This is a genomic window from Fibrella musci (assembly GCF_041321105.1).
GTDB lineage: Bacteria > Bacteroidota > Bacteroidia > Cytophagales > Spirosomataceae > Fibrella > Fibrella musci.
On record NZ_JBGGWD010000001.1, the window covers coordinates 1 to 461,373 of the forward strand.

Annotated in this window: 370 protein-coding genes, 7 tRNA genes and 1 CRISPR repeat array (1 of these 378 only partly in view); of the genes, 181 read left to right on the forward strand and 196 right to left on the reverse strand. The window is 55.6% G+C overall.

Going from position 1 to position 461,373, the window contains the following annotated elements; genetic code table 11:
• Positions 1-159: 159 nt before the first annotated feature.
• A CRISPR array of direct repeats spans positions 160-2,156; the repeat unit is 29 nt; unit sequence ATTTCAATACCCACAGGTGCGATTGAGAG.
• Positions 2,157-2,382: 226 nt separating this feature from the next.
• The 10 genes from cas2 to ACAW74_RS00050 all read right to left on the reverse strand — a co-directional run bounded on the left by cas2 (position 2,383) and on the right by ACAW74_RS00050 (position 11,670).
• Positions 2,383-2,646 (reverse strand): CRISPR-associated endonuclease Cas2, encoded by a 264-nt coding sequence (gene cas2 / locus ACAW74_RS00005; RefSeq protein WP_370696140.1) that lies wholly within the window; start codon positions 2,644-2,646, stop codon positions 2,383-2,385.
• A gap of 27 nt (positions 2,647-2,673) precedes the next feature.
• The gene (gene cas1b, locus ACAW74_RS00010) at positions 2,674-3,759 is read right to left on the reverse strand and encodes a type I-B CRISPR-associated endonuclease Cas1b (protein ID WP_370696141.1); all 1,086 of its coding nucleotides are present in this window, start codon (positions 3,757-3,759) and stop codon (positions 2,674-2,676) included.
• Entirely contained in the window at positions 3,756-4,313 is a 558-nt protein-coding gene (gene cas4, locus ACAW74_RS00015; RefSeq protein WP_370696142.1) for a CRISPR-associated protein Cas4, read from the reverse strand. The genes cas1b and cas4 overlap by 4 nt, the downstream gene beginning before the upstream one ends.
• Before the next feature lie 2 nt (positions 4,314-4,315).
• The gene (locus tag ACAW74_RS00020) at positions 4,316-5,359 is read right to left on the reverse strand and encodes a CRISPR-associated protein Cas7 (protein ID WP_370696143.1); all 1,044 of its coding nucleotides are present in this window, start codon (positions 5,357-5,359) and stop codon (positions 4,316-4,318) included.
• Between the two features lie 17 nt (positions 5,360-5,376).
• Positions 5,377-6,723: a hypothetical protein gene (locus ACAW74_RS00025; protein ID WP_370696144.1), complete on the reverse strand. Its 1,347-nt coding sequence runs from the start codon at positions 6,721-6,723 to the stop codon at positions 5,377-5,379.
• Between the two features lies 1 nt (position 6,724).
• Complete coding sequence (cas3, locus tag ACAW74_RS00030) at positions 6,725-8,968, reverse strand: CRISPR-associated helicase Cas3' (protein ID WP_370696145.1); 2,244 nt, start codon at positions 8,966-8,968, stop codon at positions 6,725-6,727.
• Positions 8,965-9,531, reverse strand: a complete 567-nt coding sequence (locus tag ACAW74_RS00035; RefSeq protein ID WP_370696146.1) for a hypothetical protein — start codon at positions 9,529-9,531, stop codon at positions 8,965-8,967. Before ACAW74_RS00035 ends, cas3 begins: the two co-directional genes overlap by 4 nt.
• Positions 9,532-9,545: 14 nt before the next feature.
• Entirely contained in the window at positions 9,546-10,214 is a 669-nt protein-coding gene (locus tag ACAW74_RS00040; protein ID WP_370696147.1) for a CRISPR-associated endoribonuclease Cas6, read from the reverse strand.
• Between the two features lie 85 nt (positions 10,215-10,299).
• The gene (locus tag ACAW74_RS00045) at positions 10,300-11,244 is read right to left on the reverse strand and encodes a helix-turn-helix transcriptional regulator (protein WP_370696148.1); all 945 of its coding nucleotides are present in this window, start codon (positions 11,242-11,244) and stop codon (positions 10,300-10,302) included.
• A gap of 352 nt (positions 11,245-11,596) precedes the next feature.
• A tRNA-Arg gene (locus ACAW74_RS00050) sits at positions 11,597-11,670 on the reverse strand.
• Positions 11,671-13,443: 1,773 nt separating this feature from the next.
• Here ACAW74_RS00050 and ACAW74_RS00055 point away from each other — a divergent pair.
• Positions 13,444-14,361, forward strand: coding sequence for a hypothetical protein (locus ACAW74_RS00055; protein ID WP_370696149.1), 918 nt, complete (start codon positions 13,444-13,446; stop codon positions 14,359-14,361).
• A gap of 444 nt (positions 14,362-14,805) precedes the next feature.
• Here ACAW74_RS00055 and ACAW74_RS00060 read toward each other — a convergent pair.
• A tRNA-Pro gene (locus ACAW74_RS00060) sits at positions 14,806-14,878 on the reverse strand.
• Positions 14,879-14,880: 2 nt separating this feature from the next.
• A tRNA-Ser gene (locus ACAW74_RS00065) sits at positions 14,881-14,970 on the reverse strand.
• Positions 14,971-15,197: 227 nt separating this feature from the next.
• On the opposite strand from ACAW74_RS00065, the gene ACAW74_RS00070 reads away from it, so the two are divergent.
• From ACAW74_RS00070 to ACAW74_RS00105, 8 genes are all read left to right on the forward strand, one after another.
• Complete coding sequence (locus ACAW74_RS00070) at positions 15,198-16,151, forward strand: VWA domain-containing protein (RefSeq protein ID WP_370696150.1); 954 nt, start codon at positions 15,198-15,200, stop codon at positions 16,149-16,151.
• Between the two features lie 114 nt (positions 16,152-16,265).
• A complete protein-coding gene (locus tag ACAW74_RS00075) occupies positions 16,266-16,970 on the forward strand; it encodes a hypothetical protein (protein WP_370696151.1) in 705 nt (234 codons plus the stop codon).
• 28 nt (positions 16,971-16,998) lie between these two features.
• Complete coding sequence (locus ACAW74_RS00080) at positions 16,999-18,174, forward strand: acetyl-CoA C-acyltransferase (RefSeq protein WP_370697206.1); 1,176 nt, start codon at positions 16,999-17,001, stop codon at positions 18,172-18,174.
• A gap of 82 nt (positions 18,175-18,256) precedes the next feature.
• Entirely contained in the window at positions 18,257-19,207 is a 951-nt protein-coding gene (locus ACAW74_RS00085; protein WP_370696152.1) for a phosphoribosylaminoimidazolesuccinocarboxamide synthase, read from the forward strand.
• Positions 19,208-19,291: 84 nt separating this feature from the next.
• Complete coding sequence (locus ACAW74_RS00090) at positions 19,292-19,714, forward strand: STAS domain-containing protein (RefSeq protein ID WP_015332470.1); 423 nt, start codon at positions 19,292-19,294, stop codon at positions 19,712-19,714.
• Entirely contained in the window at positions 19,668-20,654 is a 987-nt protein-coding gene (locus ACAW74_RS00095; RefSeq protein WP_370697207.1) for a ribonuclease Z, read from the forward strand. Before ACAW74_RS00090 ends, ACAW74_RS00095 begins: the two co-directional genes overlap by 47 nt.
• Positions 20,655-20,752: 98 nt before the next feature.
• Positions 20,753-21,556 carry a diadenylate cyclase CdaA gene (gene cdaA / locus ACAW74_RS00100; RefSeq protein WP_370697208.1) on the forward strand — a complete coding sequence of 268 codons (804 nt, stop codon included), beginning with the start codon at positions 20,753-20,755 and terminating at the stop codon, positions 21,554-21,556.
• Between the two features lie 78 nt (positions 21,557-21,634).
• Complete coding sequence (locus ACAW74_RS00105) at positions 21,635-22,603, forward strand: quinone oxidoreductase family protein (protein WP_370696153.1); 969 nt, start codon at positions 21,635-21,637, stop codon at positions 22,601-22,603.
• A gap of 18 nt (positions 22,604-22,621) precedes the next feature.
• Here ACAW74_RS00105 and ACAW74_RS00110 read toward each other — a convergent pair whose 3' ends face one another.
• On the reverse strand, positions 22,622-23,437 hold the full coding sequence (locus ACAW74_RS00110; RefSeq protein WP_370696154.1) for a DUF4198 domain-containing protein: 816 nt from the start codon (positions 23,435-23,437) through the stop codon (positions 22,622-22,624).
• Positions 23,438-23,611: 174 nt separating this feature from the next.
• Here ACAW74_RS00110 and ACAW74_RS00115 point away from each other — a divergent pair, with 174 nt between their 5' ends.
• The 14 genes from ACAW74_RS00115 (at position 23,612) to ACAW74_RS00180 (ending at position 40,345) form a co-directional block, all read left to right on the forward strand.
• The gene (locus tag ACAW74_RS00115; protein ID WP_370696155.1) at positions 23,612-24,736 is read left to right on the forward strand and encodes a fatty acid desaturase family protein; all 1,125 of its coding nucleotides are present in this window, start codon (positions 23,612-23,614) and stop codon (positions 24,734-24,736) included.
• A gap of 139 nt (positions 24,737-24,875) precedes the next feature.
• Positions 24,876-26,915, forward strand: coding sequence for a M3 family metallopeptidase (locus ACAW74_RS00120; RefSeq protein ID WP_370697209.1), 2,040 nt, complete (start codon positions 24,876-24,878; stop codon positions 26,913-26,915).
• A gap of 186 nt (positions 26,916-27,101) precedes the next feature.
• Complete coding sequence (locus ACAW74_RS00125; protein ID WP_370696156.1) at positions 27,102-28,973, forward strand: glycoside hydrolase family 13 protein; 1,872 nt, start codon at positions 27,102-27,104, stop codon at positions 28,971-28,973.
• A gap of 188 nt (positions 28,974-29,161) precedes the next feature.
• On the forward strand, positions 29,162-30,100 hold the full coding sequence (locus ACAW74_RS00130) for a hypothetical protein (protein ID WP_370696157.1): 939 nt from the start codon (positions 29,162-29,164) through the stop codon (positions 30,098-30,100).
• Positions 30,101-30,301: 201 nt separating this feature from the next.
• Positions 30,302-30,778 (forward strand): hypothetical protein, encoded by a 477-nt coding sequence (locus ACAW74_RS00135; RefSeq protein ID WP_370696158.1) that lies wholly within the window; start codon positions 30,302-30,304, stop codon positions 30,776-30,778.
• Positions 30,775-31,851, forward strand: coding sequence for an ATP-binding protein (locus tag ACAW74_RS00140; protein WP_370696159.1), 1,077 nt, complete (start codon positions 30,775-30,777; stop codon positions 31,849-31,851). The genes ACAW74_RS00135 and ACAW74_RS00140 overlap by 4 nt, the downstream gene beginning before the upstream one ends.
• Before the next feature lie 13 nt (positions 31,852-31,864).
• Positions 31,865-32,497 (forward strand): response regulator, encoded by a 633-nt coding sequence (locus ACAW74_RS00145; RefSeq protein WP_370696160.1) that lies wholly within the window; start codon positions 31,865-31,867, stop codon positions 32,495-32,497.
• Positions 32,498-32,616: 119 nt separating this feature from the next.
• On the forward strand, positions 32,617-33,243 hold the full coding sequence (locus tag ACAW74_RS00150; protein ID WP_370696161.1) for a hypothetical protein: 627 nt from the start codon (positions 32,617-32,619) through the stop codon (positions 33,241-33,243).
• A gap of 160 nt (positions 33,244-33,403) precedes the next feature.
• The gene (locus tag ACAW74_RS00155; protein WP_370696162.1) at positions 33,404-34,690 is read left to right on the forward strand and encodes a hypothetical protein; all 1,287 of its coding nucleotides are present in this window, start codon (positions 33,404-33,406) and stop codon (positions 34,688-34,690) included.
• A 160-nt stretch (positions 34,691-34,850) separates the two neighbouring features.
• A complete protein-coding gene (locus ACAW74_RS00160) occupies positions 34,851-35,321 on the forward strand; it encodes a hypothetical protein (RefSeq protein WP_370696163.1) in 471 nt (156 codons plus the stop codon).
• Positions 35,322-35,408: 87 nt separating this feature from the next.
• Positions 35,409-36,164 (forward strand): tetratricopeptide repeat protein, encoded by a 756-nt coding sequence (locus ACAW74_RS00165; RefSeq protein WP_370696164.1) that lies wholly within the window; start codon positions 35,409-35,411, stop codon positions 36,162-36,164.
• Between the two features lie 82 nt (positions 36,165-36,246).
• Positions 36,247-37,134, forward strand: a complete 888-nt coding sequence (locus ACAW74_RS00170; protein ID WP_370696165.1) for a PIG-L family deacetylase — start codon at positions 36,247-36,249, stop codon at positions 37,132-37,134.
• Between the two features lie 108 nt (positions 37,135-37,242).
• Entirely contained in the window at positions 37,243-37,914 is a 672-nt protein-coding gene (gene pgmB, locus ACAW74_RS00175) for a beta-phosphoglucomutase (RefSeq protein ID WP_370696166.1), read from the forward strand.
• 106 nt (positions 37,915-38,020) lie between these two features.
• A complete protein-coding gene (locus ACAW74_RS00180) occupies positions 38,021-40,345 on the forward strand; it encodes a glycoside hydrolase family 65 protein (protein WP_370696167.1) in 2,325 nt (774 codons plus the stop codon).
• 59 nt (positions 40,346-40,404) lie between these two features.
• Here the strand turns inward: ACAW74_RS00180 and ACAW74_RS00185 are convergent, their stop codons facing one another.
• The 9 genes from ACAW74_RS00185 to ACAW74_RS00225 all read right to left on the reverse strand — a co-directional run bounded on the left by ACAW74_RS00185 (position 40,405) and on the right by ACAW74_RS00225 (position 53,751).
• A complete protein-coding gene (locus tag ACAW74_RS00185) occupies positions 40,405-41,331 on the reverse strand; it encodes an NAD-dependent epimerase/dehydratase family protein (RefSeq protein WP_370696168.1) in 927 nt (308 codons plus the stop codon).
• 206 nt (positions 41,332-41,537) lie between these two features.
• Positions 41,538-43,043, reverse strand: a complete 1,506-nt coding sequence (locus ACAW74_RS00190) for a glutamate synthase subunit beta (protein ID WP_370696169.1) — start codon at positions 43,041-43,043, stop codon at positions 41,538-41,540.
• A gap of 80 nt (positions 43,044-43,123) precedes the next feature.
• Complete coding sequence (locus tag ACAW74_RS00195; protein WP_370696170.1) at positions 43,124-43,354, reverse strand: DUF4926 domain-containing protein; 231 nt, start codon at positions 43,352-43,354, stop codon at positions 43,124-43,126.
• Positions 43,355-43,363: 9 nt separating this feature from the next.
• Positions 43,364-43,690, reverse strand: coding sequence for a DUF6883 domain-containing protein (locus ACAW74_RS00200; RefSeq protein ID WP_370696171.1), 327 nt, complete (start codon positions 43,688-43,690; stop codon positions 43,364-43,366).
• 3 nt (positions 43,691-43,693) lie between these two features.
• Positions 43,694-48,295 carry a glutamate synthase large subunit gene (gltB, locus tag ACAW74_RS00205; protein WP_370696172.1) on the reverse strand — a complete coding sequence of 1,534 codons (4,602 nt, stop codon included), beginning with the start codon at positions 48,293-48,295 and terminating at the stop codon, positions 43,694-43,696.
• 481 nt (positions 48,296-48,776) lie between these two features.
• Complete coding sequence (locus ACAW74_RS00210) at positions 48,777-50,009, reverse strand: MFS transporter (RefSeq protein ID WP_370696173.1); 1,233 nt, start codon at positions 50,007-50,009, stop codon at positions 48,777-48,779.
• 24 nt (positions 50,010-50,033) lie between these two features.
• Positions 50,034-50,846 carry a 3-ketoacyl-ACP reductase gene (locus ACAW74_RS00215; RefSeq protein ID WP_370696174.1) on the reverse strand — a complete coding sequence of 271 codons (813 nt, stop codon included), beginning with the start codon at positions 50,844-50,846 and terminating at the stop codon, positions 50,034-50,036.
• On the reverse strand, positions 50,843-52,288 hold the full coding sequence (locus tag ACAW74_RS00220; RefSeq protein WP_370696175.1) for an oxidoreductase: 1,446 nt from the start codon (positions 52,286-52,288) through the stop codon (positions 50,843-50,845). Before ACAW74_RS00220 ends, ACAW74_RS00215 begins: the two co-directional genes overlap by 4 nt.
• Before the next feature lie 29 nt (positions 52,289-52,317).
• Positions 52,318-53,751: a glycosyl hydrolase gene (locus ACAW74_RS00225; protein ID WP_370697210.1), complete on the reverse strand. Its 1,434-nt coding sequence runs from the start codon at positions 53,749-53,751 to the stop codon at positions 52,318-52,320.
• 212 nt (positions 53,752-53,963) lie between these two features.
• Here ACAW74_RS00225 and ACAW74_RS00230 point away from each other — a divergent pair, with 212 nt between their 5' ends.
• Both ACAW74_RS00230 and ACAW74_RS00235 read left to right on the forward strand, forming a co-directional pair.
• Positions 53,964-54,542, forward strand: a complete 579-nt coding sequence (locus ACAW74_RS00230; RefSeq protein WP_370696176.1) for a hypothetical protein — start codon at positions 53,964-53,966, stop codon at positions 54,540-54,542.
• Between the two features lie 59 nt (positions 54,543-54,601).
• On the forward strand, positions 54,602-55,909 hold the full coding sequence (locus tag ACAW74_RS00235; RefSeq protein WP_370697211.1) for a serine hydrolase: 1,308 nt from the start codon (positions 54,602-54,604) through the stop codon (positions 55,907-55,909).
• A 9-nt stretch (positions 55,910-55,918) separates the two neighbouring features.
• Here the strand turns inward: ACAW74_RS00235 and ACAW74_RS00240 are convergent, their stop codons facing one another.
• The 5 genes from ACAW74_RS00240 to ACAW74_RS00260 form a co-directional block, all read right to left on the reverse strand.
• Positions 55,919-57,133, reverse strand: coding sequence for an FAD-dependent monooxygenase (locus ACAW74_RS00240; protein WP_370696177.1), 1,215 nt, complete (start codon positions 57,131-57,133; stop codon positions 55,919-55,921).
• Positions 57,134-57,143: 10 nt separating this feature from the next.
• Entirely contained in the window at positions 57,144-57,734 is a 591-nt protein-coding gene (locus ACAW74_RS00245; RefSeq protein WP_370696178.1) for a GrpB family protein, read from the reverse strand.
• A gap of 40 nt (positions 57,735-57,774) precedes the next feature.
• The gene (locus tag ACAW74_RS00250) at positions 57,775-58,110 is read right to left on the reverse strand and encodes a hypothetical protein (RefSeq protein ID WP_370696179.1); all 336 of its coding nucleotides are present in this window, start codon (positions 58,108-58,110) and stop codon (positions 57,775-57,777) included.
• 251 nt (positions 58,111-58,361) lie between these two features.
• On the reverse strand, positions 58,362-59,984 hold the full coding sequence (locus ACAW74_RS00255) for an endo-1,4-beta-xylanase (protein ID WP_370696180.1): 1,623 nt from the start codon (positions 59,982-59,984) through the stop codon (positions 58,362-58,364).
• Between the two features lie 247 nt (positions 59,985-60,231).
• Positions 60,232-61,254, reverse strand: a complete 1,023-nt coding sequence (locus tag ACAW74_RS00260) for a Gfo/Idh/MocA family protein (protein WP_370696181.1) — start codon at positions 61,252-61,254, stop codon at positions 60,232-60,234.
• A 175-nt stretch (positions 61,255-61,429) separates the two neighbouring features.
• On the opposite strand from ACAW74_RS00260, the gene ACAW74_RS00265 reads away from it, so the two are divergent.
• Positions 61,430-62,572 (forward strand): glycerate kinase, encoded by a 1,143-nt coding sequence (locus ACAW74_RS00265; RefSeq protein ID WP_370696182.1) that lies wholly within the window; start codon positions 61,430-61,432, stop codon positions 62,570-62,572.
• Between the two features lie 74 nt (positions 62,573-62,646).
• On the opposite strand, the gene ACAW74_RS00270 is transcribed toward ACAW74_RS00265, so the two are convergent.
• The 3 genes from ACAW74_RS00270 to ACAW74_RS00280 form a co-directional block, all read right to left on the reverse strand.
• Positions 62,647-62,901, reverse strand: coding sequence for a hypothetical protein (locus tag ACAW74_RS00270; protein WP_370696183.1), 255 nt, complete (start codon positions 62,899-62,901; stop codon positions 62,647-62,649).
• 124 nt (positions 62,902-63,025) lie between these two features.
• A complete protein-coding gene (locus ACAW74_RS00275) occupies positions 63,026-64,396 on the reverse strand; it encodes a HAMP domain-containing sensor histidine kinase (protein ID WP_370696184.1) in 1,371 nt (456 codons plus the stop codon).
• A 116-nt stretch (positions 64,397-64,512) separates the two neighbouring features.
• Complete coding sequence (locus ACAW74_RS00280) at positions 64,513-65,199, reverse strand: response regulator (protein WP_370696185.1); 687 nt, start codon at positions 65,197-65,199, stop codon at positions 64,513-64,515.
• A 237-nt stretch (positions 65,200-65,436) separates the two neighbouring features.
• On the opposite strand from ACAW74_RS00280, the gene ACAW74_RS00285 reads away from it, so the two are divergent.
• The 6 genes from ACAW74_RS00285 to ACAW74_RS00310 all read left to right on the forward strand — a co-directional run bounded on the left by ACAW74_RS00285 (position 65,437) and on the right by ACAW74_RS00310 (position 71,098).
• Positions 65,437-66,420, forward strand: a complete 984-nt coding sequence (locus ACAW74_RS00285) for a glycoside hydrolase family 43 protein (RefSeq protein WP_370696186.1) — start codon at positions 65,437-65,439, stop codon at positions 66,418-66,420.
• A 189-nt stretch (positions 66,421-66,609) separates the two neighbouring features.
• Complete coding sequence (locus ACAW74_RS00290) at positions 66,610-67,263, forward strand: hypothetical protein (protein WP_370696187.1); 654 nt, start codon at positions 66,610-66,612, stop codon at positions 67,261-67,263.
• A 106-nt stretch (positions 67,264-67,369) separates the two neighbouring features.
• Positions 67,370-68,842, forward strand: a complete 1,473-nt coding sequence (locus ACAW74_RS00295) for a histidine kinase (RefSeq protein ID WP_370696188.1) — start codon at positions 67,370-67,372, stop codon at positions 68,840-68,842.
• Between the two features lie 40 nt (positions 68,843-68,882).
• Positions 68,883-69,644 (forward strand): LytR/AlgR family response regulator transcription factor, encoded by a 762-nt coding sequence (locus tag ACAW74_RS00300; RefSeq protein WP_370696189.1) that lies wholly within the window; start codon positions 68,883-68,885, stop codon positions 69,642-69,644.
• Positions 69,645-69,738: 94 nt separating this feature from the next.
• Positions 69,739-70,602: a hypothetical protein gene (locus ACAW74_RS00305; protein WP_370696190.1), complete on the forward strand. Its 864-nt coding sequence runs from the start codon at positions 69,739-69,741 to the stop codon at positions 70,600-70,602.
• 178 nt (positions 70,603-70,780) lie between these two features.
• Positions 70,781-71,098 (forward strand): DciA family protein, encoded by a 318-nt coding sequence (locus tag ACAW74_RS00310; RefSeq protein WP_370696191.1) that lies wholly within the window; start codon positions 70,781-70,783, stop codon positions 71,096-71,098.
• Between the two features lie 121 nt (positions 71,099-71,219).
• On the opposite strand, the gene ACAW74_RS00315 is transcribed toward ACAW74_RS00310, so the two are convergent.
• Positions 71,220-72,005: a polysaccharide deacetylase family protein gene (locus tag ACAW74_RS00315; protein ID WP_370696192.1), complete on the reverse strand. Its 786-nt coding sequence runs from the start codon at positions 72,003-72,005 to the stop codon at positions 71,220-71,222.
• Positions 71,966-72,982 (reverse strand): glycosyltransferase family 2 protein, encoded by a 1,017-nt coding sequence (locus ACAW74_RS00320; protein WP_370696193.1) that lies wholly within the window; start codon positions 72,980-72,982, stop codon positions 71,966-71,968. Before ACAW74_RS00320 ends, ACAW74_RS00315 begins: the two co-directional genes overlap by 40 nt.
• A 78-nt stretch (positions 72,983-73,060) precedes the next feature.
• Here ACAW74_RS00320 and ACAW74_RS00325 point away from each other — a divergent pair, with 78 nt between their 5' ends.
• The 5 genes from ACAW74_RS00325 to ACAW74_RS00345 all read left to right on the forward strand — a co-directional run bounded on the left by ACAW74_RS00325 (position 73,061) and on the right by ACAW74_RS00345 (position 80,221).
• Positions 73,061-74,245, forward strand: coding sequence for a M28 family peptidase (locus tag ACAW74_RS00325; RefSeq protein ID WP_370696194.1), 1,185 nt, complete (start codon positions 73,061-73,063; stop codon positions 74,243-74,245).
• 121 nt (positions 74,246-74,366) lie between these two features.
• On the forward strand, positions 74,367-74,927 hold the full coding sequence (locus tag ACAW74_RS00330; protein WP_370696195.1) for a hypothetical protein: 561 nt from the start codon (positions 74,367-74,369) through the stop codon (positions 74,925-74,927).
• Positions 74,928-75,062: 135 nt separating this feature from the next.
• On the forward strand, positions 75,063-75,893 hold the full coding sequence (locus ACAW74_RS00335; protein ID WP_370696196.1) for an AAA family ATPase: 831 nt from the start codon (positions 75,063-75,065) through the stop codon (positions 75,891-75,893).
• Positions 75,894-76,029: 136 nt separating this feature from the next.
• Positions 76,030-77,244 carry a vWA domain-containing protein gene (locus ACAW74_RS00340; protein ID WP_370696197.1) on the forward strand — a complete coding sequence of 405 codons (1,215 nt, stop codon included), beginning with the start codon at positions 76,030-76,032 and terminating at the stop codon, positions 77,242-77,244.
• Between the two features lie 58 nt (positions 77,245-77,302).
• On the forward strand, positions 77,303-80,221 hold the full coding sequence (locus ACAW74_RS00345; protein ID WP_370696198.1) for a carboxypeptidase-like regulatory domain-containing protein: 2,919 nt from the start codon (positions 77,303-77,305) through the stop codon (positions 80,219-80,221).
• Between the two features lie 2 nt (positions 80,222-80,223).
• On the opposite strand, the gene ACAW74_RS00350 is transcribed toward ACAW74_RS00345, so the two are convergent.
• Positions 80,224-81,147 (reverse strand): sugar phosphate isomerase/epimerase family protein, encoded by a 924-nt coding sequence (locus ACAW74_RS00350; protein ID WP_370696199.1) that lies wholly within the window; start codon positions 81,145-81,147, stop codon positions 80,224-80,226.
• Between the two features lie 248 nt (positions 81,148-81,395).
• Between ACAW74_RS00350 and ACAW74_RS00355 the strand changes: the two genes are divergently transcribed.
• Complete coding sequence (locus ACAW74_RS00355) at positions 81,396-82,010, forward strand: deoxynucleoside kinase (protein WP_370696200.1); 615 nt, start codon at positions 81,396-81,398, stop codon at positions 82,008-82,010.
• Positions 82,011-82,013: 3 nt separating this feature from the next.
• Here the strand turns inward: ACAW74_RS00355 and ACAW74_RS00360 are convergent, their stop codons facing one another.
• The 8 genes from ACAW74_RS00360 to lpxK form a co-directional block, all read right to left on the reverse strand.
• A complete protein-coding gene (locus ACAW74_RS00360; protein WP_370696201.1) occupies positions 82,014-82,937 on the reverse strand; it encodes an EamA family transporter in 924 nt (307 codons plus the stop codon).
• Between the two features lie 112 nt (positions 82,938-83,049).
• The gene (locus tag ACAW74_RS00365) at positions 83,050-83,670 is read right to left on the reverse strand and encodes an RNA-binding domain-containing protein (RefSeq protein ID WP_370696202.1); all 621 of its coding nucleotides are present in this window, start codon (positions 83,668-83,670) and stop codon (positions 83,050-83,052) included.
• Positions 83,671-83,971: 301 nt separating this feature from the next.
• Positions 83,972-86,305: a metallophosphoesterase gene (locus ACAW74_RS00370; protein ID WP_370696203.1), complete on the reverse strand. Its 2,334-nt coding sequence runs from the start codon at positions 86,303-86,305 to the stop codon at positions 83,972-83,974.
• Positions 86,306-86,569: 264 nt separating this feature from the next.
• Complete coding sequence (ileS, locus tag ACAW74_RS00375) at positions 86,570-90,103, reverse strand: isoleucine--tRNA ligase (protein ID WP_370696204.1); 3,534 nt, start codon at positions 90,101-90,103, stop codon at positions 86,570-86,572.
• A gap of 110 nt (positions 90,104-90,213) precedes the next feature.
• Positions 90,214-90,681, reverse strand: coding sequence for an RES family NAD+ phosphorylase (locus ACAW74_RS00380; protein ID WP_370696205.1), 468 nt, complete (start codon positions 90,679-90,681; stop codon positions 90,214-90,216).
• 4 nt (positions 90,682-90,685) lie between these two features.
• Positions 90,686-91,198, reverse strand: coding sequence for an antitoxin Xre-like helix-turn-helix domain-containing protein (locus tag ACAW74_RS00385; RefSeq protein ID WP_370696206.1), 513 nt, complete (start codon positions 91,196-91,198; stop codon positions 90,686-90,688).
• 60 nt (positions 91,199-91,258) lie between these two features.
• Positions 91,259-93,370: a putative porin gene (locus tag ACAW74_RS00390; RefSeq protein WP_370696207.1), complete on the reverse strand. Its 2,112-nt coding sequence runs from the start codon at positions 93,368-93,370 to the stop codon at positions 91,259-91,261.
• A 109-nt stretch (positions 93,371-93,479) separates the two neighbouring features.
• Positions 93,480-94,538, reverse strand: coding sequence for a tetraacyldisaccharide 4'-kinase (lpxK, locus tag ACAW74_RS00395; protein WP_370696208.1), 1,059 nt, complete (start codon positions 94,536-94,538; stop codon positions 93,480-93,482).
• A 104-nt stretch (positions 94,539-94,642) separates the two neighbouring features.
• On the opposite strand from lpxK, the gene menC reads away from it, so the two are divergent.
• Both menC and ACAW74_RS00405 read left to right on the forward strand, forming a co-directional pair.
• Positions 94,643-95,731 (forward strand): o-succinylbenzoate synthase, encoded by a 1,089-nt coding sequence (gene menC, locus ACAW74_RS00400; protein ID WP_370696209.1) that lies wholly within the window; start codon positions 94,643-94,645, stop codon positions 95,729-95,731.
• A gap of 36 nt (positions 95,732-95,767) precedes the next feature.
• On the forward strand, positions 95,768-97,441 hold the full coding sequence (locus tag ACAW74_RS00405; RefSeq protein ID WP_370696210.1) for a M1 family metallopeptidase: 1,674 nt from the start codon (positions 95,768-95,770) through the stop codon (positions 97,439-97,441).
• Positions 97,442-97,504: 63 nt separating this feature from the next.
• On the opposite strand, the gene hemF is transcribed toward ACAW74_RS00405, so the two are convergent.
• Together hemF and ACAW74_RS00415 are read right to left on the reverse strand one after the other, a co-directional pair.
• Positions 97,505-98,422, reverse strand: a complete 918-nt coding sequence (gene hemF, locus ACAW74_RS00410) for an oxygen-dependent coproporphyrinogen oxidase (protein ID WP_370696211.1) — start codon at positions 98,420-98,422, stop codon at positions 97,505-97,507.
• A gap of 33 nt (positions 98,423-98,455) precedes the next feature.
• A tRNA-Leu gene (locus ACAW74_RS00415) sits at positions 98,456-98,537 on the reverse strand.
• A gap of 150 nt (positions 98,538-98,687) precedes the next feature.
• On the opposite strand from ACAW74_RS00415, the gene ACAW74_RS00420 reads away from it, so the two are divergent.
• Complete coding sequence (locus ACAW74_RS00420; RefSeq protein ID WP_370696212.1) at positions 98,688-99,089, forward strand: DUF3127 domain-containing protein; 402 nt, start codon at positions 98,688-98,690, stop codon at positions 99,087-99,089.
• Positions 99,090-99,171: 82 nt separating this feature from the next.
• On the opposite strand, the gene ACAW74_RS00425 is transcribed toward ACAW74_RS00420, so the two are convergent.
• Positions 99,172-99,244 (reverse strand) — tRNA-Lys (locus tag ACAW74_RS00425).
• Between the two features lie 81 nt (positions 99,245-99,325).
• Between ACAW74_RS00425 and ACAW74_RS00430 the strand changes: the two genes are divergently transcribed.
• The 3 genes from ACAW74_RS00430 to ACAW74_RS00440 all read left to right on the forward strand — a co-directional run bounded on the left by ACAW74_RS00430 (position 99,326) and on the right by ACAW74_RS00440 (position 101,521).
• Positions 99,326-100,060 carry a hypothetical protein gene (locus ACAW74_RS00430; protein ID WP_370696213.1) on the forward strand — a complete coding sequence of 245 codons (735 nt, stop codon included), beginning with the start codon at positions 99,326-99,328 and terminating at the stop codon, positions 100,058-100,060.
• A 23-nt stretch (positions 100,061-100,083) separates the two neighbouring features.
• On the forward strand, positions 100,084-101,400 hold the full coding sequence (locus ACAW74_RS00435; RefSeq protein ID WP_370696214.1) for an MFS transporter: 1,317 nt from the start codon (positions 100,084-100,086) through the stop codon (positions 101,398-101,400).
• Between the two features lie 46 nt (positions 101,401-101,446).
• Positions 101,447-101,521 (forward strand) — tRNA-Val (locus tag ACAW74_RS00440).
• 55 nt (positions 101,522-101,576) lie between these two features.
• Here the strand turns inward: ACAW74_RS00440 and ACAW74_RS00445 are convergent.
• The gene (locus tag ACAW74_RS00445; protein ID WP_370696215.1) at positions 101,577-102,143 is read right to left on the reverse strand and encodes an RNA polymerase sigma factor; all 567 of its coding nucleotides are present in this window, start codon (positions 102,141-102,143) and stop codon (positions 101,577-101,579) included.
• A 193-nt stretch (positions 102,144-102,336) separates the two neighbouring features.
• Positions 102,337-103,134 carry a hypothetical protein gene (locus ACAW74_RS00450; protein WP_370696216.1) on the reverse strand — a complete coding sequence of 266 codons (798 nt, stop codon included), beginning with the start codon at positions 103,132-103,134 and terminating at the stop codon, positions 102,337-102,339.
• A 201-nt stretch (positions 103,135-103,335) separates the two neighbouring features.
• On the opposite strand from ACAW74_RS00450, the gene ACAW74_RS00455 reads away from it, so the two are divergent.
• Both ACAW74_RS00455 and ACAW74_RS00460 read left to right on the forward strand, forming a co-directional pair.
• On the forward strand, positions 103,336-103,869 hold the full coding sequence (locus ACAW74_RS00455; protein WP_370696217.1) for a hypothetical protein: 534 nt from the start codon (positions 103,336-103,338) through the stop codon (positions 103,867-103,869).
• Positions 103,870-104,147: 278 nt separating this feature from the next.
• On the forward strand, positions 104,148-104,564 hold the full coding sequence (locus ACAW74_RS00460) for a response regulator (RefSeq protein ID WP_370696218.1): 417 nt from the start codon (positions 104,148-104,150) through the stop codon (positions 104,562-104,564).
• Positions 104,565-104,643: 79 nt separating this feature from the next.
• On the opposite strand, the gene ACAW74_RS00465 is transcribed toward ACAW74_RS00460, so the two are convergent.
• The 3 genes from ACAW74_RS00465 to ACAW74_RS00475 form a co-directional block, all read right to left on the reverse strand.
• Positions 104,644-105,987, reverse strand: a complete 1,344-nt coding sequence (locus ACAW74_RS00465; protein WP_370696219.1) for a sensor histidine kinase — start codon at positions 105,985-105,987, stop codon at positions 104,644-104,646.
• Between the two features lie 205 nt (positions 105,988-106,192).
• Positions 106,193-106,612, reverse strand: a complete 420-nt coding sequence (locus ACAW74_RS00470; RefSeq protein ID WP_370696220.1) for a hypothetical protein — start codon at positions 106,610-106,612, stop codon at positions 106,193-106,195.
• 102 nt (positions 106,613-106,714) lie between these two features.
• The gene (locus ACAW74_RS00475; protein WP_370696221.1) at positions 106,715-106,936 is read right to left on the reverse strand and encodes a hypothetical protein; all 222 of its coding nucleotides are present in this window, start codon (positions 106,934-106,936) and stop codon (positions 106,715-106,717) included.
• A 32-nt stretch (positions 106,937-106,968) separates the two neighbouring features.
• Here ACAW74_RS00475 and ACAW74_RS00480 point away from each other — a divergent pair, with 32 nt between their 5' ends.
• Together ACAW74_RS00480 and ACAW74_RS00485 are read left to right on the forward strand one after the other, a co-directional pair.
• The gene (locus tag ACAW74_RS00480) at positions 106,969-108,480 is read left to right on the forward strand and encodes a PKD domain-containing protein (RefSeq protein WP_370696222.1); all 1,512 of its coding nucleotides are present in this window, start codon (positions 106,969-106,971) and stop codon (positions 108,478-108,480) included.
• Positions 108,481-108,506: 26 nt separating this feature from the next.
• The gene (locus ACAW74_RS00485; protein ID WP_370696223.1) at positions 108,507-109,847 is read left to right on the forward strand and encodes a sensor histidine kinase; all 1,341 of its coding nucleotides are present in this window, start codon (positions 108,507-108,509) and stop codon (positions 109,845-109,847) included.
• A 24-nt stretch (positions 109,848-109,871) separates the two neighbouring features.
• Here the strand turns inward: ACAW74_RS00485 and ACAW74_RS00490 are convergent, their stop codons facing one another.
• The 9 genes from ACAW74_RS00490 to rpe form a co-directional block, all read right to left on the reverse strand.
• Positions 109,872-110,879, reverse strand: a complete 1,008-nt coding sequence (locus ACAW74_RS00490) for a hypothetical protein (RefSeq protein WP_370696224.1) — start codon at positions 110,877-110,879, stop codon at positions 109,872-109,874.
• Complete coding sequence (locus ACAW74_RS00495) at positions 110,876-113,572, reverse strand: hypothetical protein (protein ID WP_370696225.1); 2,697 nt, start codon at positions 113,570-113,572, stop codon at positions 110,876-110,878. The genes ACAW74_RS00490 and ACAW74_RS00495 overlap by 4 nt, the downstream gene beginning before the upstream one ends.
• Positions 113,573-113,692: 120 nt before the next feature.
• Positions 113,693-115,084 carry a protoporphyrinogen/coproporphyrinogen oxidase gene (locus ACAW74_RS00500; RefSeq protein ID WP_370696226.1) on the reverse strand — a complete coding sequence of 464 codons (1,392 nt, stop codon included), beginning with the start codon at positions 115,082-115,084 and terminating at the stop codon, positions 113,693-113,695.
• A 77-nt stretch (positions 115,085-115,161) separates the two neighbouring features.
• Entirely contained in the window at positions 115,162-115,923 is a 762-nt protein-coding gene (locus ACAW74_RS00505; protein WP_370696227.1) for a glycosyltransferase family 2 protein, read from the reverse strand.
• A gap of 185 nt (positions 115,924-116,108) precedes the next feature.
• Complete coding sequence (locus ACAW74_RS00510) at positions 116,109-117,305, reverse strand: acyltransferase family protein (RefSeq protein ID WP_370696228.1); 1,197 nt, start codon at positions 117,303-117,305, stop codon at positions 116,109-116,111.
• A 3-nt stretch (positions 117,306-117,308) separates the two neighbouring features.
• Positions 117,309-119,030: a hypothetical protein gene (locus ACAW74_RS00515; RefSeq protein WP_370696229.1), complete on the reverse strand. Its 1,722-nt coding sequence runs from the start codon at positions 119,028-119,030 to the stop codon at positions 117,309-117,311.
• 98 nt (positions 119,031-119,128) lie between these two features.
• Positions 119,129-121,171: an OmpA family protein gene (locus ACAW74_RS00520; protein WP_370696230.1), complete on the reverse strand. Its 2,043-nt coding sequence runs from the start codon at positions 121,169-121,171 to the stop codon at positions 119,129-119,131.
• Positions 121,172-121,186: 15 nt separating this feature from the next.
• The gene (locus ACAW74_RS00525) at positions 121,187-122,611 is read right to left on the reverse strand and encodes an alpha-amylase family glycosyl hydrolase (RefSeq protein WP_370696231.1); all 1,425 of its coding nucleotides are present in this window, start codon (positions 122,609-122,611) and stop codon (positions 121,187-121,189) included.
• Positions 122,612-122,638: 27 nt separating this feature from the next.
• On the reverse strand, positions 122,639-123,313 hold the full coding sequence (gene rpe / locus ACAW74_RS00530; protein WP_370696232.1) for a ribulose-phosphate 3-epimerase: 675 nt from the start codon (positions 123,311-123,313) through the stop codon (positions 122,639-122,641).
• A gap of 195 nt (positions 123,314-123,508) precedes the next feature.
• Between rpe and ligA the strand changes: the two genes are divergently transcribed.
• The 3 genes from ligA (at position 123,509) to dapA (ending at position 128,470) form a co-directional block, all read left to right on the forward strand.
• On the forward strand, positions 123,509-125,641 hold the full coding sequence (gene ligA / locus ACAW74_RS00535) for an NAD-dependent DNA ligase LigA (protein WP_370696233.1): 2,133 nt from the start codon (positions 123,509-123,511) through the stop codon (positions 125,639-125,641).
• A 119-nt stretch (positions 125,642-125,760) separates the two neighbouring features.
• Positions 125,761-127,488 carry a glycosyltransferase family 39 protein gene (locus tag ACAW74_RS00540; protein ID WP_370696234.1) on the forward strand — a complete coding sequence of 576 codons (1,728 nt, stop codon included), beginning with the start codon at positions 125,761-125,763 and terminating at the stop codon, positions 127,486-127,488.
• Between the two features lie 85 nt (positions 127,489-127,573).
• Positions 127,574-128,470 carry a 4-hydroxy-tetrahydrodipicolinate synthase gene (gene dapA, locus ACAW74_RS00545; protein WP_370696235.1) on the forward strand — a complete coding sequence of 299 codons (897 nt, stop codon included), beginning with the start codon at positions 127,574-127,576 and terminating at the stop codon, positions 128,468-128,470.
• A gap of 66 nt (positions 128,471-128,536) precedes the next feature.
• On the opposite strand, the gene ACAW74_RS00550 is transcribed toward dapA, so the two are convergent.
• Positions 128,537-129,298: a hypothetical protein gene (locus ACAW74_RS00550; protein ID WP_370696236.1), complete on the reverse strand. Its 762-nt coding sequence runs from the start codon at positions 129,296-129,298 to the stop codon at positions 128,537-128,539.
• A 159-nt stretch (positions 129,299-129,457) separates the two neighbouring features.
• On the opposite strand from ACAW74_RS00550, the gene ACAW74_RS00555 reads away from it, so the two are divergent.
• The 4 genes from ACAW74_RS00555 (at position 129,458) to ACAW74_RS00570 (ending at position 134,908) form a co-directional block, all read left to right on the forward strand.
• Entirely contained in the window at positions 129,458-129,838 is a 381-nt protein-coding gene (locus ACAW74_RS00555; protein WP_015332281.1) for an Xre family toxin-antitoxin system antitoxin, read from the forward strand.
• A gap of 101 nt (positions 129,839-129,939) precedes the next feature.
• The gene (locus ACAW74_RS00560; protein ID WP_441656235.1) at positions 129,940-130,383 is read left to right on the forward strand and encodes an RES family NAD+ phosphorylase; all 444 of its coding nucleotides are present in this window, start codon (positions 129,940-129,942) and stop codon (positions 130,381-130,383) included.
• Positions 130,384-130,723: 340 nt separating this feature from the next.
• Positions 130,724-133,288, forward strand: a complete 2,565-nt coding sequence (gene gyrA / locus ACAW74_RS00565) for a DNA gyrase subunit A (protein ID WP_370696238.1) — start codon at positions 130,724-130,726, stop codon at positions 133,286-133,288.
• 135 nt (positions 133,289-133,423) lie between these two features.
• The gene (locus ACAW74_RS00570; RefSeq protein ID WP_370696239.1) at positions 133,424-134,908 is read left to right on the forward strand and encodes a tetratricopeptide repeat protein; all 1,485 of its coding nucleotides are present in this window, start codon (positions 133,424-133,426) and stop codon (positions 134,906-134,908) included.
• A 259-nt stretch (positions 134,909-135,167) separates the two neighbouring features.
• Here ACAW74_RS00570 and ACAW74_RS00575 read toward each other — a convergent pair whose 3' ends face one another.
• The 3 genes from ACAW74_RS00575 to ACAW74_RS00585 all read right to left on the reverse strand — a co-directional run bounded on the left by ACAW74_RS00575 (position 135,168) and on the right by ACAW74_RS00585 (position 137,785).
• Entirely contained in the window at positions 135,168-136,187 is a 1,020-nt protein-coding gene (locus tag ACAW74_RS00575) for a YncE family protein (RefSeq protein ID WP_370696240.1), read from the reverse strand.
• Between the two features lie 206 nt (positions 136,188-136,393).
• Positions 136,394-136,810, reverse strand: coding sequence for a helix-turn-helix domain-containing protein (locus ACAW74_RS00580; protein ID WP_370696241.1), 417 nt, complete (start codon positions 136,808-136,810; stop codon positions 136,394-136,396).
• A gap of 150 nt (positions 136,811-136,960) precedes the next feature.
• Positions 136,961-137,785 (reverse strand): 2,3,4,5-tetrahydropyridine-2,6-dicarboxylate N-succinyltransferase, encoded by an 825-nt coding sequence (locus ACAW74_RS00585; RefSeq protein ID WP_370696242.1) that lies wholly within the window; start codon positions 137,783-137,785, stop codon positions 136,961-136,963.
• A gap of 1,062 nt (positions 137,786-138,847) precedes the next feature.
• On the opposite strand from ACAW74_RS00585, the gene gap reads away from it, so the two are divergent.
• A complete protein-coding gene (gap, locus tag ACAW74_RS00590) occupies positions 138,848-139,843 on the forward strand; it encodes a type I glyceraldehyde-3-phosphate dehydrogenase (RefSeq protein WP_370696243.1) in 996 nt (331 codons plus the stop codon).
• A 47-nt stretch (positions 139,844-139,890) separates the two neighbouring features.
• On the opposite strand, the gene trmB is transcribed toward gap, so the two are convergent.
• Genes trmB through ACAW74_RS00620 form a run of 6 tightly spaced genes read right to left on the reverse strand, consistent with a single transcriptional unit; the run spans position 139,891 to position 148,937 of the window.
• Positions 139,891-140,550 (reverse strand): tRNA (guanosine(46)-N7)-methyltransferase TrmB, encoded by a 660-nt coding sequence (trmB, locus tag ACAW74_RS00595; protein ID WP_370696244.1) that lies wholly within the window; start codon positions 140,548-140,550, stop codon positions 139,891-139,893.
• Positions 140,551-140,555: 5 nt separating this feature from the next.
• Positions 140,556-141,851, reverse strand: a complete 1,296-nt coding sequence (locus ACAW74_RS00600; RefSeq protein WP_370696245.1) for a bifunctional folylpolyglutamate synthase/dihydrofolate synthase — start codon at positions 141,849-141,851, stop codon at positions 140,556-140,558.
• Positions 141,852-141,900: 49 nt separating this feature from the next.
• Entirely contained in the window at positions 141,901-142,920 is a 1,020-nt protein-coding gene (locus ACAW74_RS00605; RefSeq protein ID WP_370696246.1) for a hypothetical protein, read from the reverse strand.
• Positions 142,921-142,973: 53 nt separating this feature from the next.
• Positions 142,974-144,182, reverse strand: a complete 1,209-nt coding sequence (locus ACAW74_RS00610) for an HU domain-containing protein (RefSeq protein ID WP_370696247.1) — start codon at positions 144,180-144,182, stop codon at positions 142,974-142,976.
• Between the two features lie 3 nt (positions 144,183-144,185).
• A complete protein-coding gene (locus ACAW74_RS00615) occupies positions 144,186-145,892 on the reverse strand; it encodes a TonB-dependent receptor (protein ID WP_370696248.1) in 1,707 nt (568 codons plus the stop codon).
• A 3-nt stretch (positions 145,893-145,895) separates the two neighbouring features.
• Entirely contained in the window at positions 145,896-148,937 is a 3,042-nt protein-coding gene (locus ACAW74_RS00620) for a tetratricopeptide repeat protein (RefSeq protein ID WP_370696249.1), read from the reverse strand.
• A gap of 196 nt (positions 148,938-149,133) precedes the next feature.
• On the opposite strand from ACAW74_RS00620, the gene ACAW74_RS00625 reads away from it, so the two are divergent.
• Complete coding sequence (locus tag ACAW74_RS00625) at positions 149,134-151,014, forward strand: M61 family metallopeptidase (RefSeq protein WP_370696250.1); 1,881 nt, start codon at positions 149,134-149,136, stop codon at positions 151,012-151,014.
• 103 nt (positions 151,015-151,117) lie between these two features.
• On the opposite strand, the gene ACAW74_RS00630 is transcribed toward ACAW74_RS00625, so the two are convergent.
• From ACAW74_RS00630 to ACAW74_RS00640, 3 genes are all read right to left on the reverse strand, one after another.
• Positions 151,118-151,321: a hypothetical protein gene (locus ACAW74_RS00630; RefSeq protein WP_015332267.1), complete on the reverse strand. Its 204-nt coding sequence runs from the start codon at positions 151,319-151,321 to the stop codon at positions 151,118-151,120.
• Positions 151,322-151,374: 53 nt separating this feature from the next.
• Positions 151,375-152,904: a CCA tRNA nucleotidyltransferase gene (locus ACAW74_RS00635; RefSeq protein WP_370696251.1), complete on the reverse strand. Its 1,530-nt coding sequence runs from the start codon at positions 152,902-152,904 to the stop codon at positions 151,375-151,377.
• A gap of 74 nt (positions 152,905-152,978) precedes the next feature.
• Complete coding sequence (locus ACAW74_RS00640; RefSeq protein WP_370696252.1) at positions 152,979-153,503, reverse strand: Sua5/YciO/YrdC/YwlC family protein; 525 nt, start codon at positions 153,501-153,503, stop codon at positions 152,979-152,981.
• An 81-nt stretch (positions 153,504-153,584) separates the two neighbouring features.
• On the opposite strand from ACAW74_RS00640, the gene ACAW74_RS00645 reads away from it, so the two are divergent.
• The 4 genes from ACAW74_RS00645 (at position 153,585) to ACAW74_RS00660 (ending at position 157,061) form a co-directional block, all read left to right on the forward strand.
• Positions 153,585-155,042, forward strand: coding sequence for an alkaline phosphatase D family protein (locus ACAW74_RS00645; RefSeq protein ID WP_370696253.1), 1,458 nt, complete (start codon positions 153,585-153,587; stop codon positions 155,040-155,042).
• Positions 155,043-155,084: 42 nt separating this feature from the next.
• Positions 155,085-155,567 (forward strand): RNA polymerase sigma factor, encoded by a 483-nt coding sequence (locus ACAW74_RS00650; RefSeq protein WP_370696254.1) that lies wholly within the window; start codon positions 155,085-155,087, stop codon positions 155,565-155,567.
• Positions 155,564-156,379: an anti-sigma factor gene (locus ACAW74_RS00655; protein ID WP_370696255.1), complete on the forward strand. Its 816-nt coding sequence runs from the start codon at positions 155,564-155,566 to the stop codon at positions 156,377-156,379. The genes ACAW74_RS00650 and ACAW74_RS00655 overlap by 4 nt, the downstream gene beginning before the upstream one ends.
• A gap of 106 nt (positions 156,380-156,485) precedes the next feature.
• Positions 156,486-157,061, forward strand: a complete 576-nt coding sequence (locus ACAW74_RS00660; RefSeq protein WP_370696256.1) for a PD-(D/E)XK nuclease family protein — start codon at positions 156,486-156,488, stop codon at positions 157,059-157,061.
• Positions 157,062-157,085: 24 nt separating this feature from the next.
• Here ACAW74_RS00660 and ACAW74_RS00665 read toward each other — a convergent pair whose 3' ends face one another.
• Positions 157,086-158,345: an MFS transporter gene (locus ACAW74_RS00665; RefSeq protein ID WP_370696257.1), complete on the reverse strand. Its 1,260-nt coding sequence runs from the start codon at positions 158,343-158,345 to the stop codon at positions 157,086-157,088.
• A 111-nt stretch (positions 158,346-158,456) separates the two neighbouring features.
• Positions 158,457-159,308, reverse strand: a complete 852-nt coding sequence (locus tag ACAW74_RS00670) for a M12 family metallopeptidase (RefSeq protein WP_370696258.1) — start codon at positions 159,306-159,308, stop codon at positions 158,457-158,459.
• A gap of 755 nt (positions 159,309-160,063) precedes the next feature.
• On the opposite strand from ACAW74_RS00670, the gene ACAW74_RS00675 reads away from it, so the two are divergent.
• Together ACAW74_RS00675 and ACAW74_RS00680 are read left to right on the forward strand one after the other, a co-directional pair.
• Positions 160,064-161,755, forward strand: coding sequence for a fatty acid--CoA ligase (locus tag ACAW74_RS00675; RefSeq protein WP_370696259.1), 1,692 nt, complete (start codon positions 160,064-160,066; stop codon positions 161,753-161,755).
• 116 nt (positions 161,756-161,871) lie between these two features.
• Positions 161,872-162,360: a metallophosphoesterase family protein gene (locus ACAW74_RS00680; protein ID WP_370696260.1), complete on the forward strand. Its 489-nt coding sequence runs from the start codon at positions 161,872-161,874 to the stop codon at positions 162,358-162,360.
• Position 162,361: 1 nt separating this feature from the next.
• Here the strand turns inward: ACAW74_RS00680 and ACAW74_RS00685 are convergent, their stop codons facing one another.
• A complete protein-coding gene (locus tag ACAW74_RS00685; RefSeq protein WP_370696261.1) occupies positions 162,362-162,532 on the reverse strand; it encodes a hypothetical protein in 171 nt (56 codons plus the stop codon).
• 171 nt (positions 162,533-162,703) lie between these two features.
• Here ACAW74_RS00685 and ACAW74_RS00690 point away from each other — a divergent pair, with 171 nt between their 5' ends.
• Positions 162,704-163,381 (forward strand): class I SAM-dependent methyltransferase, encoded by a 678-nt coding sequence (locus tag ACAW74_RS00690; RefSeq protein ID WP_370696262.1) that lies wholly within the window; start codon positions 162,704-162,706, stop codon positions 163,379-163,381.
• Here ACAW74_RS00690 and ACAW74_RS00695 read toward each other — a convergent pair.
• Together ACAW74_RS00695 and ACAW74_RS00700 are read right to left on the reverse strand one after the other, a co-directional pair.
• On the reverse strand, positions 163,338-164,072 hold the full coding sequence (locus ACAW74_RS00695) for a hypothetical protein (RefSeq protein WP_370696263.1): 735 nt from the start codon (positions 164,070-164,072) through the stop codon (positions 163,338-163,340). The genes ACAW74_RS00690 and ACAW74_RS00695 overlap by 44 nt on opposite strands.
• Positions 164,073-164,095: 23 nt before the next feature.
• Positions 164,096-164,671: a phosphatase PAP2 family protein gene (locus ACAW74_RS00700; protein ID WP_370696264.1), complete on the reverse strand. Its 576-nt coding sequence runs from the start codon at positions 164,669-164,671 to the stop codon at positions 164,096-164,098.
• 177 nt (positions 164,672-164,848) lie between these two features.
• On the opposite strand from ACAW74_RS00700, the gene ACAW74_RS00705 reads away from it, so the two are divergent.
• Positions 164,849-165,850, forward strand: coding sequence for a M48 family metallopeptidase (locus ACAW74_RS00705; protein WP_370696265.1), 1,002 nt, complete (start codon positions 164,849-164,851; stop codon positions 165,848-165,850).
• 115 nt (positions 165,851-165,965) lie between these two features.
• Positions 165,966-166,997: a lipid A deacylase LpxR family protein gene (locus tag ACAW74_RS00710; RefSeq protein ID WP_370696266.1), complete on the forward strand. Its 1,032-nt coding sequence runs from the start codon at positions 165,966-165,968 to the stop codon at positions 166,995-166,997.
• Between the two features lie 6 nt (positions 166,998-167,003).
• On the opposite strand, the gene ACAW74_RS00715 is transcribed toward ACAW74_RS00710, so the two are convergent.
• The 6 genes from ACAW74_RS00715 to guaA form a co-directional block, all read right to left on the reverse strand.
• Positions 167,004-167,912 carry an ABC transporter substrate-binding protein gene (locus tag ACAW74_RS00715; RefSeq protein ID WP_370696267.1) on the reverse strand — a complete coding sequence of 303 codons (909 nt, stop codon included), beginning with the start codon at positions 167,910-167,912 and terminating at the stop codon, positions 167,004-167,006.
• Positions 167,913-167,946: 34 nt separating this feature from the next.
• Positions 167,947-168,858, reverse strand: a complete 912-nt coding sequence (locus ACAW74_RS00720; RefSeq protein ID WP_370696268.1) for a sugar phosphate isomerase/epimerase family protein — start codon at positions 168,856-168,858, stop codon at positions 167,947-167,949.
• Positions 168,859-168,915: 57 nt separating this feature from the next.
• Positions 168,916-169,689: a deoxyribose-phosphate aldolase gene (deoC, locus tag ACAW74_RS00725; RefSeq protein WP_370696269.1), complete on the reverse strand. Its 774-nt coding sequence runs from the start codon at positions 169,687-169,689 to the stop codon at positions 168,916-168,918.
• Positions 169,690-169,737: 48 nt separating this feature from the next.
• Positions 169,738-170,721, reverse strand: a complete 984-nt coding sequence (trpS, locus tag ACAW74_RS00730) for a tryptophan--tRNA ligase (RefSeq protein ID WP_370696270.1) — start codon at positions 170,719-170,721, stop codon at positions 169,738-169,740.
• A gap of 65 nt (positions 170,722-170,786) precedes the next feature.
• Positions 170,787-171,230 (reverse strand): nuclear transport factor 2 family protein, encoded by a 444-nt coding sequence (locus ACAW74_RS00735; RefSeq protein ID WP_370696271.1) that lies wholly within the window; start codon positions 171,228-171,230, stop codon positions 170,787-170,789.
• A gap of 228 nt (positions 171,231-171,458) precedes the next feature.
• Positions 171,459-172,991: a glutamine-hydrolyzing GMP synthase gene (gene guaA, locus ACAW74_RS00740; protein WP_370696272.1), complete on the reverse strand. Its 1,533-nt coding sequence runs from the start codon at positions 172,989-172,991 to the stop codon at positions 171,459-171,461.
• Between the two features lie 180 nt (positions 172,992-173,171).
• On the opposite strand from guaA, the gene ACAW74_RS00745 reads away from it, so the two are divergent.
• Both ACAW74_RS00745 and ACAW74_RS00750 read left to right on the forward strand, forming a co-directional pair.
• Positions 173,172-173,603, forward strand: a complete 432-nt coding sequence (locus ACAW74_RS00745; protein WP_015332245.1) for a LytR/AlgR family response regulator transcription factor — start codon at positions 173,172-173,174, stop codon at positions 173,601-173,603.
• A 310-nt stretch (positions 173,604-173,913) separates the two neighbouring features.
• Positions 173,914-174,327, forward strand: a complete 414-nt coding sequence (locus tag ACAW74_RS00750) for a LytR/AlgR family response regulator transcription factor (protein WP_041257945.1) — start codon at positions 173,914-173,916, stop codon at positions 174,325-174,327.
• Between the two features lie 97 nt (positions 174,328-174,424).
• Here ACAW74_RS00750 and ACAW74_RS00755 read toward each other — a convergent pair whose 3' ends face one another.
• Positions 174,425-175,102 carry an outer membrane beta-barrel protein gene (locus ACAW74_RS00755; protein ID WP_370696273.1) on the reverse strand — a complete coding sequence of 226 codons (678 nt, stop codon included), beginning with the start codon at positions 175,100-175,102 and terminating at the stop codon, positions 174,425-174,427.
• Between the two features lie 335 nt (positions 175,103-175,437).
• On the opposite strand from ACAW74_RS00755, the gene radA reads away from it, so the two are divergent.
• Positions 175,438-176,814, forward strand: a complete 1,377-nt coding sequence (gene radA / locus ACAW74_RS00760; RefSeq protein ID WP_370696274.1) for a DNA repair protein RadA — start codon at positions 175,438-175,440, stop codon at positions 176,812-176,814.
• Between the two features lie 96 nt (positions 176,815-176,910).
• Here radA and ACAW74_RS00765 read toward each other — a convergent pair whose 3' ends face one another.
• Positions 176,911-178,692, reverse strand: coding sequence for an ABC transporter ATP-binding protein (locus tag ACAW74_RS00765; protein WP_370697212.1), 1,782 nt, complete (start codon positions 178,690-178,692; stop codon positions 176,911-176,913).
• A gap of 71 nt (positions 178,693-178,763) precedes the next feature.
• A complete protein-coding gene (locus ACAW74_RS00770) occupies positions 178,764-179,405 on the reverse strand; it encodes a hypothetical protein (protein ID WP_370696275.1) in 642 nt (213 codons plus the stop codon).
• Between the two features lie 163 nt (positions 179,406-179,568).
• Here ACAW74_RS00770 and nusB point away from each other — a divergent pair, with 163 nt between their 5' ends.
• The 8 genes from nusB (at position 179,569) to menD (ending at position 186,194) form a co-directional block, all read left to right on the forward strand.
• Positions 179,569-180,705, forward strand: coding sequence for a transcription antitermination factor NusB (gene nusB / locus ACAW74_RS00775; RefSeq protein WP_370696276.1), 1,137 nt, complete (start codon positions 179,569-179,571; stop codon positions 180,703-180,705).
• A 107-nt stretch (positions 180,706-180,812) separates the two neighbouring features.
• Positions 180,813-181,115 carry a YtxH domain-containing protein gene (locus ACAW74_RS00780; RefSeq protein ID WP_370696277.1) on the forward strand — a complete coding sequence of 101 codons (303 nt, stop codon included), beginning with the start codon at positions 180,813-180,815 and terminating at the stop codon, positions 181,113-181,115.
• A gap of 96 nt (positions 181,116-181,211) precedes the next feature.
• On the forward strand, positions 181,212-181,688 hold the full coding sequence (locus ACAW74_RS00785; RefSeq protein ID WP_370696278.1) for a DUF1573 domain-containing protein: 477 nt from the start codon (positions 181,212-181,214) through the stop codon (positions 181,686-181,688).
• Positions 181,689-181,746: 58 nt separating this feature from the next.
• Positions 181,747-182,058 carry a preprotein translocase subunit YajC gene (gene yajC / locus ACAW74_RS00790; RefSeq protein WP_370696279.1) on the forward strand — a complete coding sequence of 104 codons (312 nt, stop codon included), beginning with the start codon at positions 181,747-181,749 and terminating at the stop codon, positions 182,056-182,058.
• A gap of 35 nt (positions 182,059-182,093) precedes the next feature.
• Entirely contained in the window at positions 182,094-182,795 is a 702-nt protein-coding gene (locus tag ACAW74_RS00795) for a YbbR-like domain-containing protein (protein WP_370696280.1), read from the forward strand.
• Positions 182,796-183,112: 317 nt separating this feature from the next.
• Entirely contained in the window at positions 183,113-183,691 is a 579-nt protein-coding gene (locus ACAW74_RS00800; RefSeq protein WP_370696281.1) for a DinB family protein, read from the forward strand.
• 310 nt (positions 183,692-184,001) lie between these two features.
• Positions 184,002-184,409 carry an EVE domain-containing protein gene (locus tag ACAW74_RS00805; protein ID WP_370696282.1) on the forward strand — a complete coding sequence of 136 codons (408 nt, stop codon included), beginning with the start codon at positions 184,002-184,004 and terminating at the stop codon, positions 184,407-184,409.
• Positions 184,410-184,460: 51 nt separating this feature from the next.
• Positions 184,461-186,194, forward strand: coding sequence for a 2-succinyl-5-enolpyruvyl-6-hydroxy-3-cyclohexene-1-carboxylic-acid synthase (gene menD, locus ACAW74_RS00810; protein ID WP_370696283.1), 1,734 nt, complete (start codon positions 184,461-184,463; stop codon positions 186,192-186,194).
• Between the two features lie 211 nt (positions 186,195-186,405).
• On the opposite strand, the gene ACAW74_RS00815 is transcribed toward menD, so the two are convergent.
• The 3 genes from ACAW74_RS00815 to ACAW74_RS00825 all read right to left on the reverse strand — a co-directional run bounded on the left by ACAW74_RS00815 (position 186,406) and on the right by ACAW74_RS00825 (position 192,483).
• Positions 186,406-187,449, reverse strand: a complete 1,044-nt coding sequence (locus ACAW74_RS00815; RefSeq protein WP_370696284.1) for a tetratricopeptide repeat protein — start codon at positions 187,447-187,449, stop codon at positions 186,406-186,408.
• A 297-nt stretch (positions 187,450-187,746) separates the two neighbouring features.
• Complete coding sequence (locus ACAW74_RS00820) at positions 187,747-189,414, reverse strand: RagB/SusD family nutrient uptake outer membrane protein (protein ID WP_370696285.1); 1,668 nt, start codon at positions 189,412-189,414, stop codon at positions 187,747-187,749.
• Between the two features lie 90 nt (positions 189,415-189,504).
• Complete coding sequence (locus ACAW74_RS00825) at positions 189,505-192,483, reverse strand: SusC/RagA family TonB-linked outer membrane protein (protein ID WP_370697213.1); 2,979 nt, start codon at positions 192,481-192,483, stop codon at positions 189,505-189,507.
• 413 nt (positions 192,484-192,896) lie between these two features.
• Here ACAW74_RS00825 and ACAW74_RS00830 point away from each other — a divergent pair, with 413 nt between their 5' ends.
• Positions 192,897-193,139 (forward strand): hypothetical protein, encoded by a 243-nt coding sequence (locus ACAW74_RS00830; protein WP_370696286.1) that lies wholly within the window; start codon positions 192,897-192,899, stop codon positions 193,137-193,139.
• Between the two features lie 9 nt (positions 193,140-193,148).
• Here the strand turns inward: ACAW74_RS00830 and ACAW74_RS00835 are convergent, their stop codons facing one another.
• Complete coding sequence (locus ACAW74_RS00835) at positions 193,149-194,075, reverse strand: AraC family transcriptional regulator (RefSeq protein ID WP_370696287.1); 927 nt, start codon at positions 194,073-194,075, stop codon at positions 193,149-193,151.
• Positions 194,076-194,343: 268 nt separating this feature from the next.
• Between ACAW74_RS00835 and ACAW74_RS00840 the strand changes: the two genes are divergently transcribed.
• Positions 194,344-195,870, forward strand: a complete 1,527-nt coding sequence (locus ACAW74_RS00840; RefSeq protein WP_370696288.1) for an aldehyde dehydrogenase family protein — start codon at positions 194,344-194,346, stop codon at positions 195,868-195,870.
• A gap of 96 nt (positions 195,871-195,966) precedes the next feature.
• Entirely contained in the window at positions 195,967-196,350 is a 384-nt protein-coding gene (locus ACAW74_RS00845; RefSeq protein WP_370696289.1) for a DUF779 domain-containing protein, read from the forward strand.
• Positions 196,351-196,446: 96 nt separating this feature from the next.
• On the opposite strand, the gene ACAW74_RS00850 is transcribed toward ACAW74_RS00845, so the two are convergent.
• From ACAW74_RS00850 to ACAW74_RS00880, 7 genes are all read right to left on the reverse strand, one after another.
• On the reverse strand, positions 196,447-197,301 hold the full coding sequence (locus ACAW74_RS00850; RefSeq protein WP_370696290.1) for a M23 family metallopeptidase: 855 nt from the start codon (positions 197,299-197,301) through the stop codon (positions 196,447-196,449).
• An 11-nt stretch (positions 197,302-197,312) separates the two neighbouring features.
• On the reverse strand, positions 197,313-197,987 hold the full coding sequence (porG, locus tag ACAW74_RS00855; RefSeq protein WP_370696291.1) for a type IX secretion system protein PorG: 675 nt from the start codon (positions 197,985-197,987) through the stop codon (positions 197,313-197,315).
• Between the two features lie 15 nt (positions 197,988-198,002).
• Positions 198,003-199,028 carry a hypothetical protein gene (locus tag ACAW74_RS00860; RefSeq protein WP_370696292.1) on the reverse strand — a complete coding sequence of 342 codons (1,026 nt, stop codon included), beginning with the start codon at positions 199,026-199,028 and terminating at the stop codon, positions 198,003-198,005.
• Between the two features lie 98 nt (positions 199,029-199,126).
• On the reverse strand, positions 199,127-200,002 hold the full coding sequence (locus ACAW74_RS00865) for an NAD kinase (RefSeq protein WP_370696293.1): 876 nt from the start codon (positions 200,000-200,002) through the stop codon (positions 199,127-199,129).
• 98 nt (positions 200,003-200,100) lie between these two features.
• A complete protein-coding gene (locus ACAW74_RS00870; RefSeq protein ID WP_370696294.1) occupies positions 200,101-200,769 on the reverse strand; it encodes a CBS domain-containing protein in 669 nt (222 codons plus the stop codon).
• 84 nt (positions 200,770-200,853) lie between these two features.
• Positions 200,854-201,633: an alpha/beta fold hydrolase gene (locus ACAW74_RS00875; RefSeq protein ID WP_370696295.1), complete on the reverse strand. Its 780-nt coding sequence runs from the start codon at positions 201,631-201,633 to the stop codon at positions 200,854-200,856.
• A complete protein-coding gene (locus ACAW74_RS00880; protein WP_370696296.1) occupies positions 201,630-202,205 on the reverse strand; it encodes an anthranilate synthase component II in 576 nt (191 codons plus the stop codon). Before ACAW74_RS00880 ends, ACAW74_RS00875 begins: the two co-directional genes overlap by 4 nt.
• A 292-nt stretch (positions 202,206-202,497) precedes the next feature.
• On the opposite strand from ACAW74_RS00880, the gene ACAW74_RS00885 reads away from it, so the two are divergent.
• From ACAW74_RS00885 to dnaJ, 11 genes are all read left to right on the forward strand, one after another.
• Complete coding sequence (locus ACAW74_RS00885) at positions 202,498-203,748, forward strand: protoporphyrinogen/coproporphyrinogen oxidase (protein WP_370696297.1); 1,251 nt, start codon at positions 202,498-202,500, stop codon at positions 203,746-203,748.
• 171 nt (positions 203,749-203,919) lie between these two features.
• On the forward strand, positions 203,920-206,265 hold the full coding sequence (locus tag ACAW74_RS00890; protein WP_370696298.1) for a glycoside hydrolase family 20 protein: 2,346 nt from the start codon (positions 203,920-203,922) through the stop codon (positions 206,263-206,265).
• Between the two features lie 123 nt (positions 206,266-206,388).
• Positions 206,389-206,907, forward strand: coding sequence for a Rad52/Rad22 family DNA repair protein (locus ACAW74_RS00895; protein WP_370696299.1), 519 nt, complete (start codon positions 206,389-206,391; stop codon positions 206,905-206,907).
• Between the two features lie 373 nt (positions 206,908-207,280).
• Positions 207,281-208,243 carry a fasciclin domain-containing protein gene (locus ACAW74_RS00900; protein WP_370696300.1) on the forward strand — a complete coding sequence of 321 codons (963 nt, stop codon included), beginning with the start codon at positions 207,281-207,283 and terminating at the stop codon, positions 208,241-208,243.
• 248 nt (positions 208,244-208,491) lie between these two features.
• The gene (gene polA / locus ACAW74_RS00905; RefSeq protein ID WP_370696301.1) at positions 208,492-211,560 is read left to right on the forward strand and encodes a DNA polymerase I; all 3,069 of its coding nucleotides are present in this window, start codon (positions 208,492-208,494) and stop codon (positions 211,558-211,560) included.
• 191 nt (positions 211,561-211,751) lie between these two features.
• Positions 211,752-212,174 (forward strand): tRNA (adenosine(37)-N6)-threonylcarbamoyltransferase complex ATPase subunit type 1 TsaE, encoded by a 423-nt coding sequence (gene tsaE, locus ACAW74_RS00910; RefSeq protein ID WP_370696302.1) that lies wholly within the window; start codon positions 211,752-211,754, stop codon positions 212,172-212,174.
• 73 nt (positions 212,175-212,247) lie between these two features.
• Entirely contained in the window at positions 212,248-213,462 is a 1,215-nt protein-coding gene (locus ACAW74_RS00915) for an alanine dehydrogenase (protein ID WP_370696303.1), read from the forward strand.
• 99 nt (positions 213,463-213,561) lie between these two features.
• Complete coding sequence (locus tag ACAW74_RS00920; RefSeq protein ID WP_041257941.1) at positions 213,562-213,966, forward strand: hypothetical protein; 405 nt, start codon at positions 213,562-213,564, stop codon at positions 213,964-213,966.
• A 305-nt stretch (positions 213,967-214,271) separates the two neighbouring features.
• Positions 214,272-216,734, forward strand: coding sequence for a TonB-dependent receptor domain-containing protein (locus ACAW74_RS00925; protein WP_370696304.1), 2,463 nt, complete (start codon positions 214,272-214,274; stop codon positions 216,732-216,734).
• 260 nt (positions 216,735-216,994) lie between these two features.
• Positions 216,995-217,585, forward strand: a complete 591-nt coding sequence (locus ACAW74_RS00930) for a nucleotide exchange factor GrpE (protein ID WP_370696305.1) — start codon at positions 216,995-216,997, stop codon at positions 217,583-217,585.
• 91 nt (positions 217,586-217,676) lie between these two features.
• A complete protein-coding gene (gene dnaJ, locus ACAW74_RS00935; RefSeq protein ID WP_370696306.1) occupies positions 217,677-218,837 on the forward strand; it encodes a molecular chaperone DnaJ in 1,161 nt (386 codons plus the stop codon).
• A 423-nt stretch (positions 218,838-219,260) separates the two neighbouring features.
• Here dnaJ and ACAW74_RS00940 read toward each other — a convergent pair whose 3' ends face one another.
• Positions 219,261-220,163 (reverse strand): alpha/beta hydrolase, encoded by a 903-nt coding sequence (locus tag ACAW74_RS00940; RefSeq protein WP_370696307.1) that lies wholly within the window; start codon positions 220,161-220,163, stop codon positions 219,261-219,263.
• A 416-nt stretch (positions 220,164-220,579) separates the two neighbouring features.
• Between ACAW74_RS00940 and ACAW74_RS00945 the strand changes: the two genes are divergently transcribed.
• From ACAW74_RS00945 to ACAW74_RS00960, 4 genes are all read left to right on the forward strand, one after another.
• Entirely contained in the window at positions 220,580-223,327 is a 2,748-nt protein-coding gene (locus tag ACAW74_RS00945; protein ID WP_370696308.1) for a PAS domain-containing protein, read from the forward strand.
• Positions 223,328-223,689: 362 nt separating this feature from the next.
• Entirely contained in the window at positions 223,690-224,916 is a 1,227-nt protein-coding gene (locus ACAW74_RS00950; RefSeq protein WP_370696309.1) for a sensor histidine kinase, read from the forward strand.
• 465 nt (positions 224,917-225,381) lie between these two features.
• Complete coding sequence (locus tag ACAW74_RS00955; RefSeq protein ID WP_370696310.1) at positions 225,382-225,984, forward strand: hypothetical protein; 603 nt, start codon at positions 225,382-225,384, stop codon at positions 225,982-225,984.
• A 989-nt stretch (positions 225,985-226,973) separates the two neighbouring features.
• Positions 226,974-228,467, forward strand: coding sequence for a PAS domain-containing sensor histidine kinase (locus ACAW74_RS00960; RefSeq protein WP_370696311.1), 1,494 nt, complete (start codon positions 226,974-226,976; stop codon positions 228,465-228,467).
• A gap of 467 nt (positions 228,468-228,934) precedes the next feature.
• On the opposite strand, the gene ACAW74_RS00965 is transcribed toward ACAW74_RS00960, so the two are convergent.
• The 18 genes from ACAW74_RS00965 to ACAW74_RS01050 form a co-directional block, all read right to left on the reverse strand.
• The gene (locus ACAW74_RS00965) at positions 228,935-229,300 is read right to left on the reverse strand and encodes a hypothetical protein (RefSeq protein ID WP_370696312.1); all 366 of its coding nucleotides are present in this window, start codon (positions 229,298-229,300) and stop codon (positions 228,935-228,937) included.
• Positions 229,301-229,542: 242 nt separating this feature from the next.
• On the reverse strand, positions 229,543-231,168 hold the full coding sequence (locus tag ACAW74_RS00970) for a sensor histidine kinase (RefSeq protein ID WP_370696313.1): 1,626 nt from the start codon (positions 231,166-231,168) through the stop codon (positions 229,543-229,545).
• 114 nt (positions 231,169-231,282) lie between these two features.
• Entirely contained in the window at positions 231,283-231,714 is a 432-nt protein-coding gene (locus tag ACAW74_RS00975) for a BLUF domain-containing protein (RefSeq protein WP_370696314.1), read from the reverse strand.
• 153 nt (positions 231,715-231,867) lie between these two features.
• The gene (locus ACAW74_RS00980) at positions 231,868-233,535 is read right to left on the reverse strand and encodes a Na+/H+ antiporter (RefSeq protein ID WP_370696315.1); all 1,668 of its coding nucleotides are present in this window, start codon (positions 233,533-233,535) and stop codon (positions 231,868-231,870) included.
• 218 nt (positions 233,536-233,753) lie between these two features.
• Entirely contained in the window at positions 233,754-234,239 is a 486-nt protein-coding gene (locus tag ACAW74_RS00985; protein ID WP_370696316.1) for a hypothetical protein, read from the reverse strand.
• Positions 234,240-234,252: 13 nt separating this feature from the next.
• Complete coding sequence (locus ACAW74_RS00990) at positions 234,253-234,393, reverse strand: hypothetical protein (protein ID WP_370696317.1); 141 nt, start codon at positions 234,391-234,393, stop codon at positions 234,253-234,255.
• Between the two features lie 60 nt (positions 234,394-234,453).
• Positions 234,454-234,666, reverse strand: coding sequence for a hypothetical protein (locus ACAW74_RS00995; RefSeq protein ID WP_370696318.1), 213 nt, complete (start codon positions 234,664-234,666; stop codon positions 234,454-234,456).
• 342 nt (positions 234,667-235,008) lie between these two features.
• The gene (locus ACAW74_RS01000) at positions 235,009-239,865 is read right to left on the reverse strand and encodes a PAS domain-containing protein (protein WP_370696319.1); all 4,857 of its coding nucleotides are present in this window, start codon (positions 239,863-239,865) and stop codon (positions 235,009-235,011) included.
• Between the two features lie 207 nt (positions 239,866-240,072).
• A complete protein-coding gene (locus ACAW74_RS01005; RefSeq protein WP_370696320.1) occupies positions 240,073-242,946 on the reverse strand; it encodes a PAS domain-containing protein in 2,874 nt (957 codons plus the stop codon).
• A 295-nt stretch (positions 242,947-243,241) separates the two neighbouring features.
• The gene (locus ACAW74_RS01010; RefSeq protein WP_370696321.1) at positions 243,242-245,200 is read right to left on the reverse strand and encodes a sensor histidine kinase; all 1,959 of its coding nucleotides are present in this window, start codon (positions 245,198-245,200) and stop codon (positions 243,242-243,244) included.
• 173 nt (positions 245,201-245,373) lie between these two features.
• Positions 245,374-248,508: an efflux RND transporter permease subunit gene (locus ACAW74_RS01015; RefSeq protein ID WP_370696322.1), complete on the reverse strand. Its 3,135-nt coding sequence runs from the start codon at positions 248,506-248,508 to the stop codon at positions 245,374-245,376.
• A gap of 6 nt (positions 248,509-248,514) precedes the next feature.
• Entirely contained in the window at positions 248,515-249,603 is a 1,089-nt protein-coding gene (locus tag ACAW74_RS01020; protein WP_370696323.1) for an efflux RND transporter periplasmic adaptor subunit, read from the reverse strand.
• A 2-nt stretch (positions 249,604-249,605) separates the two neighbouring features.
• Positions 249,606-250,907 (reverse strand): TolC family protein, encoded by a 1,302-nt coding sequence (locus ACAW74_RS01025; RefSeq protein ID WP_370696324.1) that lies wholly within the window; start codon positions 250,905-250,907, stop codon positions 249,606-249,608.
• Positions 250,908-251,022: 115 nt separating this feature from the next.
• Entirely contained in the window at positions 251,023-252,390 is a 1,368-nt protein-coding gene (locus ACAW74_RS01030; RefSeq protein ID WP_370696325.1) for a HAMP domain-containing sensor histidine kinase, read from the reverse strand.
• Positions 252,387-253,076: a response regulator transcription factor gene (locus ACAW74_RS01035; RefSeq protein WP_370696326.1), complete on the reverse strand. Its 690-nt coding sequence runs from the start codon at positions 253,074-253,076 to the stop codon at positions 252,387-252,389. Before ACAW74_RS01035 ends, ACAW74_RS01030 begins: the two co-directional genes overlap by 4 nt.
• Positions 253,077-253,179: 103 nt before the next feature.
• Positions 253,180-253,860 carry an alpha/beta hydrolase gene (locus ACAW74_RS01040; protein ID WP_370696327.1) on the reverse strand — a complete coding sequence of 227 codons (681 nt, stop codon included), beginning with the start codon at positions 253,858-253,860 and terminating at the stop codon, positions 253,180-253,182.
• A 20-nt stretch (positions 253,861-253,880) separates the two neighbouring features.
• A complete protein-coding gene (locus tag ACAW74_RS01045) occupies positions 253,881-254,411 on the reverse strand; it encodes a DUF4442 domain-containing protein (protein WP_370696328.1) in 531 nt (176 codons plus the stop codon).
• Positions 254,408-254,830, reverse strand: coding sequence for a MarR family winged helix-turn-helix transcriptional regulator (locus ACAW74_RS01050; RefSeq protein ID WP_370696329.1), 423 nt, complete (start codon positions 254,828-254,830; stop codon positions 254,408-254,410). The genes ACAW74_RS01045 and ACAW74_RS01050 overlap by 4 nt, the downstream gene beginning before the upstream one ends.
• Positions 254,831-254,912: 82 nt before the next feature.
• Between ACAW74_RS01050 and ACAW74_RS01055 the strand changes: the two genes are divergently transcribed.
• Positions 254,913-255,437, forward strand: coding sequence for a DinB family protein (locus ACAW74_RS01055; RefSeq protein WP_370696330.1), 525 nt, complete (start codon positions 254,913-254,915; stop codon positions 255,435-255,437).
• Between the two features lie 28 nt (positions 255,438-255,465).
• Here ACAW74_RS01055 and ACAW74_RS01060 read toward each other — a convergent pair whose 3' ends face one another.
• Positions 255,466-256,407 carry a Ppx/GppA phosphatase family protein gene (locus tag ACAW74_RS01060; protein ID WP_370696331.1) on the reverse strand — a complete coding sequence of 314 codons (942 nt, stop codon included), beginning with the start codon at positions 256,405-256,407 and terminating at the stop codon, positions 255,466-255,468.
• 58 nt (positions 256,408-256,465) lie between these two features.
• Here ACAW74_RS01060 and rpsU point away from each other — a divergent pair, with 58 nt between their 5' ends.
• The 5 genes from rpsU to ACAW74_RS01085 all read left to right on the forward strand — a co-directional run bounded on the left by rpsU (position 256,466) and on the right by ACAW74_RS01085 (position 259,808).
• The gene (gene rpsU / locus ACAW74_RS01065; RefSeq protein WP_015332177.1) at positions 256,466-256,663 is read left to right on the forward strand and encodes a 30S ribosomal protein S21; all 198 of its coding nucleotides are present in this window, start codon (positions 256,466-256,468) and stop codon (positions 256,661-256,663) included.
• 160 nt (positions 256,664-256,823) lie between these two features.
• Positions 256,824-257,762, forward strand: coding sequence for a tyrosine-type recombinase/integrase (locus ACAW74_RS01070; protein WP_370696332.1), 939 nt, complete (start codon positions 256,824-256,826; stop codon positions 257,760-257,762).
• 71 nt (positions 257,763-257,833) lie between these two features.
• A complete protein-coding gene (locus ACAW74_RS01075; protein WP_370696333.1) occupies positions 257,834-258,982 on the forward strand; it encodes a methionine aminotransferase in 1,149 nt (382 codons plus the stop codon).
• Complete coding sequence (locus tag ACAW74_RS01080) at positions 258,979-259,188, forward strand: cysteine-rich CWC family protein (protein ID WP_370696334.1); 210 nt, start codon at positions 258,979-258,981, stop codon at positions 259,186-259,188. Before ACAW74_RS01075 ends, ACAW74_RS01080 begins: the two co-directional genes overlap by 4 nt.
• 71 nt (positions 259,189-259,259) lie before the next feature.
• On the forward strand, positions 259,260-259,808 hold the full coding sequence (locus ACAW74_RS01085) for a hypothetical protein (protein WP_370696335.1): 549 nt from the start codon (positions 259,260-259,262) through the stop codon (positions 259,806-259,808).
• 95 nt (positions 259,809-259,903) lie between these two features.
• Here the strand turns inward: ACAW74_RS01085 and rodA are convergent, their stop codons facing one another.
• From rodA to ACAW74_RS01100, 3 genes are all read right to left on the reverse strand, one after another.
• Positions 259,904-261,181, reverse strand: a complete 1,278-nt coding sequence (gene rodA / locus ACAW74_RS01090; protein ID WP_370696336.1) for a rod shape-determining protein RodA — start codon at positions 261,179-261,181, stop codon at positions 259,904-259,906.
• 157 nt (positions 261,182-261,338) lie between these two features.
• The gene (locus tag ACAW74_RS01095) at positions 261,339-263,312 is read right to left on the reverse strand and encodes a penicillin-binding transpeptidase domain-containing protein (RefSeq protein ID WP_370696337.1); all 1,974 of its coding nucleotides are present in this window, start codon (positions 263,310-263,312) and stop codon (positions 261,339-261,341) included.
• A gap of 211 nt (positions 263,313-263,523) precedes the next feature.
• Positions 263,524-264,507 (reverse strand): SMP-30/gluconolactonase/LRE family protein, encoded by a 984-nt coding sequence (locus ACAW74_RS01100; protein WP_370696338.1) that lies wholly within the window; start codon positions 264,505-264,507, stop codon positions 263,524-263,526.
• Between the two features lie 182 nt (positions 264,508-264,689).
• On the opposite strand from ACAW74_RS01100, the gene pyrE reads away from it, so the two are divergent.
• Entirely contained in the window at positions 264,690-265,331 is a 642-nt protein-coding gene (gene pyrE, locus ACAW74_RS01105) for an orotate phosphoribosyltransferase (RefSeq protein ID WP_370696339.1), read from the forward strand.
• A 100-nt stretch (positions 265,332-265,431) separates the two neighbouring features.
• Here pyrE and ACAW74_RS01110 read toward each other — a convergent pair whose 3' ends face one another.
• On the reverse strand, positions 265,432-267,048 hold the full coding sequence (locus ACAW74_RS01110; protein ID WP_370696340.1) for an NADP-dependent glyceraldehyde-3-phosphate dehydrogenase: 1,617 nt from the start codon (positions 267,046-267,048) through the stop codon (positions 265,432-265,434).
• Between the two features lie 141 nt (positions 267,049-267,189).
• Between ACAW74_RS01110 and ACAW74_RS01115 the strand changes: the two genes are divergently transcribed.
• Both ACAW74_RS01115 and ACAW74_RS01120 read left to right on the forward strand, forming a co-directional pair.
• Positions 267,190-268,470, forward strand: coding sequence for a sterol desaturase family protein (locus tag ACAW74_RS01115; RefSeq protein WP_370696341.1), 1,281 nt, complete (start codon positions 267,190-267,192; stop codon positions 268,468-268,470).
• Between the two features lie 143 nt (positions 268,471-268,613).
• Entirely contained in the window at positions 268,614-270,653 is a 2,040-nt protein-coding gene (locus tag ACAW74_RS01120) for a DUF2793 domain-containing protein (RefSeq protein WP_370696342.1), read from the forward strand.
• Between the two features lie 30 nt (positions 270,654-270,683).
• Here ACAW74_RS01120 and ACAW74_RS01125 read toward each other — a convergent pair whose 3' ends face one another.
• The 4 genes from ACAW74_RS01125 to ACAW74_RS01140 all read right to left on the reverse strand — a co-directional run bounded on the left by ACAW74_RS01125 (position 270,684) and on the right by ACAW74_RS01140 (position 273,633).
• The gene (locus ACAW74_RS01125; RefSeq protein ID WP_370696343.1) at positions 270,684-271,094 is read right to left on the reverse strand and encodes a DUF4345 domain-containing protein; all 411 of its coding nucleotides are present in this window, start codon (positions 271,092-271,094) and stop codon (positions 270,684-270,686) included.
• 70 nt (positions 271,095-271,164) lie between these two features.
• Positions 271,165-271,764 (reverse strand): Crp/Fnr family transcriptional regulator, encoded by a 600-nt coding sequence (locus tag ACAW74_RS01130; RefSeq protein ID WP_370696344.1) that lies wholly within the window; start codon positions 271,762-271,764, stop codon positions 271,165-271,167.
• A 246-nt stretch (positions 271,765-272,010) separates the two neighbouring features.
• Positions 272,011-272,094: transfer RNA gene (locus ACAW74_RS01135), tRNA-Leu, on the reverse strand.
• Positions 272,095-272,391: 297 nt separating this feature from the next.
• Complete coding sequence (locus ACAW74_RS01140; protein WP_370696345.1) at positions 272,392-273,633, reverse strand: ABC transporter permease; 1,242 nt, start codon at positions 273,631-273,633, stop codon at positions 272,392-272,394.
• A gap of 160 nt (positions 273,634-273,793) precedes the next feature.
• Here ACAW74_RS01140 and ACAW74_RS01145 point away from each other — a divergent pair, with 160 nt between their 5' ends.
• From ACAW74_RS01145 to ACAW74_RS01165, 5 genes are all read left to right on the forward strand, one after another.
• On the forward strand, positions 273,794-275,053 hold the full coding sequence (locus tag ACAW74_RS01145; protein ID WP_370696346.1) for an asparagine synthetase B: 1,260 nt from the start codon (positions 273,794-273,796) through the stop codon (positions 275,051-275,053).
• Positions 275,054-275,128: 75 nt separating this feature from the next.
• Positions 275,129-275,641, forward strand: a complete 513-nt coding sequence (locus ACAW74_RS01150) for a hypothetical protein (protein ID WP_370696347.1) — start codon at positions 275,129-275,131, stop codon at positions 275,639-275,641.
• Positions 275,638-275,775, forward strand: a complete 138-nt coding sequence (locus ACAW74_RS01155) for a hypothetical protein (RefSeq protein ID WP_370696348.1) — start codon at positions 275,638-275,640, stop codon at positions 275,773-275,775. Before ACAW74_RS01150 ends, ACAW74_RS01155 begins: the two co-directional genes overlap by 4 nt.
• Positions 275,776-275,869: 94 nt before the next feature.
• The gene (locus tag ACAW74_RS01160) at positions 275,870-277,126 is read left to right on the forward strand and encodes a hypothetical protein (protein ID WP_370696349.1); all 1,257 of its coding nucleotides are present in this window, start codon (positions 275,870-275,872) and stop codon (positions 277,124-277,126) included.
• A gap of 184 nt (positions 277,127-277,310) precedes the next feature.
• Positions 277,311-278,963, forward strand: coding sequence for a DUF8832 domain-containing protein (locus ACAW74_RS01165; protein WP_370696350.1), 1,653 nt, complete (start codon positions 277,311-277,313; stop codon positions 278,961-278,963).
• A 226-nt stretch (positions 278,964-279,189) separates the two neighbouring features.
• Here ACAW74_RS01165 and ACAW74_RS01170 read toward each other — a convergent pair whose 3' ends face one another.
• The 3 genes from ACAW74_RS01170 to ACAW74_RS01180 form a co-directional block, all read right to left on the reverse strand.
• Positions 279,190-281,307 (reverse strand): outer membrane protein assembly factor BamB family protein, encoded by a 2,118-nt coding sequence (locus ACAW74_RS01170; protein WP_370696351.1) that lies wholly within the window; start codon positions 281,305-281,307, stop codon positions 279,190-279,192.
• Between the two features lie 167 nt (positions 281,308-281,474).
• Entirely contained in the window at positions 281,475-282,302 is an 828-nt protein-coding gene (locus ACAW74_RS01175) for a sugar isomerase domain-containing protein (protein ID WP_370696352.1), read from the reverse strand.
• An 8-nt stretch (positions 282,303-282,310) separates the two neighbouring features.
• A complete protein-coding gene (locus tag ACAW74_RS01180) occupies positions 282,311-283,195 on the reverse strand; it encodes an ROK family protein (RefSeq protein ID WP_370696353.1) in 885 nt (294 codons plus the stop codon).
• Positions 283,196-283,505: 310 nt separating this feature from the next.
• On the opposite strand from ACAW74_RS01180, the gene ACAW74_RS01185 reads away from it, so the two are divergent.
• Positions 283,506-283,691, forward strand: coding sequence for a GntR family transcriptional regulator (locus tag ACAW74_RS01185; protein ID WP_370696354.1), 186 nt, complete (start codon positions 283,506-283,508; stop codon positions 283,689-283,691).
• Between the two features lie 30 nt (positions 283,692-283,721).
• On the forward strand, positions 283,722-284,255 hold the full coding sequence (locus ACAW74_RS01190; RefSeq protein WP_370696355.1) for a GntR family transcriptional regulator: 534 nt from the start codon (positions 283,722-283,724) through the stop codon (positions 284,253-284,255).
• Positions 284,256-284,314: 59 nt separating this feature from the next.
• Here ACAW74_RS01190 and ACAW74_RS01195 read toward each other — a convergent pair whose 3' ends face one another.
• Both ACAW74_RS01195 and ACAW74_RS01200 read right to left on the reverse strand, forming a co-directional pair.
• Positions 284,315-284,536: a hypothetical protein gene (locus ACAW74_RS01195; RefSeq protein ID WP_370696356.1), complete on the reverse strand. Its 222-nt coding sequence runs from the start codon at positions 284,534-284,536 to the stop codon at positions 284,315-284,317.
• Positions 284,537-284,541: 5 nt separating this feature from the next.
• Positions 284,542-286,029, reverse strand: a complete 1,488-nt coding sequence (locus ACAW74_RS01200) for a S8 family serine peptidase (protein ID WP_370696357.1) — start codon at positions 286,027-286,029, stop codon at positions 284,542-284,544.
• A gap of 88 nt (positions 286,030-286,117) precedes the next feature.
• Here ACAW74_RS01200 and ACAW74_RS01205 point away from each other — a divergent pair, with 88 nt between their 5' ends.
• The 4 genes from ACAW74_RS01205 (at position 286,118) to ACAW74_RS01220 (ending at position 290,976) form a co-directional block, all read left to right on the forward strand.
• Positions 286,118-286,429 (forward strand): GNAT family N-acetyltransferase, encoded by a 312-nt coding sequence (locus tag ACAW74_RS01205; RefSeq protein ID WP_370696358.1) that lies wholly within the window; start codon positions 286,118-286,120, stop codon positions 286,427-286,429.
• Between the two features lie 209 nt (positions 286,430-286,638).
• Positions 286,639-289,890: a WD40/YVTN/BNR-like repeat-containing protein gene (locus ACAW74_RS01210; RefSeq protein ID WP_370696359.1), complete on the forward strand. Its 3,252-nt coding sequence runs from the start codon at positions 286,639-286,641 to the stop codon at positions 289,888-289,890.
• 145 nt (positions 289,891-290,035) lie between these two features.
• Positions 290,036-290,464 carry an Xre family toxin-antitoxin system antitoxin gene (locus ACAW74_RS01215; protein WP_370696360.1) on the forward strand — a complete coding sequence of 143 codons (429 nt, stop codon included), beginning with the start codon at positions 290,036-290,038 and terminating at the stop codon, positions 290,462-290,464.
• 62 nt (positions 290,465-290,526) lie between these two features.
• Complete coding sequence (locus ACAW74_RS01220) at positions 290,527-290,976, forward strand: RES family NAD+ phosphorylase (RefSeq protein WP_370696361.1); 450 nt, start codon at positions 290,527-290,529, stop codon at positions 290,974-290,976.
• Between the two features lie 25 nt (positions 290,977-291,001).
• Here ACAW74_RS01220 and ACAW74_RS01225 read toward each other — a convergent pair whose 3' ends face one another.
• From ACAW74_RS01225 to ACAW74_RS01250, 6 genes are all read right to left on the reverse strand, one after another.
• A complete protein-coding gene (locus ACAW74_RS01225) occupies positions 291,002-292,951 on the reverse strand; it encodes a heparinase II/III domain-containing protein (protein ID WP_370696362.1) in 1,950 nt (649 codons plus the stop codon).
• Positions 292,952-293,025: 74 nt separating this feature from the next.
• The gene (locus ACAW74_RS01230; protein WP_370696363.1) at positions 293,026-294,228 is read right to left on the reverse strand and encodes an alginate lyase family protein; all 1,203 of its coding nucleotides are present in this window, start codon (positions 294,226-294,228) and stop codon (positions 293,026-293,028) included.
• Positions 294,229-294,327: 99 nt separating this feature from the next.
• Entirely contained in the window at positions 294,328-295,314 is a 987-nt protein-coding gene (locus tag ACAW74_RS01235; protein ID WP_370696364.1) for a DUF4466 family protein, read from the reverse strand.
• 5 nt (positions 295,315-295,319) lie between these two features.
• On the reverse strand, positions 295,320-295,718 hold the full coding sequence (locus ACAW74_RS01240; RefSeq protein ID WP_370696365.1) for an SGBP N-terminal domain-containing protein: 399 nt from the start codon (positions 295,716-295,718) through the stop codon (positions 295,320-295,322).
• Positions 295,719-295,737: 19 nt separating this feature from the next.
• Complete coding sequence (locus ACAW74_RS01245; protein ID WP_370696366.1) at positions 295,738-297,483, reverse strand: RagB/SusD family nutrient uptake outer membrane protein; 1,746 nt, start codon at positions 297,481-297,483, stop codon at positions 295,738-295,740.
• 19 nt (positions 297,484-297,502) lie between these two features.
• A complete protein-coding gene (locus tag ACAW74_RS01250) occupies positions 297,503-300,655 on the reverse strand; it encodes a SusC/RagA family TonB-linked outer membrane protein (protein WP_370696367.1) in 3,153 nt (1,050 codons plus the stop codon).
• Between the two features lie 528 nt (positions 300,656-301,183).
• Here ACAW74_RS01250 and ACAW74_RS01255 point away from each other — a divergent pair.
• Positions 301,184-302,389 (forward strand): glycoside hydrolase family 88 protein, encoded by a 1,206-nt coding sequence (locus tag ACAW74_RS01255; RefSeq protein ID WP_370696368.1) that lies wholly within the window; start codon positions 301,184-301,186, stop codon positions 302,387-302,389.
• 212 nt (positions 302,390-302,601) lie between these two features.
• On the opposite strand, the gene ACAW74_RS01260 is transcribed toward ACAW74_RS01255, so the two are convergent.
• The 6 genes from ACAW74_RS01260 to ACAW74_RS01285 all read right to left on the reverse strand — a co-directional run bounded on the left by ACAW74_RS01260 (position 302,602) and on the right by ACAW74_RS01285 (position 316,063).
• Entirely contained in the window at positions 302,602-306,759 is a 4,158-nt protein-coding gene (locus ACAW74_RS01260) for a hybrid sensor histidine kinase/response regulator transcription factor (RefSeq protein WP_370696369.1), read from the reverse strand.
• Between the two features lie 118 nt (positions 306,760-306,877).
• Positions 306,878-307,708, reverse strand: a complete 831-nt coding sequence (locus ACAW74_RS01265; protein ID WP_370696370.1) for a 5'-methylthioadenosine/adenosylhomocysteine nucleosidase — start codon at positions 307,706-307,708, stop codon at positions 306,878-306,880.
• A 19-nt stretch (positions 307,709-307,727) separates the two neighbouring features.
• Entirely contained in the window at positions 307,728-308,996 is a 1,269-nt protein-coding gene (locus tag ACAW74_RS01270) for an NCS2 family permease (protein ID WP_370696371.1), read from the reverse strand.
• A 110-nt stretch (positions 308,997-309,106) separates the two neighbouring features.
• A complete protein-coding gene (locus ACAW74_RS01275; RefSeq protein ID WP_370696372.1) occupies positions 309,107-310,462 on the reverse strand; it encodes a M24 family metallopeptidase in 1,356 nt (451 codons plus the stop codon).
• A gap of 748 nt (positions 310,463-311,210) precedes the next feature.
• Positions 311,211-312,854: a RagB/SusD family nutrient uptake outer membrane protein gene (locus ACAW74_RS01280; RefSeq protein ID WP_370696373.1), complete on the reverse strand. Its 1,644-nt coding sequence runs from the start codon at positions 312,852-312,854 to the stop codon at positions 311,211-311,213.
• Positions 312,855-312,874: 20 nt separating this feature from the next.
• The gene (locus ACAW74_RS01285) at positions 312,875-316,063 is read right to left on the reverse strand and encodes a SusC/RagA family TonB-linked outer membrane protein (RefSeq protein WP_370696374.1); all 3,189 of its coding nucleotides are present in this window, start codon (positions 316,061-316,063) and stop codon (positions 312,875-312,877) included.
• 382 nt (positions 316,064-316,445) lie between these two features.
• Here ACAW74_RS01285 and ACAW74_RS01290 point away from each other — a divergent pair, with 382 nt between their 5' ends.
• The 3 genes from ACAW74_RS01290 to ACAW74_RS01300 all read left to right on the forward strand — a co-directional run bounded on the left by ACAW74_RS01290 (position 316,446) and on the right by ACAW74_RS01300 (position 319,188).
• Complete coding sequence (locus ACAW74_RS01290) at positions 316,446-316,823, forward strand: BlaI/MecI/CopY family transcriptional regulator (RefSeq protein ID WP_370696375.1); 378 nt, start codon at positions 316,446-316,448, stop codon at positions 316,821-316,823.
• Positions 316,820-318,697, forward strand: a complete 1,878-nt coding sequence (locus ACAW74_RS01295) for a M56 family metallopeptidase (protein WP_370696376.1) — start codon at positions 316,820-316,822, stop codon at positions 318,695-318,697. The genes ACAW74_RS01290 and ACAW74_RS01295 overlap by 4 nt, the downstream gene beginning before the upstream one ends.
• Before the next feature lie 326 nt (positions 318,698-319,023).
• The gene (locus ACAW74_RS01300) at positions 319,024-319,188 is read left to right on the forward strand and encodes a hypothetical protein (protein ID WP_370696377.1); all 165 of its coding nucleotides are present in this window, start codon (positions 319,024-319,026) and stop codon (positions 319,186-319,188) included.
• 67 nt (positions 319,189-319,255) lie between these two features.
• Here the strand turns inward: ACAW74_RS01300 and ACAW74_RS01305 are convergent, their stop codons facing one another.
• Positions 319,256-320,302, reverse strand: a complete 1,047-nt coding sequence (locus ACAW74_RS01305; RefSeq protein ID WP_370696378.1) for a bile acid:sodium symporter family protein — start codon at positions 320,300-320,302, stop codon at positions 319,256-319,258.
• A 149-nt stretch (positions 320,303-320,451) separates the two neighbouring features.
• Between ACAW74_RS01305 and ACAW74_RS01310 the strand changes: the two genes are divergently transcribed.
• Positions 320,452-320,841: a DoxX family protein gene (locus ACAW74_RS01310; RefSeq protein WP_370696379.1), complete on the forward strand. Its 390-nt coding sequence runs from the start codon at positions 320,452-320,454 to the stop codon at positions 320,839-320,841.
• 104 nt (positions 320,842-320,945) lie between these two features.
• Here the strand turns inward: ACAW74_RS01310 and ACAW74_RS01315 are convergent, their stop codons facing one another.
• From ACAW74_RS01315 to ACAW74_RS01325, 3 genes are read right to left on the reverse strand one after another with little or no spacing between them, the layout of a single operon-like run.
• On the reverse strand, positions 320,946-324,248 hold the full coding sequence (locus ACAW74_RS01315; RefSeq protein WP_370696380.1) for a M4 family metallopeptidase: 3,303 nt from the start codon (positions 324,246-324,248) through the stop codon (positions 320,946-320,948).
• 58 nt (positions 324,249-324,306) lie between these two features.
• On the reverse strand, positions 324,307-324,825 hold the full coding sequence (locus ACAW74_RS01320) for an FAD-binding oxidoreductase (RefSeq protein WP_370696381.1): 519 nt from the start codon (positions 324,823-324,825) through the stop codon (positions 324,307-324,309).
• 45 nt (positions 324,826-324,870) lie between these two features.
• Complete coding sequence (locus ACAW74_RS01325; RefSeq protein WP_370696382.1) at positions 324,871-325,368, reverse strand: SixA phosphatase family protein; 498 nt, start codon at positions 325,366-325,368, stop codon at positions 324,871-324,873.
• Positions 325,369-325,592: 224 nt separating this feature from the next.
• Here ACAW74_RS01325 and ACAW74_RS01330 point away from each other — a divergent pair, with 224 nt between their 5' ends.
• The gene (locus ACAW74_RS01330; protein ID WP_370696383.1) at positions 325,593-325,844 is read left to right on the forward strand and encodes a YtxH domain-containing protein; all 252 of its coding nucleotides are present in this window, start codon (positions 325,593-325,595) and stop codon (positions 325,842-325,844) included.
• Positions 325,845-325,958: 114 nt separating this feature from the next.
• Entirely contained in the window at positions 325,959-326,360 is a 402-nt protein-coding gene (locus ACAW74_RS01335; protein WP_370696384.1) for a YtxH domain-containing protein, read from the forward strand.
• Between the two features lie 146 nt (positions 326,361-326,506).
• On the opposite strand, the gene ACAW74_RS01340 is transcribed toward ACAW74_RS01335, so the two are convergent.
• Complete coding sequence (locus ACAW74_RS01340) at positions 326,507-327,718, reverse strand: alpha/beta hydrolase family protein (protein ID WP_370696385.1); 1,212 nt, start codon at positions 327,716-327,718, stop codon at positions 326,507-326,509.
• Positions 327,719-327,881: 163 nt separating this feature from the next.
• Between ACAW74_RS01340 and ACAW74_RS01345 the strand changes: the two genes are divergently transcribed.
• Positions 327,882-328,787, forward strand: coding sequence for an SDR family oxidoreductase (locus ACAW74_RS01345; protein WP_370696386.1), 906 nt, complete (start codon positions 327,882-327,884; stop codon positions 328,785-328,787).
• A gap of 55 nt (positions 328,788-328,842) precedes the next feature.
• Here the strand turns inward: ACAW74_RS01345 and ACAW74_RS01350 are convergent, their stop codons facing one another.
• A complete protein-coding gene (locus ACAW74_RS01350) occupies positions 328,843-329,217 on the reverse strand; it encodes a DUF4406 domain-containing protein (RefSeq protein ID WP_370696387.1) in 375 nt (124 codons plus the stop codon).
• Positions 329,214-329,801, reverse strand: coding sequence for a GDP-mannose pyrophosphatase NudK (gene nudK, locus ACAW74_RS01355; RefSeq protein ID WP_370696388.1), 588 nt, complete (start codon positions 329,799-329,801; stop codon positions 329,214-329,216). The genes ACAW74_RS01350 and nudK overlap by 4 nt, the downstream gene beginning before the upstream one ends.
• Positions 329,802-329,855: 54 nt before the next feature.
• On the opposite strand from nudK, the gene ACAW74_RS01360 reads away from it, so the two are divergent.
• The 8 genes from ACAW74_RS01360 to glgX all read left to right on the forward strand — a co-directional run bounded on the left by ACAW74_RS01360 (position 329,856) and on the right by glgX (position 338,697).
• Positions 329,856-330,605, forward strand: coding sequence for a DeoR/GlpR family DNA-binding transcription regulator (locus ACAW74_RS01360; RefSeq protein ID WP_370696389.1), 750 nt, complete (start codon positions 329,856-329,858; stop codon positions 330,603-330,605).
• A 140-nt stretch (positions 330,606-330,745) separates the two neighbouring features.
• Positions 330,746-332,722: a tetratricopeptide repeat-containing sensor histidine kinase gene (locus tag ACAW74_RS01365; protein WP_370696390.1), complete on the forward strand. Its 1,977-nt coding sequence runs from the start codon at positions 330,746-330,748 to the stop codon at positions 332,720-332,722.
• Positions 332,723-332,861: 139 nt separating this feature from the next.
• Positions 332,862-333,572, forward strand: coding sequence for a sensor histidine kinase (locus tag ACAW74_RS01370; RefSeq protein WP_370696391.1), 711 nt, complete (start codon positions 332,862-332,864; stop codon positions 333,570-333,572).
• Positions 333,573-333,659: 87 nt separating this feature from the next.
• Positions 333,660-334,412, forward strand: coding sequence for a response regulator (locus tag ACAW74_RS01375; RefSeq protein ID WP_370696392.1), 753 nt, complete (start codon positions 333,660-333,662; stop codon positions 334,410-334,412).
• Positions 334,413-334,632: 220 nt separating this feature from the next.
• The gene (locus ACAW74_RS01380) at positions 334,633-335,340 is read left to right on the forward strand and encodes a YiaD family glycine zipper/OmpA-like lipoprotein (RefSeq protein WP_370696393.1); all 708 of its coding nucleotides are present in this window, start codon (positions 334,633-334,635) and stop codon (positions 335,338-335,340) included.
• Between the two features lie 107 nt (positions 335,341-335,447).
• Entirely contained in the window at positions 335,448-335,798 is a 351-nt protein-coding gene (locus ACAW74_RS01385) for a DUF3140 domain-containing protein (protein WP_370696394.1), read from the forward strand.
• 141 nt (positions 335,799-335,939) lie between these two features.
• Positions 335,940-336,395, forward strand: coding sequence for a ferritin-like domain-containing protein (locus tag ACAW74_RS01390; RefSeq protein WP_370696395.1), 456 nt, complete (start codon positions 335,940-335,942; stop codon positions 336,393-336,395).
• Between the two features lie 196 nt (positions 336,396-336,591).
• Positions 336,592-338,697 (forward strand): glycogen debranching protein GlgX, encoded by a 2,106-nt coding sequence (gene glgX / locus ACAW74_RS01395; RefSeq protein WP_370696396.1) that lies wholly within the window; start codon positions 336,592-336,594, stop codon positions 338,695-338,697.
• Positions 338,698-338,769: 72 nt separating this feature from the next.
• Here glgX and ACAW74_RS01400 read toward each other — a convergent pair whose 3' ends face one another.
• The 5 genes from ACAW74_RS01400 to ACAW74_RS01420 all read right to left on the reverse strand — a co-directional run bounded on the left by ACAW74_RS01400 (position 338,770) and on the right by ACAW74_RS01420 (position 341,734).
• Positions 338,770-339,498, reverse strand: a complete 729-nt coding sequence (locus ACAW74_RS01400) for a DUF3891 family protein (RefSeq protein WP_370696397.1) — start codon at positions 339,496-339,498, stop codon at positions 338,770-338,772.
• A gap of 127 nt (positions 339,499-339,625) precedes the next feature.
• A complete protein-coding gene (locus ACAW74_RS01405) occupies positions 339,626-340,129 on the reverse strand; it encodes a pyridoxamine 5'-phosphate oxidase family protein (protein WP_370696398.1) in 504 nt (167 codons plus the stop codon).
• A gap of 117 nt (positions 340,130-340,246) precedes the next feature.
• Positions 340,247-340,660, reverse strand: a complete 414-nt coding sequence (locus ACAW74_RS01410) for a four-helix bundle copper-binding protein (RefSeq protein WP_370696399.1) — start codon at positions 340,658-340,660, stop codon at positions 340,247-340,249.
• 15 nt (positions 340,661-340,675) lie between these two features.
• Positions 340,676-340,864, reverse strand: coding sequence for a DUF2188 domain-containing protein (locus ACAW74_RS01415; RefSeq protein ID WP_370696400.1), 189 nt, complete (start codon positions 340,862-340,864; stop codon positions 340,676-340,678).
• Between the two features lie 378 nt (positions 340,865-341,242).
• Positions 341,243-341,734 carry a hypothetical protein gene (locus tag ACAW74_RS01420; RefSeq protein WP_370696401.1) on the reverse strand — a complete coding sequence of 164 codons (492 nt, stop codon included), beginning with the start codon at positions 341,732-341,734 and terminating at the stop codon, positions 341,243-341,245.
• A gap of 182 nt (positions 341,735-341,916) precedes the next feature.
• Between ACAW74_RS01420 and ACAW74_RS01425 the strand changes: the two genes are divergently transcribed.
• Complete coding sequence (locus ACAW74_RS01425; protein WP_370696402.1) at positions 341,917-343,509, forward strand: peptide chain release factor 3; 1,593 nt, start codon at positions 341,917-341,919, stop codon at positions 343,507-343,509.
• A gap of 61 nt (positions 343,510-343,570) precedes the next feature.
• On the opposite strand, the gene ACAW74_RS01430 is transcribed toward ACAW74_RS01425, so the two are convergent.
• Positions 343,571-344,227: a carbonic anhydrase gene (locus ACAW74_RS01430; RefSeq protein ID WP_370696403.1), complete on the reverse strand. Its 657-nt coding sequence runs from the start codon at positions 344,225-344,227 to the stop codon at positions 343,571-343,573.
• 218 nt (positions 344,228-344,445) lie between these two features.
• Here ACAW74_RS01430 and ACAW74_RS01435 point away from each other — a divergent pair, with 218 nt between their 5' ends.
• The 9 genes from ACAW74_RS01435 to ACAW74_RS01475 all read left to right on the forward strand — a co-directional run bounded on the left by ACAW74_RS01435 (position 344,446) and on the right by ACAW74_RS01475 (position 356,376).
• Positions 344,446-347,658, forward strand: coding sequence for a DUF7948 domain-containing protein (locus ACAW74_RS01435; RefSeq protein WP_370696404.1), 3,213 nt, complete (start codon positions 344,446-344,448; stop codon positions 347,656-347,658).
• Positions 347,659-347,737: 79 nt separating this feature from the next.
• Positions 347,738-348,187: a DUF4920 domain-containing protein gene (locus ACAW74_RS01440; RefSeq protein WP_370696405.1), complete on the forward strand. Its 450-nt coding sequence runs from the start codon at positions 347,738-347,740 to the stop codon at positions 348,185-348,187.
• Between the two features lie 154 nt (positions 348,188-348,341).
• Positions 348,342-348,776 (forward strand): hypothetical protein, encoded by a 435-nt coding sequence (locus ACAW74_RS01445; protein WP_370696406.1) that lies wholly within the window; start codon positions 348,342-348,344, stop codon positions 348,774-348,776.
• A gap of 75 nt (positions 348,777-348,851) precedes the next feature.
• Positions 348,852-350,168: a metal-dependent hydrolase family protein gene (locus tag ACAW74_RS01450; RefSeq protein WP_370696407.1), complete on the forward strand. Its 1,317-nt coding sequence runs from the start codon at positions 348,852-348,854 to the stop codon at positions 350,166-350,168.
• 6 nt (positions 350,169-350,174) lie between these two features.
• On the forward strand, positions 350,175-351,527 hold the full coding sequence (locus tag ACAW74_RS01455; protein WP_370696408.1) for a hypothetical protein: 1,353 nt from the start codon (positions 350,175-350,177) through the stop codon (positions 351,525-351,527).
• A gap of 105 nt (positions 351,528-351,632) precedes the next feature.
• Positions 351,633-352,979, forward strand: a complete 1,347-nt coding sequence (locus ACAW74_RS01460; protein WP_370696409.1) for an MFS transporter — start codon at positions 351,633-351,635, stop codon at positions 352,977-352,979.
• A 47-nt stretch (positions 352,980-353,026) separates the two neighbouring features.
• Complete coding sequence (locus ACAW74_RS01465; protein WP_370696410.1) at positions 353,027-354,037, forward strand: sugar kinase; 1,011 nt, start codon at positions 353,027-353,029, stop codon at positions 354,035-354,037.
• A gap of 84 nt (positions 354,038-354,121) precedes the next feature.
• Positions 354,122-354,787 carry a bifunctional 4-hydroxy-2-oxoglutarate aldolase/2-dehydro-3-deoxy-phosphogluconate aldolase gene (locus ACAW74_RS01470; RefSeq protein ID WP_370696411.1) on the forward strand — a complete coding sequence of 222 codons (666 nt, stop codon included), beginning with the start codon at positions 354,122-354,124 and terminating at the stop codon, positions 354,785-354,787.
• Between the two features lie 92 nt (positions 354,788-354,879).
• On the forward strand, positions 354,880-356,376 hold the full coding sequence (locus tag ACAW74_RS01475; RefSeq protein ID WP_370696412.1) for a tagaturonate reductase: 1,497 nt from the start codon (positions 354,880-354,882) through the stop codon (positions 356,374-356,376).
• Here ACAW74_RS01475 and ACAW74_RS01480 read toward each other — a convergent pair.
• From ACAW74_RS01480 to ACAW74_RS01490, 3 genes are all read right to left on the reverse strand, one after another.
• A complete protein-coding gene (locus ACAW74_RS01480) occupies positions 356,373-356,774 on the reverse strand; it encodes a thiol-disulfide oxidoreductase DCC family protein (RefSeq protein ID WP_370696413.1) in 402 nt (133 codons plus the stop codon). The two genes, ACAW74_RS01475 and ACAW74_RS01480, sit on opposite strands and share 4 nt — an antisense overlap.
• A gap of 9 nt (positions 356,775-356,783) precedes the next feature.
• Positions 356,784-358,688, reverse strand: a complete 1,905-nt coding sequence (locus tag ACAW74_RS01485; RefSeq protein ID WP_370696414.1) for a DNA polymerase III subunit gamma/tau — start codon at positions 358,686-358,688, stop codon at positions 356,784-356,786.
• Between the two features lie 95 nt (positions 358,689-358,783).
• Positions 358,784-361,105 (reverse strand): PAS domain-containing sensor histidine kinase, encoded by a 2,322-nt coding sequence (locus ACAW74_RS01490; RefSeq protein WP_370696415.1) that lies wholly within the window; start codon positions 361,103-361,105, stop codon positions 358,784-358,786.
• A 402-nt stretch (positions 361,106-361,507) separates the two neighbouring features.
• Here ACAW74_RS01490 and ACAW74_RS01495 point away from each other — a divergent pair, with 402 nt between their 5' ends.
• From ACAW74_RS01495 to ACAW74_RS01530, 8 genes are all read left to right on the forward strand, one after another.
• Positions 361,508-361,981: a hypothetical protein gene (locus ACAW74_RS01495; RefSeq protein WP_370696416.1), complete on the forward strand. Its 474-nt coding sequence runs from the start codon at positions 361,508-361,510 to the stop codon at positions 361,979-361,981.
• A gap of 144 nt (positions 361,982-362,125) precedes the next feature.
• Positions 362,126-364,960, forward strand: a complete 2,835-nt coding sequence (locus tag ACAW74_RS01500) for an alpha-amylase family glycosyl hydrolase (RefSeq protein ID WP_370696417.1) — start codon at positions 362,126-362,128, stop codon at positions 364,958-364,960.
• Positions 364,961-365,136: 176 nt separating this feature from the next.
• Complete coding sequence (locus ACAW74_RS01505; protein WP_370696418.1) at positions 365,137-366,006, forward strand: carbon-nitrogen hydrolase; 870 nt, start codon at positions 365,137-365,139, stop codon at positions 366,004-366,006.
• A 107-nt stretch (positions 366,007-366,113) separates the two neighbouring features.
• Positions 366,114-367,703 carry a hypothetical protein gene (locus ACAW74_RS01510; RefSeq protein ID WP_370696419.1) on the forward strand — a complete coding sequence of 530 codons (1,590 nt, stop codon included), beginning with the start codon at positions 366,114-366,116 and terminating at the stop codon, positions 367,701-367,703.
• 153 nt (positions 367,704-367,856) lie between these two features.
• Positions 367,857-368,441, forward strand: a complete 585-nt coding sequence (locus ACAW74_RS01515) for a 7-carboxy-7-deazaguanine synthase QueE (RefSeq protein WP_370696420.1) — start codon at positions 367,857-367,859, stop codon at positions 368,439-368,441.
• Between the two features lie 47 nt (positions 368,442-368,488).
• Complete coding sequence (locus ACAW74_RS01520) at positions 368,489-370,441, forward strand: OmpA family protein (protein ID WP_370696421.1); 1,953 nt, start codon at positions 368,489-368,491, stop codon at positions 370,439-370,441.
• 152 nt (positions 370,442-370,593) lie between these two features.
• Positions 370,594-371,604, forward strand: a complete 1,011-nt coding sequence (gene trxB, locus ACAW74_RS01525; protein WP_370696422.1) for a thioredoxin-disulfide reductase — start codon at positions 370,594-370,596, stop codon at positions 371,602-371,604.
• Between the two features lie 95 nt (positions 371,605-371,699).
• Positions 371,700-372,761: a peptidoglycan DD-metalloendopeptidase family protein gene (locus tag ACAW74_RS01530; RefSeq protein ID WP_370696423.1), complete on the forward strand. Its 1,062-nt coding sequence runs from the start codon at positions 371,700-371,702 to the stop codon at positions 372,759-372,761.
• 138 nt (positions 372,762-372,899) lie between these two features.
• Here ACAW74_RS01530 and ACAW74_RS01535 read toward each other — a convergent pair whose 3' ends face one another.
• From ACAW74_RS01535 to ACAW74_RS01550, 4 genes are all read right to left on the reverse strand, one after another.
• Positions 372,900-373,247, reverse strand: a complete 348-nt coding sequence (locus tag ACAW74_RS01535) for a heavy-metal-associated domain-containing protein (RefSeq protein WP_370696424.1) — start codon at positions 373,245-373,247, stop codon at positions 372,900-372,902.
• 96 nt (positions 373,248-373,343) lie between these two features.
• Complete coding sequence (locus tag ACAW74_RS01540) at positions 373,344-373,694, reverse strand: four-helix bundle copper-binding protein (RefSeq protein WP_370696425.1); 351 nt, start codon at positions 373,692-373,694, stop codon at positions 373,344-373,346.
• A 42-nt stretch (positions 373,695-373,736) separates the two neighbouring features.
• Positions 373,737-375,221: a hypothetical protein gene (locus ACAW74_RS01545; protein WP_370696426.1), complete on the reverse strand. Its 1,485-nt coding sequence runs from the start codon at positions 375,219-375,221 to the stop codon at positions 373,737-373,739.
• Between the two features lie 56 nt (positions 375,222-375,277).
• Positions 375,278-376,054 (reverse strand): heavy metal translocating P-type ATPase, encoded by a 777-nt coding sequence (locus tag ACAW74_RS01550; protein WP_370696427.1) that lies wholly within the window; start codon positions 376,052-376,054, stop codon positions 375,278-375,280.
• 177 nt (positions 376,055-376,231) lie between these two features.
• Between ACAW74_RS01550 and nspC the strand changes: the two genes are divergently transcribed.
• Entirely contained in the window at positions 376,232-377,434 is a 1,203-nt protein-coding gene (gene nspC, locus ACAW74_RS01555; protein ID WP_370696428.1) for a carboxynorspermidine decarboxylase, read from the forward strand.
• Positions 377,435-377,490: 56 nt separating this feature from the next.
• On the opposite strand, the gene ACAW74_RS01560 is transcribed toward nspC, so the two are convergent.
• Together ACAW74_RS01560 and ACAW74_RS01565 are read right to left on the reverse strand one after the other, a co-directional pair.
• Entirely contained in the window at positions 377,491-377,952 is a 462-nt protein-coding gene (locus ACAW74_RS01560; RefSeq protein ID WP_370696429.1) for a hypothetical protein, read from the reverse strand.
• Positions 377,953-377,989: 37 nt separating this feature from the next.
• On the reverse strand, positions 377,990-378,451 hold the full coding sequence (locus ACAW74_RS01565) for a hypothetical protein (protein WP_370696430.1): 462 nt from the start codon (positions 378,449-378,451) through the stop codon (positions 377,990-377,992).
• A gap of 201 nt (positions 378,452-378,652) precedes the next feature.
• On the opposite strand from ACAW74_RS01565, the gene amaB reads away from it, so the two are divergent.
• The 5 genes from amaB to ACAW74_RS01590 all read left to right on the forward strand — a co-directional run bounded on the left by amaB (position 378,653) and on the right by ACAW74_RS01590 (position 387,114).
• Complete coding sequence (gene amaB, locus ACAW74_RS01570; RefSeq protein WP_370696431.1) at positions 378,653-380,176, forward strand: L-piperidine-6-carboxylate dehydrogenase; 1,524 nt, start codon at positions 378,653-378,655, stop codon at positions 380,174-380,176.
• Between the two features lie 895 nt (positions 380,177-381,071).
• The gene (locus ACAW74_RS01575) at positions 381,072-381,521 is read left to right on the forward strand and encodes a hypothetical protein (protein WP_370696432.1); all 450 of its coding nucleotides are present in this window, start codon (positions 381,072-381,074) and stop codon (positions 381,519-381,521) included.
• 117 nt (positions 381,522-381,638) lie between these two features.
• Positions 381,639-383,270, forward strand: a complete 1,632-nt coding sequence (locus ACAW74_RS01580; RefSeq protein ID WP_370696433.1) for a T9SS type A sorting domain-containing protein — start codon at positions 381,639-381,641, stop codon at positions 383,268-383,270.
• A 175-nt stretch (positions 383,271-383,445) separates the two neighbouring features.
• The gene (locus ACAW74_RS01585; RefSeq protein ID WP_370696434.1) at positions 383,446-384,720 is read left to right on the forward strand and encodes a PQQ-dependent sugar dehydrogenase; all 1,275 of its coding nucleotides are present in this window, start codon (positions 383,446-383,448) and stop codon (positions 384,718-384,720) included.
• A gap of 345 nt (positions 384,721-385,065) precedes the next feature.
• Entirely contained in the window at positions 385,066-387,114 is a 2,049-nt protein-coding gene (locus ACAW74_RS01590) for a thioredoxin domain-containing protein (RefSeq protein WP_370696435.1), read from the forward strand.
• Positions 387,115-387,238: 124 nt separating this feature from the next.
• Here ACAW74_RS01590 and ACAW74_RS01595 read toward each other — a convergent pair whose 3' ends face one another.
• The gene (locus tag ACAW74_RS01595) at positions 387,239-387,898 is read right to left on the reverse strand and encodes a hypothetical protein (RefSeq protein ID WP_370696436.1); all 660 of its coding nucleotides are present in this window, start codon (positions 387,896-387,898) and stop codon (positions 387,239-387,241) included.
• Positions 387,899-388,016: 118 nt separating this feature from the next.
• Complete coding sequence (locus ACAW74_RS01600; protein ID WP_370696437.1) at positions 388,017-388,790, reverse strand: hypothetical protein; 774 nt, start codon at positions 388,788-388,790, stop codon at positions 388,017-388,019.
• 86 nt (positions 388,791-388,876) lie between these two features.
• Between ACAW74_RS01600 and ACAW74_RS01605 the strand changes: the two genes are divergently transcribed.
• The gene (locus ACAW74_RS01605; RefSeq protein ID WP_370696438.1) at positions 388,877-390,037 is read left to right on the forward strand and encodes a hypothetical protein; all 1,161 of its coding nucleotides are present in this window, start codon (positions 388,877-388,879) and stop codon (positions 390,035-390,037) included.
• Between the two features lie 32 nt (positions 390,038-390,069).
• Here the strand turns inward: ACAW74_RS01605 and ACAW74_RS01610 are convergent, their stop codons facing one another.
• The 5 genes from ACAW74_RS01610 to ACAW74_RS01630 form a co-directional block, all read right to left on the reverse strand.
• The gene (locus ACAW74_RS01610) at positions 390,070-391,260 is read right to left on the reverse strand and encodes an MFS transporter (RefSeq protein WP_370696439.1); all 1,191 of its coding nucleotides are present in this window, start codon (positions 391,258-391,260) and stop codon (positions 390,070-390,072) included.
• 60 nt (positions 391,261-391,320) lie between these two features.
• Positions 391,321-392,208: a trypsin-like peptidase domain-containing protein gene (locus ACAW74_RS01615; RefSeq protein WP_370696440.1), complete on the reverse strand. Its 888-nt coding sequence runs from the start codon at positions 392,206-392,208 to the stop codon at positions 391,321-391,323.
• Positions 392,209-392,323: 115 nt separating this feature from the next.
• Positions 392,324-393,688 carry an OmpA family protein gene (locus ACAW74_RS01620; RefSeq protein ID WP_370696441.1) on the reverse strand — a complete coding sequence of 455 codons (1,365 nt, stop codon included), beginning with the start codon at positions 393,686-393,688 and terminating at the stop codon, positions 392,324-392,326.
• 140 nt (positions 393,689-393,828) lie between these two features.
• A complete protein-coding gene (gene gnd / locus ACAW74_RS01625) occupies positions 393,829-394,725 on the reverse strand; it encodes a phosphogluconate dehydrogenase (NAD(+)-dependent, decarboxylating) (RefSeq protein WP_370696442.1) in 897 nt (298 codons plus the stop codon).
• Between the two features lie 128 nt (positions 394,726-394,853).
• Complete coding sequence (locus tag ACAW74_RS01630) at positions 394,854-395,078, reverse strand: hypothetical protein (RefSeq protein WP_370696443.1); 225 nt, start codon at positions 395,076-395,078, stop codon at positions 394,854-394,856.
• Between the two features lie 234 nt (positions 395,079-395,312).
• On the opposite strand from ACAW74_RS01630, the gene ACAW74_RS01635 reads away from it, so the two are divergent.
• Positions 395,313-396,188, forward strand: a complete 876-nt coding sequence (locus ACAW74_RS01635) for an SMP-30/gluconolactonase/LRE family protein (RefSeq protein ID WP_370696444.1) — start codon at positions 395,313-395,315, stop codon at positions 396,186-396,188.
• A 98-nt stretch (positions 396,189-396,286) separates the two neighbouring features.
• Here the strand turns inward: ACAW74_RS01635 and ACAW74_RS01640 are convergent, their stop codons facing one another.
• The 3 genes from ACAW74_RS01640 to ACAW74_RS01650 all read right to left on the reverse strand — a co-directional run bounded on the left by ACAW74_RS01640 (position 396,287) and on the right by ACAW74_RS01650 (position 398,931).
• On the reverse strand, positions 396,287-396,979 hold the full coding sequence (locus tag ACAW74_RS01640) for a hypothetical protein (RefSeq protein ID WP_370696445.1): 693 nt from the start codon (positions 396,977-396,979) through the stop codon (positions 396,287-396,289).
• Positions 396,980-397,059: 80 nt separating this feature from the next.
• Positions 397,060-397,737 carry a DUF4136 domain-containing protein gene (locus tag ACAW74_RS01645; protein WP_370696446.1) on the reverse strand — a complete coding sequence of 226 codons (678 nt, stop codon included), beginning with the start codon at positions 397,735-397,737 and terminating at the stop codon, positions 397,060-397,062.
• Positions 397,738-397,932: 195 nt separating this feature from the next.
• Positions 397,933-398,931 (reverse strand): ABC transporter ATP-binding protein, encoded by a 999-nt coding sequence (locus ACAW74_RS01650; RefSeq protein WP_370696447.1) that lies wholly within the window; start codon positions 398,929-398,931, stop codon positions 397,933-397,935.
• 311 nt (positions 398,932-399,242) lie between these two features.
• On the opposite strand from ACAW74_RS01650, the gene ACAW74_RS01655 reads away from it, so the two are divergent.
• The 5 genes from ACAW74_RS01655 to lepB all read left to right on the forward strand — a co-directional run bounded on the left by ACAW74_RS01655 (position 399,243) and on the right by lepB (position 404,689).
• A complete protein-coding gene (locus ACAW74_RS01655) occupies positions 399,243-400,028 on the forward strand; it encodes a ParA family protein (RefSeq protein ID WP_041257914.1) in 786 nt (261 codons plus the stop codon).
• Between the two features lie 102 nt (positions 400,029-400,130).
• A complete protein-coding gene (locus tag ACAW74_RS01660; protein ID WP_015332065.1) occupies positions 400,131-401,051 on the forward strand; it encodes a ParB/RepB/Spo0J family partition protein in 921 nt (306 codons plus the stop codon).
• Between the two features lie 767 nt (positions 401,052-401,818).
• On the forward strand, positions 401,819-402,541 hold the full coding sequence (locus tag ACAW74_RS01665) for a DUF5683 domain-containing protein (RefSeq protein WP_370696448.1): 723 nt from the start codon (positions 401,819-401,821) through the stop codon (positions 402,539-402,541).
• 58 nt (positions 402,542-402,599) lie between these two features.
• On the forward strand, positions 402,600-403,343 hold the full coding sequence (dapB, locus tag ACAW74_RS01670) for a 4-hydroxy-tetrahydrodipicolinate reductase (RefSeq protein WP_370696449.1): 744 nt from the start codon (positions 402,600-402,602) through the stop codon (positions 403,341-403,343).
• A 185-nt stretch (positions 403,344-403,528) separates the two neighbouring features.
• Complete coding sequence (gene lepB / locus ACAW74_RS01675) at positions 403,529-404,689, forward strand: signal peptidase I (protein ID WP_370696450.1); 1,161 nt, start codon at positions 403,529-403,531, stop codon at positions 404,687-404,689.
• A 130-nt stretch (positions 404,690-404,819) separates the two neighbouring features.
• Here the strand turns inward: lepB and ACAW74_RS01680 are convergent, their stop codons facing one another.
• The 3 genes from ACAW74_RS01680 to ACAW74_RS01690 form a co-directional block, all read right to left on the reverse strand.
• A complete protein-coding gene (locus ACAW74_RS01680) occupies positions 404,820-405,170 on the reverse strand; it encodes a 4Fe-4S binding protein (RefSeq protein ID WP_370696451.1) in 351 nt (116 codons plus the stop codon).
• Between the two features lie 172 nt (positions 405,171-405,342).
• The gene (locus ACAW74_RS01685) at positions 405,343-407,592 is read right to left on the reverse strand and encodes a transglycosylase domain-containing protein (RefSeq protein WP_370696452.1); all 2,250 of its coding nucleotides are present in this window, start codon (positions 407,590-407,592) and stop codon (positions 405,343-405,345) included.
• Positions 407,593-407,738: 146 nt separating this feature from the next.
• Positions 407,739-408,632: a porin family protein gene (locus ACAW74_RS01690; protein WP_370696453.1), complete on the reverse strand. Its 894-nt coding sequence runs from the start codon at positions 408,630-408,632 to the stop codon at positions 407,739-407,741.
• Positions 408,633-408,828: 196 nt separating this feature from the next.
• On the opposite strand from ACAW74_RS01690, the gene ACAW74_RS01695 reads away from it, so the two are divergent.
• Positions 408,829-409,533, forward strand: a complete 705-nt coding sequence (locus tag ACAW74_RS01695; RefSeq protein WP_370696454.1) for an SDR family oxidoreductase — start codon at positions 408,829-408,831, stop codon at positions 409,531-409,533.
• Between the two features lie 197 nt (positions 409,534-409,730).
• Positions 409,731-410,063, forward strand: coding sequence for a thioredoxin (trxA, locus tag ACAW74_RS01700; RefSeq protein ID WP_015332056.1), 333 nt, complete (start codon positions 409,731-409,733; stop codon positions 410,061-410,063).
• 104 nt (positions 410,064-410,167) lie between these two features.
• Here trxA and ACAW74_RS01705 read toward each other — a convergent pair whose 3' ends face one another.
• A complete protein-coding gene (locus tag ACAW74_RS01705) occupies positions 410,168-412,678 on the reverse strand; it encodes a bifunctional UDP-N-acetylmuramoyl-tripeptide:D-alanyl-D-alanine ligase/alanine racemase (protein ID WP_370696455.1) in 2,511 nt (836 codons plus the stop codon).
• Positions 412,679-412,871: 193 nt separating this feature from the next.
• Positions 412,872-413,966 carry a magnesium/cobalt transporter CorA gene (corA, locus tag ACAW74_RS01710; protein WP_370696456.1) on the reverse strand — a complete coding sequence of 365 codons (1,095 nt, stop codon included), beginning with the start codon at positions 413,964-413,966 and terminating at the stop codon, positions 412,872-412,874.
• Between the two features lie 273 nt (positions 413,967-414,239).
• Here corA and ACAW74_RS01715 point away from each other — a divergent pair, with 273 nt between their 5' ends.
• Positions 414,240-415,217 carry a nucleoside hydrolase gene (locus ACAW74_RS01715; protein ID WP_370696457.1) on the forward strand — a complete coding sequence of 326 codons (978 nt, stop codon included), beginning with the start codon at positions 414,240-414,242 and terminating at the stop codon, positions 415,215-415,217.
• Positions 415,218-415,306: 89 nt separating this feature from the next.
• Complete coding sequence (locus ACAW74_RS01720) at positions 415,307-416,911, forward strand: Na+/H+ antiporter (RefSeq protein WP_370696458.1); 1,605 nt, start codon at positions 415,307-415,309, stop codon at positions 416,909-416,911.
• A 10-nt stretch (positions 416,912-416,921) separates the two neighbouring features.
• Here ACAW74_RS01720 and ACAW74_RS01725 read toward each other — a convergent pair whose 3' ends face one another.
• A complete protein-coding gene (locus ACAW74_RS01725) occupies positions 416,922-419,372 on the reverse strand; it encodes a glycosyl hydrolase (RefSeq protein ID WP_370696459.1) in 2,451 nt (816 codons plus the stop codon).
• A gap of 169 nt (positions 419,373-419,541) precedes the next feature.
• Here ACAW74_RS01725 and ACAW74_RS01730 point away from each other — a divergent pair, with 169 nt between their 5' ends.
• Entirely contained in the window at positions 419,542-420,753 is a 1,212-nt protein-coding gene (locus tag ACAW74_RS01730; RefSeq protein WP_370696460.1) for a hypothetical protein, read from the forward strand.
• Between the two features lie 59 nt (positions 420,754-420,812).
• Positions 420,813-421,472, forward strand: a complete 660-nt coding sequence (locus tag ACAW74_RS01735) for a DNA-3-methyladenine glycosylase family protein (protein ID WP_370696461.1) — start codon at positions 420,813-420,815, stop codon at positions 421,470-421,472.
• 86 nt (positions 421,473-421,558) lie between these two features.
• Here ACAW74_RS01735 and ACAW74_RS01740 read toward each other — a convergent pair whose 3' ends face one another.
• The 4 genes from ACAW74_RS01740 to galK all read right to left on the reverse strand — a co-directional run bounded on the left by ACAW74_RS01740 (position 421,559) and on the right by galK (position 425,770).
• Positions 421,559-422,953 (reverse strand): DUF4403 family protein, encoded by a 1,395-nt coding sequence (locus ACAW74_RS01740; protein WP_370696462.1) that lies wholly within the window; start codon positions 422,951-422,953, stop codon positions 421,559-421,561.
• Positions 422,954-423,021: 68 nt separating this feature from the next.
• Positions 423,022-423,702, reverse strand: a complete 681-nt coding sequence (locus ACAW74_RS01745) for a cell division ATP-binding protein FtsE (protein ID WP_370696463.1) — start codon at positions 423,700-423,702, stop codon at positions 423,022-423,024.
• A gap of 125 nt (positions 423,703-423,827) precedes the next feature.
• Positions 423,828-424,487: a fructose-6-phosphate aldolase gene (fsa, locus tag ACAW74_RS01750; protein WP_370696464.1), complete on the reverse strand. Its 660-nt coding sequence runs from the start codon at positions 424,485-424,487 to the stop codon at positions 423,828-423,830.
• A gap of 128 nt (positions 424,488-424,615) precedes the next feature.
• Positions 424,616-425,770, reverse strand: a complete 1,155-nt coding sequence (gene galK / locus ACAW74_RS01755) for a galactokinase (protein WP_370696465.1) — start codon at positions 425,768-425,770, stop codon at positions 424,616-424,618.
• A gap of 364 nt (positions 425,771-426,134) precedes the next feature.
• On the opposite strand from galK, the gene ACAW74_RS01760 reads away from it, so the two are divergent.
• Both ACAW74_RS01760 and ACAW74_RS01765 read left to right on the forward strand, forming a co-directional pair.
• Positions 426,135-426,863 carry a tetratricopeptide repeat protein gene (locus ACAW74_RS01760; RefSeq protein WP_370696466.1) on the forward strand — a complete coding sequence of 243 codons (729 nt, stop codon included), beginning with the start codon at positions 426,135-426,137 and terminating at the stop codon, positions 426,861-426,863.
• A gap of 65 nt (positions 426,864-426,928) precedes the next feature.
• Positions 426,929-427,276, forward strand: a complete 348-nt coding sequence (locus tag ACAW74_RS01765; RefSeq protein ID WP_370696467.1) for a transmembrane 220 family protein — start codon at positions 426,929-426,931, stop codon at positions 427,274-427,276.
• Positions 427,277-427,370: 94 nt separating this feature from the next.
• On the opposite strand, the gene ACAW74_RS01770 is transcribed toward ACAW74_RS01765, so the two are convergent.
• Positions 427,371-430,787 carry a ThuA domain-containing protein gene (locus tag ACAW74_RS01770; RefSeq protein ID WP_370696468.1) on the reverse strand — a complete coding sequence of 1,139 codons (3,417 nt, stop codon included), beginning with the start codon at positions 430,785-430,787 and terminating at the stop codon, positions 427,371-427,373.
• 100 nt (positions 430,788-430,887) lie between these two features.
• Positions 430,888-431,952, reverse strand: a complete 1,065-nt coding sequence (locus tag ACAW74_RS01775) for a PepSY-associated TM helix domain-containing protein (protein WP_370696469.1) — start codon at positions 431,950-431,952, stop codon at positions 430,888-430,890.
• 134 nt (positions 431,953-432,086) lie between these two features.
• Between ACAW74_RS01775 and ACAW74_RS01780 the strand changes: the two genes are divergently transcribed.
• Entirely contained in the window at positions 432,087-432,803 is a 717-nt protein-coding gene (locus tag ACAW74_RS01780) for a hypothetical protein (RefSeq protein ID WP_370696470.1), read from the forward strand.
• On the opposite strand, the gene ACAW74_RS01785 is transcribed toward ACAW74_RS01780, so the two are convergent.
• The 8 genes from ACAW74_RS01785 to zwf all read right to left on the reverse strand — a co-directional run bounded on the left by ACAW74_RS01785 (position 432,790) and on the right by zwf (position 443,331).
• Positions 432,790-433,860: a winged helix DNA-binding domain-containing protein gene (locus ACAW74_RS01785; RefSeq protein ID WP_370696471.1), complete on the reverse strand. Its 1,071-nt coding sequence runs from the start codon at positions 433,858-433,860 to the stop codon at positions 432,790-432,792. The two genes, ACAW74_RS01780 and ACAW74_RS01785, sit on opposite strands and share 14 nt — an antisense overlap.
• A gap of 45 nt (positions 433,861-433,905) precedes the next feature.
• The gene (locus tag ACAW74_RS01790; protein ID WP_370696472.1) at positions 433,906-436,173 is read right to left on the reverse strand and encodes an NADP-dependent malic enzyme; all 2,268 of its coding nucleotides are present in this window, start codon (positions 436,171-436,173) and stop codon (positions 433,906-433,908) included.
• A gap of 112 nt (positions 436,174-436,285) precedes the next feature.
• Positions 436,286-437,590: a cation:dicarboxylate symporter family transporter gene (locus ACAW74_RS01795; RefSeq protein WP_370696473.1), complete on the reverse strand. Its 1,305-nt coding sequence runs from the start codon at positions 437,588-437,590 to the stop codon at positions 436,286-436,288.
• Between the two features lie 65 nt (positions 437,591-437,655).
• The gene (locus ACAW74_RS01800) at positions 437,656-438,741 is read right to left on the reverse strand and encodes a coiled-coil domain-containing protein (protein ID WP_370696474.1); all 1,086 of its coding nucleotides are present in this window, start codon (positions 438,739-438,741) and stop codon (positions 437,656-437,658) included.
• Between the two features lie 44 nt (positions 438,742-438,785).
• Positions 438,786-439,439 (reverse strand): endonuclease III domain-containing protein, encoded by a 654-nt coding sequence (locus ACAW74_RS01805; RefSeq protein WP_370696475.1) that lies wholly within the window; start codon positions 439,437-439,439, stop codon positions 438,786-438,788.
• Between the two features lie 105 nt (positions 439,440-439,544).
• The gene (locus tag ACAW74_RS01810; protein WP_370696476.1) at positions 439,545-440,801 is read right to left on the reverse strand and encodes an OmpA family protein; all 1,257 of its coding nucleotides are present in this window, start codon (positions 440,799-440,801) and stop codon (positions 439,545-439,547) included.
• A gap of 137 nt (positions 440,802-440,938) precedes the next feature.
• Positions 440,939-441,658, reverse strand: a complete 720-nt coding sequence (gene pgl, locus ACAW74_RS01815) for a 6-phosphogluconolactonase (protein ID WP_370696477.1) — start codon at positions 441,656-441,658, stop codon at positions 440,939-440,941.
• A 149-nt stretch (positions 441,659-441,807) separates the two neighbouring features.
• Entirely contained in the window at positions 441,808-443,331 is a 1,524-nt protein-coding gene (gene zwf / locus ACAW74_RS01820; protein ID WP_370696478.1) for a glucose-6-phosphate dehydrogenase, read from the reverse strand.
• Between the two features lie 182 nt (positions 443,332-443,513).
• On the opposite strand from zwf, the gene ACAW74_RS01825 reads away from it, so the two are divergent.
• From ACAW74_RS01825 to ACAW74_RS01835, 3 genes are all read left to right on the forward strand, one after another.
• Positions 443,514-444,464 (forward strand): threonine ammonia-lyase, encoded by a 951-nt coding sequence (locus ACAW74_RS01825; RefSeq protein WP_370696479.1) that lies wholly within the window; start codon positions 443,514-443,516, stop codon positions 444,462-444,464.
• Between the two features lie 86 nt (positions 444,465-444,550).
• Positions 444,551-445,168 carry a DedA family protein gene (locus tag ACAW74_RS01830; protein WP_370696480.1) on the forward strand — a complete coding sequence of 206 codons (618 nt, stop codon included), beginning with the start codon at positions 444,551-444,553 and terminating at the stop codon, positions 445,166-445,168.
• A 285-nt stretch (positions 445,169-445,453) separates the two neighbouring features.
• The gene (locus ACAW74_RS01835) at positions 445,454-450,412 is read left to right on the forward strand and encodes a cellulose binding domain-containing protein (protein WP_370696481.1); all 4,959 of its coding nucleotides are present in this window, start codon (positions 445,454-445,456) and stop codon (positions 450,410-450,412) included.
• 85 nt (positions 450,413-450,497) lie between these two features.
• Here ACAW74_RS01835 and ACAW74_RS01840 read toward each other — a convergent pair whose 3' ends face one another.
• The 3 genes from ACAW74_RS01840 to ACAW74_RS01850 all read right to left on the reverse strand — a co-directional run bounded on the left by ACAW74_RS01840 (position 450,498) and on the right by ACAW74_RS01850 (position 452,464).
• Positions 450,498-451,205: an SDR family NAD(P)-dependent oxidoreductase gene (locus tag ACAW74_RS01840; RefSeq protein ID WP_370696482.1), complete on the reverse strand. Its 708-nt coding sequence runs from the start codon at positions 451,203-451,205 to the stop codon at positions 450,498-450,500.
• A gap of 91 nt (positions 451,206-451,296) precedes the next feature.
• A complete protein-coding gene (folE, locus tag ACAW74_RS01845; RefSeq protein ID WP_370696483.1) occupies positions 451,297-452,067 on the reverse strand; it encodes a GTP cyclohydrolase I FolE in 771 nt (256 codons plus the stop codon).
• A complete protein-coding gene (locus ACAW74_RS01850; RefSeq protein ID WP_370696484.1) occupies positions 452,030-452,464 on the reverse strand; it encodes a 6-pyruvoyl trahydropterin synthase family protein in 435 nt (144 codons plus the stop codon). The genes folE and ACAW74_RS01850 overlap by 38 nt, the downstream gene beginning before the upstream one ends.
• Positions 452,465-452,769: 305 nt before the next feature.
• On the opposite strand from ACAW74_RS01850, the gene ACAW74_RS01855 reads away from it, so the two are divergent.
• The 7 genes from ACAW74_RS01855 to ACAW74_RS01885 all read left to right on the forward strand — a co-directional run.
• Positions 452,770-454,200 (forward strand): Gfo/Idh/MocA family protein, encoded by a 1,431-nt coding sequence (locus ACAW74_RS01855; protein ID WP_370696485.1) that lies wholly within the window; start codon positions 452,770-452,772, stop codon positions 454,198-454,200.
• Positions 454,201-454,362: 162 nt separating this feature from the next.
• Positions 454,363-455,181 carry an aldo/keto reductase gene (locus tag ACAW74_RS01860; RefSeq protein ID WP_370696486.1) on the forward strand — a complete coding sequence of 273 codons (819 nt, stop codon included), beginning with the start codon at positions 454,363-454,365 and terminating at the stop codon, positions 455,179-455,181.
• A gap of 101 nt (positions 455,182-455,282) precedes the next feature.
• The gene (locus ACAW74_RS01865) at positions 455,283-458,231 is read left to right on the forward strand and encodes an ABC transporter permease (RefSeq protein ID WP_370696487.1); all 2,949 of its coding nucleotides are present in this window, start codon (positions 455,283-455,285) and stop codon (positions 458,229-458,231) included.
• Positions 458,232-458,318: 87 nt separating this feature from the next.
• On the forward strand, positions 458,319-459,146 hold the full coding sequence (locus ACAW74_RS01870; RefSeq protein ID WP_370696488.1) for a hypothetical protein: 828 nt from the start codon (positions 458,319-458,321) through the stop codon (positions 459,144-459,146).
• A gap of 13 nt (positions 459,147-459,159) precedes the next feature.
• The gene (locus tag ACAW74_RS01875) at positions 459,160-460,296 is read left to right on the forward strand and encodes a hypothetical protein (RefSeq protein ID WP_370696489.1); all 1,137 of its coding nucleotides are present in this window, start codon (positions 459,160-459,162) and stop codon (positions 460,294-460,296) included.
• A 167-nt stretch (positions 460,297-460,463) separates the two neighbouring features.
• The gene (locus ACAW74_RS01880) at positions 460,464-460,913 is read left to right on the forward strand and encodes a response regulator (RefSeq protein ID WP_370696490.1); all 450 of its coding nucleotides are present in this window, start codon (positions 460,464-460,466) and stop codon (positions 460,911-460,913) included.
• A 168-nt stretch (positions 460,914-461,081) separates the two neighbouring features.
• On the forward strand, positions 461,082-461,373 hold the 5' end (the start) of the coding sequence (locus ACAW74_RS01885; protein WP_370696491.1) for a malate:quinone oxidoreductase. 1,229 nt of this gene lie beyond the right edge of the window; the window shows 292 of its 1,521 coding nt (coding positions 1-292); its start codon is at positions 461,082-461,084; the stop codon falls past the right edge of the window.

Sequence of the window (461,373 nt, forward strand, 5' to 3'; positions counted from 1 at the left end):
CTCAGCCAGGATTTAATCTCTTAATAGGCTTTCGAGCCTTGCATGTTTGCTAAAGTGCCTGACTGAGAGTAGCATTACGGGGTGTAATAATCTTGATTTCTTACTACTGCTCAAAGCTAAAGGCATGTTTGGCCGCGACGCCGCCAATGAGGTGTTCTGATTTCAATACCCACAGGTGCGATTGAGAGCTGTGACGGTCAACACGACAACGGGCGTCGTGTCTATATTTCAATACCCACAGGTGCGATTGAGAGCAGTAGACCGGCGCATCGAGCCCGCCGACCGCCTGATTTCAATACCCACAGGTGCGATTGAGAGTCCAGCGGTTTAAGGTTGAAGCGGGTGGCCAGCTCAGATTTCAATACCCACAGGTGCGATTGAGAGCGAGTCGAACCGCCGCCCGATTAACCCTATGGCAATCATTTCAATACCCACAGGTGCGATTGAGAGTAACGCCCACCAGTTCGAACACGTCGACGACTACCGGATTTCAATACCCACAGGTGCGATTGAGAGCCGGCATGACCTTCAGCGATGCTTACTACTATGGCAAATTTCAATACCCACAGGTGCGATTGAGAGCGAGTCGAACCGCCGCCCGATTAACCCTATGGCAATCATTTCAATACCCACAGGTGCGATTGAGAGTAACGCCCACCAGTTCGAACACGTCGACGACTACCGGATTTCAATACCCACAGGTGCGATTGAGAGCCGGCATGACCTTCAGCGATGCTTACTACTATGGCAAATTTCAATACCCACAGGTGCGATTGAGAGCCGCGTTTGATGGACTGAACCAAGCGCTTGAAAGCCTCATTTCAATACCCACAGGTGCGATTGAGAGGCGGCTCCTGTTGTTCTCCTTTGAGTTTGGCGTCTAATTTCAATACCCACAGGTGCGATTGAGAGTGGATTACGGTGGGCAGTTCGTGCTGGAGCACATCTAATTTCAATACCCACAGGTGCGATTGAGAGCCTGATTGAAGACGAGGCGTACCAGACTCTGTTCCATTTCAATACCCACAGGTGCGATTGAGAGAAGATCCTGCCCCGCCTGCTGAATGTGCCTTTTTTCTATTTCAATACCCACAGGTGCGATTGAGAGCCGGATTAGAAGCTGCTTAACGACGGCTTCGTTGTTGATTTCAATACCCACAGGTGCGATTGAGAGAAGAGTACGAGAATCTGCACCGCTTCGTGATGACGGATTTCAATACCCACAGGTGCGATTGAGAGTAATGGTTTTACGCGTTAAGGGTGGTTGAGTCAGTATTTCAATACCCACAGGTGCGATTGAGAGGCGCTATTTGCGCGAAGTGAAAGGAATTGACATTATTTCAATACCCACAGGTGCGATTGAGAGGTGATGGCTCCGATCGCAAGACGATCGCGCTGGGCTATTTCAATACCCACAGGTGCGATTGAGAGTCATTCGCGTACAACATGAATTGAATCCTGTACCATATTTCAATACCCACAGGTGCGATTGAGAGTGTTGTAGTGGTGCATCCAGTCCATCATCAGGCTGTCGATTTCAATACCCACAGGTGCGATTGAGAGCACCTGGCGTACCCTGTCGCTGCTGCTGGCGGCTATATTTCAATACCCACAGGTGCGATTGAGAGCGGTCCTAAAACAACCCTGTTGCACGTCATGTTAAAAATTTCAATACCCACAGGTGCGATTGAGAGCTGCCTGACTGTGCATGTGCAGTTGTTTTTTGGTTTATTTCAATACCCACAGGTGCGATTGAGAGATAACCTCGGGGGCGTGGTGGATGATCAGTTTACCGTATTTCAATACCCACAGGTGCGATTGAGAGCTGAATTAATGGCGAAAGCCCAGTTTACGATTACCAAATTTCAATACCCACAGGTGCGATTGAGAGCCAAAGGAGTTGATGTGGACGTTCACCAGCGAGAGTTCATTTCAATACCCACAGGTGCGATTGAGAGTCGACCTCCCGGTAGCCGCCCTGCTCGATGGTGATCTATTTCAATACCCACAGGTGCGATTGAGAGCTATCAACTGACAATATGAACGTTTCAGACATCACACATTTCAATACCCACAGGTGCGATTGAGAGCCCGACGTTGCGCCCGCTCAATGGTCGGTAACAACAGATTTCAATACCCACAGGTGCGATTGAGAGGGGCAAAAATGGACCTAAAAAATGCCCTATCCGCGTTGGATAGGGCATTTTAGTTCTTAATAATGGACTTAAATTATCGTCGACCTCCGATCGTGCCAAAACATCGGGAGGCCGACGACTGTCCTTTAGAGCACGTAATGGCCGTTTTGGGGCTTTTCTTCGCTTGGGTCTACCCATCCACGTACTCAACATACCTAGCCCTCTCAGCAGGCCGACGACTCCGGTCCTATAGAAAACGACCTCGTTGCGCTTTGTCGACGCCCAGTGCGGTTCGTTCAGTGTACCGTTCATCGCGGAGGGTATAAAACACCAGCCCGTCTGACTCATCCATCAGTGCCTCTGCCTCCAATTGCAGTTGCTTCAACTGCGCCCCGGTCAGATCCCCCTCAAAGACCGAATTCTGTACCCACGTCAGGTAGCGGCGAAACAGTTTGAGCATTTTACTGACGCGTTTCTGTCCCACGTCGTACACGGCGATTATATAAGGCATGATGTCAAAGAACAAGCTTCAGGTACATTACCACCACATATGCAGGCCCTGATAGGGGTCACCCACCGGATCACATAGATGCCGAACCAACTTGTGGCACTCTAACCGGATCAGGCGTTCATAGGAAATCTTGCGGCTCAACGTCCGGTGATGCACGGTTTGTCGAAGCCGATCATCCCAGTGGCTCACCACGATCTTACGACCCGTCTCGTTCAGGTAGCAGCCACCCAGTCGTTGCTCAAAATGCTTGGGCTGGATTTCGCCTGTCTTCAATAACCGGAAAATCATCCGGTCGACCAGCACAGGCTTAAATACCTCGGCCAGATCGAGCGAGAGCGAAAACCGCCGGTCGCCGGGTTCGTGCAGGAACGCAATCGTCGGGTCAAGCGCCGTGCGGTAAATCTGCCGAAGCACGGTGGTGTAGCAGAGTGTGTTCCCAAACGAGATCAGCGCGTTTAGTTCGTTGGATGGTGGCTGCCGCCCCCGCTTCGTAAACGGAAAGCGAGCCGTTACGTCGGGCCCGAGAAAGTGCGGCCAAAGCTGGTAGTATCGATTTCGGATGCGCCCTTCTACGGCCATTAATGTGAGTATATCGGTCGTAAGAGGCAGAGCTTCCCGGTCGCGGATGAGGTCGGCCAGGGTGGCCTGCACGGCAAGTTTTGCCTCGCCATCAAGCCGGGGCTGGTAATATTTGATGACCCGTTCAATATTGAATAGGGCTGCCTCCACAAAAGCCCTCGCCAGCAACAGCCGCCGCTTAGGGCTGAGGTAATGCCGGGCCTGTTCGATGTGTACCCGCCCCGACAACTGCGCCTCACGTGGGTAGAGCGTGGCCGTGTAGTAGCCATAATAATCGAAGAAAAACACCGGAATACCCTGTTGACCCAAAAACGTGATCAGCTTGGTGTTTAGATCGAGTTCCCCGAACACATATAGGCTGTCGACCGTCTCGACGGGAAACGGTTGGGCTTTCCCGTCGAGACTTCCAGAAAGCAAGCCTTCATCGTCAGGATTGTCGTCGGGTTGGCGTTCAGCGTTGGTCCTTACCAACGAGAGCGTGTTGTGTTGCCGCCGCAGCCGCCCACTGGAAAAGAGATAGTAAGGTTGTTTCATCCGTAGCAGAGTTCTTCATAAGCGCACTTGGTACAAAACGACCGTTTGACCAGGCGAGACGGCGGTACGTCTTGCGTTGCCAGGTCGCGGATAGCGGCAACGGTGCGCCTCAACTCGGCTTCGTGATCGGGTTCGAGCGATACTCGTTCGGTTCGACGGAGCAGCGGATAATCGAGTTGCCCCCTGAACGTACCTACGTCAGGTACGTTCAGGGCTAGCAACCACAGGTAAAAGCGGACCTGCCATAGGTGGGCCTCCTCGCACGACCGGCTCTTTTTGGTTTCGTGCAACACCCCGTTTCGCAGGTTCGCCCGGTCGATCTTGCCAATCAGTTGAATCGACTGACTGGTTGTTGAGTCGGTTAGTTCGGCTTCGATGGTCAGGTGTTTTTCGTCGCGGTCGTAGCTGTGCTGATCGAGCAGCCGCCCCAGCGCGACGGCTTCCGACTCCTGCTCCATCCAGATCCCCCGCATCGACAACCATGCTTTCCGCGAACATAGCCGGTAATACCCCACTAGCATCCCACCGATACGGAGTTCAGACGGCGAGGTCACGACTAGTTCTCGTATGAGTACGCAGAGAGCATATTGATCAGTTGCTGCTCAGCCCTTTCCATCGCATCGACCATTCCGTTAGTCCCTCGCAGGTAGCCTTTTGCGGTCAGCGACGTGAACAGGCTCACGCCATCAATCGCTTCCGCTACGGGTTCAGCTCGCTTCAGATCGTCTTCGCTCAGGTCGGCGCGGATCGCTCCCGTGATTCGGCTAGCGTTGTCGCTGATGGCTAAGGCCAGGGTCGGTTGCGGGCTGTAGGTACGCGCTTGGTTACTCGTGATCTGCCAATTGACCAGCGCTGTTGCCAACGCTGGAATAAGTTGTTCGCGCCGTGAAGCCGGGGCAATAAGCCGCTCTCCATCTGCTGAACGTACCCAACCAGCGCTTTGCAGGGATTCAATTTTGGCTGCATCAAGCTCAGGTTCGTGCTGATTGATTGATACGCTAAACAGCCGTTTAAGGTCGATTGCAATGTCGAATACAAACAGGCCGGTGGTGCGGGTATTGTCGGGAATCCAGTGTCTACGTGGCAGGGTACGCTTATTGTCTTTCAGGTACGTAGCAATGTCATCGTCAGTCATCTCCTGTCCGGCTGCGTTTAGTACGCGTACTGGAGCGCGTTTGGCGGTTTGCTCGCTCCGGTCAAAGGTCAGGTTTTCATCGTTCAGGCTTACTAGATACGGGTGTAACGGGCGCATAGCCGAGATTGAGAGCGGACTGCGGCGTTTCAGCGTCACCACGCCGGGGCGGGCGCGCATCCAGCCGCCGATGAGCTGGTCGGCATAAGCGGGGTCGCAAGGCGACCAGGGTTCTTTGTTACTCAACTCATCTTTGGCGTTGATCTCGTAATTGAACGTGATAGGTGCCCGCCCTTCGCCGGTGTCTTCGGCTAGTTTGTCGAGGATTGACCGTTTTACCTGCTGCCCACTTGAGTAGGCCACGCGCTTATTGAAGGTGGGGTCGTAATAATTCTTTTGCCCATCCTGAACGACAAAAACGGTGTGTTCAACAGCGCGAAGTCCGCGCAGATAGATGTAAGGTTTCATGGTACTTTAGACTGGGTTTACTTAATTGATTGAGTCGATTTAGCTTCAGCAACGGCATACTTCAGTTTGAGCAGTGCTATAAACAAAGGGATCTGGGTGAGCTGCATGGTTGCCACGACGTTGGTGGTTTGGTCCAGTATGGCATGTTGTTCGGGGGCCACAGCCACTAAGCCAGCCAGTTGCTTGATGATCTCCGGGCGCGACGTAGCCTCTAGCACTCGCTGAACCAGATTGCGATTCGTTGTTTTGCCTCGTTGCGACAGCGCACCGATGTTACTTAGTATCTGAGCGACTTCTTCACTCAGGTTAAGGAGTTGTTGGTTATCAAGCATAGCCATAAGCCAGGTTTGGTAAATCGTGTAGGTAATCAGTAAGGGATCGTCTTTGTGTTTGGGGCTTTTGAATGGCTTGCCCGGCCGGTCGCCCCTCGACATATAGTCACGCAGGCTTTCCGGCTCAAGCGCCTGAATGCCGATAGCCCCCAATTCGCAAGCCCGTTGGAAGCCCAATTCCGTGTTATAGAGCGTGTCGATTGCCTCGTCGTTGAGGTCGCCTCGGTGGGCGAAAAGTTGCCGTCTTAGTTCATGCTCAACCGTAACCATGTCGCGAAGCCGAATCTGGATAAACCCAATCGTGGTGTTCATCTGGCTCAGCGAATATACGTAGGTCGTCAGTGGCTGCGCGGGCGGCAGGTTGCGGGCCAGCGCAAACATGACCTTCACCCATTTCTGAGTTTCCAGACTGATGCCCCCCGTCGCTTTATCCACTTTTGCATCGGGTTGCCGTTCGAACGGGTTGGCCGGGTTGAACTTCCGGTTAAAAGCCGTAATGAGCCACCATCCATTCCAGGTGTTGATCTGATGGGGTTTGAGTTTAGGAGTCTCCTGCATGTACCATCGGTACAGCGTCCAGCCCTCATACAGCGTCAGTAGTAGCCGGTCGTCATCGACTAGTAAGTTCAGGCCGCCACTAACACCAATGCCCAGCGCCGCCCCAATCCAGGAAGCATACACCTCTTCTGGCGAGATAGGCAGGGCAATATCAGTCACCTGCCCCGATGTGCCCGCCGTGGCTTCGGCGGCGGCCCCGCCCAAAAAAAACGACCCGTCGGGTGTGTACTTTTCAATACGATGTTGCTGTGCCACCAGCACACTTGCCCGCAAATCGGCGGTTAGAGGCGTCTTGCCTTTCTGCTTATACGCCTGATCGAATTTTGAGTTGTTGACGTGCTGCAGGTAGCGCTCATCATCGAAAAAAAGGCCGAAATACTGCTCACTTTTAAAGAAAGCCCCAACGGTAAGTTGTGTCTCGTTGCGGGCATTGATCAGGTCAACCAGCCGTCGACCAATGTAGGCGGTATACATATCAGAACATTCGATTAGGCGTGGGTAATCCGGCGGTATTTCCACCAGCTTCGGTTGTCGATGGGAATCGTAGGCCCACGGTTAGTTGGTTAGAGTCGTCAGGGGCATACTGATACCAGGCGTCATTAATGACATAGGGGTAATTACCAGTTTCGAGCGGCTTCCAGTTTCCTTTTATCACCCAGGGGGCCAACGACGTCCACGGTACCGGAATTTCGAGTTGTTGGCGTTGGTCGCTGCGGGCTTTCAGGTACGTATCGCGGTCGGACTCCCGGATGCAACACGCCCCGTCGATCTCCAGCGCATCGATCAGCACCGATTTAGGACGGTGGCATAATTCCCGAATAGGCTGCGTATGCACGTCGATGCTGGGTACGTTGATGTCCTTATAAACGGCATTGATGAGCCGCTGCAACGCTGTTTCCCGCAGTAAACCATCGGGCAGCAAATCGAAGCTTCGCCGTACCGAATCGGCATCGTAAGGCTGATTATCCCGCTTCGAGGTAGGGGGTTCAATCACATGCACGGGCTTGTATTGCCCGAGCGTAGCGGAAGTACGTCGGCGGTTCACCCGTCCGAATCGTTGTATCAAACTATCAAGCGGAGCGGCATCGGTAACCATCCGGTCAAACGAAATATCCAACGAAACCTCCACAACCGCCGTAGCGATGACAATGCATGGCCCATGCCGTTGGTCGAACTCCGTGATTTTGGCTTCTAGTTCGGCCCGGTCGCAACGCCGAAACCGACTATGAACCAGTAAGACCGGTACGTTCGGAAACGTTGCTCGGGCCCATTCGTAGCGTTCCTGAGCCCGCGCCACTCGATTGGCAATAAATAAAATACGCTCATTCGACTCAACAGCCTCCGCAACTACTCTACGGGCAGCGGTTTCATCTGGCAGCTTATTAACAATGTGTCGATTAAATGACGTCAGTATTCGGCTCCCAAGCGTAATGCGGCATACACGGTGCGCACCACCCAACGCCTGAACAAGCTGAGAAGCCAGCGAGTCGGGTATGGTCGCCGTACCGATATGCACCCGGCAACGCAGTTGCACCAACGCTTCCACCAGTTTGAGCATCATTGCCCGCGCTTGATTGTCATATACGTGCACTTCGTCGAGAATCACGTCGCAACCGGCAATGTCGAGCGCCGCCGCTTCGTGGCCGCTTATGCCAAATACGATAGAGGCTACCTGATGCGGCGTGGCAATTTTGACACTGGCACCGGGGTTGCGCTGCCGGAACTGCTCTTCTTCAATCAATTTCTTGTTTTCGTCGCGCAGCCGCACCCGTGACGCTGAATGCACCCGCCGCACGTCGGTTTGTTCGGATTTGGGCAGTCGGGTGTTGTTTTTCATGTTCAGATCACGATCGATGCGTAGAAACATCGCGTTGATCGATGCCTGAAACGGTAGGGTATAGACGACACGCCCCCGACATCGACGCAAGAGGTAATCCGTCTTACCGGAACCCGTAGGGGCCACCACAAACGTATGCCGGGCACGTTGGTCGGCACGAAGCATCGACAAGGGATGCAGGTCCGATTGGCGTTGGTAATATGACAGGTTAGGCAGTTTATAATAGTCCGCCAACAGCCCCTTTGCTTCGGCCATGTGCTCAGAGGCAAAATGATCAGCGCTCATCAGCAAGCCCCGCCACTTCGACCAGCCATTTGGGCGGTTTTCGCAAAAGGCAACAGCAAAGCTGAACGCTTCGTAGGCTTCTTCACGGCTAATGGTCCGAAACCGTACACCCAGCGTTTTCAGCATTGGCGCGACCTGTTCCGACCAGGTTTCCCAGACTACAGACTGCGTACCATAAACATAATCGGCATGGCGGTTAAAGACAGGCTTGAGACCGTATAGATCACAGGCTAAATCAATCAGACCACGCTGCGATCCCCCGCCCAACGCCTCTACCGATTTGTGATGCGCCGCAACCATTTCGATCAAAACTGGCCAATCGGATTTATCGAAAAGAGGTAAAAACAACAGTGACGATATCTCATGCCGGTGTGGGTGAGCTTGCAGGCGTTCCGTTTCCGAAACCTGCCCCTGCAACATACGGGCGAAGTAGGGATGTGCTTTCCCGCAGTCGTGCAGGATAGCTCCCAGACGGGCGAGCCGCGTATTCATGCGATAGTGGCGGGCCATCGGCAGCACAGCATCCAGTACGTGTTGCGTGTGTTGCAACAGTGTTAGCCCGCCTTGTTCGGGGCTTTTAGCGTAAAGCTCCATCATTCAAACGGCTCAATCCCGACGGGCTCCCCTACAATCTCAATGGTACCATACATAGGCTGGTTATCTTGAAAACGGTTGTACCCTACCATAATCGCCGCAGGTCCCGGGCCAAACCGTAGTTCAAAACCGCTTAGCTGACTGAACTCAGCCGGCGAGAGTGTGCTTACCCGATTATCAGGCAAGAGCAGGTCTTCATTCCGGCACAAACAGATGTGCTGCTCGGTTGCCAAGGTCGCCTCTTCCTGCGTCGGGAAGGCCAGCATAAGCGTCGGGTTGAGCATCACGCCCCGCGTCAAAATCGACTGTTCGCGGGTGGCCCGGCGTTTTTTGGCTTCAATGCTAAAGGCCCGCGCCTGGGTACGTTCCTGCTGCTGATCAATCTTGTGATAGGTAAGCCGATGCCGCAAAATAGCCGAGACACCCAACTTCTGCCGGATGCCTTCAATGATACTAGGTGTCAGAAACTGCTGGCTGAAGGTCAATTCATCACGTACGGCTGTCCACGGTTTAATGTAGCCGAACGGTCCGGTGTAGCGGACGACGTGGTAGGTTTCTTCGTTCATAGTCCTGTTGTGATTTAGCGTAAGGCTCCGAAACCAGAGCCGGTGAGGTCACCCATACCGACCAGCCAGGTAAAATGTAGGGCTTCTGGCGAGCCCTCTACGATAACCGGACACTCGCTGCCCCGGTGGTGAACGCCTTTGATTGTGCTTTTCCGCGTACGGGCTAGCGCATAGTCGCGGTCGAAACGTACCCGCACCTGCTGTTGGTTAGCATCGAAGCCAGCCAGTGCTAACTTCCGTTGGAGTGAGGTGGTCAGCACCTCATCAGCGGTGGGGTCGTCCCATAGCAGGTAGGCGCGTGACCCATCGGCGCGTTTTTGGCGAGCTAATATTGATGAGCCATCGGTGTAAAATTGATAAAAATCGCCGAACCGGGGCGGAGCTACTTCCCGAACTTCTATCACGACCATACCAAACATGACCAAGGGTTCTTCCAGCAAACCACCTAGCAATTGTTTGGCCCGTTGCACATCATGAAAAGAGATAGTCCAGCTGGCGCCTTGTGGAAAACGCAAGGCGCCTCGACTGCTCTCGCCCCCACGTAGCCAGCCGAAACTATAGAGACTTTGGCCGTCGTGTTGCTCGTTGGGGCCTAGCCATTTATGAATTGCGCCCGTCAGGTTATGCAGGTGGTCGTAGGGCACAGGCTGGGTGTTGGGGCTTAGGTGTAGTTGCAGCCGCATAGAGTCTAATGGTTTGGTGAAGGCAAAGAAACGGCAGTCACTCCCGCAGAATGTGGGTGTAGTGGCCGAGAAAACAGAAAATAGTCTACGGTTGGTCGGCGTAAAGACCAGCCATCAAACGTACCCGCTCGCCGATCTCTTTCCGGAGCGAGTGCGGTTCCAGCACTTCCACAAATTGGCCAAAAGCCAGGATTTCGCGTTCGAGTTCGGGGTTGCACTTTACGTAAAGCGAGACAGTCAAGTTAGCCTTGTAATCGGTTGACTCGACCCGTTGGCTGTGGTGCAGGGGTAGCGATTGGACGTACTCGCGCTGAACACCCGTGAACCGTAATACCACCCGCTCGGGCTGTTGGTCGGGCGGGGCAGTTACACCGATTACGTGCTGGCGGGCCGCCCGGTAGTCGATCCCCCGGTCGGGGCGGAAGGGCTGCGGGGTTAGTTGCAGGTTGTCGATCCGGTCGAGGCCGAAGGTGCGTTCACCGGTTTGCCGATTGGGTACGTCCAGGTCGTAGCCATCCAGATACCAGCGATTCCGGTACTCGAACAGCAGGCCCGGCTCAATACGGCGAGTACGTTGCTGCACATCCGGCAGGCTGCTGTATGTCCGGTAGGTAAACGTAACGACCAGTTGCCGCTGCATGGCCTGATGCAACGTACTCAGCAAGTCGAGCCCCCGGAAGCCATCGTGCTGTTCCAGTTGCAGATACCGCCCCGCCTGACTGCCCGCCCGCGTCAGCATCTCGAACCGTTCGCGGACTTCGAGCAGGCGCACAAATGCCCGGAAATCGCTCAAGTCTTCGTCGTCGGGAATGTTCAGGAAGTAACCGCGCTGACTGCGGTCATAAGCAATGTCAATACCGTACTCGCCCCGGATATTGTGCAGATCCCGCTCAATGGTGTCAATGGAGTGTTTGTCGAGGTCGTGGTCGCGCAGATGGGCGCTAAGCACTTTGAGGGTTGGATAGGTAAAGGGTCGGTCAACAAGCCGGATGATGTGGAGATGACGGCGTAATTGGGTGGCGTCTTTCATGAGGGAAACAAGTGCTTCCCAAATCTTGATAAATGTAGACAAACATGCAACGTGTTGTCACTCAAACTAAAGTAGATAGTTTTTGTACGGCGTTACTTAATCAATCACTCGCCCGAACTCTAGGGGGCAGTATACGGGCAAGCGTTGATGGACACCAGTCGTGATGAATCTACAGCTTAACGATCTAGGTTAGGTAACTCGTTTCAAATGATCTGCACAAGATCAACCACTAGCCTATACATAAGTTCTAACCACTGGAGCCTCATTACATTTCTTAAACTTGTTTTACCTAATGTTTTACCTGTACAAAAAAAGCCAGTCACCTGATTGGTTAACTGGCTGATTTTTAGTGTGATCCCGATAGGATTCGAACCTATGACCGCCTTCTTAGAAGGAAGATGCTCTATCCAGCTGAGCTACGGGACCAATTGAGGTATATATGGCTGAAAGTCAACACAGTCGTTAGGTGGTGCCTGGTAGGCCATACAGGCCGACTGATTGAGTTTACCTGACCGGGTGAAACTGACGCAGCAACCGGCTGTGTCACCAACAGGAACCCCAAAAGTAGGGCCTGAAGGGGGCAATTACAAACGTCAGCCCGGCCAATCGGCCGGATCGTCAGTAGGCGGTAGCCTGTGAGCGTACAGCCGTTCTGGGTGAAGACATGGCCTTTGCCGAGGGAACAGGCTGAGAGCCAAGGCTTCTAAGCGTATTGGGTAAACGCTGTCTATCCGAAAGAAAAAGCAGTCGGCTACGGAGAAGCTGATAGACACCGCCGATCACCTGGCAATACCAGAATGCCCTCGTATCGAAGGGAGCCGTTACCTGTTTTCGGGGCGGACAAGCTGACAAAATATAAGTGCATGAATTACTAATTCAATTCTGGTATTTATGTAAGTATATAATAGGGTTATGTACAAAAAATAGCTGACTAATCCCCGTCTATATTGGCGTAGGTTTTGCCATATAATAAGCAGTCGAATTGGTGAACCGGTTTTGCGTTGATCAGACAACAAAAAAGCCTCAGTTCACATAAACCGAGGCTTTTCACATTACGCTTTATCCAACTAATAATGATAAAGCCACTACAGACTGTAGTGGCTTTTTGTTATTGCATACCGTAAAAAGTAGTACCGGCGAAGGAACAAATGCAAGATTGCATGTGAGTAGAAAAATTCATTGATAACGTTGAAGTAAGTTTCCCTTTGTAGGATAATATACGTTTAGCAAATGGAGTACCAACACAATTACTTCTGTTCACATGAAGCTTCTGTCGTGAGAAAAAGGGGCTGTTTATATATTAAACGGTCGATTTTAGTCTGTAAATATACGATTAGTTGAAATTGTAGTACATCAGAAAAAGTAAGTATATTCTATAGTAACGCTATAGTCTATACGTAGTTGTGAAAAATAAGCATAACTTCACACGAAATTAATCTACTTTTTTTTAGACACTTACTTAAACAATCTTGATAATGAGGTGGTTATAGTGATCATATTGTAATAGTTTCAATATTACATATAACCTATGAATGTGATAGAATAATTACCTCTATACACTCTTTTTAAAGAGTTATCAACGCTTTATTCAACATGAATCGCCCAGCAGGAGACACAATGTTCTCCTGCTGGTTCAAAAAGAGCCCGACCTACCAACAAGTATAATGCCTGAAAATGGCCACTTGATTGATGTTCATCGTTGCCTGATTAACTACGGTAGGAAAGCTCCGTATCAGCGGCAACTGAGGTCTTTAGCCCGATCAAACCACTAGTCAATAGTAAAGGAAAGTGCCTGCTTATGAACTGATCCGAACAGTCAGCCGCTTGCCGGTGGGGCTAATTGGTGAGGCGTACCGAACATGAGTTTAGTTGGATAAAGGAGTGACTATAAAGGTGAGCGTAGTTGGATAAAGCGGCGGCTGTACCTACTGTACGTAGAAAGGAGCAACGTGGATTTCAATCAACATAAAAAAACATGATTATATTTTTTATTGATCAAGCAATCATATATAATATATATTCTATTGGTTTTATAGTCAATTCGGAGTAGGCTGTTACGGATACTAGTTTTTCTATGAATGTTATGTTGAGGGAAAAAGAATAGACCCTGCTAAGCTCCTTAGCAGGGTCTATTCTTTGAAAAGTGCAACGCTTAAACTTCTTTTGAGAATTGTGCATGGTATAGTTATCCCGTTATACATGAAATTGAATAAAATGTCTTACCCGGTAATTTTAGCATTTTTTGGGGCACTTTTGAGTGCTGGAGCTGCTCTATGGGCATCATTAGAGCAGGCTGAAGAAAGTAGAATTAACAGTGAACTCAATAAGCAAATTGCTCGTAAAAGCGAGGAGAACGCCAAGAAGAGTGATATAATCGCCCGTATTGCTCAAGAAAGTAAAGCTGAACAAGCTAGGTTTTCAACTGAGCTTAATGCTAAACAGGAGCAACTTATCGCCAAGCAAGAGCAACTTTTAAGATTAGAGGAAATTCAGAATAATAAAAGTGAAGAAATTGCCAGATTAAACGCTGATCTAGCCCATAAGAGCGATGAAGTTGCGCGGCTTAGTTCAAAAGCAGTAAACTATGTTACTGGGGGGGATAATTTTTGCTATGTTAGTTTAGATATGTATATACCTGCTGGTATTGGTTTTCGCCTAATGCATTCAAGTGTAGGAGATTACAAAAATGGAGATGAATACGCTTCTGTCCAGCATAATGACTCTTATATACTAAGTAATGTAGGTATGCTTGCGTGTGTATGCCCTAAAAACTATAAGATTTCACTGGACAGCTTTAAAAGTTTTAAGGAATTTTACGGAGAGTATGTAGATGGCTCTAAACTTGTCCATTCTAGATATTCTTACGGGCAAGTTAGTCCTTACGAAAGGCGGGACATTGATATTTCTGTCGAAGGGGTAGATCTAAACGAAGTCGATCTACTTTTTCGTTTTGATGCACTAAATGGACGGTGGATTCAGCATCTAAAGATAGAGCCCAAAAGGGTGGAGCGGGCTGGGATGACTGTTACAGAATATAATATATACACAAATGTCTATAAGTTGAATAATGGCCATATAGATACTCTCTATTATAATAAAGCTTTATTCGTGAGGTAAGTTGATTTGTGAAGTTGGGAATGATATTGTTTTTCTAGCCATTGCTATGACCAAGCAGCCGGGAAGTCAGTAAGGTCCTGCCCCTCAAAGATCACCCCGTACTTGTGCAGGTACGTATACGTCTGATCCGGGCTGGAGTGGCGACAGTGCCGCTACACTCGCAGGCTGTCTACGTATAGCGTGTCGATACAAGGGTGATAGTGCTGATCAATTTCCCAAGGGCGAGGCGCGTCGGTGTAGTTAGGTACGTGTCGAAGCAGAGGCATCCAACGGCCGTGGGGCTAGAACGATCATTGATCGAATCGGAATCTATAAGATCGGGAGTGAAGCTGGCTTAAGATAGCCATCTTCTCAGGAACGTACCTGTCTGGAAAAGCAGCGGCCAACAAATGGGCTATAAATAGAAAAACCCCGGAATCAGTTTGATTCCGGGGTTCTCACTCGTCGGGGTGACAGGGCTCGAACCTGCGACCCCCTGGTCCCAAACCAGGTACGCTACCAGCTGCGCTACACCCCGAGTGGCGGAGAGAGCGGGATTCGAACCCGCGGTACCCTTGCGGGTACGGCAGTTTAGCAAACTGCTGGTTTCAGCCACTCACCCATCTCTCCACTGGCTGATTGAATCCCCCATTTCTGGTTGATTCGGGTGCAAATATAGGCGACTAATGAGCGTTCTCCAATCGACATCCCAGAAAATCTTTACAGCCAAAGCGGCTGCTGTGCTATTTTTGACCCCATCAATGCCGTTTGGGCGGGCCTGGCCAACGGGCAAGCGGCTGGCAATGAGTCGGATGAAATAGCCGCTGGCTGGCCCGATTGACCTCCATATTTTTTTTATGAATTGGCTCTATTCGTTTTCGTGGCTTGAATGGGGCATCCTGTTTGTCTTCCTGCTGGGGTACGTCGGTTATTTTATCCGCATTATCCGGCTGGCCCGTCAGTTGCACACCACCCCCTGGTCGATCGTCCCCAAATTCGTGTTGCGGTCGCTGAGTATCGCCATGCTGCTCATGGCTCTGCTCGGGCCGCTGTTTGGCGAAGCCACCCGGGCCGTGTCGTCGCAGGGGCGCGATGTGTTTTTGCTGCTCGACGTGTCGCGCTCGATGGAGGCTACCGATATTGCGCCCACTCGCCTCGAACGGGCCAAATACGTGCTCGAACAACTCACCGATTCGCTAAGCACCGACCGGTTCGGGCTGATGCTGGTGGCCGATGATGCGTTTGTATTGGCACCCCTGACCACCGACCACGCGGCCATGCATCAGTTGCTCCGGGCTGTGCGGGCCGATGCCGTGGGCGGGGGCACCAACCTCTGCGCGGCAATCGATCTGGCTCGTCAGAAAATGCTGGCTGATTCGAGCACGCAGCAACGTACCCGGGCGATCGTGTTGTTGAGCGACGGCGAAAATTTTGGCGCCTGCGCCCCGGCTACACTCGATGCCCTCCGCAAGTACGACATTGCCCTGCTGACGGTGGGCGTGGGCACCGAGGCGGGTAGCCCCATCCGGGAGGGGCGCGGCTTCCTGACCGACGAGCAGGGACAGGTGGCGCAGTCGCGGCTGAATCGGGAGTTTCTGCGGTCGCTCACCCAAACGACAAAAGGCTGGTATGCCGACGTAACCGACGACGTTGCCAACAACATTGCGCTCGCCCTGCGGTCGTTGCCGGGCCGCACCATCGACCAACGGCGGATCGTGGTGTCGACCAACAAGTATTACTACTTTCTGGGGGCGGCGCTGATCCTCATCGCCCTGGACATCCTGATCACGGTTCGAACGCTGCGGCTATGAGTGGCTATCGTTGATCAGGCGTCGCATCAGCCATCGTCAAGCAACGAATGGCGATTAATGAGGGTGACGCCCAATGACCACCAATGACAATCTTCACCTATTTTTGGGGCGTCTATGTTGCTATCCCGTATCGTTATTCTGAGTGTGCTGCTGGTTTCCTGGCTGGAAACCGCCCTGAGCGATTCCTCGCTGGGGTTGGTATCACGGCGGAATCGGGCGCGTAAGCAGGCGGCCATCGCTTACCGGTCGGGGCGCTACACCGAGGCGCTCGCGCTGTACCGTTACGTCGAAGAAACCACCCCATCGCCCACCCTGGCCGAACGGATCAACGTGGCGCAGTCGCTGTTTCAACTGCGGCAGTACAAGGCGGCCCAGCGCGAACTGCAACAGCCGGGGATCGACCCAACCCCCGAACTGATGGCCACCGCTGCTACCCAACTGGGCGTATTGGCCTGCCTGGCAAAAGACACCACCACCGCGCTGACCCATTTCCAGAAAGCGCTGCTCAGCAACCCCAACAACGCCACCGCCCGCCAGAACTATGAACTGGTGAAACTGCGTTTTTCGGGTAAAAAGCCGGCGAAGAAGCCCGCTCAACAGACACCGAAGCCCACCGAAGCCCCTCAGCCCACGCAGGGGCAGCGCGTTGAACAGACTGAGCAGCAGCGCGATCAGCTCAACCGTTTCCGCAACACGGCCATGTCGGAACAGCAGGCCAAGCAACTGCTAGACGCCCTACAGGCCGATGACCTGCCTTACGAACTGGCCCGGCGAAAAGCCCGACGAACGAAACCCCAACCGACGGCAGGCCGCTGGTAAACCCTTCATCAACCCGAACACGAAAACCATGCAAGACGTAGTTATCATCGCCGCCGTGCGCACCCCAATCGGGAGTTTTGGCGGCGCCCTGTCGACCCTCTCGGCCACCGAGCTGGGGGCGGCGGCCATTAAAGGCGCCCTGAGCCGCGCCGGGGTTGCTCCCGAATTAGTCGACGAAGTGTATATGGGCAATGTGGTATCGGCCAACGTGGGGCAGGCCCCCGCCAAACAGGCTGCCCTCAAAGCCGGCCTGCCCGCCAACATTCCCTGCACCACCATCAATAAAGTCTGTGCGTCGGGCACGAAAGCCATTATGCTGGCGGCACAAAGCATTCAGCTGGGGCAAACGAGCGTGGCCGTAGCGGGCGGTATGGAAAGTATGTCCAACGTGCCTTACTACGTACCCAAGGCCCGGTTTGGCTATAAATATGGCAATGCCGAACTGGTCGACGGGCTGGCCAAAGACGGCCTGATCGACGTGTACGATCAGTGCGCGATGGGCGTTTTTGCCGATGCCACCGCCGATACGTACCACATCAGCCGCGAAGCGCAGGATGCCTACGCCATTCAGTCGTATAAGCGGGCTGAAGCCGCCACGGAGAGTGGCGTGTTCGGCGCGGAGATTGTACCGGTGGAGGTGGCTGGCCGCAAAGGGCCCGTGATGGTGACGGAAGACGAAGAATACAAAAATGTATTCTACGACAAGATTCCGAACCTGAAGCCTGCCTTCACCAAGACGGGCACCGTGACCGCCGCCAACGCCTCAACGATCAACGACGGGGCCTCGGCGCTGGTACTGATGAGCGCGACGAAAGCCGCCGAGCTGGGCCTTAAACCCCTGGCCCGGATTGTCGCCTACGCCGATGCCGAGCAGGAACCGCAGTGGTTCACGACGGCGCCTACCAAAGCCGTACCCAAAGCCCTGGAGCGCGCCGGCCTGACCGCCGATCAGATTGATTTTTACGAGATTAACGAAGCCTTTGCCGTGGTGCCGCTGGCCTTTGCGCAGGTGCTCGACATCCCGCAGGAAAAGCTGAATGTGTTTGGCGGAGCGGTCTCGATTGGCCATCCGCTGGGTGCATCGGGTGCCCGCATCGTCACGACGCTCACCAACGTCTTGCAGCAACGGGGCGGCCGTTACGGGGTCGTGGGTATCTGCAACGGCGGCGGTGGCGCCTCGGCAATTGTGATTGAGAAACTATAAGATCGTTTAATGTTTGGGGTGTAGCGTTTGACGTTCGACAACCAACGGCAAACCTTAAACGCCAAACATTAAACTCCATTCTATGCCTATTCAGGAAACCCACTTCTCCTTTCCCGGTCAGACCGGATTCTACAAGGGCAAAGTCCGCGATGTGTATTCATTTGCCAATCACCCGGCTGGTCCGCAACTGGTTATGGTCGCCTCAGACCGGATCTCGGCGTTCGACGTGGTGCTGCCCCGGCCCATTCCCTACAAAGGACAGGTGCTGAACCAGACGGCGGCGCACTTCCTGCGGGCTACTGCCGATCTGGTACCCAACTGGCTGTTGGACGTACCTGACCCCAACGTGAGCGTCGGGCGGCAATGCGACGCGTACCCGGTCGAGATGGTGGTGCGGGCGTACCTGGTAGGCCATGCCTGGCGTACCTACCGCGACGGGGGACGTATCCTGTGCGGTGTGCACCTGCCCGACGGGCTGAAGGAAAATGACCGGCTGCCGACGCCCATCATTACGCCCACCACCAAAGCGCACGAAGGCCACGACGAAGACATTGCACGCACGGAAATTATTGCCCGCGGACTGGTGTCGGCCGAAGAATACGTGCAGCTGGAAGACTACGCACTGGCGCTGTTTCAGCGCGGCACCGAGATGGCCGCTGAACGGGGTTTGATCCTGGTGGATACGAAATATGAGTTTGGGCACGTTGATGGTAAAATCTACCTGATCGACGAAATTCACACGCCCGATTCGAGTCGGTATTTTTACCGGGAAGGCTACGCCGAGCGGCTGGCCGCGGGCGAACCCCAAAAGCAGCTGTCGAAGGAGTTTGTGCGGGAGTGGCTGATTGCCAATAACTTTCAGGGCAAAGAAGGCCAAACCGTGCCAGCGATGTCCGACGAGTGGATTGACCAGATCACGGCCCGCTACATCGAATTGTATGAAACCGTGACGGGGCAGGCTTTTCAACCGGCACCGGGCGATGACCCGCTCAACCGGATCGAGCAGGCGATTACTACATATTTGACCAAATAAAAAAGACACCGATACGCGCTGATAGGGGCCTGCGGGCCTCATATTGGCACAATCTGGCGGTTGAGCTTAAACCTACAACGTTGTATGGAGTTTACAGTAGAAAAAACAGAACGGTATGCCCTGTTGCGGGTGGCAGGCGAAGGCGATTTTACGGGCGAGTCGGCGGGCGCATTTGAGACGACCAGCCGCGGGCTGTTTCGCGAGGGTTTCAGTCGGCTGATTGTTGACCTTGGCCCCATACAGACGGTCGATCAGGGGGCGTTGCTGGCCATCAAAAAAATCAACCGGCAGTGCAGCAACGAGCTAGGCCTGCTGGTGCTGGTCACCAAAAACGACGAGCTGACCGACGAACTGGAAGACGCCCGCATTGCCGACCTGACGATTCTGCCCACGGTGGAAGAAGCCATCGACGCCGTATTTTTGAACGAACTAGAGAACGATTTCGGTAACGGGGCCGATGATGAGTATGATGGAGAGTTGGACGAAAGCTTCGAGCCAGAACGATGACGTACTGAGTACCGAAAAAGCCGCTTCGGTGCCGTTTGCAGTAACTATTTTGGGGGCGGGGTCGGCTACCCCCGCCCGCGATCGGTATCAGACGGCCCAACTGCTGACCTACCAGTCCGATTATTTTCTGATCGACTGCGGCGAGGCGACCCAATACCGCCTGCTCGAACAGCGCATCCGGCCCGGTCGGCTGAAGTACATCTTCATCAGCCACCTGCACGGCGACCATTATTTTGGGCTACTGCCGCTGCTGTCGAGCCTGAATATGAGCGGCCGCACCGAAGACCTGTGGCTCTTCGGGCCGCATGGGCTCGATGAAGTTATCACCACCACGTTTCGGGTGTCCGACGGGCGTTTTCATTTCCCGCTGCATTTTCAGGCCGTTGACCCTACCGAACCAACGATCTTACTCGACTTGCCGGGCCTGACCGTCGAAAGTATTCCGCTCGACCACGGCATACCCTGCACCGGCTTTCTCTTTCGGGAAAAACCGACCCGCCCGCACCTATTACGGGATCGGTTGCCCGCCGACGTCCCCATCGACGTGATGAAAACGCTGAAAAATGGGCAGGATGTGGTGGATGAGTCAGGTAAAGTAGTGTATGCCGCTGCCGACTATACCACCCCCGGCCCGGCGCCGCGGGCGTATGCGTTTTGCTCCGATACGCGGTACAACGAGCGGATTATTGACCAGATTCGGGGCATCGACCTGCTGTATCACGAGGCTACGTTCCGCGACGATAACCTGCTGCGGGCGGGTGAAGTGCACCACGCAACGGCCCGGCAGGCGGGCGAACTGGCCGGTAAAGCGGACGTGGGGCAGTTGCTGATCGGTCATTTTTCGTCGCGCTACAAAACGTTCGATGAGTTCCTGACCGAAGCCCGCGCTGCTTTCCCGAATACGAACTTGGCCATCGAAGGGCAGTCTTTTTTAGTATAAGTGTTGAGTTTTCGGCCTTCTGTTTTCAGTTTTGGCGTATCTATGGTCCTGTAGCGCCCTGACGGCCCCAAACCCGAACCCCGTTTGATCCCACCATGATGCTTGTTTTCCACCTTGGTTTTCTGGATGTTGGCTGGCTCGATGTGCTCGACATCACTGTTGTGGCCATTCTGCTCTATCAGATTTACAACCTGGTCAGGGGGAGCGTAGCTAGCCGGGTGTTTGTGGGGTATCTGTCGGTATACCTGTTTTATCTGGTTGCCAAAGCTTTGGGGCTGCACCTGCTGACCACCATTCTGGAATACTTTATCAGCGTGGGGGCGCTGGCGCTGATCATCCTGTTCCAGCAGGAGATCCGGCGGTTTCTGCTGCTCATCGGCAAATCGACCAATATTGGTAATAACCGCTGGGTACGTCGGTGGCTGCTGCGGCAGGCCGAACAGCCGGAGCAACAGACGCCGCTGCGCCCTATTCTGGATGCCTGCAAGGTGCTGGCCGCCGAGTTTGCGGGTGGGCTGCTGGTCTTGCAGCGGCACGACGACCTCTCAAAGGTGGCCGACTCGGGCGAGTCACTAGATGCCGAAATTTCGAAGCCGTTACTGCTGGCTATCTTCAATCAGTATAGCCCGTTACACGATGGCGCCGTGCTGATCGGCGACGGGCGAATCCGGGCGGCGCGCTGCATTCTACCCGTTTCCGACGATGCCGAACTCCCCGCGACGATGGGGTTCCGGCACCGGGCGGCGCTGGGCATGAGCGAGGCCTCCGATGCGGCGGTCGTGGCCATTTCGGAAGAGACGGGCCGCCTGTCGCTGGCGACCAACGGCAACCTGGACGTCAACCTGAGTCTGCACGATCTGGAAGAACGGCTACAGCGTTACCTCGCTGCCCCCAAATCGTAAGAAGGATTTATCATCAGGCTGGTGTTTGAGTTGTACAGCCCAACGCCCTGTCTGCTAGCGTCCAAACAGGAAACACACATGAAAGCGATTCAATTTGCCCAGACCGGTGGCCCCGAGGTATTGACCCTGGCCGACGTACCTACGCCCACGCCCGGCCCCAACGAGGCACTAGTGAAGCTCACGGCCATTGGCATTAATTACATTGATACGTACCATCGGTCGGGTTTGTACCCCGTAGCCCTGCCTTATATTCCAGGGCAGGAGGGGGCCGGTGTCGTGGAGGCGCTGGGCGCAGGTACGTCGGCTGTCTCGGTTGGGCAGCGCGTCGCGTTCACCTCGCATCCAGGTACGTATGCCGAGTACGTGGTCGTGCCTGCCGAGAAACTGGTGCCCATTCCCGACGGGCTTTCCGACGAGCAGGCCGCAGCGGTGCTGTTGCAGGGCATGACGGCCCACTATCTGGCGTTTGATTCGTATCCCATCCGTCCCGGCGATACCGTGCTGATTCATGCCGGGGCCGGTGGCGTGGGGCTGTTGCTTACCCAGATTGCCCGTATGCGCGGTGCCCGGGTTATCACCACCGTTTCGACGCCTGAGAAAGCCGAACTGTCGCGGGCGCACGGAGCCGATGAGGTTATTCTGTACACCCAAACCGATTTTGCCGCCGAGGTAAAACGCCTGACGGGCGGCGTGGGGGTACATGCCGTGTATGATTCGGTGGGGAAATCGACGTTTGACGGGAGTATGAACAGCCTGCGTCCGTTGGGGAGTATGGTCTCGTTTGGCAATGCGAGCGGAGCCGTACCGCCGTTTTCGCCTCTGTTGCTGAGCCAGAAAGGGTCTATTTTTCTGTCGCGCCCGACACTCGGGCATTTTACCGCCACCCGATCGGCCTTGCTTGAGCGTGCTACCGCTGTGTTCAACTGGGTTGCCGAAGGGCGGCTCAAACTGATCATCCAGCCAGCCTATGCGCTGGCCGATGCTGCGCAGGCCCACCGCGATCTGGAAAGCCGGGGCACCACCGGGAAATTGATCATCCACCTGTAGGGCGAAACCGAAACGGGTTTAGGGGCTGCATCCGAAGGTGAGGCTACTCCAGTAGCTGCGCCAGTCGGCCGTTTCAGGTACGTCGCGGCTGGCGAGGGCAGGTATCATCCGGACAGTGCTAATCATGTTTTGGCCGGGTTTGAGTTTGAACTGCACCTGCCCGCGTCGGTCGGAACGAACGACTTCCATCTCAACATGGCCCGTTTCCGATTTGGTAAAGTACCGAACCAGGGCGTCGGGCTGGGGTTTGTTGTTGAACTGGATTTGCAGACGAAGCCGTTGACCGGCCCGCAAGGAATACGGGTTCTGGAGCGGTACGATATCGAGTGCGAGGCTGGAACTGACTGGTAACGAGGGACTTGGTAGGTCGCCCACCTGCACCAGCGTTTTGGCGCAGCGGCTATACAGTTCGTAGCCAGGTTTGAGCGTATCGCCCGCTTCTTCGCGGGCGGCAATCACATTGTCGAGGCCATCTTCGTTCAGGTAATCCAGAAACTGATTGGGCTCCATCCGGATAAACTTGGGTGTGTTGGCGAATACCAGCACATGGGTGCCGGGCTGCGCCAGCTTCACGCTGGTCTGGCCATAATGATCGCCCGTAAGCGTTGTCGACAGGTCGGTAGTGCCCGACGGCGAATGGTGTCTGTAGTAAACAAGGCGCCTTTTGTGCCCCTCCGACGTTTCTCCCGTAAACTGTTCCCCCGCCATTGTCTGTATGCGAATAACGGTACCGGGGGCAACAAAAAACCGGGCAGGCTGTAGCCAGAATTCGTGACCGACGGCCAGAACCGATACAATCAGCAGCAAACTGGTTAACCATACACGGTGTTTCATGCGGGAAAAGTCTATGAATTGCCGGTCCGCTAGTCTAACGTAAAACGGCTTTTCAAAAATATAGTAATGACTCGGTAAAGGTTTATCGGCGAGCAAGCGTTATACTTATAAACTAGGATATGAAGTGCCACTTGAGTAAGTTGGTTGCTGGTCCTCCACCGTAAACCCCCTTACATGAAAGTCAAGTTCATCTCCGAGCCACGTTCGGCTTTTTACGCTACCGTCCGCCGACGCGCCGACGCCTATTTTGCCCAACAGAACATAGCGCCCTACGCCAACTCACACATGTGGGGGAAGATTGCCTTCTTCCTGGTGGGTTATCTGGGCTTATACGCGCTGATTATGTCCAATCAGTTTGGAATCTGGGCGATGCTGGGCATGGCTATGTTGATGGGCGCGTTTGCGGCCTTTGTCGGATTTAACGTGTCACACGATGCTATTCACGGGGCTTTGTCGGCGAAAGGATGGGTGAACCGGCTGGTCAGCACTAGTTTTTACATGATCGGTGCCAACCCTTATGTCTGGAAGATCACGCACAACATCGTTCACCATACGTATACCAACATTCCCGGCCACGATGAAGACATCGACGTGGCCCCCGGCCTGATCCGGCTCGACCCTACCGAGGCGCATCAGCCCTGGCAGCGCTTCCAGCACCTGTATGCGTTTCCGCTCTATGGGCTGGCCTCGCTATCGTGGGTATTTCGGAAAGATTACCTGAAGTTCTTTAAGAAAGAGATTGGGTCATCGCACGACAATTCGCGGCATCCGCGGCAGGAATACATAAACCTGTTTGTCTACAAAGCGCTTTACTACATAGCGTTTATCGTGTTGCCGCTAGTCGTGCTGGATATTACCTGGTGGCAGTTTGTGATCGGGTTTGTGGTCATGCACCTGGTAGAAGGGCTGGTGCTTGGGCTAGTTTTTCAGCTGGCGCACGTAGTCGAAGGTACGTCGTTCCCGATGCCGTCGGAACATGGTAATATCACCGAAAACTGGGCGGCTCATCAGATGCAGACCACGGCCAATTTTGCGCCCAACAGCCCGATGGCTACGTTTCTGTGCGGTGGCCTGAACCGGCAAATCGAGCACCACCTGTTCCCGAAAGTGTGCCATGTGCATTACCCGGCGCTGGCTACCATCGTGCGGCAAACGGCGCATGAGTTTGATCTGCCCTATATCGAAAATCAGACGTTCGCCTCGGCGCTTGGGTCGCATTATCGATTGCTGAAAAAAAACGGAACAGCGATGGCCATGAGCCACGCTGAAAAACAGGAAGCAGCGGTTAATTTTGGCTAAACCGAATGGCTTCATCATGCGAACCCCGCTTTCCGTAATCAACGTTCTAGTAGCAACCGCTGCCACACTCTGTGGTGCTGCTACGGGCTATGCCCAATCGAGTACACAGGCCGGTGTGGCGGCTCAGTCTTCACCTAGTATGACCACGAATCCACTACTAAAGCCGTTTCAGACACTCCACGAAACGGCTCCGTTCCCGCTCATCAAAAATGAGCATTACCTGCCCGCCATTAAGGCGGGAATTGCGGCTGGCCGCCAGGAAATTGAGGCCATCGCCAACAGCACCGCCGCCCCTACGTTTGCCAATACTATCGTTGCGCTTGAGCGCACGGGCGATCAGCTCAGCCGGGCCACGTCGGTACTCTTTAACCTCAACGCCGCCGAGACCAGCCCGGAACTCCAGGCGATCGTGAAAGAAGCCTCGCCGCTGCTGACCGAATACGGCAACGACATCACGCTGAACCCGAAGCTCTTTGCGCGGGTGAAGGCCGTGTATGACCAACGGGCCAAGCTTAAACTCGACCCTGAAAGCAAGATGCTTGTCGAGAAAACCTACAAGCGGTTTGCCCGCAACGGAGCCAATCTGAACGCAACGGACAAAGAGAAACTCCGGGCTATTGACAAGGAACTGGCTCAGCTCTCGCTGCAATTTGGCGAGAACGTGCTCAACGAAACCAATGCCTATGTGTTGCCCGTCAGCGACATCAACCTGCTGAAAGGCCTACCCGATTTCGCGCTGGAAGCCGCCAAAAAAACGGCAACCGAAAAAGGCCTGACGGGCTGGGCCTTCACGCTCCAGGCACCCAGCTACGGGCCGTTCATGCAGTATGCCGATAACCGCAACCTGCGCGAAACGCTTTATAAAGCCTATAACACCCGGGGCTTTAAAGGCGACAAAAACGATAATCAGGCGATTATCAACCGCACGGTGCAACTGCGCTATGACCGGGCCAACCTGCTGGGCTACAAAACCCACGCTGATTTTGTGCTCGAAGAAAGCATGGCCGGTTCCAGCCAAAAGGTGCAATCGTTCCTCAACGAACTGGTGCAGTATGCCCGCCCCGCGGCTGAACGTCAGCTGAACGAGTTGATTTCGTTTGCCAAAGCCAACGGTTTCGACCACGACCCTCTCGAACAGTGGGATTATTCGTACTATGCCGAGAAGATGAAGAAGCAGAAACTCGACCTCGACGACGAGATGCTGCGCCCGTACTTCAAGCTCGACAATGTGCTGGAAGGCGTCTTCACCGTTGCTAACCGGCTCTACGGCCTGACGTTTAAAGAAAACAAAACCATTCCGGTGTATAACCCGGAGGTGAAAGCCTATGAAGTATTCGACCAGAACGGGAAATACCTGGCCGTTTTCTACGGCGACTATTTTCCGCGCCCTGGCAAACGCAGTGGTGCCTGGATGAACGACGTGCAGGGTCAGAAGATCGTGAACGGCGTGAACCTGCGGCCGCATATTGTGAACGTCTGCAACTTCACCCGCCCAACCGAGACGCGCCCGTCGCTGCTGACGTTTTACGAGGTAACCACGCTTTTCCATGAGTTTGGGCACGCGCTGCACGGCATGCTGGCCAACGGGCAGTACGAAAGCCTGAGCGGCACGAGCGTCCCCCGCGACTTTGTGGAGCTGCCCTCGCAGGTGATGGAAAATTGGTGCTACACAACCGAAGCCCTCAACCTGTTTGCCAAACACTACCAGACGGGCGAGGTGATTCCGCAAACGCTTATCGACAAGATCCGGGCGAGCCAGAATTTCATGGCGGGGCTGGCCAACCTGCGGCAGTTGCGCTTCGGCATCACTGATATGTATTATCACGACCGCAAGCCCACCGGCGAAACGATCACCGACGTAGAAAATCACGCCGACTCGCTGGTGAACCTCTTCCCACGAGTAAACGGCACCTCGTTCAGCACGGCGTTCTCGCACATCTTCGCGGGCGGCTACTCAGCGGGCTATTACAGCTACAAATGGAGCGAGGTGCTCGACGCCGACGCCTTTGAGTACTTCCAGCAGAACGGTGGTCTGAATGCCAAAGCCGTCGCGCAGAAGTTTCGGCAGAACGTGCTCGAACGCGGAGGGGCCGAAAAACCGATGGAGCTCTACAAGAAATTTCGCGGGCGCGAACCCTCGCCCCAAGCCATGCTCCGCCGAAGCGGGCTGGTATTGTAACAGAGGTTTAACGTTTAGGGTTTGATGTTTAAGGTTGGCTGCCACATGACTAGGGCTCGGCAGCCAACCTTAAACATCAAACCCTAAACGTTAAACGCACCCCTTTAAGGCGCATTCTGCGAAAGTGGGACAAGGTCGTGAAACTGGGACTATGCGTTTCGGTCTATACGACCTTACTTTTGTCCTATGCGAAACAAAGTACAACTGGTAACCCTTTTCTGGCTGCTGGGGCATTCCCTGCTGGCCCAGACCCCCGCCATTCAGCGTGTCGACCCAACCCATTGGTGGGTGGGCCTAAAAAACCCGAACCTGCAACTGCTGGTCTACGGACCCAATGCCGGTACGCTGACCTACTCGGTTAGCTACCCCGGCGTGAAGCTGGTAAAGACACACACCGTTGAGAACAAAAACTACGCTTTTCTGGACCTGACACTGGCGGGAACTACCCGGCCAGGTACGTTAGAAATCGTGGGGAAAAGCGGTGCAACCGTGTTGCGGCGGAAGTATACGTTGAAAGCCCGCGACAATGAGCCCAAAGGCCGGGGGCTGACATCGGCCGACTTCATCTACCTGCTGATGCCCGACCGCTTCAGCAACGCCAATCCCGGCAATGACAAGTTTGCCGACATGGCCGACCCCGAGGCCGACCGGAACAACCCGTATTTGCGGCACGGCGGCGACCTGGAAGGCGTAGGCAATCACCTCGATTACCTCAAGGAATTGGGCGTGACAGCCCTCTGGATGACGCCGATCATCGAAAACAATCAGCCGCAAACCAACGAAGGCGGAGCCATGCGCTCGGCCTATCACGGCTACGGCTTCACCGATCACTACGCTGTCGATAAGCGGCTGGGCGGTAACGAGGCCTACAAAGCGCTAAACAAAAAAGTGCACGCCATGGGCATGCGCGTGGTGCAGGATGCCGTCTACAACCACGTGGGCATCAACCACTGGTTCCTGAAAGACATGCCCAGCAAAGACTGGCTGCATCAGTGGCCCGCTTATACCAACACATCGTATAAATACCAGCCCATCACCGACCCGCACTCGGCGGCCATCGACCGGAAGGTCTCGCTGGATGGCTGGTTTGTGCCACACCTGCCCGACCTGAACCAGAACAACCCGTTTGTGGCCAACTACCTGATTCAGCACGCGATCTGGAGCGTCGAAGAGTTTGCCCTCGACGCCTGGCGGATCGATACGTATATGTACAACGACCAGCCGTTTATGAACCGGTGCAATGCCGCCCTGCAAGCCGAGTACCCCGGCATGTATACGTTCGGCGAATCGTGGGTGAACAACACAGTCGATCAGGCGTATTATACACGCAACAACATCAATTTCCCCTTCAAGTCGAACCAGACAGGGGGGATCGATTTCGTGCTTTATTCGGCCATGAATGCCGCGCTGAACGACGGCGAAGGCTGGGATAGTGGCGCCAACCGGGTGCAGCAGGTGCTGGCGCAGGATGCCGTCTACCAGAATCCCATGAAACTGGTTACGTTCCTGGATAACCACGATACCGACCGTTTTCTGTCGGTGGTTGGCGACGACATCGACAAATATAAAATGGGCCTGACCTGGCTGCTGACCACGCGTGGCATCCCCCAGATGTACTATGGTACGGAAATTCTGATGAAGAATTTCAAGAACCCATCCGATGCCGAGGTACGTCGCGATTTCCCTGGTGGATTCGATGGCGACAAAGACAATAAATTCACGGCGGCGGGGCGCAACAAAGCCGAAAATGAGGCTTTCGACTTTGTGAAAACGCTGGCCAATTACCGCAAAAACACCCCGGCTTTGCATTCGGGTAAGCTGATGCAATACCTGCCTCAGAACGGCACCTACGTGTATTTTCGCTACGACGCCCAAAACACCGTGATGGTCGCTACCAACCAGACCAGCAAACCGATCGCGCTGGACATGGCTCGTTTCTCGGAACGTACCCAGGGCTTTACCAAAGCGAAAAACGTGCTGACGGGCGAGGTGATCACTGACCTGAAACTGGTTAACCTGCCCGCCAAAACCGCGCTGGTGTTAGAGCTGATGAAATAAACCGCATTACGCCGCCTTTCATCGATTTTTTCGGGCCATCTGACTCATGTCGGGTGGCCTTTTTCATGCCTTGACAAAAATTCGCTATTGCCCTACGCTTACTCAATCCACGACCTTTGGAAGTACATTGTCGATTGAGAATGAATACATTGCCAGCTATTAGACCAAAACAACCCCCGCCAAATCGTATGAAACAAGCAAGATCAACATACCCGACAACGTACCTGTGGCTTTTAACCTGTCTATTTTCTTTTAGTAGACAAACCTTTGCGCAGGAGTTGGAAGATTACAAAAAGTTAGGCTGGGCTGAACATAAAAAGATCGCCACCGTAGCTATCAACACTACCCCGGCTGATAATCGCCTTAATTACCCATCTCCCGAGATAATGCTGAAGGCAGTACCCTCAGCCGAAAATGGTGTGAAGAAATTTGCGGCGGTTTATCCTGGTAAACAATCCATTCTGTTTACTAATGAATTACTCCGAGACTTTGAACAAACCCAGAACCAGACAGAGGGCTTTCACTTGTTTTTAGGGATGCGAATGGGTCGATTGGTTCCCATAATTGTGCACACCGATATCAATCGGGAACAAAGTCCGGGGTGGAGCACAATAAATACCGAAAAAAAGTACTACAGAGCCCGTTTCGATAAAGCTTATTTCTGGAATTATGACACTAAACGTTGGGCTATAAAAACGCAATTTCCGCCTAAGTTGAAAAAAAGTATAAAAAGTCTCACAGATGCATCCAGTTTGAAGAGAAAAGGGTTTTTCCTGGCCAAAGGCGCCCTGCTCGCAGCCTGGAAACAGAGCGGGGAGCAGCCGTTGAAATTATACTTCACCATTCAAGATCAGGAACTGCACTTATTTCTGCCCTACTGCCTAACCACAGACCTCACTGCTGCTCAGTCGGCCAGCAATCTGCATACAGGGCAGCTTACACTACCTGTCCACTATTTTTATACGGTTGCAGGAGGACAGCAGGCTGTGTCGGGCGCTATTTCGGCTGGGCCGGGGCAGACTACCGTAACCGGGTCAGGTGGCTCACCTGGCACTGGTCCTGTTTTTAAAACGCATGGTTCGGTGCGTTGCTGTCCTTCCTATTGTGGTGGTTTAGACGAAGGGTAGCCGATGAAAACGACGTACCTGCTCATCGACCTGGCTATGTATTTGGGCTTTGTGCCGTGCCTTGTTGCGTTAGTGAATCGAAGCCGTCTGAACGGCGCACTATGGTTTCTATGGGTGCATCTGCTGCTGGGTACGTTGCTGGGAGTCGTAGCGATCCTACTAGCCAACAGGGGCATAAATAACCATTTTATCTACCCAACATTGGCACTACTGACCAGCATCTTTATGGGGCTGTTCTTCGCCGAGTTAGCCAGAACCTCTTTACTGAAGTGGTTGATACGAGGAGCGTTTGGCGCCTACGCACTGTATGTGGCAGTGACAGGTTTCGGTAAAACCAGGCTTTTTTTAAACCTCGACCTGTTTGCACCGCTCGATGTCGCTTTGTTTGGTCTGTCGCTTTTCTTCCTGATCAATCTGCTTCGTCATAGTTATTATCTTTCCCGAAAACCATTGTTCTGGTTGCTGCTTGCTATCTGTCTTGGTGCGCTCTACGACATGGCGGTTGCCCAACTGGGTACGTTGCTGGCTCAATATGCCGGCAACCGCTGGCTCGACCTGTTCTGGCTGAAGATCAATCCAGTGGTAACGATGGGCAAACTGGCTATATACACATACGGTTTTTATCTGACTCGCTTTCAATTGGTTAAGTCAGATGCATTGCCTCGGTTTGCCCCATGAGCGCCCGCTCTATGGTGCTGTGTATACTGTGGTTTCTGGCCAGCACAGCGGCGATTGGGCAACCCGACTTTACGCTCTTTCGTGCATCAGATGGGCAGCGTGATTCGGTTTACGTACCTGGCAGCTCGATCCGGCTCAATTATCGCCAAACCCACATCACCATTGCCTTCCGTGACCGCACCGACTCGGCTGCGGCGCGGTATGCCTACCGGCTCGTGGGCGATGACCCTCGCTGGTATACAACCGGGCGCGGCCAACTGGTGAGTTACGCCAATTTGTTTGGCGGTCGCTACGTGTTTGAAGTAAAAAATATGAACAGGCCGTTGCTGGTCAGTCGGTTAGCCTTTGAGCTGGAAAAGGCCTTCTGGCAACGTACCTGGTTTGTGCCTATGGTGGTTGCCTATGGCCTGCTGGTGTTGGGTGTAATTCTGTACGTCATCACGCTGTATAAACTGCGTGGCAAACTGCGCCTGCACCAACTGCGCAGCGACATTGCCGCCGATTTGCACGACGATGTGGGCAGCACGCTCGGCACGATCAGTTTTCTGGGCGAACTCGCCAAGCGTAAATTCCCGCATCAGCCCGAAGCCAGCCTGCCACTACTCGAAAAAATGCTCGACGAAGCCCGGCAGATGGTGCAAACCATGCGCGGTGTGGTCTGGACCATCAGTCCCGGAAACGACAAAGCAACCGACTTTCTGGATAAAGTGAATACGTTTGCGGGTACGTTGCTCAGTAGCCGTGATATAACGTTGACATTCAGGCAGGACGTACCTGAAAACGAGGTGCTGAACGTAGAACAACAGCGGCATCTGTTTCTGATTATCAAAGAGATAACGCACAATATCGCCAGGCACGCCGAGGCCAGCCACGCTATGATTCATGCCCGCAAACACCAGCATTTTCTCTGGATCGGTATCTCCGACGACGGAGTGGGGTTTGACACCGGCGTGGCGGCAGATGGGAACGGCCTGCGGAATTTGCACAAGCGGATAGCCGAGCTGGACGGTAAACTCGAAATCGAATCAACCATCGGAAAAGGCACCACCATTCGGCTGATGATTCCGCTCTAATCAACAGAATTCCATGATCCGGGTAGCCATTTTCGACGACGATTCGTCCTTTGCCGATAACCTCCGGCTGTTACTGACCGACAACGACGATTACCACCTCGTAGGTACGTTCCCCAACGCGCTCCGGGCTGTTGAACGCGTAACGCAGTGCCAGCCCGACGTTGTGATCATGGACATCAAGATGCCCGATGTATCGGGAATCGATGCAGCGGGGACTATCAAGGCGGCTTTCCCGGCCATTCAGATACTGATGCAGACCGTCTTTGAAGATGACGACAAAATTTTCGCGGCCATTTGCGCCGGGGCATCGGGGTACATGCTGAAAGGCACCCCACCCGACAAGCTGCTGGAAGCCATCACCGACGTGTATATGGGCGGCACTCCGCTTAGTCCCGGCGTGGGGCGTAAGGTGTTTCGGTTTTTCCAGGAACAGCGCACGACCCGCCCCGAATTTTATGATCTCTCGAAGCGCGAAAAAGAGGTGCTGTCCCAGTTGGTCGAGGGAAACAGCTACAAGATGATTGCCGACGCCTGCGGGATCAGCTTCAATACGGTGAACGCGCACCTGCGCAAAATCTACGAGAAACTGCACGTCAATTCGTCGCAGGAGGCCATTTCAAAGGCAATCCGGCAGAAACTGGTGTAACGACCGCTGCCACGAATAGCAAAAATTCGCTATTTCACCGGGTGCTAACAAGTTGGACATTTGAAGCAACAAGCTGATAATCAGTTATGTGATTCAAAAAGTCAAACTAGTTAGCACAAATGGCAATTAAACTCTCTTTGCGCATTCACAAGGTGAAATGCGTAGACGAAACCGGTGGCGCGTTCGCAGAACGAGTTGGTAACGATGAAATCTATCTTGGTGGCTTCGCCGTCATTAATCAGGCTGGTGAAACAATCAAGATAGACCCGGTAAGCATCTATCCTGATTTCGACGACGGAGATGTAAAGGTTTTTAGCCCGGCCAAACTCTTTCACACCATCAACCTAAGCGCCGGAGAGGCGTATCCCCGGACCTACGCCCTTGGGTTGGTGCTGGTAGAAAGAGACCGGGGTGGCATGGTGGAGGCCGTGAAAAAGATTACTGACTTTTTTGAGGCGAAGCTGAAAGAAAAACTAGCCCAACCCCGGCCGGCGGGCCTTCTGCCGGTAGCAGTGGGTGTTCTTCTGAAACAGGCTATCATCATCATTGCACCCACTGTGATTTCGTACGTAAAGAACACCATTGTTCAGGCGTTTGCCGACGAAATTTTTACACCCAAAGTGGCCATGATCGAATTGCCAACGAAGGACTTTACGTTTCCAGGTGGCAATTCGCCCGACGAAACAGTGGAATTCAGGGACCATGGCGGCATCTACCAACTCACTTACGACTGGGTGTTATCGTAGCTGATTAGCTGGCACCTGCGGCCTGTTCACGTGCATTTTTAGTAGCCGATCGACTGAAATAAAGATGCCGTTGAACAGGCCATTTTATACTAACCACGCTAACAGATAGAGCCTGGATACACAACTGTTACTTACTGTAAACTCGCTAAAAATCAGCAACATGAAATCGATTAGGGTTACCACGAAAACTGTTTTTTCAGCCTTGTTTTTTAGTTTATTTTTTGAATGTGGAATAGGTAAACTCAAGAAAGCTACAGAAGACGCTACGGCAGCTTTGGTCAATACGCTGCAAAATTCCACCGATCAGTTGAATTCTCAATCAAGCGATTGGCAACAGATTGCAGAGGATACGCGCAGAGACGTAATTAAAGCAGTGGGTGACCTGCAAGATGAAACCTTATTAACCATACGAAGAGATGTACTGAATACCGTAGACAGGCTACCTCTTGCGGCCGGGGCTGAGTTCCGTTGCAACGCCGATTTTCTGCGGAATCGGCTTAAACAGGATCTATTAAGAATCAAAGCGAAACTATTGAAGCAAAACCTGCCTGAGCTGGAGCCCGTTTTGTGTGGTGTGTCGCCAACTGGCGTTGTGCTGGAGGAGAAACCACAGCTTATCGAATTGTTTGGCTATGATCTGGACAAGCAAAAAAACATTAACGTTTTTCTGAGAGAGGGTGCTGAGAAAATCGACGTGACTAGCAAGCTAAGTCAGCCAACACATTATCATTGGGTATTGAATGTGGGTAGTGGAAACGGAGTCCCTTTCACTAAAAATAGTGATGAAGTTCTGGTTTATTTTGGTGACCGGGAGATGGCGAGTATTCCCGTTGTACAACCTAATATTGAAATTTGCGAATCGGAAATAAGGGATAATATCGCTTCTGAATTTCCTGCTATCGATTTTACGCCAAAATTAATCAACGGAGATAGGGAATTTAATAGCCATGGCCCAAAATCGTATGCTTATGTACAAATCAGCCATACTTCGAGTCGTATTTGGGCTACGGTTTTTATGGATGCCATCGAATGGCATAATGACAAACCTTCTGGCGATAAAACGCAGGTGCAGGAAATGAAAAATTTTCATCTCTGGACGGCTCCGGCAGGGCGGATAATTGAAAAAATTACCAGTGCTACGTTTCAGGATATAACCTACATTGATTCAAACCACCAAACTGACCAACTTAGTAGCGGTGGTGAATTAGTTGAGTTTTTTAGATTTGTTGGTGATACGCCTGGCGACGAAGCGGGTATAAAAACGAGCGTACATATTACGTTTAAAAAGCTATCGGTTATCCTGAAAGAGCAGGGTGATTGCGTATCTACGAATCAGGTGGCTCATCTACCTCTACAAGCCCGAACGCAGGTATTAAAAAATATGGCTAACAACCCCAGGTTGAAACGCCGAATCACTGACATGGTGGAGCGTAAACAAATGGAGTGAAGCCGACAGACTTGATCGTAATCCAATATCGCGCACCAGTACCCGCTTACTCACTTCACTATAAATGGATGCGCAATCCGTTGACAATTTCGTCGTATTTGTACAATTCGAAAAGCGCTATACCAAGTACATTTGTTCGCCACACTAACCAACCAATTCGATGAAAAACTACCGGCTTATTTGTATCCTCTGTTTGCTTAGTTGCGCCTGTGAGTCTGCCGAAAAAACATCGGGAACATCGGCGTCGCCAGGTACGTCGCCCATTGATGGGGCCTGGGAAGTGGTCGAAAATCGGGTCGATGGCAAGGTTGTCGTGCCAGTGCGGCCTCAGCAAATCAAGGTGTTTCACGACGGCTTTTTCAGCTTTATACATTACAACCCCGACGGGACGTTTCACGGGGCTGGGGCAGGTACGTATACGCTGGATGGCAACCAGTATAAAGAGACGTTTCGCTACTATTCCGACACGACGTGGGTGGGCTACGGCGATGCCCAAACGTGGGAACTACGGGGTGATACACTGCTCTTTTCGGGTTTCAAAACGGTGTATGACCGGGCGGGGAAGGCCATGCCCGCCGATGCCTGGGGCGGCGACAAATTCGTAGAAAAGCGTGTCCGGGCGAAGCCGTGACGGCTATCGCCAACGTACCCGCATTGCCGGGGCGGAGATGAAAAGCCCCCATATTCATTGCTTCGTTCACACCTACTCTTAAAACGCATGCCAACGAAACGATTGCTTCCTCTGCCGTTCCTGACAGGCACCTTAGGCCTTATATTGCTGTTCACGTCAGCGAGCTCGGCACAGCCCAAACCGGAAGCCGACCTGCTGACTGTGATGCGCACCAGAGCCGAAGCTTTCTTTAGGGCCGATACCGAAAAATGGCAACAGCTCTCCGTGCAGGATAGCCTCAGTAGCCGGACTATTCTGTCGAACTTCGAGTATTATTCAGCCATTGGCTGGCCAGTTGTGCTTGACGGTATAAAAAAAGACAGTGAGCAGATCGGGCGGGCAACTGTTACGGTTTCATATGCGAATGTGCACAGCCGAATAGCGGAAAATCTGGCGTTTGTGGAGGCCACCGAACACCAGAAATGGGATGGCGTCGACCTTGACCCGTCGGCTGGCATACGTACCTACACGTTGCTGGTACGGAAGAAAAAGGCGTGGAAAGTGGCCAATCAGGTTCGGGTAGCTGTGGGTACGTATGCCAAAACACCCACCAACCGGGAGTATGAGTTGAACGTCATCGGCTACGATCTGCTGAATGAAAAACGGGTCAGCGAAGCCATTGAGGTATTACGCGTCAATGTGACACTACATCCCGGTTCTTGGAATGCCTATGACAGTTTGGGCGAGGCGTATGCGCTGGCTGGCGATAAAAAATTGGCCATACTCAACTACGAGAAGTCACTCGCTTTGAATCCGAAGAATGAAAATGGAAAAGCAGCCTTAGCGAAATTGAAAGAGCAGTAGATGCATTAACGAGATCGGGTAGTGGCTCTTTCTGGCCTCCTTTGTACCTTTGGAGTTTAGTGAACTCTGAAGGTACTTTGGTTTGATACGTTCCCTGTTTCTACTTTTTCTGCCACTACTGAGCTACGCTCAGCCTTCCAAAGGCACGTCGTCTATGCCGCTGCGGACGCTGATCGTGACGGCGCACCCCGACGACGAAACCATGTTTCCCGTGACGGTTTTCAAACTGGTGCGGGAACTGGGTGGCTCGGCCGATCTGGCGCTGGTCACCGATGCGTCGGGCGGCTACAACGGTATGATCGCGTCCAAATATTACGGCATGAACCTGCTCGATTCGGCCGTGGGGCGGCGGGCGCTACCCGCCATCCGGAAGAAGGAACTGATGAAAGCGGGCGAAGTAATGGGCCTGACCAATTTCTATTTCTTCGATCAGGTCGACGATTTCTATTCCACCGATCCCTCGCCTTATCTGGGTGGTCGCCGGTGGAACATCGAGTTGGTAGACAAACAATTGGATGAGGTGCTGGCCAAAGGGCAGTATGACCTGATTCTGTGTCTGGTGCCGTCGACTGAGCAGCATGCGCACCACAAAACAGCCACGATACTGGCGATCCGGGCGGTGCAGCGCTACAAAGGCTCGAAAAAGCCGATCATCCTGGGCGGGCGGACCCTCAGCCGGGCCACTACGTTTTCGTTCAGTGAATTGCCCGGTTATCCCGAAACCAAAGTGCTGCCCAATGCGCCTGTCTATGAAGTCGACGTGTCGCACACGTTTGGCGAGGCGGGCAAACACAGCTATATGATCGTAGCCGACTGGGTAAAGGCCGAGCACAAATCGCAGTCGGGCGACATGAACGTAGCCATGCACCGGGGCGACGTCGAAGCCTTCTATTATTTTGCCGCCAACGGGCCCGCTGGTCTTGAAACACTCAAAAAACTGTTCGCTTCGCTCAAGGCAAGCGGATACTAAATGAGTTCAAGGTTCAATGACCAAGGTCCAACGTTGGCTAACGCCAGCTTGCTACTGCGCCACCCAACGTTGGACCTTGGTCATTGAACCTTGAACCTCTTTCTTCTTATGATCAACGCATTTCTTTTTGACCTCGACGGCGTGCTGGTCGATACGGCCGGGTTTCATTATCAGGCGTGGCGGCGGATGGCCAACACGCTCGGCTTCGACTTTACGCACGAATTCAACGAAACGCTCAAGGGCGTGAGCCGGATGGACTCGCTCAACCGGATTCTTGACCTTGGCCGCGTGAAGCTGTCGGAGGAACAGAAGCTGATTCTGGCCGCGCAAAAGAATAGCTGGTACCTTGAACTGGTCAACCAGATGACGCCTGACGATATTCTGCCCGGCGTAAATGCTTTTCTGGAACAGACTAAACGGGCGGGCATCCGCACGGCGCTGGGCTCCGTGTCGAAAAACGCGCCGCTGATTCTAGAGCGCGTGGGCATGACCGGCCTGTTCGATGCGGTTATCGACGGCACCAAAATCACGAATAGTAAGCCCGATCCCGAGGTGTTTCTGAAAGGCGCTGCCGAACTGAACGTACCTGCGGCGCAGTGTATCGTCTTTGAAGATGCCGTAGCGGGCGTCGAAGCCGCCAAACGGGCCGGTATGTTTGCCCTGGGTATCGGCACGCCCGACGTGCTCACCGAGGCCGACCTGGTCGTACCTTCTTTGGAACACCTGACCGTCGCCGAACTCCTCGCCGCTGTCGACAAAGCGCAGGGGCTGGGGTACTAAATGAGTTTAATGTTCAAGGTTCAACGTCTAACGTTCAAGGTTGAAAGTCTAACTGGTAACCTTGAACGTCAGACGTTGAACCTTGAACTGATCTATACAACCACCGATGAAACAGTACATTACGAATGACCCCTGGTGTGTGGTCGAAGAGGGATTCCACCCGGAATTCAATGAGATTACCGAAAGCCTGATGAGCCTCGGCAACGGCCAAATGGGCGGTCGAGGTAGTTTTGAAGAAACGTTTTCGGGCAAAACCCTGCTGGGCAACTACGTGGCGGGTGTGTATTACCCCGATAAGACCCGCGTGGGCTGGTGGAAAAACGGGTATCCCGAATACTTCGCCAAAGTCCTGAACGCGACCAACTGGATTGGTATCGACGTCGAGATTAACGACGAAGTGCTCGACCTGAATACCTGCCCCGTGCGCGACTTCCGCCGGGTGCTCAACATGCAGGCGGGTTATCTGGAGCGGTCGTTTGTGGTGACGCTGAAAAACGGGCACGAGTTTCGCGTGCACGCCGTTCGGTTCTGCTCGATCGTCGATGACGAAGCCGGCGCCATCCGCTACAGCATCACGCCGCTCACCGCCGACGCTAAAATTGCCTTTACCCCCTACCTCGACGGAGCTATTCGGAACAAAGACGCCAACTACGACGAGACGTTCTGGGATGAAGTGCGTAAGGAAACGGCCTACGGCGAAGCCTATATTGAGCTACGTACCCGCAAAACCGGCTTCCACGTCACGACGGGCATGTGTGTCGAGGTAACGCAGAACGGCGAAAAAGTCGATTATCAGTCGCAGCCGATCAAGCATGAAAAATACGTGGCCAACCGTATCGCGCTCGATTGTCGGCAGGGACAGGAAACAGTGCTGGTGAAATACGCCGTGAACCTGTCGTCGCTGAACTACGAGGTCGACAACCTGTTGCGCGAAGCCCGAGGCTACATTCAGCGGGTGTCGGCCAAAGGCTTCGAGACCATGCTGGCCGAACAGCAACAGGCGTGGGCCGACAAGTGGCAACTGAACGACATCCGGATCGACGGCGACGTGGCGGCCCAGCAGGGCATCCGGTTCAACATTTTTCAGCTAAACCAGACCTATACCGGCAAAGATGAACGGCTGAACATCGGGCCCAAAGGATTTACCGGCGAGAAGTACGGCGGATCGACCTACTGGGATACCGAGGCCTACTGCCTGCCTTTCTACCTGGCAACGGCCGATCAGCAGGTAGCGCGAAACCTGTTGGTATACCGCCACAAGCACCTGCAAAAAGCGATCGAAAACGCGCAGAAACTGGGCTTTACGGATGGCGCCGCCCTCTACCCGATGGTAACCATGAACGGCGAAGAGTGCCACAACGAGTGGGAAATTACCTTCGAGGAAATCCACCGCAATGGGGCCATCGCCTACGCCATTTACGACTACGTGCGCTACACTGCCGACGAAACGTACCTGACCGAATACGGGCTGGACGTACTGATCGGCATCAGCCGGTTCTGGATGCAGCGTGTCAACTGGTCGGCGGCCAAACAGCAATACGTGATGCTGGGCGTGACGGGCCCGAACGAGTACGAAAACAACGTTAATAACAACTGGTACACCAATTACATCGCCGCCTGGACGCTGCGCTACACCGCTGAGGCCGTCGCGACGGTGAAACGACTGGATGCCGGGGCGTATGAGGCGTTGGCCGCCCGCCTTCACTTCGACGAAACCACCGAGCTGGCCAAAGCCGCCGACATCGTCGAGAAAATGCATTATCCCTACGACCCCGAGCGGCAGGTGTTCTTGCAGCAGAGCGATTTTCTCGACAAAGACCTGATGCCCGTAGCCGACATTCCGGCGGGGCAGCGTCCCCTGAACCAGAACTGGTCGTGGGACCGGATTCTGCGCTCGTGCTTCATCAAACAGGCCGACGTGTTGCAGGGGCTGTACTTCTTTGAAGATGAGTTCGATACCGATACGCTGCGCCGGAATTTCGACTTCTACGAACCAATGACCGTGCATGAATCGTCGTTGTCGCCCTGCGTGCACAGCATTCAGGCGTCGAAGCTGGGCATGAAAGAGAAAGCCTACGAGATGTACCTCCGCACGGCCCGCCTCGACCTCGACGATTACAACAACGACACCGAAGACGGTTGCCACATCACAAGCATGGCCGGTACGTGGCTGGCGGTGGTGAAAGGCTTCGGCGGACTGCGTGTTGAAAAAGACCAACTGGTGCTGGCGCCCTACTGTCCCGACGGCTGGGAGGCACTGGCGTTCAAAATCCGGTTCCGGGGTACGTTGCTACAGATCACCGTAACGCAACAGGACGTCACGGTGGCCAATTTCTCGGCGCAGCCCATCACGTTGTTGCTGCATGGTGAAGCCGTGACGATCGGTGCCGACAGCGAGAAAACGGTCGCTCGGAAAGCGGTTGCTGCGTAACCAGGCGAGCGAATAGAAAACGGGGATGCCAGGCTGGTATCCCCGTTTTTGGTTGAGGGCTAACGTACCTCGCTCAGCACCGCCCTGATACCGTCCGGGTACGTGGTGACGCTGAACTGCGGAAAGCGCCGCTTAAACTTGTCTGACACAAAGACGTTGTCGACCCGGTAGCGGGGGAGGAGTTCGGCGGTTTCGCGGATGCGTTTCAGGAACAATCGCAACAAGCTTAGTTGCCATTGCGGCAATATGGTGTAGGGAATCGGCCGCCCGACGATCGCTTCGGTCGTGGCGATTAGTTGCTCGTACGTCAGTCGGTTATCGTCGCAGGGGAGGTGCCAGGTTTGGCCATAGGCATCAGGTGCATGAGCAATGAGCGCCATCGCTCGGCTGGCATCGGGGGTATAGATAAGCGTGCGAAGGGTGTCATCGCGGAGGAAAATGCGGGGTTTCTTCTCCTGCCGGATGGCGTCGAACACGGCCGAATTGGTAAAACTCTGGGTTTTGCCGGGGCCGTAAAACTCAGGTGCCCGGCAGATGAGGGCTGTAAGCGTTCCCGCCGCCATCTCAGTCAGCAGCATCTGCGCGATCTGGGCACGTACCCGGCCTTTAGGTCCGTAGGGTGCAAAAGGCGTATCTTCAGTCAGTATGACGCCCGTTTGGGGGTACATGTAGGTGTTGTCGAAAAAGACCAGCTTCGTCTGGTGCTGTTTGCAGGCGGCGATCACGTTCTGCATAATGACCGGAAACTGCGTCTGCCAGAGCGACGTATCGAGGGGCAACCCAACCGTGAGGTAGGCAATCTCACAACCGGCCACGGCTTCGGCTGTTTGCCTCGCATCGAGCAGATTGGCCGTGACTAACTGATCGGTGTCGTTGACCCGCTGCGGGTGACGACTCACCAGCCGAATGGCGGTAGTATAGTGCCGGTGTAGTTCACGGGCCAATTCGTCGGCGATTGCCCCGCCTGCGCCCAGGATCGTTTGCATAGAATGGAGAGTAGAAACAAGCTGAAGTAAAGTCAAACGCTTTACCCAGTAACCGGTTAGTCAGGGCGCGGGTTTTGCCTGGCTGCGGTTTACTGGCACAGGTATCGAGGCCGCGGGCTTACGAACGTAAGCCACGATGCAACGTACCCAAGCAAAAAGCCGCCAGTCGGTGACCAGCGGCTTTCAGCTTAGCTACTTCAGGTACGTTAGGCCAGAGCCAGCATCGACTGGGCTTTGGCTTCGAGCATGCTCTCACCCATCAGGTAGCAGTCGGCGGCGCGGGCGGCTTCGCGGCCTTCCGAGATGGCCCAGACCACCAGCGATTGACCACGGCGCATATCACCGGCGGCAAACACCTTCGGGTTGGTTACCGTCTGGTACTTGTGCGTTTTTACGTTCTTCCGCTCGTCCAGTTCCAGACCGAGATCGGCAATCAGACCGTCGTGTTGGGGGTGCAGGAAACCCGCGGCCAGCAGCGCCAGTTCGCAGGGAACGTCGCGCTCCGTACCCGGCACTTCGACCATCTGCATGCGGCCGGGTCCCGTCGGGCCTCCTTCATTCTTCCACTCCAGATCCACAAGGCGCAAGGCTTTCAGATTGCCGTTTTCATCGCCGATAAACGCTTTCGTGTTGATGCTCCAATGGCGTTCGCAGCCTTCTTCGTGGCTGGTGCTCGTGCGCAGCATCATCGGCCAGTGGGGCCAGGGGGTGCTGTCGGCGCGCTCTTTCGGCGGCATCGGCATCAGTTCGATCTGCGTGACGCTCGTGGCACCGTGCCGGTTTGACGTACCCACGCAGTCGGAACCTGTATCGCCGCCACCAATCACGACCACATTTTTGCCCGTAGCCTGCAAATCACCATTGGCGTAAGGAGCCCCCCGATGGTCGACTTCGAGCGCGATCCCTGCAACGCGTTTGTTTTGCTGGCTCAGGAATTCCATCGCCGGGTAAATGCCTTTCAGGTCCCGGCCCGGAATCGGCAGGTCGCGCGGTACGGTCGAGCCGCCCGTGAGCATCACCAGGTCAAAATTGGCCAGCAGGTCTTTGGCTTTGATGTCGACGCCCACGTTCACGCCTGTGCGGAACGTAATGCCTTCGGCTTCCATCACCGCCTGACGACGGCTGATGGTCCATTTTTCAAGTTTGAAATCAGGAATACCGTAGCGGAGCAGCCCGCCAATCTGATCGGCCCGTTCAAAGACTGTCACGGTATGACCGGCTTTGTTCAACTGGGTCGCTGCCGCCAGACCGGCCGGCCCTGAGCCCACCACCGCGATGGTTTTGCCCGTCCGTTTCAGCGGCGGCTGCGGCTGAATGTATCCGTTTTTAAAGGCAATTTCGGCAATCGATTTTTCGATGAACTCAATCGCTACGGGCGGCTTGTTAATCCCCAGCACGCAGGCCGACTCGCAGGGAGCCGGGCAGATGCGACCCGTAAACTCGGGGAAGTTGTTGGTCGTTGACAGGATCTCCCAGGCATATTCCCAGTTCTGCTCGTATACGGCATCGTTGAACTCAGGAATGATATTGCCCAGTGGGCAGCCGCTGTGGCAGAAGGGCGTGCCACAGTCCATGCACCGGGCCGCCTGCTGCTGCGTTTGGCTCTCGTTGAACGGCTGCTCGATTTCTTTATAATCATGGACCCGCTCCGTAACGTCACGCTTTTTAGGCAGTTCGCGGGTAAATTCTAAAAATCCGGTAGGCTTTCCCATTACAGTGAAAGAGTTAATGCGTAAAAGAGTGGTTCAGTAGGTACGTTGGTGAAGGGACTGGGCAACCCAAATCGGGGGCGTCAAGCTTCCGCCAACTCACGAACGTGCCAGATGTCACGTTTATTAATGGCACGTACCTGATCAGGGTAAAGTGTTTCGACAGCGATCGTGCGGCCTTCTTTCGTCATGAACTCGACTTCATATCCTTCATGATTGCCGTAAATCTCAACGACAACGCCAACGTCGCCTTTCTCAAGGCCTTTATCGGGCAGATCGACGAGCAATACTGCTTCTTTGAATAGCTCCATCATGATTGTACCTCAGTTTGGGTAAGCTGTAACGAGCCTCGGGATAGATCCGTTTTGGTCGAAGATCCAGATGCTCAACACAACAACGTCTCTGTTTAATGGATTCGTTAACGAACCAACAACAAAGTACTTGATACCAAACTTCGTTTGTTCTGTACCCGTGACTTCGCCACTACAGGCAAGTAGCTTTAAGGCGAGACTGAGTTCAAAAGGATTCGCTTCATTAAAACCAATCCGGTTATAGAAATGCGATTTCCCTTTTGAGTTTTCCTCGTTCAGGAGATAGCCGGTAAGCTTGATCTCCTGAACGAGAGCCTGTTCACAGTTTGGCAGTTTCATGAATCAACCACCCACCACATCAACGACAATATCCTGGTAGACCACGTTTTTGTCGCGGATCTGCTCGCTGAGGCTGATACCCCGGCTGGCGAGGGCCTGCTTGAAGTCGCCGGGCAGTACTTTCACAAACTTGCCGATCTGGTTGTCCCAGTCCTGCATGAGCGCGAGAGCCACGTTGCTGGTTGTATGCTGGAAATGCTTCTCTACGAAGTCGCGCAGAATGGCCTGATCTTCGTCGGTCAGCGATTCGAGGCTAACCATCTCCCGATTGACTTTCTCAGGGAAGCTGCCGTCGACGTCGTAAACATACGCCACGCCGCCCGACATCCCCGCCGCGAAGTTGCGGCCCGTTTTGCCGAGGATCACCGCGACGCCGCCCGTCATGTATTCGAGGCCGTGGTCGCCCACACCTTCCACTACGACTTTGGCGCCGGAGTTACGTACCCCGAAGCGTTCGCCCGCCATGCCGCGGATGTACGCTTCACCTGAAGTCGCTCCGTAGAACGACACGTTACCAACGATGCTGTTCTCTTCGGGCTTGAACGTCGCCGTCCGATCAGGGTACACGATCAGTTCGGCACCGCAGAGGCCTTTACCGAAGTAGTCGTTGGCGTCGCCTTCCAGTTCGAGACGTACCCCGGCGGTGTTGAACGCGCCGAAACTCTGGCCCGCCGTACCCCGGAATTTGAAGTGAATCGTGCTCGTCGGGAGGCCCGGCCCACCGTAGGCTTTCGAAATTTCGTTCGAGAGCATGGTGCCAATGCTCCGGTTGATGTTCTGCACCGGGAATTCGGCGTAGACACTCTCCGCACCTTGGAGGGCGGGTTGTGCTACTTCGATCAGCTGACGATCCAGAATCTGGTCGATGCCGTGATCCTGATCTTCCTGCTTGTAGAGCGCCACGTCAAGGCTGGCCGACTCGCGGTACAGAATCCCCGACAGGTCGAGGTTTTTGTATTTCCAGTTGCTGATGTCGGAACGCATTTGCAGCATCTGCACCTGACCAACCATCTCGGCCACCGTGCGGAAACCCAGCTCGGCCATAATCTCGCGCATCTCCTGCGCCATGAACGTAAACATGTTCACCACGTGCTCCGGCTTGCCGGTAAACAGCGCGCGCAGTTCTTTGTTCTGCGTGGCCACACCTACGGGGCAGGTGTTGAGGTGGCACTTCCGCATCATGATGCAGCCCGCCGCCACCAGTGCCGCCGTGGCTACACCAAATTCTTCGGCACCCAGCATGGCAGCAACCACGAGGTCACGACCGGTACGAATCTGGCCGTCGGCCTGCACGGTCACGCGGCCCCGTAGCTTGTTTTTCACCAGTGTCTGGTGCGTTTCGGCCAGCCCCAGCTCCCAAGGAAGCCCCGCGTGGCGGATGCTCGATAGGGGAGAGGCGCCCGTACCGCCGTCATGGCCCGACACCAGAATGTGGTCGGCATGGGCTTTGGCGACGCCTGCCGCAATGGTGCCTACGCCTGCCTCCGACACCAGCTTAACGCTGATCCGGGCAGCCCGGTTGGCGTTCTTCAGGTCGAAGATGAGCTGGGCTAAGTCTTCAATCGAATAAATGTCGTGGTGCGGCGGGGGCGAAATGAGGCCCACGCCGGGCGTGCTATGCCGGGTACGTCCGATCCAGTCATCGACCTTATGGCCGGGCAGCTGACCACCCTCGCCGGGCTTGGCTCCCTGCGCCATTTTGATCTGTAACTCACGGGCGTTGCTCAGGTAGTGGCTTGTAACGCCAAACCGGCCCGATGCCACCTGCTTGATGGCCGAGTTGAGGCTGTCGCCGTTAGGCAGCGGCGAAAAGCGCAGTTCGTCTTCCCCGCCTTCGCCCGAGTTGCTCTTGCCGCCAATGCGGTTCATGGCCACAGCAAGCGTGGTGTGTGCTTCCCATGAAATCGAGCCAAACGACATGGCCCCGGTAGCAAAGCGTTTGAAGATCGACTCAATCGACTCAACCTCATCAATCGATATCGACTCGCCCTTGCGGAACGTCAGCAGCCCGCGCAGCGTGAGCGCATGCTGGGTTTGGTCGTCGATGAGCTGACTGTACTTTTTGAACAGCCCGTAATCGTTCTTTTTGGTCGACTGTTGCAGCAGGTGGATGGTGTCGGGGTTGAAGATGTGCTTCTCGCCGCGTTGTTTCCACTGGTAGATACCACCTACTTCGAGGCGCTTGGTTGCGACGGTTGGCAGCGGCGGGAAGGCCGTGTGATGGCGAACGAGCACCTCACGCGCAATCTCGGCGAGGCCCATACCGCCAATGCGCGATACCGTTCCCGTGAAATACCGATCGACAACCGACTTGTTGATCCCCAGACACTCGAAAATCATCGCGCCCTGGTACGACTGCAAGGTAGAGATACCCATCTTCGAGAAGATCTTGAGCAACTCACCATTAACGGCCTTGATGTAGTTTTTGTAGAGTTTGTCGAGGTCGTACTCCACCTGCAACAACCCTTTGTCTTTCAGGCTGGCGATGCTCTCAAACGCCATGTAGGGGTTCACGCCCGACGCGCCGTAGCCAATTAGCGTAGCCACGTGGTGCGTTTCCCAGACGTCGCCCGCTTCGACCAGAATACCCACCTTGCCGCGCAACCCTTCCCGGATGAGGTAGTGGTGGACGGCTGCCGTCGCCAGCAGCGACGGGATAGGGGCGTGGTCGGAGTCGATGGCCCGGTCAGACAGGATGACGATGCTGTACCCGTCTTCGATGGCATCGCGAACATAGCGGCAGACCCGTTCCAGCGCCCGTTCGAGCGATTCGCCCTTGCCGTCGGCCAGGAAGAGCGAGTTGACCGTTTTGGCCTGGAAATTCGGACGGTCGATAAACCGGACTTTGTCGAATTCCTGCGTGGTCATCACGGGCTGCTCCAGCTCGACCTGTCGGCAGTGCTCCGGCGATTCGGTGAGCAGGTTGCCCGTAGCGCCCACGTAAGAGATCAACGACATGATCGAGCGTTCGCGGATCGAGTCGATCGGTGGGTTGGTAACCTGCGCAAACAACTGCTTGAAGTAGTGGCTCAGGTGCTGACTTTGCTCAGAGAGCACGGCCAGCGGTACGTCGGTACCCATCGAACCCAGCGCTTCTTTACCCGTTTCGACCATCGGGGCCAGAATCATGCGCAGGTCTTCCGACGTAAAGCCGAAGGCCTGCTGCATCTTCAGCAGCGATTTTTCGCCATACCGGCTGTAGGTACGTGCCGGGGCTTCGAGTTGCGCAATCCGAATCTTGTTCTCGTCGAGCCACTGCTGGTAGGGCTGCGCCGAACAGATTTGCTGCTTGATTTCTTCGTCGGCGATGATGCGGCCCTGCTCCATGTCGACCACGAACATTCGACCGGGTTGCAAACGGCCTTTGCTGACCACTTTGCTCTGATCGATGTCGAGCACGCCCGCTTCCGACGCCATAATCACCACGTCGTCGTTGGTTACCCAGAAGCGCGACGGACGCAGGCCATTGCGGTCGAGGGTAGCGCCCACGATACGGCCATCGGTAAATGAGATCGACGCCGGGCCGTCCCAGGGTTCGATCAGCGCGGCGTGGTATTCGTAGAACGCGTGCCGAACCGGGTCCATCTGCTCGTTGCCGTCCCAGGCTTCGGGGATCAGCATCATCATCACGTGCGGCAACGACCGGCCACTCATGACGAGCAGTTCGATGGCGTTGTCGAGGTTGGCCGAGTCAGACTGACGGTGGTCGCAGATGGGCAGGAGCATGTCCATCTCTTCTTTCGTGAACTTGCTCGATTCGAGCAGGGCTTCGGCGGCCTTGATCCAGTTGACGTTGCCTTTCACGGTGTTGATTTCGCCGTTGTGGGCAATGTAACGGAACGGCTGGGCCAGCTTCCACGAGGGGAAGGTGTTGGTCGAGAAGCGCGAATGCACGACGCCCAGCGCCGAGACCACATCTTCATTCTCCAGATCCGGGAAATACGTTTCGAGCTGCTCGGTGGTCAATTGCCCCTTATAGGAGATTGTCCGGCACGAGAGCGACGAGAAATAGAAGCTTTCAACACCCGTGATCGTCTCGTTGATGATGCGCGTGCTGACGTTCCGTAAAATGTAAAGTTTACGCTCAAAATCGTCGGTATTGGTAATGGTAGCGGGCCGTTTGATGAACACCTGTTCCATCTGCGGCTCCTGCGACCGGGCTGTTCCGCCCAGATCGCTGTTGTTGACGGGCACGACCCGGTAGCCGAGCAGTTCCAGGCCCAGCTTTTTCATCTTCCGGTTCAGCACGGCCCGGCATTCTTCGCGCAGCCATACGTCTTTCGGAAAATAGACCATACCCACGCCGTACTCACCGGCAGCGGGCAGGTGAACGCCCAACTTACGGCATTCGTCGACGAAAAATTCGTGGGGAAGCTGAATCAGCAGCCCCGCGCCATCGCCCGAGTTTCCTTCGGCACCCACGGCACCCCGGTGTTCCATCCGGCGCAGCATAAAGAGGGCGTCGGAAACGATACGGTGCGATTTGCGGCCCTTGATGTGGGCAACGAAGCCGATGCCGCAGTTATCGTGTTCAAACTCGGGGCGATAGAGACCCAGCGAATCCTGGGTACGTTGGTCACCTACTTGATCGACTTGATCAGCCATGAACGATAAACAGATTAGCAGGTTGGTAGATCAACAAACAGACTGAGCCAACACTGAATTACGAAATTGACAACAAGCAAGTCTGGAGCGTTAGCCGACGAAGCGAATACGTCATGAGACTAACGAATGTTTGTGATGAAAGCTACGCAATATACTAGATAGGACGTATGGTTAAAAGCCTGCCCGACCAAATTTCGTTCGTTGGTGAGCTCCTTGTGAATTTGATTATAAAACTTCTATAAAAATGAATATATCGTAACGGCAGGGCCGAAATGTTGATGTCTTTCTGAGTACTGTTCCTTATTTATTGCTTTTCTGTCAATAAGAAGTTTACAGTCCTACCTACGCAAATTGACTGGTCAAGCGAGACCTGACCATATAAGTAGTTAGGCTCAGTCGCCAGCCGTTCCGGCTGGGCCGACGAAGCTGGTTACTGAGCCTAAAGCAGTTGGCGAATTCGATACGTACCTGAGCGATCGACCTACGATTCGATGTAGTCCAGGTCTTTGTCGTACGTTTCTTCGAGGTAGCTGAGGGCAATGAGCGACAGCGCTACCACACCCGCCCCGATGGCCAGCGCGCCATACGTAATTCCGAGTGAGGGCTTGAGCAGCACGAACAGCGCCGTGAGCGGCACGGTAGCGCCCCGTACAAAGTTGGGCACCGAAGTAGCCACCGTAGCCCGGATGTTGGTGCCAAACAGTTCGGCGGCCAGCACGATAAACAGTGTCCAGTAGCCATTGCAGAACCCAAGGCAGAAGCAGAAGAAATAGAACGTGCTGTTTTGCTGAACCGGGGCCAGCAGATAAACCAACATCATCGAGAAGGAAAGCAGAATAAACAGCCGGATGGCTTTCTTCCGGCTGCGCCACCGATGGCTCAGCAGACCGCTGACGATGTCGCCCACCGACTGCCCGGCAAACGACAGCATCACCGCCTTGCCGGCTACAATGGGTTCGGTGAGCCCGGCATGCTGCCCGAACTCGGGTGAGAAGGTGATGAGGATGCCCACTACAAACCAGAGCGGCACACCCATGATAATGGCCATCAGGTATTTGCGCAGCCGCGTGGGGTTGGTGAAAAGGGCCAGGAAGTTGCCGCGTTCCGTCCGGCTGGCCTTGAGGTGCTCATACAGGCCCGATTCAAACACGTTGAAACGCAGTACCAGCAGCAGCAGCCCCAGGCCACCACCCACGTAATAAGACACGCGCCAGGCAAACAGATCGGCTACGAAATAAGCGAGAATAGCCCCCAGCACGCCCATCGTTGCGACGAGCATGGATCCGTAGCTACGCAGGCGTTGCGGCAGAATCTCGGCCACCAGGGTGATGCCTGCTCCCAGTTCGCCCGCCAGCCCAATACCCGCGATAAATCGCAAGAGCGCGTACTGCGTCAGGTTGGTGATGGTACCGTTGACGATGTTGGCCAGCGAATACAGCAAAATGGAGCCGAACAGCACCGATAGCCGTCCGCGTTTGTCGCCCAGAATGCCCCACAACACCCCACCAATAAGCAGGCCCGCCAGCTGGCAGTTAAGCAGGAAAATTCCTTCGGGTAAGAGTCGATCGCCCGTGACGCCCAGTTCCTTAAGGCTCGGCACCCGAACGACGCTGAACAGAAAGAGATCGTACATATCCACGAAGTAGCCCAGCGCAGCCACCAGAACGGGGATTTGAAAGAGATGCTGACGAACAGTAAGGGGAGAAGTAGTCATGGGGTTCAGGAAGTCAGGGCGGGGTCAGAGGCGGGCCAGCGTCAGGCCGCCGTCAATCATAAATACCTGGCCGGTGGAGTACGGAAAACTGCCATCCGCAATGGCCGCAACGGCGCGCCCCACGTCGTCGGGCAGGCCCCAGCGTGGTTGCACGGTCAGGCCGTCGGCAATGAGCTGATCGTATTTGGCCGATACGCCGGCCGTCATGTCGGTTTTGATGACGCCAGGACGTACCTCGTAGACCGGAATACCGAACGTACCCAGCCGCACGGCAAAGAGTTGCGTTGTCATGCTCAGCCCCGCTTTCGAGATACAATACTCACCCCGGTTCACCGACGCCACCGTGGCAGATACCGACGAAATGTTGATGATCATTCCCCGGAAATCGGCATCAGCAGCTTGTTGCCGGATCAGCCAGTTGGCAACGGCCTGGGTCAGAAAAAACGTGCCTTTAAGGTTGGTGTTCACCACCCGGTCGAAGCTTTCTTCGGACGTATCGAGCAAATCGGCCCGGACGCTGGGGGCCACCCCGGCATTGTTGACCAGCAGGTTGAGCCGGCCAAAGTGCGCCTCAATGCGCGCCAGCATCATCGCGCGTGAGTCAGCATCGGCGATACTGCCGGGGCAATACAGCACGTCGGTCTCCAGCGCGCGCAACTGGGTCAGCACATCGGTAACCTCGGTTTCTGCACGCACGCCGTTGATGGCCAGATCGAATCCTTTCCGGGCTAGGTGTTCGGCAATGCCCAGGCCAATACCCCGGCTGCTGCCGGTAATGAAAGCGACCGGGCGGCGCGGTGAAGACACCGCCGGGGCGTCGTTGGGTACGTGGCTCACAACGTTTCCTTGATAGCTTTTAACTCGTTGGCTTCGGGGAGGTGCTTGTACACGGGGTCGAGTGGGTAACAGCCCGAAATCAGGCCGTTGCGCGGAGCCGTAGTGCAGTCGGAGAACGTGCGGCAGATGTGGTTGCGCGTGAGCGACTGCCCCGCCGCCATATCGGCGGGCATGGTGGGGTAGGAAAGCACCATCCGGCCAAAACCGACGCTGTCGGCCATGCCCGTTCGCAACACGTACTGCGCCACGTTGGGCAGCCATTCCTGCAGATACGAATAGCCCGACCCGATAATTACCAGTTCAGGGAACGCCTTCTTTAGTTCATGCGTGACGTCGATCTGGCGTTTCACGCCTACCAGCGGATCTTCGGGGGGCAGATAGCCATCCGACGGCGGAAACAGCGCCGGGCGCATCAGGTGCGGATTGTAGTAAGGGCTGCCGCCCGTAATGCAGATCATCTGAATGCCCAACGACTGGGCTAACTGAAGAAACGCTTTAGTTTCGGTCAGGTCGATGCCGAGCCCAGAGGACTGTCCGCCAAACGCAAACGGATATGTGTCGGCTGCTTCGGGTGTACCGATGTCGTTTTCGCCTTTTTTGAACGGCAGCAGATCAAACGCGCTGAGCCGGATGGCCAATTCCAGCCCCGGTGCGGCCTGCTGGATGCCCGCCACGATGTTGCGCAAAAAGCGCGTCCGGTTCTCAAACGAACCGCCATACTTGCCCGGCCGGTCGACCGCACTCAGAAACTCATGCCCCAGGTAGCCGTGGCAATGTTTGATGTCAACAAAGTCATACCCGGCTTCCTGTGCCATCACCGCCGCCTCGACGTACTGCCCGATGATGGTGTCGATGTCCTCGTCGGTCAGCGTGGGGTAATCGGCGTCCATCCCGAATTTGGCATTGAGGAAGGGGTGGGTGTAGAGAATTTTCGACTCGAATTTTTTGTGGCTATTCGGCTTGCAGAATCGCCCCGAATGCGTGAGCTGCAGGCCAATGATGAGTCCGTCGGTATTGCCAAAGGAAGCCGTATGCTTATCGAGCAGCAACTGACGAAGGCTAACAAATTCGGGGAGGTTGGCCCGGCTCATCACCAGTTGATTGGGGTTGGCCCGCCCGCCGGGGCAGACGGCGACGGCCTCGCAGCCAAAGAGCAGTTTAGCCCCGCTTTCGGCAAACTTGATCCACCGTTTCCGCGTAAAATCCGTGGGTTTACCGTCGGGGGCGCCGTCCCAGCCTTCCATGGGCAGAATGCACAGGCTGTTGCCGATGGTCTTGCCTGATTTGAGTGGAATGGGCCGGTTGAACGGACTCTGATCAGGCGGCAACAGGTCGGCGTCGAACGGCAGGTCGATGGCGTTGGTTTGCAGGTACGTTGTCAGGTCGGCGGCCGTTTTGATCTGGGCCATCCGGGGGTACTTCGGTTTGTATTTGCCGCTCATGAAAAGGTACGGTTTTAGGGCTACAGCGCTTAGGCGTTTACGCAGTTGAAAAAGGTGTAGTAGGGACCTCCGTCGATCAGGCGCTGCACGTAGAGCGCGGCTTCCCGGATGTGATAATCGCCCCACATACTCGACTCGCCACGCGGTATGGGGCTGCCTTCGGGTACGTAGTCCCAGCCGTTGGGCCGGTGGTAGATCGAGTGTAGCAAGAGCCCCTGATGTTGCGGGTCGGTGCTGAGGTACGGCTCCTGCAGGAGTGAATCTAACACTGTTAACCCCACTTGCCAGTACGTTTTGCCCAGTAGAACGGCATCCTGCCCATCAAGCTGGGTACGTTCCAACTGCATGAGGTAGCGCCCCAGCCGCAATAACCCCTGTGCCGCAATGGCTGCCGCCGAGCTATCGACGGGCTCGTGGTCGTTGAAGGGGTCGGCGGGTCGGTCCAGGTAATCGCCGAGTTTGTGCAGGTTGGGTGCGCCGGTATCCCAATACGGTACGCCATCGGTGGGCGAGTGCTGAATGTAGAAGTCGCAGGTGGCGCGGGCCGCTTTCAGCAGCATGGCTTCCAGCGAGGCGCGGCCACCGAAGCGGGTTAGTTCGTCGTCGCTAATAATCGCCAGGGCTTCCAGTTCTTCGGCAAAGCCACACATAGCCCAGGCAAGGCCGCGCGTCCAGGTGCTGAAACCCGTATAGCCCTGCTGCGAGTTGGGGCAGCGGTAATTGCCGTCGTTGACGTTGAAAATGCTTTCATGAGCCGTGCGGCCCCATAGGTCGTAGGAGTCGCGGCCCTCGCCGTAGTAAACGGCAAAGTTGGCCGTTGCCTGCATATGCAGCAGCGCCCGTTCGAGCAGGTCGATGCGTTTGTCGCCTTCGCCCTGAAACGTGTGGCCCAGCAGGTGGCTCACTACCAGCGCCCGGCACGACCGGATGGTGTCGACAAACAGCGAGTGCGGCCCGTTGAACGAATACAAAAATCCGGCACCCGCCGACGTACCCAGCCCATTGCCGTTGATGGGCGTCCAGCGGTTGGCCTGCACCGCGCCGGAGATCTTCAGCGCCAGTTCGTAGAAATTAGCTTCCCACTCGTTGTGCAGCGTTTTGCCTTCCCGCATCAGCCGCAGCAGATTCCCGTAGGTGCTGACGTTGTTAAAGCCGTGGTCGTGCACACCCACGTGGCTCACGTGCGGCGCCATCACCTGAAGCGTCCGGTCGCGGCCGAGCGTCAGAAACGACTCGTCGCCGTTGGCATCGTACTGAAGCAGAGCCGCCCCAAACTGAAAGCCCTGCGTCCATTCGGTCCAGCCGCGCGTAGTGTAGCGGCCTTGTATCGTGAACACGGGCGACCCGTTTTTGGGGTCGTACGTTTGCTCGATCTGTTGAATTTTCTGGCCCGAAAGCGCCCAGAAGCGTTGAAGTTTAGTCGATAAATCAGACGGGGTAAGGGATGAATTCAGGTGAATCATGCGGTAGAACGACGAGGCCGCCGGGTGGGTGAATTGGCTACCCACACAAAACAGCACACTGGCAGATTCTACTTTTGGGAAAGCCCTTCATCGCCCATAGGCCAGAATGATAGGCTCACTGTCAAGTGGCGGCAACCGGGCACCGCTAACCGAATACTGGCTTCGGTCTAGCGGATTCTAATCGTTCTCGTACCTTGCCCGAAAAACGAGCTATGAACTATCGCTATATATTGATTGCCAGCCTGCTGCTGACTTCATCGTTGGGTATGGCCCAGCAAGCGCCCAAGCAACCGGTTACGGATAGCTGGTCCAACGTACCACCCGCCCGGGACGACCGGTACACCAACCCCAAGAGTCCGTTGTATAGCGGACCGAATGGCTGGTACAATTTCGGGGAGGTACGCGCTCAGGTAAACAACGACGCAAAAACACCCTACGCCTACAAAGGCGGTTTTCAGGTCATTCAGGGGCTACTTACCTCATTTACATCAGACCGGTTGTACGTGTTGCAACTAGACTTTGGCGTCGACAATCCGCCGCCAGGTACGTATCAACTGGCCAGCAAGGGCAACGCCGCCCAGAAACAGGTGCGAGTGTCGTTCGGCGATGTGTCGGGGCAGAAAATCAAGGAGTGGACTGGCGAAAAGGGCACGGTTGACGTCTCGCAGGTCAACAAGTTTCTGCACGTCAAATGCCGTAACCTGCTGCTGCAACCCACCGGGCCGAACAATACGGACGCGTTCAAAGCGCCTATGGCACTCGGCTTCGAAGGCGCTGTGGTGCCTGAGTAAACCTATGCCCGGCGTTCGACCAACGCCCGTATCTTGCCGATCGGATTGATCACCCCATGATGTACGTACCCCGTTTTTGGTTGACGAGCTTAGCGCTTGTCCTTATTCTCGGTAGCCTGTCGGGCTACGGTCAGGCCCGGACAGACGCGTTCCTGACAAAGTTGTTTGCCACTAACACCAGTCCCGTGTTTCAGGCGGTGATTCGGGACCCGGCGGCGTATCGGCTGCAAATCATCTACACGCAGATCAACCGGGATGGGCAAAACCGCCCGACGTTTCGGCATTATTATTTCCGCGTCGACAGCACCGAGTACTTTAACCCGGCGTCGACGGTGAAACTGCCCGCAGCGCTGCTGGCGCTGGAAAAGATCAACCGGCTGAACAACCCGGCCGTCACGAAATTTACCGCTGTGCAGATCGACAGTGCCTATAGCCGACAGACCCGCGAATGGACCGACAGTACGGCTGAGACGGGCTTCCCATCCATAGCTCATTTTATCAAAAAAGCCTTTCTGGTGAGCGAAAACGACCCCTATAGTCGTCTCTATGAGTTTATCGGGCAGGGTGAATTCAACCGGTCGCTGCATGCCAAGGGCTATCCGGATACGCGTATCACCCACCGGTTTGTGCGCATGAGTGCCGACGAAAATCGCCATACCAACCCCGTGCGGTTTATCCGACCCGATGGCTCGCTGATCTACGCCCAACCCGCTGCCTACAACCCCGATCCGTTCGATTTTCGGCGGGTAGCCAAACTAGGGAAGGGCTACCTGACGGCCAACGACAGCCTGGTACACGCGCCGTTCGATTTTACGGAACGAAACAAACTACCCCTCGAATCGCTGCGCCGGATGCTGCAATCGGTGTTGTTTCCCGAATCGGTACCCGCCCACCAGCGGTTCAACCTTACACCCGACGATTACCGGTTTGTGTATCAGTACCTTTCGCAATACCCCGGCGAAACGAACTACCCTAAATACGACGGCAGCGAGTACTATGACAGCTATGTGAAGTTTTTCTTTACCGATAGCCTGCACCACACCATGCCCGGTGGCGTGCGGGTGTTCAACAAAGTGGGCTGGGCCTACGGCTTCCTGACCGATGCCTCCTACGTGGCTGATTTTACCAATGGCGTCGAATACATGCTGTCGGCCACGATCTACGTCAACAGCGACGGCATCCTGAACGATAACAAGTATGAATATGAGTCGGTGGGCCACCCGTTCCTGTACCAGCTGGGTCAGATGATTTACCAGTATGAACGTACCCGGCAACGTACCCACAAGCCCGACCTGAGCCGCTTCCGGGTCAATTACGAAAAGCGCCGAATCGACAGCCGCCCCGTGGTAAAAAACGTCGACAACTGATGATACGCCCTACTGCCTGTCGATAGCGGTCTTTTCGTAGTCAGGCAAAATAAACGAGTTGTCTGCTGAACTGTCGTTCTTGCGGTTGAACAACGCGGCGATGCGCCTAGCGAACCGGCTGGAAATGAGCCGTAATCCGGCGTTGAATACGGCAATACCGAGTTTGGTTTTAGGGTGAGCCACCCACGGCACGCCCGGCGGCAACGACTGCACCTCCTCGACAAACGGACGTAACCGATTTTCGTAGGCCGCAAACGCCTGCTGGTAATCGGCGTTCTGGGCCAGTTCCCCGGCGAGCACGTAGGCCCCCGCGATGGCCAGGCTGGTACCCATTCCGCTCAGTGGTGACGGGCAGTAGGCCGCATCGCCCACCATGGCGCATCGGCCTTTCGACCAACGCGGTGCCTTTACCTGACTGATGCCGTCGAAGTAAATGTCTGTGTTGTCGTCGAGGGCGGCCAACAGCCGGGGGGCTTCCCAGCCTGCATCAGCAAACGTCTTTTTCAGGATGGCCTTCTGCTCGGCCATCGGCAGTCGTTCGTAGCCTTTCGGTTCGGATAAGAACGAAAACGAGGCGCGGGTTGTGCCCGCATTGTCGGGCCGAAGGAAGACCACACGCGACCGGGGGGCGTTATACCAGCGGGCCCAGGCACTATCCGTTGCCGTCCGCGGCACGGTAAAGTACGAGGTATACAGGCCCAGCGGGCGGATAACGGGTTCATCGCCGAAGATCAGTGACCGTGTTCTGGACCGGATACCGTCGGCGCAGATCACCAGGTCGAACCGGCGGCTGCCACCTTGTTGAAACGTTACCGTAACTCCGGTTTCCTCGTCGGCCAGCTCCGTAATCTGATCACCAAAAAGGTATTCGACCGTGTCGCTGGTGAGGTCGAACAGGATCTGGGCGAGGTCGCCGCGCAGGATTTCCAATTCGCGGGTGCCAATGCTCGACTCGCCTTTCGGCAACTCGGCCTTCGTTGCGTTGGTCTCGTCGACAAACCGGACGCCCAATTCGCCCGTATTTGCCGCCCGAATAGCGTCTTCAATGCCCATCAGCCGCACCACCTGTTGCGCTGCCCCGCTGATGTCGATATTCTGCCCGCCCAGTCGGAGGGCATCGGCTCGCTCGACAACGGTGGTCTGGTAGCCAAAACGAGTAAGCCAGAAGGCCAGGGTAGGGCCGGCAATGCTGGCCCCGGCGATAAGTACGGTCAGTTTATTCACGAATGGATGATTACGAGTTGGGCGTCGCCCGGTTTTCCTGGATGATCGTCTGAAGGGCAATGTCATCAAAACCCGCCGCTTTTAGAATGGCCGTAATAAATGGCGTCTTCCCTTCGATGTAGGCGTTCATATCGTACGGGTGTTTCTGAGCCAGCTTCTTTTTGAGTGTGCCGTATACATTGGCTCCATCGGGGTGCTGACGCAGCCAGTCGCGCAGGGCCAGGTGATTACGCAGGCTGATGCTGTCGGATGGGCAAACGTAGAGGTGGTGGCTGGGCCAGGTACGTTCCGAGCCGTCGATAGGTGTCTGATCTGACAGCCGTTTGAAGGCCGCCCGGTCGGTAATGCCCTGATTGCCCCGATATACGTACCCCAGCTTGGTCAGCCGGTCGATGACGGGCTTAAGATCACCCCGGTTAGCGATCTCCAGATCAATGTCGATCACGGCTTTGGCGGCCAGCCCTGGCACCGCCGTGCTCCCGACATGGTGAATGCCAATGATAGCGTCGCCCAGGTGGGCCTGATAGATGGCGGCCAACTGCTCAAAGGTCGCTGCCCAGATCGGCGAGTAATCGGTAACGTGGATCGGGCTTTTGGTCATCGGTGCAGTGGGCAAACAGGGTGCTTAAAGATACGTTGGCTCATCGTTCCCACATCACCCATTCCTTACCAACATATAGCGTATCGATCGTCTTCCCGTCGGCGATCAGAAGGGTTTTGGCAAACGAGTCCGTCAAGCTGAGCAACTTCAATTGTCGGTCGGTCATATCGGCCGATTCGTAATAAGCGCCGTATACACACCGGTACGGGTTGCCTTTTACATTAGTGGTAAAAACGGATAATAAAATCAGTTTTTGCGAGGTGGTATCGGGCTGTTTATAACCGAAAATGGTGTGATCCCGCCTGATATCGGCCTGAAGCCACAGTAGACTGTCTTTTCTGGAAATAGCCAGTTTCGTGAAACCAGGTTCATCCATAAGTGTCGGCTTCGGATACGACGCGCCACTGCTAATCGCTGCGTTCGGCGAGGCAGTAGGCTTACCTCTGGGAGTGCAGGCTACGGCAAAAAGCAGGACTATGAGTAAACGGTTGTTCAATCAGTAGGTCGTTTAACTGGTTGATTGTTAGTTAAATATGTCATGATGCGCAGGAGACGGTATTGCCCAAAAGAAAGCGCACAACTCGTTTGACTTGTGCGCTTTCCAGGAAAAATTATCGGTTATCACGCTCAGAGCCCAGATCGTAAGGCATTGAGTACGGCGTCATACGCCTTCTTCTTTGTGCCGGCTGGCGTGTAAAGCAGGGGGTAATCGGCCCCGTTTCTGTAGCGCCAGCTTTGGTTGTCCAGCAAGCCCCAGATCGTCAGCCCATAGCGTTGTGCCTTGGGTACGTTGCGCATATAGGACGTGACCACATAGCTATACATCTCCGCCTGTGTGTTTTCCAACGCTTCAGTAAACACTAAACTGGCTGCGTTATTGGTGTTGACGCCAATGTCGAGTTCCGAGATATGAACGAGCAAGCCAGTGGCTGCCAGTTTCTTGAAATGAGTATCGATCTGGTCTTTATTGGTATTGATGCTGATGTGCATCTGCGTGCCGATTCCATCCACTTTGGCGCCCCGGCTTCGGATTTCGGCAACATAGGCAATGAGCGAATCCAGCTTGGCGGTCGACGATTCCAGGTTGTAATCATTGATGAACAGTTTGGCCGTTGGGTCTGCCTGAGCGGCGTAGGTAAAGGCTTTTACGCCAAAATCGCGGCCCAGATAGTTGCTCCAGACAAAGATGTCGTTGGCGGTTGCGTTGGCCGTGTTCGTATTGTTGCGGATCGCCCCGGCAGGACCATCGGCAAACATCTCGTTGATGACATCCCAACCCCGCACTTTGCCTTTGAAATGACCGGCAATCTCTTGAATAGTGGTTTTCAGCAGGCTATCGACTTTCGTGTAATTATTGGTGGGGCTGCCCGACGTGACCAGTTCATTGACACTCACATCGTCGATGAAGTAGGTATTGCTGTTGCGCCCCATGTCAAACACGATCCGGGTTTGCGCCTCGTTGGCAGTAATCAGCCACGTCACCTGTTGCCAGGTCGTGCCAATCGTTTGGTCGCCCTGATACAAGGGCGTTGGCTGCGTCGAAAGCCGGATGGAGCCGTTGGCGGTGGCCGCCTTGACCCAATAACTAACCTGGTATTGCTTGCCCACCGTCAGCGGAATGGGATCGGTCGCTACCTGCACGCGCCACTGTTCCGTGGTGTACGCAGTGGGGTTCACTACTTTCAGTGAGCGATTACCGGAACGTACCTCGGCCGCACCAGAACCTACCGTTATGCTGGCAGTTCCGCTGGGGTTACCGCTGTTCAGCGTGGTAAAATTGGTAAAGCTGTTGGCATCACCTGACTCAAAGCCGGGGTTCGGTGCCAGATTAGTCCCGCTTGGCCGGGCGGCACTCAGAATGCTTCGGTAGTAGGTACCCTGCGCCTGCGAGTGCCAGGCCAGCACGTGCCCATGAATCTGGATGTTCGCGGCCTGAGCTGCCGCCACCATGGCATCGGCTGTAGCGAAATTGTATGCCCCGGAACTCGTCACGAGGGCGCTGTTTTTCATCTCGTTCTCAAACGTGATGCCATTGAAATCACTTCGGATGATCGAAGCAGAAGTGGCGTTGGTCAGAAACGCCCCGTTGCTGCCCGCTATCGCGATCGGGAAGGTTGCCACCGACTTCAGGGATACGCTTTCCTGCACCGGTGGCGTTGGTGTCGGCGTGGTACCCCCGTTGTCGACATCCTTCTTGCAGGCGGATGCAACGAGCAGCAACAACATGAAGCTCCAGATAGAATTTTTCATAAAAAAGTTATGGTCTACTAATTCTATATTTAGAACGATTCTGTGAAATAATTGTTTTATTATTCTGTAAAAATGGTTAGTTGGCAAATGAAATTCGGTCCAGTAGTCTGTATGAAAATTGTATCATTTCGACATGAGTAGCCTTCGGCCACTACCCAATAGAGGATATACAACCTCACGGAGTACGCTCATTCGTTCCGATTAGTCTGTCATCGGAAAGTTGGTTTGGCAGGTACGTTGTCGACACTCACCGACCCGCCGACTGATAAATCCAGGCGACGATCTCCTGCAAAATGGCGCCTTGCTCGGCGGTGCAGACCGTCGACGGCTTGCCCTGGCAGGCGTCCAGAAAAGCCGCCGTGTTTTTCAATTGACTGTCCGCGTCGCCCAGATACGGAAAGCGGATGTCGGCCAGTTCGCCCGCCAGTTCGGTGTGCAACGTAAACGGGAATAAGCTGACCCCGCCTTTACTGCCGAAAACCGATAGATTCCGGTCTTTGTCAAGCTGCGTGTTGAGGGCAAACGAAGCCGACAGCATAATCGACGCGTTGTTGGGAAAGGATAGGTACGCCATCGTCGCGTCGTCGACGTCGAACGTAGCGGGGTTCCAGTTGCCCATCAGGCCCTTGCCGCCCGCTTTTCCGATAGCGTCGTAGGTATTACCAATGACCTGATCGGGTGTCGGGTAGCCCAGCGCATACAGCGCCAGATCGAGCACGTGAACCCCCAGGTCTATCAGCGCGCCGCCACCCTGTATGGCTTTGTTGGTAAACGAACCCCAGCCCGGAATACCCCGCCGACGCAGGAAGCGGGCGTTAATATGGTAGATATCGCCCAGCAGCCCATCGGCTTTACACCGCATCAGCAAGTCGCATTCGCTGGTTTGCCGAAGCTGGAAATTATACGCCAACGTCAAGCCCTTTTGTGCTGCCAGATCAGCCATATGCCGGGCATCAGGGGCGTTTATAGCGGGTGGCTTTTCGCAGAACACATGGCTGCCATGATCCAGCGCCTCGATGGTCTGCGGGTAATGCAGGTTGTTGGGCGTGCAGATAACCACCACATCGGGCGCACATACCCGATACAGCTCGCTTGTGTTATCGAAGGCATGGGGGATCGAATGCTTGTCGGCCAGCGCGCGGGCTTTGGCGAGGTCGCGGCCACATACCGCTACGAGGTCGACCTGTTCGGATAGCTGCTTTAAGGCCGGAATGTGGTTTTTATCGGCAATGTTACCGCCGCCGATGATGGCTACTGTATACCTGGACATGCCCTAAAGAAGCCAAAACGTAACCGGTCTACTTTTGTGAGGCTATGAATCGGCGATCAGGATGCCCGCTAGCCCGTTGACAGCATCGGCTCCTGACTGCTCAATTTGATTTATCCCGGAAACCGCAGTAGGATTGTGGCGAAAGTAGGGCGGGCTGATAATCACCCATAAACCTGTGCTACTTCCTGGCAAACCGACGATGAAGATTCTGCTGGCACCCGATAAATTCAAAGGCTCCCTAACGGCTGCAGAGGTCTGTGCGGCCATGACCGAAGGCATTTTACTGGCCAATCCGCGCGCCGAGGTAGTGGCTATACCAATGGCCGATGGGGGGGAGGGGACGGCCGAGGTGCTCACGCAGGGCACGCAGGGCGTCTGGCATACGGCGGTGGTTCAGAATCCGTTGGGGCAGCCGGTCGAAGCCGGGTACGGCATCTCGGGGGATGGCAAAACCGCTTTCATCGAGATGGCGCAGGCCTCGGGGTTGCGGTTGCTGAACCCATCGGAATATGACCCCTTTCGGGCTAACACGTTTGGCACGGGTGAACTGATTCATAAGGCCATACAGCAGGGCGTCGACCGAATCGTGCTGGGTATCGGTGGGAGTGCTACCAACGATGCTGGCACCGGCATGGCGGCTGCCCTAGGCTGGCAGTTTCTGGATAAAACCGGCCGGGTTCTGCGCCCCTGTGGCGGTAATCTGGCCCAGATCGACAAGATTATCGCGCCCGCCACGGCCTGGACAGGAACGGTAGATGTGGCCTGCGACGTGACCAATCCGTTGGTGGGGCCGCAGGGGGCTACGTATGTGTACGCGCCGCAGAAAGGCGCTAAACCCGACGACCTGCCGCTGTTGGATGCGGGCATGGCCCACTGGGCCGACCGGGTTCGGCAACAGCTTGGCGTCGAGGTGTCGGCTATGCCGGGGGCGGGCGCGGCGGGAGGGCTGGGCGCGGGGGCCTTCGTTTTCCTAAAAGGGCGCCTGACAGAGGGCGTGCAGTTGCTGATCGAGCACACGCAGCTGGCCGATAAAATGAGGGGGGCGGATCTGGTGCTGACCGGCGAGGGCCGAATCGACAATCAGACCTTGCAGGGTAAACTGATTGCGGGCATTACCCGACTGGCCAACAAGCAAGGTGTCCCGGTGGTGGCGTTGGGGGGCTCGCTACAGCTCTCGCCTGATGAGTTGAGCACCCTGGGGTTAACCAGTGCCTTTTCCATTGCGCCCGGCCCAATTCCGTTAGAGGAAGCTCTGACCAACGCCGCCGATTACCTGAAACGAACGACCTGTCAGGTGGTACGACTCTTGGGACGATGATGATCAGCGTGGATCGAGGGAAGCATCCGGTCACATCGGGACGTACCTAACCAGCGTGATACGAAAAAGAAGCCCTAACCCACCGATTTTCGGCGTTGGATCTCCGTTTGGATCGCCTTTCTGGCTTTTGAGTTTTTGTTGCCAACAAACATAGCGGCACCAAGTAGGCCAATCGTGAGAAGAAACTTACCACCTACGGCTGCCCACACAGCTACCCCAACCAGCATACCAATGACAAACGCTGTTGCGATTGTGCCTGATTTCATGGCTTTCTCTTCTGATATTAACTCGTCAAGCGTCATTACGGAATAGTCCTTGGCTAAAAACATAAGTGCAGGTACGTTAAAAAGAGGTACAGGATACGTATCAGGTGGCGGCCTACGTAAGCACAGGCGCTGGCGAGTCTCCGTTTAAATAGGCTGATTTTACCGATGTGAACCGATGCTACAAGCTCTACAAGTTTTGGGGTAGCGTTACGGTGAACGTGGTTCCCTGCTCGGTGGTAGAGGCTACGTCGAGGCGGCCGTTGTGGAGCTGGATGATGCGCTGGGTGAGCGAGAGCCCCACGCCGTGGCCGGGGATGCCCTGCGCGTTGGTCCCACGCTGAAAGGGGGCAAATAGCTTCGGCAACTCGTCGGCGGGGATGGGCGGCCCATCGTTGTGGACACGTACCTGCAAGGTGCTGAGCTGTTGACCCAGATGCACCGTGACGTGGTGGCTTGGCGAAAATTTACCGCCGTTTTCAAGCAGATTCAGCAGTGCCGTGTGAATGAGCGGTTCGCTGGCGGTCAGGTACCAGTCGGTGGCTTGGTCGCCGGGCGGCGTGTCGAGCGAGACGGTGATCTGGTAGCCGGGGTGGAGGCGCCGCACTTCGTCGCGCACTTTCCAGAGCAGTTCGTCGAGGGCAAAGCGCGTCATGCGCACCGCCGAGGCATCTACACCCACTTTGGCCAGCGACAACAGGCCGTTGGTGAGCCGGGTCATGCCGCGCACGTCGTCGAGTACAGACCGCAGGGTTTCGCGGAGTTCGTCGGGCTCTTCGTCGGTCAGTAACGACACTTCCAACTGTCCCGACATGGCCGTGAGGGGCGTGCGCAGCTCGTGCGAGGCATGCGAGACAAAGGCCTGCTGCATGCGGAAGGCGGCTTCGAGGCGGTCGAGCATGCGGTTGAAGCGTACCGACAACTGATCGATCTCGTCGTTATCGGCACCAGTGGGCAGTCGCTGATCGAGTTGCGTGGCCGAAATGCCGTCGATCCGCCCGATCACGCGGCGCATGGGTTGCAGACTACGGCCCGCCAGAAACCGCCCGACGCCAAACGAGCCGCCCGTCACCAGCAGCCAGCCAATGGCCAGTAACCACGCCAGATCGCGCTGCTTGCTGAACCCATACGTATCGACCGCCGAAGCAAACACCACAAACCGGTTGCCCCGATCGGTGAATACCGTGCCCACGATTTCGCGGTCTTTCTCGCGCCAGTATACGTCGGTTTCAACCCGCACCCGATCGAGGGTGGTGCGGTCGACGGCGAGGTAATCGGTGCCGCTTTCGTAGCGGATGTGGTTCTGGCTATCGTAAATGATAATCTCCTCGTCGGGCAGCACGGTCATGTGGTTGCGGTCGAGGAGCTTGAAGAGGTCGGGGCTGATGGTTTCGCGGCCAAACAGCAGCTCTACCGAGGTGAGCGCCTCGGCACGTAGCCGCTCCCTGAATTCACGTTCCCGGTGCCGCTCGGCTACGGCATAGAGTACCAGACAAAACACCAGCAACAGGGCCGAGAGCAACCCCGTAAACCAAAGTGTCAGGCGCGTTCGGATGGTCATAAATGGGAAGCACTGTTTGTGGTCCCCCGTTCACTGTCTTCTGTTGGCGGGTGCCCAACTAGGTTAGCGTCGGCCAACAGAAGACAGTGAACGGAGGACCACAAACTATACCTTTTTTATTTTTCCTTCAACACGTACCCCATGCCCACGGCGGTGTGGATGAGCTTGGTGGCGAAGGGCTTGTCAATCTTGTTGCGGAGGTAATTCACGTAGACGTCGATCACGTTAGTGCCGGTGTCGAAGCCGATGTCCCAGACCTGCTCGGCGATGTCGGCGCGCGACAGTACCCGGCCGGCATTGCGCATGAAATACTCGAGCAGGGCAAATTCGCGGGCGGTCAGCTCGATCGTCTGCCCCTGCCGACGGGCAACCTTGCCCAGCCGGTCAAGTTCGAGGTCGGCGAAGACCAGAACGGGGTCGGGTTCGGCGGGGACGGCGCGGCGTAGCAGGGCTTTTACGCGGGCAAACAACTCGGCAAAGGCAAAGGGCTTGGCTAGGTAATCATCAGCACCAGCGTCGAAGCCCTGCACTTTATCGGTGGTAGTGTCCAGGGCCGTCAGCATCAGAATGGGCAGGCGATCGTTTTTGCTGCGGGCATACTCAGCCAGTTCGAGGCCACTCACAAACGGCAGGTTCACGTCGAGAATCACCAGGTCGTAGCGGTTGACGCCCAGCAGTCGTTTGCCCTCGCGGCCGTCGTTGGCCACGTCAACGGCATAGGCCTGCGTTTCCAGCCCTTTCTTCAGGGCGGCCGCTACTTTAATTTCGTCTTCAACAACCAGCAGATGCGGTTTCGTGGACATGGGTGAACAGGGGTGTTAATGGGCAATGACGCGCCAGGTCGCATCGATAATCTGTCGACGTCGCGCTCTTGGTTTCGCTTTAGCAAGGTAACGCTAAGCCCGGATACCTTGCATTAACACTGCATTAGGACGCTTGGTTGGTCCGACAAGACGTCACTCCAGCAACGTACCTGACGAGGCCGGTAGGGGTAAACCGCTCAACTTTCGTCTTTACCGAAGACATCACGCTCAATACCTATGCAACGTCTGCTGACTACCGGTCTGCTCGCCTGCCTGCTGCTGCCTGCGGCGGCCCAAACTGCTACTAAACCCAAAACCATGTCGGGCAACCCCGTATTTCCCGGCTGGTATGCCGATCCCGAAGTGGCCGTCTTTGGCAAGCGCTACTGGATTTACCCCACCTATTCCGACAAATACAACAAGCAGGTGTTCATGGACGCGTTTTCGTCGCCTGATCTGGTCAACTGGACCAAGCACCCGCGCATCGTTGATACCACGGCTGTAAAATGGGCCAAACAGGCCATGTGGGCGCCTTCTATCGTTGAAAAAGGGGGTAAATACTTCCTGTTTTTCGGGGCCAACGACGTGCACGAAGGCGAAATCGGGGGCATCGGCGTGGCCGTGGCCGACAAGCCCGAAGGCCCCTTTCGCGATTACCTCGGCAAACCGCTGATCGGGCAGATTCACAACGGCGCGCAGCCCATCGATCAGTTCGTGTTTCAGGACAAAGATGGGCAGTACTATATGATCTACGGCGGCTGGCAGCATTGCAACATCGCCAAACTCAACGCTGACTTTAAAGGGTTTACGCCCTTCGACGATGGCAAAACGTTCCGCGAGATTACACCCAAAGGCTACGTGGAAGGACCATTTATGTTCCGGCGCAACGGCAAATACTATTTTATGTGGTCGGAAGGCGGTTGGACCGGCCCTGACTACTCGGTGGCCTATGCCGTAGCCGACTCACCCTTTGGCCCGTTTGAACGGGTGGGCAAAATCCTGCAACAAGACCCCACCGTGGCCAGAGGTGCAGGCCACCACTCGGTGCTGAATGTGCCGGGCACCGACGACTGGTATATCGTGTATCACCGCCGCCCCCTCACCGAAACCGACGGTAACCACCGCGAGACCTGCATCGACCGGATGGAGTTCGACGCCAACGGAGCCATCAAACCCGTCAAGATCACGGTCGAAGGGGTGAAGGCAAAAGCCCTGAAGTAACGTACCTGAGACACGGGCTGGTTGGGCACGTACCTGCCTCTCCGTTCCGGGCGATTCGGTGCCGTCGGGCCACCAAGCTCGTCGGGCCGAATCGCCCGGTTCATCTCCCTGAACCCCTACTTCGTCGGAAACGGCTGGTAGTGGGGTATCGGTTGAGCGTAGGTTTGGGTCATCCAAACGAATTCAACTATGTACGTCTGCCGCTGCGTTTGCCTGCTCCTCTCCCTGTTGGCATTTACCGCCACCGCCCAAACCCCGCCCGACCAGCAACAGGCCATGCGTCAGGGTATTGCGGCCCTGAACACGCTGAATGCTCAGACGCCGGTCGCCGATATGATCGCACTGGCCAATCAGTTTGACCGTGTCGCTTCGGCACAAGCCAACGAATGGTTGCCTCGCTATTATGCGGGCCTGACCTACGTGTATCTGGGATTTATCGGAAAAGATGAAGCCGAAAAAGACACGTTTCTTGACCGGGCCAATACGTACCTGACGCAGGCCGACAAGCTGTCGCCGAATAACGATGAACTGTCGGTGCTACGGGCGTACATTGCCCAGGCGCGTATATCGGTCGACGCGGCGAACCGCTGGCAAACCTACGGCCCACAATTTGAAGAGGCCATCGGGAAGGCAATGGCCCAGAACCCCAACAACCCACGCCCCTACGTGTTGAAAGGACTGGGGCTGATCTTCACGCCCGATGCGTTTGGCGGAGGCCCTAAAACGGCCTGCCCCATACTGAAAATGGCTGCCGAAAAATTGGCTACATTCAAACCGGCAAGCGACATTGCCCCCGCCTGGGGCCAAAGCCACATCGATCCCGTGCTGTCGCAATGCAATTAATTGTGTTTACTGGTTAACGTTTGTCGTTCAGTCAACTGGTCGTCAGCGACACGTATAGCGTTGGCCTGAACGACAAACGTTAAACAGTAAACACCCAACTGTTCCCATGACCCGCGAGCAACTCATCAAACGGACCAACGGCACGCAACGGCTACAACTGCGGGGGCAGAGCCTGCGGGGATTCGATTTCAGTGGCCTTAATCTGAGCGGGGCCGACCTGAGCTTTTCCGATCTGACGAAAGCCAATTTCGAAGGGGCTATGCTGCGCGGGGCCGATCTAAGCTTTTCCGCCATTCGGGGGGGCAACTTCCGCGATGCCGACCTGACCGACGCCAACCTGAGCTTTTCCGATCTGACAAGTACCGTACTCATCAACGCGAACCTGACGGGCACCCGGTTGAATTTCGCAGCCGTATCGGCCAAACGGGAGCCAAAAGACAGGCTGGCCGAGCCTAATATGCTGGCGAAGCTGCTGCAAACGCCATTCTGGGGGCTGCTGATCGGGATGATCGCGGGGGCGCTGGTGGTGTATGGCTTCAGCGGCATCATCTACTTCACGGCCCAGATCGCCATCTCGAAAGACCCGCTGATGGCCCAGCTCTATCGCTTCCTGATTATTCAGAACGTCACGATTGGCGCGGGGATCTTTCTGGTTATCTGGCTCCTCGACGAATGGCTCAACCAACGCATCCACTCCACCTGGCTGCGACACCTGCTGGCCTCGGGCGCGACGTTTATGACGTCTACCACGGTTAGCCTGACCACCTTTTTCTTTTTCGGACAGTCGGCCGTCAATGAGCTGGTGAAACGACCGGAATACACCACCGATAACGCCCCCGTTATTTTCTACATCCTATCGTACCTGATCGTGGGCAACACCTTTCTGTATGTATTACGGCAGGGGCGGCAGCTGACCCGTAAAATGTCGGAGCAGGAGTTTCAGTTGCTCAACATGGAGAAGCTGAAAAACCGGGCCGAACTCGATGCGCTGCAAGCCAAGATCAACCCCCATTTTCTGTACAACGCCCTGAACAGCATCGCCAGCCTGGTACACGAAGACCCCGATAAAGCGGAGGAAATGACGCTGCTGCTCTCTAAACTGTTTCGTTATAGTACGGGCCGCGACGGTAATCTGTTTACGACCCTGGCCGACGAACTGGACATGGTCCGAACGTACCTGCGCGTCGAACAGGTGCGGTTTGGCGATCGGCTCCGGTTTGAGGTAGAGGGCCACAACGCCCGCTTCGACGGACTGACCATTCCGCAGTTCTTGCTGCAACCGCTCGTTGAGAATGCCATCAAGCACGGCATCAGCAAACGGGCCGACGAAGGCTGCATCCGCGTGGGCATCCGCGAGGAGGCGGGCTGGCTCTGGCTCACGGTGCAGGATAACGGCCCGCATTTCCCCGACGAGATGGGGGGGGGCTATGGCCTGCGGAGCATTCAGGATAAACTACGCCTGCTGTATGCCGACGACGCCCGGTTCGAGTTACAGAATAAACCTCAGAAACAAGTCTGCATTGGCCTGAAAATGAACCGCCTGACCAGTCCGGCCGCTGCCTCGGCTTCGGTTGGCTGACAAACCGCTTAACCGGCAGGGCCAACGCCTTGCCCTACGTATGACTGCCCTCCTGATTGACGATGAACCCCTGGCGATCAGCCGCCTGCGTCGGCTCCTGGCCAAACATGCCGACACCTTCACGATTATCGGCGAGGCCACCAACGGCGCCGAAGGGCTGGCAATGGTGGAGGCCCAGCGGCCGGACGTTATTTTTCTGGATATCGAAATGCCCCTGCTCAACGGCTTCGAGATGCTGGGTCGGCTATCGTACATGCCGCTGGTGGTGTTTGCGACCGCCTACGACCAATACGCCATTCGGGCTTTTGAAGAAAACTCAGTCGATTACCTGCTGAAGCCCATCGAGGCCGACCGGCTGGAGCGGACAGTGCAGAAGATCAAACTGCTGCGTGGGCACGATCAGGCCGCTGCCAACCCGTATACCGACAACCTGGCCCGCCTGCTGGAGCAGATGAAGCCGAAAAAAGAGATCTTCTCGATCTCGGTCAAAACCGGCGATAAGATTCGCCTCATCCCACTGGCCGATATTGCGTTTTTCGAAGCCGAAGAAAAATACGTGTTCCTGGCTACCCACGACGGGCAGAAGTTCCTAACTACCTACACCATCGCCAGCCTCGACGAAAAACTGCCCGAGACGTTCGTGCGGATCAGCCGGGCGGTCATCGTCAACCGCCACCGCATTCGGGAGTTTCAGAAGCATTTCGACGGGAAATACGTGCTCACGCTCAACGACAGCAAACAAACCCGCCTCACCACCGGCAGTACCTACGCCGACAATGTCCGTCAACTAATGGAACTTTGAAAGCAGTATGCAGTTAGCAGTGTACAATAACCAGTAGACGGGCGCCCACGCGCCGGCATCAGCTACTGGATACTGCTAACTGCATACTTTTTTCATGCGCCGTTCTGCACTGTTGAGGTGGTTTGTGTCGTTTCTGATTGCCCTGCCGATTGGGTTGGTCGTTGCCTTCCCGACACTCTGGCGCTGCCTCACGGTTGGCTATTCGGGCGACTTTACGGCCCTTCAGCAACAACAGCATACCGTCTATGTCAGCAACGACGCCACGCCCCGGCAGCGGGCTGTGCTGGCGCGTCACCTCGACGTGGCGAGCGAACGGATCGGCCGCTTCTGGGGAAACCGGCAGGGGAGGGCCGTGCTCATCTACTGCCCTACGCAGGAGCAGTATGCCCGCTACTGTTCGGGGGGTGAAGGGGCTGGGTGCAGCATCGGGCTACCGTGGGGGAGTTCATTTCTGGTGCTGGGTCCCGAAGGCAACAGCCCCGACGTAATGGCCCACGAGCTGTGCCACGACGAACTGTTTGCCCGCCTCGGCTGGCTGACTATCAAACGGCAGGTGCCGCAGTGGTTCAACGAAGGGCTCGCGCTGATGGTCGATTACCGCTTTACCAGCCCTACTAACAACCCCGCCGTTCGGTTTGCCGAGTACGATGCCGAATGGAAATACCGCACGCGTGGCCTGATGGCCCAACACCCGCAGTTTGTGCCCACGCTGCCCTCCCTCGAAACGACCCGCGATTTTTTCTACGGCAATTATGGGCGGGTCATGCTGGCCTATCTGGCCGCCGGCCGCGAGGTCGCGCGCTGGCTGGCTACCGAAAAGCAGCCACCCCTGCTCCCGTTTGTCCGGAAATTGGCCGCGGGCGAACCGTTCGACGAGGTGTACAAAAAAGCAAAGCCCGAACAGGCGGCTATAAAGGCTGGACAGTCGCAGAAGAAAGGAGGTCCGGAGTCGGGATAGTCGTTTTTGGTGATACATCTACACACTGAAAAACGACTGTCCAGACTCCGAACTTCCTTTCTTCTGTGACTGTCAAGACTCGAGTTTACCACCGCTAAAAAATGTTTCCCTGTAACCGAGGGGTTACGTGACTAGGCGTTTAACTTTGTCGTTATCCAACTGAACGGCCTTCCATTCCATGACCAACAAGTACATTTCGCCCACATCACGACAGCCTGGCACGACAACTGTCAAAGAAGCTTTCGAGAAGCTGCTACAGGTGTATAAACTGCGTGGTCGGTTCAACGAAACGTACCTGGAAGCCTTTTGGGGCCGTATGATGGGGCAAACGATTGCCTCCCGCACCACCCGCCTCTACGTCCGCGACAGCGTTTTGTACATCGAATTGTCGTCGGCCCCCCTGCGCAACGAACTGGTCAACGCCAAGCAGAAAGTCATTCAACTCGTCAATAAAGAGATCGGCTCTGAAGTCATCACGGATGTGATCTTTATTTGAGTCTGGAAAGTCTGATAGAAACAAAGTCCGGAGTCTCGATAGTCCATTTTTTAGTGTGCGTAAGCAACACAAAAACGACTATCGAGACTCCGGACTTTGTTTCTATCAGACTTTCCAGACTTCAAAGTTGCCCCACAAACTCATCCATCGTCTGGTACTCGCCGCCTTCGGTGCGCAGGTAGCGAAGCAAGGCTTCTACCCGGTCGAGGAGTTCGTGGCGCGAGTGGCGCTTCACGTAGGTTGGAATCTTATCATACTGGGCCAGATCGGTAAACTCCCAGGGGTGTACGTACAGGTTCACGAAACCGTCGGCCTTGAGCGTTTGCAGGCAAAGCTGTTTGTAGATCGCAAACGGAAAGTTTTTCAGGCTCAGCCAGAAGAGCGGCAGCCGCAGATTGGGCGTAACCGAAGCCGGAATCTGCCAGATCGTTTTTTCCTTAAAGGGCAATCGCGGCTCGCCCCAGTGGTTATAACGGCCCGGTATAAACGTCGGGTGCAACGATGAGTTATAGACGTACCCAGCCGCAATCAGGTCGTCGGGGTTGGTTTCGCCCATGCGCGCCCGCCGGAACCCCCGGATGGGTTTTTCCAGCAAGGTTTCCAGCGCCTGTTTCGACGTACCCAGGTCGGCCGGTTCGAAGGTCGTATGGTAATAGCCGTGCGAAGCAATCTCGTGCCGTTGGGCCAGCTGCTTCATCAACGCAGGTTCGTGCAGCGCATAATTGGCTGTAGTAAACAGCGTCGTGCGGGCGTCGAGCGCGTCGAATCGCTCGGCCAGCAGGCGCAGGCCCTGCGTCGAGACGGCAATCTGTTCGCTTAGCGGGATATTGTGGCCAAATTCGACGGCGGTGTCAAATTCTTCGACGTCTACTGTGAAGAGAATGCGGCGGGGTTGGGTACTTGCCATTGAATAATTTCCTCGATCTCACTCGAATCGCCAACGATGTAGGGCGGGCGACGTTTCACCTCGATAAAGGTTTTGCCCAAATATACGCCCATAATGCCGATGACGATAAACTGCACGCCCCCAATCAGCACGACAAGCAGCACCAACGTGGTCCAGCCAGACACCGTGGCGTTCGTGAAGAAATACTCGTACAAAACTTCCAGCCCAAACAGCGAGGAGAAGAGTGCCATGCACAAACCAACCACCACGGAGATATACAGCGGTTTGGTGCTGAACGACGTGATGCCCATCATGGCCAGCTGTAACATCTTCTTAAACGAGTATTTAGTGGTGCCAGCGAACCGGGCAGCCGGCTCATACTCAATGCGACACTGCCGAAAACCCATCCACGAAATCATCCCCCGCAGAAACAGATCGTTCTCCTGATGTTGCTTCAAAACGTTGAGTACTTTTCGGTCGAGCAATCGGAAATCGGCGGCGCCATCTTCCAGTTCCAGGTCAGACGCAGCCCTCAAAAGCCGGTAGAAATTACGGGAGGTAAATCGCTTCGTCCAGGGTAAATTGGGGTCCTGATGCCGCACGGTATACACCACGTCAAACCCCTCGCGCCACTTCTTCACCAGCGTCGGAATCAGTTCGGGGGGATGCTGCAAATCGGCGTCGAGGCTAATAGCGCAAACCCCGCGAGCGTGCTCGTAGCCCGCGCGTAGCGCTACCTGATGCCCAAAGTTGCGTGAAAAGGAAATAAAGCGTACTTCGTTGTAACGCATGCTTAGTTGTCGCAACACGGCCTTGGTACGGTCGGTGCTACCGTCGTCGACGATCAGGATCTCGTAAGCGACCGGCCGGTCAGTAGCCGGGTCGCTGAGCGAGCCCATAACGGTGCGCAACCGCTCAACCAGTACCGGCAGATTCTCCTGCTCGTTGTAGGCAGGTACAACAAGGCTGATCAGGTTAGGAACGAGTAAAAAAGACATTAAAAAGATGCGTATTTTTTCGTAAAGATACACTTGCTTATGACTAAATCCCCCTCAGCCCCATCGACAAATTTCCTTTTGCAGTCACTTTGTCAATTTCCGCATCGGGGCGCGGCCACCAACTGCGAACGCGAAGCCGCCCGGCTGCTGGCCGATACCCTGACTGAACGGGGTGCCACCACCCGCCTGGAACCGTTCCAGACGCCCAAAACCTACGTAACCATTGTTTACTGGCTGATCGGCGGGCTATTGCTGGGTATGGGGCTTGGGCTAAGCGCAGGATTTTTACTACAACAAATTGGACTGGCCGTATCGTTCTTTTTTTTGATTCAGGCGTGGCGGTATTTCAACTGGCGGCCCACGCTCATCAGCACCTGGCCGGTGCAGCACACAGCTTTCAACGTGGTGGCCCGATGGCCCCGCCCCGACGCCGAGCCGGTCAGCACGCACGTGGTGCTGATGGCGCACTATGACACCGCCCCGGTGTCGGCACTGTATAGCCCAAAGCAGCAGCGGTCGTTTCGGACATCGTTGATCCTGTCGCTGATGGTCATGACGCTGGGTGTAGTCCTGTTGTTGGTCTATATAGTTGCGGGGCGGCCAGTATGGGTAAGCTGGGGTGTCGGGCTGGTGGCGCTGTACCTCATCGCGCAGGCTATCTTAGGCAGCATTGGGTACTGGACGAAAGGCTACACCAACGGTGCCAGCGATAATGCCACGGGCGTGGTGGCGGCCATCGAAACCGCCGATCGGCTGCAACGGGCGAGCCAGGCCGGTGAGTTGCCGGGTCTGTTGGTAGAGGTGTTGTTGCCCTCGGCCGAAGAGGCCGGTATGCTGGGGTCGCTGGCCTATGCGCAGAAAAATCGCCCCAAATGGCCCATGAATGGCCAGCAGACGATCGTGATCAACTTCGATACGCTTGGTGCCGGGAAGCTGACCATCATTGAGCAGACGGGGACGGTCGAGGTGCTGCGCTACGACAATGCCCTGACCGATCTGGCCCGGCAACTGGCCACGACACCGCCGTTTCGGGAACGTACCCAGACCGGCCGGTGGCACACCGCCGACTTCGACAGCGCGTGGTTTGTGCGGGGTGGCAACGTACCCACGCTTGCCCTGTGCGCGCTGGCTCCCGACGGTAGCATGCCCCGCATTCACCGCCCCGATGATGTGCTGTCTGCCGTCGACGAAACCCCCATGCACACCGCCATCGACTTTGCCGAAGCCGTGGTGCGCGCGTGGCATGACGCGCGAAATCCGTAACTTAGGCCATTATTCAGCAGGTTCAGCGGTTGATAGAAAATGAAGCAATGTTACTAGCGGTTGACTAACAACTAGTTAACATTAATTTCGTGTCGCCAGATCCTAAACTGTATCTACACAAATGGCAACGTATAAGAATGACGGGTATCGACCCGACGAAATCAATGCACTAAAAGATGAGTGCCGACAGACCGGGCGTTCGTTTGTCTACGTCGAAGACGACGAACTGGAAGTACTGGAGTCGGGGGAGTGTGCCCACATCCAATTTGTTGGAAAAGATGAGGGGCAGGAAGTAATTTTTGACGGGCTCATTTATACGTTGCGGTTGCACCACAGCAGCATGGTCTATGAAATGGCCGTTGATCAGGTGAAGAAGACGTACCCCGGCTACCAGCCTCCTGAAGAACGCGCCCCCGGCTACCGCATCGACACCGAAAAAGAAGAAGAAGTCGAAGAGGTGTTGACCGAACTCATCGAAGAGCTGGAAGACACTGAGGCCGTCAAAGTAAAAGAACACGTCGAACTCGACCGGGGCTTTGAATACGGCATCGGCATCGATGTCTGCCTCAACGCCGAAGACATCACCGACGAAGTCATCGAACAGTTCATCAATCAATTCAATAGCAACTCACTCCGCCTCGACCAAACGCTCTACTCGTTTTCGAGCGATGAGGAAGAGTAAATAGCGTTCAAGGTCCAAGCGGCCTATCGCCGCAGATCCAATCTCCAAAGTAGCAGACTCCAGAATAAGTCGCGTCAGCTACCTTGGACATTGGACCTGCGGCGATAGGCCGCTTGGACCTTGAACATAACTCCAATGCAATTCCAGGGAACCGACGCCTACGTGGCCACCCGCGAGTTGAGCGTGGCCGTCAATGCTGCTATGCAGTTGCAGAAGCCGCTGCTCATCAAGGGTGAGCCCGGCACCGGCAAGACGTTGCTGGCGTTCGAAGTGGCGCGGGCGCTCAATAAACCGTTATTTACCTGGCACGTCAAATCGACCACCACGGCGCAGCAGGGACTGTATGAATACGACGCCGTCTCGCGCCTCCGCGACTCGCAACTGGGCGACCGCGAAGTAGGCGATCTGGCGGCGTACATCAAAAAAGGAAAACTCTGGGAAGCCTTCGATACCGATGAGTCGGCGGTGTTGCTGATCGACGAAATCGACAAGGCCGACATCGAATTCCCCAATGATCTGTTGCAGGAGCTCGACCGCATGGAGTTTTATTGCTACGAACTGCGGCAGACGATCCGGGCGCGTCACCGGCCGGTGGTCATCATTACGTCGAACAACGAAAAAGAACTGCCCGACGCCTTTCTGCGCCGCTGCTTCTTTCATTACATCCGGTTCCCCAACCGCGATACGATGCAGCAGATCGTCGACGTGCATTTCCCGAAACTACCGGGCGAACTGATGGCCAAAGCATTGTCGGTGTTCTACGGCATCCGTGACGTAAAAGCGCTGAAAAAGAAGCCCTCGACGAGCGAACTGATCGACTGGATTCGGCTGCTGGTGGTAGCGGGCGTCACCCACGACGACCTCACCGACCTCGAAAACCTGCGTGAGGTACCGCCTTACCTCGGTGCCCTCCTCAAAAACGAACAGGATGCCGACCTGCTCGCCGCCCTCCGGACGCGGAAGTAAAGGAGAATGAATAATGTACAATGCACGATGAATAATGTACAATGAACGGTGCAGTACAGTATCCTTCAGCCAGTTATGTAATCATACGGGGTCTTTGTTCATCGTGCATTGTACATCATTCATTATCCATTAAGCTATGTTCCTCGCTTTCTTTCTCCTGCTGCGGCAACAGGCGTTGCCGGTAACGTTGTCGGAATACCTGACGCTGCTGGAGGCGTTGCGGAGCGACGTGGGCGGCACAACGATCGACGATTTTTATTACCTCAGTAAGACCACGCTGGTTAAGCACGAGCAGCACCTCGACCTGTTCGACCGGGTGTTTGGCGAGTGGGTGTCAGGTACGTTGGTGGTTACCGGTGAGGCGCTGCCCGAGGTGCCTCCCGCCTGGCTGAGTGATGCGCTGGCGCTGAACCTCACCGACGACGAAAAAGCGGCGCTGGAAGCCGCTGGCGGCCTCGATGCCCTGTATGATCGCCTGCGAAAACTGCTCGACGAACAGCAGGAACGCCACGAAGGCGGTAATACCTGGATCGGTACGGGCGGTACGTCGCCCTTCGGTAATAGGGGGTACGCGCCGGAAGGATTCAAACTGGGCCAATCGCCCGCTGACTCGGCAGGCAATCGCCGGGCCACCAAGGTCTGGGAGAACCGCGACTACAAAAACCTGGACGATGGGGTGGAACTGAATACCCGAAACATGAAGATGGCCCTGCGCCGCCTGCGGATACTGACGCGCGAAGGAGCCCCTACGGAACTGGACATCGACGAGACCATTGCCGAAACAAGCCGGAACGGGGGCTATCTCGACGTGAAGCTGCAACCGTCGCGGCAGAACCGGGTAAAAGTGCTGCTTCTGTTCGACGTGGGCGGCTCGATGGACGAACACATCGACTTGTGCAACCAGCTATTTTCGGCGGCGCGCTACCAGTTCAAACACCTCGAATTTCTGTACTTCCACAACTGCGTGTACGAAACGCTTTGGAAAGACAACCGTGGCGACGGACCGCATCGCCGCCGTGACCGCATCCCGACCTGGGAGGTGCTGCACAAGTACAACCGGGAGTATAAAGTAATTTTTGTGGGCGACGCCGCCATGGCACCCTACGAACTCACGCAGCCACGCGGGAGCGTCGAGCATTACAACGAAGAGGCGGGCCTCGTCTGGCTCGATCGGTTCAAGGCGCAGTATCCGTATCTGGTCTGGCTGAACCCCACCCCGGCGGGCTACTGGCAGTACACCAACAGCACCAATCTTATCCGCGACTGGTCCGGTAACCGCATGTTTCCGCTGACGCTCGGCGGGCTGGGGCAGGCCATGAAATCCCTGAAAAATCCGAAGGTGACGTTTTGACGACAGACCGTTTGGGGAATTGCTGTAAGTTGCTGTCCCTTACCGTATCCCGACCGTCATGACTACCCTTCGCTGGCTTTTCTGCCTTTGCTGTCTGCCCCTTCTCATGCAGGCGCAACCTACCCAACGCGCTACCCTGACGGGCAAAATTACCAACGCCACCACGGGTGAGCCCCTGCCGTTTGCGTCGGTCTACATCAACAGCACTACCCGCGGCACCAATACCGACGAAAAAGGCGTCTTCACGCTACCTGATGTGCCCTTCGGCACGACTGAACTGGTGGTTTCGTATACCGGCTTTACGGCCGAGCGCAAGACCATTGATGTCAAAGAAGCCCGGCCCCGCCTGCTCGAAATCACGCTCTTCCCGATGACCAACCTGTTGAACGACGTAGTCGTTAAAGCTGGGAAAGATCGCCAGTGGGAAGGGCAGCTGGATCGGTTCAAGCGCGATTTGCTGGGTACGTCGCCGTTTGCGGGTAAATGCACCATTGTCAACCCGGAGGTGCTCACGTTCAGCGAATCCAACGGGACGCTGACGGCTACGGCCACGGCGCCACTCCTTATCGACAACCGGGCGCTGGGGTTCCGGCTACACTACACGCTGCTGGGGTTCCGCAGCCAGAGCCAGACCGGGCGGGTGGTCTTTGGCGGTACTACGCTCTTCAGCGAACTCAAACCCGACTCGCCCAAGCAGACAGGTACCTGGCAACGTAACCGGGAGGTTGCTTACCGAGGGTCGTTGCGGCACCTGCTGGCTAGTCTGGCAATGGGTACACACGAGAAAGAAGGGTTTCTGGTCTACCAAACCAACCCCGACCGCCCTCTTCCTGACAACCCGCCGCCGACGCTGGGTACGGAACTGGGCCGGCATCTGAAGCCAATCGACCTGAGCACGCTGGTGCTGGCCGGCGCGCAGCCCCACGAGCGCTTTCTGGTCAGTATGAGCACGCTTGAAGTGTTCTACACCCGGTATAACCCCCGTAATTCGCCCTATCGGGATGCGCCCTATGCCTTTTCAAAACTGGTGATGCCTCAGAAATCGCTGGGTTTCACTACGGCGGGGGCCATTACGGCACCGCGTGGTTTCGAGGCCGTTGGCTACCTCAGCGACGATCGCCTCGCCACCGCCCTGCCCGACGACTGGCAACGCACGACCCCGCCCCGCCGCGATTCAACCACTGCCTTACCACCACCGACGTCGACAGGAAAGCTGGCCAGTGGGTTGCCGCACGTTTTTCTGCACATCGACAAGCCACTGTACCTCACCGGCGACCGGCTGGGGCTGAGTGGGTACGTGCTCAAGGGCCGGTCGAAAGTCGATACGGCGGCGGTTGGCCCCGCGCTGAGCGTTGATCTGTGGTCAGACCGGCAGACGCTGGTGCAGCATCAGTGGTTGCCCGTGCGGGAAGGGCGCACGGCCGGTACGTTCCGCCTGTCGGATACGCTGGCGACGGGTACGTACTGGCTTCGGGCCTATACGGAGGCGAGCCGCCAGCAGGGCCAGCCTGCTTTTGAACGCCCCATTGTGGTGGTGAATACCAGTCATTCCGACGTACCCAGCCCCCCCGCCCCAACGGCTCAGCCCGACCGTCGGCGCTGGCCGATGGCTCAACCGGCTGTTTCGAAAGGCATCGTCGCGACGGCTGTGTTAGGCGTGGCTCCAGACAACGCGGCTGCCCGCCCACTCCACATAACCTTACAGGACGAACAGGGCCGGTCTGTGTTTGCCCAACTGTCGGTGGCAATAACCGATGCCGAACTGGTGCCACCCGATTCGCTGGGGCCTGACCTCCCGACTCAACTCGCCCTTGCCGACAGGCAATCGTCGACCACCCGGCCGGTGGCAATACAGCCCGACATTACCCTGCACGGAACGGTGGTAAGTACCGAAAAGCCACCATACAACGTGACCGTTTTCGCGACTGGCGACCCCGCCGTTCAGATGCGGGTAGCGCAAACGGATGCAACCGGGCAGTTTATCGTTGATCAGCTCGACTTGCCCGATACGACGCAGGTCATGGTGCGGGTGACCAACCGGCGTGGTAAGCCCATCGAGGCGAAGGTGTCGTTTGGGAATGGAGCCGACGCGCCAGGTACGTTGCCGGTTGTACCCAACGTAGCCCGGTACGTGGCCCAATGGCGATCGATGATCGAGGCGGGCCGGCAACGCCAGCAGGCTGCCCCGGCGCAATATCGGCAAGCCGATGCGCGTCAACTGAACGAAGTGGCCGTACGGGCTAGCCGCCCCATCGACGACCGCCCCGACGATGTGCGACTCCGCAGCCTGCACGACCGGGTCGACCAGACGATTGTGTTGACCGACCAGACACCAAACGTGACTAATCTGTATTTTCTCATCCAGGCTAAGGTGCCGTCGATTCGGGTGGAGGAGGTGCTGGTAAAAGGGCGGTTGAGCTATTCGGTAAAGTTTCCGGGTACGTCGTCGATCATGAATGCGGCCGTACCCGTACAAACGGGTTTTGGTGCGCCGCCTCCACCTAAACCCACGGCCGATGCTACCATGCAAAACCCGCTGTTTCTGATGGATGGCTTTCCCATCAACGATACCGATGGAACGCAACTGCTGGCCTTTTCGCCCGCCAATATCGAACGGATCGAAGTGCTCAAGTCAGGATCGGTAGCAGCAATCTACGGGGCTAATTCCGCACGGGGCGTTATCGCGTTTTACACCAAAACGACCCGCGAGGCCGCTTCGGTGAAGGGTGTAAGCCGACACACGCTGCGGGGCTATGCCAATCCGGCGGCGTTGCCGCCCCTAACCAACGTACCCAACGCCCGCCGCGACGTGCTGGCCTGGTTGCCACTCGCCACCACCGACGCCTACGGGCAGCTAACCATCCCGATCGAGGTGACTCCTTCGGTACGAACCCTCCGGCTGACAATTCAGGGCGTGACTGATGCGGGGCTACCGGTCTCGTGCGTGCAAACCCTGTCGGTGGGCGGGTCGCATTGACGTTATACAAAGACGCGACGGGCCTCGACCAGATCGGCTTTATGGGCGGCAACCCCATCTAGGGTGTTGGGCGAGCCTTTTTCGAGGCATTGTTCCAGCACAACCAACGGCCTGACGCCCAATTGCTTGATGCTCGTAATTAGTCGGTTGTAGTCGATGTCGCCGGTGGGGGAGAAGGTCTCCGCCCAGATGCCCCCGTTCGACTGCCGCACGTGCATCGACGCGATGCGTTTGCCGTACAGCTTGACCACGTCGAACAACGCCACCTGCGAGTTTTCGGAGCCGCGATATACCCAATGGGCATCCAGACACAGCTTCACGTGGTCGGGGTTACTGCCGAGCATCATGTGGTGAAATTCGCGGGCGGCGGCGCGGTGTTCGGGCGCGTGGGTATGGTAGGCCAGTGTGAGGCCGCGCTGCCGGAGAGACGCCCCCAGCCGGTCGAGGTTGCGCAGCTGTTCGTCGAGTTGCTCGTCGGATTTGTTCTCCCCAGACCCCCATTTGATGGGGTTGGGGTTTGTGACGATAATGCGGGTACCCAGTGGTTTCACGGCATCGGCGATCGCCAGCGCCATCGTAATCGACGTGTCGGCCTCGGCCCGGTTATGCAGCGAACTGTTGACGTAGATGGAGGGCATCGTCAGCCCATATTTTTTCAACAAAGGAGCCAGCGCGTTGGCGGCGGCGGGCGAGTCGATGCTGGGTTCATAGGCCGTGAAGCCCGACGCCACATAATCGCGCATCGATGCGTCGGGGTCCTTCATCCACTGCTTGCCCGCCCGCTCGTAGAACGTCAGCCACGAGTAGGAATTGCAGGACAGCGAGAGGGGCGCGGCCACGGCTGGCACAACCAGCGACGGGGCGGTGGCGAGGGCAGCAGTACCCAACGAGAAAGAGGTTAAAAACTGGCGGCGCGACGGGCTCATGGCAGGGTGGAAGTTGTGATCTGCCAGTAAAAGACAATACTTCCCTAAAGTTCACGGCTTTCGGCAGCAAACCGGTGCAGTCAAAGCCGAACGGGCAGGCAATCAGCGGGTTGACGACAACCTTGCCGGGGCAGGATGGCGATCGGCTGGCACTATGGTAAAAGATTGTCTCGCTTTGTGTTGGCAAAGCGACGCCCAGACCAGATTTTTGAGGCATTCTAACGTACCCGTCAACTTCATACGCGTTCATGCACATTGCGATTACCGGAAATATCGGCGCCGGGAAGACTACCCTGGCCAAACAATTAGCGGCACACTACGGCTGGGACGTTCTCTACGAAGCCGTGGAAGGTAACCCGTATCTTGCTGATTTCTACGGTGATATGGCCCGTTGGTCGTTTCACCTGCAAATCTATTTCCTGAACAGCCGGTTTGAACAGGTGCAGAAAATCCGGGAGTCGGGGCGGAGTGTGATTCAGGACCGGACTATTTACGAAGACGCTTACATTTTCGCCAAGAACCTCTACGACACCAACATGATGGTGCCGCGCGACTACGAAACGTATCGGTCGTTGTTCGATAACATGCTGAGTCTGGTGCGCCCGCCCGATCTGATGATCTACCTGCGCGCCGACTTGCCGAAGCTGATCGGGCAGATCAAAAAACGGGGGCGCGATTTCGAGCAGGCCATGAGCCCGACTTACCTGCAAAGCCTGAACCTGTTGTATGACGAATTTGCCCAGCAATATCAGGCGGGCGATCTGCTCGTCATCGACGTGAATAACCTCGACTACGCCAACAATCCCGACGATTTGCAGCACGTGATCGGCCTCATCGATCGGCAACTGGCCGTTAAAGTGTAGGGGCTACTTGCGGCCCAGCGTGAGCAGCACCACGCCGATCAGCGCCACCCCGGCCCCCACCAGCGACCGGCCCGAGAACACCTCGCCCGCAAACAGAACGCCCAGCAAAACGGCTACTACCGGGTTGACAAAGGCGTAGGTCGACAGGAGCGAGGGCGTGGCGTTGCGCGCCAGCCAGGCGTAGGACGAAAAGCCGATGATGCTGCCAAAAACGACCAGATACAGCACCGACCACAGAGCTTTGGTGGGCGCAATCAGAATACTGAACACGCCGACTGGTTCGGTCAATAGGCTGATAACCAACAGAAAAAAGCCGCCCAGTAGCATTTGCATGCCGCTCGCCAGCGTTTGTCCGGGTTGCGGAAGGCGCGGTGTAAGCAACGTACCCACAGCCCACGACAGATTGCCCGCCGCCACCAGCGACGTGCCGATGAGGTTGGCGTGCACACCACCCGTGCTCACCAGCCGGTCGGGTTTAATGAGCAGGTAGATGCCGATAACCCCCACCCCAACGCCCAGCAGCGAGAGGGTCGTGGGCCGAACGCGGGCAAACCAGAGCCAGTTCAGGAGCAACAGAAAAATAGGTAACAGGCCACCCAACAGCGCCGCCATCCCGGTTGGAATATACTGTACAGCGATGGTCAGCGCGCCGTTGGCGATTGTCAGCAGGAAAAAACCGATCAGCGCCGTCGATTGCCAATGCTGACGGGTTGGGCGTTCGCTGCCCGTCAGCCGGGCGTAGCCGTAAAGCAGACTCCCCGAGACCAGATACCGCACCGACGCCATGTAGAGTGGCGGCATCTGTTCGGTCATGAAGTGAATGAACAGGTAGGTAGACCCCCAAAGCAGGTAAACGGCCCCTAAAGCCGACCACAATTGAACGCGGTCGGGCTGCCTGACGTCGGAACGGGGCGAATCAATAGTCATGCGTATCGACAATACTCTGTTGGCGAATATCGACCCTGCAAAAGTAGCAGTATCCGTAGCGTTGGCTCGTTAGCTATGGGCAGGCTTATAGTTTTCCTTGGAAAAAGGCAAGCTAGCCGTCTTTCTTAAGCGAAAAATGGGCCGGTCGTGGCTTATCGACCATCAGCAGCACACCTTGCCGGGTGAGGTCGTGCAGCAGTTTGTTGGCGCGGTACTCCGAAATATTAACCAGCTTCGCCAGTCTGGCCGCCGTGACGCTATCGTTCTTTCGCAGAAACTGAAGCAGGTTTTTCACCATCGTCGTCTGTAACAGTTGCTGGTTGACCTCGTTGTCGTCAATCAGCAGGCGCTGCGTCGGCACCGATTTATCGCGCTGCCGAACGTAAATCGTGCGTTCGTTGTGTTCGTTGACCGCCGTGTGGGGTTTTTCATCGCTTTCGGGTACCGTCACCACCAGCACATTGCGCCCTTCGTGCCTGACAATCTCGTAGGAAACCGATAGCGTCGGTTCGATCAGGAAATCGGTGGCGCGTTCGATAATCTGCATCTCCCGGTATTCGGAGTCGATGCCCACCGTTCGCCCGTCATCGTCGACGCCAATCAGGATAGTACCACCTGAGGTGTTGGCGAAGGCCGTGAGGGTTCGGGCAATGCGATAGGCGCTGGATAGTGTGCGTTTGTATTCAATCTGAATACCTTCGCCCTGCTCAAGATAGGGGGCTAGTCGCTTCATTGGATAAGGTTTGGATAGATAACAATAAAGTAAGGCTGGTTGTGTTTGCTGGTGAGCGTACACCGTAGCGAATCACAGCAGAGCGAGCGCACGCGAAAAAACATACACAGGCCTGCCCAGAGCAGTATACTCCGAGTAGACCTGTGTCGTACGTGCGAAAAAATAGTTGGATAAGCGCAGGTAAAGCGCCTATGCGTTGTTGACCTGAAGCGGAATAAAGTCAACTATGCGAGCGGCTTATCAAACGTATCAATACATGTTAGTTTTGCCAAATTAAAATTTATGTACTTTTACTAAGTATCTATCTTACTATTTTGTATGTTTTGGTCTGGTTGTTGAAAATGACTTGTATAAAGTAAGGCCCTGATCGGTCATTATGTATAAATATTCTTTTATTTTTAGTAACATTGCCAATTGACTGGCTGCTTACTTCAGTACCAGTGAGCGTTAATACGCGTAGTTGAACAGGGTCGGGGGTATCTGTAAGGAATTCCACCCAAGTATCTCCGTTGCCCGGATTGGGGTAAACATGCACTAGATTGTCGATAATGGGCTCGGTTGGAGTGGGCAGGAGTACCGATACGGCATTGCCGTTCAGGATGGTGCCCGACCCGCAATCATTGCTGATGCTACTAAGGGTAGTTAAGCCGGGGCGGGGTGCTGAAAACGCCACAACGGTGGGGCTAGCGGTCGCCGAAAAGGTGGTGCCGTCGGAAAAACTACCCCGCCAGGGCGATGAGCCTGTAAGGGCAAGCGTCACCGAAGCCGGTTGCCCGGCCAGCACCGATGCCGAACCGGTGACGGTTGCCGTTGCGGTTTTCAGCACGCTGAAGGCCGCGCTGGCAACCATGTCGGCGTAGGGCACCCCACGCGATACCAGCCGCAGCCGATAGCCGCTGCCCGCGCCAAGCGTGGTGGGCAGTGTAACGGTCTGATTTTTAGCCAGCGGGAACGTACCCAGCACCGTGGAGGCGGCGAAATTACCCGATGCATCGGAGAGTTGCAGCTCGCACTGCCCGGCGCTCTTGGTGGTGTTTTCAAACGTGGTCGTAATGGCCAGTGAACCGCCCGCACAAACAGCACCAGTCGAGGTGAGCGACACCGACAGCCGGGGGCGGGCACCCACCTGCACCGTGTATTCATCGGCCAGACAACCCCGTCCGTCGGTAACCCGGAACGTACCTGACTGATTGACCGCGCGGATCGTACGCCCTGTTTGCCCATTCGACCAGGTATAGGTAGCAGGCAGCCCATTACCCGTCACGTTGGCCCCCGTCCAGGAGGCTGTCAGTGCCAGCGTATCGGCGTATTCTACGGAAAGCGTCTGGCGGCGATTTACGTTTTTGACCATCGTGAAGCGGTCTTTCACGCCGCTGGGGGCTATCCATTGGGCATCGAGCCGGTTTTCGGCTACGTCGATGAGCATGGAACCGCCTTCGTCGGTGTAGCTGTACACCATGGCCTTGTGCGGGTAATTGGGCGCCCGGCCTGTATTGGCCCCGCCCGATCCATTCACGATATAAACCACACTGCCTTTGGCGGGCAGAATCGGGCAGGAGTTGGCCGACCCGTCGTAGCGCCCCGTGCTGCTGTCGACGGTCATGGTACGCTTGTCGAACGTAGTCGACAGGCCCCGATGCCCGCGAATCTGGTAGGTACGTTCGTAGACGTGGCTATGGCCGCTCAGCACCAGATCGACGTTGTAACGCTCAAAGATGGGTGTCAGGCGTTCGCGGTTCAGAATCAGATCCTGCTCGGTATCGGCGTTGCGCGAGCCCTGGGTGTAGGGCGGGTGGTGGAAGAAAATAATCGTCCAGGGCTTTTTGTTGGCGGCGAGGTCGCGCTTGAGCCATTGAATCTGCGTGCCGGTGGTGTCCCAGATGCGGTGCTTACCCGCTTCATTGCCAAACGAATCGAGCGAAATCAGGTGCACCGGTCCATAGTCGAGCGAATAATACGACGGCGACCCCGACGGCACGCCCCCCGCCTCGCCGCGTTGCGGATGGCTGGTGAGGGCGTAATAGGGTACGTTGAAGTCGTTGTTATCGTCGTGGTAGTCGTGGTTGCCGGGGGTCGCTACTGCGGGTAGGTTACGCAGGTACGTTGGGTAATAGTCGAAGACATAACGCTGGTATTCATCGTCAGTTCCGCTGGAGTAGGCATTGTCGCCCAGCCAGACCCACAGGTCAGGGCGGCGGGATTTACTGGCTTCGACAAACGACTCGGTCGCTTGTTTCTGCCGCTCCGAGCCCGTACCGAAGTCACCCAGTACCCACAGCCGCACGGGGGCTACCGAGGCTGGGGCGGGTGAGGTGATGAAGAAATACGAGGCGTCGGGTGTGAGCAGGTCCTTCGCCGACGTACCCACCACGTACCCGTAGCGCGTGGCGGGTTGCAGGCCTGTCAGGGTCACTACGTGTTCGGTGGTTTGTTGGCCATCGGCGGCTTGCCGGGCGAGGTTGTCGCCAAACCGAACCCGACTGTCGGTAGGCTGATCGGTTCGCCAGCGGACCACGATGCTCGTTGGCGTTACGTTTTGCAGGTAGGGCCCGCGCACGATGGTTTGCGCCGCGCCCGGCGATGAAACGATAAACAACAGCGCGACAAAATAGACAAAACGTAGCGTGTAAGACATGAGTTGAGCGGCTAACAGACACGTAAAGGTACAACAAACAAAAAAGCCCGGTCGCAGAGCGGCACGGGCTTAGTGGTATAGTATGTATGTACTCTTTGAGGCTGTTGGCAATCACAGATATGGGTACACAAAGAGTAGCAAATGCCGTGCCAGATTTTGATGTTAGGTTCAACGTTCAAGGTCCAATGTTCAAGGTTGGCTGACGTGCGGTTACTGTTGCGTCAGCCAACCTTAAACATTGGACCTTGAACGTTGAACATCACTTTACGCTTTCTCCACAACGACTTTGAGCACAAACTCGTCCATTTCGATCTCGACGGATGAGCCGTTGAGGCCCGTAACCAAGTCTAGTTCAACGGCCTGTACTTCCTGCTGAATGTAGGCTTTATTGGCTTCTACAGCCGCTGCGAGCAGTTCATCGTTGCGCTCCAACTGAATCCGGATCTTGTCGGTTACCTCAAACTGCTGGTCCTTGCGCAGGTTCTGAATCCGGTTCACCACGTCGCGGGCGATGCCCTCGCGGCGCAGTTCGTCGGTCAGTTTTACGTCGAGGGCTACCGTCAGCGGGCCATCAGTCGCTACCACCCAGCCGGGAATATCCTCCGTCAGAATCTCTACGTCCGTCAGGGCGATGCTGAAACCGCTCAGTTCGATCGTCTGGGTACGTTCCAGTTCGGTCAGTTGGTCGCCCGTCATGCCGGTGATGGCAGCGGCCACGTCTTTCATCTGCTTGCCGAATTTGGGGCCGAGCGCCTTGAAGTTCGGTTTCACCTTCTTGGTGAGGATGCCGCTGGCGTCGTCGACAAACTCCACGGCTTTCACGTTCACTTCGCTCTGAATAATGGGAGCCACGTGTTCGATCTGCCGCCGCGTGTCGGGTGTCAGCACTGGGATCATCAGGCGCGATAGGGGCTGGCGTACTTTCAACTTGTGCCCTTTCCGCAGGCCGTGGACCATCGAACTGATTTGCTGCGCGAGCGCCATCGACGTTTCCAGATCGGTGTCGATCCAGGTGTCGTCGGCGGCGACCCAATCAGTAAAGTGCACCGAATCGTGCTGGAAAAACGCATCCGCGCCCGCTTCGCTGCTATTGGCTGGCGTAGCGGTTTCGTCGAACGAACGGCCCGTCAGGTTGCGGTATAGCCAATCGGCGTAGAACGGAGCGATGGGCGACATCAGTTGCGCCACCGTCGATAGGCAATGGTGCAGCGTCTGGTAGGCCCCGCGTTTGTCGGCCGTCAGTTCCCCATCGCCTGAGCCCCCGGTCCAGAAACGCCGCCGACACAGGCGCACGTACCAGTTTGAGAGTTGGTCGTTGACGAAATCCTGCACCAGCCGCCCTGCTTTGGTGGGGTTGTAGGTATCGAATTGCTCGGTCACCTCCCGAATCAGCGTGTTCAGCTTCGACAGAATCCAGCGGTCCATTTCGGGCAACTGCTCGCGCGGAATGCGGCGGTCGGCCGGCTCGATCTGGTACCCGTCGAGGTTGGCGTAGAGGGCAAAGAAATTGTACGTGTTGGTGAGCGTACCGAAGAAGCGGCGCTGCACCTCCACAATGCCGTCGAGGTTAAACTTCAGGTTATCCCAGGGCTCGGCGTTGGTGATCATGTACCAGCGCGTGGCATCGGGGCCATATTGGCTCAGCGTCGCGAACGGGTCGACGGCATTGCCCAGCCGCTTCGACATTTTGTTGCCGTTCTTGTCGAGCACCAAGCCCGTGGACACCACGTTTTTGAACGCCACTGAGTCGAACAGCATGCCCGCAATGGCGTGGAGCGTAAAGAACCAGCCACGCGTCTGATCGACCCCTTCCGAGATAAAATCGGCCGGGAACGCCTGTTCGAACACGTCTTTGTTCTCAAACGGGTAATGCCACTGCGCATACGGCATCGCGCCCGAGTCGAACCACACGTCGATCAGGTCTGGTTCGCGCTGCATCAGCTGCCCCGACGGCGATACGAGGTAAATCTCGTCGGAGTAAGGGCGGTGCAGATCGAACGTACCGGCTGCGTGTGCCGCCAGGAACGCCTCATTCTGGGTACGTTGCTCGTCGGTCAGTACGTCGGTGGCCTGCGCCTGCTGCACCTTTTCCAGCAACTCCGCCACCGATCCGATGCACACTTCTTCGTGGCGACCGCCAACGGCCGACTCGCTGCGCCAGATCGGCAGGGGCGTACCCCAGTAACGGCTGCGGCTGAGGTTCCAGTCGACGAGGTTTTCGAGCCAATTGCCAAACCGGCCGGTGCCCGTGCTTTCGGGTTGCCAGTTGATGGTTTTGTTCAGCTCCACCAGCCGGTCTTTCACCGCCGTGGTACGGATAAACCAGCTATCAAGCGGGTAATACAGGATGGGCTTGTCGGTGCGCCAGCAGTGCGGGTAGGGGTGTTCGTACTTCTCCACCCGGAACGCCTTGTTTTCTTCTTTCAGCTTGATGGCGATCAGCACGTCGGTGGGCCGGAAATCCGGATCGGCACGCTCCTCGTCGCTGTAGTATTCTTCTTTTACGTACCGGTGGGCGAAATCCGTGATCTGGGCCACGAACCGCCCCTGCCGGTCTACAACAGGTACGTCCTTGCCGGTTTCGTCCTTCACCATGATCGCCGGCACGCCGTTTTGCTGCGCCACCCGGAAGTCATCAGCCCCGAACGTAGGCGAGGTATGTACCACCCCCGTGCCGTCTTCCGTCGTCACGAAATCGCCCAGAATCACCCGGAACGCCTTGCCAACTCCCTCTCCTGCTTTTGAGGGGAGGGCTGGGGTGGGGTCTACATACGGCATCAACTGCTCATATTCGATGCCCTCCAGGTCTTTGCCTTTAAACTCCGACACCAGCGCCCAGGGCTGCGTTTTGTCGGTAGGCAGGTAGGCATCGAACGCCGCCGCGCTGTCGGGGCTGTCGACGCGGCTCTTCTCATTGAACCAGCGACTCACCAGCGCTTTCGCCAGTACCACATGCACCAGCTGATGCGTGTAGGGGTTGATCGTTTTCACCAGCACATAGTCGATGTTGGCGCCAACCGTGAGGGCCGAGTTGGCAGGCAGCGTCCAGGGCGTAGTTGTCCAGGCCAGGATGTACACGTCGGCATCGTTCGAATCGAAGAACAGGAAGCCCGACTTACCGTTGGGTTTCACCTTGAACTGCGCCACGATGGTCGTGTCCTTCACGTCCTTATACGTACCTGGCATGTTCAACTCGTGTGAGCTCAGGCCCGTGCCGGCCTTGGGCGAAAACGGCTGGATGGTATAGCCTTTGTAGAGTAACCCTTTGTCGTAGAGTTGCTTCAGTAGCCACCAGATCGACTCGATGTACTCATTGCGGTAGGTGACATAGGGGTTGTCGAGGTCGACCCAGTAGCCCATGCGCTCGGTCAAGTCATTCCACCGGTCGGTGAATTTCATGACTGCCTCGCGGCACTTCTGGTTGTATTCCTCAACGCTGATGCTTTTGCCGATATCGTCTTTGGTGATGCCAAGCTCCTTCTCGACCTGCAACTCGATGGGCAGGCCGTGCGTATCCCAGCCGCCTTTGCGGTTTACCTGAAAGCCCCGCAGCGTTTTGTAACGGCAGAAAATGTCTTTAATGGTCCGGGCCATCACGTGGTGAATGCCCGGCATCCCGTTGGCCGATGGTGGCCCTTCGTAGAAGGTAAAGGTTGGCTGTCCGTCGCGGATCGCCACCGACTGTTCGAAAGCGCGGGTCCGTTTCCAGTGCGCCAGCACGTCATCGGCCACCCGGGCATAATCCAGATTTTTGTATTCGTTATAAAGCACGTCGCAAACGGGAATGTCAGGCCGCAAAGATACGGCATAGTTCAAACCTATAAGGTTTTGGAAATCGTATAGGTTTCCTGATAGGTAGAAAGCCGACCTGCGAACTACCGGTTAGTCCACGTCGAAAAGTCAACAGGCTAGTCTACCAACCGTCTGTCCAGGGGGATCGGCTGCTGCCGAATGAGTTCAACCTGCGAAAAGTCGGGATGCTGCGGATGAAGCAAGAGATTATACGAAATCTCCAAAATAGCAGATGGCACCGCTATAGCAAGACAAAACGGAGCTGTTAACCACTCCCCCAGAATGCCTTGTGTCTCGGCGAGAGTACCCTGCTTCCAGTAAGTAGGCAGCCGGGCGGCTTCCAGCCAAAACACGGTATCAGGGCCGTCGGGCAAACGTAAGGTACTTAACCAGATCTGCGGTAACTCGGGTAACGCTACAGGCGGCAGGTGAACCAGCGTTTCCAGTAAGGCGAGTTCGGGTGTTCGGCTTGTGTAAAGTATGCCCCGTCCTTTGGGGTTCCACCGGCCGCCGTACCGATGACTTCCTATAACCGAGAGGGGATCGGTGTGATAAGGCGCTTTATTGATGCGATATACGTCCACTGGATTACCCAACTAGCCCCCACTCAATTCGGCCCAGTACGTCGTCGGCTAACATAAAGCCCGATACCGTATCCAGTACAGCCAGCGGCGACTGAGGAACCAGGCCATCCGTTGAGGGTGGCTGAGCCGTGGGTACGTAGGCGACAAAGGGTTCGTGAAAGCTGCCCAGCGTGCTAAGAGGCATGGTCGTCTCCGCATCGCTGGTATCGGATCCTGTTCGGTAAGCGAGTTCGTCCAATGGGGTACGTAGCCACCGACTCAGTAAGTCAGCACGTCCATCAAAAACAGCGAGTCCGTGCCGAAGCAGTTGTTCGAGCAAAAGCAAGCGTTCGCCAGCTGACAATGACAATGGTTCGTGAGGCGCTTTACCATGCAGGCTCCGCACCGACATAGCCAGCGCATAGGCCATCTCTTTGTCCGTCAGGCCGACCAGCTTAGCCACTTCATCGACCCGACGACGCAAGATACCCCGCCGTGCCTGCTGAATAAAACCTATACTGGGTGAAGCGGTCTGCATGGTGTTCGTTCAAATGCTATACTGGCAAATGTACCAACAGAGAATGGCAAAAATGCGTTCCTAGTCGAACAACAGCCAGTCGACGCCGAAACCGAATCCGCGCTGAAGTTGGAGGAAGCCGGGCGCTACGAAATAACCGGCTGGACCCAGCAGTCCCTGATTGGCGTGGTTTAGCTTCACGAAGAAACGAACCCGGTTCACGCGCATGTTGGCAAACACGTCGGCCAGCAGCGCGCCTTCTACCAGTTGCTGATCCTGCAAATAGTATTGTTGCGTAACGGGATTGTAGGCGTTGCCGTAATAAGCCGATTTGTAGTGGAGCTGAATACCCGTCTGGATGTGCAGCACCTTGGCGTAAATGAAATCGTACTGAATGCGGCCATTGAAAAAGAACGTCGGTACACGCAGTACATCATTACCGGCATTGAGCGTGTAATACGCCTGCGCACTGGCCTGAAAGCGCGAGCGGGTGTAGTTGGCACCCAGGCCCAGCCGTAGCATGGTAAAGGCCCCTGACTGGGCGGGTCGAGCCTGCCGGTCGAAATACACGTAGTTGTCGATGAGCCAGAAATCGGCGCCGGGCGTGACGAGCCAGTTTTTAGTGCGCACGTTCAGTTGCCCGTAGGCGTGCTGGGTACGTTGAAACTGGTTGGCCGTATTGGTCCAGGTGAGGCTCTGCACGTTGCTGATGAATCGCTGGGCGATCAGCGGGGGCGCGGCCTGCACCGACGTAAAACCCGCCGTGAAATACTTGCTTTCCAGTTGCCCGTTGAGCCGGAACGCGCCCGTGTTGGTCGAGCCGATGTCGGCCACCAGAAACTCACCTTCGGCCGTCAGACGGGACAGGCTGTCGGGGAAATAATAGCCGACCCAGCCGCCGATGTAGTTCTCGAAGCTCTTGCGCGTATCGTAGCGTTGCAGTGGTGACGTGTTGCCCAAGGCGGTTTCCGATCCGGTTCCGGTCACCAGTGTCGTTGATAAGACGTTGTAATCACCCTGCTGACTGTAATAACGGGGGCGGTAATAGACCCGGTAGTTGTAGGCAGCCCCCCGTCGGGTGAAGATGCCCTTCACGCCGAACGTGTTGTCGATCGACTGCCAATAGACATCCTGCTGAATGCGGGTGCTGTCGCCAAACCGGGCCGGAATGAACGCGTTACCATCGCCGCCAACGGAGCGGGTATCGTAAAAACGGGAAAAGTTCTGATTCTCCACGACGGCATCATCGCGGTAGTTGTTGATGCGCGTGAGATAATCCAGTTTGTGGAAGAACTGTATCCCTTGCGCCGGGGCATACTGGTGGTAGAGGTGAATGGCCGTGCGCCGTTCCCAGCCCAATGTCGCGGCCAGCTTGGCCTGCCCCTCGTAATCAATCGTGATGCTATCCTGACCGGGCAGCGGACTGTTGGGTACGTTGCCGCCCTGCTCCGGGAGGCTGTGGTTCATGTGGTTGAGGTGCGCCAGCAACACATAGCGGTCATCGGCTGTCCGGTAGTTGCCGTGGAGTAGCACGCCCCAGTTCTGGGCCAGCAGGCGCTGCGTCTGCGAGGTGCTGCCCGGCAGGCCAAACTGCCGCTCCGACGTGAAGCGCTGAATGGCAAAGCCCGCGTTGAGTCGGGGCGTGATGTTCTGATTAAAGTCGAAGTTCAGGATGTTCTGGTTTCGCCCGCCCAATACCAGATACAGTTCGGTAAATGGCGATTTGGTATCGTAGTAACGTACCTGATCGGTCTGGTAGCCAAAGGGCGAAAACACATAGTAGCCCTGCTGGGCGCCAATCTGTATGGGGGTATTGTAATAAACGGGCCGCAACGGTGTACCCAGGTTACCGAGGTCGGTCAGCAGGTTTTTGTTGCGCTGGGTAAACTCAAACTGATGCACACCCACCAGCGCCGTATCGGTCAGGTACAGCGTTTTGCGGTTGTTAAAGACATCGCTTTCCAGAAAAAAACGGGTCGTTTTGGGGCCGTAGATCACCTTCGTCGAGTCGTCGATGCCTACGCCCGGCCCCTGCCCACCGGGGCGGCCGGCGCCACCACCCGGAAAGGTGCCTCCCGTGCCGGGAAAGCCATTACCCGATTGAGAGCCCGCGGTGGGGAAGCCGGTTTGCTGGGCCTGTAGGTCGGTGAACCAGCCAAGCAGGGAGAAAAGGACGAGAAAACGATAACGCATGAAAAGGAATACCTGAAGTCGGCCAAGCTCGCTTTGCAACGCCAAGCCTGCAACGCTAAGCTTGCAAAGGTAACCCAAACGACTTCAGCGGTGGTAGTCCGGTGGCTAGTTAACGATTTTTAAGCGTCCAGAGCACCCGATCGGCCAGCGCCGTAGCGTCGGTTTCCTGCCAAAACTGCATCGCTACGGGCAAGTAGGCCAGTGGCAGGGAGGCCATCTCGGCGGGCGTAAAGAGCGCCGCCAGCTTCACCCGGTCTTTTTCGGTGGTCAGCAGCGTATGGCCCGTCGGCAACGTACCCAGCAGCCGATCGACGTCGGCGCGGGTGTAGGGATGATGATCGCCGTAGGCAACATGTTGCACCAGCCCCCAGGTGTCGCGTACATACTGCTCGAGTGGGCGGGCGTCGGCCAGCCCCGATACCAGCAACACCGGCCCGTTGGGCGCCAGCACCTCGTGCGTGCCAAACCGACGGGGCGGGTCGTAGTGCAGGCCCGCAAACCAGACAGGTACGTCCGGACGAGCGTAACGCCGGATCTGGGCCGTGATGTCGGCCCGTTCGGTAGGAGTGGGGTCGTGCGGGCATTTGGTCACAATTACGGCGTCGGCGCGGCGAGCCCCGTGCCGCCGTTCGCGCAGTCGCCCGCCCGGAAAGGGGTGGTCGGTATAAAAAGGACGGTTGTAGTCCATTAGCAACAGATTCAGGTGTGGGCGCACGGCTCGGTGCTGAAAGGCGTCGTCGAGCACCACGGTCCCGATGGCGGGTTGCTCGGCGGCGAGGCGTTGCAGGGCGTTGGCCCGGCGTTCATCCACGCAGATGGTTACCCGGCTGTCGAAGGCCTGATCGCCGAAGGTCTGGTACAGTTGCAGCGGTTCGTCGCCCAGCGTTTCGGCAGTATCGGTGGGGGTGGCGAGGCGAAAACCGCGCGTTTTCCGACCGTAGCCTCGACTGATGGTGGCCAACTGACCGGTCAGGGCCGGATCGACGTTTAAGAGGTACCGTAGCAGGTACGTGACGGCCGGCGTTTTGCCCGTTCCGCCGACCGTCAGGTTCCCCACGGAAAGGCAACATTGTGTGGGGGTGAAACCAGCCAACCAACCCGCGTCGTAGAGCGAATTGCGAAGGTCAAGAAGGCCTCCGTAGAGCGAGGAAAGGGGTTTTAGAACCAATCAGGATGTAACGCTTTAGGTAATAATTTCGTAACATGTTTTTGCTGATGGGCCAAAAGTAGTAGTTTTAACCGTCCCTTATTTCTACGCCCACCCTCGTCCCAATGAGTCTCCAGGTCAGCTACCTGAAATATACCCTGCACTTCACGTTCGAGGCCGGCACCTCGCGGGGGACGCTTACCCAGAAAGACTCCTACTTCCTTCGACTGGTCGATACTGACCAACCCGACGTGGTTGGCTACGGTGAATGCGGCCCCCTGAAAGGCCTCAGCCTCGATGATCAGCCCGACTTTGAAGACCGACTGGCCGACTACTGTTCCTACTTCAATCAGCTTGATCTTCAACTGTTTGACTGGAACGTACCTATCGTCTTAAACCAACTTATCAGCCAGCAATATCCGAGCATTTTGTTTGGGTTTGAAACTGCTATGCACGACTTTCTGTCGGGCGGTAAACGGTTCATTCGCGAGAACGAGTTTGTGCACGGCCGGCGGACCATTCCGATCAACGGGCTGGTCTGGATGGGATCACACGAGGCCATGCGCGCGCAGATCGACCAGAAACTGGCGGCGGGATACACCACTATCAAGCTCAAAATCGGGGCGATCGACTTCGATCAGGAATGCGCCCTGCTGGGCTACATCCGCGAACGGTACAGCCCCGAGCAGATTACGCTGCGCGTGGATGCCAACGGCGCTTTTCGGCCCGACGAGGCAATGGGCAAGCTGGAACGGCTGGCCTACTATGGCCTGCATTCGATCGAACAACCCATCAAACCCGGTCAGCACGAGCTCATGGCCGAGCTATGCCGCCATACGCCCGTGCCCATCGCCCTCGACGAGGAACTGATCGGGCACATGGAATACGTCGATAAGTTTCGGTTGCTGAAGAAAATTCAGCCGCAGTACGTGATCCTGAAACCAACGTTGCTGGGTGGTTTGCGCCACTGCGACGAATGGATCGAACTGGCCAACCGCCTCGGCATCGGCTGGTGGATCACCTCGGCGCTGGAATCGAATATCGGCCTGAACGCCATTGCCCAGTACGCGGCTCAGTTTAAGAACCTGATGCCGCAGGGGCTGGGCACGGGGCAACTCTACCACAACAATATCGACAGCCCGCTACGGATCGATCACGGCACACTTCGCTACGACCCCGCCGTTTCCTGGCATCTGAATGGAATCAGTCTGTAAAGCCGCAACGGGTTGCGGCTTTCTTGTTTAACGCCTATGAAAACGCTTTCTTCTCGTTTTAAAACCAGTTTGGCCTGCCTGGCGGGTACGTTGCTGGCTTTGTCGGCACACGCCCAATCGAGCGATCTGCTGCCGGGCGCGGGTGGTTTTACCCGCGCCGATACCCTCCGCGGCACGCTCACGCCCGAACGTACCTGGTGGGATCTGCGGCATTACCACCTTCAGGTACGTGTCAACCCCACCGACAGCACGATCAGCGGCCGGAACGATATTCGGTATAAGGTGCTGAAGTCGGCGCAGGTACTTCAGATCGACCTACAGAAGCCGATGCGGCTGGTGCGGGCCACGCAGGATGGGCAGGCACTGGCGGTGCGGTCGGAAGGCAACGCGCATTTTGTAACGCTGCTGAAAAAACAACAACCCGGTCAGACCGAAACCGTGACAATCGAATACGACGGTAAGCCGATCGTGGCAAAACGGCCGCCCTGGGATGGGGGCTTCACTTGGGCGCGCGACACCAACAAAGACTGGTTTATCGCCACGTCGTGCCAGGGGCTGGGCGCGTCGGCCTGGTGGCCCTGCAAAGACCATATGTCCGACGAGCCTGATTCCATGCTCATCAGCGCGACCGTCCCGAAACCGTACATGGATGTCTCGAACGGCAAACTCCGCCGCGTAATCGACCATGCCGATAGCACCCGCACGTTTGAGTGGGCGGTGGTCAACCCCATCAACAATTACGGCGTCAACCTGAACATCGCCAGGTACGTTAGCTGGACCGACACCCTGCGGGGCGAGAAGGGCGTACTGCCACTGTCGTTCTATGTACTGCCCGCCTTCGAGCAGGCGGCGCGGCAGCAGTTCCGGCAGGCCAAAACCATGCTACACGTGTTTGAGCACTGGTTTGGCCCGTATCCGTTCTACGAAGACGGCTACAAGCTGGTGCAGACGCCCTATCTGGGCATGGAACACCAAAGCTCGGTGACCTACGGCAATCGGTTTCGGAATGGTTACCTGGGCAACGACCTGTCGGGTACGGGCTGGGGTCTGAAGTTCGACTTTATCATCATCCACGAGTCGGGGCACGAGTGGTTCGCCAACAACATCACCTACAAAGACATCGCCGACATGTGGATTCACGAAAGCTTTACGGCTTATTCAGAATGCCTGTTTGTGGAATCGCTCTACGGCAAAAACGCCGGGGCGCAGTATGTGATCGGCACGCGGGCTCGGATTATGAATGACCGGCCTATCATCGGCACCTACAACGTCAACCACGAAGGCTCCGGCGACATGTATTACAAAGGCTCCAACATGCTGCACATGGTGCGGCAATGGGTCGCCAACGACGAAAAATGGCGGCAGATTCTGCGCGGGCTGAACAAAACGTTTTACCATCAGACCGTCACGACACAACAGATCGAAACGTACCTGATCAAGCAAACAGGTCTGCCGCTGCAACCGCTGTTCAACCAGTATCTCCGCGACACCCACATCCCTGTGCTCGAGTACAAACTCAGCAAAGAAGGGGTCGCGTATCGGTGGACCAACTGTCAGGCTGGCTTTACCATGCCCGTGCGCCTTTGCCTGAACGAGGCCGGTCCCCGCAGACTGGTAACACCCACCACGACCTGGCAAACGCTCAAACAGCCCGATGCCAAAGCTGTTACCGTCGACGCCGATTATTACGTAATCGTGCGCGGCTTGTAGAGACGCAACCGCAGCGGCGGACCATCCTGGCATCTCCCGCGCGTCGGCAATGACGAATCAGCCTCACACCCAGTCGACGCCCTTCCGCAGCCAGGCAAGGGTGTCGGCTTCGGGCGATTCGGGGTCGGGCTGGTAATCGTAAATCCAGTTGGCCATCGGGGGCATGCTCATCAGAATCGACTCGGTTCGGCCGTTAGTTTCGAGGCCAAATTTGGTGCCCCGGTCCCAAACGAGGTTGAACTCTACGTATCGGCCCCGGCGCAGGCCCTGCCAGCGCTGTTCGCGCTCAGTACAGGGTACGTCGCGGTTCTGTTGCATAAAGTGGGTATAGATGGGCGCAAAGGCCTCGCCGACGGCCTGCCAGAACGCATACAGGTCGGCTTTACTAACGGCGTCTGTGGTGGTCAGGTAGTCGAAGAAAATACCGCCGATGCCGCGCGTTTCCTGCCGGTGGGGGATAAAAAAATAATCGTCGGCCCACGTCTTGAATTTGGGGTAGTAGGCCGGATTGTGCCGGTCACAAACGGTTTTAAGTTGCTCATGAAACCAGCGGGCATCGTCGGGTACCACGTAGTGCGGCGTCAGGTCGATACCGCCGCCAAACCAGTACTGCCCCGTGCTCATCTCGAAATACCGGATGTTCATGTGAATGATCGGCACGCGCGGGTTGCGCGGATGTAGCACAATCGACACGCCCGTTGCGTAGAACGTCGGCGCACTGTCGCCAGTGTGGTCGGTCAGGTTCAACTGGCGTAGCGTGGCGGCGGAGGCTTCGCCGTGTACGGCCGAAAACCCTACGCCGCCTTTTTCGATCACGGCGCCATCCGACAGCGTGCGCGACCGGCCACCGCCGCCGCCGGGCCGCTGCCACTGATCTTCCCGAAAGCGCCCCGTGCCGTCGGCGGCTTCCAGCGCCTGACAAATTCGATCCTGTAACCCTTGCAGGTACGTTGTAATCTGGTCGCGTGTTGGTTGCTCCATAACAGAAAAGGCCCCCGAACCGGGAGCCTTTTGTGACCACGAGTGGACTCGAACCACCATGCCTTGCAGCACCACCCCCTCAAGATGGCGTGTCTACCAATTTCACCACGTGGCCGTGTTTGATTGTGATGCAAAAGTAGGCGTTGCCGCGAATAAAGTCAACGGAAAAGGCCCAAATTTGGGTAAAAATTCGTAATTTCGATCAGTAAATGATAGCCCTGAGAATGGTTATCGACATCATACATTAACTGAAACAGAACGCATTATGGCACTCGAATTGGTCGGTAAACTCGTTAAAACAATGCCCGAAGTAACGGGTCAGGGCAAGAACGGCGCGTGGCAAAAACAGGAATTTGTAATCGAAACCTTCGATCAGTTTCCTAAAAAAGTGTGCCTTTCGCTCTGGGGTGATAAAGTGAACGACCTGAAACAGTATGCACCCGGCGACAGCCTGAAGGTGAGCCTGAATCTGGAATCGCGTGAGTACAACGACCGCTGGTATACCGAAGCGCGGGCGTGGCGTATTGAGCCCGCCGACGCCGCCGAAGGTGGTCAGCCGCAGGCACAGGCCGCCCCGGCCGCAAGCCGCCCCCGGGCTGCGCAGCCGACTGCTACGCCGTTCAACGCCTCTTTCGACGACGACAACTCCGGCGATCTGCCGTTTTAAGAACGTTCAATGTTTAAAGTCTCACGTTCAACGTAACAAAAAAGGGAATGACCGTGTGGTCATTCCCTTTTTTGTTACTTAGTGATCCGGCTGGGATTCGAACCCAGGACCCATACATTAAAAGTGTATTGCTCTACCAGCTGAGCTACCAGATCGGCCTGATTCAGGTGCGGAACAAATGACCGTTTCCCGAATTGCGATGCAAAACTATTGCGTAAATTGGCCCAATGCAAGCCATGCACGTAAAAATATTCCTATTTCTGCTCAGTTTTCTGGCAGGTGGCTGGGCCTCAGTAGGATGGGCGCAATCAGCGTCCTCGCCCGATCCAGTTCGTCGTGCCGATTCGCTGTTCCGGCAGGGGCAATGGCCCGAAGCAGCCCTGCTGTATGAGTCGGCGATGGCGGCGGGTCAGCCCGCTTCCGACCCCATGTTGCTCAAACTCGCCCGAGCCTACGAGAAACAGGGCGACGTGGCCAAAGTGCTGTACTGTCTGCAAGTGTACTTCAAGCGCCACCCCGACGAGGCGGTTTTGCGGAAGATGAACGACATTGCCCGTCTCAACAGCCTGACCGGCTACGAAACCAGCGATCTGAATTATTTTTACCTGTTTTACCGCCAGTACGGCGTCTACCTGCTGTTGCTGCTGCTGTTGCTGGGGGCCTACGTATTTGGCGTGCTGCTTATCAAAACCATTCGGCAGGAATCGACCTCCAGCCGACTCAAAACGCTGATTCTGGCGTATCTGGTCGTGTTGCTGATTTTCGTGAACCTGCCCGAAGGCTACGAGTCGGGAATTACCAACGCCAGTGCGGTGCTACTCCGCACCGAACCCTCGGCGGCGGCACCCGTTGCCCTCACGCTGGGGCGGGGTAACAAGGTAAATATCCTGAGCAGTACCGACATTTGGTGGCGTGTTTTTTACAACAACCGGCTCTATTACGTCCGTAAAGACCGTTTGTGGATTATCTAACCCCCTTTACAACCTTCCTCTTTATGAAAAATGACCCTCGTGTTGTGCGCGCTTGGACGCTCTACGACTGGGCCAACTCGGTTCACTCGCTGGTGATCGTGTCGAGCATCTTCCCGGTTTACTTTTCCGCGACGGCGCTTAATGAATCGGGTGGGCCGGTGATCGACTTTCTCGGCATCCAGATCAAAAACTCGGTGTTATTCTCCTATACCGTATCGGCGTCGATGCTGCTGGTGGCCTGTATCAGTCCCTTCAGCACGGCCCTCGCCGACTACAGCGGTAAGAAAAAACGATTCATGAAGTTTTTCTGCTACACGGGCTCGCTGGCTTGTGCGCTGCTGTATTTCTTTACCCGTGATACCACCACGTTCGCGGTATTTTGCTTCGCCTGGAGCCTGGTCGGCTGGGCGGGCAGTATCGTGTTTTACAACTCCTATCTGCCCGATATCGTCACCGAAGATCAGTTTGACCGGGTGAGTGCACGCGGGTTCTCGATGGGTTACCTGGGCAGTGTGTTGCTGATGGTGTTCAACCTGATGCTGATTCTGAAACCCGACTGGTTTGGCGGTATCAGCAGCGCTATGGCCTCCCGCATATCGTTCCTGACGGTGGGGCTGTGGTGGTTCGGTTTCGCTCAGATTCCGTTTCGGGTGCTGCCAGACGGGGTAAAGAAGTCCGGTCAGCAGGCCGATGGTAACTGGCTGTTCAACGGGTTTCGGGAACTCCGGCTGGTGTTTAATCAACTGAAGACGCAGACGCTCACCAAGCGGTTTCTGATTGCCTTCTTCGTGTACAACATGGCCGTACAGACGGTGATGTACGTAGCCACGCTGTTTGGCTCCGATGAGTTGAAAATGGAGGGAAGCGCGCTGATCATTACCATCCTGCTGATCCAACTGGTGGCGATTCCGGGGGCCTACGCCTTTGCGCGGCTGTCGGAGCGGATTGGAAATACCTACGCGCTGATGTGCCTGGTAGTAATCTGGATTGGTATCTGCGTAGCGGCCTACTACGTGACGACACAAAATCAGTTTTTCATCGTGGCGGCCATTGTAGGCCTGGTGATGGGCGGGATTCAGTCGCTCTCGCGGTCGACGTACTCGAAATTACTACCGCAGACGACTGATACGGCTTCGTATTTCAGCTTCTATGATGTCTGCGAAAAGCTGTCGATCGTGTTCGGTACGTTCATTTATGGGTACGTTGAGCAACTAACGGGCAGCATGCGGAACAGTATTCTGGCGCTGTTGGGCCTGTTTATCATTGGGTTAGTGCTACTGTACCGGATCCCTTCGCAAAAAGTCTACGGCGAGCCATTGAAAACACCCGAAGTTGCTTAATTTTGCAGCCCAACCAGCTGCCAAATTATCGGCAAACGGGCGGTACAGGATGTTAGCTCAGTTGGTTCAGAGCGCCGCCTTGACAGGGCGGAGGTCAGCGGTTCGAGCCCGCTACGTCCTACTTCATCACGCTCTCGGAAACCGCTTTATTGGCGGTTTTCGTCGTTTTGGGCGGGTTAGTAAGCTACTTCGCACAGGCGCTTCACCCGATCGCGTGAGCGTTTCAGCCGCATCTTCACCGCGCTATCCTGAATGTTCAGTTGCGAGCCGATCTGGCGCACGTCGAGGCCGTCCTGATACTTCAATCGCAGAATGCTGGCGTCCTGGCTCGAGATGCTGCTCATAGCCTTGCCCAACTGTTGCAGGCTCGATTCCAGCGTTTCGGCGGCATCGTCCTGGCGGAAAGTGGGGTAATCATAGCTTTCGTCTAACTGAGCAACTGGCAGGCGTTTGGTCAGGCGCAGTTGATCCAACACGTAATTGTAGGCGATTGAATACAGCCAGGTCGAGAACGACGAGCGGCCCTGGAACCGATCCAGACGGGAAAACATCCGAATGAAAATGTCATGGGCGTAATCCTGGGCAAGTTCGGCGTCGCGGGTCATCGACAGACACCGGCGATAGACTTTCTGCTGGTAGCGGTTATAGAGCAGTTCGAAACAGTAGCTGGGGCGGGTTGTAAAGTAAGTCTGGATAACGAGTTCGTCGGTGAGTGACTGCTTAGTAGATGAGATGGCGTACATGAGTTAGGACTGGTTTACCGGGTGCTTCGTGGTTGATGAGTCAAAGGTTGCTCTTCTACAAAGAATCATATGAAGGTTTTCGATAAACAGCATGTATTGCCCGTTTTTTGGAGAAAATGGCGATTTATGGGCTGCTGAGGCCGATAAACGGTAATCAACTGGCTGGGTGTCAGGTGGCCGAAACTGCCCCCGATTAGTTGATGTTGATCCCGACGGTGAGGCCGAGCCAGGGTTGCTGGCGATACACCCAATAGTGGTTGTTGCGGTCGGCCAGATTCTCGAATCCCAGCGCCAGGCCGGCTGTCAGGCCTTTGTAGCCTACGATGGCGGCCAAACCATAATTCACCCCGAGCGCTTCGTATTCGCTGTTGACCTGCCCATCGGTATTGAATTCGTTGACGACGACGGGATTGATGCTGACCAACGTACCCAGCCCAAAGCTGAACGACTCCACGTCGGAGCGCCGTTCGCCCCGAAAAAAGATGTTACGGAAACGGCCCTGATCGTAACGGATGCCGGTATACAGGCCAATGTTGGCGTTGGTGGCCAACTGCCCCGGCCGGGCGTCGGTGGGGAAGCGGTATTTGAACGGAATGGTAAACAGGTCGATGTCGAACGAGGTCAGCTGGTAATAAAACCACGGACTTTTTTCCTCGACGGTTCTGATGCGGGGTGTATAGCTCAGAAACAGCACTGCCGTTGAATCGGCCTGATCGAGCGTCTGGGCGTTCTGGTCGGCTGGGGCTAGTGTATGGGGTACAAAGCTGGCAAACAGCGTATCTGATCGTTTATAAAGAGCCGCCTGGGCGGGCTGCTGCAACCGCTTAGCGGTCACGGTGCCCTGCCTGTCGGCAACATAAAGGGTCTGGTTGGCACGTACCTGATAGATACGATTAAGCTCCATGATATCGGTATGCGAACTGACACTGGCGCAGCCCGACAGTAGCCCCAACAGCGCGATTGGGGGCAGGAAACGGCAAGAGAAAAGCATAGACAGAAGCGGGCAATTCAATCAGGCGGCAAGTTCAGCATTAAGGCCTATAAGGCAAGGCGTCGGCTGTTGCGGAGGGCGGCCATTTAGCCGGATTCGGCGGGTTCATCGGACGCTTTTTCCGGTTCATCGGGGGGAATGTTTCTGGCGCAGCGGGGCGCTGTCAACTTTGCTTCCGTAAACAACAACTTCGTTACACCAATGAAAAAATTCATCTTCCTGCTGCTGTCGGTGGCAGCGCTCAGCACCAGTTGTAAAAAAGATACCGACGTAGTGCCCGGTGGCCACATGGATTCGCAGGCCGTGGGTAAATGGATGTATGGCTCGTTTGCGATGGCCGATTTCTGGTCGTACGATGGCACGTATCAGGGGAAACCCTTCGAGTTGGCCGTCGTGTTTGACTTCAAAACCAATGGTACGTATGAGAAGTACTTTGTGGCTTCGACCAACGACTACAGCAATTGCCGCACGCAGGCTTTCACCTACGAAAAAGGCAGCGTGAACTTCGACGAAACCGACGGCTCATTTACTACTACGCCCACAGAGGGGCACTATCGGGGTTTTTATTCCTGCATACCCAGCAAAAACATTGACCGAAAGATGGAGCGTTCAGAACTGAAGGCGCAGACCTATTACTATACCCTGCAAACCGGCAGCAACGGCAAGCCTACGATCGTGGTGCGCTTCAACCGGGGTGACACCAACGTCAGTACATTCCTGCCTACAACATGGTAGCCGCGTTGGTACTGGTTTGGCTTATGGGCCGCTTCAGCAATAACTGAAGCGGCCTTTTTAGTGAATAGATGGTAATGCGAAGCCCTTGCTCATCACCCGATAAGCAACCCATAAACCGGTTCGCTGTGGTCTAAGTCTATCAGCAGCAAGGCTATACATCGCCCGGCTGCTGGGCATGGGTACGGAATTTGTAATCAGCCTCACTAAGCAGTACAACAAATCCTATTCAACGAAGGGCTTCATGCTTGCCGATTGAGCCTGATCTTAATGCCTATGCTATGATCTACGTAGTTGATGATGCGGCTGACTATCTCTTTTTAGTGCAACAAGTCTTCAAACTGTTTCTGCCTCAGTATGCGGTACGTTTTTTCGCGGATGGGCTCGATCTGATGCAACACATAGACCAGACGGATGATCCGATCCTGCCAAGCGTGATTGTGCTCGACGTGGATATGCCCAAATTAGATGGTTTACAGACACTTGAACGGCTAAAACAGCTACCTGGCTGGAAAGTAGTCCCGGTGGTGATGATCAGTAACCGAACCGACGAACAGTTCGTAGTGGCCTGTTATAAAAGAGGAGCTAGCTCTTGCCTGGTCAAACCGTTAAACATCAATGAGTTACGCCGGAACATGGAATTGCTGGGCCAATACTGGGTAGATTTGAACCGGCTACCGACTAACGTTATTCAGTAAACGATGGGCCGCGTAATCGCATGCCAAATGAGGCTGGGTACGTTTTGGGGCAACACTGGGGTCATTTGTGCACAATACGTTACCGATCGATTTTACGCACGGCCTGCTGCGTGTGGAGCAGCGGTAACGTAACCCGAAACCAGCCGTCAACTTCTTCGATGCGCGGTTCGGCCCGGTTGAGCAGCCGATATTTGTCGGTAATATTGGACAGCCCCACCCCGTTGGACTCGACCCGGAGCGTGCGGCGTTGCACGTTGTTTTCCACCAGCAGTTGCCCGTCTGGGGTAATGCCGATGCGGATCGTCAGGGGTTGATCAGGCAGGGCGATGTTGTGCTTGACGGCGTTTTCGACTAGCAATTGCAGCGTCAGTGGCGGAATCAGGGCCTCCAGGTACGTGTCGGGAACCGCCATTTCGGGGCAAACCCGCTGTCCGTAGCGGGTCTTTAACAGGTGAAAATACGATTGAATAAACCGCAGCTCCATGCCCACGGTGGTTAGCTCGCTGTCGTTGGTACGCAGCAGATACCGGTAAACGCTGCTCAATTCATCGACAAAATCGCCTGCCTGCCGGGGACTTTCGTCGATCAGCGAGGAGAGTGAAGTCAGGCTATTGAACAGAAAATGCGGGTTGATCTGGCTTTGCAGCGCCCGCATCTGCACCTCGGTTTTTTCCTGCTTGAGTCGTTCGAGCGACAGGGCGGCTTCGAGGTGTTCGCGCTGATGTTGCTCGCGCTCGCGGGCCAGTTGCTGCTCCACGACGGCCTTGCGGACAGCCTCGCGCCGGTGCCGGTAGGAGATTCCCAACGCAAAGAAAATCAGGTCGAAAACCACGCCCATCTGCACAAACAGATCGGGGTGTTGCCAGAAAGGCATCTGCAGACTGTAATTCGGCGATCGAATCAGCAGTAGCGTGGTAATGAGGTGGTTGAGCAGCAACGACGCCGTTCCCGCCACAAAGAGCCGCGCCACGGTATCCTTCGACCGGTAGAACGTGACGATGATGTAGCCACCAACGCCCATGAGCGCAAACCGCACCGGCTGTAGCAATAGGCTGTGCAGGTTGGTTTGCCAGAAATCGGTGAACAGGTAAACGTACGTGTTCGTCAGAATGTACAACAGCAGCGCTACCTGCACCCACCGGATCCAGCGCCGTAGCCGGGGGCGGTGGCTCAGGTCGAGAAACAGGTTGGCCAGTTCCAGGTAAAGCATGTAGCCCGAATACGACAGCAGGACTTTGTAAACGTTGCTGATGTTTTTGGGTAACTCAAAATGGTTGATGGTGAAGTAAATGGCCCAAACCGTGGTGTACAGCGTGTAGAGGCCGTAAATGCGTTCGCGGTACATGAACCACTGCACCAGATTGGCCAGCAGCATGGACAGCACCATGCCCAGAAAAAGTGGCGACCAGACTTCGTAGGTCATGGCAGAAGGTCAGGGAGTTAGGCAATTGATAAAGGTGTTAAAAATAGCGTTGATTCGGAAACAATTGTGGTGCGCCCGGCCCAGTCATCGACCGTCGGCCGGGTCTATTGACTGAACGCGATGGTGTTAATCTATACAGGCGAACTCGGAGAGTGGTCCGCCTCACTGCCACCGGGTTGTAGAGGAGGCCGTGAGGCGGGTTAGGTCAGCGCTTGCCGCGCAACGTGATGGTACCGGCCTGCGTGTGGCCCAGCACCTCGATCGTGCCATTCTGGTAACTACCTGCGTTCTGGTCAGCCGCCGAGAGCAAAATTTTACCTGACTGCCGGGTCAGGTCCACGTTACCCAAGTCGATGTCGCTCTGTTCCTTCGTGGCTTTTTCGACGATAATCAGGTGCAGGTTCACGGCGCTATCGTCGACCTTCGTGGCGTTGATTGTGCCCGAATAATCGGCCAGCGACAACGTACCTGACGGAGCCTGAGCGTAGGTGAGCTGGTACGTACCGGCCACCTCGGCGGCAGGTGCGGTGGGCTGCGGATCGACCGGATTGCTCTTTTTGCAGGATTGGACGAAGGGCATCAGGGTCAATAGCCCCAGAAGTAAGGCATGTGAAGCGCGTTTCATAGCATTGTTGTTTTTGGTTTATGCCCCAAAACACGGCTGCGTCGCCCGCGTAGGAAAGACGTATGCCGGTCAATCGTCTTTTTTAGTGGATCATGCGGTAAATCAGCCGATGAACCGTATCTGCCCCGCCAACACCAGAGTTGGTGCGCGTCCGCCCTGATACTTCTTTGGTTTAACCAGTCGCTGCCCGGCCGATCCCGCCTGTTGAGTGACGACTCGCAGCGGATGACAGGGTACCTGCGTCGCTTCACCGGCGGGTTTTTCCGTTTCATCGAAGTTGGCGGCCCGGCCCGGTGGGCGGGGGAGATAGGTTTGTGGCGTCAAACAACAAATCGGCAGCCACTGCCACCCCGCACATGAACACAACAACGTACCCCTACGCCCGAATTACCTTTACAGCCTGCAAATGGGCTTTTTTATGGCTGGTAGCCAGTTTATGGTTACTCACCGGTTGCAAAAAAGACACCGACACCAACCCCAAACCAGTGGGTTCGGTGGTGGCCAACGCCGGTCCCGATCAGCCCGTGCAGGTAGGGCAGACGATCACGCTCGACGGCTCAGCCTCAACTGATACCGACGGCAAGCCCCTAACGTACCTGTGGACGATTGTTCGTAAACCCGCCAAGAGCACTCTTACGTTATCGGATGTTGCGTCGGTCAAACCAACGTTTAAAGCCGACGAGGTGGGCGAGTATGAATTTGAGCTGACCGTCAGCAGCGCCAACGGTAAAGCTACCGACCGGATCGTGGTGGCGGCATCGGTGGCTGAACCGCTGGCCATTACCAGCAACATCACGGTCAAAACAACCCTCATCGACCGGATCGTAAACCCCGACCTGCCCGATTATATCGTAACGAAGTCGATCGACGTAACCAACGAACTGACCATCAACCCCGGCGTGGTGATCGCTTTTGAGCGCGATGTACGGATGAACGTGAACGACGGCGGTGGGTTGCTGATCGCGAAAGGAACCGCTCAGCAGCGCATCAAACTGGTGGGTGTGCAGAAAACCAAAGGCTATTGGGTGGGTATTGCGCTCTATTCGGGTAGCAACGCCAACAGCCTGGAATACGTCGACGTAATGCATGCCGGGAGCCGACCGCTCTACAGCACCACCAAGGCGGCCTTGTATATGTCGGGTGGTAGCAAAGCCCAGATTGCGCTGAAAAATACCCAGTTTGCCCAGAATGACGGCTACGGCGTGTATGTCTACGAAGGAGGTATCCTGCGCGAGTTTCAGGAGAATGCGTTTTCCGGCCAGACCGAAGCGGGTATCCTGCTCGACGCGGCTAACGTGGCCAAACTCGACTATGCCTCGACGTTCAAAGGCAATAACGGCCGCGACGTAGTCGAGATAACGCCTTCGGCCATTACCGGGGCTCAGGAAGTGGTATGGCCTGGTTTTGCCGATAAAGCAGCGTACCGGCTGACGGGCGATCTCAGCGTGAACGCGGGCTTCAAACTCAACCCCGGCGTGACCCTGGAAATGAACCGCGACGCGACGATCCTCGTCAACACCAGCGGGTATCTGTCGGCCAAAGGTACGGACACCGAAAAGGTAATCTTCACGGGGGCCAACCGCACGGCTGGCTACTGGCGGGGCATTATCTGTTACTCGGCCAACAATAAGAACGCGCTGGACAACGCCGAAGTCAGCCATGCCGGGAGCATCGCCATCGTATCGGGCAAGAAAGCCAATGTCGCCATCTATGGTACCCGGGCGGCCATGAGCATTACCAAAACGCGCATCAGCAACAGCGGTGGCTACGGTGTCTTTGTCAGCTACGGCGCATCGGCCAATACCGACCTCAACACCGCCAATACGTTTACCAGCAACGCATCCGACAACGTGCTGATCGAGAAATAACCGTCATTACCCTCATTACACAGCTCATGACCTTTCAGACGTGGGGCTCGGTCTTTACCGGAATGGTCTTGTCGATCATGTTGCTGAACGTGGTGCAGTGGGCAACGTACCGGGACCGTAGCTATGGGTTCTATACGCTCTACATGCTGGCCTGGCTTTTTTACTTCGGCTTGCGGGTGTATGCCTTCCGGGACTGGTTTTCAGTTGAAACCAACCATTTTGTTCGGGCGGCTGCACCCATGGGGGCTTATTATGTCTACTTCGATTTCGCCGACGCGATCCTGGATATGCGTCGGCGAATCCCCCGTTTCTATCGGCAGTTGCAGGCCGTGAAAATTGGTATTATCGCCTATGTGTTGCTTCAGTTCGTGTTATGCTACGGCCTGATATGGCACCCGACGCTTTACGAAAGCTCGTTTATCGTGATGCGTCTGGCAATGGCTGCCCTTGGGGTGCATGGCATCCGACAGATGTACAAATTGGGTGACCCCGTCTCGCAGGTCTATGCGCTCGGTACGGGTTACCTGCTGACGGGAGGGCTAACGGCCATGTTTTGGTCGTTGGCTTGGCCGGCCGAAGACTGGGCGGGGCCTTTCTGGCGGGTTTCGCTGACGTACATGCAACTGGGCATCATTGCTGAATTGGTCTGTTTTACGCTGGGCCTTAGCTACCGTCAGCGCCGTGCTGCGGTGAGTAGCGCTGTTATGGAGCAGGAACTGAACCAGGAACGCGAAAAGCACCACCGCGATCAGCTGGAAGCCGAACTGGCCGTGCAGCGACTCGAACAGGAAAAAAACGAGGTGCACATCCGGGCGTTACAGGCGCAGGTCAATCCGCATTTTCTGTTCAATAGCCTGAATTCACTCTCGGCGTTGATCGAAGATGATGCCCAACAGGCTACACGCTTTCTGGACGAATTGAGCTCGGTGTATCGTTACCTGCTGCGGGCTAATGAACAAATGCTGACCTCGCTGGCCGCCGAACTGTCCTTTATCCAGTCGTATAGCCACCTGTTACGAACCCGGCACGGCGACGCGCTGCGGATTGTGTGGCATATAGCCCCGCCCCTGATGAACCGGCAACTGCCACCCCTGACGCTTCAGTTGCTGATGGAGAATGCCGTCAAACACAACGTTGCCCTACCTGACCAGCCCCTCACGATTGCCATCACAACCGACGAACACGACCGGCTGGTGGTACGAAATAATGTGCAGCGGAAAACCGTCCGGGTTGCCTCAAACGGTGTAGGGCTGGCCAACATCTGGACCAAATACCAGATGTTGAATCAACCCGCCCCCGTGATTCTCGAACGGGAAGGATACTTTGTGGTATCGTTGCCACTACTCGACGCTGGCAGCGAAGAATGACCGTCCGAAAAGAAGCACTGGGTGCTAAAGCCATTGGCGCAGGGCATCGAGCCAGATGGTGCGGCCTGCGCAGTTCCAGTGTGTATCGCCTTTAGAATAGAGCGGCACCCGACTGCGCCGGTAAGGGGCATACGTATCGAGCACGGTCAGCCGGAGGTTGGGGTGTTGCTGAATGCGTTCGATCAGGTGGTTGTAAGCACCCCGGTCCTGCTCCAGCATGGTTACCTTGTTCGGAATGATCGACAGCACTACCTCGTCGAAGCCGGCCTTGCGGTAATGATCGGCGGCCACGTTCAGCTTGAGTACCAGACTGTCCAGGTACGTATCCCGAAGGGGCGTAAAGGCCGACGATAACGGGTGGTTAATATCCAGATTGGTGAAGATGGCCTGCCGGTCGGTCGATAGCTCCACCTGATCGCTGTAGCGGTCGAAAAGCGCCAGATTGATCGAGGCTTTGACTTCGCGAAACCACAGAAAAAGATCGCGGCTGAACATCAGGGTTTCCAGCCGTTCTTCTATCCCTTTGGACTTGATCCAATCCACCAGCGTATGGCCCCATTGGGTTGACTCGTCTTGTGGACCGTTCGTTCCAGTTGTGTCGCTAACCACATTGATATTGTACGTTGGAGTGGGTTCGACGTGTTGCCGAAAATGCCGTTCCACCGATTCGATGACCAAGACGTTGCGTCGGGTTGTGTCTAGCTGAACGGCCCGGTCGCGGTCCCGATCCCAATGAAAATAATAAAGGGCGTGGATAGGCAAATCAGCTTTGGCCAACCGGCCGGGTTCTGTGAAGCTGTCACCAATGAGGTAAAGGTCCGTACGCGATGTATCCGGATAAGTTGCGGGTGGCGAGCAGGGCGTAACCGGTTCTTTAAACTGGGGCAGGCTGGAAAGCCGGTATAAATCGCCGAACCGGTAATCGTCGGGAATGAATCCGACCTGATACAGTTCGTGCATGACGGTTCGCGAACAGCCCCCCAGCCAAAGCAGGCTGGCGACAATAAGGACGGTGTAGCGGAGTAGTTTCATTGGATACGAATGCTAAAAAGCTGTACGGCTTTCTGAATGCTGCTGACAATATACAATTCACCAGCCTGATCATCGAATTGCAGCGTAACGGGGAAGTCGCTGGGAATGGGCCGGTCGCCGATGCGTTGGCCGCTGCGGTCATACAGGGTGGTGAATGGGCCCGATTTTACCGCCAGAACTTCGACGCCCGCTCCCAGGCGGTGGTACTGCACGTGAGTTTGGTCGGGGTGCAGGTTGCGAAGTTCAAACAACCGGCTGCCAGCTTCATCGAGCACGGCCATGTCGGCGTCGGTGGTGCGCAGGATGAGGTAGCCGGTTTGTTCCGCATCGGGGAAGAGCCGGAACTGCCCCCCGCGCAGGGGCCGGTATAATTGCTTGCGGGTGACGACCTGACCGTTTTCATTCAGGGTATAAAGGTTACCCGACTGGCTGATGGCCGCCAGCTGCCGTTGCGCCGGTAACCACAAACAAGGTCCGGTAAAGCGGAGGCTGTCGTTGGGTACGTTGAGGTTGGCCGGAAAATGAGCTGCCTGCGCTACCGGTTTATCGGCTTGCATGACCCACCGGTTGACGAGGTTATTTTGCTGTAAACCAGTAACCTCTAAGTGTCCGTCCTGGTCAATCACCTGAAAAGGCAGGAGCAGCGGTGCGGGCCGTTGCGGGCTAAACAGCCGGATCAGCCGTTGCTGTTTCCGGTCAAGGGCATAGACAGAACCAGTGCGGTGAGCCATCAGCGCAACCAGATCGGGTTGGCGGCTACTGCCTTTGGGGAGCGCCAGATAGGTTGTTTCGATGCCTTCCGGTAAACTGAGCCGTTGCAGTTGGACCCGTCGGTTGCCCAGATCTGCGATGTAAAGCGACCGGCGGGTCATAAAGGCATACTGCAACCGCCCGTTATTTCGCCAGTCGATGGCCACCACATTACTCTGGATGGCACCATCCGTCGTGTCCTGCACGATTTTGTCTTTCTCGGTCGTCAGCAGCACAAACTGCCGGGCACTGTTCTGCGCCCAGATTTGCGCCGCCGGATCCGATAGGCGCCCAACCACCACGGGCGAGGCGATCAGGCTGGCATTGAACGGAATACGCTTACGCAGCAACAGCCGGTTCAATACGCTGGTATCGGAACGTTGGGTGCCCCGGCCCAGCACCAGTGTCGACAGCACATTCTCCCGACCATAGGTTGCCTGATAGGCCACGTTATCAACGTTGGCAAAGGGCGCCGGGCCCATCAGGGCCTGCCAGCTAGCGGGCCATTGCGCCAGAAATGCCGAGCCCGAACGGGGTAGGCGGGTGAAGGTAGTGAGGTGAGCGGGACGTAGCGTTTGACTCACCAGTGGCCCTAACCGTCGGTCGGAAGCCCACACGCTGTTAGCATCCAGCGCCAGCAGGTACGTTTGCAGGGCTTCTTCCGAATTGGCCAGTAGCACATACGAACCGTGCTGGGTGATCCAGCTTTGGGGGAAACCAGCAAACAGCGACGACAACAGAGTGGCCGGTAGCTCATCAACGGGCAGGGGGAGCAACTGATGCCGCAGAAACGAGCGAGGCGTAGCCCGCCGGGCACCCGGCGCGAGCTGATAAGCAATCCGTTGCAGACTTTGGGCTAACTGACGGGCATCACGGGCTTCCAGCAGCAACACCTGACCCGCCGCGCTGGCATTGGCTTCCAGCCGACACAGGAGCAGATCGCCCGCCAGCGTCTGGTAAAAGTCGGGTAAGAATGGCCGGATACGGGCCAGCCGTTTTTTTAGCCGGTCGGTGCCGCCCGATTTGAGCAACTGCGTAATCGCCTGACCGAACCGGGGGCCGTCGGAGAGGCTGATGTGGTAAAAGGTGGCCGTTTGCTGGGGAATAAGGCTGCTGTTGCGAATCCGGTGGGGTGTTTGCCCGGCAAAGAGGTTGGCAACCGTTTGCCGGTTACCCAGCGGATCGGAGGCAAACCCCAGCCAGTGGGTGGGTGACGCCGACCGCCGAAACTGGAACGTGAGCGATTCGGGAATGAACACCCGCAGCAGTGAGGAACTGATCTTCGGGTCGCCTACGAGCCCACTAAGTACGTCGGGGCGGATATAAACGCTGGCGACATTATCGGCCGAAGCTGGAAAGGTAATGCCCGACGTTGACCGGAACGATTGACTTAAATGCCGGGCTACGTTTTCGAGCAAAATACCCGATGGGCTGCCGATCAGGTACGTGTCGCGCAGCAGGTATGACCCATACACGCGGTTGCTGAGGTCGCGTAGTTCGAAGATGGTTTGCCCGTCGAATTCCCGACTGAGCACACGAAACCGATTGGGGTCGGGTTGTTGCAACTGCGCCAGAAACGCGTTGTCGCCCGCCTGCACCGGCACGTAAACGATAAAATCCAGCGTGTTTTTCGAGACGGGATGCAGGGAATAACGCACCGCCTTATTCTGCAAAAAAGCCTTCTGCTGCGTCGAGTCGACGGCGTTGAGCAGTCGTTGTAGCCGGTTGAGGGCTACGTTGAAAAGCGGTAGCTGTTGCAGCGACATGGCCCGCGACCCTGCTTTGGGCGCTAGTTGCAGATCGCGGCTTTCGATAATCAACTGGGCGTCGGGGGGGACACTGGCAGCCAGCGTCTGCTGCGCGCGTCGAATCGATCGATAGCCCAGCCAGCCGAGCAGCAGCACCAGCCCTGCGCCCGCCAGCCACCAAACGGGTTTTCGCATGGTATCAGTCATGGGTCATTCGCTTCGCTGTCATCAGTCAGTGGGATAGGTGGCTAATTTACAGACAGTTTAGTCATCGCTACGCACGGGGTGATGGCAGCGAAGCGAACGAACCGCGTACTATTTGCCCCACATGGCGTTGGCCGTATCGGGGAAGAAGAGCGTCAGCTCAGGTACGTCGTTAACGACGCGGTTGGCCCATTCGACCCCCTGCATCAGCGAGTGGTCCTGGTTGCTAACCTCGTATTTCCAGGCACCGAACCGACCGCGTGATTTAATACCGAAGGGCTCCAAAGCAGGCAACACCTGTTTCAGAATACCATCGCGCTCTACCGACGGTGTGGGGTAGCCGTAATCAAAAGCCTTGTGGAACGTCGACACAACATCGTTGGCCGAGTCGATCAACTGATCGTCGATCAGGGCTTTGATGGTGTCCTGGATGAGTGTTTCGCGGTCGACTGGCTTGGCCGACGATTCGCTGGTTTCGGTCATCAGCGACCAATACTGCTCCGAATCCGGCACATTATTGGGGCTGTAGTTCGAGAAGACCGTTACGCGGTAATAGGGGCTGTTCGACTCGGGAAAGTACATCCAGCACATGGTTTTCAGGCTGTCTTTCGGTTTGCCTTTCAAGCCAATGCCCACCACGTTGGTCGACGAGTGTTTCAGGCCCTGCGCCGTCTCGACGATGGCGGGGTCGAGTCCTTCGACGTGCCGGGTGAAGATATCGAGCGGCACGGTGCTGAGCAGGTGATCATACGTGATGGTTTCGCCATCAGCCAACACGATCGTTTTTTCGGGGCCAATGACTTTCTGTACCGTCGCGTTCAGCTTGATCTTATCGCGCCCGACGAGGTTCCCCACCGACTCCCAGATACCGCCCGTGCCGCCCTCTTTCGGGAACTGGAACGTGCTGTTGGGACCCCACGAGAAATCGTCCTGATCGAAGAGGATGTTTTTCGTAACGCGGCCAAGATCCGTAACGGCCACCCGCTCACCCACCCAAACGGCATTCATTTCTTCGGTGGGGTAGGCCCACACCTTGAAATTGTAGGGGAACATAAACGTTTCAGCCAGACCTGGGCCAAACGTTTGCAGAATCCACTCGCGGAAGTTTTTCGGTTTCTGCGTGGTGGGGTTCTTATACACGTGGATGATGCCTTCCAGACACTTCCACATGGTTTCGGGGGTAAGGTACTTGATGTTGTTCTGGAATGGGTAGGGCACGAACCGGTTTTCGATCCAGACCCACGATTCGCGCTGGTGCCGCAGCCAGCCGTCTTCGCCCAATGCTTTGAGCATCAGGTCATCAAAGTATTTATAGTGCGAGAATTGCACGTGGCCGCCCACGTCCCAGGTGAAGCCTTTTTCGTCGACGAAGCTCTTGGAAAGACCACCAATCCGGTTTTCTTTTTCCAGAACAACGAAGTCCGTAACGCCTAGTTCTTTGAGCCGATAGGCAGCGCCCAGCCCGGTTGGGCCCGAGCCGATAATAACGTATTTAGTATGCATGGGTGAAATGCCTTGGCCCCGCAGGAAGGCGCAATAAACGTGGAGTATACCTCATTGGGACACGATGAGGCAATGCTTTATGCCGCAACAGGTTCGGGCTTTCGCAGTGCGGCTACTTTCCGGCTGAGATCCAGCCGAAACTGAGCTAATTCTTTGAAACTCTGGAAACACACTTTCAACAGTTTCCATTTCAGAATCGACACCGTACCGGTTTGCCGCTCTTTGTGCGTAATGGGAATGTTGAAGAGGTCATTGCCCGCTTTTTTAGCCATAACGGCCAGAAAGATATTGGGCGCAAATGGGGTTGGGGTAGGCAGCTGAGCCAGCAGCTTTTTGAGGAAACTACCCCGGATAAGCCGGAACGGAATGTTACTGTCTTTGATGTAGGTGCCGTAGATAAGGAAAATACTCAGCCGCAGAATCCGCGTAATGACCAGCCGGGCGAGGGCATCGTATCGAACCTCGCGGCAACCCAGCACAAACGGCGTATCGAACCGCTTGGCCCACAGCTTGGCAAAATCTTCGGGCACAAACTGATCATCGCTGTCGGTCTGAAAAACGTATTCTGAATCGATGGCTACGGCCTGCCGGTAGGCATTGACAACCGCGTTGCCGTGGCCGCCGTTGGGCTGATGCACCACGATCAGGTTGGGGAAGTTCGGTTTAATTTCGTCGAGGATAGCACCCGTACGATCGCGAGAGCCATCGTTTACCACAATTAAGCGCGTAGTTTCAGTCGGGAATTGCTTAGTCAACAAAGATGACCACATCGCTACAACGTCAGCTATACAGGCTTCTTCGTTGTAGGCAGGCATGACAATCGACAATAAGACACTCATGTAGAATAGATCGGTAGTTACGCGCTAAAAAAGAGCAATCGCGTTGGGTTATCTGGTAGGTAAACTGAGCAAAGATACGTATTTGTTCGGCCTCCCCGCCCCAACGGCCCCTTTCCTTAGGCATTGGTTATTGATTGGGACTATTTATCGCGCTCACCCGGTAAAGGTGACGCACGCTTGGTCGATTAATAGGCAAATCGGTCCTTCAGCCGGTTTACGGGTTTTTCGATCAGGTACCAGGAAACAGTCGCCAGCAGGATAGTAATGGTTGCAAAGTAAGCAAACTGAAAGGCGTAGGTCGCATCGAGAAACGGAAACCAACTCACCAGCTTCCGCCATAAACGCGGAACAAAATGCGTCGATGGAGTGTGGTATACGTTGTAAACGAAGTTGTGAAACAGGTAGATACCGTAGCTGATCTGCCCCAGATACTGACTCACCGGGTGCAGCAGCAACCATTTCATGGGGCCGCCAAACCCAACGATAGCCCGTCCGATCAGGAAAAACCCGACGAGCGATCCCGCCAGCCGTTCCCAGACGTGGCTGAAGATGTTGTGCGGGTCGGTGGCTCCGGTGGCGGCCGTCAGCCAGCGCTGCCCCGCGATGCAGCCCGCAAACAGGGCGATACCTACCCAGACTCCCAACGATGAGCTGAAGAGTTTATCGAAGCGATCGCGTTGATAAAGCCACAGATAAGCCAGCAACAAGCCCAGCCCGAAGGCATCGAGGCAAGTGGGCATCGATACGTACCCAATAAACCAGGGTTTTCCCAGCACCATCAGCGCGTACCGCAGCGCTACACTGCCCACCAGCATCAGCAGGGCTGTAAACGGCACCCATCGTTTAGGCAGCAGGAACAGCAACAGCGGCATGAACAGGTAGACCTGCTCTTCGACCGCCAGCGACCAGAGGTGGTCGACGGTGCCCATCCAGGTGGCCTTGGTGGCGATGTAAATATTGCTCGCGTAAAGGGCCAGCCAGCCAAACGTTTCGCGCACGGGCTTTTCGTTCAGTACGAACAGGACGATCAGCGTAATGTAATAGATGGGAAAGATTCGGATGGTCCGGCGGGCATAGAAGGTCTTAAAATAGCCGCCAGCGCCAGACCGGGCCGAGGCGTCGGGTTGATGCGCCGTAAGTTTGTCTTTCCCGGCCAGCAGGATGCGCGAAATCAGGAAGCCACTAAGCACAAAAAAGATGGTAACCCCCAGCGAGCCCAGGGGCAGAAACACACGCTCGGCCATCCAGTGATCAAACAGCACCAGCGCTACCGCCAGAAAGCGAACCCCATCTAACTGGATCAGGTGGTTCAACGATTGCGCTTTGGCCTGCGGGGCCTTTGTTGAATGGCCTGAGTCAGAGAAGGGCGTAGTGATTGACATGAATTACCAGTTTTTGACGGGTTCTTTGAGCGTATAGGGGAGCACGGTGAGCGTTTTCTGCGTAGGCCGCAGTTGGGTGCTGCCATCGGCGGCAACCACGAGCGCGTTGATCGAGTACGTATCAGCGTCGAGCTCCGTCAGGGGAATCGGCACGATAAACGGCTCGCGCACATTGTAGATGGGCAGCAGGCCGAGCGGCACCCGCCAGTTGCGCCGCCGCAGGGGCATGGTGTTGATCAGGTACGTCCGTTTGGGCGAATGCATCTGAATCCAGACGCCCTGATCGGGGTGCAACAACGACGGAACCCCCGCCGATTCGAGCCCCGCCGCACTTACCTGAATGAGGTAATTGTCGGGATTACGGAAGACCGAGTCGATGGGGAAAAGCGGCCCGTTGGCCGGGCCGTAAATCGTAGACAGGGCCGAATCGTAGAACGCCGGGGCGTTATCGATGAGGCGGCTCGTAACCGAGTCCATGTTAGACACCGGGCCCGGCGAGCGGTACGTCCAGTTAAACTGACTGGTCACGAAAAAGCGCCGAAGCACGAAGGCATCGTGCCGATTCATCACAAAAGCTGACCACCAGAAAGCGCCCGCCACGACTAAGCCACCCAAAGCAGCCTGCCAGGTACTCTTTTTGTAAAAAGCTGACAGCCAGTAGCAGTACGTTAAAGCTAACAGTGTTAAGGAATAGATGCGGTACCGGCTCGTGATGATCGCCGATTCGCCCCAGCCTACCCGGTTCCAGACAACGACGGCAGCCGTACCAAACGCAAACGCTACGGCCCCCGCCGCGAAGGTATCGCGGGCCGACCAGCCCGACGGCTTGCGGAAATCGGGGAGGACTTTAACGAAAACGTAGAGCCAGAAGCCGACCAGCAACGTACCCAGACCAGCCGACAGCCAGTAAGTATTGTAGAACGGCAGGGCGTCGGCGGCGGCCCCCAGAAAGGCCAGCAATCCTGAGCCAATCTTCAGCCAGTCGTCGTGTTTTGACGGGGCTACGCTTGGCTGTACATAATCGAAAAAATAGAGAAACAGCACGAGCGCCCCGGCTCCCAGCCAGATGAACATGTGCTGCCGACGGTGTTGCATAAACAACATGACCGCTCCTACGGGCCAGAGCAGGATGCCGTTGCCGCTGATGAGCGTCGCCACCGCCGCCAGGCCGATAGCCAGCCAGGGCGATTGCCGGTGGCTCAGTGTGTAGAACGCCCACATTGACCAGATGACGATAGCAAAATTTTGCACCGCCGACATCGCCCAGAACAGGTTTTCCCAGTTGGCGAGGTTGATGATAAACAGCACAACGGGTGGCAGAAACAGGTACCAGCGCTGCGTGTAACGGGCCAGATAAACGCCGAAGAGTGCCACCAGCGCCAGTAGGCTCAGGTCGCCGTAGGCCATCAGGCGGGTGTAGCTCAGTTTACCAAACAGGCTGTAGTCGAGCCAGGCAATTACCCGGTCGTAGGCGATGCGGTGTTCGTTGTGTTGTTTGACAATGTGGCGGATGGCCTCGGGCAGGGAAGTGGCTTTTTCCATCCCCAACAGCAGTGCTTTCAGCGTGTGGTCGTCCCACTTGGGTACGTTGATCGACCAGAGCGACCATACCCAGATGAGGGCCGCAATGGGTAGCAGGCTAAAAACAAAGGCATATAGTTTTGCTGGCAGCTGACTCGGAACCGATGGCGGCGGGGTAGGCGTGACAACAGGAGAACTAGTCATAAGCAACTGGATGACAGGAGCCGTCGTACGCCCGGCAGGCAGTTAAACGAACTCGACCAAAGTAAGAGGTTGACAAAAGTAAGCCGAAACGGGCAGCTTCACAGTTTGAGAATGGTGAATTCTACGCGCCGGTTTAGTTTCCGTTTCTCTTCGGTCTCGTTGCTGGCAATGGGTTTGCTGGGGCCCCAGGCCTTGGTCTGGATGCGTGCCTCGGCGATACCTTTGTCGATCAGGTACTGCTTTACCCGCTTTACCCGGTCTTCCGAAAGCTTCATGTTCGGCTCCCAGTCGCCCTGGTTATCGGTATGGCCTTCTACCAGAATTTCCATGGCCGGGTATTGCTGGAGCAGGCCCATGAGGGCATCCAATTCCGTCTCGGAACCGGCCAGCAGTTCCGATTGGCTCTGGGCAAACAGGATACCCCGCAGGATGGTCTTGGACCCCACCTGAATGGGCAACACGTAAAGATTGCGTTTGATGTCACGGAATCGTTTGTCGCGGCTTAGGTCGATCAGTTCGCTGATGGGGAAATAACCGTCTTTCCGGGCGGTCAGTTTGTAGGCTTTCTGGATGGGAAGAAACAGCTTGTATTCGCCCGTTTCGGGATCATAGTCGACCTTAGTGAGGCTGGTGCTGTCGAGCAGTTCTGAGACGACCTCCGTAGCGACCGGCTTTTTGCTGATCATATCGAGCACCTGCCCGGTGATCATAGCCACGGGTTCGGGCCGAAGGCCGGGAACCAGCTTCAGCCGGAACAGGTCGTGTTCGCCCAGCGAGTTGGCCCGGGAACTCAGGTAAGCGTACTCGCCCGACGCAGGTACGTTGAAGTAGCCGTCCCATTCGGGCGAATTGATCCCCAGCCCCAGGTTTTCGGGCTCACTCCAGTTGGTCCAGGTGTCGTCGAGGCGGCGCGTCACGAAGATGTCGCCGTTGCCGTAGCCGGGATGTCCCTGCGAGGTGAAATATAGCGTCCGGTTGTCGATGGCCAGAAAGGGCGCGGCTTCTTCGTCGGCGGTGTTCAGTACCGGACCCAGCGACTTGGGTTCGCTCCAGGTCACGTCGGCCTGCCGGAATGAGACGTAGAGGTCGCGTTTGCCGATCGCGTCTTTCCGTTCCAGTGCCAGCAGCATCGTTTGCCCGTCGGGCGAGACGGTCAACTCCAGAAAGGTGTTTCGGGTCGGGTCGCGGATGGCGTAGTTGGCGATCTGGCATTCCCGCGGGAAGGTCCAGCCGCTTTTGGTCAGCGTCGATTTGGAGATGCCAAACTCCAGGCTACCGTCGGGCCGGTATACGTTCAGCAGGTAGAGCGTGCGGCCGTCGGGCGATATCCCATTGATGGCGTTGTTGTTATCCGTATTGATAGGCTTGCCGATGTTCTGCGCCTCGCTCCAAGTGCGGTCGGGGTTGAGGGTCGAAAACCAGACATCCTGCTTATCGGGTCGCCCCACATTGCCTTTGTGGTTAGTCCGGGTGAAGTAAATGGTCTTGCCATCGGGCGAAATCACCGGGGCTACCTCGTCAGACGGCGAATTGATGCCCGGCCCCAGGTTTTCGCGTGCCTGCACTTTGGGGGCGTTGGCCCCCAGCCGGATACCGATCGTGACAGGCTGCGGGTTGTCGCTGACGCCAATGGCATCGATCTGATTGATGCCTTTCACCCGGCTGGGCTTCATGACCACCTTGATCTCCCGGCCTGTGAGTACACCTTCGGGGACCTGAATGCGAAGCAGCGGGTTGACCGGCGTATTGGCCAGCCGGGCATTGGCCTCCTCTTCCGAAAAAATGACCCGTTCCTTGCCCTGCTCGTCGAACACGATGACCTGCGTGATGGCACCGGGGTTGGCCGATTCGGCCACGATAACCTGCCGGATGGGCTTAGCCTGATCGACGGATACCTTTATCCATTCGTCCTGGGTACTCTCGGGCCCGATGGGTGACCAGGCGCAGGGGCTTTCGACTACCTGCGGCAGCACGTTGGGTTTGCCCAGTGCCTGCGACGCCCGATATTGCTGATCGCCAAACCGGCTAACCCGCTCGGTGGAGTACCCCGTTACCTGTGTTGCCCACTGAACGGTCTGGGCATAGCCGGTGGCTGCGCTCAACGCCAGAAACAAAACGATATAGGACCACTTCACGACCATAAACGACCAACTACGTTAATTCGTCAAAACCCGGTATTCCCAGGGTTTCAGGGTCAAGTTCATATTTGTTTTCAACTCGAAGGGCTGCTGGTTGAAAATTTCGATATACCGGCCATCGTAGCCTTCGCCCCCCAACCGGATCGTCTGGGGCTGGCTGCTCAGGTTGATCATGACCACAACCCGGTCCATATCGCGCTGCCGGAAAAAGGCGTACACCTGCTGGTCGCGCCCCGTTGGAATCTTCACCAGGTCGCCGCCGGCTTCGCCGTTCCAGAGTGCCCGGTTGCGGTGTTTGAGCGTCAGCAGCGATTTGTAGAACGTGGCGTCGGGGTAATTGCCCCAGATAATCGGGTCTTTCTCAAAAAACTGCAGGCGCCTGTTCAGGCCCGATTCGGCTCCGTTGTACACCAAGGGCATGCCGTTGAACGTGCTGGTCAGCACCACAAACGCTTTGGCACCCGCTCCGAACGATTCGGTGAGCGTGCCATTCCAGGTATTTTCGTCGTGATTCTGCGTAAACTGCATCTGATAGGCCCAGGCCGGATACACTTTTCTGCGCTGGGCCAGCAATGAGTCGATCGCCAGTGCCTGCTGTTTGCCTTTGGCGATGTCTTTCAGCAGGGCGTGCATGGCCCAAGCGTAGTTCATGTTGAAGCCCTTCCGAAACAAGTTGGTGTCGGCCTCCGCTTCGGCCAGCATAAAAACGGGCTTGATCTTGTCGAGCGTTGGGCGCAGTTCCTGCCAGAACGTGCCGGGCACCAGACCCGCCACGTCCATGCGGTAGCCGTCGATGTCGGCTTCCCGCACCCAGAAGGCGATGGCGTCGGTCATGGCCTTGCGCATCGCGGGGTTGTCGTAATTAAGATCAACCACATCGTCCCAGCCGGTGGGTTTGCCTTTTTCATCGAGTGGCGAGGTCATCTTCCCTTTGACTTGCGTGTACCAGTCGGGATGGGCCTTCACCCAGGGATGATCCCAGGCCGTATGGTTGGGTACGTAGTCGAGGATGACGCGCAGGCCCAGGTCATGTGCCCGTTTCACCAGCCGTTTCAGGTCGTCGAGGGTGCCGTACTTCGGATTTACGTCGGTATAGCTCGCCACGGAATAGGGGCTGCCGAGCGAGCCTTTTCGCTTCTCTTCGCCGATTGGATAAATCGGCATGAGCCAGACAATATCAACGCCCAGTTCTTTCAGGCGGGGTAATTGGGCTTCTACGCCCGCCAGGTCACCCTTTTCCGAAAACTGCCGCACGTTGACCTCGTAAATTGTCGCGTTTTTGGCCCATTCGGGGGCGGTGTGCGTAGTCGGCGAGGGGGCGCTGACTGTCAGGCTATCCGACTGAGTAGTTGGCGTTGTGGTAGTCTCGGTGCGGTCGGGCTGGCGGCAGCTAAACCCGAGGCCGGTTAGCAGACATGCCAGCGTTATTGTCAACTGCTTCATAAGTTACGGTTCAAATGGGCTGGCCGGTCAGGCAATGGGTTTGGCGGGTGTCAGGTGCTTGAGGGTGCGCACGGCGTCGAGGGGATCTTCGGCCCCGAATACCGACGTACCTGCCACGAAATAATGGGCACCGGCTTCCAGTACAGGCCCCATGGTGCGGGCGTCAATGCCCCCATCAACCCCAATCAACGCCGTACTGCGGGCCATGGCCAGCAGACGTTGCATCTTTTGTACTTTCGGTATCGACAGCGGCAGCAGTTTTTGCCCGCCAAAACCGGGATTAATCGTCATAATCAGGACCTGATCGAAGGCGTCTGTCAGGTCGGCAAGGGTGTCTACCGGGGTTTGCATGTTGAGCGCCACGCCGGCCCGGCACCCCGCTTCCCGAATCTGCGTGAGTGTGCGGTGCAGGTGCGTGCAGGCTTCGTAGTGCACCGTAATGGCTGCCGCCCCGGCTTTGGCAAAGGCGTCGATGTAGCGTTCGGGCTGCACAATCATGAGGTGGACGTCCAGGGGTTTGGTCGCGTGCCGCCGGATGGCCTCCATCACCGGAAAGCCGAATGAGATGTTGGGCACGAACACGCCGTCCATCACGTCGATATGAAACCAGTCGGCTTCGCTCCGGTTGATCAGCTCAACGTCGCGTTGCAGATTGGCAAAGTCGGCAGCCAGAATTGACGGTGCCACAATAGGAAAATTCATACAAAGGGGTGTCAGGCCAGTAGGGACATACAAAACCCGTAGCCAGCCAGTAAAACTAAGTTTTTTTGCCCGAATGCCGAAACCCTACCATCTTCGTGCTGGGCTTAGGGCCGGGAGCAACGGGCCTGAGGCAGCCTCGTTACTCCGTCCGGTACGCTTATCACCTGGCCCCAAGTCCTTTGCCTCCTGCTTTTTATGTCTGCACAAACGCGTATCCAGGAACTCACCGATCGGCTCAATTATTATAACGACCAATATTACCAGCATAGCCGCTCGGTTGTCGATGATTTTACCTTCGACAAACTGCTCGAAGAACTCCAGCAACTCGAAGCTCAGCACCCCGACCTGCGCCAGCCCGACTCGCCCACGCTCCGGGTGGGCGGCGCCATCAGCAAAGAGTTTCCGACGGTTTATCACCGCTTCCCCATGCTGTCGCTGGGCAACACCTATTCCGAAGCCGACCTGATCGAGTTCGACAACCGGGTGCGGAAAGGGCTGAACGGGGAAGCCTACGAATACATCTGCGAACAGAAATTCGACGGTGTGGCCCTTAGCATGACCTACGAAAACGGGCTGCTGGTGCAGGGCGCTACCCGTGGCGACGGCGTTCGCGGCGACGACATTACGAACAACATCCGCACGATCCGCACGCTACCGCTGAAGGTAGCCGGGGCGAGTTTCGCCGCTGGGGTTGCGGATGAGTCGACGCCCCCCGCAACTCCGGCCATCCCGGCCCTATTTGAAGTACGCGGCGAAGGGTTTTTGCCGCTGGCTGAATTTGAGCGGATCAATCGGGAGCGGGAGGACATCGGCGAGCCATTGCTGGCCAACCCGCGCAATGCGGCCTCAGGTACGTTCAAACAGCAGGATTCGGGTAGCGTCGCCAAACGCCGGCTCGACTGCTACCTCTATTCGTTTTTGTCGGACGAAGACGTTTTCAAGACCCACGAAGAAAGCCTCGTGGGCATGGCTCAATGGGGCTTTAATGTGTCGCCGACCTGGCGCAAGTGTGCCACGCTGGACGAGGTGCTGGCTTACATTCAGGAGTGGGATACAAAACGCTTCACGCTGCCTCTGAACACCGACGGCATCGTGATCAAGGTCAATCGCTATGATCAGCAGCGCGAGCTGGGCTTCACGGCCAAAAGCCCGCGCTGGGCCATTGCCTATAAATACAAGGCCGCCGGTGCCAGCACTACGCTGAACAGCGTAAGCTTTCAGGTTGGCCGCACCGGGGCCGTAACGCCCGTCGCCCATCTGTCGCCGGTATTGCTGGCGGGCACGGTCGTCAAACGGGCATCGCTGCACAACGCCAACGAGATTGCCCGGCTGGGGGTCATGCTGGGCGATACCGTATTTGTGGAGAAAGGGGGGGAGATTATTCCCAAAGTGACGGGCGTCGACCTGAGCAAACGAACCGAGGCCGTGCAGCCGATTACGTACCCAACCCACTGCCCCGCCTGCGGCACGCCCCTGGTGCGGAAAGAAGGCGAACGGGGTGCCGTCCAGGCACATTTTTATTGTACCAACGATAAGCATTGCCCGCCGCAGCGGCAGGCGCGGTTCGAGCATTTCATTCAGCGCCGGGCCATGAATATCGAAAGCCTGGGCGAGGGGAAAATTGAACTGCTGATCGACAAAGGGCTGGTTGAGACCCCCGCCGACCTTTATGACCTGACCAACGAAAAACTGCTGGGCCTGGAAAAGACATATCCAGCGGCACCGGTAGTCCATGAGGATGGCTCCGAAACACCGGGTAAGGCCCGCACGGTAAAGTTTGGCCAGAAAACCGTCGATAATATCCTGACGGCGATTGAGCGGTCGAAAAGCCAGTCGTTTGCCAATGTGCTGTTTGCGCTGGGAATCCGGTACGTGGGCAATACCACCGCCGACCGCCTTGTAGCGTATTTCGGTTCGCTGGATGCGCTGATGGCTGCCCCGCTTGATATCCTCGCGGGTGTCCCTGACGTGGGGCCGCGCATTGCCGAGAGTGCCTACGCGTGGTTTCAGGATGCCGAAAACCGCCAGTATATCGATCGGCTGCGGGCCGCGGGGCTCCAGTTCATGTCCGAAAAGAACGTCGTGGCGCAGGAGAGCGATGCCCTCGCGGGCAAGACCTTCCTGTACACCGGCACCTTTGCCAACTTCAGCCGCGAAAGCCTGGAAGAACGCATTGCAGCCAATGGCGGCAAACTGCTGAGTGGCGTGTCTAAAAAACTCAATTACCTCATCGTGGGTGAGAACGCCGGACCGTCGAAAGTGCAGAAAGCTCAACAATTGAACGTACCCATGCTCAGCGAAGACGAATTCGTCGCCATGCTGGGATGAAAATGAGTTCAGGGTTTAATGTTCAAGGTTCAATGCGGGCTGGTGCGTTTTTACGTACGTCGCCCCGCTTTGAACCTTGGACATTGAATCTTGGACATTGAACCTCCAACCTCCATTCCATGCGCCTTCACTACCTGTTCCTTTCTCTGCTTTGTGTGGTTGCGTTTGTCATCCGCATCGTCAACCTGGATGCGCACGGCATCGGCGGCGACGAGAAGAACTCCTTCTTCGTCAGTCAGTTTGTGCCGATGGGCGGGGCCAACCAGCACGACGTTTTCTTCAACAAAGCCAAGCCGTACTTTACCCCGGCCGAATTCTGGAAAGAGAAAGGCATCGCCGATTTTTACGACGCCGGCGCCCGGATTGATAATGGCAGCTCGGCGGCGCATGCCCTGCTGTTGCATTACTGGACCAACTGGTTCGGCCTGGGCGATGGCACGTTGCGGGCCCTGTCGGTGCTGTTCAGTATCCTGCTGATTCCGCTTATTTTCGTATTTGTGCGGTCGGTGTTCAACTCGCCTAATCTGGCGCTGGGCGTGGCGGCGCTGGCTACCATCGAGCCGCTCTACGTAGGCTGGTCGCAGGTGGTACGTACCTACACCATGACCTTCTTCTTCTGCCTGCTGGCAACGTACCTGTTTTTTCAAATTCTGAAAGCCGAGGACGCCCGTAAACGACCGGTGGGCCTGTACGTTGCCTATGGGTTATGCGCCTTTCTGTGCCTCATGTGCCATTATTCGGTCTTCACCCTGTTTGCACTCCACGGCCTGATCGTGCTGTTATTTGTGCGTAACCTACGTACCTGGATCGGGCTGGGGCTGGCGATGGTTATTCCTGTGCTGGGAATGCTGTGGTGGCTGAAAGCCGGGGGCGGGCAATACGCCTTCCGCTTCATCGAAGACAGCAAAAACGTCTACAATGAAATGGCCGCCAAGAATCCGCAGGTTGGTTACCTGGCCCCCACCACGCCGTTTAATGCAATCATTCAACTGGTGCCCATCGCGATCAATCATTTTCTGCCCACCAACGGCTTTTTCGACGTGCTGGAAGGCAAACGAAACTGGCTGATCCTGTTGGCGGCTACGATTGGCATCCTGGGTATCTACCGGTTTGTGCGGCCCGAACGCATTAAGCAGGGTGCCATCCTGGGTGTACTGGTTATTGCCTTTCTGCTGTATTCCAAAACGCGGCTGCAATTCACCTGCTTTACGGCGGGGCTGCTGCTGCTGGCTGTCCTGATTGATGACACCCTCCGCCAACGGGGTGAGCAGCGCCGGACTTACTGGGCGATGTGGTTGCTGGGCATGGTGCCGCTGATTTTCCTGCTGGTATATGCCGTGCAGGATCACAACACCTTCCGCATTCAGCATAAGTACGTGGGCTACAGCATGGCGTTCGCGCTGGTGCTGGTAGCGTTGGCCCTGCGCGCCCTCTGGACGTACCCAGCCTGGGTGAAGTACCCGATGGCCTTACTATTGCTTTGCCAACTGGGGTTTGTGGCGAAAACCATTCGAAATGTGTGGGAAGACCGATCGCCGCGTTACCTGCTATATGCCAACCCGCGCATAGCCAACCCTTACCGGTCCATTGCGCAGACGATCGAGCAGCAATACGCGTCGGGTGATACCATCGTGTATCCGTCGTATAAAGGCGACGATGCTGATTATACCGTCAGTCCGTCGTTTTACCCCATCATCGATGCGCAACTGGTTAATTTTTACCTGCCCAAAACGGCGACCTACTGGCAGCGGGTCGATCAGCACGAGCCCAATAAGGTCCTGCTGAAAAAAGCCGATGGCCGCCAGCAAGTGCTGTTCGATTTCAAAGGCACGACGTATCGGTATTAGGGAAGTCGTTATTGGCGCGGCCCGCCCAATGACTTTCCATCCCCAATGACTACCTTTGTGACCGTCAATTGACCTTTCTCTGCTCATGTACACGCAGTTCCACGGTGTGGGTGTCGCCATTGTCACCCCCTTCAACGCCGACCATTCTATCGATTTCGAGGGATTTGGTCGGGTCATCAATCACGTTTCGGAGGGAGGCGTGCGCTACTTTGTGCTGCAAGGCACCACGGGTGAGTCACCGACGGTGTCGAAGGCAGAGAAAAAGCAATTGCTAACGTACCTGAAAGAGAACAACCCGCGTAACCTGCCCATCGTATACGGTGTGGGTGGCAACGTAACGGCCGATGTGGTGGCGGGTATGAAAGACATTGACTTCGAGGGTGTTGACGCCATCCTGTCGGTTTGTCCCTATTACAACAAACCGGGCCGCCGTGGGGTGATTGAGCATTTCACCCGCGTGGCCGATGCTTCGCCGGTGCCGGTCATTCTGTACAATATTCCCCCGCGGACGGGCATCAACATGGCGCCCGAAACGGTAGTTGAACTGGCGCAGCATCCCAACATCATTGGCGTGAAAGAAGCGTCCTGCATCATCGAGCAATGCATGGAAATTGCGCGCGATGCGCCCGAAGATTTCCTGCTCATTTCGGGCGACGACGTGCAGGGCGTTCCCATCATCAGCATCGGTGGGGTAGGGGTTATGTCGGTGATTGCCAACGCCTTCCCGGCTCGCTTCTCCGGTATGATCGAGGCCGCTTTGCAGGGCGATTTCCAGACTGCCCGCCGCGAACTGAATCATTTCCTGCGCATCGACCCGCTGCTTTATGAAGAAGGCAACCCCGTCGGGATCAAAGGCATCCTCGATACGCTCGGCCTCATTGGCTCGGAGGTGCGTCTGCCACTCATGAAAGCCTCCGACGATCTGCGCGAGCGTCAGCGGGCCGTGTTGCAGCAAGACAGCCTGATCGAACTGGTGGCGTAAGCAACAGCCATTGATATGAACAAAAAAGGCATCCGCTAGCGGATGCCTTTTTTGTTGGCCCGTCGGTCAGGAAGGGTTGGCCAACTCATGGAGGGTTTTTACCTCCGGCTCAATCCCATCGGCCCGAAGGCGCGCGATGCTCTGCTGCAAGAACCGGCGTTTCATAAGCTCTTCGGGCTGCTGTTGGCTGGTTTGCCCGGCCAATTGGCTGTCGAGCATCTGGATGAGCTGCTGTTGCTGGTGCCACTCCGCCTCGGCGGCGGTGGTGGTGCGCTGCAATAGGGCGGTGTAGTCACGGACTGGTATATGCCCTTTCAGGTTCACCAGGGCTTTGGTCATGAGCGGAAAGTCGAGCGATTGCCCCGCCAGCAGTTGGTCGGTGTAATAGGCAATCGCCGACCAGTTCCGGGTATTAATCAGGCCGTAGTCGATCAGTAGCGAACGGGCATGGCGTTGTTGAAACAGCGGGAGGATGTAGCTGTTGGGGTGAGTGGCAACAAAACGGCGGTAGACCCGATCGGCGTCGGCCAGCGGCAGGGTGGGTTGCGCCTCGTTGAGCGGAACAAGCAAAGGTGACTCGGCGGCAAGCTGTTCTTTCAGCCGGTGGATGAGTTGTTGACGGGCTTCAAAATCGCTCAGGCTGCGTATCGACGTACCTGGCGGCACATACATGGTCACGTTGAGGGCGGGCCGGCTGGTGCGCGCGGGAGCTTCGTCCAGTGCCAGTGCGTCGGGCGTCAGGCTGACGGGCTCTTGTTGCGCCTGTTTGGTGTGGCAGCCACCGATGGCTAGCCCAATTGCGGTGCTCAGATAGAGTAGTTTATGCATGAATGGCGGTGGTTAAGTGTCGTTTATTGGGAATATGGTGATAACGTAAGGGGTTTTGTACGAAACCCGACGGCAGCTTACGGAACGGTCGAACGGATAGACAAATTTCTTGGTTAGTTAGACAATTGTCTATATTTGCCACGTCTAAACAAACGCACTATGGTTCAGGATCGCAATCGACTGGTATTGGCCGCCCTGCGGGGGGTACCGGCGCTGTTATTCTTCGACGTGGCCGATCAGACGGGCTACCGCCGGGAACAACTGGCGGAGGTGTTTGATACCTCGCTGAAGACCTTTCAGCGGTATGAACGCGAGCATCGGAAACTCAACCCGCAAGACAGCGAGAAGGTATTGAAGATTCAGGCGCTGTTTGCCCGTGGGACCGAGGTCTTCGGCTCACTCGATGCCTTTCGCCGGTGGATGGACAAACCCGCCTTTGGGCTGGGCGATCAGGTGCCTTTCTCGTTGCTGCACACATCGGGAGGGATCGACCTGATCATGGACGAACTCATCCGCATTGACTACGGCGATCTGGCCTGATCGTTTCGGTTGACGTTTGTCGTTTCGGGTTTGAGGTTGCTGACCACCTGAAAATGACTTAACGTCAAACGGGAAACATTAAACGTCAAACGACTTTGGAGGTGTACCGAATAACCCGCGCTGTGTATGCCGATCGGCTGGTGGCGTCGGGGGGCGTGGCCCGCTGGAATGCGCGGGGGCGCTTCGTGATTTATACGGCCGGGAGCCGGGCGTTGGCCTGCCTCGAAAACGTCGTGCACCGGAGCGGCGAAGGCCTGCAGGCTCTCTTTCGGGTGATGGTTATCCACGTACCGGACGACGTACCCAGCCAGACGATTACCCCGGCCGACCTGCCCGCCAACTGGGCCGACTACCAGAACTTCGATGTGTGTCAGCAACTGGGCGAACGCTGGCTGACGACGGGACAGACTGCCGTGCTGCGGGTGCCGTCGGTGATTGTGCCGCAGGAGTGGAATTACCTGCTCAATCCGGCCCATCCCGATTTTGCCCGCATCGAACTGCTCCGTACCGAACCCTTCCTGTTCGATCCCCGCATTAAAGCCTGACTAGCAAGGTTTTTTGGCGAAGCGAAGCCCTGTTACGTATAGGCATAAGGGGTAATGGAGTTCCGCAGCAACCCAACCGGACGAGCTGTATCTATCCTCAAAAAGCAGGCCTGTTTAACTTTGCGATGAATTGTATTTCGGAAAGAATATAGCGCGGTCGTGCCAGTAGGAGGGGAGAGGCTCCGGCGCGGCGCGGAAAACCGGCAGATAAGCCCTCGTGCGCGTTATTGTAACGATTATTTCCGTTTCCGACGAAAAAATTGTATATTTGTCTATAGTCGTTCGCCTACAGTAGGCAACGGCAGAAATTGCAAATTTTCGCGAAATCCCCCTTCCGTTTATGGCAGAACAAACTCCCGAAATGGAGACCCCCAGCAACATCGTTCCGATCAATATCGAAGACGAAATGCGCGGTGCCTACATCGACTATTCTATGTCGGTGATTATTGCCCGGGCCCTGCCCGACGTGCGCGACGGCCTCAAGCCCGTGCACCGTCGCGTGCTTTTTGGTATGGCCGAACTGGGCGTGAACTACAACAAACCGCATAAAAAATCAGCCCGTATCGTAGGGGAGGTATTGGGTAAATACCACCCCCACGGCGATGCGTCGGTGTACGACACCATGGTTCGGATGGCGCAGGACTGGTCGCTGCGTTACCCGATGGTCGATGGGCAGGGCAACTTCGGTTCCGTCGATGGTGACTCACCCGCCGCCATGCGGTATACCGAGGCCCGCCTGAAGCGTATTGCCGAGGAAATGCTGGGCGATATCTATAAAGAAACGGTTGATTTTCAGCCCAACTTCGACGATTCGCTTGAAGAGCCAACCGTGATGCCCGCCAAGTTGCCCAACCTGCTTCTCAACGGCTCGTCGGGGATTGCGGTGGGTATGGCAACCAACATGGCCCCGCACAACCTCTCGGAGGTCGTCAATGGGCTGGTGGCGTTTCTGGACGATCCGGAGATTACCATCGACGAGCTGACCAAACACGTGCTGGCACCCGACTTCCCCACGGGCGGTACCATCTTCGGGGTGAGCGGCGTGCATTCGGCCTTCCATACGGGCCGGGGGCGGGTGGTGATCCGGGCCAATGCGACCATTGAAGAGAACCGCGGCAAAACGCAGATCATCGTTACGGAGATTCCGTACATGATCAACAAAGCTGTGATGCTCGAAAAAACCGCCGACCTGATCAACGAGAAGAAGATCGAAGGCATTTCGGCGTTCCGGGACGAGTCGGACCGCGACGGCATGCGGGTCGTGTATGACATTAAGCGGGATGCCAACGCCAGCGTGGTGTTGAACAACCTCTACAAGCATACCTCGCTGCAATCGTCGTTCAGCATCAACAATGTGGCGCTCGTGAAAGGACGCCCCATGATCCTGAATCTCAAAGACATGATGCGCTATTATGTAGAGCATCGGTTTGAGGTTGTTACCCGACGTACCCAGTACGAACTCCGCGAAGCCGAGAAACGCGCCCACATTCTGGCCGGTCTGCTCATTGCCCTTGATCATATCGATGAGGTGATCGAACTGATCCGGGCCTCGCGCGATACCGAGGTGGCCAAGAATGGCCTGATCGAGAAGTTCGACCTGAGCGAGGTGCAGGCGAAAGCCATTCTGGAAATGCGGCTCCAACGCCTGACGGGCCTGGAACGCGACAAAATCCAGGGGGAGTATGATGAACTGATGCGCGACATCGCCGATTACAAGGGAATCCTGGCGAGCGATGATCGTAAACGGGGCATCATCAAGACTGAACTGCTCGACGTGAAAGACCGCTACGGCGATCCCCGACGTACCCAGATCAACGCCCTGGGCGATGGTGATCTCGACGACCTGTCGCTGATCGACGATGAGGAAATGATCATCACGATCTCGCACGAAGGCTATATCAAACGGACCCCGCTGACCGAATATCGTCGGCAGGGGAGAGGTGGTACCGGGTCAAAAGGAGCTACGTCTAAAGACGGCGACTTTACTGAGCACATCTATTCGGCCACCATGCACAATACCCTGCTGATCTTCACGCAGAAAGGGCGGTTGTACTGGCTGCCGGTGTACAAATTGCAGGAGGGAAGTCGGGATGCCAAGGGTAAACCGCTGCCCAACTACATTCAGATCGACAGCGACGACAAAGTGCGCGCTGTTATCAATGTAAAAGACCTCGACGATCCCGACTACGTCAAGAATAACTTCATCGTGATGTGTACCGAGCAGGGCACGATCAAGAAAACCTTGCTGGAAGCGTTCTCAAACGTCCGTCGGACGGGCATCATCGCCATTACCATCGAAGAAGGCGACCGCCTGCTGGATGTGGTCATGACCAACGGCGATAATGATCTGGTGATTGCGTCGCGGGCGGGTAAGGCGGTTCGCTTCCACGAAAGCCGGGTACGTCCCATGGGCCGTACGGCTGCCGGGGTGAAAGGCATTACGCTCGACGACGAAGTGGCTGACGATCGTGCGGTAGGAATGGTCTGCATTGGCCGGCCCGACGCGCAGTTGCTGGTGCTGTCGGAGAACGGTTACGGCAAGCGGTCGCCCATTGACGAATATCGGGTAACCAACCGGGGAGCTAAGGGCGTAGGTACGTTGAAAGTCACCGAAAAGGTGGGCGCTCTGGTTGGGATTCTGGAAGCCTCCGATTCCGACGACCTGATCGTGATTAACCGCTCGGGCGTACTGCTGCGTACACCGGTTCGCAACATTAGCGTCATTGGCCGCAATACGCAGGGTGTTCGGGTAATCTCGATCCGCGATGGCGATGCAATCTCGTCGGTAACCACTGTAACCCAGGAAGAAGAGGTGATTGATTCGGCCGAGGCGGCTACCGAAACCCCATCGGGGGCGAACGGAGAAGCTTCCGCGACGACCGATCTGCCGGGCGCAACGGAATAAATCTGCCTGTTTTACAGGGAATCTATAGGAAACCGAGTTGTTAGGTAAATAAACCGGCGACTCGGTTTTCTGTCTATAAGCGTGAAATTGCGTAAATTCGTGTCCATTGTTGAACAAAACCAAGTGAAGACCTACATGGAACAACCCATGAAGCACCTATTGGCCCTGTCGGCGGCAACTGTGCTGTCCTTTTCGGCTGTAGCGCAAAACAAAGCGATCCTGCTGAAAGAACAGGGCGCACTCGATAAAGCGAAGGCTGAAATCGATAATAACGTCACCGAAGCCAAATTGTCGGGCAAAGCCAAAACTTGGCAGGCCCGTGCGCAGATTTACGAGGCGATTGCGGTATCGAATGACCCCAAGGTGGTTGCGCTGGATTCGAACGCAGCCATGACAGCCTACGAGTCGTATAAGAAAGCCCTGGAGGTCGAGCCGAACAGCAAGATTACGAAAGAAATCAACGACGCCCTGAGCGGCCAGATGATGTACTCGGCCATGATGAACCAAGGTGTTCGGCGTTATCAGGCGAAGAACTACGACGCGGCCATTAGCGCCCTGGGTATGGCGAGCCAGATCAACCCGAAAGATACGGCCGCACCGTTGTACGCGGGGATCAGCGCCCAGCAGGCAATTAGCCAGAAAGGGGAGGGGGCCGACAAGCCGAAGTACACGGCCCTGACGAAAGAACAGTTTGAGAAGTACACGAGCAACGGTGGTAAAGATGCGACGATCTGGGCTATGCTCGCGTCGATGTACAGCACCGATAAGGAGACCGACAAGGCGCTGGCTACGCTGGACCGCGCGTTGAAAGTGTTCCCCGGCAACCGGGATCTGAGCACCACGCGGGTGAGCATTATGCAGCAAAATGGCCGCCTCGACGATGCCATCGCCAGCATGAAGGAGGTGTATGACAAAAACCCGAACGACGCGCAGACAGCCGTGAACCTCGGGATCATGTACGATAACAAAGCGTCTACGCTGGAAACGGATGCTAAGAAAGCAACGGACGAGGCGAAGCGCGGCGGTCAACTGACGAAAAAGCTGGCCGACGAGAAAGCCGTACTTGAAACCTATAACAGCGAGGTGGTGCGGTTGGCAGCGGCTATCAAGAAACAGCCGAAAAATGCCGATCTGAAGCGTCAGCTGGCCGATGTGCAGGGCAAAATTGCCGAACAGAAAACGAAAATTGCCGATTATGATCAGCAAGTGAAAGCTGAGGCGGCAAAAGGCGTTGACGGCGCAGCATTGGCTTCTAAGGCGGTTAAACTGACGGCCGAAATGGATGACGCAAAGAAAATGGCCCGTCAGTATTACGAGAAAGCTCTGGTGGCCGATCCGAACAACTACGAAGGAAACTTCAACATGGGTGTGGCTTATTTCAACGAAGCCGTCAACATGAAGCGTGAAGTGGACAACATGAGCATGAGCGACTACAGCAAAAACGGTAAAGAAGTGGAAGGCCGTGTTTGCGGTAAGTTCAAGCAAGCGTTGCCATTCTTCGTGAAAGCGAAATCGATCAAGGCCGATGATCCGCAATTGCTTAGCACGCTGGAGCAATTGGAAACGATTCTGAAGCAGTTTGAAGGCAAGAACATCGCTTGTGTCGAACCGACTAAGTAAGTAGGGATAAGGGAGGTTGATGTAGCCTCCCTTATTTTTGGCTGTTTTAACTTAACATAATATAAATTATAGAACTAAATAAATGCCTGTTTTCCACCGACAGTCCACAACATATCCACGTGGAACGCTAATGGATTACTACAGAAGCAGTTAGCCCCAAAAAGGCCGTTTATAGTTAATAAACGGCCTTTTTGGGGCTATAAAGAACCGACTACTAGTCGGAAAGAGATCGCTTGATCTGATAAAATGGGCCAGGAACTTACTTAAAGTAAAAGCCAGTCGGTGTGGCCTCCGTGCTAATCGAATCGATTAATGTCCCCGTCGGCTGAAACCGCAGCACAACCCCTGGCTTAGCCGATTTGTTGGTTGTGGCTCCGTAGAGTGTGGTGGTGTTAGCATCGAAGCCGTAATTGCTTAGCACTCGCGTTTCGACGGGCTGATCGAGTGGAATTGCCGTGGCCGTTGCGGCGGTTTTATAAATAAGGCCCCGCCATAAAAAGTACAGGGTTTTAGAGCTGGCGTCCAGCGTAAGATTTGTTGGATTACCGGCTATGGGCCGGCCACCAATAGAGACACGGCTCATTACCTGCCGGGTAGCCGGGTTGATGGTAACCAGTTCTGCCGAGGTTAGCCCATTAGCAGACGTACCCATGGCGCGCCCCGAGCATAACACATAGATCAAATTAACAGCAGGGTCATAGACCATCGACGTAGGTACGTCGCCTACCGGTATGCTTGTCACGACCTGATCTGTGGTCGTGTTGATAATGGAAACTGTTTTGCCTGTCTCCGACGTACCCCCGGAATTGGCCACAAAGAGTTCATCCCCAACTACTACCATCTGTTCCGGACCGGCACTAACGGGAATGGAATTACGAAGTCGCCGGGCCACCACATCAATGACCGAGATATTGGGACCAACCGTACGGCCGCCCCAACAACTGACGTAGGCTTTTAATGGACTGACGCCAACAACGTACCGGGGGACTTCGGCCCCACCCAGTTGCGAAATGCTCCGGAAGCTGCTGCCTTCAACAATCTCTATTTGTCCGGTCTCGGGCAAAACCAGAAAGCCTTTTCCGTCGACTTCAGCATAAGACAAGACTTTAGCATTGAGTTGCCTGTCGTTCTGGTTGTTGAAAATATCGGTTGCTAATACGCCCGGCCGTGGCGTTGGATACCGGACCAAGCCGGTCTGCCGATTGATGAATGAGACACTCACTGTAGCCGATTGAAGGCGCTCATCAAAAACAAGCACACCGCTTTCAAACGGTTCCATCTGTAAAGGTTCCTTAATAGAACACCCGACCATAGCTATAGATAAACCAAGCAGCTGGCCAAGGTTAATGCCTGTTGAACGAGGAATAAGTCGGCGTTTGAAAGCAACCATGCAAAAAGGAAACGTTAATATAGATTAAGCACCAGTATAGTGAAGCGATGTAGCACTGCCCAACAAAGATACAACGACAACTCCCCCACTTTGTGTCAGGCAGGCTTATACTCCCGAAACGTACCATCCGTATAGAAGATAAGAATACGATCAACCTGCTTATCTGGAGTAAGAGGTGTAGTCGATTCTGGAATGATTGTTCTTTTTAAGGGTTCTTTTACTGCCGGCTGGGGCGCAGGTACGTCTTTATTCCAGGTCGGTAAGCGATTTACAGCTGTTGTCGAAGTGGATTTATTGGGTTGAGCCCGATCATCACGCTCCTCATCGATTGACAATGGTGAATCGTCTTCAAGAAACCATTCATAGCTTAAATCAGCGTAGCAACGCACAATCTTCTGGATGATGTCGAGGCTTGGACGATTTCGACCAGACAGAATGTGAGAAATGCTCGAGCGTTGTACACCGATATCATCCGCTAATTGTGAGGGTGACAATTGTTTAATGGTCAGCACCTGTTTAATCTTGTCATTTATGGACATCTGTAAACTCCTGTATAGTGTATGGATGTAAATTTACAATAATAAATGACTAAGACAAAAGTAAACCCGCCGGTTATTAATGTAAACCGACGGGTCAGGCCATTTAGGGATTACAAATGTGAATTATACGCTAACATTGTTTTCTCGTAGCGCATCATTCAGCGATGTTTTCAAATCGGTCGAGGCCTTGCGCTTTCCGATGATGAGCGCACAGGGAACCTGATAAGAACCGGCAGGGAATTCTTTAGTGTAACTCCCAGGAATGACAACAGAATGGGCTGGTACTAAGCCACGGTATTCGACTGGAGAGTCGCCTGTAATGTCAATCACTTTAGAGGAGCCGGTAATGGTAACACCTGCGCCAAGGACAGCTCGCTCACCGATATGAGCGCCCTCAACAACAATACACCGTGAACCAATAAAGGCGCCATTCTCCACAATGACAGGAGCTGCCTGTGGCGGTTCAAGAACACCGCCGATGCCTACTCCCCCACTGAGATGAACATCGCTGCCGATCTGGGCGCAGCTACCAACCGTAGCCCAAGTGTCGACCATTGTCCGTTCGCCCACATAGGCACCAACGTTTACGTAGGAAGGCATAAGGATAGCACCTGATGCAATGTAAGCACCATACCGCACCGTGGCTGGTGGCACTACTCGCACACCAGCTTCCACAAAGTTTGTCTTGAGCGGAATTTTGTCGTGGTAAGCGAAGATGCCTACTTCAATAGGTTGCATAGGCTGAGACACGAAGTAAAGGAGGATGGCTTTTTTGACCCACTCATTCACTTGCCACTCTCCTACTGCGTCGGCCTTTGGTTCGGCCACCCGGAGTTGACCGCTATCTAATTGGGCGATTACCCTGTCAATACTTTGCTTGTAGGTTGGATCTTTTAAAAGACTACGATCATCCCAGGCTGCGAGTACGTGCGTTTTTTCAAGAGTCATAATAGAAAGTTAAGCTTTACTTTAACTGATATAATCGCCTGATAATTAACGATTTAGTTTATTTGATATTTTTAATGGCAAATTTTATTTGGTTTATAAATTAGATAGAGCTGTGTTTAAAGTGAAAGACACGAATTATATGTTCGTGATAAGCTATAGGCGTTTCAGGCTTTACGATTCCGATTTGTAAAGATAACGGGGATGTACGGAATGAATAGATATATCAAACTCTATTGGTTTAATAGAATGATCAAGAATAATGTTTTCGGAAAATAGTTTGTGCAGGGTGGATCATATATATGTTCGACTATCAGATGTTTCTTTTTAATAGAGGATCGGTCCTAACTAGTCAGCGTAAATTATATTCTACTGGGTAAGGTGTCCGGTTTGTGGCTGTGTTATTAGGTGCCAGTATCCATCATCTAAGAGTAAGTGGTTATCGATGATATCCTTGGTGGCTGAGAAAATGGGAAGTAATCGTAGTTGGTAACGGCTGGTGGTAAGTGTCAAAGCTGGTTCAGAGTCGGTTCTTAGATCTGATTTACACGGATAAGTGTAGCAAAACGAATGAGTTGGTAATACGGTAATCGTATCATTCTCTGTATATACGATATACAGGGACGACTGTTTGACTTTGTATAGGGGAATGAATTGGTATCTACGTTTAGTATACTCTCCTACTTTCTCTGATGGACATAGTAATTAGACGGTTAAGTTATCAGGCAGAAACTGATTAGCAAAATAATAGCAAACGATGAGATAATTAGTATTGTGTAGTATACATTATTAGTAAAACTAAAACAATAACCCAAAAATACTATTATTTGTGACTAAAACTAGCAAAATTAGCTAATAATTTGACTAAGTTTAATTAGTTTTTCGAATATTGTTAGCAATGATAGTGGTTTACTAATAGTTTGATACTAAATTACTAATAGATCGAATAAGATTTTGCTAAATTCTATAGCTGAGCTTAATCACTACATATAACCACTCGCATAATGACCATGTGATTACAGACTAGTATATTTGGACCCGTTAACCAAACCTGATTAGAGTCTAATGGCAACCATCAAAGTAGCTATTAATGGATTTGGTCGTATTGGCCGCCTCTCCTTCCGTCGTCTTCTAGAAAAAGAGAACGTTGAGATTGTTGCAATCAATGACCTTACCGATAACGCGACCCTTGCTCATCTGTTAAAGTATGATTCCGTCCACGGTCGTTTCAGTGGTCAGGTTAGTGCTGATGCGGAGAGCATCACGGTCAATGGCAAACGTATTCATGCCTATGCTGAGCGCGACCCTAAAGCCCTTCCCTGGAAAGATCTGGGCGTTGACGTTGTGCTTGAGTCAACAGGCCGCTTCGTTGATGAGGCGGGAGCAGGCCAACACTTGCAGGCTGGTGCTAAAAAGGTAGTTATCTCTGCACCGGCAAAAGGCAACATTCCTACCGTAGTATTGGGTGTAAATGACAGCACCTTGACAGGCAGTGAGACAATCATCTCAAATGCTTCCTGCACGACAAACTGTCTGGCTCCGATGGCCAAAGTGCTTGATGACAACTTTGGCATCGAAATGGGCTATATGACAACCATCCACGCCTATACAGCCGATCAGAATCTGCAGGATGCCCCCCACTCCGACCTCCGTCGGGCACGGGCCGCTGCTCTGTCGATTGTACCCACCTCAACCGGTGCTGCTAAAGCTGTTGGTCTGGTGCTCCCGCACCTGAAGGGCAAACTGGATGGCAACGCCATGCGCGTACCAACTCCGGATGGCTCAATCACCGATTTGTCGGTTATCCTGAAAAAATCAGCTACGGCTGAGGAAATCAATGCCGTAATGAAACAGGCTTCAGAAACCACCATGAAAGGGATTCTGGAATACGTGACCGACGAGATCGTTTCGACGGACATTATCGGTAACCCCCACTCATGCATCTTCGATTCTAAACTGACCTCGTCAATGGGTACGTTTGCTAAAATCGTGGGCTGGTATGATAACGAGTATGGCTACTCTAGCCGGGTGGCTGATCTTATGGAGCGCTTATTCAACTAGTCGTTCCAAAACGATAGAGTAAAAAAAATGGGTGACTCCGTCTGGAGTCACCCATTTTTTTTACTCTGCAAATATTTTATCGAAAACCCTTTCTCGAAAAACATCGCTTCATACTTCGTCTTAATCCCGAGATGAAGGTTATTGAGAGGCGACTCATACAGGTTGTCAGTCGCTGCCAGTATCGTAAATCCATTGGCAGGCAGCGACTCCAAGCTATAGTCAAAAAATGGCGTGTTATCGGTTTTCAGATGTAACAGCCCTTCAGGTTGTAGTAAAGCGGCATACTTAGCAAGGAAGGTCTTGTATGTCAACCGATGCTTTTCCTGTTTATCCCTCGGTTGGGGATCGGGGAACGTTATCCAGATTTCACTTACCTCACCATCGGCCAGAAATTCGTCCAGGTATTGAATATCGGTACGAAGAAAAGCCACATTAGCCAACTTCCCCATCAAAGCAACCTGAGAACCACGAGCAATCCGGTCACCTTTAATATCGATTCCAATGAAATTCTTGGCTGGATAAGCAGAGGCCAGCCCAACGGTATATTCACCTTTGCCGCAGCCAAGTTCCAACACGATTGGATTATCATTCTGAAAATAGTCGCGATGCCAGTTTCCTTTGATCGTAGTATAGAGTGGTTTGCCCCGTTCAATTACATTAGGGGCGAGCCGGTTTTGCTCAAACCGGTACATTTTTTGGCGACGCATAAAGGTTATAAACTGGTTAATTCGGCAACCACATAAGTGCTGCCGGTTACTAAAATAAGGTCGGTGGGCTTAGCCTGACGTAAGGCGTAGGCAAGTGCCTCGTCAACTGACCCAAATCCCTCACCTACCCGACCCATTGCAGCGGCCAAGGCCTGCAGTTCGTTCGTTGGCAGGGCCCGGGGCGAATCGGCCTGGCAAAAATAATAATGGGCATCGGCTGGCAATAATGTCAACACCTCTCCTACGTCCTTGTCACGAACAAAACCGATCACCAGATGCAATGCTGTGTGAGGCAGTGACGCACAGGAAGCCAATACCGCCTGGATACCCGGTTTGTTGTGCGCCGTATCGGCAATGACCGTTGGCATCGCCTGAAGCCACTGGAAACGGCCTTTCAGGTTTGTTTGCCGGACAACGTCCCGACACCCTCGTTCAATAGCCGAGGCATCGATCGAAAAGTGGGAGGTCAATTGATTGAGCGCGGTGAGCACAGTCTGCACATTCCGCAGTTGATACAGTCCCAGTAGCGGCAGTTCGATCTGTATGGTTTGAACGGGCTCCTCCCCCAGCCGACTACAGGCGACATGCCGTATGCCATTGGTCAATCCCAAGTCCGTACAGTGCCAGGCAGCTTCCGCCCAATGAAGCGGGGCCTTGGTTTGGGCGGCTACAGCCTCAAAAACCGGGGCTGTTTCCGCGATCCCCTCACCGATGACTACAGGTACGTTCGGCTTGATGATCCCCGCTTTCTCGCCAGCAATTGCCGACAGGGTATCGCCCAGCACATTCATATGATCCCAACCAATATTGGTGATAACACTAAGCAGCGGGGTAATGATGTTAGTAGAGTCGAGCCGACCGCCTAAGCCTACCTCGATTACAGCAACGTCGACCTGTTGACGGGCGAAATAATCAAACGCCATGGCTACGGTCACCTCAAAAAAGGACGGCTCAATTTGCTCAATGGTAGCCTGCTGCTCTACAACAAACTGGGCTACATCGGCCTCGGCGATCGGTACTCCATTCAACTGAATGCGTTCCGTAAATGATTTGAGGTGGGGAGAGGTATATAAACCAACCCGATAGCCTGCTGACTGCAATACACTCGCCAGTAAGTGCGAGGTACTTCCTTTCCCGTTTGTACCCGCTACGTGAATGGTCCGAAAACGAGTCTGGGGATCCCCTAGCGCCGAACACAACGCCAGTACGTTATCTAGTCCGGGCTTGTAAGCAGAAACGCCCACCCGATGGAAAACGGGCAGGCGATCATACAAATACGAGATAGCCTCGTTGTAAGTCATTGGTTACCAAAACATGAGCGACCAGCTAAACAGGCCTGCTCAGTTGTTCTTAATTTGCACTGATTGAGATCGTCAACGTACCTGTAGCCAGTTCAGAAGGCGTTACCGACCCTTTGGGCCGCAATTTAAACCGCATCACCTGCCGACGGTAGAAACTCTCCACCGACGGGCTAACGGTTTGTTGCAAGGGGCGAGCCGACACGATGTTTCCGTCACTATCAACCCGGATCTGGTAAATGATTTTTCCGTTTTCGTCGGAATCATCTTTATCAAGGCGATTGCTACCAAACGCCCAGCCTGATACATTCAGGGCTACCCCCGACTTGGCACCACCAGGTTTACCATAAAACTCTTTGGCGTTGATGTTCCCTTCGGGATTTCCTTTATCCCCTACCCCCGACCGATTGTCGCCATTGTTGTTCCCCCCTACACCCTCGGCGCGGCCGTTGGTGCCGTTTGAGCCAGCTCCCCCCGACGAACGCTTGTAGAGCGCACTGGGGTCAACAGTCTCCACTTTTTTTGCGGGCTCAGCACGGGGCGGGGCGGGCGTAGGATCAGGGGCCGTGGCTTTCGTACGTCGAGACTCGGCTTTCTCCGGTACGCTCACCGGGCTTTCTGTCCGGCTGGCGATAACGGGTTTTTCGGCAATGGTTTTACTGGGTTTGGCTTCTTCAATTTTCGGGACGGGGGCCACCGGGGTACGTTCCACACGAGGCGTCGTCGTCACTTTCGGATTCGGCCGGTCTTCCGACTTCTTCACGTTCTCGGCGCGCGGCGAGGGATTGGGCTTGTTGTAGGTCTGCACCGATCCACTCCCGATATCGCTTGTCCCAAAGTTTACTTCGACAAACTGCACGGGTGGCGGGTTGGGCATCGTACTGCTGATGGTGACCAGAAAGAGCACAATCAACAAAACGACCATCACGCTAAAAGCGCCCGCCGCCGCAAAGGCACGGGCTTCCGTTTCGTTTTCGTAGGCAATACGCATGGGCAATTGTCCGTAGGCGTTGGTGATTGATGTCTTAACGTTCCGCAAACGGGTTTCGTTATGCGTTCGCCCTACAAACATAAAAAAGGCGATCGAATGATCGCCTTTCAGGTACGTTTTACACGGTAAATCAACTACCGGCTACGCAGAATCCAGGGGGTGATTCCCGTCAGGGCGTTCAGGGAATCCAGATTCGCCTTCGCGTCGTCGTAGGCCTCAGTGCCAACGGCCGCCACTTTGATCAGCCCTTTGGTACGACCCGGCAGAATATACGCTTGTTCGTAACCGGCGCGCTTCAGCATTTTCTGAAAACGAATTGCATTGCTACGACTCGCAAAGCTACCGGCAATAACGGTAAACGGAGCTTGCGGAGCCGCAGGTTCAGCAGTAACGACAGCCGCAGGTTTCTTCGCAACCACTTTTTCGGCAGCCTTGGCCGCTGCTTTGCGAGAACTGGAAACGGCCTCAACCAGCGCCAGCGCCGATTTGGTTACCGATTCATTCGCCGCCGGGGTTGAGGCCAACGTAGTCGGTGCCGATTCGGCTGGAACCGCATTGGCTACCGGAGCAATGGCAGGTGTTGCTACAGTTGGAGCCGGGGTCGCTGCATCCGAAGCAGGCAAAGTTGTCTTTTCCGTCGAGATGTTCGGCAGGCGGAACAGGTTGCCGGGGTTCAGGCTGCTCTGCAACGACTCGTTGGGCTTAATCACCGAGAAGTAGCTGATGAACCCTAACGTGCCGACCATGATGGCCGCAGCGGCCCAGCGCCAGGTGGGCTGGGTACGTTGTGACGTTATAGGCATGGGCAGCACTTCGCCAACTTCCTGCTGAGTGGGCTGCGACACAACGGTCAGGGCCATGGTTGGGAGTGATTTCACCACAACAGGCTTTTCCAGCACCGGTACGGCGGGGTGCACCATCTGCCGCGTGAGCATCAAGGGCTGAAAACCGTAGGCATTACCCAGGAAGTTATGCCGCAACTCAGGATCGAATTGCAGGTTGTTTTCGCTGTTCAGCGAGAACATGCCCAACCCTTCGATCACGAAGCTACCGGCCTCGCGAGTCTGCTGCTTCAGGTCTGTTACAAACTGACTGATGGCTTGCAGAGCCTCTTCCCGACTGCAGTTTTCGTGGAGTACAATATAATTCACCAGAATACCGTCGTCGAGGCGCAGGGCTTCGTTGAAAGCAACTTTACGCCGGGGCGGCAGAAACTGGCCAGTTGTTTCGTTGTACGAAGCCGACACATTGTGGGTTAGAAAAGCCCCAAGAGCGGGTACAACAAGACAGTCGTATTGGTAAAGTAGCTTCTTTAGGTAGTCGCTGATCGGTCGCATAGCCATACATCAGAAGGAGTACGAAATTCCTCCGAGAAAGTTAAGCCCCTGAACGCGGTAATACAAATACCGCTGGTAGGTTTGCCCAAAGATATTATTTAGCGAGACAAACGCAGCGACCTGTTTTCCAAGAAAATAGTCGATTTTGAGATTGAGGTCAGCAATAGTGGGTAGCTGTACCACCTCACCCGCCGACGTCAGAGAAGTAAAGTTTTTGTTCCGTATGCCCGAATACACGTACAGGTCGGAGGTGACGAACAGCTTCTTGTCAAACGTATAGCTGTTGAGCCACTGCACCGATGCCCTGGGCCGCCCCCACGCCTCTTCCAGCCGATCGAGGTCGTAGCGAAAGACATCGCCTTTCAGCGTTGAGCGGAAACCACCCATTTCGTAGCCCAGTTGCCCAGAGAGCGTCAGTACGTGGGCGATGCCGCCATCATAGAGCGCGAAGAACTTCGTGGTATCGGGCCAGGTGTTATTGATCGTGCTGAAGTTGCGATAGCGCGCATAGGATACTTTCCCTTCGTACGAGAAGCCATTTCCTAGCTGTCCCTTCGAGCCACCGTAGATGTCATACGACTTAATCGTGTTGGCCAAAACCACGTTGGGCGCAAGCCAGCGATTTTCGCTCAGCAGGCTCCGTAGCGTATTCCGAACGATGTCGCCATCGACCCCAGCGAAAAAGTGAATGTTGCCAGCGGGTACGACATCGATGTTGGCGACCGGAAACGCCAGCGTGTTGTTGATCCCAAGGCGCTTGTCGGTTTCGTTCACGGCATTGACGGCGAGCGTCACGGTGAAATTCGGCGACAGGTACCGGAAAGCCGGGCGCAGCCGGAATAGGTTCCGGTTGTCGACTTCGCCATCATTGCGCTGCGTCAGGTACGCATCGGCATTGACCAGTGCCAAAAACTTGTCGGTAATCTGCAACGAGGTTTGCAGGTTGGTGCCCCAGTCGAGCTCGGAAGCCCGGTAAGCATCGCCCAGGGTAGTAACGCTGGTTTTTAGCGCATAGTCGAGCGTCTGGTCTTTGCCGTTGTTCTCGATACCCAGGCTGGCCCGGAAGGTAGTCAACTGCTGCCGAAGCGAGTCCCGGTTGGGTACCAGACGGGTGGTGCCTTCGAACTGCGGCCGGTAGCCATAGAAATAGTAGCGTTCCTGCTCGAAACCTAATCCAGCGGTCAGCTTAAACAGATCGGTATTATACGTACCCCGCAGGTTGATGCGGCTTTCGCGCTGGGCGGAATTAGCCCCATCGACCGGCCCAATGCCCGACGACAAATGCCGCGCCGACGCCTCAGCCCCGAACCCGCCACTCGTGGCTACTTTGTAAAACCCTTCGCCGTAGAAGGTATTGTAGTTGCCTGCCCCGAGCTTGACATAGTTCTCGTAGGCGGGGCGGGTTTCGGTTTGGGTACTACCGGGTGCCAGCACCGTGGGCTGAATGCGGGGATCGCCCACCGTCAGCTTGCGGTCCTGAAACTCGTAGGTCATCTTTCGCGTCTCGGTGTTGGCCTTTGGCGACGGAATTTTATTGATCACCCGATCGGCGGGGGGCAGTTCGATCCGGCGGCTTTTCTCGACGGTGATCTCCTGATTTTCGATTTCACCCGTGCGGGTTGGTTTCTTGGGGTCCTGTGCGAAGGCCTGCCCCGTGGCACAGCCGGTTGCTGCCAGCAGACCAGCCCAGAAAACAGTAGTGTGGCGTTTCAGCATGGCTTATTTTTTATCGATTGCGGCCAGTTTGGTTTTTGCTTCGGCGACGATCTCGGCCTCGGCAGCGTTTTCAATGATCGACGTCAGCACGGCACGCGCCTGCGCCAGTTCGCCCAGGGCCACATTGTTGTCGGCCACCAGGATAAACGCCTTTCCTTTCCAGTACTCAAACCCATCAAACTGCTCGTTGAACCGAAGCAGCGTCGCAATTGACTCCTTGTATTTTTTCTGCTGATACTGCGCCTGTCCAATGAGGTAATTGGCCTCGGCACCGTTAACGTCTTTCGCCAGCGCCACCGTTTTCTCGAAATCGGTAATGGCCGTTTTGTAATCGTTGCGCGACAGCGCCACTTTACCCAGCATCAGCTGCGCCCGGTTTTGCGTGCCCGGCACAATGCTTCCCGCCGAGACCAGTTCGCGGGCAATCACCGCCGCCGAATCGGTTTTGTAGCCGTAATAGGTATCCATCAACCCCAGTTGCGCGTTGATCTGGTCGGTGCGCTCATTGGCCCGGCTCAGCACGTAGCGGTAGTTGCGCACGGCATTCGGAAAATTCTTCTGCTTCCGTTCCAGATCGGCAGCCCGGCTGGCAGCTTTCGTGGCAAATGTCGACCGGCCATCCTGCATGAGTTGGTCGTACAACCTCAGCGCCGCGGCTACGTCGCCGGTTTTAGCCGATGCATCAGCCCCGTAATAGCGGGCCTCGGCGCCATTGGCACTTTTGGGGTATTCCTGCACGAAGGCTTTGAACGCGGCCAGCGCCTGTTCGTATTTCTCGGCGAAGTACAGCGATTTGGCATTTTCAAACTGCGCCTTCTCCACTTCCGTACTCGCCGGATTGGTCCGTTTGTAGTCGTTCAGCACCGTTGAGAACTCGTCAGCACGCCCGGCATCGTCGAGCGTATTTTGCAGACCGAGCAGCGCACTTTGGGCCTGAGGCGTTTTGCCATAATCGGCCAGAATGCGGCGGTAATCAGCCACGGCCGGGTCGTATTGTTGCTGGTTGGCGTAGGCCACGGCCCGTTTCAGCAGCGCCGCCGGTAGCAGGTAACTGTTGGGCCGACCGTCGATGAGCTTCGTATAGCCACTGACCGCCGCCGCGAAGGAGCCTTTTTCAAAATCGACGTTGGCCGCCTGGAACAGAGCGTCGTCGGCATAGCGCGAATTGGGGTTACGCTGGAGTTGATCGAACAGCGATTTGGCCTCGGTGTCGCGCCCTACGTAGGTCAGAATCACCCCCTTCTGGTACGTGGCGTAGTCGTTGTCGGCCCGTCCCGTAGCAATGGCCTGGTCATAGGCTTTCATCGCCTCGTTATACTGTTTGGTCGTCAGCAGGCAATCGCCGATACGGACGTAGGCATCGCCCAGCAACGCATCGTCGGCATTTCCCCGCACAAACTCGCGGAAATAGCCCAGCGCGCGGCTGTAGTCTTTCTGATTATAGGCGGCGTAGCCCAGGCCGTACAGGCTCCGTTTGGCATAGGCGTCGGCGGTGCGGGTCTGCGTGTAGAGCGGAATGGCTTCAGCCCATTTTTTCTGCGCCGACAGTGCCTCCGCTTTCCAGAAAGTCGCGTCGAGCTTCAGGTTGGCATCGGCCGACGTACCCAGCGATTTGTTCAGGTTCACGATAGCCGCGTCGTAGCGTTCGGCGTTGAAATCGGCCACGCCCTGATTGAATGTCAGCCGTTGATACTGCGCGTTGATGCGCGGGGTACGTCGTTTCAGCTTTTCGATGTAGGCAATGGCCGCCGGGTAGTTGTTAGAGGCCAGGTACGCCTCCCCTACCAGTTCGTTGGCTTCGTTTTCGAACCGGCTGTCGGGGTATCTCTTCAGAAAATCGTTCAGTTCCGTGATCGCTTCAGAGCCGCGTTTCTGGTCAAGTTGCAGCTTGGCGTGGGTAAACCGGGCTTCTTCCTGAATCGAAGGATTGAACGTCAGCCGCCCTGCCTGATCGAAAGCCGTCAGGGCATAGGCCGGATTGTCCTGCTGTAAATAGCTGATGCCCAGCGTATAGGCAGCGTATTGGGCCGTCGTGTCTTTTCCCGACGCAATCGGCTTCAGTTGTGACACGGCGTCGGTGTAGTTACCGACTTTATAGAGCGATTGACCGTAGCGGTATTTCAGCGCAGCCGGGGCCGCATTGCCTTTGGCAGTCAGGTAGCGCTTATAAGCCGGAATGGCCTGCGCGTAATTGCCCTGCCGGTAATACACTTCGGCCGTGAACAACGATACTTCGGCCAATGACGTACCGCCGTTGCGTTTCAACAGGGGTTCGGTGTAGGCCAGCAGTTCGTCGTAGCGGCCTTGTTTATAGTAGGCCTGCGCCAGCCAGTTGGGTACCTCGTTCTGGTAGGTGGGGTTGGTTTCGATCCGGCGGAAATCGCTGATGGCTTCGTTGTAGTTGCCATTGCGGAAGTTGATCACCCCGGCGTAGTACGAGGCCGCCGCCGCGTTGGTGTACCCCGGATCGGTTTTGATGGCGTTGAACAGCGGCAGCGCCTTGGTCAGATCCTGCGTATTATAATAAGCCAGCGCCAGGTTGAACTGGTAATCGCGTTGTTTGGCACCCGTGTTAGCTTGCCGGATGGCTTTTTCCAGGTACGTTACCCCGTTGGTGTAGTCCTGTTGCCCCACGTAATACAGCCCCAGGTCGCCGTAGAGCTCACCGGCTTTGGGGTGTTCGCTGTGGTTACGCACAAACCGGTCGACCAGGGCTTCGGCCCCCGGCTCATCGGCATACAGGCTCGACAGCGCCATGTAGTATTCGGCCGACACGGTATTCGGGTCGGCCGCGGGCGAACCCGCTGCCGGTGTCCCCGACGTGTTGAGCAGTGGGCGGCGCTGAGCTAGATACCGCTCGAACTCGGTGCGGGCGGCCGCAAAATTCTGTTTCTCAAAGAGTTCAATCCCGTTGCGGTAAAGCAGGTCGGGTTCAGTGTAGGAAAGCGTTCGCTGGGCCATCAGCGGAAAGGTCAGCGCGGACCCCGCCGCTACACAGACAGCCCCCCAAATGCGGGGAGTCACGCGTTGCGATAGTGGAAACATAGAACCGATTAACGGTTGGGAAACGAAGAGAAAGCATTGTAGTTTCGCAGAGGGTTTGACGTCTGACGTCTACTGTTCGACGTACCTACGCTGGCCGTGTTGGCTAGTCTGTCCATTGAACGGCACCCATCAGGCGACAGCCATCAAACCAAACTCCCGATTACAAATCTTTCAACGAATGTACTGGTCTTTCCGTATGAACAGACGCTTGTCCGTGTTGTTTTTGCTCTGTACGCTTATAACCCTATGCACTGGCCCGGCCCAGGCAGCCCCATTCAGACCCGCCCATCGGAGCGGTGACGACCCGGCCGCCCCCGCCCCGGCCCGCATCACCTACGCGCTGTCGATGCCTCAACCGCAGACCCACTATTTCGAGGTGGAGATGCGCCTTCAGAACGCAGCGGCGGCTACCAATGCCCGCAAAAATGGGTACGTCGACCTAAAGATGCCCGTCTGGACGCCCGGCTCGTACCTCATCCGCGAGTACGCCAAAAACGTGGAAGGTTTTACGGCATCGGCAGGTGGTCAGCCCGTTCGTTCCGAAAAAATTCGTAAGAATGCATGGCGGGTGTACAGCAATGCCGACGACATCACGGTGCGGTATCGGGTTTATGCCTATGAATTCAGTGTACGGAACAGCTTCCTCGACGATACGCACGGCTACCTCAACGGAGCCACCATGTTTTTGTATCACGATGCGCTCAAGAACCAGCCGCTAACCCTTCAGATTACGCCCTACAAGGATTGGAAGAAGGTATCAACGGCCCTCAAACCGGTTGCTAATGCGCCTTTCACGTATGAAGCCCCCGATTTTGATATCCTGGTCGACTCGCCCATAGAGATCGGCAACCAACAGACGCTGACGTTTACAGCCTCCAATATCCCGCATACGGTGGCCATGTACAGCAACGGGCCGCTCGAGTATAGCCCCAACCGCCTTACCGCCGACTACAAGCGCGTTTGCGAAGCCGCGGCCAGCGTGGTGGGTGAGCACCCCTGCACCGATTACACGTTCATCGTACACCATACCAATCAGGGTGGCGGCGGGCTGGAGCACCTTAACTCCACTACGCTGCAAACCAACCGGGTTGCCTACGCCTCAGAGGCCAACTACAAAGGATTTCTGACCCTGGTGGCGCACGAGTATTTTCACCTCTGGAACGTGAAGCGGATTCGGCCCGTTGCGCTCGGCCCCTTCGACTACGAGAACGAAAATTACACGCACATGCTGTGGCTGTCGGAAGGCTGTACCTCGTTCTACGAAGATTACATCCTGCGGCGCGCGGGTTTTCATACGCCGGAAGAGTACCTCCGCATTGTCGCCAACGACATCACGGGCATCGAAAACCAGCCGGGTAACAACGTGCAGTCGGTAGCCGAGTCGAGCTGGGACGCGTGGATCAAGTATTACCGGCCCAACGAGAACTCGGCCAACAGCACAGTATCGTATTATTCGAAAGGATCGGTGCTGGGTACGTTGCTGAATCTGGCGATTCTGTCGGGCAGCAACGGCGAGCGGAACATGGACGACCTGATGCGACTGCTCTATAACGAATACTATAAAAAGCAGAAGCGCGGCTTTACCGACGAGGAATTCCGCCGGGCTGCTGAGCAGGTGGCCGGTACGTCGCTCAACGACTTTTTCGATAAAGGTGTCAACGGCACTGGCCCGCTTGATTACAGCCGGTATTTCGAACCCGTGGGCGTGCGGCTGGTGAATGTCGCGGCCAAACAACAGGATGGGTTCCTGGGTGCTTCGGCAGGCATGAACCCCAGCACGGGCCGCCAAACGATCACATCGGTACGGCGCGGTGGTGCGGCCGATCTGGGTGGGCTAAACGTAGGCGATGAAGTACTGGCCGTCGATAGCGTTCGGCTTACCGACGAACTGCCCAAAGCCATTGCGGGCCGCAAGGCGGGCGACATGGTTCAGTTGATTGTGAACCGGGGCGGTCAGGTACGTCCGCTGATGATCAAACTGATCGACAATCCGCTGCTCTCCTACCGCCTCGAAGCCATGCCCAACGCCTCCGAGAAGCAGAAGGCTATGTACGCGAAGTGGTTATTTGTGAAGTGAGTTTGACGTTTGGTGTTTATCGTTTGAGGTTGGCTGACGCTCGATCAATAATGCGTCAGCCAACCTCAAACGATAAACACCAAACGTCAAACTCACTTCATTCCTACGAATTGTTAATCAGGCTGATGCCGGAGCCGAAGAAGATCAGGCCGAGCACGAAGGGAGCAAACGCTTTAGCCCCGGAAACCTGTAGCCCCAGTGTGGGTTTACCGTCGGAGAGAAAAGCGACCAGGGCAAACAGCAATACAGCGGCACCCAGAATAGTCAGGCCTGCGCCAAAGGAACGTCGGAAGTTATTCTTTTCCATAGAGTTGCGGTAAAACGAGTAGTGTGTTTTGATGGTTAATGGCCTAAACAGCCTTATTGTTTACGATCATCCGGTTGCGCTATCGTCTCCGGTGAAACTGCTGCTATCGGGTTTATAGTTGGTTCGCCCTCGTCAGGTACGTTCCCGGCTTCGACATACTTGACCACCGATAGCCCGTGCTTCTCCCCCTCGGCGATCATAAATGGGTAAGCGATGGCGTATTGGTTGGGAATAATGCCTTCCAGAATGGCCTCCCGCACGGCTACTTTGATTTCGCCCACCAGTTTCGACGGTTTCAGGCCGAAGGTTTCCATAATCAGTTCACCCGTGATGACCGGCTGGAAATTACGCAACTGATCGCGCTCTTCCAGATCGTGCAGTTTTTGCTCTACCTGATCGAACCGCTGAAGATGTCGCTGTACTTTATCGTGGTTTTTCGACGTGATATCGGCCCGGCAGAGTGTTAGCAGGGCTTCCAGGTCGGGACCAACGTCGAACAGCAACCGGCGCAGGGCGGAATCGGTGATACCTTCCTTTACCAGCGGAATCGGGCGCATGTGCAGTCGAACCAGTTTCTGCACCTGTTTCATATGCTCGTTGAGCGGCAGCTTCAGCCGCCGGAACAAGGTTGGCACTTGCCGCGCGCCCACCTCTTCGTGCCCATGAAAGGTCCAGCCAACGCGCTTATCGAACCGCTTGGTCTGGGTTTTGGCAATATCGTGCAACAACGCCGCCCAACGTACCCAGAGGTCATTGGACATGCCCGATACGTTGTCGAGCACCTGTAGCGTGTGGTAGAAATTATCCTTGTGGCCTTTCCCGTCCACCGTTTCTACCCCCTTCAGCGCGACAAGCTCAGGTAGAATCAATTCGAGCAACCCGGCATGGTAGAGCAGCTTGAAGCCATACGAGGGCGTTTTCGACAGAATAATCTTGTTCAGTTCGTCGATGACCCGTTCCATCGACACGATGGACAGCCGGTCTTTCATGCGCACGATGCCGTCGAACGTATCGGGGTCGATGTCGAAATTGAGTTGTGTGGCAAACCGAATGGCCCGCATCATGCGCAACGGATCGTCGGAAAACGTGATGTCGGGCGCTAGCGGTGTTCGGACAATCCGCCGTTTAAGGTCGCCCAACCCATCGAAGGGGTCGATCAGCTCGCCAAAATCTGCCCTGTTCAGGCTGATGCTCATCGCGTTGATGGTCAAGTCGCGCCGATTCTGGTCGTCCTGCAAGGTACCGTCTTCCACAATCGGCTTGCGCGAGTCGGCCCGGTACGATTCTTTTCGGGCCCCGACAAACTCCACATCTACTTCGCCATCGACGGGGTCGGGCATTCGGAGCATGGCCGTACCAAAATTCTGGTACACGGCCACGGGCACTCTGGCCGCCTTTGCTACCGCTTCGGCCAGGGTAATGCCGCTACCCAAACAGACAATATCGATGTCTTTGGAAGGGCGTTTCAATACTAAATCGCGCACGTAGCCCCCCACCACATACGCCGGTATACCCAGCGTACGTGCCTGCTCGGCTACCCGTTCGAAGGCGGGTTTTGTGTGCAGAAAATCAGAAAAATTCATTGACTGCATGTACGATGCCTGCAACACGACGGCCACCCTGTGGTAAGCGATCTTGGGGCATCACACATTGATAGTTACTTACGAATAAACTCAACCTGTCCGCCGCTACCCAGGCGCATGATGCGGGGTTTGCGGAAATTACGCGACGCTTCGCCCAATGTATGAGCAACGACTTTCTGCGCGACATCGGGCAGGGTGAAGCTTTCAAACGGAAGCGTCAGCAGCCCTTTACCAAAGCCACCCAACAAAAACTGAACGGGTTCGCTCAACGATTTCCGAATAGCGATCTCACCGCTATCGGCCGGAGCGGCCACGTTCTTCCCGCCCTCAAACAGAACCACCAAAGGTAACTCAGCATACTCAACTAAATCATACCCAACGTCGGGCATCTTGGCGACATACAACGCAACCTGATCCGTATTCTTGGCTAACACTGTTAACTGATACGGGTTGCGGGTTGCCTCTTTCAGGGTAATTAGCTGCTGCACAGCCGTTTCGTTCTGCGGATCAGCCGCTACCGACCAGCCGGTTTCGTCGGCAATGCCGATGAGCTGCCCTTGCCGGAGCGCCTGGATAAGATCACGATTTGTGGGATTCATAGCTTATCGAACCCCAAACAGAGGTTTCAGGTTTCCTATTTCTGCGTAGTTTCAGCCGATCAAACCCGAATACTACGCTTCATGCACTCTCGTGTTTTGCTGCTCGCGCTGGCTGGCGCGCTCGCCATCAGCCCTAACGGGCGGGCTCAGGCCCCCACTCAGCGTATGCCCGCCCGGCCCACGCAGGCACGCCCCGGCCAACCGGCGGTGATCTCGCCCGCCGCCCGAAAACCGGCCGCGGCACTCCCCGGCACGGCCGCCCAGCCCGGTCGCCCCAGTCCTATTCAGTCGGGCCCGATGGTTGGGTACGTCGACATGCGCGAGGCGGCTATCTGGGTACAAACCAGACAGGCGGCGCAGGTGCAGATCCGGTACGTAGAACAGGGCAAAACCCTTCCGGTCTTTCTGTCGGACCCCGTGCAGACAACCAAGGCAAAGGCCTTCACAGCCCACCTGATTGCCGATCGGCTCACACCGGGTACGTATTATCAATATACGGTGCTGGTCGACGGCAAAGCGGTGGGCCGGCCTTACCAGACCACCTTCAAAACTCAGCCGCTCTGGCAATTCCGGGCCGACCCACCCAATTTTACGTTTGCACTGGGTAGTTGCACTTACGTGAACGAACCTCCCTTCGACCGACCCGGTACGCCTTACGGCGCCGGTTACGAAATCTTCACCAGCATCGCGGCGAAGAAACCTGACTTCATGCTCTGGACGGGCGATAATACCTATACCCGCGAAGTAGACTGGAACAGCCGGTCGGGCATTTTACACCGGTACACACACACCCGCTCATTACCGCAGATGCAACCCCTACTGGCCAGCGCGGCCAACTATGCCATCTGGGACGATCACGATTTTGGGCCGAATGATTCGGACCGCGGTTACTGGCTGAAACCGGTCACACTCGAAGCCTTCAAGCTGTTCTGGGCCAACCCCAACTATATCTTCGATGAAGGCTGCACCGGTACGTTTGTGTGGGGCGACTGCCAGTTCTTTTTGCTCGACGATCGCACGTTTCGCTCACCCGACGAGCAGCCCGACGGAGTCGCCAAAGCCTACTTCGGCGACAGGCAGCTAACGTGGCTGACCGACGCCCTGCGCTACAGCAAAGCCACCTTTAAATTTGTGGTAACGGGCGGACAGATCATTAATCCGACGAAAAATTTCGAGAATTATGCGATTTACGGCGCCGAGCGCGATCGCCTCCTGAAGGCCCTTGCCGAAGCGAACGTACCTGGGCTGTTGTTCATCACCGGCGACCGCCACCACAGCATCATTCACAAGCTCGACCGGCCAGGTACGTACCCTCTTTACGACGTAACCATCTCGCCGTTAACCTCGGGACCATCCAAACCCGCAGCTGACGAACTGACGCAGCCAACGGCTATAGCCGGTACGTTGCTGACCGAACGGAATTTTGCCACCATGGAGGTAACAGGCCCGGCCAAGAACCGCGTGCTTACGATCCGGGCCTTCGATAGCCAGGGCGTCGAGAAATGGACTCGCTCGTTGCGGGCCGATGAGTTACGCTAATTCGCCGATTTATCTATATTTGGCCGTCTACAGCAACTTTTTGTGAAAAGTCAGCAATACCTGGTCCCGGAAGATCAATTGCTTCGTCGGCTTAATAAGCGCGACGAGCAAGCGTTTCAGTGGTTGTATGATCAGTATGCCCACGTCCTGTATGGGGTCGTTCTGACCAGCGTATGCCTTCCCGACGTGGCGAAGCAGGTTGTTGAAGAGGTCTTCGTGAAAGCCTGGAACGAATTCGATCAGTTCAATCCCAAAAAAACGCGGCTACTCACCTGGCTGCTTCGGCGGGCCCGGCAGGAAGCCTTGCGGGTTATGCCGAAAAATCCGCCCGGCCGACCGCCTGAGGTAGATTCTGAGGCCGTAGAAAATCTAATTAGTCCAGAACAACGTACCTTACTTGATGCCGTTTATTTCCGGGGTCAGCTCACCGATGAACTGACTGGTGAAAAATCTAGTATTGATACTAACTTACGTGAGCGCTTGCGGGTGGTTCTTCAAGAATTGAAACTTGTGTTTACTCAATGAATATACCTGACTATATAACCTCTGGAATTCTGGAATCGTACGTACTGGGCACTGTCAGTGACCAGGAACGGCGCGAGGTTGACTGCCTGTCGGGTATCTATCCAGAAGTACGCCAGGAACTCGACCGGCTGACGCTGGCTCTCGAAAACTATGCTCTGCTGCATAGTGTGGAGCCACCAGCCGACTTACAGGAGCGGATTCGCAGTCGTTTGACGATGAATGCTCCTCCTGTCATTGATGACGACGAATCGGGAGCGAAGGTCATCCCGCTGCACCGTGAACGCCCTGTTTTTCAGGGTGCCTGGGTGGCGGCCGCTGCGGTTGGCCTTGTGCTGATTGCGTTCGCCTATTACCTGATCAGTCAGCTTCGTACGGAGCAACAACAGGGCAACCAGATGGCGGTCAATAATGTGAAATTGCAGAACGAGTTGGGGCAATTGCGTCAACAGCAACAACGCGACAGCCAATTGCTGACCCTTCTCCGCCAACCCGGTACGCAGACCGTCCGGCTGGCCTCGGCTAAACCCGATGGCGGTCGGGCCGATGTGATTGTGTATTGGAACCGGCCTAAAAAGCTCGTGACGCTGGAAGTGGAATCGTTGCCCGAATTGGCCTCGAACCAGCAGTACCAACTATGGGCGCTGGTGGACGGTAAACCTGTCGATGCCGGGGTGTTCACCAACGGGGTTGCGCTTCAGGAGCAAAACCGCGCCATCCCCGCGGCCGATCAGTTCGCTATTACGATCGAAAAACTCGGTGGCAGCCCCACCCCCACGCTCTCGGCCCTTGTCGCCATCGGGAAGGTAGGCTGAAAAAACAGTTAACAGTATACAGTGGACAGTATGCAGTGAATTTGCTGACGCTCGGATGAGGCGGAGCTACTGCATACTGTCCACTGTATACTGCTACCTGTTTTTTATGATCAAGTACCGCTTTTACCCCACGTTGCTGAATGTATTCTCGCGCTATCTGCACGGCGGCAACCTGACTGAGCAGCAGTTGCTCGACACTATCAACCGGGTGCCAACCCCCACGACCGAAGCGCAGCAGCGCGGTATTTCGTTTGAAGAAACGTTGCTGAAGGGAATCGACGAAGACCGCTTCGACTCCGCTATTCTTCAAAAAGTCAGAAAGTTATTGCCTCGCCCGATTGTAGAAACACAGGTATACTGTCAATGGGAGATCGACGATGTGCTGTTCTATGGGTACGTTGACTTGATCGGCATGTATAAAGCGGTCGACATCAAGACGACCGGCTCCTATCAGCCGGGGCGCTTCCTGTTCAATCACCAGAATCTCTATCTCCACGCCCTGAAAAAGCGGGGCATCAAGCTGATGGAGTACCTGATCACCGATTTTAAGGACGTGTACGTAGAAAGCTACGCGCTCACGCACCCCATTGACCGACAACTCGAAGAAATCCGGCAGTTTAAAGCGTTCATCGACGAGCATCGGCCTCTGATCACCGACAAAAAGATTGTTGTGAGCGACTAAAAGCCCCTCGCCCCATATGCGTTTTTAAGAAAGTCGAACCCCGAAGAGGTCTTTAGAGCGGGTGTAGATGTAGCCCACGACCGCCAGCGTAACTGCGCCGCCAATCATTACCGAAGGCACCGTACCCAATAGCCGGGCCGCTACCCCCGACTCAAACGCACCGATTTCGTTTGACGAGCTCACGAAAATGCCGTTGACCGCCGCCACCCGCCCCCGCAGGTGATCGGGCGGAAAAATCTGTAGGATGGTCTGACGGATAATGACACTAACACTATCGAACGCGCCCGTCAGCACAAGCATCACGATCGACAGGTAGAAATTGGTGGAGGCCGAAAACACGATCGTAGCGACGCCAAACCCAGCCACCGACAGCAGCATGTTGCGCCAGGCGTTGTGTGTGGGCGGAAACTTAGCCATCACCAGCATGGTAACGACGGCTCCCACCGACGGAGCCGCCCGCAAGGCGCCCAGCCCCTGCGGCCCAACGTGCAGAATATCTTCAGCGAAAATGGGCAGGATCGCAACCACACCCCCAAACAAGACCGAAAATAAGTCCAGCGAGATGGCGTAGAGGACGATGCGGTTGGTAAATACAAACGAAAATCCCTCGCGCAGGCTATCCCAGAACCCCACGTTGGTCAGGTCGTGGGTGGCAACGGGCGGGTGCCGCTTGATGAGCGAGATGAACAGAAAACAAAGGACATACAGGCCAATGGAGGCCAGCAGGGTGTTTTCAAACCCGATGGCGGCATAGAGCAACCCCGCCAACGCCGGACCGGTAATAGCGCCCGCCTGCCAGAATGAACTGCTCCAGGTCGACGAGTTGGCGTACAGCTCGCGGGGCACCAGAAATGGCTTTAGCGACGAACTGGCAGGCGAGTAAAACCCCCGTGCCGTACCGATCAGCATGAGTACCCCGTAGATGACGGCCAGCCGCATCGTCTGAGAATACTGGTTGACCACCGAAGGTCGGAACGCCAGATACAACACGACCGAGCTGAACATAATCACCAGCAGGCTGATTTGCAGGATCCGCTTTTTGTCGCGACGGTCGGCCAGGTGACCGCCAAAAAGCGACAGCAGAATAAACGGAATCGCCTCGGCGAGTCCAACCAGACCGAGGGCCAACGGGTCGTGGGTAATTTTGTAGAGTTCGTATCCCAAAATCACTTCCTGGATTAACAGGGTGACCGTCAGCAGGAACGAGTTGGCGATGTAGTTCCGAAAATCGGGAATGCGAAGTGAAGCGTACGGGTCGGTTGGTGCCGGCGAAACGGGTGTCATACCGCTATAACCCGATTGGGATCGTATAAATCACCGTCAGGGCAAAGAAAAACCCCGACACTACCAGCAACAGGGTTTTTAACTACCAATGTACTCAAAGAAAATCAGTGTTTATGGATACATCGACTGGACCGTGGCGATATCCATAGCCGACAGGCCTGTGCGCTGCGCTGTAAACGTTTTTCCATCTTTTCGCACGATGGTGGGGCGGCCATTACCTGAGAATGCATACGAATCGTAGAGCATGATGGAGTTAAAATCAAGCCCGCCCGCCATATCGAAGCCGTCACGCCCCAGTTGCAGGTACGTTTTGAAATCGTCCTGATAACCGGTTGCTACATTGGCTAAATTTACGGTCACGTACGTATCACGGTCGCCGCGGCTGTGTTCATGGTACAGACCGATAGTATGGCCAATCTCGTGAATGGTGTTACCGAGGCTGCAACCCGTACCCAGCGTGATGAACTGCTGCCCCCCTACCCGGCCCACGTTCGACGAACAACCGCTGCCCGGCCGAAACGTCACGTAATAGCTTTGGTTGGTACGCGGTACAAACCGAATGGCGGTTTTGGCCTCCCAATGGGCAATCGCCTCAATCACACGCTGTTGGTTCGGCAAATTCGATGCGATTGAGTAATAAACGATACGATTTGGCCAACGCAGACTCTTCAGGCTTCGGCCTGTGCCGTCGGCGCTGCGATCGGGGTCAGTCAGGTCGGCGGGGCTCAGCATCATGTCGCCCTGAAAAATTGCCTGCCCGTAGATGAGCTGATAGCGTATGGGTTCATTCAGGTAAATTCCCTCTTTCGTTTCGCCTATCTGATTGGGAAAGGCCATTTCCACCAGCGTGGGTTTCGATTCGGGAATGGCAACGTCATTAATAGGATCAGTGGAACAGCCAAACAGGCCTACCAGCACTAGACTAGCCAGATAAAGCTTTAGTTGGGTATTGAATTGTGTCATGTGTTGGATGGTAAAGGTGGGGGAACGAACAGGCTATACGACCTCCGCCTGCCCGCATCAGTAGCCTTTGGAACAAGCGACTAACGGCAGGCAGTAACAGACTACACGTTTTGGCGCGTAGGTGCATACCTCATTGATAAGCTTCGGTTAGAAGCGCTGAATCACGGGCCATTGCGGGCACAATGGCGAGGCTGTCTACATCCCGGGTGGGATTAGCTGAACAAAGCAGAGAAACAGAGGGAATCAGGCCGTCCTGATTGGCGGCAGCGGGGCGGGAGACATCACGTACGGGATTTGATGGGAACGTAGCGTAGCGGTAGCTACTCATTCATTGTCCGCTTCATAGCTGACTAGAAAAAGCAACTACCTCGTGATGGTAAACCCCACCACGTACTATGTTGACTCAAAACCGGTCAGAAGGTCAAAGATGAACATAAAAAAGTTGGATAAAGCGTGTAGCGTATGCTCTGTTAAAGGCAAATAAAAGGCCAACAGCTATCCGGTTTGAAAATATGATAGTTTATTGGACGATTTAGACAAAAAATACTCGGGTATATGATACGTTTACTAACATGTGAGGTAATAATGCCTTTAACTGAATAAGTTGTCTACACCCATTTTGTAGAACTTAGTCTACAAATCATACCCAAGGTGTGTACTTTTTTCCACGTTTTCTACAGCCGATAACCGAACGAAACAACTCTTGTTTATTTTGCTTTAAACAAAACCAGTCTGTACCCCATTCGTCTATTCCTATGTCAATTCGACTAATCCCCCGAGCCAACACGGCCCATGAGCCCGCTTTATTACTGAAAACGCTCTTACAGCAATCGAGCCGGTATGAGCCCGACCGCGAAATTGTCTACCGCGATCTGTTCCGGATGAATTACCGGACGTTCAACGAGCGAGTGAGGCGGTTGGCCAACGTCCTCACGGAAGCGGGCGTTCAGCCGGGCGACACAGTGGCCGTAATGGACTGGGATAGTCACCGGTATCTGGAAGCCTTCTTCGCCATCCCCTGCCTCGGCGCGGTGTTGCATACGATCAACGTGCGCCTCTCGCCCTTCCAGATCTTGTACACGATGAATCATGCGATCGACAAGGTAGTGCTGGTGCACGAAGATTTCCTGCCCATCATCGACGCCATCCGCCCGCAGCTGACTACCGTCGAGCGATTCATCGTTCTGTCCGACAACGTGTACCAGTCAACGGCCATTGCTGTTGCAGACTACAACGTACCTGAAGGCATGGCGGGCGAGTATGAAACCCTGCTCGCGGGGGCATCGGATACCTTCAGCTTCGAGGATTTTGACGAGAACGCGATTGCGACTACGTTCTATACCACCGGTACGACGGGCCATCCCAAAGGCGTTTACTTCTCGCACCGGCAGCTATTCATGCACACCATGGGGCTATGCACGCTGGTGTCGGGCCTGCAAGCCGTGCCGTTTCAGTCGCCCACGGACGTATACATGCCAATAACGCCCATGTTCCACGTTCACGCGTGGGGTTTTCCGTTCCTAGCGACCATGCTGGGGGCCAAACAGGTGTATCCCGGCCGCTACGAACCCGAATTACTCCTCAAGCTACTGCTGAGCGAAGGCGTAACCCTCTCCCACTGCGTGCCCACCATCCTGAATATGCTGGTCAGCAACCCGGCCGCCGACAAGTTCCGCGAGCAGCTTAGCCGCTGGAAGGTAATTATCGGCGGGTCGGCGCTTACGAAAGGACTGGCTACGGCCGCCCTCAGCAAAGGCATCCGGGTATATCAGGGATACGGGATGTCGGAAACGGCCCCAATCATGGCCCTAACGTACCTGAACGATCAGGAGCGCGGGCTACCGACTGAGCAGCAGGTCGATCTGCTGACGCGGGCGGGGCGGGTGGCACCCTTCATCGAGTTACGACTTATGGACGAAGCGGGTAATTTTTTACCGCACGACGGGCATGCCGTCGGCGAGCTGGTTGCACACGGCCCGTGGCTGACGCAGGGATACTGGCAGGAACCCGACCGCAGCGACGACCTCTGGCAACACGGATGGCTGCACACGGGCGACGTGGCGAGCATTTCGGCCGATTATTGGGTACAGATTGCCGACCGCACCAAAGACGTGATCAAAACGGGTGGCGAGTGGGTATCGTCGCTGGAGATCGAGAACCTGCTCTCTCAGATCGAGGGTATCGCCGAGGTGGCCGTCGTGGGTCTACCCGACGAGAAATGGGGTGAGCGGCCACACGCCATCATTGTACTCAAACCCGATTTTGTCGGAAAATTGGAGCCAAAGGCCATCAAAGACGCTCTTCAGCACCGGATCGAGCAGGGCGAACTCAATAAATGGTACATCCCGGACCGGATCGTCTTCGTCCCGGAAATCCCGAAAACCAGCGTCGGGAAACTGGACAAGAAACGCATCCGCAGTGAAATGAAAGACCAGATTTTAAAATGAATTATGAAATACGGATTATGAATTATGAAATGGCTGACGCAAGATCAGCACGCGTCAGCCAATTCATAGTTCATAATTCAAAATTCATATTTCATAATCCATATTCCCTTCTTTTTATGACCCGAATCGGCCTGCTTTCTGATACACATAGCTACCTAGACCCGGCGGTGTTCACCCATTTTGCGGCCTGCGATGAAATCTGGCATGCGGGCGACGTGGGGGCAGCAGCCGTTGCCCAGGAATTAGCGGCGTTCCGGCCGTTGCGGATTGTGTCGGGCAATATCGATTCCGAGCAGGATTATCCGGCCAATTTGCGCTTTGAGTTAGAGGGGTTCTCCGTCTGGATCACGCACATTGGTGGGGCACCGCCGCGCTATAACCCGGTAGTACGGCCCTTACTTCAGCAGCGTCCCCCTCAGTTGTTTGTCTGCGGGCATTCCCACATCCTGAAAGTTGAGCGCGATCCGAAGCTGGCCAATATGCTCTACCTGAATCCCGGCGCCGCCGGTAAAACAGGGTTTCATCTCATCCGAACCTGCCTGCGCTTTACGCTCGACAATGGGCGCATCAGCGACATGCAGGTGATTGAATTGGGCAAGCGGTAGCTTACCGACCCGCGATACTTTCGCCAAAAGGCGCACCCATGCGCGACAGTGAGCGGAACACATCGGCATTGGCGTTGACAAACGCGACAGCCGAACCACGCAGGTTTGTCCAGAAATCAGCCGCGGACGGCGTTTGATACATTACTTTAACAGTTGTGCGAATGGAGTTCATACAGTTTGTATTTCGTTAACAATCAGGCCGGTAATCAACGGATCAGAGCAGCCCATTATCCCTTACACAACAAGATTGTACTTTAGAAAGATTCACTCCTATTAGAATAGTACAACATAATCATATAGCAACCATTCGTTTAGCGGGAAAGTGCAACAGATTCATCTGATTATGAAGCACTTTCGGCCTCTCATGACCTTCGATTTCATCGCGCCTGTTTATGATTCGCTGGCCCAACTGGTGTTTGGTCGCTTGCTCCTGTCGGCCCAACGGGCGGCGTGGTGGCTGGTTCCGGCGGGGGGCGATGTACTGATTCTTGGGGGTGGTACAGGTACGTTGCTGCCCCAATTCCTGGCCGACAAACAGCCCCGGCGGTTGCTTTATCTTGAGGCCTCGGCGGCCATGCTGAAACGGGCGCAACAGCACGTACCCGAGGCCCTGACCGTCGAGTTTCGGCACGGTACGGAGGCTTCACTTGAGCCAACCGATCAGTTCGACGCCATCCTGTTGCCGTTTGTGCTCGATCTTTACCCCGAACCTACCTTGCAGGCTCAGCTACTACCGCGGCTACTGGCGGTCCTACGTCCCGGTGGCGCCCTGTATGTCTGCGATTTTGATCAGCCACGTACCTGGCAACAACGGGCCCTGATGGGCACGATGATTACCTTCTTCAGGTTCGTTGCCGGGATTCCGGTGCGGCGCCTCCCCAACTGGTCTGCCGTGCTGACCCAACTGGGACTGGTAGCCGAGCAACCGCAAACGTTTGGGCGCGGGCTACTGCGGGCCGGGCGCTGGGTACGTATCGTTACAGTTGCTCCAGCGCTTTCTGCACCGCCGTCAGCGGCGTAACGTCATACCACTCGTCGCCCCCCAGATTAAGGTATTGTCCGTCGCGTTTAGGCGGGCGGGGCAGGCTGTCTTCGGGATTATAATCGTAGGCGTAAATGGTACTCATGACCTGTTGCAGCGTTTCCCAGGGCAATTGTCGGGTTTTCTCCTGCCGGTTCTGGTAGCGCATTAGTCGTACCGAGCGTTCCGCAAAGGAAGCGTTTAACCGGAGTTCCAGGTCGCCCGCGCGGTTGTAGTTCAGATAGATCAGTTCGAAGGGTTTTTCTTTTCCACCTGCCTCATAGATCGCCTGAATCAGCTCCTGAATGGCATACAGGAAGGGCTCGGGGTCGGTGGGCGTACCAGGGCTGGGCGTGCCGCCGCTGGGTTCGATGGTTACCTCCACAAAATCGTCCTGCTCGCCCAGATCGGCTTCATTGAACGAGTCAAGCTTCGTTTGGTCGAGTAACTTCCGGAGAATAGGCAACCAGGCTTCACCCAACTGCCCCGACCACGAAAAATCATCGTTGAGCGTAAAGCCTTCGCCCGTAATGTCTTCTTCGTCAAGCTCTTCCCGATCGGTGTAGGTAATGGCAAATTCGACCGATAGCCGGTTACCCACCGGTTTGGCCAATAGCGTGTAAAAATGGGTATAGGGCGGCGGAATCATGCCAGCCGACTGGAACCGAACGAGAAGCGATGAAAATGACATAGGTAGACAGAATAAGGTGGCGATTACCGACGGGGATTGGTTTGCCGACGGGTTTGAATGGCCGTATAAACCCGAACGCATCCCCAGGCAGCGAGTGTACCAATGCCCGCTCCCGCGAGTACATCGAGCGGATAGTGAGCCCCTACATACACCCGGCTATAGGTAACCAAAACGGCCCACAAAAATAGCCAGCGCAGGGCTGGGTACGTTCGGCCAATCAATAACCAAAGGCCCATAGCCAGCGCAAAGGTGTTGGCGGCGTGCGACGAGGCAAACCCATACAGCCCACCACAAGGCAACACAGGATGCATGAGTGCCTGCACCGTGGCTTCGTGGCAGGGCCGCAGCCGCAGGGTAAGGGGCTTCAGCACCGACGAACAGACCTGATCGCTGATAGCCACGCTGACAGCCAGCGTAACCACCAGACCGATGGCGGCTTTTCCATAACGCCAGGCCAGCCAGCCAATCAGCAGTACGTAAAACGGAATCCAGGTATTTCGCTCGGTTGCCAGCACCATCAGCGGGTCGAGCCAGGGAGCATGGAGGCTGTTTAGCCAGAGAAAAAGGTCCGTGTCGAGTTGATTGAGCGTTTGGCGCATGGGCGGCAAAAATACAACATGCGGCCATATCCGGTACGTGCGTTCTGCCGTTCACGACGAGTTACGTTGCGAGCACTCCGAAAATCACGTGCTTTTAGCCAATGGTTACAAACAACCTGGTCGAAACCATACTTTTGGTCACTTTCCGAACGTCTAACCACTTAGTTATCTCCGCACATGCTCCGCGAAAACCTGCTTTCGTTTCCTGATCTGGCCGCCACCGAATTTCAACACCCCCTCGACCGCGACGCCACCGGTCTGCTCAAGGGGATCGATAAGTTTCGGTCAATCATCGGCACACTCAATGCCTACGTGGAGCATTCAATGCACTACTACAACAGTTCGTCGTGCATTCAGGTGAGCGAAACGCAGTATCCTTCGCTTTTCAAGGCTTACAAACGAACCGCAGAGGCCTTGTCTATCCAGAAATTACCCGATCTGTACATTGAAACGATTGACGAAATCAATGCCTTTGCCAGCGGTATCGACCGGTTCACGATCAAGATCAACTCGGGGCTGCTTGACATCCTGACCGAGCGCGAAACGATGACGATCATCGGCCACGAACTGGGCCACGTGAAGTGCGACCACATGTTTTACAATACGTTTACGTATTTCATCCGATACTTCGGCGGGTCGGTAACGGGGATGATCCCACCCCCATTCAACTCCGCTCTCGACATCAGCGTGCAGCTTGCCCTGCTGGAATGGAGCCGCCGCGCCGAGTTTTCGGCCGACCGGGCAGCGTTGCTCGCTACGCAGGATGCCACGGCGGTGGCGGAGGCGCTGGGAAAAATCGCGGGTTACTCCAAAACTCTCAGCGACCCGATCAGTGTAGAAGCTATTCAGCAGCAGGCTAATACGTTTGAAGAATACGTCGACGATAGCTGGATGGCGAAGTTCATCAAGGTGCAGTCGATGCTCAAGCAAACGCACCCCTACACTGTGTTGCGCGTGAAGGAAATTCTGAACTGGGCTGACTCTGATCACTACAAGAAAATTCTGGCGGGTGATTACCAGAAACAGGTAGCCCTCCCCGTCGCCGTAGTCGACCCGGCGGCCCCTGCCGAACCGGGTGCGGCCCAACCAAACGCCGCCCAGAAAGCAGCGACTACACTAGGCAACTCCCTGTCGGCAGGCCTGAAATCGTTTGGTGGATTCGGGAAGAAGAGCGATTAGGGGTGATAGGTGGGCGGCTGCCGTTGATGCGCTCGCCCACTTATTAGTCATATGATGACGGGCGCAGGGCAAGCCGGTTTACCTTTGCAGCACGACCGTTTCCTGCCAACGTTATATGCGCTTTTTCCTGCTTATTCTATTGGTTTGCCGCTTTTCTACAACATTTTCTCAAGATAGCAGTAGCATTGCTCCTGTTCATTTAGCCCGGCCAGTGGGCGCCTTTGTTCAACTCGACTGGGAAAACGACGCCTTTCAGGTGCACCAGCGCAGCGTTTCAGATCGCTATTACAGCAACGGAATCCGGGTTACCCACCTGAGTAACTACTGGCAGAAGTGGCCTACCCGGCTGGCGCTGCTCAGGCTGGCGGCTAAAGAAAACCGGGTTTATACACCTCTTTACACGTTTACGGCCGGGCAGGACATCTACACGCCCCGTGACACTAAAACGGTACGGCGCCCCCTCTACCCCAACGATCGTCCGTATGCAGGTTACCTCTATCTATCGTGGGGTCTTACAACCACCGACCCAACAGGCGGGCGGCGGCTAAGTTCAGCACTGACTCTCGGCGTGATTGGTCCCCTCTCGGGCGCAGCCGAGCTACAGGAGGGTATCCACACGCTGCTGAAGCAACCCGTGCCTGTTGGCTGGGGTGCGCAAATCAAAAACGACCCGATGGTTAGCTATTCCGTCCGGTACGAAGGCCGGAGCATTCCACGCTTTTCGTCGGTGTTTGATGTCATCACCGATGTAGAAGGCACCATTGGTACCCTGACAAACGCCGCCGGCATGGGTGGTACCCTTCGCATCGGGCTGGCCAATGATTATTTTCAGCATCCGACGGGTATGCATGACGCTGGGTACGTATCATCGCGCCGGTTTCAGTGTTACGCATTCGTTCGAGTCGGGTTCCGGGCCGTACTCGACAATGCGCTGATGCAGGGCGGCTGGCTAAACGGGTCTAAAAACTACTACGCCCTACCCGCCGTTGAGTTGCAGCATTTTCTGGGGCAACTGGATGTGGGGGGGGTGATTGGCAGCAAGAACGTACAACTCGCCTTCATTCAACACCTCCGCACAGCCGAATTTGTTGGCGCCCTGGTCGATCAGTGGGGTCACCTGTCTCTACTAATACGCGTGGGACAGTAGAAGCATCTACAGCAACTCGTTGGTAAACAAGCTATTTACGTCGAGTTGCTGCGTTTCCAGCCCGTGTTTTTTCAACCAGTCGACAAACTGGCTAACGCGCCCAGCCTCCATTTGTCCCCAGTTGGTTTCGTCGCCATAATACGCCGCGGTGTAGGCCTGGCTTTTTGCCAGATCAATGGCCGTACGGTCGCGCTCAGGTACGTGGCGGGCAAGAAGAGCCGCGCTCTCAGGTACGTTGGCAGCGGCATACAGGAACCCTCGTTTAGTGGCGCTCAGAAAGCGACGATAAGTATCGGCGTTGGTGCCGATCTGCTCGCGTGTCGTGAATAGCACGGGCGAATACCCATACGGAATTCCATAGTCGGCGAGCCGAAACTTCGTCAGGCCAACGCCCTGATTTTCGGCCTCCACGCCCTCCCAGTTATCGAAAATCCAGGTGGCGTCGGCGCTACCATTTAGTAGCGTATTCCAGATACCGAGCTTATCGGGGTACGTGATCGTCAGGTCACCCTGTCCGCCGTCGTTGATGATCATTTGCTTCACGATAGCATCTTCGTAACGGGCTTTGTAAGAGGCGTAGATCCGACCATCGAGTTCGCGGGGGCGCTTGATCGTGTTGGCCGAAAGGGCTACGATGGCGCTGATGTCCTCACGCAGCAAGGCCGCAATGGCCGAGACCCGCAACGGATTGGCTTTGGTGTTCAGGCTAATCACACTCTCGAAAGGTGCCAGTGCCACGTCGGCCTGCCCCAACTCCAGTTTCTTGGCCGGTGTGATCAGGTAATCGTCTTGTTCGGGTGTCAACAGAGCCACATCGAGGCCGTTGTCGGCATAATAGCCCAATTCCGACGCTACATAGAAGCCGGTATGATTCGTATTGGGCGTCCAGTCGAGCGCCACGCGTAGGTTATCCATAACTAATTATCGTTGAGTTGGTTACTGAGAGAAGTTACGCCAGGAACTGGCCCAGGTAGTTACGAGCCGTCAGAATAGCCGACCGGACGTCGTCGGGGCTACCCTCGTAGGCTTTATCCTCTACCTCGATGCAAACCGGGCCTCGGTAGCGCACATCGGTCAAGGCAGCGAAGAAATCACGCCAGCGTACGTCGCCCAGACCAGGGAGTTTGGGTGAGTGGTATTCGAGTGGATTGGCCATGATCCCGACCCGGTCGAGGCGATCGCGGTAAAGCTTTACGTCCTTCAGGTGAATGTGATGCAGCCGGTCGCGGTAGTCATAAATGGGCTTCACTTCATTCATCATCTGCCAGATGGCGTGGCTCGGATCGTAGTTGAGACCCAGCACGCGTGAGGGTATAATCTTGAATACCTCATCCCAGATGGCGGGTGTCGTCATCAAATTTTTGCCGCCGGGCCACTCATCGTTGGTGAACCACATGGGGCAGTTTTCGATGCCGATCTTCACGTTGTTTTCTTCGGCTTCCCGTACAATGGCCGGCCAATGTTCGGCTACCAGTTTGAGGTTGTCCCGCACGTTGAGCGACGGATGCCGGCCGATGAATGTATTGACGACAGGTACGTTCAGTTTGGCTGCCGCCCGGATGATTTTTTTGATGTGCTCACGGTAGAACTCAGCCTGCTCGGCATCGGGGTCGAGTGGATTGGGGTAATAGCCCAAACCGGAAATATAGACCCCATATTGCTGACAAAGGCCTTGAATATGAGCTACATCCAGATTATCGACGTCGATATGCGTTACGCCAGCATACCGGCGGGCATCGGCATTACCAGTGGGCCAGCACATCACCTCCACACATTTGAAGCCGTATTCAGAAGCGAATTTCAGGGTTGAATTCAGGTCATTATCCGCCAGTATTGCGGACACAAAGCCAAGATCGAGCATAGGATTTTCGAGTCGTGTGGCGCAAAACTAAACCAGTTCGCCAACCAATCGCATAGGTTAATAGCCTTTACCTTCGGGTATGTTTTCCAATGGTTCGTCGGGCGATACCGCGCCAAATCGCCGGTAGGCTTCCTCCATGATGGCGGCCGTGGCCGATGCCCCCAATCTGGCCACCCCCATCGCCTTGACTTCCAGCAGGCCATCGAGCGTGCGAACGCCGCCGGCCGCCTTCACCTGAACGTCCGGACCGGCGTTGTCGAGCATCACCCGCAGGTGGGGTAACGTAGCGCCTTCGTAGCTGTACGTGCCATCCGGTCCTTTCACAAACCCGTAGCCCGTGGACGTTTTCACAAATTCCACGCCCACCTCCGTGCAAAGTTGCGTGAGCTTGGCGATCAGCTCGGGCCGGATCAGGTAATCATTCTCGAAAATGACTTTCAGAATGGCGCCATTGGCCCGGCAGGCCGCATGCACAGCCGCAATTTCCGCCTTTACGTAGTCCCAGTCGCCGCCCAGTGCCTTACCGATATTGATGACCATGTCGATTTCGACCGCTCCATCCCGGCACGCCTGAATGGTTTCGGCCACTTTCACGGCGGTGGTTGAATTGCCCGCCGGAAACCCGATGACAGTGCCCACCAGCACATCCGAACCAGCAAGCAGTTCGGCTGCCAGCGGCACGGCGTAGGGTTTGATACAAACCGACGCGACATCGTATTTCAGGGCAACGGCGCAGCCGTCGCGCAGTTCGGCGTCGGTCAGCGTTGGATGCAGCAGCGAGTGGTCGATCATCTTGGCGATCTCGCGCAGTAAGGTTGTGTTGGCAGACATGGGATTGTTGGCAAGGTAAGGTCAAGCGTACTAGTTGTGAGCACAACGCTATTGATAGCCCATCACCGACCGCACGCGCTGAATCGTCTGACTGGCCACGGCCCGGGCTTTTTCTTCACCGGCGGTCAGTTCCCGTTCCAGTTCGTCGTTGCCCTCTTCCATAAGCTCGGCAAAGCGTTCGCGCTCGGTCGCAAAGCGTTCGATGAGCAATTCATACAGTTCTTTTTTCGCGTGCCCGTATCCGTAACCGCCCGCCTCGTACTTACGGCGCATCTCGGCCGTTTGCTCCTCCGTCGCCATCAGCGTGTAGAGCTGAAACGTGATGTCGGTATCGGGGTTTTTAGGCTCTTCCAGCGGCGTCGAGTCTGATTTAATCTTTTTGACCACCTTGTAGAGTTCGTTGGTCGGCTGGAAGATGTCGATGTAGTTGTTGTACGACTTACTCATCTTAGCCCCATCGATGCCCGGAATGGTCATAATGCGCTCGTCGATGCGGGCTTCGGGCAACACAAACACCTCTGAACCATACTGGTTATTGACTGCCGAGGCGATATCGCGGGTCATTTCGAGGTGCTGCCGCTGATCTTTTCCCACCGGCACCAGGTTGGCGTCGTACAGCAGGATATCCGCGGCCTGCAACACCGGGTACGTAAACAAGCCCGCACTCACCGCCGGTTTGCCCAGTTTCTCAACCTTGTCTTTGAACGACGTAGCGTTTTCGAGCATCGGCGTGGGCGTGAAACAAGTCAGATACCAATACAATTCGCTGTGCTCAACCACCCGCGATTGCCGCCACATTGTGTTTTTAACTGTATCGTAACCAAATGCCAGCCAGGTGGCGGCAATGGCGCGAACATACTCACGGCGGGCGTTGCCATCACGTAGAGTTGTAAGTGAATGAAGGTCAGCAATGAACAGAAACGACTCATTGTCAACCTCTTTGGACAAGTTGATCGCGGGCAGAATAGCCCCTAAAATGTTACCCAGATGCGGCCGACCGCTACTCTGGATACCGGTTAAAATACGTGCCATAAGCCGCGAAATTAGTAGAGGATGGACAATGTACGACGAATAATACGCGCAGGTACGTTCTACGATTAGTTCGCCAACCGGCTCGCTGCCCACGACACCAGTTGCCAGCGTTTTTTGCCCGTCCGGTGCCACACGTCGGTATAAGCCATGTAAAGCGGCGTCGGTTTTCCGTCGATGATCACAGTCATACGTACCCGGCCGGTCAGAATCGCCGTCGGGCCGAACAATCGTACCGTTGCCGATTCCACCTCCGTAGCGCGGTAATCCCATTTTCCGCTCAGAATACCCCGGATGTATTGGGGCTTGGTTTCGGCTATACCGTTGGAATGCGTGTAGAGGAGGCTGTCGGCCAGTAACGCGCTCAGCGTTAGGCTGTCTTTGTTTATTTGGGCCCTGAAGCGCTGCTGATCCAAGGTTCTCAACTGTTCATGTAAAGGCGACTGGGCCAGCCCCGGCAGCAACGTACCGAGAAACAGCAGCCAGAAAAATAAGGAAAGACGTGTGTGCATGAGTTGGGGGATTTTAGGGAATGAGACGAAGCACAAGTTCGTCACGAATACAATTCAGACACGCCAAACTGCCGCACAAATTGACTCTTGAACCTTCGTGCCTTGCCAATGCCGCGTCCATACGTTGCTCGCGCTGAAAAGTACTCCTTGGCCAACAGCTAGCACCTGTCAAAAACACACAAAAAACCCGCTACGGTAACCGTAGCGGGTCAGTACCCATTGAGCAGCTTACTCCCACTCGATGGTAGCGGGTGGCTTACTCGAAATGTCGTAGACGACGCGGTTAACGCCTTTTACTTTGTTAATGATTTCGTTGGAGATGTCGGCCAGGAAGGTGTAGGGCAGGTGCGCCCAGTCGGCAGTCATGCCATCAACGCTTGTGACGGCCCGCAGTGCCACCACACGCTCGTAGGTACGTTCGTCGCCCATCACGCCCACGCTCTGAATCGGGAGCAGGATCGCGCCCGCCTGCCAGACCTGATCGTAAAGCCCTTCGCGGCGCAGCCCGTCGATAAACAGCGCATCCACTTCCTGCAAAATCTGCACTTTCTCCGGGGTGATGTCGCCCAGAATCCGAATGGCCAAGCCAGGACCGGGAAATGGATGCCGACCCAGAATGAACTCTGGCAAGCCCATCGACCGGCCAACGGCCCGGACCTCGTCTTTAAATAATGTGTTCAGCGGCTCCACCACCTTCAGCTTCATGAAGTCGGGCAAGCCCCCCACGTTATGGTGGGATTTGATGGTTGCCGATGGCCCTTTCACCGATACCGACTCAATCACGTCGGGGTAAATAGTGCCTTGGCCCAGCCAGCTGACGTCTTCAATCCGATGTGCTTCCTGATCAAACACATCAATAAATGTCTTGCCGATGGCTTTCCGCTTGGCTTCCGGGTCGGTGAGGCCCGCCAGCGCCGTATAGAACTGCTCTTTGGCGTCGACACCTTTTACGTTCAGACCCAGCGTTTTGTAGCTTTCCAGTACGCCGTTAAACTCGTCTTTTCGTAGCAAACCGTTGTCGACAAAAATACAGTACAGGTTCTTGCCGATGGCGCGGTGGATCAGCATGGCCGCCACCGACGAGTCGACCCCGCCCGACAGCCCCAGCACAACTTTATCGTCGCCGAGTTTCTCCTTCAGGCCAGCTACCGTCGTGTCGACAAAGGAGTCGGCGGTCCAGTTCTGGCTACAGCCGCAAATATCGACCACGAAGTTTTTCAGCAACTGCTTCCCCTGTAGCGAGTGCGTGACTTCAGGGTGGAACTGAATGCCGTAGGTTTCTTCGCCGTGCGCCTGAAACGCCGCTACCCGTACCGTGTCGGTTGAGGCAATGACATCGAATGCCTCTGGCAGTTGCGTGATGGTATCGCCGTGCGACATCCACACCTGCGATTGCAGGTCAATGCCCTGCAACAGCCGATTCTGGCCATCAACGGCATTCAGACGAGCCCGGCCATATTCACGAATAGCCGAGGGCTGCACCTCACCGCCGCTGCTGTGTGCCAGCAGTTGGGCCCCGTAGCAAACGCCCAGAAGCGGTAGCCGGTGCCGAAACGCAGCCAAATGAACAGTGGGTGAGTCGGCGTCCCGAACGGAGCAGGGACTGCCTGACAGAATAACGCCCTTGACGTCGGGCGAGATGGGAGGAATGTTGTTGTACGGATGAATTTCGCAGTACACATTCAGTTCGCGCACCCGGCGGGCGATGAGTTGGGTAAACTGCGAACCGAAATCAAGAATCAGAATTTGTTCGGTAGCCATGGTCAGCTTTACAAAGCACAAAACTACGGCATTTTGCCCGTTGCGTCGAATTAGGGCTTAATTATTGAAACGTATATAGGTAGTAGGTTGCTCACTACCCATTCATCTGCATCGGCAGTGAGCAGCTAACTAGCCTGATAACCAACGGCAACCCTTTAATTTTCGTCTCACTCAAACCGAATGAAAATCATGACGTCCGAATCTTTCTTCGATGCGCTGTCGCTACCCTTCCACAAAACTGTGGAAAAAAATTCCCCCTCGGCCAACAACCAAAAGCTTCTTATTCCCTTTTTCGATCGGAAACGTACGGTAGCTGTCGATGAAATTGTACGGTTAGAAGGTTCTGGTAACTACACCAATTTCTACCTGAAAGACGGCACCAAAATGTTGGTGTCGCGCACTCTTAAAGAATACGAAACGCTGCTCGATGGCCAAGCCTTTGTGCGCGTTCACAAATCGTGTATCGTTAACCTCGGTTTCGTCCGCAAATTCTTCGTTAAAAAAGAAGGCGAGCTCGAATTAGCCGATGGCCAACAGGTAAAGATTTCACGGCGGCGGGCTCAGATGTTCGTCGATCGGATCCGCGAGTTCAGCCCCGCTTTGGTGAGCTAATTTTCGCTTCTGAGCCGATAAACAATTTGTTAACCGGATTCGAGTAGTTTAAACGCTATTCGGGTCCGGTTTTTTGCGCATCAGCACCGAATCTACCGTTGGATAAAGAGCACGTAGTTCTACGTGATCGGTAAGGGGGATACACCTGAAAAAACACACCATAATTTTGCCAAATAGTTGATTATCAATTAATTGAAATACAACATCCATGTTACTACAACCAATGCAGTTTTTAGCGAGCGGCAATTTGCTTGTAATTTTGACCTATTCCAAAGCAATAGAAACCTGTTATCTAAACGCTCAGATTAGTATGGATGCTACATTTTCAGCCCCTGCCACATCGGTAGTTACACCTCACTACCCGGCCTCGTATCAGCGCAACACACAGCGCATTGCGCTTCCTTACCTGAACCGTACTGTGATGGTATCTATTGATGACATCGTTTGTCTGGAAGGGGAAGGCAACTACACGTTTATCCACACCCGCGACCGGCGCAAATACCTGGTGTCAAAGACCTTGAAAGAGTTTGAAAAAACACTCGACCCCGCCATTTTTATTCGCATCCATAAATCAAATATTATCAACCTGGCCTACGTGCAACACGGCGTGTTTGCCCGTGACCGTATCGTGCGGATGGCCGATAACCGGGAAGTCACAGTGTCGCGCCGGCGGATGCGTGAAATCACGGCCATGATGAACCAATACCAACAGTGGCTCAACTAGCCCACTGCCTCCTATTCATCCACTCCAATTCCTTACTTCATTAAAAAACCCATCCGCTATGCAGATGGGTTTTTTAATGAAGTACGTCAACGAAACATTAAAACAGCCGGTAAGCCAGCGTGATCTGCCACGATTTCGACCGTTGACCGAAGCTTCCGTTGTTGGTGTTGACCTGTACCACGTCGGAAAGGTTGCCGATGTAACGGGCATCCAGACCGAGCTTGCCCAAGTCGAGACCGCCGCCGATCTGATAGCTGTAATACGCTTTCGACCAGGCGTCACTGAAGCTGTTGTTACTGTACTGCCGAATGGCATCGCCCAAACCGGCATTGTTGTCGATCCGGAATGAAGCCATTGGCCCAACCACGAAGCGGAGCGGGCCGCCTTTCAGACCCAGCAGCACCGGTACGTCGAAGCTCGTGGTCTTCACCGTCACATTTTCAGTCTGTCCGTTGCGGGTGATATCCAGTTGCCCTTCGATCGTGGTGTAAAGCAGTTCGGGCTGAATGAATAGGTTGTTACCGAAGCGGGTATAAATACCAAACGACGTACCTGTACGGCTGTTCAGGCTCGCGTTGATATTGTCCCGGAAGGTTTGCCCATCAACGTTCACGTTGGGCGAGCCATTGGAGTTCGTACCAGCACTAACAAAGTTACCCAACGTGAGCCGCGACAGGTTAATACCGCCTTTGATACCAATCTGAAAACCGCCACCCTGGGCGAACGTAAATAGGGGAAAACAGACGAGGGCAAGGCCCAGCAATGTTTTTTTCATGAATGAAGTTGCCTGTAGCATAGTCATACGGGTTTAACGAGAAAACGGCCGAAAACGCCTCAGAAATCAACTTTTTCTGAGCCAACGGCGTTATTTCAATGAGTAAATGGTACTGCCCGATCAGCGGAAACAGGGCGTTCATGACCGCCTCTCTCCCGTTTCTCTGGTGCTTTTTTCGGTTCGATGCATAACGTACCCAAACGTTTAATCCGCAGGGCATTAATTGTTCATTTACTGCCCGAACAGGCGTTTCAAAGGGCACTTTTAGTTTACTGCTTTTATCACCCAGAAGCCCACGCTTCGACTTTATAGACCCACCTTCGTGGCACACTCTTGTGGCAAAAATTAAGACGATCTACTTCTGTCAGAACTGCGGGCATCAGTCGCCCAAATGGTTGGGGCGCTGCCCATCATGTGGTGAATGGAACACCCTTGTTGAGGAGGTTGTCCAGAAAGATGAACCGGCCGCAGGCGGGTGGCGTGTTACCTCAGGTCCGGCCAAAATTACGCCAAAACCGAAGGCGCTGCATGCTATCCAATACGAAGAGCAGGCCCGCACGCTAACGGTCGACAATGAGTTGAACCGAGTGCTGGGCGGCGGTATCGTTCCGGGCTCATTAGTGCTGATTGGCGGTGAGCCGGGCATTGGCAAATCCACCCTGCTGCTTCAGATTGCCCTTTCTCTGACGGGTACGCGCGTCCTCTACGTGTCAGGCGAAGAAAGCGAGCAGCAGATCAAGATGCGGGCCGAGCGCCTCGACGTACCCACGAGCGACTGCCACATCATGACCGAAACATCTACGCAGAATATCTTCCGGGTTGTAGAACAGTTTGAACCGGAGGTGCTCATTGTCGACTCCATCCAGACGATGCATTCGTCGATGGTGGAATCAGGCGCGGGCAGTGTGTCGCAGGTACGTGAATGTACCACCGAATTCATGAAATATGCCAAGGAGTCGGGTGTGCCGGTGTTTATGATCGGGCACATTACCAAAGAAGGCTCGCTGGCTGGCCCCAAGGTACTCGAGCACATGGTCGACACAGTGCTGACGTTTGAAGGCGACCGCCATACTACCTACCGCATTCTGCGTACCACCAAAAACCGGTTCGGCAGTACGTCGGAACTGGGCATCTACGAAATGCTGGGCAGCGGACTCCGGCAGGTATCCAACCCGTCGGAAATACTGATTTCGCAGCGCGACGAGGCCCTCAGCGGCGTGGCGATTGGTTCGATGATGGAGGGCAATCGACCGCTGATGATCGAAATACAGGCCCTGGTGGGGGTATCGACCTATGGCACACCCCAACGCAGCAGCACCGGCTATGACAGCAAACGTCTACAGATGCTGCTCGCCGTGCTCGAAAAGCGCGGCGGATTCCGGCTGGGCCAGCAGGATGTCTTTCTTAATGTGGCTGGTGGCCTGCGGGTTGAAGACCCGGCCATTGACTTGGCTGTTTGTGCGGCGGTGGTGGCAAGCTACGAGGATGTGGCTATCCCGACCAACGTGGCTTTTGCGGCCGAGGTAGGGCTGGGCGGTGAAGTCCGGGCCGTCAACCGGATCGAAGCCCGCATTTTTGAAGCGCAGAAACTGGGCTTTAAAGAAATCTTCGTCTCGAAATACAACCTGAAAGGCCTCGACAGCGATCAGTTCAAAATTAAGATCCGCCCCGTCGCCAAACTCGACGAAGTGTTCCAGGGGGTACTGACGTAAGTGTAGTTCAATGGTCAAGGTCCCATGTTCAATGTATTGACAATGCTTCCTAGTGGTCAATACATTGAACATGGGACCTTGACCATTGAACTACACTTACGCTTCTTCCGTCTGCAACTGCTTGTCGTAGAGTTCGCGGTAGATGCCGCCCCGGGCCATTAACTGCTCGTGGGTGCCTTGCTCTTTGATCTCCCCGTCGTCGAGCACGATGATCTTATCGGCTAGCTTGGCCGACGAAACGCGGTGCGAGATGATCACTGTGGTGCGATCCACCATGATACGGCGCAGGTTGTTCAGGATAATGTTCTCCGTATTGGTATCCACGGCCGAGAGGCAGTCGTCGAGAATCAGTATTTTCGGGTCACGGGCAATGGCACGGGCGATGCTTAGGCGTTGCTTCTGCCCACCCGAGAGCGTAATGCCCCGTTCGCCGATGCGGGTATCGAAGCCCTCCGGGAATGCCGCAATGTTGTCGGTCAGATCGGCATCATCCACGGCGCGCAGCACGCGCTCCTGCGGCATATCGGGTTTTCCGAAGCGGACGTTGTTGCTAATGGTATCTGAAAACAGAAACACATCCTGCGGAACGTACCCCATCTGACCGCGCAGATGGCTGAGGTCATAGTCGCGGATAGGTACGTTGTCGATCCGGATCTCGCCCGACGAGGTATCGTACATTCGCATCATCAGGTTGGCCAGCGTACTTTTGCCAGAGCCGGTCGTGCCTAGAATCGCGACGGATTCGCCCGCCTGCACATCCATCGAAAAGTCCTTCAGTGCCACAATGCCCGTATCCGGGTACACAAACCGGACATGCTCGAACGTCAGCCGACCAGCGATGTCGCGGATGCTGTTTTTGGTCGACACCAGATTCGTTTTAATGGCCATGAACTCGTTGATCCGCTGTTGCGAGGCCGCTGCACGCTGCGTTTGGCTGGTTGTCCAGCCAAGGGCCATGACCGGCCAGGTGAGCATGTTGACGTACAAGATAAACTCAGTGATATTTCCCGACGTCAGTCGACCAGCCAGCACTTCCTGACCACCCACATACACCACAAGCACGTTGCTAAGGCCGATCAGCAGCACCGTCATCGGTTGCCAGAGCGCATCGACCAGCGTTAACCGAAGCGACTTGTTCTGATATTCATCAGCTTCGGTCTCGAAGCGCTGCACCGAGTTGCCTTCCTGCACAAACGCTTTGAGCACCCGAATCCCCGAGAACGCTTCCTGTACGTAGGTGCTCATCCGCGACAGGGCCCGCTGAATTTCCTCAGACCGGGCAATCACGATATTTTCGACCAGATAGATACCAATGGACAGAATGGGCAGCGGTAACAGCACGTAGAGTGTCAGGCGGGCGTTGATGCTCACCATGTAGCTGATAACCAGCACAAAGAGCACGAGCAGGTTCAGGCCATACATGATGCTTGGCCCCACATACATACGTACCTTACTGACGTCTTCCGAAATACGCGCCATCAAGTCGCCGGTATTGTGTTGGCGATAGAAAGCAAGCGGCAATGTCTGATAGTGATCGTAGATATCATTCTTCAGATCGAACTCAATCAGCCGCGACATCACAATCAGCGTTTGGCGAACCAGAAACAGGAAAAAACCCTTCAGCAACGCCAACGCCAGCATGAGCAGTCCATAAAGCAGGATGCTGAAGGCAAACACCTCATAGATAGCGGGTTGCAGTGAGGTATTGTCGTAGAGGTAATAGATATCAAGCGTTTCGCGCACCAGATCCAGTGCGTAACGCACCAACTGGGCGGGAAAAATGCCAAACAGGTTCGAGATAATGGTAAAAACCGTCCCCCAGATCAGATACCATTTATAGCGAGCCAGGTATTTGTTCAGGTGGGCAAGTGCGCGTATTGTTTCCACAAAGACTATGCGTTATGCTCAGTCAACGCGGAGAACCGGTTTCCGGTTTCTGCGCTTACAGCTTATTCCCACAAGATACCCGATGTAGCCAGCGCCGCCACGGCATAGAGCACCATGCCCATGTAGCCCGTGGCTAGCAGTAGCGCGGCAATAGCCCAACCTTTGCCCCGGTACTGCCCACGATTTCGGCGAATTTTGGCCAACGCGCCCGTCGCCATAAATAACGACGCCACCGGCAACGCCAGGCTCGCCAGCCAGGCCCAGTTGGGCAGGCTTCTGAACAGCAGCAGACCATAAGGTAGCACGCTGGCCGCGAGGGCATACACCGCGCCTTTGGGCACAGCTCGTTTTGTCGTGAACGTGCTGGGTAAGCGGGGGGCGGTATAAGTGTCACCCGCCGGGGCAAACATGACAGACTGGTGTAGCCAGGTACGTCGTCGAGTTGGCTGGGCATCCGGGTTTGCGTGACGTACCTGAGCGGCGGCGGCAGGTGGCAGGGTGTGGGACGGGGCTGCCGTTGTGGCTACCCTATCGGCCAGAGGCAGCGAATCAACAGTTGCTATAGGCGAGGGTTCCAGTGCCTGTTCGACGGCACTAACGTGCGTTGGCGTTGACTGGAAGTAAGCCAATTGCCCAGTTCGACACGTGAGCAAAAAGAAACCGCAAAGGGCTACCAGGCCACTTTTGGCATACAACGGAATCATACAGAGGAAGGTAGAGTTATCTCAAGCAATGTCTGGCTACTATTGGGAAAGCTACCCAGAAAGCCGTATTTTTGCAACGATTTCAGAATGTTCTTTTTCTTATCGGTAGATTTAGTAGGATTCAAGCGGCATGTTAAGCAGGCGATTACTCCGTATTAAGGTTATGCAGACGCTCTATGCGCTTCGGCAGGCCCATCAGTCCACAAAACAATTGGCTCACGATGGCATTAGCGATCAGTTTCAGCCTGATTTAAACTCCATGAAGCCGCAAAACAAGCGGCAACTGGAAGGGTACCGCCAACTGGCCAGCCTGCTTTTCGACGAGGCCATCCGCACCAATCAGTCGGCGCAAGACGACGATGCCCCCACCGTGGTACTCAACGCGGCCAACTCGGCCCTCTCTTACTATCGGAACCGCTCTCGGAAAGATCAACAGTTTTTGTCGGGTCGGCTTCTCGAGGCCGTCAAGGATATTTACAGCGATTACCTGCGGGTTCTGCAACTACTGGTCGAATATGGTCACGTATCCCGCCTCGATCGGGAACGGCAGTTTCCGGATCCCGACGAAACCCCACTCACGTACGAGTCTGATCTGAGCCAGAATAGCATTATTCGGGCGCTGGCCGAGCATGAGCCGTTGCAGAATGAGCTGGTGCGGCGCAACATCTCCTTTGCCGACGATCTCGCTTTTCTTCGCAAAACGTATAAGGAAGTGCTGAAGCCCGATGAGACGATTCGGGCCTACTGCGCGACCAAGGAACATAGCCCCGAGGAGGAACAGGCGTTGGTGCAGTACATGCTGCGGCAACTGCTCTTTAAAACAGACAAGATTCGCGATTACCTGGCCGAAATTGATCTGGCCTGGACCGAAAACAGCGAGGTGGTGCGGGGGATGGCTATTCGCACCCTTAAGTCAGCGCAGAGCGTGACGGGCCTCAAGCTCGAACAGCTTACTGACGACTGGGAAGCCGACGAGCGTTTTCTGGACGACCTCTACCAGAATGCCGTTCAACGCGACGCCGAGATTGAAGAATTGTTGGTTGAGCACCTCAAAAACTGGGAAATTGACCGCGTGGCCCAGCTCGATTTGATTATACTCAAATTGGCTGTATGCGAAATGCTTACGTTTGCCAACATCCCGGTTAAGGTAACTATCAACGAGTATATTGATCTGGCAAAGACCTACAGCACGCCTAAAAGTGGTACGTTTGTCAATGGAATTTTAGATAACTTGTCTGCCAAACTGAGTGCCAGCGGCAAACTTCGCAAGAGTGGCCGTGGTCTTCTGGACAACAAATGAGTTTTCAGTTTTTAGTTAATCGGGGGGCATTGTCCAAACTGCCGGACAGGGCCGCAACGAGGGATGAACTGAAAACTCGTAAACTGAAAAACTACCAAACTAAATTTATGAGCAGATCAGGCCGTGATTTAGCCTTTTTTCTGAGTGGAATTGCCACAGGTGCCGTTTTGGGGCTGCTATATGCACCCGAAAAAGGAACCGTTACCCGCGATCGGTTGTCGTACCGGCTATCGAAATACCGCGAACAGTTGGAACAGTTGCTCAACGATCTATTGAACTCCGCCGATTTACCCGAAAACTTCCAGAAATCGGAAGGGCAGCGGGTCGTAAACGATGCCCGCGAGAAGGCCGAACGCCTGCTCGAAGACGTCGACCGGCTCATGGCACAGATCAAACAACAAGGCGCTTAATTCGAAAAGGGCTTACCACGCAGCGTTTACAGGTCCTGGCTTACGTTAGCTTCCGCCTACTTAATGCTGTTTTCAACCCATTTTTGACTACAATCAATGATTCTCAAGCATACGTTTGTCAACCTGTCGCTGTGGCTGGCAATGGGTTTATTGTTGGGAAATACCGGATGCAGTAACCGCCGCGATGGCAACGGGCAGCCGGTTGGTGAAGCCAACGCCATCAAAGGGAAAGCAGCCAAAATTGAGTTTCAGGAGAAAGACCTGCACGATTTTGGCACGATTACCGAAGGTGATACTGTCGAGCACACTTACAAATTTGTAAACAAAGGTGAGCTCCCCTTGGTAATCAACAACATCACGGCTTCGTGCGGCTGCACCACGCCCGATTGGCCACGTACCCCCGTAGCTCCCGGTGAGGAGTCGTCGATCCGGGTACGTTTTAACAGCCGGGGTAAGCAGGGTGAGCAACGCAAAACCGTCACGGTTTACGCCAACACCGAGCCAGCGATGACCGACATCGCCTTCAAGGTATTGGTTAATCCGAAACCGAAGGAAACTGCCTCTACCAAGTAAGTCAAACGCGCCCAGGCTGCTACATTGGTGGCTGGGCGTTTCATTTTTTTCTACAATCATGCATTCACTTCTCTTGCAGGCTCAGAGCTCGCAATATTTTACCATTGCGCTTTGGATCGGCGTATTGGGGGTCATGTACTTTTTCATGATTCGGCCCCAACAGCAAAAACAGAAAGATCAGAAAAACTTCGTCAGCAACCTCAAGAAAGGTGATAATGTGGTAACCATCGGTGGCTTGCACGGGAAAATCGTGGCCGTTGAGGGTACTACCGTAGTTGTTGAAGTTGACCGGGGCGTTAAGCTGACGTTTGAGAAATCGGCCATTTCGCGCGAGGCGACGACGAAAACTGAGCCCGAGAAATCGGCTTAATGTCTTCGGCTTCATCCAGACCTCATATCAAGGATATGCAGCCTAATCAGGACGAATCTAAACGACCGTTCCAGATAAGTAAATGGTTGATCTGCTTGTTGGCTGCTGGTCTTTTCTGGCTGCTCAACGCGCTGAACAAAGATGGGTATTCGCTTAATGTTGAGTATCCCATTCACTTCAGCTTCAACGATTCGCTGTATGTGCCGGTAACAGCCCTGCCCCGTACGGTTCGCGTGAACGTATCGGGCGATGGCTGGAACCTGCTTCGGCTTTCGTGGCTCCCTTTTCGTACGGAACCGGTCAGCTACGAAGTTCGGAATCCGATGCGGGCATCGATCATCAACACATCGGCGATGACCGCCGCGCTGGCGGAACAGATCAAGCACCTGAAAGTAAACTATGTGGTGGCCGACACCCTTGAGATGGGTTTCGACCGTCGTATCACGAAGACCATTCGGCTCGTTCCCGACAGCACACACATCGACCTGCTGCCCAAGTATGTGGTATCGAGTGTGATCAACCTGAATCCATCGACTATCACCGTGCAGGGACCCGCCCGGTTGCTAAAAGGGTTTTCGGATACCATGCTGGTGAAGATTCCGGGTCGACGAATCGCGGATAATTACGATGAAGAGTTGCCATTAACAGCTTTTCGCCATCCGTTGGTGCAACGAAGCAGCGATAAAGTCTTCGTTAGCTTCGAAGTGGCCGAACTCTTATCACCCATCAAAAAATAAGCGTGCGAGCACCCCCGGGCTGCTTCAACAGGTACCCGGGGGTGTCTATTTCGTACATCTGTACAAATAAGTAACGCTACAACGCCTTACGTTTTACAATAAGCTCGCAGTGAGCGCTTTATCCTTCGCACGAAATTTTAATAAGTAGCCTTCGGCTGAACAGTACTCTATACTTTGTGGTTTGTTGACTATGCACAGCCCTCCTTTGAGGCAAGTCTCCTACCCATTTAGTCAACGGCACGCTATCGCACAGCCCGCTGGTAACGTACCTGAAACGACGGCGACTAGTTCAACCATCTTAGTAAGTCCACATTCAAATGGAACAACCCAACAACGACGAATTACTGCGTATAATCGATTTGCTCAATACGACCTATGAAGGTGAAGAAGCCTGGCATGGTCCCTCTGTAGCGGCCGTCATGCAGGATGTTACGCCTGATATGGCGAGTCAGCGGATTACGCCCAATACCCATTCCATTGCCGAATTGATCTTCCACATGACAAGCTGGCGGATTTTCTGCGTGAAGAAAATGCAGGGCGACGCCACCTTTGATATTCTTACCCCCGAGAAAAACTTTGGTCAGTTTCAGGAAAAAATTGACGACTTTGAGTGGGAAGCCCTTCAGATGGAGTTGAGCTTAAGTCAGGAGGAACTGATCAACGAACTCGACAAACGCGACGACGACGAGTTTCTGGAAGACATCGTGCCGGGCCGCGATTACACCTATTACGATCTACTGCATGGCATTGTCAACCATGATACGTACCACGCCGGGCAAATTCAGATTCTGAAAAAAGCGCTGACGTTTAAAGGGGCTGGTACTGGCCGCTTCCGCGGCGAAGACGACTTTGGTTCTACTTACGGTGATCAATACGACCGCGAAGATTATTATTGATCGATAAGGCATTGCCCTCATCCGTCGACAGATGCGTAGCTTATAAGGTAGCGTGCCAGTCGACGGGTGACGAGTGTCTTTTTTCGGTTTATTACCTTACGAATTGAGTGAAAATTGGGGGCCAATCAAGTACGAATAGTCCGGCTATACCAGCGATCACTCTTATTTTCTAACAACTGATTATCAGCAGGTTCACAGTGTTAGGTAGCTGTGTTTTTTAGCTTTCGAGTCCTGTCTTTTACGTATAGCCTCCTGCTTACAGGGCACTGATGGGTGTAGCTCAGTCAGTCTGTTACCATTCACTTTATACATGAATTACTGGTTGGTTAAGTCAGAGCCAGACAAGTATGGCTGGTCTCATTTTACCGCACAGGGTCGGGCCGTATGGGACGGTGTCCGAAATTACCAGGCCCGAAACAACCTCATGGCTATGCAAGTTGGCGATCAGGTGTTGTTCTACCACAGCGTCACGAATCCCGGTGTCGTAGGCCTTGCCACTGTCGTTCGGGAGGCGTACCCAGATCCGACTTGCCCCGATGATCCGCGCTGGCGCGTGGTCGAACTGGAGCCCGTGATGCCGCTACCGAGAGCAGTATCGCTGGCGCAGATCAAAGCCGAACCCATGCTGAGTAACATTGCCCTGATCAAACAGTCGCGCCTGTCGGTGATGCCCATTCGGCCAGATGAGTTTGAGTTAATTGTCAAACTGGGCATGTAAAGTGTAGTCCACAGGTTTGCCTTTCCACAGCCGCTTAGCCCGTTTGCGCCTATGCCGATTCTCCAGCCTATTGTCAATCTTGTCGAACTGCTTCATCAGCAGGGTTTGCGCCACGTGGTGGTATCGCCGGGGTCAAGATCGGCACCGTTGACGCTGGCCGTAGCCCGGCATCCGGGCTTGCAGGTACGTATCGTCCCCGACGAACGCACAGCCGGCTTTACGGCGCTGGGCATGGCGCAACAGCTTCGTCAGCCTGTAGCCGTTATATGCACATCGGGTAGCGCAGTGTATAACCTCAGTCCGGCGGTGGTTGAGGCTTACTTTCAGCACGTGCCGCTGCTGCTGCTCACCGCCGACCGTCCTCATGAGTGGCTTCATCAACAGGATGGTCAGACCATCGATCAGGTTGCGCTCTTCGGTCCGCATGTCAAGCGCAGCTATGACCTTCCTGCCGATTATGAGCACCCCGACGCCCGCTGGTTCATCGAGCGCACCATCAACGAGGCATATATCCTGAGTATGTCGGGAGCGGCGGGGCCCGTTCATGTGAACGTACCGGTACGCGAGCCGTTTTACCCAAAACCAGATGAATCGTTTCGGTACGAGCGGGGGCGGGTCATTACGCAACTCCCGGCGGAGACTATCCTCCCTCCCGCCACCTGGCATAAGCTCCTGAATGAGTGGGAAGACAACGACCGGAAGCTGATTTTGGTGGGGCAGTACCCACACGACACCGCCCTGGCGCAGTTGCTGGAAAAAATCAGTACTGAACAGCTGGTACCCGTTGCCGGAGAAATTCTCAGCAATCTTGGCCGCAGTGAGGCGGGCTTCATCACGCAGACCGACACCATTCTGGCTCAGATCGACGAAGATGTGTTGGAAGAGCTCCGACCCGACTTGCTCGTTACGTTTGGTAACGGTTTTCTGGCCCGAAACCTCAAAACCTATTTCCGGCGCTACCCAGCCATACGTCACTGGCACATTTCGGCCACCGATGACCGGCTCATCGATCCGTTCCGTTCCCTGACGACGGTGATTCCGATGGACCCGCTGCCCTTCTTCACCAAGTTGTTCGACGATATCGACTACAAACGGTTTCGAGAAGGGGCCGACGATGAGGGCGACGGCGAATTTTTGCGTAACTGGCAGGCAGCCGATGGAGCGGCCCGGCGTGTGGTGGAGCTATCATTACGCAACGCCCCCTTTACCGACTGGGGGGCCACCCAACACCTGCTCGAACGCCTCCCCGAAGGCTCGCACCTGCATCTGGCCAACAGTATGCCCGTACGCTACGCCAACCTGTGTGGGCTGGAGGCCCATCAGCAGGTACGTGTCTGGTCGAACCGGGGCGTGAGCGGAATTGACGGCTGCTTGAGTACGGCGGTTGGCGCGGCCCTGCAAACTGCATCGCTCGTGACGGTACTGATTGGCGACATTGCCTTTTTCTACGACCGGAATGCGCTCTGGCAACGTGAGCTGCCTCCCAATCTGCGCATTGTGTTGCTTAACAATGCCAGCGGTCATATTTTCCGGATGATCGACGGCTCGGGCCAACAGCCTGAACTTGAGGCCTACTTTGAAACACCCCACGCCCTCACAGCCGAACGTACCTGCGCCGATCATGGTGTCGACTACACGCGGGTGGACAACTACGCCTCGTTAACCGAAGTGCTGACTTTTTTCTTTGACCCTGCTGATCGACCCAAACTACTGGAAATCAGCACCGATAAATACGTCAATGCCGACGCTTTTGCGGCTTACAGGAAGCTGGTCAAATCGGAGTAACGCGCTCACGTCCCCTCTGGCGCGCTGAAAAAGAAAGTGCGTTCAGCACAAAAAAGCACTGAACGCACTTGTGAATGAAAGTTGGATAAAGTATATGGGCAACTTTGTTCAGCTAACCCTCAACAAAATAAGTAAAATATCATATGTTATACAATACGATTGACAAATTCTCTACAAACCCGACACGAAAAGTTTATGATTAACGATGGTTCTACCGGCAGGATTTAGCTAAGAGCAAACCAGCCTCCTCATCGCCCGTCTGAACGCCACGCTGCCAGCTTTCGCAGGCGGCAGTTTTGTTGCCCGCTTCCTGCTGCGCCTGCCCCAGGTACGTATACAATTGATCAACCGAAGCGTCGAGGCGTTCGGCTTGTTGCAACGCCGACAGAGCGTTGGCGGCGTTCTGTTGCCGCAGCCAATACAGCCCCAGATTCCGATGCGCCCAGGCATTTTGGTTGTTGAGGCGAAGGGCTTCGTTAATCAACGGTAGCGCTTCAGCGGGGCGGTTCAACTGGAGCAGGAAATAGCCTTTATTATTCAGGTAGTACGGCTGATCGGGTTTCTGGCTGAGCGCCCGGTCGATCAGTGCCAGCGCTTCGGTGTAGTTTTTGGTCCGCGCCGACACTAGGGCGTAATTATTCAAGGCTTCAGGCTGGTTAGGGTTCAGTTTGAGTGCTTTTTGCAGATCGACTTTGGCTACGTCATACTGTTTCTGATTGAACGCAAGCGCCGCCCGGTTAACCAGCGCCTCCACATTGGCCGGGTCGAGCAGCAGGGCTTTATCGAAGGCCGCCTGCGCCTGTGCCTGCTTGTTGAGCCCGGCATAGGCCTCACCCAGGCGGGTTTGAAAAAAAGTAGAATCGCGGTACGTTGTCCCAATGGCCTGCAAATCGGCCAGCGCCTGTTGAGCGTTGCCCTGCGACAGGAAGGCATCGGCCCGGTTGAGGTATGCTGCGCCAAAATCCTTGTCGGTATCGATGGCCTTCGTAAAATCGGCCAGTGCCGCCTCGACCTGCCCATCCCGGAACTTGGCTAGCCCCCGGTTGCTATAGGCATCGGCAAAATCACTTTTCTTTTCGATGGCTTCCGTGTAGAACCGAATGGCCTCTTTGTATTCCCGCTTCTGTAATTGCACATTTCCCCGCAGGAAAAACTGCGCGGCTTCATCGGTACGATCGGTACAAGCCGAGAGCGCGTATAGCGTAGCGATGAACCAACAACCCGACAAGATCCTTCGAAAAAAAGAACCAGACATAAGCGATACTTGGCTGGGTACGTTGCCGTATAGGTAGTGTGCTGCGTGCATGGGAAAACCTGCAAAGGAGGCGATAAACAAGGCAATTGGCCCGTGTGATGACTACCACAAAATTCGGTCATAAGTTTGATCCATACCACTCCTGCCGAGTTCAATACGCAGAACGCCCGATCGCTGAGCGTCTTTAGGTTGCTCAACAATCGGGCGCGCCATGTACTCGATCAAACCAGAGAATCTACTGACCTATGCGGTTAAGGACAGAAACCTTATTGGACCCTTAACCAGTTGATCATCAATTTAATAACCGGGATTTTGCACTAAGTAGCCGGGCAGATTTGAGGCTCCATCAATGGCGGTTTGCGGGATCGGGAAAAGGCGTTTCTGCCGGTCGGCATTTGTTTTCTCGGTCCAGGTACCTTCATACTTACCAAAACGAATCTGATCGGTACGGCGGACCATTTCCCAATACAGTTCAAAGCCCCGCTCACGCAGCAGCAGATCGAGGTTCATGGCGGTCAGGGCGGGGGCCGGGTTAGTACGAGCAGCCCGGATGGCATTCACGTCGGCCAGCGCACTGGCAGCATCGTTGCTTTTCCGCAGCTTGGCTTCGGCCCGCATCAGGTACACATCGGCCAGGCGGACAATGGGAATATCGGCATCACCAAAATTGCGGCCCGATTGTGATTTCTTGCTGAATTCATACTTCAACACCCGGTAACCCGTGTTGTAGTTGCTACCGGCCACGCTGAAATCGACCTGTTCGGTAAAGGTCACGGGGAGGGTTGGCCGGTTGCGGGTCACATGGAAGAGCTTACCCACGCGGTAGTTGCTGCCGCAGCGTACAAATGCCCCATTGACCCGAAGCAGACCATATTGCTGCCCGCGCAGAATACCCCGGTTCATGTTGAAACTGGCCTCCGCGATGCAGGAATCGGCGGGTATGGTCCAGTTTTGCTTGTAAAAGCGCGGATCCACCGTGGGGTCCTGCGGCGCGTAGGCCGCTACCCAACTCTGGTAAAAATCAGGCGTGATCGAAGGGCCATCGGTGCCGTTGGCTGCCGGGAAGGCAGGCAGCGGAAACTGATCGCCCGAGATCGAGAAGTAAGCCAGGCGGTTTGTACCGTTGAGTTCGGCGCGCTGATCGACCGCGAAAATCAACTCTTTGTTGTCGTGGTTGTCGGAATTGAAAACTGAGAAGTAATCTTTCGACAACTGATACTGCCCCGAGTTGATGATCTTGTCGGTGTACTCGATTACCTTGTCCATATCCTCAGCTTTGAAGCTGATGTTGGCGGCATAGCGATCGCGGTACACGGCGGCGTTCAGGTACAAACGGGCTAGTAAGCCCCAAACGGCCCCTTTCGTGAGCCGACCCGGCCCAACAGTAGTCAGCAGGTCGGGCTCTACGGCCAGAAATTCACTTTTTACGTAGTCCAGCGCCTGTTCACCTCGCAGAATTTGCGACGTACCCTGCGGATCGTCTTTTCCGAAAACCAGCCCAAACAGGTCGAGCATCAGCATGTTGTAATAGGCCCGCATGCCCCGCGCTTCGGCCATGTAGACCTTCACATTGCCATCGTTGATCGTAGGCAGAGTATTCAAAGCTGTAATGGAGCGCGAGATTCCCTGCGCCAGCAACAGCCAGGTGCTGCGGATATTCGGGTCGGTACTGGTAGACGTGTGCTGATGCAGCGCCATGTAGATTCCGTTATCGCCCCAGTCGGTGCCGCCACGATACGGCAGGATAGCCTCATCCGACGAGATTTCCTGAATGGCGAAGTAGTTGGTGTGCAGGAAGAGGTCCGGGAGGCGAGCGTAGACCGGAGCTATGTTCCCATCGGCAGCCTGCTTGTCGGTCAGGCCCGCGACCGACGCTTCGTCAAGCACGTTTTCCGTCAGGTCGGTGCAGCCGTTCAGGATCAGCAACCCAACGAAGGTGATAGAGAGTATTAGATACTTTTTCATGAGTGTATGAGGAAAAGACTGCAGGTGTACCACTGTTTTTCAGGCGATTACGCCAACAAACAACGGATTGGCCCGCAGCGTTTTGACTGACTAAAACGTAACATTCAGGCCGAAGATGAATGAACGGGCTTTGGGGTAGCTCAGGTAATCGATACCATATGACGAGATCCCGTTGACCGTCCGGTCGGTGTTGACCTCCGGATCGTAGCCGTTGTACTTCGTGATGACGAACAGGTTCTGCCCCGTAACCGACAACCGGATGTTCTGAATCCAGTTCTTCATCCCGATCCGCTTGGGGTCGAGGTTATAGCCCAGCGAGAGGTTGTTGAGACGGAAAAACGAACCATCTTTCAGGAAACGCGTCGACACCGGCGCTGAGTTGTTGATCGACTCATTGGGCTCACCCAACGCTTCGGCGGGACCGTTTAGGCCTTTCACTAACCGGGCTTTGTAGAAATACGCGTTGGCCGTGTTGTCGTACACCTTGTTGCCCGACACCCCGTTGAAGTTGGCCGTCAGATCGAACCCTTTGTAACCCAGGCTCGCATTGATGTTGTATTGCCGGGTGGGCAGGGCACTCCCAGCCGCAATCCGATCTTTATCGGTGCCGCCGATACCGTCGCCGTCCAGGTCGCTGTATTTACTCACACCTTTCTCATCGATGCCGATGTATTCACGCAGGAAAAACGTCCCGATCGGCTGCCCATTCACGTACCCATTAACCGTGGCCGACGTCAACCCCGCACCCGAGGCCGACCCCGAGGTGATGACCGTATAAGGCGAGTTTTTCACTTCGTTCTTGATGAACGTGACGTTACCACCCAGATCGAAGCGGAGCCCGCCCTGACTCACGTAGCGGTAGTTCAGGTCCAGTTCAACCCCCTGGTTGGTGATGGTCATGTCAGGTACGTTGGTCCAGTAAGTCGCGGCGGGTTGAATCGGGTCGGCGGGGATCACTTCGAGCAGAATTTTGCCCGATACCTTCCGGAAATAATCGAACGAGCCGGTCAGTGCCCCATTGAAAAGGCCAAAATCGAGACCCAGATCGGTTTGGGTCGACACCTCCCACTGAATATCCGGGTTGGCCAGGCGCGTATAGGTCGTGCCCGCCGGGTAGTTGGTCGTTCCATCGAGCGGATAACTCGTCGTATTCGATAAGCTGGACGTAAATAGAGCCTGCGTAATCTTCGACGGAATCTCCTGGTTGCCCGTCTGACCCCAGCCGGCCCGCAGTTTCAAATCAGAGAAAGGACCCGATTGCAAAAAGCGTTCTTCCGACAAGCGCCAGCCGGCCGAGAACGACGGAAATACCCCGTATTTGTTGTTCGACCCGAATTTGCTCGACCCATCGGCCCGCACCGTGGCGGTTAGCAGGTAGCGCCCTTTATATTGGTAATTGAGCCGGGAAAAGAATGATTGTAATTCGTTTTCGAGCGCAAACCCACCCGGGCGGTTGTTGGCCAGCGTCAGGTCCTGCCCCAGACTGGGGTTGTAAATCGGCTCGATGGGCGAAATCGGAAATTTGTTGATGCTCCAGATGCGCTCCTGCACAAAAAACTTCTGGTATGAATGGCCCACCAGCGCCGTCAGGTTATGGTCGGCCCAGCCTTTGGTGTACGTGAAGTAGTTCTCGATCAGCACGTTCCGGTTGGTGCGGTACGTGGTTTCGAGGCGACCGTCCTGCTGCGGCACCAGATTGGCCAGCGATTGCAGATCGCGGGTCGAGGTAGCGTTATCGACACCCAGATTGAGCTTGTAGACCAGATCTTTGGTGATCTTGAACGAGGGCGACACATTGGCCACCACGCGGTTGGTCGTGGTGATGTCTTTCTGCAACGCCAGCGTAATCAGCGGGTTAGTAAATGCCTGATAGCCTGCTGGTGCGCCTTTGGCATCGTAGGCTGGGTACGTTGGGTTGGCCGACAGTGCCGCCCCGATAACGCCCTCGATCGGTGGCCGTTCGTTGACGGTCTGCGAAGCCGTCAGGTTCACGTCAAGTACCAGCCGGTCGTCCAGGAACTTCTGCGAGGCATTGAAACGGCCCGTGTACCGATTCAGCTTACTGTTTTTCAGGATACCCTCCTGATTCTGCACACCAACCGAGCCGTAATACGTCAGCCGTTCGGCACCGCCGCTAAACGCCAGATTATAATCCTGCGTGGTAGCCTGCCGCGAAATTTCGCGCTGCCAGTCGGTCGATGCTTTCTGGTCGTCGACCACACCCCCTACCGCGGCCACCTGCCGCCGGTATTCGTCGGGGCCGAACAACGCGATGGGCCGGGCCATGTTCGACAGCCCGATATTGGCCGACAGCGTCAGGTTCGACGCGCCTGCCTTCCCTTTTTTCGTCGTGATCAGGATAACCCCGTTGGCCCCCCGCGCCCCGTAGATCGCCGTCGCCGACGCATCTTTCAGTACGTCGATGGCTTCAATATCCTGTGGGTTCAGGAAGGTGAGCGGGTTGGTGGCACCGCCCGTGCTCGAGTTGTCGAGCGGAATACCGTCGAGGACAAACAGCGGCGTACTACCGGTACGTACCCCACCCGGCCCCCGCACCGTAATGCTCTGACGACCACCGGGTTCGCCACTCGCCGAGGTTACGTTTACCCCGGCTACTTTACCCTGCAACAGTTGCTCGGGGGAGTTGATGATTCCCCGGTTGAAATCCGTACTCTTCACCGTTTTCAGGGCACCCGTCGCGTCTTTTTTCGTTGTTGTACCGTAGCCAATGACCACCACCTGCGACAGATCGGCAGTGGCGGGTTTCAGGGAAATATTGATCGTCGTTCGGTTGCCGACGCGCTCTTCCTGCGACACGAAACCGATAAAGCCAATGACCAGCACGGCATCTTCGCTGGGGACCGCGATCCGGTAGTTGCCGTTGGCGTCGGTAGTAGCGCCCCGCTGCGTTCCTTTCAGCACAACTGAGCAACCCGCCAGGGCCTCGTTGGTAGTCGCATCGGTTACACGGCCAGTAATGGTTATTTCAGCAATGGGCTGTGCCCGGAGGGTGGTGCGATCAGTGGGCTGATCGGGACGAAGGCCATTACCCCGAGCCTGAGGGGGCATCGCGATGGCTGCCAGCAGGCTAAGCCATATTCCTACCCTGGCGGTTGAGGACGCCGCCGGGACAAACCGATAAAAACAGATCATTATGCGTAGTTTGGTTAACGGTACAAAAATCTGGCAATGTGCTGTTGAGCAGGCGGGGCAGACGGCTATTTAAAGGAATGATAATATACCCCTGGTTACAAAAGCTAGCCTACTGCTTTTCGTCGCTGTGCAGGCACGCTTGCAGGCTACTAAGTAAGGAAAATTACTATTTTTTAGCCCTATATAACAATGATTTTATTAACTCAACGTTAATAGCTGCTTCATGCAATGCAAAAACGGGTAACAACATGCTCAGGCATTGCAGGGCTGCGTACTTTTGAGCCATAGACCGACAGACGACCACTCGTTTGATTCGGGTCGATCACGCCATGCGCTACCTAAAAGACATCCCCCACCCTCAGGTGAAAATCGGCCTGTACAGTTGGAACAGCAAGTATATTGTCAAGATTGAAGCGGGACCTTACGAGCAAACCTATAAGGTAGCCGAATTCGATGTCAGCGGTCCCGACGAGGTCGAAACGCTGCTAACGCCCGCCTTTATGGAACGGGTACTCCTGCGCTTTCAGGATATGGATACCGATTGGGGTAACGCCATCGACGCGCCGCTTTGACAGGCACACCTAACGTACCTGCCTCCGGTATTCGGTGGGCGAGAGTCCGGTTTTCCGCCGGAACAGGCGCATGAAATAGGTTAGGTTGTTGAACCCGCTTTGCAGGCTGACATCGGCCAGGCAGTGGTTGGTGGTTCGCAGCAGTTTGGCGGCGAGGTCGAGCCGCTGTTGATTCATATAATCTACAGGAGTAATTCCAAACGTTTGCTTGAACGTCCGGTAAAAGGTAGGCTCACTCATGCAGGCCTCGTCGGCCAATTCTTTGATGTGCAGGTTGCGGTGCAGGTTCTTGGCGATGTACTGCGCCACGTGGGCCAGCCGGTTGATGTTCAGGTACGTGGTATCAGGGCTGAGCAGCAGCGTGCGAGCCTGCGTTTGCATCAGCCGTACCAGCAGTTCCTGCAACACCAGGTTAGCGATAATGTCTTTGGCGCGGTTGTTTTCCGTGAAGATGTGAATAAGCCGGGCAATCAGCTGGTAAATGGGCTCATCGTTGGTCAGGAAGAAGTTGTTCTGGCCGAATTGCCACCCTGCCGCACTGTCGATCAGCGGCATGCGCTCATTGAGCAGGTTCGTTACCTGCCGCACCCGATCCGCATCGATCGCCAGAGCAAGGCACTGTGTGGGATTTTCGGTTTGCGCTTCCGGGAAATCGATGCACATCGTTTCCTGGCTCGGCACAATCACCGATTCGCCCGGCAGAAAATCAAACGAGGGCGTATGGGGCAGGTGCATCACCTTCTTCCCCCGAATCATACTGGCCAGTACCGGACTGTTGAACGTCAGTTCTACCTTTTCGGCTACGTGCTGCGTTTCATAAATGTTCAGCTCGGCGGCATCGATCGTATAGGCCGTCCGATTCTCTACTTCCTGCTCCAGTCGCCGCGATGTCAGGTGGCGGCTTATGTCAAAAGGGCGAGCCTGCGTTCGTTCCATATCAATTCCGGCACAGTGTTCAACTCGATCAACAGGGACGCGATGTTTCTGTCTCGCGTTGATTTGACCTATGTAATATAGCCAACTTTTTCTGGCTAAAGACCTATTTCTCTTTACAACTGCTAAGCTAACGTCTCCGTTGGCAGGCTATGCACAATTCGCTCAATGTTGATAGGATTGTTCAATGACATGATACAATCGCTCAGCGACTCGTTGAACAATACGGGCAAACTTTGTGACAAATCCAATCCAAACGAATTTATAACCAATGGAAGTCCAAGAAGCCCCCAGTAAAATCATACCCCGTCCCGAGTTCAAATCACAGTATGAGAACTTCATCGGTGGCAAGTGGGTCGCTCCGATCGATGGCGACTACTTCAACAATACATCGCCCGTCGACAATAGCCTGATCGCCCGCGTTCCCCGGTCGAAAGCCGCCGATATTGAGCTGGCACTCGACGCAGCCCACAAGGCGTTTGCCAGTTGGTCGCGTACATCGGCCACCGAGCGCAGCAACCTGCTGCTCAAGATGGCAGACGTAATCGAGAAGAACCTGGAATTTCTGGCGCGCGTCGAGACCGTCGAAAACGGCAAAGCCGTCCGCGAAACACTGGCTGCCGACATCCCACTCTGTGTGGATCACTTCCGATACTTTGCGGGGGTTATCCGGGCTGAAGAGGGTTCAGTATCTGAACTCGACGCGACCACGGTTTCCATGATCATCAAAGAGCCGATTGGGGTTGTCGGGCAGATTATTCCGTGGAATTTTCCGCTGCTGATGGCTACCTGGAAAATGGCCCCCGCACTGGCGGCCGGCTGCTGTGTGGTGATGAAGCCCGCCGAGCAAACGCCCACCTCCATTCTGGTACTGATGGAACTGCTCGAAGGCCTGATCCCGCCGGGCGTAGTCAACATCGTAAACGGGTTCGGCCCGGAAGCGGGCAAACCACTGGCCCAATCGAAACGGATTGCCAAGGTGGCGTTCACGGGCGAAACCACCACGGGTCGCCTCATTATGCAATACGCTTCGGAAAACCTCATTCCGGTCACGATGGAACTGGGTGGTAAATCGCCTAACATTTTCATGGAATCCGTAGCCGATGCCGACGACGATTTCTTCGACAAATGCGTGGAAGGGGCCGTTATGTTTGCGCTGAACCAGGGCGAAGTCTGCACCTGCCCGTCGCGGATGCTGGTGCACGAGCGTGTGTATGATCGGTTCATCGAGCGCGTTATTCAGCGCACAGAAGCTATTAAACTGGGGCACCCACTCGACCCCGACACAATGATGGGCGCTCAGGCCAGCAACGATCAGTACGAAAAAATTCTGTCGTATATCGACATCGGCAAGCAGGAAGGCGCCGAAGTATTGACGGGTGGTGGCCCGGCCGGCCTGATTGGCGACGGCCTCGATGCCGGTTATTACATCAAGCCGACCATCTTCAAAGGCAATAACAAGATGCGCGTTTTCCAGGAAGAAATTTTCGGTCCCGTGGTGTCGGTTACCACGTTTAAGAATGCCGACGAGGCGCTGGCCGTTGCCAACGACACGCTCTATGGTCTTGGGGCCGGTTTCTGGTCGCGCGATGCACATGAACTGTATCAGATTCCCCGGCAGATTCAGGCGGGACGCGTGTGGGTCAACTGTTACCACCAATACCCAGCTCACGCGCCATTCGGTGGCTACAAGAAGTCGGGCTTCGGCCGTGAGAATCACCACATGATGCTTAACCACTACCGGCAGACAAAGAATCTGCTGATCTCGTACAGCAAAAGCAAGCTGGGCTTCTTCTGATCCCGGCGCGGTTGGGCAGCCAACCCGGAGGCAGGCTCCTTTGTAGCCTCGCCGGGTTGGCTGCCCACCTACGTACCTGACATCCCCCCCTACGTTATGACCAATCAGCCACTTACCCGCGTCGATGTAACGCCGGCCGCTGCCGAGATTATGCATAGGCTTCAGGCGCAGCACGGACCGCTGATGTTTCACCAGAGTGGCGGTTGCTGTGATGGCTCGTCGCCCATGTGTTACGCCAAAGGTGAGTTTATCATCGGCTCCACCGACGTGCTACTGGGCCAAGTCGAGGGTTGCGACTTTTGGATGGCCGACGATCAGTTCAACTACTGGAAACATACGCATTTGACCATCGACGTGACGCCGGGGCGAGGCGCCAGTTTCTCGCTGGAAATCCCCCTCGGTATTCGCTTTCTGATCCGGTCACGGCTGTTTACCGACACCGAATATGCACAGCTTTTCCCCGTTCAGGTTGGCGCGTAATGCGTAGTGTATTACCGTCGCCGGTGTGTTGGGCTCGTCTCGCAATCCGTTTGCAATAACAAAAAGCAATAACCTGTCTACCAGCAAATTGCGACCTTATCGTTTGGCACTCAGCAGCCAGTCGTAAGTGTTGCGGGGTTGGGGCAGGCCGTTGGGTTGCACTTGCAGGTACATCAGATGCAGGTGTGTCGGGGAGCGGGCTTTGTAGGCGTTCAGGCCCGTTCGGCCCACCTCCGCGATCTTCTGACCGGCACGTACCCAGTCGCCCATCGTGACGTTCACCACCCGATTGTGGGCGTAGTAAAACAGCCCATTTCGCACCGGATCGTAAACCCAGATCCAGTTGCCGCCCCGGTATTCCTGACCGGGTGTCCAGCCTGTTTCGATCGCCAGCACCAGCCCCTCACTCATCGACAGCACATCAACGGGTTTGCCATCACGGTCGTCGACCGAGTCCTGATTGGTATCGCGGATGAAAATATCCTGCGCCGGGTGGCTACCCCGCACGGTATAATCGAACAAATCGAACCCCTTAGCGCGATACCCTTCACCGTGTGAGCCACCAATGGCCGTCGGTGCGTAGCCGCGCAACGGAAAATACAGGGCAATCCGCTCACGGCCAGCGCTGGAGGTGGTATCTGAGGGGTAATCGACGTTGGTAACGTACCCAGCCCGAAGCCCGCGCATAATCTGGCTGAACGTCGCCCGCGCTGAATCGGGGCTGATGCTCTCCTCCCGAATCTGCACATACAGCGCATTGAACTGCTGGCAAAGCTCGTAGGGCGTTGGCTCAGGAATGGGCGTAGCGGGTACCTGCGACGAGGCAATGTTGATTCCGCCCAGCACAAACGCTAGCGACAAACTGGCAATTCGGGCTAGCCAGTGGGGCGATGATAGAGTTGACAAATTGACGCAATCGGTTTTTTGCCAAAAATAAGGGCTCTCGCCCATACCCCACGCACCTATAGGCTTCCCGGCGGGCAGAAAACCCGGTAAAACGTGTAGCTCACCGTCAGGGCCACAAAGGTGTAGTGATCTTTACGGTCGGGATCGCTCTGTGAGAGCCGGGGCGTGCCGGGGCCGGGGTTGGCTAGTCCGTCGAGGGAGTCGGAGGAGGTAAACCGGGTGCCAAACTCAGCCCCGATGCTCCACGGTCGAGCTATTTCGTACTTGATGCCAACACCAAGCGGAAAGGCAATGTTGATCGGTTTTTCGCCGGGGAGCCGTAGCCCATGACCAAACACCGCTACGCCACCAAACACATAGGGTGTCCAGTTTTTCACATTACGCAGGGGCGTGTAGTTCCGAAACTTATACTCGGCAGTAAGCGCTGCTTCGCGGATTGTATTCCGAAAAGCGGCCCCACGTGACTGTTGAAAGACATCCCGCGACAGACTGTCGGCCCCGACAAGACGCCCAACCAGCACCTGCGCCCGCACCGCAAACGAACGGCTGGGGTGATAGCGAAAAAACAGGGAACCTCCCAGCCGGGCAAATTGCGGATCGAGCGTGGGCGATACATCACCCTTGTAGAGCATGGCGCCCAAGCCACCGCCAATCTCAATTTTCTGGCTCAAGGCCAGCAATGGGCTGAGAAAAAGCCCGACTGCGAGAAGCCGGGCTATGGGTAGTTTCATACGTAGTCGCACACGTTAGCGAATAGGCGGACACTTGATCTTCGTCGGGATAATATACTGAATCTGGAAGCTCGTCAGCAAATACGAGTCCCGAATCGGAATTCGGCTACCGCCGCCGCGCTGCGTCAAAAGGGCCGGGTCAATGCCAGCGCCGGCAATCTGATTGATCCCGCCCAGCCGATCGTCGCCTGTGCGCGCCGCGAATCGTTCTTTGATGGCGAGGCCGGTAGTAGGATCATTTGTAAACGCGCGGTTCGAGAATTCCTGAGCCAGCGGTGTAGTCAGATCAGCCGGGTTGGGATAAGGACCGCCCACGTCGTCGAGGTAGTCCGTGAAGGTTGGAGAAATGCGAATTTCCGCCGCAATGTTGAAGAATTCGTTAAGAGCGTAACGAACGCCTAATCCAACAGGGATCGAAATCGTGACGAGCGAGTAAGGCTTGGCATAGCCGGGTTGCCCCTGCCCTTCCGTTCCCAGCGGTTGCAGCGCCACCCACTGTTGATTGCTCCGATCGGGGGTTTCGCCACTTACACTCGTCAGGCTCGTCAGCGCTTTGGGGTTGTGCGCCACCAGTGCCACACCGAACAAGGCATACGGCGTTACTTTGGGCCGTTCGCGGGGGGTACGTCCACTGGCAATGAAATCGTAGTTACCGATCAGCGCAAACTCTTTCAGGTCGTTGCGGAAGTGCAGGTTCCGGGCATATTGCGCGGCGTACTTGACCGGATCGCTCTTGGCAAAGGTGTAGTCGTCGCCCGTGATGCGTGCCCAGGTGAAGGAAGCCCGTGCGCCAAAATGCGGCGTAAACTGCCGGTTGTAGGATAACCCAACGTTCCAGCGGGGCAAGGTAAACAGCGTCTTGATCGGCTGACTGTAGCCCGCCAGATCGCCGAAGTAGGTAGACGTACCGCCTCCAAAAGCAACGTATGAGTAAGGAAGAAAGCGGGAATTCTGCCGGTACTGCGCGTACCCCTCGTGTCTGCTTCCGCCTACCAGCAGCGCCGACAGAATCCCCAAGGTAATGATATGTCTATAGGTCATGGAGTTGATTACGATATGAACCACCACGAGTGGCGGTTTGCTTTGAAAACGGCGTTGAATGCAATTTATTGGCCGCTGACGTGCTTTTCTATTTTCGATCAGTTGCGCACATCGAAGCCCCAGTTCAATTTACTGCGGAGCGTATTCAGGAAATTATCGTCATTCAACTTGACCAGTTTTGCCGAAAACTTCTCCCGTTGAACGTGCAATTTTGTTGCCACATCCACCGTCTTGGAGCGGGAATCCAGCGCGACCAGAAAATTTCCGCTACGGCTTTCTACCTCAAACGAAAGCTTGCAGGTGTCCATGATCACCATCGGGCGTACGTTCAGGTTATGCGGGCTGATGGGCGTGATAATAAAGTTGTTGGTATGAGGCAGCAAAACCGGCCCGCCGCAACTAAGCGAATAGCCTGTAGACCCGCTCGGCGTGGAGATGATGATCCCGTCGGCCCAGTATGAATTCAGAAATTCGCCGTCCAGGTACGTATGCACCGTGATCATCGACGAACTCTGGGTACGTGTGATGGTGAAATCGTTCAACCCGAAGGGAATGCCTTCGAAAATATCAGCCTCCGACTGCACACTGACCAGCGACCGCTCGTCAATGGTGTATTTCTTGTGAATAAGGGCGTGCAGCATGTACTGAATGCCGCCGGGCGATACGGTTGCCAGAAACCCCAGCCGCCCGATGTTGATGCCGACGATCGGGATTTCGCGCGGCCCTACCTGCGAGACAACATCGAGCAGCGTACCATCGCCACCAAGGCTGAAGGCGAAATCGGCATCGAAGATGTCGGCCGTGGTTTTGTAAGTCAGCTCGCTGTTGTGCGAGATTCCCGCCTCATCGATATACTGGCGGTAACTGGCCGACAGCTGGACTTCAGCACCCCGCGCCGCCAGTGTGTCGAACATCGACTGCACAAACGGGCGGGTCTGCTCCGAAAAAGTACGTCCGTGAATGGCAATCTTCATGGAAAGGCGTTTGGCGTTCGGCGTTTGCCGTCTGACGTTAGTTCTGCGCGTTCACGACGTAGATAACGTTAGACGTCAAACGTTAAACACCAAACGAATTAAGTATTCAAATAGCGGAGAAGCGCGTCGAGGCGTTCCTGATCAATACTGTCAATGGGGGCGCTGGCGAAGGCCGCGTCGATGGTGTAGCCAAACCGTTCCAGCGTCGATACGACGGCGGTAATGTCGCGCCGATTCAGCTTCAACGTCAGCCGCGACTTATCGACCATGCCATAGGCGGCGCTGCTGTAATAGCTGCTCACGATCTTGACGTTGTTCGACTCGACCAGTCGGCTGATCTCGGCCATCGAGTAATCCTGTTCGTCGAGTGCCAGCACTAGAATGGCGCCCGCCTCCTGAATGGCCAGATCGCGCGCAAACTGCCGCAGCAATTCACTGGCGCTCGCCGTGCCTATAAATTCATTGGCCGTATTGAGCACCGCCAGGACATCGAGCCGGTGCTCGTTGATCTGGGCAATCATTTCCAGCAGGTGCTGATTTTCCAGTACGAAAACGCCTTCCGCCAACCGCATCACGTCGGCAATGGGCCGCTGATCGTCGGGGAGATTCAACAACAGGTCTTCGCTGACAATGCCCATGTACTGGTTGATGTCAACGACGGCTAGTTGCGTTAAGTGATGTTCCTGCATCCAATCGAGCGCATCGGCAACGGTGTCGCCCGGCTTCAGAGCAGGTATCATGGGATCGATCAATTCGGCAGCCAACATAGTCCAAAAGGGGTATAACGCGCTTGTCAGGAAAACTAAGAAGTTTTTTTGATAGTTTGGAAAAGTTGGTCATCGGCCCGTTGCCTACTGGCCAACTGCTTCCACGCCTATCGGGTGTTTCTCAAGCCACTGCGTCAGCAGGGCATTGAAGCGTTTGGGATGTTCCATCATGGGCGCGTGACCACATTTGTCGATAAAATGCAGCTCGGTATTCGCGATGAGCCGTTCGAACTCATGGGCCACGTGCGGCGGTGTGATGGTGTCATTCAAACCCCATACCAATAACGTTGGCACGGTAATAAGGTGTAAATCTTTGGCTAGATTCGTCCGCTGTGCCGATTTGGCAATCTGCACGATGTTCATGCACTTCGGAATGCTGCTGGTTACCTCAAACACCTCATCGATAAGTTCTTTGCTGGCGACTTTGGGATCGTAAAAGGTGTAGGCCACGCGCTCGGCCACAAAATCGTAGCTACCACGTTTGGGAAACGACCCGCCCATGCCGTTTTCAAACAGCCCCGAACTGCCCGTCAGCACGAGCCGAAGCACCTCGTCGGGGTGTTTGAAAGTGTAGAGTAACCCCACGTGTCCACCCAGCGAGTTGCCGAGCAGTGTCAGGTTGGTGAGCCCACGAAACGCAACAAACCGCTCCACGAACGCCACCAGCCCGTCGAGGCTGGCTTCGCGCATAGGCATGTCGTAGATCGGCAACACCGGAATGACCACCCGGTACTGTCGGGAGAATGTCTCGATCACGTCGTCCCAGTTGCTGAGTGCGCCAAACAACCCATGTAGCAACAGCAGGCAATCGCCTTGTCCTTCATCGATGTAGTGGAATTCGCCTTCGTGGTGCACAGTCGTCATAAGGTGGTCGGTTTTGTCGTGATAAAGTTGTGGAGTAGCGCCAGCCCGCCCTCCGTCAGCACGGCTTCGGGATGAAACTGCACACCCCAAACGGGAAGGGTTCGGTGCCGGATCGCCATCACCTCGCCACTGGCTGTTGTCGCCGTTATCCGCAATGGCGCCGGTACGTTGGTCAGCGCCAGCGAGTGGTACCGGGTTACGTTGAAGCGCCGGGGTAACCCGCGAAACAACGGATCGGTCGAATCGACCTCAATGGCCGAAACCTTACCGTGAACGGGTCGCGGACTATGGCCCAATGTAGCCCCAAAAAACTGCCCGATAGCCTGCATGCCTAGACAAACGCCTAACAGAGGCAAACGGTTGTGATAATAGCGCACAGCCTCCATGAGGCAACCGGCGTCGGCGGGTGTGCCCGGCCCCGGCGACAGCACCACAGCATCGTAGGCGTCGGTCAGGATTGTATCGAACGGCTGGTCATTGCGGCGCACCACACACTCGGCCCCCACCTGCCGCAGGTAATCGACCAGCGTGTAGGTGAATGAATCGGCATTATCGAGCATGAGTAAACGCATGAGTGGCAGGTGTGCTGATGCCAAAAATGACACCTCTAAGAATAATTGTCAACCCTAAAAACACAAATCACTGTTAGACAGCATTTTATTTTTTTGTTAACTTGGATAAAGTCAATTTTTCACAAAAAAATGATGTTTGATCTACCGTCAGCCGACGTCGGGGCAGGGCGGTCGGCTTCATTCACTAGTACCCTTGTTTGGGGCTGTTGGTTCAGTAAGTTTGGCCCCTCGCCAAACAATCCGTTTTTTTGTCAGCAAACGAGTAACCTACACGCATCATTACCCTACACGAATGCCGATTGTGATTATTGGGGCCGGGGTTGCCGGCCTGACCTGCGCCAACTACCTGCATCAGCGGGGCCGCGATGTGTTGGTGCTCGAAGCCAGCGATGGCGTGGGGGGCCGGGTACGTACCGACCTGGTCGACGGCTTCCGGCTCGACCGGGGTTTTCAGATTCTGCTGACGGCCTATCCCGAAGCGCAGCGGCTGCTCAATTATGCCGCCCTCGACCTGCGGCTGTTCCGCTCGGGCGCCCGCATCCACCACGACGAAGGGGGCGCGGGTGAACGCTGGATGACCTTGCTCAACCCGTTCAGTGAACCACTTAGCATCTTCCAGACGCTGACATCACCCATCGGTACGTTGGCCGACAAGCTGCGAATTGTGGAGCTGATCCGGCACGTGCAGGGAATGGCGAGCGACGAGTTGTTTGGGCAGACCGCCACCACCACGGCAACGTACCTGCGCGAACAGGGCTTTTCTGAGCAGATCATCGAACGTTTCTTTCGGCCTTTTTTCGGCGGCGTTTTTCTGGAAGACGACCTGACCACATCGAGTAATTTCTTTGAGTTCTGCTTCAAAAACTTCTTTCTCGGCGACGCCGCCATTCCGGCACTGGGCATCGGGCAGATTCCGGCCCAACTGGCCGGCCGCCTGCCCGCTGATAGCCTGCGCCTCAACGTACCTGTCGATCGCGTACAGGGCAAAACGGTGCACCTGGCGTCGGGGCAGCAGATCCAGGCCGACGCCGTAGTACTGGCCGTCGACGCCACCTCGGCCGCGCGGCTACGGGGCGAGGTCATTCCGCAACCTACCGCCTTCAACCACACTACCTGCACCTATTTTGCCGCCCCGGCCAGCACCCGCCCCGACGCCCTCAAGCCCGACAAGCTGCTGCTGCTGAACACCAAACGATCGTCGTCGGTCCATAACCTGGCGATCCTGAGCGATGTATCGCCCGCCTACGCCCCCGCCGATCAGCTGCTCATCTCGGTCAGCACGCAGGGGCTGTTACAGGTCGATCCAGCGGCTCTGGCCACAACGCTCCGCTCGGAGTTGACCAACTGGTATGGCGACTCGGTGCAGGGATGGCGCCACCTGCGCACCGATCATCTACCACAGGCACTGCCCGCCTACGGCCCAACGGCAAAACATCAACCGCTTCAACTGGCCGACTCGCTCTATCAGTGCGGTGACCAGACAGCTTACCCTTCGCTCAACGCCGCCATGCAAACCGGGCGGCTCGTTGCTGAACTACTTTAACCACCCCACCCCTAGCCCCTCCCCTGGAAACAGGGGAGGGAGATCGGCACTTCAGTAGCTCCGCCAGCGGAGCTTTTGGGTAGTGCTACTCCCCTCTCCTTCATTTAAGGGGAGGGCCGGGGCGGTCCCGCGTCCGGGTGGGGTAATACCCCTCCTATTATCAATCACACTATGCATCGCTCTGGCCTTACGTTCTTTCTGCTTCTCCTCACTGTCCTGTCATTCGGACAGTCTACCCCCGACAACGAGTATAACCTCATCCCTTTTCCGGCTAAGTTCTCGGGGGGTGCGGGCCGGTTTACCCTCACCCCAACCACCCGCGTGCTCACCACAGGGAAAGACCCCGGCCAAACGGCAGCAGCCCAATTGCTGGCGGCGCAACTCAAACTCACGAGCGGACTTCCGATTGCAATGGCCACGAGCAGCCCCGCTCTGGCAAAGGGGAAACACATCGTGTTCGACAAGCACACCGAAGGCCGCTGTGGCCACGAAGGTTACACCCTTCGGGTAACGCCCGACGGCGTGCGCGTGACGGCCGAAACGCCCAAAGGCTATTTCTACGCGGTGCAAACGCTGATGCAGTTACTGCCGCCGGCGGTGTATGGCAACGTACCTGTACCCGCAGCCAACTGGTCGATGCCCGCCTGCGATTTGCTCGACCGGCCACGGTTTGCTTACCGGGGGCTTATGCTCGACGTGAGCCGCCATTTTATGCCCGCCTCGTTCATCAAGAAGTTCATCGACGTGATGGCTATGCAGAAGATGAACACCTTCCACTGGCACCTGACCGACGATCAGGGCTGGCGCATCGAGATCAAGAAATACCCGAAACTCACGCAGGTGGGTTCACAGCGAAGCGAGACGCTCATTGGCCACTACGCCGAAAACTACCCGCAGCAGTATGACGGCAAGCCTTATGGCGGCTTCTACACGCAGGAACAGATTAAAGACGTGGTGCGCTATGCGGCAGCCCGCCATGTGACCATCGTGCCCGAAATCGAACTGCCGGGCCACGCCCTGGCGGCGCTGGCAGCTTACCCCGAACTCGGCTGTGAGCCCAGCAAAGGCTACGCCGTGGGCACCCGCTGGGGGGTTATTCGGGATGTGTACTGCCCGTCGGACAAAACGTTCTCGTTTATTCAGGATGTGCTGACGGAGGTGATGGGCCTTTTCCCCGGCAAATACATTCACATCGGGGGCGACGAATGCCCCAAAGACGCCTGGAAGAACAGCACGTTTTGTCAGGCGCTGATTAAAAAACTGAAGCTCAAGAATGAGGAAGAACTGCAAAGCTATTTCATTCAGCGGGTCGAGAAGTTTGTGAACAGCAAGGGCCGGGCTATCATTGGCTGGGACGAAATTCTGGAAGGGGGCCTGGCGCCAAACGCCACCGTGATGAGCTGGCGGGGTATTCAGGGCGGTATCGAGGCGGCCAAACAAAAGCACAACGTGGTGATGACGCCGGGGCAGTTTTGCTACCTCGACAAGTACCAGGCCGATCCCGCCACCGAACCGCTGACCATTGGCGGCTACCTGCCCCTCGAAAAAGTCTACGGCTACGAACCCGTTCCGACCGAACTATCGGCGAGCGAACAAAAATTCATTCAGGGCGTGCAGGGCAACCTCTGGACAGAATACATCAAAACGCCCGAAGCCGTCGAGTACATGGTTTTCCCACGCGCCGTGGCTCTTGCCGAAATCGGCTGGATGCCCGCCGGACCGCGCAACTTTGAAGACTTCACCGCCCGGCTCAAGACCCACCTGCAACGCCTTGATCAGAAACAGGTCAACTACGCCAAACGGCTGCTCGACGTGCGGGCCGAAACGCAGTTTACGGGCGAAGGAGCGGCGACACCCGGTCAGCTTCAGGTACGTCTCGGCAAACTGGATACCGACAGCAAGATTTATTTCACCACGAACGGCAAAGAGCCTCGTGCGGACGCGTCGACGGAATACATTGCCCCGATCACACTGACGAAAACCACGACCATCCGGGCCATCACCGTTCCCGGCAACGATAAACCGTTTTCGGAGACGTTCTACATTCACCGGGCCAAAGGCAAACCGTACACCTACGTCGGCAACGTACCTGGCGACGACGGCCGCAAAAAGCTCACCGACGGGCAGGTCGCCAGCAGCCCTAAAGACGACCGCCCGTGGGTGCAGGTAGGTGGCACCGACATTCAGCTCACCATCGACCTTGGCGAGGTGAAACCCGTTACGAAGGTGTCGTTATCGTTTCTGAAGAAGGTGATGTTCGGGGTGTTACCGCCTAAATCCGTAGAGGTGGCGCTCTCGCGGGAAGGCGATTCGTTCAAAGATGCCATTGCCCAGCCCATCAACGAGCCGCTGGAAGGCCCTTGGCGTATCGTACCCGCCGTTGCCGACTTTAAAACCGCCCGCGCCCGCTACATCCGCGTGACGGTCAAAAACTACGGCAACGTACCCAACGACCCCACCAACGAGCGCAGCGGCCGCCCCGCCGCGCTGGCTATTGATGAGGTAATCGTCGAGTAGCGTTTCGGGTTTAAAGTTTGACGTTTAACGTTGTCTGATGTCGCCCAAATCAACGTCAAACCTTAGACGTTAAACATCAAACGCAATCGCTCAATGAACCGCTTTTTTTCGTATATTAAGGGTATGGAACAGACAACAAATTCACTTGAGATATTGACCCAGCCAATCCAGCCTGAAGAGATTGAATGGCGGGTTCAGATGCAGACCAAAACCGGCAAATTGATTGTAGTACCCTACATCACCAACCGTTGCGTGATGGAGCGGTTCGACCGGCAGTTTGGCTGGCAAAACTGGCAGAATGAGATCACCGAAATCCAGGGAGGCTTTCTCTGCAAAATCACGGTTACGGTCCCTGCCACGCACTCTGCTCCTGCCGTGTCGCTCGCCAAAATGGATGGGGCCAGCCGCACCGACATTGAACCAGTGAAAGGGGGTATTTCGGATGCCATGAAGCGTTGCGCTGTTCAGTTTGGTCTGGGTCGTTCGCTCTATAATTACCCCCGGGTCATGATCGACACGCCCGATAAATTCATACCCGAGTGGGCCACTCAACAACTAGACGTGCTGGTCAAGAAAATCAACGACGGTAGCTACCGGGGCGGCGACATGGTCGTTCTAAAGGCCTCATACCAGAAAGCCTGACGACTCGTTAGTCAATATCAACGCAACAAGGCGGTTAGCAACAAGGGATTCCTTGCGGTTAACCGCCTTGTTGCGTTGGTACGGCCTGTTACTAGAGGAGATGTATACCCGCTATAACTGACTTACCGTATAAGATTAGAAATTTATTAGAGGCAGCCTATATGATACCGCCCTCGCTAATAAAACAATTTATTGACAGTCAACGACTTAACAGAAAAAACAGTTGATTCAATTTTTAGGATTCACCAACGATAGGCTGCACACTGTTTAGCCTTTAACCGAAAACGTTAAACAAAACATTTTAATGAGCGTTAAGAGGTCAGTTGTCAGTTCAATCAACCTGCAAACTTTCTTTAACATTAACTGTAACCTTATGCATTTCAGTCAACATCCCTTTCGGACACTGGCAGGCTGTCTGCTTCTCTTCGTTACTCTTTTTGCTAGCAGCTGCAAGAAAGATGGTACACCCGTCACGCAGACCAACACCATTACGGACATTGTCCAATCTGACAATCGGTTTACAATCCTGCGGGCAGCCGTCATCAAGGCTGGATTAGCCGATGCGCTTCGCGGCGGTAATCTGACGGTCTTTGCGCCAACGGACGATGCCTTCCGGGCAGCTGGGATTACCGCCGACGCCGTGAGCAATTCGCTGACAGCCGCTCAACTTACCCCAATTCTCCAATATCACGTGCTGAGCAGCCGGGTACCGGCGGCCAACATCCCCACGGCGGTCAATACGCCTCAGCAAACGCTGCTGACCACCAACGGTACGGTTTATATTACCAAAACAGGCAACAACGTGTCGGTTAACGGACGGCGCGTGACCATCGCCGACGTACCTGCCGATAACGGCGTGGTGCACGTCATCGATGGGGTGCTGATGCCGCCCACGGGCGACGTTGTAACCGCCGTACTAGCTGATCCACAGAATTACAGTTTGCTAGCTGCCGCGGTGCAGCGGGCCGGTGCGGGCGTCGTTACGGCACTCCAGTCGACGACAGCAGCCACACTCTTCGCCCCAACGAATCAGGCCTTCATTGATGCCGGTTTGAGTGCAACGGCCATCGCTGCGGCTCCCCCGGCTACGCTTCAACGAGTGCTGTCGTACCACGTCGTACCGGGCCGCGTCTTTTCAACCCAACTCACCGATGGCCAGACCAGCCCGACGCTGTTGGGTGCCACCCCGACGCTCCGCTTTGGCGTAACCGGAACGGGCGTGACCGTGACGGGCGCGGGTAACGGCACTAGTGCGTCAAACGTGACGAGTGCCAATATTCTGACGACGAACGCCGTCATCCACCGAATCGACCGCGTGCTTTTGCCCGGCTCCTGATCAACGGCCTTTTTTCATCCTTTCGATGAGCGGCTCCGTCCGGTTCGTGCTGTTGCCTTTCGCACAGTGTGGGCCGGGCGGAGCCTTTTTTAGCGGCTAATCGAGCCTGAAACCGGAATCAAAAGCGTATACAGCCTGTTGTTTTTTTAGAGTCATTTGTAGTCATAGACGGCCATCCGTCGCCATTCATTGCCGCAATCAATGAGCGGTAGTCCCTGACGATCGATGACTGCAACAGACTTTTTATAATGGCAAAACCACAGCATAAGCTCTTCCTGCTCGACGCCCTCGCCCTCATCTATCGGGCTCATTTCGCTTTCAACAAAAACCCACGCATCTCGTCGAAAGGCGTGAATACGAGCGCTGTTTTTGGCTTCATGAACTCGCTGATGGAGGTGTTGCAGAAAGAGAAGCCCACGCACATCGGCGTCGCGTTCGACCACTCGAAAAAGACCTTCCGGCACGAGCAGTTTCCGATGTACAAAGCCACCCGGCAGTCGCAGCCCGAAGATATTTCGGTGGCTATTCCGTACATCAAGCAGATTGTGGAGGCCATGAATATCCCAATGCTGATTAAGGAGGGCTACGAAGCCGACGACATCATCGGGACGCTCTCCCAAAAAGCCTGTCAGGCGGGTGATTTCGAGGTGTATATGATGACGCCCGACAAAGATTACGGGCAGCTGGTCAACGACTGTGTGTTTATTTACAAGCCCGCGTTTATGGGCAAACCGGCCGAAAAGCAGGGCGTCAAAGAAATCTGCGACCGCTGGGGCATCGAGCACGTCGGGCAGGTGATCGACATGCTCGGGCTGATGGGGGATTCGGTCGATAACATTCCAGGCATTCCGGGCATTGGCGAAAAAACGGCGCAGAAACTGATTGCCGATTACGGCAGTGTCGAAAATCTCATCGCCAACGCCGATCAACTGAAAGGCAAGCTGAAAGAGAATGTCGTTCAATACGGGCAACAGGGGCTGTTGTCGAAAGAACTGGCTACCATCCATCTGGAAGTGCCCGTGCCGTTCGATGAAGCCGCCCTGCGCCTGACCGACTACGACAGACCCCGCCTCGCTGCTCTGCTCGACGAACTGGAGTTTCGGCAAATGAAGACCCGCCTGCTGGGCGACGATCCCGTTGGTGCGGGGCAGGCGCCTGCTTCGGTTAGTGCCAAACCAGCCAACGGGCAAATGGGCCTCTTCGACCCCACGCCGGCCTTTATACCCATGCCAGCGGCGGCACCCAGCGGTGCCGACGACCTACCCTTCCAGTTCGACGACAGTTTTGCGCCGGCCCTTACCACGCCCGAACCAAAGAAAACGCGAGCAAAAAAAACAGCCGTCAACGTACCTGTTGCGTCAGGCGAAGCCGCCACACCGGGCGCTGTGACCGATTCAGCAGGCATCGAAGACGCACCGGGCGCCGAGTCGCCTGCCAGGTTGGCTAGTTGGGGCGACGATGCGCACGAAATTGAACTCGACCCCAATTTCTCCGCCGAGCCTCGCAAAACCATTCATTCGGTCGTGCACGATTACCGACTGGTCGACACGCCCGAGCTGCGCGCCGCGCTGGTAACGTACCTGAACGAGCAAACCAAGGTCTGCTTCGACTCCGAAACCACCGCCATCGACCCCGTCGAGGCTGATCTGGTGGGGATGTCGTTTTCGTACCGCAAGGGCGAAGCGTTCTACGTACCTGTGCCGCCCGATCGGGCCGAAGCCCAGGCTGTGGTGGATGGATTCAAGCCCTTTTTTGAGAATGAAGCCATCGAGAAAGTCGGCCAAAACCTGAAGTACGACCTGCTGATGCTCAAGAAGTATGGCGTGGTAGTACGCGGGCCACTTTTCGACACCATGCTCGCCCACTACCTGATTGAGCCCGAACAGCGGCACAATATGGATGTGATGGCCGAAGTCTACCTCAACTACGCACCGGTGGCGATCGAATCGTTGATCGGTAAAAAAGGCAAAGGGCAGCTCACGATGCGCGAGGTCGACGTGCAGCAGGTGGTGGAATACGCGGGCGAAGATGCCGACGTCACCCTGCAATTGCGCGACACGTTTGAGCCGATGCTCAACAAAGACAACCTGCACAAGCTGTTCGATCAGGTCGAAATGCCCCTTGTGCGGGTGCTGGCCGATCTGGAGCTGGAAGGCATCACGCTCGACACCGGCGCCCTGAAAGAGCTGTCGGCCACGCTCGATACCGACATGCGGCAGGTGCAGAGCGAGATTTACGAAATTGCGGGCGGCGAGTTCAACATTGGCTCTCCCAAACAGCTGGGCGAAGTGCTGTTCGACAAACTCAAACTCGACAAGAACGCCAAGAAGACCAAAACCGGCCAATATGCCACCGGCGAAGAGGTGCTCTCGAAGCTGGAAGCCGAAAACCCGATCATCGGCAAAATCCTGGATTACCGGGAGCTGATTAAGCTGAAGAACACTTACGTCGATGCCCTGCCACTGCTGATTTCGTCGCGCACGGGCCGTGTGCATACCTCGTTCAATCAGGCCGTTGCGGCGACGGGGCGGCTCTCGAGCACTAATCCGAACCTGCAAAACATTCCGATACGTACCCCGCGCGGTCAGGAGATCCGGAAAGCGTTTGTGCCCCGCTCCGACGAGTTTCTGATTATGTCGGCCGACTACTCGCAGATCGAGTTGCGCATCATGGCGGCTTTCAGCGGCGACCAGACCATGCTCGACGCCTTTAACAACGGTATCGACATTCACACGCAGACGGCGAGCAAGGTATTCCACGTACCCATTAGCGATGTAACGGGCGAAATGCGCCGCAAAGCTAAGACCATCAACTTCGGGATCATCTACGGCATCTCGTCGTTCGGGCTGGCGCAGCGGCTCAAAATTCCGCGCAAGGAAGCGAGCCAGATCATCGAAGAGTACTTCCAGGAATTCCCGGCGGTGAAGGCGTATATGGATCAGAGTATCGAGAAAGCGCGCGGTTTTGGCTACGCCGAAACGATTCTGGGCCGGCGGCGGTACCTGCGCGACATCAACTCCCGCAACATCACCGACCGCATGTTTGCCGAGCGTAACGCCATCAACGCGCCCATTCAGGGCAGCGCCGCCGACATGCTGAAGATCGCCATGATCCGTATCCACGAGTTCATGTCGCAGGAACAGCTCAAGTCGAAGATGATCCTGACCGTGCATGACGAACTGGTCTTCGACGCTCACAAATCGGAACTCGATTACCTCAAAGAAAACGTCGACCGCATCATGAAAACCGCCATTCCGATGGCCGTTCAAATGGAAACGGGCGTAGGCTTCGGCGAGAACTGGCTGGTCGCGCACTAAACGAAAAAAATGGAACGCGGATGACGCGGATTTAGGGGATGATTGCGGATGCCAGGGGGATCGAACGGAATCTGCAACTACCATTTAATGAATTCGTGATCATCACTTAAATCCACGCTATCCCCGTTCCCACCTTTTTACCCCGCCCAACGGCGGGGTTTTTTGTATCTTTGTCTACACAGTTAGCCCCCATGACGGAAACTTTTACGCAACTCGATGAACTGGACACTGTTGCTCAGCAACTGGTGGCCGAGGCCGACAATCAGCGTGTGTGGCTGTTTGAGGGCGACATGGGCGTTGGTAAAACGACGCTGATCAAAGCCCTGTGCCGGGCGGTGGGTGTGGTGAGTGTAGTACAAAGCCCGACCTTCGGGCTGGTGAACGAGTACAGCACCCAGACCGGCGATTCGGTCTATCACTTTGACTGTTACCGCCTCCGCAATGAGGCCGAAGCGCTCGACATCGGCCTCGACGAGTACCTCGACTCCGGGGCGTATTGCTTTATCGAATGGCCCGAACGCATTGAGTCGCTCTGGCCACCAACTTATTACCTCATCCAACTGACGGCTGACCCGAACGGCGTCCGCACTGTAGAAACCAAGCGTGTTCAATGAGGGCCGGTCCCGGTTGCCTTAGTCGGCCTATCGCCTCGCCCCTACCGCGCATTGTTCATTAACCTCCCCTTTCATGACTGGCTTCGAAGAACTAGCGAAACAAACAGCCCTGTATACCAAAGAGTCGCCCGCGCCTGTCAAGAGTTCGCAGCATAGTTTACTCATTGGCTTACCCCGAGAAGTTTCGTTACAGGAAAACCGCATCGCCCTGACGCCCGAAGCCGTGGCCATTCTTGTGCGCAACGGCCATGAAGTAATCGTAGAGACAGGGGCGGGTATCGGCGCCAAGTTCAGCGATTCGGACTACAGCGAAGCCGGAGCGCAGATCGCCAAATCGCCTAAGGAGGTATATGAGGCCAACCTGATCCTGAAAATCGAGCCGCTAGTCGACGAGGAATTTCAGCACCTAAAACAAGGCACCACGGTTATTTCGGCCCTGAACCTACCCGCACACGAACGCCCTTATTTCGAAAAGCTCAACGAACGCCACATCACCGGCATCGGCTACGAATACATTGAGGATCAGGCGGGGGGCATGCCCGTTATCCGGTCGATGAGCGAAATTGCGGGCAGCACCGTCATGCTCATTGCCGGGGAATACCTCAGCAGCAGCGCCAACGGCCGGGGCATCATCCTGGGCGGCATCACGGGCGTACCACCCACCAAAGTGGTGTTTCTGGGCGCAGGCACAGTCACCGAATACGCCACCCGCACGGCTCTGGGCATGGGTGCCGATGTGAAGGTGTTCGACAAAGACCTGTACAAACTTCAGCGTTTCAAATACGCCGTAGGTACGTCGGTATACACGTCGATCCTCGATTCCGACACGCTGACCGAAGCCATCGAACGGGCCGATGTGGTGATTGGTGCCCTCCGCGCCGACGACGGCCTGAGCCCGGTGGTCGTTACCGACGAGATGGTGTCACGCATGAAACCCAATTCGGTCATTATCGACGTGGCCATCGATCAGGGGGGCAATTTCGCCACCTCGCGCATGACGTCGCACAAAAACCCGACGTTCCGCACCCACGAGGTCATCCATTTCTGCGTGCCGAACATCGCCGCCCGCGTGGCGCATACGGCAAGCATGGCGCTGAGCAACATCTTCCTGCCGTTTTTGCTGCAAACCGGCACCAACGGCGGTATCGAAGCCATGATCTACGCCAACCGCTGGTTTATGCGGGGCGTTTATTGCCACAAAGGCACGCTCACCAACCTCTACATCGCCCGCAAATTCGGCATGCGCTTCAAAGACCTGGAACTGCTACTGGGGGCCAGCCGGTTTTAGGTATAGTTTGACGTTTGTCGTTTACCGTTTGATGTTTTGTTCAGAGCGGTATACCGGAAGCACAACGTCAAACAGTAAACGACAAACGTCAAACCAACCGTGATTAATAACAGTAACGAAAACGTCCTGATGGACGACGCCAACTCGCCCGACCTCAACAAGAAGTTGATGGGCATGGTGTCGGAAGATTTTGTGCAGGTGGCCGACGCGCTGAAAGAAGCCTCGTACCAGATCAGAAAGCGCGGCTTTTCGGACTACCCGGTGTTTGTGGCGTCGAAAAAACGCATTCCCATCGGGCAACTGCTGTTTGGCGAGGGCGATCTGGGCAACACATTTACGTATAACGCCTCGTTTTTCGACGAATTTGTGCAGCGCGAACTCATCGGTGAAGATTCGTATGATCTCTGGAAAGAGAACTACAAAAATCCCGACGAATACTGCTGCCTCTTTGTCGTCATCGGTGAGTTTACGGGCTTTGTCTACATCCCCTACCCCGAAGATTAGCCAACGCTACGATTCTATATATTCGCTTGAAAGCCCGATTCTCTGTAAGAATCGGGCTTTTCTGTTATTGACCCTATTTCGTTGACGGCTGATTTTAGGCTGTTCATCCCGTTTTTTTGGTGCTTCATGCAACGTACCCAGCCCCTGCTCGCATCTGTTGGGTAATCTTGCTTCCAGCCTAACCACGTCTCTCCTGTTTCAACCATTGACCAATGCTTTCAGACCGTTGGTGTAAGATCAGGTACTATGCAGTGCCTAGTACCTTTGTTTTACAACATCATCTACGGCATCAGCCCCATTACACCATGCGTACCTTCTCTCTACTCTTCGTTTTAGCCGGGCTTCTTTTCCAAACCGCACTGGCTCAGCAGCAAGCGGTCAAAGGCAGTATCACTGGCCGCAGCGTCGATCAAGCCGACAAAGCCATGCCTTTTGCCACCCTGCTTCTCGTTCGCAGCGCCGACTCAACCCTCGTTAAAGGGGCCGTTGCCGATGTCGAAGGCGCCTATTCGTTCGAGAACATCAGTGCCGGGCAGTATCGCGTATCAGCCCAGATGGTTGGGTACGTTAAAACGTATAGTGAACCGTTCGCGATCGATGCGGATCACGCCACAGTCAGCTTACCGGCACTAAAACTGGCCGAAGAACAAAAAAAGCTGGCCGAGGTAAAGGTGGTGGCGAAAAAGCCATTCATCGAGCAGCAGGTCGACCGCACGGTTGTCAACGTGGAGAACAGCGTGGTTTCGGCGGGGAATACGTTGCTGGAGGTGCTGGAAAAAGCCCCCGGCGTCACCGTCGATCAGCAGAATGAAGCCATCAAAGTGCGGGGTAAAGGCGGCGTCATCGTCGAAATCGACGGCAAACGCTCATACCTCTCTACGCAGGAACTGATGAACCTGCTGCGCAACACCCCTAGCGACAACGTGGAGAAGATTGAGGTAATTACGAATCCCTCGGCTAAGTATGATGCGGCGGGTAACTCCGGGATCATCAACATCCGGTTCAAGAAGAACAAGAACCTCGGCACCAATGGCACCTTCACCCTGGGCACCGGCCAAACGCTGCAACCCAACGGACGCGGCCGGGCCACGACCTCACTCAACCTGAACCACCGCACTGGTAAAGTCAATCTGTTTGGCAACTACAGCTATGGCTACTACGAAAATTTCAACACCAACAACATCTATCGCCGTATTCCCTTTAACGACAACGTTACCTACTTCGATCAGCACACCAACCGGGTAAGCTTCAGCCAGAACCACAATTTCAAAGTGGGTGCCGACTGGTCGGTAGGCAAGAAAACAACCTTGGGTGCGCTGTTCAGCGGCTTTACCGAAAACTGGAATCAGCCAGCGGGCGAAAGCAAAACCGACATTCTGAACGAGCAGTTGGCTGTCACACGTCGCTTTACCACCGTGAGCAAGGTCGGTAACCGACTCACTAACCTTAACTATAACCTCAACGCCAAGCATCAAATCGACGACAAAGGCCACGAAATCAGCGCCGACGTCGACTATGTGACGTACGACGGTAGCTCGCGCAACCAGTTGGGCACCCAGTTCTTCACACCCGACTACGTACCCAGCGGCCGCCCCGATTCGGTACGGAACACCATGCCGTCGGCCATTCAGATTCTGGTCGGGAAAGTCGACTACGCTCGTCCACTGAAGAAAGGCAAACTGGAAATGGGGCTGAAAGCGAGCCGCGTCGAATCGGACAACAACCTGACGTTTGAGACCAAAACGGATGTGTGGGCCAACGATCCTACCCGTTCCAACCGCTTCATCTATACCGAGCAGATTTCGGCCGCCTACGTCAACTACAGCACACAGTTGAGCAAGAAAACGCAGCTACAGGCCGGTCTACGCCTCGAACACACCAACTCGCTGGGCAACTCGGTTACGCTCAACGACCGTCGTGAGCGCGACTACACGAACCTGTTTCCGAGCGTGTTTCTGACGCAGCAACTCGACACCAACCATGCTGTGTCGCTGAACTACAGCCGCCGCATCGACCGGCCTAACTACCAGAACCTGAACCCGTTCGTATTCTTCCTCGACCCGTTCACCTATCAGCAGGGCAACCCGAACCTCCGCCCGCAGTTTACGCACTCCCTGCAACTGACACATACCTTCAAACAGGCGTTTATCACTACGTTGGCCTACAGCCGTATCAGCGACGCCATTCTCGACGAAGTACCCCGTCAGATTGCCGCCGAAAACAAAACGTTCGTCACCAGCGAAAACATCGACCACCAGGACAACCTCAGCCTGACGTTCAGTTTCCCGCTGCCGGTGACCAAGTGGTGGCAGATGCAAACCAACGTGTCGGCGTTCTACAACAACTACAAAACCATCTACAACGATCAGTTGCTGACGCTGCAACAGACATCATGGAACGCCTATACGAGCCAGAGTTTCACGCTCAGCAAGACGCTCAATCTGGAAGTCAGTGGCTACTATAACGGGGCGGGTGTCTATGGGTTCTACCGCTTCCGGCCGCAGGGGTCGCTGTCAATTGGCTTGCAGAAACAGCTCTGGGAAAAACGCGGTCGCCTGAGCCTCAATATGAACGATATCTTCTGGACAAACCGCTTCCGGGGTATCGCCCAGTTCCAGGACATCGACTTCGCCGTCAGTTCATTCTGGCAAAGCCGTGCTGTTCGGGCTACGTTCACCTATCGATTTGGTAATCAGCAGGTAAAAGCCGCCCGCCAGCGCAACACCGGCGCCGACGACCTGAAATCCCGCATGAAAGGGGGAAATTAAGTTTGCTGTTCAAGGTTTAAAGTCTGGCGTTACGCCGCCTGCCCGTCATACAAAGCTTTTGTTTAGGTTAAGTCAACCGAAAAGCCGCTCTCACCATGAAGAGCGGCTTTTTTGTGAACAAGCGAATAGTGTGGTCGCGTCAGCCGGTTCACTCGTTCACTCGTTGCGCCACCGTGTCATCTTGTCAGCCTGGTAGCAATTGGCAATGGTTTTGCGCGTAGGTTTGCGGCCTGTTTTAGCAATAAATACGACCTGTTTGTATGGAAAATAAAGACATTGTGGACGAGTCATCGACCGCACCTGACAACTCAACCGAAAACCTGACGACCGAAGAGGCAGAAACGATCAATGGCGGCACGCCCGATGACGATCTGATCGATCTGGCAGCGGCAGCCCCGGCGGCCGAAGCCGCGCCCGTGGGCTCCGAACTGGCCGAGTTGAAAGATAAATACCTGCGCCTCTACGCCGATTTCGAGAACTTCCGTCGGCGGACGGCCAAGGAGAAACTAGACCTGATTGCCAACGCCAATGAAGGGTTGCTTGTTTCGTTGCTGCCCGTCGTTGATGATTTCGAGCGTGCCATGCAGTCGATTGGCAACTCGGCCGATCCCGCTGCGGCGCTGGAAGGTATCAAACTGATTCACAGTAAGTTTGTCAAAACTCTCGAAGGTAAGGGTCTCAAACCCATGACCAGCAAAGGTGAGCCGTTCAACGCCGACTTACACGAGTCGGTGACGCAATTCCCGGCTCCGAGCGACGACCTCAAGGGCAAAGTCATCGACGAAGTCGAACGCGGATACCTCCTCAACGACAAAGTTATCCGCTACGCAAAAGTGATTGTAGGAGCATAATTTAATGAGCAATGTACGATGAACAATGTACAATGAGGCGGCATAGTCACTCATTGCACATTGTTCATCGTACATTGCTCATTCATCTGGAATGGCAACGAAACGAGATTACTACGAGATATTGGGCGTGGACAAGAAGGCCACGGCGGACGAGGTGAAGAAAGCCTACCGCAAGATGGCTGTAAAATACCACCCCGATAAGAACCCCGACGACCCCACTGCCGAAGAGAAGTTCAAGGAGGCCGCCGAGGCCTACGACGTACTGAGCGACGAGCAGAAACGCGCCCGCTACGATCAGTTTGGGCATGCGGGGCTGGGCGGCGCGGCCGGTGGTGGCTATGGCGGTCCGAATATGGACGACATCTTCAGCCAGTTCGGCGACATTTTCGGCGATGATTCGCCGTTTGGGTCGTTTTTTGGCGGCGGACGTAGTGGCGGTCAGCAGCGGCAGCGCGTTCGGCGCGGTTCCGATTTGCGCATCAAACTGAAACTTGACCTTCAGGAGATCGCCAACGGCGTAGAGAAGAAGATCAAAGTAAAGCGGCACGTGGCCTGTAATACCTGTGGCGGCAACGGCTCGAAAAACGGGACGGCCGTGCAGACCTGTCAGACTTGTCAGGGAAGCGGCCAAACCCGCAAGGTGGTCAACACCATGCTGGGTCAGATGGTCTCGACAGCCACCTGCCCCACCTGTAACGGCGAAGGCAAGCTTGTGACCGACCGCTGCGACGTTTGCCACGGCGAAGGTCGCGTATTGCAGGAAGACGTCATCCCAATCAAAATTCCGGCTGGCGTATCGGAAGGCATCCAGCTGTCGGTGGGTGGCAAGGGCAACGTACCCCCACGGGGTGGCGTGGCCGGCGACCTGCTGATCGTGGTAGAAGAAGAGGAAGACGAAAACCTTAAGCGCGATGGCACCAACGTTGTGTTTGACTTATACGTCACCTTCGTCGATGCAGCGCTGGGTACGTCGGTTGAAGTGCCCACCATTGACGGACGCGCCCGTATCACGCTCGACGCCGGTACGCAAAGTGGTAAAATCCTGCGTTTGAAAGGTAAAGGCATCAAAGAACTCAATGGCTACGGCCGGGGCGATCAGCTCATCCACGTTAACGTCTGGACGCCCAAAGCGCTATCGTCTGACGAGCGGGCGCTGCTCGAAAAGCTTCGGAATTCGCCTAATTTCCAGCCAAAGCCCAATAAAAACGAGAAAGGTTTCTTCGAGAAGATGAAAGATTTTTTCCAGGGATAACGGGTAGGCTATAGTAAATCGAGTAAAGCTAAAAAAGCCCCTACACAAGCTGTGTAGGGGCTTTTTTAGCTTTACTCGATTTGTTTGTTATTGGTTTTTTGTCTGCATCTCGTGCCTTCGTTTACCTCTGGCCAATGTCTTGTCATGTCTGAGATACAAATTCTCTCGAGAGAAGCGCAAAGCGTGAGCCAATGGTCTACCGAGCGGATTTAGGAAAAGCCATGGATTTGGGAGAAGCACTGTCACACGTGCCATTGCGGCCCTCTGCCCAAGCTTCGCCCAACCTTCCTGTAGTAGGTGTTCAGCAACTGCTTGATCTCATAGTACTGCTGACCAAAGATTAGCCGAGCCGAATACAAGCGATGCCTAAAAGCTGTTTGTGAAAGCTGTAAGTAGTCAAGACTAGGGCTGCTTATCCGCTATTTACTGGTAAAACGCCTGCAGGCCTTTGAGGAAGCTCAGCTGACCCGTATCCATATGCCCTAATTGATTGTAACAACTACCCGATACTTGCAATCCGCTCATTCTGCTCAGCTTATCGGCTAACGCCCGGTTTGGCTTAATGTCCCATCGAGGATTTTCCTCGCCACCAACAGACAGAAAGACATAGATCGAATCGCCTCGACCAAAAGCAGTTAACTGAGAAGGTAGTTGGTTGAGATAATAATCGTTATACCATATCGGAGGGCTGGCCGCGACGAAATTCCGAAACTCATGCGTCCTTTCTTTAGCTTGGCTCAGAAGCGTATAGAGGGAGAAATAACCGCCCAATGAATGGCCAAGTAAGCTTCGATCATTGGTGGTCGTTCTGTACCGCGAGTCTATCCACGGTACTAACTCGCGGCGGATAAATTGCCGGAACGGTTCTCCACCACCCGGTGCTGCCAGTTCATCTGAGGGCGTGGCCGCCGGGTACAGATAATCCCTCACCCGAAGCGAATCCATAGCCTTGAAGGATCGGTAACCAACACCAATCAGAATAAGGGGTGGAAGCAGTCCTCCTTTTTCGTACTGCCGCACGCTGGCCGCCAGCATGGGAAAGTGAAAGTTAGCATCCAGAACAATGACCACCGGATAGCGCCTGGCTGTGCTATCGCTGTATTCGATCGGCAGTTGAGTTTGCACGTAAAACGAGTCTTTCACATTAGCGGAGTAGAAGGCCGCCCCCGCCGGTTCTTGCTGTAAGTGAGCCGATGTATCTGTCTTGGCAGTACAGCCAGCCAGAAGGGCGAAAGCCAAGGTGATTGATAAGTTGTAAGTAAAGGCAGGCATGGGCTTAAGCATTGTTTCATCGACATAGACCCTGAAGACCCGTTCAGGGTGCATTCAGCGTTTGGCCTTTTAGCCTTTTTAACTTAGAAACACCCCCCCGATCGCCAGACAACGTCTCGCCGATACGCGCTCGGAGGCCACAGACGACACAGCGACTAATGAGCTCGTGGTATGCCCCCGATTCCGAGTTTAGCGCTTCGGGGCTCATGCCTTTACCCCACGGTGAACCAATACTCACAGTCTTTTTCAAAAGGGTGAGTTTACCCGTAAGGCTTAGGTATCATACTTGTCATCGAACCTAGTCTATAGGCAAAAGCGCAAACGTACCTGACCTATAGCGCTCAATTCTGAACACGCTCGTTACCTGTAGATAGGATTTTAACTAGCTCTGGCTGCCCCTCGACGCTGATTGGTTTATCACCTGAAAAATCTATACATATATTTAATCGCTACCTATATTCGCCCCCTTCATGAACGACGCTCAATTAGGCTCGGCGGCTAATCGACCTTTTACTCAACGACACACTATTGATTTTGCCCTGGGCGCTGCCGGACTGGGTATCTGGGAGTATGATCCGCTTGCTGATCAGGTACAGTGGGATGATCGCTGCCTTGAAATATTTGGTTTCCTCTCTAGAAACCCCTCTTACCAAGAGGTCATTGACCGCATTCATCCCGATGACGTTGCCCGAGTTGACCAAGTCCTCCAACGGACGATGCATTCGCCTCAAGAGGAAGCCTATGATCAAACATACCGCATCTTCCGTGCCGACACAGGTCAGCTGCGTTGGGTACGTACATGGGGTAAGAGTCACCTAAATTCAGAGGGTACGTTACTTCAACTGATTGGGGTGGCTCAGGATGTGACGGAACAAGTTTTATCTGAACAAAGTCAAAAGCAGGTCCTGGCTTTATTTGAGCAGTCCCCCGTTGGTATTGCCATCATCGATGAAGCCGAGTTGACCTTCCAGACAGCAAACCCGTTCTATGGGTATTTGGTGGGCAGATCTCCACAACAGCTAGTCGGTAAACCTTTGTTAGAGGCGTTACCTGAACTAGCTGGACAGGGCTTTGACCAGCTCCTTAGGGGCGTAATTGCTACAGGTACGCCTTTCATTGCCAGTGAAGTCAAGGTAGACTTAGTCCGGAACAAACTGCTGGAGACGATCTATGTAGACCTGGCGTATCAGCCCTGGCGGAATGCAACAGGACGCATTTCAGGTGTACTTGTAGTCGCCACTGACGTTACCCAGCAGGTACAAACGCGTCAACGTTTGCAGGAATCGACCGACCAGATACGCGTTATGGTGGAGAGCGCGCCGTTTCCGATTGGGGTCTATACAGGCCCTGAAATGAACATTCGCTTTGCCAATCAGGCCATCATCGATGTATATGGCAAAGGCCCGGACGTTATTGGCAAAAACTACCCTGAACTCTTACCAGAACTAGCAGGTCAGCGCATTTTCGAACAACTCCAACAGGTATATACTACAGGGGTGCCTTTTGCCAGTGGTACCCAGCGTGTTGATATTGACCATGGTGGCAACCTGGTCCCTTATTACTTCAACTACAACTTTACGCCTCTATTTGATGCTAATGGCCAGGTATACGGGGTGATGAATACGGGGGCCGACGTCACTGAATTGGAGACGGCAAGGCGCCAACTTGCCGAAAGTGAAGCCCGCTTCCGAAGCCTGATTGAAGAGGCGCCGGTAGCTACCTGCTTGTTTGTGGGTCGTGATTTACGCATCGAGGTAGCCAATGACACCATGATTGGCTACTGGGGAAAAGATCAAACGGTTATCGGTAAGCCACTGATCGAGGCTGTGCCCGAGTTAGCAGGTCAGCCGTTTATCCAACTACTAGACGAAGTATTCACCACTGGCAAGACCATAGAACTCAAAGCGGGTCGGGCACAATTAGAAGTTGGAGGTACGTTAGGCACCTATTACTTTGACTTTACCTATAAGCCCTTGCGCAATGCGGCTGGCGACGTATATGCCATTATGGATATGGCCGTCGATGTAACCCAACAGGAACTTGCTCGCCAAGCTCTAGCCGAAAACGAGGTCGCACTCAGCAACGCCGTTGAATTAGCTGAACTAGGTACGTGGACGCTGGATATTGCCACTGGCACCACCAAACTTTCACAAAGGCATGCAGACATGTTTGGGTTAGGCATGACACATTTGCCTTACGAAACGGCGCTGGCTATTGTCCATCCCGATGATCGGGACTGGGTGCAGACGGCTTTCGAGCAAGCCCTGCAGCCGGGCTCGAGCGGCCAATATCAGGCCGAGTATCGAATTATAAATGCACATACCAAGCAGCAGCAGTTGATTCGGGCCCGGGGCCAGGCCACGTTTGATATTCACGGTAAACCGTTACGGATCGCTGGTATAACTCAAGACGTCACCCTAGATCGGCAACTTCAATTAGCCCTGGAGAATGAGGTACAGAATCGCACCCAAGAACTTGCTGAGGCCAATACCCTGCTGACTCACTCCAACGACAATCTACAACAGTTTGCCTACGTGGCCTCCCACGATTTGCAGGAACCGCTTCGTAAGATCCAAGCCTTTGGCGACATCCTTAAAACGCAGTACGCAGCCGGTCTGGGCGAAGGGGCAGACCTGCTCGAGCGCATGCAGGCCGCTTCCAGTCGGATGTCTATTTTAATTCGGGATTTACTGAACTACTCACGCATAACCACCCGGCGTGAAGCGGACGCGCCCGTTCCCCTAAACCAAGTGGTGAGCGCAGTACTAACAGATCTGGAGTTAATTATTAGCGAAACAGGCGCGCAACTTCACATTGGGCCCCTGCCAACGGTGACCGGTGATCAGGGACAGTTGGGACAGCTCTTTCAGAACCTGTTGGCAAACGCCATGAAATTTCACCGGAGCGGCACGCCTCCAATTGTAGACGTACGCAGCCAACTTGTAGCCGCTGAGGCCTTACCAACCGGCGTTCGACCGGCGCGGTTAGTGAGCACATACTACCGATTGGATGTGATCGACAACGGCATTGGCTTTGATCAAAAATACGCCGATCGCATTTTTCAGGTCTTCCAACGCCTCCATGGCAAACAGCAGTTTGCCGGTACGGGAATTGGCCTGGCCATTTGCGAGAAGGTCGTGGTGAATCACGGGGGAGCTATCATGGCTACCAGTCAGCCCGGTCAGGGGGCTACATTCAGTATTTACCTGCCAGCATAGAGGATCGATCAGGCGAACTCCGTTCGAGGTAAAGCAGAAAAGCCCTGTCTGCATCAGGTCGTTGATGGCTATATGCGCGGTTTGGTTATAAGCAGACAACAAAAGATCTAACAAGCATAAATGAAACGAAGAACGGCACATCATTGAGTAACAGGCAACTATTCTCCTATTATAAACTTACCGAATACGCTGTAATAAGTCAGTAAAAGTCTACTTCAAGAAGGAGGTATATGGCTAACTGTTCGTCTCAATTGGGAGCGTTTTTAAGTGATATGGCTTGAGGAATCAACCACGGAAGGGTAGTTGAGAGAAGTCAGTCGGGCTTTGCTGGTTAACCAACTGTAGTCTACCTTTACTTGTGTATGATTGGTGATTCCGAATCGCTCGACAACGAAGCTATTTTTCGCGCCCTGGTAATGGAATCCCCTATTCCAATTGCCCTACTTGTTGGCCGGGAGATGATTATTACCGTAGCTAATGAGCCGCAGCTAGCCGTATGGGGAAAGGGCAATCGTGTCTTCGGAATGCCCTTAGCCAAAGCCATTCCTGAGATGGAAGGGCAGCCCTTTCTGGCCATCCTAGATGAAGTATTTACTACTGGGGTCACTTTCGCTACGAACAATACCCCCGCCCATATGGTGGTCGATGGCGTGCCGAAGACCGTATATTTTGATTTTTCGTTCAAAGCCCTTCGCAACAAACAAAGCGCTGTGTATGGGATCATAGCGACAGGGGTCGAGATTACTCAGCAGGTAGCCACGCATCAGGCACTGCTATTGCGCGAAGAGCAATTACGGCAGCAGTCAAGCGAGCTGGATCGACAAGTAGCCGAACGTACCCAGCAGCTACAGGATTCGGTTCAAGACTTGAAGCGATCCAACCAAAACCTTCAACAGTTTGCCTATATCGCTTCCCACGACTTGCAGGAGCCGCTTCGCAAAATTCAGCAATTCGGCGACCTGCTGGTGAATCAATATCGCACAGAGTTGGGAGAAGGCGTGACCTATCTGGAGCGCATGCAGCATGCCGCCCATCGGATGTCAAGTCTGATTCGCGATTTATTGAGCTATTCGAGAATCACTACCCAACGGGATACCAGCCGGTTGGTTTCACTCACTACCATCGTGGAGGCCGTTTTCCAAAACCTAGACCTACTTATTCAGGAGAAGGCCGCGGTTATTCAGGTTAGTGACTTACCCGAGATAGCTGGTGACGCGTCCCAATTAGAGCAGTTGTTGCAAAACCTGGTGAGTAATGCGCTAAAATTTCACCGGCCGGGAGTTGCTCCTCAGATTCAGATCTTGTCAAGTCGGGTGGTAGACAGCGATTTGCCGACCGCTTTTAAACCCAATCGAGAGGTTAAAGGCTATTACCGGATTGAGGTTATGGACAATGGAATCGGCTTTGAGGAAAAATATTTGGACCGCATTTTCATGGTGTTTCAACGCTTACATAGTCGAAGTGTGTACGCCGGAACAGGCATTGGGTTGGCCATATGCGAGAAAGTAGTCCTTAATCATGGCGGCTGGATAAGCGCCCGGAGTCAACCGGGTCAGGGGTCAACCTTTATGGTATACCTGCCAGCATAAAAAAGAGTTACAGAACAACTGTTGCGGTAGGTGGCGAGTGGCTAAGTTGATGCTAATCGGGCATTTTTGCCTGCTTACTTATGAAGGGCAAATGGCGAAACCACTTGTTAAATGAACCAGCCGGCTCGTCGAACGGATAGTCTAACCTATAGTTTGAGTCAGACCTCATCAAGACGTTTAAGACACATCGTCATCACCTATTGTACTTACCATGCCCACCTTATCATCTGTAATGGGCATAAATTGGGACTTTTAAGTTACTATACGTAAAAAATACTACCTACATATATACTTTTGCAAAGAATATGGGCTAATTTTATTAGCAATATTCTTTGCAAAAGTAACTATTTAACATTCGTTGCGAGGCCAATAAGCATGGTATTTGTGGTCATTTAGCGGCATCAATGCACTATGTATACTTTATCTGACTGAAAGAAGGAAAATATGTAGTTACTTGTACAGCAAATGAATGGAGAGCAGTTACGTCGACTGAAGCGAAGCGCCTGGACGGTTCTTGATACGCACGAAAAACGCCTTATTGAGCAGCGCGAGTTGCACAAGGCGCTCATCTTGCCGAACGCTTCACAGTTTGCGCTTGCTTATATCTGCTTTGCCGAAATTGCGGCTCTTGAGCGTCAGTATCAATCCATTCGGTGTTGTTTACTAGGGCATCTGGATGGTTCGGCTAATTGGAGTGAAGACCCGGACGAAAATTGCTTAACCTGGGAATGTTGCCTCACAAGTCTTCGGGGCGACATGGATCATTACAGCCTGCTCAACCCTAGCGTCGAGTTTAAGACCTATGTTGCCTCCTACTATGATCAACAAAAGGCGTTGCGACAATCAGCCGACGGTTCTTCGTTCATAGCCGATTTGCACTCGTATCTTGCTCAGGGCCATTCTATTCCGTTCACGACTGATGAACAATGGCAGGTTGAGTTGGAGGAAGACATGCGCAATCTGGAGCTTTCCTTTAGCGTAGAAGGATTTGAGGCCAGAATGCACGAAGCAGAAAGACTCTGCAAAGAACGAGCTGATCCGGCTGTCATACTCACGCTATTCCCTTAACAGTCAACCCTTTACAAGGCAATTAATACGATTGCTGATGTACAAAAAAAGTGCCACTCCAACAGGATGACACTTTTTGATTGTATCCAAAAGGTAAGTTTGATAAGGCTTTTATGAAATACGTTACGTTCCCAAACGCATGGCAATTTATGCAATGAGTGCCAGAGGGGGTTATGTATCCTGAGAAGGAAAAAGCGTGCGCTTCAACTCGTTCTGGCAGGAATAAGCTATCATTAGTACACAAACAAAAAGAGGATGCAGCACAAGGCAATAAACACCAAAAGCATACAGGTCCAGGAAAGGGCATTCGTCCAGTTTATAGAGAAATTCAAGAGTGGGGTTCCCTTCGATTTGGCGCTCATAGTATTAATTGCATAAGCAAATATATGCATAGAAAATATACTTAGTATTACGATAAAATTACTTTAAGTTATTTAATTAGTTTGTAATAATAAATCCGCTTACTTATAAGTAATAATTGGCAGTTCAAACGAAACAAGTAAGGTCTTATTAAGTAGTGTTAAACAGAATAAACTATAAAGTCGAGCGCATCCGGATTGTGGTATCTGGCAGGGTACATTTTTTGCCGCATCATGCGTCCATCACTGGGCTTTACCCTGATCAATGCTGATCAGATCGGTAGCTCATCTGCTTCTTAAGCTGCTTAGCTCCATGTCGCACTACACTCAGCAGCTTACGCCTGATGGACGGCCTGTTTATATGTTTTATTTATCCTTTGCAATTGACAACCAAAGCGCCTTTTAGACGACTAATGGTGGCAACTTCCCTACGAATGAACTACCTTGTTTCCTAGTTACCAATCTTGGCAACTTTTTCAATCAGTCTACATGTAGTATTGACTGGAAACCAGCTCATAAGAGCTATTTCGTCTGTATCACATATAGTATATATTAGTAACCTTGCCGATGAACCAGCCAACGGTGGATGTTTTATCAGTATTTAAAGCTTTACCGGGTAATCATCTTGTCATGCTACCCGACGCCCCCCGTTTCACTATCGTGGCCGCTACAGATGCCTATCTGGAAGTTACCCATGCTTCCTGGGAGTCAATTCAGGGCAAAGGTCTCTTCGAGGTGTTTACGGGGGAAGGGGCAAGTCGGCAGGCAATTGGGGTAGAGTCCTTTAATGTTTCCTTACAGCACGTAGTTCACCACAAACAGACTCATCAGACGGCCGAGATACGCTATGATATCCTTGACCCCAGTACGGGTAACCTTCAGGAGCGAATCTGGAAAGTTATTAATCAGCCTGTGCTGAATGAACACGGCGACCTGCGCTACATTCTCAATACCGTAGAAGACATTACTCAGGCGGTGCAGCTAGTGGAAGTCACCAAGGCGAACCGGTACCTGCAAGACATTATCAATGGGTTTACGGAACCCTTACAGGTATTGCAACCCGTGATCAAGGACGGGAAAATCATCGACTTCCGTTTTAAACTGGTTAATCAGGCCTATGCCTCCTATGCCAAGGCCACCCCAGATCAACTACATGGTCGATTGGTTGGCGACGTTTTTCCCGGCTACGTTGATACGGTTAGTTTTACCAATCCGGTTGAAACCTACGAAACGGGTGAGCCCCTCACCTTCGAAATCCACTACGACAAAGATGGGCTGGACCTTTACAATCGAATGACCACCTACAAACTGGACGAGGAAGTTGTTATTCACTTTACCGATTTCACGCGGGAAAGGCAGTTGCAGCGTCAGCTTGAAAGTAAGGTGGATGAACTGGAGCGCTCCAATGCCAATTTGCAACAGTTTGCCTACGTTGCCTCGCACGACTTACAGGAACCGTTGCGCAAGATCAGGTCATTCGGGGATTTGCTTTATGAGCAATACGGTACCTACGTACCTGATACGGGGCAAGACCTGCTACAGCGCATGCAGTCGGCAGCCAACCGTATGCAAACGCTCATCAGGGCTTTGTTGGATTATTCCCGAATCACGACCCAACAGCCGATTCGGCAGCCCGTATCGCTGTCGATAGTCGTGCAAACGGTCTTGTCAGAACTGGACATGATCATCGAGCAAACCAACGCGCTGGTAGAGATGCACGAATTACCTACCGTTCAGGGCGATGCATCTCAGTTGGGGCAATTATTTCAAAATCTGTTGACAAACGCGCTGAAGTTTCGCCAGTTGGGTATACAACCGCATCTGGTGATTGACGGTTATCAGATGACGGAACAGGAATTGCCTTCCTTAGTGCGTCCCGCCCAATGCGCTGCCGTTTATCATGTCGTCACGGTACGTGACAACGGCATCGGGTTTGACCCGAAGTATAGTGAGCGGATTTTTCAGATGTTTCAGCGGCTACACGGCAAAAGTCAGTACGAAGGAACCGGCATTGGTTTAGCCATCTGCCAGCAGGTAGCCACTAGCCACGGTGGAGCTATCACTGCCCAGAGCCAACCCGGCAAAGGAACCACCTTCGCACTTTACCTGCCATGCGTCGATTAGATCGCCTATCCGGTTTAAAAAAAGAGAAGTATTGTTAGAAGGTAAACAAACGCGGCAGCTATTGTCGCTACGGTGGCCCAGGTACAGGTGGTTAACCAATCGATCGACTGAACAGGCTTGAAAGCAGAAAGTGATTCAGAGCGCATTGATGCGTGTAATTGTAGAAAATTCCTTGTGAGTATTACTTATTAACTGTTTCAAATTTATAAGCAAAATCAATCAAAAAATATTGATTGTTTCTATCTCGAATAAGTAGAATTGATTACGGCCAACGATAGCTTTTGATAACTATAAGGTCTCGATGATGCCTTCGGCTAGAAGGCTTATCACGTCAGCAAGATGAATGCGGCCCATGCACGATAATGCTTTGTGATTCTTGCTAAAAAAGTGCGGCTGAGTCCTGAACCGATGTGATCACATCGGTTCAGGACTCAGCCGCACTTTTCGCTGTTTTGATGCAGGTTAATCTACGTTGTACGGGGGTGCCGTTCGGTTTTGACAGGCGTTTTTACTGGTTTGGAACGACTAGATGCCGGTAACAGGCTAGTGTTGACGGGCTTGGGGGCTAGCAGATCAGTTTCATGCAGTAGCTGCTCGTCGAGCAACTGATCGGCCTTTTTCTGAGCCGCTATCTTTAGCGCATCAATCGTATTGATCTTCCGAATTTCGGTCTCGAGTGAACGGATATCGTTGCTGATTTGCGCCTGAAGCGCATTGTCTTCACGTGAGCTGGCTTGCGTTGATTGAGCAATCGAAGAGGTTGAAATAGCAAACGACCCCACTATAAATAATGCAATAATGCAAAAATTGACTTTCATAACAATGTGCTCCATTAGAGAAGCATACTGACACAACTAGTCAACTGACGGCATAGTTGCAAATCATTGATAATTAGCATTTAATGCTTGAATATAGCTCTTTATTCGGTTAAGATTGTTTTCTGATTAATGAACCTAACTGGCATGTATTTAATCGACCTATTTATTTGATATATCCTACTTTATCTTCCACTCATTTACTATAAACTCCAAGTTGAAGCCACTCCATTGCTAGGAGACGTTTTACCTACGGGCCATCAGTGCGATGGCAAATACACGATAAAGGTGGCTCCTTGCCCCGGTTGACTCTGGGCGGTGATAGCCCCGCCGTGGTTTTCCACTACCCGCTGACAGATAGCTAGCCCGATACCTGTGCCTGTATACTGATTCTTACCATGAAGGCGCTGAAAGACCTGAAAAATGCGATCCAGATACTTTGTGTCGAAGCCAATGCCATTGTCGACTACATTGATCTGATAGAATCGTTGGGCGTGGCTACTGGGGCTAACCGTTGCCGGTAATGCCGTTCGCTCCAGCTCTTCTACGGTGATGCTAATGACTGGCTTACGGCCGTCGGCGGCAAACTTCAAGGCATTACTTAGCAGGTTTTGAAATAGTTGCCCCAATTGCATCTCATCGCCATTGATGCGCGGCAGCGCCTGCAAATGGATACTGGCACCAACCTGTTCCATTGCCAGGTCCAGGGTGTCGAGCACCCGGGCCACAATCTTTTGCAACGACACCAGCTTGAAGGCTTCCTGACGCGTTTTAACGCGGGAAAATGTGAGCAGATCGTTGACCAGCACCGACATCCGATTGCCAGCCTCGATCATACGCTGAAGCATAAATCGGCTTTGGTCATCCAGCGGAGCGGCTGTTTGCTTCAGCACGAGATCGCCAAACGACTGAATCTTGCGCAAGGGCTCCTGCAAATCATGCGAGGCAATGTAGGCAAACTGCTGTAAGTTCTCGTTGGAGCGTTTCAGGTCCTGATTGGCCAGATTCAATTCCTGGGTACGTTGGATTACCCGCTTCTCCAACTCCTCGGATAGACGCCGATACCGCTGTTCACTGGCCCGCAGCGCTACTACCTGAGTGGTCACGTCGGTAGCCGTGTTCAAAACGCCATAAATACTGCCATCTGGTGCGTACACCGGATTATAAGCAAAGTTGAACCAGGATTCCTGCCACTGTCCTTCTACCACCACTCGGGCTCTTGTCTCGGCCTGATGATACGACTCACCCGTATCATAAACGCGGCGGAGCAGGTCTAAGAAAGGCTGTCCGGCCAGCTCCGGCATGACCTCGTGGATCGGTTGCCCCATTACAGATTCATCCTTCCCCCAGATCCGAAGCATGGGCTGGTTCACCGAATCAATTACGATCTGAGGACCAACAAAGAGAACCGTTGCTGTGGGCGAATTGATGACCAGGCTCCGAAAGCGGGCCTTACTGATTTCCAGTTGCTGGCGCGTTTGCACTTGAGCGGTAATATCGCGCACGACACCCGACAGGCGGTAGGCCGCTCCCCGAACATCCACGTAGGCCCGCCCTTGGGCGTGTAGCCACCGAGGTTGCCCATCTGCGGCCTGGGTCATGGCTGTCCGGAACTGCACATCATAATGGCCCGTCGATGAAAGCTCTAATGCCGACTGAATGGCCTGGTCCATGCGGGGCCGGTCTTCTTCGTACACCAAAGCCAGCAGCTGCTGATAGCTGACCACATCCTGCCCGCGCAAGCCGTAGAGCTCCTGACACCGGTCATCCCACCATACCTGCTGCCGATTAACGTCAAGATTCCAGGTGCCAATTTGAGCGGCCTGAAGGGCATATTGCAGGCGATCCTGCTCGGCTTGATTTCCTGACCAAAAGGGAAAGGACATTAACTGATCGATTTGTAAGTGACTGAATACGACGCTTGATAAAAGTAACAACTCTCAGAGCAGATGTACCACAGCCCTCCCCTAATAATAAACGGACGCGAATAATGTTTAGATTCAATGCGTCCCTTTTCGGCTATTCAGGTCAAAAAAATCTTTCAGCATCCGCACGATAACGGGCTGATCAGTATCGGTAACTACCTGTTTCTGAGTATCTACCGGAATAATATTATTCACTTCCTCGTACTGCTGAGCCGTCAGCGTTTCGTAGCCCATGTACCAGTGGCTAAATAATCGCTGGTTGATCGGCTGGCTGATTACGGCTCTGACATTCGTATGTCGCACATCGGCCTGAATGCTCTTATAGAGATCCTCAAGAGCGGGTTGAGGGCCTTCCAGCACTTGTACAATGCTTCCATTGATGTAAAGCAGTACGCCTGTGATGTTCAGGCGGGCATTTTTGACACGGCTTAATTCGACAATGTCGATGATGTCTTGCTCAGACGTTGATTCAACAGCCGAGCTAAAATAGGTGATACAATAATCCATTGGTCAGAAGACGATAGACGAGGTAATCAGATCAGTAGCTAGCCGACCCGCACCTTTCACCCATAAAATAAATAGGCTAAGCACGAATGAGCTAACTTCAACGTAATTTCTTACCGTAGCGGACTTGTCACGCGGCGAGGTCGGTCGTCGTGATCAGGGCGTTATGGGTCGGCCTGTGTAACGCTTCAGTCTGGACAACCACGACACTGCCGATTGCTCTTCCGGGAAAACGGCCGCGCTGACGGTTGGCAACGTCGAAGTCAGCCGCACCGCTTCATAATCCAGCTCGTTTTCCAACTTTCGTAGCAATTCATCACTCAGCTCGCCCTGACGGCGGTGCTCATCGACCACCATCCGCTCCGCTTCAATCAGTTCCAGCTGTACCCGAACCACCTGTTCATAGAGCCCACTCGGTGCTTCGCCCGGCAGATCGGCGCGAACACGACCGTTGAGGTGATCAATTTTCAGCTCAAAACTATTTTTAAGTTGAGCGAGGGCCGCATCGGGCAATGAGCCGATCGCGTGGTTTTCTTCCAGGTGCGCGATGGCCTTATAAGCTAGTTTCCGGCGCAGATCCCGCTCCTGTTCGTGCTCATCCGCACCGTCGCGTACACCCAGCCACCTGATAATCCGGGGGAGCGATAACCCCTGCACCACCAGCGTTACCAGAATGCCCCCGAACGTCAGAAACAGGATCAGGTCGCGGCCCGGTACGGTTTCGGGCAGGGCCAGCGCGGCGGCCAGCGATACGACGCCCCGCATGCCCGCCCATCCGATAATGGATACCTCCTGCCAGGGAGGCCGGGGTTCGCTCCGCCGGATCTTTGCGCTCAGGAGGCGCGGCAGGTACGTACCTGGAAACACCCACACTATACGACCCACGATGATGATGAGCGACAACGCCACCGCATACAACAGCGCCTGCCCCAGCCCGAGGGTGTTTAATCCGCTCAGGATATGCGGCAGTTGCAGGCCGATCAGGATGAATACCAGGCCGTTCAGCAGGAAAATGACTACATCCCAAACAGTGTAGGCCTGTACCCGCGTCTGATCCGAAAAAATCAAGTTGTCGCGCCAGGACAGAAATAGCCCGGTGGTGACCACAGCCAGCACGCCCGACAGCGCCATATGTTCGGCCAGCAGGTACACTCCGTATGGAATCAGCAGGGTAACGGCCGTATTGGTGGTCGCGTCGTGGCGTAGCGAACGGTGTACGTACTGCATCAGCCAGCCAACCACAAAACCCAGTCCTACGCTGCTTACACCCGACCAGACGAACTGCCAGCTGGCATCCACCAGCGAAAACTGCCCCGTCAGCACGGCGCCCAGCGCAAACCGGTACAAGACAAGGCTTGTGGCGTCGTTGACGAGGCTTTCACCTTCCAGAATGGTGCTCACACGCTTGGGAATGCCCAGCCCTCGCATCACGGAGGCGGCAGCAACGGCGTCGGGCGGGGCAATGATCGCGCCCAGCAAAAAGCCCTGCGCGATGGAAAAGCCCGGAATCAACGCCGCAAAAAACAAGGCGACGAGTGTCGACGTGAACAGCACCAGACCAATAGCCAACAGGCCCACCGCCCGCCAGTAGCGCTTCAGGTTGGCGTTGTTGATCGTCCAGGCGGCTCCGTAGAGCAAGGGGGGCAGAAAAACCAGAAATACAACGTCTGGCTCGAGGGCAACGGCTGGCAAACCGGGCACAAAGCCGATGCCCAACCCCACGATTACTAACAGAATAGGATACGAAATCTTGATTTTGCGGGCAACAACGGCCAGCAGCGAGGTCAGCGCCAATAAGCTGGTTATGATCTCAATGGGTTTCATGATGGACTTCGGCTATCTACAGGCAGCAGCGGTGTTGCGTTACGCCACAGATACCCAAAGCACGGCAAATTACTGCGCGATTGCTTCGCACACAGCCGTCCTCCCGTCAAACTAGTCCATTAATACTACCGACAACCTGCCGTTTGAGTAGCGATTGCGCCTGAACACCCAGCTTTTTGCTGCAACCAGACAGCTTCTCTAAGTACGCCGCGCCGGTATTAGTTAAGATGATCCTCGGCCTCGGCGATGGCCCGTTGAATGTGATGCTTCAGGTAGATGCGCTGATCATCGACATAGTACGTCACTTCATCATCAAATTCGGCGCTGAATAAGATGCCGTTTGCAAAAAAACCAACGCCAGCGTCGACATAGCGGTTGAGCCGGTTCGAAGGTCGGTCGCCGGGCTGGTCCCTGGCCAGTTCGGGCAGGCGGGCGAATACCCACTCGATCAGCGAAGTGACGTCCTGTACTTTCCCATTTACCCCCACACCTCTCGTAAAATCAACCCGGTTTCCCTGTTGGCTGGCCTTCGCCAGCACCGCATGGGCAAGGGTAATGAGCTGCGCAAACTCGGCGCGCCAGTGGCCATCGTCGACCGAATCGCGTTGGGCCACGGGCGCGTCGAACAGCATATGGAGTTGAGCCAGGTACGTTGTTAACGGATGGCGCTCATCAGGGGCAGGTGTGGGGGATTGAGGGGTCATGTGTTATTGGTGTTCAGTTGTGCCGTTCCCAACCGGCGCGAATCGTGTTGGGCGTAACGACCGGCTGAAAGATGCGTTCCGGCATATTCATCCACTGAACGATTTGAATGAGCCAATTGAAACTGATTGACAACCGTGTTTTATTCGCTTTCATGTTGGTAGTTGATTTGAACTAGGATACTGGTAATCTGAGCAAAACGGATCGACACAAGCCTTACTCGGCCAATCCTTTGATTGTGTAGATAGCTTCCTGAATAGATACCTCGATGGCCTTTCCCTCCCACTGATGCAGATCTAAGCCATCCAGATCAGTGCGGGACAATGGCATTCCGGGGGCAAACACGGGCCCTTGCTGCAACCGCAGCGGCACTCTGGTTTTGAACCCATCGCCTGTTGCCGTGAATAAATAATTGAAAATGATCGTCATGCGTCGTTCGGGAGTAACCCCGTTCTGACAAGCGTAGCGCCGAGGTTAGTGGCAAAATGACCTATTTCCGAACGATTCGGCTTGATTCAGACAGGCGAAAACGAATGAACGCCAACTGATTGCGACGGTGGATGCCCGGTGCCGTACTGATGGAACACATCTACGGGCAAAAGGATTAAACTTTATTTACGGAATTTGTAAAATTGTTTCTTAACTGCCTAACGAGTCGCACAACGGGCCAGGTACGTACCTGAACGTCCCCTTCTTGGATGCTTCAAGGCAACCCCAGACCCAGTAGGTGCTTCTATTCGCTTCTGGGTACGTTACCTGCTACTATTATCGCTACCCGGCCGGGTTGGGCTCGTTGGCAGGCAGGTACACGCTGAACGTAGCCCCCTGTTCTGGTTGGCTCTTGGCAGTAATGGCGCCACCGTGATTAACCGCTACTTTTTCGCAGATAGCCAACCCAATGCCCGTACCGACAAACTGACTCTTGCTGTGCAACCGCTGGAACACCTGAAAAATACGAGCCAGGTACTTCTCATCGAAGCCAACGCCGTTGTCAATCACGTCGATCTGATGGTATTGCCGGGCCTGACTGGCCGGTTTCACATGGCTGGGTACGTTGCTGTCGTCGATCAATGCCGACCGGATCTCGATGAGGGGCGGCACCTCGGGACGGCGGAATTTAAGCGCGTTGGAGATCAGGTTCAGCACCAACTGTTCCAGTTGCGACGGATACCCCGACACCGTTGGCAGCGGCGCAACGTGGATAGTCGCCCCGGTTTCGTCAACAACCAGTTCCAGATCGAGTAACGCCCGGCCCACAACCTGATTCAGGTCAACCGGCTCGCGGGCAGCGGGCTGAGCGGTGAGCCGCGAGTAGGCCAGCAGGTCCTGTATCAGGATGGCCATCCGGTCGCTGGCCGATGCCATTCGCAGAATAATATCGTTGGCACCTTCATCGAGCGCCGGCGCGTACTGCTCTTTCAGCAGGGTACCAAACTGTTTGATTTTGCGGAGGGGCTCCTGCAAATCGTGAGAGGCTACGTAGGCAAATTGTTGCAGGTTATCATTGGATCGAAGCAGCAGGCCGTTGGCTTCCTCCAGTTCAATGTTCAACCCGGCGTATTCCCGGTTGCTCGCTTCCAACGCTTTGTTGACAGCGGCCAGCTCTTCCGTTCGCTGCTGCACCTGTTGTTCCAGCGCCAGTTGCAGCTCACGTTCCAGCGTCACATCCTGGGCTGTCCCCGCAACCCGCACCGGTCGTCCATCCTCAAAGTAGGTTTCGCCCAATGAGTGAATAATCCGCTGTCGCCCGGTTTTCGCATGGATGGCACGATACTCAGTTTCGTATTTACCATCGGCGCCCGGCTTGACGGCATCGATAAAGGCATCGCGCACACGGAGGTGATCGTCGGGGTGGATGATGGCAAGCACGTCGGCATACGGCATCTCGTCGGCATCCAGGCCAAGCATATCGGCGTGCTTGCGGGAAAACCGGATCGTGCGCGTTTCGATCTCCATCGTCCAGGTACCGAGTTCCGCCAGTTCAACAGCATTGCGCAACGCCTTTTCCTTTTCTTCCAGTTGCTGCCGGGCCTGCACCTGCTCGGTCACCAGCAGCGCAAACACCACGATTGCGTAGGTCCTGCCCTCCGCGTTCAGCAGCGGGATATAAGCCAGATCGTAGTAGTCGTTGGTCATGACCCCATCCCGAAAAAGCATCAGTTGCGTTTCGTCGGTATGGTAGGGCCGCCCGGACGCATACACCTCATCCAATAGCGTCAGAAACGGTTTTCCGGCCTGTTTCCCCTGAACAAACTCGGGCAGGGCCTCTTTCAAGGGCTTACCCTCAATGCCAGCCCCCTTCCCCATCATGTGAATGAACGTCTGATTAGGACGCCGGATCACCATTTCGCGGCCTTCAAGCAACCCGATCGCCGCCGGTGCGTTGTTGTAAATCGCGTTGATCTGATCTTCATTGCGCTTGATGTCTGTGATGTCGCGCGCAATGGACAGGACGCTTTCGACCCGACCAGCCTCGTCCAGCTCAGGCACCAGCCGTGAGTGGTAGGCCACCACGCGCCCATCGGGCTCCGGACTACTGTTGTAATACTCCTGCAACACCTGCGTGTCCAGCACTTTTTGCAGCACGTCCATGTACGACTGCGCTACCGACGCAGGCTGGCCCATCTCGTCATGTTTCTTGCCCAGCAGAGCCGTTAGCGGCTCCCCTATTTTTTGGGCAAAAGCTTCGTTGGCAAAGGCAAGCCTGAGTTGGTCATCCCAACGGGTGATCACATCCGGCGTGTTCTCGACCAGCGAGCGAAACCGGGCCTCGCTTTCACGCAGGTCGATTTCGGACTGTTTGTTCAGGGTAATATCGGTAGCGTGTACAATAACGCCGATGACAGCGCCTTCCGGCGTTTTGTGAGGCGTGTAAACGATACTCAGCCACCGGCCACCCGGCATTCGGGTGGGCGCGTGCATTTCGTACCGTACCTGCTGACCCGCGTAGGCCCGGGTTAGGTAAGGCAACGATTTCTGGTAGGCTGCTTCCCCAAGAAATGCCCGGACGGTCTGACCAAGTGCCCCTTCGGCGTCGACCCCAAACCACTCCATGAAGACCTTATTGTAGGACTGGTAGCGCTGCTCGGCATCCAGGTAGAAAATCATGGCCGGAACCGTATCGCGCAGGAGTTGCAGGTGTGCTTCGCTCTCGGCCAGCGCCTGTTGTGCCTTAACCTGAGCCGTTACGTCGATCGCTATGTCCAGGATAGCGTATACCTCCCCCGCCGTATTTCGGACGGGCGTGTACGAAATGTTGTAGTAATTATCATTGAGCACGCCGTTCTGCCTGATTTTCACCAGCGAGGCAGGTGATATAAACGGCACACCGGAGGTGTATACATCATCCAGGATTTGTAGAAACGGCTGCCCTTCGGTGAGTAGTTCGGGCATCGCTTCCCGCAGCGGTAGTCCGGCCACACCAGGCCCCTTGCCTACGATGTCGATAAACGTCTGGTTTGGATGCTCAATGATGAGGTCGCGCCCAACAAACAGGCCGATGCCCGCCGGGGCTGCGGCAATAAGGCTACGGAGTTTATCCTCGCTCGCTTCTACCTGCTGGCGCGCCAATACCTGCTGCGTGACGTCGGTTGCCACAATCAGCACGCTCATGGTCTGTCCGTTGGTATCGCGGATCGGCTGATAGGTAAAGTTGACGTATCGGGTCTCCAGCTGACTGTGCCGCACCAACTCGACCGCCACTTCCTGCGCCATAAACGGACTACCCGTTTGGATAACACGCTGTAGCAGATCGTCGAAACCCTTGCCAACCAATTCGGGCAGGGCTGTCAGCATAGGTGCGCCGATCAATTGGTCAGGCTGGCGACCAACCAGCTCACTGTAGAACGTATTCGCCGACTGAAATACCAACTCATCTGCCGCGGTAACGGTCGCAATCGCCACCGGCGCTTCGTCGAACATCGCGAGCAAATGCCGACGGCTTTCTTCCACACCGCGTCGCGTCAGTACCTGCTGCGTCACGTCGATCACCACCACGAGTACGCCAGAAACGGTGCCAGCTTCGTCGCGCTGCGGCTGGTAGGTATAATCGACATAGATTGTTTCCAGTTGTCCATTTCGGCGTATCTCAACCGGGGCTTCTTTGCCCATAAACGGCTTACCCGTTGCCATCACCTCCTTGAGGCGCTCATCAAACCCCTGCCCGGTCAACTCAGGCATCGTCTCCAGCAGGGGCTTATTGAGCAACGCCTCGGTCGAACGGCCGGTGAGCATTGCATAGAATGCATTCACCATCGTGAAAACGAGCGCTTCCCCGGCGATTATCGCCAGTCCCACCGGCATATCGGCAAAGGAGGCCAGCAGGCGGTTCTGATGTTCGTTGATACGTTGCTGCGCCAGTACACTCTCCGTTACGTCGTTGCCCATGTTCAGCACGGCGTAGACGGCACCCGTTGCGTCAAACAGAGGGGTAAACGAATAATTGTAATAGTGGGTCTGCAAAACACCATTCTCCAGGATGTCTGCCCGCCCCCCCGTTGCATGGTATTCGACGCCCGTATCGAAGACCTCTTCCAGTTTTTCAAAATAACCTTGCCCGGCCAGTTCCGGTACGGCCTCGCGATAGGGTTTCCCAACCACTTCCGATCCTTTCTGCCAGTATCGGATCATCACCTCATTGGCCAGCTCGATGATCAGGTCTTTGCTCCGGAATAAGGCTGTTGCTACCGGCGTTTCTTCAATGAGCGAGCGGAAGCGGGCTTCACTGGCTTCCACTTTCTGGCGGGATTGCACCTGTTCCGTGATCTCGGTGCAAATCATCAGCACCCCGCAGATGCGCCCATCGTCTTCGTAGAAAGGCTCATACACAAAGTCGACGTAGGTGGGAGTCAGCACCCCATGTCGCTTCATCATGACGGTCAGCTCTTTGGCTACAAACCGTTCGCCCGTGGTGTAAACGCCCGAGAGCAACGCTTCGAAACCCTGCCCACGGGCTTCGGGCAGTGCGTCGAACAGGGGCTTATCCATGACCTGGCTACGGTCGCGGCCCCAGTAGTCCAGCACACGTTCGTTGGCCAGTGTAATCACAAACTGGGGGCCACTCAGCAGCGCCACTGCCACGGGTGCCTGCTCAACCAGTCGCTGAAACCGCCCTTCACTCAGGTTCAGCCGCCGCGACGCCAACACCTGCTGCGTTGTTTCTTCGCACGTGACCAGCACACCGGCCACCCGATCGGTTTCGTCGTAGATAGGGCTGTAGCTGAAGGTCCAGTAGACATCCTCCAACCGCCCGTTCCGATAAATAGAAACAAGCTCATTTTGCCGCCAGACGGCATCACCTCCAGCCATAACCTGATCAATCAGGGGTTTGATCGTGGGCCAGATCTCGGGCCAGCACGCCTCCCCCGCCTGCCCCAACGCCGTGGGGTGCTTCCCGTCATAGCCCAGGCTTGGGCGATAGGCATCGTTATAAAACTGAATGAGGTCTTTCCCCCACCACAGGAACATGGGAAACGTGGAGTTGAGCAGGATGCTTAGGGTGGCCCGCAGGCTTTGCGGCCAGGTATCCGGGGTGCCAAGCGTTGTCTGGGACCAATCCAAGGTGCGAGTGAGTTCACCCATCTGGCCCCCACCTCGCAGGAAGGGATAATAATTGGCAGACGATGTCAAGGAAATGTAGGCTAACGTTGGGAAATCAAAAATAGGCCCTTTTCCGGTAGTGTGAGGCCTAAATTAGATACACCTATCAATTAGCTATCATAAACCTCAGCAGGCCGTATTGACCAGCTATTTCCGTAGTTAAAATAAATCAGTTAAACCACAGGAAAACTAACCAATTGTCCAGTGACGGCATAGTCTATATGACGGCTTAAGTGATCATTTATTTACGGGAAAGTAGATACTAAAAGTAGCTCCCTGCCCAGGCTGGCTGCTTGCCGTAATGCCACCGCCGTGATTGACCACCACTTTCTCGCAAATTGCCAGGCCGATACCGGTACCCGCAAATTCGCTCTTGCCGTGCAGCCGTTGAAAGACCTGAAAAATACGATCCAGGTATTTTTCATCGAAGCCGATGCCATCATCAACCACGTCGATGCGGTGGTAGGTGGCCGTCAGGCGGTTGGGTTTTACCGTAGGAGGCAACGCGGCCATCGGCACCAGACTGGCACGCACAGTAACGTGGGGCGGTGTATCGGGCTGGTGGAATTTCAGGGCGTTGCTCAACAGGTTCTGAAATAGCTGCCCCAATTGCAGCGCATCGCCCGAAATAACCGGCAGCGGATCTACCTGTAGCTGAGCGCCGGTTTCCTGAATGGTCAGTTCCAGGGTCGATAATGCCCGGTTCACAATCTCATCCAGCGAAACCGCCGCACTGGTGTCCCGCTGGGTGGAAATGCGCGAGAAATCCAGCAAATCTTTGATTAGTTGCGACATGCGGCTGGCGGCCCCCTGCATCCGTTCCAGGTAGTCGAGCCCGTCGCTTTCAGCGCCTACGTAGCGCAGCTTCAGCAGGTTGCCGAATTGCTGGATCTTGCGAAGCGGTTCCTGCAAATCGTGGCTGGCGATGTAGGCAAACTTCTGGAGGTTATCGTTCGAGCGAACCAGCAATTCGTTGGCTTCTTCCAGTTCTTCGTTCAGGGCCGCGTATTCCTTGTTGCTGACGGCTAGCTGTTCGGATAGCCGACGATACCGTTCCTCGCTTTCTTCGATCCGCCGCCGGGCCACGACCTGCTCGGTAACCTCCGTAGCAGCCACCACCACATCCACGCTCCCATCGGAGTGCGCAATTGGCGCATACACAAAATTGATATACACAGTTTCGGGCGTTCCATTCCGCACGAATACGGCTGGCTGCTCATTTCCGCTCACGGGAACGCCCGTTCGACGTACCTGATCCAGCAGTTCCTCCAACCCCAATCCGGCAATATTCGGAAACGCCTCAAACACGGGCTCATTGAGAACGATGTCTTTCCCTTCCGGGAGCTGCCAGATCGCCTGCATCGTTGCGTTGGCCAGCTTGATTCGATAATCGGGGCCTTCCAGCAAAGCGATAGCGACAGGCGCCTGCTCGAAGATGCTCACGAGTCGCTGCTGGCTTATTTCAAGTATCTGGTTGGCGTCGGCCAGTTGCTGGGTACGTTGCCTGACCTGTTCCTTGAGCGCCAGTTGCAATTTGCGCTGGGCCGTAACATCCTGGGCCGTTCCGTCGACGCGCACCGGCTGTCCTTCCGCATTCCAGACCGTCCGACTGGTGGTATGCAGGATGCGCTTCTGCCCGCTGATCGGGTTGATGACGGCATATTCCCCCTCATAACCACCGGCAACCTCCGAGCGGAGGTCATTCGTAAAAGCCATGTAAAACTGCTCCTGATCGCTTCCGTCAATGACCGCCAGTAGAGCCGATACATCCGTTACCTGTGGTAGCCCAAACCAGTCGGCCAGGCGAGGCGACAGCGTTAGCTGGCTGGTAGCGACATCGACACTGAACGTACCCAGCTCGGCCAGATCGATGGCCGATTGCAGCGCGGCTTCACTCTCTTCGATCTTCTGCCGGGCCAGTACCTGATGCGTCACTTCGGTACAGACGCTCATAACCCCGTAGATGGCCCCGGAGGTGGTGCGGAGGGCTTCGAATGTGTAGTCATAATAACCCGTGTAGGGTTTACCGTACCGAATCAGATCGAATTTTTCTTCCGGCTGACGAAACCGTTCGCCTGTAGCCAGCACGTGCCGTAGCCGCTCCAGTTGGGGCGTCGAGCGCAGTTCGGGCAGGGCATCCATGAAGGGCAACCCAATGACCGACGCGTCCCGGCCCCATATGCTCAGCATCTGCGCGTTGGCGGTTCGAATCCGCATATCCTGCCCCACGTGTACAGCTTTGGCCACGGGGGAGTTATCAAACAGGCTACGCGCGAAAAGCTCACTTTCTTCCAGCTGTTGCCGAGCCAGCACCTGATCGGTGACGTCGACTGCCATATCCATGATCCCAAACACCTCACCCTGCGCATTCCGCAGCGGTTTGTAGGTGTAGTCGAAATAATACGTACCCAGCACGCCATCGACCACCAGTTCGGCCCGTGCGCCTCTGTCTTCGTATGCTTCACCGGTGGTAAAAACGTGGTCCAGGATGGCTAAAAAGGGTTGTCCTTTCAATTCCGGAACGGCTTCCTCAAGGGGGCGCCCAAATACCGTTGCGTCTTTTCCCCAGAACCCGATCATCTGGCTATTCGCCACTTCGATACGTAACTCCCGCCCCACAAAAAGGCAGGTGGCCACCGGTGCTTCTTCCACCAGTGAACGAAACCGGGCTTCGCTCTCTTCGAGGAGTCGACGCGCTTCAACCTGCGCCGTTACTTCCTGACCGACACCCGCAAACCGAAACAATTCTCCGGCGGCATTGAAGGAACTCTGCCCCCAGAAACGTACCCAGCGCACCTTTCCACCATCAGCGCCGACGGTCCGATAGCTTTGGTTGAACCGGCCGCCCGACTCAGGCGTCATGGCCCACTGAATGGCTATCGTCACCCGGTCACGATCGTCCGGGTGAATGTACTGGATGGCTTCGTCAAATGGGATAACCTCGTGGTGTTGGAGTCCCGCCAGTGCCTGGCAGCGGGCGTCCCAGACAACCTGGTTGGTGCTGGGATTTATTTCCCAGATGCCCAACCCGGCTGCCTCCAGGACAAAATCAATATCGAGTCGCTCGGTAAGGTGCTTGCTATAGTCGAAAGACGGTTGGTTGCCGGTCATGAATACCAAAAGTGATCCGTAAAAAGTGTATCAGCCGGCGGGTCAACCATCCTGACTGGCTTCGTCGACATGCCTGTATGCGCCCACCGCCTAGTCGAAATCAGCCTGAAAGCCTCCGCAGTGGGAAGGCCGACAGCAGGCCCTGCTTAGCCCTATCGGCATCGAGCTGGAGCCAACGCGAGCACAATTACATACATCTACGTTAAACTGACTGAAAATTAAAAACAAATGTTTACCCGTAAGCGCAATAAAGCCTACAATTCTTGCTTACGCTACTGTATACACGTCATCGTAGTTAAACAGGCAACATAATTGTCAGTTCAGTATAAACGCCCTCTTCACTGGCTACCGTCAGGGTTCCGCCGTGGCCCTTGGTAATGATGTCGTAGCTAAGCGACAGGCCTAGCCCCGTCCCCTGCCCGGTGGGTTTGGTTGTAAAAAAGGGCTGAAACACCTTCGGCTGATTGGCCGCCGAAATGCCCATACCGTTGTCGCGAACCCTGACCTGCACCTGTTGTCCCACCTGTTTGGTCCGCACCGTTACATTAGGCTGATAGTCGGTCGGGGCTTTTTTCTGGCGTTGCTGCACTGCGTAAAAAGCATTGTTAAACAGGTTCAGCAATACCCGGCCAAGTTCCTGCGGCACCCCGCTCACCAGACATAGCCCCGGTTGCAGATCGGTGGTCAGTTGCACCGTCAGCGCTTCGTCGGTGGCGCGGAACCCATGATACGACAACTTCAGGTATTCGCTGATTAGCGCGTTCAGGTCGACCCGTTGTTTTTCGCCGCCGGTAGGGCGCGCATGATCGAGCATGCCCCGGATGATGGTCGCCGCCCGGCTGCCGTGCTGATTGATCTTTTGCAGGTTCTGCTGTACATCGGCGAGGAGTTCGCTTTCCAGTTCCTCATCCCGGTTGGGTTGCTGCCGACTGTCAATCAGTTCGCTGACCAGTTCACTGCTGACTTCGGAGAAGTTATTGACAAAATTCAACGGATTCTGAATCTCGTGGGCAATGCCCGCCGTCAGTTCGCCCAGCGAGGCCATCTTTTCGGCGTGGATGAGCTGCGCCTGCGCCGTTTTCAGGTCGGTGAGCGTTTTCTGGAGGGTTTCTTTCTGCTCATTCAACTGCTGATTGGCCCGTTGCTTTGCCCGGTTGTTGCGCACCATCACCGCTCCAAACGCCAGCAACAGCGCCACGCAGCCCACCAGCGCCAATACAAAGAGTTGTTGTTGCTGCGCTTCCTGATCGCGCAATTGCCGGTCTTTGGTCAGCAACTGAATCTGCGTTTCTTTTTTCTGAAGATTTTGCTGGTAGCGCAGCGAGGCGATTCGCCGGTTGGTAGCCTCGGCCGCCAGGCTGTCTTTATAGGCGGTGTATTGCAGGTAATACTGATAGGCCCGCACGTAATCGCCCTCCCGGGCGTAGGCGTTGCTCAGATTCCGGCTCGAATCGCGCAGTTGCTTGCGGGTGCTTAACTGACGGGCCACCTGCGGGCTCGTCACGCGCGATCGGATCAAGCTGTCGATCAGTTGCTCCATAAAATCGGAGCGATAATGGCCATTTCGGCCACGTATAGAGCTCGCCGGAGGCAGTGGCGGGATGGTCAGGTAATCGAGTTCGTTAGGGCGTGGCGCGCGGCGCGGAACGGCGTTTTGCCAAGGAGCCAGGGCTGCTTCGGCCGATAGCCGGGCCGCCTCGGCAATTTGCTCGACGGGCTTACTGTTGCTCAGCGCCTTACCCAGCGCGCTCAGAATGCCGCCGAAACGCGTGGCCAGTTCGGGATTGGTTCGACCGTGACGACCCTGAAGGCGCGCCACCCGGCCCATTGCCCAGCTCGCCTCTCTGAAACTGCTGATTTGTGGCGCCAGCCGTTCGGCCTGCTGCAATAGCTCCTGAGCCGCTTCGGGCTGTTGCGGCGCCCGTTGCAGGGCCAGTTGGCAGAGCGCCACCACTTCGCCAGGTACGTAGGCCAGCTGACGGCTAACAGCCAGCAGCGAATCGGCCTGCTCAACCGTGCGGACTGGTTGGCTCAACGCCATTTTCAGTTGGCTGACGTCGGCTGTCGACGTAGCCGACGGACCCGCCGGACTGTCGTTCTGCGCCTGCACGGTTCCGCCAACGATGCCCGTCAATAACCATAGGCAGCATGAGCCTACCCAGCCCCTCAGGCAGGTCTTTATGGCATTGCTGAATAGGTCGACGCGCCATCCAGCCGGACCGTAGGGAAAGAAGCAGGCAGCCGTTGTATGCATAGCGAATTGGGTACGAATCAGTTACGGGATTTAGGTACGTCGTGACTTACGAATATAGCCATAACTCGGCTTGCCGACGACGTACCCCGTTACCTGCTAAAGAAGAAAGGCTCCTGCGCAGGTTGCACAGGAGCCTTTCTTCTTTAGCTTTCTTAACAGACAGCCCACCCTGGCTAGGCCAGTTCCAGCGTCCGGGTGGGTTTGGCTTTCGTCGACCGGTAAAAGAGCCGGTAGATGATCGGGAACAGCAGCAGCGTGAGCACCGTTGCCGTTACCAGCCCGCCAATCACGACAATAGCCAGTGGCTTTTGCGTCTCCGAACCGATGCCCGTCGACACCGCGGCGGGCAACAGACCAATCGCCGCCATCAGCGCCGTCATGATCACGGGCCGGATACGCGACTGCACCCCCTCCCGAATGGCCTGATCGAGCGGCATCCGGTTTTTACGGTTGTTGTTGAAGACCGTAATCAGGATCACGCCGTTCTGCACGCAGATCCCGAACAGAGCAATGAAGCCCACCCCGGCCGAAATTCCGAAGTTCATGCCGGTAATGTGCAGCGCCAGAATGCCCCCGATGAGCGCGAAGGGCACGTTCAGCAGCACCAGCCCGGCGTCTTTGGCCTTGCCAAACAGCACGAACAGGATGATGAAGATCGCGGCGATACTGATGGGCACTACCTGCCCGAGCCGTCCGGTGGCACGTACCTGATTCTCAAACTCACCCACCCATTCCACCGAATAGTTTTTGTCGGGTTGCAGCTTCTCACGTACCCGCCGCTGCGCCTCGGCAATGGTGCTGCCCAGATCGCGGCCCCGCACCGAAAACTTCACGCCGATGAACCGCTTGTTCAGATCGCGGTAGATAAACGCCGGACCGGTCACCTGTTTGATAGTAGCGATCTCTTTAAGCGGAATTTTGCCACCCCGCATGGTGGGCACCATCAGCCGCATAATGTCGTCGCTGCTTTGCCGGTATTCGGGCTGGAAACGTACCCGGATGTCGAACTTCCGTTCGCCCTCATACAGCACCGACGCCGTTTTACCGCCAATGGCCATCTCGATCACCGCCTGCGCGTCGGTAGTCGAAACGCCGTAGAGCGCCATTTTATGGTCGTGAAACTGCACGCTGATCTCGGGTTGACCCACATTGCGGATAATGCCCAGATCCTTGATCCCTTCCACATCCTTTACGGCCTCCAGCGCCTGGGCGGCGTACTTTTCGAGCTCATACACATCCGGCCCGAAAATCTTGATGCCGTTGCTCGCTTTGTAACCTGCCACCGCCTCGGCCACGTTGTCGATGATCGGCTGCGAATAGTTATAGAGAATGCCCGCGTAATTTTTCAGTTTGGCGTCCATCTCGTCGGTCAGTTGCTCGGTCGAAAGCCGATGACCATTGTGGCGTTTGTTCCATTCGCTTTGCGGCTTCAGATCCACCTGAAACTGGCAGAAGTAAAACCCGTTGGGGTCGGTGCCGTCGTTGGAGCGCCCCACCTGCGACAGCACCTGCCGCACTTCGGGGAAGGTTTTCAGCTCTTTCCGAATCGTTTTCGCCATATCGACGCTCTCGGGCAGCGACATACTCATGGGCAGCTCGGCGGTGACCCAGAGCGCGCCTTCGTTCAGTTGCGGCAAGAACTCAGTGCCCAGCAACGTGGCCGACCCAAACGTGGCGCCCATAAAGGCAATGCCCGCGATGAGGCTAAGGCGGCGGTTGCGATAGCAGGCATCGAAGCCCCGCATCACCACCCGGTCGAAGAAATTGACGATCGGGTTATTTTTCTCGCGCACGTTTTTCCGCAGCAGAATCGAGCACAGCACCGGCACCAGCGTCAGCGTGAAGAGCAGGGCCCCTAACAAGGCAAAACCGAGTGTCCAGGCCAGGGGCGAGAACATTTTGCCTTCGACTTTTTCGAACGAAAAAATGGGCAGTAGGGCCGTGATGATGATCAGTTTGGAGAAAAAGACAGCCTTGCCCAGTTCGCCACCCGTTTGCCGGATCAGCCCGAGTTTGGCCAGCCGGTTGTAGCGCTCCATGCCTAATTTATGCGCCTTGTGGTCGAGCGAGACAAAGATCCCCTCCACCATCACCACAGCCCCGTCGATGATGATCCCGAAGTCGACGGCTCCCATCGACAGCAGGTTGGCCGACATGCCCCGTAGTCGCAGGCAGATAAACGCAAAGAGCAGCGCCAGCGGAATAATCAGGCTCACAATCAGCGTAGTACGCCAGTCGGCCATGAACAGAAAGACGATCACCGTCACGAGCACGATGCCTTCGGTCAGGTTGTGCAGCACGGTAGCGGTACAGAATTCGATGAGGTTATCCCGGTCATAGAACGTCACGAGCTTCACGTCTGACGGCAAAATGCGGGTGTTCAGCTCCTCGATCTTGGCCTTAACCCGACCCAGAATTTCGCTCGGATTCTCACCTTTGCGCATCACCACAATCCCTTCCACCACGTCGTCGTTGGCGTCGAGCCCGGCCTGCCCAACCCTGGGCAGATTCGACTCGGCCACTTCGGCCACGTTCCGGACGAGCACCGGGTTACCGTTCGCTTCGTCAATGATGATGTTGCCAATGTCCTGAATGGACGTGAGCAACCCGATCCCCCGCACCACGTAGGCCTGCCCGTTGCGCTCGATTACGTCGCCACCGACGTTGATGTTGCTGCGCGTAACAGCCTGATACACTTCCAGGGGCGTAATGTCGTACTTGGTCAATTGCGTGGGGTTGACGCGTAGCTCGAAAATCTTGTCGCGCCCGCCAAAAGCCACCACGTCGGCCACGCCCGGCACGCTCCGCAGCTGCCGGTCGACTACCCAGTTCTGGAGCGTCAGCAGTTCGCGGCTGTCGCGGTCTTTGCTGTCGAGGGTGTAACGAAAAATCTCGCCGGTTGGGCCGTAGGGGGGCTGAATATCCGGCTCGACGCCGTCGGGCAGCGACACATTTCGCAGCAGGTTATTGACCTGTTGTCGGGCGAAAAAATCCTCGACACCATCGTCGAAGATGATTTTCATGACCGATAGCCCGAACATGGTGGTCGACCGCACGTTGCTTTTGCGCTGCACCGAGTTCATCGCCACTTCGATAGGCACCGTCACGAACCGCTCGACCTCTTCGGCCGAGCGCCCCGGCCACTCCGTCACCACGATAATCTGCGTGTTGGTCACGTCGGGGAAGGCTTCGAGCGGCGTGTTGAGGTAACTGACTACCCCCGCCACCACCAGCAGGGCCGTCATAAAAAAGACGAAGAATCGGTTTTTCAGCGAAAAACCGACGACACGCTGTATGAATTTCGACATGCTGGATTAGTTGTTGAAGGCGTTGAACACCATCAGCTGGTTTTTGGCAATCACCTGTTCGCCTGGTTTGACACCCTGCCGGATGTAGGCCACGTCGCCCAGCGATTTGAGCACCTCCACTTCCCGCGTCTCGATCTCGGAGCGGCTGTGGAACACCATCACATAGTGCTTCGACCGCTCAAAAATGACGGCGCTGGCAGGCACAGTAGTCAAGCTCCCCCCGTCTTCGTACCGCAGCGTGACGGTCGCGTGCATTTCGGGCTTCAGCTTGAGGTCTTTGTTGGGCAAACGTACCCGCACAGTCATGGCCCGGGTGCCGGGGTCGAGCACGGTATACAGCTTGTCGACTTTGCCCCGAAACACCTCATCAGGGTAGCTGAGTGTCTGAATGGACGCATCCATACCGGTACGTACCTGACCGATATCGCTCTCGTTGACGTTGGCCAGCACCCACACTTCGCTGATCTGCCCGATCGTAAACAGGTTGTCGGCGTTATCGGAGCGCAACTGTGTGCCCCGGTTCACGTTTTTCTCGATCACGTACCCGTCGATAGGCGCTTTGACCGTATACATCGATGATTTGCTGATACCGTAAATGCGCGACACTTCCTGGATGCGGTTGACTTCGGCCTGCGCTTTCTCCACTTCTTTCTGCGCCGCTACCACCTCGCGCTGCGACGACAGCTTGGCTTCGACCAGATCCTGCGCCACGCGGAGGTTTTTTTCGGCCACCAGCAGTTCCGACTGCGCCTGAATCCGCTGCCGTTCCAGATCGGCCACCTCGCCTGACCGGATCGACGCCAGCGTTTGCCCTTTACGGACGTAATCGCCCAGTTCGACGTTGACGCCCTCTACGTCGCCGCCGACCAGCGGGAAGACCTTGATAAAGCGGCTTTCATCGGCGGTTATCTTGCCCACCAGCGTTAGTTCGCTGCGCAGGGGCTGCGTTTCGGCAGCGGCCACCTGAATCCGCTGCATCATCGCATCCGACAGCCGAAAAGCTACCTGCGGCTCCTGCACCGGCTTGGTCTGGCAACCCGCCAGCCACAATAATCCGCCGATAGCCAGTACATAATTCACACGTTTACGCTTCATAATCAGTTGACTAAGTCGTTTCCAATGAGGTAGTTCAGTTCTTCGTAGGCACTCACCCGCTCGGCCTTAAGCCGGTTAATCTGCTGGATGCTGGCCGTGTAGGTCTCGATCAGATCCACGAATTCGAGCAGGGTCAGGTTGCCTTTCTGGAAGTTGGTCACCACGCCCCGGTTCAACTGCTCGAACTGCTCGGCAAACGACCGCTCGACACTCTGCACCCGGCGTTCCACTTCGCGCACTTTCAGCAGGGCGGTGGTCACTTCGTTGCCAATCTGTAGTTCTTTCTGGCGCTGGATCTGCCGCTGATACCCAATCTGGTTCCGGGCTACCTCGATAGCGCCCTGGTTGCGATTAAACAGGGGCAGGTCGGTGCTGATCGACAGGCCCAGGTAGTGCTGGATATAGCTGCCCGCCTGATCATACGCACCCCCGATGCGTACGTCGGGTTTGGCCAGTGCCCGCTGCAACGTCAGGTTCAGCTCAGCCTGCCGGGTGAGTGATTCCGTGGCTTTCAGGTCGGGGCGGTTACGCGTAGCCAGCTGCCGCAGGGTGTCGTCGGGCTGAGTGGGCATCCGGTAGCGACTCAGTGCCTCGCCCGATACCAGCGGTCGAATCGGCTGCGTAGTCGCTACCAGCGTCTGTATCGCCAGCTGATCGTCGGCGAGTTGGAAGATGAGATCCGTGCGATCGTTGCTGAGTTGAAACAGCAGCGCTTTTAGTCGCAGCAACTCGCGCAGCGACACGTTGTTGCGGTTATATTGAGTTTCATAGGCCGTTACGGTCGTTTGCAACGTACCCAACTGCTGCTCGAAATGGCGGAGTGTCTGCTGCCGGAAATAGAGCGAGTAAAACCGGCTGCGCAGTTCAAAACGCAGATTTCGGAGCAGGTCCAGCAGTTCATACTCGCTCAGCCGGGCCGCTTCGGTCGCTAGTGCGATCCGCTTGTTACGTTTACCCGCCGTGTACAGTAACTGATTGACCGACAGGATTTTCTGACCCTCCCCACCCACATCGAGTACCCGTCGGGCGGCGCCATTATAGGCGCTCAGTTCCAACCCAACCACCGGGTTGTCGTACAGGCTAGCCTGCAACACCTGCGCCCGGGCGGCATCGATCCGGAACCGTTCGGCCAGCAGCAGCAGGTTGTTTTGAAGAAATAAACTATCAGCCTGCCGTAAGGTCAGCGCCAGCGAGTCCACGCCGGGCGTGGACTCGCCGTAAGCCGATTGCCTGATCGTCTCGGCTTTTGCCCCTAACGTCAGGCTACACAATCCTGAAAAAATGAATACTAACAGCCGCCGCATACCAGTGAATGATCTGGCAGCAAAGCTCCGGCCTCACCCTTACAGCAGGCTTACAGCACCTTTAGGTTTCACTTAGAAAAAGCTTAGAAAAACATTAGAACACTCAGTCAACTCCCTACAGGTGAGGCAGTATCACCGAAAAGACGCTCCCCTGCCCCAGCTGACTGCTGACGGTGAGCCGCCCCCGATGCAACGCCACCAGCCGCGCACAGATGGATAACCCGATGCCGAAGCCCTGATAGTCCTGCGCATTCGACGCCCGGTAGAAGGGCTCGAAAATACGTACCTGATCGGCTTCCGGCAGGCCAATACCCCGATCGCGCACGTCGATCTGACAGTACTGCTCGTCGGTATGAATGCGCACCACGGCCCGGTGGTCGGGCGAGTACTTGCACGCGTTGTCGAACAGATTCAGCAGCACCTGTTTCAGCAGCTCTTCGTGCCCGGCAATGAGCGTATCGTTTTCGGTCTGAGGGATTCCATCGTAGTCGATGTCGATCAGGTACGTTGGTTTGGCGCTCAGCAGTTCGTCTTTAGCGGCAAAAGCGGCATCATCAACCCGCACCGGATGAAAGGGGAGTTGATTGATTGTCTCGAGCGTGCGGGCCAGATACAACAAGCTGTTGGTAAGGCCAATGAGCCGATCGGTATCTGACAGCAGGTTGTGCAGAATCTCGACGTGTTCGGCCACCGTGAGCGGGCGTTGCAAACCCAGCTGAATCTCCGATTTGAGGGCGGCCAGTGGCGTGCGGAGCTGATGCGACGTTTGCGAGACGAAACTTCGTTGCTGCTCAAATGCCTGTTGAAGCCGTTGCAGCACTGTATTGAAGTTGATGGCCAGCTGGGCAATCTCGTCGCGGCGGTTGCCTTCCGCCAGCCGCTGTTGCAGGTTCCCCGCCGTGATGGTCGACACCTGATGGTTGATCTGACTGATGGGCCGCAGCGACTGCCCGGCGAAGAACACCCCCAGCCCGATGGTCAGCCCCAGCCCCACAAATAACCCCCAGCCCAGCGTAAGGCGCAGGTTGGCCAGTTTGCTCTTACCAAACCGGTCGTTGGCCGATGCCAGAATAACCAGATCGCGCCCGTTTTGCCGGTAAAGTAGACCGATCAGTTCGTTCTCGCCGCTGAAGGTTTCGACATCCTTCTTCTGCCGCACCTCGGCCAGTAAAGCCGGCGAATAATTAATAACCTGATCATCGACACTGGCGTAGATAAGCTTGTTCTGAGCGTCGAAAACAAGTACTTTTTCATCGAACAGGGCGGTCAGCGTGTTTCGGTCAATAATCTTGAGCATATCCTGATCCACTTCTTTCACTTCCACCAGAAAGCGCACGGTGGTCCTGCCCTTGTTTTTCAACCGATCGTAGAATTCTTCGCGCCGGTACGTAGCCGATACCAGGTAGATGACGATCGAAAAAACGATCAGGATAGAGGCGACAATCAGCGAGAACTGGAGCGCAATGCGGTTACGTATCGTCATGCTTCCTCTTTCAGCACGTAGCCCATACCCGATCGGGTATGAATGAGCTTAGGTTCGAAATCGCGGTCTATTTTCTTTCGCAGGTAATTGATATACACCTCGACTACGTTGGTGCCGGGGTCGAAATTGAGGCCCCAGACCGTCTCGGCGATGTCGATTTTGGCCAGTACTCGCCCCCGGTTGCGGATCAGGTACTCAAGCAGGGCAAATTCGCGGGCGGTCAGGTCAATAACCACGTCGCCGCGTTTCACTTCTTTGGTATCGGCGTTGACGGTCAGATTGGCCACCTGCCAGACATCGTCCGTTTTTTGCTCCTGCCGCAGATCGGCCCGCCGGAAACAGGTAGCCACCCGGGCAATCAGTTCACGCAAATCGAAGGGCTTCACCATGTAATCGTCAGCGCCCAACGACAGGCCTTCAATCTTATCTTCGACCTCGCTTAGGGCCGTCAGCATAATAATCGGCAGATGAGGACGCTCGGCCCGCACCGACCGGCACACTTCAAAACCACTGATCCCCGGCAGGGTCAGGTCCAGAATCACCAGTTCTACCTCCGGGCGTAGGGCGAGTTGCCGCCCGTTTTCGCCTTCGTAGACGACCTCGGTGGCATAACCTTCCTGTTGCAGGCCCCGGCTGATGTTCTGGGCAATCCGCCGGTCGTCTTCAATAATCACAATTTTTCTCATGCCTCACCTGACCGTCGCCACGGCCAATCGGGTTGAACGATTGGTAAAACAACGAACGTCTGTACTACAGTCAATACAACGTTGGTCGTTTTCTCTCCATTCCTCACCCCAGCAAGGTGGTCAGCACCGACCGCTCGACGGTGTGTTTGCCCGCAAACGGGACGAGTTCGAGGGCAGGCAGATCGGTCTGTAGCTGACGCAGGTAAGCGGCCGAATCAGGCATCTGTTCGATGTATTCGTCCTGTTCGCCATACACATACTGCACAGGTACATCGGCCAGTTTCGTCAGATCGATCACGTCGGCCAGGCCATTCGGGAAGAAACCCGCCCAGAGAATCAGCCGGTCGACGCGCAGCCGATCACTGGCATTGAGCCAGCGGCAGGCCGTGGCCGCCCCCTGCGAAAAGCCCATCAGCGTCACCGTGAACGTACCTGGCACCAGATCGCCCAGCAGCCGGTCGTATAACTGATCCAGGTACGTCACATAATCGGTGATTTCGTGGTCGCGGGCTTCGCGCGTGATCCACGACGCCCCCACCTTGCTGAATTCGCCGTTGAGGTACAGCCGTGACAGCCCTTCCGGGGCTACTACCACCGTATCGTCGTTGGCGACCACATCGAACCGTCGAATGAAATACTGGGCCAGTTGCCCGTAGCCGTGCAGTACAAACCAGACATGCCTGGTCGTGGCTGGCAACGTACCTGACGGGGTGCCCAACGGATTGCCGCCCAAGGTGTAATACCGGGCCGTACGCGATACGGTCAGGGTGTGTTCCTGCGCCATGCTGTTGCTGGTTTAGCCACTCAGCGCGCAAAACGCGACGATTGGCGATCCTGTTTTTTCTGTTCGTAATGCGCTTTGTCGGCTACGTAGACGGTTCGCTCAATCTGGGCATGCACTACGCCGTCGGCATCGACCCAGGCCAGGGGCAATACGCGCTCGGTTTGACCGTGCTGCGCTACATCGGCGCGGATGGCCTCGATGAGTTCGTCAGTTAGCAGAAAGTGGGCGTAAAGCGTGGTGCGGCCCGGCTTACGAAACCGGATATTGGCCGCCTTGTCCCAGACCACATAATCCTTCCCCAGGATTTGGTAGAGCATCAGCATGTAGAACGGGTCGGAAGCCGCGAACATACTCCCGCCAAAGATCGTCCCGACGTAGTTGTAGGTCCAGACGTTACGCCTCAGCCGCACCTGTACTTCGCGCGAATCGCCCGACCAGAACAGGATTTTACCCCCCGTGCCAAAAAACATAGGGTACCAGTTCATCAAGGTTCGGAATCGCCATGTTTTGGCCGATTCGGTGCGTACTGTCTGCAAAAAAGTAGGTTTCATACGGTAGTCGTACCGGTTTTGGTGAGCCGGGTTAATTGGTCGGATAATGTTGACAGCCCTGCTACGGCGTCGGGGCCGAGTTGGGTACGTACCTCTTCGTTCAGCACTTTCCAGATCTTATGACAGCGTTTGGCGAGTTGCCGCCCTTCGTCGGTCAGAAACAGGCCCTGCCGGATGTTGTCGGTCAGCCAGCCGTTGCGCTGTAGCAGTTGTACGTCGCGGTTCATCGCCGATTTCTCAATCTGCAATTGCTTCGCCAGCGTGGTCTGCCGCACGCCGGGTTGCGGGAAGATGTACATCAGCAAACTCGCCTGCGCAAACGTAACCGCCTCCTGCGCGAAGGCCTCGTTGTAGAGGCTCGTCACCAGCCGCGTCAGCATCCGCATCCGGCCGGCTATGCAATACGTTTCGTCCGTCATACAGACAAAGATACAGACCAAAGTTGCATATACAACTTTTTGTCAATACGTTTGGGCTATCCAAAACAACCCCATCAGACTCATGACGTTAGCGACCGTGCGCCCCGAGGTACTTGCCGCCCTTCAACACATCACCGACTGGCTCAACAGCCCCGGTCTGGCCGATGCCTGGGCACTTCCGCAGGGAGAGAAATGGACCATCGAGCAGGAGTTTGCGCACCTGCTCCGAAGCACCTATGGCCTCGTACAACTCTATGGCGAGCCCGCACGGGCCAACTGGCGCCCCACCGATCGCCCCTCACGCTCCTACGACGAGATCGTAGCCCAATACAATGCCGGGCTGGCGCAACTCCCCACCACGACCAACGCGGCGATCCGGGAAAGCCAGCCGAAGTCACTTATTGAACAAAACACGGCCTGGCACCAGACCTTGGCAGCCGTGGAGCCGATTCTCCCCAAACTCTCCGACGCCGATCTGACCGGAAACACAGTCTGGAAACACCCGATTCTGGGGCCAGTGACGGGACTGGAGATGCTCTTTTTTACCACCCATCACACCTACCACCACCTAGCCAGCCTAAAGCGCAAGCAGGCGAGAGGTGAATGATGAGTGATAAAGCGCTTTTTATCCTTTATCACTCTCCACTAAGCACCCCTTCTTTCAACGCATAGGTTGATACCCAGATGGCGTTGATGCCGTAAGTTTTGAGCACGAAGTCGATGAGCACGACAGCCACCACAATCATATCCACGCGTAGTTCGATCATGCCGGGAATGGCCATGCGCTCGTCGTGGTTGCGTGTAAGCAGCAGTTCGTAGGCCCGGTAAAATTCGGCGACCGGCAGGGTGAAGGCTGCCTGTTCGGCGGGCGGCCAAACGCCTTGCTCGTGCTGATACTGCATGTCAATGAGCGTGTCGAACGTACCTGACGAGCCGACGAGCACCGACGGATGGTACTGGTGAATGGCGTTGGTCAGCGGCAATAACTGTTCTTGGAAAAAGCTGTGCAGCCGCCCAACGGCAGCGGGACTCAGCCTGTCGGATTCACCCATAAACCGCTCCATCAGCCGCTGCCCGCCAATCTCGAAGCTCTGTTTCCAGAGGATCCGGTCGGCGCTGCCGATAATGAACTCGACACTTCCCCCGCCAATATCCATGATGAGCGCTGTTTCGTCGGACAAAGCCCCCGACGCCCGCACGCCCCGGTAGATAAGACCCGCCTCTTCGTCGCCCGAGATAACGCGCACCGACAGGCCAGTCTGGGTACGTACCTGATCGACAAACGCCTGCTGATTCTGGGCTACCCGAATGGCGCTGGTACCAAACACAGCCACGCTGGCAGGGTCGATCTGGTGCTGATCGAGCACCTCACGGAAGTACGTTAGTACGTCAAGCGCGCGGCCAATTGCCTCGTCGGTGATGATGCGCTGGTTGATACCGCCTCCCCCGCCCGTCGATCGTCCGATTTTCGCAGGTCGACTTTCCCGAAACAACGTCTCATAGGCTGCGTTCGGCTTTTTTTGGACGATAAGGAGGTGGAAGGTATTCGTTCCAAGGTCGATAACCGCTTGTTTCATGTAGTGAATTCACTATCTTTGCAGTCCGTTTTGCAAAACACAAAAATACCGGTATTACATGATTATCATTAACGTAAAAGAAAACGAGTCGATTGATAAAGCTCTGAAACGCTTTAAGAAGAAATTCGAGAAGACGGGTGTGTTGCGTCAGCTGCGCGCACGTACGGCCTTCCAGAAGCCTTCTATTAGCCGTCGGAAGGATGTCATTCGCGCTGCCTACAAAGAAAAAATGTACGGCAACCACACGCAACAGTAGTCGGTTCGCCGGGGCGGCGAGCTACACGAGTGCCAGCGACGTTACGTCTCTGTAAACGACTAAAGGGACTTAATCCAATCGGGTTAAGTCCCTTGTTTTTTGGTACGATCCCGCCCGGTTATACCCTATCTTCGTACTACGCACTAACCCGACAGCGACGTTGACTCCAACCGATCCCGGCTCTGATTTTTTACGGCATATCCGTTACGAAAAACGGCTCAGCCACCATACCCTGCTGGCCTACGAAAACGACCTGCTTCAGTTCACCGAGTTTCTGGCCGAACAGCACGCCGGTACGGCCTGCCCCGCCCCGGCGGGGTTGCCCCCCGCCGCCGATCACCTGCTGATCCGGGCCTGGATTGTGCACCTGGTCGAAAGTGGGCTGAACAAATCGACCGTTAACCGAAAGATTGCCACCTTGCGGGCTTATTACGGTTATTTACTTCGACATCAGCGCATTAGCGTTGATCCGATGCAGAAAATCGTGGCGTTGAAGCAAAGCAGCCGCCTCCCGACGTTCGTGGAAGAAAAGCCGATGGAGACGCTGCTCGACGACATCGACTTCCCTGAGGATTTCATCGGCCTGCGCGACAAACTGGTGCTCGAACTGCTCTACGGTACGGGCATTCGCCTGAGCGAACTCCTGGGTCTGAAACCCACCGACATCAACCGCTTCGACCGGACGATCACCGTCTTGGGCAAGCGCAATAAGCATCGGATTATTCCGCTGGTACCACCGCTATTGGCGCTGATCGAGCAATACGAACAACAGAAGCGCGTGTTCTTCGATGGCAAAGCCGACCCCACCGTATTGCTGGTCAGCGATAAGGGAATCCCCGCCTATCCCGTGCTCATTCAGCGGATCGTCAATAAGTACCTCTCGCTGGTAACGACCCTCGAAAAACGTAGTCCGCACGTGTTGCGCCACAGCTTTGCTACACACCTGCTCAACCGGGGCGCCGACCTCAACGCCATAAAAGACCTGCTAGGCCACAGCAGCCTGGCCGCTACGCAGGTATATACGCACACCAGCCTCGAGCAGCTAAAGAAAACCTACGATCAGGCCCACCCTAAAGGCGGAAAAAGCGGAGAGTCCTGAATCCGCAACCAGCCTGCTCCTGCTTCGTCCTCATTTACCCTCGTACATCAACGTTAAACGTTGAATTACCTATGCAGTCCAAATTACCTAATGTGGGCACCACCATTTTCACCGTCATGTCGAAACTGGCGGCAGATGTGGGGGCTCTGAATTTATCGCAGGGCTTTCCGAGCTTCGCGACCGACCCCACCCTGATCGAGCTGGTCACCCAGGCGATGCGCGACGGGCATAACCAATATGCCCCTATGCCGGGTGTTCCGGTCCTGCGCGAAGCCATTGCTCAGAAAACGAGCAGTTTATACGGAGCTAGCTACCACCCCGACCAGGAGATTACGATTACGTCGGGCGCGACAGAGGCGCTGTTTGCCGCCATTACGGCAGTGGTGCACCCCGGTGACGAGGTGATCGTGTTTGAACCGGCCTACGACAGCTACGTACCCGCGATCGAACTGGCGGGCGGCCACCCCATTTATGTGTCGCTCGCCCCGCCCGACTACCGCATCGACTGGGCACAGGTACGTTCGCTCGTAACGCCACGTACCCGGCTCGTTGTGGTCAACACACCGCACAACCCCACGGGCCGCGTCTGGACGAGCGAAGATATTGACCAACTAGCCGTTCTCGCCGAAGCGCACAACCTGCTGGTAGTAGCCGACGAGGTGTATGAGCACATCCTGTTCGACGGACGTACCCACCACTCGCTGGCCAGCCATCCGGTACTGCGCGAACGGACCTTCGTGATCGGCTCGTTCGGCAAAACATTTCACATCACCGGGTGGAAAATCGGGTACTGCATGGCCCCGCCCATGCTGACAGTCGAGTTTCGGAAAGTACATCAGTTTCTGACGTTCAGCGTCTCGACGCCGATGCAGCACGCGCTGGCAACGTACCTGACACAGCCCGAACGGTACAGGACACTATTCGCCTTTTATGAGCAGAAGCGCGACCTGTTTCTGTCGGCACTGGCGGGGTCGCGCTTCAGGTTCACGCCTACGGAAGGCACCTTTTTTCAGAACGTATCCTATGCCGGCCTGACCGACGAACCCGATCACGAACTGGCCGTGCGCCTGACCCGCGACATTGGCGTGGCCTCCATCCCGGTATCCGTCTTTTACCAGCAACGTACCGACTACCAGGTGCTGCGTTTCTGCTTCGCCAAAGACGATGCCATGCTGCTGGAAGCTGGCAAACGCCTCAACGACTGGTCACTACACGTATGACAAAAACATGCCCCCGCTGCCAGCAACCATTTAGCTGCCAACCCGATGCCATCCACGACTGCGGCTGCGCCAAACTGACGCTGACGCCCGACGAACGGACCCGAATTCGGGCGTATACGGAGCAGGAACTGGGTGGGTACGTTTGTCTTTGCACCCGTTGCCTGGCCGAGTTGACGACCCTACCCCTACCGTCTAAAAACAAATGAGCAGCAAACGAAACGAAAATCAACGGATTTGGACCGAATTTCGTTTTTAGGATACTTCCTTCCCCTGACTTATGCTACCGCTCCGTATTTCCCTGCTCGTTTCGCTATTTGTGGTGCTGTTTGCCTGCAAGAAGCGCGCTACCGTTGACCCCAACCCGCCAACGAATCTGAACAACACCGTTCAGACCGACCCGACTAGCTGGACGTTGGGTCAGTTAAACGCCAGTTATACGATCAAATTTCCCGCGAATTATACCGGCGAGGGTGGCCGCATTCAGGTTGATGGCTGGCTTTTTGCGCAGGACCGCGCCGATAAACGCGCCAAGTTTGCCTACAGTTTCTGCACAGCTACGGGCTGCTCGCAATACGGACAGACGGCGCTGGGCGGCAAGACACCTGCTATCGAGTCGTTCAACGGGCAAACACTCACCAAATCCATCACCCTGACCGAAGGCGATCAGCCCTTTGGTACGTTTTTCTACTCCGAACAGGCTAATGCCGTGGGTGTGCTCTACCTGCTCAACAACGGTGCTTACCGCGAATCGGTCAACGTACAATTCGACAACGCGCTCCAGGCCGAAGTGCTCGCCATCATCCGTACGATCCGGCAGAAGGTCTAAAAACGTTCAAGGTTCAACGTCCAACGTTCAATGGTGGCTGGCGCGCGTGATGAGTGCGCCAGCCACCATTGAACGTTGGACGTTGAACGTTTTCCTCAACTAAACAGCGAATTGGTCCGGCGGGAGTCGAGTTTGAGGAAGATGAACAGCAGTAGCGTAAACGACCAGAGCGACGAGCCGCCGTAGCTGAAGAAGGGCAGCGGAATCCCGATCACAGGCATCAGGCCGATCGTCATGCCAATATTGACCATGACGTGGAAGAAGATAATGCCCGCTACGCAGTAGCCATAAATCCGGGCAAACTTGCTGCGTTGCTTTTCGGCCAGAATCACCAGGCGGGTAAGCAAGCCCATAAACAGCGCGATCACGATCAGGCTCCCGACAAAGCCGTGTTCTTCGCCGATGGTACAGAAGATAAAGTCGGTGCTTTGCTCGGGTACGAAGTCGAACTTGGTTTGGGTTCCCTCCAGAAAGCCCTTGCCCTGCATACGCCCCGAACCGATAGCAATTTTAGCCTGAGTCACGTTCCAGCCCACCCCCAGTGGGTCGACGTTCGGGTCGATCAACACCTTGATCCGGTTGCGTTGGTGCGGTTGCAGCACCTTGTTCACGAAGAAATCGACGCCCGTGGCTGTCAGCATCATGGCTCCCCCGATGAGCGCAATGCCGATGATGTTGCGAGCCGTACGGTTGTAGCGCGGCATGAGCAGGATCACCACCCCGCAGAGCACGGCAATCCCGGCAAACAGATAGAGCGGCGGTACAATCAGCGCCAGAATGAGCAGCGCCGCCAGCACAACGCCCGTCAGCGGAATCCAGCCGGGTAGGCCTTCGCGGTACAGCATGATCACAAACGACGAGAACACCAGCATCGACCCCGTTTCGTTGGAGAGGATAATCAGCAGAGCAGGCAGGCCAATGATTCCCCCCACCCAGAGCAGGTCTTTCTGCTTGGTGAGGTTGACACCCGGCTGATCGAGGTATTTGGCCAGCGCCAGACTGGTCGTCATCTTGGTAAACTCGGCCGGCTGCAACAAGAACGACCCAATCTTAAACCACGACCGCGACCCTTTGATGTTCGCCCCCGCCACCATCACCAGCAGCAGCATCGCAATCATAAACAGATAAAAGACAAAGGCGAAGGTGTCGTAAAACTTATGATCGATTACCAGCACGGCAATAATCAGCAGGACCGACGTACCGATCCACATCAGCTGTTTCCCGGCGTTGGTTGACAGGTCGAAGATACTCGTCTGGTCTTCGGGGCTATATACTGCGGCGTAGACGTTCAGCCAACCCATCAGCACGCAACCAATGTAGAGCAGCAGCGTCAGGGTATCTATGTTTCGGGTTAATTCAGCGTTACGGGCCATTTTACAAATGAACAATGAACAATGTACAATGAACGATGCGGTCAGCCGGGTGCCTAGCCGCTACGGTACAATACGCTATACACCGGTACGCAATTGCAGCACCATTGATTGTACCGCAGCGGCGGACCGCATTGTGCATCGTACACTGTACATTTCTTTAATTTCCTCCCACTATGCTTTTCGTTGACGTACCTACCTGGGTCATCATGGGGCGGGGACGGCGTAGACTATCTTTCTGCACCTTGGGGGTGGCTTTCTGGCCCGACGTATCAGCGGGTTTCTTCGCTTCACGCGGTTTGGGCAGCATCGAGAGCGGCGGCATGTAATTCTGCTGCACCAGCCAGTTTTGCAGCTTCGTCGCTTCAGTTTTGCGTTTCAGGTAGCGCTCAGCTACCAGAGCGGCTGTCGAAGCGGCAGCGGTACCCCCCCAACCCGCGTTTTCAACAAACACGGCAATGGCAATTTTAGGATCGTTCATCGGGGCGAACCCGATAAAGATGGAGTGGTCGTGCTTATGGCCGAATTTGGCATTCTGCGACGTACCTGTTTTGCCGCAAAGGTCGATCCCGGCGATGTCGGCTTCTTTCTTCACCGTACCGGCCATCACCGCCATCCGCATTCCCTCGATCACAGGCAGGTAATACTGCCGGTCGATGTCGGTGTAATGTTTCTCTTTGTATTTGTCAGGCACCCCCTCACCGATTTTCCCGATGCCTTTCACGTAGTGGGGCGTAATGTACCAGCCCCGGTTGGCCATGATGGCTGCCAGATTGGCCAGCTTGAGCGGGCTGATCAGCAACTCCCCTTCGCCGATGCTGAGCGAGTAGATGTTCGAGAACTTCCAGCGCAGTTCGCCCCGGTAGGCTTTATTGTAGGTCTCTACGGTAGGCAGGTTACCCCGCAGCTCACTCGGCAGATCGACACCCAGCTTTTGCCCGATGCCGAACTTGGCTACGTGGTCGTACCACTCCTGTAAGCCAATGGCCGAGGCCTTGAACGTGTTGGGATTGCCGTTGTGATAGATGTATTTGCGGAAAACGTTGTAGAAGTAGGGATTGCAGGAAAACCGCACCGCCCCGCGCAGGTTGTTGCCGCCCCGGCAGTGGCAGCGCATGGGCGAGCCGCCGTGCCCGTAAACGGTGTTGGTATACAATGAACCCTGCTGTTGCGCAATGAGCGCCTGAATGAGCTTGAACGTCGAACCCGGACGATAGCTCGCCATGATCGGCCGGTTGATGAGCGGCTTGTATGGATTCTTGATCAGCTTCCGGTAATTTTTCGAGAAGTACCGCGACGACAGCAGGTTAGGGTCATAGGTAGGTGCGGAAACCGAGGCCAGAATCTCGCCGGTGTTTGGATCGAGCGCGATTACGCTGCCCACCCGGTTTTGCATCAGGCTGTCGGCATACCGCTGCACCTCCACGTCGATACCCGTATACAGGCTTTTGCCCGCGACGGCTGCCGTGTCGTACTCTCCATCTTTAAACGAGCCTTTCACCACGCCGCGCACGTTCTGCATCACGTATTTGATGCCCCGGCGTCCCCGCAGCTCTACTTCATACTGTTCTTCAAGGCCGTTGTGCCCTACGTAGTCGCCCTGCCGGTAGTAGGGTATTTCCTGATTTTCGAGGGCTTTCTTGCTGATCTCCGACACGTACCCAAGCGCGTTGGCCATGGTTTGGGCCGGGTACGTCCGCATCGAACTCATCACCGGCTCAAATCCCCGGTAGTCGACCAGGGCGTCCTGAATTCGGGCGTAATCTTCCTTCGAGAGCTGACGCAGAAAAACCGACGGCTTCAGCGGCGAATAGGCTTTGGCAATCGCCATAATGCTGTCGAATTCCGGACGGGTGATGTCCATCATCTTGCAAAAGGCCGTCGTATCAGGAATTTTGACCCGTTTGGGCGTCACATAGAGATCATAAACCGGTGTATTGTAAACCAGCAACTTACCATTGCGGTCGTAGATCTGACCCCGGTACGGAATTTCGATAACGCGTTTGATGGAGTTACTCGACGACTCGAGCGAATAGCTATCGTCTAAAATTTGCAGGTAGAACAGGCGAGCGGCGTAAATCAGGCCCACTAAACAGAAGACGCCGATAATAATGAATTTGCGATTTTCAACCACTGGTTTTCAATCATTGATTCTCATCACTGAGAATAAAGCCCTATTGTCAAATTACGAGGGGTCTCATTGACCTCTCTACAAAGTTAGGCCTATAATCGTAGAGACGCAATCCGTTGCGTCTCCCAGGCGTCAGCAATATTTTATTGTTAAACGAGCCCAATTGCTGCCGCGAGAGAGATGCAACGGATTGCACGGTCCGCCGCTGCGGTCTCTACCAGTTCGCGCCGCGCACGTTGGTACGAATGCGGCAGAGGTACATGTCGGCGGTGATATATAGCGTTTTGCCATCGTCGCCCCAGGCGCAGTTGGCCGTAGCCTCGCCGGGATCGATGCGGCCCAGCAACGTACCGGCCCCGCCTTTCGGGTCGGGGGCAATCACCAGCACACCACCAGGCCCGGTTGCCCACAGATTTCCCTGCTCATCGACTTTCAGACCATCGGGAGCACCCTTCAGTCCCCGTTTCATCAGATCGATCGCGTTGAACACCAGACGCCCTTTGCCCACCTGCCCGTCTGGCAGAATCGGGTACGCCAGGATCACCGGCTGTTTTTCATCCGATTGGGCCACGTATAGCGTTTTCTGATCGGGCGACAGCGCCAGCCCGTTAGGCCGGACCAGATCGGCAATCGCGACGGTTACCTCACCCTCGGGGTCGATGCGGTACACGCCAAAGAGCCTGGTTTCGCGGCTCGGATCGGTTTCGTGTTTGGGAAGCCCGTAAGGTGGGTCGGTGAAGTAATAGCTGCCGTTGTTGTGCACCACCACGTCGTTGGGGCTGTTGAATCGCTTGCCCTGGCACCGATCGGCCAGCGTGATTTTCCCACCGGGTTTATCGAGCGGCATAGCCGAGATACGCCGGTCGCCGTGTTCGCAGGCAATGAGCCGCCCCTGCCGGTCGATGGCGAGCCCGTTGCTGCCGGGTTCATTGCTATAGGAGCCCAGCCCCGTGTAGCCCGACGGCTTCAGGAACAGCTGCACGCCGGTCTTTTCGGTCCAGCGGTGAATAACGTTGTTGGGTACGTCGGAGAACAGCAGGTAACCCGGCGCGTTACCCGCCCCTTTCACCCATACCGGCCCTTCTGTCCACTCAAAGCCCGACGCCAGCACTTCGATCTGCGCGTTTTCGGGCAGGAGCGCATTCAGGCGGGGATCTTCGCGAACGACGCGCCCGATCGTCGGATAATGCTGAGCCATACTAGATGCGGCAAGACAAACAAACAGCGAAGTAATATGCGATTTCATCGAACCTGGAGGTAGCGGAGTTGGGAGTTGGCACCACGTTCTAAACGAATCCTAACGCCTTGAACGCTTGAAAGTCGGCAGGAAATGCCAAAGTTTACAACGAAGTTTGCAATCAAATCAATCGTCGTATCAAATTGTCTACAGTTGCTCAAACCGTTGCCCGTCATTTATTAACCGTACAGGCCGTTCGGCTCCGGCCAGCCGATCCGTTTACCTGGAGTTCGGGCTGGAAATCGCCTATCTACTGCGACAACCGCGTTACGCTGGCCTATCCTGAGGTACGTACCTACATCAAAGAAGCCCTCGCCGAGCTGGTTCGGCGCGAATTCCCAACGGCGCAGGTCATCGCAGGTGTCGCTACAGCGGGGATTCCGCAGGGGGCGCTCGTTGCCGACGCGCTGAACCTCCCCTACTGCTACGTGCGCCCTGAACCCAAAAAGCACGGCATGGGCAATCAGATTGAAGGCCGGATCGAAGCAGCAGACAGCCCGCAACGCGTGGTGGTGGTGGAAGATCTGATTTCGACGGGTGGCAGTTCGTTGAAGGTTGTCGAGGCGCTGCGGCAGGCCGGGGCCGAGGTTATTGGCATGATCGCCATCTTCACCTACGGTTTTGCGCTGGCCGACCAGAACTTCGCCAATGCCAACGTCCGGCTGGCCTGCCTGAGCAACTACGATACCCTGATTGGCGAAGCCCAATCCCTCGATTACATTCCCGCCGACGCTACCGACTCCCTCACCGCCTGGCGCCAAAACCCAGCGGAATGGGGGAAATGAATTATGGAATAGGAATTATGGGCTATGAATTAGGCTGACGCACGAAATGCTCGCGCCAGCCTAATTCATAGCCCATAATTCCTATTCCATAATTCATACTTTAAAAAATGAAGTTCGTGCTGAGGAACACCGACTCGTGATTCCCGACGATGTTGTTCAAGATCGTTTTGTTCGGGCTGGTGTCTTTCGTCGCCACGGCCGACCGGATCGAGAACGATCGTAGGGCGTCTTCTACAGACAACGTACCTTCTGCCGAATCTTTCCGGCCGGTGAACGGGAACGTATCGGGCCCGCGCTGACATTGAGCATTGATATTCACCCGGCTGACCAGGTTTACCAACGGATCAATCAGTGCGGCGATGGCTTCGGGATCGGTGCCGAAAATACTCGCCTGCATACCGTGGTCATCGGTGATGAGGTAGTCGATGAACTCCTCCGTATCGTCGTAGGCCACCACCGGTACCACGGGACCAAACTGTTCATCGCGGTAGAGTTTCATGCCTTCTTTAACCGGGTACACCACCGCCGGCCGGAACAGCGACTCGGCAACCTCGCCACCGCCTTCGTTCATTATCTTGGCCCCACCGGCTTCGGCATCACGGATAATATCGGTGAGGTAATCGGTTTTGGTGGGTTCGGGCAGGGGCGTAATCTGCGCGCCGTCGGTCCAGGGCATACCCAGTTTGAGCGCACTGACAGCCGGCCCGAATTTGGCCAAGAACTGATCGACGATGCTACGGTGCGCCCAGATGATCTTGATAGCGGTGCATCGCTGCCCGTTGAATGACAACGACCCCAGGATACACTCACTGACGGCTACGTCCAAGTCGGCGTCGGGCAGGATAATCGCGGCGTTCTTTGCATCGAGGCTCAGGATCGACCGCAGGCGGTTCAGTTTGGGGTGGAAACGCTGCAATTCGTCGGCTACGCGGCTCGACCCGATCAGCGTCAGCACGTTCACCTTTCCCGACTGCATCACAGGCGGAATCACCTCGGCGCCTCGGCCATACAGCGAGTTGACCACGCCTTTCGGAAAGCTCGTACGGAAGGCTTCGAGCAACGGATAATGGAGCAGCGAGCCGTGTTTAGGCGTTTTGAAGAGAATCGTGTTTCCCATCAAAATGGCCGGAATCAGCGTCGTGTAGGTTTCGTTGAGGGGGTAGTTGAACGGTCCCATCGACAGCACCACGCCCAGCGGCGACCGCCGGATTTGCCCAATGATACCCTCTTCGATCCGGAACCGCGATGAGTTGCGGTCCATGTCTTTCAGCACGTTGATGGTGTCGTAGATATACTTCACCGTTCGGTCGAATTCCTTGGTGGCGTCGGGGCGGTTTTTGCCAATCTCCCACATGATCAGGTTGATCACCAGGCTCCGCTTTTCCAACATTTTGCCAATGAAGGTCTCCATACAGGCAATGCGGTCGGCAACGGGCATCTGTGGCCATTCGCCACGGCCATTGTCGTAGGCGGCCACGGCGGCATCGAGCGCGGCCATCGCTTCGGTTGGTCCGCATACCGGATAACTGCCCACCAGATGCCGCTGCCACGTACCTGATTCGTCGGTGGTGCCTACGGGTGAATATACCTCGGCTACCCGCCCCGACCAGGCGATCATCTCCCCGTTGAGCAGGTATTCGCGCTGGTGAATGGGTTCAATCTGAACGTCGGCAGGTACGTCGGCCAAACTAGCCGGAAAAAGAGTCTGGGTTGTCATGCGTTATTTGTCGGTTGTACGCTGGCAAGTAAAGCGTTGACCAGGCTAAACCTCACCATAGCCACCCAACAGCACAACTTTTCCCTGATTTGGTCTTATTTTCGATGATCAAAATACACAACAGACAGCGCCGGAGACCTTATGAATTTTAACCCAATCATGCTGGCGATTCCCTTCTTCTTTCTGGCGATGGGGATCGAAATCTGGCTCGATCATCATCGACAAACGAAACTGTACCGCCTCAATGACAGTATCACTAACCTGGGCGCAGGTACGTCGCAACAGGTCGTTGGGCTTTTTCTAAAGGTCTTCACGCTGGGCATTTACGAGGCCGTTTACGCCAATTTTGCCCTTTTTACGATTCCCCACGTCTGGTGGAGTTGGGTATTGGCTTTTCTGCTGTACGATCTGTGTTACTACTTTGCACACCGGCTCAGCCACGAAGTCAACCTGTTCTGGAGCGGTCATGTGGTGCACCATCAGAGCGAAGAGTACAACCTCTCGGTGGCGTTGCGCCAAAGCTGGTTTCAGGGCGTCTGGACCGCCCCCGTTTACCTGCCGATGGCGCTGCTGGGCTTCGATACCACACAGTTGCTCATTGTGGGCGGCATCAATCTGATCTACCAGTTCTGGATTCATACCGAGCTGATCGACCGCATGGGCTTTCTGGAAGCGTTAATGAATACGCCCTCGCACCACCGGGTTCATCACGGCCGCAACCCCAGGTACATCGATAAAAACCACGCAGGTACGTTCATCATCTGGGATAAGCTCTTTGGTACCTTTCAGGCCGAAGACGAGCGGCCCGTGTATGGCATCACCACCCCTATCAATAGCTGGAATCCGGTTTGGGCCAATTTCTCGCATTTCGAACAGATCGGTCATCAACTCCGGGAGGCCCCCCGTTTCGCCGACAAGCTGAAAGTATTGTTCTACAAACCTGGCTGGGACGCCAAAATGGCCGTTTACCACCCAATTCCCGCCGTCAGCCGCGACGAGTACCAGAAATTCGACACCACCGTAGCACCGCCAATCAACTACTACGTGTTGTTTCAGTATGGCCTGCTGTTGCTGGCCACCTTTCCTTTTTTGCAGTTTCAGGCGCAACTGGGCTGGGGGCAAAAAGCGGTAATCGCCCTGCTCGTCGGCCTGACGGTCGTTAATTTTGGCTGGCTCTTTGAGGGACGTACCTGGGCGTTCCGAATCGAGGCGGGCCGGTTGCTGGTATGCGCTGGCGTGGCTACGTACCTGCTGCTGCCGTTGCCCGCCGGTACGTGGTTCGCCATCGGTGTTGGTCTCGTTACTCTGTTGTCGCTCGGCTGGCTATGGCGGGCAAGTCGTAGCCATGTCGATTCAGACAATACGCTCGAAAAGACTTCTCCCGATGCAATTTCTAACCCGACAAATGCAACGATCAGCTAGGCAATCTTCGCGAAACGGCTCTCGTTTGGCTTCTTTTAATGAGTTGCCAAGGGAATTTTAACGAAAACCGGGCAACAAATACGAGGCAGACAGCGATAGAACAGTATACGGCGTGGTGGTAACTGAGCGCCCGAAACTGTACGATGCTGCTAACGATTCACTCCTTATCTGTGCTGGTGCTGCATTGGGCAGGCCTGCTAATCCCTCCAGAAACACACGGGACCACGATACATCAACGGCTCTCGAACCAGGCTGATAGCGGACAGGTGGCCGCGCCCGGACGAGGGATACGCCCCGAAGCTTACGGGGCCGTTGGAGACCGGGTTGCCGACGATACCGCTCCCCTGCGGGCGGCGCTCACTGCCGCCTGTACGTCCGGGCAACCGTTGCTGATCAGCCGCCAGAAACGGTACCGGCTGACGGATCAGTTGACAGCCCCCGGCGCGCTTACGATGGTGGTTGAACCGGGAGCCGAACTCTTTCTGGATACAAGGACGCCGGGCAAACGGTTGCTATATACGCGGTCGAGCCTGACGCTCACGAACAGGGGCCTGATGACCGGCAGTTGGCGTATGGAGGGTCAACAGACCACTGCCGTATCGGGTGGCCAAATAAAAGGGCAGCACCTGATCCGGGTTGATGCGCCTGACACGGGCATGATCCGGGTTCGTATCACAGGCGGCGACTACCGGCGAAGTGGTGATCAGGCGATTGTGGTGTCACAGCAGAATAGCAGTCAGAATCGATTTACGAGCCTCATCATTGAAAATACGTCCATCCGCGACTGCTATCATGGGGTACACCTAAACAACCTCGACTGCCCGGCTCCCATTGTCGGCGCGGTTTTTCGGAATAATGTGATTCGAAACGTGGCGTCGAAAGGGCCGGGACTGATGCACTCACAGACCGAAGGCAGCGGTAACGGACTGACCACCTGGGGCCGCTTCGATCAATTGATGCTCCTCAACAACACCGTCGATTCGTGTGGGCGTATGGGCGTCGAACTGTTTATCCCACACGACCATTTTCTGCGCGGCTGGCATAATCGCAAGCTTCAGATCATAGGAAACCGCATTAGCAACTGCGGGTATTTTGCACTCTCACAACAGGGCGACAGCAATTACATTGCCCAGAATACCCTCACGAACTGGCATACCGATTACATCGAGATGCTCGGCAACGGAACGACGGTGGAAAACAACCTTCTTGACGGCGTCGGCTTCTCGACTACCTCCAGCGATCGCGGCAGTCAATCGGCGCTAGACAGGCACGACCTAACTGTACGCCAGAACAACTTCCGGCAGCGGTCCTTCCAGAAAACGGTCATCGAAGCCACCTTCTGCGAAAATGTGCTGATCGAAAAAAATACCATTCGCTGCACCGAGCGACAGGCGGGAACAACGGGGTTCAGGGCACCTATTTCAGTTGGCAACACCCTAAACGCCATCGTGCGCAACAACGTGATTACCGCCGCCTACCCATTTCAGGGACCCTTCTACAATTTTGGCCGTAATGCAGGACTTACCTGGGCCAACGACCGCCTGAACCTGACGGGCTACGCCCCCGATTCGCTGGCTAGTCTGTTTAGTGTTTACCAACTCCGAAACAGTACCATCCAGGGTATTCGGGTGGTGGCCCCCACTCGCCTGCAACTGCGCGATAATGCATTCAATGTGTTAAACTACACGGTAAACGGTTTGTATAGCTACGTTTGGACGGGGAGTCAGTTTGTTACTAAGCCCCTGACCAACAAAAACCTGCAACAAAATCCACCTACCTCGCCCGCGCCCGGCGACACGTACTGGCTTACCGATAACCCCACCGGCGACTGGAGCGGACAGGGCCGTAAACTAGCCACCTGGACGGGTAGCCAATGGGCATTTACGGCCGTGCAGGATGTGTTTCCCTACGAAACCAACGCCGCCAAAGAGCCATTCTATTCGCACGCTGGCCTGCCCACCAGAGCCGATAAGCCGGGGACCACGTACCTGCTGATGGACGGCCCCGGCCTGATGGGCGTGCGGTTCATCAACAATGACTTCTCGGGCGGCGGACGCGTTTCTGACCGTGACGGCAAACCGGCTTTCCGGTTCCTCAATACGCGCCTGTGGAAGGTGGGCATTATCAACACCGCCGAGGCGTTTGACAGCAAAGATTTACAGCTAAACGACATCAGCCGGTGAGCCTTCTAACGTACCTGGCCCTGATGGGCTCTACTGAAAAGCGGCGACTTTCCTGTTCGCCCAGAGCAGCGACAGGGCAATTAGACAGAAAGCTGATTCGATCAGGAGCCATTGCTGCCCAAACCTACCCAGCGCGCCGTCGGCCAGCACGGTAACAGCCCGCGACAGGGCATAAAAACCCCATAACAGGCCCAGAAAAGCTAAGCCTTTGGCAATATGGCGAACCATCAGGTAGAGCAGACTGATAAATAGCGTCAGCCCGACGCCGCCGTAGGCTCCCCGGATTGAACTGATCGCGCTGGTATTGGTCAGCTTGACCTGAACCAGATCCATGACCGATTGCGGATTGAAAAAAGCCATCACACTGACGGATAGCAGAGCCATTGCCGACAGCAGGATAAACCCCTGCGCCGACCATTTAAGTGTTGCCTGTAATTGCATCGTATTGCTGTTTAGTACGATGCAAAATTGAGCGCTCCATGCCTACCGGTTGTTGGTATTTGCCAAGATTTCAGACCTTGATGCTGTTCATGAACTTGCTGAAATTCGTTGGGTCGACGCCGATATAATTGGCCAGGTACTTGTGTGGCACCACTTGCAGGATATGCGGGCTTCGGCGCAGTAAGCCCCGGAATTTGTCGGCAGCTGAATAGCATTGTAACTCAACCAGCCGTTGTAACACGCCCGACAGCGCCTGCGTGAGCGCCATTCGCGTCATGGTTTCAACGGCCGGGTGGCGCTGCATCACCGTCTGCAAGTCGGCGTAAGGGGCGCGTAGGAAAACGGAAGGCGTCAGAGTTTCGAAATAGTACCGCGAAGGCTGCTGCAATAACAGCGAATCGACAACCCCGCCGAACGATGGGGCATACGAAAACACCAGCGTGGCTTCCCGGTCCTGTTCGTCGAGGTAATAGACCCGCTGCACCCCTTCTGCCACGAAATACAGGTAACCCTCCAACTCTCCGGCCACGGTGAGGAGGGTTTTACGCTTTGCCGAAAACGGCCTCCATAGACCCGAAAACGCCATCCAGTCGGGTTCCGCCAACGGATGAATCGCCTGAACAAGCTGCTCTAGTTGAGTTAACGGTAAACGAACTTGTGATGTGCTCATATACGCTCGAATCAACTTTCTATCAGACGCATCATTTGACGGGGTGCGGCTAATCATCCAATTTCAACTGATTTTCTTAGTTTATAAATCAGCTAGAAGCCAACTGATCAGCAACCACCTCCAAGCGGGTTTATTTATAGAAGAACGCGTAAAAGTGTACAGGCTAAATCGGATTCGTCGGTTTAAAAAGCGAACAAACAATAAACCCCTAACACTCTGTGAACAGATCATTAGGGGCTATTATCGTACCGGGTGCCGGACTCGAACCGGCATGTCCTTGCGAACAATGGTGTTTGAGACCATCGCGTCTACCGGTTCCGCCAACCCGGCAGGAGAACCGTACGTCGTTGCCGACGATGCGTTTTGTCAAACGTGGTGCAAAACTAGTGTTTTACGAATACTACACCCAAAGCCCATCGTCTTTTTTTTGGGTCATTTTGTCCTAAAAACCGCTATTGCGTTGCCTGTCAGCTGCTTGTACAGTTTTTACAGATACGTAGTTTTCGGCCTAATAGCCTACTACTCCAGGCGTAACGTACCTGAATGGCTATTGGGGTACGGCTGGGTACGTTGGTGAACCCTTTAGAGTAGTGCCAGGAACAGTCCGTTTATGCGACAGCGCATCGGTTACTCGTACCGCAGAGCGTCGATCGGGTCAAGTTTGGAGGCGCGAATGGCGGGGTAAATTCCCGAGAAAAGACCAACTGCTACGCAGACCAGCAGGCCGAGCATCATCCAGAGCCAGGGCAGCACAAACCGGCCTTCGCCATCGCTGCTAATCCCGAACGCCACGGCGTTCCCAATGGCAATGCTCAGCATGATTCCGACCAGTCCGCCCAGAATGCAGATTACGATAGCCTCGATGAGAAACTGCTGCCGGATACGCATCGGCGTCGCCCCCAGCGATTTCCGAATCCCAATTTCCCGGGTACGTTCCGTTACCGATACCAGCATGATGTTCATCAGGGCGATGGCCGCGCCCAGCAGCGTAATGGCTCCGATGCCAAAACCACCCCAACGCAGGTAGCCGGTGGTTTCTTCAATGTCTTTGACCAACGCATCGGCCCGCTCGATGTCAAACGAGTCGGGTTGCCCGAGGCGGTCCTGCCGAATCAGCCGCATCAGGCCAGTCGCTTCGCCAATGGCCATTTCCTGATCGCCGATTTCGGTTACTGAGGCCGTAATATCAAATGTCAGTTTACGTTCACCAGCCAGTTGACGGGCATTTTCGAGGGGCACCAACACCACCCGATCGTCGCCGCCGCCCGTCAGCGAGCCTTTTTTCTCCAGCACGCCCACCACCCGAAACTGACTGCCCAGCACCCGAATCAGCTGCCCAACGGGATTTACCTTTCCCTGAAACAGCGTGTTGGCCAGCTCATTACCGATCACAGCCACGGTCAGCGCATTGTCAATATCACCCGAGTTGATAGGGCGGCCCTGCCCGATTTTGTAGTTTTTGACGGTTAGGTACGCGTCATCGATGCCAACTACCTGCACGTTGGGGTTGGTCTTCTTCGAACCATATTTTACCTGACCCGCCCCCGAAACGAGCGTCGAGATCGAAATAGTGGCCCCGTATTTGTAGCGACGACGGAAGGTAATGGCTTCGTGGTAGTCGATGGGCTCGTCTTTCTGGATGATCCGTCCGCCAAACCGGCGCACTTCCTGCCGGGCCACAATGTTGAATACGTTGGCGCCTAACCCTTCAAAGTTGCTGTTCAGCGAAGCCTGTATGCCATCGATGGCCGTCAACGTACCCACCAGCGAGGTTATACCCAGCGCAATGATAAGGGCCGTCAGGATGGTGCGAAGCCGATTGCCCGCCACCGACCGCAACCCTTCGCGTATGTTTTCGAGTAGGTCCATAAGTTAATGTACAATGAACAATGCAGAATGAACAATGTCCTGGTAAAGAGCGCCACCCCGATTGGCGGTGGCGGTCCAAATTGTTCATCGTACATTGTACATTCAAAACCTTGTTTTGATCGTTACAAAACTACAATTCGGCGTTATCCACAATCTGCCAATGAAACGTCTGCTGTTACCGCTTATCCTTTTTCTGCTGTCGACGGCCTCGTTTGCCGCCAAAATTCTGGTGCCGATGGACGAGACGCAGAAAAATCACCTGAAGGCCTATGGAATCGCCTATTGGGTACTGAAAACGCATGAAACCGAAATCGACTGGCTGCTGAATTACCGGGGCGGGGCGTTTCTGATGCCGCAATCGCCCACCTTCACCAACGAAATGCTCATTCGGGGGGTGTCGTATGAAGTAATCTCCGACGCCGATGCTGCCAATATTCTGGCCGAAATCGCGTCGCCCAACGCCAACATGGATGCCGTCAAGCTCCAGAAAGCGCCCAAAGTGGCGGTGTATTCGCCCAAGACCAAACAGCCTTGGGACGACGCCGTTACGATGGTGATGACCTACGCCGAAATCCCTTATGATGTGGTATTCGACGAAGAAGTGCTCGACGGCAAGCTGCCCGAATACGACTGGCTACACCTGCACCACGAGGACTTCACGGGGCAGTTTGGCAAGTTTTTTCACATGAAAGACCAGCCATGGTACATCGCCCAGCGCCGCGAGGCTGAACTTATTACGCGCAAGTTTGGCTACAGCAAAGTGCCGCAGATGAAGCTGGCGGTGGTGAAGAAGATCCGCGATTTTGCCTTGGGTGGCGGCTATATGTTTGCCATGTGCAACGCCACAGACACCTACGACATCGCGCTGGCGGCGCAGAATACCGACATCGTCGACGCCTTCTACGACGGTGACCCGTTCGACCCGCAGGCTAACAGCAAGCTGGATTTCAGCCAAACAATGGCCTTCAAGGATTTTCAGGTGTACACCAATCCGTACATGATCGAGTTTTCGAACATCGACAACCAACCCGAAGAGCGGGGCCTGAGCGAGCACAACGACTACTTCACGCTGTTCCAGTTTTCGGCCAAGTGGAACCCCATCCCGACCATGCTCACGCAAAACCATCAGAGCACGATCAAAGGGTTTATGGGCCAGACTACGGCCTTCAAGAAAGCCTACATCAAACCGCAGGTCGATATTCTGGCCGAGAACCGGTCGGTCGGTGAGGCGCGCTACATTCACGCCCCCTATGGCAAAGGCTTCTTTACGTTCTACGGCGGCCACGACCCGGAAGACTACCGTCACGAAATCGGTGAAGAGCCTACCGACCTGAACCTGCACCCCAATTCGGCCGGCTACCGCCTCATCCTGAATAATATTCTGTTTCCCGCCGCAAAGAAAAAGAAACAAAAAACATAGCCGCGCCTAAGGTTGTACTCGGAATATGAGCGTTGGTGTATATATTTCCGCAACCAACGTTTTCCTACAACTCCTATGCCCGTGTATACCGAAACCCAACAGAATCCTTACCGCTGGTATTTCCTGATTGCCGCCATCCTCGCCGAGGGCATCACGTTGGCTTTCCTCCTGAACCGATTCCCGGTTTTGCAGGCCGACCCCGTTTTGCTGGGCGCCCTGCTGGTGGGTCAGTTGGTTTTCCTGCTTGTGTTGACGTGTTCCTTTTTTCGGCGGCTCGACCTGCGCATCGACGAGGCTGGTATCCATTACCGGGTACCGCTGGCTTGGGCGCGCTGGCAGCAGATTCCGTGGGCCGATGTTGACCGGCTATACGTGCGTGAGTACGCCCTGTTTGGCGAATACCCAAAAGGTCGTCTGGGACTTCGTCAAGGGCCCAATGGCTTTGCCTTTGCGCCATTCCACGGTCAGTTCGGGCTGCAAATCGAGAAGACGACCGGTGGGAAGGTGCTGTTGGGTACGCAACAGGCAGCGGCTTTAACCACGTACCTGACGAACCACGCGGCCTTAAATCCCGTTGCTGGGGCATGACCGAAACCAATAACAAGATCATCAACTGGTTTAAACGCCTCGGCTGGGCGGGTTTCTTCTTTTTTCTGATCAAAGGGCTGACACTGTATGTGCTGCTCCCGTACCTGATTGCCCGCGGCTGCATCAATAAATAGACGGTCCTACAATCGACCTACCGATTAAGCAACATTTGGCAACCCGGCAGGTCTTTTTTGCATCTTTGAAGGGTAGTTTTTCCCTCTAAACGCGATGCAAGCGGCTCTTCCAACCTCTTTCTCTCAAGAAACCACAGTCCGTGCCACCAACTGGCGACTGGGTATTCCAACCTACGCCTACGCGGTCGTCTTTTCGTCGTTCTGTATCGTGATGGGCCTGCTCTGGGACATCATGTGGCACATGAGCATCGGGCGCGATGGGTTGTTTTCGGCTCCCCACGTGGTCATGTATGTGGGTGCCATCGTGGCGGGTCTGTTTTCGGCTTACCAGATTCTGTCGATCACGTTCCAGAAAAACCACCCAGACCGGGCGCACTCGGTTAATTTCTGGGGTGTTTTCTACGGCTCACTGGGAGCCATGTATTGTGTCTGGGGGGCTCTGGCGATGCTTACCTCCGCCCCCTTCGACGACTGGTGGCACAACACCTACGGCCTCGACGTGCAGATTCTGACGCCGCCACACACGATTCTGCTGGTGGGGATGATGATGGTACAGTTAGGGGCCATCGTCGCCGTGCTTTCGCTGCAAAATGGGGCCAAGGCGGGACTAACCCAATCCGATGATCGGCAACAGGGTCGTATCCGACTGTTGTTCATGCTGTCGAGTGCGTTTATGCTCAGTGTCTTGTTCGTGCTGGTATCCGAAAATCTGGGCCGGTATGCCGCCCATAATTCATCGTACTACATCAACGCCGCCATTATTTTCCCGTTCATGTTGCTGGCGATTGGCCGGGCGGCTACGGGCGGCCGTGGGCAGGGAAGGCTTTTCCAGTTTCCCATTACGCTGGTGGCAGCGCTCTACATGCTGGTGATTGCCGTGCCGAGTTGGGTGCTGTCGCTGATGCCCGCTACCCCCAAACTGGGGCCGGTCGCCAACCCGATTACTACCTATCAGGCCTTTATATTTCCGATGCTGCTGGTCATTCCGGCTTTCGCGCTCGACTGGCTCCTGAACCGGTTCAGCACGCCGCAACGTACCCAGAAACCGATGAACGACTGGCTGCTGGCAGCCTTGACCGGAGCGGCGTTTATTCTTGTTTTTCTGGCCGTACAGTGGCCCTTCGGTGGCTTTCTGCACGAATCGCCCTACGCCCGCAACTGGTTCTTTATGAGCAATTCATGGAGCTACGATAACTCGCCCGATTGGCAGTATCGTTACAAATTCAGCCCCTGGTTCGACCAAACCACTGCGCAGTTTGCCATTGGGTTCGCTAAAGCCCTGCTCATCGCCATGATCTCCGCACGGGTTGGCCTGTGGTGGGGCAACTGGATGCGCCGCGTCGTGCGTTGATTCTCAATGTACGATGTACGATGTACGATGCACAATGGGCTGGCGCATCTGGCTGGTTACCGCTCATAGTCGCGCCCGACCCTTCATTGTGCATCGTGCATTGTGCATCGTGCATTAAGAATCGTGCATTGTGCATCGTGCATTGTACATCGTACATTATCCATTATCCATTCCCCTTCCTCTTATGAACCCCTTCCGTCTTTTACTTTCGCTCGTTTTCTTGATTGTGCTGTCGCTGGCCGCCCAGGCACATGTGGGCAGCGCGGGCGTGATTGTGCAGAAACAGGCTGGTAAGTACCAGTTGCTCATCAGCGTGCAGCCCCCCGACGTGGTACCCGGCACGGCACAGATAACGGTATTTGTCGAAAAAGGTCGCCCCAGCCGCATTCAGGGACGACCGGTGTACTTTTTTGAGGGCGACGAAGGCGCCCCTGAAGCCGACCCGCTTACGGCCGTCGAGAACAATCGCTACCAGGGTTCGGTCTGGCTGATGGAATCGGGCTCAACCAGTATTCAGTTGCAGATAGACGGACCCGATGGCAAAGCCGATGTAGTGGTGCCCATCCTGGCCACGTCGACCGCGACGCGCGAGATGCCCGCCGGAACCGGGGCCGGGCTGGCTGCAATGGGGTTGTTGCTGTTTGTGATGCTCGTGACGATTCTGGGAGCCAGCAACGCCGATGGCGTTACCGCACCAGGTACGTTAGCACGCTCGTTTCGGCGTCGGCGATTGGTGGGTATGGGCGTGGGTGGCGTCCTGCTCATACTGGTACTGACCGGTGGGCGCATGTGGTGGCAAAGCTGGGCCGATGAATACCGCACCTACCAGCTCTACAAACCGGTGCCGCTCATCAGCACGGCCCAACCCGACAACGGTCCGGGCCGCGCTGGGCAAATACTGCTGACTATGCAACCCGACACGACGGGCTTTCACGACAACTGGAACCGCCGCCGCGATTTCAACCTGCTGGTACCTGATCACGGCAAGCTGCTGCATACCTTTCTGGTGCGGGTGCCGGGCCTCGACGCTTTCGCCCACCTCCACCCTACCCGCCGCGATTCGTTGCACTTCGAAGCCCGGCTACCCAATCTGCCCGGCGGTCGGTATCTGTTGTATACGGATGTCGTTTACCGGTCTGGCTATGCCGAAACCCTGACTGACACGGTCGATATTCCTGCCCTGAAGGTGACAGCCGCACCCGCCGCCCAACGCACCACCGACCCCGACGATAGCTACATTGTTGCGGAACCGATGGGCGTGAAGCAGGAAGCCGTAGGCAAATTGCACCTCGATGCCGACATGGTTGCCTGTGGTAAACCGGGGGCCAGCACGAAACTGGCCGACGGCTCCACGATGATCTGGACCGATAAGCCCGCCTCTGTGCTCGATGCCGGGCAACTCTATACGTTGAAGTTTGCCGTGGCCGATGCCACTGGAAAAGCCGCCAAGCTGGAGCCGTATCTGGGCATGAGTGGCCACGCGGCCATTCTGCGTTCCGATGGCACGGTATACATTCACCTCCACCCCGTAGGTACGTATTCGATGGCTTCGGAACAACTGCTCACCAACCGCATTGCCGATACCACCCGCCACGTACCGCAGCTCAACGGTGCCCGCTTCCGCGACAGCATCGACACGTACCTGAGCCAGTTGAAAGGCCAACCCGCTTCGGCCCAGACGGCAGGCATGGTGGGGATGGTTCACCCTGAAGGCATTAACAACATGGTCACGTTTCCCTATGCTTTCCCACGGGCGGGGCACTATCGCGTTTGGGTACAGGTGAAGCGCAACGGAAAAGTGTTGACTGGCGTTTTCGATACGCAGGTGCGCGAGTAACAACGCCTATGCGTTCGGGTCAATCCAGGTCGGTTCGTTTGTGCTGGATAAGATAAAGCAGGCTTCGCCAAGAAACCGTTGTCAATAGCAGTCAACAACACGAATAGTTGAGTAAACCTATACGTAGCTTACACCCAGCAAAGAGTATTTTCAATCAGGCAGCTATTTCTACGTGCCATGGCTCCTTTCACCAGCTTTTGCAATCGACCATCAGCTTCTGCCCGTATCATTGAGGCAGCGCATAGGCAACGTACCTGTCGCCCGATTTGGATTTCAGTTTGCCGCCGCCGCAGGCGATTACGACAAACTGCCTGCCCCCTACCGAATAGGTAGACGGCGACGCGTAGCCAGCCGTTGGTAAGGCCGTTTGCCAGATCGTTTTTCCCGTTTTTGTATTAATGGCCCGAAACTGCGCGTCTTTGCTGGCTGCGATGAAGAGCAGGCCACTACCCGTAACCAGTGGACCACCGTAGTTGTCGGTACCGGTTGGCGGAATGCCCTTGGCTGTCAGTTCGGGATACTCGCCCAGCGGCACCTGCCACCGGTGTTCGCCGGTATTGAGGTCGATGGCCGTCAACGTACCCCAGGGCGGCGCACTCACCGGGTATCCATTGCTATCGTACCAGCGGTTGTAGCCCGTATGCTGGTAAGGTACGTCTCCTCGCTTCGCCTGAACCGATTGCGCGGCACTGGCTCTGTTCTGGAGAAAATCAACGATGGCGTTGCGTTCACGCTCGGGCAGGTGCGAAAACGAAGGCATCATGCCCCGGCCTTTGAGCAGCACCTGATGGATCGCGTCGGTAGATAGCCGCTTGTCGATGTCCACCAGCGATGGATACGAACCGTCGTGATTGCCTCGCCGATCGGCACCGTGGCAGGACGCGCAGTTGGCCTGGTATACTTGACTACTGGTTACCAGCGCGTTGGCAACGGGTTGTTCTTTCCGGATCAGCGTTGAAAAGCACGGATTCTGTTTGGCCGGAATGTAGATCGTCCCGGCCGGGTCGGTAGCCGCACCGCCCCACTGGGCACCGCCATCGGTTCCGGGGAAGAAAATTGTTGTTTCGGCCGTCAGTGGTATATAGGGGCTACCGGTTCGGGCTTTGCGCAACATAGCCACAATGTCGGATCGGTTCGAGGCCCAGGGATTGATATCTTTTTCGGTGAACGTCTGCTGCGTAAAGGGGACCGGTTTCAACGGGATTGGCTGCGTTGGGCTGGTCTTTTCGCCGGCTACCCCATCGCCCGGAAACGCTTTTTCAACGATCGGAAACAGCGGTTTGCCCGTCACCCGGTCGAAAACGAACACATGGCCCTGTTTGGTCAATTGCGCCACGGCATCGATGCGTTTCCCGGCCTGTACAACCGTCAGCAGATTAGGCGGCGAGGGCGGGTCACGGTCCCAGATGTCGTGGTGAACGAACTGAAAATGCCAGAGTCGTTTGCCGGTAGCGGCATCGAGAGCGATCAGGCAATTGGCAAACAGGTTGTCGCCCAGGCGGTTTCCACCATAGAAATCGTAAGCTGCTGAGCCTGTAGGTACGTATACGATGCCCCGCGCCCGGTCGATAGCCATGCCCGCCCAGGCGTTAGCGCCACCGAGGCGTTGGCGCGGGTTGGCCGGCGACCAGCTTGCATACCCATACTCGCCCGGTTGCGGGATGGTGTGAAACGTCCAGACAAGCTGCCCGGTACGCACGTCGTAGGCTCGCACATCACCCAGCAGCGCGGTTTCACCTTCAGCCAGACGCGCTCCAACAATCAGCCGGTTTTTATAGGTGGTATTGGGCGTATTGGCCCGAACGTAGTTATCAGCACCGGGCCGATCGATGCCGTCTTTCAGGTTGATGCGCCCGGCGTTTCCGAACGTGCGAATGACCTCACCTGTTTTGGCATCCAGGGCGTAGATACCGCCGCCCGCGCCAAAGAAAATGCGCGCCTCGGTTCCCTCGGCCCAGTACGTAACGCCCCGGCTGGTGGTCCCGTCGGTATCGGGCAGGCGGGTTTTCCAGATTTCGCGACCCGTTGCGGCGTCGATGGCAAACGCCTGCGTGTTGGCCGACACGCCATAGAGCACACCACCAATGATGATCGGGTTGCACTGCATCTGGGTGCTATTCCGAACGGTATCGGCCCCGCCCGACGCATAACTCCAGGCTACAGTCAGTTGCTGTACGTTGCCGGGCGTTATCTGGCGCAACGCCGAGTAATGACTCCGCTGCCCATCACCATGGTACTCCGACCAGTTGGTATCGGGCTCGACCCGGCTGATTCTCAGGCAGCATAAGCCCGACAGGGCAAGTACACCCACCGCCAGTCGCTGACTTGTTTTTGTGTTGAGCATGGTACGTTGTCAGTTCATGTTACGGCTAACCGATCGACCCGGTTGGCAAGTCTCTTTCCACAATTTCATCACTCGCTTTTTCCTTCAGGAGCAGCCTAGGCCCGGTGCTCCTCGGCACGATTGCCAGAACGTGTTTCGGGCATTAATCTGATCCGGGAAGTCGGGCATCATGGTTGCTGTTGACTAGCGGCTTCAGATGCCTCGCTCACGTAGGAAGGATAACCCACGCGCCTATACAGGTTGGCCAGCCGGTGGGCGTGTTCGTCGTAGGCGCTTTCAAACAACGTGACCGCCCGTTCCGCACCAACCACGTTCCCCGCCGACAGTACCTTAGGCGGGTTTCCGGCTTCCATCAACAGCCGGGCGACTTCGGCCTTGATGCAGTTGACCACTACCGCGCCCCCCACCGTGGAACCGGGCGCAACGGGCGTATCCAGACCCGGAATGGTCAGCATGGCATCGCCAACGGGCGCACCGGTGTCCAGAATCAGATCGGCAAAGTCGCTTGGTTTTTTACCATCCTGTCGTTTGCTCGTACTGGCTTCGGCGTGTTCCTTGGTGATCAGGGCCACCACCCGAATACCGCGCTGCTGAAAGAGTTCGGCCATTTCGATCGGCACCACGTTGCAGCCACTCGACGAAATGACCAGGGCACTGTCTTGCTCCGAGAGGTCGAAGTTGCGCAGGATCCGGTCGGCCAGGCCAGGTACGTTTTCCAGGAACATGGCCTGCCGCTGTCCGTTGGCGCCTACCACCAGGTTATGAAACGACAGCGACAGTTCGACAATGGGGTTGAAACCAGGAAAGGAACCGTAGCGGGGCCACATCTCCTCGACCATGATCCGGCTGTGGCCACTGCCAAAGAGGTGGACCATGCGCCCGGCAAGTATGGTCTGGCTGAACCACTGAGCGGCCTGCTGAATGGCATCGGCCTGTTGCTCGATGGTTGCCAGCAGGTCGCGGGTACGTTGAATGTAATTGAGAGTGGGGGTCATAAAGTCAGTTAGTGTGTCAGGAATGCGGCCGCACCAATGGCACCGGCCCAGTCTTCAAAATGCGCTTTTCGGATAACGGTCTTCTTCCCGGCGGGTCGCCACTCAAACAGGTCCATAAACGTGTCGAGCGGAGTTAACAAGGCAGCGCCGGCCTGCATGATGCCGCCGCCCAGCACCACGACTTCGGGCGAAAACGCATTGGCCAGCGACGCAATGGCTACAGCCAGATGGCGAACAGACGTCAGCCAGACCTGCGTTGCCAGCGGCTCGCCCTGCTGATACGCGGCCACCAGTTCGTGGGTTGAGGTGTAGCGGCCAAACGAACGCTTGCCCACCGTTACGTTCCCGATGGCGTCTTCCAGGCTACCAGGTACGTTGGTAATGTCGATTTGTCCGCTGTCGGCGTTCAGGGTTATGTGGCCCAGATGCCCCGCCATCTGAAAGAAACCCTGGTAGAGCTGTCCGTTGAGCAACAGCCCGCCCCCTACGCCCGTACCCAGCGTCAGCACCAAGCCGTGTTGTATACCGGACAGTGCCCCAAAACGGGCTTCGGCCATCAGGGCCGCGTGGGCATCGTTGAGCACCCGAACCGGCTTTTCCAGAAATGCCGACCAGTCGAACCCTTCCAGCCCCAGCAGGCGACCCGGCATACAGGCAATGGCCCGGTTGTCGGGGGTAGGCAGGCCCGGCGCTGACAGGCCGATACCGTCTACAGGCTCGACTGCCAGCCGGGTCAGCGCCTGAGCCGTTTCGGCAACGGCCGTTTGCCAGTTCGCGCCATTTGCATCACCAGTTGGGGTAACGAGTTGGTGAATGACCTTGCCCGTATCGGGGTTGATCAGCACGCCTTTAATACGGGTTCCGCCTAAATCGATGCCTATTGCTTGTTCCAAGTTACGTGTGGGTTAAGCGTTACAACTATCCTTCGCTGACGCTCCAGCCCCCGTCGGCCGATAGCATCGGGCCGGTGGTGAAACGTGATGTCTCCGACCGGCGCATGTTGCCAGACCAAGTATGCTCATTTTCTAAAACCAAATGTAACAGCAATCTATTCTACAGCAATTAACTCATTATAATAAGCGCTTCATTACATAAATAGAAATCTTATTATCAATCAGTTACCATAGTTTTCTAACAACTTAACAGTATGAATTTTTGCGCCCTCCATCGATACTTGAGCGGTTCACTACCTTTACGGGCCGTATGACTAACCAACCCAATCGCATTCCGCAATACCAGCATCTGTACGAGGTGCTCCGGCAGGATATTATTCGGGGGGTGTTCAAGGCGGGTGATTTGCTGCCTTCAGAAAGTGTACTTCAGCAGCAGTACCGGCTCACGCAACCAACGATTCGGCAGGCGCTGTCGCTGCTGGTGCAGGAAGGGTAAATTCGGGAACATCAGGGGAAGGGCAGCATTGTGCAGTCGATCCCGATTGGGTTGGGGGTGATGTCGCTGAAAACCCATGCCGCGCAGGCCGACGACAAGCCCACGCAACCCGAGGAACTGCCAGCAGAACAGATTACGACAGTCATTCTGGTCAGGCCCGTGCTGGGTACGTTCCCCGAGGAGCTGTTGTTTTTCCCCGCCGATGAACAGCAAGACGCGACCTACTATAACCTGGAACGCCTTCGGTCGGTGAATGGCACGCCGGTGTTTTACGAAAAACTGATTTTACCCAATCGGTATCTGCCCAATCTGACCCGGCAACGGGTGGAGAACCGCTCCTTTTTCGACCTGCTGCGGACTAAATATGGCCTGGTTGTCATGGGCGGAGAACAAAAGATTCTGGCGCTGCCCGCCGACCCGGCGATTGCCCGTCAGTTACAGATCGACCCTGGCAGCCCGGTCTTACGGCTCGAAAAACGGATCGATACAAACAAAAGCGATTTCAGCTTTTTCTGCCTACTCTATGCCCGCACCGATCAGTTTCTGTTGCAGGGTCGGTTTTGAGCAGTCGGTGGCCGTTTGCCGGAAAGCGGTTTGTTAATTCACGAAGCTTTGGCTACGCCTTACTTCAGTTTGCGGCGCGTGGTGGGAATTGGGTACGTTACTTCGGGCTGTAGCGTCCAACCGGGAAGGTTATGAGCCAATTCGGTGGCCTGCTCGTCGGTTAGTTCAACCAGTAATGCCCGGCGGCTTCGGTCGATAATCGGCCCGCGCTGACCAATAAGCGTCAGTTCATCGGGCGTGGGACCGTCGGGGTTGGTTGTGTGCAGAACGTAGCGTGCCATGTCTGTTAGCCGACAAACTGGCCCGTTCCTTCAAATGTAGGTCCGAATCCCAGCGGCTGCACCTTGCTTTGCAGGTACGTCAGCATCGCGTTGGCGCGGGCGTCGGTGCGGGGCATCGCCAGGATGTCGGGTTGGGTGGCTAACAGGCGCGCCGCGACACCCGTCGCCAGTGGACAAGCCATGGATGTGCCACTCAGCGGCGCGTAGCCACCGGGTACGGTCGAAATAATACCGACGCCGGGAGCAATGAAGTCTACTTCCGGGCCGATGTTGGAGAAGCCCGCCACAAAGTTTTTCTTATCGGTGCCAAATGGCGCTACGGCGTAGGGTGCGTCGGTGGTGTTGGCGGGTACGGTGCCTTTTCGGCCCATCGCTCCTACCGCCAGCGACAGCGAAAACGACGCCGGGAAGCTTACCGGCGAGCGGTCGTCGTTGCCGGTCGCCACGAAACAGAGCGTGCCTTTGCTGCGGGCAAACGTAATGGCGTCTTTGGTGGCGTCGTCGGCTGGCCCACCGCCGAGGCTCATGTTGATGAGGTCGCAGCCATCGGCCACGGCCTGTTCGATCGCCTTCACAATCGCGAAATTCGACGCCCCATCGGCATTCTTACCAAAGACGCGGTAGGCCCGCAATTCGACGCCCGGCGCAGCCCCACGCACACCTGACGGCGACGTACCCCGCGCGCCTACGATACCCGCCACGTGCGAGCCATGTTCGTCAACGTCGGCATAGTCGGTGGGGCTTTCGCCCGTGACCGTGCAGGCACCACCCGTAATCACCAGGTCGGGGTGCGGCCCCGAGCCGGTGTCGATAATCCCCACGCGAACGCCTTTTCCGACGGTCAGGTCGGTCTGCGCGGATGGGTAGAAAAACTGTTTGGCGTCGATATAGTCGAGTTTGAGCGGTTGCAGCGTAAAGACCTGGTCGTTGGTGAGAGTCAGGTTCTTCCGCCACAGGCTCCAGTATCCCACCTTGGGATAGCCAAACAACTGCTCTATTTTCTTACCACCAATGTTTCTGAACGACACGACGCCCTGCGCGTTGGTGGTGCCCTGTTCACCCTGTCGCTGCGCAAAATTGGTAAACGCAATCACCGTAACGCCCGCTATCGGGCTACCTGTTTTGGCATCGGTCAGTTTGATGCGCACCCCCACGCGGGGTTGGCCCTGCATGACCCGAAACGGCTGCAACACCTTCTCGCGCTGTACCTGCGGGTAGTAGAACACTTCCGGCACAATGCGCACGCCCGGCAGTTGGGCACGTACCTGCGCCAGATCGGTATCGGCAATCTGCACCAGTTTCGGGCCGCCCTCGCTGCTGGTGTCCATCACCACCGCCCCAACGGGTTCCGTACCGTCAAGTACGTCGTCGAGCCGGACCGTTTCAGTGAGCCGGGCAAAAGCTGTTTCGAGTGCACTGCCCGCTTCGGGAGCCGTGAAGTGGAGACCGGTGGTAGGCAGTAGCAGGTAATTACGCACGATCGGAGTAGGCATAGGGACGGCGACGAACGGGTTAACGGTGCTCAGTCGAAAACATTTCGTTACTCAAGTTAGTCATTTCAGACATAAACATCCTCCTGATATGCCCACTTCCAAACCAACGGTCACGCTGAACAAGGACCGCCAACGCTTTGAGCTGATCATCGACGGAAAACGCTCGTTGATCGCTTACGTTCAGCCCGACGACCACACGCTGGCGCTCACCCACACCGAAGTCCACCCCGATCTGGAAGGCAAAGGCATTGGCTCGCGGCTAGTGCAGCAAACGCTTGAGTATGTCGAGCAGCACAACCTCAAAATTGTGCCGCTTTGCCCATTCGTATCCGTTTATCTCAAGCGTCATCCCGAGTGGAATCGCGTCGTTTCGACGGAGTACAGCGAGGCCGATTTCTGAGGGCAAGCGGGCTGGTCAAACCTGCCGGAGTTTTTCCCAACCCAAACTGCGGAAGGCAGCAGTTAACGATTTAGCTAACTAGTTGTACCAAACAAAGAGTTAGTCGTCTAAGCGGGCCAATTTCAGCGCTTTACAGCCACAGCACTACATTAAAACGCGATTAAGCCGTATTTTGAGGGAATCTTTTCACGTACTCACTTCATTCCCTCATGCCCATTACGTCTATCAAATCACTAGTGCTGGCCAGTGTATTGGCTGGCCTGCTCGCTCCATCGGCGCAGGCTCAATCGCGGCGCGGGCGCTCAGGTACGTCGGTTAACACGGCCTCGTCAGGTACGTTGCCGGTCTCCCCTACACTCTTTAACGGCCTGCGGTGGCGCAACATCGGCCCCTTCCGGGCGGGCCGTTCACTGGCCGTAGCGGGTCACCCCGACCACTCGCAAACTTATTACTTCGGTGCAACGGGCGGCGGGGTCTGGAAAACCGTCAACGGCGGGGCTTCCTGGACCTGCGTGTCTGACAGCGTCTTCCAGTCGTCGTCGGTGGGGGCAATTACCGTGGCTCCCTCCGACCCCAACGTGATTTATGTAGGCATGGGCGAGGCCGAAATCCGCAGCAACATCAGCTACGGCGATGGCGTCTATAAAAGCACCGACGGAGGGAAATCGTGGCGACACATGGGCCTGAAACAGGCCGACGCCATCGGCAACATCGAGGTACATCCGCAGAATCCCAATCTGGTCTACGCCGCGGCGCTCGGCAACCCGTTTGCGCCCAATGCCGAACGAGGCGTTTTTCGCTCGACCGACGGCGGCGCCACCTGGAGCAAGGTACTGTTCAAGAACGACAGCACGGGTGCGGCCACCGTCCGGCTCGACCCCAGCAACCCCAGTATCGTATACGCCACGCTCTGGCAGGCTTACCGCAACGGGCACTCCATGAGCAGCGGTGGCCCCGGCTGTGGGCTGTACAAAAGCACCGACGGCGGCACCACCTGGCAGTCGCTCAACGAAAAACCGGGCATGCCGCGCGGTTTGCTGGGTAAAATCGGGCTGGCCGTGGCCCCCAGCAATGGCAACCGGCTCTATGCGCTGATTGAAAATGCGAAGGGGGGCCTCTACCGTTCCGACGATGGCGGCGAACACTGGTCGCTGCTCAACGACGATAAAAACCTCTGGCAACGACCCTGGTACTACATGATGCTGGGCGTAGCGCCACAAAACGAAAACGACCTGATCGTTCTGAACGTGAATGCGTTACGATCGCGCGATGGCGGTAAGAGCTTCAGCCGGGTGCCGGTGCATCATGGCGACACGCACGACGTCTGGTTCAATCCCAAAAACCCGATGAACTTCGCCATCGCCGACGACGGCGGGGCCGAAATCACGTTCGACGGCGGCAACACGTTCTCCGACATCGCCATCCCGACGGCGCAGTTCTACCACGTATCGCTCGACAGCGATTTTCCGTATAACGTCTACGGCGCGCAGCAGGATAACAGCTCGATCCGAATCGCCAGCCGCACCGACGGCTACAGCATCGGGCAGAGTGCCTGGTATCCGGTGGCGGGGGGCGAAGCGGGCTACATTGCCGCCGACCCGAAAGACCCGAAGATCACGTTCGGCGGTGAATATGACGGATTTATGTCGAAGCACGACGCGCGCACCAGCCAGACGTCGGCCATTTCGGTCTATCCAGAAGGCGCCATTGGGGCACCGGCGTCGGTAAAGAAATACCGCTTTCAGTGGACGTACCCCATCCTGTTTTCGCCCCACGACCCCAGCGTGCTGTATGCTACCTCCAACCACGTGCACCGGTCGACCGACGCGGGGCATTCGTGGGAAGACCTTAGCCCAGACCTGACCCGCCACGAGCCAAAAACGATTGGTGAAACGGGCGGCCCGATCACCAAAGATATGACCGGCGCCGAGATTTACGCCACCATCTTCACCTTCGCCGAAGCGCCGACCGAAAAAGGCGTTTTCTGGGCCGGTTCCGACGATGGGCTGCTGCACGTCAGCCGTGATGCGGGCAAAAACTGGCAGAACGTGAGCCTGCCCGCAGGCCAGTTGCCCGAGTTTGCGCTGATGAGCCTCATTCACCCGTCGGAACACGTACCCGGCAAGGCGTATCTGGCGGCTAACCGCTACATGAGCGGCGACCGGAAACCGTATCTGTTCAAGACCACCGATTACGGCAAAACCTGGACAGCCATTACCAGCGGCATTCCCGCCGATGAGTATTGCCGTGTGGTGCGCGACGATCCCGAGCAGCCGGGCCTGCTATTTGCCGGTACCGAGCGGGGCATCTACGTGTCGTTCAACGACGGCGCCAACTGGCAGCGGCTCAACCAGAACCTACCCATCTCGCCCATCCGCGATTTGCAGATTCATAAGCGCGAGAAAGACCTGGTGGTAGCTACCCACGGCCGGTCATTCTGGATTATGGACGACATCACGCCCCTGCGCGAACTGGCACGCCTCGGTAGCCAATCGCCCGTTTCAACAACCAAACCGATGCTGTTTGCACCACGCCACGCCTACCGCATGCTGGGTGGCAACGCCCGCAGCCAGGCTACAGAAGGCGAAAATGCCGAAAACGGGGTGCTGGTGCGGTATTTCCTACCCAAGGCACCGACCAACGAATTGCGCCTCCAGTTCCTGACAGCCAAAGGCGACACGATCATCAGCTATTCGGACCGGAAAGACAAAAAGGGCAAGCCGCTGACGCTCTCGAAAGAGTTTTATGAAGACGTAAAACTGAAACGCCCTGGCACTGCGCCTGCCCTACCCGGTCTCAACCAGTTTGTTTGGGACATGCGCTACCCGGATGCCGTGGCCGTAGAAGGCACCAACGTGATGTGGTCGGGCGATGGCGTAGGCGTGAAAGTAGCACCAGGGCGTTACCGGGTGCGGCTCCTGCTGGGCGACTCGCTAGTGGGTGAGCAGCCCATCGAGATTCGCAAAGACCCGCGCCTTCCCTTCTCCGAGGCCGACTATGCCGAGCAGTTTGCGTTCGTGAAGCAGTGCAATGACAAACTCTCGGAAGCGCACCGGGGCATCAATCAGTTGCGGGCCGTTCGGGCGTCGGTCAACAGCTACATGGGTACGTTGAAAGACAGCACCGTGATCAAGAAATTCACCGCTCTCACCAAGCCGATGCTGGCCGATCTGGATGCACTGGAAGCCACGCTGATGCAGCCCAAAGCCAAAGCGCCACAGGATGTATTGGCCCACCCCATCCGCCTCAACGACAAGCTGGCGGGCCTCGCTTCGATGATGGCCGGTGCCGATGGTAAGCCCACTAAAGCCGCCCACGTTGTCTATGCCGACCTCGCCCGGCAGATCGACGCGGCGCTGGTGAAGCTGAAAGACATAACCGGCAAGCAGGTGCCCGCTTTCAACCAACTGGTCAGCGAGCAGAAAATTCCCGCCATCGTAGTCGATAGCAAAGGATTCTAGGCCCGTATCTGCTGCTATATTCAAACGGGGAACGTACCCACAGCCGAGTTGGGTACGTTCCCCGTTTTGCCGTTGAACTGTTTTTAGGTAGCTTTCCGTTGTCAAATGACAAGAGCATAGCTAGCAAAAGACAATGAACGTATCTGTGAAACGTATTGTGGACGGGTTGGGCGGCATGCAGTTCTTCAAACGCCCTATTCAGCACGAGTTTGACTTGATGGAGGTAGTCAGAGAAGGCTTACCCATTGCCTCGGTTGAATTCCTGCGCCATAATTTTGGCCTGACCAACAAGCAGATGAGTACCTTCTTGGCTATTTCGGAGAGCACGTATCAACGCCGACTTCGGGCGCAAAGCACGTTGACCCCCGACGAAACCGAAAAAGCGATTTCCTTGTCGGAACTGTACGAAAAAGGCATGGAAGTCTTTGAAAATAAAGACGATCTGGAGCAGTGGTTCAATGCTCCGGTACAAAACCTGCAGAACCGGAAGCCGATCGACCTGCTCGATACCATGCTGGGACGCGCACAGGTAATGACCGTGCTTAACGCGCTATTACACGGAATTTATCTGTAATTGAGTCGAATCGAGCAAGGGGTGTGTGGTTACGGGGCACGCCAAGGCTCCACGTTTGTTCCATGAAACTTTATCGCTTATCGAAACGCCAGTTTGCCAGTGATGTAGGTGGCACGGGCGGATTATATGGCGCAGGGCGCTGGCACCGGCAGGGCACCCGCTTGCTCTACACATCAGAACACGCGTCGCTGGCGATTTTGGAAATTCTGGGTAATTCAGAGATACTACCTAAAAACTACGCACTAATAACCTACGACGTACCTGATCAGGCCAGTATGCTTACCCTTTCCGTTAACGACTTACCAGCAAATTGGACTCGCTCACCCGCTCCAACCACGCTGGCCGATTTAGCTGAACACTGGCTTGAGGAAAACCGCTACTGGCTCATGCGTGTGCCATCAGTACATTCGCCGGTTGAGTTCAACTATCTCCTCAATCCGCTTCATCCCGAGCACAGTAACCTTCGCATCGTCGGTATTGAGCCCTATTCGTTCGATGAACGGCTGAAATAAGGCCGCGCCAAATTGGCCAGTCAGTTCATCGTTTACTCACCACGACCGTTAGCTGATCGGCGGGTTTGGGGGATATCACGTTCAGGTTGATGCGGTAGATGGTATCGCCCCATTTGCTGATGATGCCGCGATCTTCAGGCTGATCCAGTTTCACCTTCTCGACTGTTGGCTGCATGCGTTTGGGGTCGTAGGTAACCACGAAATCGCTGGCCGTACCGCCCGCCGGTTTGTAGTGAATCAGCAGTTCGCCAGGTTTCCCCAGTTCGGTCGGGTAGCAGGTCATCAGGTGTTGGGTCAGTTCGCTGGCTTTGTCGAGGCGGAAAAGGTCGCTGATCTGCACGTTCTTGCCCCGGTTGAGGCGCACCGTTCGCGACCAGCTCGACACACCCGCCTCCTTCGGATAAGCCGGTGCGATATCGACGTCAAACTGGGTGAATCCATTGCCGGTTTTATAAGCCACCGTGCGGGCTTTAAATTGCGGGCCGGGCGGCTGATTCTGTCCGTTGACGGTGGGCAGATTGTGATAATCCGAACAGTTGTACCAGATGTCGTACCGCTTGTCGCTGAATGTCTTACGGGTGTAGGTTCCCCGCCCCACATCGATCAGCACCGGTTGGCCGTCGTAATAGACCACGTAGTTGCCAATGTCGTTGTGGTTGTGGCTTTCGTCGTTATTACCGCCTTTGGCCGCCACGTAGAACCCATCGGTCGTACCCGTCTTGTCACGGGCGGCAAATACCTGTAGGTCAGGCAACCACACGTTTTGCGGCAATGGAAGCCCCTTCGCGGCCTGCCGAAACTCGTCCTGCATAAACAGGGAATAGAAGTGGCGGAAGTAATGAAACTTACCTATAGACGAATCGTCGGGCTTGAAATAATACGCGCCGAAGCGCATCATGTCGGGGTCGCTAATGGCCTTGCCGTAGCGGTAGATCATGGTGGCGGCCATGCCGGGCTGCGGGTCGGCATCGGCGAAGTTCAGGAAGTAGCGCGGGCTGATCTGCGCGCGGTAAATGAAGCGGCCCATGTTCCTGAATTTTTCGTCGGCATAGACATAGGCGAAGGCATCGTTACTGGCCGTGTTGAGCATCGCCAGGTTGTCGTAGAGCGAAGCCGCCGCCGCACCCCAGTAGCTCGGCCCTTCGTCGCAGCCGCCATCCTGCGGGTACGGATTCACGAACTGATCGAGCACGTTGAGCAGTTTGTAGACCGCCGCCGTGCGTTTGTCGTCGTCTTTTTCGAGCAGCAGCACCGCGTTGAGCCAGTTGGAGCAGATCCACGGATTCCAGTTGTTGGGGGCGCGGCCGTTGGCGGTTTTCGTCATCCAGCCGTGGGGCTGCGTCATCAGGGGCGTGAAAATCCGGTCGTTAGTTTCGGTGTAGATGCGCTTGCGGAGTTGCGGCGACACGGCGTCGAGCCGATCGCCCAGGTAATAGTCGACCCACGCCAGGTACGTTGCCGTTTCGGCCGCAAACAGGTCGACAAACGGTTTCTGCACATCCATCAGCCCTGAATAGGCTTTTGATTTGGGCAAATGCGCCGGCACGCCCCAGAACGACTCTTCGCAGATGGACCAGACGCCGTCGATGATCTGATCGACGAATCGGCCTTTGTTCTCGTAAATTTCAGCCAGCAGCAACGTACCCAGCACTTCGCGTTTTTGAAAGCTAACATTCTGATATTCATCACGATCGCCGGTCCGTTCGATAAGCAGCGACTTGGTTGCCGGGATGTATGGCCACTGATAGGTCAGGTACGTTTCGGCTTTTTTGAGATACCCCTGCATCATGGCCTGATCGGCTTTGGCCCAGCCCGCCCGGTCATCGCGCTTCGGAAATGGTGTCCATTTTGCCTGCGGAATCAGCACGGTTTTCAGAGCTTCTTTCGAGAATTTTCCGCTGAGCAGGTTCGCCTCCTGCGCCTTAGCAACGCCACAGAACAGGCTAAAGAGGATAAGTAAGAGTCGGCTTTTCATGCTGGGTACGTTGGATGTTGTGGGTTATCGATGGAATTTACCCCCGCCCTAAAGGGAGCGCTAATGCCAACACATCAAAATAGAGAACGTGTCAGGCGAAACATACTGTCGTTGCTGGTCGTGGCGGCCGTCGCTGACCCGTATTTCGCCTCGGCGACGGCTTTGATAGGCAGAAATTCCTCCGGGTGCAACGGCTTGATCTGCTGAAACGTCCAGGGCTTTTCGCCTTCGGCATACGGAATCAGCCATTGGTAGGCCTTTTTGAGGCTTTTGCCGTCGGGCGTCTGGTAATTCCAGAGGTCGATATTCACGGCTTCGGCCAGTTGGGCAAGGCCAAAAAAGCCTTTCAGGTTCATGAGCGAGTAGCCCCACGACAGCGTGCGGGCGAGTTCGTGCGGCTGGCTACCGTCGGGCTTCAACTGGCTCTGGATTCGGGGCATTGTTTTTTGCTGAATCAGTTGTTGGGCGAGCGGTTTGTCGTCCAGAAACAGCGCGAACGCGACGGTCTGGAAATCGTAATAGGTGCCGTGGTTATTGTGTTCGTCTTCTTCGTCTTTGCCGACCGGGCTGGTTTGCATCCAGGTCAGAAACGACCGAAACCACCCTTGCAGCGCTCGCTGATCGGCAGCGGGCCAGGCCTTCGTGCCCTTGATGAGTTGAACGGCGTCGACCAGTTTGGCGAGCATGCGCGTGTCGATCAGCCCGATGCCACGCCCCTCGGTGATTCCCGGAATCGCCTGCCCGTAGTTCAGGTTTGGGTTCATGCGGGTATCGGGGTTCAGGAACCAGACCCGCAACAGCTCTGCTGCCCGACGGGCGTAGGTTTCGTCGTCGGAGAAATAATAGGCCAGCGCCAGCAGTTGTACATCCTCGCAGAGGGCGTTCAGGTACGTTGCATCCTGAACGGCATAGCGTTCGGGGTTAATCTGCCCGTCTTTGCGAATGTAGGGCAGGCCGTTGGCCTTGGTCGAGTCGGGCCACCAGTAGGGTCCGACGCTCATGTAATCGTGCTTGTTGCCGCTGGGGGGCAGTTTGGTCTTTTCCACGACCGAATGCATGGGCTTGCTCAGTGCCTTATTGGCCGTAGCAAGCAGGGTTTGCCGGGCGGCCAGCAAGGTAGCATCGCCTTGTTGCATCGCGCGTTTGCTGGCTTGCAACAGGCTCGCGTCGATCAGAAAAGTCGCCGGTTTGCTGGCCGGTTGAGCCGTCGCTGGCCCGACCACGAGCGTCAGAAAAAGACAGCACCAGCAGGTCAGTCGTTGCCTGGAGTTCATCATAAGTTGGCATGATGCATACCCCCCGCCCTAAAGGGAGCCCGCTGGCGCAAGCATTATGCTCGCGCCAGCGGGCTCCCTTTAGGGCGGGGGGTATGGTTATTAGTTCAATTTCAGCCGCTTGATGCTGACCGTCATGGTTTTGGCGGTGTTGTTGACGGCATTCACGTACACATAAGCCGCGTAGGTACCATCGGCCGATTTGACGAAAGCACCCTGATCGGCGGCCAGGCCGTAGGCATAATCGGCGGCGTTGGTGAAGGTGGTCTGTTGCAGGTCGATGTCGTCGATATACACCTCGAAACCGGCCGTGCCGCGCAATTGCGCATCCTTCACGTCGACCCGTTTATCGATGGCCGTGCGGGGTTTGGCAAGCCCGGTGGGCAGCGTCACGTCTTTCAGGTAGTCGGGATTCGAGGGAGCGACCAGTGCGTGCCCAAACGTGTACGTATTGATCGTGGGGCGGTAGACGTACACGAAGTCGATCTTGTTGGCCAGGTTATTCTGCTCCACCTCAGCCTTGGTGTAGGCAGTCATGTCGGCCAGCGATACGTAGGCCTTAGCTCCGTCGCCCAGCACGATCGAGCGTTTCATGTCCATGCGGCTGACGCGGTAGGTCGGCGACTGAATGCTGACTTCCTGCCCCGTCGACGAGGTACCGCTAAACCGGAACGACACATCTTTGCCCTGGGCTTCGGCCGTCGGGTAGTAATAGTACCGCAAGGTCACAGCTTTGTTAGTTGCCACGTCGAGGATCGTGGCGGTCGATACCGTGCCCGACGTAAGGGTATCCGTCGCTGTTTGCCGGGGCTGATCGACACCCGTGCTGTAGTTGGTATACCAGGAGTTGCGGCTGAAACCGGTCCCGACAGCCCCCGCGATCGTCGCTTCGGCCCGGACGTTTTTCAGATCGCCTTCCTTCGTACCGATGGCATAGGCAAACTCAATGCGGTCACCCACCACGGCCGGACCAGTCGTCTTTTTCAACAAATCGTTTTTAAAGGGGAGATCAGGCTCCACGCTTTTCTGGCAACCCAATGGCAGCAGGGCTACGGAGGCCAGCAATAGAAGAGAAATTGGTTGGCGCATGGCGGTTATTTTTGAAGCGTGACCGTAACAGTATAGGTTTTGCGCACTTGCCGGTTACCCGACACCACGGTGTAGGTCTGTGCCTGCGTGAAGTCGGTCCAGATACCCATGGTGGGCTCAACGATGGCGTCGGTGACCACGCTGCAAAAAGGTTTCAGCCGCTGCATGTTGGTGCCGAAGCGCGCCACGGCGGTTACCGTCAGGGCGGTGGTGTCGATTTTCGTCTGTCCGCTGACCAGTACGGTGCGGTGATCAGACCCAAGCAGGTCGAAGGAGGTCATAAAGCACTGCGAACGCTGGGTCACCAGCAGGCCGTTGGCGTCGATGGGGTCATCGTTTCCGCAGGCCGTCAGGCCCACCAGCGCGAGCAGGCCAACGCAGACAGAGGCAAGGAGTTGTTTCATGGTCGTAGGTTCGATGCGGTTAGAGCCAGGGAATATTCTGGGTAATGTTGGGGTTGACTTCGATCTCGCTCGTCGGTATCTGGAAGATGTAGTAGCGCTGGTAGGTACGTAGGTCGGCGTTGACAAACTCGTCGCGGATGCGCGTACCCTGCGTGTCATACAGTACCTGACCACTCGGCGCCGGCCAGATTTCCTCGGCTTTGCGCCAGCGGCGGATGTCGAAGAAGCGATGTCCTTCACCGACGAGTTCAATGATGCGTTCCTGCTCGATAGCCTTGAAGAACTCGGTCTTCGAGGCAAATTTGGCCGCATTCAGGGCGGGCAGGTTCCCCCGGCGGCGGATCCGGTTGAGGAGCGTAAAGAGTTCGGGTGTGGGGCCACTGAGTTCGTTGACCGCTTCGGCATACATCAGCCATACATCGGGTAAGCGCATCAGGTAGATGTCCTGCGGGCCGTCGCTGCGGTTGATACCGCCCGTTTGCCGTACCCACTTCCGGAACACGTACCCAGCCGGTGCGCCGTCGTAGTTGATGGCTGTTACCCCATCGCGGTTGCCAAACTTAAACGGCAGACTATCGGGCAACACGGTCAGGCCATCGGTGGTGAGTTGCACCATCTTCTGCCCATCCCACACCATCGTAGCCCGCATCCGGTAGTCGCGGCCTTCGTATGATTTGGGGTTGGTGGCGCTGTTGGCCAGCGTGGTGGTGCGACTCAGCACGAGGGGGGGGGCAAAATCGCCGGTGCTTGTGAGCTGGTAGCGGTTGGCCAACCGGACCGTGGGGGCTACCCACACCTGCCCGAAGCCCGTGTTTCGGTTGCCAAAATCGCGCGACAGTTCCTCGCCCTGACTCAGTAGCGGTCCGCCAAACTGCACCGAGAAGATGATTTCGGGGTCGTACTCGTTGAAATACTGAAACAGGTGCCAGTAGTTGGGGTTATCGGCCGGGCCGGGGTCACCATTGCGGAAAAGCGGAATATTCTTGTCGATGATCTTTTTAAAGTCAGCGGCGGCGGCCGTGAAGTGCTTCTGCGCTTCGGCAGCGTTGCCATCGTTCTTCATCCAAGACGCCCAGAACAGGTTTACTTTGCCACTGAACGCCCAAGCCGCCAGTTTCGACGCGCGCCCAAGGTTATCGCCCGTGTATACTTCGGGCAATACCGAGGCCGCGAAATTGAGGTCGGCCAGAATCGAGTCTTTCACCGCCGCGCGCGGGGTGCGGGTGAGCGTGTAGGCCTCGGCATTACCGTTCAGCTTCTTGGTGAAATAGGGCACGTCGCCCCACAGGTCGATCAGCCGGAAATAGTTGATCGCCCGCAGAAAGCGCGTTTCGGCCACAAGCCGGTCTAGCAGGGCCAGATCAGACGGGGCCGTGGTGGTAGCCCGCAGCGTACCGATGTTGCCCAGCACGTAATTGGCGCGGTTGATGGTGCGGTAGCAGTCGCCCCACAGAAAGCCGAAGTTTCCTCCGGTTGTTGCATTCGTGGCCGAACCCAGTGCGCTGGGGCTGAACGACCCCTGGTTGTTGCTGGTGCCGCGGGTGTGCACAAATTCACCGGCCCCGTCGAAATAATAATCGCGGTCGAAGGTGGTGCGGTTGGCATCGTAAACGCCGTTGACAGCGGCAAGGGCGTCGGCGGTGGTTTTCCAGAAGAGGTCAGCCGACAACTGCGTGGTAGGCACCTGATCGAGCAGGTCCTGTGTACAGGCCACCGAGGCTATCGTCAGGCCGACCAACGCGGCTAGTTTATATAATCGATTCATGATAAGCGAGTTGGGTCGGTTAGAAGCTCAGATTCAGACCAAACGAGTAGGATTTCAGCAGCGGGAACGGGTCGTCGTTGTTGTCGGCCCCCGATACGCTGGTACTTTTTTCCGGGTCGACACCCCGGTATTTGGTGAAAGTCAGCAGGTTCTCGGCTGTGCCGTAAATCCGCAGTTTGCTCACTCCAAGGCGACCTACGTACTTGGCCGGGATGTTATAGCCAAACTGAATGTTTTTCAGGCGGATGTAGCTAAAATCATCCAGCCAGAATGTCGACTCCGCCTGGTTGTTGCCGCCCGAGCCCGTCAACAGTCGGGGCAGCGAGGCCGACCGATTGTCGAGGCTCCAGGTGTCGTTCCACAGGAAATCCTGGAAGGCGTTGCGAGCCGACGGGATGTTGACCTGATTGAAGGGTTCCAGCCAGTAGTCTTTCCGACCCGTGGCGCCCTGCCAGAGCACGCTCACGTCGAAGCCCCGCCAGTTGCCGAAGAGGTTGAGGCCATACGTACCGATGGGCTGATCGCGGTTAAACTGCGGCTGCGCCACGCGGTCTTCGTCGTTCACCTGTCCATCACCGTTGATGTCTTTGTAGAGCACATCGCCCGGCGAAAAGTACTGGCCCTGATACGGCGCGTTGGCGATGTCTTCCCAGCTCTGGGCAATACCCGTGGCCACGCGGCTGTAGGCGAAGTGGTAAGGCAGATTCAGGTACGTGAAGCCCTTGCTCAGAAACTCGTTCCATTCGAGCAGCTTGTTTTTGTTGAACGCCATGTTGACCGTAGCGCCTACGTTGGCATCGCGCACCTTGGCCCGGTACGTAATATTCAGTTCCATTCCCGTGTTGCGCAGCTTGCCGATGTTGACGCGGGGCGCGTTGTAGCCCGACAGCAGCGTCGACAGCGACGACGGCCGGATCATCCCCGACGTCAGCTTGTTGTAGAAATCGATGTCAGTGGTGAGGCGACCACCGAAGAACGCCAGATCAAGCCCGACGTTGGTCACGTTGGTTTCTTCCCACGAGAAATCTTCGTTAATGATCTTCGCCGAGCTGAACCCCTTCACGATTTTGCCGTTCAGGATGTAGTTGGTCAGGTTGAAGATGTCGCGCTGCTCGTAGCGGCCCACGCCCGAGTTATTGCCCAGCTTCCCGATCGACGCCCGCAGCTTGGCCGACGACACCACCGCGCTCAGCGGCTTAAAAAATGGCTCCTCCGAGAAACGCCAGCCCACCGAAGCCGAAGGGAAGAACCCGTACTGGAAGCCCGGCAGAAACTTGCTCGATCCGTCGTAGCGGGCGTTGGCTTCAAACAGATACTTGTCGTTGATCACGTAGTTAATCCGGCCAATGCCCGAGCGCAGCCCCTCGGCATCGGAGTTGCCGCCCGCTGTTTGCGTGGTGGTGAGGGCCGCGTCGATCTCGCTCAGCAGCGGGTTGATACGTTCCAACCGGCTCGCCGACAGGTTGCGGTTAAACCAGTATTCTTCGGTATAGGCCCCCAGCAGCGTCAGTTGGTGATTGCCAAACAGCGTGCGGTTATACGTAACCCGGCCCTGCAACAGTGTCTTATAACCCGAGTTGATGGCATTGCTGATACCCGCGCTGTTCGAGACCAGGTTCCGCGAAATCTGGTTGGTCTGGAAGTTGAACACGTCCGTCGGGTCGGCGTACGTTTTGGTAAACTGATTGTAGTACCGCAGCCCGTAATCGCCCCGAATGGTCAGGCCCGTAATCGGCGTCCATTCACCATAGAGGTTCGCGTTCACCTCCTGCCGGTCGCGGTTGTTGTGGTTGATGTTCATGGCTGCCAGCATGTTGTAAGCCAGCGCATCTTCGCCGTAGGCCATCGCCCCGCCGTACTGACCCGTCACGGGGTGTTGTGGCAGAATACCCGCCACCGCATACCGGATATCATACCCGGCGGTACCGGTGTAGGTGATCAGCCCTTCCGAGTTGGCAAACGTCTGTTTCGACCATTGGCCATCCATACGGATGCCCACTTTAACCTGGTCGCTCAGCCGGTAGTCGAGGTTGAACCGGGTGTTGTAGCGTTTGTAATCATGGTTAATCAACAGCCCCAGTTCGTCGTAAACGCCCGCCGAGAGGTAGAAATTGGCCCGATCGTTGCCACCCGAAGCCGACAGGTTATGCGTTTGGATACGGCCATGATCCCGCAGCACCACATCCCACCAGTTGGTGCTGGGGTAGTTGATGGGGTCGATAAGGCTTTTCGACAGCCAGTCTTCGACCGTGCCGTAGCGGAAGGTCGTCGACGAAGCCCCCGCGCCCGACGCCCGCAGGTGCATGGTGAGCGAGCGGGCGTAGTCGTCGAAGTAGTTGTAGAAGTTGGTTGGCTGCGACAGGCCATACGTACCTGAGTAGCTGATTTGCGGTTTTTTGTTGCCCGACCCGTTTTTGGTCGTAATCAGCACCACGCCGTTGGCCGCCCGAGAACCATAGACCGACGCCGACGCCGCATCTTTCAGCACCGAAATGCTGGCCACGTCGTTCATGTCGATCCGGTTGATGTCGACGTCGGGCAGGCCATCCACAACGATGAGCGGTCCCGAGTTGTTGACCGTGCCCAGCCCCCGAATCACCAGCGCGGCCCCACTGCGCCCCGCCTGCCCCGTCGACTGCTGCACCGACAGCCCCGGAATCAGACCCGACAGGCCCGACGATACGTTGGCCAGCGACCGGCTGGCGATTTTGTCATCAATGGTAATCGCCGCTACCGCGCCCGTTAGGTTTTCCTTTTTCTGGGTGCCGTAACCCACCACCACCACTTCGTTCAACTGCTTGGTATCGGGCGCCATCAGTACATCGAGCGTCGTTTCGCTGGTAATGGCGATTTCTTTGGTAAGGTATCCAATCGCCGAAACCACTAGGGTGCCGCCGCCCGTGGGTACGTTGATGCTGAACTTACCGTCCACATCGGTGGTGGTGCCGGTGCGCGTGTCGCTTTTCAGGACCACCGTGGCGCCGGGCAGGCCGCTGTTTTTTTCGTCGAGTACCCGGCCGCTAAACCGGTAGGTAGCCACTTGCTGCGCACTGTTGGTTGGCCCTCGACCGGGTGGCACGGTCTGCCCAACCGCCGCGCTACCCATCAGCACCAGCACCAGCCAGCAGCAGGTTGTGGGACGCAGGCGAATAGAAAATACAGTTTTTTGCATGTGTTCAGAGGTAATAGGTTGGTATGTTAAGAGTGTTCGTTTGGATTGGATCGACGGCCAGCATCTGGCGGCGTTACCACTGCCCGGTGGCCTGCCAGAAAGCAGCCGATTCGTGGGTCGATGCGGGCTTGAAAACGGGGTTGGGAAACCTATACATAGTGTTGAGTGCCGTGGTCTGAGGAGACTGTGACGGTCGGAGATGACCGGCCCTGCGTGGGGCAGCAGGGCAATAGTAATGGCTATGTGACAATAAAATAATGGAATAGTATCAATTGGAACGGTCTATCCACCCTTTTGAACGGTCTGTCAACCGGCTGAACCGTTTGTCCTCCTGCCTGAACGGTCGACGTACCCAGCCTCAATCCGGCGGGCGCTAAACTTGCATCGTCAACTAGTCGCCGCCCCGAACGTGAGAAAAGATCGAAGCACGCTGACCCTGGCCGAAGTCGGGTCCCTGGTATTAATTGTCTGTTTACTGGTCTATATGCTGTCCATTCTGCTCTGACGGGCATTCCCCCCTCCCACCCCATGCAAACGCTCTTTCGCACCACTGCTTTTCTGCTGACGATCCTGCTGACGTCGGCCTTCCTGCCCGACCGGCTCCTGAAATCCCTGTTCGATCAGGCCGAGCAGCAAACCCGGCTTATGCTCCGCGAGCTGACGCCCCTGACGCAGCAAGCTCCCGCCGGTAAGCCCGCGCTGGTGTCGCCGCGAACCCTCACCGCCGACGGCTCGCTTCAGGCTGTGCCCGCCCGCGACTGGACGAGCGGCTTCTTCCCCGGTGAACTCTGGTATCTCTACGAATACACGGGCAAAACCGAGTGGGCCGATCAGGCTCGGCAGTTCACCACCCGGCTCGAAAGCGAAAAAACGAACGCCGGTACGCACGACATGGGCTTCAAGCTGTATTGCAGCTACGGCAATGGATACCGACTCACCCGCGACCCAGCCTATCGGACGATTCTTATCGAGGCGGCCCGCACGCTGTCGAAGCGCTTCAAGCCGAAGGCGGGGATCATCCGGTCGTGGGATCACCATAAAGAGCAGTGGCAGTGCCCTGTCATCATCGACAACATGATGAACCTGGAACTGCTCTTTGCCGCCACCCGCCTCACGGGCGATTCGTCGTTCTACAACATAGCCGTCAGCCACGCCCGCATGACGATGAAAAATCATTACCGGCCCGACAACAGTTCGTACCACGTTGTCGACTACGATACGCTGACGGGTAATGTGCTGAAAAAGAACACGCATCAGGGCTTCAACGACAAGTCGGCCTGGGCGCGCGGGCAGGCGTGGGGGCTCTACGGCTTTACGCTTTGTTACCGCGAAACCAAAGACCCCCTCTTTCTGAAACAGGCGCAGGCCATCGCCCGCTTCATGCTCGACCACCCGCGTATGCCCGCCGACCTTATCCCCTACTATGATTTCGACGCCCCCGGCATCCCCAACGAGCCACGCGATGTGTCGGCGGCGGCCATTATGGCGTCGGCACTCTACGAACTAAGCACCTACGTACCTGGCTCGGCGTACCGCGCCAAAGCCGACCAGGTCATTACAAATCTGGCCAAAAGCTACGCCTCCCCTCTTGGTCAACATCATGGCTTTCTGCTGCTCCACAGCACCGGCGCCAAAACCTTCGAGCGCGACGTACCCCTCATTTATGCGGATTATTATTACCTCGAGGCCCTGCTTCGCGCCAAAAAACTAGGCGAGAAAAAACCGCTGTTTTAATTGAAGCGCCAGGTACGTTGCTGATGATTCGGCATCCCCCCCGCCCTAAAGGGGGCCTGCTGGCGCAAAGACAGTTCCACTGAAGGATATTCTGGCGCCAGCAGCCCCCCTTTAGGGCGGGGTCACAACGTACCTGAAGCTTATTAGTGAACCTGCACAGAGTTGGACTATCACCCTGCAATCCCAGCCATACCCTGCTTTCCCAGCCCGGTTTACGACGTTTCAAGCAGAGTTTCGATGGGTTGCGCGCCGTACTCGGTTGGGGTCATGCCAAATTGCGCGCGGAAGGCTCGGCTGAAGTATTTGGGATCGCTGAACCCAACGGCAAAGGCGATTTCCGATACCGACGCTTTCCGCTGCTTCAACAGAAGCTCGGCTTTTTTCAGGCGGGTGGTACGTAGCAGGTCGATCACCGACAGGCCAGTCAGCATTTTCACTTTGCGGAACAACACCGGGCGGCTCATCCCAATTTCGCTCACCAGCTTCGTCACGTTAAAATCGGGGTCGGGCAGGTGGCGATCGAGCACCGTCATCAACTGATTCAGGAATTTGGCATCGGGGTGGTCGAGTTCCGGCGCCTGTGGTTGCAGCGTAACCAACCGGTTGTATTTTGTTTTCAACTGTTCCCGCAACGACAGCAGGTTACTCACCCGCGCCTGTAGCAGCAGGGGATGGAACGGCTTGGTCAGGTAATCATCGGCACCGGTTTCCAGGCCCGTCAGCTGATTGTCGACCGTATCCTTAGCCGTCAGGATGATCACCGGAATATGGCTCGTGCGCGGGTCGGATTTGAGGCGATGCGTCAGGGCGAAACCGTCCATAATCGGCATAGACACATCGGCGATAACCAGATCGGGCAATAGGCGCGCCGCTTTTTCCCAGCCCTCGGCGCCATTACTGGCCTCGATCACCTGATACGCCTCATTGAACAAATGCCGCATGTATACGCGGATATCGTCCTGGTCTTCAACCAGCAACACAATGGGCCGATCGCTGCTGACGACCAGAGGCTGTTGCGGCGGTGCGGCTACAGACAATGTCGGCGTTGACTCGAACACAGTCACGGCTTGAATGGGGTCCGGCGCGTGGCTGGGTACGTTGAGCGGCAGGGCGATCGTAAACCGCGTGAAGCCGGGCTGTAGAGGTGTCGCCTTCCGGCTTTCTACGTTGATCGTGCCGCCGTGTTGCTCCACAATGTGCTTACTCAACGCCAATCCGAGCCCAAAGCCGGAGTCGCGCGTTTTAGGCTGGTTGACTTGGTAAAACTGGTTAAATACATGGTCGATATCGCCCGCCGAAATTCCCTGGCCGGTGTCTTCGATGAGAATAACGGCAGTCTCGGCCCCGTTGGATAGGGCAAATTCCTGCTGTAGCCGAACCGATACCGTTCCGCCCGTTGGCGTGAATTTGAAGGCATTCACCAAGAGGTTATAGATTACCTTTTCCAGCTCGCCCCCATCGACCCAAGCCGGTAGCGCCGCCACTTCGGCTTCGTTCAGGAGGGTGATGCGGTGCGTGCGGGCATGTTCGGCAAATGAATCGGTGATGGTGCGCAGAAACTGAACCAGATCGACGCGTTGCGGTTGCAAGTCGATATTACCGGTTTCGTGTTTCCGGAAATCGAGCAGTTGATTGAGCAGCCGCAGCAACCGGTCGGTACTGTTGCGCATGATCGACAGTTGCTTCTGGGCAGCACCATCCGCCGCGTATTGGGCCGACAGCACCTCGATCGGAGCCATTACCAGCGTGAGGGGCGTCCGGATTTCGTGGGCGATTTCGGTGAAGAAGTTGAGCTTGATCTGGTGCAGTTCCTGCTGCCGGGTCTTCTCGTCGTGTTCGACCTGTAGGTCGTGGGCCAGTTGCAGGCGGTTCCGGTTAAACCCCGACCAGAGTTTCAGCAGGCCCAGAAACGTGATCACATAGAACGCGTAAGCCCATCCCGTTTTCCAGGGCGGGGGCAACACGGTAATGCTCATTGCCAGTGGCTTACTGGTCCAGACATCATCGTTATTGGTGCCTTTCACCCGCAACACATAATCACCCGCGGGTAAATTCATGTACGTTGCCTGGGGTTCGCTCACGTAGTTCCAGCCTTTGTCGAAACCAACCAGTTGATAGGCGTACCGGTTTTTGGGCGAATTGATGTAGTTGAACGCGGCAAAATCCAGCGAAAACACATTCTGCTGGTACGTAAACGTCAGGCCCTTAGCCGACTCCAGGTTTAGGTCGTCGGTCACCCCGGCGGGCTGGCTGGTTACGGGCTGGTTGAACAGGCGCAGTTGCGTAAAGGCCAGTTCAGGCATTTTCGGGTTGCGCCGGATACTGTCGGGGTGGAAGGCCACGATGCCGTTGTAGCCGCCAAAATACAGGGTCCCCCGCTCGTCCCGGTAGGTCGAGTTGGGCGTAAATTCCTTGCAGATCAGCCCATCGTGCCGATCGTACGCAATAAACCGGGCCTGATTCGGCTCAAACTGGGCCAGCCCTCTGTCGGTACTGATCCAGAGGCGCCCCCGGTTATCTTCTTCAATGCCAAACACGGTATTGCTGGGGAGCCCTTCGGCTGTTGTAAACCGCCGAAACGAGCGTTGGTCGGGAAGCAGCAGGTTTAGCCCCCCGCCCCGCGTGCCCACCCACATGCGGTGCTGCCGGTCTTCCAGCAGGCAGATCACGTGGTTGCTGCTGAGCGAGGTGCTGTCGCCGTTGCGTTGGGTGTACCGGACAAACGCATTCTGGTCGCCCAGTTTCCGGTTCAGGCCGTGAATGGTGCAAATCCAGAGTTGCTGGCGGCTGTCGATCAGCAGGCTGGTGGTGTTGTCAGAACTCAACGAGGTGAGCCGGTCAGGCTCGTGCTTCAGCGACACAAACGTGCGGGTCCGCTCGTCGAACTGGCACAGACCGGCGAAGTAAGTAGCGATCCAGAGTTTCCCCTGGGCGTCGCGCTTCAGGTCGTAGATATGGTCGTCGGGGAGTGAGCCGGGGTTATGGGGTTCGTGCAGGTAGCGCGTCACGGTCTGTCGACGCAGGTCGATGTAGTTCAGGCCTTTCAACGTACCCACCCACAGGCCGTTGGGGCCGTCGGCGAGCAGGCATTTTACCTTATCGTTGGTCAGCGACTGGCTCACCTTCGGATCGTGCCGGTAATGGCGGGCAATCGTCCTGTCGGCGTTTAATAGAAAGAGCCCTTTGTCCTCGGTGCCGAGCCAGCGTTGCCCCGGCGTACTGGCCGCCAGCATCGGCCCCGAAATTTTAAACGGCGTTCGCCCCTGCCCATCGACGGGCCGGTAAGCACCAAACTGCCGCGCCAACGGGCTGTACATACCCACGCCGCCGTAGTACGTACCCACCCAGAACGACCCGTCACGATCCCGGAACAACGACCGTACCGAGTTGTCGCTCAGCGAACTGGGATCGATGGGCTGGTTCAGGTACGTCGAAAAACGGGTGCCATCCTGCGCAATGATGTGGAGGCCGGTCATGGTGCCTATCCAGAAATTCCCCCGGCCGTCGGGCAACATCGTCCGCACGGTCTGGGTGCTTAGGTCAAGACCCGCCGCGGGCTGCCATGACACGACTCTCCCATGCGTTTTATCGAACAGGGCGATGCCGTTTCGTTCGGTGCCGATCCACAGTCGCCCAAACCGGTCTTCAGCAATGGCGTTGATGCCGTTGGATGTGTTGTGGTAAATGGAGTCGGCGGGGTTCAGAAAGAAGTTTGTCAGCTCAAACCGGCCCGATGGCGTGGGAACAAGCCGGGTTAGGCCCGCCGACGTACCTACCCAGATCGTTTGTTGGTGATCCTGAAAGAGCGCGCGAATATTCTGGTGATTGAGGTCGCGGTGCTGCTGAGTCAGATCGGTCAGGCGATCGCACCGATTGGGGTTTGCGGTCTGTAGCCGAAACAGGCCGCGCGGGGTACCCATCCAAACGTGCTGCTGCTGGTCCTGAAACAGCGTGTTGATGGTCGAATCGGCCAGTTTGCCCGTAGCAACAACCTGCGGAGCCACCCGCTCAAAATCGTCCTGCTGAGGTCGGTAGCGGGCAATCCCTTTAGAACTGCCCACCCATAGCTGCCCCCGTTTGTCGAGTAGCAGGCTGTTGATGATGTTGGATGGCAGGCTGTTGGGGGCACCATTGCGCGGCTGATACACCACCATGTGCCGGGAGTCGTAGCGGTTCAGGCCATTGCGGGTACCAAACCACATGAAGCCTTTGGCATCCTGCGTGATGGTGTATACGCTGCTTTGCGAGAGGCCTTCTTCAATGCTGAGGTTGCTGAAATGCTTTACGTCGGTCTGTGCGATCGCCTGCTGCCTGAACAGGAGCAACAGCATACATCCCACCAACCCGATACCCCGTCTCCTGCTTTTCATTAACGTCTTGCTTACTCGTTATTACCTAGAAGCAAGATCATCCTTTAATCTAACAAAATAGTCGATCTGTTTTATTCTGTCTAGTGAACAGGTAGTGTACCCGCTCCCCAAACCCTCATTACAGACCCTCGACCAGGGTCATGACCAGCTTGGCCGAGTTGCGGGCAGCGATGTCGAGGAACCGTTGCATATCGGTGCGGGCGTTGCTATTGGCTTTGTCGCTCAGGCTGCGAATAACCAGGCAGGGCACCTGTTCCTGAAAACAGATCTGCGCCACGGCCGCGCCTTCCATTTCGGTAGCATCAGCGCCGAAATCGCGCCGAAGCTCCGTTACTTTTTCCTCCGACGACACAAACACGTCGCCCGTCACGATGGTCCCGACCACGAGCGTTGGTGGGCGATTAGTGGCGGGAATGGGCTCGAAGGTAATGGTTTTGGCAGCCGTTTGGGTACGTTGTAGCAGAACCGAATCGGCCTGAAAATAGAGTGGGTTATCCTGTTTGGTGATGGCGTTGCGCGTTTGCCGAACCGGACGCGGGGGCACGCTCATAGTGATCCAGCCGTAGTCGTGGTGGGCAACCTGCCGACCAACGACGATGTCGCCGGGTTGCAGATCGGGGTTTACGCCGCCAGCAATTCCCGTAAACAGCACCCGGCTGGGGCGAAAGTACGCCAATACAAAGGCGGTCGTAGCAGCAGCATTCACTTTGCCAATGCCCGTTTCGGCCACCACCACACGCTGCCGCCCCAGCCGCCCGGTCGTAAATGTAATGCCATTCAGCACCTGCGTTTTCGGGTGTTTCAGCGATTGCCGGACGAGGCGTAGTTCGGGCTCGAAAGCTCCCAGCAAGGCCGTGACGGGCCGAGGTTTGTACAATTGAGCCTGCACCCCATGCGTCAGGGCAAGGCAAAGCCAAAGGGCAAGCGTCCGAATGAGTACTCGATTCATAATATTCAGGTTGTATGTGTTAACTCAGCAGCGACAAGACGCAGAGCGCATCGACCAGCCATAGCCCGGCGGGAATTTCACGCGCCCGGCCCGCAAACAGCCGCACGATGGTCCACGACAGAAAGCCCCACACAATGCCGGTGGTGATGCTGTAGCTGAACGGAATCAGCACCAGCGCCAGAAAGGCAGGCAGCGCTTCGTCGAGCCGGTCCCAGTCGATTTTGAGAATGGGCTTCATCATAAACGCGCCCACTAGCACCAGCGCTGGAGCCGTCGCGATAGCCGGAATCACCGATAGGAGCGGCGATAAAAACAGAAACGGCAAAAACAGTGAGCCCGCCACAATGGCCGTCAGCCCGGTGCGCCCGCCCTGCGCAATGCCCACCGCCGATTCGATGTAGGCCGTGCCGGGGCTCGTGCCAAGCAGCCCCGCCAGCGTAGTAGCCACGGCGTCGGTGAGCAGTGAGCGGTTCAGGCGGAGGGGCTCGCCCTGTTCGTCGGTGAGGTTGGCGGCTTCAGCCACGCCCACAAACGTGCTGATGCTATCGAACAGGTCGGTGAAGACGAAAGCGAAAATGACGGGCCAAAGCGACCACCGCAGCGAGCCCACCAGATCGAGCCGACCCAGCAACGAGAAATCGGGCGCGGCAATCAGGCCCTGCCACTGCACCAGCGGCACCTCGCCACCCCACCAGCGGCCAATGGGCAGTGCCGCCAGCGTGGTCACCACAATGCCCAAAACGATAGCGCCAGGTACGTTCCGGATCAGCAGCACCGCTGTTAGCAGCAGCCCGCCCACAAACGTGATCACGGCGGGATCAGTCAGGTGGGCTGCACTAACCAGTGTAACCGGATTCGCCACGATAAAGTGGGCGTTTTCAAACCCGATCAGCGAGATAAACAGGCCGATGCCGGCGGAAATGGCATAGCGTAACGGTTTGGGAATCAGCCGGACCAGCGCTGACCGTACGTTGAGCAGCGACAAGATGAGGAACAGCACGCCCGCCCAGAAAACGGCCCCCAACGCCACCTCGGGCGAAATACCCATACCTTTTACGGCGGTGAAGGTAAAGAAGGCATTCAGGCCCATGCCGGGAGCCACCACCAACGGGTTTCGGGCGTAAAGGCCCATCATCAGGCTGCTCAGAAACGACAGCAACACCGTGGCCGTGAGCACCCCCGAAAACGGGAGCCCCGCCTGACTTAGAATGGCCGGGTTCACCACGATGATATACATCGTAGCCAGAAAAGTCGATACCCCGGCCAGTATCTCGGTTCGTTTACTCATGGAAAAACAGTTTACCGTTTACTGTCCGCTGTTTACTGTTGCGTTGCTTCAGCTACGTTTTGTGGTTAGTAGCGCAACAGTAAACAGCGGACAGTAAACGGTGAACAGGTCTATTTTACGTACCCGAGCGTGCGGGGGATGGTGTAAATTTCGGTTTGGCGACCGTCGATGTAGCGGAAGGTTTGTCCATCGAAAAAGCCGTCTTCTTCGAGCATAATCCGGACCATCTTCTTCCATTCGGGAATTTCGACGGCGGCGTTCAGCTCGATTGAATAGGCCGTATTGGCCTGCAAGGGGTAGTCGCCAGAACCGGCTACGCCTTTCTGCTGATCCCACAGCCCGATGGTGGGGCCTGCCGCGTGGCCGTGTACACCAATCGGGTGCGAATAGATGGTGCCCCGGATACCTTCTTTCTGGGCCTGTGCCAGTGCGCTCAGCAGCAGTTGGTTACCCGATTTCCCGGCTACAAACTGCTCGGTCAGGATATTCTGTAGGCGATTGCCCTGTTGAAATGCCTTCCGAATCGCTTCAGGTACGTTGGTTTCGCCGGGCCGAAGCACGTAGGCGTGCTGTTGCTGATCGGTGTTTAGGCGCAGGTACGTGATACCAAAGTCGACGTGGAGCAGATCGCCGGGCATAATCACCTGCTTATCGGGACGTTTAGAGAACGTGCGCAGGTGCTCAAACTCCTGATTGTCGGCGCGCTGCACGTCGACGGTCGGGTGAAACCAGGTATCAAGGCCGAGGTTGGTGATGCGCTGCCGGAACCACCAGACCACATCGTCGGTGGTAGTTACGCCCGGCTGAATCACCTGCTCAGAAAACCCCTCCTGAATCAGCTGATGCGACAGCCGACAAATGAGCGGATAGACAGCCATCTCTTTTGGTGTACGTGTTTCGAGCCAGCCGACAGCCAGCTTTTCGGCCGACACAATGCGTTTCTGATAATCAGCGGGCAGTTTTTCCAGAAATTCCGTTTGCTCGGTCGCCGTCAGGCCGTCGGCATGGGCGTAATTGGCTGAGCGGTTCAAGCCAATCTTCTTTGGCTTCCGCTCCTGAATAATGGCGGCGAGTGCCTCCCACTGATTAGGCCGTACATCGATGTCCCAGGCCCCTTTGAGCAGGTTACCCACATCGTAACGGGCAATGGCGAGTCGCTCAACCCCCTCCTTCTCTCCCTTATCGAAAAACACCATGATGGTGCGCCGCCGCGCCGAGAGCCAGGTACTGGGGAGCATGGTTTTCAGCACCGGGTCTTCGTTGTATTCGCGGGAAATGATGATCCACATGTCGATGCCCTCGCGGCGCATCAGCGTGGGCAGCAGGTTAGTGAAGCGATCTTCCAGCACTTCATCGACAAACCTGGCCCGGTCGCGCTCCGACAGGATGCTGGTGGGGGTTAGCTCAGACTGGGCGTGAACGAGGTTACTGATAAGAAAAGCACAAAGTAGATAGAAATAGCGCATTGATGAGAGGAATACGTTCACGGCAAGATAACGCAATCTTGCCGTACATCTCACCTCGGAAAGGGTTTCCTTCCAAGCGTGTCATTAGGATCCGAAGAATACTCAATGAAGAATCGCAGATGACCTGACTTTGCCTGTAAATGCTTATAAACAAGCAGACAGGTAGCTTCATAAAAATCACTTTGTAGTAGCGTAGTATCGATGTTACCCGCCGGAATACTAGTTTTCCCGCGCAGGTCTACCCCGGAGCTATTGAGCAGATAGATAGCAACCGGACTATCGATCTCGCCCCTCGCCCGAATAGCAATTCTACCGCTGTATGAGCCCTCTGAGGGTATACCCTCTACATTCGAAAACACAGTATCTTTTTGAATATCAGCAACTTTAAACAAGGACTCAACTGGCCCTGGTAGATACTTTGTACAAGCCATAGATAAAGTTGCTAGTAAAGCAGATAGGCCTACAACAAGGAGTTTACGTGTACTCATACTTATTGACACGAACAAAGTGAATGTGAAAGACATTGTGGACTGTACACCATCAAGAATCTCAGGCCTATTTATATGACTTACACGTGTGTTTGTGAGCGTTTGCATACATGGTCATTCTAAAGTCGTCTTCTGAGCAGCCATACAATACCCTATTTGGGCATGGTAACCGCTCACAGCTTGTCTACACCTCCTTATAGCAAAAGCCCGATCCGAGGATCGGGCTTTCGTCAGGTACGTTACAATCAGTTGATACTAACTTATTTCGGGTTTTTGGTCGGGGCGCTGTTGGCCGCGGCCGGGTTATAAGCCAGTTCGTTATCAGGTACGTCCCAGTAGTCGAGGAAGTTGTAGCTGATCGTCGCGTTGGTGTTCAGCTTACCTGCTTTGTCAACCACCACCGCGCCTTTGCGGCCATCGGTGATGACACCCCAGCGGCGGGCATCATAGAATGACAGCGACCGGAACGCGAGGGCTACCCGGCGCTCTTTGCGCAGTTCTTCCAGCGCCTGTGCCTGCGTCAGACCCGACAGCGTAGTCAGACCCGCGCCCTGATACGTCCGGATGGCGTCGATCGAGCTCAGCCCACCGGCGATGTCGTTGGTGTACAGCTTGGCTTCGGCTTTCATCAGTTCGTTTTCTTCGTACGTACCGGCCAGATACAGTTCGTAACCGCCCACGTCCTGGTTGCTCAGCACCACAACGCCTGCCTGCCCTTTGCCTTTGTTGACCAACTGCCAGCGCGTGTTGAACGAGTTACCCCGGTCGGTGTTGAAGAGCGCCGGTGCGGCCAGTTGCGTGAAGTTGTTGCTCAACCGCTTGTCGCCCGCCGGGAAGTCCTGAATCAGCCGTTCGCTGATCTTGTAGGTCGTCGACGAGGGCGCGCCGGTCGATTTCAGTGCCACCGTACCATTGAGGCGGTTAATGAAGTCGCCGTTATCGTTGGCACGGCCCGTGAACGTGTTGTCCGACGCGGTCATACCGGCGTTCGTCAGGGTCAGAATCTGCCCCCACTGCGCGGCCGTCATCGATTTGGCGGGCGTGTTGACCAGAATGTTGCGGGCCTTCATCGTGTTGATGTTCCGAATCCACATGGCGGGCGTCAGGATCGCGCCTTTGCCTACCTGGTTGAAATCGGGCACCAGACCTTTCATCACCGACGTGTAGCTGGCGTCGCCCGTGCCGAGGGCGTTCAGGGCCGTTGCGGCCAGATCGAAGTTTTTCGTGGCTTCGTCGATGATCTTCTCTTTCGACACGTAGTTACCATTGGTCACCCCGACTTTGTCGTTGATGATACCCGCGTAATAAATCGAGCCGATGCGCGAGTAGGCATAGCCTTTCCACCAGTAGGCCCAGGCTTTCAGCGTGTTCAGCTTTGAGGCCTGCGCGGTGGCGTCACCGCTGAACGTCGTTTTCGACGCAATGTCGAGCACGCTGTTCATGCCGTTGTTGAGGTTGTACATGTAGGCCCACTCATAAAAGAGCGGGTTAGCCCCGGCGTTGGCATTCACGTTGATGGTACGTAGCAGCGCAATCTGCGTCGGAATTGAGCTGGGGTTAGCCACTTTGGTTCCGTCGTCGAGCGTTACCAGGTCAGGCATCCCGATCTGGTTGCCATACTGGTTAGCGGCTTCTTCACCCACCACGTCACCCATCAGCTCGTGAAAGCCCATGGCCCCCGTCCAGAAGCCACCCGGTACACCGTCATAGTATTTGATCCCCGCACTGGTGCCCATGCCATTGACATAGACAGTGCCCTGCCCCAGCGAAATGACCCCAATTTCGGTTGAGGCGCTACCGGGCGTGGGTTGGTTGGGGTTTTTAACGTCAAGCTGCTCTTTGCAGGCCCCCATCGTACCGATCACGGCCAGTGCGAAGGCGGTCTTTTTTAGTGTTGATTTCATCGATGCTGTACGGTAGATGATTAAAAACCGAAGTTGAGACCCACCTGATACGAGCGCAGGTTAGGCATGGTGTTGTGGTCGGTTCCCCGATCCCAGGCCGAGTTTTCGTTGCCCGTCGTCTGCCCTGAGCTGATTTCCGGATCCATGCCTGTGTATTTGGTCCAGGTCAGCAGGTTGCGGCCGCTGAGTTGCAGTTGCAGATTCCGGAAGGGCAGGCGGGGCAGCATTTTGCTGATGTTCAAACCCAGCACCACGTTCCGCAGGCGCACAAACGAGGCATCTTCGTAGAAATAATCTTTCGTGCCGTTGTTGGCACCCGCCTGATACACCCCGCGGTAGAAGGCCGTCCAGGCACCCGTTTGGCCGTTGATCGTGATGGGCTGCGAGTAGTCGGAGTGGATACCGTCGCGATACATCCACGATTTGGTCTGGTTGTAGATGTGGCTACCCTGCGTCCAGTCGAACTGCACGTTCAGCGTTACGATATCGCGGAACGAAATGTCATTGATAAACGACGACGTAAAGGTCGGGTTCGGGTCGCCCAGGCTATACTGCTTCGAGCTGAAGAGCGGCTGCTTGGTGTTCTTGTTCACCACGTAGCCGTTGCTCGCCACTTCATACAGGCCTTTGTTGGCTTCCGAGATGGCAGGCGTTCCGTCGGGCAGAATCTGGTTCAGGTCGCGGATGGCCACGAAGCCAAACAGCTGACCAATTTTTTCGCCAGCGCGCAACACATAGTTGGTGCTCCCTGCCGCTGAGGTCACGACGATCTCGCCATTGCCTTTCACCGCTGAGATTTCAGACGTCTGACGGCCAAAGTTGGTCGTGAAGTTCCAGGTGATGTCTTTGCCGCGGAAGATCGTGGTGTTCAACGAGAACTGTAGCCCGTGCGATGCCAACGAGAAGGCGTTGTCTTTCAACGTACCTACACCCGACGACGGCGCTGCGTCGACGTTATAGATGGCGTTGTCGGTGTTCCGTTTCCAGTAGCTGAACGAGAAATTCAGTTTCCGCAACCACTCGCCGTTGCCACCTTTCAGGGCAAAGTCGGTACCAAACTCGGTCTCGCGCGACACCTCCACGCTCAGGTCGGGGTTGTTCTGCGCCGGGTTGTAGTAGAATACGTTGTTGCTGCCCAGGGTGCGGGTCGATAGCGTCACGTAGCGGTCGAACGGCTGTGGCTGAATCCCGGCTTCCCCGTAGGCCGCCCGGATTTTGAACTCAGGCAGAATCTGACCCAGCGCGCTGTTTTGCCAGAAATCAAACGACGACGGCCGGATGTAGGCGCTCCCTGCCGGGAACGTAAACGGCGTTGAGCCGCGACCGAAGGCCGACGAGTAATCGCTCCGCAACGTACCGGTGATGCCGCCGAAATCGCCATATTCGATCTGCTGACTAACCAGATAACCGTAGGTGATGAACGGCGTTACCTGATCGCGGGTAATACGGAACGTACCTGCCTGTGCGCCGGTGTACGGCGTGTAGAGAGGCAGACCAGCCCCGTAGCTGTTAAACTCCGAATACACGTTTTTCCGGTAGTCGACACCAACCAGCGTGGCCGTTTGAATCGGTACGTTCAGGCCGAAGTCTTCTTTGAAATCGGTCTTGAATGTAGCACTGGCAAAGGCATTCTGGAACACGGTTTTGTTGGTGTAGCTCGACACCTCCCCTTTGTTGTCGGCCGCGTTCAGCCCGTCGTAGTAAGTCGGGTTAAGGACAATATTGCGGTTTTGCGACTGGTTCGGGAACGAGTAGCGATCATCGACCGACTGGTAGTTGATCCCGTAGCGCGCGTTCAAATCCAGGAATTTAATGGGCTTGTAGGTCAGGTTTACGCTCTGCAACAGGTCGATTTTGTTGTTGGCGTGCGTGCGGTTCTGGAGGTAATAGTTCGGGTTATAGCCGTTTACCCCCGAGGCGCTACCGTAGTAAGCCCCGTAGTTTCCATCGGGATCAACATAGTCATAGTCGGCGAAGGGACGCGTGTTGTTCAGTGAATAGATCAACGTACGATCACTCACTTTCAGCGTGTTACGCGTGTAGGCCAGCTGCGTGATGGCACGGAGCGTCAGGTTTTTCGCCAGCGTTACCCCAATGTTGCTGATCAGGTTTGTGCGGTTGAAATCGCCGTTGTTCTTGATGTTGCTCGACTGGTAATTGTTCGACAGCGACACGCTGAAATCGGCCTTGCTGCTACCACCTGACACGTTGACCGAGTTGTTGATCGTTTCCGATGGTCGGAAGAACATCGCGTAGTGATCATAGTACTTCAGGTTCTGGTTGTACGGCTTGTTGGCGTTGCTGCTTACGTTCAGCGCGTCATACTGCACGTTTTCCGTCCAGTTTGTGGTGGCTGGGTCCAGCGTAATGGGCTTACCCGATACACCGATCACGTTGTTGCTGCCGTCGGTGACAAACGCGTGCGTATCCGCTTTGCGTACGTTACCAATGTTCAGGTACTGGTTAGACGCGTAGCTGTTGCTGAGGCTGATGCGGATTGGCCCATCCTGCCCTTTCTTCGAGAACAACTGAATGACCCCGTTGGCCCCCTGCGCACCATACAGTGTTGAGGCAGCTGCCCCCTGCACCACTTCGACCCGATCGATGCTGTTCAGGTCCAGCGTGTTCAGGTCGGTGGCTCCTACTTGAATGCCATCCAGCAGCACCATGGGCGCCGTGCCCCGGTTTACGGTGTTGATACCGCGCAGCAGGATGTTGGCCCGGGCTCCCGGTGTACCATTGGCGCTAACGATCTGCGCACCGGCGATCTTACCCGCCAGCGCCTGATCAATAGATGCCGATGGGGTTGGTGGTAATTCTTTGGCCGATACCGATTCGACCGCGATACCCAGCTTGGTTTTGCTGGTGGCAACGCCTACGCCAGTCACGACAACCTCACTCAACTGACGGGCGTCGGTCACCAGCCGAACATTGATCACCGTCTGATTCCCTAACTCAATTTCCTGAGTTACAGTACCTACGAAGCTGACAATCAGCTTACCGCCTTTTTCGGGCACCATCATGCTGAAGTTCCCCTCAGCATCGCTATTTGCCCCTCTTGTGGTTCCTTTTAATACAATCGACGCACCCGGTATGGCGCCTCCATCGCCATCAGCGGTAATCCGTCCTGTTATTTTTCGCTCTTGAGCCCATCCAGCAGACCAAGTCGCACACACCAATAAGATGCTCAACAGTAGCAATCTTCTCATCTGAAGTGTTTTTGTTTAAGTGTAACTACGTAATCTACTTAGCAAATCTATTTAACGGACGCAAACAATACAATCGCTTATCCACTGTAAGCCTTATTTTATTTTAACTATTCTTCAATAATCAGAATATAATTAGGCAAACAGATCTTTTCTCAACACACTTTTAATGAATAAGTAAACGAATACATAGCTGTTTATCGATATAAAATAGTACTTTATAATACTAAGTATAAAATCTCACGAAATCCTTTCACTCAAGATCCCTAGACAGCGCTTGGCACTGTTTACTGATTATTTAATCCCAACTTAATTTCAACTATCTATTTAGTTTTCAAACTAATTCATTAGTTTTGACGTATACTTCTACATCCAACGACAAGCTATGCGCGAATTGACCAATGCCGAAGAAGACATCATGCGGGTGTTGTGGCGGCGAAAGAAAGCCTTCGTAAAAGACATCCTTTCGGAGCTTCCCGCTCTCGACTCGACAGGCCACAAACCGGCCTATAATACGGTGTCGACGATTATCAGAATTCTGGAGAAAAAGGGCGTGGTCGGATACACGGCCTACGGAAAGACACACGAATACTACCCGCTGATTCAGGAAGATGAATACCGACGCTTCCAGACCGAACAACTGATGACCAATTACTTCGATGGGTCGCTGAAACAGTTGGTTTCCTTCTTTGTGAAAGACCGCAACCTGAGCCTGAACGAAGCCGATGAGATCATCGACCTCCTAAACCGCCGGAAATCATGACCCCTCTCATGATCTATTGGCTCAAAGCCAACCTGTTTTTGTGCCTGTTTTATGGTTGCTACTGGCTGCTTCTCCGCAATCATACGTTTCTGCGCCTGAACCGGGTCTACCTGCTGGGTACGTTGCTCCTTTCGTTTGTGCTGCCTCTGGTACAGATTCCTGGCCTGAGCTTAGGCTGGCTGTGGGCCGACGATACTCCGGTTACAGCAGTAGTTACTGCCGAGGTAGGTTATGTAGTCGGTCTGGCCGAAACTCCGGCCCCCACTTCCCTCCCCGACTGGCCCGAATTGCTTTACTGGACCGTGTTGGGCGGTGCTGGCCTGCTCTTGCTGCGCATCGGCTGGCGTACCGGTCGAGTCTTATGGCGCATTCATCAGTGGCCCTCCGCCCCCCAACCCGATCACACAGTGGTCTATCCACCCGATGAGCAGACGCCGACCTTTTCGTTTTTCCGCTACCTGGTTCTGAACCCCGCCGACCAACAGTCGCCAACGGTTGTTCGCCACGAGTTGGGCCACATCCGGCAGCGGCACAGTATCGACGTTCTGCTGGCCGAACTGGTGCAGGCCTTCTGCTGGCCTAATCCGGCGCTGTGGGGCTACGGACGAGCCCTGCGCGAGACCCACGAATTTCTGGCCGACCGCTACGCCGCCGAGCAGGCACCTGCTCACCGCGACGACTATGCCCATTTTCTGGTGAACTACGCCTTCGGTTTGGCCGGGCGAGGGGCTGCCGCCGATGCCCTCACGCACCCGTTCAGCACCAATCAACGCAATTTCCCAACCCTTAAACAACGCATTCAGATGATCTACAAACAGCACACCCAACGGCGCGCGCTCTGGAAATACGCGCTCGTATTGCCGGTTGCTACGGCCCTGCTGGCCCTGACAACAGCCCCTGAATCGACACCAGACTCTGAAGCGGATAAGCTGGCGATGCCTGTATCCGAGAAGACGATTACGTCAGTGCGCGTAAGCGGTGTCGTGCGGGCAAGTGACGCCAGCCCGCTGCCGGGCGCCACCATCGAGGTCAAAAACGTGCAGCGCGGTACTACTACGAATACGGAAGGTCGTTTTCAACTTGATGCGCCCGCTGGTAGTACGCTGCTAGTCCGGTTTATCGGTTTTAAACCCCAGGAAATACCTGTTTCAGCGAACATCAGCGTGCTGAACGTCAACGTTGTTCTTGATCCGGCGTCGGGCAGCGCCAACGTACCCAAGCCCAGTCCCGAACCCTATCGCATTGCCCCCAGACAGCAGGGAACAGTCTACACGGTTGTTCAGCAGCAACCTAGGTTTCCGGGTGGAATGCCCAAGTTGTTTCAGTTTTTGGGTCGAACGCTTCGTTACCCGGAAGAAGCCGTCCAGAAAAACGTGATGGGCAAAGTCTTCGTAGCTTTCGTCGTCAATGCCGACGGGCGCATTGATCGAATTCAGGTTCTGAAAGGCATTGGGGCCGGCTGCGACGAAGAAGCCGTTCGTGTGGTGTCGCTGATGCCAAAATGGATTCCGGGCAAACAGAACGGGAAAGCGGTTGCGGTAAAATACAATTTGCCGATTTCTTTCCAGATCGATGATAAGCCCGGTAAGGCATCGGGTACCCGGCAGTCGAGCGCGGCTCCAACCCCCGGTAGTCAACGAACCAGCCTGGCTACCGCCAGTATTTCGGGCAAGCCGACCGTACTCTTGCGTTCACTTATGAACCAGGAGCCCTTGTACCTGATCGATGGCGAAGAAATGACCAAAGCCGAGCTGGATGCGATCGACCCGGCTACTATTGAATCGATCAATGTATGGAAGAGCGGCCCTAGACTCGATACCTACGGCAGCAAAGCGCAATATGGGCTGGTAGAGGTCACGCTGAAAGCTAAATAAACTCGTTTGCGATTACGTTTATTTGTGGGAAAGTTAGTCAAGCAAATAAATCAAGGTATGCAAACGGAGCAAGAATGCTGGCGAGGGCGCCTCGTTGGTATAGTAGGGTTGAGTTGGCTGACTAGTTCAGTGAGTTATAGGCAGACGGCTTAATGCCCAAAGGCTTCGCCTTACCCGCCCAAACGAAGACTTCCTCATTAGTGTTCAATTCCTCGGCACCAGTGTCGTTGTCGGCTGGCCTGACCAGTAACCCGGCCTCTACCTCCGCGATTCGTATCTGCACACCAAGTCGGCCTATACCGGCTCATCAGCAACCCGCTTAAGTCGTGAATGGAACCGTAGTCACCGACTCAGCCATGCGTAAATTACCCATTGATAGAATAGCCAGCATGCGGATCGAACGGCCCAAAACGCCTCTGGAGCAAAAGCAGGCTGTTCGGCTTTATGGAGCGAAAGCCGTAAACGGCCTGATTTTCATCACTCTGAACTAAGCAATATAGCAAGCACTAAAAGGCCTATTCTGCAAAGAATGGGCTTTTTTTAGTCGATAAACCCATACTACGCTTCCGAACCGGGCAGTGCCTGAGGGGATTCAGCCTGATTGGGCAGGGGCTTGGGGTGCCAGTTGACCATGGCCTTGGCGAGTATGCTGGCTACAATGAGTTGCAGGGCGTGATAAATCATGATGGGTAGCAGCACCACCCCTGCCGCCGTGGGCGGGAAAAGTACTTTAGCCATGACGCTACCCTGCACCAGCGATTTTTTGGAACCACAAAACAGCGCCGTGATACGGTCTTCGCGACTGAAATGCAGCAACCGGCTGATCAGCATCACGAAGAAAAAAACAACGAAAAAGAGCAGCAGCATGCCCCCCGCCAGCCCCAGCAGATCGAGCACCGAATACCCGCGAAACAGATTCAGCGTAAACGACTCGCAGAACGCCGTATAAACAATAAGCAGAATGGTTAGCTGATCGAAATAGCGCAGGGCCGTTCTGTAGCGATTGGCAAACCAGCCCAGGCGGCTGTTGAGCAGTAGCCCCAGCACCACCGGCACAATCACCTGCACCGACAGTTTCAGAATTACACCCTGCAAATCGAACTGCCCGTTGCTGGCACTCAGTAGCGCGCTCATCCAGATCGGCGTGATGAATACGCCAATGAGGCTGGAAATGCTCGCGTTGAAAATGGCCGCCGGAATATTGCCCTCGGCAATAGAGACCATCACCACCGACGACGAGACGGTCGAGGGCAGGGCCGCTACGTAGAAGATACCCGTCCAGAGCAGCATGGTTTCGGGTGAGACCAGCAGAGCCCGCGCGCCGAGCGCCAATGCCGGAAACAGAATGAACGTGGTGAGGTGGATGAGCAGGTGGAGCCGGTAGTTGCGCAACCCCGCCTTGAGTTGTTCGACGTTGAGCCGCAGCCCGTAGAAAAAGAAAATGAGCGAGACCCCATAGTTGGTCAGCGCCGACAACGACAGGGGGCCGTCGCCCAGGCCCGGCTCCGGCCAGAGGCGAGCCAGCCCAATCATACCCAACAGGGCGAGAATAAACCAATCCAGCCCAACGCGGGCCAACAACGCTCCTAACGACACTTTTGCCATGTTTAACTAACCGCGCCATGAGGGCTTTCGTTTACCCAAAAGTGCACCTATGCCCAACAACTGCGGGCTTCATAGGGTTAAGGTTGGGAATTTCGTGCGGTTGATGCCCATAAAAAAGCAGTCGGACGCACGGCCATACAGACACGACAATGGACGAGAAAACTGTCAAAAAAGCGGCCCGATTCCTGTTGGGAGCCAACTTGATTGTGGCCGGCATTAGCCACCTGACCTTTGCCCGCAAGGCCTTTCGGGCCCAGGTGCCCGATTGGGTGCCGCTCCCCGTCGACGACACGGTGGTGTATTCGGGAATTGCCGAAATCGCCTTGGGCAGTAGCCTGGTGTTGGCTGGCTCTAAACAGCAGGAAACGGTGGGCAAAATAGCGGCCGGCTTTTTCACGGCGGTTTTCCCCGGCAACATCTCCCAGTACGTCAACAAGCGCAGCGCCTTTGGCCTCGATACTGACCGCAAACGCCTAGCCCGCCTCTTCTTCCAGCCCGTTCTCGTCTACTGGGCCCTAAAGAGCACGGAGAAGCAGTAAATAATGCACAATGAATAATGTACGATGCACAATGGGCTGACGCCTCTTATTCTTGCGTCAGCCCATTGTGCATCGTACATTATTCATTGTGCATTATACATCCCTTACTCCCGCACGATCTTCCGACGTACCTGGCCTTCGTTGGTGTCGATATTGAGCAGGTAGAGCCCGGTTGGCAACGTACCCAGGTCTAGTTGCAGCGTGGAGGCGGGCAGCGCCGTCTGATGCTGTTGCACGCTGACGCCGTTGCTGCTGATCAGGCTGGCCGATTTCCAGACGATACCCGCGGGCAGTTCGACCGCAACACGCGAGCGGGTCGGATTCGGGAACAAACGTACCTGACCGCTCCAGTCGGGTTCGATAGCGAGCAGGGCCTGTACCTCAAACGTCCGGTCGACGGGCGTGGCAGCGTAGGTTGTATTGTTTCCTTCCTGGAATGCCCGCACCGTTACGGTACCCGTGCCCGTGAATTTCAACTGATTGGTCCCCACCAGTTCGGCTGGCCCCGATTTTACGGCAAATCCAACCGGCAGATTAGCCGACGACGTGGCCGAAAGCGTCAGGTTACCCGCCGAGATGAAGCGGTCGGCAATGGCGTTGAACGTAATAGTCTGGTTGGCCTTGGTCGGGATGGCCCGCGCCACGTTGGTGTACCAGACGGGCCACTTGGCGCTGTTGTATAGCAACTTTTCCGTACCGTCTTTGGGCGTGATCTTATCCGCTTCGAGCGAGATGATCCCCACCACTTCCTTACTGTTTACTTCCGCCGTAAATACCATCGCATTGTCGGTACGCGAGTAGCTGGGGAAGCCGAGTGTGTTGTTTTCGTAAGTCAGCTTCACGTCGCCCTTCTCGACATTGGCCGAAATGACGTAATAGGTATCGCTCGTTTCGTCGAAGTAATCGAACGTGACAATGTCGGGCGACGTCTTCGAAAATGACGGGTTCCCGATGCTGACACCCTCGTCCAGGTCAGTAAACAGCTTGTCGATGCGCCCATCGGCGAAGTTCTTCTTCGCGCCATCCCACACGTGAATCACGCCCACATCCCAGAAGTTGACGGGGCTGCCACTGGCATTGTTCAGCTTATTGAAGGCGTCGTAAATCACGTAATCGCCCGAATAATCCCACTCAAACGAATCGGCGTAGGCGACTTCACCCGTTTTCACGCCGCTGGCCGACGTGGGGTTGTACAGCGTGAAGGTTTGCCACTTGGCCAGATCGAAGCTGTAGACATACATCTTGCCATCCTCGTTGGCGGTGAGCGCGGCCAGTTTGGTGCCGTCTTTTGAAATCGCCGCGTTGGCCCAGATCGTCTCGTTCGAGATCACGGTTTCCGAGGCGGGGCGGGTCATATCGACCGCCCGGATGCGTTTGTCGGCTCCTACAAAAACGGCATACTTTCCGTCGTCGGTGAGGCTGGGGCGGCGTTGCGGCTGCGAGGTGCTCCGGACCGTGAAGGCCGTGCTGGGGTAAGGCGTGCTGTAGAGCTTGCCATCGCCGGTGCTGATAACGGCGATCAGGTCCTGCCCGTTGGCCGTCGGGATGGTCGGGTTGTCTTGCTTGGGCGTGCTGCTGGTTTCGGTGATGCCTACATTATCGAAGGCCGTTTTCACCGCCGTTACTTCGGCGCTGCTGGCCCCGTGCCGGTCGGTAGCGGCCTTCACCAGCGCCAGCCGCAGGTCAATAAACTGCGACGACCGGGTCAGGTACGTGGTCAGGGCACGGTAATAAATCTGCTCGGCTTTGTCTTTGCCGATGGCCGTCGCAATCTGGTAGAAGGCGTAGTTGGGAATGCCGCTGTTGATGTGCACCCCGCCGTTATCTTCGGTTGTGCTTATATACTGCGCCATCGTTTTGGGCTGATACCCGTTGGGATCACCCTTGATCCCGCCCTGATTCGGGTTCTGCATGCTCCGCAAGGCACCCGACGGATAGATCCGGCTTTGTACGACATCTTCGCCAACCGTCCAGTCGTCGCGGTCGATCAACACCCCAAAAACGTCGGCATAGGATTCGTTGATCGCACCCGATTGCCCCTGGTAATTCAGGTTGGCCGTGTTCTGGATCACGCCGTGGCTCATTTCGTGGCCCGCCACGTCGAGCGCCCCCGCCAGCGGTTTGAACCCCACGTCGCCGTTGCCGTAGAACATGTATTCGCCGTTCCAGTAGGCGTTATCCATGCCTTTGCCGGTTTCTTCGTCGTTGACGTTGATGATCGAGACGATGGTACCACCGTTGCCATTGATGGCATTCCGGTTAAAGGTTTTCAGGAAGTACTCGTAGGCAATGCCGCCGTTATACTGCGCCGATACAGCCGTAGGCGTCCAGCTAGTGTTGTTGGTCGACACGACCTGACTCACTTTCATATTATCGCCATACGTATTCTTGGCGTCGATAGTCCAGATGGCGCCAACCGGCGAGTCGGGCATTTTTGATTTAGACGCGCTATACATGGCCCTTGAGGCGTCGAGCAGGTAATAGTTGGCGCCGCTCAGGTACGTCTTGAACGTGCGCGACACGCCATTGAGGTCGCGGGCGGTGGCGTTGACGGGGCCATCCACCCCGCAGGTATTGTTGAATTTGTGGAGCACGGCCCCGGTTTCGGCATCAACGATGTACTGCCAGCGCTCCATCAGGTTGGGGCGGATCGTAAGATCGTAGGCCAGCCGGGCCGGTACGTTGTTGCCGTCCATACCGATGTAGACACACAACGCCCCTTTGACGGGCTCCATTTTCAGGATATTCTGCCCGAACATCTGCACGATGGCTTTTCGTCCAACGTCGCTCATGGCCACTTTACCGGCTTCGCTCAACGACAGGACCGGTTCAATAGTGAGTGTGCTGGGTACGTTGCGGTAGCGGCCCATCACGTGCGTTACCTCGCCGTTGGTGAGGTGCACGGTCAGTTCCGCTCCATAGACGGGCAGGCCCCGGTGCGTTTGGGTAAGCCGGTGGTGCGTCTGGCCGAGTTCGTCGGTCAGGGTTTGGCTGATGATAAACGACTGATCCGGGTCTCTGACGGCCATCAGGTTACGTACCTGTCGCAGAAACGAAAACGTGGCCGCAGCAGCCGACTGTCGCCCCTGCCGGTTGGCCGGGCTAGGCGCAGGCGACTGGTTTTCGATGTAGATGGGCGCACCCGACTGCGCATCGTGCACCACGCGCAGCCGCAGGGGTGGCAGCGTCAGTGTGGGGGCGCCGGTGGCGGCCAATGTTTGCGCCTGCCGCCGGTTGGCAGGCAAGGGCGTCTCGTTGGCGTTCAGTCGGCGGGACAGATCCCCATCGGCCGGACCACTTTTTTGTTTTACGGAGAAACCGCGTTGTGGCGGGGCGGTCTGTTGCGCCAGTGTAGCCAGTGGAAAACAAGCGGCAACAACGAAAAGAGGAAGTAACTGTGTACGCATAGACAAGGCGTTGTATCAGGTGGTGGATGGGTCGTTGGGTACGTTGTCGGGGCGGGTTCTACGACTTGGGCAGCATCCCGATGAAGCCTTTATATACCTGCTCATAATTGGCCGGAACCGTTTTATCGCCCGGCGCCCAGCTGACTTTGTAGGCTTCACGCCCTTTGCGCCAGCCCACAAACCGATACAGGTTGCCGGGTTTCTGGTACTTCGTCTTTTTGATGGCGCAGCGGTCTTCTACCGACCAGAACACTTTTTTAGTGTTTGCCGCGGTTTGTTTGCCAATGTAGGTGTGGGTCTTCTCGCCCGTCTTTTTGCTGAACAGGCGCCCGTCGTCGAGCAGTGAGTAGGTCGTTTCTTTCCCCACGACGCCGCCCCCCGACCCAACCAGAATGACCCGGCCTTTATAGGTATCGGGTATTTCACGGACAACCCGAACGCTCTTGCCGGCTGATTTGACCACGGCCCCCGTTTGTCGGGTTGTGAGCGACGTAGACGACGCGGCCTGAGGCGCCTGAGCCAAGGTTAATGTAATGGAAAGCAGATTAAGCGACAGTATAGTAGCGATTGTATGCATACGGTGGTAAATGGATTGATTCATTACTAAATGTGGTGGCCTTCATCAGTAAGTGTCTTCACGAAGGGTGACCCGTTGTTGCCCGGACGACGACTGACGTAAGCGTAGAATAAGCAGGTACTGGTAATCGGTATGGCGGATTTCCCGGATCGTTGGCGACGCCCCCAGGGCACGGGCAATCTCCAGAATGGTATTGCTATGACCAACCACCAGGGCCGACTTACCCCGAAATCTACGCACCCGGTCTGCGATTTCGGTGACGGGCTTCACGGCATATTGAGTCAACGGCAATCCCTTTGAACGAGCGGTGGGTGCGGCCGTTTGCTGGGTGCGGGTGTAGGGCGTTACGAAAATGCTGTCAAGCGGCAAACCCGCCAGTCGCTGACTTAGGCGCTCGGCCCGCTGCAACCCGGCCGCCGACAGGCTGGTAGTGTCGGAGTCGTTAGCCCGCTCGCCATGGCGCACAATGTAAATCGTAGACTGCGGAGCGCAGCTCGCAAGCAGGTACAGGAAGCCCGCCAAAAGGAAATATCCGTATCGCATCGTTGTAGAAAGTAAGACGTATTGGGGGTTGTGGTCGCCAAACTGTAGACCTTTTTCCCCGGCAGCAAAATAATCGATTCACTTCACTTTGCCGTTCCATAAAAGCCAATCAACTGACGCATAGTGGCTTAAACCAAATACATATCTTTCAGTACCTAAACTGGTACGCTTTTTTCACTAAGATGCGTGTCGTTGTGACCCACAAACCATAACACAGTCAACTCATGAAGTCACTACCAGGTATCTTAATAGGCATTGCCGTTGGCGTAGTAGCCGGCGTCTTGCTGGCCCCCGAAAGCGGCCGCAAAACCCGGAATAAACTTTCTTCTGACGCTGATAGCTTCTTCAAAGATCTACAGAGTCAGTTGCAGGACGGTCTAGACGCCATCCGTGACCAGTACAACGATTACGTTGATCAGGCTGCTGAAACAGCTAAGAGTGCTGCCGGCGATGTTAAACGTCGCACGCGCTTCTAAAACGAGGCGTATTGACCTGTTCCCGAACGCCTTTCCATTCACAGGCTTTTCGTGTTGACACGGTTAAAACCGCCCGAGTAACCCATTTTTCAAACTTCCAAAACGAACATTATCATGCGCAGTACACGTGATTTTCTGACCGGCCTTCTAACTGGCGTAGCCATTGGTATCCTGACAGCCCCCCGTAGCGGCAAAGAAACCCGCGAAAAGCTGGTTGACGAAGCCAACAAACGCTCTGAAGGACTGAAGGATCAGTTCAATCAGGTTAAAGAGCAGGCGAAAGACCAGTTCGAGAAAGTGAAGCAACAGGCAAACCAATACGTTGATCAGGCTAAAGACCAAATCAACCAAGTGAAAGATCAGGCTAAGGGTCAGTTCAATCAGGCGAAAGACCAGGTTGAATCTGAATACAACAAGCAACAGGTAAAGTCTGAATACAACAACAAAGTTGACGAACTCGCCGACGACGTTAAGTCGGGCGTAAACTCTGCGAAAGAGTCGTTCAAAGTCGACTAACCGAGTACGCGTACCTGATTTACTCAACGATCTATGAAAGAAAAGCCCCGGTTCTTATTGAACCGGGGCTTTTCGCTATAATCGACCTTCCTAAAACGTACCCAGCTGGTCGCCCGACAGCCGCCACTTGGCTTTTGACTCTTCTCTTATACTTGCTTCGCGCCGAAGAACTCGAACGTACCCAGCACAAAATCGATGATGCCCGTGTAGTGGTTGCGGCCCTTGAGGCGGTAGAGCGCCACGTTGGTAGCCCCGCGCTGTTGCATGGCGTCGTAGGCGTTTTGGGTATTAAAATAGAATACCGTGTTGTCGGCATCGCCGTGATACAGGCGTGTAGGCGTCACGGGTTTCCAATCATAGATGGCGTTGTCCTGAACCGCCTTCACAAAGGCCGTATCGGTCCCATCTGCAACGGCTTTGCGGAAACTATCGGTCAGCGTTTCGTTAAAGCTGGCGTTCAGTTGCGCATAGCGACCGTCGGCCTTTACCCGGCTGGCATAGGGTTCCTTAAAATAGTACGACGCCGGCCGATTCAGACCATAAATACGGTCATAGGTTAGCAACACCCACAGATACAGCCGGTTGAAGTCGGTGTTGCCGTGTGTTTTGGTGTTCACGATATGCCGCATGAAGGCCGGTTCGTCGTAAGCCCCCGCCCCCGCACTCGACGCGGTCAACGTGAACTCGTTGGCGGCTTCCTCCTCAATCTTTTTTTGCAGGGCAACGGTGGCGTAACCGCCCTCCGAATAGCCCGCGATATACAGTTGTTTGTTCCAGTTCACCTGCTTATCGGCCAGAAACTCCCGCGTAGCCCGCAACATGTCGAGCGACGCCGACGCCAGCGAACGGTTGTGCTGATACGGGTGTGGCACATTATTCGATGCTCCGTAGCCAATATAGTCTGGAGCTGCTACGATATATCCCGTTGAGGCGAATACCGATCCGAACGAATAAACTTCGCTGCTGCTCCGGTAATACGAAGGGGCCTGATCGTCGCCCCCCAGCGTACCGTGCTGCATGCTCAGCAGCGAAATCGGGCCATCGGTATCAGGAATCAGCACCGCCCCCGACGCAAGAATGTCTTTGCCGTCTGTATTTGTGGTTCGATACGTGAGTTTATAAACCTGAATGCCGTAACGCGTAAGCAACCGCAGCGCCGACGAAACACCTGTGTAGCGGCTACGCAATTGGTCGGGCGTATACGTACCCAGCAGGGTGGCGTTGACGATTGTCCGGGGTTTGGGGGCGGCCACATCGGCGGGTGCCCCCTGCCGGCAGGCGGTCGGTGCCAGCGCAGTAAGCCCCAGCAGCGCGGTGGTTAACAGCGCGGTTTTAAGCATGAAAATAGTTGATAGCATGAAGGAGTGTATAGAAAAAAAACACCCCTGAATGCCCCCTGGTTCATTCCATACAAAGTCTATCAAAATAACAGACCGTTAACTCACAGAAGTCCCCTATTACCAACAATTCGGGCGGTGGCGGGTATGATAGAGGCAGTACACACGCAATCGTTCAGATACAATGACTACGTCAACAACCCAGACAACCACGGCTGTTTTGCAAAATCCGCTGACCAAATATCCCCAGCCCCCCTATGGCGAGCAGAAACAAACGACACCCGGCTCCGACGCGCTGATGACGCCCAAGGCCGACCACGGCGAAACATCATACAAAGGCTCAGGCAAACTGCTGGGGCGTAAAGCGCTCATCACGGGCGGCGACTCAGGCATTGGCCGGGCGGTAGCCATCGCCTTTGCCCGCGAAGGAGCCGACGTGCTGATCGCCTATCTGAATGAAGAGGAAGACGCCCGCGAGACCGCGCGGTATGTGGAAGAAGCAGGCCGCAAAGCCGTGCTTGTGCCCGGCGACATTGCCGACGAGAGGCACTGCCAGCAGCTTGTGCAGCGGGCCGTCGACGAATTGGGTGGCCTGGATATTCTGGTGAACAACGCGGCCTACCAGATGGCACACGAGTCGTTGCAGGACATCACTGCCGATGAGCTTGATCACACCTTCCGGGTGAATATCTTCGCCATGTTTCACATCTGCAAGGCGGCGGAAGCACACCTTAAACCGGGCAGCACCGTCATCAACACAACGTCGGTAAATGCCTACAAGCCCAACGCGCAACTCCTGGCCTACGCCGCCACGAAAGGTGCGATTCAGAACTTCACGGCCAATCTCGCGCAGGTTTGGGCCGAAAAAGGCATCCGCGTGAACTGCGTAGCGCCGGGCCCCGTCTGGACGCCGCTGATCCCCGCCACGATGCCGGCCGATAAAACCAGTACGTTCGGGCAGGACGTACCCCTGAAACGCGCTGGCCAACCTGCTGAACTGGCTCCGGCCTACGTTTTTCTCGCTTCTGAAGACTCGAGCTACGCCACTGGCAGCACCGTGCAGATCACGGGCGGTTCGCCAACAATCTAATACTTGCTTACGCCCTGAAGCTGTTACTTGTAGGCGCACGGCCCAAGTATCAGCCTCAGGGGTTGTTTTGAACGGCACGTACCCCAGGTACGTCTTCTACCCTATAGTATACCGGCAAGCCCCGTTCGCGGGCGATACGAACGTCGTTGTCGGCGCCGGCAGAAGCCCCTTCAAGACGCAGTATGGCGTCGCAGCGGTCAAGGAGTTGGTGGGCCACCGGATACTGAATTTCAGTCCAGGCTTCGTCGCCGGGGCGCTTCGAGCCAGCCAGACGGATTAGCGGCAACGCCACCCATTCACCGATCATGGGCAGGTGCCCGGCACGAAACAGCGGCAGGGCAACCGATTCGAGCGTAGCTAGATTGTGGGCCATCAGGGCCGGGTCGTCGTTGGTGCCTCCCCGATACGGGCCGGCGATGAGGATCATCATAAGATGGAAGCAGCGCACTGCTTTAGTTTCAGGTGATACAGTAACATGATTGTTTTCCCATCCATGATTTCGCCAGTTTCAACCATCCGCAGCGCCTCAGAAAGCGGCAGTTCGAGCACGTCGATCTCCTCCTCATCGACACCGCCACCCGCATACCGCTCCGTGTCGGCATTGTATTCAGCGAGGTAAAAGAAGAGCCGTTCGGTGACCGAACCGGGACTCATATACGCCTCCATCACCTTCTCCACATTCGACAGCCGAAAGCCGGTCTCTTCCTCTGTCTCGCGCCGAATGGCGTCGTCGGGCTGATCGTTATCGAGCAAACCGGCGCAGGTCTCAATCAGCATACCCGTTGGATTACCGTTCACGTAGGTCGGCAGTCGAAACTGACGGGTCAGAATAACATTGCCGGTAGCGGGGTTGTGCAGTAAAATCGTTGCGCCGTTTCCGCGGTCGTAGGCTTCCCGCGTCTGTGTGGTCCAGGTACCGTTGCGCTGCTGGTAGTCGAAAGTGTAGCGTTTCAACACGTACCAGTTGTCGGAAAGGAGCTTTTCGTCGGTTATTCGCACGTAATCCGTCGTCATATTGTTCATTTTTGTTTTATTTTGTTCAATTATGTACAAACAACGCCTTAATCCATGAATTTTCAAAACAGAACGCGACGCATTTTGGCTGTCCTTGAGGAACGTGGCTCTATCGATGTGCATGCATTGGCCGAACAGCTTCAGGCATCGGAGATGACGATCCGGCGCGATCTGGTGCAATTGGCGGATCAGGGGCTGCTCATTCGCACACGGGGCGGGGCTATGCGGGTCGATCTGGTACAGCCCTTCCGATTCGAGCACAAAGCCGCCAAACGCTACGAGCAGAAAGTGTACATTGCGCAACTGGCTGCTCAACAGATCGAGGAAGGGGATATCGTTTTTCTTGATTGCGGTAGTACCGTTTTTCAACTTTGCCCCTTCATTCGTCATAAGCGCATTCAAGTCATAACCAACTCGTTACCTATTGTCAGCGAACTGATTGGCTCGTCGGTAACCATCAACCTGGTGGGTGGCGAAGTGGATGCCGAACGGCAGGCGGTACACGGCCTGATGGCGGCTCAGCACATGCAGCAATACCGGGCCAAACGGGCATTTGTCGGCGTCGATGGGCTCTCTAGTCAGCATGGGCTGAGTGCCAACAGCGAAAAGGAAGCGAGTACGGCCCTGCAAATGGCGGCACAGGCCGGGCATACGTACCTGCTTTGTGACTCGTCTAAACTTGAACGAACCAGTTATTTTCAGTTTGCCCCGCTCACGCTGGCCCAAACCCTCATCACCGACACGGAGGTCGACCCAGCCCTGGTAGCAATTTATCAACAGGCGGGCCTGACTGTATTGTTGTGATTACCTGGCGCAGTGTGACTTACTGATTCGTCAGAACCTCCAAAGGTATTAACTAGAAGTTGCGTAGATTCGTGTATTGAATACACGTGATGGCTTAAGTATGCAGTCTTCGACGTACCTACCCCCTAACCGCTTTCTGGATGAGTCAACTTTACGTTAGTCTGTTGATTGGGCTGGGTACGTTGGCGAATCCCACTATACCACCGCCCGATTCAGCACAGGTTGCAGTTATTCATGCCCGCTGGCAGGCGCATCGGTTTGTGAGACCCGATTCGTCGTATTGGTACGCCAGGCATTTGTTTGCGCTGACCCAGCAGTCCCGCAAACCTGCCGATCTGGCTCAGGGCTACCTGACGCTAGGCCTCGAAGAACGGGACCGCGGCAATTATGCTGAAGCCCTCAACCACCTGCAACGAGCCTTATCCTACCGCGAGCAGTTGGGCGATCAGGTAGGCGTAGCTACGGTCTACCAGACGCTGGCCCTCACCTACAAGCGCATGGGCGACTCGCAACACGTGGCCGAACTAACCCGGCGAGCCCTGGACTATGCCAACCAGGCCCATGCAACGTTTGTAGCGACGAATGCCCGACCTGCTCAGATTGCCAACGCGCTGAACACCATTGCCATTATTGAGCGCGATCTTAAAAACCTGCCCGCCGCTTACAAGGCCTATCAACGCGCCATCGCACTGCTTGAGCCACTTCAGACGACGATACCGCCACGTGATCTCTCCACGCTCGCGCTGCTGTACGGCAATCTGGGCCAGTATTTCTGCGACATCGGCCAACCCGGATCAGCGCTTGAACACCTGAATAAAGCGCTCGTGCTGAATACGAAGCTGGGCGAAAAAACGGCGCTCGAACATAATAATCGGAACCTGAGCAACGCCTATCAGCGCCTGCACGATTACGGCAAAGCCGTTGACTATGCCGACCGGGCCATTGTGCTCTCGCGGGCCATCAAAGACCCGCATCGGCTCTTCAATACGCTGATGGTCAGCTACAAGGCCTACCGGGGCGCTGGCAATTACCAGCAGGCGCTGGCGATGCTGGAAGAGCAGAAACTGATTGAAGACTCACTTCTTCGCGCCGATAAAAGCCGCCAGATTACGATCATGCAGGCCCGCTTCGATACCGATCGGGCCCGGCAACTGGCCGAAATTACGGCGCAGAAAGATCGCCTGCTGGCCGAAACCCGCACCCGCCTTCAGCTTGAACATGAGGGTGAACTGGCCCGCATCGAAGCCGACAAAGCCCGCGATCTGTCGCGCCTGCGGGCCAAAGCCGATTTTGCCCGGGCCGAGTTGCAAACGCGCTACGACACCGAGACCAATCGGCACCTCATAGAAACCCTCAACGATGAAAACGAGCGCCGCACCCAGCAGGTGGTGTGGCTTAGCATGGGAGCCGGCTTGTTCCTGTTGTTGTCGGGCCTGCTGCTGCTGCTGTATCAGCGCGTCAGGAATAGCCGGGCCGAGGTCCAGCGGCAGTCAGAGCAGCTGAAACTCCTGATGCGCGAACTACACCACCGGGTAAAAAACAATCTGGCTGTCGTCTCCGGCCTGCTCGAGTTGCAGGCTAACCGCATCAGCGATATGCCAGTCCGGCAGGCGTTTGTCGAAAGTCAGCAGCGCGTACAGGCCATGTCGTTGATCCATCAGCGCCTATACCAGTCAGACGCGACAACGCGTATCAACCTGCGGGAGTTTTCGCTCGACCTGATCGGCTTTCTTAGCGACGCCTATGGCTATGCAGACGACGAGCTGACCCGTTCCCTGCAACTCGACATCGACGAGATCGACGTCGACGTGGCGATCCCGCTAGGCCTGATTATGAATGAGTTGCTCACCAACGCCTTCAAGTATGGTTTTCCGCAGGCCAGCCAGCCCAACCTAACCCTGCAACTCTGGCGCGACGACGTTCACCTGTGCCTGCTGCTGGCCGATAACGGGCCGGGCTTCAACACAGCCACCTGGAACAACGCGGGAAAAACGTCTTTTGGTCGCCGACTTATTTACAGCCTGAGCGATCAGTTGGGAGCCCGGCTATCCATCGACACCTCGGCGGGTACGCAGGTTCGGCTTACCATTCCGGCCCATACCTTGCAGGTTGCCTAACCAACAAACGTTGGGCATCGGCCCGCAGGAGTCTGCTGTTTACCCACATTGTCGCGGCAGGAATCGAACATTTTACGCTTATTGTCGACGGCTAACTAGCGATGTACTGCTGCTGGCCTGAAACAACCTGTTTTCTGCCATGATGCTGCTCTCGCCCCCTTACTGGCTTTATTGGCTACTGCCGGGCGGGGTGCTGATACTCATCTGCCTGGCACTGAGCCGTCAACTCCGCCAGGTACGTTACGAACTCAGACGGCAATCAGGCCATATGGCTGTCCTTCAGCGCGAGCTTAGCCATCGGGTCAACACGAATCTGGCCATCACCATCGGCTTGCTCGAACTGCAGTTGGGTCAAACCACCGAGCCGGCCGCCCGGTGGTCGTTACAACAGAGTATCAGTCGAACGCGGTCAGTAGCGCTTTTGCAGGAACGGCTTTATCTGGGTGGGCAGCCAACCGACGTTAACCTTCGTCAGTACGTGTGTAGCCTGTATCAGTCACTGACGCAACAGCCAAAATGCCCTCAATTAGCCCTACAACTCGATACCGACGAACTGAGCGCCGACCTGGCCCTACCGATGGGATTGATTTTGCACGAGTTGCTGACCGACGCCACACACCACGCGGCCCCGCAGCCACCCGCCGTTACCATTAGCCTGAGACAGCAGAACGGCTGGCTGCTGGAACTGCTGGATCAGGGACCCGGACTCGATACCCACCCCACCCGTTGGTCGCGGGCAGGCGTTCAACTGCCAAAGCGGCTTATCGAAAACCTGTCGCAACAGATTGGTGGCGACTGTATGATGCTGCCTGGTCAGGGACTTCATTTTCGTTTACATATCCAACAGTAACTTGGCGCTGGATTGATCAGAAACCGACGCTCCACGACTCAGCCGAGCCCGTCGCTTTCGATTAACGAACAGCTACTTCCTCTTTTTATGAATCTCTTAATCGTTGAAGATGAGGCTATCCTGGCCATGACGCTCTGCGATCACTTGGAATCTGAAGGCTATACCGTGGTTGGCATTGCCAATAATGGCCCTAAAGCCATTGACCTGTTTCGGAACAACGATGTCGATCTGCTCTTGTGCGACATTACTATCAAAGGCGAATTTGACGGGATCGAAACCGCCCGCCGGATTAACGACATCCGCCCCGTACCAGTCATCTATCTGACGGCCTATTCTGATGCGGAAACCGTTGCCCGCGCCAAACAGACGTTTCCGGTAGCGTACCTGACAAAACCCTACAACCTCATGAACCTCAGGCTGGCGATCGACATTGCGATTAACAACCTGAGCCGGACCGATAAAGCCCCGGCAGCCAGCCCACCGGTTGCGACCAGTGGGGAGTCAACCAACCGCGAGTTGATCCTGAAAATGGGACAGCACATTTTCATCAAACAAGGCTATCAATTCATCAAGATCCTTCTCAAGGATATTCAGATTCTGGAAGCCGACGATATCTATACGACTTTCCTGACCGACACCAAGAAGTACTCGCTCCGGCTGTCCTTATCGGCCGTGCTGGAAAAGATCGAGTACCCCTCGCTGGTTCGCGTTCACCGGTCCTACGCCGTTAATACCGAGCGCGTTGATACCTTCGATGATAACGAGATTCGGGTTGGCGAGCGGACCATTCCCCTGGGTCGTCATTTTAAAGAGCAGTTCCTGAGCCGCCTGCATGGCTGAGCCGCAGTAGTCTACAACTCTTGTAGAATAAATTCCACAGATTGGCGATCTTATGGTATACTGTGTTTACCTCATGCTCATGCGGCTATCTGCTACCCTTCTTCGGCTAATCTACTCACAGTTAGGTTGGTAGCCAGCGACTTCAGCCTTTTTTCCTCCTGCAGCATTATGTGGTACAGGATTTGGCTATATATGGCTAAATCAATTTCACTATCACGTTATGAACAAGTTGAACGTCAATCGCAAAGGTATGGTAGCGCTGTTGCTCGCTTCCAGCCTGACCACCAGCGATGTTATGATGAGTTGTAAGTCGGTTAAGCAGAACACCAACAAAACGCAACGCGGTGCGGCCATTGGGGTCGGTGCGGGTGCAGTTGCTGGTGGTGTCATTGGCCGTAAGTCAGGAAATACAGTACTAGGTGCCATTATCGGCGCTACGGTTGGCGGTGCCGCTGGCGCCGTGATCGGTCGCCGTATGGACAAACAGGCCGAAGAGCTCAAACGCGATCTGCCTGGCGCTACGGTAGAGCGGGTTGGCGAGGGTATCAAAATCACATTTGGCTCAGATATTCTGTTCGACGTGAATAAATCGGATCTGAAAGAAGCGACCAAACGGCAGCTCGCCGAGTTTGCTCAGACGCTCGACAAATACCCGGATACGGATGTGTTGATCGAAGGACACGCCGACGCCTCTGGACCTGATGATTACAACCTGAAGCTCTCAAAAGAACGGGCCGATGCGGTAGCCAGCTATTTGAAAAGCGTAGGCGTGAAAGGCGCCCGTCTCGATGAGAAAGGCTATGGCGAATCGCAACCGGTTGCGGATAATAGCACCGAAGCTGGCCGCTCTAAAAACCGCCGGGTCGATATCGCCGTATTTGCTAATGACAAGATGAAGCGCGACGCCAAAGACGGCAATATCGAATAACAAATAAGTTCACCAGTTACCATTTATTGACTCGTTTAAGTCGAAATAAATTCGAATAAAGTAGACAATGAACGGTAACTGGTAAACGTTAACTTAGTAGCGTAGTCATGGCAACGGCAACACTCGACGATCAGGAAAAAAAGGAGGTATATAGCGAGTTCAACGAAGTCGTTAATATGTCGGCCACCACACTGGAAAAGTGGCTGGATACTGCTGAATCGAAGAAGGTAGGCCAAAAAGACGATGACGACGCAGAATCAGTGGGGCATCAGTCAGGGAAAAAGATCATCAAGATTCTGAACAAGAAAAAGGATGATTTGACCAGCGACGACTACGCCCATATGCGTAAAGTGATCAGTTATGTGCGCCGCCATTCGGCTCAGAAACCCCATGAGGTGGAAGGCAGTAACTGGCTTTTTTCGTTAAAGAACTGGGGGCATGATCCTCAGAAAAGTTAGTACTCGCACAAGGTAGGCAAAAAGGTGGCTATCAAGAAAAGCTGCCAGTAGCTCAATTTTTAGCTTTTTGTGGTTTTACAGGCAGTTTTCCTATAGAGTATCCATTTTTCATTTTACATTGTGCAATCAATAATCAACGTTATGAATGTTAAAGAAACACGAGGTGAAATCCTCGACCAACTGAACAAGTTGCTGACAAGCGCCCACGACGCCGAGAAAGGCTATCAAGAGGCTGCTGAGAACGTTAAAGACGCTGAATTGAAGAGCCTGTTTCTGGCTCAGTCGCGGGAACGCGCTGAATTCGGTCAGGAGCTTGATCGCGAAATCCGCGCATTGGGCGGCGATCCGGAAGGTGGCACCAGCCTGGCCTCTGATCTGCACCGTGCCTGGATTAATATCAAAAGTGCCGTATCGGGCAGTACCGACAAAGCTGTAGCTGAAGAATGTCAGCGTGGCGATGCCGAGGCCCTTGACGAATATAGAGATGTGCTTGAGCAGACCGACATCGCGGCTAGTACCCGTGAGTTGCTGCTTCGCCAGAAGAGTAAAGTCGAGTCGGCCCATGCAACAATGGGACGCTTGGCTTTGGTAGTGTAGTGAATGGTGGGATCGGAAAGCCTGCACTCTGTGAGTGCAGGCTTTTTTGTTTTAGGGGTTTTCAACATCGATCCCGAGAAGCAGGAGTACTCGCCTGATTTTTCGTAAGAATGCCAAAAAGGCTGGTTGCCGCCCAAACAATGGTGCTTTCACGGCGGTTTATTTATTGGTAATTTCTACCAAGTCTTCAACCGTTATGATTACACATAAAATGGCTTCGGCGCCTACCATTCCGTCGCGGCCCGGCCAGCCCTACCCGCTGGGTGCCACTGTCGACGAACAGGGCGTCAATTTTTCCATTTACAGCAAGCATGCCACTGGCGTATCGCTTTGCCTCTTCAGCTCGAAACGGGGCGAGCGGGAAACACACCGCATCGAATTAACCGAAAAGACCGAAAATGTCTGGCACATTTACCTGGAAGGCGTTCGTCCCGGCCAGTTGTATGGCTACCGGGTCGATGGCCCTTACGCGCCTGAAGAAGGCCATTATTTCAACGCCAACAAATTGCTACTGGATCCTTACGCCCGCGAAATTCACGGCGCCGTAGGGGGTGAAGTCGATACGCTGGGCTACAACCACGAGAGCGAGGCGGAAGACCGCTACCGCGAAATGAGCGAGGTAGACAGCGGTAAGGTAGCACCCAAAAGCGTGGTGGTCGATTCGGCTGCCTTCGATTGGGGCGACGATCAGGCACCGCACACTCCCATGAACAAGTCGATGGTGTATGAGATGCATGTCAAGGGCTTCACCTTTCAGCACCCCACCATCGATGCCAGCATTCGGGGTTCGTACGCAGCCCTGGGTACCCCCGAAGCTATCGAATACCTGCAAAAGCTGGGCGTTACAGCTGTCGAATTACTGCCCGTGCACCAGTTCACCAACGAAAGCTACTGGGGCTATAACAGCATCGGTTTTTTTGCCCCCCACAATGGCTACGCTTCCAGCGACAACGTGGTGAACGAGTTCAAGCAGATGGTCAAAAATCTGCACGCAGCTGGTATTGAAGTCATTCTCGACGTGGTGTACAACCACACCGCCGAAGGCAACGAAATGGGCCCGACGCTGTCGTTTAAAGGCATCGACAATCGGGTGTATTACCACACCGTGCCCGAGCAGCCTCAGTTCTATATGAACCACACCGGCACGGGTAACACCTTCAACCTCACGCATCCGCAAACGCTTCGAGTCGTGATGGACAGCCTGCGTTACTGGGTACAGGAAATGCACGTCGATGGGTTCCGGTTCGATCTGGCCTCGGCCTTGATTCGCGAGCTTGGCGACTACGTTTCGTCGTTCCTCGATACAGTCAACCAGGACCCCACGCTGAGCCAGGTGAAGCTCATCGCTGAGCCCTGGGACATTGGATCGTACCACGTCGGGCAATTTCCGGTACGTTGGTCGGAGTGGAACGGCAAATACCGCGACTGCGTACGGAAATTCTGGAAAGGCGACGAAGGGCAGGCCCACGAAATGACATTACGCCTGCTAGGTAGCCCCGATCTTTACGCCAACGGGCGCGGCCCCGGCAACAGCGTAAACTTCATCATTGCCCACGACGGATTTACGCTCAATGATCTGGTTAGCTACAACGAGAAGCACAACGAGGCCAACGGCGAAAACAACAACGACGGCGAGAGCAACAACGAAAGCTGGAACATGGGCGTAGAAGGCCCAACCGACGACGCCGATATTAACGCCGCCCGTGAACGGCAGAAGCGCAATTTCATGACGACGCTGCTGCTGAGCCAGGGAGCACCGATGTTCATGATGGGCGACGAATACGGACGTACCCAGCACGGTAACAATAACGGCTACAACCAGGATAGCGACATCAGCTGGTTTAACTGGAATTGGGAAGAGAAGAATCAGCAACTGTTCGACTATGTGAGTCAACTGGCGCAGGTACGTCTGAAATACCCGTTGCTGAGCCGCCGCAAATTCTACGACACAGAACAGATCGACTGGCTCCGGCCCGACGGTGAGGTGTTCACCGAACAGGATTACGCCAACGGTGACACTCGTTGCCTCGCACTCTGGATCGACGGGGCACGGGTCGATGAGCAGGATGAATCAGGTACGTTCCTCAACGAAACGAAGGAAGGCGGTTCTAAACTGCTTTGGATTCTGAACAGCTACTGGGAGCCGATTCCGTTTACGCTACCGGCTCCGCATAAATCACGTACACACTACGAGGTGATTGTGGATACCTACAACGGCACCGTCGAAAGCGGCGCTCGTGTGGATGTTAAAGAACCGTTCATCGTACCCGAGCGGTCGTCGATCCTGCTACGGATGGTGTAATAGTAAAGCGTGAAAAGCAGAACGCGTGAATGAGAGCCTGACGCAAGGCCTCTCATTCACGCGTTCTGCTTTTCACGCTTTCGCCAACGTCCATTCCTGAAGTTGAATGGGGGCTTTCTGGAGTGCGTTGTAAAGGGCTTTATCGTCGCGAAACGTGAGCTGATCGAGCGTTACGTATTCAATGTGCGCCGTAAACGTATCAGGTTCGTAGGGCCAGGGATCGACGCCTAAAGTGCCATTGGGTCGTTGGAAGACATAGTAGTGCTGCCCGTCCGGCCCAACGCTGATTTCCAGGCGGCGTCCTTCGGGTGGCACCTGATTCTGACACAGAATAAGCGAGAATGCATCACACCACTGCACAAAATCGTAGGCATACCGCACGACGGCTTCCGAAACGCCGTACTGTTTCCGCCACGACTGCTGATTTTCAACCTGCTGATCCAGGCAGTTGTCTAGCTCTGCGTTCTTGCCCCGCTTCTCTTCGTACAGAAACGTGATGTGCATCGACTCCATCAGCGCGTTCCAGCGGCTTTTCTGGAGGGCGATGGTGATCATGTTCTGCATTTGCGACACCGAGTAGTCTAGCACCTGAAAATGCCTGGGAGCACCTGCTTCGGTCAGGTGGTTACGACCTTCATAAGGGTCTTGCCCGTCGTCGTGTTCCGTGAGGGCGATAAGCGTTTCGGGCCAGCGCTCGGGGCGTTTGTCGGCCTGCCAGTGGAGGGCCAATTGGAAGGCCAATAACGCATGAGCGGGCTGGTGGATAACCTCCCAGCCCGCATCAATAAGTCGGGTGATCATAGGAAGAAAGAGAAAAGGGAGGACGGAGACGAGGGGGCAAGAAGGAGGCTTAGTTATGTTCTACGAACAACAGTTAGTCTGCCTCTTCCTTGCTTCCTCGCCTCTGTCCTCCCCTTCCTCTTTTGGTTTACAGGCTCACCTTTACGTTTTCGCCTTCTTTGTAGGTATCGCCTGTGACGGCAGCGCGGGCCATTTCGAACAACCGCACGATGCGGCTATCGTTCGAGTCCCAGTACTCGGCCAGTTCAGCCCGTACTTTCAGCAGCGTCAGTTCGGGATCGTCTTTGCCTTTGGGGAACCAGGGTTTAGCCATATCCGACCAAAGTTCGTCGATTTTGGCCCGGTCGTCCAGCTCCTGTGACGTACCTGAGATCGACACGTAGTCGGCGTCAGACACATCCGCAAAGCTCAGGTTCACCTTGTTTTCATTGTGCTGAATCTGGTCGACTTTGGGCGATGATTTCTGCGTAAAGAACCAAAATGTTCCGTCGGCATCCATCTGCATGCAAGCCATCGGGCGGCTTACCAGATTACCCTGCTCATCGACAGTCGTCATCATCGCGATACGGATGTCTTCGACCATCTCCTTTACTTTTTCCAGTTGGGGGTTGTGTTGTGTTTGGGTTTCCATAACGTTGGGATAAAAAAAGTTTGACGTTCAGTATTTACAGTTTGGCGCTGTCCCATCCTCTTGACGAGGTAGACGAAACACTAAACCATAAACACCAAACGTCAAACAAATGATTTATTAGTTATACAGCGCGTCGCGAAGATCGATGCCGTAGAACAGCGAAGCCGGGGTCGACTGGGTCGGCATGGCGGGCTCGTCGCTCGTCGGCATCGACAGGATTTTCGAACAGCTCAGGATCGTCTGCTGGCACATGGCGTACACCTGCTGCGCCCGCTCCGATGTAAACTGTTGCGCCTCACCAGCACATTTTTCGCACACGTCGATGCAGGCTTGGGCCAGCAACCGGGTGTTTTCCGAGCCGCGCACATAGAGCATAGCTACCTGACGGCACAGATCGGCACAGTCGAGATTCAGGAAAATGAAGCGGTACCAGTTTTCGATGTCATTTGAGCGCGATGATTCCGTGGCGGTTTCGTCGCAAAGGGCTGCGCAGCCGGTCAGTGTGTCGTAAATGGCTTTATTCCAGATCATGATGAGGTTTTGGGTTTACGCCTGTTGGAGTGAAAAAGTAGACGATAACAACGATACCTCGGTAGCGAGCTGCGCTTTAGCCTGGCGCCGCGCTTCAATGATACTAAGCTGAATAGCCTCCTGCCGATCCATGTTCTCGCGAGCCATGAGTGCGTTAGCGATCTCGATAGCTTTGGCTCGTGTGCTCGGACTTAGCGAGCGCATGGGAGCAGGGAAGTGGGTAGGGGTCCAGTTCATGAGTCTCATTGGCGTATCGTTGTCTTATTTAATAAGCTGGCGTAGAAATATTATGCCAAATACAGATCCGATACGGCCAATTGGATTAAGGGCGGGGTTTGTTTGCTCACTATCAGTCAGTTATTCCCTGGCAGAGGCCGAATTAATTTTCTGGCGAGTATGGAGGCGGGGAACAGGTGTAGAAATTTATTCCCACATTACTCAACACAAAATTCCCCGACTGTGGAAGGTCGGGGAACGTAATGAGCCTCAATTAATAGGTTGCAAGGGGCGACTCCGCTGACGTTCGCTATGCATCAGACGAATGCCCCGTAGGAAAGTCATTCCAGGTGCCAAATTTTCGGCTTAGTTCGCGTCAAGGGCATCCACGCGGTCATCCACGCCGTCTTTCACTTCCTCGATCGCTTTTTTGGTTTTCGGCCAGCTCGTGGCCGTCACCTGATCCAGTTCCTTGAGCAGGCCCGCAATGGTAGCCCGTTCCTTTTTCAGCGTGCTGATACCCGTCGTTAGCTTGGTACGGTCACCTTTGCCGTCTTTCATATCACGCTCATACTTGGCCGTCTTCTCGTCGATGTCTTCCATCTCGGCGTTCAACTCCTTCCGCATATCGTCGCGGTCGGCATCCCAAGTCTTCTTGAAGTCGGCACGGGCCGAATCGAGGTCGGCCTGCTTGTCCATAACCTCTTCTTTGGTGCCTCCCTCCTCCTGCGTGTTGATGACCTCCTGTTTGGCTTCGGCAACATCCTCCGCTTTGTTTTCAGTTTTCGATTCGCAACTCAGCTGGAACGTACCCAGCAGCAGGGCCAGCGCGGTGGCCGCATACATAGTCTTGTTCATAACGTTTTGTGTTTGGCTAGTAAAACCGTCGAAAAGCGAGAAAGTTGGCGAAAGCCTTTTACGATGAGGGTCCTGAGCACACAGAGAACGCCCAACCAACTCAGCGTACTCAGTGCCTCTGTGGTGAAAGGCGTCCGGTCTTTTTTCGTATCTTTGTGTTCTGATTCTTAGAAAAATACTAAATGAACCGCGAGCAGGAAATTGCCCGTCGGCGCACGTTCGCCATCATCAGCCACCCCGACGCCGGCAAAACCACACTGACCGAAAAACTGCTGCTCTTTGGCGGAGCCATTCAAACCGCCGGGGCTGTCAAATCCAATAAAATCAAGAAATCGGCGACTTCCGATTTCATGGAAATCGAGAAGCAACGGGGTATCTCGGTGGCTACCTCGGTGATGACCTTCGATTATGAAGGCAAAAAGATAAACATCCTCGATACGCCCGGCCACAAAGATTTTGCGGAAGATACGTACCGGACACTCACCGCCGTCGACTCCGTTATTCTGGTTATCGACTGCGTGAAAGGCGTAGAAGAACAGACCGAACGGCTCATGGAAGTGTGCCGGATGCGCGACACGCCGGTGATTATCTTCGTGAACAAACTCGACCGCGAAGGCCGCAACCCGTTTGACCTGCTCGACGAGCTGGAGGAGAAATTAAACATCCGGGTACGTCCCCTTACGTGGCCCGTTAACATGGGTTCCGACTTCAAGGGGGTATATAGCCTCAACGAAAAAAAATTATATTTCTTCCGCGTCAACAAAACGAAGGTGGAAGACGACGTGCTGCCGATAGACATCGACACGCCTCTGCTCGACGAAAAAGTAGGTGACCGCGACGCCGCTCAATTGCGCGAAGACGTGGAGCTGATCGAGGGCGTGTATGATACGTTCGACATCGAGGCCTATCGGGCCGGTAAGCTGGCTCCGGTTTTCTTCGGATCGGCCGTCAATAATTTCGGGGTGAAGGAACTGCTCGACGGATTCTGCCAGATCTCACCGGAACCCATTGCCCGCCCCACCGACAAGCGCGTTGTGGAGCCCGAAGAGAAGAAGTTCAGCGGCTTCGTATTCAAGATCCACGCCAACCTCGACCCGCGCCACCGCGACCGGATCGCCTTCCTGCGGGTTTGTTCGGGACTGTTTGAGCGCGGCAAATTTTACCACCATACCCGCCTCGACAAAGACGTGCGGTTTGCTTCGCCCTTCAGTTTCATGGCCGACGCCAAGGCGGTGGTTGAAGAAGGGTTCCCCGGCGACGTAATCGGTCTATACGACACAGGTACGTTCAAAATCGGCGATACGTTGACCGAAGGCGAAGACCTGCAATTTGCGGGCATTCCGAGCTTTTCGCCCGAACTGTTCAAGGAGTTGATTAACCTTGACCCGATGAAATCCAAGCAATTGGATAAAGGGATTCAGCAGCTTACCGACGAAGGCGTGGCCCAGTTGTTCACGCTGGCACTCGGCAACCGGAAGATCGTCGGGACGGTGGGTGAACTGCAATTTGAGGTGATTCAGTACCGGCTCGAGCACGAATACGGTGCCAAATGCCGCTGGGTTCCCATGAACACGAGCCGCGCCTGCTGGATTACGTCGGACGATAAAGTGAAGCTGAACGAGTTTATCCGGCTCAAAGGCAATCAGATCGGTTATGACAAAGACCAGAATCCGGTGTTTCTGGCCGAATCGGACTGGATGCTGCGCATGAACCAGGAAAACAACCCCGATATCACGTTCCACCAGACGTCGGAGTTCAAGACGGAAATGGCCTAAAGTAAAGTTTATCTTAAAAACGAAAAAGGGCAGCGTTTCGAAACGCTGCCCTTTTTCGTTTTTAAACGATTCGTTCGGGTTCACCGTCCAGATTGTAGATATACGTATCCAGGTCATCCTTGAGGCTATCGGGCGTGATGCCCATGTCTTTGATAGTGCCGCGTTCCAGGTCATACACCCAGCCATGCACGCGCGGATAGCCCGTTTCGGCCTGCGACCGCTGCACAAACGAGAACTTCAGCACGTTGAGGCACTGTTCCCGCACGTTCAGTTCGACCAGGCGTTTGAAGCGCTCGGTTTCGTCGTCAATGGCCATCAACTCGTCTTTATGAAGCCGACGCACATCCTTGATATTGCGCAACCACACCCCGAGTGTGTTGAACTTGTTACGCGTCATGGCGGCGGCCACCCCACCACAGCCGTAGTGCCCACAGATGATGATATTCTTCACCTTCAGGTTCTCTACGGCATACTGCACAACGGCCATCGAATTGACATCGTTGTTGGGAATGAGATTGGCGATATTACGATGAACAAAGACTTCACCCGGCCGCACACCCAGAAACGTTTCCGGTTGTACCCGACTATCGGAGCACCCAATGTACAGGAAGTCGGGCGACTGCTGCAACGACATCTCTTTGAAGTAATCTGGGTCTTCCTGAAGGCGTTGTTCAACGTACTTTTTGTTGTTCTCGAATACGCGCTGATATAATTCCATCCGCAAGGGCTATTGGTTAAAAACAGATTAATAACTCGACTATGCACCAATTGGTTTGTGGGGCAAATTAAACATATTAGCTCAATGGCAACAACCGGTTGATGAAGTCTGCTATGGCGATCACCAGTTCAAACTGCCGGTGAAGTCCTGTCTGTGCCTACTCGGTTCCGGCGCATTTTTTGTAGCTTAGACAACTGATTTTTATACGTGCCGACGTTATGCGTTCAACGCTACTAATCCTCTGCCTATTAACCGGTTGTTTTTTAGCTCGCGCCGCACCCCGGGGGCTCGTTTTTATTGAAAATAAAGGCCAGTGGCCCGCCGACGTGCGTTTCCGGGCCGACCTTCCCGGCGGCTTTCTCTTCCTGAAAACCAACGGTCTCCACTACGCATTTTACGACACCCGCGAAACAGCCCGCCGCCACGCCACCGCTCCCAGCAACGAGCCGGTTTCGCCCACTATTCGGGCGCATGGCGTGCTGGTTACACCCGTTGGTAGCGCCGGGGCATCACAAATTGTGGGATCAAAACCCGTCGAAACAACCTTCAGCTACTTTTCGGGCGATGACCCCAGCCGGTGGGCGGGCGGGGTACGTGGTTTTGCCGAGGTACGTTACCATAACCTGTACCCCGGCGTCGATCTGCGCATCTACGCCTATTACGAAACCCTTAAGTACGAATTCATTGTGCAGCCGGGCGTCGATCCGGGCCAGATTCGGCTGACTTACGACGGGGCCGACGCACTCGACCTGTCCAACAATCGGCTGACGGTGCGGACCTCCGTGACGGAGTTTCGTGAAAATGCGCCTTACAGCTTTGTTACCCGCGGTCAGCACGTTACAGAAGTACCCACCCGCTGGGCGCTGGATGGGCAGACGGCGCGGTTTGTTTTCCCGAACGGCTACGACAACACCCAAGCGCTCACCATCGATCCTGAGCTCCTTTTCGTTACGTTTTCGGGTTCACGAGCTGATAATTTTGGTCACGCGGCTACCTACGATGCCGACGGCAATACCTACGTGGCGGGTTCGGTCTGGGGTACGGGGTTCCCTACGACCCGGGGCGCGTTTCAGGTCAGCTACGCCGGACAAACCGATGTGGGCATCATGAAATTTTCGGCCGATGGATCGCAGTTGATCTATGCCACGCAACTGGGCGGCTCGGGTACCGACCTTCCCCACAGTATCGTGGTTAACAGCAAGGGCGAATTAATTGTGATGGGCAGTACTGCCTCGGGCGATTTTCCCGTCACCGCCAATGCCTACAAGTCGCGGCTGATCTCGCAGGCAGGGATTGTAGCCAACGTATATAGTGGTTATCTGACCTACACGTTGGGTAGCGATCTGTTTCTAGCTCGACTAAACGCCGCAGGTACGTCTCTTATCGGCAGCACCTTTGTGGGAGGCAGTAACCACGATGGGCTAAATCTGTACGGACTGGCGGGCTCGGTTCAAAATTATTCCGACGAATTTCGGGGCGAAGTCATTGTGGGGCCAGCCGACGAATTATACGTGGCCAGCACCACCCAATCGACCGATTTCCCGGTCACGGATGGCTCTACTCAGAAAGGTATCACTGATGGTATCGTGTTCCGGCTTTCGGCTGATCTATCAACACTCGACTGGGCTACCCGCCTCGGTGGTTCTCAACTCGATATGGCGTTTGGACTGCGGTTGGCCAAGTCGGGCGCATTGTATGTGTGCGGTACGACCTACAGCACTGGGCTAGGTACGTCGGGAGCGCTACAAACCCAGCTGGCGGGCGTAAATGACGGCTACGTAGCCCGGCTCGGCAGCGCCGACGGAAAACTCACGGCGTTCACGTACCTGGGCACGGGTAGCTCAGATGTTGCCAGCCTGATCGACATCGGCCCGAACGAACAGCCGCACGTCTATGGCCTTTCCAAAGGACGGTACCCCGTTACGGCGGGCGTCTACAGCAATGCCGGCAGTGGACAGTTTATCCACGCGCTTAACGCTGACCTCTCTAAAACCATCTTCTCGACCGTGTTTGGCTCGGGTCGGGCCGGGCCCGACATTTCGCCAACGGCCTTTCTGGTGAACACCTGCGGTAACATGTATGTAGCGGGCTGGGGCGGGCTGGTTAACACGAGTCGTAACTTCAACCCCAACAGCAGCACCAACGGCATGCCCACCACCGCCGACGCCTACAAGCGCACCACCAACGGCAGCAATTTCTGGCTAGGCATTATCGAGCAGGGGGCGAAGTCGTTCCTGTACGGCACCTTCATGGGCGATACCACCCCGGCCGACTCGGTCCGCGATGGTGATCATATCGACGGGGGTACTTGCCGCTTCGATCCATACGGCACCATCTACCACGCTGCCTGTAGCTGCCGGAGCAACCGGTTTCCCGCCTCGGCGACAGCCTGGTCTAAAACGCGGGGCAACGCCAACTGCAACAACATTGCCTTCAAGTTCGACACCGATCGCCTGCAAGCCGGATTCGACACCTACGAGGGTAGCCGCAAAAACGTAGTCGAAGGCTGCACGCCCCTTACGCTCAGCCTGCAAAACACCAGTGTGGGCGGCAAACGCTACGAGTGGGTGATCAATGGCAAAGTGGTCTCAAATGACCCCAACCGGGCCACGTATACGTTCGACAAAGCCGGTACGTACCCGGTCATCATCCGCGCGTACAACCCACTCAACTGCAAGCTCGTTGATTCGACCACGCGGCTGATCAAGGTATCTCCGGCCGATTTCCGGGTCAGTAAAGACACCGTTCTCTGCGCGGGCAAACCCGTTTCGCTCACGGCGCAGGGCGGCCTAACGTACCTGTGGACAACGGGCAGCACCTCGGCATCGGCCATTACCACACCCACCGCCGCCAGTATTGTGGTTGTCGCGCAGACCTCGACCACCTACAGCGTATCGATGACCAACGAAGCGGGTTGCTCCACCAACCGCACCGTCACGGTCAGGGCCGACAACTCGTTTGCACCGAAAATTGAGGTATCTGGCAAATCAGACTGCACAACGCCCACCGTATTGACGTTCCAGAATAACACCGTCGGGGCCGACCGATTTGTGTGGTCGATGGGTAACGGCGACACGCTGCGCACCCGGCTACCCGTTACGTATCAGTACCCGAAATCAGGGCAGTACGAAGTAGTGGTTACGGCCTATAAACAGGATTGTGCGCTGACGCAGCGGGTGCCGGTCACCTACGAAAATTTTGGCCCGCTGCCCAACGTGGTGACGGCCAACGACGACGGCAAGAACGATGTCTTCGACACACGCCTGACGGGGGCCAGACTGGAAATTTATAACCGCTGGGGTCGCCTGCTCTTCGCGACCGACAATTACCAGAACAACTGGGGCAGTAAAACCCCGCATGGCACCTATTTTTACCTGCTAACCACGCCCGGTGGCAGCCAGTGTAAAGGCTGGATACAGGTATTGGAATGAAGATTTGGAGTTTACTGTTTGATGTCTGAAGTTTGACAATCAAACAGCAAGTAAAAGCCATCAACCAGATAAACAACGCATGAAACTCATCGCCATCCTCGCCCTGTCGCTGGGCCTGACCTACGGAGCCACCGCTCAGGATTCATACCACGGAAAAAAGATTTCTGAGAAAGGTGCCGTTCCGGCAGCGCAGCTCGCCAGCAATCTGGGCAACAAATCAGAAGCAAAAGCCAAGGTAGAAGGAACGGTCGAGTCGGTTTGCCAGATGAAAGGCTGCTGGATGAAACTCAAAACCACCGATGGGCAGACCATGCGCGTGACGTTCAAAGATTACGGTTTCTTCGTTCCGAAAGATATTTCGGGCAAAACCGTAGTGGTGGAAGGCGTAGCCAAACAAACGACGACGCCCGTTTCGGAACTGCGCCACTATGCCGAAGACGCGGGTAAAAGCAAAGAAGAGATTGCCAAAATCACCGAGCCCGAGAAAGCCATCACCTTCGTGGCCGACGGCGTAATTGTGAAAAAATAACCAGCAGGTTTTGGGAGGTGACGCCATGTTACCGTTATCCGCTAAAAAAAAGCAACGGTTTATTACAACCTCGCCGCAGTGGGGTGAGTCTAGAAAACGAGTCGGATCACAACGCCGCCTCGTTTTTTTTATCGCATCAATTCACAAATACGACATGAACCGTCCCTTACAACTAGCCGCGGCGTCTCTGTTTGCTTCGGCCACCCTCTTCCTAGCCTGTAACAATTCATCGACAGCCCCCGCCCCCGCTGATCAGGTCAAACTGGCCCTGAATCAGTCAGGGCGTCTCTCGTCTGGCATAACCGTCAAAGTAGACTCGCTCTACGACAGCCGCTGTCCGCTCAATGCCAGTTGTATCTGGAGTGGTAACGTTATTCTGCGGGCGGCGCTAACCAAAGAAGCTGAAACCAAAGCGGTACGGCTGGTATTGGGACCCGACCTGGACAATCCAACCAACAAACGCCCTGATTCGACGGGGGTTGTGCTGGGGGGGACAACCTACAAAGTAGTGCTTCGGGAGGTAACGCCCTACCCTGGCTCAGGGTCTGCTGAACCGACGAAGGCGCTGGTAGAGGTAGTAGCGCGTTAGGCAGCAAACCACTTTTTATTATCTTCATGGCCGCAGCTCATTTGGGCTGCGGCTTTTGTTTGCAACAACCGCTCTATGAAGAAACAGTACGTACCCAGCCCCACCGGCCGAATCAAAACCGCTATCTGTTTTATGGGTGCCTGCCTGCTGGCGTCGCCCCTGCTGGCGCAACCCGCCCGCACCCTGCTACATTGCGGGAATCTGTTCGTCGGCACCACCAACGACCTGCAACGTGACATGACCATCGTGGTCGAAGGCAACAAAATCGCCGCCGTGCAACGCGGCTACACTACCCCGGCGGCGCAGGATCGGGTGATCGACCTGAAAAACAAAACCGTATTGCCGGGGCTGATCGACATGCATGTGCACCTGGAAATGGAGACCCGGCGCGGCGGAGCCATCGACCGATACACACAGAACGTACCTGACATGGCCTATCAGGCGGCCAAATATGCCAAAACGACCCTGCTGGCGGGCTTCACCACTGTGCGTGATCTGGGCGGGTCGGGCGTCAACATCGCCCTACGAAACGCCATCAACCGCGGGCTGACCGACGGACCACGAGTGCTGACGGTGGGCAAATCCATCGCTACGACGGGTGGCCACGCCGACCCCACCAACGGTAGCCGCCGCGAACTGATGGGCGACCCCGGCCCGGCAGAGGGGGTAATTAATGGTCCCGACGAAGCCCGCAAGGCCGTTCGGCAACGCTACAAAGAAGGGGCTGACCTGATCAAGATTACGGCAACGGGCGGCGTGCTGAGCAACGCCAAAGACGGGCAGGGGCCGCAGTTCAACGAAGAAGAGTTGAAAGCCATCGTGGAAACGGCCAAAGACTATGGCTTTCCTGTCGCCGCCCATGCCCACGGCGCCGAGGGCATGAAACGAGCCATCCGCGCCGGAGTGCAAACCATCGAGCACGGCACGCTCATGGACGACGAAGCCATCGAACTCTTCAAGAAACACGGCACCTACTACGTACCCACGATTATTGCCGGCAAAACCGCCGCCGACTCCGCCCGGATGTTTGGCTATTACCCCGCGCTGGTAGTACCCAAGGCGCTGGCCATTGGCCCGAAAATCCAGGCAACGTTTGCCAAAGCCTACAAAGCGGGTGTCAAGATCGCCTTCGGCACCGACGCGGGCGTGTATGTTCACGGCTACAACGCCAAAGAGTTTGAGTACATGGTCGAAGCGGGTATGCCGCCGGTCGAGGCCATCCGGGCAGCACTGATGACCAACGCCAAACTGCTGGGCATGGATACGCAGATCGGCTCTATCGAACCCGGCAAATTTGCCGACATCATTGCCGTCGACGAAAACCCCATCCAGAACATTAAGACCCTGCAAAGCGTCCGGTTCGTGATGAAAGACGGCAAGCAGTACAAATAAGAGCCTATGCCTGATACTACGTCATCCTCGTTGTCGCCCGACGAGCAGGACAAACTACGCGAACTGACCACCCAGAGCTGGAACCTCGAACTGGCCATTTCGGGTGTCGCGATGTTTGCCATTCTGCAACTGCCCGACCTGCTCGACTCGGCCTTCAGCTACCTGCAACACAATTTCCTGCTCAATACAGAGGGGCCGCCGCTTATGCTCTTATCGCTGTCGTACAGCATGATCCGGGCAACCTTCTACGTACTCTTTGCCGCTTTCCTGGCCAATTTCGTGATGCGGGCTTTCTGGGTTGGATTGGTCGGGCTGCTGGCTGTGTATCCGTCGGGTATTCATTACGACCGAATTCCATTCTCGACGCCGTATGCCCAGCAACGGATGGCCGACGAGCTCGGTCCTCTCGACCGCTACATCCTCTGGCTCGACAAGCGATGCAACATTGTCTTTGCGCTGGCCTTTCAGTTTGTGTTTTTCCTGATCATAATCGGGATGGCCTATGTTCTGGGGCTGATCAGCTACTTGGTCGTGCAGCCCAATGTCCCGGCGGCGGTCTGGCAGGGCATCAAGATTGGGGTGAGCGTGTTGGGGGTGAGTTTCTACGTAGCGCTGATTGTCTTAAGCCTGAAAAAGGTGAAGGAGCATCCAACAGGCATGAGAGTACATTACCGGCTAGTGAAAGCCTCCCAACTGCTATTTATGGGTGCCTATCGGCCTTCGTCGTACATCACGAACACGTTCTACAGCCACATTCCCAAGCAGCGCTTTGCTCGCACCTTCGCCATCTTTATGACGGTATTCGCGGTGGTATTTCTTGTCGAATACACTGTCGATCAGGCAAGAGGCAACCGCCGCAGCTCCGCTTTTAACAGACGCCACCTGTACTCCGCCCGTGTGGATAGCCTCTTTGTCGACCCCGGCGCTTACGATAACCAACGCCCAGAAGGTGAACTGGTTGATGTAGCGTCTATTCAGGCCGACGTGATCCGGGAGCCCTATCTACGGCTGTTCATTGCTTACCCAAGAGCCCTCGATACGCTGCTGACGCGCCTTGCCCCGGAGCCGGTCTGGCCCGATTCCCTGTCGAGGACGGAACGCCGCCGCCAACACGCCGTTTGGAGTAAGCAGCAAATTAATCAGCTCATCAGGCTGACGGTCAACGATTCGGTGTTCAGCAAGACCGAGTTGCTCTTTTCTCAAGCGGGTTCGACGCAGCAGCGCGGCTGGCAGACGGTACTCGTTCCGGGCAACCTCGTCAAAGGCCGTAACCAGCTTCGGATAGGCATTCAACGCCCCGGACAGCCCATCCCCGACGAGCTTACCACCATTCCGTTCTGGTACGTACCTGAGCCATAGACATCGTGGGTACGTTGTCGCACCCAGGGGCCGTTTTCTCTGGTGCAGCAAGCGAGTTGTTAACTCTTAGACGGTAAAAAGCACGCAAACGCTCCTTTCAGCGGTATGAATCCCTCTTCTCCCGGCAGTTTTCGCTGGCGTATGGTTGCCCTCTTGTTCGTAGCAACCACGATCAACTACATCGACCGGCAGGTATTGTCCTTCACCATGACCGACGAGTTGTTTCGGAAAGAGATGCTCGGCCTGTCGGTAAATGACGTGCTGACGCAGGAGCGTATCGATCAGTTTCGGGTCGAATACAGCAAGGTGGATTCGGCGTTCAAGTTTGCCTACGCCATTGGGTTTCTGGTGATGGGCTGGCTCATCGACCGGATCGGTACTAAACGCGGCTTCTCGCTGGGTATCGTTATCTGGAGCATTGCCGCCGTGGGTACGTCGTTTGTGCAGTCGCTGGGCGGGCTCAAACTGGCCCGGGTGGCGCTGGGACTGGGCGAGTCGGCCAACTTTCCGGCGGCGGTCAAAACGGTATCGGAATGGTTTCCGCGCCGCGAGCGGTCATACGCCAACGGGCTCTTCAATGCCGGTACCAATGTGGGCATTATCATCACCGCCCTGATTGTTCCTTACCTCATTCTGAACTACGGCTGGCGCAGCTCGTTTCTGGCGACGGGTGTGCTGGCGTTTGTGCTGCTGGCCTTCTGGTGGTTTTCGTATTCGAAGCCCCAGCGCAACGCCCACGTATCGGCCGCCGAGCTGGCCTATATTCGAAGCGACGCCGTCACCGAACCACCTCTGCGCGTTTCCTGGCTGCGGCTGCTGTCGTACAAACAAACCTGGGCTTATGCGATCGGTAAGTTTCTGGCCGACCCCATCTGGTGGTTTTATATGGCCTGGTTACCCGACTTTTTCAACACCAACGAGGCCCTCGACCAAAAGCTCGACCTCAAATCGTTCGGCATTCCCTTCCTGATCATTTACGTCGTGTCGGATGCCGGCAGCATCTTTTTCGGCTGGCTCAGCACGCAGTTTATGAACCGGGGCTGGACGGCCAACCGCGCCCGCAAAACCACCATGCTTATCTGCGCCCTCTGCGTGATGCCGATCATGTATGCCGCCAAGACCAACAGCCTGACGGTAGCTATCGCGCTGATTTCGCTGGCGACGGCAGCGCACCAGGGGTGGTCGGCCAATATGTATACCTTTGCCTCTGACCTGTTCCCGAAAAACGTCACGGCCACCGTCACCAGTATCGGCGGTATGTTTGGGGCGCTGGGGGGTATTCTGCTGGCGCGCTACTCGGGCGATATCATCAACAACCTTGGTTATTACCCACTCTTCATCATCGCGGCCTGCGCTTATTTGCTGGCGCTCTTGCTCATTCACCTTGTACTACCCAAACTGGAACCCGTCACGGCCGACGAACTCGACCCACAGGTGACGCTGGCCCGGTAAACTGATGCAGGCAACGGCGGCTTTCCGTTTTGCCTACAGACCATTGTATGAAAGTTATTACGTTTGGCGAGGTCATGCTGCGGTTGAGTCCGCCGGGCCAGAATCGCTTTAGTCAGGCAACCACCTTCGACATGGCGTTTGGAGGTACTGAAGCCAATGTCGCCGTGGCCTTGGCCCAATGGGGCGTCGATGTGCAGCACATCACCAGCTTTCCCACCAACGCGCTGGGCGACGCCGCCGTGGCCCACCTGCGCAAGGCGGGCGTCGACACACACTATGTGCAGCGGGGTGCCGGGCGGATGGGCCTCTATTTTCTGGAGCACGGCGCCGCAAGCCGGGCCAGTCAGGTTATTTATGACCGGGCCGATTCGGCCTTTTCGCGCCTGACCGCCGATAGCGTCGACTGGGAAACGGTCTTTGTCGATGCCGACGGGGTAGTGGCCGACTGGTTTCACTGGACGGGCATCACACCCGCTATTTCGGCAGGCACGGCCGCCTGTTTGCTGAAGGGGATTGAAACCGCCAACCGCCTGGGCGTGCCCGTATCCGGCGACCCGGTATACCGCAGTAATCTCTGGCAATATGGCCAGACTCCCCAGGAGGTGCTACCCGACCTGACGGCGGGTTGCACGCTCTTGTTGGGCAATGCCGGTCTGTTTGCCTACCTGTATGGCATCGACGCCAGCACCAACGAAGCCGCTGCCCAGGAAATGATGGCCCGTTTTCCGCGCCTCAGGTACGTTACCGATACCGTCCGGGAGTCGGTAAGTGCCTCACATAACCGACTGTCGGCATGGCTGTATGATGGCGCCGAAACAGTGTCGACACTCATTTTCGACGTGCAGCCGATCATCGACCGCATTGGTACCGGCGATGCCTTCATGGCGGGCCTCATCTATGGGCTATTACAAAACGACCAATCCCTGACCGAAGCCCTTACCTTTGGTGTGGCGGCTTCAGTGCTTAAACACACCATTCCCGGCGACGTACTGCTGGCTACCCCGTCGGAGATCGACGACATAGCCGCCGGTAACCTGTCGGGTAAGATTAAACGATAACGTAGTCTCGACGCTCCAGCGTCGGTTGTTTCATTAACAGGCCACCCGGCCTTTGCCGAAGCTGGAGCTTCGGTGCTACGAACGATGACACCTCGCCTCACCGTATACCAGACCATTCTTGACACGCCCGTTGTGCCGGTCTTTTTCCATTCCGACCTCGACACCTGCCGCTCGATTTTACAAACGGCTTACCGGGCAGGCATTCGGGCTTTTGAATTCACCAACCGGGGTGATTTTGCGCACGAACTGTTTGGCGAACTGGTCAAACTGGCCCGGCGCGAGATGCCCGGTCTGGTAATGGGCGCGGGTACCATTCTCGACGCACCCACGGCGGCCCTGTATGTGCAGCTCGGCGCTAATTTCATCGTTGCTCCAACGTTCAGCGAAGAGGTGGCCCGCTTCTGCAATCGCCGCCGGATAGCCTACATGCCCGGTTGCGCTACACTCACCGAAATCAGCCGGGCCGAAGAATGGGGCGTTGAGTTCGTGAAGCTGTTTCCGGGCGATGGCCTGGGACCGGGTTTCGTGAAAGCACTGCACGGCCCCATGCCCCAAACGCGGGTAATGGTCACGGGCGGAGTCGAGCCCACTATTGAGAGTCTGACCAAGTGGTTCAACGCGGGCGTGTCGGCGGTAGGCATTGGTTCTCAACTATTTGCCAAAGAGTTAATTCAGGCAGGTGCGTATACCCAGCTTGAAGAGCAGATACGCCAAACGGTCGATTTTGCGAAGACCCTGCGCCGGTCGTAACGATTTCACCGCTTCCCCCCTATTTTTGTCGTTACGACGATTTTTTACTGGGCCGCTGCGTGTCGGAGGCCCTTAGGTACGTAGTTTGCTGAATGAACCGACTGTCTGCATCACTGGCTCCCGCCCCCACACTTCCCGAACGTGTTCTCCAATTTGGTACCGGCGTTTTACTGCGCGGCCTCGTCGATTACCTGATCGATAAAGCCAACAAGCAAGGTGTATTCAACGGCTCGATCGTTGTCGTTAAATCGACGGGGAACGACGTCAGCGAATTTGCCGAGCAGGACAACCGCTACACCGTCTGGACGCGGGGCATCGAAAACGGTCAGTCCGTCGATCAGTCAACCGTCGTGACGGCCGTTAGCCGGGTGTTGGCAGCCCAGACCCAGTGGGACGATATTCTGGCGCTGGCCCGGAAGCCGTCGCTCCAGGTGATCGTCTCAAACACGACCGAAGTGGGCCTGCAATACGTCGAAGAAAGTCTGTTCGAAAACGTACCCCAGTCGTTCCCGGCCAAATTGACGGCCTTCCTGTACGAGCGTTTCAAAAATGCAGGTGGTTCACGGAAGATGGGCTTAGTTGTGGTGCCTACAGAACTGATCGCCGACAATGGCCTGCGCCTGCGCGAAGCCGTTGAGCGCACCGCCAAACACAACGAACTGGGCAAGCTGTTTATGAAATGGCTGAAGTTTCACGTCCGGTTCTGCAACTCGCTGGTCGACCGGATCGTGACGGGCAAACCCGACAGCGAAACGGCCGCCGCTTTTGCCCAGACTGCCGGCTACGACGATCAACTACTCATTGCTACCGAACCCTATCACCTCTGGGCCATCGAAGGCGACGACCGGGTCAAAAGCATGCTCTCGTTTGCGCAGGCTAGCCCCGACGCCGTCCTCATCGACGAAGACATCAACTTTTACCGGGAGCGCAAGCTACGCCTGCTCAACGGCACCCATACGTTCATGACGCCCCTGAGTTACCTGCTCGGCAACGTGACGGTAGAAGATGCTATGAAGCACCCCAAAATGGGCCCACTGGTGGAGCAGTTGATGCACGACGACATCATTCCGACCATCCCGGCGGATGCGCTGGGCGATGAAGGCCCTACGGCCCTGGCCGACTTCGCCAACGCCGTCCTCGACCGGTTTCGCAACCCCTTCAACGAGCATTTCCTGCTGAACATCACGTTACAGCAAACAGCCAAGATGCAGATGCGAAATGTGGCCACGCTTCAGCGCGCCGTTGCGCTGTCGGGTAACGTACCCGACCGGATGGCCCTTTGCTTTGCAGCGTACCTGCTCTTTATGCGCGCCGCCCGCCAGACCGAAACGGGCGAGTATGTGGGTGAAGTGACCGTGCCGGATGGCGAAGTCGTTTACCCGATTCGTGACGAAAAGGCGGGCTATTTCTTCGAAAAATGGCAGGCTGTAGACTCTAAACAACCCGACACCATCGGTGCGTTTGTGCAGACCGTATTGGCCGACCAATCGCTCTGGCAGGCCGACCTGACCGCGCTGCCCGGCTTCGCAGAGCAGGTGACCACGTACCTGACAACCATGCTGACCAAGGGAGTCAACGCTGCGCTCTAGGCCAGAAACCGACGCTGTAGTGAGGGCGACGGGAGCATACAGGCGTCCCGTTTGCCAAACAGACGATACCGGTTCCGCGCGACCCACCGGTATACCGCATCGCGAATGAAGCGTGGGATGATTCGTAATCCGTAGAGCAGCGGCCACGCCCCACTCAGTTGGCGAGCCACGAGTAGCGCCGCCGTCGATTCGGTGTAGCAACGGCCATCGGCTATATACACAAACGAATCGAACCGGTCGGTGGGAAGGCCAAACTGCCTCAGTAAGGCCTGCCCGGCCACCGATTGTAGCGAGGCAAATCGGAAATAGCCCGACTGATCGTGTCGAATCACGAACTGCACGGCACCGTTGCACAGGTTGCAGACTCCATCGAACAGCAGGACTGGGTGGTTCGTCATGGCTATGACTTAGTAATCGACCTCGAGACCAAGTGCCTGCCGTAGTTTATGCAGGGCAGGGTTTTTCTCGGCCAGGTAGTTGTATTTGTCCTGCGGCGTGTAGATCATCTTTTTTGTCTCCACCAGCTCAACTACGTGCTCTACCTGCAACTGCCAATTCTGGAGGTTTTGCCGCAGATAGATCAATAAATCGGGCAACATACTGGTAAACAGATCGGCCTGCACGTGATTGTCGAGCTTAATCCCGACCGACGTACCTGACAGCGTTATATCGCGGTTTAGGATAACCTGTTCGGTAGCCATGTCGGTCTGTTGCTTGCGCAGGGCCGAAAAAGCCCGCCACGCCACTAACAACTCGTCGAACGTAAACGGTTGGCTAGGCCGCTCACCCGTCACAACCACCGATTCTGTTTCAACCGCTTGCGGCTTGGTCCCAATCCCGACCGTCGAGCGGAGCTTGGTGCTCACGGGTAGCGGTGCCCCGGCTGCAGGGGCTGTGGTGCGGGGCGGCAGCGGTGGAATAGCCGGTTTGGCAACCCCGTTGGAACGAATAGCGGCAGGCGGTGTCAGCGACGGCGTGGTCAGTGGCGGCGCGACCGGGGGCACGGCCTCATACGTACCTACCGGTTCGCTAGTGTGCGGCGGCGGGGCCTGGCTGGATGCGTCGGGAGGAACAACCGTTACGGCGTCGTCAGGGGGTAGTCCACCGTTTTTTTTTTCGGCGCCGCTAGTCGTCTCCAGCGCCACCCCATTTGGCATGGTTGCCGAACCCGCGGTTCGAGACGGAGCCGGTTCGGGCATCGCTTCCCAATTGAGCAGGTCGCGCAGGCTGGCCAGTTTCATCAGGGCCAGTTCGACGTGCAGCCGCTGATCTTTGGCCTGCTTGAAGTTCATGTCGCACTGCCCGCCGATACTCAGGCCTGAGAGCAGAAACGACAGCGGTGCCCGTGCTGCCTGATCGAGGTATTGCCGCTGTACGCGTTCGGTTACCTGAAGCAGTTGCACCGTAGCGGCATCCTTGCAGACCAGCAAATCGCGAAAATGGCGATTCAGCCCGACCACAAACTGATGCGTATCGAAACCCTTGCGCAGAATTTCGTCGAGCACCAATAGCGTCTGAGGCAGGTTGGCTGTCAGCAGCAGGTCGGTTAGCTGGAAATAATAATCGTAGTCAAGAATGTGCAGATTGTCGAGTACCTCCCGGTAACGCAGCGTGCGGTCGGGCGAGAACGTCACGTTCAGGTCAAACATCGACAGGGCATCGCGCAGGCCACCGTCGGCTTTCTGGGCAATCAGTTCCAGCGAATCGGCATCAGCCGTTACGCCTTCTTTCAGCGCAATACTGGCCAGATGACCCGCAATATCGGTCGGCTGAATCCGGTTGAAGTCGAAGATCTGGCACCGCGACAGAATCGTGGGCAGAATCTTGTGCTTCTCGGTCGTAGCCAGAATGAAGATGGCGTAGCCGGGCGGTTCTTCGAGCGTTTTCAGAAACGCGTTGAACGCCGCCGCCGAGAGCATGTGCACCTCATCGATAATATAGATCTTGTACTTGCCCGACTGAGGCGGGTAACGTACCTGATCGATCAGGTTCCGAATGTCATCGACCGAGTTGTTCGACGCCGCATCCAGCTCATGAATATTGAACGACGCGCTCTGGTTGAAGCTTACGCACGACTCGCACTGGTCGCAGGCTTCTACCTCGGGCGTCAGGTTTTGGCAGTTGATGGTTTTGGCCAGAATCCGGGCGCAGGTCGTTTTGCCCACGCCACGCGGGCCGCAAAAAAGGAACGCCGACGCTAACTGATTGGTCCTGATGGCGTTCTTGAGCGTAGTGGTAATATGGCCCTGCCCCACTACCGTATCGAAGGTAGCTGGACGATATTTCCGGGCCGAGACGACAAAATTGTCCATAGTCAAAGGTAGCAAACCGGGCACGGAAAACCTATCCGTTGCGCACAGTTGCCGCCACTCACAGACCACCCGTTACCCGGCGAATGCGGCACTTCTCAGCCGGGTAAATACACCGAAAAAGTAGCCCCTTCCCCCGGCTGACCACTGGCGATCACCGTGCCTCCGTGGTTGTCAACGACTTTCTGAACAATGGCCAGCCCAATGCCCGTACCGGCGTATTGGCTACGCCCGTGGAGGCGCTGAAAGACCTGAAAGATGCGTTCTGCGTACTTCTCTTCGAAACCGATGCCGTTGTCCTGCACCCGCAGACAGCTATAGGTAGTTGCGTGCCGAGTTGGGCGTGCCGAGTCGGGCAGGTCGGCAGCAGGCACTTTCGTTACCGAAATCTGGATAACTGGTTTCACGCCATCGCGGCGAAACTTGATGGCGTTGGTCAGCAGATTTTGCAACAACTGCTGAAGCTGCATCTGGTGGCCGTTGATAGTTGGCAGCTTGCCTACCAACACTTCGGCCCCCGATTCAGTCAGCGGTACAACCAGGTCATCGAGCACCTGACTCAACAATGTTTGCAGGTCAACCGGCTGTTTTCCATCGCGTTTGGTCGTCAGCCGTGAATAAGCCAGCAGATCATGAATCAGCGTCGACATGCGCTCCGACGACTGTTGCATCCGGGTGATCAGGTCGCCGCCCTGTTCCCCTAACGACTCGCCATAAGTTGATTTCAGTACATTGCCGAACGACTGAATTTTACGGAGGGGTTCCTGCAAATCGTGGGAGGCCACGTAGGCAAACTGTTCCAGGTTAGCATTCGTCCGCCGCAGATCGACAACCGAATTTTCCAGTTGCTCCTGTAATTGTTTCAGATGCGTAAAATCGGTAAACGTGACCAGCACCTGATCGCCCAGTTTGCTGGCCATTATGTCGAGCCAGGCATCAATACCCGATCCATCATAGTGGAAATTAAATCGCTGGGTACGTCCCGTCAGATACGCCTTTTTATAAGTGTCAAATAATCCGTTCGTCAGATAATCGGGAAACCATTTACTACCCAATTCGCCCGATAGCATGGCGGGCTCCTGCCCCACGTAACTACCGAGTTGACGATTGGCGACTTTAAATCGAAAATCTATTAGCTCGCCCTGTTCATTATATATGGGCAGGAAAAGAAACATGCCGGTTTGCGATGTGTCGAACGCGGTAACCAGCTCTTCTGCATATTTTTCAGTTGCTTGATTCGCCTGTTTATGTGCCGATATATCGGTAAACGTAACGACAAAACCGTCATTGAGTTGGTGGGTTGAAATGGCCAGCCAGAAGTCGAGTCCATCATGATTATAATATACTTCTGTTCGGCCAGGCTCTCCCGTCTCGGCGGTGCGTTTGTACAAATCGAATAAGCCCGTTTCTATATTACCCGGAAAGATGGTCAGCAGCGTTTTGCCAATCATTTCCTCCATCGTTTTGTGCAGTAGCCCCACGCAGGCTTGATTGGCAATTACGAAGGTAAAATCGACAATCTCATTGTTAATTTCAGGGTCACGAATCGATTCAAACGCAATTACTCCACTGTCCGAACTATCGAGTATACTGTTGAGCAAGGCTGCCTGCTGTTTATTTTCAATAACCTGTTGTTCAAGGGCTTGCTGCGCCTGTTTGAGCAAGGTAAAATCAGTAAATGTCACCAAAACAGATTCCTTATACTTCGAACATTGCACATCAAACCAGCGATCAAGGCCATGCACATTGTAATGAACATCAAACCGTTGGGTTTCGCCGGTATTAAATGTGTATTTATAGGAATCGAATAAGCCTGTCTCGCGATAATTGATAAACCATTCAGACGCGATCGCGCCCGTTAGGGCATCAGGTGATTGCCCAATCAGGCCAGAAACCATCCGGTTAACCGTGGCAAATCGAAAATCGATATGTTCACCAGCCTCATTGTATACAGGTGTAAACACAAAAAAGCCGGTTTGAGAAAAATCCAGAATCTCCTGTAATTTTCGTTCCGTTACATCAATTAACTCAGCGGTTATTTTTGCGCGGGTGGTTCCCCGAATCAGTAACAGTATTCCATCCTGATAGCGCGACAAGTGAACCGACAGCCATTGCTGCTTTGCCTGGTCAAGCAACTCGCAGGTGATTGGTTCACCTGACGTGTAGGCCTGCCGAATCTGAGCCATGTGATCGGTTATCCAATCATCTTCAGTGACCTCTTTGTCCGGAGGCAGCCCCGTTCCGGAGGCATCAAAAGTCGTTTCAAGAATATATTGACGGGCGTGATTATTGGCATAAGCGATAGCAAAAACGGGAAGACTTTCGGTTTCTGAAGCAACAGGCAATAACCATATGGCGCCATCAGGCAGTGCATTTAGCAGGTCCATCACAGACGAACTGCCACTTGAGTTGGTCTGCATAAAACAGCGTTGAGAGACAACTTTTTAGTTGGGTAAGTACCAATCACCTATAACTATATCCATACGGCTTATGTTAGCATTTTCAAAAAAAAATGTATTTAACCAAGTACTCGCTTTCTTAAAGGAACTGATGCTGACCCACTTAAATAATTCCCTCTTCATAAAAAGGATTACCCGACAGTAAAGCGATACACGCGAAATAGAGCAGTCTTTTTGGTAAGTAATGCATCATTCATCATCTTTTCGTATATCTATCTTTTCGTGCGAAGCTTATAAAAATGAGAAAAGGCTCTTTATTTTTTCAGCTTTTTATAAAAAAACACACAGTATTTTTAAGAAAAATAGGTTATCAATTTGGTTATGTTTTATGTTTGCAATCGCTAATCAAATCGTTATACGAATATGCCATCAGTAGATCTGCGTTTTTTTGCGCCTGAAGAAAATACGAAGCCTCGCGCCAAACGTACCGTTCGCAAGCCCGTTAAAGTAACAGGTTATATTTCATCGGGTGGAAAAATTGTATTGCCCCAAAAGTCGGTTTCGCAACTTGGTTTTGATCCCGAGTCGACCCGCTTTAAAATCGGTGCTGAGCAAGGTAAACGGAAAGTAAAAGTTTTATACATGGTACCTGTTTCGGGCGACGAGGCCGGTACATTCGCGTTCTCAAAAGCCGCGAAAAGCTATACCATCGCCATGGCGATTATTCTGACCAAAAATGGTATCGACTATAGCGACAAAAAATATACCTTCACGATTGCTCCGTTTGAGTTTGACGAAAACGTGACGGGTTACGAACTGAAGTTTGAAGATCCCGCCGACAAACCTGCCTACACCGGCAAACGTCGTGGCCCCAAACCCAAAAATCAGGAAGCGTAAGCTTTTTTAGCCACACAGAAGGCCCATAGTTTAAGGTTACTTTATCGCCTGTTTTTGAGTCGGCGATAAAGTAACCTTAAACTATGGGCCTTCTGCATTGCCTTTTTCGGATGTATCTTTGACGTTGCTGAACTAATCAACTTCATGACGCATCACGTTTACCGATTTCTTTTTGGGCTGCTCCTGGTTGGGTTTGTTGGTAGCCCAACCGCCGCCACCTTTGCTCAACTCGTTACGACTGACCCGGCTTTTCCAACCGCTGATACTGAGGTTACTTTAGTTGTTGATTTAAAACAGGCGAAAGACGGTCGCGCGGCGGGCCTGCTGGGCAAAAAAGACGATATATATATATGGTCGGGCGCCGGACAGACCGAGACAGGCAATGCCTTTGAGTTTACGCCCGCCAACCAGACTAATTTCAATGCGCCGTTTGAGCCCGGCAAAATGACGGCACTGGGCAATGATCGCTGGCAGATTAAACTCGTGCCGCGCACCTATTACCGGGTACCCGCCAACACCCCCATTCGCCGGCTCGGGATCGTGATTAAAAGCGGCGATGGTAAAGCGCAGACCGAAGATTTTTTCGTACGGATTTACGACGCCAAACTGACGGTCAGTCTGGCACGCCCCACAGCCAAACTCCTTTTCGTTGAACCCAACAGCAACGTACCTGTCCGGGCCAACGTGTCGGCCAAATCGACGCTGACCCTGCGCGTCGACGGCGTGGTGTCGGCCTCGGCAATCAACGCCGATTCGCTCATGGCGAACGTACCCACCGGCACGGCCATCAACACCCTGCGCAAAGTGGTCGTGACGGCGCAGACCGCCTCCGAAAGTGCCAGCGATTCGTTTCTGCTTTATGTGAAGCCCACGCCGCTGGTGGCCAACGTACCCACCGGCCTGCGCGATGGCATCAACTACAGCGCCACCGACCCGACGAGTGCCACGCTCGTGCTGTTTGCACCTTCGAAACAATACGTCAACGTGATCAGCGAACAAAACGACTGGACGCCCGTGCCGTCGTCGCTCATGAACCGGACACCCGACGGTACCCGATACTGGCTGGAAATAAAAGGGCTAACGGCGGGTCAGGAGCTTGCTTTCCAGTACCTGATCGACGGGCAAATTGCCACCGGCGACCCCTACAGCGACAAGATCCTCGACCGCAACAACGATTCGTTCCTGACGAGTACGTACCCAAGCCTGAAAGCCTTCCCGACCAAGGCCAACGGCCACATCGTTTCGGTGCTGCAAACGGGCCAAATGCCCTACCCCTGGAAAGTCGCATCGTTTACCCGCCCCGACGCCAAAAATATGGTCGTGTATGAGTTGCACGTACGCGATTTCGTGAGCACCCGCCAATATAAAACGGTCCTCGACTCGCTGCCTTACCTAAAGCGATTGGGTATCAATGCTATCGAACTGATGCCGATTATGGAGTTTTCGGGTAACGATTCGTGGGGGTATAACCCGATCTACTATTTCGCGCCCGACAAAGCCTACGGTCCCAAAAATGATCTGAAAGCCTTCGTCGACAAATGCCACGAAAACGGGATCGCCGTGATCCTCGATATGGTGCTGAACCAGGCCGATTACGAATTCCCTTACGTGAAGATGTACTGGAATGGCGACAGGCCTTCGGCGGATAGTCCCTACTTCAATCAGCAGGCAACGCACCCGTTCAGCGTCTTTTTCGATTTCAACCATGAGAGCCCGGCCACGCAGGCTTTTGTGCAGCGCGTGAACCAGTACTGGCTCCAAGAATACAAATTCGACGGCTTCCGGTTCGATTTGTCGAAAGGCTTCACGCAGAAAAATTCGGGCGGCGATGTCAACGCCTGGAGCGCCTACGACGCCTCTCGCGTAGCCATCTGGAAACGGATTTACAACGAAATCCGGGCTTACGACAAAAGTGCCTATGTGCTGCTCGAACACTTCGCCGATAACACCGAAGAGAAAGAACTGGCCGACTACGGCATGCTCTTCTGGGGCAACCACAACTACAATTACCGCTTTGCGGCAAAGGGCGTCGTGAACGGCCGCGACGATAATTTCGACTGGATTTCGTACAAACTGCGCGGCTGGAACAACCCCAACGTGGTGGGTTACATGGAAAGCCACGATGAGGAGCGGTTGCTATTCGACGTGCAGCGCAACGGTTCCACCAATGGCAGCTACAACACCAAAGACCCGGCCACGGCCCTCGAACGCGCCAAACTCGCCGCAGCGCTGTTCCTGAGCGTACCCGGCCCCAAGCTCATCTGGCAGTTTGGCGAGTTAGGGTACGACGTGAGCATTGAAGAAAACGGCCGCACGGGCGCCAAACCCATCCGCTGGGAATACCTCCGCGACGCCAACCGGGCCAAGCTGCTACGCGTGTATCAGGAATTGATTCGGCTGAAAATGAACGTACCTGCGTTCCAGACTACCAACTATACCTTCGTGGCCAACACGCCCATCAAAAGCCTGACGCTGACCGGCACCGACCAGAAGGCCGTTGTGATGGGCAATTTCGATCTGCAAGACAACGTGGTAGTGCTCAACCTGCCGCAGGCGGGTTTGTGGTACGATTACTTCACCGGCAGAGCCGTTCGGGCCGACACGGCCATCTCGATGAAACCGGGACAGTGGCACGTGTTCACCACCAACCGGCTCCCCACGCCCGAAGCTGGCTTAGTCCCCTGGTCGCTGGCCCCCGCCGCGGCCCCCATTCTGGCTACCGAACCACAACCAGCGCTCATGATCTCGCCCAACCCAACGGCCGACATGGCCACGCTGAGTTGGGAAAGCACTTACCGCGGGCCTATTACGGTCTCGGTGAGTAACCTGAGCGGACGCACGGTGCAGACAGCCGTTATGGAAAAAAACGCTCAGACCCTACGGCACCCCATTAGCCTTCGGCACCTGCCCACCGGCCTCTTCCTGATTACCGTGCAGACGAGCGAGGGCGTTACGGTTAAAAAAGTCCTGAAGGAATAATTCGAGTCAAAAAAGAGTTATTTACCCAAACGAAGTTTAACCACAGGGACACGGAGACTACAGCCCGTTTGCGTTGCTTAGAGCCACAGAGTGGATGCACCATCCTTTCTGTGTTTCTTTTCCACCACCAAACGCACTGTGCCCTCGGTGTCACTGTGGTTAATTTTTGAGAGCATATGGCGAAAAAAGTTAAGATCGGTCTGGTACAGATGGCCTGTGTGGCCGACGTCGAAACCAACATTCAGAAGGCAGAAGCCCGCATTCGGGAGGCCGCACAACAGGGTGCCCAGATCGTTTGTTTGCAGGAGCTGTTTACGTCGCTTTATTTCTGCGACGTAGAAGACCATCACAATTTCAGTCTGGCCGAGGCCATCCCCGGCCCCACCACCGACCGCATGGCCCGCCTCGCCGGCGAACTGGGCGTGGTGATTGTGGCTTCGTTGTTCGAGAAACGGGCGCAGGGCCTCTACCACAACACCACCGCCGTGCTCGACGCCGACGGCACGTACCTGGGCAAATACCGGAAGATGCACATCCCCGACGACCCCGGTTATTACGAAAAATTTTACTTCACCCCCGGCGACCTTGGCTACAAAGTCTTCGAGACCAAATTCGCCAAAATCGGCGTGCTCATCTGCTGGGATCAGTGGTACCCCGAAGCCGCCCGTATTACGGCCCTGATGGGTGCCGAACTGCTGGTGTACCCCACCGCCATCGGCTGGGATACCAACGAACCCGACCCTAAACAGAACGAAGAGCAGTACAACGCCTGGCAGACCATTCAGCGGAGCCACGCCATCGCCAACGGGGTGCACGTGGTATCGGTGAATCGGGTAGGGCGCGAAGCCGACCAGCAATTCTGGGGTGGCTCGTTTGTGACCAATCCGTTCGGGTCACTGCTGTACCTGGCCCCGCATGATCAGGAAGTGGTACACGTGGAAGAAATCGACCTCGCCCAAACCGACCGCTACCGCACTACCTGGCCTTATTTCCGCGATCGCCGCATTGACTCCTACCAGCCCATCACGAGCCGGTATATTGACTAACCGTTTCTAGTTTGACGTTTACCGTTTGTTGGTTGGTGTTCTGGCGCTAATCGTCACTGGCCGCGAACCACAAACGGTAAACGTCGAGCCCATTTATGCCCAAACCTATGCGATTTGTTTTGCTGGCGCTGGCTGCTCTGACGGGCGGCATTTTGTTTAGAACCTCCGACAAACTCGAACATTCGACCGGCGCCGAGGTAGCGGGTACGTTACCGCCGCAAACAAGTCTGACGCCCACGCCGCGTAGCTCGTTTACGCCCACAACCCGCAAAGGCTACTGGAATGCCGACGTTGTGGGAGATTTTGTGCTGCCCAAAACCAAAACGTTAACCTTCGATGCTGCAGGCCGCAACCTGTATGGCAACGCGGCCTGGGAAAAGATCTTCAAGCGGGGTTTTTCGTCGGTCAGTCAGGCGCGTATGTTCTGGGGCACCGAAATTGCCGACGATAAAACGCCGCCCGGCTGGAAGAGTCGACTCACGTTTGACCGGCGGGCTTTTATCGTAACGCGGGCGGCGTTGCAGGGACCACCTCATAATGTTCAATGGGCGCTGAATGGCAACCTCGCCGGACAAACCTATTTCCGGCCACCTGCCAACGACCCCAATTCGCAACAGAACATCTATGCGTTTGCCAAAGCGCTGGGCAACAACTGCCTTATCTACGGCGACTGCCCGGCAAGTGGCCCTAAAATTGGCGTCAGCAAGCTGTTTCTGGACTTCGAAAACGACGGCGTGGACGTACCCAACCGGCAGGAACAAGCCAACATCTATACGTACCTGATGAAGGCCATTAAGGACGTGGCCGACCCGCGCACCGAGATTGGTAGCCTGACGCCCGTGGCCTATAACGGCTTTGGTTATTCCCGCGCCGCCGATTATGAATCGGGTGGCGAGTGGCTTTTTTCTATGCCGGCCCAGCAAACCGCCACCTCTCGGCAACGCGGCATGCCCGATGCAATCGTCGGCAAAAGCTACAGCGATTACATTGATTTCAACATGCCGGGGACATACCACGTCTTCCCCGACTATGATTATAACGCCCCGCACCGAGGCGATTACGACCGGCACTGGCTGGCGGGACTGCTCTCGGAACAGGAATACAACATTCGGTTGTCAAGTAAGAAACGCATTGCCTGGCACTGGCTCTTCAACACGCAGGGTCCCTTCAACCGCAGCGAACGCGCCTCCAATCCGGCACCGCCTGCCGTGGCCGAGGGTATGGGCGTGTTCTTCTGGTTTACGGGTGCTTACGGAGCCATCCTGTGGGATGATTACAACGAGCTAAAGCCCGATCAACCCACCCCTGCCGACCCAAATCTACAAAGTCTGGGTAATGACCGGAATTACGCCTGCTACGAGCACTACATCCACGGCCTCTGGCGGCTCTTCAAACACCACGGCGACCTGTTCAACGGCCGCGAAACGTACCTGAACCAGCAAACCGAATGCTCGTTCGACGGGGGTAAAACTTGGTACCAGTACAACGCCAATCAGCTAAAAACGCGGGGACTACCCTTTGCCCGCGCCATTGTCAACGGCAATCAGATTCTGGTGGCGGCTACCATGCCGTTCGCCAAACCCGAGCAGCGCACGAGCCTGATGGTCAGGTACGTTCAGAACGGCTACCAGTTTTACACCACCGTCAACCTCAAGGCCGACGAGATCTTCTTGGGCCGGGCCTCGATGGGGAAATAAGGTTTGACGTTTGATGTCTAACGTTTAAGGTTAGCTGACGCCTGAGCAGGCTTGCGCCAGCCAACTTTAAACGTTAGACATCAAACACTATTTTTGCACATGCTTTCCGAACAGATTCAACAAACGACAATATCAACAATCAGTCTACCCGTCATGGAAGCGTTTTACACGCTTCAGGGTGAGGGGACCTTTGCCGGCCGGGCGGCCTATTTCATTCGCCTTGGCGGCTGCGACGTAGGCTGCCACTGGTGCGACGTGAAAGAGTCGTGGGATGTCAACGCACATCCTCATCAAACCATCGATCAGATTGTGGCCGGGGCGTTGGCGTTTCCGGGCCGATTGGCCGTTATTACTGGTGGCGAACCCCTGATGCACGACCTCACCGCCCTGACGGGTGCCCTGCAAGCCGCCGGTTTTCAGACCAATATCGAAACGTCGGGCGTGTGCCAGGCCGTGACGGGTTCGTGGGACTGGATTTGCTTTTCGCCTAAAAAATTCAAGCAACCCAACCCCGCCATTTTTGCGCAGGCCAACGAGTTGAAGGTGATCATTTATAACGCCTCCGATTTTGCCTTTGCCGAGTCGTTTGTTCCAAACCTACGACCCGATTGCCGGTTATTGCTTCAACCCGAATGGGGGCGGTCAGACGAAATGCTTCCGCGCATCGTTGACTATGTAAAAGCAAATCCACAGTGGCAGATTTCGTTACAAACGCACAAATTCATGGCGATACCGTAGAGGAATGTACAATGTATAATCGGTCCGCCGATGCGGTACAATGTACAATGAGTAGGCACGTAAACTGGTTGTCAATTCTCTTCATTGTACATTGTACATTATACATTGTACATTCCTCTCAGGCTCAATCGAAACGGGCTCAGGACCTGTACCAGCAGGGGGTTACGCTGTTTCGGGAACGGAAACCCAACGAAGCCATTCCTTTTTTTCAGCAGGCCGTTAAAGAATCGCCAACGTACCTGGACGCCCACATGCAACTGGGCATGGCCTACGAGTATACGCGCAAACCCGAGCAGGCGCTGGGCGCTTACAAACAGATCATCACCCTACAGCCTAATCCGGCTGTAGCGGGTCAGGCTTATCAGCAAACGGCCTCCATTCTGCTCCGGCTGGGTCGATATGCCGAGGCTATTCCCGTGCTTGAGGCTTACAGCCACAACTTTGCCCCCCAATCGTCGAAAGCTAAGCAAATTCAGCGCGGGCTGGCTACCGCCCGGTTCGGGATGGACGCCCTTACCCATCCGGTGTCGGTGAAACCTAAGCCACTGGCCGAATCGCTGAATGTGGGGCAATCGCAATATTTTCCGGTGCTGACCGCCGACGAGCAGACCATCGTCTTTACGATGCTCAAACCTGAAGGCGACGAAGACCTGATGACCGCCACCCAGACGAGCGAAGGCGGCTGGCAGGCGCCAACCCCCCTATCGACCAACATCTCTACACCCGACAACGAAGGCACAGCCACGCTGTCGGCTGATGGACGACTTCTTGTGTTCACGGCTTGCCAGAGCAGCGGCACCCGGCAGGGCTTTGGCAGTTGCGACCTGTTTAGCAGCCAGAAAACCGGCGATGCCTGGAGTGTTCCCCAAAACCTGGGGCCCATCATCAACACCCGGTATTACGAATCACAACCGAGTCTGTCGGCCGACGGGCGGCAGCTTTATTTCATCTCTGACCGGCCCGGCGGTATCGGCAAGCGCGACATCTGGCGCAGCGACCGCGACGCGCAGGGCAACTGGGGCGAGCCCGTCAACCTGGGCCAACCCGTCAACACAACCTTCGACGAAGCCTCGCCGTTTATGCACGCCAACGGGCAGGCCCTTTTCTTTGCTTCGGATGGGCACCCCGGCATGGGTGGTTACGACCTGTTTCTGAGCCGGTTCCGTCCCGACAGCACGCGGGCGGGCTGGAGTGTGCCGCAAAACCTCGGCTACCCCATCAATTCGTCGGAAGATCAGGCTTCGTTGTTTGTGTCGGCCAACGGCAGCAAAGCCTATTATTCCTTTGAAGAGCAGAAAGACGGCGTGTCGCAGCGGTCGCGCATCTACACGTTCGATTTACCCACGGTTCTGCGTGAACAGGTACGTCCCGTCAATTACCTGAAAGGGCTAGTGACCGACGCCCGCTCCCGTAAACCCTTGAACGCCAGTATAGACCTGATCGACGTGCGGACCAATCAAGTCATTTCGCGCGTCAGGACCGACGAGCAGACGGGGCAATATGTGGCCGTGCTGCCCGCCGGCGGCGAATATGCCCTGTACGTGAGCGCGCCGGGGTATCTGTTTAAAAGTCTTGCGTTCAATTATACCGACAAACTCACGACCGAGACCGGTATGGGGAAAGGCATGGCGCTGGATGCCACCCTCGAGCCCATCAGCAATACCAGCAAGGAGACGCTGAACAATCTCTTTTTTGAATCGGGCCGCTACGAACTGTCGACCAAATCGCGCACCGAACTGGAACGGCTGGCGGAATTTCTGAAGATGAACCCGACCACTAAAATCGAGATTGCCGGCCATACCGACGACCGGGGCGAAGCGGCGGCCAACCTCGAACTATCGCGGCGGCGGGCAGCGGCGGTCGTTGGTTATCTGGCACAAATGGGGGTCGATCCTACCCGCATGAAATCGGTGGGGTACGGTAAAACACGTCCCGCCGTGACAGGTACGTCGGACGAAGCTCGCCAACGAAATCGTCGGATCGAATGGCGCGTATTGTAATTATCACTGATTTACAGATAGTTACCCCTTGTTACTGGGTGATTAGCAAACCGTTTCCTTGATTTCGAGGCGAAATTTTTTGATCTTCGCACTTGTTGTTTACCAAACGGGCGGCTTTCAACGCCAACCGAAAACAACAATTTTTCGCAATTATGACACCTGAACATATCCATTGCCTCATTATTGGTTCCGGCCCAGCGGGTTATACCGCCGCCATCTACGCGTCGCGTGCTAACCTGAAACCCGTTTTGTATCAGGGCGGACAGCCAGGTGGTCAGTTGACCATCACCAACGACGTGGAGAACTTTCCTGGCTACCCCGAGGGCGTACAGGGACCACAGATGATGCAGGATTTGGAGCAACAGGCACGCCGCTTTGGTACCGACGTGCGCTACGGCCTCGTCACCAAAGTTGAGTTTGAGAAGAATCCGGGTCCCGGACGGCCGCACCGGGTTTGGGTTGATGAAGAAACCGAGCTTACCGCTGATAGCGTCATTATCTCAACGGGAGCTTCGGCCAAGTGGCTGGGTTTACCTTCCGAAATGCGGCTGAACGGCCATGGCGTATCAGCCTGTGCCGTTTGCGATGGTTTCTTCTTCCGCAAACAGGACGTAGCCATCGTAGGCGCGGGTGATACTGCCGCCGAAGAAGCAAGCTACCTCTCGAATATCTGCCGTAAGGTGTACATGATTGTACGCCGGGGCGAAATGCGGGCGTCACGTTTCATGCAGCAGCGCGTGATCGCCAAGGAAAACATTGAAATTCTGTGGCACAGCGAAACGGTCGAAATCCTCGGTGATGAAGCCGTAACGGGTGCCCTGATTAAAAATACCAAAACCGGTGAAGAGCGCGTTCTCGACGTAACCGGTTTCTTCGTGGCAATCGGCCATAAACCCAACACCGACCTCTTCCGCGATTACCTTGACCTCGACGATCACGGCTACATCCTGACCGAGAAAGGCAGCACCCGGACCAACGTACCTGGCGTGTTTGCCTGTGGCGATGCGCAGGACAACGTCTATCGGCAGGCGATCACGGCGGCGGGTACAGGTTGTATGGCAGCCCTTGATGCCGAGCGGTATCTTGTCACGCTGGAGATGCAATCCGTTCCAACGATGCCCTCAGTCACAGAGGTCGGGGTTGGCGAACCAGTTGTAAGCTAATCATAACATGCGTATACAATCAACCAACGCAGGCAGTACGGTCACGACTTTCGGCTCTACTGCCTGCGTTGGTTTTTGTGTGCCTACTTCATTCAATGCATAAAACTGTAGGAACATGGCTTATCGCCGCTAGCTGTCTCTGCCTGTCGAGCTTATCAGTACAGGCGCAGGAGCGGGGCAAATTCAAGAACGACACGCGCTTTACACCCAAACAGGGCAGTAAGGCTCCCTCTACCTACCAGCAAAAAGCTGAAGACATTTTCGAGCAGGAAACGAATCAGCTACGGTTCAACTCACAATTTGAACCCAAGAAAGAACTTAATCCGGTCGTTAGCGAAGACACCAGCAGCATCGATCAGGGCGAAACCGACGTAGTGGAGGTTATCGACTCAGTACAGGTAGGTGATGAGTGGGTGAAAATTGCCGATTATTACGCCGTCTGGGATTCGCGCACCATCGACCCCTACAATATTGACCCGCGTGAGTTTGATCAGGTTATTGATCTGAAACTCTACGACCCGAAAGCCAATCACTACTGGTCGGCGCCACTCGACGAGGGCAAGCTGACCTCCAACTTCGGTTACCGTTGGGGCCGCTGGCATACGGGCGTCGATCTGGACCTAGAAACCGGTGATCCGGTGTATGCGGCTTTCGATGGCATTGTGCGCGTGGTGGGCTGGGACGGCAACGGCTATGGTCGCTACGTGCTGGTGAGGCACTACAACGGCCTCGAAACACTCTACGGCCACATGTCGAAGCAGACCGTTGAATCGGGGCAGTTAGTGAAAGCAGGCGATCAGTTGGGACTAGGTGGCAACACTGGCCGCAGCTACGGCGCTCACCTACACTTCGAGACGCGTTACGAGGGCAACCCCTTCGGGCCACTCAATATCTACACCTTTCCGGCCAATACCATCAATTCCGACCACTTCATTCTGACGCCTGCCGTTTGGGATCACCTTCGGGGTGGCAGCCGCTCCACGGATCTGTCGTTCAAACCTAGATTCAAGCGGACCGTACTGCACAAAGTCCGTTCGGGTGAAACCCTCTCATCCATTGCCGGCCGCTACGGTCTGTCCATCAGCCGCTTAGCCGAGAAAAACCGCATCTCATCGCACAGCCGCCTACGCCCCGGCCAGAAACTGCGGGTGAACTGAGTATATAGTCTGGAGAGTCGGATAAGAAAAGAAGTCCGGCGTCTGGAAGGTCGTTTTTTAGTGTGACGCGTAAGCAACACCTAAACGACTTTCCAGACGCCGGACTTCTTTTCTTATCCGATTGTCCAGACGCACACCTTACTGATGCCCTCCTTTCTTGCAGCAGGACGGCAGTTTCTCGTAGCCTTTAGGGTCGGCAGGCAGTTCGTCGGCGTCGTAGCCCGTCTTGTTGATCGTCGCTTTCAGCTTCGACACATCCGTTTTGGCCGGGTTGTATTTAATCGTAACCACTTTCGAGTTTACGTCGAGCGAGGCTTCTTTGACGCCTTTTTCAAACGCGAGATTGCGCTCAATCCGGGCTTTGCACATTTCACAGACGGCCGAAGTCTTAATCTTGACTTCTTTGTCTTTGTCGTCATTAGCCAGCAGGGCTGTTCCGCTGAGGGTCAGGGCAAGCAGGCTATTTAGAAATAGGTTTCGTTTCATGATGGTAAGGTACAGATTGGCGGCATTGCTACCTCATCCTATCCAGGTCAGCGGTGGCAATGCCAATATAGAAAACTAACAGTCAATCGGTTATAGCTAGTTCGCCATCTGCCGACATTCCTCGGCACAGCGGCGGCAGGCTTCGGCGCAGGCTTTGCAATGGGCGTGGTGATCGGCGTGCTTTTCGCATTCAGTAGCGCAGGCTTCGCACACATCGGCGCAAAGTTGCATGTATTGTTTGGAAAACTGCGAGCCACGGGCGTCGAGCCGTCCGCAGAGTGTACAGATATCGGCACAGTCGCGGCACAATTGAATGCACAGCGTCATGTCGTGGTGCTTGCTGTCTTGATCGCCCATTTCGAGGCAGGCGGTGGCGCAGCGTTCGCAAGCTTCAGCGCAGGCGAAGCAGGTGTCGGGGTGGCTGTGAGCGTGAGTCATGGTTGTCATACCTGGTTTAGTTTATGCGTGATGAATTAGGTAAAAAGCAGCTTATCGGTTAACCAACAGGGCAGGTGTCAGGCGCAGATAAAGCTGCCCCGACAAGGGTGTACTGCCATACAACGGGCGCAATGCGGCACTCGGTAAACCAACCGTTACTTGTGTACCAACGGCCAGATCGGTACTGGCCATGCGCATCAGTCGCCAGTTGGTGCCCAGCGTCAGATTGTCAATATTGGCCAGCAAGTGATCGGCGTGTTCGGTACCGGCAGTCGGCAAGCCAAGTTCCTCATAGGATTTGGTCACGTTTTCGTAGCGGCCATACAACGCCAGCCGACCTAGTTGCAGGCTGGTTTCGGCCAGATACGCGTTTTCATTTTGGCCATCGTGGCTGTTCATGCCCCAGATCAGCGACGAGGTTATGTAGCGGTCGCCCGTGCCAAACTGAGCACTGTGGAGCACTGAAGCCGTTGTGCGGCGAACATCCTCGTCAGGGTGCAGCCCTTCAGGGCTTTTAATCATCCCCTGCGAAAATTGCAGCGCCAGCCCCGCCGTTGGGTTCACCGATACACGATAGGAGTAGCTGTCAAACCGGGGCCGGTCGAAGTTGTAGCGAAATTCATCGGGTTCGCGGCCCGTAAAGCTCGACACTTCCAGCTTGGCAATTTTGTACCGGAAACCCGCCGTAGCTACGCCAAACGTAATGTGCGTAGCGTCGATCCAGTGGTGGCTCAGGGGCGAATCGGGGTTGTTGAACGACGAAATCCGGTGCATAAAGGCCGGCGCTCCCAACGCCGGTTCGCCCGGATAACCTACATACACAAACGCATCAGCATCACGGCTGAAGGCATGGCTGTAGGACACCGACAACTCCGAAAACAGATCGTGCGGATGCTGCCGGTCGACGAGCGGTTGCCCGCGATATGACTCGCCCGTTTGAAACAGCAGCGGATAGCCGCCATTCCCCACCGTCAGCGGGTCGAGCGACATCATGAGCTTGGCCGTAAACAGGCCGCGTTTCCCCACCGTGCGCTGCGCCATGCCCATAGCCCAGTTGGGCGCATCGATCCGCGCCTCACGACCACGACCACCCGGATTCGTAAAATTCTGGTTGGTATGCCGTAGAAACACGCTGTAGTGCAGCATATACATCCACTTGCTCTCGCCCATCGAATGCTTCATGTAGGCATACATAGGCGTCTGATCGGGCATCCACGACGTACCTGAACCGTTGCGATTCATCGGCAAATGACGCGACAGCGAGTGCGACATGCTCCCCATCGGGGCGAAGCTGACGCTACCCTTCGGTCCATCGCCATGTGACATAGCCATATCCCCGTGGTTCATCTGGCTATGATCCATGGCCCCCTTTTTACCACCGGTATCCCGTTTTTTGGTTGTATCCACAGCGGTTGTCGACGAGGCTGGCGCAGGGACTTTTTTAGGCATGGTGTGCCCATCATGGTGTTGATGCTGCGCCGAAGCGGGCAAGGCCATCGAGGCCAATAGTAAAGTGGTTAAGCACGTATTCTTCATAGGTCGTTGAGCAAATCAATACACGAGTGCCGGCCAAAGCGCCGCCCGGCAGCGGATTACAGCATGGCCAGCATCACCGCCGCCATACCAATCATCAGGCTGTCTTCAACAATCGTCACTGTCGTCATGGGTAGGTTAAACACCGATCCCAGGCAGGCGCAACGGATTTTCTTTTTGTCAAGCACGCTTTTGATCACCCCGATCAGGCTAACGCTCATCACAACCAGAGTAACCCAATTGGTGAGCACAGGGTTGACATTTGTGAGGTAAGCGGCACCCAGTGCCAGTTCGATAAACGGATACACGTACCCATAGCCGGGAATGGCCTTGGCCACGATATCGTACATGCGGTAGCTGCGAGCAAACCCCGCCAGATCGAGCAGTTTGAAAAACGAGAATACCAGAAAGAAACCGGCCATGAACGTACCCATCGCCCGCATCCCATCGAACGTACCTACTCGTATTTCAACCAGCGCCGTTACACCCAGAATAAAGGCCAGAATAATCAGCAGCGGTTTGTAGGTGGTGAGCGACGGCTCAGCCAGGTCATCCGCGTCGGCGGGCATCATCAGCACATCGGCTTTAGCATTGCCCGCGTGTTGGCCCATCGTGTCGATTACCTGCACTTCGTCGGTCAGGGTGTAGGCGCCCGCTTTTTTAACGGCCCGGTCCAGCGTGGCGGTGTCAATGTGGCGGGCCATGCTGACGACCGCCTCCTGCGGATTCAGCGAAACGGCGACTTTCTTAACGCCATCAACGGCTTGCAGGGCGTCCTGCACGGTTTGTACGCACGAGCCGCAGTGCATGCCATCGAGTTTATAGGTATGAATCATAACGGATGACGTAGTTAGGTACTTAGTCAACAGATAACACCGGTTCATGTCGCCAGGTGCCCCTGGCCGTTACCCCAACAAGGGCACGATCCTGATCACAAAGGTAGGCCCGGCATGCCCCCTCCCTTTTACAGAATTCCGGCCCGGACTTACATCGTTTTGGGGTAATTTTGCGGCATGACAACACCACACACCGAGCCTCAGACTTCGCCGCAAACAGCCCTGGAAACACGGTCGTTTTCGCCGGAAGCCGTGCCTTCCCCCGCTTTTGTCCTCGATGAAGCCAAGCTACGGGCCAATCTGGAACTGATCGACCGGGTGCAGCGGGAGGCTGGCGTCACGATTATCCTGGCGCTCAAAGGGTTTTCCATGTTCAGCGCCTTTCCGTTGGTGCGCGAATACCTGAGTGGAGCCACGGCCAGCAGCCTCAACGAAATCAAGCTCGTCAATGACTATATGGGCGTGAAAGCCCACACCTACGTACCTGCCTACCGCGACGATGAGTTCGACGAAATTCTTGCCCGCAGCAGCCACATCACCTTCAACTCCTGGAGTCAGTGGGAGAAATTTGCAGGTAAGGTAAAAGAGATACAGGATAGCCCCCCGCCCTCCTTCGGTATCCGCGTCAATCCGCAGTATTCTGAGGTGGCTACCGACATGTACAACCCCTGCGTACCGGGGTCGCGGCTGGGTGTCACACGCGATAAACTGCCCGATCAGCTACCCGACGGCCTGGAAGGGCTGCATTTCCATACCCTCTGCGAAAACGACTCCTACACGCTCGAGCGTACGCTGGCGGCCCTGGAAGAGCGCTTTGGCGACCTGCTGCGTCAGGCCAAGTGGGTCAATATGGGGGGCGGCCACCTCATGACCCGCGAAGGGTATGATACCAACCACCTCACTGGTTTGCTGAAAGCCTTCCGCGAAAAATACAACGTCGACGTCCTGATGGAACCCGGCTCAGCCATTGCCTGGCAAACAGGGGTGCTGGTCAGTACCGTGCTCGATGTCTTTGATAGCCAGGGAATTGAGGTGGCCGTACTCGATACGTCGTTTGCCGCCCATATGCCCGATACGCTCGAAATGCCTTACAAACCCCGCATCCGGGGCGCTTATCAGGAGCCGGTCGCGGGCAAGCCTACGTACCGCCTTGGAGGCATGACCTGCCTCGCCGGTGATTTCATGGGCGACTACAGCTTCGACGCACCGCTACAGGTGGGCGACCGGCTCGTTTTCGAAGACATGATCCACTACACAATGGTAAAAACGACCACTTTCAACGGCGTCAACCTGCCCGCCATTGTCATTCATAAAGAAGACGGCTCGCTTCAGGTCGTTCGGGAGTATGGCTACGATAGCTTTAAAGACCGCTTGTCGTAGGCAGAAATTCGTAGACGTGAGAAGGGCTGAACGTTTGCGTTCAGCCCTTCTCACGTCTACCGTTTTGTCAGAATCTCGACGTAATCCTCGCCGGCGTTTTGCGTGGCCGATTTTGCCGAAAACGAGTAAGTCATCGTCAGTTGATCGCCCGACACCGTCATGGTCAGCTTATCGAGCGTAACGTTGCCTTTGGAGCCGTCCAGAAAAAGAAACTCGGTACCCGACGTAATCGGTGTGTTATCAGCTTTGAAGCCCACCCCCGCACTGACCGGCGATACAGTAAACGCCCCCGACCGGATTAGCCCGTCGACGCTCATGGTAGCCGTGCCTGTCTTCGCGATCGTCAACACATCTTCAAGGCCCGTTCGGGCTGGTACGCCGTTCGTCGTTTTCTCAACCCACGTACCTACGTAGGCATCACGCGGGTCGGGGTCTGTGCTTTTCTTGGCACAGCTGCTCGCCAGCCACACCATCAGAACAATAAGGAAGCACAGTGTCGGGAAACGGGTTGCATTCATGGTATAAGCGGCGCCATACGTTGCCGGATGACGACATCTATTTCTTGATAAAGACCTCGGAAATATCGCCAGTGGCCAGCGCCGTCGACGATTGGGCAAGCAGGTTGTAGGTAACCGTCAGTTGGCCATCAGCGGCCGTAGCCGTTAAATTTTGCGCGTAAACGGGCGCCGTCGATTTGTCTGGAAACGAGTAAACAAACCCCGTATTGATCGCTCCATCGGCGACCCTGTAGCCAGTCCCATTGGCCGTGGCCGATAGGTCGGCAGCCGTAAGGCCTTTTAGCGAAATGGCGTCGGCCGTTGCGCCTTTCCCGACCAGCAACTGATCTTCCTGACCAACGGTGGCCGCTTTGCCGTTTGTGCTCTTTTCGATCCACGTACCCACGTAGGCATCACGCGGATCAACCACATCACGCTTTGTTGAACAGCTGCTCAGCAGCAGCCAAACCATTAGCAGCGCCGCGGAGCCGCGCCCAACCAGTACGAATTGATAACTCATTGATATACCCGACCGACGAGGGTTGATGTGAGTAAAAACTCGCCTGAACGACGAAGCTACACTGGTTCGGCAAACTCACTATGATTGCCATCGCGCACTTATCTTACGGTCTGCCTCCGCGGTGATCTCCTGCGCTTCGCCGGTTGCAGCATTGCGCGCCATTCCCCACTTTTGCCTCAACCTAGTTTTTCGTTTCGCTTCATGAACAACATCCTTCCCGTTCCTCAACACAGCACCAAGCCCGGCACTAGCACCGGGCAGCAATTCTGGCATTCGACCGACAAAACCATCGACTCTTATTCACCCGTTGACGGTAGCCTTATCGCCCGCGTATACACCTCGACCCGCGCCGACTACGACCGCGTGATCGAAACGGCCCAAACGGCCTTTCAGCAGTGGCGCAACGTACCTGCACCACGGCGGGGCGAGATTGTCCGGCAAATGGGCGAGCAGTTTCGGGCCTATAAAAATGATCTGGGTCGACTGGTTAGCTTCGAAATGGGCAAATCGCTGCCCGAGGGGCTGGGCGAAGTACAGGAGATTATCGACATCTGCGATTTTGCCGTTGGCCAGTCGCGGCAGTTGTATGGCCTGTCGATGCATTCCGAACGCCCCGCTCACCGGATGTATGAGCAGTGGCACCCGCTGGGGCTTGTCGGTATTATTTCGGCCTTCAATTTTCCGGTAGCCGTGTGGTCGTGGAACGCCATGCTGGCCTGGGTGTGTGGCGATGTCTGCATCTGGAAACCATCTGAAAAAACCCCGCTGACGGCTCTTGCCTGCCAGCAGATTATTCAGGACGTACTGCGGAACAACGACCTGCCCGAAGGCGTTTCGTGCCTGGTCACGGGTGGGCGTGAGGTTGGCGAATGGCTCGCCCGCGACCCGCGTGTGGCACTGGTATCGGCTACGGGCAGCACCCGCATGGGCCGGGCCGTGGGGATGGCCGTAGCCGAGCGCATGGGGCGCAGCCTGCTTGAGTTAGGTGGTAACAACGCCATCATCGTTTCGCCCCATGCCGACCTTGATCTCGCCATTCCGGCCATTGTGTTCGGCGCAGTCGGCACCGCCGGGCAACGCTGCACCACCACCCGCCGCCTGATTGTCCACGAAAGCATTTTGGCTGATGTACGTCGCCGCCTCGCCAGCGCGTACGCCCAGTTGCACATCGGCGACCCGCTCGAGTCGGGCATCCACGTTGGCCCCCTTATCGACAAACAGGCGGTAACCAGTTATCAGAAAGCCGTCGAGGAGATCAAAGAACTGGGCGGTACGTTTGTGGTGGAGCCAGATACGTTGAGCGGAGCCGGCTACGAGTCGGGTTGTTACGTAAAACCCTGCGTGGCGAACGCCCAGAATGAGTGGCCGGTGGTGCAGCGCGAGACGTTTGCCCCTATCCTGTACCTCATTCCCTACAAAACGCTGGACGAAGCCATTAGTATTCAAAACGGCGTGCCTCAGGGCCTATCGTCGGCAATTTTCACGCTGAACCTGCGCGAAGCTGAGCAGTTCCTGAGCGCATCAGGCTCCGACTGCGGGATTGCCAACGTAAACATCGGCACGTCGGGGGCTGAAATTGGTGGGGCATTCGGCGGCGAAAAAGAAACCGGTGGCGGCCGTGAGTCGGGTTCCGACGCCTGGAAAGCCTACATGCGTCGCCAGACCAATACGCTCAACTACGGCACAACCTTACCGTTGGCGCAGGGCATTACGTTTGAGCTGTAATACCAGCTGTATTGTCGTTTTAGTGGCACTCGAAAGGCTAGCGGGCTACTGCCTGCTAGCCTTCTTTAATTGACTTAATATAGCCTGTTCACGTTCATCCTATCATGTCGATCTATTCCATCAATAAACGTATTGATTCAGTAGAAAAAATCTTCGATAAACCACACGGATTTGCTAGACAAGTATAGTACCTCGAATACAATACGATGTAACATGAGCCAACGCCAATTGTGTATCATTTTCTGTTGAGTCCTCGAGATAAAAAGATTTCATTCGAAGCATAAACGCCAAGCTATAGCAAGACAACTAGTAATTATATATAAACTGTATAGCTCATAGAAAGCATTGTCATTTTAGAATATCAACTTACTGTAATTGATTGTTTTTCAATTATATATATTACATGTTTACCATTTTTACAAACCGGCAATTGTGAGATAAAAAGCGAAACTCACCTGTAGGTTGGCATCAAATTTGTTAAAGCGGAACGCTGTGTACGTATACAGCATATTATATCTTTAAGAGGATTATTTTTCTTAGCCTAATAGCCTAGTTATTGCCTTTACATACCTTATTTTATTGTATTGACTACTGGTACATTCTTTGCCCTATTGGCTGGCAGATAAGTGGCTATTCTTCGTCGCAGTTTGTCGTTCGTTGTCACCGGACATCCTTCCTATCCAGCTTGAACTAACCGCCATGAACTCCTCTGTCCTGATCATTCCTCCATCCGTACATGTGCGTATTGGCTGATCGGGCTCCGACGCCTGATCGTCGTGCTTGATTAAGCAAGCAACGAACCTGGTCGATACCTACTTCCAGCGTTGCAGACTACCCGTCAGCAACCGATTCTCCACCGAGGTTTAGCCCCTTAAACGCATACCGAAGTGTAGCTATGCGCCTCTTTTTTGCTATTCGTTTCACCCCACCTGCCGTTTTAATGGAAGAAATTATCCAACTCCTTCACTCCTATTCACGCTTTCGTTCAGCTGTACTCCGTTCCCTGGATATAGCCAGTCTGTCTAAAACAGACTTCGCTCGCATCACCGGGCTCGAAGCCAACTCAAAATACCGCCGTCAGATGAATCCATCGCTCTGGAAACCGGTCGAGCTACACCAGCTGGGAATTGAGTTAGGCCTTATCGATGGCAAGTCGTTTAAACTGGCGGAGTTAGCCATTTTGATTGATAAACTGCCCGCGCCACTTCGTAAGTCAGTTTGCCGGTACAGTTTGCTTACCAATGGAAAGCTGCAACAACGTATTCAGGCTCCCGAATCCTGGCAACCCTACGAAGTCGACAAGGTTCTATATTTTCTGGAAACGATGCCTGCAGCAGTTTACTAGAACTGCTCCGCTGGCAGGAAGCGATTCGGCTATAAACCAGCCTGGGTTAACAGGTTCAGGTTGAGGAGGCAACCCGAAGCCCAAAATTGGCGTTTATGGTCTGACTAGCTCCTTTTTATGGCAACACGGCTTCCCTCCTTCCGTTTATTGCTGATCGCCTCGGGCGTGTTCAGTGCTTTTACCGGCTATGGCCAAACACGTTGCGCCGACCCGCTAACGTTTGCACCCGTTAACGTACCCAGCCGGGTAGAATGGAGCAAATTTCCCGCCTTCTCGTTGCCGACCGCGTTTACGGTCATCTACGGCGCCCCACGTTTTTCGGGCGATGAAAACGGACCGCTTACCCACGGGTTCAACCGGGTACGTATCGGCAAGGCGGGCGAGTCGATTGGAACGCAGCAGCGCGTACTCGAATGGTCGGGTTTTGCCTATGGCCTGAATCAACCCTGGGAAACACTCGAAAGCCCCTGGGCCAACGACCTGACTGCCTACCGGGCGCGCTGGGAAGCCTGGCTACGCGAGCAGTCGGGCGGGCAGACCAATGCGACAGGGCAGTTTGTACTCCCTGCCGACTTACTGATGGTCGATATTGAGCGGCAGATCGACACCGACGTGGGTATTCTGGCCCTGAAGGCCAATACGGCAATCCCGGCGCAATACCGCGCCTTGTCGGACGCCGACTTTGTGCAGGCGTATAAACGCGACATGGTGGCGCTGTATGCCGAGGGGCTCAGCTACATCCGGCAACGGGCCGACCTCTCGCGCACCTTGCTGGGTACGTATAGCGACACCCCCATCCGTAACACGTACCTGAACGTAGTGGCCAACTCCTGGACCGACTGGACCACCAACCCGACCCGCCTGAGCTACCTCACCAAAGACAGCGGCGGGCAACGCGTGGGTGGGGCGTTCTACGACCAACTCTCGTTCCTGGGGCCATCGGCTTATTATTATTACGATTACGGCGACCCGGCCCGGCCCAACCCGCTGGCGGGCGATTTTCTGGCGTATATGCTGTTTCAGATCGAGGCAAACCGCGCCTGGAGCAGCAAGCCCGTGATTCCGTTTGTCTGGCTTCGTTTTCACAACGGCTTCAATGATTATCCGAAGCAGATTCCTGCTCACATGGCCGAAGCGACGGCGATTTTTCCGTTTTTGTCGGGCGCCAGGGGGCTTTGGCTGTGGGACGAACAGGGACTGGCCGAACGACAGCAGGATGCCCTTGTGGCCTACGACCGGTTTATCTACGGCCTCTACCGGTTGTCGCAATTCAACGACATATTCCGGGGTACTTATGAGCTGGTAGCAGAAACCAACGCCCGCGACCTGATGAACGACCGTAAACCCGTCTGGCGAGGTGTTTTTGCCGACAACAAGTTCCTGGTGGCCGCCCACAACCCGTATGCAGCCGACAACCAGCAGACCATTGTACCGATTAGGTACAAAACCTGGCAAGGTAGCCTGACCCTCACCGGCAAGGAGGTCGCGCTGTGCCAGTATGACCTTAGCCTGCTGGCCACCGAACCAACGTTACCCACTCTGCGTGTTTACCCAAATCCCGCGAGCCATCAGCTAACGATCGAAGCGCCAGCAGCTGGTGAAGTAGCCCTGATCGACGTGCAGGGGCGGGTTTTGCGTCAGTTTATGCTGACTGGGTCAGCCCCGCTGATTGTGGATACCAGTTGGCTTCCTGCCGGCCTTTACCTTATTCGTAGCAAAGGCGTTACTAAACAGGTTGTTATCCGTTAACACCTACGTATTTTTTCAATGTACAGTAGCCAAATCTATACTTTTTAAGTGTACTTAATCTTATTTACGCAAACGTTAGTTTTAAATTAAGAGCATTTTTTACTATAAAAATAATATATTCCACTTTTTTATAAACGTCAGATTACAGTAATTGCATGGATAAACGCATATCCATATGAAATTACTTTCACTAAAGACGTTGCCAGCACTGGCGACACTAGGTACAATCGGTCTGTATAGTTGTTCGCAGCCCGAGTCATCACAAACCGTTATGCGTAATGGGCGGTTACTGGCCGTCGGCTGTGACTCCATGGCAACCCTGCCCGACCCCTACGCAACCCCTTCCGTTTCGCGGCCTAGTTCGGTAGTAGCATGGCCCACGGGGAGGACCCCTACGGCTCCGACTGGATTCACGGTTACAGAATACGCCCGCGGGCTCTCTTACCCACGCTGGACGTATGTGTTACCCAACGGCGATGTGCTGGTTGCGCAGGCCGCTACCTCTAACAGTGCAAACCGAATTACGCTCTTCCGCGATACAAACAAAGATGGTAAGCCCGACGCCTCCTACGCGTTTCTGAGTGGTCTGAACAAGCCGCTGGGCATGGTCTATCTGGGCGGCTATCTATTTATTGCCAATACCGATGGCCTGATGCGCTACCCGTACACAAGCGGGCAGACCAAGATCACGGCAACGGGCACCAAAATTCTTACCCTCCCCGCAGGTGGTTACAATAACCACTGGACCCGTAACGTAATCGCCAATCCGGCTGGCACGAAGCTGTATGTATCGGTGGGGTCGGCCAGTAACGTGGGCGAATACGGTATGCAATATGAAGTACGCCGGGCTGGTATTCTAGAGATCAACCCCAACGGAACGGGTGAGCGCATTTATGCCAGCGGCCTGCGTAACCCGGTAGGGATGGCGTGGCAACCGGGCACAGGTACGTTGTGGACGGCCGTTAATGAGCGCGATGGACTGGGCGACGAGTTGGTACCCGATTACATCACGAGTGTAAAAGATGGAGGTTTCTACGGCTGGCCTTATTCATACTACGGTCAGCGGGTCGATCCCCGTCGGCAGGGTGAGCGCCCCGATCTGGTGGCGTCAGCATTGGTGCCCGATTTCGCGCTGGGGTCGCACACGGCTTCGCTGGGTCTGGCTTTCTACGACAAAACGACGTTCCCGGCTAAATACCTCAACGGTGCTTTTGTGGGCCAACACGGTTCATGGAACCGCTCGACGCTGGCAGGGTACAAGGTCTTGTATGTTCCCTTCGTAGATGGCAAACCCTGCGGCAAACCCGAAGATTTCCTGACGGGCTTCGTCGCCAACGCGTCGACTCGTCAAGTGTATGGTCGGCCGGCGGGGGTTACCGTCATGCCAGATGGATCTCTGCTGGTGGCCGATGATGCCGGTGGCCGTCTGTGGCGCGTACAGGCTAAATAATCGGTCTATTCCTATCTGTATCCCAGGCAGCGGGCTACCTGAAGCGATGGTTTCGGGTAGCCCGCTGTTTTGTTTACGGCTCAACCGAATCAGGATATTTCAGGAATGGTCGTGCCGAAGGCCTGATTTATGTCATGGGCTGAACATTTCGGGGCTCCCTGCTATTGATACGAATAAGCACCCGCCGGGCCTTCTCGACGCCCCTGCGCTGGTGCTTTGATCAGATCGTATAAACCAATGCTTTCAGCACGCCGCTAACGCCGCTGTCTTGGGTTCAGGCCAATGCCCCATCAGCAATTCGCGTGAATCCATTACATCCCTGTTAGCCGCGTGCCATCCTCGCTCATGAACCGACTTGCCAGCGAAACATCCCCCTACCTCCTCCAACACGCCCATAACCCCGTCGACTGGTTTCCGTGGGGCGACGAAGCCCTTGCCAAAGCCCGCGACGAAGACAAGCCTATTCTAGTGAGTATTGGCTACTCGGCCTGCCACTGGTGCCACGTGATGGAACGCGAATCGTTTGAGAACGAGCAGATTGCCAAGATCATGAACGAACGGTTCGTGTGTATCAAAGTCGATCGGGAAGAGCGTCCCGACGTAGACGCGGTGTACATGGAAGCCGTGCAGGCGATGGGGGTGCAGGGTGGCTGGCCACTCAACGTGTTTCTGATGCCCGACGCCCGCCCTTTCTACGGACTTACTTACGCCCCGCCGCAAAACTGGGCCAACCTGATGGTGGGCGTCAGGCAGGCATTCGACGAAAATCGCGATGAGCTGCTGCGATCGGCGGAAGGGTTTGCGGAGCACCTCAACACGTCGGAAAGCGCGCGTTTTCAGTTGCAGAATGCTGAGCCGGTTTACGCACAGGAGACCGTTGAGACCATGTACCGTAAACTAGCCACCCGCTTCGATACGGAATTGGGCGGTACGGGCCGCGCGCCTAAGTTTCCGATGCCATCGATATACACCTTCCTGCTTCGTTACGCCGATCTGACGGGCGACGCCTCGGCGTTTCAGCAACTGACGCTCACGCTCAACCGCATGGCGCTCGGCGGCATCTATGACCAGCTTGGTGGTGGTTTTGCCCGCTATTCGACGGATAAGCACTGGTTTGCGCCTCATTTCGAGAAGATGCTCTACGACAATGCGCAGTTGCTGACCCTCTACAGCGAAGCGTTTGCCATGACGGGCAGCCCCTTGTATCGCTTCACGGTGTACCATACTATCGAGTTTCTGGAGCGCGAACTGCTCAGCCCCGTCGGTGGCTTTTATTCGGCACTGGATGCCGACAGCGAGGGAATCGAAGGAAAATTTTACACCTGGTCGGCCGAGGAGTTGCAGTCGATCCTGGGCGACGAGTACGACTGGTTTGCCCAACTGTACACGATCACGCCTGAAGGCAACTGGGACATTGGGCACGGCCACGGCCGAACCAATATCCTGCACCGCACGGAAACCAATCCGGCCTTCGCCGATCAGATGGGCTGGACCGCTGCCGAACTGAATCAGCGCCTCGAAGCCGCCAAAGCAGCGTTGTTGGCCGTACGCAGTCAGCGGGTTCGGCCCGGCCTCGACGATAAAATCCTTTGTTCGTGGAACGGGTTGACCCTGAAAGGGCTGGTGTCGGCCTATCGGGTATTCAACGAGCCCGAATTTCTGTCGATGGCCCTGCGACTGGCGTTCTTCATCAAGCAGAAACTCACCGATGGACGCAACGGCGGGCGGCTATGGCACAGCTACAAAACCGGCCCGGATGGCGTAGGGCGGGCGCGGCAGCTGGGTTTTCTGGAAGATTATGCCGCCGTCATCGACGGGTACGTTGCCCTGTATCAGGCCACGTTTGCCGAAGAGTGGCTCACTGAAGCCGACCGGCTTACGCAATATGTGCTGGACCATTTCAACGATCCTGACGAACCGCTGCTGTTCTTCACCGACAAATCGGGCGAAGAACTGATTGCGCGGAAAAAGGAACTGTTCGACAATGTCATTCCGGCCTCCAACTCAATCATGGCGCAGAACCTGTACACGCTGAGTTTACTGCTGGAACGCCCGGATTACGCCGAACGGGTCGATCAGATGCTGGGCTTGATTCAGCCCCTGCTCGACAACGAGGTGAATTACCTGACCAACTGGGCATCGCTCTACACGCTGCGGGTACGTCCCACGGCCGAGATCGCCATCGTTGGGCCCGACGCGCAGGCCTTTCGCCGCGACATCGACGCCAAATTTTTCCCCAATAAAGTGATCGCGGGCACCGACACCCGCAGTTCGCTCCCACTGCTCGCGCAGCGCGGTCCCATTGATGACCAGACGGCTATTTATGTCTGTTACAACCGCGCCTGCCAGCTACCCGTCACCAGCGTTTCCGCCATGTGGGAGCAGGTGGGGTGAAGGAGAGTTTAGAGTTTAAGGTTTCGAGTTTGGAGTTGGCTGGCGCGTCAGCAACGTACCTGCGTCAGCCAACTCCAAACTGAAAACCTTAAACGCCAAACTGCAGACCGCAAACGCCAAACGTCTACAGCTTCAACCGAAACTTGCCATTGGTTAGCGTGACGGTATCGGTCTTGTCCTGACGTTTGTAGCCGTTGCCTTCCGGGTCGATGTCGGAGTCGTAGCCCGTTGTTTTGGTAATGGCTTTATCTTCCAGTTTACTGGTCAGGCGACCCAGTCCACCGAAGACGGTAGCCGAGGCCTTTTCTTTCCAGTAAGAACCCGCCAGGGCGACACTGCTGAATTGAGCTTCCAGAAACCCGTCAGCCCCCTGCTTTACGATCATCGTTTCGTGGTTGTTCTGCGATTTGCCCACGTGGTATTCCATTCGGGGTTCGCGGGTTTCCTCCACGTACTTGATCACGGCAATGCCCTTATACGTACCCGCGGCCAGTGCTTCTTCCCAGTTCTTTTTGGTGTCGGGCTTGTCGGCGTCGACGATCAGGTACGTTCCCGGCACCAGGGCGTCGGTTTTGTCGGCATTACCGAGCCACACGCGGATCGAGCGGTCGGGTTTAATGCTGTTGGCGGTGATCCACCAGTAACGGCCCAGCTGAATACGGCGGGGTTGCGTTTCGTAGGGCTTCCCGTCGATCTGAACGGAGAACCGGTTATCGTTGGCAATCTGGCCGAACGAGGCAGTCGTAGCGGCAAGCAGTAGCAGTAAAGCGTATGCGGATTTCATGAGCGTGTTGGCTATTCTTTTCTGTCCGAAAAGTAGCCGCTATCACCCCTGAATTTGTTACCGATTTCGTTATCGGTCGGTCGCTTTGCAAACGGCAGCGCGAGTAGGTGACTCCAGGTTAAAAAACCCGGTTCTTCGACCGGAACTGAATCGTCAGGCCCGCCGAAAAATTGACCATACTCAGCGTGCGGCTGGCGCTATACGTGGTTACGCTCGTCAGACCGCCCAATTTCTCTTCAAGCGGGATGTTGTTGAACCGAAACGTGGCGGTGGAGTAATCGGTGTTCATGTGCAGGCCCACCACAGGCGAGAGCCGATACCGGAGCGTCATGCCCAGGCTGCTGCCAATGGCGGTCGACTCCTGATTGCCCGACCGGAAACTGGCTTCAACCGAGTTGACGGTTCCCTGCACGCAGGTTTCCGGGCAGGTAGCCCAGGCTTGACCGGCCAACGCCCGGAAGTCGATGGCAACACGGCCAAGCGGTACGGTTACGTAGGGGCCCAACATAACGCTACGGCTTTGCCACTGTCCTTTGGCACCTGCCGAAGCGATAACCTTGACTGGCTCGCCTGCCAGTTGCGGGTATTGCTGCGCCAGAGCGGCCGGCTGAATGGTGTGCTGTACGGTTTCGTAGCGCGCCATGATACCCAGCGGACCACCTAACCGATAGCCGCCCGAGATGCTTAACGCCCGCCCCGAGACAGCCAGACCACTGCCGGAGGTTTCGGTGCAATTCGCCACTTTCCCGAAGTTGCCCGTTGGTAAGCTGGTGCCGAGGGATATGGAAAAGAAACCGTTTTTTTGCAGGCTATTGTAGATGAAAGCTTTCTGCGCCCAGCTGGCCGAGGTGGTCAGTAAGCACGACAAGAGTAGGATAGAGCGCCATTTCATAGCAAGACGTGTTCATATAAGGAGTTGGGTTAATAACCGTACCACAAAAGCAATGCCACTACTAGTAACCCACCGTCTTTTTACTCATGAAATCTGATACGACTACTCAGCTACTGGAACAACTAGTCACTAATCAGCACATTAGAAAAACAGGTTTTCCCGATGGCCTGGTACTTTCCTACCGTTACAATCCCGCCTGGGCCTACCGCCGACTCGACGTAAATCTATTTTTTACGACCATTTCGGTCTTCACGCTACAGCGTCTCTTGCCTCTACTCGCACCCACCGAACAGGCCCTCGCCGACCACTTCATTGCCGCAGCGCTAGGTACGTACCCAACGTTTCGGAACGAGCCGAATCTTCCCTTTTCAGAGCAGGTACCCCCACCAGGCGGCAATTCGCTGGGTGACATTTCGCTGGGCGGCATTCCGCTGGGTACGTATAATTTTTATGCGACGAATCCGTCGAGGCATTTTCCGAATGGCTGGCTCATGCACCGCTACCGTCATTTCAAGCTTCCCGACGACATCGACGATACGGCGATGGTGTACCTAACCACCCGCCCCACCCCTGCCGACCTCGACTACCTGCATCGGAAGCTGGCCCGACACGCCAACCGAACCCGCCTGACCATTCGGAATACCTTCGCCGACTACCGGTCGCTGCGCGCCTACTCTACCTGGTTTGGCGAACGTATGCCCATCGAGTTCGACGCCTGTGCGCTCGCCAACATGCTCTATTGCGTGTATGAGAACAGGCTCCCAATTGACGAGTACGCCATCGACAGCCTGACGATACTGGCCGATATGGTGAGCAGCGACCGCTATCGCACGGCCCCTTTTCACTGCGCGCACAACTACGCCACTACGCCCCTGATCAGCTACCACATCGCCCGGCTGATGGCAGCGCACAACCCGCCTCTCCTACAATCTGTCCGATCTAAACTGATTCAGGATATGCAGGCGTTGGCGACCCAACCGCTGAACCCGATGGAGCGGGTTTTGCTGGATACGTCGCTGCTTCGGTTGGGGCAACAGCCGCCTCCGCTGGACCTGACGGGGATCCCGTCGGCTTTCGGGTCGTTTTCGTTTTTTATTGCAGGTATGCTTTCAGCCTACGAGCAGCCCCTGCTACGTCGGCTGGCCCTAAATCCGTTCTGGCACATTCGCTGGCAGTGCGACGATCATTGCCGGGTGCTGCTGATTGAATACCTCATACTGCTACGATCCGCCTCGCAGGTACGTTAGGTACGTCCACCGATTACTTATCTCTCAAGACTTTATTGCCGATTGCGGATCAGCGCAATGCCCGTAGCCGCCAGTACGCACAGACCAGCCATAAACAGCCAGAGTACCGTAAACCCAAACCGTTGGGTGAGTTGTGCACCCAGAAACGGACTGCCTACCTGCGCCAAGGCCCAGGCCATGGAATACAGCCCCATGTATTGGCCCCGGTTGCTGTCAGACGCCCGGTTGGCCGCGAAGGTGAGCAGAAACGGCATAGCCAGAATTTCACCCGCCGTAAGCAGGAATACGGCTAGCCACTCAACGCCGGGCAGTTGGGTCTGAATCAGCGTCAGCAGCGCCACCCCTGTCAGCAAAATACCCACCGTAGCAATGCCCAGCCGACGCGGGTAACGCTGTTCGAGCCAGTAGACCAACGCCATTTCGACGGCCACAATCAGCAATCCGTTGAACGCATTGAGCATCCCGATTCGGGCTTCCTGCAAGCCCAGTCGCTGTTTCAGGTACAGGGGCATCAGGCTAAAAAACTGCATGAACGCGGTCGTGTAAGCCACCACGCAACCAATGAAGATCAGGAATGTGCCATCCCGCCAGGGCGACCGAACGGGCACGACATCCGTAGCCTGCCGGATGGCGGTCTGTGGGCGAGCCGGACGCGGCAAGGCATAGACCAGATAAAGGGCAGCGCCAATGCAGGTGAGGCCATCGGCCCAAAACAGCAGGTGGTAATTGATCCCCGCCAATATACCGCCAATACCACCGCCGACCGCCCAGCCCAGATTGATGGCCAACCGGTTGAGCGAATAGGCGCGGGTACGGCTATCGGGCGTGCTGTAATAGGCCAGCGCAGCGTTGTTGGCGGGCCGGAACGAGTCGCCCAACATAGTAAACAGGAATACCAGCCCGCACAGCCACTCGAAGCAGGTAACGAATTGCAGCGCTACCAGCATACACCCGCCAAAGAGCAAACTGCCGGCCTGAATCCAGTAGAACCCGATGCGGTCGGTGAGTTTACCGCCCAGGAACGTACCCAGCAAGGCGCCTGCTCCGTAGATCGCCAGCACAATGCCTGCCTGTTCCACCGTAAACCGCAGTTGCTGGGTCATGTAGAGCGACAGATAAGGCAGCACCATCGTTCCCGACCGATTGATGAGCATCACCACCGCCAGCAACCACACGGGCCGCGTCAGTCCGGTATAGGCGTTTCGGTAGAGTTGTAGCAGCATCGTGGGGTTCAGACTTCGGTGGCGTCAGGTCAAAACAGGGCAGGTACGTACCCGGCAGTGTCAGGCTTCGCTGTACGACACGCCATTGTCGGCCAGGAACCGCTTGATCACATCGGCGTGTACGCAGGCCCCTACATTCAGAAAGGGGTAATTCGACACGCGGGCTTTTCGGCCATTGACCAGCACGTGCTGATTTTCGATGTCGAAACCCAGGTGCAGGTGGCGCGTTTCGGACTGCATGCCATACACAATCCCATTAACGTCGAACAGGGGGCCACCACTTTGCCCGCGCAGCCCCGGCGTACTCAGCTCGATACCGGTTACGTTGGCACCATCGTCAGACAGCAGCCGGGTGATGATGCCGTCGATCGGGAATTTGGGCGTGGTATCGCGGCCTTCGACCGTCCACTCGATGTCGTTGTCCCGCTCATTGAAGCGGTAGTTGGTAAATTCGGGAAACGGATAGCCCAGTCGGCACAGCGACCGACCCGGCCGTGCCCGAGCGCTGTCGCGCAGGAAAACGGCGTGGCTTTTATAGAGCAGTCGTTTGTAGCCTTTGAACTGTATCAGGGCCAGATCCTGCGTGGGGTGCAGCTCGATTTTCAGGTCGGTAAACTGATCGACGCAGTTCATGAACAGATTCCGCACCCGAATGACCGTTTCGGGTTGAATGCCAAATTCTTTCTCCGTTTTCTGGAGCAGATGGGCGTAGTTTTTATCCCGCTGAAACTGCCGGATGGCTGCCCGAAAGGCGTTGTATCGGCCAAAAATGGCATTCGACTGCTGGATGATCTCGGCGACGTGTTTGCAGGTAACGGCGCAGGCCTCATTGTTTACAAAAAACAGCGTGGCCGTTCCGGGCACAATTTCGTTGTGGCCGTAGAGGCGCAGAATGGAATGTATTGGGCGGGTAAATAAATCGACTCGATCGATAGCGTCAGCAAACATAGCGGCAAAAGTAAGGCTGCGCCGCCTGGAAAAAAGGAGCGGGAGCCCATAGCGCAAAGAAAGTAAATCTACTTTTCTGGCGCTATAGACTCCCGCTACCGTGTACTCCCCTTTGTTAGAGCTTGATAACGACTACATCGATGCGGCGGTTTTTCTGGCGACCTTCGGCGGTATCGTTGGAGGCGGTGGGCTTCTCGGCGCCAAAACCCTGCGCCGTTACCCGCTCAGCAGCGACATTGGCCGCGATCAGGGCTCCCCGAACGGCATTGGCGCGATCGATAGACAGCTTACGGTTTGTATCGGCGTTACCCGTGTTATCGGTATGACCCTGAATATTGATCTGTAAGGTCGGGTACGCCTTCATGATCTCGATCAGGTCATTTACGTTGGGCTGCGACTCCGTGGTGATGCGGGCCGAACCGGTTTCGAACGTGAGGTTTTCGAAGGTAAACGTCCGTGGCACCGGGCGCGTCTTGCCCGACAAAAATTGCGCCAGATTCGCATTGAACGATCGCTCGGCCACTTTCAGCCGCCGCCCTCCGGGCAGTTCTACCTGTACCTGTACGGGCAGATCGCCGCTGCTGGCGGTCGAGTCATTGTTGTCGAAGGGGCCGCGGGCGGTATCCTGCGTCGAGGCGTTCGAGGCCGCGATGTTCTGCCGGGTGGCAGCCGAGGTATCCTCCTGCTGATCCGACTCGGAGCGGGCGGTCGTATCGGTATAGATCCCGTCTGTGGCGGTTTGGGGCTCGCGGCATTTCTGCACGATCAGGAACAGAATCAGCGCTCCGACGGCAATCATGGCCCAGCGTAGCCAGCTCACGTTTTCCCGTTCCCGCTCCACCAGTGGGCTCTTGGGTATATCCGGGTTCGTGGGGGTGCTTGTAAACGTGGTGATGCCCTGCGCTTCGTCGCCCGACGGATGTGGTAATTTGGCAAAACCCAGTGTCGTGGCCAGAGGGGCAAGACCAGCGGGCAGGTTGGCGCGAACCTCATCGATCTGCCCGGCCATCAGTGTACTCAGGTTGAGGCCGGTGAGTCCGTTGTCGAGTACCTGTCGGCCCAGTATGCCTTCGAGCACCGACCCAACCAGATCTAGCAGTGATACGGCTGATGTCCGGTTGACGTGACTGTGGGCGGCAATCTGCCGGGCTACTTCGTCAATACGGGTCGACAACAACCGCTTTACAAAATCGCTCCCCCCGGCGATAGCCGACTGGGTCTCGGCGGCGGTGTCGGTTACCTGACCAATATCCAACGGTGTCGCCTCTTTGCTGTACGTCGATTGGCGAAGCACATCGACCAGTGCATCGGCGTCGCCGGTCGACTGCGTGCGGGTAGCCAGGCTACCCAACAGGGTCGGAATAGCGGCGGCAATGGCAGCACCGACGTTGGCCGGTTTTTCCCCTAGCCGTTCGCCCAGTTGATCGACAACCGTCGGTGTAAACTGAGACGAAAGATAGGCGTGTATGTTGAGAGCCATGTGTTCATTGGGACGTGGTGAATCAGGCTATCAACCGCCAGAGCGGGGGGAATGTTGGGGAAATCAAGTTTGACGTCTAACGTTTGACGTTAGCGGTTAGTCGTACGTTCACGTTAAACGTTAGACGTTAAACATCAGACCTATTTCTTATCCACTGCGTGGCCGCCAAACTCGTTGCGGAGTGCTGCGACCACCTTGCCCGTAAACGTATCGTCTTGCAACGACCGGTAGCGCATCAGCAGCGACAGGGCAATGACCGGCGTGGGTACGTTCAGGTCGAGCGCCGTTTCCAGCGTCCATTTGCCCTCACCCGACGAGTGCATACGCCCTTTGATCGAGTCCAGACGGGCATCTTTCGAGAAGGCGTTTTCAGTCAGTTCCATCAGCCAGCTCCGGATCACCGAGCCGTTATTCCAGAGCCGGGCAACGGCTTCGAAATCATAGTCGAACGTGCTTTTTTCCAGCACTTCGAAGCCTTCCGCAATGGACTGCATCATGCCGTACTCAATGCCGTTGTGTACCATTTTGGTGAAGTGGCCGCTCCCCGCCTTGCCGGTGTAGAGGTAGCCATTTTCGACCGAAATATCTTTGAAAATCTGCTCAATTGAATGAACAACCTCAGCGTCGCCACCGACCATCGTGCAGGCACCGTTAAGGGCACCATCCATGCCACCACTGGTGCCGCAGTCGACATAATGTAGTTTCTGCTCCAGCAGGGCAGCATGCCGACGTACCGAATCCTGGTAATGCGAATTGCCCCCGTCGATGATGACGTCGCCTTCAGCCAGCATTGGCGTCAGATCGTTAAGCACCCGGTCAATCAGTGGGCCGGCGGGAATCATCATCCACAGCACCTTCCGGCCCTGCAACGCGCCGCACAGTTCGGGCAATGTGTTGGTTCCCTGGGCTCCTTCCTGCTTAATCTCGTTGACCAACGCTTCGTTGATATCATACCCGATGACCTCGTGCTTATGGCGCAGTAAGTTTAGCACCATGTTAAAACCCATTTTGCCGAGGCCGATAAATCCAATTTGCATACGTACAGACGGAGTAAGGACGAATAAAAAACGAAAAGCGGCGGGCCAGACCTATGCGGTCGGCATGCCAAAGCGCATCAGCGCCAGCGGGGAAAGCCCCCGGCGCAATGTTACGCACAGTTCGTCACTTAATCTATGTTGGCCTCCGATAAGTGCCCGTATGGCTCGGGAGTGGTATAGGTCTGGCTCACGAAATCCTCGACTCCGATCGGCTCGTTCTGCAAAACCCGGGCGTTGAAATAAGCCCAGAACACTTCGTCTGAGGGGTCGTAGGTACGTTGTAGACGCGCCAGATCGCGAATACTTTCTTTGACCGAATAAGCGGCCGACGGAGATAGGGGTTGAGTGAGCATAATTGTCTTTGACTAGCGTATGAGCACGACATTAACGCCCTCATATCGAGAAGGTTTATTAAAATTTTCTAACAAGCCGACAGGAAACCTAAATGTAAGAATTGGTAATACAATCGGTATGCCATTCCCAGAAAATAATTGCTTTTACTCAGCCAGCCTGGCTCAAAAAAAGCCCCTGAGGGGTTGGTCATCCATAGCCGAACCCGTTCTTTTGTGGCAAAGACAACTGCATTTATGAAACTGACCGTTTTACCAGTAGCGGCGGCGCTGCTTGCCTGCGCCTGTGTCGCTTTATACGTACCTGCAACAGCTAAGCCAAAACCCAAGAAATTAGTAAAAGTGTGGGAGTCAGACACCACATTGCGCGTGCCGGAGTCGGTGCTGTACGATTCGGGCACAGAGACGATCTATGTAGCGAACATCGATGGTAAAGCAGACGCCCTCGATGGGAATGGGTTCATCAGCAAGATGACCCTCGACGGAAAAATCACCAACCTCCGCTGGGCTACAGGCCTCAATGCACCTAAAGGCATGGCCATTCATGGTAATTTCCTCTACGTGACTGATGTCTATCGGTTGGTGCAGATCAACCTGACGACGGGGCAGGCCGAGAAGACGTTTGATGCTGTCGACCCGAAAAACGCATTCCTGAACGACGTAACGGCTGATCGCAACGGCAACGTGTACGTAACCGACAGCCGGTTTGATAAAATATACCGGCTGGCCAACGATAAGTGGGACGTGCTGATGTCGGGCGAACACCTCAACAAGCCCAACGGGATCCTATCTGACGGGAAAAATCGCCTGCTGATTGGGGCGACCAAACTGGGGGCCGTGCGAGCGGTCAATATCGAAACCAAAACCATGACCACGCTGGCCGATGGCATGGCCGCCACCGACGGGATCGTCAGCGACGGGAAAGACAATTATTTCGTTTCGGACTGGAACGGGCAGGTCTTTTTCGTGAATGCCATGGGCGAAAAACAAAGCCTGCTGGATACCCGCACCGAGAAAATCAACGCAGCCGATATCGACTATGTGAAGAAGGCCAAACTCCTACTGGTGCCCACCTTCTTCGGCAACAAAGTCGTTGCATATCGGGTGGAATAAAACTGGTTTGTCGTTTAACGTTTCGGGTTTGATGTTGGCTGATGCCTAAACAGGAGCGTCAGCCAACATCAAACCCGAAACGTTAAACGACAAACGCACTAATAGAACCGATACGTCAGACCGGCCGACAGCATCAGGTTCGAGGGGTTGTTGAGTTCATTATACTTGTAGAAAGCGTTCTGGTACTGCGCCTGAATCTCACCACCAAGTCCTTTCTCCCGTTTGCCAAAGATTTTTACGCCGATGGCGGGGGCAATCATACCAGCAAACTGCTTATCCTGATCGGCCAGGGTCCCGTAGAAATTGGTGTAGTTGATAAACGCACCACCACCCGCCAGTTGCACATAAGGCCGGATGGGTGCCGCTGGATCGCTAAAATAATAAGCAGCCGAAGCCAGCACCGGCGTCACCGTCAGCGTACGGGTTTGTACGGCTGAGATATCCTCGCCAGTTTCAGGAAACGAGTACACGGCCCGGGGCAACCGCTGCTGCGAATACTGATAACCCGACTGGAGCCCCAGCGAAAAATTCTGCGGAAACTGCCATTCCATTGTCACCAGCGCGTTGGCGGGCGATAGCTGATTGATATAATTGCGCTGCGTGCCCAGCGGCACACCAACCCCATACCGTAACGAGGCGTTGAAGGTAACGTACCGGTTGTAGGTCGACTCACGCATGAGATTATAGGCATTCGGTTCGGCACTTCGGGGCGCTTCGGGATTACGTTGCGCCAACGCTGGTACCAATAAACCCGACAGCAACGCGGCTGTCAGCCAGATTCTGTTTTTCATAGGTTTTTGCTGAACGCTGCCGCCCTGCCGGGCGACTTACTCGCCTGCCACGGCAGTAGCAACGTTCTGTTTTAACGTGATTAACGCGTCGCTCTGAGGTAAGGCGACTGAGTGAATACGTTGGCAACGATGCGCTCCACAGAGGCGGCATCGAATATGCCATTGCCCCGCAATTCGGCCGAGTACACCACTTTCAGTTGGCTGTTCGGATCGTTGGGGTTAGTACCGGGGGTAATGATCGGCCGGTTCTTCAGATCGACCATATCAATGCGCCACAGTTGCTCGGCTACCTGATAATACTGGTAGTAGCTGGGGTAGTAGAACGGATCGTAAAGGCCAAAACCGCCCCCCCAGTAGTTGCCATAATAGTTGGCATAGGGATTCACAGCCACGCCCGTGTACCGGTTGTTTACCCGCGTGACGACCACGCCCAGATCGGCCGCCTGACCGGCGGCTGTGCGCACAAAACCCCGGTTAGTCAGCTCAGTAGCTACCCGGTTAACAAACTGCACTTCGGTAGGCTGCGCCGACTGCCCATAGCTGTCGTTCGACTCCACCAGCACCGAATCGGGCAGGCTGAAGGTTTTATATTGACTGAAATCGACCTGCCGGTCGTAGTTGGTAATAAACACATTGGAGTCCTCAGGACTCAGGTCGTTGGTGGCCGAGTCGGTACAGGCCGATAGCCCCGCGCCCAGACTCAATGCCACTGCAACGGCCACTACCCACTGTAGCGGCTGCCGCTTTCCTTTTCTCATGAACATAGTCAATTCAACGTTGATCGTTACTACACTATAAAACGAATCGAGTAACCGCTTAGTTTGACAACATGCATTTCTAAGGAGCTTATAATGTGGTGGGGCATTGGGCTGCGCGTCATTGGTAGTCATTCATTGTCATTGGTTGTTTTCTATGAATTACCATCAATGACGCCGAAGGCTAATGGCGCTTTCCTACAACCGCATCAGTCGGTCGTTATCGACCCGGATACGTACCTGATCGCCCGCCCGAACATCATCGCAGTGAGTGAGCAGCCGCAGGGTAACGTACCGGCTGACCCGTACGTCGACTTCGGAGCTACGTCCCTGAAAAAACACAGCTCGAACTGTGCCTTCCACCGCACCGTCCGGGTCAAGGTGAGCGTGTTCGGGGCGCAGGCCAAATGAGGCATCGGGTTCGGTAACAGGCAGACCCAGCACGGGCAGTTGTTTGCCCCGGATGATATTGACTGGCCCCGTCATGCGGGCGGCATAGGCGTTGACGGGCGAAAAATATACCTGCCGGGGTGTCCCCCATTGCTTTAGTTGCCCCTGATGCAGGATCCCGATCTGATCGGCAATCGAAAGCGCGTCGGTGGCTTCGTGGGTTACCAGCAGGCAGGCCGGGCGTGGTTCCGGTTGATTGTCGCCCCGCACCAGATCGAACAGCAGATCGCGGATGATCAGCCGGTTGGGCAGATCGAGATGGCTAAATGGTTCGTCAAGCAGCAAAACGCGGGCGGGTTCGGCCAGGGCGCGGGCGATGGCCGTGCGTTGTTTTTCGCCACCCGACGACTCGCGGGGTTTGTGGTGCTGCACGGCATCGAGCCGACACAACCGGATCAGTTCATCGACGCGGCGTTCGCGGTAGGTACGTTCGTAAAAACGTAGGGCGTAAGCGATGTTTTCACGGATCGACACGTTGGGCATCAGCTTGTATTCCTGATGTACTACCCGGATCTGCGGATGCCCGGCCACCAGCACATCTTTGGGCCCGGCCACGGTTTCGCCATCGAGTGCCACGTCGCCCTTATCGGGGTCGAGCAGCCCACCCAGCAGGTTTAGCAGCGTGCTCTTCCCCGACCCGCTGGCACCAACCAACGCCACTAGCTGACCGGGGGCCAGTGACAACGATACATTTTTTACCGCCACCAGGGCGTCGAAGGCTTTAGAAAGGTGGGTAGCTGTGAGCACGTAAACCAGATTTAAGAAGGCAAGTATCCTACAGACGGATAAGTTTCGCAAACCGTTCGGTTCGGGGCTGGTTTTGGCCTATCGCCCGCTGGACCGCCAGATGCGAACCCGGCAACGTACCTGAGCGAGTCTGGTTGCCACCGTCGCTATCCGCAGCCCGATTAGGCCAATGCAGCCTCTCAGGGGCATTCGGACAGGCATCGTGGCGCAGCCCGATTTGAGCACGGGGTAATTTGTGGAACATTTTCGTGAAACATCCTTGGAAAGCATGGAACGTTCCAACATCTTTGGGACTGCAACGTAACAAACCCATGGGTAAAGTTATTGCCATTGCCAACCAGAAGGGCGGCGTCGGTAAAACCACAACAACAATCAACCTGGCGGCCAGTCTGGCGGCTCTTGAGTTCCGAACGCTGATCGTCGATGCTGACCCACAGGCCAACTCGACCTCGGGCCTCGGTTATAACCCCAAGGAAATCGAATACAGCATCTACGAGTGCATGATCGAAGACGTGCAGACGCGCGACGCCATCATTCAGACCGACTTTCCGAACCTCGATCTGCTGCCTTCGCACATCGATCTGGTCGGGGCCGAGATCGAGATGATCAACCTGCAAAGCCGGGAGGATAAGATGAAGGACGCGCTGAATCACATTCGTGACGACTACGACTTCATCATCATCGACTGTTCGCCCTCGCTCGGCCTGATCACTATCAACAGCCTCACCGCTGCCGACTCGGTGATCATCCCCGTGCAGTGCGAATATTTTGCCCTCGAAGGGTTAGGCAAGCTGCTCAACACGATCAAGATCATTCAGTCGCGGTTGAATACCGATCTGGCCATCGAGGGCATTTTGCTGACGATGTACGACCTGCGGGTACGTTTATCGAATCAGGTAGTCGGCGAAGTAACGTCACACTTCCAGCAGATGGTCTTTCACACCATCATTCCACGTAACATCCGCCTCAGCGAATCGCCCAGTTTTGGCGTACCTGTGCTGGCGCAGGATGCCGATAGTAAGGGGGCTATCAGTTACCTGAACCTGGCCCGCGAGATTCTAATCAAAAACGGCCTAATGCCGCAAGAGACGGTTTAAAAAGAGTTTTCAGTTTTTCGCCTTCGGTTGTTCTCATCGCCCGGATCGGGCCAGTCAGCTTAACTGAAAACAGAAAACTGAAAACAGAAAACTCTTTCCTCGATGAACACAACGAATGCCAAGGCTGGTAACATCAAAAGCAACAAACTGACGGGCCTCGGCCGGGGGCTGGGTGCGTTGTTGCAGGACAGCGACGGGCGCCAGGCCAAGCCATCGCCTTATGAGTCGATCAGCACGATGACCGAAATCGGCATTGAGCAGATCGAGACGAACCCTTTCCAGCCACGAACCCGCTTTGACGAAGAAGCCCTCAACGAGCTGGCCGATTCAATTCGGGTACAGGGTATTATTCAGCCCATCACGGTGCGGCAGCTCGGCAAAGACCGGTATCAGCTCATTTCGGGTGAACGGCGTTTGCAGGCGTCCAAACTGATCGGGATGCTGCACATTCCCGCCTACGTGCGGACGGCCAACGATCAGCAGATGCTGGAAATGGCCTTGATCGAGAACATTCAGCGTGAGAACCTGAACTCGATCGAAATTGCCCTCTCCTACCAGCGCCTCATCACCGAGTGCAGCCTGAAGCAGGAAGAACTGGGCGAGCGCGTGGGTAAAAACCGTACGACCGTCAATAACTACATCCGACTGCTGAAACTGCCACCCGTGATTCAGGCGGCGTTGCGCGATACGCGGATCTCGATGGGCCACGCCCGGGCGATCATCAACATTGACAACCCCGAGACGCAGATCAAACTCTTCAACAAGATTATTGATGAAGACTGGTCGGTGCGCAAGGTGGAAGAAGCGGTGCGCAACCTATCGGTTACGGAGGAATCCCTTCCCGCCCGGAAGACGACCTTGCCCAAACAGGAAATGCGAAGCCTGCAATTCAAACTGTCGTCGATGTTTGGTTCGAAGGTGATTATCAAGGCCGATGAAAAACATCAGGGCGAAATCAAGATTCCGTTCACCTCGCAGGAAGAACTCGACCGCATTCTGAACGTGCTGAATTATTCAGCGTAGCAATCAGCCAGCCTATTATACAGAAAAGCCCATCCGATAACTGGATGGGCTTTTCTGTATAATAGGCTGGCTGATTGCTACGCTGGGTACGTGTTCGAAAGCACCCAGACCAATGTAGCTTAGTGATTACGCTTCAACCTCCAGAACGTGCGAACACATTGGTGGCAGTAGTAGCGTCTTAGCGGCAGCATAGGCAGAAAATACCTCACAAAATAGGTACGTTTGATGCGCGTGACAGAGTCGTCGCTTTTACACTCCGGGCAGCAAGGCGTAGATGTAATCGATAGAGTAGCCATTAGGTTGAAGACTAGTAGATAAACCAATGCGTCCTTCGATAAATACTCACTGTCACACAAATACAAACATGACAATATTTATTTATCTAAGTATAAAAATAGCATAACCCCTTGTTACCCAAATTAATTATTCAGTAAAATACATTAAGCGGAATCAAAAAATATCCTTAAGTACATTACAGCTGTTACGTTATACTTTATATGTATACACAATTGGCGCTCAACCCTCAAACTACATAGCCTATATGCGGCCTATCCTCAATACAGTCCTTACCTGCTTGTCGATCACTGAACCTGTCTCACAATCGCCTACCTTTGTCCCTGTTGTGGTTTGGTACTGGTCTACCTAGCCTGACTGGCTACTTCAGTTAAGGTTTTTTAAGTCGACCTGTTGGCCAAACAAACCGGCGCCGACGTTACGTAGCTGTTATGAACGTCCGCGTCGGTTGCGTTACTACCGGATTTTACTGCGTGAAAACTCGTCTCTCTTTTTTCGTTCTGGTTCTGCTACTCGGTAACCTGCTGTTGAGTACGTCGGCGGCAGTGGCCCAAACGACCGACACAACGCGGCAACGGCCCGTGATTCGTCCCACGCCCATCGATACCCTGCCCCCCGTCGACTCAGCCGCTAATGACATGGAAGAGTTGGTCGATTCACTGGCACCGGCGGTCGATACGCTGACGGTTTCGGCGGCGGCACAGGCCGAAATCAACAAGATCGTTCCGAAGAAGGCAACAATCCGGTCGGTTATTCTGCCCGGTTGGGGACAATTCTATAATCGACAGAAATGGAAGATCCCGGTGATTTACGCGGGCTTTGGCACTTTTGCCTACTTCATCATTACGTATACCGGTAACTATCAGGATTTCCTGGCTGGCTATCAGCAAGCCTACGACCTGCCTACTATCCCTGGGCAAGACCCTGGGCGAACCAAAACCGCTATCGTACAGGAGCAAAAACTCAACCTGAATCAGCTCAAACAGGGCACCGACTTCTGGCGACGGTGGCGCGACTATAACTACATTTTTACGGCGCTTTTCTACGGCCTCAATATCGTAGACGCCAACGTGTCGGCTCACCTGAAAACGTTCGACGTGTCGGATAGCCTGACGCTGAAATACGCCCCCACGCTCATTCCCACGTCGGCGGTTAGTTTTGTACCGGGTATCAAACTGACGATGGTGATCAAATAGTTGGTTGCGGGTGGCCCGCCCCGGCGGCTCACCGAAGGCAACAGTTTCGTTTCCACTTATGACTATTCTCTTAGTAGGCTACGGCAAAATGGGCCGGGCCATTGAACAGATTGCGCTCGAACGCGGTCATCAGATTGTTGGTCGGATCGACCTCAGCAACCGCGCCGATATGGACGCCCTCGCCGATGACGCCGTCGACGTGGTGATTGAATTCAGCTCACCCGAGTCGGCCGTTGAGAACCTGCGTTATTGCATTGGCCGGGGCTGGGCGGTGGTTTGCGGGACAACAGGCTGGCTGGCCCACCGCACCGAAATCGAGCAGGCTGTGCGCGAGCGGGGCAGCGCTTTCTTCTACGCCTCCAACTACAGCATCGGCGTCAACCTGTTTTTCCGGCTGAACAAGGTGCTGGCTAAATTCATGCACAATTACCCCGGTTATCGGGTATCGATGACCGAAATTCACCATACCCAAAAGAAAGACGCTCCCTCAGGCACCGCCATTACGCTGGCGGAAGGGTTGCTGGAAAACCTACCACAGAAAACGCGTTGGGCGGTAACGGAGGCCGACAAACCCGCCGAAGGTGATACATCCGACGCCGTCGTGATCGACTCGATTCGGGAAGGCAACGTACCTGGCACGCACGTCGTGCGCTTCGAATCGGAGGTTGATCGAATCGAAATCGCGCATGTAGCCCATAGTCGTCAGGGCTTTGCGTTGGGTGCCGTTACAGCCGCCGAATGGCTCGCTGGCCGACAGGGCATTTTCGGCATGGATGATCTGCTGGGCGACAGCGAACTTTAGAATTATGGATTATGAAATATGAGCTAAGAAATGTAGGCTTCCCACTGACTTGGGTACGTTCTATTCCATATTTCATAATCCATAATTCCTATTTCACCCTCTCTCCCCCATTCATCACTTATCGGTTATCGCTTAGCGTTAAATCCCGTACCTTCGTATAGCTAATTTGAAACACTCTAGACATCGTGCCTGACGTTAAAACGCCTATCCAAACCGGCAAGCCGGTCAAAACGAAATCGCCCATCCGCGAGTGGTTCGATTCGATCCTCTTTGCCGTGGTGGCCGCCACACTCATCCGGTGGCTGTTTATGGAAGCCTTCACCATCCCGACGCCTTCAATGGAGCGTAGCCTGATGGTCGGCGATTTCCTCTTTGTCAGTAAGTTTCACTACGGTACCCGCACGCCCAAGACTCCCTTGCAGGTGCCGCTGACGCACCAGAAAATCTGGGGTACCGAAATCCCGTCGTACCTCGACTGGATTCAGTTACCGCAGTTTCGGTTGCCCGGTTTTTCGAGCGTGAAAAATGGTGACGTGGTCGTTTTCAATTACCCGCCCGAAGATCAGTACCCGACTGATTTGAAAACCAACTATATCAAACGGTGCATTGGCATCGGTGGTGATGTGGTGGAAGTGCGCCATCGGCAGGCATTCGTCAACGGAAAAGCGTTTGAGGTGCCACCTAAGTCGCAGCTGACGTATTTCATCGAAACGAACCGCACCGATCTCGACGACGCGTTCTTCCGGCAATATGAGATCATCAACGACTACCCCAACCAGACCTACAACTGGCAACCCATCGAGCAGGCTGATAGCGTGTCGAAGACCAACAAGATTATCGGCTACAAGATCAACACGACTTCCGAGGTGATCGATCAGCTTAAGACGATGGACTGGGTGAAGAAAATTACGCCCTACGACGAAGAACCCGCCCCAACGCCGTCGGCCTTCTCTCCGATCTACGGAGCCGCTCAGTTCAATTGGACAGTCGATAATTTTGGGCCGCTGACGGTGCCGAAAGAAGGCGCCACAATTCAGATTAACGAAAAGACGATTGCGCTCTACGGCCCGGTGATCAAGAAATTTGAGGGCAACGAAAACGTTGAGGTAACCGACAAGGCGATTACCATTGCTGGCAAGCCAATTACCTCTTACACCTTCAAGCAGGACTATTACTTCATGATGGGCGATAACCGCCACAATTCGCTTGATTCGCGCTTCTGGGGCTTCGTACCCGCCGACCATATCGTTGGCAAGGCCGTCTTCATCTGGATGTCGATCGACCCGAACCCAGCCACCGCCACCGGCAAAATCCGCTGGAACCGGCTGTTCAATGTGGTGAAATAAGTCTGGATCGTCCTCTAAAAAGAAAGAGTCCAGCGTCTGGAAAGTCCGTTTAGTGTTGCTTACGCATCTAAACAATAGACTTTCCAGACGCTGGACTCTTTCTTTTTAGAGGACGATCCAGACTTACGCCTTACTCTTCCGCGTGCAGCCAGGCTTTCTTGGCAAGCAGCGTCTCTTCGTCTTCTTCGTGCTCAGGATCGGGCACGCAGCAGTCGACGGGGCAAACTGCCGCGCACTGCGGTTCTTCGTGGAAACCCTTACACTCGGTACATTTATCGGTAACGATGTAGTAAAACTCGTTCGAAACGGGCGTCTGTGGCGCTTTACCGCTTACTACGGTACCGTCGCCAAAGTCAACCACGTCGAGGGCAGTACCGCCACCCCACGTCCACTCGACACCACCTTCGTAGATCGCTGTGTTGGGGCATTCGGGTTCGCAGGCACCACAGTTGATGCACTCCTCGGTAATCATAATGGCCATGCTGCTGTCAAATTATAATGGCTGAAAATGAGACTTGTCTATTAGACAACAAATATAATTATTTAAAGTTGGGCGACGTGCCAGTTTACGGCCAAAGTTTAAAGCACAACGCCCCGTAGGTTCTACTCTACACCGTCCGGAATGTGATGTTTTAGGGCCGTATGTTACGCTTTTACTGATTTTGCTCGGCTTCTTCTTCAGCGCGCTGCCGTTCTTCTTTTTCGCGTCGTTTACGTTCGCGGCGCTCCTGCCGAAGCTGTTTGCGCGTTTTTACGGTGTCGGCACTTACGTTAGCACCAGCCGCCAGGGGTACGTCGGCGGGCCGGGCCGGGCGGGCGGTGGCGGCTTCATCCTGATTCGACTCGGTGGCCGGGCGTTCCTGTTCTTCGCGGTTGCCATTGAAGAGGCGCTTGAACAGATCGTCCATGTCGCCGCCTTCGTCGGTCTGATCAACGTTCAGGCTATCGGTGCCGTAGTAATCAGACGGAAGTACCTGCTGCCGAAGCCCTTCACGCAACCGAACGTCGTAGAACCCATAAGCCCCGCTATCGGGCTGAGTGAGGCCGCGTTTAGCCATAATGCGGCCAATAATGCGGAAATAACCCCGTACGTTACGTACCTGAAGTGAACCATCCGGCTGAAAATAGTTCAGCGCCCGTTTGGGACTCGGAATCACAAAAGCCAGAAATATGCTTTCGCCGAGGTTCAGTTCGGCAGGCGTTTTGTCGAAATAATACCGGGCTGCTTCGCCGATGCCGTAAATGTTTTTGCCCCACTCGATGAGGTTCAAATACACCTCATACATACGCTCTTTCGACACCAGCCGCTCGTTTTCCATCAACCACACAATCAGGATTTCCTCGACCTTCCGCGACAGCGTTTTGTTGCGGTTGAGGAACACGTTTTTCACCAATTGCATGGAGACGGTACTCGCTCCGCGCTTGAACGCTTTCTGCTTGTAGTTCGTGGCGATCGACACCCGAAAGGCTTTTTCATTAAAGCCTTTATGCGTGAAAAAATTGTAATCTTCCGAGGTAAGTACCGCATTGCGCAGGTCGGGGGCAATGTACGTCAGCGGCGTGAAGTCGGGGTTGGAAGGCCCGATCATGATATCGCGGACGGGCTTCTCTTTCTCGTAAGGCGTATAAATAAACGGCTGGTTGATGCGGCGGAAATCGACGCGCCCCATGCGCACGATCCGGAAATTATCGGGCGTCAGACCGGAGTCGAACCGGACCGAGTCGGGCAGGGCGGTGTCGAACTGAAGCGACAGATCGTAGCGCAACTTGCCCGTAACCTGCATGCCGTCGAGGGTGTTGAACAGCCCTCTGGGAAACGAGTTGAACAACGCCTGCGCATCGAGCGGATCGGTATGCAACTGCACATCAAACAGCTTGCTGGGTACGCTGTCGGTGGGCGTGATGGTATACTTCACAAAGGGGCGGGCTTTTACCTCACCCAGGTAGAGCGTCGACGAGCTATCGATGCCCACATAGTTGTCACCGACAAACAGATTGGCATCCATGGCTGCCCGTTGTACGACCACATCGGTAGGCGAAACGGCGGGGTGATTGAGCCGCAAATTCCGCACGGACCCCACACCTTCCAGGCGGAATTCGCCCCCCGACCGGTCGACATCGCGCAGCTCGGCATGCAGGGTATCGGCCTGTGCCTTTAATTTGAACCGCTTCTGTAAGTACTTTATTTCCAATGGTTTTCCAACGGCATACAGGTCAATGTTGTATTCTTTGTCGGAGGGTGAAGCCGTGCCGGTAATGTGCCAGATAGCTTCGTTTTTGTTCAGCAAAAACGTCGAGGTGACGTCGCCGTCGTCGATTCGGGCTTCGGTCGCCATAAGCGTCAGCCGGGTGCTGTCGTCGATCACCCGGAAATCGATATTCTTCACGTCGAGGTCATCCGGAATCTTCGTCAGCAGGTTATTGATGACCCGCTCGGCTACGTCAGACAAATCGGTGCGGTTCCGTTTTTTCTCAGTGACGACGGCTGTCGAATCTTTCCGGCGTTTCAGGAAGGCGTCGAGGTTGGTGAGTGTGTCGCGCTTGACGACCTGAATAAATCCGTCGTGCACGGCGAGGTCAGACAGCGCCACGTCGCCAACCAGCAGCGGCCACAGCCGCACGCCCACCTGCATCTCACTGATGTGCGCGAGGCTATCCCGATTGGCAGGTACGACGTCGATATTGGTGACTGCCAGCGACGACATGCCCGTAAACTTAACCGAACCGATGTTGAGTGTCACGTCATAATCGCGTTTGGCTTTACGGATAACCCGTTCGAGGGCTACGTTGAGTAATTGTTCGCGTTTGGTATAGGCAATGGCGGCGCCTACGGTCCCCAGCAGCAGAATAACGAGTAGTGTCCAGCCGGTGTAGCGCAGGACCTTGCGTTGGTTAATTGGCATTTCGTATGGGCAAATCGAGCCGCAAAAGTACAGATTTCAAAAGGTGAACGCTACCCGGTTGGGCGGCATTGTCTCAGGAACGTACCTGAAAACGAAAAACGGGCAACCGTAGTCGCCCGTCTAATCGATTCTAGGTACGTTGGCGTTTAACGACCACCCAGGGGGAACAGATAGCCGATCGATAGCTGGCCAAGCAGCGGTTTAAACGGATAGTTGCCGAATTCAATCCCTTTTTGTGTGCTACCCAGAGCGTAGTAGCCCCGCGCTTCAATAGTCAATTTACCAGCGCCAAGCGGAATACCAGCACCCAGTCCCAGTGCACCGCCGTAGTCGATAACCGAATCCGCGTTGTTGTCAATCGAGTATTGGCCGTAAGGGCCTACGTTCACGAAAAAGCGCGTATTGCCTTGTTGGCCGAACTGGAATTTAGCTAGCAGGGGTAGCTGCAAGAAGCTTGTTGAAACACCATTGCTCGACAGGTTATTGTATAAAACTTCAGGCTGGAAAGCCACTTTACCGTTTCCAAACTGGAAAACTAGTCCACCATGGAATCCATAAACGGGGTCAACCGAAACCGGAACGTCCAGCAGAGTGAGGTAGTTACCACCCACTTTCACGCCGATGTACGTACTGGCTTCAGAGCCCGCAGCCTGGCTGGCCGACGGCATTCGGCTCATGTCTTCGGCTTTGGCCCGGCGGCTGTCTTTAGCGGTCTTCCCTTTCGCATCGCCTTTACCCTGCGGCTCGGCGGTTTTCGCTTTTACCCCATGCAGTTCGTCATACATCTGCTGCTTTTTGACCGGGTCCATTGGCTCAGTGTCGGGTTCGGTACTCGGAAAGGTAAGCGAGGCAGGCTGCGACGACGTCACCTCTACGGCCGGTTGTGTAACCGGAGTAGGGCGAGTCGTGACGGGCTTACGAACGGGTGTTGACGGCTTACGGGTTGCAGTGCCAGGCTTTTTGGTGGTTGATCGTTGCTGAGCGACACCAATAGTCACCGACAGGCAGCACAAAAGAAGTAGCGTGAGAAATGATCGCATAGGGCGATGTGGTTTTATGTATCGAAGTTGTGGAAGAACGTGTACGTCAATGAGCAAAGTTGTTGGGCAGTTTATTTACTTACTACTTCATTTGAGGTAACGGCTAAATTTACTGGAAACGGCCGCAAACCTACGCGCATCGGGCCAAACAAAGCGGGCTTAATCTGACTTTATCAGGTAACAATACGCGCTAGTTATGACAACCGAACACCCTAAAACTGCCTTTATCACTGGTGCCAACAAAGGCATTGGCTTTGAGGTCGCCCGCCAGCTGGCCCAACTCGGCTATGCTGTTTTCGTGGGTTCCCGCGATATCAACAAAGGTAAACACGCCGCCCAGCAACTGTGCGATCAGGGCTTCGAGGCGACATTCATTCAACTCGACGTGACCGATCCGCTGAGCATTAAACAGGCGGCAGGTACGTTCTCGCAAAAAGCGGACCATCTCGACGTGCTCATCAACAATGCTGGCGTGCTAGACGACCACGGCGAAGATATTCTGAAACTGAACGTGGAGATGCTCAATCGCACGCTCACCACCAACGTGACGGGGCCGATTATGGTTATTCAGGATTTTCTGCCCTTCCTGCAAAAAGGGCAGGCGGCGCGCATCATCAACGTATCGAGTGAGTTAGGCTCGCTGAGCCGCATGCGGGCGTATTCCCCGGCCTACAGCATCTCGAAAACGGCACTCAACGCGGTAACCCGGCAATTTGCCGGGGCCCTGCCGGGTATAGCCGTAAACTCGGCTTCGCCTGGCTGGGTACGTACCGACATGGGCGGCCGCAACGCATCACTTTCCGTAGAGGAGGGTGCTGCCGGTATCGTCTGGTTGGCCACCGAAGCACCCAGTTCAGAAACCGGCAAGTTCTGGCAGAACAAGCGGGAAATTGATTGGTAGAAAACAGGTTTAACGGTTGGTGTTTGAGGTGTAAAGCTGGCTGGCGTATGCTTACGGCCGACACGCCAGCCAGCTTTACACCTCAAACACCAACCGTTGAACCTCAACGCCGCTCCCTCGCCGTCCTTTCTGGAACTAAACCCCCATGCATCTGTTTATTTCGATGAATCAATGTCAACGACATAACACTTACCATTATGGCACTTGGATCACGGGCTATTGAAGCCACTGACGCTAATTTCAATGAGCTGATTAATTCTGATAAACCTGTTCTGGTCGATTTTTGGGCCGAATGGTGTGGGCCGTGTAAAATGATCGGTCCCGTTGTTGAACAACTCGCCGACGAGTATGACGGTCAGGCGGTTATCGCCAAGATGGACGTCGACCAGCATTCACAGGTACCGGCTCAGTTCGGTATCCGGAGCATCCCGACGCTGATGGTGTTCAAAAACGGTCAGATGGTCGACAAGGTGATTGGCGCTGTGCCCAAATCAGTACTCGAGCAGAAGCTGAAAGCACAAATCGCATAAAATAGCGTTTAACGTATAACGCCCAAGGGTCAATGTTAACGGGTGCACCATTACTTGTGCGCCAGCTAACATTGACCCTTGGGCGTTATACGTTAAACGCTATTTTACCCCGCGTAGAACACGCGTTTGACCCGTTCGCTCACGTTGGTCATAACCTCGTAGGGAATGGTGTTCAGGCGTTGGGCAAGGTCAGACACCGTTACGTGTGGACCGAAGACTTCGACCTCGTCGCCCTCACTTGCCGTAGCATTCGTTACGTCGATCATCGTCATGTCCATGCAGACATTCCCGACGGTGGAGCACAACTGCCCATTGACCCACACCGCTCCCACGCCATTGCCAAGCCGCCGGTCGTAGCCATCGGCATATCCAATGGCGAGCGTCGCAATGCGGGCTTCATGATCGAGCAGGCCCCGACGACTATAGCCTACACTCTCTCCTTTCGGCACCGTTTTGATCTGGCTGATCGTTGTCGTTAACGTACCCACCGGCCGCACGCTGTCGCGTTCGAGCTGACTGCTTTCCACGCCATACAGGCCAATGCCCAACCGCACCATATCGAGGCGATAGTTGGGAAAACGCACAATACCCGCCGAATTAAGCAGGTGCCGCACGGGCCGATAGCCCAAGCCACGCTCGAGCACCGCGACCGCCCGCTCAAACGTCTCGAACTGCTGCTGGGAAAAGCTGTTGAACTGGGCTTCATCGGCCCCGACCAGATGGCTAAACACCGTGGCAACCCGCAGGGCTGGTTGCGCGTTCAGGTACGTTACCACGTCGCGCATCTCGTCGGCCAGAAAACCCAGCCGATGCATGCCCGTATCGATTTTCAGATGCAGGGGGCAGGGGGCAGGGGGCTCGGGGCTCGGGGAGTAAGTCGTTTCATCCCCCTGCCCCACGCCTCCTGCCCCCTGCCTTACGCCCCAAGCCCCAAGCCCCACGCTCTCTACAAAGTCCCCCCAGGCCTGCAACAGGCGCATAGAGTAGATTTCGGGTTCGAGCTGATGGTCGAGCAGCGTCTGGAAGGTCTCGGCTGTGGGGTTCATCACCATGATAGGCAACGTGATGCCCTGTTCACGAAGGAAAACGCCTTCGTCGGTGTAGGCAACGGCCAGCCAGTCGACCTGATGAAACTGCAACAGCCGGGCGACTTCGGCACTGCCACTGCCGTAGGCAAAGGCTTTCACCATCACCATGATTCTGGTTGGCTGCCCTATTTTTTCGCGGTAATAATTCAGGTTATGCGTCAGCGCATCGAGATCGATCCGGAGCACCGTTCCGTGCACTTTCCGTTGCAGTCGGTCGACAATGCGCTCGAATGAAAACGACCGGGCGCCTTTTACCAGCACCACACTCTCGCGCAGTTCGCGGGACAGCCGATTGGGCAGATCGGCCAGAAAAGCGTCGGTGGTTGGGTAAAAGAGGCTGTTGGACGCAAATAGTGAGCGGTTCCTGCCGATAACCGGCCCAATCCCGATCAACTGCGCGACGCCCTGCTCGGCCAGCAGCCGGGCAATGAAGGCATACAGGTCGGCCTCGTCCTGCCCCGATTGCAGCACGTCGGACAGAATGACGGTCTTATGATCGCGGTTGCCCTGCTGTTTCTGAAAATCGAGTGCCAGCCGCAGCCCGGCCACGTCGTTGTTGTACGAATCATCGATCAGCACGCTGTTGTTAATGCCCTCTTTCAGTTCGAGGCGCATCGACACGGGCCGGAGCCGCGCCACGCGTCGGTTGATCTCGCCATTGTCGGTCAGGCCCAGCGTTAGCAGCGTAATCAGGCAGTGGGTTAGGTTTTCGATCGAGGCGGCATCGGTAAAGGGCAGCGGCACGGCCCAGCGGTTGCCATCATGATCCGTCAGTTGCAGCACGTCGCCCTGTAGCTGCGTCAGGTACGTTGCTTTGGGGTTATTCTGCGCCGACCAGCCAACCAGCCGACAACGGGGATTAACGGCCCGGATCAGGATGTCGATTTCGTCGGCGATATCCTCGTAATCGAGGGAATAGATCAGCGTTTGGGCCCGCACAAAGAGGCGCAGCTTCTCGGCAATCTTTTGTTTTCGGGTCTTGAAGCCTTCGTCGTGAGCGGTGCCGATATTGGTAAACAGCCCGATCGTGGGCCGAATGATCGGCTCCAGCGCTGCCATTTCGTGGGGCTTCGACATGCCCGCTTCAAAAATCGCCAGCGTGTGCTGCTCGTTCAGTTGCCGCACCGACAGCGGCACGCCCACCTGCGAGTTGTAGCTTTTGGGGCTGCGAACGATGGTATAGGTGGGGGCCAGCAGTTGAGCCAGCCACTCTTTCACGATGGTTTTGCCGTTGCTGCCGGTAATGCCAATGACCGGCAGCGAATAGTGAGCCCGGTGCGCAGCGGCAGCCTGTTGCAGGTACGTCAGCGTGTTGGGCACTTCGATAAACGACGCATCGGCAAACAGCGCGTCGGCTTCGGCGGGACGCTGTTCGACCACAAACTGCCGCACACCCTGCGCATACAGCTCACCAATGTATTGATGACCATCGTGGTGCGTACCGCGAATGGCAAAAAAGACGCTTTGTTCCGGCACCATCACCTGCCGTGAGTCGGTCAGCCAGAAAGGATTTAACGAGTGAGACACGGGGGAAAGTTAATGAATAATGAACGATGGATAGTTTATGGGTGATGCGTACAGCCCATGACCCAGCTAGCCGCAAACCTATACGATTTTGAAAACCTTATAGGTTTTACATACGATAACCAGACGCTTTATTCATGCCGTTCATTACCCACTATACATTGTTCATTATTCATTGTGCATTAGCCACCCTCCCTCACATCCAGCCTCGGCGTTTGAAATAGATGATCTCGCCGGCGGCAATGGCAGCCATCACGCCCATGACCCAGAAGTAGCCGGTCCGGGTGTGGAGTTCGGGCATATTGTCGAAATTCATGCCGTAGATACCCGCGATGAAGGTGAGCGGAATAAAGATAGCCGACACGATCGTGAGCGTTTTCATGACCGAGTTCATGCGGTTGCTAGTGGTGGATAGGTACACGTCGAGCAGGCCGGGGATCAGTTCGCGGTATGAATCGATGGTTTCGATGATCTGGTTGACGTGGTCGAGCAGATCGCGCAGAAAGGGCAGCGTGGCCGGGTGTACCAGCGGCGTTTCTTCGCGCAGCAACGTACCCAGAATATCGCGAAGGGGCTGCACATGGCGACGCATGAACGTCAGCTCGCGTTTGAGGGCATATAGCATGGCCAGTGCATCGCGCCCGGCTACTTCGCGAATGATGCGATCCTCCACGTCGTCGAGCTTTTCGCCGAGTCGTTCCACCACCACAAAATAGGAGTCGACAATCAGGTCCATCAGGGCGTAGAGCAGGTAATCGGCCCCATTGCGGCGCGTTTTTCCCGACGATGCCTGAATCCGGTCCAGAATGGGTTTGAAAATGTCGTTGGTGCGCTCTTCCTGAAACGAAATCAGAAAATTACCGCCCAGCACAAAGCTGACATGCTCGGGGTCGATCTCCTGCCGCCGGGGATTGGGATGCAGCATTTTCATGGTCACGTACACTACCGGCGCACTGACCCGATGATCGTCGTACAGGTCGATTTTGGGCTTTTGCTCGGTGTTCATCACGTCTTCGAGCAAGAGCGGGTGCAACCGGAACTGCTGCCCCAGCTTCGCCACCACAGGCGCCTCGTGAATGCCGTCGACATCGATCCACAGCACGTGCGGGGTTTCGTCGTGCGGTAACTGACAGGCACTCAGCCGACTCGATTCATCGACGTTATAATCGACCTCGTTGTACTCGATCCGTTTGATTTTGGTCTCATGCTTAATTTCCTGACCCACATAGGTCAACGTACCCGGCGACGTACCCACCGGTTTTTTCGATACTTTATAACGACGACGAGCCATTACTGCTAGGCAAAACATGACGGTACGCACCGTCTGCGATTAAAGGTAAATGCTAATTCGGTATGAACCCGAATGGGGCGGGGGGGCTGCTCAGCGCGATCCTGCGTGTGAAACCCGGTAAAGCCCCACAGTTGCTCTAAAATTCTAGCCAACACACACGGCCCAGCGCTACAGGTTGCCGTCGGGTAAGTAACCTCATTAGAAAAAGTCGTTTTCTGCCTGTACTGACTGAATACTTACAGACCACCACCCAACTCGCACGCTATACTGGCTATGAAACACCTGCTTCTCTACCTCGTTTCGCTGTTGCTCAGCCTGCCGCTCTCCGCGCAGCGACAACCCACCAAAGCCCCCGTTAACCTCATTTTCGACACCGATATCGGGCCCGATTACGACGACGTGGGAGCAATGGCGATCCTGCACACCCTGGCCGATTCGGGGCGGGTGAACCTGTTGGCCACGATAGCTTCCAACCAGTCGCCCTATATTGCGGGTGTCCTCGATGTGATCAATACCTATTGCAAACGCCCCAACCTGCCCATTGGCGTGGTACGCGGGCGGGCCGTGAACCTCACCGCCTCGCAAAAGTGGGATTCGGTGCTGGTAGCCCGGTATCCGCACGACCTGGTCAGTAACGCACAGGCCGAAGATGCCCTCACACTCTACCGCCGCCTGCTGGCCAAACAGCCCGACGGCAGCGTAACCATCTGCACGGTGGGCTTCCTGACCAATATGGCCAATCTGCTCGATTCAAAACCCGACCGGTATTCGCCCCTGAGTGGCCGTGAACTGGTGCAGAAGAAAGTGAAACGGCTGGTGAGCATGGCGGGCTGGTTTCCCAGTGGTAAAGAATTCAACGTCGACCGCGACCCGGCCTCGTCGCAGCGGGTTTTCAACGACTGGCCAACCGAGATCTACCTCAGCGGCTTCGAGATTGGCTACGCCATTCACACCGGCCTGCCGCTCGTGCAGAACGACGCGCTTCAGCAGTCGCCCATTAAAGACGCGTTTGCTATCAGCATTCCGCTCTCGAAGCAGGATGCAGGCGGGCGCATGAGCTGGGACGAAACGGCGGTTCTGGCCGCGATCAATGGCTACGAACCTTATTTCAATCTAGTGCCGGGTCGGCTGGTCTGTGCCAAGGATGGCAGTAACACCTGGAACGCCGCCGGCAAAGGGCATTATTATTTTGTGCAAAAAATGCCCATTCCCCAACTGGAAAGCGAGCTAAATCGGCTGATGATGCGGTAAAACCAGGCAATATGTGGGTTTAGAAAACCCGCGACAAGCTGCATATTTGTTAACGAACACTCAACGAGCTGTGTCGTCAAAACACACCTATGCAACAAACGCTGCTGCTTTGCCTGTCTCTTTTAGTCCTGATTTCGGTGGTGGTAACGGTTGGGCAGCGCCTGCGCATACCCAACCCTATTTTCCTGGTCATCAGCGGTTTGCTGATCAGTTTTATTCCGGGCGTACCGCGTATCGAGATCGAATCGGAACTCATCTTCCTGATCTTTCTGCCTCCATTGCTCTACGAAGCGGCCTGGTTTACTTCGTGGCACGATTTCTGGCGGTGGCGCCGCATCATCATTACGCTGGCGTTCGGGCTGGTCATCTTTACGGCCTTTGCCGTGGCCAGTGTGTCGAGTATACTGATTCCCGGCTTCTCGTTGGCGCTGGGTTTCCTGCTGGGCGGCATCGTTTCGCCTCCCGATGCCGTAGCGGCAACCTCAGTGCTACGGACCGTGAACGTACCCAAGCGGCTGCTGAGCATTCTGGAAGGTGAAAGCCTGATCAACGACGCGTCCAGCCTGACGGTGTTTCAGTTTGCGCTCGCGGCTATGCTGTCAGGTACGTTTGTCATGCAAACGGCGGTCGTCAGCTTTCTGTGGGTGACTTTCGGCGGCATCGGTATCGGGCTGGCCGTGGCAGGTGTGTTTTATGCCATTCACCGCTGGATCCCCTCTCCCATCCGCATCAGCATTCTGCTCACCTTTATTCTGCCCTATACGCTTTATCTGGCGGCCGAGCGCGTACACGTGTCGGGGGTGATGGCGGTGGTGAGCGGCGGCTTGTTTATGGCCAATCAGCGCGACGTGATCCTGAACCACAGCGCCCGCCTGCAGAGCATTTCGATGTGGGCAACGGTGGTATTTGCGCTCAACAGTGCCGTATTTATCCTGATTGGGCTGGAACTCCCCGTCATCATTGCCGGACTGGACGGTTACTCGCCCTACGAAGCCACTGCCTACGCCCTGCTGATTACACTAGTGGTCATTCTGACCCGCATCTTCGGGGCCTATGTATCGGCCGGGTTTACCTGGCTGGTTGGCCGCGTTATGCCCACCGCTGTGGCCGAGACGAATCCGGGCTGGCGCGCGCCTACCATTGTGGGTTGGGCCGGTATGCGCGGCGTTGTGTCACTGGCCTCGGCGCTGTCGGTACCGCTCACGCTCACCAACGGCACGCCGTTTCCGCACCGCAACCTGATCCTGTTCATCACCTTTGTCGTAATCCTGGTTACGCTTGTCTTCCAGGGCATTACGCTGCCGCTGGTGGTTCGCTGGGTACGTTACGAAGATACCGACTCGACCCTTTCCGAAGATGAACAGGAGTCGATTATTCGGATCAAGCTCCTCGACGTGGCCCTCAAACGGCTGTCGACCGAATACGACGGTGACGTTGCCGCCAACGAGCTAATCGAAAACCTGAAGAGTCGGCTGGAAACCGACCGGCAGCTGACGAGCCAACGGCTGCATTCGCTCGACTGCGGCATGACTAAAACCGACCGTTACAACGAGGTTCTGACCGACATCATCGCCACCCAGCGCCGGACCTTGCAGCACTTTCGCCGCAAGCAGGAGTTCAACGACGAGGTGATTCGGAAAGAAGAAGCCCTGCTCGATCTGGAAGAAGAACGGCTCGACCACCCCATTCACTAACCGGATTCGTTTATCGCTCGACCCTCACCGGCCCCAGCAGCCCCGACGGTACGGGTTGCCAGCGGGTGGCGTCGAACGGGCGGTAGCGGATATCCACGATGTTGATGTCGTTGAAAATTTTCCAGTCGGGTTTCTGGCCATCGCGGAGCCGCATGTAATTGGCCGAGAGGTTCGTCACGTCGATGTCCAGTTGGTTGCCCCTCGCCTTGAGCAGCCCCGCCGGAATGGTCAGTTCGTAAGGCAGGCACCAGGCCGTGCCGATGGAGCGACCGTTGATACGTACCTCGGCCACCTCCCGCACGTCGCCCAGATTCAGGCGTTGGGCCTGCCCCGGCTGCCAGCCTTGCGGCAGATCGAAGGTGGTCGTGTAACGTACCTGTCCCCAGAAATACCCCGCCGAATCGCTGAGGGTTGTCCAGGAGGCCAATGTAGATTGGGTGTGCGTGGAACGCAGCGCCGGTACGCCTTTGCCAAACTGCACCTGCCACGGTTGGTTAAGCGTAAACGCCGCGCCCCCCGACTGCGGATTGGACAGCACCTGCTTACGAACGGTAGGCGTGGCTGTTACGGTCAGGAAACAGGATTGACCGGGCAGCAGCCGCAGCCAGACGGCGGCAGTCGGCGTGGTCAATTGCCGGGCTGGGTACGTTGTCTGGTCGGTCAGCGGATCGTACCGGATGACTTGCCCATTGGCCGACAGCCTGACCCACCCTTCCCGAAACTGATTACCCAGGTTGGCGACGAAATACCGCGTGGTAGCGGAACCGACTTTTTTCCGGATAAACGACAGCCCCTGCGCAGCCCAGCCCTCGCGTCGGACGGGCAACGTACCCAGCGTGGTGAGGTTGGCGTTGTAGACGATCCGAGCGCCCTGCGCCGCCAGTTGCGCCAGTCGTTGCCGGGTCCGTTCGGGCAGAAATTGGGCGGGTGGTATCGTCAGGACTTTATACGTACCGCCGGGCATCTTCAGTTGCCCACCCGGCCCAACCGTCAGGCTGTCGAGCAGGGCATCAGATACGTAATCGAACGAGTAGCCCGCCACGCGTAGGGAATCGCAGAACCGCCCGAACGGCATGGGCAGCAGCCACCGATCGACGTGGTGTACCTCAAGCAAATGCACGCCACCCGCCGAGGGCGATCGGTTGGCCCATAAATCGTGGATCGGGAAATAAACCAGCAGGTCGTTGTCGGGGCGGCTCCCTTGCAGGCGCGTCTGGCAGCGCGTGACATACTGGTTCAGCAGCGGCAGAAAAGGCCAGTTGTGCGACGACGGCCCGTAATTGGTCGACGCATAGAATAACTGGCCGGGCCACGCTTGGCCGGGCCATGCTTGGCTTGCGGGCGAATACGTGGTGCCGTGATAAAAAATGTGGTTGATGCCTGCCGTAAACAACTCGTCGATCTGCGGCTTGATCTGCGACAGGCTCACCTTAAAATGATCGGCCAGCCAGGTAGTTGTTTCTGAACTGACCAGCGGTTTGCCCAGCAGGTGTGCCGCCGACGAGGCAAACTTCATCGCCAGCGGATGAGGCGTCCCAAACCGGTCGACTTCGTAGTTTTCGTCAACACGCAGGCCGGGAATGGGGAATCGGCTGCTCCCAAACGATTCGGTCTCGGGAATATCGGCCAGTGCATATAGATCGAGCAGGTTTCCGGGCGAGCCGTGCGCCTGATTGCGCGTCTGATAGCCCCGCTGCCGCGCCCAGTTTGTCCAGACGGCCGTGAACTCATCGCGCAGCAGATCGGCCAACGTTTCGTGGTAATCGCGACGTACCGCTACCGCACTGGGTACGTTGGTGGTGTCGATGAAATCGGGGATGCGGGTGAGCAGTTCGTAGCCGCGCCGCTGCCGAAACTGCTCGGGAAAGCGGGTCGTCCAGTTGGCACCATACACCTCATACGAATCGTTGTAGAGCGCCCGGGGCCGTTGCGGCAGGCGAGCCAGCGCCGAGTCGAACCGGGCCAGATACCGTAACAGATGCTGCCGCTCGAACGGATCGACCACCAGCCCCTCGCCTCCCGGTGCAGCCCGTTTCACCCGCTGACGGGTCGGCACGCCTACAAGCTTCCCCCGCTCCTGTTTCCACTGTTGGGCGGCCATGTCGGGCGCTACGTTGGGGCCACCAAAGGGCCAGCCTGTGCCGGTGGTCAGATCAACGCCCATACCGAGCCGGTTTGCCTCCTGAATGGTGTGTGCAAACACCGACAGCCACCGTTCGCTCAGAAACGGGATCGCCTGTTTTTCGGCCCCTTTCACACCATAGATCGGAATAACGTGAACGCCACCCAGCCCAGCCTTCGCCATCAGCTCCAGTTGCTGCGTGATGTCGGCTTCGGTTACGGCGCTACCCATCCACCACCAGTATGTCCACGGCTTAACAGTGTTAGATTTCGATTGACCTAACGCTACCAAGCTGATTAACAAGAGACAACAGGCTATAGCGAATTGGGTACGTTTCATCGTTCGTCGGGGCGGTTATGGGGCAGCGTAAGGTTTGTAAACAGGCAACCGAACGAATTACCGATCCGATCATGCCGTTCCATTTACACATTATCCCCTTTTATTTATACATCGCGTTAAACCGTGGTTTGGGTGACTGGTCAAACGCCTAACCAGCAAAGGCAAAGCGATGAGACTTTTTACGTATGTACTGGTGTGGCTGTTGTGCGGACTGATGGCGTGCAGCAGTGGGAAGACGGCCTATCGGCGCGGCCAGTATGCCGAGGCGGTCAGGAAAGCGAGCGAGCGACTCCGGCAACCGCGGGGCTGGGGTCGGCGGGGGCATGAGCTAGCCGCCGAGGTGGTGAAGCGGGCGTTCGTCAACGGCTACAACCAGCATCAGGCTACGATCCGCACCCTCTCGGCCGACACACAGCGCCCCTTCCGGTGGGAGGCCGTTTTTGGAGAGTACGAGACGTTGCAAAGCATGACCGCCGATGCACAGCGGGCGCTGCAACCTCTCAGCGATCAGCAGGTCGCTACCGACTGGCTGGCTAATTACCCTACCGATTACACCAACGTACTCGCCGAAACCCGCGAACTGGCTGCTGCCGAACGCTACCAGTTGGCTGAAGCGGCATTTGCCCAGCGCCAGACCGACCGCCTGGCGGCCCGCGCTGCTTACGAACAATACCAGGTTGCCCAGAAATGGGTGCCTAGCTATCAGCAGTCGGCCCAACGGTCGCTGGAGGCGTTTTCCTTCGCCGTGCTGCGGGTACTGATTGAACCGCCCGTACCAACGCCCGAACTCGACCGCGACGATACCTGGGCCTTGGGCCAGGCGGTAAACGACAACCTCGTGCGCAACACCATACCCAGCCCGTATGTCCATCTGTACCAGCCCGATCAGGTCGAGGTCGCCGACAATGGGGATTATCGCCTCTTCGACGGGCAGCCCATTCAGGAAGTCGTGCAGTTTGCTGTTCGGAACTACCGGCCCTACGACGAATCGTTTGCGAGCACGAGCCGTACCATCGAGAGCAGTAAGGAATATAAAGTCGGTACGAAACGGATCAATGACTCGACAGTGGTGGACATCATGGAGAAAATAAAAGGGACTGTAACGCTGCACACGCACCGCGTCGAAGCCCGCCTCGATCTGCAACTGCGCGCCCTCGACGCCCGCACCGACGCCCCCATCTGGACAGACTCGGACTATGTCAGCACGGATTGGGTGGGGCAATGGGAAACGTTCAGCGGCGATAGCCGAGCCCTCGACAGTTACACCCTCATTACCCTGACCGGCAGCGCCCCGTCAAGCCGTGATCTGTTCCACAGCCTGCTGAATCGGGCGGGCAGTTCGGTGGTGGGTACGTTACGAAAGCAATACAAAAAGCGATAATCGGCTACTATTCCAGCCGCCGGGCAGTTGCGTTGCCCCCTCTTTTGTAGGTTTGCAGTATGCATTCCGAAGCCCTCGCCCACCTCAGTCAGGACCCCATTCTGGCCCGCATCATTGCCGAAACACCGGCCATCAAACCGGCGCATAATCACCTCGATGTTCCTGAGCAGGACCGGCTGTATGTGGCACTGCTCGACAGCATTGTGTCGCAGCAGATTTCGACCAAAGCGGCCGACGCCATCTTCCGGCGATTCCGGCTGCTGTTCTCTGAAACCGCCGAGGCCGAAGGGTACCCCACCCCCGCCCAACTCGTAGCCAAATCGACCGACGAGTTGCGCTCGGCCGGGTTGTCATTTCAGAAAATCGATTACCTGCAAAGTGTTGCCCGTTTTGCGCTGGCCAACGACCTGACGACCGGCTACATAGAGCAACTGACCGACGAAGCCATTGTGCAGTACCTCACGCCCATCAAAGGCGTGGGCCGCTGGACGGTGGAGATGCTTTTGATGTTCGTTCTCGATCGCCCCGATGTGTTTCCGGTCGATGACCTGGTGATCCGGCAGAAGATGGTTCGTGCTTACGAACCGACCGCCGATTCGGGTAAAACAGGCCGCGCGCTTTACAAACGCCTGCACGCCATCGCCGAACCCTGGCGCCCCTACCGAACCCTCGCCTGCCGATACCTGTGGCGGTGGAAACCGGTAGACAGTGAACAGTGAGCAGTGTACAGTATGGATTACAAGATCAAGCTGCTCGACAGACCACACTGTTCACTACATACTGTTCACTGTTTACTGCATACTGTCTACAGTTTTTTCACTTCCAGCCGCACATTGGTTTCTACTTTTAGTAGCGACTGAATGCCGGTGGGCCGGATGGCGATGCGTTGTGGCACAAAGCGGAACGACAGGATGTCAAGGTCGTTTTTGACACCCGTCCGGCTGTTTTCAAAGGCACGGTCAATCAGCGTGGGGAGTTTGAGAATCTGCTCGCGTAGCGGGATGTGCAGTACTTTGCTGAGCGTATCTTTCAGGCGGTCGTGAAGCAGCCAGTCGGCGGTGGCCAACAGGCGCTCTTCCGTTTCCACGTCGAAATCGATATTCTTGATGCGAAGCGTGTGCGTCAGCGTATCGTAGGCTGGTTGTCCCCGAAAATAAAGCGTACCGTTGACAGCGCCCCCCACATCGGTTCGGATAATCAAGGCATTCTGACCGCCGTAGACCTTTGCCCGTTTGATCTTCACCATACCGCCCGCCAAACCCAGGTTGTGTCCCTGCAATGTCTTCACCAGTACCCGGTTCATGTCGTCGTAGGTGATAAAACTCATCACGCGCAGGTCGGAGGTCTGGCGAAGTGTCCGGGCTTTGCGCAGGTGCGGTAATCGCCCGTTGGTATCCACCTCAGGCCGTTTGCCAATCTCTGTTCTTGTTGAAAAAGCGACCCGGATGGGCACGGTCAGCGTAGTAGCGTTACCCGTTACTTCGCCAACAGCCACGCTGAAGGGGGTGGGCACCAACCAGATCGAGTCGGGGTTTTTGACCAGCAGCAACGGTTTTTGCAGACTTTTCCAGATCGGACGTACCTGACGGTCGAGCCGCAGTTCGTTGTGAACGGCCTTATCGATAACCTCCTCAATTTCGGGTCGGCGCTTTTCAAGCAGATTCTCCACCAACCGGGTCACCGAGATATTGATGCCCAGGATACGCAGCTTCGGCTTCTCGATCCAGGTATAATTGGTAAACCGAGCCTTGGTCGACAGCCGCCAGTTGGGCGACACCTGCAACGGGCTTTGAAAGTCGACGGAGAGCGCACACAGCGCATTTTTGCTGTGCTTCTTTTTATTGAGCCGCAGGGGATTGTCGATCCAGACTTGCAGGGGTGCCGAAAACGACACCTTGTTGTTGGCATACTTGATCTTTACCCGCCCCGTTCTGTAAACCCGCAGGTTAAACATGGCCGCCCCTTTCTGATCCTTCATCATCTCAGGCCGGACCAGTTCGGGTTTCAACGCTTTGTTAATTTGGTCTTCGAGCGCCCGGATGTTAAACGAAATCGGGCCAGCCAGAAACGAAATGGCGGGCGGGATCTCGTCGTCGAAACCCTCGGCAGCGGGCGGTTTGGGCTTTACTTTTTTGCAGGAAACCGCCAGCGAGACAACAAGTAAAATAAGTACAAACTGAATGGTGCGTCGAGGGTTCATAATCTCAACCAACTCCCATTCGTCTGTTCTGTTTAACGGACTTATTCTGCACCCGCAGGCCAGTTCAGCTAGCCCTTGAGTTCAATTACCTGCCCATCCTGACAACGGAGCGTACGGCCCGGAAATTTGTTCAGCAGATCGTAGTTGTGAGTAGCCATCAGAATAGCCGTACCGGCGTTGTTGATCTGTTTGAAAACCCCCATAATCTGGTCAGAAACGCCAGGATCGAGGTTTCCGGTCGGTTCATCGGCAATCAACATCATGGGTTCGTTGAGCATAGCGCGGGCGATAACCACCCGTTGCTGTTCACCGCCCGACAGCTGATGAGGTAGCCGTTTATGAGCTGTGCCCAGCCCAACCTGCATCAGCACCTCCGAGATACGGGACGTCATTTTGGCCTTGTCGGTCCAGCCGGTAGCTTTCAGCACAAACTTCAGATTTTCCTCGACGTTCCGGTCGAAAAACAGCTGAAAATCCTGAAAAACGATCCCAATTTTCCGGCGCAGAAAGGGCACGTCGCGCGGCTTCAACTGATCGAGCGGAAACCCGGCCACGCGGCCCCGCCCGTGCTGTAGCCACAGGTCGGCATACATGGTCTTGAGCAGCGACGATTTGCCGCTACCCGTCCGGCCAATCAGGTAAACGAATTCACCTTTATGAATCTGAAACGACACATCGCCCAGCACCAGCTTGGTGCCTTGATAGATGTCGGCCTGCTCAAGTTCGAGTACGGGTTCCGTGGTAAACATAGTTTTAATGTATAATGTACAATGAACGATGAACGATGTACAATGAACGATGTGCGCTGCTCAGCCCAATTGGGGTAGCAAACGGCAATTGTTCATTGTACATCATTCATTGTATATTATTCAACCTACAACGTACCTGCTTTCTTGTGGTCGGCCAGGAACTTGGCCAGGCCGATGTCGGTGAGGGGATGGTTCAGTAACGCCGTCATCACGCTCAGCGGGCCGGTCATCACGTCGGCACCGATTTCGGCGCACTGAATCACGTGCATCGGGTGGCGAATCGACGCCGCCAGCACCTCGGTCGTAAAGCCGTAGTTACGGTAGATGGTGACGATCTGTTCGATCAACTCGATCCCGTCGGTCGACACGTCGTCGAGGCGACCGACGAAGGGCGACACATACGAAGCACCCGCTTTGGCCGCCAGCAAGGCCTGCCCCGCCGAGAAGACCAGCGTACAGTTGGTACGGATGCCTTTTTCCGAGAAATACTTCAGCGCTTTCACGCCGTCTTTGATCATCGGAATCTTCACTACGATGTTATCGTCGAGTTCGGCCAGTTCTTCACCTTCGCGGACCATCTCGTCGAAGGTCGTCCCGATTACCTCTGCACTTACGTCGCCTTCCACGATTTCGCAAATCTGCTTATAGTGGCGCATCACGTTGTCTTTGCCCGTGATGCCTTCTTTGGCCATAAGTGAGGGGTTGGTGGTTACGCCGTCGAGGATACCCATATCCTGTGCCTCCCGAATGTCGTTGAGGTTGGCCGTATCAATGAAGAATTTCATGTGTTAAAGTGGAGTTGTGTTGGGGGTAAAAATAGAGTTTTCAGTTTAGAGTTTTCAGTTCAGCGTTGGCGAATGCGTCAGCAAGCAGGCGTCAGCCAACTGAAAACCGAAAACGCTGAACGGAAAACTTAGAGTAGATGCGTTCCGTCTTCGATCACGGTGCTATAGATCAGCGTTTCCTTGCCGGTACGGGCCAGGTATTGCTGCCGAATGGTTTGTTCGAAATCGGCCAAGGCTTCTTCGCGGACCAGGTTGATGGTGCAGCCACCAAAGCCGCCCCCCATCATACGCGCGCCCAGCACACCTGGATGCGCCCGGGCAATTTCTTCGAGAATATCCAGTTCGGGACAGCTCACTTCATACCACTGACTCAGGCCCTCGTGCGACCCGTACATGCGTTGCCCAAAGGCCGCCACGTCGCCCGCTTCCAGATCGGCCACGCCGTCGAGCAGGCGCTGGTTTTCCTGCACCACATAGGCACAGCGGCGGTAGAGCAGCGGGTTCTGGTCGCGCAGGTACGTGTCGAGCATGGGCATCGTTACGTCGCGCAGGCTGCGGATATGCTCACCTTCGTTGGTCCGAACGATGGCTACACCGGCTTCGCATTCAGCCCGGCGCGTATTGTATTCCGACGACGCCAGCGAATGTTTTACGCGCGAGTCGCAGAGTACAATCCGTATCCCATCCATATTCAGCGGGGCATAGGCATACGCCAGCGAGCGGCAGTCAAGCTTGATTACGTTACCCGCCCGGCCCATCATCGACGCAAACTGATCCATGATGCCGCACTGCACGCCCACAAACTGATTCTCGGCCCGTTGCGACAGCAGCGCCATTGGCACCCGCTCCATGCCCAGTTTGTAGAGGTGGTTGAGGGCAAACACAACGCCGTTTTCCAGCGCCGCCGACGACGACAGCCCCGACCCGATGGGTATGGTACCGCCAAAAACCACATTCAGACCGCCCGGTAACGACTGCTCCCGCTGCACCTGCTCGATCACACCTAGCAAGTAGTTGGCCCAGCCTTTCGAGGCGTGCTTCACCTGATCGAGCGAGCCGGTATAAGTGCTGTTCAGATCGGCGGCCGTAAAATGGAGTTGCCGGTCGGGGCGGGGGCCAACGGCCAGATAGATGCCTTTGTCGATGGCCGCAGGCAAAACAAAACCTTCATTATAGTCGGTGTGTTCGCCAATCAGGTTTACCCGGCCGGGCGATTTGAGCAAGGTGGGCTGTTCGCCAAAACGTTGCGCAAATTGGGCCGAGAGGGATTCGGGAAGGTTCATGCGGGAAGAGGGTACTGGGTTTAACGGCCAAAGTCCAAGGTTCAGGATGGTATACCTCAGGCATAGCAATCGTGAACATTGGACCTTGACGTTTGGGCAAAAAAAAAGGCAAATCGAATGTCTCACCGCTACGACCACCTACCCTTGCTTCCGTCAAGACCTGGGGGATTCAGCAGGAGCTGGTAGCACCGATTTGCCGCTGCAAAAGTAAGAAACATTACGGATTTGTAAAGCCCTTAGCGGTAATTTTGAGCGATTTCGACGGCATAGGAAACCCCATATCATGAACTATGGGCCAACTACGGGTAACGTACCGCCCCCCTAGATCCTGTCAGTCAGCTTTTTACTCTACTCTTGATACGCCATGCGCCATTTTTTTTCATTGCTCATTCTTCCGTTTACCCTCTTCCTTCTTTTTGCCTGTAATGCCTCCGACGAGCAACTTCAGCAAGGGCGTCAGCTCCTGCGGGAAGGCAAATCACGGGAAGCCGTGCAGGCGCTGAATGCCGCCATCGAGTCGGACCCCGACAATGCCGATGCGTTTGTTACCCGGGGGGCAGCCTACTTTGAGTTGAAAGAGTATGCCAACGCCCAGCTCGACTACGAACAGGCGTTGAAGCTGAAACCCGATTTCTACCGCCCATATTACAATCGGGCGCTGCTCAAAACCAGTCAGGGGGATATTCAGGGTGCGCTTAAAGACTACTCGGAAGCTATCCGGCTGGCACCCGACACGGCCAAAAATTCGACGTCCGATACGTACCTGAACCGCGGGCAGTTGTTTGCCGTGCAGGGCCAGACCCAGCCCGCCCTGACCGATTTCGATCAGGCGATCAAGCTGAACCCGCGCAACGCGTTGGCCCTGTATAACCGGGGGAATCTACGTTTCAACCAGAAAGACCTGCCCGGTTCCATTGCCGATTTCCAGGCTTGTGTGGCCGCGAATCCAAGCTTCGGTAAAGCCTTCTATGGACTAGGGCTCGCTCAATTGCTGGCCGAGCAGCGCGACGCCGCCTGCCTCAGCCTCAAACAGGCCCAGAAACTGGGGTATCCCGACGCGGCCAATGCGGTTGCGTCGTACTGCGGGAAATAACGTAGACCTGAGAAAGTATCCGGCAACAACCCGTCTTCCGATTATTCTTCCTCCCTTCTGCCTCTATGAAATACCTATCGCTCGGCTTCGCCCTGCTTTTTATAATGTTTGCGGCGGTGCAGTATAATGACCCCGATCCACAGGTGTGGGTGCCGATCTACGGGTTCGCAGCCGTCGCCTGCCTACTGGCCTGTATCGGCTTTGGCGGTCGACACGTACCCACGTGGTTTTACTGGCTGATGGCCGTCGTTTATCTGGGGGGAGCGATCAGCCAATGGCCCCCATCCTTCGAGGGATTTCTGCTGAATGAGGTAGGCATGAAGACGATGAACATCGAACTGGCCCGCGAATCGGGCGGCTTGGCAATCTGCGCCTTGGCAATGGCCCTCCTAGCGTGGTTGGGGCGAAAATAAGTCAAGGTCCAAAAGTCAACGTCCAACGTAGCTGGCGCGAACTTACTCGGGCGTCATCCACGTTGGACGTTGACTTTTGGACCTTAGATTACTTTTACATCCCCGCCATCTCAAACGTCATGGCATCAACGGCCATTAACGCCTTCGATCCCGCATTGGGATTGACGAAAACCAGATACAGCTTGTGCATACCCGCTTCAGGCTTCTTGAAGGGAATGTTCACCGGCCCGGTATCGCCCGCCTTTACATCGGCATCACCCAGCAGCGCGCCTGTTGGTGAGTCGATACGCACTTCCAGCTTACCACCAGCCGACCGGGCAGCTGAGGCAAACACCGTCGCTTTGATACCCGAAATACCCGTCAGATCGATGTCGTTATAAGCGAGGTAGCTGCCGTTAGTCAGGCCAACCGCCGCCTCCGAACCCGTCGGGAGTTTGAAGGTCATGATGCCTTTCTTGTCGTCGAAGCTAACCGCTTTCACGTTCGGGCTACGTAGCGCCAGTGTCGAAGTGCTCGTCAGCGGGCCGATCGGGCCGTGACCACGGTCGGTATAAGTCGCCGTTAGCACGTACGATCCCTCCTTCTTCTGCGCTTCAGGGGCATACGTACCGGCCAGCGGCTGTTTGTTGGCCATCTTCTCGTCGGCCAGCGACATGATGTACTTCACCATATCCTCGGCTTCTTCGCGCTTTACCTGCGGGTGCGCGCTCATGGCCTGTTCGCCCCAGACACCGCCGCCGCCGGTAATGATCTTCTGCGCCAGTGCCCCGAACCGGGTGGTGCGGCCTTTGTACTTGCGGGCTACGTCGATATAGGCGGGCCCAATCGACTTTTTGTCGATAGCGTGGCAGCCCTTGCAGTCGTTCAGTTCGATCAGACGTTTGCCCGTCGAGAAGCCCAGATTGGCCTGATGGCCCTGTGCCAGCACCGTCTTGTCGAAGCCTTCGATGTAGTTGATTGTCATCGTGACATCCTCGGCGCTGATGCCTTTATCGAGGGCACCATCTTCCTTGTCCATCACGCTCGCCTGATAGGCAATGGGTTTCTGCGGGAAATAGAAGGTTTTGTTGCCCTTCACCGCCACGTTGACCGTTGGCATCTCATTCCCCACTTTGATGGTTACGGTCTGGGTAGTACGGTTACCGGCCGCGTCCGTCACCGTCAGCGTGGGCGTGTAGATACCCGGCTTGGCAAACGTAACACTCGGGTTAGCCGCCGTACTGGCCGGAATGCCCGGACCAAAATTCCAGGCGTATTTCACCGCGTCGCCATCGTAATCCATCGTACCCTTGGTATCGAACGTCACTTTCAGCGGTGCAGCACCAACCATTTTGCTGGCTGCCACCACGGCGACAGGCCGACGGTTACCGGCGTTGTACGTGATGTGCGACAGGCGGGCATCATCGTTCTGGGCAAACCAGTTCTGGCCGTATTCGAGGGTATAGAGGCTGCCATCATCCGCAAACTGCATGTCGATGGTGTGCGAAAACTTCGTGTTGGGCAGGAAACGCTCCATCTGCACGAAGTCGCCCTCGGGGGTCATCGTTACCGGGTTGATCCAGTCGCGCATCCAGTCGTAGGCAAAGAATTTACCGTCGTAATGGCGCGGAAATTTCACCTTCGATTCCGGATAGTCGTCGTAGTAATAAACCGGGCCACCCATGGCATTACGGCCACCTTTGCCCACAATCGCGCCAAATTCAGGTGAGTCGGCGTAGGGATAGTAGATATACGCTTTCTGCGCCGGCGGCAACTCAGTCAGCCCGGTGTTGTGGGGCGAATTGTTGATGGGCTTCATCGCGTCGAAGGGCGCGCCCACGGTGCTGTCGGCAAACGACAAGGCGCGATAAGGCCGGTTGTCGGCGACAAACAGCGGCCAGCCATAATAACCGGCTTTGCGAGCCTGGTTCATTTCGTCGTGCCCGCGTGGGCCGCGGTTTTCCCGGTTTTCACCGGCGTCGGGGCCCACTTCGCCCCAATAGAGGAAACCCGTGCGCTGATCGACCGAAATACGGTACGGGTTACGGTTGCCCATCACGTAAATCTCGGGCCGGGTTTTGGGAGTCCCCTCCGGAAAGAGGTTACCGCCCGGAATGCTGTAGCCACCGCCACCGTTGGGTTTGATGCGCAGAATCTTACCACGCAGGTCATTGGTGTTGCTGCTGGTCATGCGGGCATCCCAACCACCCCGGCCCGGCCGATCATCGATGGGCGCAAAGCCCTGCGAGGCAAACGGGTTGGTGTCGTCGCCAGTTGAGAGATAGAGATTCCCCTGCCGGTCCCAGGCGATCGACCCGCCCGTATGGCAGCAGTCGGTCCGTTTGACGGGCACGCGCAGCAGAATTTTCTCCGTACTCATCAACAGTGTATCGCGCGCATCGTCGTAGGTAAACTCCGACAGGTGCTGAGCGGTATCGGTGCCAAATACAGCCGCATCGGGCGAGTAATAGAGGTACAGCCGCTTGTTGGCCGCAAAATTTGGGTCGGCGTTAACACCCATCAGGCCGTACTCGTGCTTGGTATACACGGGCATGCGGGCGGCAACCTTGGTCTTGCCGGTGGTGGGATTATATACCTTCAGCAAGCCTTTACGCTCGCCAAACAGCACCTTCCCGTTCTTCAGCACCACCAGTTCCGTAGGTTCGTCGAGTTTGTCAACCAGCACTTTGCGCTCGAACCGGTTCTCTTCGGGGAAGGGTTGCGTTTTGGCTTTGGCGTAGTCGAGGCGTTCGGCCATCACCGATTGCAGCCCACCCAGCAGGTGTTTCACAAACACAGGGTTGGTGAAGGTTTCGTCGGGGTGGCCGAAGTTGGTGTAAAAGGCTTTGCCACCATCGTAGTCGTGATACCACGACATCGGGTGGTCGTCGCCCATCTTCCCATCCTTGTACGTTTTCTCGTCGATCTTGACAAGGACGTTCACCGCTTTATTAAAATTCTTGAAGTCGTAGAACTCGTCTTTGATCTTCCAGCGATCGGGAAAGCCAAACATCGACGCGTGGTTTTTATTCACGGCGTAGGCTTCTCCCTCCTGCACGTTCGGGTTGCCGGGGTGCGAGGCAAACTGCGCGCCCGCCAGCTTGTTGTACCAAGCCCAGCCGTATTCGGTATCGGTCGCGGCGTGAATACCCACGTACCCACCACCCGACTGAATGTAGCGCTCAAACGCCGCCTGCTGCACATCGTCGAGCACATCGCCCGTGGTCGACAGCCAGACTACCGCATTGTAGCGTTTCAGGTTGGCTTCGGTAAACTTGCCTGCATCTTCAGTCGTATCAACGGCAAAGCCGTTCTGCTGACCCATCGCCATCAGCGCCTGCTGCCCGGCCGGAATCGACGTATGCCGGAAACCTTTCGTCCGCGAAAAAACCAGAATCCGCTTCGTGGCAGTTCCGGCGGTGGCTGACGCGGCGGGTTTGGGACGTACCTGCGCCAGCACCGACCCATCGGCCAGCGTTGTCAGCAGGCCACCCGTCAAGGCCAGGCCACACAAAAAAGTATGTTTATTCATAAAGTAGGGACAAAAATAGCTTATGCACATAAAGGCATAAAATAAGCCTATTCTCACTAAGAATAGGCTTAAAAAACGAAAGACTTGCTACTTTTTTCTGTCAGCGCTTCACCCACCAGATCAGCAGGCCCGTAGCGGTCACGACGGTCATGCACAGGGCCAGCACGAAATACAGAATTTTGGTCGCTACACCCCCGAATCGGCCGAAGTGCAGCTCTTCGAAAATGTGCTCGACTTTGTATTCGGCATCGGCTTCACTAGCCCGAAACACCTTGGTTACGTCGCCCGATTGCGCGTCGAATTCAACCGACGAGGTGAACTTGCCCAGGAACGGATTGGCATCGTCGCCGTTACCCCGCACCACCAGCGGCTTGCCGGGTTCGTCGGGGAAATTTATCACGTCGGCCACAAAGCCAGGTACGTTGCTGGCACTCTTCGCCAGCAGCGCGTCGACACTCGCTACCATTGTCACGCTTGGCCTGGCGTCAGCCGGACCAGGCCGCCGGGGGCCACCGCCTAACGAGCGCTCGATGTGTTCCCAATGGAAGAACGTACCTGTGGCGCCGATAATCAGCAGAAACAGCAGGGCCACCACGCCGAGGTACTTGTGCAGGTCGCCGTAGACCAGCCGTTTGGGCTTGTTCCAGCGCACCCCGATTTTAAACACGCTCAGCAGCGAGTTGCGGTAGTACCACGTACCGGTCAGCACGGACCCGACGAGGCATAGGCCTACCACAAACAGAATCCAGTCGCCAACGGGCGGCATCAGCAGGTGTTCGTGCAACTGACGTACCCGGCGCACAAACGCCCGTTCGGCGTCACGCTCCCCCAGGAACATACCTGTGTAGGGGTTTACGTAGGCCCACAACCGCTGTTTGCCTTTTTGCACATCGGCCCGCAAGGCGCGGTTCGGCTGGCTGCTGTAGAGCACCAGGTTCCGCAGTTGGGCGTCGGGGTATTGTTGCTTCAGGGTCGCGATGGCCTTGTCATACGGCTGGCGTTGCGGGCCGGGCTCCACGGCCACGGTTTGGGGGTTTAACAGGCCATCGACCGCGTTGTCGAAGAGCAGGATGCAGCCCGTCAGGCTAAGCATCAGGATGAAGAGGCCGCCAACGAGGCCAAAGATGCGGTGGAATTTGTAAACGAGTTTGTCAGTCGGTGTCATGGGGACTTTCTGGTAGACTCGTAAAAGTACATGACAGACGTAATTTCGGTAGTCGTTCCAACCATCCAACCCCAAAATGTGTCGTTAAAATAGGGTTAACACTTAGTCCCCGCTTTAACAAACCTGATCAACGTATGAAACGTACCGTAAAACGGATGGCACTGCTGGTGCTGGCATTGCCGTTAGCCAGTTGTGGTTCTAACTTCCTCACCACACCAACTCCCATTATTAACAAGGGCGTTATCCTGGACGCTAATCTGGCCAGCAGCAATGCCGGCTGGGAAGGCGAAGCCACCGATTATGGCGTCGCCCAGCAGGACCTGATCGAATTTTCGTTTTCGTATGCGTCCCTGCCCGCCCCGCTCGACACCACGAAGAAGGCCCTGCGCGTGAGTGGCCGCAACCGCAGCGATGACCTGTTTATGTTTGTGCGGAAACAGCTCACGGGCCTGGCCCCCAATACCGACTACACGCTGGAGTTCGATGTCGAACTGGCGTCGCCTCACCCGGCGGGTAGTGTCGGCATCGGTGGTTCACCGGCGACCAGTGTCTTTTTAAAAGCGGGGGCATCGGCGGCTAAGCCCGAGAAAAAGCTACAGGGCGATTTTTACACGCTGAGCGTCGATAAAGGCAGTCAGTCGGAAGCCGGGACCCAAGCCGTGGTGCTGGGCAATCTGGCAAACGGCAAGGATACGGAAGAATACACGCTGATTCAGCGCTCCAACGAAGGACAACCCCTGAAGGCGCGCACCAATGACAAAGGCGAACTCTGGGTGTTTGTGGGTACCGATTCGGGCTTCGAAGGTGACCAGACGCTCTACTACAGCCGCATCAAAGTCACGGCGTTATAACCACGTCCTTCCCCAGGTAACGGGCATAGCTCTGCACCGCCTCGTGTATCCGCTCGATTTGTTCTTCCGAAAGCGGGCGTAGCAAAGTCAGCTCGATGGCAACGTACCTGGCCTTTTTTGTGGGCTTCCAAAGTCCGCTCACCTGACCGTCCACGACAAGGATGGGCTTGAAAAGGCCGTTGCCGGTTTGCTGGGCCAATTCAGCGGCCAACGACGCACTCCGGTCGACGTACCCAACCATAAACTCATCAAAAGCGGGCAACAAATGAACCGTACCGGCTGGCAGACTACCCCTTGTTTGGTCGGCTAACCAGTACGGTTTTTTATTAATCAGTTCGGCCCTCAGGTACGTACCTGCGCCCTCAATGCCCCGCCGCGCATCGCCCGTAGACAACCCCGACCACCACACAAAATCGTTGAGCGTGGCGGGACCGTGGCTGGTAAAATACCGTTTCGCTAATTCCGTCAGGGCTTCGTCGCGGCTTAGTTGGCGGCGTATGGGTACGCGCTCCCGCAGCAGCGCATACGTGTGTTTCTTCCCTGTAAACGGTCCATTGCACACCACGCCGGCCAGCTCAGCTAAAAACATCAGGTGGTAAGCCCGGGTCGCATCGGTCCGAATCCCCGCCTGTTGCAGCTGTTGCATCACTTCGTCACGCGTCAGGTACGTATGGTCGCCCAGCACCCGCTCCAGCACCGTCCAGCTTTTGGCCAGCAGTTCATCATCCAGTTCCAGCTCACGTTTACGGGCTGCCAACAACCGACTCACGTGCGGGGCCGTCAAGTCAAGCAGCCAGTCGATGTCAGCAGCGGCAACAAAATGCCAGGTAGGCCGCATCAGGTGCGTACGGACGATGTCGGCGCGCTGAATAGCCGCTTCTACCGCTGCTTCCGTACTGCCGGGTAATCGCAATCCGATGGCCCATTTTGCCTGCTCATACTCCTGCGCCTGCACCGCGCCCATCCAGGCCACTACATCAGCCGGTGTGGGTAAACCGGAGTGCACCAATTGTTGATTGGCTAGCCGGTTGTTGGCGATTTCGTTGCCTGTGAGCATATGATCCAGAAAAGCGTTGATTCCGAAACCGTATAGGTTTGGTACCTAATCCGCTACGGCGATGGCGACCATATTCACGACTTCGCGCACCGAGCTACCGAGTTGCAGCACGTGAACGGGTTTGCGCAGCCCCATCAGGACCGGCCCGATTTTCTCGATCCGGCCAATTTCTTTCAGCAGGTTGTAGGCAATGTTCGACGCCGACAGGTTCGGGAAGATCAGCACGTTGGCGGGTTGCTCGGCCAAAGGCGAGAAACTGTACGATGCCTGCATCAGCTCCTGATTGAAGGGCAAGTGAGCCTGCATTTCGCCGTCGACCACCCAGTCGGGGTGTTTGTGTTGCAGAATCGCGGTGGCTTCCTGCATCTTCACGGCATCGTCGCCGGTCGCACTGCCAAACGTTGAATACGACAACAGCGCAATGCGGGGGTCGATACCCAGCCGTTTCACAGCGTTGGCCGTCGTTTCGGCGATCTCGACAATCTCGGCAGTGGTGGGGTTCATGTTCACCGTTGTGTCGGACAGGAACAACGGCCCAAACCGCGACAAGAGCACGTACATGCCCGACACTTTCTGGATACCCGGTTGTCGGCCAATCACTTGCAGCGCCGGGCGTAGGGTTTCGGGGTAGTTGCGCGTCAGACCCGAAATCAACACGTCGGCCACACCCTGCTCCAGCAATACCGACCCGAAATAGTTACGGTCACGCATCAGGTTGCGGGCCTCGGTGAGCGTGAGCCCCTTCCGTTTGCGTTTTTCGTACAGCACCTGCGCGTAGGCTTCGCGCAACGACTCCTGCTCGGGCGAGCGGTGGTCGATGATCTGCACGTCGCCAAGGTCCATGTTGTGATCATCGAGCACCTGCTGCACAACCGCCTCATTACCAATCAGAATGGGCACCGCCATGCGCTGCTCGATGACCTGCGCCACGGCCCGCAGCACCGTCAGGTTTTCGCCGTCGGTAAAGACAATGCGCTTGGGCGACTGTTGCGCCTGCCGGGTCAGTCGGCGGATGAAGGTATTGTCCTGCCCCTGTCGCCGCGACAGTTGCAGGTCGTAATCGGCCCAGTCGGTAATAGCGCGCCGGGCCACACCCGAGTCGATCGCGGCTTTCGCTACGGCTGGTGCGACGGTCATCAGCAGGCGCGGGTCGGTGGGTTTGGGCAGGATGTAGGTACGTCCGAACACCAGACCATCAGTGCCGTAACTGCGGCTTACCACGTCGGTAACGGGCTTTTTAGCCAGTTCGGCCAGCGCCCGCACGGCGGCCAGTTTCATGGCTTCGTTGATCTCCGTGGCCCGCACATCGAGCGCGCCCCGGAAGATGTAGGGGAAGCCGAGCACGTTGTTTACCTGATTCGGGAAGTCAGACCGGCCCGTCGCCATGATGATGTCGGGGCGGGCAGCGGTAGCGTCTTCGTAGGTAATCTCGGGATTCGGGTTGGCCATGGCAAACACCACCGGGTCGGGTGCCATGCTCCGAATCATATCCTGCGTCACCACACCGCCCACACTGAGGCCAAGAAACACGTCGGCCCCCACCATCGCGTCGGCCAGCGCGTAACCAGCCGGATGGCGGTCGGTGGTGTATTTGTACTGGTTACCGACCAGGTTGGTGCGGTCTTTACTAAGCAGGCCGTCTTTGTCGAACACCGTAATGTTGTCGGGCGACACGCCCAGGTCGACGTACAGGTCGAGGCAGGCAATGGCCGCCGCCCCGGCGCCGTTTACCACCAGCTTGATCTGATCGATTTCTTTACCGGCCAACTCGAGCGCGTTGAGCAACGCCGCCCCCGACGTAATCGCCGTGCCGTGCTGATCGTCGTGCATGACGGGGATGTTCAGCTCCTGCCGCAACCGCCGCTCGATCTCAAAACATTCGGGCGCTTTGATGTCTTCCAGATTAACCCCGCCAAACGTCGGTTCGAGAATCTTCACGGTGCGGATAAACTCCTCCACATCGGTCGTGTCGAGTTCGATGTCGAAGGCGTCGATGTCGGCGTAGATCTTGAAGAGCAGGCTTTTTCCTTCCATGACGGGCTTCGAGGCCACCGCCCCAATGTTGCCCAGCCCCAGCACGGCGGTGCCGTTGGAGATGACGGCCACCAGATTTCCTTTGGCCGTATAATCGTAGGCCCGTTCGGGTACGTCGGCAATGGCCAGACAGGGTTCAGCTACGCCCGGCGAATAAGCCAGCGACAGATCCCGCTGATTTTCAGTCTCTTTGGTGGGATTTACTTCTATTTTACCAGGACGCCCTTTCGCGTGGTAATTGAGCGCGTCCTCGCGCAGTTTATTAGATGGAGTGCTCATAAAAACGTATTCACCACAGCGATACAGAGCGAACAGAGCATGATTAGTTTACCACCGACTCTGTTTCCTCTGTATCTCTGTGGTGAAAAAATGTTGGGCCAAAGTTAATGTCTTACGGCTCTGCCTCGCCTACCGATTCCATCTTTTCCACGGAACCGAACGCCTGCAACATAGCGGTGCGGTCGAATGCCCGCTCATTATTGGCCAGCCAGATCGTGGCGACACCGTTGCCGATAAAGTTGGTGATACTGCGCGCTTCCGACATAAACCGGTCGACGCCCAGCAGCAACGCCAGCCCTTCGACCGGAATCACGTTGATAGCGGTGAGCGTACTCGCCAGCACCACAAAGCCGCTGCCCGTTACGCCCGCCGCGCCTTTGGAGGTGACCATCAGAATACCCACGATGGTAGCCAGTTGGCTCCAGTCGAGGTGGACGTTGAAAACCTGCGCCAGGAAGATCGTGGCCATCGACAAATAGATGGTGGTGCCGTCGAGGTTGAACGAGTAGCCCGCGGGCACCACCAGCCCCACCACCGATTTGGCACAGCCCATGCGTTCGAGCTTTTCCATCAGCGACGGCAGGCCCGCCTCCGACGACGACGTACCCAGCACGATCAGGAGTTCTTCCCGGATGTAGCGCAGGTAGCCCAGCAGCGGCACCCGGCAGGTGTAGAGAATACCGCCCAGCACCACGAAAATAAATACCGCCATCGTGGTGTAGACCGTAGCCATGAGCTTCGCCAGTGGCAGCAACGTACCCAGCCCGTATTTACCGATGGTGTAGGCCATGCCACCAAATGCGCCAATGGGTGCCAGCCGCATCACCAGGTGCAATCCCCTAAAAATGATTTTAGATGCCTGATTCAGTACGGCGACGATCCGGTCACGGCCCGCATACTGACTCAGCAGAACACCCGCCAGAATAGCGCCCAGCAGCACCTGCAAGGTCACGTTATCGAGAAAGAACTGCCACCAGCTAAACGCCGATGCGGTTTTGGTGTATTTGGAAATATCGCCCCCTTTCAAGGCTGATGTTACGACGCCCTCACCTGGCCGGATGATGTTAGCTACCAGCACGCCGATCAATAGTGCCATCGTCGTGACGACCTCGAAATAGAGGAGTGCTTTTGCCCCCACCGTACCCACCTTTTTCAGATCGCCCATGCTGACGATGCCGAGCGTGATGGTCAGGAAGATAATCGGGTTGATAAACAGCTTGACGGTGCTGATGAAAATACCGCTCAGAAACTCGCTCAGCGTGACACCGATGGTGAGTTCCTGCCCCATGAACCGGCCTTTAAGCGGCTCATCGAGTACGGGCAGCAGGGCCAGGTCGGGACGGAAGTGGCCAAGCAAGATACCGAGTGTGATGGCCGTCAGCACCCAGAATGTGAGGTTGGAAAACAGTTTGGTCATGGAGAATGGCCTACGCATTGAACCGTGAACTAACGGAATCCTGCCGCCAACTCAAAATGACCAGCCTACGGAATCTGGTACGCTGCCAGCCAGGCTTTCAGTTGGGTAGGGTCGGCCAGAGCCTTCACAAGCGCTCTGAGTGATTTGGCATCCGCCTTTGCCGCCTTGATGTCGCTGCTGATCACGTAGTCCAGACTGCGAACCGCCACCGGCCCCGATCCACTGCGGCCTAGCATCGCGTTCAGTTCGCTGGTCAGGGCGGCGAGTTGTTCGTCCAGTTCCTCGACCTGCTGCGCCAGGATCTTGTTGTAATGCTGCAACTGACTATCGGCCAGAGCGGCCAACTGTTTCTGATTGATGCGTTCAAACTCCAACTGCAACCGGAACAGACCCATCAGGTCGCTTTTTTCGTAGGCCTCTGTCACGCGCTGCATAATCGCCGTTTTGCGTTCTTTTTCGGCAGGGTCCAGTTCGCGGTCGGGGTGGAAGGCCTTCACCAGATCGAGGTAGAGCGCCCGAACGGCCTTCGTCACATTGAGCGCCCGCACCTCACGGGCCAGTCGTTTTTCACTTTTAGGCTCCTGCGCCCGGCGGTCAGCGGCTTCCTGCTGCCGTTGCTGTTCGGCCAATGCCCGCTCCCGAAGCAGGCCCTGCAAATACGCCAGCAGTTCATCCGGTGTAGCAAATGACCGCGCCGGGTCGATCAATAGCCCAAATTTAGCCTCGGCAATGCGCCGAATCTGTGCGACACTGACAGCATCGGCTTCGGCCAGCGCCGCCTCGAAACCAGTGTCGTCGTAGCGGTCGTAAATCGGCTTCAGCTCATCGTAGCCCTGCTGAATCAGGTCGTAGGCCAGGCTGGTAATCAGGTGGCGCAGTTTCCGGGTTTCGGCGTTAGTCCACGCGTATCGTTCATGCACTTGATCGAACAGCCGTACCAAATCGACTCGCGCCTGCTGTTGCTTTCGTTGCAAGGGCACTAACTCGCCCTGAATCCGTTGCCGCGCCTGCTCGATAGCCGCCCGCAGTTCGGCCAATTGCTCCTCCTGCTCTGTAATTCGGCTCGTCAGTTGATTAAGCCGTTTCTGTTGCTTCGACAGGGGTACGCTTTTATTGGCTGACTCAATCCAGACCAGCGGCTGCTTGCTCATACATTCATTTCGAGTTTGGCGTTTTTAGCCTGTAGTTGGCCTGGCTACCGGTGCTTGGTTACGCCGACTTGCGCACAATGAGCCGATACGGGGCAGGTAGAGCAGTGCGGCAACGTACCTGTGCAGATGTGTTTGCCGAAGGGCATCAACAGCCGGTTGATGTTGATCCACTGGGCCACCGGCACCTGCTTTTCCAGCACGGCCAGCGTTTGTTCGGGTGTTTTTGTCTGCACAAAACCCCAGCGATTGGTCACCCGGTGCACGTGAATATCGACGCTGATGGCCGCCTGCCCCGTGGCCACCCCCAGGGCTAGATTCGCACACTTCGGCCCCACGCCTTTGAGCGATGTTAGTACGTCGAAATCAGTGGGCAACGTACCTGCGAACTCCGTCATCACGCGCTGCGCAATGCCGATCATGGTATTGGCCTTCTGGTCGGGGTAACTACTGCCGTAGAGCAGGGGCGTCAGTTCGTCGGGCGAGAGGGCGGCGATGTCAGCGGGCGTCCGGGCAATCTCAAACAGCCGCAACGACACAGGAATGGTGGTTTCGTCGAGTGTTCGGATCGAGATAATGCAGGAGATCAATTGCTCAAACAGGCTATTATAGCCCCGCTCGGCCAGATCAAACATCGCCGCTTTTGGGTAAGGCGCGATCGCCGGTTCAATCAGGCTCAGTACCGTGTCGAGGGGAAACATTATTGAGTTTGTCAGTCTTCTGTTCACTGTCCTCTGTTATTCGCCACTCAATCAGGTACGTTAGGGGCGGAGCAACAGAAGACAGTGAACAGAAGACTATTAAACCTACGCTTTTGTTATCACCATCTCCACGCGCCGATTCTCGGGGTGAGGGGTGCCGCGGGTGCTATTGATGGGGCGCGAGTGGCCATAACCGACGGCTTCCACGCGGGTTTCGGCAATGCCTTTGCTCATCAGGTACCGCTTCACAGCGAAGACCCGGTTGCGCGACAGTTCGAGGTTCGCGTCGAAATCGCCGATGATGTCGGTGTGCCCTTCCAGCTTGATCTGCATGGCCGGGTTCAGTTTCATCACCTCCACCAGCTTGTCGAGTTCAGGAAAGGATTCAGCTTGCAACTCATATTTCGACTGAGCGAAATAGATGTTCTTCAGCGTGATTTTCGTCCCGACGGCGATGGGCACCAGATCGAAGTTGGCCGTTTTTTCGGTGCGGGCGATGGCAACGGTGTCGCGCTTCCCGAAATAGCCCTTGGCAGTAGCGCTTACTTCCCAGACCGTCAGCGGGTCGCCGGGAAAGCGATAGGTGCCATCGGCGGCTTTAGCCCGTGTCGAGTCAGCAGGTTCGTCGCCGTTCGATTCGGCACCCGACAGCATCCGGTACGTGAGCATAGCCGCGACAGGTTTGCCCGTTTTAGCATCGCGGACCGTGCCTTTAATCGCCAGCGTCGGGTTGGGCGGCAGCGGGGTCTGAGCCGGTTCGGGAACTGGTGGCGCGGGGCGTGGTTTCGTTGGCGCAGGTCTAGCCGGTGGCTGGGTACGTGGTCGCGACGGCTGGGTACGTTTCAACGGGTTTATGACGTGCACACCCCAAAAGTTGAAGCAGGTTTCGCCGGGACGGTTCTGGTCTGAACACTCAAAGAGGTCGAACGTCTCGATACCTGGGTCAAGCCGCTCGAAATAAGCCACGAAATCAACCGTCTCACCGGGGCGTACGTCGCGTCGTTTATTGGTCGGAATATTATCGGCGCGAATAAATTTAAACGACCGGGCACCGCCGTTGGCGTACAGCCGCGCCGATGGCACAAAGGTGATGGTATGCCCCTCGTTCGATCCAAGGCGGTCGGGAATGGGATACGGAATACCCGGAATCTTCATGGGCGACCGCGACGGCTTTTCGTCGGACCCATCGCGGAATCGCATGTAAATGACGGTGTATTGTGCTGTTAGATCGACCCGGCTGATAACCACGTCGGGGTCATTCACATCATCGACGCGGGGCTTCGGCGTCGAGTAGTCTACCGTTTGGGCGCTGGCACCGAAGGCCAGCAGCAGCCCCATACCCAATACCCCAAAAAGACGCATAGTTTTTCTCAAGATGAACCGAATGCTGATTGTGCATCCAGAACGTTAGAGGGCGCCGGGTAGTTTAGGTTTAAATCTTTTTAAGTAATTGCCCTTATAAAAAACGAGCGCTGGTCCATCTAGCGCTCGTTTCGAGTTTACAACCGTTTGGCGGCGGCTTCGTCGATAAACCAGATCAGCTCACCGGTAATGGGCTTGATGCGCTGCGACGGGTATTTGTACGGCTGATAGTCGCCTTTCAGCACGCCATAGAGCGCATCGGCTTTGTTGTCGCCCGCCACCAGAAACAACACCGCCGCCGCCTGATTGACCACCGGGGCCGTCAGCGTAAGCCGGAACATGTCCTGCTGTTGCAGGAAAAAGGCTTTCGTCCAGGCAACGTCTTCGCTCACCACCTCGGTACCCGGAAACAGCGACAGCGTGTGGCCGTCGTCGCCCATGCCCAACAACACCAGATCGAACGTCTGCTCATGGCCGTCGAAGTAGCGGTGCAGGATCTGGGCATACTCCTCCATCGACGCATCGGGTTGACGGTCGGTCCGCATCACGTGGATGTTGTCGGCAGGTACGTTCACCTTGTCGAGTAGCGTATCGTAGGCCATGCGGGCATTGTTGCGCTCGTCGGTCAGGGGTACGTAGCGTTCGTCGCCCCAGAAGACATGCACCCGCGGCCAGTCGATGCGGTCGCGCAGGGGTGGTTGCGCCAGCAGCAGGTGCAGGGCCTTGGGCGTGCTGCCGCCCGACAGCGCGATGGTAAAACGCGGGCGTGTGGCCAGCGTCTGCTCAATGCGTTCGGTGATCCATTCGGCCGCCTGCTGCGCCAGTTCGGTCGGGTCGTTAACGATGTTGATAGTCATAAAGCAAGTATCTACAGTCTGGATAGTCGGTACTGAAAAGAAGTCCGTAGTCTGGAAAGTCCGTTTTATTGAGGCAGTGCCCCACTGTCACGACTACAAACTTTCCAGACTACGGACTTCTTTTCAATACCGACTATCCAGACTACTTTCTATTCATTATTCCAGCTAAAGCCTTGCTGGGCGATGAGTTTGTCGGCTTCGGCAGGACCCCACGAGCCCGGCGCGTAAGTCGGCATCGACGCCGGCGGTCCCGCGTCCGGGTCGGTTTGCGCGGCCCAGTGGTCGAGAATAGGCATGACAATCTGCCACGCCTCATCGACCTGATCGGCCCGCATGAACAGGGTCGCGTCGCCCGCCATTACATCGAGCAACAGCGTTTCGTAGGCTTCGGGCTGCTGCTCCGTGAAGGCCGTGTTGTAGTTGAACTCCATCTCGACCGGGTCGAGGGCCAGTTGCTGACCGGGGCGTTTAGCCTGAAAGCGCAGCCGGATGTTCATATCGGGCTGAATGCTGATGATCAGGCAGTTGTGCTGCCACGTCTTGGTCGCTTCATTAGGGAAGGCGTAGTGCGGCGCGGGCCGGAACTGCACCGTAATGACCGACGATTTTTCAGCCAGATGCTTGCCCGTCCGAACGTAGAAGGGGGTTCCCTCCCACCGCCAGTTGTCGCAGAAGAACGTCACGGCGGCAAAGGTCTCGGTCATCGATTCGGGCTTCACACCTTCTTCCTCGCGGTAAGCCGGGCTTTCTTTGTCGCCTTTCTTACCAGCGCCGTATTGCGCCCGCACCGCTACCTGATCGACCTGATCGGGTTCTACCCGTCGCATGGCCCGGAGCACGTCTACTTTCTTGTTGCGGATTTCGTCGGCTTCAAACGAGGTGGGCGGTTCCATCGCTACCATGCAGAGCAGTTGCAGTAGGTGGTTCTGAATCATATCCCGCAGGGCACCCGAGCCTTCGTAATAACCACCACGGCCTTCCAGTCCAACGGTTTCGGCGGCGGTCAGCTGCACGTATTCGACGTAGTTGTGGTTCCAGATCGGCTCAAACAGCGTGTTGGCAAACCGCAGCGCGAGCAGGTTCTGCACCGTTTCTTTGCCCAGATAGTGGTCGATGCGGTAAATCTGCTCTTCGGCAAAATGGGTCAGCAGCAGTGCATTTAGCTCGCGGGCACTTTGCAGGTCGTGCCCAAACGGTTTTTCTACCACAATGCGCACCCGCGATTTATCACCACAGAACGAGAGCTGGCTCAGGTTATTAGCGATATCAGGCACGAGCTGCGGCGCTACCGACATGTAGAAAATGATGTTGGCGTGCGTGTGCCATTCGGCTTCACGCTCACTCACCAGATCGCCGATGAGGTGATAGGCGCTGGCATCACCTCCATCCAGTTTCAGGTAGCGGATGTGTGGCGAAAAAGCCTTCCAGCTATCTTCCGGGCCATTTTTCCGGCGCGAAAACTCCTGAATGCCTTCCAGCAGTCGCTCACGAAACGAGTCGTCGGTGTATTGGGTACGTCCGATACCGACCACCTCAAACTGCTCTGGTAAGTAGTTGTCCAGGAAGAGGTTATAGAGCGCGGGGGTCAGTTTGCGGTAATTCAGATCGCCGCTACCACCGAAAATAAAGACAATCGTCGCAGGCGGACGCTGGGTATTCGAAGAGGTTGTCATTCTGTTGTACGAGAAAGAAATGTACCGGGGGATGAACAGTAGACAGTATACAGTAAACAGTATACAGTGGCTTGCCTCGGCGTAGCCCTACTGCATACTGTTCACTGTATACTGTCCACTGTACACTACCCACGGGGTGGCAATTTGTTAGATTTGGGGCGCAATCGCAACCAAACGACCCCATGTTGACCCTGCAAACGCTGCGCGACGCTCACGATCGCATTCGCCCGTATATCCACCGCACGCCCGCGCTCACCTGCCAGACCATCGACCGGATGGCCGGGGCACAGCTGGTTTTCAAGTGCGAAAATTTCCAGAAAATCGGTGCGTTTAAGGCGAGGGGTGGCATGAACGCTGCCCTGCAACTGACCGAAGCCGAGCGCGCTTATGGAGTCACGACCCACTCGTCGGGCAACCATGCGCAGGCGCTTGCTTACGCGGCCCGGCAGTTGCAGATACCTGCCTACATCGTGATGCCCCGCACCGCCCCGCAGGTAAAAAAAGACGCCGTACGTGGCTACGGTGCCACCGTGATCGAGTGCGAGCCTACCTTGCAGGCCCGCGAAGAGGGCGTTCGGGACGTGATACTACGTACCCGGGCGGCGCTGATTCATCCGTTCGACGATGACCGCGTCATTGCCGGGCAAAGTACGGCAACGATCGAACTGCTCGACGACAACCCGACCGGACGCCCCTTCGATGCCGTATTGGCTCCTGTGGGCGGCGGTGGGCTGCTCAGTGGTACGGCCCTCGCCGTGCACTACCTCGCCCCCAACACCCGCGTAGTGGGTTGCGAACCCGAAGGCGCTGCCGACGCTGTACTATCGTTTGAAAGCGGGCGGGTCGAAAAAGCGCCTTATATCGACACCATTGCCGATGGCCTGATGACGACCCTCAGCGAACGGACGCTGGCCATTATCCGCCAGTATGTGAGCGCTATCCGGCTGGTCAACGACGACGAAATCAGGGCGGCGCAACGGCTGGTCTGGGAGCGGATGAAGATCATCATCGAGCCGTCGTGCGCCGTGCCGCTGGCCGTGGTGTTGCGCTACAAAGCCGACTTTACCGATCAGACGGTCGGTATCATCCTGACGGGCGGCAACGTCGACCTCACGAAGCAGTTTACCCCGTAACAACCAGGGCGGGTTCACTTGGTTGGTAAACTACGGCGGCTGAGGCAGGTTATCAGCTAGGGTAGTCTTCGCTGCCCGACCACCGGATGGACGTTTTGCTCAATAACCTGCTGCTGCTTACGACAAACTGGATTGAATGGGGAGGCACCACGCTCATTGCCGCGCTCGTGTTTATCGAAACGGGTTTTCTGCTGGGGCTGGTCGTGCCCGGTGGCGAAACCTTGCTATTCACGGCGGGCCTGCTCACAGGCGTCCAGACGCTTCACGTTTCGGTGGTGGGGCTGATTGCCCTGCTTACCGGTGCGGCCATCGCTGGCGATCTCACCGGGTACCTGATTGGCCGTCGGCTGGGCAACCGGCTGCATCAACTTCCCGACTCGTTCTTCTTCAAACGGCGCTACCTGGAGCGGTCCGATGCCTTTTACCGTAAACATCCCCGGCGTGCCCTGCTGGTGGGTCGTTTTCTACCCATTATCCGCACGTTCAACCCATTATTGGCTGCGAGCAGCGGCTTGCCGCTATCCCGTTTTCTGCTGCTGACGTCGGTCAGTTGTCTGGCCTATGTGTCGGCACTGGTGCTGGCTGGGTACGTATTGGGGCAACAGTTTCCGCAGTTAGGGCAATACGTTCAATACATCTTTCTGGGCGTGGTGGTGCTGGTGCTGGGTACGTTGTTATTCCAACGTTTTCGCTCGACTAGCTGACCCCTCTTCAGGTAAATGGGCTACCGGCAGACGACCAGACCGGCAGTATATTGAAGCGACCAAATTATACCGATTACCTACTACTCATTTCCGCTTAACACCGCCCAAACAACACACACCTATCGGTTAGTATCGACAAATTCATTTAGGTCGTATACCTGCAAGTTTCATCTTGCACAGAGCCACTACTTTTTAGTGACAAATTTTATTTAATAATAATCAGCTAACACCACATAGGTAATAGATATGATAGTTTTGGGGGTTAAAACCAATTCCCAAATTTTCATGACTTCATATCTACAGCGAGCTTTTTTTGCCTGGCTAGGGATGCTTATGCTCTGTGCATTCCCTTCTGCTATTCGGGCACAGGCCCCGACAGATCTGTTTTTCTCCGAATACATCGAAGGAAGCAGCAACAACAAAGCCCTTGAAATTTACAACGGCACGGGCGCTCCTATCAATCTGGCCACGAGCCAGTATGTAGTGCAGGTTTATTCCAATGGCAGTAACAATGTCACGGCGACCATATCACTAACGGGTACGGTGGCAAGCAATGGCGTGTATGTATTGGCCAACAACAACGCAAACGTCAATGTAGCCATTTCAAGTAAAGCCAACCAAACTAGCGGCTCTGTTAACTACAACGGAAATGATGCCGTTGTGCTGCGGAAAGGCGGGGCTACGGGCACAATTGTCGACGTAATCGGGCAAATCGGCAACGATCCCGGCGCTGAATGGGGCAGCGGTCTCACATCGACCGCCGACAATACACTTCGCCGCAAAGCAACCCTTTGCAGCGGCGACAACATAGGGTCCGATGCGTTTAATCCGGCTATTCAGTGGGATGGCTTCGCTGTCGACACCTTCGATGGGCTGGGCTCACACACTGCTGATTGCGGCGGCACAACACCTTCGTTACCGTCTGTCAGCATAACGGCCACGGATGCTGCTGGTGCAGAAGCCGGTTCAGACCCAGTCACGTTTACGCTCTCGCGCACGGGCAGCACCGACGCCGACCTGACGGTTAATTACACCATAGGCGGCACCGCCACCAACGGCACCGATTACACCCCCGCCCTCAGTGGCGTCGTGGTAATTCCGGCCGGGCAGTCGTCGGTTTCGCTTACGCTGACGCCCGTTGACGACGCGATTATCGATGCTAACGAGACCATCATCCTGACCGTTGCGGCCAATGCGGCCTATAGCATTAGTTCGGCGTCGGCCACGGCCATCATCGCCGACGATGAGATTACGCCCAGCCAGCGGATTCACAACATTCAGGGCGCGGCCCACATCTCGCCCCTGCTGGGTCAGGTGGTCAACAACGTACCTGGTATCGTGACGGGCCTCCGGTCGAACGGTTTCTACCTGCAAGACCCCACCCCCGACAACGATGAACGTACCTCGGAAGGGATTTTTGTCTTTACCAGCACCGCCCCGACCGTAGCCGTGGGTACGTCGCTGTTGGTGAGTGGTACCGTGGCCGAATTCCGGTCGGGCGGTAGCGCCGGCTCCAACAACCTGACGATCACACAGATTCAGGCACCAACTATCGTGACGGTGTCGACGGGCAACGCCCTGCCTGCGCCTACCCTACTGGGCAACGGGGGCCGTACTATTCCGAACACGATTATTGAAGATCAGACGGGCAACGTCGAGACGGGTGGTCTGGCGTTTGACCCGGCTACCGATGGTATCGACTTCTACGAAAGCGTAGAGGGGATGCTGGTACAGATCAACAACCCGCTGGCCGTAAGCCCGACGGTTCGGTCGGGTGCTGGTGCCGGTGAAATCTGGGTCGTGGCTGACAACGGAGCCAACGCTACCATCAAATCGTCGCGCGGCGGCGTCATCGTTAGCGCCAACGACTTCAACCCGGAGCGTATCCAACTCGATGATACAATGCTGAACCCGCCCAGCGGCGGTTACCTGACGCCGACCGTCAACGTGGGCGCGCAGTTGAGCACGGTAGTCGGGATTGTGAGCTGGGTGGCCGACAACTACGAAGTACTGGTTACCTCGGCCCCGACGGTCATTTCAAACGGACTGACCAAAGAAAGCACCACGCTGGCCCCCACGGCCAACCAGCTGACCGTCTCGACGTTTAACGTGGAGAACCTGGCCCCCGGTGATCCCAGCAGCAAATTCAACAACCTGGCCAGCCGGATCGTCAACAACCTGAAAACCCCCGACATTCTGTTGCTGGAAGAAATTCAGGACAACAATGGTGCGACCAACGACGCCGTTGTCGATGCCAACGTCACGTTCGACCTGCTCATCAATGCCATCACGGCTGCCGGTGGACCCGCCTACCAGTACCGTCAGATCAACCCGGTCGACGACCAGGATGGCGGTCAGGCGGGTGGCAACATTCGGGTTGGGTTCCTGTTCAACCCCAACCGGGTCACGTTTGTGGATCGGCCCGGTGGCACCTCGACGGCCGCTACAACGGTCAACAACGTCAACGGCGTACCACAGCTGTCGTTCAACCCTGGCCGCGTCGACCCAACCAACCCGGCGTTTGCCAACAATGATGGGTCGGGTCCGGCGAGCAACAGCCGCAAACCACTGGCGGGCGAATTCCTGTTCAACGGGCAGCCCGTGTTCATCATCGGCAACCACTTCAGTTCGAAGATTCCCGACGATATTCTGTACGGTGTAAACCAGCCCGCCACGCTGTTCAGCGAGACACAACGCCGCGAGCAGGCTACGGTGGTGCGGAATTTCGTGCAGAGCATTCTGGCCATCAACCCCAACGCCAACGTCATTGCGCTGGGTGACCTTAACGACTTTGAGTTTTCGACACCGGTCAACATCCTGAAAGGCGCGCCGCTGAATTCGCTGATCGAAACGCTGCCTGCCAACGAGCGGTATACCTACAATTTCGAAGGAAATTCACAAACCATCGACCACATTCTGGTCAGCAACAGCCTGCTCGGCAAGCTGGATCAGTATGACGTGGTGCACATCAACGCCGAATTTACCGACCCGGACAGCGACCACGACCCGAGCGTAGCCCGCTTCAATTTCGCCCCGCCGGTAACGCCGCTCGTGCTGTCGGCCACGGCTACACCCACGCAACTGCTGACGACGGGCACCACCACCCTGTCGGCGGCCGTATCGGGCGGTACCACACCGTACAGCTACACGTTCAGCGGGCCGGGCACGATTACGCCAAGCGGCAATACTGCCACGGTAGCGAGCCTGCCAGCGGGCGTCCAAACGTTCACGATCACGGCGGGCGACGCCACCGCTCCAACTGCGCAGATTACGTCAACAACGGTTAGCGTTACGGTCATCGAGCCGGTGGTCGCTAACCTGACCGGGAGTGCGGCCATTTGCGTCGGTGCGACGGCTACACTGAGCGTTGCCGTCAGCGGCGGCACGGCCCCCTACACGGTTGTGTATACCGACGGCCAGTCGAGCAGCACGCTCACCGGGTACACGTCGGGCAGCCCCATCGTCGTGGCACCCAACCAGACCACGACCTACAGTCTGGTATCGGCAACGGATGCCAACGGACTGGCATCGACCAACCTGACTGGTACCGCGACGGTAACAGTTAATCGGGCAACGGCCTCTATCGCGGGTACGTTGACGGTTTGTACGGGCCAAACCACGACGCTGACAGCGCAGGGCGGCTCCTCATACAACTGGTCGACTAACGCCACGACGGCGGCGATTACCGTCGGTGCCGGTACGTATACGGTTCGTGTGACGGATGCCAACCAGTGTACGGCCACCGCTTCGGCCACCGTAACCGAGGTAGCTACACCAACTGCACCAACACTGCTAACGCAAGGTGGTCAGTCGGCCGTGACTGTGGTACAGGCATCGGGCGATGTCACACTCGTAGCGGGTGGCTGCTCAGGTACGTTGAGCTGGACAGGTCCGAACAACAGCGCCGGTACGTCCAATACGATTCTGGTATCGACCAACGTGCCGGGTACGTTTGTGTACACGGCGGTGTGCCGGTCGGCGGGTGGTTGTGTGAGCGCGCCCGTGTCGGCAACCGTTACGGTGCAGGGACTGACGCTGACCGTTTCGCACAAAAACGGCAACAACAATAACAAAACGGGTAACACCATCCGGCCGTACCTGAAGCTGAACAACGGCGGCGCGGCGGCTATTCCCTACGGTGAACTGACGGTGCGTTACTGGCTGACGGTAGAAAATTTTGCGCCCATGACCAACCTGTTTATCGACTGGGCACAACTGGGCACCAACAAGGTGAAGCTGAAATACGTAGCGCTGCCGCAGCCCCGCCAGGGTGCGCTGGGGTACGTGGAGTACAGCTTCGATGCCTCGGCGGGTAGCTTAGCCCCCAACGGTACCTCAGGCGAAATCCAGAGCCGGGTGGCTAAGCAAAACTGGACGGATTTCAACGAAGCCGACGATCATTCGTACAGCAGCAACAACAACTACGCGGTCAATAATAAGATCACGGTATATCGGAATGGCGTGCTGGTGAACGGCGTTGAACCCGCGCTGGTGACACCCACGCGGACGTTGACGGTGTATGCCGAAAACAAAAACCGCAACACGACGGGCAACCAGATCAAGCCGTATCTGAACGTAGCCAACGAAGGCAACCTGCCGGTTGACTATAGCCAGCTGACCGTGCGCTACTGGTTTACGGCGGAAGGTAACCAGCCGCTGGTCTACACGGTCGATTACGCCGAACTGGGTAACAACAAAGTGACGGGCCGGTTTGTGAAGGAGAACCGCGCGGGTGCCGACACGTACCTGGAACTGAGCTTCTCGCCCACCTTGGGTACGTTGTATCCGCTGAGTTCGACGGGCCAGATTCAGCAGCGGATCAATAAAAACGACTGGTCGAACTTCAACGAAGCCAACGATTACTCGTATATCCCGGCGGGCTCGGTGGTGGCTAACCCCAAAATCACGGCTTACCTGAACGGGTCGCTGGTGTACGGGCAGGAGCCAGGTGCCGCCAACGGGCGCATCGGTGCCGACGAGCCGGGAACCGACTTGCAGGTATCCGTGCTGGGCAACCCCGTGCTGACCAGCGATGTGCAGGTTGACGTGCTGGGTGCGCAGGGACAACCCCTCCGCTTCCTGCTGACCGACGTAAACGGCCGGACGATCACGGAGCATCAGGTAGAGCAGGCCACGGCCGCCGAACACCAGACGCTGAAGCTGGGTAACCAACCCGCTGGTCTGTTGCTGCTGCACGTGAGCACACCCTCACAGGCCAAAACGGTGAAGCTGATTCGTCAGTAAGCCGATCAACACAAAAAAAGCGAACTCGACAGAATTTCCTGTCGAGTTCGCTTTTTTTGTGTTGGCCTGTAGTAAAGACGATACGCTATTTCAGGCTACCCATTCCGCCATCGATGCCGATGATCTGCCCCGTGATCCAGCTGGCCTGATCGCCGAGCAGGTAGGCCGCCATCTGGGCAATGTCTTCGGGTGCGCCAACGCGGTTGAGCGGGTGGCGTTTGTTGGCCGCCTCGCGCTTTTCCGACGTACCCAGCAGGCCCTGCGTTTCGGCCAGGGGCGTGTCGGTCAGCGACGGAGCCAGGGCGTTGACGCGTACGTTGTAGGGTGCAAACTCAGCCGCCAGCGATTTGGTCAGCCCTTCAACGGCCGACTTCGCCACCGACACCGACGAGTGCAGGCCCATTCCAAGTTTGGCCGCTACCGTGCTGAATAGCACCACACTCGCTGATTTTGATTTTTTCAGACTGGCCAGTGTGGCGTGAAGAGCCGATACGGCGCCGAGTACGTTGACCTGCAAATCGTGCTGATAGTCGTCGGGTTGCAGGCGCTGGAACGGTTTCAGGTTGATCGTACCCGGTGCATACACCAGCCCGTGCAATACATCGGGCAGTTGGGTTAGGGCTTCGGCGGCGGGTTGGGTCGTTACATCCCAGGTCATGTGGGTCGACGTGATGCCTTCGGGCTGGCGACGCCCAGCCGTGTAGAGGGTCGCGCCCTGCTGTTGCAACAAAAGAGCCAGTGCGTGGCCAATGCCCGAACTGGCTCCAATGATGAGAATATGTTTGCCTTGCATAAAGTGAAGTGCGTTCAAGGTTTAATGTCCAACGTCCAAAGTCAACCCTTGTCGCTTGCATTGGCCGTTGGACGTTAAACCTTGAACATGCTCACATTGTTGGCTTGGCCATGCCTACGTACTTCAAAAACTCCTGCTTCGTAGCTTCATCTTCGAACTTACCACTGTAGGCAGCCGTCAGCGTCGACGAGGCCGTGTCGTTGACCCCACGGGTCGATACGCACAGGTGAGCGGCGTCGATAATAACCGCTACGTCGTCGGTCTGGAGGGCGCGCTTCAATTCATCGGCGATCTGCATCGTCAGGCGTTCCTGTACCTGCGGGCGCTTGGCGTAGTACTGCACAATCCGGTTTAGTTTCGACAGGCCAATCACCTTACCGCTACTGATATACGCCACGTGCGCTTTCCCGATAATGGGTACGAAATGGTGTTCGCAATACGACTGCACCGTGATGTCGCGCTCCACCAGCATCTGGTTATACTGGTACTTATTGTCGAAGAGCGTTGTGCTGGGTTTGTTGGCCGGGTTCAGGCCCTTGAACGTCTCGTTGACGTACATTTTGGCCACCCGGCGCGGTGTTCCTTTCAGGCTGTCGTCCGTCAGGTCGAGGCCCAGAATGGTCATAATTTCGCGGAAATGTTCTTCAATCAGGTCGATTTTCAGGTTGTCGTCCAGATCGAACGCATCCGGGCGCAGGGGCGTCTCCAGATTGGCTGAGGCGTGGTTATCGCCCAGTTCATCAACCAGTTCGTCTGACAAGCCGTGAGTGGAATGGCCATTTTTATGACCGTTAACATAAATCCCGTTCGTGGCCGGGACGCCATTAGGCGGGATATTCGACGAAGTTCCGTTCGGTTTCATGCAGACGAATTTTCAGATCGAGCGACGGCTCGATGTGTTTTCTCAGAATGGTATAAATGACAATGGCGATGTTTTCGGCCGACGGATTAAGGTCGCGAAATTCGTCAGTGTCGAGGTTCAGGTTTTTGTGGTCGAAGCGGTCGGTTACCTGCGTCTTGATCAGATCACCCAGCACTTTCATGTCGATCACATAGCCCGTTTCGGGGTCTATCGGGCCAACAACCTGCACGGTCAATTCGTAATTGTGGCCGTGGAAATTCGGGTTGTTGCACTTGCCGTAGACACGTGTATTCTTCTCGTCTGACCAGTTCGGATTGTTCAGACGGTGGGCAGCGTTGAAGTGCTCTTTTCGGAACACAGCTACCCGTGGAGCCTCGGCCCCGGTGGTATCCATCATGATAGGTTTCTAATCAAAATCGGTTCAACCTGTCGTAAGAAAGTATGTCTTCAACACAGGCAGACCATAGAGCGGGGTCACTTCGTACTGATCGTCACCGGCCAAAATTCGTCGCTCACAGGAGTGCAATGGTCAGATAGATAACCCGCCTTGCGTAAATCTTGTTCAACGTTTACCAATAAAGATTAAACAAAATACGAGTCCTATCTGGGCAGTAACGTAACGGTCAGTAGGGTCAAATCGTTCATTAAAACCTCGGCGCTTCGTTGTATGTTTACCGGTAGGTACTGACTCATTCCTGCCTTATGCCGAACCGATCTACCCGTCGTGTTTTCCTGCGTGATGCCGCCTTTGCCGCGGCGCTCGTCCCCACCAGCCTGTCTACTTTCGGCGGAACGCCCCGTTTGCTGAGCAACGCCAATCCCCACTCGCTGGCGGCCGACGACAAACCCGTCCGGCTCGGGTTCATCGGCACGGGTTTTCGCGGGCGAGACCACATTCAGCAGGCGCTCTACCGCTCCGACGTGCAGATTCCCGCCATTTGCGATACCAACCCCGACGCCGTGCAGCAAACGCTCGCCCTGTTCGATAAACTCGGCAAACCCCGCCCGGTCGTGTACGGCAACGGTGGGGGCGCCCGCCAGGACGAGGCTTTTAGAGAGCTACTCAAGCGCGACGACATCGACGGGGTCATCATCGCGACCCCCTGGGAGTGGCACACGCCGATGGCCGTCGAGACCATGAAAGCGGGCAAATACGCGGGCGTCGAAGTGTCGGCGACGGTAACACTCAAAGAGTCGTGGGATCTGGTCGACACGTTCGAGAAAACGGGATCGCCCTGCATGATCCTGGAGAATGTCTGCTACCGCCGCGACGTACTGATGGTGCTGAACATGATCCGGCAGGGGTTGTTTGGCGAAATGACCTACGCCCACTGCGGCTATCAGCACGACCTACGGGCGGTGAAGTTCAACGATGGGCAGCACTATGCCGGTGGGGGTGTCGAGTTTGGCCCGAAAGGCTACGCCGAAGCCCGTTGGCGCACCCAGCACTCTGTCGACCGCAACGGCGATATCTACCCCACGCATGGGCTGGGGCCGGTGGCGCACTGGCTCAACATCAACCGGGGCAACCGCTTCACAGCCCTCAGCAGCACCGCTACCAAAAGCCGGGGTCTGCACAAATACGTGGTCGATAATGGCGGGGCCAATCACCCCAACGCCAATGTCAACTTCAAGCTGGGCGACGTGGTGACGACCATGCTGCAATGCGCCAACGGCGAAACCATCATGATCATCCACGATACCAATTCGCCCCGCCCCTACTCGCTGGGCTTCCGGGCGCAGGGTACCGAAGGCATCTGGATGGACGATAACGACAGCGTCTTTTTTCAGAACCGCACGGCCAAAGGTGGCAAACCCAAAGCGCATGCCTGGGAACCTTTTGCCGCCTACGAGCCCGAATTTGACCACCCGCTCTGGAAAAAACACGCCGCCGCCGCCGACAAGGCAGGCCACGGCGGCATTGACTTTTTCGTGATGCAGGCCTTCATCGAATCGGTGAAATACAAAACTCAGCCGCCCATCGACGTTTACGACGCGGCCGTCTGGAGTGCCATCAGCCCGCTATCAGAGAAGAGCATCGCTAAAGGCGGGCAGCTCGTCGAAGTCCCCGATTTCACGCGGGGCAAATGGAAAACCAACACGCCCATCTTCGCCCTAAACGATGCTTATTGAATGAATAATGTACAATGTATGATGTATGATGTACAATGTATGATGTACAATGCACAATGCACAATGTACGATGTACGATGAGTTCGCGTTAGCAGTCCGACGCCCGGCTCCATCGTGCATTGTACATCATACATTGTACATTATTCATTCACTCTACCTACCATGACTATTCCTTCGGTTACCTTGAACAACGGCGTCGAGATGCCGTTGCTGGGCCTGGGCGTGTATGCCCCGAGCCAGCGAAATGAAGTGCAACAGGCCGTCGAAGACGCGCTCGAACTGGGCTGTCGGCTTATCGACACGGCGGCGATCTACGGCAATGAACGCGATGTAGCCGCCGCCCTCAAGGCCAGCAACGTACCCAGAGGCGAGATGTTCATCACCACCAAAGTCTGGAACGCCGACCAGGGCTTCGACAATACGCTGCGCGCCTTCGACGAAAGCCTGACCAAACTGGAACTCGATGTGGTCGATCTGTACCTGATTCACTGGCCCATTCGCGAACATCGCCGCGACACCTGGCGGGCACTCGAGCGGCTCTATGCCGAAGGACGTACCCGCGCCATCGGGGTGTCGAATTATTACCCGCCTCACCTCGACGAACTGTTCGAGACGGCCACCGTCACGCCCGCCGTCAACCAGATCGAGTTCAGTCCGTATTGTTACGTACCTGAGGTGCTCGACTATTGCCGGGCGAAGGGCATTCAGCTGGAAGGCTATGCACCGTTGGTAAGGGGGCAGAAACAGCATGACCCGCGGCTGGTTGCCCTAGCCGAACGTTATGGCAAAAGCACCTATCAGATACTAGTACGCTGGTCGGTGCAGCATGGCGTGGTAACCATTCCAAAATCGGTGAAGAAAGAACGCATCCGGGACAACTTCGATGTGTTTGATTTCGAGCTTTCCGACGCTGATTTTCAACAGCTAAACACCTTCTTCGACAACACCCGCATCGCCGATCACCCCATGGATTATTTGTAACAAGTTCAAGGTCCAACGTCCAACGACCAAGGCAACTGGCGCGTGTTTCAGCAAGTGCCAATTACCTTGGTCGTTGGACTTTGAACGTTGAACACCCTGCTATGCGCGAACTACGCCTCCCCGCTCGTTTTGAGCTTCGGTATCAGGTCCGTCAACCGCTGTTCTGGGCGCTGTTTGTCCTTGTATTCGCGCAGGGAGCGGCCATGGGCGTAACCACCTTCCGGCAACTGGCCGACCTCCGGTTGTGGGCCAACGCCCCGGTCATTAGCTACATCGCCTTTGCCAGTCTGGGACCGTTGCTGGTCGCCTCGGTGGCCCTCCTCACGGGGCAGGCCCTCCTGCGCGACCGCGACTACCGCGTGGGTACGTACCTGTATGCCCTGCCCCTTCAGGCACGTACCTACTTCCTGGGGCAGTTTTTGGGTACGTTGGGCGTTGCGTTGCTGCTAGGAGTAGGCTATACGCTGGGGGTGCTGACGGTGCCGCTCTGGGTCGACTCGCCCAGCCAGTCGGCCGGGGCTTCCTGGTCGTTTACGTGGCTGGCCGTGCCGGGAGGCTTCGGTTGGCTGCTGCTTCCTAACTTATTGATCGTAACCTGCCTTTCGTTTTCTTTGACCGCTTTGCTACGGCACATAACCGGGGCCTACCTCACCCTGCTTACGCTTGTGCTCACCTCAACGCTGCTCCAACTGGGTTATGCGGCCGTGGTCGACCTCGACTGGATGCAGGTGCTTGATCGGTTCGGGATGCTAGCGATTCGGCAGGCCGTGGAGGGGCTACCGATCAACGATAAAAATACTCTGCTCCTGACGCTGGATGTACCGGTGCTGTTGCTCATCAACCGGATGCTCTGGCTCGGTCTCAGCGGCTGGCTACTGACCCGCGCCGAAGCCCGCCTGTCGTTCCCCTACTGGCTCGATCGGGGCGCGGTCTTTCCCGACCTGTCGCGCCGCTACACCCAGTTCGTCTACTTCTGGAAAAGCCTCAAAAAGCAACCTGGCAACGCACAGATTGCCCCCGACCCATCCAACTTCGCCACCACTGGACAACCCATTCAACCGGCTAGTCTGCTGGTTTCGTGGCAAATAGTGGCGCGACTGGCCTGGACCAATGCACGTTGGCTTCTGCGGCAACCGGCGGTGCTGATGGCATTGCTGCTGCTCGTGCTGGGCATACTAGGTTACGCTAATGGGTTGGGCGATACCCCCACCGACACGCTGGCAAGCGGCCAACGGCTGTTGCCATTCACCTCGCGCCTGACGTTCATACGCCTACCCATGCACCTGTACATCAGCCTGTTTCTGGTTGTTTTTACGGGCGAACTGCTGCATCGGGAACGCACCGCAGGCCTCTGGCTGCTCACCGACGCCACACCCCTGCCCGCCTGGGTTGGGCTGCTGGGCAAAGCCGGAGCCCTGCTGCTGCTGGCAACGGGCCTCACCGCTGTTCTGTTCGGAACGGGTCTCTGGTTGCAATGGCACAATGGTCAGACGCCGATCGACTGGTCCTTGTATGCGGCCGATCTGCTGGGCGACGGGCTCCTTCGGTACGGGCAACTCATCGCGCTGGCGGTGCTGGTGCAGAGTATGCTGCCCAACCGGTTTGTGGGCCATCTGGTACTGCTGATCGGATTGGGAGGGCTGGCTTACCTCCACAGCACGACGGCGGCCGGACCGCCTTCAAACTGGCGATGGCTGTATACGTACCTGCCCGGCTCGGCGCTCTACTCCGACCTGACGGGCTACGGCGGCCTGCATTCCCTGCGCACCGGGCTGGCGCTCTTGTGGTCGGTGGTGGGGCTTGGGCTGCTCTTGCTGGCACCCCGGCTGGCGCAACGCGGCGAATGGGTGGGCCTGCCCCGGCTGCTGACCCGTTTCCGGGATAGCCTGACGCCAACGTACCTGACCCTGCTGTCGCTCGTCGGGTTGGCCACTGTCGGCGGCATCGGCTGGGTGGTGGCTACTGCCGATGAGCCGGTTACAACCGCCCTGATTACGCCCTACACCACCACGACGGAGCAGGTGAACGTAGGGCGTCAGCGGATCAATGTGCAGTATCACTATGTGCACTCGCAAAACCGTGAGGCCATACAACAGGCCGTCAGGCGGGCGCTGCAACAGGGATCGCGCTGGCTGGGTACGTTCCCGACCGAAACGCTGCACATTACGGAAACACCCTTCACGACGCCGACGGTAAATCCCATTGTCGGACGCTCAGGCCGCGGACAGATACGGCTGTCGGAGCGCGACGGATGGATGACCAATACCACCCGCCTCATCGATGCTGGCTGGCTCGATATGGCCGTAACGAAACAGGTGCTGAATCAGTGGCTCGCCGCGTGCCTGAAACCAACCACCCAACCGAATGGCCTGCTGACCGACGGACTGGCCACGTACCTGGCCACGCGCATCGTGCGCCAACAACGCGGTGACGCCTGGCTGACGGCTCAACTAGCGCAGTTCGACGTCATCTACCGGCGCGGGCGCGGGCAACAAACCGACCGGGAGCCCACCATACGCAACGCCCCGGCCGCCTCGTATGTAGCGTTGGTCAAAGCGCCGCTGTCACTCACCTGCGTTGGTGAAGTCTGGGGGCACGAGGCCCTCTGTCAGCAGATTGGGCAGTATCATCGGCAGCATCCGGCTGGCAATTCGGCTGGGTACGTAACGGCCCTGCACAACGCCCTCCCCGACTCGCTCCAATACGCCGCAACGTACCTGACCGAGCGCCCTAGTTTCAGTATAGCCGTGGGTGCCATCGGGCATTACGACGACCGCCTTGGTGTGCAGATCGTCGCTCACAAATACCTCGACGATGGGCTCGGCGCCATGCAGGAGCAGCTACTCAACGACTACGTACCGCTAGCCCTGCTCGACAACCGCGGGCAGATCATCCACCGGCAACTGGTGAAGCCCTCCACCGCCGGGCGTGACGATAACGTGTTCTGGCTACCCCGGCCCAAGAACGCCGTTGCCGTGGTGGTCGATCCGCTGGGTGCCTGGTCGGATGTGAACCGATTCGATAACCGCAAAATTCTCGTTCGCCGCTGAGTCAGCGCCATTTTTTGGTTCATTTACCTTACCTTTTTAAGGCATTACGGATCGAATCGGTTGATCGCTGATACAGACACGAGAACAATGAAAACCGCTGGACTGATTGGTTTTTTCAGCCTGTTGGTAGGGATGCTGCTGACGGGTTGTTGGAGCGAACCAGCCGAGCAATCCACTGCGACCCTCGCCCCCGACCGCCCCTTGATACTGGGTACGTTCTACGTGGCCCGCATCAAGGTTTATAACAGACACAGCTGGCTGAACGATACCGAAAACGCGGCCGTTGAGCAGTTGGCCGCCAGTCTGGGCCATAGTCTGCTTCATTTCGACTCGACAGGGCGATGTCAGGCTATCTATTACGGGCGGCGCACCGAGGCCCGCTACCTGGTGCAACAAGACGACCTGCACATCCAGGATAGCACCTTTCATGGTCTGAAACTCGCCCCGAATGGCTTTTCCATGCAATTGCGCAAACGCGTCAACGGCAAACGCGTCGATCTGGAATACCGCGCCTATCGGTTGAATCTGGGCAAAGACGCCGACCGGTTTCAGTCGCTGGCCAACACCATTTTCACGAGGCCGACCGCCCCGCAGTCCGACGAGCAGATTCGGCAGCGGGTAAAGCAAACACTGACGTTCTACTCGCTCTTTTTCCGGGCCATCCACGACAGCCACATCATCCTGTTCAAGCCCGGCATCGTTAACCTACCCATCAGGTTTTACTACGGCGCGATGACCCTCACCCCGTTCTCGGCTACCGATGCCTGGACAACGCTATACTCTACCCCCGACGAAGCCCGCAAAGCCTACGCATTGCTGGAAGGGGCGGTCGCCCAAAACGGCCGTTTCCGCCACCGGCAATCCTTTGCCCTGGGTTTTTCGACGGTGCTTCATGAAACCGCCAGCCATCTATAACTCACCTCAGTCTATGCCTCACTGCCGTCCGCTGCCCCCATTCGTTGCCCTACCGCTGGCTGCTGGCACCCATTGGTTGGCCTGCCTGCTCGCTTGTTTGTTCATGCAGACGGCCCCGGCCCAATCCGTCGATTTCGAGCCGCTCATCAAGAATATTACAAAGACATACTACTGGCAGCCAAATCAGAAAGACAGCCTCCGCCTACCGTTGCTGTATGAAGGGCGGGGCTACCGGATCGAGCTTAGTCCGAACCCCATGCCGTTTACCGTCCAACAGACGACTGTCGAAACCGGCGCTGACCGTACCTACGCCGTTGCCTACTCGGTTATTTACGAAAACCGGCTAGTGAGCCTTTTCGATTCGGTGGGCTTTGTCTGCTTAACACTACCCAACCTGACGCGCGACCGCGACTATGAGAAGCGCCTCAACACGAAGCGCTTCCAATACCACTGGCTGCTCAACGGGCAGTTGGTTGGCCTTTCAAATGGCCTCTATTACGCCCTGAACAGCAAAGGCAAATGGCGTCCCTACGCCGACAACGTACCTATGGGTCGACAACCCAAACTCGCCGAAGACGACCGCTACATCGTGTTTGGGCGGAGCCACGGCGAGTGGGGTGGCACACTTTATTTTTACGACAAAGCCAGCCGGGAAACCCACCTTACCGGCATTGGCGATGCGAATACGATTTGGAAAGAAGGCGATACGTACCTGGTACTCAGCAGTTCAGGGCATATGATTGGTGGCTCTGCTCTTGCGCAAGTCAGGACACCCAACACGTTGCCTATAACTACCCTGGCCGACAAAAACGATCTGGTGGCGGGCTACGCGCTGGGAAAATTAGCCCCACCGACTGCGCCATCCGATATTCGCTTTGGGTACGTCGGCATTCAGCTCTGGTCAATGTTCACGGTGCAGGATCGGCCGCTCTATCTATTCCATTGGTTTGAGAAACCGCTGCTGGCAGAGCGGGACGGTGATGTATTCAAACTGGTCTCCCTGCTACCCTTCGATCGATTTTACCACCATAACCCCATCACGACCACCTACGGCCGCTATACGCTGATTAACTATGCAGATCAACGGGGCGAAGTGGGTTGCCTGCTGATCGACGGCCTTTTCATAACCAGACTCAGTTGGACGATCTGACAAGGCAGCGCACGTTTGACAAACCAGATAGAACGAGTTAACTCACCGTTCCTGAGCGCTATATAGCAACACCAGTCAATCAATTTATTCGCCTATTTCACTGACCCGCAAAGAAGCATTTACAAATTACAGGGTTTGATTAAGATGTCTCCCACTTCTCTTTTGTCATGAAGCCCTTCCTGAATAGCCCCGGCCTCTATCCTAAACCTGATGCCCGACAGGTCAACGTGATGATCATCGACGACAACATCGATCAGCTGGCGGTGTTGCAGCAGGCAATCAGGCAGGAACTGCCGGGCCTGAGCGTCATTCCGATAACAACCGGAACGGGGGCCATTGCTTATCTGGAAACAAACGTGCACCAGCCTGGAGCCATGCCCAAGCTTATTCTGCTCGACTTGTACCTGCCCCGGCGAGACGATGGCTGGCGCACGCTGGCCGCCATTCAGCAGTTGCCAGCTCCCTTCAACCGCATACCCGTCATCATGCTCAGCGCGTCGGATGATCAGACCGACATCCAGGACGCCTACCGGCGGGGTTGCGTAACGTACCTGATCAAACCAACTACCCGCACGGGCTGGCAAGCCTACTACGACATGCTGAAAGGGTTGGCCTGAGCAAGGCGCTTTTCAGGTACGTTGGGGGCTACAACTCCCCATCGTCCAACTTCTTCCCGACAGGTTTCTATCGGAAAATGAAATCCGTAGAATCTCCCTTTTTCAGGAACAAGCCGCCCCCGATTTTGGTCTTTATGCTGACGGGCTGCGGCCGGTCAACATAATCGCATGGGAAAACGTAAAGACGCTCACGTTCAATCTTCTGACGTCATTTTGATTGGGGCCGGTATCATGAGTGCCACCCTGGGGGTAATGCTGAAAGAGCTTAACCCCGACATTACCATTCAAATCTTTGAGCGGCTCGATCAGGCCGCGGCAGAAAGCTCCGATGCCTGGAACAACGCAGGCACGGGTCACTCGGCATTCTGCGAACTCAACTACACCCCCGAACGCGAAGACGGCACCATCGAAACCTCGAAGGCGGTGAAAATCGCCGAGTCGTTCGAGCAGTCGAAGCAGT

Bases quoted from the DNA above. Each gene is read 5' to 3' on its own strand.
- cas2 (WP_370696140.1), bottom strand. From the start codon at position 2,646: ATGCCTTATATAATCGCCGTGTACGACGTGGGACAGAAACGCGTCAGT.
- cas1b (WP_370696141.1), bottom strand. From the start codon at position 3,759: ATGAAACAACCTTACTATCTCTTTTCCAGTGGGCGGCTGCGGCGGCAA.
- ACAW74_RS00020 (WP_370696143.1), bottom strand. From the start codon at position 5,359: ATGAAACCTTACATCTATCTGCGCGGACTTCGCGCTGTTGAACACACC.
- ACAW74_RS00025 (WP_370696144.1), bottom strand. From the start codon at position 6,723: ATGTATACCGCCTACATTGGTCGACGGCTGGTTGACCTGATCAATGCC.
- cas3 (WP_370696145.1), bottom strand. From the start codon at position 8,968: ATGATGGAGCTTTACGCTAAAAGCCCCGAACAAGGCGGGCTAACACTG.
- ACAW74_RS00035 (WP_370696146.1), bottom strand. From the start codon at position 9,531: ATGAACGAAGAAACCTACCACGTCGTCCGCTACACCGGACCGTTCGGC.
- ACAW74_RS00040 (WP_370696147.1), bottom strand. From the start codon at position 10,214: ATGCGGCTGCAACTACACCTAAGCCCCAACACCCAGCCTGTGCCCTAC.
- ACAW74_RS00045 (WP_370696148.1), bottom strand. From the start codon at position 11,244: ATGAAAGACGCCACCCAATTACGCCGTCATCTCCACATCATCCGGCTT.
- ACAW74_RS00055 (WP_370696149.1), top strand. From the start codon at position 13,444: ATGAAATTGAATAAAATGTCTTACCCGGTAATTTTAGCATTTTTTGGG.
- ACAW74_RS00070 (WP_370696150.1), top strand. From the start codon at position 15,198: ATGAATTGGCTCTATTCGTTTTCGTGGCTTGAATGGGGCATCCTGTTT.
- ACAW74_RS00075 (WP_370696151.1), top strand. From the start codon at position 16,266: ATGTTGCTATCCCGTATCGTTATTCTGAGTGTGCTGCTGGTTTCCTGG.
- ACAW74_RS00080 (WP_370697206.1), top strand. From the start codon at position 16,999: ATGCAAGACGTAGTTATCATCGCCGCCGTGCGCACCCCAATCGGGAGT.
- ACAW74_RS00085 (WP_370696152.1), top strand. From the start codon at position 18,257: ATGCCTATTCAGGAAACCCACTTCTCCTTTCCCGGTCAGACCGGATTC.
- ACAW74_RS00090 (WP_015332470.1), top strand. From the start codon at position 19,292: ATGGAGTTTACAGTAGAAAAAACAGAACGGTATGCCCTGTTGCGGGTG.
- ACAW74_RS00095 (WP_370697207.1), top strand. From the start codon at position 19,668: ATGAGTATGATGGAGAGTTGGACGAAAGCTTCGAGCCAGAACGATGAC.
- cdaA (WP_370697208.1), top strand. From the start codon at position 20,753: ATGCTTGTTTTCCACCTTGGTTTTCTGGATGTTGGCTGGCTCGATGTG.
- ACAW74_RS00105 (WP_370696153.1), top strand. From the start codon at position 21,635: ATGAAAGCGATTCAATTTGCCCAGACCGGTGGCCCCGAGGTATTGACC.
- ACAW74_RS00110 (WP_370696154.1), bottom strand. From the start codon at position 23,437: ATGAAACACCGTGTATGGTTAACCAGTTTGCTGCTGATTGTATCGGTT.
- ACAW74_RS00115 (WP_370696155.1), top strand. From the start codon at position 23,612: ATGAAAGTCAAGTTCATCTCCGAGCCACGTTCGGCTTTTTACGCTACC.
- ACAW74_RS00120 (WP_370697209.1), top strand. From the start codon at position 24,876: ATGACCACGAATCCACTACTAAAGCCGTTTCAGACACTCCACGAAACG.
- ACAW74_RS00125 (WP_370696156.1), top strand. From the start codon at position 27,102: ATGCGAAACAAAGTACAACTGGTAACCCTTTTCTGGCTGCTGGGGCAT.
- ACAW74_RS00130 (WP_370696157.1), top strand. From the start codon at position 29,162: ATGAAACAAGCAAGATCAACATACCCGACAACGTACCTGTGGCTTTTA.
- ACAW74_RS00140 (WP_370696159.1), top strand. From the start codon at position 30,775: ATGAGCGCCCGCTCTATGGTGCTGTGTATACTGTGGTTTCTGGCCAGC.
- ACAW74_RS00145 (WP_370696160.1), top strand. From the start codon at position 31,865: ATGATCCGGGTAGCCATTTTCGACGACGATTCGTCCTTTGCCGATAAC.
- ACAW74_RS00150 (WP_370696161.1), top strand. From the start codon at position 32,617: ATGGCAATTAAACTCTCTTTGCGCATTCACAAGGTGAAATGCGTAGAC.
- ACAW74_RS00155 (WP_370696162.1), top strand. From the start codon at position 33,404: ATGAAATCGATTAGGGTTACCACGAAAACTGTTTTTTCAGCCTTGTTT.
- ACAW74_RS00160 (WP_370696163.1), top strand. From the start codon at position 34,851: ATGAAAAACTACCGGCTTATTTGTATCCTCTGTTTGCTTAGTTGCGCC.
- ACAW74_RS00165 (WP_370696164.1), top strand. From the start codon at position 35,409: ATGCCAACGAAACGATTGCTTCCTCTGCCGTTCCTGACAGGCACCTTA.
- pgmB (WP_370696166.1), top strand. From the start codon at position 37,243: ATGATCAACGCATTTCTTTTTGACCTCGACGGCGTGCTGGTCGATACG.
- ACAW74_RS00180 (WP_370696167.1), top strand. From the start codon at position 38,021: ATGAAACAGTACATTACGAATGACCCCTGGTGTGTGGTCGAAGAGGGA.
- ACAW74_RS00185 (WP_370696168.1), bottom strand. From the start codon at position 41,331: ATGCAAACGATCCTGGGCGCAGGCGGGGCAATCGCCGACGAATTGGCC.
- ACAW74_RS00190 (WP_370696169.1), bottom strand. From the start codon at position 43,043: ATGGGAAAGCCTACCGGATTTTTAGAATTTACCCGCGAACTGCCTAAA.
- ACAW74_RS00195 (WP_370696170.1), bottom strand. From the start codon at position 43,354: ATGATGGAGCTATTCAAAGAAGCAGTATTGCTCGTCGATCTGCCCGAT.
- ACAW74_RS00200 (WP_370696171.1), bottom strand. From the start codon at position 43,690: ATGAAACTGCCAAACTGTGAACAGGCTCTCGTTCAGGAGATCAAGCTT.
- gltB (WP_370696172.1), bottom strand. From the start codon at position 48,295: ATGGCTGATCAAGTCGATCAAGTAGGTGACCAACGTACCCAGGATTCG.
- ACAW74_RS00210 (WP_370696173.1), bottom strand. From the start codon at position 50,009: ATGACTACTTCTCCCCTTACTGTTCGTCAGCATCTCTTTCAAATCCCC.
- ACAW74_RS00220 (WP_370696175.1), bottom strand. From the start codon at position 52,288: ATGAGCGGCAAATACAAACCGAAGTACCCCCGGATGGCCCAGATCAAA.
- ACAW74_RS00225 (WP_370697210.1), bottom strand. From the start codon at position 53,751: ATGATTCACCTGAATTCATCCCTTACCCCGTCTGATTTATCGACTAAA.
- ACAW74_RS00230 (WP_370696176.1), top strand. From the start codon at position 53,964: ATGAACTATCGCTATATATTGATTGCCAGCCTGCTGCTGACTTCATCG.
- ACAW74_RS00235 (WP_370697211.1), top strand. From the start codon at position 54,602: ATGTACGTACCCCGTTTTTGGTTGACGAGCTTAGCGCTTGTCCTTATT.
- ACAW74_RS00245 (WP_370696178.1), bottom strand. From the start codon at position 57,734: ATGACCAAAAGCCCGATCCACGTTACCGATTACTCGCCGATCTGGGCA.
- ACAW74_RS00250 (WP_370696179.1), bottom strand. From the start codon at position 58,110: ATGGATGAACCTGGTTTCACGAAACTGGCTATTTCCAGAAAAGACAGT.
- ACAW74_RS00255 (WP_370696180.1), bottom strand. From the start codon at position 59,984: ATGAAAAATTCTATCTGGAGCTTCATGTTGTTGCTGCTCGTTGCATCC.
- ACAW74_RS00260 (WP_370696181.1), bottom strand. From the start codon at position 61,254: ATGTCCAGGTATACAGTAGCCATCATCGGCGGCGGTAACATTGCCGAT.
- ACAW74_RS00270 (WP_370696183.1), bottom strand. From the start codon at position 62,901: ATGTTTTTAGCCAAGGACTATTCCGTAATGACGCTTGACGAGTTAATA.
- ACAW74_RS00275 (WP_370696184.1), bottom strand. From the start codon at position 64,396: ATGACCATCCGAACGCGCCTGACACTTTGGTTTACGGGGTTGCTCTCG.
- ACAW74_RS00280 (WP_370696185.1), bottom strand. From the start codon at position 65,199: ATGTCCACGAAACCGCATCTGCTGGTTGTTGAAGACGAAATTAAAGTA.
- ACAW74_RS00285 (WP_370696186.1), top strand. From the start codon at position 65,437: ATGCAACGTCTGCTGACTACCGGTCTGCTCGCCTGCCTGCTGCTGCCT.
- ACAW74_RS00290 (WP_370696187.1), top strand. From the start codon at position 66,610: ATGTACGTCTGCCGCTGCGTTTGCCTGCTCCTCTCCCTGTTGGCATTT.
- ACAW74_RS00295 (WP_370696188.1), top strand. From the start codon at position 67,370: ATGACCCGCGAGCAACTCATCAAACGGACCAACGGCACGCAACGGCTA.
- ACAW74_RS00300 (WP_370696189.1), top strand. From the start codon at position 68,883: ATGACTGCCCTCCTGATTGACGATGAACCCCTGGCGATCAGCCGCCTG.
- ACAW74_RS00305 (WP_370696190.1), top strand. From the start codon at position 69,739: ATGCGCCGTTCTGCACTGTTGAGGTGGTTTGTGTCGTTTCTGATTGCC.
- ACAW74_RS00310 (WP_370696191.1), top strand. From the start codon at position 70,781: ATGACCAACAAGTACATTTCGCCCACATCACGACAGCCTGGCACGACA.
- ACAW74_RS00315 (WP_370696192.1), bottom strand. From the start codon at position 72,005: ATGGCAAGTACCCAACCCCGCCGCATTCTCTTCACAGTAGACGTCGAA.
- ACAW74_RS00320 (WP_370696193.1), bottom strand. From the start codon at position 72,982: ATGTCTTTTTTACTCGTTCCTAACCTGATCAGCCTTGTTGTACCTGCC.
- ACAW74_RS00330 (WP_370696195.1), top strand. From the start codon at position 74,367: ATGGCAACGTATAAGAATGACGGGTATCGACCCGACGAAATCAATGCA.
- ACAW74_RS00335 (WP_370696196.1), top strand. From the start codon at position 75,063: ATGCAATTCCAGGGAACCGACGCCTACGTGGCCACCCGCGAGTTGAGC.
- ACAW74_RS00340 (WP_370696197.1), top strand. From the start codon at position 76,030: ATGTTCCTCGCTTTCTTTCTCCTGCTGCGGCAACAGGCGTTGCCGGTA.
- ACAW74_RS00345 (WP_370696198.1), top strand. From the start codon at position 77,303: ATGACTACCCTTCGCTGGCTTTTCTGCCTTTGCTGTCTGCCCCTTCTC.
- ACAW74_RS00350 (WP_370696199.1), bottom strand. From the start codon at position 81,147: ATGAGCCCGTCGCGCCGCCAGTTTTTAACCTCTTTCTCGTTGGGTACT.
- ACAW74_RS00355 (WP_370696200.1), top strand. From the start codon at position 81,396: ATGCACATTGCGATTACCGGAAATATCGGCGCCGGGAAGACTACCCTG.
- ACAW74_RS00360 (WP_370696201.1), bottom strand. From the start codon at position 82,937: ATGACTATTGATTCGCCCCGTTCCGACGTCAGGCAGCCCGACCGCGTT.
- ACAW74_RS00365 (WP_370696202.1), bottom strand. From the start codon at position 83,670: ATGAAGCGACTAGCCCCCTATCTTGAGCAGGGCGAAGGTATTCAGATT.
- ACAW74_RS00370 (WP_370696203.1), bottom strand. From the start codon at position 86,305: ATGTCTTACACGCTACGTTTTGTCTATTTTGTCGCGCTGTTGTTTATC.
- ACAW74_RS00385 (WP_370696206.1), bottom strand. From the start codon at position 91,198: ATGCAGACCGCTTCACCCAGTATAGGTTTTATTCAGCAGGCACGGCGG.
- ACAW74_RS00390 (WP_370696207.1), bottom strand. From the start codon at position 93,370: ATGCGTTATCGTTTTCTCGTCCTTTTCTCCCTGCTTGGCTGGTTCACC.
- menC (WP_370696209.1), top strand. From the start codon at position 94,643: ATGAGTCTCCAGGTCAGCTACCTGAAATATACCCTGCACTTCACGTTC.
- ACAW74_RS00405 (WP_370696210.1), top strand. From the start codon at position 95,768: ATGAAAACGCTTTCTTCTCGTTTTAAAACCAGTTTGGCCTGCCTGGCG.
- hemF (WP_370696211.1), bottom strand. From the start codon at position 98,422: ATGGAGCAACCAACACGCGACCAGATTACAACGTACCTGCAAGGGTTA.
- ACAW74_RS00420 (WP_370696212.1), top strand. From the start codon at position 98,688: ATGGCACTCGAATTGGTCGGTAAACTCGTTAAAACAATGCCCGAAGTA.
- ACAW74_RS00430 (WP_370696213.1), top strand. From the start codon at position 99,326: ATGCACGTAAAAATATTCCTATTTCTGCTCAGTTTTCTGGCAGGTGGC.
- ACAW74_RS00435 (WP_370696214.1), top strand. From the start codon at position 100,084: ATGAAAAATGACCCTCGTGTTGTGCGCGCTTGGACGCTCTACGACTGG.
- ACAW74_RS00445 (WP_370696215.1), bottom strand. From the start codon at position 102,143: ATGTACGCCATCTCATCTACTAAGCAGTCACTCACCGACGAACTCGTT.
- ACAW74_RS00450 (WP_370696216.1), bottom strand. From the start codon at position 103,134: ATGCTTTTCTCTTGCCGTTTCCTGCCCCCAATCGCGCTGTTGGGGCTA.
- ACAW74_RS00455 (WP_370696217.1), top strand. From the start codon at position 103,336: ATGAAAAAATTCATCTTCCTGCTGCTGTCGGTGGCAGCGCTCAGCACC.
- ACAW74_RS00460 (WP_370696218.1), top strand. From the start codon at position 104,148: ATGATCTACGTAGTTGATGATGCGGCTGACTATCTCTTTTTAGTGCAA.
- ACAW74_RS00465 (WP_370696219.1), bottom strand. From the start codon at position 105,987: ATGACCTACGAAGTCTGGTCGCCACTTTTTCTGGGCATGGTGCTGTCC.
- ACAW74_RS00470 (WP_370696220.1), bottom strand. From the start codon at position 106,612: ATGAAACGCGCTTCACATGCCTTACTTCTGGGGCTATTGACCCTGATG.
- ACAW74_RS00480 (WP_370696222.1), top strand. From the start codon at position 106,969: ATGAACACAACAACGTACCCCTACGCCCGAATTACCTTTACAGCCTGC.
- ACAW74_RS00485 (WP_370696223.1), top strand. From the start codon at position 108,507: ATGACCTTTCAGACGTGGGGCTCGGTCTTTACCGGAATGGTCTTGTCG.
- ACAW74_RS00490 (WP_370696224.1), bottom strand. From the start codon at position 110,879: ATGAAACTACTCCGCTACACCGTCCTTATTGTCGCCAGCCTGCTTTGG.
- ACAW74_RS00495 (WP_370696225.1), bottom strand. From the start codon at position 113,572: ATGCGAAAACCCGTTTGGTGGCTGGCGGGCGCAGGGCTGGTGCTGCTG.
- ACAW74_RS00500 (WP_370696226.1), bottom strand. From the start codon at position 115,084: ATGCATACTAAATACGTTATTATCGGCTCGGGCCCAACCGGGCTGGGC.
- ACAW74_RS00505 (WP_370696227.1), bottom strand. From the start codon at position 115,923: ATGAGTGTCTTATTGTCGATTGTCATGCCTGCCTACAACGAAGAAGCC.
- ACAW74_RS00510 (WP_370696228.1), bottom strand. From the start codon at position 117,305: ATGTCAATCACTACGCCCTTCTCTGACTCAGGCCATTCAACAAAGGCC.
- ACAW74_RS00515 (WP_370696229.1), bottom strand. From the start codon at position 119,030: ATGACTAGTTCTCCTGTTGTCACGCCTACCCCGCCGCCATCGGTTCCG.
- ACAW74_RS00520 (WP_370696230.1), bottom strand. From the start codon at position 121,171: ATGGTCGTGAAGTGGTCCTATATCGTTTTGTTTCTGGCGTTGAGCGCA.
- ACAW74_RS00525 (WP_370696231.1), bottom strand. From the start codon at position 122,611: ATGAAGCAGTTGACAATAACGCTGGCATGTCTGCTAACCGGCCTCGGG.
- rpe (WP_370696232.1), bottom strand. From the start codon at position 123,313: ATGAATTTTCCTATTGTGGCACCGTCAATTCTGGCTGCCGACTTTGCC.
- ligA (WP_370696233.1), top strand. From the start codon at position 123,509: ATGTCTGCACAAACGCGTATCCAGGAACTCACCGATCGGCTCAATTAT.
- ACAW74_RS00540 (WP_370696234.1), top strand. From the start codon at position 125,761: ATGCGCCTTCACTACCTGTTCCTTTCTCTGCTTTGTGTGGTTGCGTTT.
- dapA (WP_370696235.1), top strand. From the start codon at position 127,574: ATGTACACGCAGTTCCACGGTGTGGGTGTCGCCATTGTCACCCCCTTC.
- ACAW74_RS00550 (WP_370696236.1), bottom strand. From the start codon at position 129,298: ATGCATAAACTACTCTATCTGAGCACCGCAATTGGGCTAGCCATCGGT.
- ACAW74_RS00555 (WP_015332281.1), top strand. From the start codon at position 129,458: ATGGTTCAGGATCGCAATCGACTGGTATTGGCCGCCCTGCGGGGGGTA.
- gyrA (WP_370696238.1), top strand. From the start codon at position 130,724: ATGGCAGAACAAACTCCCGAAATGGAGACCCCCAGCAACATCGTTCCG.
- ACAW74_RS00570 (WP_370696239.1), top strand. From the start codon at position 133,424: ATGGAACAACCCATGAAGCACCTATTGGCCCTGTCGGCGGCAACTGTG.
- ACAW74_RS00575 (WP_370696240.1), bottom strand. From the start codon at position 136,187: ATGGAACCGTTTGAAAGCGGTGTGCTTGTTTTTGATGAGCGCCTTCAA.
- ACAW74_RS00585 (WP_370696242.1), bottom strand. From the start codon at position 137,785: ATGACTCTTGAAAAAACGCACGTACTCGCAGCCTGGGATGATCGTAGT.
- gap (WP_370696243.1), top strand. From the start codon at position 138,848: ATGGCAACCATCAAAGTAGCTATTAATGGATTTGGTCGTATTGGCCGC.
- trmB (WP_370696244.1), bottom strand. From the start codon at position 140,550: ATGCGTCGCCAAAAAATGTACCGGTTTGAGCAAAACCGGCTCGCCCCT.
- ACAW74_RS00600 (WP_370696245.1), bottom strand. From the start codon at position 141,851: ATGACTTACAACGAGGCTATCTCGTATTTGTATGATCGCCTGCCCGTT.
- ACAW74_RS00605 (WP_370696246.1), bottom strand. From the start codon at position 142,920: ATGTTTGTAGGGCGAACGCATAACGAAACCCGTTTGCGGAACGTTAAG.
- ACAW74_RS00610 (WP_370696247.1), bottom strand. From the start codon at position 144,182: ATGGCTATGCGACCGATCAGCGACTACCTAAAGAAGCTACTTTACCAA.
- ACAW74_RS00615 (WP_370696248.1), bottom strand. From the start codon at position 145,892: ATGCTGAAACGCCACACTACTGTTTTCTGGGCTGGTCTGCTGGCAGCA.
- ACAW74_RS00620 (WP_370696249.1), bottom strand. From the start codon at position 148,937: ATGTTTCCACTATCGCAACGCGTGACTCCCCGCATTTGGGGGGCTGTC.
- ACAW74_RS00625 (WP_370696250.1), top strand. From the start codon at position 149,134: ATGAACAGACGCTTGTCCGTGTTGTTTTTGCTCTGTACGCTTATAACC.
- ACAW74_RS00630 (WP_015332267.1), bottom strand. From the start codon at position 151,321: ATGGAAAAGAATAACTTCCGACGTTCCTTTGGCGCAGGCCTGACTATT.
- ACAW74_RS00635 (WP_370696251.1), bottom strand. From the start codon at position 152,904: ATGAATTTTTCTGATTTTCTGCACACAAAACCCGCCTTCGAACGGGTA.
- ACAW74_RS00640 (WP_370696252.1), bottom strand. From the start codon at position 153,503: ATGAATCCCACAAATCGTGATCTTATCCAGGCGCTCCGGCAAGGGCAG.
- ACAW74_RS00645 (WP_370696253.1), top strand. From the start codon at position 153,585: ATGCACTCTCGTGTTTTGCTGCTCGCGCTGGCTGGCGCGCTCGCCATC.
- ACAW74_RS00655 (WP_370696255.1), top strand. From the start codon at position 155,564: ATGAATATACCTGACTATATAACCTCTGGAATTCTGGAATCGTACGTA.
- ACAW74_RS00660 (WP_370696256.1), top strand. From the start codon at position 156,486: ATGATCAAGTACCGCTTTTACCCCACGTTGCTGAATGTATTCTCGCGC.
- ACAW74_RS00665 (WP_370696257.1), bottom strand. From the start codon at position 158,345: ATGACACCCGTTTCGCCGGCACCAACCGACCCGTACGCTTCACTTCGC.
- ACAW74_RS00670 (WP_370696258.1), bottom strand. From the start codon at position 159,308: ATGACACAATTCAATACCCAACTAAAGCTTTATCTGGCTAGTCTAGTG.
- ACAW74_RS00675 (WP_370696259.1), top strand. From the start codon at position 160,064: ATGTCAATTCGACTAATCCCCCGAGCCAACACGGCCCATGAGCCCGCT.
- ACAW74_RS00680 (WP_370696260.1), top strand. From the start codon at position 161,872: ATGACCCGAATCGGCCTGCTTTCTGATACACATAGCTACCTAGACCCG.
- ACAW74_RS00685 (WP_370696261.1), bottom strand. From the start codon at position 162,532: ATGAACTCCATTCGCACAACTGTTAAAGTAATGTATCAAACGCCGTCC.
- ACAW74_RS00690 (WP_370696262.1), top strand. From the start codon at position 162,704: ATGAAGCACTTTCGGCCTCTCATGACCTTCGATTTCATCGCGCCTGTT.
- ACAW74_RS00695 (WP_370696263.1), bottom strand. From the start codon at position 164,072: ATGTCATTTTCATCGCTTCTCGTTCGGTTCCAGTCGGCTGGCATGATT.
- ACAW74_RS00700 (WP_370696264.1), bottom strand. From the start codon at position 164,671: ATGCGCCAAACGCTCAATCAACTCGACACGGACCTTTTTCTCTGGCTA.
- ACAW74_RS00705 (WP_370696265.1), top strand. From the start codon at position 164,849: ATGCTCCGCGAAAACCTGCTTTCGTTTCCTGATCTGGCCGCCACCGAA.
- ACAW74_RS00710 (WP_370696266.1), top strand. From the start codon at position 165,966: ATGCGCTTTTTCCTGCTTATTCTATTGGTTTGCCGCTTTTCTACAACA.
- ACAW74_RS00715 (WP_370696267.1), bottom strand. From the start codon at position 167,912: ATGGATAACCTACGCGTGGCGCTCGACTGGACGCCCAATACGAATCAT.
- ACAW74_RS00720 (WP_370696268.1), bottom strand. From the start codon at position 168,858: ATGCTCGATCTTGGCTTTGTGTCCGCAATACTGGCGGATAATGACCTG.
- deoC (WP_370696269.1), bottom strand. From the start codon at position 169,689: ATGTCTGCCAACACAACCTTACTGCGCGAGATCGCCAAGATGATCGAC.
- trpS (WP_370696270.1), bottom strand. From the start codon at position 170,721: ATGGCACGTATTTTAACCGGTATCCAGAGTAGCGGTCGGCCGCATCTG.
- ACAW74_RS00735 (WP_370696271.1), bottom strand. From the start codon at position 171,230: ATGCACACACGTCTTTCCTTATTTTTCTGGCTGCTGTTTCTCGGTACG.
- guaA (WP_370696272.1), bottom strand. From the start codon at position 172,991: ATGGCTACCGAACAAATTCTGATTCTTGATTTCGGTTCGCAGTTTACC.
- ACAW74_RS00745 (WP_015332245.1), top strand. From the start codon at position 173,172: ATGAAAATCATGACGTCCGAATCTTTCTTCGATGCGCTGTCGCTACCC.
- ACAW74_RS00750 (WP_041257945.1), top strand. From the start codon at position 173,914: ATGGATGCTACATTTTCAGCCCCTGCCACATCGGTAGTTACACCTCAC.
- ACAW74_RS00755 (WP_370696273.1), bottom strand. From the start codon at position 175,102: ATGAAAAAAACATTGCTGGGCCTTGCCCTCGTCTGTTTTCCCCTATTT.
- ACAW74_RS00770 (WP_370696275.1), bottom strand. From the start codon at position 179,405: ATGATTCCGTTGTATGCCAAAAGTGGCCTGGTAGCCCTTTGCGGTTTC.
- nusB (WP_370696276.1), top strand. From the start codon at position 179,569: ATGCAGACGCTCTATGCGCTTCGGCAGGCCCATCAGTCCACAAAACAA.
- ACAW74_RS00780 (WP_370696277.1), top strand. From the start codon at position 180,813: ATGAGCAGATCAGGCCGTGATTTAGCCTTTTTTCTGAGTGGAATTGCC.
- ACAW74_RS00785 (WP_370696278.1), top strand. From the start codon at position 181,212: ATGATTCTCAAGCATACGTTTGTCAACCTGTCGCTGTGGCTGGCAATG.
- yajC (WP_370696279.1), top strand. From the start codon at position 181,747: ATGCATTCACTTCTCTTGCAGGCTCAGAGCTCGCAATATTTTACCATT.
- ACAW74_RS00795 (WP_370696280.1), top strand. From the start codon at position 182,094: ATGCAGCCTAATCAGGACGAATCTAAACGACCGTTCCAGATAAGTAAA.
- ACAW74_RS00800 (WP_370696281.1), top strand. From the start codon at position 183,113: ATGGAACAACCCAACAACGACGAATTACTGCGTATAATCGATTTGCTC.
- ACAW74_RS00805 (WP_370696282.1), top strand. From the start codon at position 184,002: ATGAATTACTGGTTGGTTAAGTCAGAGCCAGACAAGTATGGCTGGTCT.
- menD (WP_370696283.1), top strand. From the start codon at position 184,461: ATGCCGATTCTCCAGCCTATTGTCAATCTTGTCGAACTGCTTCATCAG.
- ACAW74_RS00815 (WP_370696284.1), bottom strand. From the start codon at position 187,449: ATGTCTGGTTCTTTTTTTCGAAGGATCTTGTCGGGTTGTTGGTTCATC.
- ACAW74_RS00820 (WP_370696285.1), bottom strand. From the start codon at position 189,414: ATGAAAAAGTATCTAATACTCTCTATCACCTTCGTTGGGTTGCTGATC.
- ACAW74_RS00825 (WP_370697213.1), bottom strand. From the start codon at position 192,483: ATGCCCCCTCAGGCTCGGGGTAATGGCCTTCGTCCCGATCAGCCCACT.
- ACAW74_RS00830 (WP_370696286.1), top strand. From the start codon at position 192,897: ATGCGCTACCTAAAAGACATCCCCCACCCTCAGGTGAAAATCGGCCTG.
- ACAW74_RS00835 (WP_370696287.1), bottom strand. From the start codon at position 194,075: ATGGAACGAACGCAGGCTCGCCCTTTTGACATAAGCCGCCACCTGACA.
- ACAW74_RS00840 (WP_370696288.1), top strand. From the start codon at position 194,344: ATGGAAGTCCAAGAAGCCCCCAGTAAAATCATACCCCGTCCCGAGTTC.
- ACAW74_RS00845 (WP_370696289.1), top strand. From the start codon at position 195,967: ATGACCAATCAGCCACTTACCCGCGTCGATGTAACGCCGGCCGCTGCC.
- ACAW74_RS00850 (WP_370696290.1), bottom strand. From the start codon at position 197,301: ATGGGCGAGAGCCCTTATTTTTGGCAAAAAACCGATTGCGTCAATTTG.
- porG (WP_370696291.1), bottom strand. From the start codon at position 197,987: ATGAAACTACCCATAGCCCGGCTTCTCGCAGTCGGGCTTTTTCTCAGC.
- ACAW74_RS00860 (WP_370696292.1), bottom strand. From the start codon at position 199,028: ATGACCTATAGACATATCATTACCTTGGGGATTCTGTCGGCGCTGCTG.
- ACAW74_RS00865 (WP_370696293.1), bottom strand. From the start codon at position 200,002: ATGAAGATTGCCATTCACGGACGTACTTTTTCGGAGCAGACCCGCCCG.
- ACAW74_RS00870 (WP_370696294.1), bottom strand. From the start codon at position 200,769: ATGTTGGCTGCCGAATTGATCGATCCCATGATACCTGCTCTGAAGCCG.
- ACAW74_RS00875 (WP_370696295.1), bottom strand. From the start codon at position 201,633: ATGACGACTGTGCACCACGAAGGCGAATTCCACTACATCGATGAAGGA.
- ACAW74_RS00880 (WP_370696296.1), bottom strand. From the start codon at position 202,205: ATGCGTTTACTCATGCTCGATAATGCCGATTCATTCACCTACACGCTG.
- ACAW74_RS00885 (WP_370696297.1), top strand. From the start codon at position 202,498: ATGCCGATTGTGATTATTGGGGCCGGGGTTGCCGGCCTGACCTGCGCC.
- ACAW74_RS00890 (WP_370696298.1), top strand. From the start codon at position 203,920: ATGCATCGCTCTGGCCTTACGTTCTTTCTGCTTCTCCTCACTGTCCTG.
- ACAW74_RS00895 (WP_370696299.1), top strand. From the start codon at position 206,389: ATGGAACAGACAACAAATTCACTTGAGATATTGACCCAGCCAATCCAG.
- ACAW74_RS00900 (WP_370696300.1), top strand. From the start codon at position 207,281: ATGCATTTCAGTCAACATCCCTTTCGGACACTGGCAGGCTGTCTGCTT.
- polA (WP_370696301.1), top strand. From the start codon at position 208,492: ATGGCAAAACCACAGCATAAGCTCTTCCTGCTCGACGCCCTCGCCCTC.
- tsaE (WP_370696302.1), top strand. From the start codon at position 211,752: ATGACGGAAACTTTTACGCAACTCGATGAACTGGACACTGTTGCTCAG.
- ACAW74_RS00915 (WP_370696303.1), top strand. From the start codon at position 212,248: ATGACTGGCTTCGAAGAACTAGCGAAACAAACAGCCCTGTATACCAAA.
- ACAW74_RS00925 (WP_370696304.1), top strand. From the start codon at position 214,272: ATGCGTACCTTCTCTCTACTCTTCGTTTTAGCCGGGCTTCTTTTCCAA.
- ACAW74_RS00930 (WP_370696305.1), top strand. From the start codon at position 216,995: ATGGAAAATAAAGACATTGTGGACGAGTCATCGACCGCACCTGACAAC.
- dnaJ (WP_370696306.1), top strand. From the start codon at position 217,677: ATGGCAACGAAACGAGATTACTACGAGATATTGGGCGTGGACAAGAAG.
- ACAW74_RS00940 (WP_370696307.1), bottom strand. From the start codon at position 220,163: ATGCACCCTGAACGGGTCTTCAGGGTCTATGTCGATGAAACAATGCTT.
- ACAW74_RS00945 (WP_370696308.1), top strand. From the start codon at position 220,580: ATGAACGACGCTCAATTAGGCTCGGCGGCTAATCGACCTTTTACTCAA.
- ACAW74_RS00950 (WP_370696309.1), top strand. From the start codon at position 223,690: ATGATTGGTGATTCCGAATCGCTCGACAACGAAGCTATTTTTCGCGCC.
- ACAW74_RS00955 (WP_370696310.1), top strand. From the start codon at position 225,382: ATGAATGGAGAGCAGTTACGTCGACTGAAGCGAAGCGCCTGGACGGTT.
- ACAW74_RS00960 (WP_370696311.1), top strand. From the start codon at position 226,974: ATGCTACCCGACGCCCCCCGTTTCACTATCGTGGCCGCTACAGATGCC.
- ACAW74_RS00965 (WP_370696312.1), bottom strand. From the start codon at position 229,300: ATGGAGCACATTGTTATGAAAGTCAATTTTTGCATTATTGCATTATTT.
- ACAW74_RS00970 (WP_370696313.1), bottom strand. From the start codon at position 231,168: ATGTCCTTTCCCTTTTGGTCAGGAAATCAAGCCGAGCAGGATCGCCTG.
- ACAW74_RS00975 (WP_370696314.1), bottom strand. From the start codon at position 231,714: ATGGATTATTGTATCACCTATTTTAGCTCGGCTGTTGAATCAACGTCT.
- ACAW74_RS00980 (WP_370696315.1), bottom strand. From the start codon at position 233,535: ATGAAACCCATTGAGATCATAACCAGCTTATTGGCGCTGACCTCGCTG.
- ACAW74_RS00985 (WP_370696316.1), bottom strand. From the start codon at position 234,239: ATGACCCCTCAATCCCCCACACCTGCCCCTGATGAGCGCCATCCGTTA.
- ACAW74_RS00990 (WP_370696317.1), bottom strand. From the start codon at position 234,393: ATGAAAGCGAATAAAACACGGTTGTCAATCAGTTTCAATTGGCTCATT.
- ACAW74_RS00995 (WP_370696318.1), bottom strand. From the start codon at position 234,666: ATGACGATCATTTTCAATTATTTATTCACGGCAACAGGCGATGGGTTC.
- ACAW74_RS01005 (WP_370696320.1), bottom strand. From the start codon at position 242,946: ATGACCGGCAACCAACCGTCTTTCGACTATAGCAAGCACCTTACCGAG.
- ACAW74_RS01010 (WP_370696321.1), bottom strand. From the start codon at position 245,200: ATGCATACAACGGCTGCCTGCTTCTTTCCCTACGGTCCGGCTGGATGG.
- ACAW74_RS01015 (WP_370696322.1), bottom strand. From the start codon at position 248,508: ATGTCGAAATTCATACAGCGTGTCGTCGGTTTTTCGCTGAAAAACCGA.
- ACAW74_RS01020 (WP_370696323.1), bottom strand. From the start codon at position 249,603: ATGAAGCGTAAACGTGTGAATTATGTACTGGCTATCGGCGGATTATTG.
- ACAW74_RS01025 (WP_370696324.1), bottom strand. From the start codon at position 250,907: ATGCGGCGGCTGTTAGTATTCATTTTTTCAGGATTGTGTAGCCTGACG.
- ACAW74_RS01030 (WP_370696325.1), bottom strand. From the start codon at position 252,390: ATGACGATACGTAACCGCATTGCGCTCCAGTTCTCGCTGATTGTCGCC.
- ACAW74_RS01035 (WP_370696326.1), bottom strand. From the start codon at position 253,076: ATGAGAAAAATTGTGATTATTGAAGACGACCGGCGGATTGCCCAGAAC.
- ACAW74_RS01040 (WP_370696327.1), bottom strand. From the start codon at position 253,860: ATGGCGCAGGAACACACCCTGACCGTATCGCGTACGGCCCGGTATTAC.
- ACAW74_RS01045 (WP_370696328.1), bottom strand. From the start codon at position 254,411: ATGAAACCTACTTTTTTGCAGACAGTACGCACCGAATCGGCCAAAACA.
- ACAW74_RS01050 (WP_370696329.1), bottom strand. From the start codon at position 254,830: ATGACGGACGAAACGTATTGCATAGCCGGCCGGATGCGGATGCTGACG.
- ACAW74_RS01055 (WP_370696330.1), top strand. From the start codon at position 254,913: ATGACGTTAGCGACCGTGCGCCCCGAGGTACTTGCCGCCCTTCAACAC.
- ACAW74_RS01060 (WP_370696331.1), bottom strand. From the start codon at position 256,407: ATGAAACAAGCGGTTATCGACCTTGGAACGAATACCTTCCACCTCCTT.
- rpsU (WP_015332177.1), top strand. From the start codon at position 256,466: ATGATTATCATTAACGTAAAAGAAAACGAGTCGATTGATAAAGCTCTG.
- ACAW74_RS01075 (WP_370696333.1), top strand. From the start codon at position 257,834: ATGCAGTCCAAATTACCTAATGTGGGCACCACCATTTTCACCGTCATG.
- ACAW74_RS01080 (WP_370696334.1), top strand. From the start codon at position 258,979: ATGACAAAAACATGCCCCCGCTGCCAGCAACCATTTAGCTGCCAACCC.
- ACAW74_RS01085 (WP_370696335.1), top strand. From the start codon at position 259,260: ATGCTACCGCTCCGTATTTCCCTGCTCGTTTCGCTATTTGTGGTGCTG.
- rodA (WP_370696336.1), bottom strand. From the start codon at position 261,181: ATGGCCCGTAACGCTGAATTAACCCGAAACATAGATACCCTGACGCTG.
- ACAW74_RS01100 (WP_370696338.1), bottom strand. From the start codon at position 264,507: ATGGCTCAGCATTATCCGACGATCGGGCGCGTCGTTCGCGAAGATCCC.
- ACAW74_RS01110 (WP_370696340.1), bottom strand. From the start codon at position 267,048: ATGACAACCCAGACTCTTTTTCCGGCTAGTTTGGCCGACGTACCTGCC.
- ACAW74_RS01115 (WP_370696341.1), top strand. From the start codon at position 267,190: ATGAATTTTAACCCAATCATGCTGGCGATTCCCTTCTTCTTTCTGGCG.
- ACAW74_RS01120 (WP_370696342.1), top strand. From the start codon at position 268,614: ATGCTGCTAACGATTCACTCCTTATCTGTGCTGGTGCTGCATTGGGCA.
- ACAW74_RS01125 (WP_370696343.1), bottom strand. From the start codon at position 271,094: ATGCAATTACAGGCAACACTTAAATGGTCGGCGCAGGGGTTTATCCTG.
- ACAW74_RS01130 (WP_370696344.1), bottom strand. From the start codon at position 271,764: ATGAGCACATCACAAGTTCGTTTACCGTTAACTCAACTAGAGCAGCTT.
- ACAW74_RS01140 (WP_370696345.1), bottom strand. From the start codon at position 273,633: ATGGACCTACTCGAAAACATACGCGAAGGGTTGCGGTCGGTGGCGGGC.
- ACAW74_RS01145 (WP_370696346.1), top strand. From the start codon at position 273,794: ATGAAACGTCTGCTGTTACCGCTTATCCTTTTTCTGCTGTCGACGGCC.
- ACAW74_RS01150 (WP_370696347.1), top strand. From the start codon at position 275,129: ATGCCCGTGTATACCGAAACCCAACAGAATCCTTACCGCTGGTATTTC.
- ACAW74_RS01155 (WP_370696348.1), top strand. From the start codon at position 275,638: ATGACCGAAACCAATAACAAGATCATCAACTGGTTTAAACGCCTCGGC.
- ACAW74_RS01160 (WP_370696349.1), top strand. From the start codon at position 275,870: ATGCAAGCGGCTCTTCCAACCTCTTTCTCTCAAGAAACCACAGTCCGT.
- ACAW74_RS01165 (WP_370696350.1), top strand. From the start codon at position 277,311: ATGAACCCCTTCCGTCTTTTACTTTCGCTCGTTTTCTTGATTGTGCTG.
- ACAW74_RS01170 (WP_370696351.1), bottom strand. From the start codon at position 281,307: ATGCTCAACACAAAAACAAGTCAGCGACTGGCGGTGGGTGTACTTGCC.
- ACAW74_RS01175 (WP_370696352.1), bottom strand. From the start codon at position 282,302: ATGACCCCCACTCTCAATTACATTCAACGTACCCGCGACCTGCTGGCA.
- ACAW74_RS01185 (WP_370696354.1), top strand. From the start codon at position 283,506: ATGACTAACCAACCCAATCGCATTCCGCAATACCAGCATCTGTACGAG.
- ACAW74_RS01195 (WP_370696356.1), bottom strand. From the start codon at position 284,536: ATGGCACGCTACGTTCTGCACACAACCAACCCCGACGGTCCCACGCCC.
- ACAW74_RS01200 (WP_370696357.1), bottom strand. From the start codon at position 286,029: ATGCCTACTCCGATCGTGCGTAATTACCTGCTACTGCCTACCACCGGT.
- ACAW74_RS01205 (WP_370696358.1), top strand. From the start codon at position 286,118: ATGCCCACTTCCAAACCAACGGTCACGCTGAACAAGGACCGCCAACGC.
- ACAW74_RS01210 (WP_370696359.1), top strand. From the start codon at position 286,639: ATGCCCATTACGTCTATCAAATCACTAGTGCTGGCCAGTGTATTGGCT.
- ACAW74_RS01220 (WP_370696361.1), top strand. From the start codon at position 290,527: ATGAAACTTTATCGCTTATCGAAACGCCAGTTTGCCAGTGATGTAGGT.
- ACAW74_RS01225 (WP_370696362.1), bottom strand. From the start codon at position 292,951: ATGAAAAGCCGACTCTTACTTATCCTCTTTAGCCTGTTCTGTGGCGTT.
- ACAW74_RS01230 (WP_370696363.1), bottom strand. From the start codon at position 294,228: ATGATGAACTCCAGGCAACGACTGACCTGCTGGTGCTGTCTTTTTCTG.
- ACAW74_RS01235 (WP_370696364.1), bottom strand. From the start codon at position 295,314: ATGCGCCAACCAATTTCTCTTCTATTGCTGGCCTCCGTAGCCCTGCTG.
- ACAW74_RS01240 (WP_370696365.1), bottom strand. From the start codon at position 295,718: ATGAAACAACTCCTTGCCTCTGTCTGCGTTGGCCTGCTCGCGCTGGTG.
- ACAW74_RS01245 (WP_370696366.1), bottom strand. From the start codon at position 297,483: ATGAATCGATTATATAAACTAGCCGCGTTGGTCGGCCTGACGATAGCC.
- ACAW74_RS01250 (WP_370696367.1), bottom strand. From the start codon at position 300,655: ATGCAAAAAACTGTATTTTCTATTCGCCTGCGTCCCACAACCTGCTGC.
- ACAW74_RS01255 (WP_370696368.1), top strand. From the start codon at position 301,184: ATGCAAACGCTCTTTCGCACCACTGCTTTTCTGCTGACGATCCTGCTG.
- ACAW74_RS01260 (WP_370696369.1), bottom strand. From the start codon at position 306,759: ATGAAAAGCAGGAGACGGGGTATCGGGTTGGTGGGATGTATGCTGTTG.
- ACAW74_RS01265 (WP_370696370.1), bottom strand. From the start codon at position 307,708: ATGAATCGAGTACTCATTCGGACGCTTGCCCTTTGGCTTTGCCTTGCC.
- ACAW74_RS01270 (WP_370696371.1), bottom strand. From the start codon at position 308,996: ATGAGTAAACGAACCGAGATACTGGCCGGGGTATCGACTTTTCTGGCT.
- ACAW74_RS01275 (WP_370696372.1), bottom strand. From the start codon at position 310,462: ATGCGCTATTTCTATCTACTTTGTGCTTTTCTTATCAGTAACCTCGTT.
- ACAW74_RS01280 (WP_370696373.1), bottom strand. From the start codon at position 312,854: ATGAAATCAACACTAAAAAAGACCGCCTTCGCACTGGCCGTGATCGGT.
- ACAW74_RS01285 (WP_370696374.1), bottom strand. From the start codon at position 316,063: ATGAGAAGATTGCTACTGTTGAGCATCTTATTGGTGTGTGCGACTTGG.
- ACAW74_RS01290 (WP_370696375.1), top strand. From the start codon at position 316,446: ATGCGCGAATTGACCAATGCCGAAGAAGACATCATGCGGGTGTTGTGG.
- ACAW74_RS01295 (WP_370696376.1), top strand. From the start codon at position 316,820: ATGACCCCTCTCATGATCTATTGGCTCAAAGCCAACCTGTTTTTGTGC.
- ACAW74_RS01305 (WP_370696378.1), bottom strand. From the start codon at position 320,302: ATGGCAAAAGTGTCGTTAGGAGCGTTGTTGGCCCGCGTTGGGCTGGAT.
- ACAW74_RS01310 (WP_370696379.1), top strand. From the start codon at position 320,452: ATGGACGAGAAAACTGTCAAAAAAGCGGCCCGATTCCTGTTGGGAGCC.
- ACAW74_RS01315 (WP_370696380.1), bottom strand. From the start codon at position 324,248: ATGCGTACACAGTTACTTCCTCTTTTCGTTGTTGCCGCTTGTTTTCCA.
- ACAW74_RS01320 (WP_370696381.1), bottom strand. From the start codon at position 324,825: ATGCATACAATCGCTACTATACTGTCGCTTAATCTGCTTTCCATTACA.
- ACAW74_RS01325 (WP_370696382.1), bottom strand. From the start codon at position 325,368: ATGCGATACGGATATTTCCTTTTGGCGGGCTTCCTGTACCTGCTTGCG.
- ACAW74_RS01330 (WP_370696383.1), top strand. From the start codon at position 325,593: ATGAAGTCACTACCAGGTATCTTAATAGGCATTGCCGTTGGCGTAGTA.
- ACAW74_RS01335 (WP_370696384.1), top strand. From the start codon at position 325,959: ATGCGCAGTACACGTGATTTTCTGACCGGCCTTCTAACTGGCGTAGCC.
- ACAW74_RS01340 (WP_370696385.1), bottom strand. From the start codon at position 327,718: ATGCTATCAACTATTTTCATGCTTAAAACCGCGCTGTTAACCACCGCG.
- ACAW74_RS01345 (WP_370696386.1), top strand. From the start codon at position 327,882: ATGACTACGTCAACAACCCAGACAACCACGGCTGTTTTGCAAAATCCG.
- ACAW74_RS01350 (WP_370696387.1), bottom strand. From the start codon at position 329,217: ATGATGATCCTCATCGCCGGCCCGTATCGGGGAGGCACCAACGACGAC.
- nudK (WP_370696388.1), bottom strand. From the start codon at position 329,801: ATGACGACGGATTACGTGCGAATAACCGACGAAAAGCTCCTTTCCGAC.
- ACAW74_RS01360 (WP_370696389.1), top strand. From the start codon at position 329,856: ATGAATTTTCAAAACAGAACGCGACGCATTTTGGCTGTCCTTGAGGAA.
- ACAW74_RS01365 (WP_370696390.1), top strand. From the start codon at position 330,746: ATGAGTCAACTTTACGTTAGTCTGTTGATTGGGCTGGGTACGTTGGCG.
- ACAW74_RS01370 (WP_370696391.1), top strand. From the start codon at position 332,862: ATGATGCTGCTCTCGCCCCCTTACTGGCTTTATTGGCTACTGCCGGGC.
- ACAW74_RS01375 (WP_370696392.1), top strand. From the start codon at position 333,660: ATGAATCTCTTAATCGTTGAAGATGAGGCTATCCTGGCCATGACGCTC.
- ACAW74_RS01380 (WP_370696393.1), top strand. From the start codon at position 334,633: ATGAACAAGTTGAACGTCAATCGCAAAGGTATGGTAGCGCTGTTGCTC.
- ACAW74_RS01385 (WP_370696394.1), top strand. From the start codon at position 335,448: ATGGCAACGGCAACACTCGACGATCAGGAAAAAAAGGAGGTATATAGC.
- ACAW74_RS01390 (WP_370696395.1), top strand. From the start codon at position 335,940: ATGAATGTTAAAGAAACACGAGGTGAAATCCTCGACCAACTGAACAAG.
- glgX (WP_370696396.1), top strand. From the start codon at position 336,592: ATGATTACACATAAAATGGCTTCGGCGCCTACCATTCCGTCGCGGCCC.
- ACAW74_RS01400 (WP_370696397.1), bottom strand. From the start codon at position 339,498: ATGATCACCCGACTTATTGATGCGGGCTGGGAGGTTATCCACCAGCCC.
- ACAW74_RS01405 (WP_370696398.1), bottom strand. From the start codon at position 340,129: ATGGAAACCCAAACACAACACAACCCCCAACTGGAAAAAGTAAAGGAG.
- ACAW74_RS01410 (WP_370696399.1), bottom strand. From the start codon at position 340,660: ATGATCTGGAATAAAGCCATTTACGACACACTGACCGGCTGCGCAGCC.
- ACAW74_RS01415 (WP_370696400.1), bottom strand. From the start codon at position 340,864: ATGCGCTCGCTAAGTCCGAGCACACGAGCCAAAGCTATCGAGATCGCT.
- ACAW74_RS01420 (WP_370696401.1), bottom strand. From the start codon at position 341,734: ATGAACAAGACTATGTATGCGGCCACCGCGCTGGCCCTGCTGCTGGGT.
- ACAW74_RS01425 (WP_370696402.1), top strand. From the start codon at position 341,917: ATGAACCGCGAGCAGGAAATTGCCCGTCGGCGCACGTTCGCCATCATC.
- ACAW74_RS01430 (WP_370696403.1), bottom strand. From the start codon at position 344,227: ATGGAATTATATCAGCGCGTATTCGAGAACAACAAAAAGTACGTTGAA.
- ACAW74_RS01435 (WP_370696404.1), top strand. From the start codon at position 344,446: ATGCGTTCAACGCTACTAATCCTCTGCCTATTAACCGGTTGTTTTTTA.
- ACAW74_RS01440 (WP_370696405.1), top strand. From the start codon at position 347,738: ATGAAACTCATCGCCATCCTCGCCCTGTCGCTGGGCCTGACCTACGGA.
- ACAW74_RS01445 (WP_370696406.1), top strand. From the start codon at position 348,342: ATGAACCGTCCCTTACAACTAGCCGCGGCGTCTCTGTTTGCTTCGGCC.
- ACAW74_RS01450 (WP_370696407.1), top strand. From the start codon at position 348,852: ATGAAGAAACAGTACGTACCCAGCCCCACCGGCCGAATCAAAACCGCT.
- ACAW74_RS01455 (WP_370696408.1), top strand. From the start codon at position 350,175: ATGCCTGATACTACGTCATCCTCGTTGTCGCCCGACGAGCAGGACAAA.
- ACAW74_RS01460 (WP_370696409.1), top strand. From the start codon at position 351,633: ATGAATCCCTCTTCTCCCGGCAGTTTTCGCTGGCGTATGGTTGCCCTC.
- ACAW74_RS01465 (WP_370696410.1), top strand. From the start codon at position 353,027: ATGAAAGTTATTACGTTTGGCGAGGTCATGCTGCGGTTGAGTCCGCCG.
- ACAW74_RS01470 (WP_370696411.1), top strand. From the start codon at position 354,122: ATGACACCTCGCCTCACCGTATACCAGACCATTCTTGACACGCCCGTT.
- ACAW74_RS01475 (WP_370696412.1), top strand. From the start codon at position 354,880: ATGAACCGACTGTCTGCATCACTGGCTCCCGCCCCCACACTTCCCGAA.
- ACAW74_RS01480 (WP_370696413.1), bottom strand. From the start codon at position 356,774: ATGACGAACCACCCAGTCCTGCTGTTCGATGGAGTCTGCAACCTGTGC.
- ACAW74_RS01485 (WP_370696414.1), bottom strand. From the start codon at position 358,688: ATGGACAATTTTGTCGTCTCGGCCCGGAAATATCGTCCAGCTACCTTC.
- ACAW74_RS01490 (WP_370696415.1), bottom strand. From the start codon at position 361,105: ATGCAGACCAACTCAAGTGGCAGTTCGTCTGTGATGGACCTGCTAAAT.
- ACAW74_RS01495 (WP_370696416.1), top strand. From the start codon at position 361,508: ATGCCATCAGTAGATCTGCGTTTTTTTGCGCCTGAAGAAAATACGAAG.
- ACAW74_RS01500 (WP_370696417.1), top strand. From the start codon at position 362,126: ATGACGCATCACGTTTACCGATTTCTTTTTGGGCTGCTCCTGGTTGGG.
- ACAW74_RS01505 (WP_370696418.1), top strand. From the start codon at position 365,137: ATGGCGAAAAAAGTTAAGATCGGTCTGGTACAGATGGCCTGTGTGGCC.
- ACAW74_RS01510 (WP_370696419.1), top strand. From the start codon at position 366,114: ATGCGATTTGTTTTGCTGGCGCTGGCTGCTCTGACGGGCGGCATTTTG.
- ACAW74_RS01515 (WP_370696420.1), top strand. From the start codon at position 367,857: ATGGAAGCGTTTTACACGCTTCAGGGTGAGGGGACCTTTGCCGGCCGG.
- ACAW74_RS01520 (WP_370696421.1), top strand. From the start codon at position 368,489: ATGAGTAGGCACGTAAACTGGTTGTCAATTCTCTTCATTGTACATTGT.
- trxB (WP_370696422.1), top strand. From the start codon at position 370,594: ATGACACCTGAACATATCCATTGCCTCATTATTGGTTCCGGCCCAGCG.
- ACAW74_RS01530 (WP_370696423.1), top strand. From the start codon at position 371,700: ATGCATAAAACTGTAGGAACATGGCTTATCGCCGCTAGCTGTCTCTGC.
- ACAW74_RS01535 (WP_370696424.1), bottom strand. From the start codon at position 373,247: ATGAAACGAAACCTATTTCTAAATAGCCTGCTTGCCCTGACCCTCAGC.
- ACAW74_RS01540 (WP_370696425.1), bottom strand. From the start codon at position 373,694: ATGACAACCATGACTCACGCTCACAGCCACCCCGACACCTGCTTCGCC.
- ACAW74_RS01545 (WP_370696426.1), bottom strand. From the start codon at position 375,221: ATGAAGAATACGTGCTTAACCACTTTACTATTGGCCTCGATGGCCTTG.
- ACAW74_RS01550 (WP_370696427.1), bottom strand. From the start codon at position 376,054: ATGATTCATACCTATAAACTCGATGGCATGCACTGCGGCTCGTGCGTA.
- nspC (WP_370696428.1), top strand. From the start codon at position 376,232: ATGACAACACCACACACCGAGCCTCAGACTTCGCCGCAAACAGCCCTG.
- ACAW74_RS01560 (WP_370696429.1), bottom strand. From the start codon at position 377,952: ATGAATGCAACCCGTTTCCCGACACTGTGCTTCCTTATTGTTCTGATG.
- ACAW74_RS01565 (WP_370696430.1), bottom strand. From the start codon at position 378,451: ATGAGTTATCAATTCGTACTGGTTGGGCGCGGCTCCGCGGCGCTGCTA.
- amaB (WP_370696431.1), top strand. From the start codon at position 378,653: ATGAACAACATCCTTCCCGTTCCTCAACACAGCACCAAGCCCGGCACT.
- ACAW74_RS01575 (WP_370696432.1), top strand. From the start codon at position 381,072: ATGCGCCTCTTTTTTGCTATTCGTTTCACCCCACCTGCCGTTTTAATG.
- ACAW74_RS01580 (WP_370696433.1), top strand. From the start codon at position 381,639: ATGGCAACACGGCTTCCCTCCTTCCGTTTATTGCTGATCGCCTCGGGC.
- ACAW74_RS01585 (WP_370696434.1), top strand. From the start codon at position 383,446: ATGAAATTACTTTCACTAAAGACGTTGCCAGCACTGGCGACACTAGGT.
- ACAW74_RS01590 (WP_370696435.1), top strand. From the start codon at position 385,066: ATGAACCGACTTGCCAGCGAAACATCCCCCTACCTCCTCCAACACGCC.
- ACAW74_RS01595 (WP_370696436.1), bottom strand. From the start codon at position 387,898: ATGAAATCCGCATACGCTTTACTGCTACTGCTTGCCGCTACGACTGCC.
- ACAW74_RS01600 (WP_370696437.1), bottom strand. From the start codon at position 388,790: ATGAAATGGCGCTCTATCCTACTCTTGTCGTGCTTACTGACCACCTCG.
- ACAW74_RS01605 (WP_370696438.1), top strand. From the start codon at position 388,877: ATGAAATCTGATACGACTACTCAGCTACTGGAACAACTAGTCACTAAT.
- ACAW74_RS01610 (WP_370696439.1), bottom strand. From the start codon at position 391,260: ATGCTGCTACAACTCTACCGAAACGCCTATACCGGACTGACGCGGCCC.
- ACAW74_RS01615 (WP_370696440.1), bottom strand. From the start codon at position 392,208: ATGTTTGCTGACGCTATCGATCGAGTCGATTTATTTACCCGCCCAATA.
- ACAW74_RS01620 (WP_370696441.1), bottom strand. From the start codon at position 393,688: ATGGCTCTCAACATACACGCCTATCTTTCGTCTCAGTTTACACCGACG.
- gnd (WP_370696442.1), bottom strand. From the start codon at position 394,725: ATGCAAATTGGATTTATCGGCCTCGGCAAAATGGGTTTTAACATGGTG.
- ACAW74_RS01630 (WP_370696443.1), bottom strand. From the start codon at position 395,078: ATGCTCACTCAACCCCTATCTCCGTCGGCCGCTTATTCGGTCAAAGAA.
- ACAW74_RS01635 (WP_370696444.1), top strand. From the start codon at position 395,313: ATGAAACTGACCGTTTTACCAGTAGCGGCGGCGCTGCTTGCCTGCGCC.
- ACAW74_RS01640 (WP_370696445.1), bottom strand. From the start codon at position 396,979: ATGAAAAACAGAATCTGGCTGACAGCCGCGTTGCTGTCGGGTTTATTG.
- ACAW74_RS01645 (WP_370696446.1), bottom strand. From the start codon at position 397,737: ATGAGAAAAGGAAAGCGGCAGCCGCTACAGTGGGTAGTGGCCGTTGCA.
- ACAW74_RS01655 (WP_041257914.1), top strand. From the start codon at position 399,243: ATGGGTAAAGTTATTGCCATTGCCAACCAGAAGGGCGGCGTCGGTAAA.
- ACAW74_RS01660 (WP_015332065.1), top strand. From the start codon at position 400,131: ATGAACACAACGAATGCCAAGGCTGGTAACATCAAAAGCAACAAACTG.
- dapB (WP_370696449.1), top strand. From the start codon at position 402,600: ATGACTATTCTCTTAGTAGGCTACGGCAAAATGGGCCGGGCCATTGAA.
- ACAW74_RS01680 (WP_370696451.1), bottom strand. From the start codon at position 405,170: ATGGCCATTATGATTACCGAGGAGTGCATCAACTGTGGTGCCTGCGAA.
- ACAW74_RS01685 (WP_370696452.1), bottom strand. From the start codon at position 407,592: ATGCCAATTAACCAACGCAAGGTCCTGCGCTACACCGGCTGGACACTA.
- ACAW74_RS01690 (WP_370696453.1), bottom strand. From the start codon at position 408,632: ATGCGATCATTTCTCACGCTACTTCTTTTGTGCTGCCTGTCGGTGACT.
- ACAW74_RS01695 (WP_370696454.1), top strand. From the start codon at position 408,829: ATGACAACCGAACACCCTAAAACTGCCTTTATCACTGGTGCCAACAAA.
- trxA (WP_015332056.1), top strand. From the start codon at position 409,731: ATGGCACTTGGATCACGGGCTATTGAAGCCACTGACGCTAATTTCAAT.
- corA (WP_370696456.1), bottom strand. From the start codon at position 413,966: ATGGCTCGTCGTCGTTATAAAGTATCGAAAAAACCGGTGGGTACGTCG.
- ACAW74_RS01715 (WP_370696457.1), top strand. From the start codon at position 414,240: ATGAAACACCTGCTTCTCTACCTCGTTTCGCTGTTGCTCAGCCTGCCG.
- ACAW74_RS01720 (WP_370696458.1), top strand. From the start codon at position 415,307: ATGCAACAAACGCTGCTGCTTTGCCTGTCTCTTTTAGTCCTGATTTCG.
- ACAW74_RS01725 (WP_370696459.1), bottom strand. From the start codon at position 419,372: ATGAAACGTACCCAATTCGCTATAGCCTGTTGTCTCTTGTTAATCAGC.
- ACAW74_RS01730 (WP_370696460.1), top strand. From the start codon at position 419,542: ATGAGACTTTTTACGTATGTACTGGTGTGGCTGTTGTGCGGACTGATG.
- ACAW74_RS01735 (WP_370696461.1), top strand. From the start codon at position 420,813: ATGCATTCCGAAGCCCTCGCCCACCTCAGTCAGGACCCCATTCTGGCC.
- ACAW74_RS01740 (WP_370696462.1), bottom strand. From the start codon at position 422,953: ATGAACCCTCGACGCACCATTCAGTTTGTACTTATTTTACTTGTTGTC.
- ACAW74_RS01745 (WP_370696463.1), bottom strand. From the start codon at position 423,702: ATGTTTACCACGGAACCCGTACTCGAACTTGAGCAGGCCGACATCTAT.
- fsa (WP_370696464.1), bottom strand. From the start codon at position 424,487: ATGAAATTCTTCATTGATACGGCCAACCTCAACGACATTCGGGAGGCA.
- galK (WP_370696465.1), bottom strand. From the start codon at position 425,770: ATGAACCTTCCCGAATCCCTCTCGGCCCAATTTGCGCAACGTTTTGGC.
- ACAW74_RS01760 (WP_370696466.1), top strand. From the start codon at position 426,135: ATGCGCCATTTTTTTTCATTGCTCATTCTTCCGTTTACCCTCTTCCTT.
- ACAW74_RS01765 (WP_370696467.1), top strand. From the start codon at position 426,929: ATGAAATACCTATCGCTCGGCTTCGCCCTGCTTTTTATAATGTTTGCG.
- ACAW74_RS01770 (WP_370696468.1), bottom strand. From the start codon at position 430,787: ATGAATAAACATACTTTTTTGTGTGGCCTGGCCTTGACGGGTGGCCTG.
- ACAW74_RS01775 (WP_370696469.1), bottom strand. From the start codon at position 431,952: ATGACACCGACTGACAAACTCGTTTACAAATTCCACCGCATCTTTGGC.
- ACAW74_RS01780 (WP_370696470.1), top strand. From the start codon at position 432,087: ATGAAACGTACCGTAAAACGGATGGCACTGCTGGTGCTGGCATTGCCG.
- ACAW74_RS01785 (WP_370696471.1), bottom strand. From the start codon at position 433,860: ATGCTCACAGGCAACGAAATCGCCAACAACCGGCTAGCCAATCAACAA.
- ACAW74_RS01790 (WP_370696472.1), bottom strand. From the start codon at position 436,173: ATGAGCACTCCATCTAATAAACTGCGCGAGGACGCGCTCAATTACCAC.
- ACAW74_RS01795 (WP_370696473.1), bottom strand. From the start codon at position 437,590: ATGACCAAACTGTTTTCCAACCTCACATTCTGGGTGCTGACGGCCATC.
- ACAW74_RS01800 (WP_370696474.1), bottom strand. From the start codon at position 438,741: ATGAGCAAGCAGCCGCTGGTCTGGATTGAGTCAGCCAATAAAAGCGTA.
- ACAW74_RS01805 (WP_370696475.1), bottom strand. From the start codon at position 439,439: ATGTTTCCCCTCGACACGGTACTGAGCCTGATTGAACCGGCGATCGCG.
- ACAW74_RS01810 (WP_370696476.1), bottom strand. From the start codon at position 440,801: ATGCGTCTTTTTGGGGTATTGGGTATGGGGCTGCTGCTGGCCTTCGGT.
- pgl (WP_370696477.1), bottom strand. From the start codon at position 441,658: ATGACTATCAACATCGTTAACGACCCGACCGAACTGGCGCAGCAGGCG.
- zwf (WP_370696478.1), bottom strand. From the start codon at position 443,331: ATGACAACCTCTTCGAATACCCAGCGTCCGCCTGCGACGATTGTCTTT.
- ACAW74_RS01825 (WP_370696479.1), top strand. From the start codon at position 443,514: ATGTTGACCCTGCAAACGCTGCGCGACGCTCACGATCGCATTCGCCCG.
- ACAW74_RS01830 (WP_370696480.1), top strand. From the start codon at position 444,551: ATGGACGTTTTGCTCAATAACCTGCTGCTGCTTACGACAAACTGGATT.
- ACAW74_RS01835 (WP_370696481.1), top strand. From the start codon at position 445,454: ATGACTTCATATCTACAGCGAGCTTTTTTTGCCTGGCTAGGGATGCTT.
- ACAW74_RS01840 (WP_370696482.1), bottom strand. From the start codon at position 451,205: ATGCAAGGCAAACATATTCTCATCATTGGAGCCAGTTCGGGCATTGGC.
- folE (WP_370696483.1), bottom strand. From the start codon at position 452,067: ATGAAACCGAACGGAACTTCGTCGAATATCCCGCCTAATGGCGTCCCG.
- ACAW74_RS01850 (WP_370696484.1), bottom strand. From the start codon at position 452,464: ATGATGGATACCACCGGGGCCGAGGCTCCACGGGTAGCTGTGTTCCGA.
- ACAW74_RS01855 (WP_370696485.1), top strand. From the start codon at position 452,770: ATGCCGAACCGATCTACCCGTCGTGTTTTCCTGCGTGATGCCGCCTTT.
- ACAW74_RS01860 (WP_370696486.1), top strand. From the start codon at position 454,363: ATGACTATTCCTTCGGTTACCTTGAACAACGGCGTCGAGATGCCGTTG.
- ACAW74_RS01865 (WP_370696487.1), top strand. From the start codon at position 455,283: ATGCGCGAACTACGCCTCCCCGCTCGTTTTGAGCTTCGGTATCAGGTC.
- ACAW74_RS01870 (WP_370696488.1), top strand. From the start codon at position 458,319: ATGAAAACCGCTGGACTGATTGGTTTTTTCAGCCTGTTGGTAGGGATG.
- ACAW74_RS01875 (WP_370696489.1), top strand. From the start codon at position 459,160: ATGCCTCACTGCCGTCCGCTGCCCCCATTCGTTGCCCTACCGCTGGCT.
- ACAW74_RS01880 (WP_370696490.1), top strand. From the start codon at position 460,464: ATGAAGCCCTTCCTGAATAGCCCCGGCCTCTATCCTAAACCTGATGCC.